Source organism: Pseudomonas siliginis, from assembly GCF_019145195.1.
Lineage (GTDB): Bacteria > Pseudomonadota > Gammaproteobacteria > Pseudomonadales > Pseudomonadaceae > Aquipseudomonas > Aquipseudomonas siliginis.
In genome coordinates, this window is record NZ_JAHSTW010000002.1 from 343,357 (window position 1) to 770,745 (window position 427,389).

Sequence of the window (427,389 nt, forward strand, 5' to 3'; positions counted from 1 at the left end):
CTCGGCGATCTGCGCGCTCGACAGCGAAGCGTCTTCCTGCAGCAAGGCGAGGATCTTGCGGTCGTAGGCGTCCAGCTCGCTGTGCATAAAAAATCCTCAAAGATCAACTTTCACGAATCAACTCTTTCGATAAATCCGTTCAGGCGCCGATCATAGCCAAGAAATACCCCGCACCGAATGTAAAAATTTCTCCACTGATCTGGAGATTCGCCATGCCGCACCTTGAAGCCTTGAAAAGCGCGCCTGCTCGCGCCGATGTCTGGAACGTCAACAACGCCCACTGCTTGGCGCAGTACCGGATCGTCGCCGAGGCCGAGCCGGATCTGCTGGTGCGAGTGCTGAATCTGTTCGCTTTGCAGTTTCTGACGCCGGAGCAGGTCAATGTCCAGCGCCAGGACGATCTGCTGTCGATCGACCTCCTCATGAGCGGCCTGAGCTGGCATCGCGCGCAGGTGATCGCGGAGAAACTGCGCAACCTGATCAGCGTCTGCACAGTGGACCTGCACAACGCCGACACGGCGTGGCAGGCGCCCGCACAGGCTGCCGGCTGACAAATCCGGCAACGGCTTCGTCGGGTAGTGGCCCAACGGTCAGCGGGGCCACGACTATCCTTTTGCGCATGACGCTTAAAAAGGAAAGCCGCATGTCCGTTCAATTTGTCACTCAGGACCGCTGGCTGGACCTCAATGATGTGTTACGGGAACTGGTCGCCCAAGGCTTCATCTGCCAGGACGCGGCGGAACAGGCGCTCAATGCCCGCCGTCGCCATGCTGCTCACGGGCAGATGCATCCGCTGGAGTTCGTCGCCAGCCAGCAACTCGACGACCTCAGCCGTCCGGGCAAACATCTGGATCTGGAAAGCCTGACCCTGTGGCTGGCGCAACAGGCCGGTCAGCCGTATTTGCGCATTGATCCGCTGAAAATCAATGTCGCGGCGATCACGCCGCTGATGTCCTATGCCTTCGCGCAACGGCACAAGATTCTCGCCGTCGCCGTGGACCGCGACTCGGTCACCGTGGCCAGCGCTCAGCCCTACGTCAGCGGTTGGGAAGCTGACCTGACCCACGTATTGAAGCTGCCGATCAAACGGGTCGTGGCCAACCCGGTCGACATCCAGCGCTTCAGCGTCGAGTTTTTCCGGCTGGCCAAATCGGTCAGCGGCGCCAGCAATGCCGACGCCCAGGGCGGCAACCTCGGCAATTTCGAACAACTGCTCAACCTCGGCGCCAGCGACCAGGAGCCGGACGCCAACGACGCGCACATCGTCAACATCGTCGACTGGCTGTTCCAGTACGCTTTCCAGCAGCGCGCCAGCGATATCCATATCGAACCGCGCCGCGAGCACGGCACCGTGCGCTTTCGCATCGACGGCGTGCTGCACAACGTCTATCAATTCCCGCCGCAGGTGACCATGGCGATTGTCAGCCGCCTGAAAAGCCTCGGCCGCATGAACGTCGCGGAAAAGCGCAAACCCCAGGATGGCCGGGTCAAGACCAAGACCCCGGACGGCGGCGAAGTGGAGTTGCGTCTGTCGACCTTGCCGACGGCGTTCGGTGAAAAAATGGTCATGCGGATTTTCGACCCGGAAGTGCTGCTGAAAAATTTCGACCAGTTGGGTTTCAGCGCCGACGACCTGCGGCGCTGGCAGGACATGACCCGCCAGCCCAACGGCATCATTCTGGTGACCGGGCCGACCGGTTCGGGCAAGACCACCACCCTGTATACCACGCTGAAAAAACTGGCGACGCCGGAGGTCAACCTCTGCACCATCGAGGACCCGATCGAAATGGTCGAGCCGGCCTTCAACCAAATGCAGGTGCAGCACAACATCGAACTGACCTTCGCCGCCGGGGTGCGCGCGCTGATGCGGCAGGACCCGGATATCATCATGATCGGCGAGATCCGCGATCTGGAAACTGCGGAAATGGCGATTCAGGCCGCGCTCACCGGGCACTTGGTCTTGTCCACCCTGCACACCAACGATGCGCCGAGCGCCATCAGCCGTTTGCTCGAACTCGGCGTGCCGCATTACCTGATCAAAGCGACCGTACTCGGCGTCATGGCCCAGCGTCTGGTGCGCACTTTGTGCCCGCACTGCAAGGCGCCGCTGACGCTCGAGGATGAAGACTGGCAAACCCTGACCCGGCCCTGGCAGGCGCCGCTGCCGAGCAATGCGCAACGGGCGATCGGTTGCCTGGAATGCCGCGACACCGGCTATCGCGGCCGCGCCGGCGTGTACGAAATCATGCAACTGAGCGACAGCCTCAAAGCGCTGATCACCCCGGACACCGACCTCACCGCGATCAGGCGTCAGGCATTCAAGGAAGGCATGCGCAGCCTGCGCCTGTCCGGCGCGCAAAAAGTTGCGGCGGGGCTGACCACGGTGGAAGAAGTGCTGCGGGTGACGCCGCAAAGTGAGTTGAAATAATTCAGCACGGAACTGGATCGAGGGATCGGCTATCCAACGCCGTAGTCAATCCCAGGAGTCACCTCATCATGCGTCTCAAACTCGCTGTCGCCACCTTGGCCCTGCTGTCGCTTCCCGTTGGTTCGGCCATGGCGGACAGCTTTTGGCGTAACGTCATCTCCTCCGGCGCCACCACCGGTTCGACCTACCTGACGTTCAAGGATCACAAGTTGATCGTCGCCGCCCAGGACGACGCCGGCAGCTTCGTCGCCAGCGACGGCGGCATCCGTGGCCCGTACCTGGAAGCAGCGATGCAGAAAGTCCGCGCCGACAACCCGGGCCTGCAGGCTTCGGACATGGAACTGGCGAACGCGATTCTGGCGAAGAATGCCGTGGCTTCCGAGTAAGCCTCGCACCCTCAAAAATGCCGCTCGATCGAGCGGCATTTTTTTGCCCGGATTACCGCCTCACCACCATGCCTTGTGGGAGCGAGCCTGCTCGCGAAAGCGGTGAGCCAGTCACCGCAAATGCCGGCTGGACGATTGCTTTCGCGAGCAGGCTCGCTCCCACAGGGACGGTGGTGGATTTAGAGATCAGCGGTAATCATCCACCGGCACACAGGCGCAATACAGATTGCGATCGCCGTAAACGTTATCCACCCGATTCACCGCCGGCCAATATTTGTGCAAGCGTGTGTGCGCATCCGGGGTGATGGCCTGTTCGATGCTGTAGGGCCGTTCCCAGATCCCAGTGACATCGGCCAAGGTATGCGGCGCGCGTTTGAGCGGGTTGTCTTCGCCCGGCCAGTTGCCCTTCTGCACTTCATTGATCTCTGCGCGAATGCTCAGCATCGCCGCGATGAAGCGGTCGAGTTCTGCCTTGGATTCGCTCTCGGTCGGCTCGACCATCAACGTACCCGGTACCGGGAAGGACATGGTCGGCGCGTGGAAGCCGTAATCCATCAGCCGCTTGGCAACGTCTTCCTCGCTGATGCCGGTCTGCGCCTTCAGTGGGCGCAGATCAAGAATGCATTCATGCGCCACCCGGCCGTTGCGCCCGGTGTAGAGCACCGGGAACGCGCCGGACAAATGCTGCGCCAGATAATTCGCCGCCAGAATCGCCACCTCGCTGGCGTCCGCCAGTTGCGGGCCCATCATGGCGATGTACATCCAACTGATCGGCAAAATGCTCGCACTGCCCCACGGTGCTGCGCTGACTGCGCCGTTCTGCGCCAGCGGCCCGTCAATCGGCACCACCGGATGGTTGGCGACGAACGGCGCCAGATGCGCACGAACGCCGATCGGCCCCATGCCCGGCCCGCCGCCGCCATGGGGAATGCAGAAGGTCTTGTGCAGGTTCATGTGCGACACGTCGGCGCCAATGTCCGCCGGTCTGGCCAAGCCGACCTGGGCATTGAGATTGGCGCCATCCATGTACACCTGGCCGCCGTGCTGGTGGATCACTGCGCAAATTTCGCTGATGCCCTCCTCGTAGACCCCATGGGTCGACGGGTAGGTCGCCATCAGGCACGACAACTTGTTCCCGGCCTCTGCGGCTTTCAGCTTCAAGTCTTCCAGATCGACGTTGCCCGCCTCATCGCATTCGACAATTACTACGCGCATTCCGGCCATCTGCGCCGAGGCCGGGTTGGTGCCGTGGGCCGACGATGGAATCAGACAGATGTCCCGAGCGCCCTCCCCTCGGCTCTCGTGATATTTACGGATCGCCAGGAGCCCGGCGTATTCGCCCTGGGCGCCGGAGTTGGGCTGCATGCAGATCGCATCGAAACCGGTAATCGCGCAGAGCCAACGCTCAAGCTCTTCGATCATCAGCGTGTAACCGACAGCCTGCTCCCTCGGCACAAACGGATGCGGATGGGCGAACTGCGGCCAGGTGATCGGGATCATCTCGCTGGTGGCGTTGAGCTTCATCGTGCACGAGCCCAGCGGGATCATCGATTGGTTGAGCGCCAGATCCTTGTTTTCCAGCTGTTTGAGATAACGCAGCATCTCGGTTTCGCTGTGATGGGCGTTGAACACCGGATGTTGCAGGTACGGCGTACTGCGCTGGAGTTCGTCGGGAATTCCCGAGGCGATGTCCTCCGCATCAAGCGCATCAACACTCAGGCCGTGATCAGCCCCGAGCAGCACGTCGAACAGTTTTGCCACGGTGTGTTCGTCACAGGTCTCATCCAGACTCAGACCGACGCGGCCGCGACCGAGAATGCGCAGGTTGATCTGCGCTGCCTGAGCACTTTCGATGATCGCCGTTTGCGCACCGCCGACCTCCAGGGTCAGCGTGTCGAAGAACTGCCTGTTGAGCCGTTTGATGCCGTTGCGCTCGAGTCCCGCCGCAAGGAGGCAGGTCAGGCGATGCACGCGCTGGGCGATACGCTTCAAGCCTTCCGGGCCGTGATACACCGCGTAGCAACTGGCGATATTGGCCAGCAGTACCTGCGCGGTGCAGATGTTCGAATTGGCTTTCTCGCGGCGGATGTGTTGCTCGCGGGTCTGCAGGGCCATGCGCAGCGCGACGTTGCCGCGAGCATCTTTCGATACACCGATGATCCGCCCCGGAATCGCTCGTTTGTATTCCTCGCGGCTGGCGAAGAACGCCGCGTGCGGGCCGCCATAACCCATCGGCACGCCAAAACGTTGGGACGAACCGAACACCACGTCGGCACCCAACTCACCCGGCGGCGTCAGCACCAGCAGGCTGAGCAAATCGGTGGCGACGCAGGCCAGGGCCTGTTGTGCGTGCAGGTGGTTGATCAAGGGTTTGAGATCGCGGATTTCGCCGTGGGTGTCGGGGTATTGCAGCAGCGCGCCGAACACCTCGTGCTGCGCCAGGTTATCCACCGCGTCGACGATCAGCTCGAAGCCGAAACCTTCGGCGCGGGTCTGTACCACGGAGAGGGTTTGCGGATGGCAATTTTCATCCACAAAAAACAGATTGCTCTTCGACTTCGCCACGCGCTTGGCCAAAGCCATGGCTTCGGCCGCTGCGGTAGCCTCATCGAGCAGCGAGGCGTTGGCCAGTTCCAGGCCGGTGAGGTCGATGGTCAGTTGCTGAAAATTGAGCAGCGCTTCGAGCCGACCCTGGGCGATCTCTGGTTGATATGGGGTGTACGCGGTGTACCAACCGGGATTTTCCAGCACGTTGCGCAAGATGACGGTCGGCGTGACGGTGCCGTGATAGCCCATGCCGATCAGGCTGGTGAACAGCTGATTCTGCTCGGCATAACCGCGCAGCTTCGCCAGTGCAGCCTGTTCGTCGAGAGCGGGCGGCAGATCCAGTGCGCGATTGAAGCGAATGCCCGGCGGCACGGTCTGCTCGATCAGCTCGGCGCGACTGCCCAGGCCGAGGCTATCGAGCATCGCCTGCTGCTCGGCGGCATCCGGGCCAAGGTGGCGGCGCAGAAAGGCTTCGGGATCGCGTAACTGGCTCAGGGACGGCGACTGGGACATGACGGGCTCTCCTGGCTGGCGCTTGGCGTCAATCGACACGGTCAAACCAGCATAGCAGGCGAATTTTCAAGATCACGCCGCCCCTGTGGGAGCGAGCCTGCTCGCGAAAGCAGTGTTTCAGACACATTGGCATCGACTGATATGGCGCTTTCGCGAGCAGGCTCGCTCCCACAAAGGGATATTCGTCGCCCATAAAAAAACCCCGACGAATCGGGGCTTCGGGCTTGGCCGGCTATTTACTCGCCGATTGCAGCCTTGTACGCGCCAGCATCCAGCAGCTTGTCCAGCTCGGCCTTGTCACTTGGCTTGAGCTTGAAGATCCACGCGCCGTACGGGTCGGAGTTCAGCAGTTCAGGCGAGCCACCCAGATCTTCGTTGATCGCGATGACCTCACCGCTCACCGGGGCGTAGATGTCGGAGGCGGCTTTCACCGACTCGACCACGCCGGATTGATCACCGGCGGCGAACACCTTGCCGACTTCGGTCAGCTCGACGAACACCACGTCGCCAAGCGCTTCCTGCGCGTGATCGCTGATGCCCACGGTGACGGTGCCGTCGGTTTCCAGACGCGCCCATTCATGACTTTCGGCAAAACGCAGTTCGGCAGGGATATCGCTCATCTTCGGTTCCTCGGAAATTGGTCAGCGGTCATGCCCGCCAGAAAAGGTTAGATCAAGGTTTTGCCATGGCGCACGAAGGTCGGTTTGACCACTCGCACCGGATACCACTTGCCACGGATTTCCACTTCGGCGCGGTCGGCGGTTGCCATCGGTACACGCGCCAGGGCAATCGATTTGCTCAGCGTAGGAGAGAAACTACCACTGGTGATCTCCCCTTCGCCAACATCGGCGATGCGAACCACTTGGTGAGCGCGCAAAACCCCGCGCTCTTCCAGCACCAGACCGACCAGTTTGTGCGCCACGCCGGTGGCTTTTTCCGCCTCCAGCGCCGCACGGCCGATGAACTGCCGCGAGGCCGGCTCCCAGGCGATGCTCCAGGCCATGTTCGAGGCCAGCGGCGAAACGTCCTGATGAATGTCCTGACCGTACAGGTTCATTCCGGCCTCGACACGCAAGGTGTCGCGAGCACCGAGACCGATCGGCGAAATACCCGCACCGACCAGATCGTTGAAGAAACCCGGCGCCTGATTGGCCGGCAGGCAGATTTCCAGGCCATCCTCGCCGGTGTAACCGGTACGCGCGATGAACCAGTCGCAGTCGATGGCGCCTTCGAAAGGTTTGAGTTGCTGGATCAGCGTGGCGCGGGACTGGGTGACCAGTTCGGCAATCTTGTGCCGGGCCTGCGGGCCCTGGATGGCGAGCATCGCCAGCTCGGCGCGCTCGTGCAGTTGCACGTCGTAGGCGCCGAGCTGGGCGTTCATCCAGGCCAGATCCTGATCGCGGGTCGAGGCGTTGAACACCAGCCGGTACGCGTCGTCGAGGCGATAGACGATCATGTCGTCGACGATGCCGCCGCGCTCATTGAGCATGGTGCTGTACAACGCCCGGCCGGGGCTGTGCAGACGTTCGACGTCGTTGGCCAGCAGATGCTGGAGCCAGGCTTTGGCCTGGGCGCCGGTGACATCGATCACGGTCATATGGGAAACATCGAACACCCCGCAATCGCGGCGCACTTCGTGGTGCTCCTCGACCTGCGAGCCGTAATGCAGTGGCATGTCCCAACCGCCAAAATCGACCATCTTCGCGCCAAGCGCGAGGTGCAGGTCATACAGAGGCGTACGCTGTCCCATGGGTTTCTCCTTCCGGGCGTGGCGAGGGTGCGGACCGCCGCTATACGGCTGAAAGCCTTGATGAATAAGGCTTGCAGCCGATTCCAGCGCACGGGTCTGTCAGACGAACCGCACCGAATGCCGCGCATTGTAGCCGCATGATGTAGGACTCACTACTACGGGGGCGTTCTCAATTGGTTTCCCCACCGCGTTGTCGCCTAAAAGCGAGCCAGGCAAGGCGCAGGCCGCTGGGAATGGTATTCCCTTTTCAAGGCCTGCAACGCAGGCTGGCTCGCTTTTAGGCACAACCCGGAGGGCCGGGCCTGCTGTTGTGCAGGGCTGCGTTGCTCGAAGCTTATTTGGAACAACCAAACCACGCTTCTCGCGTCTTGCCCTGCACAACAGCAGACCCGGCGCGGTGGGGAAACCAATCGAGAACGCCCCCTAGTTTCGGTGCGCCGAACGTCGAATCAATCCGATCACCGGCAACAGGCCAACCAGCACCAGGGTCAATGCCGGCAATGAGGCGCGCGCCCATTCGCCTTCACTGGTCATTTCAAAGATGCGCACCGCCAGCGTGTCCCAGCCAAACGGGCGCATCAGCAGGGTCGCGGGCATTTCCTTGAGCACATCGACGAACACCAGCAACGCGGCGCTCAACGTGCCGGGCAGCAAGAGCGGCAGATACACTTTGAAAAACAGTCGCGGCCCACTGACACCCAGGCTACGTGCCGCTTCAGGCAAAGATGGCCGTATACGCGCCAGACTGCTTTCCAGCGGCCCATAGGCGACGGCAATGAAGCGCACCAGATAAGCCATCAGCAACGCCGCGAGGCTGCCGAGCAGCAACGGTCTGCCCGCACCGCCGAGCCATGACGAAAGCGGAATCACCAGCTCACGATCCAGATAACTGAAGGCAAGCATGATCGACACGGCCAGCACCGAACCGGGCAACGCGTAGCCGAGATTGGCCAGGCCGACCCCGGAGCTGATGGCTGGGGTCGGTGCCAGGCGCCGGGCAAACGCCAGCAACAGCGCAACGCTGACGGTGATCAGCGCCGCCATCGCGCCCAGATAGAGCGTGTGCAGAATCAGCCCGGCGTAACGCTCATCCAGATCGAAACGCCCACGCTGCCAGAACCACACGATCAGTTGCAGCACCGGGATGACGAAGGCGCAGGCGAACACCAATCCACACCAGCCTGTCGCCGCGAACGCCTTGAGCCCGCGCAGGTGATACAGCGCCTTCACCCGTGGCCGCTCATTGCTGGCCCGATTCGACCCGCGCGCGCGGCGCTCGCCGTACAGCACCAGCATCACCACCAGCAGCAACAGACTGGCCAGTTGCGCGGCGCTGGGCAGGCTGAAGAAGCCGTACCAGGTTTTGTAGATGGCCGTGGTGAAGGTATCGAAGTTGAACACCGACACCGCGCCAAAATCGGCGAGGGTTTCCATCAGCGCCAGCGCCACGCCCGCGCCGATCGCCGGACGCGCCATCGGCAACGCGACCCGCCAGAACGCCCGCCACGGCGACTGGCCCAGCACCCGCGCCGCTTCCATCAAACCTTTGCCCTGAGCCAGAAACGCGGTACGCGCCAGCAGATAAACGTAGGGATAAAAAACCAGCACCAGCACCACGATCACCCCGCCGGTGGAACGCACCCGTGGCAGGCGCAGGCCGCTGCCGAACCATTCGCGCAACAGGGACTGCACGGGCCCGGCGAAATCCAGCAGGCCGACGAAAACGAACGCCAGTACATACGCTGGAATGGCGAAGGGCAGCATCAACGCCCAGTCGAGCCAGCGCCGACCGGGAAATTCGCAGAGGCTGGTCAGCCAGGCCAGGCTGACACCCAGCAGAGTCACGCCGACACCGACGCCGAGGATCAGCGTCAGGGTATTGCCGAGCAGACGCGGCATCTGGGTTTGCCACAGGTGCGACCAGATCTGCTGATCGATGGTCTGCCACGACAGCAGCAACACGCTCAGGGGCAACAACACCAGCGCGGCGATGGCGAAGACGATGGGGTACCAGCGGCGTTGGGCGGGGTGGGCCAAGGAAACAATCTCGTTCAAATGATTGTGCCCACGCTCTGCGTGGGCACACATCCTGTGACGCTCCGCGTCACGCTTTCAGCGGCACGACGCAGAGCGTCGAGGGCTGCATTCCCATGCGGAGCGTGGGAACGATCAACATCTTTACAGCGGCAAACTCAATTCCACCCCGCCCGATCCATCATCCGGATCGCCTCGGCCTGACGTTTGCCCGCCACTTCTACCGGCAAGGTATCGGCAACAAACTTGCCCCACGCCGCCACTTCTTCCGAGGGTGCCACCGCCGGGTTGGCCGGAAATTCTTGGTTCACATCAGCAAAAATCTTCTGCGCCTCAGGCGTGGTCATCCATTCGACCAGCGCCTTGGCCGCTTCCGGGTGCGGTGCATGCTTGGTCAGGCCGATGCCCGACAGGTTCACGTGCACACCGCGATCGGCCTGATTCGGCCAGAACAGCTTCACCGGCAGTTCAGGCTTCTGCTTGTGCAGGCGACCGTAGTAGTAGGTGTTGACGATGCCAACGTCACACTGCCCGGCGTTGATCGCTTCCAGCACTGCAACGTCATCGGAGAACACGTCAGTGGACAGGTTGTTGACCCAGCCCTTGAGGATCTTCTCGGTCTTCTCGGCGCCGTGGACTTCGATCATGGTCGCAGTCAACGACTGGTTGTAGACCTTCTTCGCCGTGCGCAGGCACAGGCGGCCTTCCCAGTTCTTGTCGGCCAGCGCTTCGTAGGTGGTCAGTTCGCCCGGTTTCACCCGCTCGGTGGAATAGGCGATGGTCCGTGCGCGCAGGCTCAGGCCGGTCCAGGCGTGGGTGGACGAGCGATATTGCTGAGGAATATTGGCGTCGATGGTTTTCGAGGTGAATGGCTGGAGGATGCCCATCTGCTCGGCCTGCCACAGGTTGCCGGCATCGACGGTAAGCAGCAGATCGGCGGTGGCGTTTTCGCCTTCGGCCTTGATGCGCTGCATCAGCGGCGCTTCCTTGTCGGTGATGAACTTGATCTTCACCCCGGTCTTGGCGGTATAGGCATCGAATACCGGTTTGATCAGCTCATCGATGCGCGACGAGTACACCACCACCTCATCGGCGGCCTGGGCAGTGGTGCTGCCGATCAGGGTCAAGGCCAGTGCGGTCAGAAGACGCTTGGGTGCCAACATGGGAGTGGTCTCACGGTCGGGAAAGGTGGGCCAAATGATAAGGACTCACATTTACCACCACAATCGAACACTGGGGGAAGGCGTTACCAGATGTTGCACGGCTCAAAACTGCGGTAAGTGGGCGGACGCTTTCGCGAGCAGGCTCGCTCCCACATTGGAATGCATCTCAACTGTGGGAGCGAGCCTGCTCGCGAAGGGGCCATCAGCCTCAATGAGGCGGTCAGGGCTTTGCCAGAGCTGGAAGATCCCCGGTCAACCCCAGCGCCTCGCGCACAAACAACGCCTTCGCCTCGGGCATCTGCTCGACCAGTTTCAATCCGGCATTGCGCAACCAGCGCAGCGGCAGCGCGTCGGCCTGGAACAACCGCTCGAAGCCTTCCATCGCCGCCATCAGCGCCAGATTGTGCGGCATGCGCCGACGCTCGTAGCGGCTCAGCACCTTCACGTCCGCCAGTCGCTCACCGCGCTGATGCGCTTGCAGGAGCACTTCCGCCAGCACGGCGGCATCGAGGAATCCAAGGTTCACACCCTGCCCCGCCAAGGGGTGAATGGTGTGCGCCGCATCACCGATCAAGGCCAGGCCCTCAGCGACGTAGCGCTTGGCATGGCGCTGACGCAGCGGCACGCACAGACGCGGATCGGCGCTGATCACTTCACCGAGGCGCCCTTCGAACGCTCGCTCCAGCTCAGCGCAAAACGCAGTCTCCTCGAGCGCCATCAAGCGCTCGGCTTCAGCCGGTGTGGTCGACCAGACGATCGAGCACCAGTCCTGCTGACCATCACGCTCCAGCGGCAAAAACGCCAATGGCCCGTGATCGGTAAAGCGCTGCCAGGCGGTTTTGCGGTGCGGCTGGCTGCAGCGCACGCTGGTGACGATGGCGTGATGCAGATAATCCCACTCGCGAGTCGCCACGCCGGTCAGACGGCGCACAGCAGAATTGGCGCCATCGGCCGCGATCACCAGCGGCGCGCGCAAGGTGCGGCCGTCGGCCAGCGTCAGCAGCCAGTCATCGCCGGAGCGACGCATCTGCTCCAGCCGCGCATTGGCCAACATGCCGAGGTCGCAATCATGCAAACGCTCGAGCAGCGCATCCTGGACCACGCGGTTTTCGACGATGTGGCCGAGCACATCGGCATGCACGCTGCTCGCCGAGAAATGAATCTGCCCGGTGCCGCTGCCGTCCCACACGTGCATGTCGGTGTACGGGCTGCTGCGCCGCTGGGCGATGCCGTCCCAGACGCCAAGGCGCTCGAGAATGCGCTGGCTCGCCGCCGACAATGCACTGACGCGCGGTTCGAACGCCGCTTCGGCAGCGAAGGGTTTGAGACTCAGCGGGCTACCGTCGAGCAACAGCACTTCCAGCCCACTGTCCTGTAACGCCAGCGCCAGGGCGCTGCCGACCATTCCGGCTCCGACAATGAGCACATCTGCGCGCATTTCCATGCTTTAGGCCTGTCTCGCTTGCGGCTTGAGCCGCACGTAAAGGGTTTTACCGACCCGCGCCACAAGGTTGCCAGCGCCGTCATGAATATCGACCTGCAACTGCGGCAGGTATTTCTCGCCGTTGGCGGTCTGCCGGCGGATCTCGTCGAGCAGGGTCTGGTCGATGTTGAACCGGGCGAACACCGGGCCTTTGCCCGGCGCAATGAAATCGATGTCGGCGGCCTTGTCCCAGACGATGTACTTCGGACCGAGGTTTTCCATGAGCATCAACATGAAGAACGGGTCGACCATCGAATACAGACTGCCGCCAAACTGGGTGCCGACATAGTTGCGGTTGTACCAGCCCAACCCCATGGACACCTGGACGTCGCGAAAGTCATCGCTGATGTGCCGCACCCGCACACCCGCGCCGAGATATGGCGGGTAGCAGGTCATTACCCAGCGCATCAATCGTGCCTTGCCGAATGTGTTGCTCAGCCACTCAAGCATCCGGACGGGTTCCCAGGCCCATCGCCTGCCGGGCGAACCAGCGTTTGGCTGGCGGCAGCAGGTCGAGGCCGAGCAGGCCGAGATTGCGCCCCAGCGACACCAGCGGCTGGCTGCTGCCGAACAGGCGCGTGACCTGATCGGAGAAGCCCACGGTCAGGTCCTGATCGAGGCGCTGCCGCTCGCGATAAGCCTGCAATGTGGCGAAGTCGCCCAGCGGCTTGTCGCTGGCCAGCAGCGCGGCAGCCAAGGCGTCGGCGTCACGCAGCGACAGGTTGAAGCCCTGGCCGGCGATCGGGTGCAGGCTGTGTGCGGCGTTGCCGAGCACGGCCAGATGCGAGCGCACCTGTTCTTCAGCTTCGATCAGTGACAGCGGATAAAGATGCCGTGCGCCGACCTGTTTCAAAGTGCCGAGGCGGTAACCGAACACGCCTTGCAGCTCGCTGAGAAAATCACGCTCGCTCAATTCAGTCAGACGCTGCGCATCCATGCCCAGCCGCGTCCACACCAGTGCGCAGCGATTGTCCGGCAACGGCAGCAGGGCCATCGGCCCCTCATCGGTAAAGCGCTCGAAGGCCATGCCGTTGTGCGCTTCGCTCGGGGTGATGTTGGCGATCAGCGCGCTCTGGTTGTAAGGGCGCGTGCGCACGTTGATGCCCAACTGTTCGCGCAACCCGGAGCGGCCGCCATCGGCGAGCACCGCGAGGTCGCATTCAAGGGTGGTTTCATCGTTGAGGGTCAGACGATAGCCATCGGCCAACGGCTCCATGCGCGTGACTTCCGCCGGGCAGCGCCACGTGATCACGTCTTTGTCGAGGTGTTGCCACAGGCACTGGCCGAGCCAGGCGTTCTCCACCACGTAACCGAGCGCTGGCACACCCTCTTCCATCGCCGACAAACGCGCGGTGGAGAAACGGCCACGGTCGGAGACGTGAATCTGTTTGATCGGCTCGGCGCGGCGGGAGATTTCCTGCCACACGCCCAGGCGCTGATAAATCTGCCGCGAGCCGAAGGACAGCGCCGAGGAGCGAGCGTCGTAGCTCGGTTGCCAGCTGTCGCCGGGGGCGAACGGTTCGATCAGGACGATTTTCCAGCCCTGCGCCTTGGCCCCGGCCTGCAACGCCAACGCCAGACTGGCGCCGACCAGACCGCCACCGATGATTGCCAGATTGACTCGACTCATGCTGCGTGTGTCCTTGCTTGTGCCATCAGCGCCTCGATCTCGGCGACGGTTTTCGGCACGCCGCTGGTGAGGATTTCACAACCGGATCGGGTCACGACCACGTCATCCTCGATACGCACGCCAATACCGCGCCATTTCTTCGCCACGTTCTGATTGTCCGCCGCGATGTAGATGCCGGGCTCCACGGTCAGCGCCATGCCGACCTCCAGCACACGCCATTCGCCGCCGACCTTGTACTCGCCAACGTCATGCACATCCATGCCCAGCCAGTGGCCGGCGCGGTGCATATAGAAAGCCTTGTAGGCTTCGCTGGCGATCAACTCGTCAACCTCGCCCTGCAACAAGCCAAGCTTGACCAGACCTGCGGTGATCACCCGCACCGTGGCTTCGTGCGCCTGGTTCCAGTGCTTGTTGGGGGCAATCTCGGCGAATGCCGCTTCCTGCGAAGCCAGCACCAACTCGTAGATCGCCTTCTGCTCTGGCGAGAACCTGCCATTGACCGGCCAGGTGCGGGTGATGTCGCTGGCGTAGCAATCAATCTCGCAACCGGCGTCGATCAACACCAGATCGCCGTCCTTGAGCAACGCGTCATTCTGCTGGTAATGCAGGATGCAGCTGTTGCGCCCGGCGGCGACGATCGAACCGTAGGCCGGCATCTTCGCCCCGCCCTTGCGGAATTCGTAATCCAGTTCGGCTTCGAGGCTGTATTCATGCAGCCCCGGACGACTGGCCTGCATCGCGCGGATATGCGCTTGCGCGGAGATCCGCGCGGCTTCGCGCATCACCTTCACTTCTGCCGCCGATTTATACAGGCGCATGTCGTGCAGCAGATGATCCAGGGCAACGAATTCATTCGGCGGTTGCGCGCCGAGGTGCGCCTTGGAGCGGATCACGTTGATCCAGTCCATCAGGTGCCGATCGAATTCGGGATTGCTGCCCATCGCCGAATACACCCGGTCGCGGCCTTCGATCAGGCCCGGGAGAATGTCGTCGATGTCAGTAATCGGAAAGGCGTCGTCGGCGCCGTACTCGCGGATCGCGCCTTCCTGCCCTGCGCGCAGGCCATCCCACAATTCGCGTTCGGCGTTGCGTTCACGGCAGAACAAGATGTACTCACCGTGCTCGCGGCCGGGCATCAGGACAATGACGGCTTGTGGCTCGGGAAAACCGCTGAGGTACTGAAAGTCGCTGTCCTGACGGTAGACGTGCTCGACGTCGCGGTTGCGGATGGCCACCGCGGCGGCGGGCAGGATCGCGATGCTGTTGGGTTCCATCTGCGCCATCAGGGCCTTGCGGCGACGGCTGTATTCCGCTTTGGGGATATGGGTCATGGGCAGATGGCTTTCCCTGGCACGCGATTAATGCAGCGAAGGTTTGGCCGCTGGCGGCACATCGGACTTCTTGGTTTCCGAGAACAGCAGCAACGGCGCGACGCGCAGGTATTCCATGACTTCCATGTAGTCGGATTCGCCGTCTTCGGATTCTTCCAGCGCGTCCTGCACCTGGGAAATGGCGGCCAGATCCTGCAGCACTTCGGTGGCTTCGGTGCTGAGCATGCTGCTGTCGCGGCAGTTCAGGCCGAAACCGCTGAGGAAGCCCTGGCACCACTCGCCCAGCGCAGCAGCGCGGTCGGCCAGCGGTGCATCGTCGGTCGGCAGCAGCAGCACGACAGTGACGTCGTCGCCGGTCAGCTCGCCTTTGACCATCTCCTGCAGGCCGATCAGGGCGTTGCGGACGTTGTCCTGGATGTCGCCTTCGAGCAGTTCGGCGGCGTCGATCAGCCAGCCTTCGTGATCGAAGCCGGCCCCGGCGCAACTGCGCCCGAGCAGCACGCCGTGCAGTTCGGCAGGCGAGACGTTGTGGCCGCTGGCAGTCAGCAGGGTGGCAAAGGCTTGGTACGGGGAATTCGCAATGGTCATGGGCAGCTAGGCGCCAGACGGCGCTATGTCTAGAATGAAGGCCTTGTATCCTACATCGACAGCCCCGCCAAGACCATTAAAGGCTGTCCGCCAGTCACCACCCATCAGACGAACACGTGGACCCAATGGAAGACACCGACCTGCAAGCGCTGATGGCCAGACTCGAACTGCTGATTGGCCGAGTCGAGCAACTTAAGAGTCAAAACGCACTCTTACTAGCTCAGGAAAAAACCTGGCGCGAGGAACGCGCTCACCTCATTGAAAAAAACGAAATCGCCCGGCGTAAGGTCGAATCGATGATTTCGCGCCTCAAGGCCCTGGAGCAAGACTCATGAGTTCAAGCAATAGCGTTACCGTGCAGATCCTCGACAAAGAGTATTCGATCATCTGCCCGCCGGAAGAACGCAGCAATCTGGTCAGTGCCGCCCGCTACCTGGACGGCAAGATGCGCGAGATCCGCAGCAGCGGCAAAGTCATCGGTGCCGACCGCATTGCCGTGATGGCCGCGCTGAACATCACCCACGACCTGTTGCACAAAGAAGAGCGCCCGGACATCCAGGCCAGCGGTTCGACCCGCGAACAGGTGCGCGACTTGCTCGATCGTGTCGATCTGGTCCTGGCCGACGATCAGAACACCGTCAAGGGCTGATTCGCCTGACAGCTTGAGGTATACTCGCGGCACTCCCTGGGGTGCTTGCCAGTTGACGATGTCCCGGAGCCGATTCGCACTACCCTGGAAGTTGCACGTTGGGCTGGTGTGCATGTCCGCTAGACGGAAAGCCTTAAAGTCTACTGCTTCTTCCACCTTGAACTTTCGGGTTCAAGGGCTGAGTTGACAGCGGTTCATCCGGGGAGCCTGATTCGAAATCCGATGTCGGTGTATGCCGACATCGGATTTTTTATGCGTACGTTTTTGCATCCACCTGCCGAAGCCGAACCATGACCGAACCCGCGCTGCTGCCCCGCCCGCAACTCCGCCGTCTGCTGCGCAAGGCACGCCGCGCACTGACGCCAGGCGAACAACGCCAGGCTGCCAAAGGCCTGTTCCGGCAATTGGCCCAGGACCCGCACTTTCGCCGGGCAAAACATATCTCTCTGTATTTGCCCACCGACGGTGAAATCGATCCGCGCCTGCTCCTGCGCGAAGCCCAGCGTCGCGGCAAGGCGACTTATCTGCCGGTACTCAGCGCGTGGCCACGAACGAAAATGGTCTTCCAGCGCATCCGCCCCGGCGAAAAGCTCACGCCCAATCGTTTCCGCATCCTCGAGCCCCGGGCCAATCTGGCTCGGCAACGCAAGGTCTGGGCGCTGGATCTGGTGCTGTTGCCGCTGGTGGGGTTTGACGATGTCGGCGGGCGCCTGGGCATGGGCGGCGGATTTTATGATCGCAGCCTCGCCTATCTGGCCCGCCGCAAGAACTGGCGCAAGCCGACGCTGCTGGGCCTGGCCCATGAGTGTCAGAAGGTCGAACGTCTGGCGCAGGCGAGCTGGGATGTGCCGTTACAAGGCACGGTTACCGACAAGGCGTGGTATTTCGCAGAGTAGACGCCGCATGGAACAGCGGCGTCGAAGAGACAGGTTCAGCGTTTGAAAGCGGTCGACTGTTGCACCTGTTGCGCCACTTCAATCGGCGCGTCGGTCTTGTTCGCCCACAGGCTCTGCGCGTAACCGGTGGTTACCACGCCCAGGCCAAACAAAATTACCAAAGTCCATAGCAAATCCGGTTTGCGTTTCATCGATTGCCCCCCTCAAGGCACATCATCACGATGACAGCAGCGGTTTCCGTTCGTAGGCCGTGCAGCAGCGTCAAGCTTTAAAGGCCGGCATTTTGCGGCAACGTGAACCTGTGCGCAAACGCTGACGTCAACCGACTGTCGGTTTGTCATAAAATTGCCCGACAACCTGCCCAATGACCGCTTCAGGAGCACACGACATGGCCTACTGGCTGATGAAATCAGAGCCCGACGAACTCTCGATCAAGGGCCTGCAAAAGCTCGGCAAGGCGCGCTGGGACGGGGTTCGCAACTATCAGGCGCGCAATTTCCTGCGGGCGATGGCGGTCGGTGACGAGTTCTTTTTCTACCATTCCAGCTGCCCCGAGCCGGGGATTGCCGGGATTGGCAAAATTATCGAAGCAGCGTATCCCGATCCGACGGCGCTGGAGCCGCAGAGCCATTACTTCGATCCGAAGGCCACAGCGCAGAAGAATGCCTGGAGCGCCATCGACGTGGCGCACGTCGAAACCTTTGCGCGAGTCTTGAAGCTCGACTACCTGAAACAGCAGACCGCGCTGGCAGAAATGCCACTGGTGCAGAAAGGCTCGCGGTTGTCGGTGATGCCGGTTACACCAGAACAGTGGGCGGCGGTTATCGGGCTCAAACCCTGATTCATTTTTGCCTGATAAATAGCTTTCGCGAGCAGGCTCGCTCCCACAGTGGATTGGTGGTGATGCACATTTTTGCATTCACCGAATAACCCTGTGGGAGCGAGCCTGCTCGCGAAGGGGCCTGCCCGGACAGCGAATGACTTACTGAATGATCAGGTTGTTGAACAACAGATCCTCAACAACAGGCTTGCCGGTCTCGTCATTCATGACCTGCTGGGTCTGCTTCAACGCTTCCTGACGCAGCTTTTCCTTGCCCTCGATGCTGCCCATCGCCTCGGTCGACTGCTGAGTGAACAGCGCCACCAGCTGATTGCGGATCAGCGGCTCGTTGGCCTTGACCAGTTTGGTCGCCTCCTCACCAGTCACACGCAATGCCACATCGGCTTTGTAGACCTTGAGTTTGGCGGTGCCGTCCAGGCCATAGTTGCCGACGAACGGCGGGCTCAGGGTGATGTAATTGACCTTCGGCGCCTCGCCTTCTTTGGCTTCTTCGGCCAGTGCTGCCACAGGCAGAGACAGGGCCAGCAACAACATGATCCACGCTTTCACAATTCGCTCCTTATCCGGTTTGCGGCCTAGCATAACGACCCGCCGCGCAAGCACAAGCTTATGGCTGACTATCAGGGCCGGGCATGCTCGTTGACCCGTTGATTCACACACCTACACTTATCGGCCATCACTCCCAAAGGAATAGCCCTGATGAAAGCCGTGCTGTGCAAAGCCTTCGGCCCTGCCGAATCGCTGGTGCTGGAAGACGTCGCCAGCCCTGTCGCGAAGAAGAATGAAATCCTGCTGGACGTGCACGCTGCCGGAGTCAATTTCCCGGACACGCTGATCATCGAGGGCAAATACCAGTTCAAACCGCCCTTCCCGTTTTCGCCAGGCGGTGAAGCGGCGGGCGTGGTGCGCGAAGTCGGGGAAAAGGTCAGCCATCTGAAAGTCGGCGACCGGGTCATGGCGCTGACTGGCTGGGGCAGTTTTGCCGAGCAGGTGGCGGTGCCGGGCTACAACGTCCTGCCGATTCCGCCGTCGATGGATTTCAACATCGCCGCTGCATTCAGCATGACCTACGGCACCTCGATGCACGCGCTCAAGCAACGCGCCAACCTGCAACCGGGCGAAACCCTGCTGGTGCTCGGCGCGTCGGGCGGCGTCGGCCTCGCCGCTGTGGAGATCGGCAAAGCCATGGGCGCCCGCGTGATCGCCGCCGCCAGCAGCGCCGAAAAACTCGCGGTGGCCAAGGCTGCCGGCGCCGATGAGCTGATCAATTACAGCGAAGCCAGCCTCAAGGAGGAGATCAAACGCCTCACCGACGGCCAGGGCGCCGACGTGATCTACGACCCGGTCGGCGGCGACCTGTTCGACCAGGCCATCCGCGCCATCGCCTGGAACGGCCGCCTGCTGGTGGTCGGCTTCGCCAGCGGACGCATCCCGGAACTGCCGGTCAACCTCGCCCTGCTCAAGGGCGCGGCGGTACTCGGCGTGTTCTGGGGTTCTTTTGCCCAACGCCAGCCACAGGACAATGCAGCCAACTTCCAGCAGCTGTTCGCCTGGTTTGCCGAGGGCAAGCTCAAACCGCTGGTGTCGCAGGTGTATCCGCTGAGCAATGCCGCGCAGGCGATCGATGATCTTGGCCAGCGCAAGGCTGTGGGCAAGGTTGTCGTTCAGGTTCGTTAACAACATGGAGCGATCCGGAGCAACCATCCGGATCGCTTTAGCGTTGAGGTCTGCCTCTTCCATGCGTCAAACCGCAGAAACCCACCCGAGCCACCATCCCCTCAGCGCCACCTTCTTATCTCAGAGCGACATGTTCATAAAGGAACGTTCATCTGCCCAAATTTCCGCTGTTTTGCCGACGTGAAGCGATGCTATTTTCGGTAACGAAACTGTAACATTCGCATCCGCAGTCAAAACAAGAAAACTGGAGCTCTTGAATGTTTGCTTTCTTTCGTCCTGCCGCACATCAGGCTCCATTGCCTGAAGAAAAAATAGACAGCACCTACCGCCGCCTGCGCTGGCAGATCTTCGCCGGTATCTTTATCGGCTACGCCGGTTACTACCTGCTGCGCAAGAACTTCTCCCTCGCCATGCCGTACCTGATCGATGAAGGCTACAGCCGTGGCGACCTCGGCCTGGCGATGTCGGCGATCGCCATTGCGTATGGTTTGTCGAAGTTCCTCATGGGCCTGGTGTCCGACCGTTCCAACCCGCGCTTCTTCCTGCCGTTCGGTCTGCTGGTCTCGGCCGGGGTGATGTTCATTTTCGGTTTCGCGCCGTGGGCAACGTCCAGCGTGACGATGATGTTCATCCTCCTGTTCATCAACGGCTGGGCGCAGGGCATGGGCTGGCCGCCGAGCGGGCGGACCATGGTGCACTGGTGGTCGCAGAAGGAACGCGGTGGCGTGGTGTCGGTGTGGAACGTGGCGCATAACGTCGGCGGCGGTCTGATCGGCCCGCTGTTCCTGATCGGCATGGGCCTGTTCAATGACTGGCACGCGGCGTTTTACGTCCCGGCAGCAGTCGCACTGGGCGTAGCGGTATTCGCCTTCATCACCATGCGTGACACCCCGCAATCGGTCGGCCTGCCGCCGATCGAGCAGTACAAGAACGACTACCCGGAAGGCTACGACGCCAGCCACGAAGACGAATTCAGCGCCAAGGAAATCTTCGTCAAATACGTGCTGCGCAACAAAATGCTCTGGTACATCGCTCTGGCCAACGTCTTCGTCTACTTGCTGCGCTACGGCGTGCTGGACTGGGCGCCGACGTACCTGAAGGAAGCCAAGGGCTTCACCGTGGATAAGACCTCGTGGGCCTATTTCTTCTACGAGTGGGCAGGCATCCCGGGCACGCTGCTGTGCGGCTGGATGTCAGACAAGATCTTCCGTGGCAACCGTGGTTTGACCGGCATGGTGTTCATGGCCCTGGTGACTGTAGCGACCCTGGTTTACTGGCTGAATCCGGCCGGCAATCCGATGGTCGACATGATCGCCCTGCTGTCGATCGGCTTCCTGATCTACGGCCCGGTGATGCTGATCGGCCTGCAAGCGCTGGAACTGGCGCCGAAGAAAGCCGCCGGTACTGCAGCGGGCTTCACCGGTCTGTTCGGTTATCTGGGGGGTTCGGTCGCGGCCAGTGCGGCGATGGGCTACACCGTTGACCACTTCGGCTGGGATGGCGGTTTCGTGCTGCTGGTCGGCGCTTGCCTGCTGGCGATGGCCTTCCTTGCGCCAACGCTGTGGCACAAGCAAGTCGCCAGTCAGAGCCGTGAAGCGGTCGCCTGATCGCTGTGTGATTTACAGCGCTTGAGCCGCGCCTCCAGATTTCGATCCGGCATGGCGTGGCTGCGCAGGGCGTGCGCGGTCTGCTCGACATAATCGCGAGTGGTGCCGTAACGCCCGCTGGCGCTGGCGAACACCTGGCTGAGCACATGATCCGGCAAGTTGCCGGCATAGCTCGGCAGGTGGCGCTCCAGAACGAATCCCAAAGCCTGCACCTGAGTGCCATCTTCGAGCCGGCAATTGAGCCAGTGCGGGCGATACGAGGGAAACGGCATCTCGCGTTTCCACAGCGCGTACAGCGCGGTATCGAGATTGTCTTCCGGCAAGCGGTAGGCAAAACCGCTGCATGAACCGCCGCGATCCAGACCGAACACCAGACCGGGCATTTCCGGGGTACCCCGATGCTCGTGGGACCACAGGTACAAGCCGCGATGATAGCCATGCACGCGACCGCGCATGCGCTCAACCGCCGTGCATTCCGGCCGCCAGATCAGCGAACCATAGGCGAACAGCCACACTGGCCCGCCCTTGTGGCGTGCCATGGTCGATTGCATGGAAGCGAGAAGTTGTTCGTGCGTCAGCTGCGGCCCAAGATCGAGCCGCGGAGGGTAAGCCAGGTTCAGAATTGCGTTTTCAATGGCGCTCATGGCGAATAGCGTTCAGCTCCCCGCGGGTGAAGAATTACTTAATAGAACGCACCGTTGTAACAATAAGGCACATATGTTTTAAGGCAAATTAAGTGCCACTGATTAATTGCCTGATTCATATATAACCTAGCGATATTTACTGTTTAAGGTAAATACCGATCGGCTATATACCAAGTTATAAGTCTCAGGAGCGCGGCGCGTAGGCGAACACATCAGCGCGCATCTGATGCGCATCCATCCCCGCCTCGACCAGCGCGTCCAGCGTGCCGTAAACCATCGCCGGCGAACCGCTGGCATAGACATGCAGCGGCTTCAGATCGGGGAAATCCTCGCAAACCGCTTCGTGCAACATCCCGCAGCGCCCTTCCCAGCCGCACTGGTCGCTGACCACTTTGTGCAGGAACAGATTGGGCAGCTTCAGCCATTCGTCCCAGTGCTCGATCTGATAAAAGTCTTCTGGACGGCGTACGCCCCAATACAGATGCACTGGATGCTTGAAGCCTTCGGCGCGGCAATGTTCGATCAGGCTGTGAATCTGGCCCATGCCGGTGCCGGCGGCGATCAACACCAGCGGACCGTCGGGTAGTTCCGCAAGATGTGTGTCACCGAACGGCAGCTCGACACGCACCAGCGGGTTGCGTTGCAGCTGCTCGATCAGGCTCAACGCACTGGTTTCGCGCGCCAGCACATGGATTTCCAGATCACGTCCGCCGTGGGGCGCCGAAGCCATGGAGAACGCCGATTTCTCGCCGTTCTCACGCTCGATCATCAAATATTGCCCGGCGTGATAGCGCGGCGGCTTGCCCGCCGGTGCACGCAGACGCACGCGCCAGGTGTCGCCGCCGACCTCGCGGCACTCGATGACCTGACACGATAGGCTGCGCACCGGCAATTCACCGAGTGCGAGCACGCCATCCCACAACAGCACGCAGTCTTCCAGCGGTGCGGCGATGCAGGTGTAGAACTCGCCATGGTCGTGGACTTTGCCGGCCTGCTCGACGCGGCCCTCCACCAGCAGCGCTGCACACACGTGGCAATTGCCGTTGCGGCAGCTTTGCGGGCAGTCATAGCCCAGGCGCCGCGCACCGTCGAGAATCCGCTCACCGGGCTGTATCTCGAGCACTGCTCCGGAAGGCTGCAGGGTTACACGCATCAATCTATTCCTAACTGATTCCAGATGGCATCGATCCGTTGGGTGACGGCGTCGTCCTTGACGATCACGCGGCCCCACTCGCGAGTGGTTTCGCCCGGCCACTTGTGGGTGGCATCCAGGCCCATTTTCGAGCCCAGGCCGGAGATCGGCGAGGCGAAGTCGAGGTAGTCGATCGGCGTGTTATCGATCATCACCGTATCGCGCTTGGGATCCATGCGCGTGGTGATAGCCCAGATCACGTCGTTCCAGTCGCGGGCGTTGATATCGTCGTCAGTGACGATAACGAACTTGGTGTACATGAACTGTCGCAAAAACGACCAGACACCGAGCATCACGCGCTTGGCATGCCCCGGATACGACTTCTTCATCGTCACCACGGCCATGCGGTACGAGCAGCCTTCCGGCGGCAGGTAGAAGTCGGTGATTTCCGGGAACTGCTTCTGCAGGATCGGCACGAACACTTCGTTCAGCGCCACGCCGAGAATCGCCGGCTCATCCGGCGGACGGCCGGTGTAGGTGCTGTGATAGATCGGCTTGATCCGGTGGGTGATGCGCTCGACGGTGAACACCGGGAAGCTGTCGACTTCGTTGTAGTAACCGGTGTGGTCGCCATAAGGGCCTTCGTCGGCCATTTCGCCCGGATGAATCACGCCTTCAAGGATGATTTCGGCGGTGGCCGGTACTTGCAGATCGTTGCCACGGCACTTGACCAGTTCGGTACGGTTGCCGCGCAAGAGCCCTGCGAAAGCATATTCGGAGAGGCTGTCCGGCACCGGCGTCACGGCACCGAGAATCGTCGCCGGATCGGCGCCAAGGGCCACGGACACCGGGAACGGCTGGCCCGGGTGCTTCTCGCACCACTCGCGGAAGTCGAGAGCGCCGCCACGATGGCTGAGCCAGCGCATGATCACCTTGTTGCGGCCGATCACTTGCTGGCGGTAGATACCGAGGTTCTGGCGTTCCTTGTTCGGGCCTTTGGTGACCGTCAGGCCCCAAGTGATCAGCGGGCCGACGTCGCCTGGCCAGCAGGTCTGCACCGGCAACATCGCCAGATCGACATCGTCGCCTTCGATGACCACATCCTGGCATACCGCGTCTTTGACGACTTTCGGCGCCATCGAAATGATCTTGCGGAAGATCGGCAGTTTCGACCACGCGTCCTTCAAGCCCTTCGGCGGCTCCGGCTCCTTGAGGAAGGCCAGCAGCTTGCCGATTTCGCGCAGCTCGCTGACCGACTCGGCGCCCATGCCCATGGCCACGCGCTCGGGGGTGCCGAACAGGTTGCCGAGCACCGGAATGTCGTAACCGGTAGGCTTCTCGAACAGCAGTGCCGGGCCTTTGGCCCGCAACGTGCGGTCGCACACCTCAGTCATCTCCAGCACCGGCGAGACGGGAATCTGGATGCGTTTCAACTCTCCGCGCTGCTCAAGCTGCTGCACGAAATCCCTGAGATCCTTGAATTTCATTGACGATGGCACCCTCAAAATAGGCGTACATCCTACCTGCTCTGAGGAGCAAACAGCAGCCCGTCATTGCTCGATTGTGGCCCCCGCGCTGCGGCGAAGGCGCAGGCCTCGAACTCGGGAGTGCGCTGCCGACGCCGCAATATCGGCCCATCAACAGATATCCGTGACGGGCGCGAGATTTTTCGGGGCAAAAAAAACGCCCCCTCTCGGGAGCGTCCTTTGTTGAAACGCCAGCGTATTACTTGCGTTTCATCGACAAGAAGAACTCGTCGTTGGTCTTGGTCGTTTTCAGCTTGTCGACCAGGAACTCGATGGCGGCGACTTCGTCCATCGGGTGCAGCAGCTTGCGCAGAATCCACATGCGCTGCAGTTCGTCGTCGGCGGTCAGCAACTCTTCGCGGCGGGTGCCGGAGCGGTTGATGTTGATGGCCGGGAACACACGCTTCTCGGCGATCTTGCGATCCAGAGGCAGCTCCATGTTGCCGGTACCCTTGAACTCTTCGTAGATCACTTCGTCCATCTTCGAGCCGGTTTCAACCAGCGCGGTGGCGATAATGGTCAGCGAGCCGCCTTCTTCGATGTTACGCGCGGCACCGAAGAAACGCTTCGGCTTCTCGAGGGCGTGGGCATCGACACCACCGGTCAATACCTTGCCGGAGCTCGGGATCACGGTGTTGTAGGCACGGGCCAGACGGGTGATGGAGTCGAGCAGGATCACCACGTCTTTCTTGTGTTCGACCAGACGCTTGGCCTTCTCGATCACCATTTCAGCAACCTGCACGTGACGGGTCGGCGGCTCGTCGAAGGTCGAGGCAACCACTTCGCCGCGCACGGTGCGCTGCATTTCGGTCACTTCTTCCGGACGCTCGTCGATCAACAGCACGATCAGGTGAACTTCAGGATTGTTACGGGCGATGTTCGCTGCGATGTTCTGCAGCATGATCGTTTTACCGGCTTTCGGCGGTGCGACGATCAGACCACGCTGGCCTTTGCCGATCGGTGCACACAGGTCGATCACGCGACCGGTGAGGTCTTCGGTGGAACCGTTGCCGGCTTCCATCTTCATGCGCACCGTCGGGAACAGCGGCGTCAGGTTCTCGAAGAGAATCTTGTTTTTCGCGTTCTCCGGACGATCGAAGTTGATCGTGTCGACCTTGAGCAGGGCGAAGTACCGCTCGCCTTCCTTCGGAGGGCGGATCTTGCCAACGATGGTGTCACCGGTGCGCAAGTTGAAGCGGCGGATCTGGCTCGGCGAGACGTAGATGTCGTCAGGGCCGGCGAGGTAGGAAGCGTCTGCGGAGCGCAGGAAGCCGAAGCCGTCCTGGAGAATCTCCAGCACGCCATCACCGGAGATTTCCTCGCCGCTTTTCGCGTGCTTTTTCAGCAGGGAGAAAATCACGTCCTGCTTGCGCGAACGGGCCATATTTTCTATGCCCATCTGTTCGGCCAATTCGAGCAGTTCGGTAATCGGCTTTTGCTTGAGTTCAGTCAGATTCATATAGGAATGACGTAATCATTTATGGAGGGGGGGAAATTAAGCTTTTGGCTTAATGAGGCCGCGCCGCGGAGAAGGCGACAGGATCGCGAACTAATTCGAAAAGGAGTGCGTCGGCGACGGCTAGCAGGGGGCATTGGAGAAACCAGTGCGGGGCCGAATGTACCACCTGAGTTTCGGAGCGTCTAGCCCTGAATACGCAAAAAGCCCCGCGATTTGCGGGGCTTTTTTTCAGCGTTTTACTGCGACGCTCAGATGTTGGCGTCGAGGAAAGCCGCCAGCTGCGACTTCGACAGTGCGCCGACCTTGGTCGCTTCAACGTTGCCGTTCTTGAACAGCATCAGCGTCGGGATACCACGCACGCCATGCTTGGCCGGGGTTTCCTGGTTTTCGTCGATGTTCAGTTTGGCGACGGTCAGCTTGCCTTTGTAAGTCTCGGCAATCTCGTCCAGAACCGGTGCGATCATTTTGCAAGGGCCGCACCATTCAGCCCAGTAGTCGACCAGGACAGCGCCTTCGGCCTTGAGTACGTCGGCTTCGAAGCTAGCGTCGCTAACGTGTTTGATCAGATCGCTGCTCATGGAATTCTCCAGGTTGTAAGCAAAAAAACGTGGCCCATCATAGCCGCCCTTCCCTTGTTCAGGAAGCCGCAGATGATTGAGTGTTGCTATGGCCCTTGATGAGTTTGGGTATAGCTCAACTCACGCCGTGGCGGGAGCGATGAAGGCGATTCCGGTGCGCAGGGCGGCGTTGCGCACGTGTTCCTGCATGGCTTTCTGCGCCGCCGCCGAGGCGCGGCGCGCCAGTGCGCGGAGGATCTTGCGGTGTTCCTGCCAGGTTTCCATGGCGCGCTCGGCGCGGATGAACGGCAGTTTCTGGCTCTCGAGAAAGATCTCGGCGCTGGCGGTGAGGATGCTCAGCATCGCCTGATTGCCGCTGGCGAGAAGGATGCGCCGGTGAAATTCGAAGTCGAGTTTCGCCGCTGCCTCAAAGTCGCCGAGCTTCAATTGCTCGCGCATGGCCGCAACGTTGTCTTCCAGCGCATCCAGATCGAACGTGCTCAACGTCACTGCCGCCAAACCTGCTGCAAACCCTTCGAGCGCATAGCGCAATTGAAAGATATCCAGCGGCGATGCCTGCGCCGCAAACGACCAGCCTGGCGCGTTGTCGCCGCGCGACAATTCGACCGGCGACTGCACGAACACGCCCTTGCCCGGCTGAATGCTGACCACGCCCAGTGCACTGAGCGACGACAGCGCTTCACGCAACGATGCCCGACTGACGCCCAGTTGCAGCGCCAGATCCCGTTGCGAAGGCAACGCGTCGCCGGCACCGAAGCCCTGTTCGGTGATCAGTTTGCGGATCGCTTGCAGCGCCACTTCGGGTACGGCGCGGGAGATCGAATTCATGATGTGCGGACGCGTCAGGGCCAAGGTGCGGCTAGTTGTAAAGCTATTCGTCGAGTCCGGCAAGTCGTGCCCCAGCGGGGTTCGGCACTTGCAGCCGATGCGCCATCGCAGTGCGAAAACCGAGTTGACTGTTCAGACCAGTAAGACCGAACGAAGCTGCTGCTACTGCGGCCTGCCGGGGCGAAATCCGCCTGTTGGCACGGCCCATGCTCTGTCCGATCGCAGCAACCACTTCCCGCCGATCCGGAGATTGTCCATGACCCAGCGTTACAGCGCCCTCCTCGCTTCCCTGTTTGCCGGCCTGCTGCTGTGCCAGGCCCCCGCTCACGCCGACGGTCTGGACGACGTGGTCAAACGCGGCACGCTGAAAGTCGCCGTGCCCCAGGACTTCCCGCCGTTCGGCTCGGTCGGCCCGGACATGAAGCCGCGCGGCCTGGATATCGACACGGCGAAGCTGCTCGCTGACCAACTCAAGGTCAAACTCGAACTGACCCCGGTCAACAGCACCAACCGCATCCCGTTCCTCACCACCGGCAAAGTCGATCTGGTGATCTCCAGCCTCGGCAAAAACGCCGAGCGTGAGAAAGTCATCGACTTCTCCCGCGCCTATGCGCCGTTCTACCTCGCCGTGTTCGGTCCGCCAGACGCCGCGATCACCAGCCTCGACGACCTCAAGGGCAAGACCATCAGCGTCACCCGGGGCGCCATCGAAGACATCGAGCTGAGCAAAGTCGCCCCCGAAGGCGTGATCATCAAACGTTTCGAAGACAACAACTCGACCATCGCCGCTTACCTGGCAGGCCAGGTCGATCTGATCGCCAGCGGCAACGTGGTGATGGTGGCCATCAGCGAGAAAAACCCCAAGCGCGTACCGGCACTGAAAGTGAAGCTCAAGGATTCCCCGGTCTATGTGGGCGTGAACAAGAACGAAGCGGCGTTGCTGGCCAAGGTCAACGACATCCTCAACACCGCCAAGGCTGACGGCGCACTGGAAAAGAATTCGCAGACCTGGCTGAAAGAGCCGCTGCCGGCCGATCTCTGATCGACTGCGCGGGAGACGTTCATGGCTTATCAGTTCGATTTTATGCCGGTGGTAGAAAACACCGACCTGCTGCTGCGCGGCGCGCTGTTCACGCTGGAGCTGACCGCCATCGGCGCGCTGCTCGGGGTCGGCGTGGGCATTGTCGGCGCGCTGGTGCGAGCGTGGCAGATCCGCCCGTTCTCAGCGATCTTCGGCGTCTACGTCGAGTTGATCCGCAACACGCCGTTTCTGGTGCAACTGTTCTTCATCTTCTTCGGCCTGCCGTCGCTCGGCGTGCAGATTTCCGAGTGGCAGGCGGCAGTGCTGGCGATGGTGATCAACCTTGGCGCCTATTCGACCGAGATCATCCGCGCCGGCATCCAGGCGATTCCGCGCGGGCAACTGGAAGCGGCTGCGGCACTGGCGATGACGCGCTTCGAAGCGTTCCGCCACGTCGTCCTGCTGCCCGCGCTGGGCAAGGTCTGGCCGGCGCTGAGCAGCCAGATCATCATCGTCATGCTCGGTTCGGCGGTGTGTTCGCAGATCGCCACGGAAGAATTGAGCTTCGCCGCCAACTTCATTCAGTCGCGCAACTTCCGCGCCTTTGAAACCTATGCGCTGACCACCCTGATCTATCTGTGCATGGCGCTGCTGATCCGCCAGTTGCTCAACTGGTTCGGGCGTCGGTTCATTGCGAGGAGCAGCCAATGAGCGATTTCACTTTCTGGGACATCCTGCGCAACCTGCTCACCGGCCTGCAATGGACCCTGGCGCTGTCACTGGTGGCGTTCATTGGCGGCGGCCTCGTCGGCCTGCTGATTCTGGTGATGCGCATCTCCAAGAACACGCTGCCAAGCAGCATCGCCCGCACCTGGATCGAGCTGTTTCAGGGCACGCCACTGTTGATGCAACTGTTTCTGGTGTTCTTCGGCGTGGCGCTGGCCGGCATCGAGATTTCGCCGTGGATGGCCGCGGCGATCGCTTTGACCTTGTTCACCAGCGCCTATCTGGCGGAGATCTGGCGCGGTTGCGTCGAGGCCATTCCCCACGGTCAGTGGGAAGCCTCGTCGAGCCTGGCGCTCAATCCGCTTGAGCAGTTGCGCTACGTGATCCTGCCGCAAGCGCTGCGCATCGCCGTGGCGCCGACCGTGGGCTTCTCGGTGCAAGTGGTCAAAGGCACAGCGGTGACCTCGATCATCGGCTTCACCGAACTGACCAAGACCGGCGGCATGCTCGCCAATGCCACGTTCGAACCGTTCATGGTCTACGGCCTCGTCGCCCTCGGCTACTTCCTGCTCTGCTACCCCTTGTCCCTCAGTGCGCGCTACCTGGAAAGGAGACTGCATGCCTCTGCTTAGAATTTCCGCCCTGCATAAATACTACGGCGATCACCACGTACTCAAAGGCATCGATCTCAGCGTCGAGGAAGGCCAGGTCGTGGCGATCATCGGCCGCAGCGGCTCGGGCAAATCGACCCTGTTGCGCACGCTCAACGGCCTGGAATCGATCAACGATGGCGTGATCGAAGTCGACGGCGAATACCTCGACGCCGCCCGCGCTGATCTGCGCAGCCTGCGACAGAAGGTCGGCATGGTCTTCCAGCAGTTCAACCTGTTCCCGCACCTGACCGTCGGCGAAAACGTCATGCTCGCGCCGCAAGTGGTGCAGAAAGTACCCAAGGCCAAGGCAGCCGAACTGGCGCGCGAAATGCTCGAGCGAGTCGGGCTCGGGGAGAAATTCGGTGCCTTCCCGGACCGTTTGTCCGGTGGTCAGCAGCAACGGGTGGCGATCGCCCGGGCTTTGGCGATGTCGCCGAAGGTGCTGCTGTGCGATGAAATCACCTCGGCGCTGGACCCTGAGCTGGTCAATGAAGTGCTCAGCGTGGTGCGGCAATTGGCCAAGGAAGGCATGACGCTGATCATGGTCACCCACGAGATGCGCTTTGCCCGGGAAGTCGGCGACAAACTGGTGTTCATGCACCATGGCAAGGTGCATGAGGTGGGCGATCCAAAGGTGTTGTTTGCCAATCCGCAGACGGCGGAGCTGGCGAACTTTATTGGCACGGTGGAAGCGACAGCCTGAAGCAGCCTCATCCTGATCGTTCCCACGCAGAGCGTAGGAACGATCAGGTTTGAACCATGCGCGTTGGCGCCAGCGTTTGATCGTGGCACGATGTCGGGGTTATCGACCGAGACCCCCTGACCATGCCGCAATCCCAAGCCAAGAATCTGTCCCTGATCGCCGCAATCGACCTGGGCTCCAACAGCTTTCACATGGTCGTGGCCAAGGCCCAGAACGGCGAAATCCGCATCCTCGAGCGCCTCGGCGAGAAGGTGCAACTGGCCGCCGGCATCGACGACGCGCGCCAGCTCAACGAAGAATCGATGCAGCGCGGCCTCGATTGCCTCAAGCGCTTTGCCCAACTGATCAACGGTATGCCGCTCGGCGCCGTGCGCATCGTCGGCACCAACGCCCTGCGTGAAGCGCGCAACCGTGGCGAATTCATCCGCCGCGCCGAGGAAATCCTCGGCCACACGGTTGAAGTCATCTCCGGCCGTGAAGAAGCGCGCCTGATCTATCTCGGCGTTTCGCACACACTCGCCGACACCCCAGGCAAACGTTTGGTCGCCGACATCGGCGGCGGCAGTACCGAATTCATCATCGGCCAGCGCTTCGAGCCGTTGCTGCGCGAAAGCCTGCAAATGGGCTGCGTGAGTTTCACCCAGCGCTACTTCAAGGACGGCAAGATCACCCCGGCCCGCTACGCCCAGGCCTACACGGCGGCGCGCCTGGAAATCATGAGCATCGAGCACGCCCTGCATCGCCTGACCTGGGATGAAGCCATCGGCTCCTCCGGTACGATTCGCGCCATCGGCCTGGCCCTGAAGGCCGGCGGCCACGGCAGCGGCGAGGTCAACGCAGAAGGTCTGGCATGGCTCAAGCGCAAGCTGTTCAAGCTGGGCGACGCCGACAAGATCGATTTCGAAGGCATCAAGCCTGACCGCCGCGCGATCTTCCCGGCGGGCCTGGCGATTCTCGAAGCGATCTTCGACGCCCTCGAACTGCAACGTATGGATCATTGTGAAGGCGCGCTGCGGGAAGGCGTGCTCTACGACCTGCTCGGCCGCCATCACCATGAAGACGTGCGCGAACGCACCCTGACCTCGCTGATGGAGCGCTATCACGTCGACCTGGAACAGGCAGCGCGGGTCGAACGCAAGGCCCTGCACGCCTTCGATCAGGTCGCCGTGGACTGGGAACTGGATGACGGCATCTGGCGCGAACTGCTCGGCTGGGCGGCGAAAGTGCACGAAGTCGGCCTCGACATCGCGCACTATCACTACCACAAGCATGGCGCCTACCTGATCGAACACTCCGATCTGGCCGGCTTCTCCCGCGAGGATCAGCAGATGCTCGCGCTATTGGTGCGCGGGCACCGGCGCAATATTCCCAAGGACAAGTTCGCCGAATTCGGCGATGACGGCATCAAGCTGATTCGCCTGTGCGTGCTGCTGCGCTTTGCCATTCTGTTCCACCACATTCGCGGGACACAGGTGATGCCGCAGGTGGCGCTGCATGCGAGTGGCGATCATCTCGATGTGGAATTCCCGGAGAACTGGCTGGATGAAAATCAGCTGACCCAAGCGGATTTCGGCCTCGAAGCGGATTGGCTGACGCGGGTTGGAATTGTCCTCACGGTGCACTGACACTGATTGTGGCGAGGGGATTTATCCCCGCTGGCCTGCGCAGCAGGCCCGATTCTGAGTCAAGGGGTCGCTTCGCGCCCAACGGGGATAAATCCCCTCGCCACAGGTCGGAATCAGTGTAGGTACAAAAAAGGCGATCCCGAGGGATCGCCTTTTTTATTGGGCTGACAGTCAACTGCTGACAGGCAATATCGGGCTGCCCAACCGCTCCAGCAACGTCGCCTGGGCACTGCGCGGGTTCTGGTTGCCGGTGGGTGTGTTGCGGATGTAGCGGCCGTCCGACTGCAGACTCCAGCTGTGGGTGTTGTCGGTCAGGTACAGCTCCAGCTCCTTCTTGACGCGGGTCAGCAGCTTCTTGCCTTCCACCGGGAAGCAGGTCTCGACGCGCTTGTCGAGGTTGCGCTCCATCCAGTCGGCGCTGGAAAGGAACATCTGCTCGTCGCCGCCGTTGAGGAAGTAGAAAACCCGCGTGTGCTCAAGGAAGCGGCCAATGATCGAGCGCACATGAATGTTGTGCGAAACCCCGGCGATGCCCGGACGCAGGCAGCACATGCCGCGCACCACCAGATCGATGCGCACGCCGGACTGGCTGGCCTTGTACAGCGCACGGATGATCTTCGGATCGGTCAGCGAGTTGAACTTGGCGATGATGTGCGCCGGTTTGCCTTCGAGGGCGAACTGGGTTTCGCGGGCAATCATGTCGAGCATGCCCTTCTTCAGGGTGAACGGCGCATGCAGCAACTTTTTCATGCGCAGCGTCTTGCCCATGCCGATCAACTGGCTGAACAGTTTGCCGACGTCCTCGCACAAGGCGTCGTCGGAGGTGAGCAGGCTGTAGTCGGTGTAAAGCTTGGCGTTACCGGCGTGGTAGTTGCCGGTACCGAGATGCGCATAACGGACGATCTCGCCAGCCTCACGGCGCAGGATCAGCATCATCTTGGCGTGGGTCTTGAAGCCGACCACGCCGTAGATCACCACCGCACCGGCCGCTTGCAGACGGCTGGCCAGTTGCAGGTTGGATTCTTCGTCGAAGCGCGCACGCAGCTCGATCACCGCCGTGACCTCCTTGCCGTTACGCGCGGCGTCGACCAGCGCATCGACGATCTCGGAGTTGGCGCCGGAGCGGTACAGCGTTTGCCGTACGGCCAACACATGCGGGTCTTTCGCGGCCTGACGCAGCAGGTCGACCACCGGCGTGAACGACTCGAACGGGTGCAGCAGGAGGATGTCCTGCTTGCTGACCACGCTGAAGATGTTTTCGCTGTTTTGCAGCAGTTTCGGGATCTGCGGGGTGAACGGCGTGTATTGCAGCTCCGGATGGCTGTCCAGACCGGTGATGCTGAACAGGCGCGTCAGGTTGACCGGGCCGTTGACCTGATACAGCTCGGTCTCGCTCAGGTTGAACTGCTTGAGCAGGTAGTCCGAGAGGTGTTTCGGGCAAGTGTCGGCGACTTCCAGACGCACCGCGTCACCGTAGCGCCGCGAGAACAACTCGCCACGCAGAGCGCGGGCCAAGTCTTCGACGTCTTCGGAATCGAGCGCCAGGTCGGCATTTCGGGTCAGACGGAACTGGTAGCAGCCTTTGACCTTCATGCCCTGGAACAGGTCATCGGCGTGGGCGTGGATCATCGACGACAGGAACACATAGTTGTCGCCGGCACCGCCGACTTCTTCCGGGACCTTGATGATCCGTGGCAGCAGGCGCGGCGCCGGGATGATCGCCAGACCGGAATCGCGACCGAAGGCGTCGATGCCTTCGAGCTCGACGATGAAGTTCAGGCTCTTGTTCACCAGCAGCGGGAACGGGTGCGTCGGGTCGAGGCCGATCGGGGTGATGATCGGCGCGATCTCGTCGCGGAAATAGCGGCGGACCCAGGTCTTGAGCTTGGTCGTCCAGTTGCGCCGACGGATGAAGCGCACCTGATGCTTTTCCAGCTCCGGCAGGAGGATGTCATTGAGGATCGCGTACTGGCGGTCAACGTGACCGTGAACCAGTTCGCTGATCCGCGCCAACGCCTGATGCGGCTGCAAGCCGTCAGCGCCTGCCTGCTCGCGGGCAAAAGTGATCTGCTTCTTCAGCCCGGCGACGCGGATTTCGAAGAATTCGTCGAGGTTGCTGGAGAAGATCAGCAGGAACTTCAGCCGCTCCAGCAACGGGTAGGACTCGTCCAGCGCCTGTTCCAGCACGCGGATGTTGAACTGCAATTGCGAAAGCTCGCGGTGGATGTACAGGCTGCTGTCATCCAGGCCGGGAATGGCGATCGCCGGCACCGCCACAGCGGTTTCGGCAACCGGCGCGGGTGGCGCAGGCTCCAGTTCCGGCGGGGTTTCGGTGATTTGCTCGACCACCGGCTGAGCTTCTTTTACGGCAACTTCAGTGAGTCCTTCGGTATTCATGGAATGTTCCTGGGAGGGCTATTTCTGCTCTCGTAACAATTGAGCGGCACGAACGGCAAAGTAAGTCAGGATGCCATCTGCACCGGCACGTTTAAAGGCGGTCAGTGACTCAAGGATCACCGCTTCGCTCAACCAGCCATTCTGGATAGCGGCCATGTGCATGGCGTATTCGCCACTGACCTGATAGACGAAGGTCGGCACCTTGAAGGCATCTTTGACGCGAAAAAGAATGTCCAGGTAGGGCATGCCCGGTTTGACCATGACCATGTCCGCACCTTCGGACAAGTCGGCACCGACTTCGTGCAGCGCTTCGTCACTGTTGGCCGGGTCCATCTGATAAGAGGCCTTGTTGGCCTTGCCGAGGTTCGACGCAGAACCCACGGCATCGCGGAAAGGGCCGTAGTAGGCGCTGGCGTATTTGGCCGAGTAGGCCATGATGCGCACGTTGACGTGGCCGGCAATTTCCAGCGCCTCACGAATCGCCTGGATGCGGCCGTCCATCATGTCCGATGGCGCCACCACCTGCGCGCCGGCTTCGGCGTGGGACAGCGCCTGACGCACCAGCGCATCGACGGTGATGTCGTTCTGCACGTAGCCGTCTTCGTCGAGAATGCCGTCCTGACCGTGGGTGGTGAACGGGTCCAGCGCCACGTCAGTGATCACGCCCAGCTCCGGGAACCGCTCACGCAGGGCGCGAGTGGCGCGCTGGGCGATGCCTTCGGGATTCCACGCTTCGGCAGCATCGAGGGATTTCAGTTCAGCCGGCGTGACCGGGAACAGCGCCAGCGCCGGAATGCCCAGCTCGACCCATTTCGCCGCTTCTTCAAGCAGCAGATCAATGGTCAGTCGCTCGACGCCCGGCATCGAGGCCACGGCTTCGCGGCGGTTTTCACCGTCGAGCACGAACACCGGCAGGATCAGATCATCGACCGTCAATACGTTTTCACGCACCAGCCGCCGCGAAAAATCATCACGACGATTGCGGCGCAGACGAGTGGCTGGGAACAGACGATTGGCGGGGGTAAAGCTCACGGCAGACTCCTAAGCCCGGGCAAACGGGCGAGCGTGACAGTTATAGACGGCCATTATGACTAACAGATGACAGTTATGTGTGCTCTGTGACAGGTAGCCGCAATACATTGTCGATGTAGGAAATGTTCACGTCGAGACACATTTGGACACTTTCATGAATGTGCCCGAAGGGTTAGGCTGCGCGTTCATTTCGCCAGCACCCAGACAATGCTCCAACAATTTCTGCACGACTTTGGCTACTTTGCCTTGTTCCTCGGCACGTTCTTCGAAGGCGAAACCATTCTGGTGCTCGCAGGCTTCCTTGCGTTCCGTGGATACATGGACATCAACCTGGTGGTGGTCGTGGCGTTTTTCGGCAGTTATGCCGGCGATCAGCTGTGGTACTTCCTGGGGCGCAAGCACGGGCGCAAATTGCTCGCGCGTAAACCGCGCTGGCAGATGATGGGCGACCGCGCGCTGGAGCACATCCGCAAACATCCGGACATCTGGGTCCTGAGCTTCCGCTTCGTTTATGGCCTGCGCACCGTGATGCCGGTGGCGATCGGCCTGTCCGGTTATCCACCGGGACGTTACTTGCTGCTCAACGGCATCGGCGCGGCGATCTGGGCCACCGCCCTGGCTGCGGCGGCTTACCACTTCGGCGCAGTGCTGGAAGGCATGCTCGGCAGCATCAAGAAGTACGAGCTGTGGGTGCTCGGCGCCTTGCTGATCCTCGGCCTGGGCCTGTGGCTGCGGCGCCGCTTCAAGAATGCGCAACTGGCGAAGAAAATCTGTCAGGACGAGCAGCTCGCCAAGGCCGCCGAGGCAGAGCAGTTGCGCCAGGCAGAAGCGACCTCTCCTGCCGGGCCGAAAACGCCAGCCGAATAAGCCATTCGCTGGCGACTGCCACGCGCAGCCCAGGCAAATAATGAACACCCCGCCGCCGTTGCGATCCATTGAGAGAGCGCTCTGCCCCCGCGCGCGTCAGCCATGCCCCTATGGCCACGCGCGACGATTTGAGGGACATTGAGCGCCATGAATCTGGAGAGAAGCCCATGAGCAAAAAAGTTGCAGTGATCCTGTCCGGCAGTGGCGTGTACGACGGCGCCGAAATCCAGGAAAGTGTCATCACCCTGCTGCGCCTCGACCAGCGCGGCGCACAGGTGCAGTGCTTCGCGCCAAACATCGCGCAATTGCATGTGATCAACCACCTGACCGGCGAAGAAATGCCGGAATCGCGCAACGTACTGGTGGAATCGGCGCGGATTGCCCGGGGCAACGTCAAGGATATCCGCGACGCCGATGTCGAGGATTTCGACGCACTGATCGTGCCCGGCGGTTTCGGCGCGGCAAAGAACCTGTCGAACTTCGCCATCGAAGGCGCCGGCTGCACCGTGCAACCTGAAGTGCTGGCCCTGGCCGAAGCATTTGCCGAAGCGGGCAAACCGGTCGGGCTGATCTGCATCTCCCCGGCGCTGGCGGCGAAAATCTATGGCCCGGGCGTGACCTGCACCATCGGCAATGACGCCGACACCGCTGCGGCCATGAACAAGATGGGCGCCACCCACGAAGAGTGCGCCGTCACCGAAATCGTCGAAGACAAGGCGCGCAAACTGGTCACCACCCCGGCGTACATGCTGGCGCAGACCATCAGTGAAGCGGCTTCGGGGATCAACAAACTGGTCGACCGCGTGCTCGAACTGACCCACGAAAACGACGCTTGATCCCTCGCCTTACATGAAACCAAATGTGGGAGCGAGCCTGCTCGCGAATGCGTTGTATCAGCCAACATCAGGTTGTATGACACACAGATTTTGCGAGCAGGCTCGCTCCCACAGGGATTGTGCAAGACTCAGGGCTTGCGGGTGAGCCGGGTGAGAATCCGATCCAGCGCATTGGCAAACGCCTGCTTTTCACGCTCGCCAAACGGCGCCGGGCCGCCGCTCATCTGGCCCTGCTCCCTCAGATCGGTAAACAGATTCCGCACCGCCAGCCGCTCGCCCATGTTCTGCGCATCGAACTCCTTGCCGCGCGGATCCAGTGCCGCCACGCCCTTCTTGACCAGCCGATCGGCCAGCGGAATATCGCTGCAGATCACCAGCTCGCCCGGCACGGCGTGCTCGACCAGATAATCATCCGCCGCATCCGGCCCGCTCGGCACCACGATCAGTTTGACGATGGCCAGCCCCGGCTTTGTCTGCGGCTGCCCGGCCACCAGCACCACTTCGAACTGGCGCTTGAGTGCGAACTTCACCACCAGATCCTTCGCCGCCCGTGGACAGGCGTCGGCATCGATCCATACACGCATGTTCTTGCCTCCAAAAAATTCGCGAGCAGGCTCGCTCCCACAGGATACATACCGAACCTGTGGGAGCGAGCCTGCTCGCGAATATGAGCGCAGCGAATGCCTTTATGCAGCCGAAACCCGACGCTTCTCCGCCACCCAACTGCGACCATACAGCACAACAATCGCCACAATCGCCACCACCTGCGCGGTCAGCGAATAGGCATCGGCATGGATTCCCAGCCAGTCGAATTCAAAGAACGCCACCGGCCGTGTGCCGAAGATCCCGGCTTCCTGCAAGGCCTTGACGCCATGCCCGGCAAACACCACCGACAACGCGCACAACAGCGCGGCGTTGATGCTGAAGAACAGCGTCAGCGGCAGTTTCGCCGAGCCGCGCAGGATCACCCAGGCCAGACCGACCAGCAGCACCAGCGCCGTCGCACCGCCGGCCAGCACGGCGTTGTGCCCGGCAGGCCCGGCCTGCAGCCACAGGGTTTCGTAGAACAGAATCACCTCAAACAATTCGCGATAGACCGAGAAGAACGCCAGGATCGCAAAACCGAAGCGACCCCCGCCGCCGACCAGACTGCTTTTGATGTAATCCTGCCAGGCCGCCGCATGACGGCGGTCATGCATCCACACGCCGAGCCACAACACCATGACGCTGGCAAACAGCGCAGTGGCGCCTTCCAGCAACTCACGCTGCGAACCGCTGACGTCGATCACATACGCCGCCAGCGCCCAGGTGCCCAAGCCCGCCAGCAACGCCAGGCCCCAGCCAACGTTGACACTGCGCACCGCTGACTGCTGACCGGTGTTGCGCAAGAAAGCGAGGATCGCCGCCAGCACCAGAATCGCTTCCAGGCCTTCGCGCAGCAGAATCAGCAGGCCGGAGATGAAGCTCAGCGACCAGCTCAGACCATCGCTGCCCAGCAGGCCGGCGGATTCCTTGAGTTTGGCTTTGGCCGCGTCAAGACGCTGCTCGGCCTGCTCGACCGGCAGACCATCCTGCAATGACTGCCGATACGCCATCAACGATTTTTCGGTGTCCTTGCGCACGTTGGCATCGACGTTGTCCAGCGAGCTTTCGACCAGTTCGAAGCCTTCCAGATACGCCGCCACCGACAGGTCATAGGCCTGATCATGTTCCCCGGCGCGGTAGGCCGCGAGGCTCTTGTCCAGCGTGGCGGCAGTGTAATCAAGCAACTGCGCCGGACCACGCTTGACCTGCGGCGGTTGTGCGCGCTGGGCACGGAACGTTGCCGCGACCTCTGCGCCCTCGGCAGCCTGCACCTCGGCCGGGGTCTGCCGGGCCAGGTCGGCGATGTTGTAGACCTTGTCGGACTTGGCGGCCGCCGCATCGGCACTGAAGCCGGCGATGTAGGTGGCCAGATCCCAGCGCTGGCGATCATCGAGCTGATCGGCGAACGCCGGCATGTCGGTGCCTTCGACACCTTGGCCAAGGGTGCTGTAGATCGCGTACAGGCTCAGGTGATCCATGCGCGCAGCATCGCGCAGGTTGGCTGGCGCAGGGGTCAGACCGACGCCGGCCGGGCCGTCGCCAGCGCCAGTCTCGCCGTGGCACACCGAGCAGTTCTGCGCATACAAAGGCGCGCCGCGTGTCGGGTCTGGAGTGATGATCGGTGCCTGACTGACTTCATAAGCCACCGCCAGTTTCGCCCCCAGCTGTCGGGCTTGGCGGGCGACATCAGCACCGTCCTGCTTCGCAGTGATGGCGGCGTGCAAAGATTCGACGCCCTGTTCCAGCGCGGCTTTTTCCGGTTTGGCCGGTAATGCAGTGATCAAGCCTTGCAGAACCTGGGTGAATTCCAGCTGCTCGCGATATTCGCCATCGTCGATGACTTTGCCTGCCGCGACCGTTGGCGGGTAATCGGCACTGATGTAATCGAGCAGGTGCAACGCTTGCGGCGCGCCTTCCACGGTATCGGCCAGCAGCGGCAGGCTGCTCAGGGACAATAACGGGAACAGCAGCCAGGCCAGCAATCGGGACGAGGCAGTCATGAACGAATCTCAAATGGAAATGCGAAGTTACATATTGTTCACTTCGAAGACATTTCTCTCAAGCTTTGTCGGCGTTTCGCTTTGATTGGCAGGAAATACCCGGCAGACGGCAGCAGCGTTTGTCGCCGAGCATTGCCGCACTATCTGCTGCCGATTGAGCCTCGACACGTTCGATCAAGATCACAGCCATTTGCCACCATCCACTCTATACTGCCCGCCCCAGAGCATTTGCGCGCAAGGAATCAACCTCAATGCGGAGTCTTCCGTTCGTTTTGCTGCTTTGCGTCGCTGTTCAGTTGAGCGGTTGTGCCGCCTATCGCAACTACGATCTTGAAATGCAGCAGACCACCGAGCAAATGACCCGGGGCAATCTGACCGGGGCTCTGGCACTGGTGGAAATGAACAACCCGTGGGAAGACAAGGATCTGCTGTATTACCTGGAAAAAGGCGCGATCCTCAGCGCTGGCAGTGCCCTGCCCGACAGCCAGGACGCTTGGCGCAATGCCGACCGGATGATCTTCCAGCGCGAGGAAGCCAACCCGTCCGGCGCGATGAAATTACTGGCGCGTTTCGGTGATGAAATGGGCACGATGCTGGTCAACGACAAGCTGCGGCGCTATGAAGGCTACGATTACGAAAAGGTCATGTTGACTACGCAAATGGCCTTGAACCAGCTATCCGTCAATGACTTTGCCGGCGCCCGCGCAGACATCAGGAAAACCCACGAACGCGAAGCATTGATCGCCCGCCAGCGTGAAAAGCAATACGAAGCGGCCGAGGAACAGGCAAAAGCTCAGGGCAAAATTCTCCATTACAAAGAACTGGAAGGCTACCCGGTCGCCTTGCTTGATGCGCCGCAGGTCGTTGAGCTGAAAAACGGCTACCAAAGTGCGTTCAGCCACTATCTGGCCGGATTCACCTATGAATCCCTCGGCGAGCGCGCCCTCGCGGCGGCCGGTTATCGTCAGGCGATCGAACTGCGGCCGGACATGCCCTTGCTGCAAAAGGCCCTGCGCAATCTCGACAAATCGCCAGCGAAAGCTGATGAAAGCGATGTGTTGCTGATTATCCAGAGTGGACTGGCTCCGGCTCGCAGCTCAGTGCAAGTGCCGATCCCGGTTCGTCTGAACGAAACGCTGGTCATCATCGCGCCCATTTCATTCCCGGTGATGGTGCCGGACGCGGTCACGCCCAACTTCAGCCATATCACCGTAGACGGTCGCAAACAGCCGTTGGTAGTGATCAACAGCGTGACTGACATGTCCATGCGCACACTGCGCGACGACATGCCGCAAATCATCTCGCGGGCGATGTTCCGCGCCAACATGGCCGCCATCGGTCAAGCGCAGGAAAACGAGCGCAACCCGGCGAAAGCCTCGTTGATCGTCACTCAGCATGATCCGTTCGAAGAAGCCGACACCCGCACATGGCGAGCGTTGCCGGACAAGACGCTGGTCGCCCGCCTGCGCTTGAAGAAAGGCCTGCATACCTTCCGTTTTGCGCCTGCGTCCATCGACCACCCTTTTCAATTGCGCGTTGACCAGGACCGCCAGATTCTGCACCTGCGGGTATTCCGGGATCAGGTCTATACCGTCGGATCAGCCTTTGTACCGAATCAAAAACCCGCGTCGGATAAACCCGCTTCTGCGGAGAAGTGATGGCACCGCATCTGAAAATGCACCCAAAAAGCTATTACATAGCCGTCACGCCACGTTTATAATGCCGCGCCCTCGCCCAGCGAGCCGGCATCAAAAGCTCCTCACGCATGAGGAATTGGCAGGAGGCCAGCGCCGCCGTCGATAGGTCACACCAGCCCGACCAGCACACGCGGCTGCAAGTTTTGTTACTCAGGGAAGAAGTACCCATGGCATTCCGCGCTCCCATGCTGCTCGCGCTCAGCGCTGTCACGCTGTTGTCCGGCTGCGCAGCGTTTCGCAACTACGATTCCGAACTGGCCCAGACCAATCAGCAACTGGCTTCCGGCAACGTCGACGCCGCGCTGACCCTGCTGGAAAAGAACAACACCGGTACCGACAAAGACCTGCTCTATTACTTCGAGAAAGGCGAACTGCTGCGCGCCAAGGGCGACCTGTCAGGCAGCCAGAACGCCTGGGGCAGCGCAGATCAGGTGGTCGGTCAGTGGGAAGACGCGGTCAAGCTCGACTCGGCCAAGTACCTGGCACAGTTCGGCAGCTTCATCGTCAACGACAAGGTGCGTCGCTACGAAGGCTATGACTACGAAAAAGTCATGCTGACCACGCAGATGGCCCTGAACCTGTTGGCTGTCAACGATTTCGATGGCGCCCGCACGGCGATCAAAAAGACCCACGAACGCGAAGCGGTGATCGCCGACCTGCGCGACAAGGAATACCTCAAGAGCGAAGAACAGGCCGAGAAAGAAGGCATCAAGACCCAGTACAAGGATTTGCAGGGTTATCCGGTGGCCAGCCTCGACGCACCGGAAGTGGTCGGCCTGAAAAACAGCTACCAGAGTGCGTTCAGCCATTACCTGGCCGGTTTCGTTTACGAAGCCCTGGGCGAGAAGGATCTGGCCGCGCCGGGTTATCGCAAGGCTGCCGAATTGCGCCCGAACACGCCGCTGCTCGAGCAGGCGCTGGTCAACCTCGACAAGCCTTCCAAATCCGATGACAGCGACATTCTCATCGTCGTGCAGAGCGGTCTGGCCCCGGCCCGCGACTCGATTCGCGTACCGCTGCCGCTGCCGATTTCCAACAACGTGGTGATCACCCCGCTGTCGTTCCCGATCATCAAGCCGGACACCTCCACCGCGCCTTTTGCGCAGATCGGCGTCGACGGCAAGCAGGTCGACCTGACCGCGCTGAACAGCACCACCGCCATGTCCCGCCGCGCCCTGCGCGATGACATGCCGGGGATCATCGTGCGCACCACCGTGCGCGCGATCACCAAAGGCGTGGCGCAGAAGCAGATCAACGAAACCAATCCGCTGGCCGGTCTCGCTGTGGGTATTTCTTCAGCAGTGCTCGAAGGTGCCGATACCCGTACATGGCGCACCCTGCCGGACAACACCCAAGTGGTGCGTCTGCGCCTGAAAAAAGGTGAGCATCAGGTTACCCTGCCGAGCGCCGTCGGCGGCTCGGTGGTCAAGGTCACTGTCGACCAGCGCTACCAAGTGATCAGCCTGCGTGCCGTGGGCAACCAGGTATTCGCTGGCGGCATCGCTGCTCACGTAATGCCGAGCGCTGCCGCGACCAACGTCGCCAGCCTCAAACAACCTTAAGAACGGAGTCTTTGCAATGCGCTTGAAGATCATCGCCGTCGCCGCCCTCGCCTTGCTGGCAGGCTGCGCCACCCCGCCACCGCCGGAGCCGGGCAGCGCCGCGAGCAAAGTCGTGGCCATGGGCCCGCAGAAACACATCGTCGTCGGCGCCATGCGCGTGGCTCGTGAAAACGGCTTCATGACCGTCAACGTGCAGTTGAGCAACACCCTTAACAGCAACAAGATTTTCTACTACCGCTTCGCCTGGCTCGGCGCCGAAGGTTTCCCGGTTGCCGAAGAAGAAGTGTGGAAAAGCCAGATGATGTACGGCGCCCAGACCAGCTTCATTCAGGCCATCGCCCCGACCCCGAAAGCCGTGGATTTCCGTCTGGAAATCAAGACGCCTTAAGCCCGCCACCCTATTTCTGATTGAGAGAGCTTTCTCATGTTTGCACGCTTTTCCTGCATCGCCGTCATCGCCCTGCTCGCCTCCGGTTGCGCCAACACCTCGCCGACCCTGGGCAGCAAGAACATCAGCTACGGCGACACCAAGGCTGTTGAAACCGTGACCAACGAATTCGGTTCGACCGACCTGCAAATGATCGCCGAGTCGATGACCCGCTCGCTGGCCCAGTCCGGCATTCTGCAGGGCCGTCCGGTGGTTCAGGTCTACGATGTGAAGAACAAGACCAGCGAGTACATCGACACCCGCGAAATCACCACCAGCATCAAGACCCAGCTGATGAAGACCGGTGTCGCGCGCTTCGCCAGCGACAACAATGCAATGCAGAGCCAGGTTGACCAGCTCAAGCTGCAAAACCAGAGCGGCCTGTACAAGAAAAGCACCGTGGCCAAGACTGGCAACATGGTTGCCGCCAAGTACCGCATCGAAGGCTCGATCAGCTCGATCGTCAAGCGCAGCAGCGACTACAAGGACGTCTTCTACAAATTCAGCCTGCAGTTGATCGACGTCGAAAGCGGTCTGGCCGAGTGGATGGACGAAAAAGAGATCCGCAAAACCACGGAGCGTTGATCGATGCGCACATGGATTGGCATGATGGCCTTGGCTTGCGCGTTCAGCGCGCAGGCGGCCCCGAAAGTGGCGGTGACGGATCTGGCGTATCAGGAGCGCGTGGAGCAATACATCCACATCGTTTCGGCGCAGAGCAATCACCGCGAGAGTTACTACAGCGCCAGCGGTTCTTCGAGCTACAACGAGATCGAAGCGACCACCAGCTATATCGAACAGGGCGAGTTGCGCAAATTCACCGGCGACATCAAGGGTGAAATCCTGCGTACCGGCATGTTCCAGCTGGTGCAGGGCACGCCTTATACCGCCTCATCCAAAGGCGATGTGTATGACGTGATCAAGCGCATCAAGGCCGGCAACTTCAAAGGCGCCGACTACGTGCTGTTCGGCACCGTGTCCGATATCGACTTCACCCAGGACATCAACGAGCTGGCGCACACCGACAGCTACTCGGCGGTACTGGGCCTGACGCTGGTGGCGGATTTCAGCCTGATCAACACCAAGACCTACGAGATCACCTCGGCCTTCACGGCGATGGGCGAAGCGCAGGACACTAAACTGGTGAACCATCGCGACATCAAGATCTCGCTGAACCGTCCGCGGGTGGTGCGTGAGGTGTCCAAGGCCTTGGGCGAAGACGTGGCCGGGCAACTGAGCATGCAGCTCGGTGGTGGTGACGGTTATGAGCAGCCGCGTGAAGCGCCGCAGCGCAATAATCTGCCGCGTGATACGGCGCCGGTGATTTTACGCTGAGCCGGATCTGAGGACTTTTGTGGCAAAGGGCTCTGTGGCGAGGGGATTTATCCCCGTTGGGTCGCGAAGCGGCCCTCGCTATTGATTCAAGACGATTGGGACTGCTGCGCAGTCCAACGGGGATAAATCCCCTCGCCACAAAAGCTCGCTTGCCCCGATGTCTCGGTAGAAATGAAAAAGGCGACCTCTTGAGGTCGCCTTTTTTCTGCCCGAGCGGTTTACGCCGCCGCTTTGCGCAACGTCGCCATGAACGCCGCTGCGCCGATGAACAGCCCGGCAAAGGTGCGGTTCATGCGTTTCTGCTGCTTGGGCGTGCGCAACAGGCGCAGCACTTTCGACGCCAGCCCGGTGTAGCCGGCCATGACAATCAGATCGACAAAAACCATGGTCACGCCGATCACCAGATACTGAATCAGCAGCGGCGCATGGGGATTGATGAACTGCGGCAACACCGCGAGCATGAACACCAACGCCTTGGGGTTGCTGATGTTCACCAGAAAGCCGCGAAACACCAAAGCCAGCGGCTTGCCGATCGGCCGTACCGCGGCGTCATCACTCATGTCCATGGGCAGCGCCCGCCATTGCTTGATCGCCAGATAAACCAGATAGGCAACGCCGAACCATTTGATCGCATGGAATGCCGTGGCCGAAGCAGTGAGCACAGCGCCAACACCCGCGCCGACAATCGCGATCTGCACCGCCAGACCGATCTGCAGGCCCAGTGCGTTCCAGTAGCCGCGCCAGAACCCGTATTGCAGACCGCTGGACATCGACGCGATGGCGCCCGCGCCCGGGGACAGGCTGATCACCCAGCAGGCGGCAAAAAATGCCAGCCATGTTTGAAGCTCCATCGCACACCTCGGCTGATGCTTGTGACAAATGCCTAAGCTAATGCGGCTTCGTGTAGATGACTACCGATTTCTTGCTGAATGTTGCAGGTGCGGCTGACGGCCCCTTCGCGAGCAGGCGGCGTTCCGACGAAGGCGTCGGAACAGACGACGTAGAAATTACTTCTCAAACCCGCTGGAAGGAAACACATCCGTCCCGCGCCAACGCCGCACCGACCGCTGGAAGAACAGGCTGTTCGGCACCTGCACCATGGCGCTGCCGGTGCCCAACTCTTCGGCCTCGACCAGCGTGGTGTAGAGCAGATTGATCGCGATCACCCGGCCTTTGACGCCAGGCTTGTCGGTGGTATCCACCAACTCGACCACGTCGCCGAGGCGGAACGGCCCGACGGTGAAGATCAGAATGGCGCAGAGCAGGTTCGACAGCACGCTCCACATGGCGAAGAAGGCCACCGCCGCCACTGCTACAAACCCCGACAGCGCCGTCCACAGCACCGTGGCCGAAACGCCGAGGCGCTCAAGCACGAAGAGCAGCGCGCTGCCCATGATCAGCCAGCGCAACACGCCGCGCAGCGGCATCAGCAACTGCGGCGGAAACGGATAGCGCTCACCGAGGCGAGTCAGGCCTTTGGCAACGAAACGCTGGGTCAGGTAACCGGCCAGCAGAATCAGCAGAATCTGCGCGGTGAACCACAACGGTTCGACCCACACCGCCGAGAAAGGCAGCTTGAAGGCTTCCATCAGGACAACGCCTCCAGCTCCGCCTGCATGCTTTCCAGGGTTTCCAGCGCTTCCATCCAGGCTTCTTCCAGCTCGGCTTCACGCACCTTCAACTTGGCCTGTTCGGCGAGCAGATCACGCAATTCATTCTTGCGCGCCGGCTCGTAGATATCGCTGTCACCGAGGCTGGCATCGACCTTGGCCAGTTTTTCGTGCAGCTTGCCCAGTTCGGCTTCGAGCTTGTCGGCCTCGCGCTTGTGCGGCGCCAGTTGCTGACGCAACGCTGCCGCCGCTTGGCGCTGCGCTTTCTTATCGGTCTTGTCCGGGTTGACCGGCGTATTGCTGACCGGCGCATTGCGCTGACGGTATTCCACCAGCCAACGTGCGTAGTCTTCGAGATCGCCGTCGAACTCTTCGACCTTGCCGTCGGCGACCAGATAGAAGTTGTCGGTGGTGCTCTTGAGCAAGTGCCGATCGTGAGAAACCACCAGCACCGCACCGCTGAATTCCTGCAGGGCCATGGTCAGCGCCAGACGCATTTCCAGATCGAGGTGGTTGGTCGGTTCGTCGAGCAGCAGCAGGTTCGGCCGCTCCCAGGCGATCAGCGCGAGGGCCAGACGCGCCTTCTCGCCACCGGAGAAATTCAGCACCGGCTCATCGATGCGTGCGCCCCGGAAGTCGAAGCCGCCGAGAAAATCGCGCAAGGTCTGCTCGCGCTCACCCGGCGCCAGACGCTGCAAATGCAGCAATGGGCTGGCCTTGGAATCCAGCGAGTCGAGCTGATGCTGGGCAAAGTAGCCGACCACGGTGTTTTCGCCACGGGTCAGGCGCCCGGCCAGCGGTTCGAGCTCGCCGGCGAGGTTCTTGATCAGCGTCGATTTACCCGCGCCGTTCGGCCCGAGCAGACCGATCCGCGCACCCGGGGTCAGTTGCAGCTTGACCTTCTCGAGGATGGTCTTGTCGCCATAACCCAAGCGTGCATCGGACAGGTCGATCAGTGGGCTGGAGATCTTGGTCGACTCGCGGAAGACGAAGTCGAACGGCGAATCGACGTGGGCCGCCGACAATTCTTCCATGCGCTCCAGCGCCTTGATCCGGCTCTGCGCCTGACGGGCCTTGGTCGCTTGCGCCTTGAAGCGGGCTATGTAGCTTTCCATGTGCGCACGCTGCGCCTGCTGCTTCTCGTAGGCCTGTTGCTGCTGGGCCAGACGCTCGGCGCGGGCGCGCTCAAACGCGGTGTAGCCGCCCCGGTAGAGGGTCAGTTTGCGCTGATCGACATGGGCGACGTGATCGACCACTTCGTCGAGGAAATCCCGGTCGTGGGAAATCAGCAGCAAGGTGCCCGGATAACTCTTCAGCCACTCTTCGAGCCAGATGATCGCGTCGAGATCCAAGTGGTTGGTCGGTTCATCGAGCAGCAGCAGATCCGACGGGCACATCAGTGCCTGCGCCAGATTCAGACGCATCCGCCAGCCACCGGAGAAATCTCCTACCTGACGATCCATCTGCTCATTGGTGAACCCAAGACCGGCGAGCAGCTTGCGCGCCCGCGCATCGGCGGTGTAGCCGTCGGCGCTGTCGAGTTCAGCGTGCAGGCGCGCCAGTGCGGTGCCGTCATGGGCCTGCTCGGCGGCGGCAAGCTCGCGTTGCACCTCACGCAGACGCAGGTCGCCATCGAGCACATAATCGACCGCCAGGCGCTCGAGGGTGTCGACCTCCTGACGCATATGCGCGATACGCCAGTCGGCCGGCAGCAGGCAGTCGCCCGAGTCCGGGTGCAACTCGCCGCGCAGCAAGGCGAACAGGCTGGATTTGCCGGCACCGTTGGCGCCGATGAGGCCGGCTTTGTGGCCGGCGTGCAGGGTCAGCTCGGCGTCTTCTAGCAGACGTTGCGGGCCACGCTGTAAAGTCAGGTTCTGAAGTCGGATCATAATGGCGGCGGAGTCTACCAGCTTCGCTCACAACTGGCGCGAGTAGCACGATGTCCTCTGACCTGTGGAGCTTTGCCCTTGATGTCTACGCCCGGCCGGGTGTGGAAGATGCCTGCCTGCAATTGCAAACCGCGGGCGCCAATGTCTGCCTTTTACTGTGCGGTGTGTGGCTGGAGCAGCGCGCGGTGGCCTGCGATGAACCGCGCGTACGTCTGCTCAAGGCCTTGACCGCGCCGTGGGATATCGAAGTGGTGCAGCCGCTGCGAACCCTGCGCCTGCAATGGAAAGCGCGGGCCGTCGACGATGCAGTGGTGGCCGGCATGCGCGAGCAGATCAAATCACTGGAGCTTGAAGCTGAGCGCACCTTGCTGTCACGGCTCGAAGGTGTGGCGCAGGAGTGGACGCGCAACGATGCAGGTTCGTTGACTTGGCTTGAGGGCTTGGCCGGCAATGCCGCCAGCCCGAACCGCGACGCGCTGCAAGTGCTGCGCGTCGCGGCAATCGGCACTTAGGAAGCGCTGGTCGGGGTGCTGCTGACGTTCGACGAAGCGGCTGGCGCTGGCGCAGTCGAAGGGGTCGAGTGGGCTGCGGACGACGGTGCCGATGCAGCTGGGGCAGCCGGGGTAGCGGCAGTGGCAGGCTTGGCTGCTGGAGCGGCAGCCGGTTTGGTCGCGGCTGGCTTGGCAGCTGCTGGCTTTTTCACCGCTGGTTTTGCGGCTGGCTTGGCGGCCGGTTTTGCAGCTGGCTTGGCGGCCGGTTTCGCAGCGGTTTTTGCCGCAGGTTTTGCTGCCGATGTTGCGGCTGGTTTGGCAGCCGGTTTTACCGCCACTTTCGCAGCAGGTTTGGCGGCGGCCGGCTTGGCCGCAGTCTTGGCAGCAGGCTTCGCTGCTGGTTTCGCTGCTGGTTTCGCTGCTGCTTTGGCAGCAGGTTTGGCGGCTGCGGTTTTTGCCGGTGCAGCTTTGCTCGCGGCCGGTTTTGCCGCGGCTTTGGCAGGGGTGGCTTTCACTGCTGGCTTGGCTGCAGCAGGTTTGGCTGCGGTGGTTTTAGCCGCCGGTGTTGCCGCGCTCGCCGCCGGCTTCTTCGCTGCAGTTTTCGCCGCTGGTTTGGCAGCCGCTTTCACTGGCGCCTTGGCCGCTGGTTTGGCGGCGGTCTTCGCAACAGCAGGTTTCGCCGCAGCGGTCTTCGCCGGGGCTTTGCTTGCAGCAGGTTTGGCGGCGACTTTCTTCGCTGGTGCTGCTGCGGGTTTGGCCGAGCGCGACGACAGAACTTTGCCCACTGCTTCTTGAACGCGGCCAACACCCTGGGCCAGTTTCAGGCTTTCCTGAGCATCGCGCTTGAGTTGCAGAATGTAGCTGCGGGTCTCGGACTGACGATCTTTCAAAGCGTCCAGCAGGTCTTCGAGTTCTTTCACGGCAGCCTTGGCTTTGTTCTGTGCCTTGGCTTTGCCGGCGGTGGCGGCGTCCTGCAATTTGGTGCGCGATTTGTGCAGTTTTTCCTGCGCCTTGCCGCGCTGTTTTTCCAGCTTGGCGAGCAGTTTTTCAGCATCAGCCAAGGCTTGCGAGCAAGCGTTTTCCAAATGCTCGAGCAGGCTGCCCGACAACTGTTGGAGTAGGTGCAACGGAGTATTTACAGGCTTCTTGGTGGCCGACATGGTTTACCTCCTGGCTGACGTGAGTGCGGCTCATACTAGACCTCTGCTGATACCGCCGCTAGGGCATGTTGACAGTATCTGCACCGTTGCGTTGCACCGAAGCCGAAATGTTCTGCGCGCGGGAAAAAGCAGTTCACCGATGCAGACGTTTGCACTGGCATAATCCCCCGCATCTCAGGTCGGAGAGTGCCCATGTCGCGCTACTTTATTTTGTCCCTCTGCGTGTTTTTTTCGACGGCGTATGCCGATGAAAAAAACACGGCGAACGATGCTCATGATCTGGCTTATAGCCTCGGTGCCAGCCTCGGCGAACGGCTGCGCCAAGAGGTGCCGCAGTTGCAGATCCAGGCGCTGATCGAAGGTCTGCAACAGGCGTATCAGGGCAAGCCGCTGGCGCTGAGTGAAGCGCGTATCGAACAGATTCTTGCCGACCATGAATCGCAAAATGCCGAGCAAGCTTCACGGCAATCGAGCGACGCGGCAATGGAAAACGAGCAACGCTTTCTCAGTGCGGAAAAAGCCAAACCGGGGGTGAAGGAACTGGCCGATGGCATCCTCCTGACTGAACTGGTTCCGGGCACTGGCGCCAAGGCCGGCCCGGACGGCAAAGTGCAGGTACTGTATGTCGGCAAGCTGCCGGACGGCACTGTGTTCGATCAGAACACCCAGCCGCAATGGTTCAACCTCGACAGCGTGATCGCCGGTTGGCGCACCGCCTTGCAGAACATGCCGGTGGGGGCGAAATGGCGACTGGTGATTCCATCGGATCAGGCCTATGGCGCCGACGGTGCCGGCGACCTGATCGCGCCGTTCACGCCTCTGGTTTTCGAAGTGGAATTGCGTGGCGCGACGAACTGATCAGGCATAAAAAAACGGTGCGCTTTCGGGCGCACCGTTTTTCATGAAGGACGTGGATCAGGCCTGAACCGGATCTTCTGCCTTGTGTGCCGTGTGCAGCACTTCGATCAGGCAGTCTTCAAGTTCGAAACGCTCATGCAGCAAGCCGCCCAATTCCTTGAATTTCTCCGCAACGCATTTGCCTTCATCGCACAGGTCGTTGAACGCGAGCAGCTTCTCGGTAATGACGTCGATGCGCGGGTAGATGGTCTCGGCGAGTTCCAGACCGCGCTTGTCGTTGAACGCCTTGGCTTCGCCAGTCAGCTGTTCATAGATTTCGAAGTGCCCCGCCGATACGTAATCGACCAGCACGCCGCAGAATTCCTGCAAAGGCTTGCGGCTCTCGGACAGCGACTCAGGCTGCGCACCGAGCTTGTCGTAGGCGCCGATCAGCTCTTCACGCTCCTGCAACCAGCGGTCGATCAGCAGATGAACCCCACCCCAACGTTCCTGAGCATTCTGACAACTTTCGAGCATGGCGATCTCTCTTCCCTTGTGGGTCATGCTGCTCTACACCCGCGCCCCTGTTCTGATTTGACTGGTGGACGATCGGGCAGAGCGTCATCGAGCAACATAAATCCAATGACACGTGCCGGCCAGATTATGCCCGCACGCCTATGGCTTCAAGGTACGCAGGAGATAAAGTTCATACAAGTGTTTAATCCCTGACCAGCAGGTGGTGCGACGCTTCGTCGCTGACCGGTCGTTGCAGAGCGCTCCAGATCAGACGCAACAACTGATAAACCGCAAGGATCGACACCCCGACAAAAAACAGCAGGCTCCATTCGGGGATGCTCAAATCGAACAGCGTCCAGGAGATGTCCGCACAATCAGCGCCGCCGTTGAACATCCGTTGCAGGGCGCAGATCCACGGCAGGTCGCTGAACAGTGACTCCACGGTTGGCGAGCATTTGACCAGTTGCAGCATCGAGTCACTCTGGATCAACACCTGCCGCCACGCAGCGGTGGTACCACCCAGACTGGCGCCGAGTGCAAACAGCCAGTACCACCATAAGCCAACGCGCCGGGGGCCATGCACCGCCGCCACGCCGCAGCCGATGCACAGCAATGTGAGGAACAACCGCTGCACCAGGCACAGACTGCAAGGCGTCAGTCCGACCGCGTATTCGAGGTAATAGGAAGCTCCCAGAGCAAAGGCCCCCGCAATGAAAGCCATGAAGAACAAGGAGCGTGAGCAGGCCAACGACATGGCTTTTCCGTAACAGTAGAGACAGACGGTTACGGTAGAGGAAAGCGTGTCAGCCTTTCAAGGCAAGGGCCTGCCGACAGTTCACCGCAGGTGTAGGGAAAACCCGACAGGCTCGATAGGAAACGGTGAAGCGCTCTGTAGGACTTTGTCTCTAGAGCGCAAAGGAGGGGAATTTTCGGTCATTGAAGTTCACGAGGGAGCAACCTCCCTCGCCATTCAGACCTTCGCCGCAACCGGCAAAGGCGCCGCGAGCAGGCGTTCATCGAGCAGCCCCAGACCTTCCTGGAACAACTGATTGCTGCGCTCGGTATCGCCAAGCTGTGCAAGCAGGCGGGCCAATTCCGCACACGTCTCCGGATTGCGCTGCACGCGCAGACTGCTTTCCAGATAGTCACGAGCCTTGCCCCACAGACTGGTTTGCAGACACAGACGCCCAAGGGTCAGCAGCAGGCTCGGATCGGCCGGGTGCTCCTTGAGCCAGCCTTCGGCCGTCTGCAACTGACGCGCAGGATCACTGCCACGAACCAGACCATAAAGCCGCGCCAGATGGCTGTCGTATTTGCGCTTGAGCGCTGTTCGCAGGACCTCTTCGGCCTCGACCTGAGCGCCCAGCTGACGCAATTGCTCGGCGTAGGCCAGTACCAAAGGTGCTTCCTGACGCTGCGCCGAAGTCAGCTGCTCCCACGCCCGCTTGAGCGATTGCAGACCCACCGTACCGTCTTCTTCGCGATGCGCTGCCAGCGAGAGGTTCTCACCCCAGGCGCGGCGCTCGAGTTCGGCCAGCTCGGCCGGCGGCAGGACCTTGTCCTTGCGCAACTCAGGCAGCAAACGAATCACCGCCGGCCATTCGCCACGCTGCTGATGCAGACGTTGCAATTGACGCAATGTCTGCGCGCTGCGCGGATGCCGTTCATGCATTGCCTGCAAGGTCACCAGCGCACCGTCGGTGTCGCCACGATCGGTCTGCAACTGTGCGTGACTCAGGGCGATCGCCAGTTCGGCTTGCGGCTGACGCTCCAGCGCACGTTCGAGCAAACGATCACTTTCTTCGTACTGACCTTGCTCGTTCGCCGCACGGGCGGCGCCGAGGTAATACAGCAGTGGCTGGCGCTCGGCTTCCGCTGCGCGGGTCAAATGCCGCTGCGCGCTGGCCCAGCGACCTTCAGCCAGATCCAGTTGGCCGTGTTCGATCGCCACTTGCACGCGGCGGCTGCGATTGCGTCGCGACCACGGATTGACCACGCCGGTGGAGGTCATCACCAGCTCGACCAGCACCTTGATGCCCCAGAACAGCAGCCACAGCACCGCGATCACCGCGAGTGTCGCCCACAGGCTCGATTCGTAGCGGAAGCTCTTGTACGCCACCAGCACGTAACCGGAATGCTCGGCAATCGCCAGGCCCAGCGCTGCCGTCGCGGCGATGACCAGAAACACGATTACATAGAGGCGCTTCATGGGGTCGCCTCCTGCGCAGCATTGGCGGCAGGCTTGGCGAACGGTTTCACCGATTCCACGGCATTGACGTTACGCCGCTCCAGATACCCCTGCACCGCACTCAAGGTGCCGGTCAGATCCGGCGTCTTGACGGTGACCGGTTCCTTGCTCAGCTCGGCGACCTGTTCCAGCATGACTTTGCTTTGCGGATTGTCCGGGTTGAAATTGCCCTTGAGCACATCGCGTGCCTCGGCCAGCGCCTGGGTGTACACCGCCGCCTGACCGTTGAGCGCCGCCCACTGCGCCTGCTCCAGCGCCAGGCTCAGGGCCAGGCGCACCTGGCTCAGGCTTTGCCCGGCCAGCAGCGGTTTGACGTTCTTGTCAGCGTTGAAATCGATGCGGATATAGCGCGAAACCTTGTCCCACCATTGCGCCCAGCGACTGGCGCCATCGCCATCGCTGGTCAGGCCCAGCAGCGACTCGCCGCGATCCTTGTACTCCGGCGCCAGCTCAGTGAGGTCGATGACCTGATCGCGCAGCGCGCCGAGACGCAGGAACAGCCCGGTGCGATCCGGCTGTTCGGTGCTGCGCAAGGCGACCAGGGTTTTCGCCACTTGCTCGCGCGCGGCGAAGGAACCCGGATCGTTCTGTTCACGCAGAATTTCATCGGCGCCCTGTACCAGTGCCTGGGCGCTGCTGATGTCCTGCAACGCTGAAAGGCGCAGGCTGGCCAGACGCAGCAAGTGTTCGGCCTCGGCCAGACGCCAGTCCTTGCGGCTGGCGCCGAGGACGGTTTCCAGACGTTGATTGAGGCGCTGCTGATCGCCCTGCAATTGCGTCACCAGACGTTGGCGCTCGGCGAGCTCGTCAGCACCGGGCAGCTGCGCCAGGCGTTCGGTCAGACGCTGTTCGTTGAGCTTCAGACTCTGCGCCTGATCGTTCAACGCCTGCACCTGACTCGACTGTTGCTGCGTGTTGTTCTGCAGGTGGCGCACCTGCCAGACACCCCAGCCGCCTATGGCGACACCGGCGGCGCCGAGCAGCAGGGCGACAATTGCCAGTCCATTGCCTCGGCGCGGCTCTTTGGCCGGTGGTGGAGTTTCAACCTGGGCATCGAGCGCAGGCTGGACGTCATCTTTTGGCAAGGCTGTTTCGCTCACGTATCCATCCTTTGCATTAGAAAACGGCACGGGACATTCCCGTAACGCCGTCAGCAAAGCCGCGGCACTCGCGCCGCGGCAATCCACAACTGTTTGAGCCCCGGCGGCACGTGCCAGCTCGGCGACCCTCGGGCTTGGAACAAACAACGGCAACTGCGCGATCTTCGGCCAGGCATCGCCGGCCATCTGCCGCAGGTGCTCGAAACCCTGTCCACTGCTGACCACCAGCCCGTTCAAGCGTTCCGCTTCGATCCGCCGTGGCAGCTCGTTTGGCGGGTAGGCTGGCAGGTCGCGGCGATACAACTCCAGATACTCGACACTAGCACCAAGCGCGCGCAGGCGCTCGGCGAGCAGTTCACGACCGCCCTCGCCGCGCAGGATCATCACCTTCGCGCCGGACTGGTCGAGCGCCTCGCGCAGACGCGGCAATTGCAGCAAGGCTTCACTGTCATCGCCGTCAGCCGGGAAGCTGACATCGAGACCATGCTCGCGAAGAATGCCTGCGGTCGCCGCGCCGACGCTGAACCACGGCATGCTCAATGGCGCCGTGCCTTGGGACTTGAGCAGATCCACCGCGATCCGCGCCGCCGGTTTGCTGACCACAATCACCGCGCTGCAAGCGGGCAATCGCGAAATCGCCTGGCGAATAGTCTCAGAGAGCGGCAGCGGAACAATGTCCAGAAGCGGCAGACAACTGCTGAAAATCCCGTGCCCGGCCAACTGTTCGGCCAGCGCCGCGCAGTCGTCTGCCGGGCGCGTCAGCAGCAGGCGCCAGGCCGTCACTCGTGCCCCGCCTCGCCGTACACCGCTTTGAGAATGTCGTCGGCGCCTTGCTTGAGCAGGTCTTCAGCGACCTGCACACCCAAGATTTCCGCGTCGGCACGCGGCGCCCGGGCTTCGGCACTGAGAAGCTTGCCACCGCTCGGCTCACCGACCAGACCGCGCAACCACAACTGCTCGCCTTCAAGCACGGCGTAGCAGGCGATCGGCACTTGGCAGCCGCCGTTCAAATGTTTGTTGAGGGCGCGTTCGGCGTTCACCCGCGAAGCGGTATCGGCGTGATGCAAAGGCGCGAGCAAGGCGTGGATTTCGTGGTCGGCGCTGCGGCATTCGATGCCGACCGCGCCCTGGCCACCGGCCGGCAGGCTGTCATCGACACTGATCGCCGATGTGATGCGCTCTTCGAAACCCAGGCGGATCAGACCGGCCGCGGCGAGGATGATCGCGTCGTACTCGCCGGCGTCGAGCTTGGCCAGACGGGTGTTGACGTTGCCGCGCAGGAAACGGATCTGCAGGTCGGGACGCCGCGCCAGCAATTGCGTTTGCCGACGCAGGCTCGAAGTGCCGACGATGGCACCGGCAGGCAGCGCTTCAAGACTGGCGTAGGTGTTGGAGACGAAAGCATCGCGCGGGTCTTCACGCTCGCAGATGCAGAACAGACCCAGGCCTTGCGGGAAGTCCATCGGCACATCTTTCATCGAATGCACGGCGATATCGGCTTGGTTTTCCAGCAGCGCGGTTTCCAGTTCCTTGACGAACAGACCCTTGCCGCCGATCTTCGACAGTGGCGAGTCGAGCAGCTTGTCGCCGCGACTGACCATAGGCACCAGCGTCACCAGCAGGCCCGGGTGGGCCGCCTCGAGACGGGCTTTGACGTATTCGGCCTGCCAGAGGGCTAGCGCACTTTTACGGGTGGCGATGCGGATTTCGCGAGGGGACATGGAACAATCCGTACTGAATAGATACGGCGGATAATAACAGCTCAGTCAATTTCGCTTTGACCTGAATCAGAACCGGCGTGCCCTCCCTGGCCAGCCATGCCGGATAAAAGAACTCGAAAAGCCCGGTGAGGACCGGGTCAAAGCCCCTGCATCATCTTGCGCACACCGGCAACATGCCGCCGGCTGACAATCAGTGCATCGCCATTGAGGCCTTTGAGGAACAACTGGAAATGTCCCAGTGGTGTGCGTTGCAATCGCTCGATACGGTCGCGAGCGACCAGCGCGTTGCGGTGGATACGCACAAAGCGTTCGCCGAATTCGTCTTCGAGGGCTTTGAGGGGTTCGTCGAGCAGCACCTCGCCGGCTTCATGACGCAGGGTCACGTACTTGTGGTCGGCGATGAAGTAGACCACCTGATCCAGCGGAATCAGCTCGATGCCTTTACGGGTCCGTGCGCTGATGTGGCTGCGTGGGCCGTTGCCACTTTCGGCAGCGGGACGGGTCAGGGCCGAGAGTTGCGCCCGGTTGGGACGTTCAGCCCGCTTCAGGGCTTCATTCAAGTGTTCGGTTCGCACAGGTTTCACCACATAGCCCACGGCGCTGGCCTGCAGGGCTTCCACGGCAAATTCATCGGGACTGGTGCAAAACACCACGGCCGGCGGCGTCTCTCGTTCGCACAGTCGGGCAGCAACCTGCAGGCCATCGAGGCCCGGCATGCGGATATCGAGCAGCACGATATCCGGCTTGTGGCTGTCGATCAGCGCTAACGCCTCCTCGCCATTCGTGGCACTGGGCTCCAGGACTGTGTAACCCTCGAGCTCGCTCACCATACGGCTTAGGCGCTCGCGAGCCAGGGGTTCGTCATCAACGATCAGGACATTCATATTGCGCTGGATTCCTGCGTGAGTCTCGCACAAGGATAGCGTAGACAGGTGTAGTGACCTCCGTCACCGCGATCCACGCTAAGACTAGCCCGAGCGCCAAAAAGTGCCGTACGTCGGCCAGCAATATTTGCCAGCGTCCGGGTCGTACCGCTCAGAGCCCACTGTTTCCTGCGTTTCTCACGGTGGGTGACCGTTGTACAACTCACCCGCCCCCTCTTCTTATAGCCAGTGGCCGGACCTTTGCATGATCCGCATTCGCACCGACCCTTATGTCCACTGTAGACGTTCGTCGGAACGATATTGCTCAATCAAAAAATATCCTTTTGTAAATTCCTTGCAGACCGCGCCGGACATGCCTGACACATCCGCGAAAAAACGTATCGACCGGTGTCAGCGACAGGATTGGCAACCCTGTTATTATCCGCGCCAGCGTTTCACGCCATTTCTTCAAGCCGATACGAGCGAATTCATGAGCACTGACAAGACCAATCAGTCCTGGGGCGGCCGCTTCAGTGAACCCGTCGACGCCTTCGTCGCCCGCTTCACCGCCTCCGTCACTTTCGACCAGCGCCTGTATCGCCACGACATCATGGGCTCAATTGCCCACGCCACCATGCTGGCCAAGGTCGGCGTGCTGACCGATGCCGAGCGCGACAGCATCATCGATGGCCTGAAGACCATTCAGGGCGAAATCGAGGCCGGCCAGTTCGACTGGCGCGTCGACCTCGAAGACGTGCACATGAACATCGAAGCACGCCTGACCGACCGCATCGGCGTCACCGGTAAAAAGCTCCACACCGGGCGCAGCCGCAACGACCAGGTCGCCACCGACATCCGCCTGTGGCTGCGCGATGAAATCGACCTGATCCTCGCCGAGATCACCCGCCTGCAAAAAGGCCTGCTGGAGCAAGCCGAGCGTGAGGCTGCGAGCATCATGCCGGGCTTTACCCACTTGCAGACCGCGCAGCCAGTGACTTTCGGGCATCACATGCTGGCCTGGTTCGAAATGCTCAGCCGCGACTACGAGCGTCTGGTCGACTGCCGCAAGCGCACCAACCGCATGCCGCTGGGCAGCGCTGCGCTGGCCGGCACCACCTACCCGATCGACCGCGAATACACCGCGCAACTGCTCGGCTTCGACGCCGTCGGCGGCAACTCGCTGGACAACGTTTCCGATCGCGACTTCGCCATCGAATTCTGCTCGGCCGCAAGCATCGCGATGATGCACCTGTCGCGTTTCTCCGAAGAGCTGGTGCTGTGGACCAGCGCGCAGTTCCAGTTCATCGATCTGCCGGATCGTTTCTGCACCGGCAGCTCGATCATGCCGCAAAAGAAAAACCCCGATGTGCCCGAGCTGGTGCGCGGCAAGACCGGCCGTGTGTTCGGCGCGCTGATGGGCCTGCTGACCCTGATGAAAGGCCAGCCGCTGGCCTACAACAAGGACAACCAGGAAGACAAGGAACCGCTGTTCGACGCCGCCGACACCCTGCGCGACTCGCTGCGCGCGTTCGCCGACATGATCCCGGCGATCAAGCCGAAACACGCGATCATGCGTGAAGCGGCATTGCGCGGTTTCTCCACTGCGACTGACCTGGCGGATTATCTGGTGCGCCGTGGTCTGCCGTTCCGTGATTGCCATGAAATCGTTGGCCACGCGGTGAAATACGGCGTGGACACGGGCAAGGATCTGGCGGAGATGAGCCTGGAAGAACTGCGTCAGTTCAGCGATCAGATCGAGCAGGACGTGTTTGCCGTGCTGACCCTGGAAGGCTCGGTGAATGCCCGCGATCATATCGGCGGGACTGCGCCGGCGCAGGTCAAGGCTGCGGTGGCGCGCGGTCAGGCCCTGCTGGCCAGCCGCTAAAAGCTAAAAGCTAAAAGCTTCGCGAGCAGGCTCGCTCCCACAGGGATTCTGGATGTTCACAAAATTGTGTTCACCACCGACTCAATGTGGGAGCGAGCCTGCTCGCGAAGGCGTCCTTAAGAGCGCTACAAAAATCATTTCTTGGCAGCAATCATCGCCAAAAACGCCGGCATCGCCGCGTCCTTGTCCGCCGCGATCTTCTGCACATGCGGATTTTGCTCAAGCCGCTCCAGCAACGCTTTCGCCTGCGGCATCTCGGCTAGCAGATCGATCCCGAACAGCTTCTGCCCGACCGCACAGGCCAGCGGCACGCTGTAGAGGAAATACAAATCGGCAATGCTCAGGCTGTCACCCGCCACGTACGGGGCGAACTTGCCATGACGGCCCAGCGCGGCGAAGCCCAGCAGCAGCTCCGTCCGGGTCTTCTCCTTGATCGCCTCCGGCAATGTCATACCGAAAAACGCCTCGCCATAGCAGGCACGCCCCGGCAACTCGATGTACAACTCGATCTCCTTGGCAATCGCCAATACCTGCGCGCGCTCGAACGGATCGCTGGGCAGGAGCGGCGTGCCCTTTTGTGATTGTTCGAGGTATTCGAGGATGATCGCGGTTTCGTTGATATAACCGGCGTCGACACCCAGCACCGGGACCTTGCCACGCGGACTGATTGCCAGTGACTCCGGGGTTTGCGCCGGGTAGAACGTCACCTCTTCGAAGGGCAGGCCTTTTTCCAGCAGCGCCAGTTTGACCATGTTGTAGTAGTTGCTGACAGCAAATCCGTAGAGCTTGAACATCACAGAGCCTCCAGGCCGTGCGGGGTGGGCAGTGCCTGTTTATAGATCGCCGCGACGTTTCCCGCCAGCAGCATCACGCCGCTGAATGCGGGTAAACTGGCGCCTTTCCCTGAGGAGCCTGCCATGAGCGAGCCGACAGATATCGTCAACGATGACGACGAAGAAGCATTCACCGAAGCGACGCTGATCGAAGCCATCGAGAACCAGATCGAAAGCGACAACCCGCCAGCGGCCAAGGCGACATTGAACAAGCTGACTCTGGTCGGTATGGAGCGCGAAGATATCCTCAACCTCATGGCTCACGTGCTTGCCTATGAGATTGACGCGATGCTCGATGAAGACCGCCCGTTCGACACCGAATGGTACGAAGCAGCACTGCGCGCTTTGCCAGAGCTGCCACCGGAAAAGCAGTAACCACATCACTCCTGTGGGAGCGAGCAAGCTCGCTCCCACAAGGTTTGTTACGCATCCATCCAGCCATCTGCTGCCGCCCGGCTACACTGGAATTCGCCTCAAGACAAAATCCCCTGATCCGAGCACTGGACATGCTGCACCAGCGGGTTCACCTTAGAGGCGCTGTCGTCCAATTCCTAGAAAGTCTGGAGTCCTTATGTCGCTTACCCCTGAGTTGGTTGCCGAACTGGAAGTCCTTGCACTCTTCAACCTGGACAGTTCCCAGGAAGGTCTGAAAATTCACCAGACCGCTGCCCCGAAACATATCGCTGCTGCCCAGCGCCTCTTTGAAAAAGAACTCACCGACCAGCCCGATGGCGGTTATCTGACCAGCCTCGGTCGCGATGCCGCGCAAAACGTGCAGACCGTACTGACGATTTTGAAAGAACAGGAAACCGCCTGATTTCTCTGACTTTGCCCACGGGAACTCCTGCCACGGGATTTCCGCGGGCCCGCCCGATCGCTGTCGATAAAAACTGACGTCAAAAAACAAATTCAGCTTAAACGTCCTGCCGCGCAGCGGCTAAACTGCGGCCATTCCGAGACCCTCTACGTCCGAGCCCGCAAGCCGGTTTGAGCTGACATGACCCGCACCCACGAAATCCGCCCCGACCTGGACGAAGGCATCGACCGCAAGGTACTCAGCCAACTGCGCGCACGTTTTCTCAAACTCAATGAAGGCCGCCTCGGCCGCGCTCTCGAAGGCTTGTCGACGCGCCAGCAAAGCGTGTTGACGCTGTTGCCGCTGTTCTTTCACGTCAATCATCCATTGCTGCCCGGCTATGTCTCGGGCAGTACGCCGGCCGGGCTCTCGAATTATGAGCCGGACGCCAATGCGCTGACCGAGGCGCAGCGCCTGACTCGCTCGTTCTCTTACAGGCCGCGCCATGGCAGTAACCCGCCGCGACCGATCCACGGCCTGTTCCTGATGGGCAGCCTCGGCACACTGGCCCAGGCCGATCAGAGCGACATGGACGTGTGGGTCTGCCATGGGCCGGACCTGAGCGAAAGCGAGCTCGCCGAGCTGAGCAAGAAGTGCCAATTGCTGGAAGCCTGGGCTGCGAGCCAGGGTGCCGAAGCGCATTTCTTCCTGATCGACCCGGCGCGCTTCGTCAAAGGCGAACGCGATTCCAAGCTCAGTTCGGACAACTGCGGCAGCACCCAGCACTATCTGCTGCTCGACGAGTTTTATCGCACGGCGATCTGGCTGGCCGGGCGCACGCCGATCTGGTGGTTGGTGCCGGTCTATGAAGAAACGGCCTACGACGCTTACACCCACACCCTGCTGTCCAAACGCTTTATTCGCGCCGACGAAACCCTCGATCTCGGGCCGATGGCGACCATTCCGCCCGGGGAATTCATCGGCGCCGGATTGTGGCAGTTGTTCAAAGGCATCGAATCGCCCTACAAGTCAGTGCTCAAACTGCTGCTGACCGAGGTGTACGCCAGTGAACACCCGCACGTTCAGTGCCTGAGCCTGCGCTTCAAGAAAGCCGTGTTCGCCAATCAGCTCGATCTCGATGAGCTTGACCCGTACATGGTCGTGTACCGGCGTATCGAGGAATACCTGATCGCCCGCAACGAACCGGAGCGTCTTGAACTGGTGCGTCGCGCGCTGTATCTGAAAGTCAACCGCAAGCTCACCGGCAACAGCCGCAGCCAAGGCTGGCAACGCGCACTGCTCGAACGCCTGGCTGGCGAGTGGCACTGGGATCAGCGGCAACTGGCGCTGCTCGACAGCCGCAGTCAGTGGAAAGTCCGCCAGGTCAGCGCCGAGCGCCGCGCACTGGTCAACGAACTCAACTACAGCTATCGCTTCCTGACCCAGTTCGCCCGCAGCGAACAGACCGTCAGCCTGATCAACAAGCGCGACCTCAATGTGCTCGGCCGTCGACTCTACGCGGCATTCGAGCGCAAGGCCGACAAGGTCGAGTTCATCAATCCGGGCATTGCCCCGGACGTGGCCGAAGACACCCTGACCCTGGTGCAGTCGCCGAACAATAAAGAGCCGGGGCAGACCCAGTGGGGCCTGTACAACGGCAGCCTGACGGCGCTGGAGTGGGAACATTTCGCGCCGATCAAGCGCAGTCGCGAGCTGCTCGAACTGCTGACCTGGTGCCACCGCAACGGCGTGATCGACAGCAGCACGCGCCTGGCCCTGCATCCGGGCACCAGCGACTTGAGCGAGTTCGAGCTGTTCAACCTGCTTGGCAGCCTGCAGCAGTGCATCGCCCTGCCCTTGCCCACCGTGGCCGAAGAGGCGTTGCTGCGCGCCGCTGTGCCCAGCGAAGTGCTGCTATTGATCAACGTCGGCGTCGACCCGCTCAAGCATCACCGTGATCTGAACATTTTGATGACCACCGAACGCACCGACTCGCTGAGCTATGCCGGCGTGCGCGAGAATCTGGTGCTGACCCTCGATCAGGTCACGCTCAACAGCTGGAACGAAGTGCTGGTCAATCGTTTCGACGGCCCGCATGCGCTGCTCGACTGCCTGCGCGATTACCTCAACAACCTGCCGCGCGGCCCTGTGCAGCCGTCGCTGAAAGTGCGCTGCTTCTGCCACAACCGCGCGCAATTCATTGCCCGCCGCGTCGAGGAAATCGTCGACACCGCGCAGACCCTGTTGCTCAGCGAGCTGAATCACCGCTACCTGATTCAGGTGCAGCAGCACTATCACGTGCTGGAGCTGGTGCCGGGTCAGGTCAACCATGTCGCCCTCGCCACCCTGCCGGCGCTGCTCGATTATCTTGGCGAAGAACAACCGCGCTACAGCCCGCTGCACCTCGACCCGATGGCGCTGGAAGATCACGACCTCGCGCTGATCCTGCCGATGGGTCAGCCGGAGTGCATTCAGGTGTTCTATCGCATCAGCGAACAGCAGGCCGAGCTGTACGTGCTGGATGAATTCAATGCGCTGTGGCAACAGCAGCTGCCGTACCACGACGAGCAGAGTCTGCTGGTGCCGCTGCAGCGTTTTCTGCAATCGATCCAGTACCGCCGTGAAGCGCAATTGCCGATGGACGGTGGCCCTGCGGGCAGCCCCGAGACTTTGTATTACCAGCTGTTGCCGTCAGGCCCGGGGCGCTCGCGCAGGGTCGAAACCCGCCCGGCACCGCAGACGCCGGTGAACAAACCGTTCTACGATGTGCAGGCAATCATCGGCAAAGCCGCACCCGGCGAAGTGCAGGTCACCCTGTATTGCAATCAGCGCGAATTCAGCGAGCTGGAGCATGGCGACCAGTTGTTCAGCGTGGTCGCCCGGGAGATCGTCGAGCAGCGCCGCGAGACCGAGCGTTATCGCTGCTACATCACCGACCTCGACCTGTCGGGTCTGCTCGGTGACGGGCACAGTTCAAGCAATCTGTATCTGCGCTACAAGGCGGACCTGGAGCGCTCGTTGAATGAAGCGCTCGAACAGGTTTGAAGCGGGGATTTATTCGGGAAAGGCGCCGCCGTTGACCGGTTGCGATTCCACTTCCAGCAAGGTCAGTTTCAGCGATTTGCCGCCCGGCGCCGGCCAATCGATATGCTGACCGACCTTCAGGCCCAGCAGCGCACTGCCGACCGGCGCGAGAATGGAAATCTTGCCTTCGTCGGCGTTGGCGTCCTTGGGATAGACCAGCGTCAGGTGGTAATCCTTGCCGCTGCCTTCTTCGCGGCAATGCACGCGGGAATTCATGGTCACGACATCGGCGGGCACTTCATCGTGGCCGACCACGGTATCGGCGCGGTCCAGCTCGGTTTGCAGCGCAATCACGCCCGGCGCAGCCTGGTCTTTGTCGCTCAGGCTGTCGATCAGGCGCTCCAGACGTTGCACGTCCAGACGGGTAAGGGTGATGGAAGGTGCGGTCATGATCCAGGCAGACTCCTTTCTTCTGCACAAAAAAAGCAAAACCCCGCCAAAAAAGACGGGGTTTTCACCGTGCCTCGGTGGTTTGAGGCGTTCGCGGACACTATCACAGCTCAAAAAATATACAAGTCACGCCCTTTTTTGCCTGGGTGAAACCCTTGTGGCGAGGGGATTTATCCCCGTTCGGCTGCGCAGCAGCCGTATAGATTTTGGGGCCGCTACGCGACCCAACGGGGATAAATCCCCTCGCCACGATATCAACAGGCTTGGGATTTTCGTGCGGTAGCCTGCTGGCAAATCACCCGGCGCCGCTGATCATCCGCCGAACGCCATTCGCGAATGTCCTCGACGTGGCGCGCGCAGCCGAGACAGACTTTCTGTTCGTCCAGTCGGCATACGCCGGTGCACGGCGAAGGCACCGCCGGGCTGACGTTGCTGTAGAGCGGTTTCGGCGGGCGAACAGGCGCTGCATCCGTCACGAATCACAGACCTTCGAAATCGAATTCGGCGCCAGCCTGCTGCTTGACGAGGCGCTGAAGCATTTCGCCCAATTGCTCTTCGCTCTTGTCGCACATCCAGCGCTCGCTCTCTTCGTCGTAGTCGAAGTGGAAACCACCGGACACGGCCGCCAGCCACAGCTGACGCAATGGCTCCTGGCGGCTGAAGATCAACTGGCTGCCGTTTTCGAATTTGACCGTCAGCACTCCGGCCGAGCTTTCCAGATCGATGTCCAGATCGCTTTCGTCAAATATGTCTTCCAGTTTTTCCTGGGTTTCATCGACCAGATCGTGGAAACGGGCTTCGGACAAACTCATTGCGGCAACCTCAAAAATGTCTGATCAGGCTCAAGCGCCGAAAGATACGGACGCTGCCGGCCGATTGCAAAGATTAACGACCAAGCACCTGTCGGCCCATCCAGCACCGCCCCCGTGGGAGCGAGCCTGCTCGCGAAAGCGGTGTGTCAGGCAACGAGCCTGTTGAATTTGCCGACGCCTTCGCGAGCAGGCTCGCTCCCACAGGGATGATGCGCATCACGGGAGCCCCGCCGGACGGCCCCCCCCTCGCATAGGCAAGCTGCCGGGTGGCCGGTATACTCCGGCGCAATTAACGCATTTTCAAGGATTTCGCCATGAAGCGCCTGATCTCTTCCCTTGCTGCGCTCGTCGCGGTTGCCTGCCTCGTTTCGGCCTGTGGTCAAAAAGGCCCGCTGTACCTGCCGGATGACGACCAGGACCCGGCCGAACAAGCCCAGTCTTCGCAGAAGCAGCCATCCAAGGCTCACAAGCACGACGTTTACTAAGGGATCGCCATGGACGCTTTTAACTACCGTGGCGGGGAGCTGTTCGCGGAAGGTGTGGCGCTGTCCGCCATCGCCGACCGCTTCGGCACGCCCACCTATGTCTACTCGCGCGCGCACATCGAAGCGCAGTATCTGGCCTACGCCGATGCGCTGGCCGGTATGCCGCATCTGGTCTGCTTCGCGGTCAAAGCCAACTCCAACCTCGGTGTACTGAATGTCCTGGCCCGTCTCGGCGCCGGTTTCGACATCGTTTCCCGTGGCGAGCTGGAACGTGTACTGGCCGCAGGTGGCAGCGCCGACAAGATCGTTTTCTCCGGCGTCGGCAAGACCCGTGACGACATGCGCCGCGCGCTCGAAGTCGGCGTGCACTGCTTCAACGTCGAGTCCACCGATGAGCTTGAGCGCCTGCAAGTGGTCGCCGCCGAGCTGGGTGTTCGCGCCCCCGTTTCGCTACGCGTGAACCCGGACGTCGATGCCGGCACCCATCCGTACATTTCCACCGGTCTGAAAGAGAACAAGTTCGGCATCGCCATTGCCGATGCCGAAGACGTGTACGTGCGCGCCGCGCATCTGCCGAACCTGGAAGTAGTCGGTGTCGACTGCCACATCGGTTCGCAACTGACCACCCTGCCGCCATTCATTGACGCCCTCGATCGCTTGCTCGATCTGGTCGACCGTCTGGGCGATTGCGGCATTCACCTGCGCCACATCGATCTCGGTGGTGGCCTGGGCGTGCGTTATCGCGATGAAGAGCCGCCGCTGGCTGCCGACTACATCAAAGCCGTGCGCGAGCGTCTCGACGGGCGTGATCTGGCGCTGGTGTTCGAACCGGGTCGCTTCATCGTTGCCAATGGCGGCGTGTTGCTGACGCAGGTCGAATACCTCAAGCACACCGAGCACAAGGATTTCGCCATCGTCGACGCGGCGATGAACGACCTCATCCGTCCAGCGCTGTATCAGGCGTGGATGGACGTCACGGCGGTGAAACCGCGCGACAGCGCTGCACGCAAGTACGACATCGTCGGCCCGATCTGCGAAACCGGCGACTTCCTCGCCAAGGACCGCGAGCTGGCGCTGGAAGAAGGCGATCTGCTGGCAGTGCATTCGGCCGGTGCCTACGGTTTCGTCATGAGCTCCAACTACAACACTCGCGGCCGTGCTGCCGAGGTGTTGGTGGATGGTGATCAGGTTTTTGAAGTGCGTCGCCGCGAAACCGTGGCCGAGCTGTTTGCCGGCGAAAGCCTGCTGCCGGAGTAACCCATGCTGCTGCGTTTTACCAAAATGCACGGCCTGGGCAACGACTTCATGGTCCTCGACCTGGTCAGCCAGCACGCGCACATTCAGCCCAAACACGCCAAGCAATGGGGCGACCGCCACACCGGGATCGGTTTCGACCAGTTGCTGATCGTCGAAGCGCCGAGCAACCCGGATGTGGATTTCCGCTACCGGATCTTCAACTCCGACGGCTCGGAAGTGGAGCAATGCGGCAACGGTGCGCGCTGCTTCGCCCGCTTCGTGCTCGACAAACGTCTGACTGCCAAGCGGCAGATCCGCGTCGAGACCAAGGGCGGCATCATTGAACTGGACGTGCGTAACGACGGCCAGATCGGCGTCAACATGGGCGCGCCGCGCCTGGTGCCGGCGGACATTCCATTCCAGGCGCCAGCCCAGGCCAGCAGCTATCAGCTGGAAGTCGATGGCACCACGGTCGAGCTGGCCGCCGTGTCGATGGGCAATCCCCATGCGGTGATCCGCGTGGACGACATCAACAGCGCACCGGTGCATGAACTGGGGCCGAAGATCGAACACCATCCGCGCTTCCCGGCGCGGGTCAATGTCGGCTTCCTTCAGGTCATCGACCGCCATCGCGCGCAACTGCGTGTTTGGGAACGCGGCGCCGGGGAAACCCAGGCCTGCGGCACCGGCGCCTGTGCGGCGGCGGTGGCGGCCATCAGTCAGGGGTGGATGGATTCGCCGCTGTTGATCGACCTGCCCGGCGGGCGTCTGTCCATCGAGTGGGCCGGCCCGGGCGAGCCGGTGTTGATGACCGGTCCGGCAGTGCGTGTATACGAAGGACAAGTGCGTCTTTGAGCGAGCAGAAATCATGACCGACAAGCCACAGGTACCCGCCCGACCAGTCGACGAATCAGCGTCCGAGAGCCTTGAGGCAGCCGCGGTTGCCGCCTACCTGGAGGCTCATCCGGACTTCTTCGTCGAGCACGAAGAACTGCTGCCGTCGTTGCGCATTCCGCACCGACGCGGCGACACCGTGTCGCTGGTCGAGCGGCAGATGACCATCCTGCGCGATCGCAATATCGAGATGCGCCATCGCCTTTCGCATCTGATGGACGTGGCCCGCGACAACGATCGCCTGTTCGAAAAGACCCGCCGCCTGATCCTCGCGCTGATGGATGCATCGACCCTGGAAGACGTGGTCATCAGCGTTGAAGACAGCCTGCGTCAGGATTTCCAGGTGCCCTTCGTCAGCCTGATCCTGCTCGGCGACAACCCGGCCCCGGTCGGCCGCTGGGTGACTCACGCCGACGCGCAAACCGCGATCGGTGGCCTGCTCACCGAAGGCAAAAGCGTCAGCGGCAGCCTGCGTGAACATGAGCTGGACTTCCTCTTCGGCGAAGAACAGCGCCAGCAGATCGGCTCGACCGCCGTGGTTGCCGTCAGCCATCAGGGCATTCACGGCATTCTGGCCATCGCCAGCCGTGACCCGCAGCACTACAAGAGCTCGGTCGGCACCCTGTTCCTGAGCTACATCGCCGAGGTCATGGGCCGCGTGCTGCCACGGGTCAACAGCTCGCTGCGCTCGGTACGCTGACCATGGAACGACAACTGGACGCTTACTGCGAACATCTGCGCAGTGAGCGACAGGTGTCGCCGCACACCCTGTCGGCTTATCGCCGCGACCTCGATAAAGTCCTCGGCTGGTGCATCAAGCAGAACATCGGCAGCTGGGCCGCGCTGGATATCCAGCGCCTGCGCAGCCTGATCGCCCGGTTGCATGCGCAAGGCCAGTCCTCGCGCAGCCTCGCCCGCCTGCTCTCAGCGGTGCGCGGGCTCTATCACTACTTGAATCGCGAAGGCCTGTGTGACCACGACCCGGCCACCGGTCTGGCCCCACCGAAAGGCGAACGACGCCTGCCGAAAACCCTTGATACCGATCGCGCATTGCAGCTGCTGGAAGGTGCGGTGGAGGACGATTTTCTCGCCCGGCGTGATCAGGCGATTCTGGAACTGTTCTATTCCTCTGGCCTGCGCCTGTCCGAGCTGACCGGGCTCAATCTCGATCAACTCGATCTTGCCGACGGCATGGTTCAGGTGCTCGGCAAGGGCAGCAAGACCCGGCTGTTGCCGGTTGGCGCCAAGGCCCGCGAAGCCCTCGAACAATGGCTGCCGCTACGCGCCATGACCAATCCTGCCGACGATGCGGTTTTTGTCAGCCAGCAAGGCCGACGCCTTGGCCCGCGCGCGATTCAGGTGCGGGTCAAACTCGCTGGCGAGCGCGAACTGGGGCAGAACCTGCATCCGCACATGCTGCGGCACTCGTTCGCCAGCCATTTGCTCGAGTCCTCGCAGGACTTGCGCGCGGTGCAGGAATTGCTCGGTCACTCCGATATCAAAACCACGCAGATCTATACCCACCTCGACTTCCAGCATCTGGCGGCGGTCTACGACAGCGCCCATCCCCGGGCCAAACGCATGAAAGGCGATGATTCATGAGCATTCAGTTGATCACCTTCGACCTCGACGACACCCTGTGGGACACCGCTCCGGTGATCGCCAGCGCCGAAACCGTGTTGCGCGAATGGCTGAGCGAGCATGCGTCGAACCTGGGCGCGGTGCCGGTGGAGCATTTGTGGTCGATTCGCGAGCGTGTGCTGGCGGGCGAACCGGGCCTCAAACACCGCATCAGCGCGCTGCGCCGACGTGTGCTGTTCCATGCGCTGGAAGAAGCCGGATATGCCCACGGCGAGGCCTCGGAGCTGGCTGACAAGGCTTTTGAAGTGTTCCTGCATGCGCGGCATCAGATCGAGGTGTTCCCGGAAGTCGAGCCGCTGCTGGAGCTGCTCGCCAATCACTATGCCCTCGGCGTGGTCACCAACGGCAATGCCGACGTGCGCCGGCTGGGGCTGGCGGATTACTTCAAGTTCGCCTTGTGCGCCGAAGACATCGGCATCGCCAAACCGGATGCGCGGCTGTTTCATGAAGCGTTGCAGCGCGGTGGCGCCACGGCTGAAACCGCCGTGCATATCGGCGATCATCCCGGCGATGACATCGCCGGGGCGCAGCAGGCGGGCTTGCGCGCAGTGTGGTTCAACCCGACAGGCAAGGTCTGGGAGGCGGAGCGCTTGCCGGATGCGGAAATTCGCAGCCTGACCGAATTGCCCGCCGTGCTCTCCCGCTGGAATGCTTCCTCGAATTGATCTACAGCCCTGTGGGAGCGAGCCTGCTCGCGAATGCGGTGTGTCATTCAACATGTATGTCGGCTGACATGCCCTCTTCGCGAGCAGGCTCGCTGCCACAGGGGACTGCATTTGTTTTCAACGCATTTATTCCAGGCATGAAAAAGCCCGCAGCGACGGCGGGCTTTTTCAGCAAGCGAGCGACGCGCCTCAGATAGGGCGGCTGCCGTACTTGTTGTCCGGCTTCTTGGGCGGATCGGCGACCACGTTGGCCTCCACTTCCTGCACCTTGCCGCCGCGCGCAAGGAATTCTTCCATGGCCTTGGCCAGGGCGTCACGCTCCTTGTTCTTGGCTTCGATGCTCGGCAACTCGTCGACCGAGACCGCAGCCTTGGCTTTGCCTTTGGCAGCCGGGGCCGGCGTGTCGTCACCGCCATCGTCTTCGGCAACGTCTTCCGCTGCCGCTTCCAGGCCTTCCTCGGCCTCGTCTTCGTCGCCTACTTCGAGGTCGTCGTTTTCCAGATCATCGTCGCTCATGTTCTACCTCATGACTTGCCAAAAGCAGATTAGTTATAGACCAGCTTTGGCGACTGTCGAAGCCGCCGTTGAAAAATCTTCTGCCGCTGCCCGGCAGCGGCTCATGCCTGTTCACCGTGCAAGGTGGCGAGGACTTTACGGGCACCGCCACGATCACGGTGCTCGCCCAGATAAATCCCTTGCCAGGTACCCAGTGCCAGCCGCCCTGCCGCAACCGGCAGACTGATCTGGCAACCGAGCACGCTGGCCTTGAAGTGCGCCGGGAGATCATCCGGGCCTTCGTCGTTGTGCTCGTAGCCGTCTGTTCCTTGTGGGATCAGGCGATTGAAAAATCGTTCGAAGTCGCGACGAACTGCCGGATCGGCGTTCTCGTTGATGGTCAACGATGCCGACGTGTGCTGCAGCCACAAATGCAACAGACCGACCCGACAGGTCTTGAGTTCAGGCAAGCCTGCGAGCAACTCGTCCGTCACCAGATGAAAGCCCCGGGGCCTTGCCCGCAGGGTTATCAGAGTCTGTTGCCACATACAGTTCTCCGCTCGTTCGGGGCGCATTCTAGCGTGCTCTGAAAAAAAACAAAGGCCCTAATATTCCTGCAGCGATGTAAGCGATTGCCCGCAGAAAAAGCCTCGTCGTAAAGACGACCAAAGCCGTAAGAAAAATCCTTTCAGCCGCACCTTGAATGACAAATCCCGGACAAAAAAATGCCCGGCGAACCGGGCAGTTTTTTTATCGCGCGTACTTACAGGTTGTAGCCGCGTTCGTTGTGTTGTGCCAGATCGAGGCCGACCGACTCTTCTTCCTCGGTTACGCGCAGACCCATGACGGCGTCCAGCACCTTGAGGATGATGAAAGTGACGATCGCGGTGTAGATCACCGTGAAGCCAACGCCTTTGATCTGAATCCAGACCTGCGCGCCGATGTCGGTCACGGTGCCGAAGCCGCCCAGTGCCGGTGCGGCAAACACACCGGTGAGGATCGCGCCGAGGATACCGCCGATGCCGTGCACGCCGAAGGCGTCCAGGGAATCGTCATAGCCGAGTTTGCGTTTCAGGGTGGTGGCGCAGAAGAAGCACACCACGCCTGCGGCCAGACCGATCACCAGTGCACCCATCGGCCCTACGGTGCCAGCGGCCGGAGTGATCGCGACCAGACCGGCGACCACGCCCGAAGCAATGCCCAGTGCGCTTGGCTTGCCGTGGGTGACCCACTCGGCAAACATCCAGCCCAGTGCCGCAGCGGCGGTGGCGATCTGAGTAACCAGCATGGCCATACCGGCAGTGCCGTTGGCGGCAGCAGCGGAACCAGCGTTGAAGCCGAACCAGCCGACCCACAGCATCGCCGCGCCCATCAGCGTGTAGCCGAGGTTATGCGGAGCCATTGGTGTGGTCGGGAAGCCTTTACGCTTGCCCAGTACCAGGCACGCGACCAGACCGGCGATACCGGCGTTGATGTGCACCACGGTGCCACCGGCGAAGTCGAGCACGCCCCAGTCCCACATCAGGCCGCCGTTACCGGACCAGACCATGTGCGCGATCGGTGCATAAACCAGCGTGAACCAGATGCCCATGAAGATCAGCATCGCGGAGAACTTCATGCGCTCGGCGAACGCACCGACGATCAGCGCCGGGGTGATGATCGCGAAGGTCATCTGGAAGGTGATGAACACCGCTTCAGGGAACAGCGCCGCCGGGCCGGTGATGCTCGAAGGCGTGACGCCGGCGAGGAACGCCTTGCCCATGCCGCCGAAGAACGAATTGAAGTTGACGACGCCCTGCTCCATGCCGGTGGTGTCGAAGGCAATGCTGTAGCCATAAATGACCCACAGGATGCTGATCAGACCGGTAATGGCGAAGCACTGCATCAGCACGGAAAGAATGTTTTTCGAGCGAACCATACCGCCGTAGAACAGCGCCAGGCCGGGGATGGTCATGAACAGCACGAGCGCTGTCGAGGTGAGCATCCAGGCGGTGTCGCCGGAATTGAGGACTGGCGCTGCCACTTCGTCTGCCGCCATGGCGATGCCGGGCATTACGATGGACAACAGGGCGCCTAGCCCTGCGAATTTACGCAGAGTCATATTGTTTTCTCCTGGGGCGTTGGGTTTGTGGCAGCGCTTAGATCGCGTCGGTATCGGTTTCGCCGGTACGGATGCGGATCGCCTGTTCCAGATTGACCACGAAGATCTTGCCGTCACCGATCTTGCCGGTGTTGGCCGCTTTGGTTATCGCCTCGATAACCCGATCCAGATCCTTGTCGTCGATGGCCACGTCGATTTTCACCTTGGGCAGAAAATCGACCACATATTCCGCGCCGCGATACAGCTCGGTGTGACCCTTCTGCCGGCCGAAGCCTTTGACTTCAGTAACGGTAATGCCCTGCACGCCGATTTCGGACAGCGACTCGCGCACGTCGTCCAACTTGAACGGCTTGATGATGGCAGTGACTAGCTTCATGAAACTCTCTCCCGAATTGGTGGACTTGCCCCAGGAAAACAAACCCGTCTCAAGTCTAAGCGCAGTGCCTGGCTTTGTAACGCATCGTTGACGCCAGCTAACCGCATCAGACGAAACTCCCCGCTTCGTCTGCCGCACTGCATTCGTCACAGCGACTGCATCAGTGCATGGGTCGAGGGTGACTAAGCAGAAACCTTGCCAGCTCGGCAAAAACCCTGCATTTCAATCGCTTGGCCCCTGTTGCACGCGCTCGGGCAGAAAAGCTTTTGCCGATACGCACAACAACGGTGCGCCACCGTCCGTCCCCCTGCGCGAAAAGCGTGCATCCGTGCAACGGGATTGACTATAGACACTGCGTGATACACTGCCGACCATTGTTTCCAGGACATTTCCCATGCTCGCGCCCAAAGACTTCCTCGACGCCCTGAGCGGCACCGCCTCCCGCCTGTTCAGCGGCGATACCCCGCTGCCGAAAGCCGAAATCGAAAGCCAGTTCAAAATGCTCCTGCAAAGTGCCTTCAGCAAACTCGATCTGGTCAGCCGGGAAGAGTTCGACAGTCAGATGGTAGTGCTGGCGCGTACTCGCGCCCGCCTCGAAAGCCTCGAAGCCAAAATCGCCGAGATGGAAGCGAAGCTGACACCGCCCGCTGAATAATTCGCGTCCCCTGTAGGAGCTGCCGAAGGCTGCGATCTTTTGATATTCAGCCCTTCAACCATCCCCGCAACGTCCTACAACCTTTATGACCGCCGTCCGATTGCGCCAAAAAGCCCAGGTTTCTAAGCTCATCTGATGCTGAATGTTCAGCAGCGGGTTTGGCGACCCGGGCAGGGCCATGGTGGAAAAGGGCTTCGCGGATGCTGCAATCGCTATAAGCCCGCATGCCGGAGCTGGGCCCTGCGCAAATCGTAAGTCGATTGGAGATTCATCCAGAACTCAGGCGTAGTGTTGAGATGAGTGGCAAGGCTGATTGCCAGATCGGTGCAGATCCTGAGCTGGCATTTCACAAGCTCTTCGATCTCGCTTTCGGGCCATTTCGTGGGCATGGCCAGATCCATGACGGTCATGCTCAACGGCTCCATGAATTCCTTATTCAGAACCTCGCCCGGATGAATCGGGCGCATACCATTGCGGTCCATTTTTCGCCTCCAGAGGCTGCGTTAAGTGGCCAAACTGGAGCATCCGACTCCCGGATACAAGACCTTCACATCCCTTTCGCCAGCGTCCTACAAATATTAGGGCATGGCCCTACAAACATCAGCGTCTGCGCCCAGTTACGCAGCCCTTACGCATGTCATTACATTGGCAAACGAAATACGCCCATCAAGATGGAAGTATCTGTGAATGATAAGAAGAGGAAGGAAAAGCTATTTCAGATTGTTGATTTGCACCTCGAAGCACTCCGTTTGGCTGGGAATATGGCAGCCAACCAACGGCGATTTTTTGAAGTTGCTGTTACATATGTGCCTGCGCTTGAGCCAAGCGGCGCGCTGGCCGGAAGAAGGCCCTGAGTGAAAGATAAAAAAGGCGTCCATAGGACGCCTTTTTGTGTTCGGAGGAGTAGTCGCAGCGATTCTTTAGCTCCCGACTTTAAGGCCTTGGGTTCAGAATCCGACGAGCTGGCCCGTCGTCACTACTTCAGAGAAACCAGCTTTCTCTGCTGCCAAAAATGCGGGTGAGCTTTTACTGGTGCCCAGTCCCGACGAATGCGCAGTTGCAGTCCTCGAGCATGAGGATCCTTCAGTACCGCTCAGGAGTCAAAGCTCATTACGATCGAGAGCAGCGCACAACCCTCATCCATGCCGGTATAAAGTATTGCCTCTCCGCCCTCTCACACCCTGAACTGGCCAACTCCAACGTCCTTCAATAACGCAAGCACAGTCCTACGAGGACCGTCCCCTACGTCTGATTACGTAAGCATCAATGCCTTCGATATCGTCTGCATATTGATCCCGACAGAACAAGACGATGCGAAGAAAAGGCAAAGGTACCGAGCTTCGAAATCAGACACTCAAATCTGAATCGCGCAAACTTGCACATCAAACAATGTCCATGGACCCAGAAGCCCTGGCAGCTGGAGTTGATGCTCTATCACTCAGGATCGACCCGATAACTCCAATAGCAATCAACGCGTTCCACCAGTGGACCGGCCCCGTTGGGTATCCCTGGGACGCTGTTTTGGACTGGAAGACCAAAGATGCAAAAGGGCTGGACTTGGCGTTCTGGTACGAAGAAGAACTGTGCGGACTGTGCTACGCAACGCCGCGAAGAAGCACGATCTGCATGAAAATCGTCCTTTTGCAGGGACACACCTGCAAGACAAATACCTTGCGGGGCTGGATCGCTCCGATGGCATTGCTGACAACAGAGTTCTACGCCCGGAAGCTGGGGTGCACGCAAATCGAAGTACAAGAGCCAGACTCAGGCGCCATCCCTTACTATCAAACGCTGGGATTTTATTTTGATACAACCGGTCGCCTTGTCTTTCCATTGGACGACCAATAAGATCGAATCAAGCATCCCGGCACGTGAGGTGTTTATGAAGCAGAAGAAGCAGAAAACCCAACCGGCACGGGTGTCCAAACCGGGTACCGGGGCACTCGGATTGCCGGACAGAGTTTCAGCCAGTCAGCGGCATTTTCTGAAAGTAGCCGCGACCTATGGCAAGGAAATGGAGCCCGATGGTTGGCTCGCCGGCGGTGGAACCTGAGTACCGCAAAAATGACCGCCTGACAGGCGGTTTTTTTATGCCTGAGGATTAGTGCCTTCAGCAACATCCAGTGAAAGTTCGCCCTTAAAACTGTCCGACCAACGCTCTTTCCTCAGACTACCCTTCAAAAACCCGCAGGAAGCGGCTCCCCGATTCAGCTCAAGGAACGACCATGTCCCTCTCCATTGTCCACAGTCGCGCCCAGATTGGCGTGGAAGCCCCCGCTGTTACCGTCGAAGTCCATCTGGCCAACGGTCTGCCGTCGCTGACCATGGTCGGCCTGCCTGAAGCGGCGGTGAAGGAGAGCAAGGATCGCGTACGCAGCGCGATCATCAACTCCGGACTGCAATTTCCGGCGCGGCGGATCACCTTGAATCTGGCGCCGGCGGATCTGCCCAAGGATGGCGGGCGCTTCGATCTGGCGATTGCCTTGGGGATTTTGTCGGCCAGTGTGCAGGTGCCCTGTCTGACCCTGGATGAGGTGGAATGTCTGGGTGAGTTGGCGCTGTCGGGTGCCGTGCGGCCGGTGCGGGGCGTGCTGCCGGCGGCACTGGCGGCGCGCAAGGCCGGGCGGGCGTTGGTGGTGCCTCGAGCGAATGCGGAAGAGGCGTGCCTGGCCTCGGGCCTCAAGGTGTTTGCGGTCGATCATTTGCTGGAAGCGGTGGCGCATTTCAATGGGCACACGCCGGTCGAGCCATACGTTTCCGATGGTTTGATGCACGCTGCCAAGCCCTATCCCGACCTCAACGAAGTGCAGGGGCAGACAGCCGCCAAACGCGCACTGCTGATTGCCGCAGCGGGAGCTCACAATTTGTTGTTCAGCGGGCCTCCGGGAACCGGAAAGACGCTGCTGGCCAGTCGTCTGCCAGGATTATTGCCGCCGCTATCCGAATGCGAGGCGCTGGAAGTGGCAGCGATTCAATCGGTCGCCAGCGGGGTTCCCTTGACTCACTGGCCGCAGCGGCCGTTCAGGCAACCGCACCATTCGGCTTCAGGGCCGGCATTGGTCGGTGGCAGCTCGAAACCGCAACCCGGCGAAATCACCCTCGCCCACCATGGCGTACTGTTTCTCGATGAGTTGCCGGAGTTTGATCGCAAGGTTCTGGAAGTGCTGCGCGAGCCGTTGGAGTCCGGGCATATCGTCATCGCTCGGGCCAAGGATCGCGTGCGTTTCCCCGCACGGTTTCAATTGGTGGCAGCGATGAATCCGTGTCCCTGTGGATATCTTGGCGAACCCAGCGGCAAGTGCTCGTGCACACCGGACATGGTCCAGCGCTATCGCAACAAACTGTCAGGGCCGCTACTCGACCGGATTGATCTGCACCTGACCGTCGCGCGGGAGGCAACCGCGTTGAATCCGGCAGCCAAGCCAGGCGAAAACAGCGCCAGCGCTGCGGCGTTGGTGGCGGAAGCGCGGGAGCGCCAGCAGAAACGTCAGGGCTGTGCCAATGCGTTTCTCGATCTGCCGGGGCTCAAGCGTCACTGCAAGTTATCCACAGCTGACGAGAAATGGCTGGAGGCGGCCTGCGAGCGACTGATCCTGTCGCTGCGCTCGGCGCATCGCCTGCTCAAGGTCGCGCGCACCCTGGCGGATCTTGAACAGGTCGATGCGATTACCCGCGAGCATCTGGCCGAGGCACTGCAATACCGGCCGGCGGCACCTTAATGCTCGGTCAGATCAACCAGCGGCGTCTGGCGCACTTCGGTGTCGCGCCCGGCCTGAATCTCGGTCACGCGCTTCAAAGCTTTATCCACAGCCACCTTGTCCGCGAGGAGGCTGTAGCTGATCTGGAACTGTTTATGTTCTTTTGGGGCTATGGTCGGCACCAGATTCAACGGCCGCTGATAGCGACGGTTGTAGGAAAAACTGGTTCCCGGCTCCAGCCCGGTGACGTAGCCCTGCCCTTGGGTGTCGGTGTTTTTCCACAGCGAAAAAACTGGCAACTGCTGAGTGTTGAAGCCAACGGATACGCCGAGGCTACCGGCCTTGTTGTGCAGCACGGTGAGGGTGTCACCCTTGGCGTCCGCATACGGCACGACGTTGTAGACAGTTTCGTCGTAGTCCTTGGTTGGCCCGCGATAGGTCTGCCAGTCGGGCAGATCTCCCTTGGCCTTGTCGTTGAACGGCGACACCTGCTTCACCGGCGCAGCGAATTTTGCCCCTTGCTCAAGAAACGGTGTGCTGAAATTGCTGTGATACAGCGCCTGATATTCCTTCGCATAGTCGCCGTTGTTGGTCAGAGTGTCGTTAAGGGCGAAGCTGGCGCTGCCCGGTTCGGTGACCAGTTCGGTCGCTACCGAGAAATCGACTTTCTTGAATGCCTGTTCTTTCAGCTCGCCACGCAGCGTAATGGCATACGGCGGCTTTTCATCGATGTGCAGGGTGACGGTGCTGGCCGGGATGTTGGCGGCGCGACCGTGCAGGTTCAGCAGTTCGCCGTTGTCCATGCCGGGATGGCCAACCCACTCGTAACCGCAACGGGTGACCAGCTCATTGAAGCCTTCCAGCCAGCCCAGACCACCGCGACCGTTGAGCTCGATGAACGCTGGGTTGACCACGTCCTTGACCGGCGAATCCCAGCCCATGCGCACGTCGCCCACCGAGGCCTGCAACACGTTCATGCCACGGGTCGGCACCACCGAGAGTTTCATCGTGCCGTTATCGATGTCGACGATGCTGACGCCCTCCTGACGACCGCCATGCAGAGTACGCAGGGTCACGGAGAACGGTTTAGCGGTTTTTACACCAAGTTGCTCGCTGGTGATCGTCCAGTTTTTTGCCGGAGTATTGGCGTCGAGCAGGACATAGTCCCAGGCCATGGCGTGAGAAGCGGCAGAGAATGCGCCGAGGGCGACGAGGAGTTTGAGCGGGGTCATGGCAGCAGCCTTTATTGGAGTTGTGCCATTTTTATAGCGCTGCGGAAACGTTTCAGCAAGTCCAAAAAAGAGGTGGGAGAAAAGCATTCGCGAGCAGGCTCGCTCCCACAGGGACATCGGGCCTTCACAATATTTGTGAATTTCGCCGACTACTGTGGGAGCGAGCCTGCTCGCGATAGCTGTTTCAAAGATGCATCAACGGAAGCGGTCAACCTCGGAACGCAGATCCGCCGCCAGCTTCTCCAGCTCTTTAGCGGTGACAGCCAGGTTCGACACCACCTCACGCTGCTCGCTGTTGGCCAAGGCGATGCTCTGCAAATTGCTGCTCAGCAACGTCGCAGTGCTGCTCTGCTCCTGAGTGGCGGTGGTGATCGCGGCGAACTGCTGGCCTGCCGAACGGCTCTGCTCGTCGATCCGCGCCAGCGCCGAGGCGACATTGGCGTTGCGCGACAGGCCTTCCTGCATCAGCACATTGCCCTGTTCCATGGTGCTGATCGCGTTGCCGGTTTCCTGCTGAATGCTGTGGATCATGCTGGAGATTTCGTCGGTCGCCTGACGGGTACGCGAGGCGAGGCTGCGCACTTCGTCCGCGACCACGGCAAAACCGCGACCCTGCTCACCGGCACGCGCGGCTTCGATGGCAGCGTTGAGTGCCAACAGGTTGGTCTGCTCGGCGATCGAGGTGATCACGCCAACAATGCCGCCGATTTCCTGAGAGCGCTGCCCCAGCGTGTTGATCACACTGGCGGTGCTGTTCAGCGCACCGGCGATCTGCTCCAGCGACGACGACGCTTCTTCCATCGAGCTGCGGCCAATCTGCGTCTGCTGAGCGTTTTCCTGCGCCAGGCGCTGGGTCGCGCCCATGTTGTCGGCGATGTTCAACGACGTCGCGCTGAACTCTTCCACGGCGCCGGCCATGCTGGTGATTTCGCCCGACTGCTGCTCCATGCCCTCATACGCACCGCCGGACAAACCGGACAGCGCCTGCGCACGGCTGTTGACCTCTTCCGAAGCGCGGCGGATGTGCTCGACCATGGTCGACAGCGCCTGGCTCATCTGGTTGAACGCGCGGGACAGCTGACCGATTTCATCGTGGCTCGATACGTTCAGCCGCACACTCAGATCACCCGCGCCCAAGGCTTCGGCCTGACGCACCAGATCGCCCAGCGGTGCGAGTTTGCTGCGCAGCAGCCAGACCACGGAACCGACCGCGAGCAACATCGCCAGCAGGCTGCCGATCGCCAGTTGCGTACCGACGCTCCAGGTCACCGCGCGGATCTCGGCTTTCGGCATGCTCGCCACCACCGACCACGGGCCACCTTCGAACGGCACGGCGATGCTGTAGAAGTCCTCGCCCTTGTCGCTCCAGAACTCACCCTTGCCCGGGGTTTTCACCAGGTTGTTGATGGTCGGGGCGGCTTGATCCAGGTTTTCGACGCCGGCAATCGGCACCAGCCATTTGTTCTGCTCGTCGAGCAGCGCCAGCGAGCCGGTCTTGCCAATGCGGAAGCGCTTGAGATTGGCGAACTGCGCGTTCTGCGCGTCGGTGTAGTCGAAGCCGACGTACAGCACGGCGATGATCTTGCCGCCCGCATCGCGCACCGGGGTGTACTGCGACATGTAGTAGCGCTCGAACAGCAACGAGCGGCCGACATAACTCTGCCCCGCCATCAACTTCGCGTAGGCCGGGTTGGCATGATCGAGCACGGTGCCGATGGCACGGGTGCCGTCCTGCTTGCTGACGTTGGTGCTGACGCGAATGAAGTCTTCGCCGCTGCGCACGAATACCGTGGCCACACCGGCGGTCATCTGCTTGAACTCGTCAACTTCCTTGAAGTTGTTGTTCAGCACTTCGTTACCCAGGTGCAGGCCCGGGGTCTGCACGCCGGCCACGGTCACTGGCTGATCGGGGTGCACACTCAAACCACTGCCGAAGCGCTTTTCGAACAGCCCGCTCAGGCGCAGGGTGCTTTCGCGCAGCGTACCGTGGAAGGTACTCAACTGATCGGCCAGCAGCCGGGCCTCACTGGCCAGATGCTCTTCACGGGTGGCGAGGTTGGCGGAATCCAGCGAACGCAAGGCGAACACCGTACTGCCGCTGATGACTATCGCCAGTATCACAGCAAGGGCAAGACCCAGCTGCGAGGCGATCCGAGCACGAGGTTGAGACATGAACAGCTCCTGGCCGAGCCACCGAATCCTCCTTGATCGCGGTAATTGCCCGGAAAATATTCTAATAGTGGGGTGTAACGCGGAACCGGCACGACGGTTCCACATGCTCGTAGTCGGCGGTAAAACCGAATACTTGAGCGGATTGCGTGGGTATGGCGCAGTAGTGGCATTGTGCCGGCTCGAACGTTTCAGCTCAAGCGCTCTACCGCCGGCAATTGCATGGCGCGGACTTCGCCTTGGAGAAAATCGCTGAGGCGGCGCAAACGTTCACCTCCCGGGCGCGGCTTTGGCCAGACCAGGTAATAATTCAGGCCACTGGCGACGGCCGTTGGCCACGGCAGGCTCAAGCGCCCTTGCGCAACATCTTCGGCAACCATCAACAGATCCCCCATCGAAACGCCATAGCCGCGCGCCGCCGCGATCATGCCCAGCTCCAGCGTATCGAACACTTGCCCGCCCTTGAGCGAAACCTGATCGGACAGGCCCATGCGCTCCAGCCAACTGCGCCAGTCGCGGCGATCCGGGGTCGGGTGCAGCAGTTCAGCAGCTGCCAGACGCGCTACGTCCCAAGGTTGATCATTGAGCAGGTTCGGCGCGCCGACCGGGATCAATTCCTCGGGAAACAGCAGGCTCGCTTCCCAGTCCGGCGGGAAATGCCCGTCACTGAGCAACACCGCGCAATCGAACGGTTCATTGTTGAAGTCCACCGAATCGATATCCATCCATGCGCTGGTCAGTTGCACCTCATTGCCCGGCTGCAAATGGCGGAAGCGACTCAACCGCGCCAGCAGCCAACGCATGGTCAGGGTCGATGGCGCTTTCATGCGCAGGATGTCGTCCTCGGCGCGCAAGGTATTGCAGGCGCGCTCGAGGGCGGCGAAGCCTTCGCGGATACCGGGTAGCAGCAGCCGCGCCGATTCGGTCAGTTGCAGATTGCGCCCGCTGCGGTGAAACAGCCGGCAGGCGAAGTGTTCTTCAAGAGTACGCATGTGCCGACTGACCGCGCTCTGGGTGATCGACAGTTCTTCCGCCGCGCGGGTGAACGAGCTGTGTCGCGCTGCCGCTTCGAATGCGCGCAGGGCATACAACGGCGGAAGGCGTCGGGACATACACAAAGCTCCAATAGCGGGGATACAGCCAATTCGGCAGGACGATTCAGGATGAGTATTAATCATGCCACCCATCCTTTTTATCCCTTTGTGCAAAGCCTGCCAAGCGCCGAGAATCGACGCTCTTATGCTTCCTCTGATATTTGGGTGGTGATGACCATGCAGCATCCTGTGCGTACCGAACTCTGGGCCATTCTGCGGCTGGCGGGGCCGCTGATTGCTTCGCAGTTGGCGCACATGCTGATGGTGCTGACCGACACCCTGATGATGGCGCGCCTCAGCCCCGAAGCGCTGGCCGGTGGCGGCCTCGGTGCCGCGAGCTACTCGTTCGTGTCGATTTTCTGCATCGGCGTGATTGCAGCGGTCGGCACACTGGTGGCAATCCGTCAGGGTGCCGGCGACATCATCGGTGCCGCGCGCCTGACCCAGGCCGGACTGTGGCTGGCCTGGCTGATGGCCCTCGGCGGCGGGCTGCTGTTGTGGAACCTCAAACCGGTGTTGCTGCTGTTCGGCCAGACCGAAACCAACGTCAACGCCGCCGGGCAATTTCTCATCGCCCTGCCCTTCGCCCTGCCCGGCTACCTGAGCTTCATGGCCCTGCGCGGTTTTACCAGTGCAATCGGCCGGGCGACGCCAGTGATGGTCATCAGCCTCGCCGGCACGGTGGCCAACTTCCTGCTCAACTACGCGTTGATCACCGGCATGTTCGGCCTGCCGCAACTGGGTCTGACCGGCATTGGTCTGGTCACGGCGATTGTCGCCAACTGCATGGCACTGGCGCTGGCCTGGCATATCCGCCGGCATCCGGCGTATGACGCTTATCCGTTGCGCGCCGGCCTGTCGCGGCCGAACCGGCAATACCTCAAGGAACTCTGGCGCCTGGGCCTGCCGATCGGTGGCACCTATGCGGTAGAGGTCGGGTTGTTCGCTTTCGCTGCGCTGTGCATGGGCACCATGGGCAGTACGCAGATGGGCGCGCATCAGATTGCTCTGCAGATCGTGTCGGTGGCGTTCATGGTCCCGGCCGGGATGTCCTATGCCATCACCATGCGCGTCGGCCAGCACTATGGCGCCGGGCAACTGGTCGATGCGCGCATGTCCGGGCGTGTCGGCATCGCCTTCGGCGCCGTGGTGATGCTCGGCTTCGCCCTGGTGTTCTGGCTGTGGCCGAACCAGTTGGTCGGCCTGTTCCTTGACCACAACGATCCGGCGTTTGCCGAGGTGATCCGTCTGGCGGTGAGCCTGCTGGCCGTAGCGGCGTGGTTCGAGCTGTTCGACGGCACGCAGACGATTGCCATGGGCTGTATTCGGGGGCTCAAGGATGCCAAAACCACATTTCTGGTCGGGCTCGCTTGCTATTGGCTGATTGGCGCACCGGCGGCGTGGTGGATGGCGTTCCATCTCAATTGGGGACCGACGGGTGTCTGGTGGGGTTTGGCGTTGGGCCTGGCGTGCGCGGCGGTGAGCCTGACGCTGGCGTTCGAATGGAAGATGCAGCGGATGATTAGACGCGAGCCGCAAGCTCAAGGTTTCAACATCCCCCAGGCCGAATGAGGGTTTCCTTTGTGGGAGCGAGCCTGCTCGCGAAGACCGAGTGTCAGGCCCAGATCATTCAGCTGACAGAACGCCTTCGCGAGCAGGCTCGCTCCCACGGGGATTTGTGCTGGCCGCAACAATCGTGATCAACCGACGATTTCCAAAGCCGGCTGCTGGTTCGATCCAGATGCCAGATATTCCACCAACTCATCCAACGGCAGCGGTCGGCTGATCAGGTAACCCTGCACCTGATCGCAGCCGAACCCGCGCAACAACTCCAGTTGCTCCGGCGTCTCGACGCCCTCGGCGACCACTTCCAGATGCAGGTTGTGCGCGAGGTTGATCATCGCGTGCACCAGTTTGCGGTTCTCTTCGCGCTGTTCCATGCCGCCGACAAAACTCTTGTCGATCTTCAGCAAGGTGATGGGCAGGCTGTTGAGGTGCACGAATGATGAAAACCCGGTGCCGAAATCGTCCAGCGAGAAGCGCACGCCGAGGCGGCCGAGCGCATCCATGGTCTGTTTGACCAGATCGCTGCGCCGCATCACCGCGGTTTCGGTCAGTTCGAATTCCAGCCACTGCGCCTCCACCCCACGTTCGGCAATCAGGCGGCTGAGCGTCGGCAGCAACTGGCTGTCCTGAAACTGGCGGAACGACAGGTTGATCGCCATGTGCAGCGCCGGCAGACCCTGCTCGCGCAAGGCCTGCATGTCGCGCAGGGCGCGGGAAATCACCCAGTAGCCCAACGGCACGATCAGACCGCTCTGTTCGGCCAGCGGGACGAACTCGCTCGGTGGCAACAGCCCGCGCTCGCCATGACGCCAGCGCACCAGCGCCTCGAGGCCGACAATCCGGCCGTCTTCAAGATTCAGGCGTGGCTGGTAATGCAGTTCCAGCTCATCGCGGCGCAAGGCCCGGCGCAGTTCGCTTTCGAGGTCGGCCATGCTCCGCGCGTTGCGATTGATGCGTTCGTTGAAGATATGAAAAGTGCAGCCCTGCGTGCTCTTGGCCTGCTGCATGGCGATATGGGCGTGCCACATCAGTGGATCGGCACCGCCATTGGCGCGGGCATGGGCGATGCCGAGGCTGGAACCGATCAGCAGGCTTTCGCCGTCAACCCAGTAAGGTTCGGCCAACGCTTCAGTGATGCGTTCGGCCATCCACTCGGCGCGTTGCGGTGCACGACGGGTATCGATCAGCAGAGCGAATTCATCGCTGCCCAGCCGTGCCAGTTGATCGCCGGCCTCCAGCTGACTTTTCAGCCGCGCGACCACTTGCAGGATCAAGCGATCGCCGGCCTGATGACCAAGGGCATCGTTGGCATGGCGGAAGTTGTCGAGATCGAGATGGCCGAGGGCGAGACCGCGACCGTCGCCTTCGGCAAGGCGCGCAGTGAGCAGGGTCTGGAATCCCTGACGGTTAGCGATACCGGTCAGCGGGTCCTGTTCGGCGAGGCGCTGCAAGGTGTTTTCCAGCACGCCGCGCTCGCGCACATGGCGCAGGCAACGCTGGAGCATGCCGGCGTCGAGGGCGTCGAACACCAGCCAGTCGCTGACACCGACCGGCGCGGTGGCCGGTTCGTGCTCCAGCAGCAGAACGGTCGGCAGGCTGCAACGACCGGGCGCCGGTTGCAACGCTGGCAGGGTCAGCAGTACCGCGTGGCGGTTGTCCTCGAACAGGCGGCTGACCGAATCCCAGTTCGGCGCACTGATCAGCACCGCCGCGCTCCCCATCGGAGCCAGACACTCACGCAACAACGCTGTCCACGCTGGCTCTTCGGCCAGTAGCAGCAAACGCAAGGGTTCGACAGGCGTAGACAAGCTGACTCCCTAGACTCTGCAATGATGTAGGCGGGGCATTATGCCGGTGTGCTGAACAATGACCAATGCGTTGTCTGATGACAACGACCTCTAAACGTTATTTTGTGTCACGAATGAGAACATTAGCCGCAAAATCCCCGCGTATCCTGCGCGAAAGTAACAAAACCGGCAAATCTGAATCGCGTGCTGCGTCACAAGTCGGACAGAGCAGCAGAAATCGCTGAGCCTGTTAAAATGCCGGCCCATTTCGTCAACGACTCCCGAATTTTCGTATGTCCCGACTCAATCCCCGGCAGCAAGAAGCCGTGAACTACGTCGGCGGCCCTCTATTGGTGCTCGCCGGTGCTGGCTCCGGCAAGACCAGCGTGATCACACGCAAGATCGCGCACCTGATCCAGAACTGCGGCATCCGCGCCCAGTACATCGTCGCCATGACCTTTACCAACAAGGCCGCGCGCGAAATGAAAGAGCGGGTCGGCACCCTGTTGCGTGCCGGCGAAGGCCGTGGCCTGACCGTCTGCACCTTCCACAACCTGGGCCTGAACATCATCCGCAAGGAGCATGCGCGGCTGGGCTACAAACCCGGTTTCTCGATCTTCGACGAAACCGACGTCAAGGCCCTGATGACCGACATCATGCAGAAGGAATACGCAGGCGACGACGGCGTCGACGAGATCAAGAACATGATCGGCGCCTGGAAAAACGATCTGATCCTGCCCGCCCAGGCCCTGGAAAACGCGCGCAACCCCAAGGAACAAACCGCCGCGATCGTCTACACCCACTACCAGCGCACGCTCAAGGCGTTCAACGCGGTGGACTTCGACGACCTGATCCTGCTGCCGGTAAAACTCTTCGAAGAACACGCCGACATTCTCGAAAAGTGGCAGAACAAGGTGCGTTACCTGCTCGTCGACGAATACCAAGACACCAACGCCAGTCAGTATCTGTTGGTGAAGATGCTCATCGGCAAGCGCAACCAGTTCACCGTGGTCGGCGACGACGACCAGTCAATCTACGCCTGGCGTGGCGCGCGCCCGGAAAACCTGATGCTGCTCAAGGACGACTATCCGTCCTTGAAAGTGGTCATGCTCGAGCAGAACTACCGCTCCACCAGCCGCATCCTGCGCTGCGCCAACGTGCTGATCTCGAACAACCCGCACGAATTCGAAAAACAGCTGTGGAGCGAGATGGGCCACGGCGACGAGATCCGCGTGATCCGCTGCCGCAACGAGGACGCCGAAGCCGAGCGCGTGGCCATGGAAATCCTCAGCCTGCACTTGCGCACCGACCGCCCGTACAGCGATTTCGCCATTCTTTATCGCGGTAACTATCAGGCCAAGCTGATCGAATTGAAGCTGCAACACCACCAGGTGCCGTATCGCCTGAGCGGCGGCAACAGCTTCTTCGGTCGCCAGGAAGTGAAGGACCTGATGGCCTACTTCCGCCTGATCGTCAATCCGGATGACGACAACGCCTTCCTGCGCGTGATCAACGTGCCGCGTCGCGAGATCGGCTCGACCACCCTGGAAAAGCTCGGCAACTACGCCACCGAGCGCAAGATCTCGATGTACGCCGCCACCGACGAAATTGGCCTCGGCGAACATCTCGACAGCCGCTTCACTGATCGCCTGGCGCGCTTCAAGCGCTTCATGGACAAGGTCCGCGAGCAGTGCGCCGGCGAAGATCCGATCTCGGCGCTGCGCAGCATGGTCATGGACATCGACTACGAGAACTGGCTGCGCACCAACAGCTCCAGCGACAAGGCGGCGGACTACCGCATGGGCAACGTCTGGTTCCTGATCGAGGCGTTGAAAAACACCCTCGAGAAAGACGAAGACGGCGAAATGACCGTCGAAGACGCCATCGGCAAACTGGTGCTGCGTGACATGCTCGAGCGCCAGCAGGAAGAAGAGGACGGTGCCGAAGGCGTGCAGATGATGACCCTGCATGCGTCCAAGGGTCTGGAATTCCCTTACGTGTTCATCATGGGCATGGAAGAGGAAATCCTCCCGCACCGCTCCAGCATCGAAGCCGACACGATCGAAGAAGAACGCCGCCTGGCCTACGTGGGCATCACCCGCGCGCGTCAGACCCTGGCCTTCACCTTCGCCGCCAAGCGCAAGCAGTACGGTGAAATCATCGACTGCGCGCCGAGCCGCTTCCTCGATGAGCTGCCACCGGACGATCTGGCCTGGGAAGGCAACGACGACACACCGACTGAAGTCAAAGCCGTGCGTGGCAATAGCGCATTGGCTGACATACGCGCGATGTTAAAGCGCTAGAATCGACTACTTTTTAATCTACCTTCGGCGCCCATCGCGCCAATAGAGGAAGCTGTTGTGGAAGCACTGCACAAAAAAATCCGCGAAGAAGGCATCGTGCTTTCCGATCAGGTCCTGAAAGTCGACGCTTTCCTGAACCACCAGATCGACCCGGCCCTGATGAAGCTGATCGGCGACGAATTCGCCGCGCTCTTCAAGGACTCGGGGATCACCAAGATCGTCACCATCGAAGCCTCGGGCATCGCCCCGGCGATCATGACCGGTCTGAACCTCGGCGTGCCGGTGATCTTCGCCCGCAAGCAACAGTCGCTGACCCTGACTGAAAACCTGCTCTCGGCGACCGTCTACTCGTTCACCAAGAAGACCGAAAGCACCGTGGCCATTTCCCCGCGCCACCTGACCAGCAGCGACCGCGTGCTGATCATCGACGACTTCCTGGCCAACGGTAAGGCCTCGCAAGCGCTTATCTCGATCATCAAACAGGCCGGCGCCACCGTTGCCGGTCTGGGCATCGTCATCGAGAAGTCGTTCCAGGGCGGCCGCGCCGAACTGGACTCGCAGGGCTACCGCGTCGAGTCGCTGGCTCGCGTGCAATCGCTGAAGGATGGCGTCGTTACCTTCATCGAGTAACCAGCGGCCCCTAGTTATTTCCTGTGGGAGCGAGCCTGCTCGCGAATGCGTTGTGTCAGTCACCCTGTTGAGTGAATGACACACCGCTTTCGCGAGCAGGCTCGCTCCCACAGTGGGTTCTGGGGGTGGTCAGTTATTGCGCGGTAGCTTTGAGGCCTGTGAGCAGCAGGCGTTGGAAAAGGTCCTCCTTCAGGCCCTCCGGATTCGTCAGTTGCATCCGTTCAAGATGTTCCGGGAACACTGAGGCCTCCGGCGCATCCAGCGCTGCCTTGCCCAATTCCAGAATCTCGGTCAGCTTGAACTTGCTCTTCAGCCAGTTCAGCGCCCGCAGCAGATCACGTTCGATCGCGGTGAAATCACAGCCCAGCGGATACTCCGGAAACAGGTTCGGGTGCCGCGCGGCAATCGCCTGCAAGCGTTGCGGTGTGTTGTCGGCAAAACGTGGGTCGATACGGAAATCCTTTGGCAGCTTGCCGACTTTCTGCGCCTGCTCGATCAGCCCCGGCTGGAAGCGAGAATCGCTGATGTTGAGCAGCGCTTCGATCACCGCTGCGTCGGATTTTCCGCGCAGGTCGGCGATGCCGTACTCGGTGACGACGATGTCGCGCAGGTGCCGCGGGATCGTGCAGTGGCCGTAGTCCCAGACGATATTGGAATTGACCTCGCCGCCCGATTCGCGCCAGCTGCGCAGGATCAACATCGATCGCGCGCCTTCCAGCGCATGGCCCTGAGCAACAAAGTTGTACTGGCCGCCGACACCGCTGAGCACGCGTCCATCTGCCAATTGATCAGCCACCCCGGCGCCAAGCAGAGTCATGGTGAACACGGTGTTGATGAAGCGCGCATCGATGCGCTGCAAGCGCTTGAGCTCTTCCTGGCCGTACAGCTCGTTGATGTAGCTGATACGGGTCATGTTGAATTCAAGCAGCCTGCTTTGCGGCAACTCGCGCAGCCGTTCATAAAAGCTGCGCGGGCCAAGGAAGAAGCCGCCGTGCACCGAGATACCGTCGGGCTGCGCGGCTTCGTCGAGGGTACCGGCGTTGGCCTGCTCCTGAGTCGGCACATCCGGATAGACCTTGCGCCGAATGATCCCGGCATCCGCCAATACCAACAGCCCGTTGACGAACATCTCGCTGCAACCGTAAAGGCCTTTGGCAAATGGCGCGGTGCCGCCCTCGCGCTGGATCAATTGCGCCCATTGGCTGAGGTTGATGTCATCGAGCACCGCCTGATAGCCGGCGTTATCGGCCTGACGGGCAAGCAACGCAGCAGTCAACGCATCCCCCATCGAGCCGATACCAATTTGCAATGTGCCGCCATCGCGCACCAGCGTACTGGCGTGCAAGCCAATGAAATGATCCTGAAAGCCCACCGGCATGTTCGGCGTGGAAAACAGCGTGCTGCTGTCCTTCTCGTCGATCAGCAGATCAAACGTGTCGATGTCGACTTCCGCATCGCCGGGCATGTACGGCAGATCCGTATGCACCTGGCCGACCAGCACAATGGTCTCCCCCGCCTCGCGGCGCTTGGCGATCATCGGCAACAGGTCGAGGGTGATGTCGGGGTTGCAGCTCAGGCTTAAGCGATCAGGGTGCTCGCTGCTGCTGGCGAGCAATTGCGCCACCAGATTGAGACCCGCTGCGTTGATGTCGCGAGCGGCATGGCTGTAATTGCTGCTGACGTAATCCTGCTGCGCCGGCGCGCTGTTGAGCAGACTGCCAGGCTGCATGAAGAACTGTTGGATTCGGATGTTGGCGGGCAGGCTGTCATGCTGGAGATCGGCGAGGAAATCGAACTCCGGATAATCACCAAACACGCGCTCGACGAAAGGCTCGATAAAGCGCTTCTGCAAGCCATCGCCCAGATTCGGCCGACCGAGGCACAGCGCGGTATAGATCGTCAGCTGCCGCTCGGGCAGGTCCTTGATGCGCCGGTACAGCGCGTTGACGAAGTGATTCGGCTTGCCCAACCCCAGCGGCAGGCCCATGTGGATGTGCGCAGGCAAACGCGCCAGCACGTCGTCAACCGCCTGTTCGATCGAACACAACTGCACCATCTGAAGCCTCCCGCCCGTTCCGTTGATAGGGGTAGACCGAGATTGCCGGGGAATTACTTCCGAGGGAAGGTGATTGGTGCGAAAAAATGGCCAAAGTTTCGACATAGGGCGAATCGCCTCTGTTAAGTCGGCAAGACGAACTGCCTCACAAGCGCTCAGCTTTTTTCCTACATCACCTGTAATTCAATCACGCGCAACTACCAGACGCGTCTCAATTGTACTTATTTCATACATAGCTAGCATTGGACGCAAGATTCAAACGCTTTGCAAAAAAGGACCTCTCGCTTCGGAAGCACTGACCTCTAATGAAAAGCAACCTGATACTCTGCTGCTTTGGTGTAGGCATTGCGATTTTAACGAGCGCATCCCCCTATTTAATTGGCGCCTCAATCAATCTGTATCTGGCAAGCGATAGCTTTTATTTGTACGCGCTCGCGGGCGCTTCGTTCCTCCTCATCGCCACGCCCCCATTAAAGCTGGCAGCCAACATCTATCTACAAAAAACCGCGTCCAAAACAAGATTTATTCTGAAGAAGGCAATCCTGAATCACCTACTAGACAGAAGCTTCGGGCATACGCAAAAACCAGGCGAGCGGATCGAACTCATCGATGGCGACGTTGATGGCTCGATATATTTATATCACTCAATTTATCTGGATTTATCGCTGAACTGCAGCATCATTATCGCTGCGCTCCTGGTGACTGCCCACTATCATCCACTTCTGGCACTCGCACCACTTACCGGCCTTGTTTATGCTATTGCGGCATACCTTATAACTCGAAAAAATAGCAATTCACTGTTTGATGAGTACGTTCAAGAAAACACCTTAACAATAGGCGCCCTCTGTGAACTTTTAGTTAATGCAAAGCCATACACCAACAGGACCAAGGTCGATATAAAAAATATCGAGCGCCTCGCTTTTCGCTCAAGCCTCAAAGCCACAACATTCGAATCAATGTCAGGTACATGTTATCCGATAGCGATAGTGGTCTTATTATTGCTATCGGCTCATCTGCTAAGCGTTGGCGAAGCGACTATAGGCTCAATTTTTGCCTCAGCCATCTATCTTGAACGCGTTCTGAGCCCCACGATGTCACTGATATCTATCTACTACTCGAGCAGAGAGGCATCTTATAGACGTAGTCGAATTCGTAGCTACGAACTGCAGCACGAGGGGCATTGAACTATGTTTATATGCTTGCGAAATAACCTGACCGTTTTTCTTCTTTCGGTTATTTGCCTTACCGTAGCAACTACATGTCAATTGTTAATACCATCAGTCATCGCAAAGAGCCTGTCGGCTCTTACTACTGGCTCCATTAACGCTGAATTTTATTTCACTCTTATCGCTGTTTTTCTAACCAAGCTATCAAGCCAAGCTCTGGGCAATTCCTTGGCAACGCTCATGGAAGCAAGATCCCGTTTTCTACTTATCAACTTCATTGTGCATGATAAACGCCCCTCTCCATTATGTTCTCGGGTGACATTGATAAAAGAAGACGCGGAAAAAATTGCTTCCGTCATTCATGACACAATCCATCTCATGGGCTCTTGCATTTTGACGGTTTCCGCAGCCTATATTCTGCTCAGGGAAAACATCTATTTCTTCCTGCCCATCGCTTTAATTATTGTGTTGACGTGCGTGCAGTTGAGATTTGCCAAGCCTGTAATTCAGCGGCTATATGCAGCGGAAATGTCGAAGGAGGATTTTTACAAGGAGTCGTTTATCAGCGCTTTCAACGCTTCCAGCGATGGCAAGCAAAGTAAAATGCAACTCATTAGAAGCTATGGATATTTGAAGGACACGGTAAGAGCACGCTACAAGTATCTGAAAGCAAGCGCCATACAGTCCTTCTGGCCGGAAATGGCTATCTCGGCAGGTACGGTTTCAGTCATTTTCTTCAGCGCCGCTGCCACGCCGGAATTATTTGGCGAGCGTCTTATTGCCTGTCTCGGTTATATCGGAATTTTTACCATGGCCAGCACGGGTTCGATAAGACTCGGAATCACGATGATTGGCGTGAAGGTATCCGTTGATAGGATCTTTAGAGGGCATCGATATGAATGATATGTTTATCCAGCAAATACGCCTGAAGCCAGACGTGACGGTGGGTGACCGGCTGCAAAACCTCTTCCCCCTTGAACTGCGCAACTCGATAACGGTTTTTATTGGCGAAAATGGTGCTGGGAAATCCACATTACTTGAAGCTATTGCCATCAAGTCAGGCTGCAATCCAGAAGGCGGTGGGAAGAATTTCAATTTCTCGACTGAGAATACTCATTCAAAACTGTACGAAAGCCTGACGCTCTCAAAAGGCTACCGAAGGGAGAAGGACGTTTTTTTCTACAGGGCAGAAACCTTCTACAACTTGAATACTGCAATTCGCAAGCTTGATGCAGAGGCGAGCTTTGATCCCGAAATAAAGAGCTACTACGGCGGCGTGGATATGCATTGCCTGTCGCACGGTGAAGCCATGGAGGCGTTGTTTCAACATCGATTCAAAGCCCAAGGTCTGTATGTGCTCGACGAGCCGGAAGCATCGTTATCCCCGTTGAGGCAATTGGTTTTTATCAACCGGATAATGGAGCTGTCGCGCGGCGGCGCGCAGTTCATCATCGCTACTCACTCTCCCCTCATCATGTCGATCCCGGGATGTGATCTGAGGCAGATATCGGGAGGGCGCTGCGAGCAAATAGCGCCCCAGGACACCGATGCTTACGCCGTGTACAAAGCGGTGCTCAATTCCGCCGGCGCCTATATCACGAAGAACATGCAGTGATATTGCAGGCACAAAAAAACCGTCCGAAGACGGTTTTTTTCAAAGCCGGCGCTGATTACAGACCGGACATCTCTTTGATCGCACCCTTGAGCTCTTCATCGGTGCAATCGGCGCAGGTGCCTTTTGGCGGCATGGCGTTGATGCCGGTGATGGCCTTGGCGAGGATGCCGTCCAGACCACCCTGATGATCGGCCCGCTCCTTCCAGGCTGCCTTGTCGCCGATCTTCGGCGCGCCGAGCAGGCCCGTGCCGTGACAAGCGTTGCAGTGCTTGGCGATCACGTCTTTAGGGGCCTTTGCTCCGCCGCCACCGCCAGCGGTAGCAGCCACTTCCATACCCTTGCATTCCTGCCCTTGAACACACACCTGGCCGACGGGCTCGAGGCGTTTGGCGATGTCGTCATTCGTCGCAGCTTGAGCGCTGACAGCCCAGAGGGCCAGTACGGTTGCTGGTGCAGCCAGCATTTTCATAATTAGGTTCACGCGTTCACCCTCAATGGTGGCTATTCACGCCTGCGGCCACGGTTCGCAGGCGGGCGCAAGTATAGCGGGTAGGCCGCTGTACTGAAACAACCCCATGGTTAAAGGGGTCTTGTTGCCCATCGGTAAAACGGTCCGGGTGCCTTTGCCATATTGGCCTGGCGCCTTCTGCTTAAAAATTCGCCGGTGTGGCTGCGCTGATTAGTCGCGCCGGCACGTCGAACGGGTTACGGAAACGATGCGGCTTGGTACTTTCAAAATAGTAGCTGTCGCCGGCTTCGAGGATAAAAGTTTCCAGCCCTACCACCAGTTCGAGGCGGCCTTCCACCAGAATTCCGGTTTCCTCGCCCTCGTGGGTGAGCATTTCTTCGCCGGTGTCGGCGCCCGGCGGGTAGATTTCGTTGAGGAAGGCGATGGCGCGGCTCGGGTGGGCGCGGCCGACCAGTTTCATGGTCACGGCGCCGTCGGAGATGTCGATCAGCTCATTGGCCTTGTAGACGATCTGGGTTGGTTGGTCCTGCAGGATCTCTTCGGAAAAGAACTCGACCATCGACATGGGAATGCCGCCGAGCACCTTTCTCAGCGAACTGATCGAAGGGCTGACGCTGTTCTTTTCGATCATCGAAATGGTGCTGTTGGTGACGCCCGCGCGTTTGGCGAGTTCACGCTGGGAAAGCCCTTTGAGCTTGCGGATCGATTGCAGTCGTTCACCGACGTCCAAGGCGGGAGCCTCCTGATGTTGTAAGAATATTGAGCGTTATCATGGCGACAGCGTTCAGTATTTACAACAGCTGGCCCCCGCAGCGGCGTTAACCCTCGGAATAGAGCCTTGGCACCCGTTTCAGGTTGCAGAAGATCTGATACGGGATGGTATCGGCCCACTTCGCCACATCGCTGGCGAGGATGTTTTTACCCCACAGCTCGACAGTTGAACCAAGCCCCGCTTCCGCTACGTCGGTCAGATCAATGCAGAGCATGTCCATCGACACGCGCCCCAGCAGGCGGCTGGGTTTGCCGGCGACCAGCACGGGTGTGCCGGTCGGCGCCTGGCGGGGGTAGCCGTCGGCGTAACCCATGGCGACCACGCCGATGCGCATCGGCTTGTCGGTGATGAACCTGGCGCCATAGCCGATCGGTTCACCGGCCGGCAATTCACGCACGCTGATGACTTTCGATTCGAGGGTCATCACCGGTTGCAGGCGTTCGGCCACGGCGTTGACTTCTTCGAACGGGGTCGCGCCGTAGAGCATGATGCCCGGGCGTACCCAGTCGCTTTGGATTTCTGGCCAACCGAGCACGGCTGGCGAGTTGCGCAGGCTGACTTCCGCCGCCAGACCCTGACGCGCCGCTTCGAACACCGCGACCTGCTCGGCACTGCTTTGCGCATGCAGTTCATCGGCGCGGGCGAAGTGGCTCATCAGCACGATTTTCGCCACCTTGCCGCTGGCCAGCAGACGCTGATAGGCCGCTGGATAATCCTTCGGATGCAGGCCGACGCGGTGCATGCCGGAATCGAGCTTGAGCCATACCGTGATCGGTTTGCTCAGGACTGCCTGCTCGATCGCTTCGAGCTGCCACAGCGAATGCACCACGCACCAGAAATCATGCTCGACGATCAACGCCAGCTCATCGGCTTCGAAGAAGCCTTCCAGCAGCAATACCGGTGCGCGAATCCCGGCGGAACGCAGCTCCAGAGCTTCTTCGATACAAGCCACGGCAAAACCATCCGCCTCGGCTTCCAGCGCCTGGGCGCAACGCACCGCGCCATGGCCGTAGGCGTCCGCCTTGATCACGGCGAGCGCCTTGGCGCCGGTGACTTCGCGGGCAATTCGGTAGTTGTGGCGCAGGGCTTGGAGGTCGATCAGGGCACGGGCAGGACGCATGGCGGCAGACTTCTGGGCGGTCATGGGAAGAAAAACCGGCGCTGACTGACGACGTGAACCGCCAACAGCACCGGGAGAGGGATCTGTAAAACGTTATGGCAGCGCGGCGACGATGGAGATCTCCACCAGAATGCTCGGCTTGGCCATCTTCGCTTCGACGGTGGCACGGGCCGGCGCGGCGCCTTTTGGCAGCCACTGATCCCACACCGCGTTCATTCCGGCGAAGTGCGCTTCGATGTCGTTCAGGTAGATCGTCGCCGACAACAGATGCTGCTTGTCCGTCCCGGCCAGATCGAGCAAGCGCTCGATGTTGGCTAGCACCTCGCGGGTCTGCTGTTCAATTCCGGCGTCGAAGTCGTCGCCGACCTGCCCGGCCAGATACACGGTGCCGTTGTGGCTGACGATCTGACTCATGCGCTCATTGGTGAGCTGGCGCTGGATTGACATGTTTTGCGGACTCCTGGGTCTGGTTGCCGTAACGGGAAATATCGAGGCCTTCAGCGCTGATCTGCGGCTTTTTCTTCGCCATCAGGTCGGCGAGCAAACGGCCGGAACCACAGGCCATGGTCCAGCCGAGCGTACCGTGACCGGTATTGAGGAACAGATTCTTGAACGGCGTGGCGCCAACGATCGGCGTACCGTCCGGCGTGGTCGGGCGCAGGCCGGTCCAGAAACTCGCTTCGGCCAGATTGCCGCCCTGAGGATAAAGGTCGTTGACGATCATCTCCAGGGTTTCGCGCCGACGCGGGTTCAGCGACAGGTCAAAACCGGCGATCTCGGCCATGCCGCCGACGCGGATGCGGTTGTCGAAACGGGTGATCGCGACTTTGTAGGTCTCGTCGAGAATGGTCGACGTTGGCGCCATGTCCGGGTTGGTGATCGGCACGGTCAGCGAGTAGCCCTTGAGCGGATACACCGGGGCCTTGATGCCCAACGGCTTGAGCAGTTGCGGCGAGTAGCTGCCCAGCGCCAGCACGTAGCGGTCAGCGGTTTCCAGCTTGCCGTCGATCCACACACCGTTGATGCGATCACCGGCGTAGTCGAGTTTCTGGATGTCCTGGCCAAAACGGAATTCCACGCCGAGCTTGCGCGCCATTTCGGCGAGACGGGTGGTGAAGATCTGGCAGTCGCCGGTCTGGTCGTTGGGCAGACGCAGGGCGCCAGCGAGAATGTCAGTCACGCCTGCCAGAGCCGGTTCGACGCGGGCAATGCCGGCGCGGTCGAGGACTTCAAACGGCACGCCGGACTCTTTCAGCACGGCGATGTCTTTGGCGGCGTTATCCAGCTGCGCCTGAGTGCGGAACAACTGCGTGGTGCCGAGGCTGCGGCCTTCGTAGGCGATGCCGGTTTCGGCGCGCAATTCATCGAGGCAGTCGCGGCTGTACTCGGACAGACGCACCATGCGCTCCTTGTTCACCGCGTAACGGCTGGCGGTGCAGTTGCGCAGCATTTGCGCCATCCACAGGTATTGGTCGATATCGGCGGTGGCCTTGATCGCCAATGGCGCATGGCGTTGCAGCAACCACTTGATGGCCTTGAGCGGCACGCCCGGCGCGGCCCACGGCGAGGCGTAACCCGGCGAGACCTGGCCGGCGTTGGCGAAACTGGTCTCCATGGCCGCAGCAGGCTGCCGGTCGACCACCACCACTTCAAACCCGGCACGGGCCAGATAGTAAGCACTGGCGGTACCGATGACGCCGCTACCCAAGACCATGACGCGCATTTTCAATCCCTCATCGCGGCTTTTCGCCGAACTGTTTGTTAGAGCAATGATGGGCGCAGTGTAAAAAAGAAATGCCAGTGCTTTTCACTATATAAGCGCCTATATTTGGCGACAATTCTCGGCAAAAACCCTTTTCACGGAGGCGCATCCCCTATGCGTACCAACACTCAGACCAAACGTGAGCTGGACAAGATCGACCGCAACATCCTGCGAATCCTCCAGGCGGACGGGCGGATTTCCTTTACCGAGCTCGGGGAAAAGGTCGGCCTCTCGACCACGCCGTGCACCGAGCGCGTGCGACGTCTGGAGCGCGAGGGGATCATCATGGGCTACAACGCCCGGCTCAATCCGCAGCATTTGAAGGGTAGCCTGCTGGTGTTCGTCGAGATCAGCCTCGACTACAAATCCGGCGACACATTCGAAGAGTTCCGACGCGCGGTGCTGAAGCTGCCGCATGTGCTGGAGTGCCATTTGGTGTCAGGGGATTTCGACTATCTGGTGAAAGCGCGGATTTCCGAGATGGCCTCGTATCGCAAACTGCTCGGCGACATTCTCTTGAAGCTGCCGCATGTGCGTGAATCGAAGAGCTACATCGTCATGGAAGAGGTGAAAGAGAGCCTTTGCCTGCCGATTCCGGATTGATCACCGCAATGATCGTTCCCACGCTCTGCGTGGGAATGCAGCCCGGGACGCTCTGCGTCCCAAAGGCCGAACGCGGAGCGTCCGAAGAGGCATTCCCACGCAGAGCGTGGGAACGATCGCTTACACCAACACCTGCCGATTCGCCGCCATGTACTCGAAAATCTGCTTCTCGACCCGTGGATGTATCAACTCCACCGGCCGCCGCTCGTTCGGGCACGGCAGGGTCTTGGTCGTACCAAACAATCGACAGATCAGCGGCCGCTCTTCATACACCGTGCAGCCATTCGGCCCCAGATGCACACAGTTGAGTTCTTCCAGCGCCGCATCCTGCTCGGCGCGGGATTTGCGCGGCAGCCGGGCCATTTCCTCGGGCGACGTGGTCACCGGGCCGCAGCAGTCGTGGCAGCCCGGCACGCAGTCGAACGTGGGGATCTGCTGACGCAGGTTGCGGATTTTCTGGCTGTTGCAGCTCATCGAAACGGTGACCAAAGTGGCGGGCTGATGATTGTGCCGCAAAAGCCCGGATCCAGACACCGCAGGCCGACCGATGTTGCCCACGTTCGGGCGTGCGGCTTATGCTCCGTCAAATTTTCTCGACACTCAGCCGTTGGATGATGCCCATGACCGCCCGCGCCCAGACCACCGCGAGCCAACCCCACGTTGCCTCTTATTACGCCGCCAGCAGCCTGCCGCAGCCTGATCATCCCGTGCTGCAAGGCGAGTTGGTGGCGGATGTCTGCGTGGTCGGCGGTGGCTTTTCCGGGCTGAATACCGCGCTGGAACTCGCCGAACGCGGTTTCAGCGTGGTGTTGCTGGAAGCGCACAGGATCGGCTGGGGCGCCAGCGGTCGCAACGGCGGGCAGTTGATTCGCGGTGTCGGTCACGGCCTTGATCAGTTCGCCAATGTCATCGGTGCCGAAGGCGTGCGCGAGATGAAACTCATGGGCCTGCAAGCGGTGGAGATTGTCCGCCGGCGCGTCGATCGTTTCGGCATTGCCTGCGACCTGACCTGGGGCTACTGCGACCTCGCCAACAAGCCTTCCGATCTCGACGGTTTTGCCGAAGATGCCGAAGAACTCCGCAGCCTGGGTTATCGCTACGAAACCCGTCTGTTGCAGGCCAGTGAAATGCACACTGTGGTCGGTTCCAAGCGCTATGTCGGCGGCTTGATCGACATGGGCTCCGGACATCTGCATCCGCTGAATCTGGCGCTGGGCGAAGCGGCAGCGGCGCAGCAACTGGGCGTGCAATTGTTCGAGCAATCGGCAGTGACGCGCATCGATTACGGCCCCGAAGTGAAGGTGCACACCGCGCAAGGCTCGGTGCGGGCGAAGACCTTGGTGCTGGGCTGCAATGCCTATCTCAATGACTTGAACCCGCAACTGAGCGGCAAGGTCCTGCCCGCCGGCAGCTACATCATCGCCACCGAACCGCTGAGCGCAGAGCAGGCGCACAACCTGCTGCCGCAGAACATGGCGGTCTGCGACCAGCGGGTGGCGCTGGATTACTACCGGCTCTCGGCGGATCGACGTTTGTTGTTTGGTGGCGCCTGCCATTATTCAGGGCGCGATCCGAAAGACATCGGCGCCTATATGCAACCGAAGATGCTTGAAGTGTTCCCGCAACTGGCCGGGGTGAAAATCGATTATCAGTGGGGCGGGATGATCGGCATCGGTGCCAACCGCTTGCCGCAGATTGGCCGGCTCGCCGACCAGCCGAACGTGTATTTCGCCCAGGCTTATTCCGGGCATGGGGTGAATGCCACCCACCTGGCCGGGAAGCTGTTGGCCGAGGCGATCAGCGGGCAGCATGGCGGCGGCTTTGATCTGTTCGCCAAGGTGCCGCACATCACCTTCCCGGGCGGCAAGCATTTGCGCTCGCCGTTGTTGGCGTTGGGGATGTTGTGGCATCGGCTGAAAGAGTTGGTCTGAGGGTATTTCGGCGGCCCTTGATCCGCTTTCGCGAGCAGGCTCGCTCCCACAGTAACCGCGTTTATTCAGGCAGAACGCAGTCACTGTGGGAGCGAGCCTGCTCGCGATGAAGCCCGCAAGAACAATACAGATCTCATATCCGCCAAAACGGCTTCAACCCCTCCTCCCTTGCCTGCTCTCGCGTCAGCCCGACATCCCTGAGTTGCTCCGGCGTCAGTCCCAACAACGCCTTGCGCGTGTGCAGACGATGCCAGAACAGCTCCCAGCGACTGAGGCCGGACGGCGCGTTACGCAGCAGATTGCGCGCGCTGTCCTTCTGCCCTGCCGCCAGTTCCTGACTGTGTAACGTCAGCCGCACATCGCTCAAGCCGTTCATTTTCGTTGCTCCTGTTTACTTGGGTAGCCAGAGATTCCATGATGCGCGGGCGAGCAAAACCATTACAGACTCAAATAACCTGTATTAACTCCATACAGATTTGCCGATTCGCCGACTGAATGATTGATTTTTGCCGCATCTGTACTGGTTTCCACCAAGACGCACCGAGGCCACCATGACTCTGTATGTAAATCTCGCCGAATTGCTCGGCACCCGCATCGAACAAGGCTTCTACCGCCCCGGCGATCGTTTGCCGTCGGTGCGTGCCTTGAGCATCGAACACGGAGTCAGTTTGAGCACGGTGCAGCAGGCCTATCGCGTGCTTGAAGACAGCGGCCTCGCCACGCCGAAACCCAAGTCTGGCTACTTTGTCCCAGTCGGCCGCGAGTTGCCGGAGCTGCCCGCAGTGGGCCGCCCGGCGCAGCGGCCAGTCGAGATTTCGCAATGGGATCAGGTGCTGGAATTGATCCGCGCGGTACCGCGCAAGGACGTCGTGCAATTGGGCCGTGGCATGCCCGATGTCGGCTCACCGACCATGAAGCCGCTGCTGCGCGGACTGGCGCGAATCAGCCGTCGGCAGGACATGCCTGGTCTGTATTACGACAACATCCACGGCAACCTCGAACTGCGCGAACAGATCGCACGGCTGATGCTTGATTCCGGCTGCCAGTTGAGCGCCAGCGATCTGGTGATCACCACTGGCTGCCACGAAGCGCTGTCCACCAGCATCCACGCGATCTGCGAGCCGGGCGACATCGTCGCGGTGGACTCGCCGAGTTTCCACGGCGCCATGCAGACCCTCAAAGGCCTGGGCATGAAAGCCCTGGAAATCCCCACCGACCCGCTCACCGGGATCAGCCTCGACGCCTTGGAACTGGCCTTGGAACAGTGGCCGATCAAGGCCATTCAGCTCACCCCCAACTGCAACAACCCGCTCGGCTACGTCATGCCCGAGTCGCGCAAACGCGCCTTGCTGACCCTGGCCCAGCGTTTCGACGTGGCGATCATTGAAGACGATGTGTATGGCGAGCTGGCCTACACCTATCCGCGCCCGCGCACGATCAAATCCTTCGACGAAGACGGCCGCGTGTTGCTCTGCAGCTCGTTCTCCAAAACCCTGGCGCCGGGGCTGCGCATCGGCTGGGTGGCGCCGGGCCGATATCTGGAGCGAGTGCTGCACATGAAATACATCAGCACCGGCTCCACCGCGCCACAACCGCAGATCGCCATCGCCGAATTCATCAAGGCCGGCCATTTCGAGCCGCACTTGCGGCGCATGCGCATGCAGTACCAACGCAATCGTGACGCGATGATCGATTGGGTGACCCGCTACTTTCCCGCCGGCACTCGCGCCAGTCGCCCGCAAGGCAGCTTCATGCTCTGGGTGGAACTGCCGGAAGGTTTCGACACGCTGAAACTGAATCGCGCGCTGCACGATCAGGGCGTACAGATTGCTGTCGGCAGCATCTTTTCCGCCTCGGGCAAGTACCGCAATTGTCTGCGGATGAACTACGCTGCCAAACCAACAGCGCAGATCGAAGAAGCGGTGCGCAAGGTCGGCGCTGCGGCAATCAAATTACTCGCCGAGACCGACTGACCTTTTTTGCGCGCCCGGCGTCCAAATTGCCGACCTCAGCCGCCAACCGGAATGACCCTACGTGAGCTTCAGACAGCCCTTACTCGCTTTACTGATACTCGCCTCGTTCCTCAGCGGCTGCGCCAGCCTTGATGTGCCGCGCGAACCAAGCCAGGCCCTGCCGGCGTCGGACTCCAGCTTCGGCCGTTCGATTCAGGCTCAGGCCGCGCCCTACAAAGGGCAGTCGGGGTTTCGCCTGCTCTCCGACAGTGGCGAGGCGTTTACCGCCCGGGCCGAGCTGATTCGCCATGCCCAGGTCAGCCTCGATTTGCAGTACTACATCGTCCACGACGGCATCAGCACGCGGATGCTGGTGGAGGAAGTGTTGAAGGCGGCCGACCGTGGCGTGCGCGTGCGCATCCTGCTCGACGACACCACCAGCGACGGCCTCGACCAGATCATCGCCACCCTGGCGGCACATCCGCAGATCCAGATTCGTTTGTTCAATCCGTTGCACCTGGGGCGCAGCACCGGCGTAACGCGCGCGGCCGGGCGACTGTTCAATCTGTCCGTGCAGCATCGGCGCATGCACAACAAGTTGTGGCTGGCGGACAACAGCGCGGCCATCGTCGGCGGGCGCAATCTGGGCGATGAATATTTCGACGCCGAACCCAACCTGAATTTCACCGACATCGACATGCTCAGCATCGGCCCGGTGGCCGAACAGCTCGGACACAGTTTCGACCAGTACTGGAACAGCGCGCTGAGCAAACCGATCGACGAATTCCTCTCCAGCCAACCGACTGCCGCCGACCTGCAAAACACGCGCACGCGCCTGGAAGAATCGCTGGAAGAAACCCGCAAGCAGAACCACGGGCTCTATCAACAGTTGATGAAATTCACCACCGACCCGCGCATGGACATCTGGCGCAGAGAACTGATCTGGGCCTGGAACCAGGCGCTGTGGGATGCGCCGAGCAAGGTCCTGTCCAAGGGCGAACCGGATCCGCATCTGCTGCTGACCACGCAACTGGCGCCGGAACTGACCGGCGTCAGCAAAGAGCTGATCATGATTTCCGCCTACTTTGTGCCCGGCCAGCCGGGGCTGGTCTACCTGACCGGGCGCGCCGATGCCGGAGTCTCCGTGAGCCTGCTGACCAATTCGCTGGAGGCCACCGACGTACCGGCGGTGCATGGCGGTTACGCACCCTATCGCAAAGCGTTGCTTGAACACGGGGTGAAACTCTATGAACTGCGCCGCCAGCCTGGGGATAACTATGCCAGCGGGCCACGAGTGTTCTACAGCAAGTCGTTTCGCGGTTCGGATTCGAGTTTGCACAGCAAGGCGATGATCTTCGACCGGCGCAAATCGTTTATCGGCTCGTTCAACTTCGACCCGCGCTCGGTGCTGTGGAACACCGAAGTCGGCGTGCTCGTCGACAGCCCGGAACTGGCCGAGCACGTGCGCGCACTGGCCCTGCAAGGCATGGCGCCGACCTTGAGTTATCAGGCGAAACTCGAGGACGGCAAGGTTGTCTGGGTCACCGAAGACAACGGCCAGATGCATACCCTGACCAAGGAACCGGGGAGCTGGTGGCGGCGCTTCAACTCATGGTTCAGCACCAACGTCGGCCTGGAGCGGATGTTGTAACCCTTTGTGGGAGCGAGCCTGCTCGCGAAAACGGTTTCACATCCAGCAAATGAGCTGACTGGTGCACCCCTTTCGCGAGCAGGCTCGCTCCCACACGGATGCGCTCAGACTGCTTCTGCCGATGCGCCAAAGGCTCCCTGGCGCAACAACAAAAGCACCAGGCCAAACGCCCCAGCCGCCATCAACAGCGGCAACGCATGCCCATTGATCCACTGACTGCCCGCCCCTGCCGCCAACGGCCCGACCAGACAACCGACACCCCACAACTGCGCGATATGCGCATTGGCGCGAACCAGCGCATCGTCTCGATAACGCTCGCCAATCAGGATCAGTGACAAGGTAAACAAGCCGCCGGCACTGGCGCCGAACAGCACCCACAACGGCCAGATCAGCAGCGTGTCGAGCAACATCGGAATGGCCAGACTCGACAGCATCAACACCACCGCGCATCCGGCGAACAGCGTGCGCCGCGACAGGTAATCGGCCAACGCGCCGATCGGTAATTGCAGCAGCGCATCGCCGACCACCACGGTGCTGACCATGGCCAGCGCGATTTCGGCGGTGAACCCTTGTTGCAGGCAGTACACCGGCAGCAGCGTCAGAATCATCGCCTCGAACGCGGCGAACAACGACACCGCCCAGGCAATCGCCGGCAACTCGCGGGCGAAGCCCCACAGATCGCCAAACGTGACGCTGTTGGCCTCACTGCTCGGCGCCCCGCTGCGCCCCAGCAGCAGAAAGGGCGAGAGCGTCAGCAGAACGACCCCGACCCAGAAACCGTAATCATGCTCGGTACCGAGCGCCCCCAGCAGCAACGGACCAGACAGTTGGCTCAGCGCATAGCTGCTGCCATACAGCGCCACCAGACGCCCGCGCCACTGCTCGACCACCAATTGATTGATCCAGCTCTCGCCGAGGATGAACACGATGGTCAGGATCACCCCGATCAGCAGGCGCAGCAGCAACCAGATCGGGTAACTCGGCAGCAGCGCCAGCAGGCCGATCGACAATGCCCCGGCCCACAGGCACAGACGCATCAGGTTCGCCGTGCCGAAATACGCGGCGAGATGGCTGGAAATCTTCGCCCCCAGCAACACGCCGATTGCCGGCATGGCTGCCATCACACCGATGGCGAACGAGCCGTAGCCCCAGCCCTCCAGACGCAACGACACCAGCGGCATGCTGACCCCCAGGGCCAGACCGACACTCAAGACAGACGCCAACACGGCGAAATACGTCGCCCACCGCATGCTCCACGCTCCTGTGGATATTTTTATATGCACCACAAAATCACTGTGGGAGCGAGCCCCTGTGGCGAGGGGATTTATCCCCGTTGGGTCGCGCAGCGGCCCCAAAACCTGCAACCACGATGTATCAGGTACATCGCGTGCAATGGTTTAGCGACTGCTTCGCAGCCGAACGGGGATAAATCCCCTCACCACAGAGGCTCGCTCCCACAGGGGATCTCTGTTTGGTCAGGAAGCCCCGAGTGAGCGGGCTCCCGTCAGCGGCTTACAGCTTGATCCACGTCGCCTTCAGCTCGGTGTACTTGTCGAAGGCGTGCAGCGATTTGTCGCGACCGTTGCCCGACTGCTTGAAGCCACCGAACGGCGCGGTCATGTCGCCGCCATCATACTGGTTGACCCACACGCTACCGGCGCGCAAGGCCTTGGCGGTCAGGTGCGCCTTGGAGATGTCCTGGGTCCACACCGCTGCGGCCAGACCGTATGGCGTGTCGTTGGCAATCTGGATGGCTTCTTCGGCGCTGTCGAAAGCGATCACCGACAACACTGGTCCGAAAATCTCTTCCTGGGCAATCTTCATCGCATTGCTCACACCATCGAAAATGGTTGGCTCGACGTAAGTGCCACCGGTCTCTTGGAGGATGCGCTTGCCGCCGGCGACCAGTTTGGCGCCATCGCTATGGCCGGATTCGATGTACGACAGCACGGTGTTCATCTGCTGGGTATCGACCAGCGCACCGACGTTGGTCGCCGGGTCCAGCGGATTGCCCGGCTTCCAGGTTTTCAGCGCTTCGATGACCATCGGCAGGAATTTGTCCTTGATGGAACGCTCGACCAGCAGGCGCGAACCGGCGGTGCACACTTCGCCCTGGTTGAAGGCGATGGCGCTGGCGGCGGATTCAGCGGCGGCCTGCAGATCCGGCGCATCGGCGAAGACGATGTTCGGGCTCTTGCCGCCGGCTTCCAGCCAGACGCGTTTCATGTTCGATTCGCCGGCATAGACCATCAGTTGCTTGGCGATCTTGGTCGAGCCGGTGAAGACCAGCGTGTCGACATCATTGTGCAGACCCAGCGCCTTGCCGACGGTGTGGCCGTAGCCCGGCAGCACGTTGAGCACGCCTTTCGGAATCCCGGCTTCAATGGCCAGCGCAGCGATACGGATGGCGGTCAGCGGCGATTTTTCCGACGGCTTGAGGATCACCGAGTTACCGGTCGACAGCGCCGGGCCGAGTTTCCAGCAGGCCATCATCAGCGGGAAGTTCCACGGCACGATAGCGCCGACCACGCCCACCGGCTCACGGGTCACCAGACCCAGTTGGTCATGCGGGGTGGCGGCAACTTCGTCGTAGATCTTATCGATCGCTTCACCGCTCCAGCTCAACGCCTGCGCCGCGCCCGGCACGTCGATGTACAGCGAATCGCTGATCGGCTTGCCCATGTCGAGGGTTTCCAGCAGCGCCAGTTCTTCGGCGTGCTGTTTCAGCAGGCTGGCGAAGCGGATCATGGTGGCTTTGCGCTTGGTCGGCGCCAGGCGCGACCAGACGCCGGAATTGAAAGTGGCGCGGGCGTTTTCTACAGCACGGTCGGCGTCGGCGGCGTCACAGCTGGCGACCTTGCCGAGCAGGCGGCCATCGACCGGGCTGATGCATTCGAAGGTTTCGCCGGAGACGGCGTCGGTGTATTCGCCATTCAGGAAGGCGCGGCCTTCGATTTTCAGATCGCGGGCGCGTTGTTCCCAGTCGGCACGAGTCAGGGTGGTCATTCGGGTGTCCTCCTCTTATTGAATACGAGCACCACAAGCGCTGCGGCGCTGTTCAAGAATTCTGCCCGGCCAGCCTGCACTTTCGGCCCGAGGCACCCGCCACCCTAAACCAGCGACCGGGTTTGTTTCAATATATTTGACATAAGCTGGCCATACGGCCTTGCGGTGTTCATTTTAATAAACATAGACTTTGGCCCATTCCAGCCCATGCGCCGTCACTAGCGGAGAAAACAACAATGAACATCCAGAACGTCGTCGACATCAGCCTCGCCAGCAGCGAAGCCGAGCGTTATCGCCCGGACCCGGCGAAGGTGCTCAAGGGCGATCCTGAGCAGGCGGTGTTTCATCAATACGACAGCCCTTGTGGGCAAATGGGCGTGGGTGTGTGGGAAGGCGCGGTGGGTCAGTGGACGGTGAATTACACCGAGCATGAGTACTGCGAGATTCTCCAGGGGGTTTCGGTATTGCGTGACAGCGATGGCAATGCCAAGACCTTGCGCGTTGGCGATCGCTTCGTGATCCCGGCGGGGTTTCGCGGAACCTGGGAAGTGCTGGAGGCTTGCCGCAAGGTTTATGTGATCTTTGAACAGAAGGCTTGAGATGTTTGCTGGCTGATCGGCCCTCATCGCTGGCAAGCCAGCTCCCACAGGTTTTGTGCATGACACAGGTTCTGTGAAGACCGGCAATCAATGTGGGAGCTGGCTTGCCAGCGATAAGGCCCAACCGGTCACCGCAGAATCCAAGGCAAAAAAAAGGCCCGCATCTCACGATACGGGCCTTTTTCGCAGTCAGGAAAAATCAATTACTTGATTTTGCCTTCCTTGTACATCACGTGCTTGCGAACAACCGGATCATATTTCTTGATCTCGATTTTGTCCGGGGTAGTACGCTTGTTCTTGTCGGTAGTGTAGAAGTGACCAGTACCGGCGCTCGAGATCAAACGAATCAATTCACGCATGATTAGCTCCCTTAAATCTTGCCATCGCGGCGAAGTTCGGCGAGCACGACAGTGATGCCACGCTTGTCGATGATACGCATGCCTTTGGCAGATACGCGCAGACGCACAAAACGTTTCTCTTCTTCAACCCAGAAGCGGTGATGCTGCAGGTTCGGCAGGAAACGACGACGGGTTTTGTTGTTTGCGTGGGAAATGTTATTCCCAGTCACCGGACCCTTACCGGTAACTTGACATACTCTCGACATGCCTCAGCCCTCTAAAACCACATGCCCAACCCGGCATGGGTTGGCCGCTTAATCTCTCAGTCATTTGGCGCCAGGCGCCGCGTTTCTTTAGAGGTCTTACCGGCTACACCTACAGTGAAGGAACCGGGCCCCTAGAAAAGAGCGCTGCTTTATACCAGAAAGACCGGGGTGCAACAACAATCGGTGTGCAATCAATCGGCAAAAGGGCGATTTTTTCCGCCGCAGACGCCTTGGACAAAGGCTGCGGCCAGTTTTGACCACTCGTCGCAGAAATACCGTCCTACAGGCGATTCAGACTTTTCATCCCCCTGCCCACGCTCGAAACCGCGCAAGAGTGCGCCTGAAAATGCAAAAAGGGGATAGTCATTTGCAATTCAGAGCTCTAGGGTAGGACTTTTCCAGACTGCACTTGCAGATGGGCCTTCGATCTGTAAAGGAAACCGACCATGCGCCTCGCTGCCCTACCCCTGTTGCTCGCCCCGCTCCTGCTGAGCCCCCTTGCCCAAGCCGCCGCGTTGAGCGTGTGCACCGAGGCCAGCCCTGAAGGGTTCGACGTGGTGCAGTACAACTCGCTGACCACCACCAATGCTTCAGCTGACGTACTGATGAACCGCTTGGTGGATTTCGACACCGCCAGTGGCAAGGTCATCCCGAGCCTCGCCGACAGCTGGGAAGTCAGCACCGACGGCCTCACCTATGTGTTCAAACTGCACCCGCAGGTGAGATTTCACACAACCGACTACTTCAAGCCGAGCCGCGAGCTGAGTGCCGAAGACGTCAAGTTCAGCTTCGACCGCATGCTTGACCCGGCCAACCCGTGGCACAAGGTCGCCCAGAGCGGCTTCCCCCATGCGCAGTCGATGCAACTGCCGAGCCTGATCAAGAAGATCGACGCCCTCGACCCGCTGACCGTGCGTTTTACCCTCGACCATCCGGATTCGACCTTCCTCGCGACCTTGAGCATGGGTTTCGCCTCGATCTATTCCGCCGAATATGCCGACAAACTGATGAAGGCCGGCGCCACCGACAAACTCAACAGCCAGCCGATCGGCACCGGCCCGTTCGTGTTCAATCGCTTCCAGAAAGACGCGGCGATTCGCTACAAGGCCAATCCGGACTATTTCCGTGGCAAGCCTGCGGTCGACCCGTTGATCTTCGCCATCACGCCGGACGCCAACGTGCGCCTGCAAAAGCTGCGACGCAATGAATGCCAGATCGCCCTGTCGCCAAAACCACTGGACGTACAGGCTGCGCTGAAGGAGCCGACGCTGAAAGTCGAAAAGACTGACGCGTTCATGACCGCTTTCGTGGGCATCAACAGCCAGCATCCGCCACTGGACAAACCGGAAGTGCGCCAGGCGATCAACCTCGCTTTCGACAAGGCCAACTACATCAAAGCCGTGTTCGAAGACACCGCCGAAGCGGCCAACGGCCCGTACCCGCCGAACACCTGGAGCTACGCGAAGAACCTGCCGGGCTATCCACACGACGTGGCCAAAGCCAAGGCGCTGCTGGCCAAGGCCGGCTTGAAGGATGGCTTCCAGACCACAATCTGGACGCGGCCATCGGGCAGCCTGCTCAACCCGAACCCAAGTCTCGGCGCGCAGATGCTGCAGTCGGATCTGGCCGAGATCGGCATCCAGGCAGAAATTCGTGTGATCGAATGGGGCGAGCTGATTCGTCGCGCCAAGGCCGGCGAGCACGACCTGCTGTTCATGGGCTGGGCCGGCGACAACGGCGACCCGGACAACTTCCTCACGCCGCAGTTTTCCTGCGCGGCGGTGAAGTCCGGGACCAACTTCGCGCGGTACTGCAATGCCGATCTGGACAAGCTGATCAGCGCCGGCAAGACCACCAGCGAGCAAGGCGTGCGCACCAAGCTGTATGAACAGGCACAGGCACAGATCCAGCAGCAGGCGTTGTGGCTGCCACTGGCGCACCCGACGGCCTACGCTTTGACGCGCAAGGATGTTCAGGGTTATTCCGTCAGCCCGTTTGGCCGCCAGGATTACTCCAAGATCAGCCTCAAATAACCTGCCTGACACAAACCGGTGGATGGAAACAATCTGTGGGAGCGAGCCTGCTCGCGAAAGCGGTCTGTCAGCAAACAATGATGCTGACTGGTAAAACGCCTTCGCGAGCAGGCTCGCTCCCACAGGGTCCAGAATTGGCGCCAAGAACTACATCCAGCCACACTCCGCCATCGACAGCGGCTCGCCGTCTCCGACGATGAAGTGATCGAGCACTCGCACGTCAATCAACTCCAGCGCTTTCTGCAGGCGCTTGGTCAGCAGCCGATCGGCCTGACTCGGATCGGTGTTGCCGGACGGGTGGTTGTGACAAAGGATCACCGCTGCGGCGTTATTGGCCAGCGCCCGCTTCACCACCTCCCGTGGGTGCACGCTGGTGTTGTCGATCGAGCCGCGAAACAGCGCCTCGAAATTCAGCACCTGATGTTTCGAATCGAGAAACAGGCAGCCGAACACCTCGTGCGGCTCATGTCGCAGCATCGCCTTGAGGTAATCGCGGACGACCTGAGGGTTTTCCAGTGCCGGTTTCTGTCGTGAGCGCTCGGCCAGATGGCGCTTGCTCATTTCCTGCGCGGCTTGCAGCTGGGCGAACTTGGCGGGGCCGAGGCCCAGTTGTTTGCTGAATGCGTCCTGATCGGCCTCGAGCAGCAAACGCAGGCCACCGAATTGCGTCAGCAGATGTCTGGCGAGGTCGACAGCGCTTTTTCCGGGCAATCCGGTGCGCAGAAAAATCGCCAACAACTCAGCGTCCGAAAGACTCCCTGCGCCGTGTTCCAACAGCCTTTCCCGTGGCCGTTCCGCCGCCGGCCAATCGCGAATACTCATAGCACCTCCTTGTCTGTGGGCGCCGCTGTTCCGTAGCGGTCGCTGTGATATCGTAGCCCATCTTTTTGGCGGTCGATTCAACCCTGGGGAGGGGTATCGCGCCGCCGTCATCAACGAAATGAAAGGCAGACCTATGCAGCGGCTGTATCGGAAACGCATCGTTCTGGGCGTCGGCGGCGGCATTGCGGCCTACAAGAGCGCCGATCTGGTTCGCCGCCTGATCGACCAGGGTGCCGAAGTGCGCGTGGTCATGACCCATGGCGGCGCCGAATTCATCACCCCGCTGACCATGCAGGCCCTGTCGGGCCACCCGGTTCACCTCGACTTGCTCGACCCTGCCGCCGAAGCCGCCATGGGCCATATCGAGCTGGCGAAATGGGCCGATCTGGTGCTGATCGCCCCGGCCACCGCCGACCTGATCGCCCGCCTGGCCCAAGGCATTGCCAACGATCTGCTGACCACGCTGGTGCTGGCCACCGACGCTGTGGTTGCTGTCGCGCCAGCAATGAATCAGGCGATGTGGCGCGACCCGGCGACCCAGGCCAACCTGCAACTGTTGGAGAGCCGTGGCCTGAAGACTTTCGGCCCGGCCTCGGGCAGCCAGGCCTGCGGCGACGTCGGCATGGGCCGCATGATGGAAGCCACCGATCTGGCACTGCTCGCCGCCGATTGCTTCCAGCGCCAGGCATTGACCGGCAAGCATGTGGTGATCACCGCCGGCCCGACTCAGGAAAACATCGACCCGGTGCGCTACATCACCAACCACAGCTCGGGAAAAATGGGCTTTGCCCTCGCCGAAGCAGCCGTGGAAGCCGGCGCCCGTGTCACTTTGATCAGCGGCCCGGTGCACCTGCCGACGCCTGATCGCGTGACGCGGATCGATGTGGTCAGCGCCCGCGATATGCTCGCCGCCTGCGAATCAGCCATGCCTTGCGACGTGTTCATCTCGTCGGCAGCGGTGGCGGACTACCGCCCTGAAGTCGTCGCCCCGCACAAACTCAAGAAAGATCCTACGAGCGGAGACGGCTTCGTCCTGCAAATGGTGCGCAACCCGGACATCCTTGCCACCATCGCGACCCGTCCCGACCGTCCGTTCAGTGTCGGCTTCGCTGCCGAAACCGAACACCTGCTCGACTACGCTGCACGCAAGCTGAAGGACAAGAATCTCGATCTGATCGTCGCCAACGACGTCGCCAACCCGAGCATCGGTTTCAACAGCGAAGAAAACGCCTGCAGCGTCATCGACCGTGAGCTGCACGCCACGGTTTTCGCCCAGACCAGCAAGAGCAAGATCGCTCGCCAACTGGTCACTTTTATCGCCGAACGTCTGAACCAGGTTTAATTTACATGCACGCTTTGCAAGCCAAGATCCTCGATCCACGCATCGGTAGCGAATTCCCGCTGCCGCAATACGCCACGCCAGGCTCCGCCGGCCTCGACCTGCGCGCCATGCTGGAACAGGACATCGTGATCAAACCGGGTGAAACCGTGCTGATTCCCACCGGCCTGTCGGTCTATATCGGCGACCCGAATCTCGCCGCACTGATCCTGCCGCGCTCGGGCATGGGCCACAAACACGGCATCGTGCTGGGCAATCTGGTCGGCCTGATCGACTCCGATTACCAGGGCCCGCTGATGGTCTCCTGCTGGAACCGCGGCCAGAGCGACTTCACCATGACCGTCGGCGAACGTCTGGCGCAATTGGTGCTGGTACCGGTGGTGCAGGCGCATTTCGAAATGGTTGAAGAGTTTGTCGAGACCGAGCGCGGTACCGGCGGTTTCGGCCATACCGGCACCAAATAACCGGATAGAAATTATTGTGGTGAGGGGATTTATCCCCGATAGGCTGCGAAGCGGCCCCAAGATTTTGGGTCTGCTGCGCAGCCCAACGGGGATAAATCCCCTCGCCACAAAAAATGCGCTACATCGGCAGCAGGTTTTAACACCGTAAATCAAGGTTTTGCCGGCCGAAAGCCACGCCAGCCGGGGCGTCATGGCCCTTTCATAGCACGAACTCTCTGTGGAAAACGCCGTCATACCCTTCAGTTTGAGCCTGCCGTCGAACATTTCGCCGGTCTGTCCCGCCCTTTTCGAGATGGAGCATGTCCACAGATGAGCACCCCCGCCAAGATCGCCCCGACGCTGCCTGACAGCATTTTCCGCGCCTACGACATTCGCGGCACTGTGCCGGAATACCTCAACGGTGAAACCGCTTACTGGATCGGCCGTGCCATCGGCTCGCAGAGCCTGGCCCAGGGTGAACCGAACGTGTCGGTCGGTCGTGACGGTCGCCTGTCAGGCCCGGAGCTGGTCGCGGAACTCATTCGCGGCATCGCCGAGAGCGGTTGCCACGTCAGCGATGTCGGCCTGGTGCCAACGCCAGCGCTGTACTACGCCGCCAACGTGCTGGCCGGCAAGTCCGGGGTGATGCTCACCGGTAGCCACAATCCGTCGAACTACAACGGCTTCAAAATCGTCATCGCCGGCGACACCCTCGCCAACGAGCAGATTCAGGTGCTCCACGAGCGCATCAAGAACAACGACCTGAGCAGCGGCCAGGGCAGCGTCACTCAGGTCGAAATCCTCGACCGCTACAACACCGAAATCGTCCAGGACATCAAACTGGCCCGCCGCCTGAAAGTCGTGGTCGACTGCGGCAACGGCGCGGCCGGCGTGATCGCCCCGCAATTGATCGAAGCGCTGAACTGCGAAGTCATCCCGCTTTTCTGCGAAGTCGACGGCAACTTCCCGAACCATCACCCGGATCCGGGCAAACCGGAAAATCTCGTAGACCTGATTGCCAAAGTCAAAGAGACCAACGCCGATATCGGCCTGGCCTTCGACGGCGACGGTGACCGCGTCGGCGTGGTGACCAACACCGGCAGTATCGTCTACCCGGATCGCCTGCTGATGCTGTTCGCTCGCGACGTAGTGGCGCGTAACCCGGACGCGGAAATCATCTTCGACGTCAAATGCACTCGCCGTTTGGTGCCGCTGATCAAGGAATACGGCGGTCGGCCGCTAATGTGGAAGACCGGTCACTCGTTGATCAAAAAGAAAATGAAACAATCCGGCGCGCTGTTGGCCGGCGAAATGAGCGGGCACATCTTCTTCAAGGAGCGCTGGTTCGGTTTCGACGACGGCATCTACAGCGCCGCACGTCTGCTGGAGATCCTCAGCAAGGAAAAATCCACTGCGGAAGAGCTGTTTGCGACCTTCCCGAACGATATTTCCACGCCGGAAATCAATATCCATGTGACCGAAGAGAGCAAATTCAGCATCATTGATGCACTGCACGATGCTCAGTGGGGCGAAGGCGCCGACCTGACCACCATCGACGGCGTGCGTGTTGATTACGCCAAAGGCTGGGGCCTGGTGCGCGCGTCCAACACCACACCGGTGCTGGTGCTGCGCTTCGAGGCCGATGACGAAGCTGAACTGCAGCGCATCAAGGATGTGTTCCACGCCCAACTGAAACGCGTTGCACCTGATCTCCAACTACCGTTCTGATCCACCCGGAGCCCTGAATGACCCTCGAACGCGAAGCCGCCGCCAACACTGCCAAGGTCCTGTCCGAAGCGCTGCCTTACATCCGACGCTACGTCGGCAAGACCCTGGTGATCAAATACGGCGGCAACGCGATGGAAAGCGAGGAGCTGAAAACCGGCTTCGCCCGCGACATCGTGCTGATGAAAGCCGTGGGCATCAACCCGGTGGTCGTGCACGGTGGCGGCCCGCAGATCGGTGATCTGCTCAAGCGCCTGTCGATCGAAAGCCACTTCGTCGACGGCATGCGCGTAACCGACGCGGCGACCATGGACGTGGTGGAAATGGTCCTTGGCGGTCAGGTCAACAAAAGCATCGTCAACCTGATCAACCGCCATGGCGGCAGCGCCATCGGCCTGACCGGTAAGGATGCCGGGCTGATCCGGGCGAAGAAGCTCACCGTCTCCCGCCAGACCCCGGAGATGACCCAACCGGAAATCATCGACATCGGCCATGTCGGCGAAGTCGTCGGCATCAATACCGAGCTGTTGAATCTGCTGGTCAAAGGCAACTTCATCCCGGTCATCGCACCGATTGGCGTCGGTGAAAACGGCGAGTCGTACAACATCAACGCCGACCTGGTGGCGGGCAAGGTTGCCGAAGCGCTGAAAGCCGAAAAGCTGATGCTGCTGACCAACATTGCCGGCCTAATGGACAAGTCGGGCACCGTGTTGACCGGCCTGAGCACGCAGCAGGTCGACGACCTGATCGCCGATGGCACGATCTACGGCGGCATGCTGCCGAAGATCCGCTGCGCACTGGAAGCGGTTCAGGGTGGCGTAGGCAGTTCGTTGATCATCGACGGTCGTGTGCCGAACGCGATTCTGCTGGAAATCTTCACCGATACTGGCGTGGGTACGCTGATCAGCAATCGCAAGCGTCCTTAAGCACTGCTGCAAACAAAGAGACCCCGCTCAGCCTGACTGAGCGGGGTCTTTTTTTGCCCTGCAATCCCTGTGGGAGCGAGGCTGCTCGCGAAAGCGGCGGTTGCATCACATAAATGTTGAGAGTAAAGGCCTCTTCGCGAGCAGGCTCGCTCCCACAGTGCTCTGCGGTTAAACGCCGAACTGCGCGCGGTAGGCCTCCACGGCTGGCAAATGCTGTTTGAGCTGCGGATCGTCGGCGAGGAACTCCAGCACCTGATTCAGCGAGACGATGCTGATCACCGGAATGCCGAAGTCACGCTCGACTTCCTGGATGGCCGACAATTCGCCGTTGCCACGCTCCTGGCGGTTCAGCGCGATCAGCACACCGGCGGCTTTGGCGCCGTCTTGGGAAGCGATGATCTGCATCACTTCACGAATGGCGGTGCCGGCGGTGATCACGTCGTCGATGATCAAGACGTCGCCAGTCAACGGTGCGCCGACCAGGCTGCCGCCTTCGCCGTGGGCCTTGGCTTCCTTACGGTTGAAGCACCATGGCAGGTCACGGTCGTGATGCTCGGCCAGCGCAACGGCGGTAGTGGCCGCCAGCGGAATACCTTTATAAGCCGGGCCAAACAGAACGTCGAAGGGGATGCCGCTCTCGGTGATGGCCGCAGCGTAGAAACGTCCCAGCTGCGCCAGGGCCGAACCCGAGTTGAACAGGCCGGCATTGAAGAAGTAGGGACTGGTGCGCCCGGACTTCAGGGTGAACTCACCGAAGCGCAAAACGCCGCGATCGATGGCAAAACGAATGAAATCGCGCTGATACGCTTGCATGAAAAAAACCCCAAATACCACGGATTTAGCTAATTAGCTTGACGCCGTGTATCATACACGCACGCGATTTTTGGGGCCATTTATGCGGATCATCAGTGTGAACGTCAATGGTATTCAGGCGGCAGTCGAGCGCGGTTTGCTCAGTTGGCTGCAAGCCCAGAATGCCGACGTCATCTGCCTGCAGGACACCCGTGCCTCCGCCTTTGAACTGGATGACCCAGCCTTCCAACTGGATGGCTACTTCCTTTATGCCTGCGATGCTGAAGTCCCTGCCCAAGGCGGCGTGGCTTTGTATTCGCGGTTGCAACCGAAGGCTGTCATCAGCGGTCTCGGTTTCGAGACGGCCGACCGCTACGGGCGCTACCTGCAAGCAGATTTCGACAAAGTCAGTATTGCCACCTTGCTGTTTCCTTCGGGGATGAACGGCGATGAGGACTTGAACCAGAAGTTCAAGCTCATGGACGATTTCGGCAAGTACCTGGACAAACAGCGACGCAAACGTCGCGAGTACATTTATTGTGGCTCGCTGTACGTTGCGCAGCAGAAACTCGACATCAAGAACTGGCGCGACAGCCAGCAATCTCCAGGCTTCCTGGCGCCGGAACGCGCCTGGATGGACGAGATTGTCGGCAACATGGGCTATGTCGATGCGCTGCGCGAAGTCAGTCGTGAAGGCGATCAGTACAGCTGGTGGCCGGACAACGAACAGGCCGAGATGCTCAATCTGGGCTGGCGTTTCGATTATCAGATCCTGACCCCGGGCCTGCGTCGCTCGGTGCGCAGCGCACGCCTGCCGCGTCAGCCACGGTTTTCGCAGCACGCGCCGTTGATCGTCGACTACGACTGGACGCTGACCATCTAAGCGTTGTATCGCAGCCAAAGAAAATGCCCGCATCGTGAGATGCGGGCATTTTTTATGCGCCGTGCTTCCTAAACCGCAGCGAAGAATGGCAAGGTCAGGTACAGCTTGATCACGATGACGTTAACGATATCGATGAAGAACGCTCCTACCATCGGCACCACCAGAAACGCGATTTGCGAAGGCCCATAGCGCTGCGTCACCGCTTGCATGTTGGCAATCGCCGTCGGCGTGGCACCCAGCCCAAACCCGCAATGTCCCGCAGCGAGCACGGCGGCATCATAGTTGCTGCCCATCACCCGGAACGTTACGAAAATCGCGAACAGCGCCATGACCAGCGCCTGCACGGCCAGAATGATGAAGATCGGCAATGCCAACGCCGCCAGATCCCAAAGCTTCAGCGACATCAGCGCGATCGCCAGAAACAGCGAGAGGCTGACATTGCCGAGCACGGAAACTTCACGCTCGAACACCTGATACAAGCCAAGCGCTGACAGTCCGTTACGCAACACCACGCCCACGAACAGAACGCAAACAAAGGTCGGCAACTCGAACGCGGTGCCATGGAGCAAACCATTCAACAAGTTGCCAGCGAGCAGGCTGACGGCAATCAGCGCCAGCGTCTCGACGAACGAAAACGGCGTGATCGAGCGTTCCTTGTTCGGCTGTTCAAAACCTCTTGGCAGTCGCGGCGCTTGCTGGGGACTGCAGCCCGGCACTTGCACGCGCTTGATCAGCAACCGGGCGACGGGCCCACCGATCAACCCGCCCAGCACCAGACCGAACGTCGCTGAGGCCAGCGCCAGCTCCGAAGCCGAAGCCAGGCCATATTTCTCGCTGAACACCGCGCCCCATGCAGCGCCAGTGCCGTGGCCGCCAGCGAGCGTGATCGAGCCTGTCAGCAAGCCCATCAAAGGGTCGAGCCCGAGCAGGGTTGCCAATCCGATGCCCATGGCGTTCTGCACCACCAGCAAGCCAATGACCGCCAGCAGGAAGATGCCGACGATGCGCCCGCCCTTTTTCAGACTGGCAAGGTCGGCACTCAAGCCAATGGTGGCAAAGAAAGCCAACATTAACGGTGTCTGCAATGATGTATCGAAGCGGACTTCTATATCGAAAGTGCGCAATATCAACAAGAGCAAGGCAACCACCAGGCCGCCCGCTACCGGTTCAGGAATATTGTAACTTCGCAGAAAGCCGACACGCGTAACAAGCCCGCGTCCGAGCAGTAGTACTAAAGAAGCGGCCACGAGCGTGCCGTAGAAATCGAGCTCAATCATGTGGATTATTCTTGGCTAAGTATTCACGAGGCGAGCGTTTACTTAGGCTCGACGGGTGAACCGGCTGATTTTATCAACACTGATTACTGGGGAATTCAAGTGCCATCGATGGCTTGAACATATCGAAATGTTTCAATCGAAACATTGCATCGGGCAACTTTAACAACCCGCTCGCGTCAATAACAAGAACGGGAATAAGCACTTGCTCGATCAGTTGTGACCAAAGATGTAATGGAGAAATATCAATAAATAAATGCCAAACCGCACATCGACAACAGACTAGTCCTACAACAAAAACCAATTATTGAGTTGCACAAATAAAAATGCCCCGATAAGCCGGGGCATTTCCATATTGCGATACAACAGACTGTTACTTGATGAGTCGCCAAGTGAACGGATATCTGTACGGGAAACCTTCGTTGGCTTTGACCCCTGCAATGATCGTCAGGACCAATGCCGCGATTGCCAGCAAACCAAAGAGGAAGAAACCAATGATCAGCAGCATGAGCAAGAAGCAGATCATTGAGGCTATCGCCACCGTGATCTGAAAATTCAGCGCCTCTTTGCCCTGCGCATCGATGAACGGGTCCTTCTCGCGTTTCATCTGCCAAAGGATCAGCGGCCCGATCAGATTGCCGAAGGGAATCCAGATCCCCAGCAAGGCGGACAAGTGACAGAACATCGCCCATTGGCGAACCTCCTGGCTCGGTTTGGGCAGCAACTCTTGCTCGTCACTCATCACGTCCTCCTTGTGGTCAAAAACCTCAGTCAGCCAGTGCAGCCTTCTGCAGCTCGAAGATTTCGTTCATGCCCTGCTTGGCCAGTTCCAGCATGGCATTGAGCTCGTCAGGCTGGAACGGCGCGCCTTCTGCGGTGCCCTGCACTTCGATGAAACCGCCGGTGCTGGTCATCACTACGTTCAGGTCGGTTTCAGCAGCGGAATCTTCAAGATAGTCTAGATCCAGCACCGGCTCGCCCTGGTACATGCCCACCGAGACTGCACCGATCATCTGCTTGAGCGGGTCACCGCCTTTCAGGCCGCCGCGTTTCTTGATCACTTTCAGGGCATCGACCAGCGCAACCATGGCGCCGGTGATGGAGGCGGTGCGAGTACCGCCATCGGCCTGGATCACGTCGCAATCGACATACAGGGTCACATCGCCAAGCTTGGACATATCCAGCGCCGCGCGCAGGGAACGGCCGATCAGACGCTGGATTTCGAGAGTACGACCGCCCTGCTTGCCACGGCTGGCCTCACGCTGGTTACGCTCGCCGGTCGCGCGCGGCAGCATGCCGTACTCGGCAGTCAACCAGCCCTGGCCCTGACCTTTGAGGAAGCGCGGTACGCCGTTCTCGACGCTGACGGTGCAGATGACTTTGGTGTCACCGAATTCGACCAGTACGGATCCCTCGGCGTGTTTGGTGTAGTTGCGGGTGATGCGGATCGAGCGGAGCTGATCGGCAGCGCGACCACTTGGACGTTTCATAGGGATACCTGTACTGAGGACGGAAAACTGCCGAGCATTATAGAGCGCTGCACCGCGAGTGGGCACTGGTTAAAACCGCTGGCCGACGACCGAAGCCCCTCAAGCGCGCATAACCGACGGGCTGCAGCGCTTTGTCACACCGTGTGTTTGGGCGCATTCGCCGCACTGCGCTACAATCCTGCGCCTTTGCTGCCAGTCGGCTTAAATTCATTGAAATCGCGCCTGCGAAACAGCGTTTCGCGCCGATCTGCATTGCGAGGTCACCGCCATGGTGCACAGCATGACCGCCTTCGCCCGCGTCGAGAAAGCCGGCGTTCAGGGCACCCTGAGCTGGGAACTGCGCTCGGTCAACAGCCGCTATCTGGAACCGCACCTGCGCTTGCCCGAATCGTTCCGCGACCTCGAAGGCGCCGTGCGTGAAGCACTGCGTCAGGGCCTGTCGCGAGGCAAACTGGAGTGCACGCTGCGCTTCACCGAAGAAAGCACCGGCAAACCGCTGCAAGTGGACCGCGAGCGCGCCGCGCAACTGGTGGCCGCTGCGGAAACCGTTGCCGGGCTGATCAAGAATCCGGCTGCGCTGAATCCGCTGGAAGTGCTGGCCTGGCCCGGCGTGCTGGTGGCCGATGCGACCGACCCGCAAGCGCTGAACGCCGAAGCGCTGGCGCTGTTCAATCAGGGCTTGAAGGATCTGAAGGCTGGCCGCGAGCGCGAAGGCGCGGAGCTGGCTCGCTTGATCAACGACCGCCTGACCTCCATCGAAGAGGACGTGGTGACCCTGCGTGAACTGGTGCCGCAGATGCTCGCCACCCAGCGCCAGAAGGTTCTCGACCGCTTCGCCGACATGAAGGCCGAGCTCGACCCGCAGCGCCTGGAACAGGAAATGGTCATCCTCGCGCAAAAAAGCGACGTGGCCGAAGAACTGGATCGCCTGAGCACTCACATCATCGAAGTTCGCCGGGTGCTCAAGTCCGGTGGTGCCGCCGGGCGGCGTCTGGACTTCCTGATGCAGGAGCTCAACCGCGAAGCCAACACACTGGGCTCCAAAGCCTTCGACCCGCGCAGCACCCAGGCCGCCGTCAACCTCAAGGTGTTGATCGAGCAGATGCGCGAACAAGTGCAGAATATTGAGTAAGGCTACCCTGACATGACCCAACACACCGGCACCCTGTACATCATTTCCGCGCCATCGGGCGCGGGCAAGAGCAGTCTGGTCAAGGCGTTGACCGACGCCGATCCGGAGATTCGCGTTTCCGTTTCGCACACCACCCGCGCCATGCGCCCGGGCGAAGTGGATGGCGTGAACTACCATTTCGTGACCCGCGAAGAGTTCGTGAAGATGGGCGAGCACGGCGACTTCCTTGAACGCGCCGAAGTCTTCGGCAACTTCTACGGCACCTCGCAAAGCCGTTTGCAACAGACCCTGGACGAAGGTCACGACCTGATTCTGGAAATCGACTGGCAAGGCGCCGAGCAAGTGCGCAAGCTGATGCCACAAGCGCGCTCGATCTTCATCCTGCCGCCATCGCTGCAAGCCCTGCACCAGCGCCTGACCAACCGCGGCCAGGACAGCGACGAGATCATCGACGGCCGCATGCGCGAAGCGGTCAGCGAGATGAGCCATTACGTCGATTACGATTACTTGATCATCAACGACGATTTCGCCCACGCGTTGGACGATCTGAAAGCGATTTTCCGCGCCAATCAGCTGCAACAGAAACGCCAGCAAGTGCGTTTCGGCAAATTGCTGGCTGAATTGCTCGGCTAAAACAGCACTTCCCAAAATGCCTGCAAGCGCTTTACATTGGTGCTTGCAGCGCGTTGAAGGGACTGGTCAAAAAATCAGCGCTTCCCTAATCGCTGGTGATTTTTTAAACTGCTCAGTCCGCTCGCCCAACCGGGCAGCGCGCATATTGCATTCGCTCCGAGGAATACCATGGCCCGCGTAACCGTTGAAGACTGCCTAGAACACGTGGAAAACCGCTTTGAGCTGGTCATGCTCTCTACCAAGCGTGCCCGTCAACTGGCCACCGGCGGCAAAGAGCCATTGGTGCAGTGGGAAAACGACAAGCCGACCGTTGTCGCACTGCGTGAAATTGCTGAAGGCCTGATGAGCTACGAGTTCATCGCCGAGCAGGAAATCGTCCAGGATGAACCGCTGTTCGCAGCGTTCGAGGACGAGTCGAACGAGGCCGTCTAAGCCTATGCCTGGTCGACGTAGCACGGCGCGGGGTCACAGCTTTCGGCAGGAATCATCATGCCGAGCATAGACGCCCTCGCCGATCGCTTATCGACCTACCTCGGCAACGACCAGGTTAACCTGGTCCGCCGAGCGTATTTCTACGCCGAACAAGCCCATGACGGTCAACGCCGTCGCAGTGGTGAGGCGTACGTCACGCATCCTCTTGCCGTGGCCAATATTCTTGCCGACATGCACATGGACCATCAGAGCCTGATGGCCGCGATGCTGCATGACGTGATCGAAGACACCGGTATCGCCAAGGAAGCGCTGCAAGCGCAGTTTGGTGAAACCGTGGCCGAACTGGTCGACGGGGTCAGCAAACTGACCCAGATGAACTTCGAGACCAAGGCCGAAGCCCAGGCGGAAAACTTCCAGAAAATGGCCATGGCCATGGCGCGCGACATCCGGGTGATCCTGGTAAAGCTCGCCGACCGTCTGCACAACATGCGCACGCTGGAAGTGCTGTCCGGCGAAAAGCGCCGGCGCATCGCCAAGGAAACCCTCGAAATCTACGCGCCCATTGCCAACCGGCTGGGCATGCACGCGATCCGCATCGAATTCGAAGACCTCGGCTTCAAGGCCATGCACCCGATGCGTTCCGCGCGGATCTACCAGGCGGTCAAGCGCGCCCGGGGCAACCGCAAGGAAATCGTCAACAAGATCGAAGAGTCCCTCGGCCACTGCCTCGCCATCGACGGCATCCAGGGCGAAGTCAGCGGTCGGCAGAAACACCTCTACGGCATCTACAAGAAAATGCGCGGCAAGCGTCGGGCCTTCAACGAAATCATGGACGTCTACGCGTTCCGGATCATCGTCGACAAGGTCGATACCTGCTACCGGGTACTGGGTGCTGTGCATAATTTGTACAAACCGTTGCCGGGGCGCTTCAAGGATTACATCGCGATCCCCAAGGCCAACGGCTACCAGTCGCTGCATACCACGCTGTTCGGCATGCACGGTGTACCGATCGAGATCCAGATCCGTACCCGCGAAATGGAAGAGATGGCCAATAACGGCATCGCCGCCCATTGGCTGTACAAATCCAGCGGTGACGAGCAACCGAAAGGCACTCACGCCCGCGCCCGCCAGTGGGTCAAAGGCGTGCTGGAAATGCAGCAACGCGCCGGCAACTCGCTGGAATTCATCGAAAGCGTGAAGATCGACCTGTTCCCGGACGAGGTCTACGTGTTCACGCCCAAAGGCCGAATCATGGAGCTGCCAAAAGGCTCCACGGCGGTCGATTTTGCCTACGCGGTACATACCGACGTCGGCAACAGCTGCATCGCCTGCCGCATCAACCGTCGTCTCGCGCCGCTGTCCGAACCGCTGCAAAGCGGCTCCACGGTCGAAATCGTCAGCGCCCCCGGCGCACGGCCGAACCCGGCGTGGCTCAACTTCGTCGTTACCGGCAAGGCACGCACACATATTCGTCATGCGCTGAAACTGCAGCGCCGCTCCGAGTCCATCAGCCTCGGCGAACGCCTGCTGAACAAGGTGCTCAACGGGTTCGACAGCTCCCTGGAAAAGATTCCGGCCGAGCGCGTCAAAGCCATGCTTACCGAATATCGTCTCGAACTGATCGAAGACCTGCTCGAAGACATTGGCCTGGGCAACCGCATGGCGTACGTGGTCGCCCGTCGCCTGCTTGGCGAAGGCGAGCAGCTGCCGAGTCCGGAAGGTCCGCTGGCGATTCGCGGTACCGAGGGCCTGGTGCTCAGCTACGCCAAGTGCTGCACGCCGATCCCGGGCGACCCGATTGTCGGGCACCTGTCGGCGGGCAAAGGCATGGTCGTGCACCTGGACAACTGCCGCAACATCAGCGAAATCAGGCACAACCCGGAAAAATGCATCCAGCTCTCGTGGGCCAAGGATGTCACCGGCGAATTCAACGTCGAGCTGCGGGTCGAGCTGGAACATCAGCGTGGCCTGATCGCCCTGCTGGCCAGCAGCGTCAACGCGGCCGACGGCAACATCGAGAAAATCAGCATGGACGAACGCGATGGTCGCATCAGCGTCGTGCAGTTGGTGGTCAGCGTTCACGACCGTGTGCACCTGGCCCGCGTGATCAAGAAACTGCGCGCCTTGACCGGGGTGATCCGCATCACCCGCATGCGTGCATAACCTGCCTATTACAAGGAGTCCTACATGACCAAAACCGTCATCACCAGCGACAAGGCCCCGGCCGCCATCGGCACTTACTCCCAGGCGATCAAGGCAGGCAACACCGTTTACATGTCGGGCCAGATTCCTCTGGACCCGAAAACCATGGAACTGGTCGAAGGCTTCGAAGCCCAGACCGTCCAGGTCTTCGAGAACCTCAAAGCCGTGGCCGAAGCCGCCGGCGGTTCGTTCAAGGACATCGTCAAACTGAACATCTTCCTCACCGACCTGAGCCACTTCGCCAAGGTCAACGAGATCATGGGCAAGTACTTCGACCAGCCATACCCTGCCCGCGCCGCCATTGGCGTGGCCGCCCTGCCGAAGGGTGCGCAGGTTGAAATGGATGCCATTCTGGTCATCGAGTGATGCGCACGGCGCGGCCCCCACGCCGCGCCGACTGCCGCAAGAAAAGGTTTTGAAAGGATTCCACCATGCGCAAAGCGCTAGCTCTCTCGCTGCTCGCCCTGTTTCTCGGCGGCTGCGCCAGCGACCCTGCCGACCGTGACATCAGCGGCACCTGGATCAACCAGGTGGCGATCGATGCCGCCGCCAAGGGCGGTCCCCTGCGTGAAGCGCTGCAGGCTTACGGCCCGAATCTGGAATGGGACGTCAACACCAAGGCCGGTCAGGCCCGCTACACCAACGGTTTTGAGAACGTCGAAGGACGGCTGCTGGGCGAAGAGTCCGGCGCTTGGAAAGTCGACTTCTATGGCAGCTCCGCCAGCGAACTGAAACGCGACGGCGGGCGCCTGCAACAAGCTGCCAGCGACAACGAACCCGAACAAGTCTTCGATCGCGCACAGATCCCGGTGCCGGAAGGCGCACCAATCGGTGCCAGCTTCGAACGCGCGCTCTACTCAGCATATCTGGGCGGCAACTGGACCATCGCCAGCGGCCAGGGTGAAGGCGGCACCGTGCAGTTCCAGGCCGACGGCCAGGTGACCGGCCTGCCGGGCGTTGATCGTTATGCCTTGTGTCTGGCCGGCGATTGCGCGTCCATGAGCAATGGCAACGACAGCATGTGGCTGCAACTCAATGGCCAGGGCAACAACTGGATCTTTGTGCGCAAGGGCAAGGAGCTGGAGATTCTGCAGGCAGTGAACGCTGCGCTAGCGGATGAGCAACCGCAGTTCGCCGCAGGTGAGCGCAAGTGGTTGCTGGAGAAGCAGTAACCAGCCTCCGAAATCTCAGAAGATCAAATGTGGGAGCGAGCCTGCTCGCGAACGCGGTGGGTCAGTCGAACTGATAATGACTGACATACCGCATTCGCGAGCAGGCTCGCTCCCACAGTGGTTTTTGTGTTGCTGGAAATTCAGCACTTACCTTCAAGAATCGCTGCATAGCCTTCGCGATAACTCGAATACTTCGGCACCCACCCCAACGCTTTCGCCCGCGCATTGCTGCAACGCTTGCTGCCAGTGCGCCGCACACTGGCGTCTTCCGCCCATTCAGTCACGCCCAGATACTCGCGCAACCAGCCCACCACTTCGGCCAACGGCGCTGGCGCGTCATCCACACCGATATAGAGCTCGTCCAGCTTGATGCCCTCGCGGTCTTTTTCCAGCAAGAACGCCAGCAGCCCCGCTGCATCATCGGCATGAATCCGATTGCCATACAGCGGCGGCTCGACTGCCACGCGATACCCGCGACGCACCTGAGTCAGCAGCCACTCGCGGCCCGGGCCGTAAATGCCGGTCAGGCGCAGCACACTTGCCGGAATGCCGCTATTGAGCGCGACCTGCTCGGCCTCGAGCATCAAGCGACCTGAATAACCGGCCGCGACAGTCTCGGAGGTCTCATCCACCCATGCTCCATCCTGCTGGCCGTACACGCTGCTGCTGGACACGAAGATTAGCCGCTCGGGCACTTGCCCATAATCACCCAGCCAGCTCAGCACATTCTGCAGACCCTGCACGTAAGCTTTGCGATAGCCCTCTTCGTCATGATCGGTGGCCGCAGCGCAATACACCAGATAATCCACGGCACCCACCGGCCAGGTCGCCGGGCATTCTTCGCTGAACAGGTCGCCGGCGACGCCGATGACACCCTCCGGCAGCTTGGAAACGTCGCGGCGCAGGCCATGGACTTGCCAGCCAGCCGCCAGCAATTGCGTGGCCAGACGACTGCCGACATCACCACAACCGGCAATCAAAACAGAAGGCGCGGACATCAGAAAACTCCCATCGGAAAGGCACAGACTAGCTCTGGCACAGGACGAACGGCTAGCAATGAAGGAAAAAAAGTTACTCTATTACTTTTGTTAACAAGAATTACTTGCAATAATGCACGCCACTTTTGTTCTCGGCCTCACGAGGCCTGGAAGAGCAACAACGTTTTTCTATCTCAGGTCCGGCCAGCATGACACGTAATCAAACTCCCGCTTCGCCAACCACTCGACCTCGCGCCTGGAGCGCCGTCGCGGCTCTGTTGCTCAGCCTGATGCTGGCACCGACCGCCGCCTTCGCCGACGCCCAAGCGCCCGCCACCCCAGCCGCCACCGAGCAGAGCGCACCCGCTGCCGCTCCGGCTGCACCGGCCGCCACCGATCCGGTGCAGGCTGTCGACGCGGCCGACGCACCTGAAGTCCTCGAAGCCGACAACACCTTGGGCATGGCCCACGACCTGTCGCCGTGGGGCATGTACCAGAACGCCGACATCATCGTGAAAATCGTGATGATCGGTCTGGCCATCGCATCGATCATCACCTGGACTATCTGGATCGCCAAAGGCTTCGAGCTGATGGGCGCCAAGCGTCGTCTGCGTGGCGAAATCGCCGCACTGAAAAAAGCCACCACCCTCAAAGAAGCCAGCGCCACCGCTGGTAAAGAAGGCACCCTCGCCAACCTGCTGGTGCATGACGCGCTCGAAGAGATGCGCCTGTCGGTCAACAGCCGCGAGAAAGAAGGCATCAAGGAACGCGTCAGCTTCCGCCTCGAGCGCCTCGTTGCTGCCTGCGGTCGCAACATGAGCAGCGGCACCGGCGTCCTCGCCACCATCGGTTCGACCGCACCGTTCGTAGGTCTGTTCGGTACCGTGTGGGGCATCATGAACTCCTTCATCGGCATCGCCAAAACCCAGACCACCAACCTCGCCGTTGTCGCACCGGGTATCGCTGAAGCGCTGCTGGCCACTGCACTGGGTCTGGTTGCGGCGATTCCTGCGGTGGTGATCTACAACGTCTTCGCCCGCTCCATCGCCGGTTACAAGGCGCAGGTCTCCGATGCCTCGGCAGAAGTCCTGCTGCTGGTCAGCCGCGATCTCGACCACCAGCCTGAGCGCAGCTCGCAGCCGCACATGGTTAAAGTGGGGTAATCGGCCATGGGCCTGCATTTGAAAGAAGGCGCAGACGACGATCTGGCCGAGAACCACGAAATCAACGTCACGCCGTTCATCGACGTGATGCTGGTGCTGTTGATCATCTTCATGGTGGCCGCGCCGTTGGCCACCGTGGACATCAAAGTCGACCTGCCCGCCTCGACCGCCAAACCGGCGCCGCGGCCGGAAAAACCGGTGTTCCTCAGTGTGAAAGCTGACCAGCGCCTGTTCCTCGGTGACGACGAAGTGAAAGCCGAAACCCTCGGCGCTACCCTCGACGCCAAGACCCAGGGCAAGAAAGACACCACCATCTTCTTCCAGGCCGACAAAGGCGTGGATTACGGTGACCTGATGAGCGTGATGGACAGCCTGCGCGCCGCCGGTTACCTGAAGGTTGGTCTGGTCGGACTTGAGACGGCAGCCAAGAAATGATCACGACGCGCCATAAGCTGACGCGTTACAGCGGTAGCCTGGCCGTGGTGCTGGGCGTGCATGCGCTGGCCATCGCGCTGGCGCTGAACTGGACTGCCCGCCCGCCCATCGAATTGCCGCCGCAGGCAATGATGGTCGAGCTGGCCCCGTTGCCTGCCCCGCCACCGCCGGCTCCGCCGAAAGTCGTCACACCGCCGCAGCCACCGGCTCCGGTGGAAGAATTGCCGATTCCGAAACTGGCTGAAGCACCGAAAGCGGAAATCGCGGTACCGAAACCCAAGCCGAAGCCCAAGCCAAAACCGCCGAAGCCGGTCGAGAAAAAACTGCCAGAGCCGCCGAAGGAAAAACCTTCCGAGGAGAAACCGGCCGATACGCAACCGACCCAGGCACCGACGGAGAAATCCGCCCAGCCGGCACCGGGCCCATCGCCAGCTGAAGTGGCGGCCAAGGCCAGTTGGCAAGGCGCCTTGCTCGCGCATCTGCAGAAGTACAAGAAGTACCCGCAGAGTGCGCAGTCGCGGGGCAAGGAAGGCTTGAATCGTCTGCGTTTCGTGGTCGATGGCGAAGGTAATGTGCTGTCGTTCGAACTGGTGGGCCGCTCTGGCAACGCTGATCTGGACCGGGCCACCCTGGACATGATCCGCCGCGCGCAACCGCTGCCCAAGCCTCCGGCCGACATGCTCAACAACGGCTCGATCGAAATTGTTGCGCCGTTTGTTTATTCGCTGGAACGTCGCCGCTAAGCAACACCGCAATACCTGTGGGAGCTGGCTTGCCAGCGATAGCGGTGTGTCAGAGAAGGATTTATTAGCTGACCCACTGCAATCGCTGGCAAGCCAGCTCCCACAAGGTTCTCCGCCAGCCGAGAGAACCAAGCCAAGAGGCACCGAAAGGTGCCTTTTGCGTATCTGCCAGCGGCAAACCGTCCTCGACCGGTGTCGCACTCAGCCCGCAGTCTGATAACGTGCGTCTATCGATTGCAGCCGGTATGCTTGGCGCGCATCTTCATGGACGCTTGCTATGACCCTCACAGAATTACGCTACATCGTTACCCTCGCCCAAGAGCAGCACTTCGGCCATGCCGCCGAGCGTTGCCACGTCAGTCAGCCGACGCTGTCGGTGGGCGTGAAGAAACTTGAAGACGAACTCGGTGTGCTGATTTTCGAGCGCAGCAAAAGCGCCGTGCGCCTGACCCCGGTCGGCGAAGGCATCGTCGCCCAGGCGCAGAAGGTCCTGGAACAGGCCCAAGGCATTCGCGAACTGGCCCAGGCCGGCAAGAATCAGCTGACCGCGCCGCTGAAAGTCGGCGCCATCTACACCGTCGGCCCGTACCTGTTCCCGCATCTGATTCCACAACTGCACCGGGTTGCCCCGCAGATGCCGTTGTACATCGAAGAAAACTTCACCCACGTGCTGCGCGACAAACTGCGCAACGGCGAGCTCGACGCGATCATCATCGCCCTGCCGTTCAACGAAGCCGACGTGCTGACCCTGCCGCTTTACGACGAGCCGTTCTACGTGCTCATGCCGGCGCAGCATCCGTGGACCAAGAAAGAATCCATCGACGCCGGCCTGCTCAACGACAAGAGCCTGCTGCTGCTCGGTGAAGGCCACTGCTTCCGCGATCAGGTGCTCGAGGCCTGCCCGACGCTGACCAAGGGCAATGACGGCGCCAAGCACACCACGGTGGAATCCAGCTCGCTGGAAACCATTCGCCACATGGTCGCCTCCGGCCTGGGCATCTCGATCCTGCCGCTGTCGGCAGTGGACAGCCATCACTACGCCCCCGGCGTGATCGAAGTGCGTCCACTGACCGCGCCGGTGCCGTTCCGCACCGTAGCGATCGCCTGGCGCGCGAGCTTCCCACGGCCGAAAGCCATCGAGATCCTCGCCGATTCCATTCGCCTGTGCTCGGTGGCCAAGCCAACGGCGCCGGTTACGGCCGGTTAAGCGAGCGTCATGACGGAGCTGTCGCAAGTGTCGGTGACGGCACTCAAGGGTGTCGGCGAAGCCATGGCCGAGAAACTGGCCAAGGTCGGCCTCGAGAATCTGCAGGACGTGCTCTTCCACTTGCCGCTGCGTTATCAGGATCGCACCCGCGTGGTGCCGATCGGTGCGCTGCGGCCGGGTCAGGACGCCGTGGTTGAAGGCACCGTCAGCGGCGCCGATGTAGTCATGGGTCGCCGCCGAAGCCTGGTCGTGCGCTTGCAGGACGGCACCGGCGGCCTGAGCCTGCGTTTCTACCATTTCAGCAACGCGCAGAAGGAAGGGCTCAAGCGTGGCACGCGGGTTCGCTGCTACGGTGAAGCCCGGCCCGGCGCCTCAGGCCTGGAAATCTATCATCCGGAATACCGCGCGATCACCGGCGATGAACCGCCGCCAGTCGATGAAACCCTGACCCCGGTCTACCCGCTCACCGAAGGCCTGACCCAACAGCGCCTGCGCCAGTTGTGCATGCAGACCCTGACGCTGCTCAAGCCGAGCACCCTGCCCGACTGGCTGCCGACCGAACTGGCCCGCGACTACCAACTGGCGCCGCTGGCCGACGCGATCCGTTACCTGCACAACCCGCCCGCCGATGCCGATGTCGATGAACTCGCCCTTGGCCATCACTGGGCGCAGCATCGCCTGGCTTTCGAAGAACTGCTCACCCATCAACTGTCGCAACAGCGTCTGCGCGAAAGCATGCGTTCACTGCGCGCGCCGGCGATGCCGAAAGCCACAAAGCTGCCACCGAAATACCTGAAAAACCTCGGCTTCAACCCGACCGGCGCGCAACAGCGCGTCGGCAACGAAATCGCCTACGACCTCAGCCGGCACGAACCGATGTTGCGCCTGATTCAGGGTGACGTTGGCGCGGGGAAAACCGTGGTCGCCGCCCTCGCCGCACTGCAAGCGCTGGAGGCCGGTTATCAAGTCGCGCTGATGGCACCGACCGAGATCCTCGCCGAACAACACTTCATCACCTTCAAGCGCTGGCTCGAACCGCTGGGCATTGAAGTCGCGTGGCTGGCCGGCAAGCTCAAAGGCAAAAACCGCGTCGCCGCGCTGGAGCAGATCGCCAGCGGCACGCCGATGGTGGTCGGCACCCACGCGCTGTTCCAGGACGAAGTGCAGTTCAAGAACCTCGCACTGGTGATCATCGACGAACAGCACCGCTTCGGCGTGCAACAGCGTCTGGCGCTGCGGCAGAAAGGCGTCGGCGGGCGCATGTGCCCGCATCAACTGATCATGACCGCCACACCGATTCCGCGCACTCTTGCAATGAGTGCCTACGCCGACCTCGACACCTCGATCCTCGATGAATTGCCGGCCGGGCGAACGCCGGTCAACACCGTGCTGGTCACCGACACCCGCCGCGTCGAAGTCATCGAACGGGTGCGCAGCGCTTGCGCCGAAGGTCGTCAGGCCTATTGGGTGTGCACGCTGATCGAAGAGTCCGAAGAGTTGACCTGTCAGGCCGCCGAAACCACCTTCGAGGATCTCACCGCCGCCCTCGGCGAATTGAAGGTCGGGCTGATTCACGGGCGCATGAAACCGGTAGAGAAAGCCGCCGTCATGGCCGAGTTCAAGGCCGGCAACCTGCAACTGCTGGTCGCCACCACCGTGATCGAAGTCGGCGTCGACGTGCCCAACGCCAGCCTGATGATCATCGAAAACCCCGAGCGTCTCGGCCTCGCGCAACTGCACCAGTTGCGCGGTCGGGTTGGTCGGGGCAGCGCGGCCAGCCATTGCGTGCTGCTCTACCATCCTCCGCTGTCGCAGATCGGCCGCCAGCGTCTGGGCATCATGCGCGAGACCAATGACGGTTTCGTCATCGCCGAAAAAGACCTCGAACTGCGCGGCCCCGGGGAAATGCTCGGCACCCGTCAGACCGGCCTGCTGCAATTCAAGGTCGCCGACCTGATGCGCGACGCCGACCTGCTGCCCGCCGTGCGCGACGCAGCCCAGGCTTTGCTGGAGCGCTGGCCGACCCACGTCAGCCCATTGCTTGACCGTTGGCTGCGCCATGGGCAGCAATACGGCCAAGTGTGAGCACCGTCGCAGTTTGTGCAGGATCGTTCCTACAGAGCTGGTTATACTCCTGCCATTGTTTCAAAAACGGATACAGACCATGACCGAAGCTGCTCTCGTCCCCGAATCTCCGCAAGCTCCGTCTGTTATTCGGCTGCTGCTCAACAAGCTGGGCGTTGCCTACGAAGAAGTGCTCGACCACCACGGCCTCAATGCCTCGCGCAAAGTGCAGGCCGTGTTGCTGGACGACGCCGTGGGCGCGTTGATGGTGCTGTTTCCACAGAGCCAGTTGCTGGATCTCAATCGCCTCGCCGAACTCACTGGTCGCCGCCTCACAGCCGTGTCCACCGAGCGCCTGGAGAAGATGCTCGGCAAACACAATCTCAGCCTGCTGCCGGGCCTGCCGGCGCTGACCAGTTCGCCGTGCCTCTACGAAGAAAGCCTGCTGCGCGAGCCGAAGTTGCTGATCAACTCCGGCGAGCCGGGCCTGCTGCTGGAAATCAGCAGCGAAGACTTCAAATCGATGCTGACCAAGGCCAGCGCCGCCAACTTCGGCGAAGCCCTGAGCAGCATCCGCCCGAACCTCGACCGCCCGGACGATGACCGCGAGGAAATCACCCAGGCCGTGCAGGCGTTCACCGCGCGGCGCATTCAGCAGCGTCTGGAAGCGACCATCGAGATTCCTCCGCTGGCCGAAACCGCGCAAAAAATCATCAAGCTGCGCGTTGACCCCAATGCCACCATCGACGACATCACCGGCGTGGTTGAAACCGACCCGGCGCTGGCCGCGCAAGTGGTGAGCTGGGCGGCGTCGCCGTACTACGCCTCGCCGGGCAAGATTCGTTCGGTGGAAGACGCGATCGTCCGCGTGCTGGGCTTCGATCTGGTGATCAACCTCGCGCTGGGCCTGGCCCTCGGCAAGACCCTGAGCCTGCCGAAAGACCATCCGCAACACACCACGCCGTACTGGCAGCAGTCGATCTACACCGCCGCCGTCATCGAAGGCCTGACCCGCGCCATGCCGCGCGCCCAGCGCCCGGAAGCCGGCCTGACGTATCTGGCCGGTCTGCTGCATAACTTCGGTTACCTGCTGCTGGCCCACGTGTTCCCGCCGCACTTCTCGCTGATCTGCCGCCACCTGGAGGTCAACCCGCACCTGTGCCACAGCTACATCGAGCAACACCTGCTCGGTATCAGCCGTGAACAGATCGGCTCGTGGCTGATGCGCTACTGGGACATGCCCGATGAACTGGCCACCGCCCTGCGCTTCCAGCACGACCCAAGCTACGACGGCGCCTACGCCGAATACCCGAACCTCGTCTGCCTGGCCGTGCGCCTGCTGCGCAGCCGCGGGATTGGCTCCGGGCCGGATGAAGATATTCCGGATGCCCTGCTTGAACGCGTCGGCCTGAGCCGTGACAAAGCCAACGATGTCGTCAGCAAAGTGCTTGAGGCTGAAGTGCTGCTGCGTGAACTGGCTTCGCAGTTCAGCCAGGCCTGAAAAGCTTCGCGGGCAAGCCCGCTCCCAAAGATCGATGCGATCTTTGGGAGCGGGTGCGTTGCGGCCAACTGTTGATTATTGGCGTAATCAACCGCGGTACCGAATCACCCAGCCCTGCGGGTTAGGGAAGCTTCCAATGAAATACCCTCCCACTACAATTCGGCCGTCCGCCAGTACCGTCATGTCATGAAGAGCCTCCAGGACCCCGGCCTCGTCGAAAACGCTGAACCCTGTGCCGTTGAATGACAGGTCCGGTGTTCCGTCCGCCAAAAACTTCGCCGTGATCGCACTCGGATCATCGTCGGTGACTCCGATTCCGGTGTCGCCGCTGACGACGATTGAACCGTCAGGTCGCGCTACACAGCGCAACCATCTAAAACCTTGCGGGACGAAATCGGAGAACAACGGCTTACCGTTATTGAATACGAGATTGTAGGAGCCTTTGGACGTGAGGACCGCAATCACTCCACGCATGCCACCGTCCCTTACGGCAGCCCCTGCAAGAACAATCTTGCTATCCACAATTGAAATGGCGGACAGGTGGATATCATCCTCACCAGAGATGATCACGACGCCGTTACCGCTCTCGCCGAATGACCTGTCGATCTTGCCGTTAGCGTCGAATCGAATGACGTAAGCGCCCGAAGATGGCCCGCTATAGCTGCCGCCAACCACCACAGCACCGTCAGGTTGATGCGCGACCAGCTGCGCAGAACTGTGTTGGTGTGCAATGCCAGCGAGCTCGACAAGCGCGAAACCCGTGCCATTGAACGTGGTGTCGTCGGAGCCATCCGCATTGAGCCGCATGACGATGCCGCTCACACGGCCAGTGTCGTCTTCGACGGAGCCGACCAGCAGGATTTTCTCGTCTTGCCGCAAGACATTGTCGCCATGACCCGCGCTCCCCATCTGCGCATAAGGAATGTATCGCACACCCTGGTCAGCAAAGTTGTGATCCAGCCGTCCATCTTTGTCTTGTTTCACGACAACCAGCCCGGCAGAAACATCAGGCCCATTGTTCTGGTACTCGGCACGAACGAGCCAACCGCCATCCGGGAACGGCGTCAACTCGAGCATCGAGTGCATATACAAACCGTCCTTGAGTGAAATCTCGACGAATCCTGTCTTGTCATCACCAAAACCGAGATCCAGTTGGCCGTCCTCCAGAAGCCGGGCGATCAGCGTTTCCAGGCCATCCTTGCGTCGACGAACAGCCACCAGCAACTTGTTGTCCGGCAGAGCCAATACCGCTCTTACGTCAAACTCAGACAATTCCCCAAGCGGAAATCTGACAACGCCGTTTTCGCCAAAAGACGGATCAAAATTCAGCGTGCCACTCGTCAGGTTTGCGCTTAGATAGCGAGTGATCCAGCCATCCACCCGGGAAGGGTCAGAAAGGCTGGTGTGGGTCATGGACACCACTATCCGACCGTCCTCCATGATTGCCAGATCATGAGGAAACACTGGCCCCGCTACGTTATCGAAGAGCGTATAGCCAATACCGTTGAAGGCCGTGTCCAGCTTGCCGTCTGCGAGAAAGCGCGCGGTAATTACCGCGGAATCACCGGCTCCAACGACAATGATCGAGCCGTCGAGCTGTGATGTATGCCGCCACGTCAATCCGTCTGGCAGTAACGGGGAAAACAGAGGCTGGCCATTATTGAATACAAGATTGGATGCTCCACTGGCGGTCAGCACAACCACCAACCCGCCATGGACGTTCTTTTGCCAGGCGTCACCCACCGCAACGATCCTGCCATCACTTTCGCGCACCGAAACGGCGTGCAAAGAGCTCTCGCCATCCTCGTCGAAAATCAGCTTCGCCTGGCCGTTGTTGAAATCCTTATCCAGCTTCCCCGCTACGTCCAAACGTGCCAGAAAAACTCCGGAGCCTGTCTCACCATTCTGAAAAACGCCGCAAACCAATACTTTGCCATCGCCTTGAACAGCGATAGCGCCGGCGGTGCTCGAGGTGGCACCAACATCCACCAAGACGTACCCCGCGCCGTCAAATGATGGATCGAGCGAGCCGTTCGCCAAAAGACGCATCACGACGGGCGATGGCCATGGCTCATCGATCAGCAGGAAATGGAGCAGGACGATTTTGCCATCGACCTGCTGAACTGCAGAGCCGGTAAAGGCATTTGTAGCGGGGGACTTTTGGCTTGACTTCGCCCCTGCCGACGACGCAGGCGTGGAGCTTGGGATCTTGTAGAAAGAAAATAAACTCACCCCGTTATCGCCGAACGAATCGTCCAGCTCACCGTTGCCTTTCAAGCGGATCATTGCTTGGCCAGCGTCGACGGCCTTCTGTGTGAAGTATTGAACGCGCACCAGCCAGCCGCCGTCCCGCAACGCATCGAGCCCAAACACGGTGCTCATGCTAGCGCCGTTCAAAGATATCTCGACGAAACCCGTCTCATGACTTCCGAAGGACTTGTCGAGCGTCCCGTCTTCGTTCAATCGGGCGATGGCCAGCAGCGCGTCACTTCCTTCCAGAGGAAGAGCGACCAGCAACTTCCCGTCGGGAAGGGCCAAAACGGCCGCAGCCTCATGGCTCGCAATGCCCGGTATCGGCAACTTCAATAAACCATTCAGGGCAAAAGAGGGATCGGGGGTACCTGGGGTGGTCAAGTCCTGAGCCTGAGTCATGTTCTTGCTCCATCAAGTGCGTTGCGTCCTTTACGGGACCGGAGCTTGAGTAGAGCATCGCGAAGATGAGCAAAGCACCTGACAGAAATGACAGTTCGACCGTCTTTACAGGCCTGAATAACGACTTTGCGAGCCAAAGAACGCACGATTCTTCGTCGTGCTTCGCTTGAAGCCAACCCGAAAAAGTCTCAAGCCTTGGCCTTTGCCTTCCTCGGCTTCAAATACTTCATCAACCCCTGAAACCACATCACCAGCGCCGGATTACCCTTCAACTGGATCGACTTGTCCTGAATCCCCTGCATAAACGCCAACTGCTTGTTCTTCGCCTGCATTGTGGCAAAGCCATAACCGGCATCTTTAAACGCAATCGCAAACGCCGGCTCGGCGACCACGCCAGACTTGCTGGTGATGCGCTGATCCTTGACCACGAAATGCCGCGCCACTTTCCCGTCCAGCGTCTGCAACTGAAACACCAGATCCTTGTCACCCAACTGCTGCTGGAACGCAGGATTGGTCCGGCTGGCCTTACCCATCAACAAACCCATCATCCACAGAAGAAAACGAAATTTCATGCGCACGGCCTCAAAAGGAAAATGAACGGCCGGGGCAGTGTAAGGGATTCGGACGATAACGCCAGTATCTAACGCTGTTGGAGGATGATGCAGACCATTTCTCGCACGATGACTGCCAAGTCACGATTGCGCAAGCAACGTCCTACACCTGTTGAAACACATCCCTGTAGGAGCTGGCGAAGCCTGCGATCTTTTGATCTTCCGGCCCGCGAATCCATGGGAAATTTCCTGCGAAGTGCGGTGCTGTCCATGAACTAGGCGAGCTCGAAGATCACCGATAGGCTTTCTGCGTCATCGGGTATTCGGTGACCGGATGTGCAAGTCCGAATTCGGGAGCAATTACTTCTTACTCCAAGGGATTTACACCGATGACCAATTCAACTACCAACACGGAGGACACCTCCCCCTACGAATCCTTCGATTCAAGAAAACTACATGAAGCCGCCGAACGCGCCCTCGATCACCACTTCTGCAAATCCGACCTCCCTCAGGCCCCACGCCGCGAAGGCCTGTTCAGCCTGAACCCGGACATCGACGCCGAAGCCCTCCTGGCCAACGCCTCGGAAGATCTGCTATCCATCAGCATCATCGCTGCGGACCTTGCGGACGACATAGATGGCTCACGCCGCTCGGTTGCATTGGCATTGAGTAGGATGGCGGACGGGGTCAGATTGATGGTGGAAGGGACGCTTGATCACATTGAAGTGCGGAACATGGCGGCCAAGTTTTAGCGAGATTCACGGATGAAAAAGAGGGGGCGTTGAGCCCCCTTTCTCGATGATCACTGTCTTACCACCGACAGCCTGTCTCTGCAGATGCATCCATGGTGATGTCTTGTTCAAATGAATACCTCTTTCCGGATTTGTAGTTCGTGTAAGTCATCCCGTAAATTCGAGCACCCTGGCTGACCATTTCATATTCGCCTGTCAGCGAGTCTTCGGACACTTCTACCCAAGTTGTCGTGAACTGAGAAGGCCGCCCCTCTGCCATGACTTCCTCTTCGACACCCCGATAGACCAGTGGAATGACCTTTCGGGACTTCGTGTACTTGACCCCTGCTCCGCTCCACCGTGCGACGGTGTCGTAAAAGGATCGAAACTCGAAATTGATGTTCTTGCCTTCCAACGAACGGAAGCAGGAAACCTCGGTAGTAACCTCACCTAGGGCAGTCAGCGGTATTAGAAGAAGCGCAGAAATAAACGCAAACGACGATTTCAAACCGATCATTCCTTAGCGACTTATGGGCAATTGAAAGTGCATTTCTGCGAACTTTACGGAAATAGGGCCCGAATCATTTCTTGGAAACTCCAGCACTGCGCTCACCCACCCTCGCCGGGATCTTCGAAACCTTCCCCGCTTCAGACATTCGCGATGCGTATTGCTTGTAAGCCGCCACCGCCCGCTCTTTATCGTTCACGGCCCAATAACTGTCAGCGAGATTCAGGTAAGCAACCGTCCTGTTTGGGTGGTTGGCAATCACTGCATTGAGCAACTCAATCGACTCAGCGTAGTAACCCGCCTCGCCGAGCAGAAAACCGAGATCGTTGGACCAGCCGGGACGCTGCGGGTAGTAGTACTTTGCGACGATATAGCTATCCGGGGGACAAGTGTCATGCGAGCCACCGCCCATCAACGCGTAGCTCATCGTATCCTTGAAGGAAGAGTCATCACCCTTTCGGTAGGCTGCCAGCGCCATATCCAGCAAATCAGCCGAATTGACGGTCATCAATTTCTTTCTAACGCCCTCAATACTGCCAGTACGAGCAACCTGCAGCTTCTGCAGCGCTTCACGCCCGTCGAAAGAAGCGAGAGTGATTGGGCCCAATGTCTGCACCGGCAACTCCACTACGCTGACAAGCGACCGATCACAGGAGTCGTTGTTCGCCACTTCCAGCAGAGCTTTCAGCTCAAACTGCTTTGAACCTCTGTTGAAGGCGAACAACAGGTTGAAGTTGTAAACCGCGTTATCTTCTTCACTGGTTACCAGCGCGATGTAATCCCCTTCCTCAACGAACGGCTGCTTGACGACAGCTTCCTCAGCCTGCGGATCAATGACAGTCATGACGCCGGGGCGACCTTTAAGTACATGGACGCTGAATACACCCTGAAGCGCAGACGAGTACTGACTCTTGATCAGAGGCAGCGCCTTCGACGTATCGAGCAAAATTTCCTCATTACGTGCCTGCACCGGCGCGATCAACAACCGGTTGGAGGCCTCGTCCGCATCCCCTGTCAGAACAAATACCTTTTGCCGTGATGCATCACCCAGCAAGCTAGCCGGAATTTCCTTCAGGACTTGGGGCGCAGCAAGCGCGGGAGAACCCGGTACAGCGAGACAACAAGTTAGAGCGCAGAGAACGCTCTGCAATACGCGTTTCACTTTCTTCAATCCTTGATTCAATCAAATGATGTCCAAATACGTCCCAATTGACCCGATTAGGCACCGGGTTCAGGCGCGCCGCATTTCAGCTCTTTGATTTGCTCGTTCTTGATCGGAATCACACAAGCGAGGCGCTTCTCTCCGAGCCCACGAAGCTCCGTCAACCTGAGCGTCACGTGCAATCCATCATCGGCAAACGCATGATCCTCAAACCCGGCATCGGCATAGTCCGTCCAAAATGCCTTGCCCTCGAAACTGCAAAACCGCTTGGAGGACAGCACTCTCCAACCGCCGTTGGGCGCCAGTATCTGGACCGTCAGGCCTGGGCTGCCAAAGGTGCTGACATAACGTGCCACGACATCGCCGAAGCGCTGAGAGCCGGACAGGTACACCTTGTTGAGATCGACCACATTACCCGGCTCATCAGCGACGATTGTGTCCAGGTAGGCCGCACGCTCCAGACTTATTCTGGCCATGCAGTTGCTGATCGTCGTGACATGCGCTGCCACCCCAGGCTCGATTTCCGTGGCTTCAAGCGGGCACGTGGTGTCGCGTAGCTTGATCCAGGCGCGCTGGGATTCTCTGGCCATGGCGACCAGCGCCTTACCCTGCTCAGGGTCGCGCCGTTGTTGAGCCTCAAACCGTCCCAGCAGCTTCTTGTAACTGGCATTGAGTTGTGTGTCGGCTTCTTTGCGAGCTGCCTCCACACACCGATCGACCTGGGCGCTAACGGTGATTTCTTTACAGTCGTCCTCGGCCATCGCGCAGGAGGCAAACAGGCATCCAAAGGACAACGCGATAAAACGCGCAAACATGTTCAATTTTTCATTCCCTGAATGACGGATCGCTCAACGACACGTTTAGGTATTTTCTGCGCCTTGCCGTCGGCTCTCATCGCGTCGCGGTACTGGCTGTAATAGCGCTGCGCTTCATCTTTGCGATCAAGGCGCCAGAGCGAGTCGGCAATGTTCAACATCAGTACCGTGCGCTTACCAACGGCCTCAACGCCGCGATAAAACTTCAGCGCCAGCTCATCTCTACCGCCCTCCGCCAGATAAAAACCGAGGTCGTTGTAGACCCGAACATTTTGCGCCGGGGGATGGCACGCCATGTAGGACTCTGGACTTAGAAAGTTCAGGCTCGATTCGATGGACTCTGCGCGGGACTGTGCCGGCTCGATACTTGAGCCATATTTCAGCAAGTCCTTTGGAGACGTCGTCTCTAGGGTGGGAGTGAGCACATCGCCGTCTTCGGAAACCCATTGATTGCCCTTCCACTGACCGACACAAAAAGTCGCCCAACGATCAGCCAGCACGCAACCGGTCTCCATGGAGATCACAACGCAATGCTGTTGCGATTCAAGTTTTTCTTCGCCATTTTCGAGCGACAACATGCCGAAGACCACTGGGTCGAGTAACAAGGTTTTCTTGTCAGGACTGAGCATATTGGAGTGCCCATCGGCGCCTATGTCGGCGCCGAATAGCGGGAAGGTTTTGCCGTTGGCGGTGAACCATGCGGTCAGTGATTCCACACCCGGCATTGTCCATTTAGTCGCTCGAAACGTCACGGTGTGTCCGTCGACGCCGACTATCGGCGGATCCACATCGCGCGGGGTAAAGGCGTCCGAAGGCGCGCCGAGAACTGGCAGAGAGAGCAGCAGCGAAAGGCTGCCCGCGAGAAGACGATTCATCCACTCACTCCTCATCCATCGGCGACGATTCAACGTCGGTCATGCTCAGCAGCCGGAATTCGTTGCTCACAAACTCGTAGTAACGATCCCGGTTGCCGCTCTCCAAAGCATTCCCCTGCGCATCTTCTTCACCGTCGAGCGTGATGCCGGACACGATGACCATGCGACTATCGGGCTGGTAAACCATGCCGAACGTGCTGCCGTCGTAAGCATTCGGCAAACCGCCAACCACTTCACCGGTCTGGGCATCCAGCACTTCGCCGCAAATGGCGCTGCCGCCACAACCGAGCCTGTGCAGGATGTAATGGCCGGCGAAGTTGACCTTGCCTTGCAGGGCTTGCACCCGTGCCTGATCCATCATTGGACTGCTGTTCTCTTGCGGCACCAGTTTATGGTTGGGCCCGTTGAAAACTGGCGTGACGGTGTAATCCTTGAAGGCTGGATCGGCAGCGAATGCCATGGACGCGGCAGCCAATATCAAGCTGCCGAGAAGAACCGAAAATCCTTTCACGCTGTAGCTCCATCTATGCAATGCATCGTCAACATCCTCACTCGAAGGCGATGCTCCGCACTGCTGTTTTGATTTCTTCAAATCCTTCAACGCTTATCGCCAACGGGGCGGATGAGCCCGACTCCGCGGACCCAATCAGTACCTGTTCGTTATGCATAAGGCAGAAGGTGATGCGACTGAACAGACGCCGACTCTCATCGTGATAACCGATGATGAATCCTGACGACTTTGCCCCCTTCAGCGACTCAAACGTGTAGGTTTGCGGATGCCCCGCCAACAACGTTGGCCCCCAGCCGTGATCAGTCAGAGTCGCCGGACACTTGCGGTCGTTGGCTTCACGCAACAGCTGCAACTCCATCGCGCCATCGGCCGGCAACTGCTGACTAGTGAGAGCGGAAAAACTTCCCGCACTTTCACACATAACACCAAACCATGGCTCGCTCAGACCCGCTGACTTTTCGAAATTCCACTCAGCGCTGTTTGAGCTTGGTGCCTGCCACAAGTGCGGCGCGTTCAATGTGTTGGGAAGTTGTTTTGTCGCAACGAATACCAGATCAGGCGAATTGAACTGCAGCCATTGATCTTGCGTAAGCGTCATCGAAAACCGGCAGGGTGTCATAACCACCAAGGCGGTAACTGGCCCTTGAGCGGCCTGCGATTGACCGAGAGCATCACCGATCAACACGGTCTTGTCGGCAATGGCATGACTAACCTGCGTGAGGGCAAAACCAAAGAGCAGTCCGCGTAGATATCGAGGCTGTATGAAACTCAACGGTGATACATCAGCCACGGCTCTGCTCGCTCGATTCGGTCGCGCGATAGCCTTTCCGACAGTCATGTCGATAGAGCCAAAACAGCGGCGGCAACAACACCAGCAACGCAAAACCGTCGAGCCACAGGTGCGACCAGACCTGTTGTTGCGCCGAGAGCCACATGTCCTGCGGCGCCCATAACAGGATGCCGGCGATCAACCAGCCCCAGACTGCCGGGACTTTCAAGCGATTGCCCAGGTGCACCAGCGCGAACATGTACAGCGAATAACTTTGCAACGTCGCGCCGAACAGCGCGAGCCACCAGACTTGTTGTTCGTGGCCGGCGGTGGGAACCGCATCGGCACCCCAGAACGACAGTTCGAGGACTTGCAGGTAGCCATCGAGCAAGCCGGAGTCACCGGCCCAGGTCAGGGTAAGACCGGCGAGGATATGCGTGATCGCAGCGGCATATAGCCAAAGCACCAACGCTGGGCGAAGCGAGGAAGAAGAGGCTGGCATTCCGTGTCCTGAGCGCGTTCCTTGGGGGTGGGAAGTTTAAAGGAAAATCGCGGTCCTCAGATGCTCAAGCGTTAAACGTTTTAGCGTGAGGGATTCAGACAAAACTTGTGCAAAACCGCCTCAAACAGCCCCTCGAAATTCAAATGCAGTGGCTGGCTTTGATCGGCGCCGTGGCTGACGATCCCAATCGCCCCACGTTGAAGAGGCCCAACTGATCACCCTTGTCAGCCGCCATTTGATAACAGGCTAACGCCCGCGATATATCCTTCGTTCCTAACTCCCCACCCTCAAAGGTAGAGGCCAGGTAATTCATCGCGTCCGTGGAGCCCATGGTAATCGCTCGAATAACCTGCTCTTCTGCCTGCTTGGGATGAAGGCAAGGGCCGTTATAGTCGGTGGAGTTTCCCGAACAAAGAAACGTCGCATAGCCCATCGCACCCTTTGGTATTTTCGAAGCCGCTTTGAACAAAGCCTCAACCTTAGGGGTTTCCAACTGAGATGCCATTTGCGAAAGACTCAGGCTCGCCGCCGACAGGCTCGCCTGTGCATCACCCGACTCTGCAGCACACACAAAATTTTCCAGCGACGCTTCAATCAACTCCGCAGTCAGCCGGTATTGCTCAAGAGACCCCAGCCCACCCAACGCTTCTGCACGCTGATAACAGAAGTTCTCGGCGCGGCTCATTCCCGGGTTGTCCGTTGCGACAAGATCCTTCTCACTGATCGACCAATCCTCAATCCCCTCAAGCACCCAGCACGCCTGACGAGAGAAGTTGAAGATTTTCACATTGCTGTTGCCTCCCCTTTTATCCACCACATTGACGTGACTGTCATCGACCTCTTCGATTTCGACTCCAGGTGTCTTGCCGGGCGTGATTGCAGCCATCAGCGGATAGTTGAAAGTAGCTCCACTGACTCCCGAGGTCGAAGGCTCAAAGGTACTTCGATCCTTTCCTGCTAACGGTTTCAACACCAGGGACTTGACCGTCATTGCAGTGAGACGGCGCTGTGATTCGCTGCTGGCGGAAAACGCCGCAATGAAAGGCGCGAATTCCTCCGAGGGGCAAGCGTCGCTGGTGGGAGCCGTCGACGAGTTCTTGTCGGATGCAAGAGCAGGGACAATCTTGTCCAGATACGCCGAGCGCTCACGACTCATTCTGGCGATACACGAGTTAACGGCAAACACATGCGCTGGCATCCCCGTCTCGATTTCGAATGCCTCCAAAGGGCAGTTCGCATCGCGCAACTTCAACCACGCACGTTGCGACTCTTTGACCTTCGCGGCGTACTCCGCGCCCAATGCCGGATCTGCTCGATAGTCAGACTCAAGTCGCGTCATCAGCTGCTTGTAGCTGACATTCAACTGCGTATCGGCAGCCTTCTTCGCCGCCTCCGAGCAGGGCACCATTTCGAGGCTTGAGGAGACATGGCTGCAGTCGTCCTGCGCGTAGGCGGCTGAAGCCGGCAGCAGTACGGCCAGAAGGGTTAAAACAAAACGGTTCACGGTGTTCATCCTTGAGTCATTCAGGTTTTGCGTTTGGTGAATCGGGTGATGCATTGCTTGGGTATGTTCATTTCCCAGTAAGTGCTGAGCAACGCTTTACGTTTTTTGTCGACGCGCAGGTTAACGAAGCCATCGCCGCAGTCCGGCTGTAACTCTTCGAAGGTGCCGGTTTTGGCTTGATAAACGAACACCCGGTAGTAGTGGTAAGTGCCCATGCCGTCATCGAGCTGCCAGATCGCGAAATCCTTGGCGCCGTCGAAACTGAAATCATCGAACTGCATGTGGAGTTCGTTTTCGGCTTCAAAATCGATTGTTCGCGACTCGCTGTGCGTTTCGCTTTTAACCGCGATGCTCAGCTTGGAGCCTTCGAGAACCAGCGTCGCGTCGACGTCTTTGGTTGGCCTGAACGTGGTGGTTTCGGCTAACGCCGGGATTGTCCACATCAGGCCGAGCAGTGATACCGCCAGAGTTTTGAATTGCATGTGCTCGCCCTACTCCTCCCCGTGAAACGCGGTTCGTCTCAATTGCAGTTTTCTCGAGACTTCGCTGCCTGTGGAATACGTTCACCCTTTCCGTTCATTGTCATTTTAGCGATGTATTCCTTATAAAGCGGACATGCGTCGGACTTCATTCCGATATCCCAATAAGCATCTGCCAAATTCAATGTTGCAACGACTCTCTCCGGAAGCTTTTTATGAATCTCCCTCAAAAGCAAAGCAGCTAAAACATTGTTTTTGCTACGATACAAATAATAAGCATAGTCATTTAGAGGCCCGACATTATCATTGGAAATTATCAATGTCAGCTCATACACCAGCTCTTGAGGAATACTCCTCCTCACCTTATTTCCGCCATCATCGAGCCCATAAAACAACCTTCCTTTTTCGCCTTGAGGAAGCTTACCAAGAATATATTTGAAGTCTTTCGTGATTTCTGCAAGCTGATCCTCATTATTCAAATAGCTAAAATTTGGCCCATTTTCGGAGAACTGAGAGAACAGAGTGCAACACGCCACACGCTGAACATTAAACTTCTGCGGAAATAGTGCTTCAACTGGTACCCTCTCACCACCCAAGGTATATTTTTCATCTCTACCAGGTTCCGCCCAAGTAGATATTTTATAGAGAACCCAGTCTTCCCGCGCAGAATTCCATTTAAAACTATACTGCGTAAGATCAGTATTACGAGTATAAAAATCCAGCAACAGCGAAAACTCACCTGGTAGATAACCTACAGACAACCCACCGTCTCCAAGTTCAAAAAATCCCGAAACTGACTTTTTACCCCCACCAATATCTATAGTAATTCGCGAAATTGTACTGTCATCCTCAAGTGGTCTAACACCATACGGATCGCAGATTCCATCCCCATTCAGGTCAGCCTCGCAGCTAGAGCTCGCATTGACCACTGACGCCAGGAGCGCGAAAACTAAAAAAGCTACCACCCTCATTCCAAGATCCCCTCAAGTTCAACTATTCGCGCTTCGGCGTATTGTTTAGCCGCTGAAAATAAAAATGGACAACAAAGAGGACAGATTTATTTGGGCTCAACGATAAAGCAAACGGATAAATAAATCCGCCCCCTTTACCAGCTCCCTTAACCACCTGACTTAAATTGCCAATGTGGTGACGTATGCGCTGGATCATCTGGAAGACTAGATGGCGGTGAAGCAGGAAGTAAAACCGCAAGAAGATACACGGGACGGATTCAGCTAAAAATGAACCGCCCCGTTTTCTCTATTGCCGCGCACACAACTTTTAATGTTTTTTATCCTGCAAGCTAAAGTAATTTTTAATGCTCGCCGCATCTTTATAAGCACAGACCACTTTATTTCCCGTAACCAGATCTGCCCCCTCCATACAATTATCTAGAGCTGGATCAGGCAAATCGCCAGTAAAATGAAGCAAGGATACACTTCCACCATCTCTCCTTATTGGGAACTCCATTACCGAATAAGCAAAACCGTCAAATGCCGAGTTCGACAACTTTCTTTTTGTCAACACAAACATAGACTTTCCGGCTCTCGCAGGGGACTTCCACTCGTAGAAAAATACAGAAGCGATCTGATCCCCCTCAACCTTCCAAACATAGTTTAGAGAGGGTTTACCGGAGCTCAATGATGAGTAATATATCTCAGCATCGGCAACATGCTCTTCTTTAGCTATCGCCTTCAGACTATTTTTCAAAAAAAATACAGCGATCTTTTCTTCGCCCAAAGAGGCTACCACCGTAGGATGGAATTCACCTATTGTGGGTGCGGCGTCCGCAAACACATTGGACGCTACGAAACCAAAAACTATAAACGGAATAAAATGCCGCTTAAATAGAGTCAAATATCTTTTCATTGTGATATATCCTTTTGAAATGAGCCCTACGCTTATCATAACTATCGGTGCCGAGATTAATAATAGCGGTTATTGCATTCACATTGGCCTCTGCATCGCCCTTATCAGCCTCGACAAACAAATTATTCTTTAGCCAGAAATAAACTCCCGACCGGACGGAGTATTTGAATTTGGTGTGTAAAATATCTGGATCGCCAACAAAGTCGACCTCTTCCCCCCAAAAATTCTTATGGTAATCTTTAAAAGCTTTGTAGTTGGCTTTCCCCGTCAAATGTTTAAGCCCTCTTCCCCTGTATTTCCAGCCCTCACCAGAGGCGATACTATCGTTTCCTAGTCTTTCGCCATATGCCCGGTTGGCAATTGCCACTTGATTAGAGTGTGAAACGTATTTTGTAGTGCCAGGATACCCATAAAGCGTTGCTTCACTTGGATTATCCCTAAAGTACCCGAAAGTACCCTTAAGTCCCTCGACGCCATATGTGAAGTCCTCCACCACCGCGCACTTCGAACCTATTTCCTGCCTTACCTGAGCAAAAAAATGACTTAGCCTTAATGGCGTATCAAGCTTATATCTCTCACAGTTTTCATTTAATTGAGATGCAACTTCCTCCAACAACACGTCCTGCTCTGTAGAGTTCTTAATCCCCTCAAATACTTTTTTCAGCATCTCAACCGTAATTTTTATTTTCCCACGAGCACCAATTTGATTACCAATAAACGCCACTGGATGAAAATGCCAGACAACTCCATCACCCAACCCGTTGGATTGCAAAGCGGAATCTTCCCAAAACACCAGACTATCTATGCGCTCTTTCTCGTGCTTTAGCGCGGCCGGCGAATCTTCAAGCAGTGTATCTAACCGAGACCACTTAGCAGAATCCGACTTGGCTTTCCATTCAGTAGGATGATACGCAATTAGTTTGGACCAATGATCTCTGAACTCTATATTTCTAAGCGCGATGGGAAAGTCTTCAGGAGTGACCTTGTTATCTCCATTGCCGAATTTATCCAAGTCTTTGTATAACAATTGAAAAAATTCCGGCATATCATTTGGATCTAAAAATCCATCGGCATTTGAATTCGACTCTTTTACTATTCGAAAACCTAATTTATCCCAATCGTGTTGACTGAGAATTTTAGCGCCTTCCTTTTTGAGCAGTCCTGTTTTGCTTTCTGCGTTATCGACAATGGTTACTTCGTACCACTCTTCAGCATCCTTAAACGGAATAGCCTTTCCGAGTTCCACGAAACTTTCATTGGAGATCGTGACCACTTCTGTTAGCGGAGGCTTACTTTTTAAAGCCGTATTTGCAGGCAGGTGCAGATATTGTTTCCCCTGCTTAACAGCAGCTTTATTTTTAAGAAAATCCTCAATCTTCGGATCAGCCGAAAAAATCTCAACATGAACTTGAAAATTTCTCGAAACCCCGCCCTCCGGGCCTGCCAGCGTCTCATTTAAACCAAGGAAACCGATTATATCACCGGCCTTAATAGCTGTATCCATCGACACAACTTTATCAAATTCCGTCGGAACCAATCCTTGCAATTGAACATACGGTTTTTCAACACAAGCCCAAAAAGTAGTGGGCACGGGAGTAGAATGATTTTTCAAACCAGTTACAGCGCCGGAAGGACTTGGTATAAAGCAACATTCCGCCATTTTGTATGACTTAGAGCCAATCTTCAGGCTAAAAACTTTCCCACTATCAAATTCTATTACGCTATTTGTACAAAGTACTAAATCTTCATTTTGCCCCAGACTATTTACCTGTCTCATTGCAGCCCCAGCTAAAGCGCCGTTACTCTGCGGTGAGGGGGCTACCCTTAAGGTAAGCCCAGAGCCGGAAACTATCGCTCTGACCTTGCCCTTCCAATAATCTGGCTTCTTTCGCTCCGGTGCAGTTATTGCTTTCCAGCTCGCACTGCCATCACCTCTTGGGTATGCAACACCGTTTTGCTTGTAGGCGAACCAGAAATCCTGTCCTGGCGTGCGTCCACCTACTGTACCTTTAATTAGTTTGCCTTTCGCGTGGATGTGATCAGAGTGCTCTTCAAGTATTTCAATTTCAGTTCCAGCAGAAATCGAACCATATTCGATGCAGCCAGTTGCGCCAGCAACATCGCTTCGAGCTTTAAACCCACTTGCGATCATCTTTATTTTTTGAGGGCCCGTCTGTTCTGGTTCATCCGCGTACCTCTGGTATGGTAGCAAATGCATATACAGGCTATAAAATACGAGTTCATTACTAGTATTGGGCACGACCTCTTTATTAGGTGGTGATTTATAGTCGTGCTTGACAAGGCAGAATGAATTTGAGTACTTCAATTCCTCTGTAGTACTCGAACCTTCAAACTCAGTCTTTAAATAATCCTCATTCAACCGATAGGCTACGACGACACCATCTCCAATACAACGAATAGGTTCATCTCTCACACACTGCGGGGCAGTCTTATGCGTGATATGAATACCGCCATGCCAAAATCCATGATTCCCAAGTAAAAAGTTACCTGAGCTTTCACTCTCAAGTGCTTTAAAGATTTCTTCAGCATCCTTAAATTGCGATCCGTCCGCTTTTCTAAACGGGTACTGAAAATTCATTAATGGTGTAGATTCTACCGGTGCAGGTGCAGGTGCGGGCGCAGGTGCGGATCCTTCCCCCGTCCGAGTCGATTCCTTAACCCTTAGAAATTTTGTAGGGACTGGCCAAAAATATGCTTTGCTATAGGCACCAAACTTTGCAGTAGCTGGACCAGAGCTTTGCGCCCCAAAAAACTCACCATATTGAGAGTCCAGCGTACTATCATAGTGCTCTACGATACCCGTATGATTTAGCGTTTTATTATCTCGATTAGAGATTACGTTAATCCAGAGTACGATATCTCCTCGCCTCACATTAGCAGGACTAATTACATCATAGTATTGAAGTGCGGCTGCACTATTTAGCCCCGCCGTATTCTGGTAAGGAACTTGATATCCAGCGCCTGTGAGCAACAGGTTTACCATATGAGAGCAATCGACGATTTTTTTGCCATTTTCTACGACGAAACCATCTCCTCCTTCCTTATATCTATAGTTAGCACTCGTATAGTTACTTGATAAATCTAGTGGCTCTGTCATTTCTGCTTCCTGCAATAATCAGTAGCAATAGCTCGCTTTAGTAATTTCAGCGGTCTGTTTATTTAGACGTTCCAAATGTGCGATAGACCCTTTGCTGCCTTTTTTGGCAGCCACTTGGTAGCACGCAACCGCCCGGGACATGTCCTTCGTTACCAGCTCTCCAGTTTCAAAGGCACGCCCGAGTGCATTTATCGCAAAAGCACTTCCCATACGGGCCGCTTGCGTCAGCGCTTCCTCGGCCTGTGCTGGATGCTGGCAAGGGCCATTGGAGGAAATGTTGTTTCCATCGCAATAAAACAACGAGAGGCTCATCGCCCCCTCAGGCAGAGTGGTCGCTGCTGCCTTGAATAGCTGCTCAACCTTCTCCGTTTGCAACTGCGGAGCCATTCCGGAAAGACTCAAGCTTGCTGCATTCAAACTAGCCTGGGGATCACCGGAAGCGGCTGCGCATAGATAGTTTTCCAAGGAAGCTTCAAACAACTCACCTGTGAGTCGGTACTGCTCCAGCCCCCCTAGGCCTCTAAAGGCCTCTGCACGTTGAAAGCAAAAATTCTCTGCCTCGCTCATGCGGGGCTTGCTCGTCTCTACGAGATCTTTCTCACTGATCGACCAATCTTCAACCCCCTCAAGCACCCAACACGCTTGGCGAGAAAAATTAAAAATCTTGATGTTGCTATTACCTGCTCGCTTATCCACTACGTTGAAATGATTATCGTCAATCTCCTCAACCTCTACGCCTTCAGTCTTGTCCGCGCCTACAGGCGCCATCAACGGAAACGCTAAATTGGTGCTAGTAAGCCCCATCGTTTTAGGCTCAAAAACCCCATGATCTCCCACCGGTTTCAAAACCAGCGACTTCACCGTCATCGCAGTCCACCGCTGCTGAGTTTCGGCATTCGCAGAAAACGCCGGCAGAAACTGGGAAAAGTCCTCGGACGGACATTCATCCGCATAAGCGCTGCCATGAAACAGGCTCAACAGCGACGCGGTGAAAACCGCTATCGCGATGCCATTGCTCTTCTTCAAAACACCATTCATGTCGATCACTCGGAAAACACAAAAAAAGCCTTCGGCTTAACCTTCTCAGGCGGCGAATTCCCCAACGCCTGATCCATCAAACTCCCCGCCTTATCCTTATCCGCCGCCCCCGGCAGCACCGGCGGCTTAATCCCGATCCCTGTGCCCGACCCAGCCGAGCCACCCGCATTGATCTTGATCACCGGCCCAACCACCGTGACCCCACCGCCATCCAGCTTGATAAAGCTCCCACCCCCAAGAATGGTCAGCTCCGTCCCCGCCTCAATAACGATCTTGTCCCCAGCCTTGAGGTGTATCTCTTTCCCCACACTGGTCAGCTGCGCCGTGCCGAGTTTGACGTGTTGGTTCTGCCCAATTGTCAGGTGATCATCCAGCTTCGCTTCAACCTTGCGGTCGGAGATCGTGGTGCGGTGTTCTTCAGCCTTCAGCTCGGTGTAGGTGTTCTTCACCACCGTGTCATGACGTTCATTCCCGACCCGAATCTTCTGGTCATGCTCAACGTTCTCATCCCAATCGCGCTGGGCGTGGATGTAGATCTGCTCGGCACCTTTCTTGTCTTCGATGCGCAGTTCGTTGTACCCACCACCACCCGGCGAGCTAAGCGTTTTGAACACGCTGCGAGTCTTGTTCGCCGGCAGTGCATACGGCACCGGGTTTTCCTTGTGGTACAGGCAGCCGGTCACCAGCGGTTGGTCGGGGTCGCCTTCGAGGAAGGTGACGAGGACTTCCATGCCGATGCGCGGGATGCTGATGGCGCCGTAGCGGTCGCCGGCCCAGGAGCTGGAGACGCGTAGCCAGCAGCTGGTTTTGTCGTCGGCCAAGCCTTCGCGGTCCCAGTGGAATTGCACTTTGATGCGGCCGTATTGGTCGCAGTGGATTTCTTCGCCTTTTGGGCCGGTGACCATGGCGGTCTGGCTGCCGAGCACGCGCGGTTTCGGGTGTTCGAGGGCCGGGCGGTAGAACACGTCCCACGGGGTGGCGAGGAATCGGTTGCGGTAGCCCTGGTGGAAGTCATCTTTTTCGTCGGTGGTGTCGCTGGTCACGCCTTCTTCGAGGACTTGCGGTTGTTTGCCTTCGTGGAAGATTTCGGTGAGCAGCCAGAGGTCGTTCCACTCGCTGCGCGGGTGGTCGGACATTTCCATGAAGTGGCCGCTGACCAGTTTGGTCTGGTCGCCGCGACCTTCGGCCTGGCGGTAGTCGGCGCGGTGGCGTTCGAGGGCGCGCTGGCTGAGGAACTTGCCTCGGGCGCGGTCGATGAAGCGGCCGGGGTAGTCGTAGTCTTCGAGATCCGGTTCAGTGCTGTCGCCGTCCGGTTTGTAGGCCGCTTCCATTCGCAGGCGCGGTTTTTCGAAGTCGTAGTCGCGGCGCGTGGTGCGGGTGGTGCGGGTTTCCAGGCGCAGTTTGAAGGCTTTGATCACCGGCTCGTCGGCGACCATACCGCTGCCCTGCACATAAGCAGTTGGCTGCCCAAGGTTCTGGAACACGGTCTGGTCGTCGCCGAACACCAGCAGGTGGGCCTTTTCGCTGTGCTGGAAGTGGTAGTGAATGCCTTCCTCTTCGCACAGGCGCTGAACGAAATGCAGGTCGGTTTCGTCGTACTGCACGCAGTAGTCGCGATCCGGGCACGGCTGGCTGAGCTGGAAGCTGTAGGCGTTGCTCTTGATGCCGTGTTCTTCGAGGATCAGCGCAATGATTTTCGGCGCCGACATCTGCTGGTAGATGCGCTGGTTGGTGCGGTGATGCAGGTATTGCAGTTGCGGCACGATCGACACTTTGTAGCGGGTCAGGCGCTTGCCGGCATCGCCTTGGGCGACGCGGTAGATCTGCCCGTGAATGCCGGATCCTTGTGGATCGAATGCGAGAAACGCCTGCTTGTGCAGCAGTTGTTCCAGATCCAGATCAGGGTTTTCGCTGACCAGTTCGAGGTCGAAGCGATACGCCTGGCTGATGCCTTCGGTGCCGGTGAACGACAGCACTTGCAGGTCGCCGACGTAGTCTTCGACCTTGAGGCTGAAGTGGGTTTCGTTAGCTGAGTTGAACATCGTGTGCTCCCTGTTCGAATGTCATCCGTTACGCCCGAAGTCGCAGACGTTGCAGCCAGGACGAAGTGGCGCCCAAGGCGTCACGCAATTGTTGGGCAGTGATGGTGCGTTCTGCCGGGTTGAAGCTCAGCGCGGTTCGCAGCGCTTGCCAGCCGTGCTGGGGTAGATTCGCTGGGGCGCGCAGTTCGCGCTCCAGGTGCTCGTCGCGGGCCTGGGTCGAGGGTAAGCGGCGGAACGGGTGTTTGCCGCCCGCCAGTTCATAGATCACGCAGGCCACGCCGTACACGTCCGCGCTGGCCGACAACGGTTGGCCCTCAAGCAGTTCGGGGGCGGCGTAGCCCGGGGTCCAGGCGTTGAAGCGCTCGCGGCTCAGGTGCGGCAGACCGGGCAAGGTGCCCTCCTCTGCCTGCCCCAGACCGAAGTCGAACAGGCGCAGGCCGTCTTCGCTGAGCATGACGTTGCTCGGTTTCAGATCACCGTGCAGCACGCCGCGACGGTGGGCGTAGGCCAACGTGTCGAGCAGCGGCAGGACGATGTCACGCAATTCTTGCCACGGCAGGCCGAGGGGCCGCTCGCAGAGCAATTTGTCCAGGGTCAGGCCACGCATGTATTCCATGGTGATGAAGGCCCGCTGGCAGTCGGTGTCGACTTCAAAGGTGTGCGCACGTACGACGTTGTCGTGGCGCAGACGCCGGGTCAGGGCGAACTCGCTGTAGAGCAAGGCACTGGCATCCGGCGATTCGGCAAATTCTTCGCTGAGGATTTTCAGCGCAATGTAAGGGTCGGGATCGCCGAACTGCTCATGCAGCAGATCTCGCGCCCGGTAAACGGCGCCCATGCCACCGGCCCCGAGCAGACGCTCGAGGTGGTAGCGACCGGCGAGTACATCCGGCAGCGCACCGATGCTGGCCTTGGTCGGCGCCAGCAACGGTTCGGCCTGGTTGCCCTTGGCGAAGGCGAAGTAGGTCAGGTTGTTGGCCTGCTCTTCGCTGATCAGCAGGTCATCGATGGGCGATTCGAGTTCACTCATTGGCGGATCACCACGGCAGTCAGGTTGTCCCGCGCGGCGCCTCGCAGGGCGCCGTCGAACAAACGTTCCAGCGCCACGTGCGGCGCGCTGAGGCTGAGGGCGTTGCCGAGGGCATCGCTGCTCAGGCCCTGATACAAACCATCGCTGCAGAGCAAAAACACATCGCCCGGATAGACCTCGAGTTCAAGCACATCCAGGGTCAGTGTGTCGGCGGCGCCGACGGCTCGGGTGAGTGCCTGAGCCGCCGGGTGCGCTGCCGCCTGTTCGACGCTCATTTGCTGCTCGTCGATCAGTTGCTGTTGCAGCGAATGGTCCTTGGACAGCTGATACAGCCGCTGCCCGCGCCACATATAGCAACGGCTGTCGCCGGCCCAGATGCAGGCCGCGCGATTGCCTTCCACCAGCAGCGCAACGACGGTGCTGCCCATGATGCTGTCGTGACGCCCGGCAGTGACCGTCAACTCCTGCCCCAAGCGCCGGTTCAGCCAGTGCAGGCACTGGCGGATGGCTTTGAGGCGTTCGTCGAAGTCCTCGTGTTGCGGCAACTCAGCCAGGCTGGCGACGATCAACTGGCTGGCGATGTCGCCACCCTGATGACCGCCCATGCCGTCCGCGACCACCCACAGCCCATGCTGCGGCGAGTCGAGGAAGGCATCTTCGTTGCGCGCCCGCACCTTGCCCGGGTCGGTACGCGCCGCGCTGCGCCAGGGACTGGCCACCAGCATCAGAGCTGCACCGGCATACGGAAGGTGCGCAGTACGCCCATGTCGAACGGGTTCGGCGTGCGCTGGCTGGTCAGCAGGTAGTTGGCGCGCAGGCCACCCACGTCGGCTTTCAGTACCAGCACGTCACGACCGTTCAGGTACTCGGTCTGCATCAGGTCGAACAAACGGAACAGCGACCATGGGCCGGAGTTCTTCTCGATCCCGATCGGACGCCCGGCCATCTTGTCCATGACCAGACTGGTGCGACCGTCTTCAGCATCGGTCGGCCACTTGAAGGTCATCGGCAGGATCGGGCCGTGACGGTATTCCATGGTCTTGTCGCCGAACTTGAATTCGGAGCGGCTGACCGCCGGATCGAGGGTGTACGGCTCAAGCTTGAACTGCACGGTCGGCTCGGCCGGGTTGATCGAGAAGAAGCTCTGGCGAATGGTCTGCGCCGCCGCCATCTGATCGAGGTAGACCTTCGATACCGGCAGGCTGTGACCGTCGACGCTGCGCATGCGGTAGTTGCCCGGATCGCCGCTGACGAATGGACGCATGTAGCTGTCGAAGAAGCGATCGACAGTACCTTGAGCACGGAAGAACTCGCGGAAGTCGCTGATCGCCACGTCGCTGGTGCTGCTGGCGCTGAACGGATAGCGCTTGCTGATGGTTTTGCCATACACGCTGTACAGCTCGTTCTGATAACGGCCGTTCAGGTATTGATAGGCATCGTTGAGCACCAGACGCCACGAGTCTTCGGCCAGCACGTTGAACCACACGCTCAGCGGACGCGGCAGACGACCGGAGGCATTGCGCAGGTTGGTCAGCGCATCACGCTGGCCGCTCATGCGCGTCTTGGCCATCTCGAATGCGGCTTGCTCCGGCGTGCTGGAACGGGCCAGACCGGCCAGTTGCAGTTGCAGGTCGTTGAGCGCGCTGAACGCTGGCGTCAGGTCAGCGCCCGGGCCGTTGTTGTCATCGAGCAGACGATGCAGCGGTTCGAAGCGGCGTTGCAGGGATTTCTTCGCGGTGTCCGGCAGGTTTTTCGCCACGTTCAGCGCCGAAGCCTTGTCGGCGGCAGCCGCGGCGAGTTTGCCGACCTTGCCCAGTTTGCCTTTCTGCCCGGCCAGCGCATCGGCAGCTTCACCGGCTTCATCGACCGGATCAGCAGCGGCTTCGAAGCGGGTGTTTTCACGTACTTCGGTGAGCAATGCGAGAACCGGCGAGTTGGCCGACGTCAGGCCCGCCAGTTGCTCGGCGCCTTCGCCGGCGTCGCTGATCGGTGGCAATGCGACCTGGCCAACGGCTTCGCTCCAGTAGTTGGCGTAGTCGCGGAAGTACAGCTGCTCAAGCTCGACCATCAGGCGACGCAAGTCCATGTCGCTGATGCCCGCGCCTTCGCCCAGCACCCAGTTGTCACGCAGGATATCGGTGACCAGCGCCGCGCCCTGCACCGAGAAATACTGCTGATAACCCTGCTGGGTGTAGAAACCCGGGATCACGTATTCAGTGCCGATGAACAACGAGCCTTGCGGGCCGAGGTGTTGGCTGAAGCGGTAGTCCGGCAGGTTGCGCGCCTGCTCGCGGAGCATGCGGTAAACCACGTTGGCCAACGATTCGCTGCGCAGGACCTGACGCGCCTGCGTCACCAGTTGATCGTTCAGCGGATAGATGAACGGCTGCTTGAGCAAGCGCTCGAGGTGCGTGTTCAGACCGTTCTGCACCGCGGTGTTGCCGGTGTAGCGCTGCGACCAGTCAGTGGCGACCCAGTCCTTGAGCCATGCCGCGTCGCGACGGTCCTTCATGTTCAGCATCAGGTACGCGCGCAGGCTGTTGAGCAGGCGATCGCGGTCCTTCATGTTGGCGCGGATCTGCCCTTCGAGCATGGTCGCCACCCGTGGCAGCAACTGCGCTTCCAGCTCACGCTCGTAGGCGGTTTTCACCACCGGGTTGATCTCTTCGCCCTGATACAGGCCGCCACGTTCGTGGTACGAGACGTCGCCCTTGCTCGGGAACACCTGGGTCGCGGCGTAGCTGGTGTCGAGCACTTTCAGCACGCCCATGGCGTCATCACGCGGCGTGACGGCCGAGCGTTGCTGGGTCCAGTTCTGCGCCAGCGTGCGCAGATTTTCCAGACGCTCATAGTTGGCCGAGAAACCACCGGCCCAGAGCATGCCGAACAGTGCCAGCGCCGCCAGAGCGCCGACGTACAGCGCACGCTGGCCCCAATGAATGCGGCTGCGCTCGCGCTTGTCCAGACCGGCCAGATCGGCCTCGGGGAAAATCACTTGGCTGAGCAAGTGGTGGATGAATCGCGAACGACCGCTGCGCAGAGTCGGCAGCACGCCGGCGTTCATGCCCAGGCTGGCGCCGATGCCGGCGGTGGTCGAATCCATTTCTTGGGTCAGGTGCGGCGCGCTGGTCAGGTAGAAGCCGCGCAGTTGCGTGGCGCGCTGATAGCGGTTGCCGGTGAACGCCATGTCGACGAACAGGCACAGACGCTCGCCGATCTGCCCCAACTGATGCGGGAAGTCGAGGATGCGGCCACGGCGCTGAGTGTCGCGCTCGGAGTGCATGCGCATGATCACTTGGCTGTTGAGGCGGCGCAGCAGCTCTTCGAACTCGTTGCGCAGAACCGTGACGTCGGTGCCGACCTGATCCTTGCGGAAACTGGTGCCGAGCACCTGATCGCTTTCTTCGCGAGTCAGTTGGTCGAAGAATTCATCGAAGCCGAGCAGCTTGTCAGCCTTGCTCAGGACCAGATACACCGGCACATCGACGTGGAGTTTCTGATGCACATCCTGCAGGCGGCTGCGCACCTGGCGTGCGAGGGTCTCGATGTCCTGCTCGCTGCCGCCGGTGAGGGTTTCCACCGGAATGGTCACCAGCACGCCGTTCAACGGACGGCCGCGACGACGCTTGCGCAGCAGCTCCAGCAGGGTGGTCCAGGCGTTGCCGTCGACTTCCGCGTCCGGTTGAGTGGTGTAGCGCCCGGCGGTGTCGATCAGTACACCGTGATCGGCGAAATACCAGTCGCAATGACGGGTGCCGAGGGTGTCGCGGGTCAGCTTGCGGTCGATCTTGTTGATCGGAAATTCCAGACCGGAAAAATCCAGCAGGCTGGTTTTGCCCGAGGCCTGCGGACCGATCAGCAGGTACCACGGCAAGTCACTGCGCCAGCGCTCGCTGCGACCGCGATACAGGCTCGACGTCTTCAGGGTTTTCAGCGCGTCCTTGAACCGCGCCTTCAACTCTTTCTGTTCTTCGTCGATCAGCTCTTCGCGGCGGATACGGTCCTGGCCGTCCTCGCTTTCTTCCTCGGCTTTCTTGCGGATACCCGCGCGCCAGCTGACGAAGACCATGGTCAGGCCCCAGATCAGGAACAGCACGCTGATGGTCAGCAGGCGCGAGGTCGCGCTTTCCCAGAACTTGTAATCATCGACCGCCAACAAGGGGCCGACGAACCACACCAGCAGCGCCACGAACAGCACCAGCAGCAGAGTCCAGACCCAGGTCTGGCGCAGGAAGGCGCCGACTTTCTTGAAAAACTTTTTCATCACACGTCCCTGTTTTACGGCTGCGCCTGCGGTTGCACCGCGGCTGGATCAAGCGGCTGATAAGGATGCAGAACGGTGTCGCGTTGTTCGCTCAGGACCCAGGCGAAGCCCGAATACATCACCACCAGGCAGACCAGAGTAAAGAGCACCACCATCCACGCCGGCACGATGCGCACCAGGTTGCGGCGCTGATCGTTGAGGCCTTCCCAGTGCGGCGACAATTCGCGCGGCACGTCGCCACGCAACTGACGGATCTGCCGGTACAAGGCGTCGCGGATGCCTTCAAGCTCAAGCATGCCGCGCGCCTGGACGCGGTACTTGCCCTCGAAACCGAGGGACAGGCACAGGTACATCAGTTCGAGCATCGGCAGGTGCTTGACCGGGTTTTTCGACAGCCGATCGAGCAGCTGGAAAAACTTCTCGCCGCCGAAGGTTTCGTTGTGGAAGCTGCTCAGCAGGCTCATCTGCGACCATTCGCTTTCGTTGCCCCACGGCGTGGTCACGACGGCTTCGTCGACCACGGTGCAGAGCACGTAACGCGCGGCCATTACCTGGCTGCTTTCGGCACCGTTGTGCAGGGCGCGCACTTCGAACAACTTCAGCCCGGCGGTCAGCCGCTCATTGAGCGCGTACAGGTCTTCGCGGGTCTCGCTGTGCTTGAGACGCACCACTTCCGAGAGCAAATCGGACGAGGCCGCGACCAGCGAGTTGAGGCTGATGTTGAACGCCTCGGCCGGACGCAGGCGCGCGGCGTAGATCATGCGTTCTTCCAGTTGCTCGAAACGCGGCGGCGCGGCGAAGTCGGTCAGCGGACTCGATGCCGGTCCGTGGCCCTGACGGTCGAGCAGGACGGTTTTGTCGTCCTGGTTGTAATCCGTTTCCTTGATCATGTCGGTCAGTTCCTGATGGCCCAGAATTTCAGTTCAAGCTCGGCGAATTCGCCGGACACGTGGAACGCGAAACCGCCGGAGCGCTCGAGTTGTGCCAGGTCTTCGGAACTGAGTTCGAGGATGAAATAGGTTTTGTTCGAGTGGAACGCGATCTGCCGTGGGGCCACCGGCAACGGTTTGACCTTGATCCCCGGCAAGTGCAGGTTGACCAGTTGGCGGATGCGCTCCACCGGGCCGACCTTGAGGTGCTGCGGCAAACGCTGACGCAGTTCTTCGGAGTCGCAGTTGGCACTGGCTGCCAGCACGAACGAGGCCGAGCCGAGCAGTTTGTGATCGTGCAACGGCGAGACGATGATGCCGTACTGACGCGCCTGCAGGATCAGTTCGATGGCGTGCTGTTCGAGCACCATCGACAGCACCTGACGGATCGCTTCCATCAGTTTGCGGAAGCTTGCGCCCTGATCGGCGTGGGAATAGCGGCTGTCCAGACGCGGGCGTTTACTCTCGCCGGAGAAGGTCGCCAGATCGCCGAGCATGGTCAGCAGCGTGCGATACAACTCTTCCGGGTGAACCTGCTCAAGACCGAGGTAATGGCGCAGCAGCAGTTCGGTACGGTTGATCAGTTGCAGCATCATGAAGTCGCCGACTTCAGCGCCGCCGACCTTGCCATTGGAGCGAATCCGCTCGGCAATCGTGTCGCCACGGTGGCTGAGCATGCTGATGACTTCTTTCAGGCACGACAGCAGGTAGCTGGAGGCGTGGGCCTGAATGTAGGTCGGGACGAAATCCGGGTCGAGGCTGATGACGCCGTCGGGCGTGGTGTCGAGCACGTCGCAGATTTTCAGCTTCACGTAGGCCTGATCGCTCTGCTGCTCGCCGAGCAACAGTTTGAAATCCGGGCGACCGCAGCTGACCTGGCTGGCAGAATCATCGCCGGCGTTGGAGTCGGCGACTTCGGCGTCATACGCGGTGTAGCGCGCGAGCACGTCGGATTGCTCCGGGCGCCGGGCCTCGATGTGGTTGCCGGTGACCAGCGGCAGCGCCAGATAGATCGGCGTGTTACCGGTGTTCGGCGGCACGTCCAGCGCCAGCGGCTCGGTGTTGCCACCGAGTTCGAACAGGCTGCCGTCCGGCAGAATCCCCGAGGCTTCACTGATCACCAGTTTGCCCATGTTGAGGAACTGCAAGTCGATTTCCAGATTGAGAAAACCCCAGGTGTAGCCACCGAGCAATTGCGTGCGGGTTTTCATCTGGTGATCGTAGTAGCGATCGTTGTGCTGGAAGTGCTGCGGTCGCAGCAGCATGCCTTCCTGCCAAATGACTTTATGGGTGTTCATGATCAGTCATCCGCCTTGGCGAGCACTTGTTGGGTATTGCGGATACCGGCCTGATCGAGGGTCAGATCAGCCTCGGTGAGTTCCAGCGGAGTGATCTGCACGGTGTGGCGCCATTGGGTATCGGCAAGGTCGCGATAAGCGGCGAGGACGCCCACGTAACGGCTGCCCTCCTCCACGCTGAGTTTCAGTTCCACGGTTTCACCCGGGCGCAGTTCGAGTTCTTCGCTGGCCACCAGATCCGGGTTGAGGGATTCCTTGGCGCGCTCGTAGAGGCTGAAGAAATCAGCGTTCTCGAAGGTCACCGGGTGCTTGAGTTCGAACAGGCGCACGACGATCGGCGACGGCCGCCCGTTGAGGTCCGGGTTGAGCTGATCGCTGCCGGTCAGTTTCAGATTGATCTTGGTCACTTTCGAGTACGGCGACAGCGACGAGCAACCGGCGAGCAACACCAGCACGGTGAGCGCAGTCAGCGTCTTGAAAAAAGCGGTCGAGCGGCGAGACATGCGCATCATCCTTGGTGGTCGGTGTGGAGGGTGGAGATCAGACGGATCTGTTCTTCGTAAGCCTGGGCGAAGTCGCGGGCCAGCAGACGCTCGCTCCAGTCATCGTCCTGACGCAGTGCCTGGTGGTAGCGGCCGAACGCTCTCCAGCGCCCGCCCGAAGTGGCGATCAATGGCTTGCTGTCGCGCTCGAAACGCAGGGTCAGTTGCTCTGGCGAGAAGTGCTCCAGCGTGCCACGCACAGCGGCGCGACTGGCGGTCAGCAAAGCCACTTGGTGCGCCTGCAAATCACGGAATGCACGGGAGATCGCCTGCTCGGCCGGCAGGTGTCCAGGCTTGCTTGGCTGCAACAGAATCTGCAGTGCTTCGCTCGGATCGACGGCGAATTTCAGCGGGTTCTTGTTGGTGCCTTGCACGGTGGTCTGCGCCAGACGCAGTTCGTTTTTCAGCTCGGAGCGGGTACGCAGGCTTTGCTGCAAACCGCCGATGCTCTGGCGCAGCAGGCGCGCAGCGTTCAGTGCCAGCGCTTCGCGTTCGTCGTGGCTGAGGCCTTTGACGTCGACGCCCAGCGCCGCGCCGAAGTGCTCCCAGAAACCTTCGCTCTGACGCTCGACGGCTTTCGGTGCAGGCGCCGGCTCAGGTTCGACCGGGGCGGCAATCAGCTCCGGGACCATCAGGCTTTCCATGTCGATGCGCGCGTAGTCGGCACGTTGACGGGAGTCTTCCGGCTTGGCGGTAGGCGACAGCAGTTCGTCGATTTCCGAGTACACGCGCTCTTGCTGTTCGAGGGCGTTGAGCGGGTCGAGGTCGAGGAACGCGTCGTCCGGAATGATGCTGCCAGCGGCGCGCGGGCGGCCGACTTCGCCGTCAAAGGTCGCCGGGTCACGAACCAGCCGCGCACGGATCTCGAAGTCGCCGAGAATGTACGTGCTGCCGTGCTCGATGCGCACCGGCTCGCCCTTGTGCAGGCGCGCGCCGCTGCTGCCGTCCTGGACACCGTTGCTGCTGGTGTCGGTAAGGAAGAACGAGCCCTCGCGGTAGCTGACAATCGCGTGGTGATTGGACAGGTGACGCTTGCGGTCAGGGATGATCCAGTCGCAGTCCTCGCCGCGCCCGATCACGCCACCGGCCTGCTTGAAGGTCCGCTGGCACAGCTCGGTGGGCACGAACTGCTTGGTGTTCAGCATTTCGAAAACCAATTCCATGTTTGATGCTCCTTGCGGTCACTTGCCGCGATTGACCGCTTGCGGATCACCCAACGGGCGATAGTCGTTGTCGTTGAATTTGTAATTGCCGCTACAGCCGCCAAGGCCGCATAGAACGACGAGGGTCAGCAGGACAGCGTGCCAGTGACGAACAGACATCAGAGGGTCTCCAGGTGTAGACAAAGCACAAAGCGCCGACCCTTGCGGGCGGCGCTGAAATAAGTTTTTGAGGTGGGCTCGAAGCCTCTAGATCGGGGCCTTGCGCCATAGCCTGGAGGTACCGCGACCTCCCGTGGCGAGGGGACTTGTCCCCCTTGGGGTGCGCAGCGCCCCCATAACCTGCCAGCGCGATTTCTCAGTGATACCGTATATGCCGGACTGCGACTGCTGCGCAGCCGGACGGGGATAAATCCCCTCGCCACAGGGTATGTGTTGGGTTCGAAGAAGTGCTGTAGCTCAACCATCAAAGTCACCCAAATTGATATTCAGGCGCCCGAGGCGGTACAGCAGCGTGCGCCGTGGCAGGCCCAGTTCGCGGGCGGCGAGGGTCTGGTTGCCGTCGTTCTTGCGCAGGCAATCGAGCAGCAATGTGCGCTCGACCTGCTCCAGGCGTTCGCGCAGATTCAGGCCGCTGTTGTCCTCGGGCATCGCTTCCAGGCGCAGGGAAAAATGCTCGGCGAGCAACTCGCCGCCCTCGCAGAGCAACACCGCGCGCTCGACCAGTGCCTTGAGTTCGCGAACGTTGCCGGGGAAGGTGTAGCCGCACAGATGCTCCAGCGCCGAGTCCGACCAGCGCACCGGATCACGCTGCAAAAACGTGCAGGTCTTCTCGGCGAAATGCCGGGCCAGATCGAGGATGTCGCCTTCGCGCTGACGCAGGGCCGGCAGTTCGATCGGGAACTGCGCGAGGCGGTAGTACAAGTCCTCGCGGAACTTGCCTTCGCTGACCAGTGCCGCCAGATCACGGTGCGTCGCGGCGATGATGCGCACGTCGATCTTGTGCGTGTCGTTGGAACCCAGCGGACGAATCTCGCCTTCCTGCAACACACGCAGAATCTTCGCTTGCAGCGACAACGGCATGTCACCGATTTCGTCGAGCAACAGCGTGCCGCCATTGGCCGCGTCGAACAGCCCGGCACGATCGCGATCGGCACCGGTGAAGGCGCCCTTGCGATAGCCGAACAGTTCGCTTTCCAGCAGGTTTTCCGGGAACGCCGCGCAGTTCTGCACGATGAACGCCTGGGAGCGACGCGGGCCGCAATCGTGAATCGCCCGTGCCACCACCTCCTTGCCGGTGCCGGTCTCGCCACGCAACAGCACGGTGTACGGGCTGTGAAGAATCTTGCTGATCAGCGAATAGGTCTGGCGCATCGCCGCGCTTTTGCCGATCAGGCCGTAGCCGCTGATGCTCGGCACGCTGCGTGTGGCGGTGGCCGATTCGGCCGGCGGCTGACGCAGGCGTTGCAGCAGATGCAGCTGGCCGAGCACGAACGAGCCGAGCTGGCCGAGGGAATCGGCAAAACCCTGCAAGTCAGTGCGACGACGACTGGCACACAGCAACAAGCCCTCAACCGACTTGTGCTGATTGACCAGCGGCACGCACAACAGCGACTGCCACGGCGTGCTCGCCGCCGGCAGAAAACTGGTTTCGTGCAGGCTGCCAGTCAGGTCGTCGAGGCACACCACGCGGTTCTGGCACAGGGCGAATTGCAGCAGTTGTTCACCGTTGTAATCCGCCGGCAGACTCGCCGCCTGACGCGGTTGCAGCGCGCCGTCGAGGCACTCGGCGTTCATCCCCAGGCAGGTGTGGGTGGCGTCGAGCAGATACAGCTGCGTCAGTTCGCAGCCACTCAGCTCGGCCAGGCCACGGACGAATTCACTCAGCAGCGCAGCACTGTCCGCCGCCCGCGACAGACTGGCGAACTGCGCCAGCAACGCTTCGGCGTAGACCAGTGGCTGCGGCACCTGAGTGAACATCACGCCCACCTCAGACGAACTCGCAGGTCACGCTGGAGTTGCCGTCGAGCGTGGCATGCACACGCTTGAGGCTCTCGCCGGTCGCCATCGCATCAAGCAGACGATCGGCCACCAGCGGCAGCACGTGTTGATCGAGCAGATGATCGATCAGGCGCGCACCGCTTTCGCTTTGCGTGCAACGCTCGGACAGGTGATCGACGAGGTTCTGGCACCAGCTGAAGTCCAGCTGACGGCGGTTCAGGCGCTCGCCGAGACGGCCGAGTTTGATCTCGATCAGCTCGCGCAGCACCGGGCCGCCCACCGGGTAGTACGGCACCACTTTCATCCGCGCCAGCAGCGCCGGTTTGAAGTGTTTGCTGAGTACCGGGCGAATGGTTTCTTCGAGCACTTCGGCGGTCGGCCGCGCGCCGTCTTCGCAGAGTTCGCTGATCTTGTCGCTACCGAGGTTGGAGGTCATCAGGATCAACGTGTTGCGGAAGTCGATCTCGCGACCTTCGCCATCGTTGGCCACGCCTTTGTCGAAGATTTGGTAGAACAGGTTGAGCACGTCCGGATCAGCCTTCTCGACTTCATCGAGCAACACCACCGAATACGGCTTCTGGCGCACGGCTTCGGTGAGCATGCCGCCCTCGCCGTAACCGACGTAGCCCGGTGGCGCACCGATCAGGCGCGAGACGGTGTGCTTCTCCTGAAACTCGGACATGTTGATGGTGGTGATGAAGCGGTCGCCGCCGTACAGCAGGTCCGCCAGTGCCAGCGCGGTTTCGGTCTTGCCGACGCCGCTCGGGCCGACCAGCAGGAACACACCGACCGGTGCATCAGGCTTGTTCAGGCCGGCAGCGGTGGCGCGCATCGAGCGATCCAGCGCGTGCACGGCTTGTTCCTGACCACGGATGCGCGTGCGCAGGTCGGTGGCGAAACTGGCAACCTTGGCGTTGTGCTCGCGGGCCAGTTGCGCCAGCGGCACACCGGTCCAGGCGCTGATCACTTCGGCGACCAGACGCGGGCACACTTCGAAGCTGACCAGGCGTTCTTTGACTTGCGCAGCGGTCAACGCGGCGTGGGTTTCATGCAATTGGGCTTCCAGCGCCTCGACGCTTTGGCCTTCTTCGACTTCGGCGACCACAGTTTCAATCACGGTGCCTTCGGCGTCTTCTTCCACGCTGACGGTCGGCTCGACGGCTGCGGCTTCGCGAGCCTTGGCCAGTTGCTGACGCAGTTCCAGCAGACGCTCGGCCAGCTCTTTCTGCTCAGTCCACAGGGTCTCGAGCGCAACCATCTCGCTTTCCGCCTCGTCCAGCCGCGCTTCCAGTGCTTCCAGCGCTTCGTGGTCGATCAGCAGACCGGCCTCGGCATCGCGGCGCAGGGCCTGACGCTGACGGCCGCCTTCAGCCAGTTCGCCACGCAGGCGCTCGAGGCTTTCCGGGGCCGCAGCGAGGCTGATGCGCACGCGGGCGCACGCGGTGTCGAGTACGTCTACAGCCTTGTCCGGCAGTTGCCGACCGGCCAGGTAACGCGCGGACAATTCAGCAGCAGACACCACCGCGTCATCGCGCAGGTAGATGCCGTGGCTCTTCTCGTAGACCTGAGCCAGACCACGCAGAATGGTCACCGCTTCGCTGACGGTCGGTTCGTGCAGTTGCACGGGCTGGAAGCGACGGGCCAGCGCCGGGTCTTTCTCGAAGTATTTCTTGTACTCGGCCCAGGTGGTCGCGGCGATGGTGCGCAGTTCGCCACGGGCCAGCGCGGGTTTCAGCAGGTTGGCCGCGTCGGAACCGCCGGCATTGCCGCCCGCGCCGATCAGGGTGTGAGCTTCGTCGATAAACAGAATGATCGGTTTTGGCGAGGCTTTGACCTCATCAATCACGCCTTTCAAACGACGCTCGAATTCACCTTTGACGCTGGCGCCGGCCTGCAACAGGCCCATGTCCAGCGAGAGCAATTCAACGCCTTTGAGTACCTGCGGCACTTCACCGGCAGCGATGCGCGAAGCCAGACCTTCGACGATCGCGGTCTTGCCGACACCGGCCTCACCGACGACGATCGGATTGTTCTTGCGGCGCCGGGCGAGGATGTCGACCATCTGCCGGATCGCGCCGTCACGGCACAGCACCGGGTCGAGTTTGCCGTCGCGGGCCTGTTGGGTCAGGTTGTGGGTGAAGCGCTGCAACAGCGATTCGCCCTGCGCCGCCGGTTTGCCGTTGGCCGCCGGTTGCTCGTGTTGCGACAGGGCAAATTCTTTCAGGCGATCGATGTTCAGTTTGGCGAGCAGCGGTTGATAGCGGCTGCCGGCATAACGCATCGGGTTGCGCAGCAACGCCAGGATCAGCGCGGCGTCTTCGACCTGGGTCTGGCCCAGCTCGAGGTTGGCCACCAGCAGCGCGTCTTGCAGCCATTGCACCAGTTCCGGAGCGAATACCGGGTTGCGCGAAGCGCTGTGCTCGACCCGCGACTGCAATGCAGCGGTCAGCTCACCGGCGTCGACGTCAGCATCTTGCAGCGCGCGCGACAGCAAGCCGTTCGGGCGCTCAAGCAAGCCCAGCAGCAAGTCTTCGACGAGGATCTTGCTGCCGCCACGGGCGACGCAACGCTCGGCCGAACGTTCCAGATCACGACGGGTTTCGGCGTCCAGCGCCTGGATGAGTTGTTGCAGGTCTACGTTGATCATGGCTCACGTCCTTAATGAATTTTGCTGCCCAGGGTCACCACGCCGTCCGCTTTTTCGCGGCCCAGCCAACTGGTCCAACCGAGGCGACAGGCGTTCTGCTCACCGATGCGCAGTTCGCGGATTTCTTCCTGGCGCAGGACCAGGCGGATGTCGTAATCGAGCGGGTCACGCAAGGTGAACCGCACCAGCGCGCAGAGCGGCTGGTAGCCGAAACCGATCGGCAGGAATTCATGGAATCGCTGCCAGTCGAGTTCGGTGATATGAATGCGGAATTTGCCGCTGCGGTCGCGCACGTGTTCGCCCAGCACCAGGTCTTCGCCGAGTACGCTGTTGGCGCGGCCCAAACGATTGCGCTGCTCGTCGAGAATTTCCACGCGGCGCTCGATGCACTGCTCGATGACCAGGTCTTCGTGCTTGAAGTAGTAACGCAGCACGGCTTCGATCAGCGCCGCCGAGTGCGCCCGCAAGCTGAGCAGACCGAGGTACGGCAGCAGGCGTTTCCAGTTGAGTTCCTTGGCCTTGCGGATCTCGTCGCCACCCAGGCCGATCAGCGCAAAAAGTTGCGCCGAGAACGGGTCGATCGCGCCGCTCTGGAAGCTCGCGCGGTAGCGGTACTTGCGCCAGATCGGCAGCATCAGTCGTTGCAGGCGATGGTGGAACAGGTCGAGGAAATTGCGCGTCGGGTTGCCGTCCTCGCTGTCGCCCAGGGCTTGTTCGCCATAGAACGCCGGCAGCGGCGAACCGGAGCCGACCAGGCCGATCAGGTTGAAGCGCATGCGCGCGCGCATCTTGCCGTGTTCTTCGAAAAACTCGACGCGATCGACGTCGCTGCGCGGAAAGCCCAGGCTCGGGTTGGCCTGGAACTCGACCTGGTCGTACAGATCGTCTTCGCTCAGATGCGGGTGTGCCTCGCGCAGCCGGTCGATCACCAGCAGCACGGCCTGAAACAGCGAGTACTCGCGTATTACCTTGGTCAGCCCGCTTAAAGCAGGGGCTGCAGGCCCATACGTGGTGTCCATTGGTACACCTCTCCCTGTGTGCTTTTTACCCGCAGCTCATGGAATGAATTGAGACTGGCGTAAAGCGCGAAAAACTCGTTGAGAACCGAAGCGAAGACGAACAGGTCGCCTTCGCCGATATAGCCTTCCGGGTCGATGGTCAGTTCGGTGCGCAAACCGCGCACCGGCAGGCCGCGATGCAGTCGGTCGACGTGGTGATGCTTGATGTGCTTGAGGCCGCCCAGCAGGCGCTTGCTGACCTTCTCCGCGTGCTGGTCGTAGTAGCGCGGCAGGTCGTAGGTTTCCAGAATCACCTTCAACGCATTGACGTCGGCCAGCGACAGATAGTTAAGCGACATGTTGCTGATCAGCTTCCACAGGAAGTCACGGTTCAGCGGCGGCGCGAAACTCGGAGTGGCCGGGGTGATGTTGCGGAAACTGAGGAATTCCGGGGTCTGCTCGCTGGCCATGCAGATGTCGCCGAGCTTGAGCTTTTTCGGCAGGTTCTGGTTGGTGCACATCAGCTCGATCGACAGGGTTTCGTGGGCTTCGGTGTGGCGGATGCCGAAGCTCAGGTAAGTGTCGAGGCCGTCATGCAACAAGGACGAACGCTGGCGAATGCTGTAGTGCGGACGGCTGTTGGGCACGTCGAAACTCGGGTCGTGCTCGAAGGATTCGAACGGCACGTACTCCTGATAACCGAGACCGCCGGGCTTCCAGCCAGTGACGGTCTCCACCGAGAACACGCCGCAGTTTTCCAGGTCGTATTCCGCCGGCAGCAACAGGTACTCATCCTGCTTGCCATCGAGACGGATCGGCAGCGCGTCGTGCTCGAACAGATTGACGATCGGCGTGCAGAACAGCTTCACGTTATCAAGCGTCGGGCGCATGCGCATGATGCCGCTCTTGCGAATGTCGAAACGCAATTCGAGGCCGCGCATCTGCTTGAGGGTGTCTTCCGGCAGCGCCTTGAGAATGTCCAGACCGTTGACGTCGACGAACAGGAACTTGTCCTGGAAGGCGAAATATTCCTGCAAGTAGCGATAGCCACGGAAGGTGTTCAGCGGATACGGGATCAACGCTTCTTCTTCGGCAAAGCCCACCGGTTTCACCCGGTCGCCGGGAATCTTGAACGCCATCGGCTTGCCGCTGACGCCATCAATCGGCTTGCCGGCGCCGTCGAGCGGGATCAGTTCGATGCCGTCGAGGTTGCGCAGCAGGCTCAGGTAGAGCATCTGGCTGATGTAGCGCTCACCGGCAAAGTGCAGGCGCAACTTGCTCAGCTCCAGTTCGCCGAGGTGCCCGTCAGCGCTCATTTCCAGGCGCAGGCTCAGCAGCGAGCCGTCGCCCTTGACCGAGTAATTCAGCGCGGCCAGATCCAGCGGCAGCACTTCGGTCGGGTAGCAGGTGCGGAAGCGGCAGCGCACGTCTTCTATCGGCTTGCTCTCGATCGGCGTATCGCGCTCGACCAGCAGCGCCGGCCCGGAACGCTTGAGCGGATCGAACTGCAAAATGCTGAACGCCGGCAGCGGGCGCATGTAGTTCGGCCACAGCAACTGCATCAGCGAATGGCTGAGCTCCGGCAGTTCGTCATCGAGCTTCTGGCGCAGGCGCCCGGTGAGGAATGCAAAGCCTTCGAGCAACCGCTCTACATCCGGATCCCGCCCGGCCTGCCCCAGATACGGCGCCAGCGCCGGACTACGCTCGGCGAAACGGCGACCGAGCTGGCGCAGTGCGGTGAGTTCGCTTTGGTAGTAGTGGTTAAAGGACACGGGGTACCTGCCTGGTAGTGGAACTCATTTAAAAAAACAGCAGAACAGTTCATGCGGGTAAGAAACTCCCCGCGGGCAATGTCGGCCATAACGCCCAACAGTCATGCTTTAACTTCTCGATTTGAAAAAAAAACGCGATCAATCAATTGGCCAGCAAATATCGCCGCAAAAGTCAGGACACCACCCATCGAGGTGTAAGCCATCGCACGGACGGGGTAGTGAGGCAAAAAATAGTACAAAATAAGTCCCAGCATTAATGAGACAGACAGGACCTTTAATTTCAGCTTGGGGACAAAAAACGCTATAGCGTTCATCACCACAAAATACTGAACCATTAGATCCGGCGTCATACCGATGCCGATACCTCTCGATGTCAACCCGCCATACATATCGATATATACGTCGACACCGTAGTTATGCAAAGGAATATACAGGGCACATACTATCAGGTGTGGAATACAGGCAACTAAGCGACGAGCTTTCATTTATTCCATGCCCCGTACTGATCCATATCGCCTTGCGAAATTGGATTTATTAACTTCGCATTCGATACAGGCACATAAGGTGCGTCAGTAAGTTCAATTGTGTGCGGGATACCTTTATCGTATACCGTGTCTTTTTTCACAACCAACTTGCAGTTTTCTTTTGCCCACAATATCCCTCGCAATATGATGAAGTTATCGTAAACGTCTTTCGGTCCTCGCTCTGCTCCGGTATAGGCTTTGCCGTCGCCCCAGGTCACACCCGTTTCACCAGCCAGCTTTATTGCGAGTTCTACCTGCTTTGTTTCTCGCAGATATTTTCTATAGGTGTTAACCGCAAACGGCACCTGGCCAATGCCATCAGTCCAATACGGTTTATCCTCCATGAACACCATCAAGAACTCAGCACCGCCCACGGCACGGAATTTCCAGTCACCCGGCATTCCAGAGTGAAAAGTGAATGAAAACCGGTCGACGATTGCGAAGTCGATCAGCTCCTGCCAAGTAACATGTTTATAAGCCGCATGCGATTCTGATCCGGCCTGCGTTGTTTCCGGGTTGATCCAGACAAGCTCTCTATAATATCTGGCCAACGGTTCGAACCACTGACCCTTTTCTGCGTATAGTTTCTCCGCAGTGATAATTCTGAATGGAGAGTCATCCTTACCCGGTTTCAAGGCGAAGAGCGGCACACCACTTTTTCGCGTAATAATCCAGGCCAACGGAAGGTCAACTTTCTTCGGCTTTGTATCCTTGCTCTCAGTTGTTTCGGTAAGAACTTTAAGTGTAGTCACCTCGTCCTGAGTCACAAACGTGTAAGCGACACCATCGATGTTGATTACGGTCTCCATACCTACTAGTCCGCCGAAATATATATAGTTACAGGCTCTGCCGTCTTTCCAGTTGAAAAACCACCTGACATGCCTGTTGACGTTGAGCCTGTTTTCTCAATCCCGCTATCAGAGCGCATGATGTAGTTTAAATTTTCAACCGTTCTTCCATCTGCGGTTTTGAATTCAAAGACACGATTGAATATTCCAGGAATGATGACCGGCTCCGGCGGCACAAACGGCGCCGGCGTATGCGAATTGCCAATAATCACCGTCCCGGATCCGGCCGTGACCTTATTGCCGTGAGATCCAACCGAACCTACGGTCGCAGCCGGTTTGCCGTTGATCAACACGGTTGTCGCAAGATCGCCGACCATCGCACCACCACACGCCGAGACATCGCCTTGGCGGGCGGCCGCGAGGCCGTCGAAGAACACGTCGCCGGAACCGGCGGCGATCGGGTTGGTGCCGTGGCCGGGGAGCGGGCAAGCGGTGGGGTCGGATACGCGTGCTGCGGGTTTGCCAGACATCGGGGATCTCCTTAGGTGACCTTGACTTGACCGCTGCCATCCAGGCGCGCGGAGAAACTGACCTGACGCTTGAAACCCTCGACTTCCAGCAGGCCTTCGATACTGAAGGCCAGGCGAAGTTGATCGTGGTCACGCGGCAGGGAAATGACACGCACGTTGCTCAGGCGTGGCTCGTAGGCTTCGATGAAGTTTTCGATGGCCAGGCGGGCCTGACTCAGCGAGTCGTGCAGGCTCAGGCGCATGTCATTGAGATCGGGCAACCCGTAGTCCGCCAGCGTTTGCACGCTGCCGGCCCGGGTGCTGAGCATTTTGGCCAGATGGGCAGCCACTGACGCCATGGCACAAGCCTCAAGGCTGTTGCCCTTGCGTAGTTGTGCGTCGCCGTTGAGGCGTTCGAACAGGCTGCCGTATCCGTCCATGAGTCGCTCTTACTCTTTGTCCAGCTTGCCAACCAGCGACAGGGTGAAATCGGCACCCATGTACTTGAAGTGCGGACGCACATTCAAGCTCACGCGGTACCAGCCCGGCTCGCCTTCAACGTCGCTGACGATCACTTGCGCAGCGCGCAGCGGACGACGGCCACGCACTTCGGCGCTCGGGTTTTCCTGGTCGGCAACGTACTGACGGATCCACTTGTTCAGTTCCAGCTCGAGGTCGGTACGCTCTTTCCACGAACCGAGTTGCTCGCGCTGCAGCACTTTCAAGTAGTGAGCCAGACGGTTGACGATCATCATGTACGGCAGTTGGGTGCCGAGCTTGTAGTTCAGCTCTGCCGCCTTGCCTTCTGCGCTGATGCCGAAGAACTTCGGCTTCTGCACCGAGCTTGCGGAGAAGAACGCCGCGTTGTCGGAGCCTTTGCGCATGGTCAGGGAGATGAAGCCTTCCTCGGCCAGTTCGTATTCACGACGGTCGGAAACCAGAACTTCAGTAGGGATCTTGGTTTCGATTTCGCCCATGCTTTCGAAGTGGTGCAACGGCAGGTCTTCAACCGCGCCACCGCTCTGCGGGCCGATGATGTTCGGGCACCAGCGGAATTTGGCGAAGCTGTCGGTCAGCTTGGTACCGAACGCGTAAGCGGTGTTGCCCCACAGATAGTGCTCGTGGCTGTTGGCAACGGTTTCCTTGTAGACGAACGATTTCACCGGGTTTTCTTCCGGATCGTACGGGTTGCGCAGCAGGAAACGCGGCACGGTCAGGCCAACGTAGCGCGAGTCTTCCGAAGTCCGGAAGCTCTGCCATTTGGCGAATTGCGGGCCTTCGAAGTGGTCTTTCAGATCTTTCAGATCCGGCAGGCCGGTGAAGCTTTCCAGGCCGAAGAATTTCGGGCCGGCAGCAGCGATGAACGGCGCGTGGGACATGCACGAAACGCTGGCCACGTACTGCATCAGCTTGACGTCTGGCGAGCTTGGCGACATGTAGTAGTTGGCGATGATCGCGCCCACAGGCTGACCACCGAACTGGCCGTATTCAGCGGTGTAGATGTGCTTGTACAGGCCCGACTGCATGACTTCCGGCGAATCTTCGAAATCGTCCAGCAGGTCTTCTTTGGAGACGTTGAGGATTTCGATCTTGATGTTTTCGCGGAAGTTGGTGCGGTCGACCAGCAACTGCAGACCACGCCACGACGATTCCAGCGCCTGGAAATCCGGGTGGTGCAGGATCTCGTCCATCTGACGGCTGAGCTTGGCATCGATCTCGGCGATCATGCGGTCAACCATGGCTTTCTTGACCGGCTCACCGTTGTTCTGCGGCTTGAGCAGCTCTTCGATGAACGCCGACACGCCACGCTTGGCGATGTCGTAGGCTTCGTCGTCCGGGGTCAGACGGGTTTCGGCGATGATGCTGTCGAGAATGCTGTATTCGCCGCTGGCGGCGCTCTTCTCTTGTGCTGCGCTAGTGCTCATTGTGTTGGCTTCCTTGGCTACTGGAGTCTCAGGCGTCCGGGGCTGCGGCGTTCAGGCCCAGCTCACCGAGTACGCGACCGCGGGATTCGTCGTCGGCGAGCACGCCTTCGATCGCTTTACGGAACGCAGGTGCGTTACCCAGCGGGCCTTTGAGGGCCACCAGCGCATCGCGCAGTTCCATCAGTTTTTTCAGCTCAGGCACTTGCTCGACCAGGCTGGCCGGGTTGAAGTCCTTCATCGAATTGACGCGCAATTGCACGGCCAGCTCTTCAGCCTCGCCATCTTCCTGCAGACGGTTCGGCACGCTCAGCGTCAGACCCAGCTCTTGCTTGGCCAACACTTCGTCGAAGGTCATCTTGTCGATGCTGATCGGCTTGCGATCTTCGATTTTGCGATCGTCCTTGCGGTGGGTGTAGTCACCGATTGCCAGCAGCTTCAGCGGCAGTTCAATCTCTTCCTGAGCTCCGCCGGTGGCGGGTTTGAAGGTGACGTTGATGCGTTCCTTGGGGGCTACCGAGCCTTCTTTGGCCATGGCTTTTCTCCTTGCGGTTGTGGCCCTGGGGCCTATTCGAGTACCACTTCGAGGTCGAGGTGGCACAGCCTGCGATAAATCTCTTCCTTGCTTTCACGTACGGCGTGGTTCTGCGGCAACAACTCGCAGCAACTGTGCAGCAGGTGCAGCACTTGCAATGCAAGATCGGGCTCCCAGGCGTGCAGGCCTGAGTCCTGTAATGTCTGATCGAGGGTTTCGAGCTGGTTCTTGGCCAGTTCGTATTTCTTGGCCAGGAAACACAGCCGCGCGAGGGTGAACTGCCAGAAGAAGCGTTCGCGGCCACCGTGGGCCGATTGCAGACCCTGCTTGAGAATCTGCACGGCCGGCTTCAAACCTTCCTTGCGCAGAATCGGCTGGACTTCCTCGAGGGCCTTTTCCCAGGCGGGCTGGGTTTCGACGTTCTCGCTTTCGACCTTGCGCGGCGCGCTGGCGCTTTGCAGGTGCGGCATGACGTTGGCAGCGATCCACGCCCGGGTGGACGGATCAGCAAACGGCGCGCCGTCATGGAAGCGCAACTCGATAATGCCCGGCAGGCGCTGAATCAAAAGCGCGAAGTGGATTTCCACTTCGCGCATGGCCAGCTCGGCGTTGAGGTTCTGGAGACATTCCCAGACCATCCTCTGGCCATCGAACCAGAACGGCGCCTTCGCCAGGCTCGCCTCCAGTTCCACCAGCAGGTCGGCGTATTTGCCCTGATCGAAACGGTCCTGATAGAGCTTGAGCTTTTCCAGCGGCAGACCGCGCAGCACGGTGATCTGCTCGGCGTTGCGCTCGGGCACCGCGTCGATGGTCATCCACAGCAGCGTGCGATTGAGGCGCAGGGCACGCAGGTCGGTAGCCTTCTGCTTGAGCCACCAGGCACACAAAGGCCGGGCGCTGTCCTGCTGGGCGCGCAGGGCTTTGTGCGCATCCCGCTCGTTGTCGATCGGCGCGCCAGGGGTGAGCAACTGGGTCGCGGCCTGCTTGACCTGCGCCACCGCCGCGCCCACCACGCCGGGCGCCGGCTGGTTGTCGGCGGCACGCTGGATCATGGTTTTCAGGCGGCGGGAGATCGGCAATAACAGCGGCGCGTCATCGCCCAGGTGTTCAGTGCACGCGGCCTCAAGGCCGGCCAGGTGCTCGGAGAGCTGCCGGAACATCGGCAACTGCTCTTTGATCGCAATGTTTTCGGTGATGACCTGCTCGAGACGCGGCACCAGCCAGCCGATCGCGGCGGCACGGGTGCGGGGTTTGAGCGGGTGGACGTCGGCCCAGTTGTTTTCCGACAGATGGTGCAGCAGACCGAGGCCGGCGAGCAGCCCGGGGAAGGATTCGCGCTGGTACAGCGACCAGGTCAGCCAGGCGCCGACACGCAGATCCTTGGATTGGGTACGCAGCAGATTTTCGCTGTTTTCGCGGATTTTCAGCCAGTCGATCTGCCCGCTTTCGTGCATCGACGAAGCCTTGGCCAGCTCACTTTCCAGCGCCTCGAACTCGCTCGAAAAACGAACGTCTTCGCCCGCGAAATTCTCTTTGGAAACAGAGACTTTTGCGAGTTCGAGGTAATGGGCGGAAAGTTTGCTTGAGTAGGACATCCATGGCCTTTATTAAGGATTACAGTCATGCGCGTGAATGGAGTTTCAGCAACGCGGGACAGTATCGAAGAGCAGTTCAGCGACTCATCCAATTGAGATGTGCTCTTTCAAGTGGGCGCATCGTAATCAGTATGATGGCCACTAGCAAGCATCTGATTAAACAACAAGACGAACTGTTCATTGAGGTCTGTAGGAGATCGCCCTATATGTCGCAGGGGTTTCCCTGATGCCGTTTATTGATCAGCGCATTTTCCCGGCTCCCGCCAAACCATTGTCCCAGAGCCTCGGCCGCAGCCGGGCGAGTTTACCTGACGCCCGCACCCTCGAGCGGCGTGCAGCATGCCAAATTAAAAAAAAAATAGAAGTAGGACACTTCCTAAAATGACCGGGTTCCATCGAGAAGTTTGCAGCGACAACGATCAATGCAAAAAGTGCCACTATAATGATGGCACTTCATTATTCTGAAACTTTACTTCCCCGGCAAATACTGGCACTTCGATAGTTATCCGAGCCGCGTCCTACAGACACATCTCCCATCCCGACCAAGACTTCCACACCCGGAATACTCTGACAAATATCAGGGATACTTCTTACATCAATTAGTTTGCCGCGCCGCTAGCTTGCCCTGGCAACTTTTCATGCGCGGCGATCAGGGAGGACGGCATCGCGCTTTGACTCACTTTGCTTAAGGACAAGCCCATGTTCGGCAAAGGCCACTGCGCGCCATTCTCACTGCATATCCCGGCCATTCGTCACGACTTCAAGGTGCTCGCGTTCACGGGCACCGAAGCGATCAGTCAGCTGTACGCATTTCGCATCGAGCTGGTGAGCCAGCACGCGGATTTCGATCTGGAAAGCTTGCTCAGCCAACCTGCGTTTCTGCAGTTCGGATCAGCGGGCGAAGGCATTCACGGGCGGATCGAAAACGTCATGCTCGGCGAATCAGGCAAGCGCCTGACCCGTTATGAACTGACACTGGTACCGGCGCTGCATTATCTGCAACTGAGCCACGACCAGCGGATTTTCCAGCAACTGACCGTGCCGCAGATCGTCGCGCAAGTCATCAAAGGCCATGGCATCCAGGCCGATGACTTCACGTTCAATGTCGCCGCCGGTGAGCCTCGTGAGTACTGCACGCAGTACGGCGAAAGCGACTTTTTGTTCATTCAGCGTCTGTGCGCCGAAGAGGGTATTGCCTGGCACCATCAACATTCGCTCGACGGGCACTTACTGGTATTCAGCGACAGCCCGGTGTTCGCACCCAAATTGGGTACGACAGCCTTTCGGGTTGATAGCGGCATGGTTGCCGAACACCCGGTGGTCAACCACCTGACCATGGGCTTCAACACCCGTACCAGCACCGTCACCCGCCGTGACTATGACCTCAAGCGCCCAAGCCTGCTGCTGGAAAGCCGCTTCACCGCAGAGTTCACGCCGGCTCTGGAGGAGTATCGCTATCCACTGTTGATGAAGTCCGAGAAGCACGGCAAACAGCTGGCGCGTCAGGCCTTGGAGCGCCATCGCAGCGACTATCAATGGATTGAAGGCAAAAGCGATCAGGCGATTTTGCGCAGCGGTCACCTGTTCGAGCTGAGCGAACATCCCAGGGCCGAGTGCAACGAGTTGTGGCTGTTGGTCAGTCTCAGTCACGAAGGCAAGCAACCGGCAGTGCTCGAAGAGGCTTTCAGCAGCGAGGCGAAACCTGCCGATGGTTTTTCCCAGGGCTATCGCAATACCTTCAGGGCCATTCCCGCAGAGGTGGTCTACCGTCCGCCTTTGCCCGCGCCAAGGCCCTTGCTGGTCTGCCAGACCGCGCGCGTTACCGGGCCTCCCGGAGAAGAGATCTTCTGCGATGAGTACGGCAGGGTTCGTGTCGAGTTTCATTGGGATCGCGCTGAACGCAACAGCGAAAAAAGCAGCTGCTGGTTACGCGTAGCTTCCAGTTGGGCAGGTGACGGATTCGGTGCGGTGACCATTCCCCGGGTCGACATGGAAGTGGTCGTGACCTTCCAGGAAGGCGACCCGGACCAACCGCTGATTACCGGCTGCATCGCCAACAAGGCCAATGCCGTCGCCCATCCCTTGCCGGCGAGTAAAACCCGCACGGTATTACGCAGCCAGAGCTCACCGCGCAATGGCGGCTACAACGAACTGTCGATCGAGGATCGCGCCGGGCAGGAGAAGATCTACCTGCGCGCGCAGCGCGACCTCGAGCAACTGATCCTCAATGACAGCCGCAGTCTGATCACTCGCGACCGCCATGAGCATGTCGGCAATGACAGCACCAGTCTCATCGAGGGCAAGGATTCGCGCACTCATCAAGGACTGCGCAGCACAGTAATCAACGCCGACGACTTGTTGCAGGTCAGCGGCACCAGCAGCCAGACCCTGGGCGCTCTGGTGATCCAGGCCGGCCAGCAGGCGCATGTCACGGCAAGCAACGTGGTGATCGATGCCGGCATGAGCCTGACGCTGTCAGCGGGCGGCCATCACATCGTGATCAATGCCGGCGGGATTTTCAGCAGCGTGCCCATCGTTCAGGGCGGAGCGCCACTGCCGGGGCTCGCACCGCTACAACCGCTGCAAGTTGAGGCCGGCCTGCCAGCTGCGATCAACGCCACGCCGCTGTCGATCGTCAACAGTGCCCGCCAGCAGGCAGCGGATTTTTGCCCGCTGTGCGAAGCCTGCGCAGCGGGTCTGTGCGAGCTGGGAGAAGTCGCATGAGCCCGGTCGAACAATGGTTGCACGCTCAGTCCCGCGCCGGCTGCGAACTGTATCTGATGCTCGACACCGACGGCCAAAGCGCAGAGCACGCTGCGTTGACCCGCGACCTCGGCACCGAGCGGTTTCGTCCGCTCTACAGCGGCACGCCGGCCGAGTCGCTGGTGCCGACCGGCCCGCTGCTGTTGCAAATCGATACGGCGCAGCATCCCGCCATCCAAACCTTGCTCGCCACGCCCGAGCGCAATTGGGGCTGGCTGGCCAGTGCCCGTCACGTCGAACTTGATCTGCTGGCGGCGCATTGGCGCGAGCGCCTGATAACCGGCGAACGTCCGAATCAGGCGGTGTACCGCGTGCATGACAACCGGGTTCTGGGCCGTGCGCTGGCGCACCTGCAACCCGAGCACCGCGCGGCGTTTCTCGGGCCATTCAACAGCGTCTGCTATTGGCACGCAGAGCGATGGAACGCCATCGACAACCCGGACCCCGGCCACCACCCGCTGCCGATGGATCCGCCGTGGCTGCACACGCCGACCCCGGAGCTGATCTACGCCAACGTGCTGTTCGACAACACCCGCCGTTACCTGGTCGGCGAACACACCGAAGCCATGGCCACGCTGGCCGAACAGCTCGACGTCGATGAGTGGCTGTGGGGCCTGATTCAACTGACGCACTTGTGGGGCTGGCAACAACCGGAGCAAGTGCATTTCTTGCTGACGCGCAGTTTGCAGTTACCGGGATATCGGCCAGGCAAATCATGGCTGCCCAAACCCGGTGAAGATCCGGCGATGCATTTTGAGCGGGTATATCAGGAAGCGTTGTATTGGCAGGGAGAGGTAGGTCGATGAGGCACTTGAAACGAGGGTTGCTGCTGAGTGGTTGCCTGGGATTGCTGGTGGGTTGTACGACGGTGAAGACCCCGAACACCTTTATGTTTGTTCCGGATTTTCCACCTGGATTCAAGTACGACCTGACGGCCACCTATGTTCCGGCCAAGGGCCAAACATGCACCGTGCCTGGCGGGAGAAACACTCAGCTGGGATACAACAAAACCAATATGAAGTACGAAGGGACTTCCGAGATCCCGCTGTACAGAACCGTAAGCGAATGTCCGCTGGCGCTGAATTACATCGAGATCAAGGTCATCGGTATTTATGGTTCAGGACGAAGCAACTTCAGTTATGACTACGCCTCGATTGCTGTACGTCCGGAGTTGTTGGAACGACAGATGGGTAGTTTCAGAGATGACGAGACAGCTGAGTTCTTTGGTGAGTGCATGTGGTCTTTTCGCACGGTGGGCCCGAAGCGTTATCTGATCAAACTGCTGACCTGCAAAAAAATGGATGCACAGGGCAATGTCGGGCGGAGCCGTCCTTTCACGGCGTACACGCTGACTCAGCTTTCTGGAAAAACGGTGACTCTGAAAATCCAATTATCTGAGCGGGAAAAGCCCGCTTTTGGTGACACGTGGGTAAAAGTGCCCGGCGGATGGAAGCGCTGCATGGGGAAAGCCTTTGAGGATCAGGATGCGTTCTGTTTCGGCAATTACAAAGACTTCAGCACATTCAGGATGGTAGACGAGCGCATCTGCACTATTTACCCCGATTGCACTGAAAACAAGGATCAGACCCCATGAGCATTGAGCCGACAGATTCCGGCATTGCGGCCTTTATGCAAGGCAACATCCACGCCTGCCCAAGACGCGGACAAGCCACAAGTTTTCAATTGGTGGACGAGTTCGGTGATGGCAAACCCTACGCCGGTTTGACCTACGAAGCCGTCGATTACGAAGATATTGTTTATACCGGCAAACTGGATTCCTCGGGCTCCGGAAAAGTTCTTGATCATTACTGCGGTCCCGTAACCCTGAAGCTCAGTCAGTTTTATCAGGGTAAAGAGGAAATATATGCGCGACTGAAGGAACGACCGCACTACCCTCTCCCCATCACCGAACTCCAAGTCCGCGCCGAAAAAACCCGCTTCTTCCACAAAACAGGCACTCGCACCCAGGCCAACCCCGCCAAGGACCTGTCCGAAACCGATGCGTACTGCCAGGTCGAAGTCAGTGAACTGGTAAAACACATCGCCCACTTGCCGCCGCTGGCTGCTCGTCGCGACGCTCCGAAGAGGGCGGCGCACAAGCTCATGCGCCCCGCTGCGAAGTCCAGAGACTTCACGGTCGTCGATAAAACTTCTGCGGATGGCGGACTGCACACAATCTTGAGTGCGGCGGAGATGGCCACCGTCGAACTGGGGTTTTCCCCGCCGCCGCCCAAGGGCGTCGCACTGCTGCCGAACAAACACCATGTGCTGGAAGTACGTCCGATGAGAGCGCTACGGCCAATGCTGTCGACAGGCGACGCGTTCTGCGCGCTCAACCTTTATCAGCTGTCGGTGATGGCGACGCTGAGCTACACCGATTTCGGACAGGAACCCAACACTCAACCGGTGCAGACCGACACGGTAAGCTTTCCGCTACAGCCCAGCAGCGGCAACTGGTTCGGCCACGCGCTGCCGCAGTTCGACGAGTTGTGGAAGGTCGATGACTCGCAAACGCAGAAATACTACCCACTGTACGAAGACGTACCGTATTCGAAACGCCTGGAAGTGGTGCCGTTCGACCCGAACCTTTACCCCGAAGTGAATGACCCCGCGTTAGGGAACCAACAAGAACACCCCGCCAGACTGCATTTCTTCGATGATCGCAAACAGGTCGAAAGCACGGACACTCAGGCCTTCATCTGCCACCACGACGAACTGATCCTGATCAGCGTACGCGGTACCAGTGAGATCTGGCCCGACGGCCGGCGTGACGGCGATGCCTATCAGGTTCCCTTTGCCGAAGGCGAAGGCAAAGTGCACCGCGGTTTCTACGGTGGCGCTTTGGCGGCTTATCCATTTATCGTGACTTATCTGGAAAAATTCTACAGCGGGCAAAAGCTGCTGATCACGGGTCACAGTCTGGGCGGTGCAGTTGCACTGATCCTGTCCGAGATGCTGAGACGCAACCTGGAGTTCTCCCCGCAAATCGTGCTCTACACCTACGGCGCCCCCCGCGCCGGCGACACCACCTTCATCGAAAGCGCCAGATCGCTGGTGCATCACCGCATCGTCAATCAGAACGACCCGGTTCCGAGCGTCCCCGCCACATGGATGAATACTTTCGCCAAGCCGAAGGAAATGTATGCGGCCAACGTGGGACTAGTGGCCCTGCATCCAGTTGGAGGTTTCGCATTTCTGATCCTGGGAATGATCAACTTACTGGGAGATGACTATGGGCATCACGGTGATTTGCGTCATTTCATGCCGGTGACATTTGGCGAAGGTCACAAGTCGTCGATTCTGTGGAAACCGGGTTGCAGCACGATCATCGATCACGGCTGCGCCAAGGCCCTGCGCGCTACCAACGGCTTGCCCGAGCGCGAATCGTTTTTGCGGCAGTTGTTCTCCGCAGGTCACCACTCAATGGTCGGCAGCTACATCCCCGGCTGCTGGGCCAGCTTGCGCCGTTGGCAGGAAGCACTGCAGCTCAAGCGTTCGCTGGTGACCAATCGCGAATTCGAGTGGATCAGCAGCGCCCTGGAGAATATTCAGCAACAGCTGCGGGCCGTTAAGCGCGATCTGCAAAACAACCACCGTTCTTACGTGCGAGAGCAGGAGCGCGCGCACAAGACGCTGATGCTCAATCAGGAAATAGACAAGATCAGCATGACCAAGGCCCGCCTGACAGCGCTGCGCAGTCAACGGGTCACTGAGACCGACGTTTACGGCAGCTATGCCGACCAGCCCGAATGGGTCGAGGAAAGTCTGCTGCGCTGGAACGCCCACCCTGAAAACCTGGTTCAGGAGCAACTGGCGATGATTCCGCCAGCCGCTGAAGACCACGACGCCGCTATCGCCGCGATGACCGGTGGGCATGCGGTTGGCGCGCCGTTTCAGCTGGATATTGATTCGATTGTTTAGCGCTCTGACGTAATCCTTTCTCGACTCAAAAAGACACGCAGTGCGCCTGGCGGCGCAATTTAGGACAAGGAGTTCAATTAGACATGGGCACTAGCTTTTTAAAAAAACGGATCACGGCTCCAGCCTTAATTTTGCTTTTTATCAGCACCTCTGTTCCGGCTGAAATGTGCATTGCAAAAATTTGCATGTTTAAAGGCCCATTATCATCAACGGGGGCTATGTTGCTCTTCACAACAACCGTGCCGTTTTATACGACGTCGGAAGAAATCAAAAGCCTTTCGAAGCACTACGTGCAAGCTGTAAGGGACGACGCCACTACCTATATCGCTACGGACGGAGAATTCGACGGGGCCATGCTTGAATCGGCATGGCGTGCATATCACCTTCAGAATACCGAGCAGAAATTAAGCAAGAGAGACTTTGCCCATATGGTTTTGGCTACCTACGGATAGCCATTAAATATCCGGACGGATAGCAGACGTACAAAAAATGGGCACCCGACCGCAATCGGTGTGCCCATTTTTCATTTGCGGTTCTCCCCGTCATTCAGGGGAGCACGCCGCCATCAAGGATTGACGCTGTCTTTCAACGATTTGCCTGGCTTGAACGCCACGGTGTTGCTGGCCTTGATCTTGACCGGTTCGCCGGTCTGCGGGTTTTTGCCGGTGCGGGCGCCACGGTGGCGTTGCAGGAAGGTGCCGAAGCCGACCAGCGTCACGCTGTCCTTGCGGTGCAGGGCGCCGGTGATTTCTTCGAGGACGGCGTTGAGGACGCGGTTGGCCTGTTCTTTGGTCAGGTCTGCCTTTTCGGCGATTGCAGCGGCGAGTTCTGGTTTACGCATTAGTGAAGCCCCTTTGACGGTTTTTTGTTGTTATGTCCGTGCTGTTCTCGTTGGAACAGCGCCCAAGGCGCCGCAGGCTCTACTCTGCGGCAGACGGGAGTGAGAATGGCACGCCGCCAACGGCGGCGCCAGTCTCCCCAAGACCTTTGTCGGGGCAAAAGAGCGGTGTTTGCGACAGAACGACCGGCATTTACGCCAGCAGCGGCGGCAGCTGTTTGTTCAGGGCCAGTTTTTCCATGACCGCCCCGCCGGTCAGGGCGTAACCGAGCAACTGACCGTCGGCACCGTGGCACAGCGCTTTGACGTCGGCGCCCTGCCCTTCGACGCTCCAAACGCCTTCGCTGCCCCGTGGTGGCGGCGAAACCACCAGCGGGCACACCGGGGTTTTCACGGTGATCGGCATCGGCCCGTAGCTGACCGCGGTCGGGTTTCCAGTGAGGGTTTGCGCCAAAGCGCGCGCGCAGCTCATCAGCGGCATCACGTAGAGCAGATTGAGCCCATCGACTTCAGCGCAGTCGCCCAAGGCGTAGATGTTGGCGTGAGAGGTCTTCAGGTAACGATCGACCATCACGCCGCGATTGATCTGCACGCCGGCAGCCGCTGCCAGATCGATGCGCGGGCGCAGACCGATCGCCGAGACCACCACATCGCACGGGATGATCTGACCGTCGGACAGGTGCGCTTCGAGGCCATCGACTACTTTCTCCAGGCGGGTCAGCACCGGGCCGAGGTGAAACTTCGCCCCAATACCTTCCAGCCCGGCCTGCACGGCCGCCGCAGCGGCAGGATGCAAGAGCATCGGCATGACCTGTTCGCACGGCGCGACCAGTTGCACTTCGTAGCCGCCGAGGATCAGGTCATTGGCGAATTCGCAGCCGATCAGCCCGGCGCCGAGCACCAAGACCCGACGCTTGCCCGTCGCTGCGGCACGGAAGCGCGCGTAGCCTTCCAGATCGTTAATCGGGAATACCAGTTCCGCGCCGTCGCCTTCGATCGGCACGCGCACGGTTTCCGCGCCCCAGGCCAGAATCAAGTCGCGATAGGGCACGGCTTCTTCACCGATCCACAAGCGTTTGTGGCCGGCATCGATGCCGCTGATGCGCGTGTGGGTGCGCACTTCGGCCTTCAGCTGCTCAGCCATGGCGCCGGGTTCGGCCATGCTCAGGCCGTCGGCGTCCTTGTTCTTGCCGAAGCCGGTGGAGAGCATCGGCTTGGAGTAAGAGCGGCCGTCATCGGCGGTGATCAGCAGCAGCGGGGTTTCGCTGTCGAGCTTGCGAAACTCGCGGGCCAGGTTGTAGCCCGCAAGCCCGGTGCCGATGATGACGACTGGTGCGCTCATGCCTTACTCCTCTATTTGCTTAGTTGATTTCAATCATTTCGAAGTCCATTTTCCCGACGCCGCAGTCGGGGCACAGCCAGTCTGCCGGTACGTCTTCCCAGCGGGTGCCCGCCGCGATGCCGTCATCCGGCCAGCCATCGGCTTCGTTATAGATCAGGCCACAGACGATACATTGCCACTTCTTCATTCAGGTACTTCCTCAGGGTTCAGGCGTAGTGCCGGCGCGGACGGTCGATGGGTGTTGCGCTGCCATCCTGCTCAGGGCGTTTTGTACTGAGGGTGCCGCGCAGATGCAAGCCTGTTCGGCGCAACGGCGGCCGGCGCCGCTCAATCCTGTCGCCTGCCATGGTAAGCTCGCCGCCTCATTTGCGGCCAATAATGACTCATTGTGCAACATTCAAATGCCTGCCCCGCCCCGCTCTGGCTGACCCAAGACCGCCTGACGCCCCGCCCCGATCCGTTGACCCTGGACTGGTTGTTCGACGAAGGTTCGCTGACCCGCCGTTTGACCCGTTTGTCCGAGGATGGCTTCAGCGTGTCGCCGTTGTTCGAAGGCTGGGACACCCTGCGCGCTGATGAATGCGCGGCGCTGGATCTGGCCGAGGGCAGCGAAGGCTGGGTGCGCGAGGTGTATTTGCGCGGCCACGGCGAGGCCTGGGTGTTTGCCCGCAGCGTTGCCTCGCGGGCGGCCCTGCAAGGTGATGGTTTGCACATGGATGAACTGGGCAGCCGCTCGCTGGGCGAATTGCTGTTTTGCGATCAGGCGTTCCAGCGCCGCGCCATTGAAGTCTGCCACTACCCTGAACAATGGTTGCCGCCAGCGGTGCAAGCCCCTGAGCTGTGGGGCCGGCGTTCGCGTTTCGACCGTGGCGCGCTGAGCGTCCTGGTCGCGGAAATCTTCCTGCCGAGCCTGTGGGACGCCGCCCGCGCCCATCCGGAGAATTGCTGATGTATCAGAGCCTGCTCAAGTCCCTCAACCGTCTGAACCCGCGCGCCTGGGATTTCGTTCAGTTGACGCGCATGGACAAGCCGATCGGCATTTACCTGCTGCTGTGGCCGACGCTGTGGGCATTGTGGATTGCCGGCAAGGGTTCGCCGTCGCTGGCCAACATTGTCATCTTCGTCCTCGGCGTGGTGCTGACCCGTGCCGGCGGCTGCGTGATCAACGACTGGGCCGACCGCAAGGTCGACGGCCACGTCAAACGCACCGCGCAACGACCTCTTGCTGCTGGCCGGATCAGCTCGAAGGAAGCGCTGGTGTTCTTTGCCGTGCTGATGGGCATCAGTTTTCTGCTGGTGCTGTGCACCAATGCGCCGACGATCTGGCTGTCGCTCGGCGGTCTGGCGCTGGCATTCACGTATCCGTTCATGAAGCGCTACACCTATTACCCGCAAGTGGTGCTGGGCGCGGCGTTCTCCTGGGGCATGCCGATGGCCTTTACCGCCGAGACCGGCGAGTTGCCAGCGGCGGCGTGGCTGCTGTGGATTGCCAACCTGCTGTGGACGGTGGGCTACGACACTTACTACGCGATGACCGACCGCGATGACGACCTGAAGATCGGTGTGAAATCCACGGCGATTCTGTTTGGCGAGGCGGATCGGGTGATCATCCTCAGCCTGCAGGCATTGTCGCTGGCCTGCCTGATTCTGGCCGGGTCGAAGTTCGAGCTGGGGATCTGGTTCCACCTCGGCCTGCTGGTGGCTGCGGGGTGTTATGCGTGGGAGTTCTGGTACACACGCAGCAAGGACCGCATGCGCTGCTTCCAGGCCTTCTTGCACAACCACTGGGCCGGGTTGGCGATATTTGTCGGGATCGTGCTGGATTACGCGCTGCGCTGATGCATGACACCTGTGGGAGCGAGCCTGCTCGCGAAGGCGTCATGGCAGTCACCTCTGCGATAACTGACACAACGCTTCGCGAGCAGGCTCGCTCCCACAGGGTTTTGGACCGTGATTATTTGGCCTTGGCGACTTTCCACGCGCCGTCCATTTTGCCGTCGCCGGTCATGTCGCCGGCCTTCTTGTCCATGACGAAGGTGTACAACGGCATGCCCTGATAGGCCCACTGCATCGTGCCGTCGTCACGCTTGATCACCGTCCAGTCGCCCATGGATTTGTCACCCGCCTGCGCCATCAACGGCGGCCAGTTTGCCGCGCACTTGTCGTTGCACGCGGACTTGCCAGCGGAGTCCTTGGCGAAGGTGTACAGGGTCATGCCCTTGTGGTCGGTGTACATGCCGTCCTTCTCCATCGCCGGATCGGCCGCCATGGCCAGCCCCGGTATTGTCAGGGCGGCGGCCATCAGCAGGGCTTTGAACGAAGCAGTCATCTGAGTCATGGAAACCTTCTTTTGTGGTTGTCAGGATTCGGACTTAGAGCTTAGTCGAGGATGGGTGCAAATGTTGCCGGCCTGAAATACTGTCACACGACTGCAATAATTCCGTTATCTAATGCGGCGCAAGACAGTTAAATGACAAGAGGATTAAGGCATGGTTGGCAGGAGCATTCTGATCGTCGACGACGAAGCGCCCATTCGCGAGATGATCGCCGTGGCGTTGGAAATGGCCGGCTATGACTGCCTCGAGGCAGAGAACTCGCAGCAGGCTCACGCCATTATTGTCGACCGCAAACCGGACCTGATCCTGCTCGACTGGATGCTGCCCGGCACCTCGGGCATCGAACTGGCCCGGCGCCTCAAGCGTGACGAGCTGACCGGCGACATCCCGATCATCATGCTCACCGCCAAGGGCGAAGAGGACAACAAGATTCAGGGCCTGGAAGTCGGCGCCGACGACTACATCACCAAACCGTTTTCGCCGCGTGAGCTGGTCGCCCGCCTCAAGGCAGTGCTGCGCCGCGCCGGACCGACCGATGGCGAAGCGCCGATCGAAGTCGGCGGCCTGCTGCTCGACCCGATCAGCCACCGCGTGACCATCGACGGCAAACCCGCCGAGATGGGCCCGACCGAATACCGCCTGCTGCAATTCTTCATGACCCATCAGGAACGCGCCTACACCCGTGGCCAGCTGCTCGACCAGGTCTGGGGCGGCAACGTCTATGTCGAAGAGCGCACCGTCGACGTGCACATCCGCCGCCTGCGCAAGGCCCTCGGCGACGCTTACGAAAATCTGGTACAAACCGTACGCGGCACCGGTTATCGGTTCTCCACAAAAGCGTAAAAGCAGCTGCAAGTTTCCAGCTACAAGCGGCAAGTGAAAGCCGATCCGTTTTAGCTTGGAGCTTGCGGCTTGAAACTTGAAGCTGCGGCTAAGGACGCCTCTGTGAATCAAAACTGGCATGGCACCCTGATTCGCCACATGCTGTTGCTGGTCACCGCCTGCCTGGTGATCGGCCTGATCACCGGCTATTACGGCTGGAGCCTCGCGGCGGGTCTGGGCCTATATCTAGCCTGGACGCTCAAGCAATTGCTGCGTCTGCACGAATGGCTGCGCCAGCATCAACCCGACGAAGCACCGCCCGATGGCTATGGTCTGTGGGGCGAGGTGTTCGACAGCATCTATCACCTGCAACGCCGCGACCAACGGGTGCGCGGACGTCTGCAAGCGGTGATCGACCGGGTGCAGGAATCCACCGCCGCGCTGAAAGACGCGGTCATCATGCTCGACAGCGACGGCAATCTCGAATGGTGGAACCGCGCCGCGGAAACCCTGCTCGGCCTGAAGACTCCGCAGGACAGCGGCCAACCGGTGACCAACCTGGTGCGCCACCCGCGCTTCAAGGAATACTTCGAGCAGGACAGCTTCGCCGAGCCACTGGAAATCCCTTCGCCGACCAACGATCGCGTGCGCATTCAGCTGTACCTGACCCGCTACGGCAACAATGAACACCTGATGCTGGTCCGCGACGTGACGCGCATTCATCAGCTGGAACAGATGCGCAAGGACTTCATCGCCAACGTCTCCCACGAGCTGCGCACACCTCTGACGGTGATCTGCGGCTATCTGGAAACCCTGCTCGACAATGTAGAAGAAGTGAACCCGCGCTGGAGCCGTGCTCTGCAACAGATGCAGCAACAGGGCGGGCGCATGCAGACGCTGCTCAACGACCTGTTGCTGCTGGCGAAACTGGAAGCCACCGACTATCCGTCGGACAACCAACCGGTACAGATCGACACGCTGCTGCAATCGATCACCAGCGATGCGCAGCAGTTGTCGGGATCGAAGAACCAGCGCATCAGCCTCGAGGCCAATGCCGCAGTGCTGCTCAAGGGCAGCGAGGCCGAACTACGCAGCGCGTTCTCCAATCTGGTGTTCAACGCGGTCAAGTACACCCCGGCCGAAGGCAACATCCGCATTCGCTGGTGGGGCGACGATCAGGGCGCGCACCTGAGCGTGCAGGATTCCGGCATCGGCATCGACAGCAAACACCTGCCGCGCCTGACTGAACGTTTCTACCGCGTCGACTCGAGCCGCAACTCCAACACCGGCGGCACCGGCCTCGGCCTGGCCATCGTCAAGCACGTGCTGCTGCGCCACCGCGCGCGGATGGAGATAAGCAGCGTGCCCGGCCACGGCAGCACGTTCACCTGCCATTTCGCCCCGGCCCAAGTGGCCAGCGCACGGGCGATCAGCGCCACCGAGTGATGCCGCCCGGCACACGCCACTAGGCAATCGCACGGTCAGCCGCTACATTGGCTGACTTGTGCCTGCTTTTCAGGCGCTGTTTCTCCCTACTTTCGAATCACACGGAACCCGCAAAACTCCATCATGGACCCTTCCCCTGGCTTGTCCCTCGCTACCATTTTTGCCGACTTCGGCATGATTCTTTTTGCTCTGATCCTGGTTTTGCTCAACGGTTTTTTCGTTGCAGCGGAATTCGCCATGGTCAAACTGCGCTCGACCCGGGTCGAGGCCATCGCTGAACAACACGGCTGGCGCGGACACATCCTGCGCACCGTGCACAGTCAGCTCGATGCCTACCTGTCGGCGTGTCAGCTCGGCATCACCCTCGCCTCTCTCGGTCTGGGCTGGGTCGGTGAACCGGCGTTCGCGCATATTCTCGAGCCGCTGCTGAGCGCGGTCGGCGTCGACTCGCCCGAGATCATCAAAGGCGTGTCGTTCTTCACCGCGTTCTTCATCATTTCGTACCTGCACATCGTGGTCGGCGAGCTGGCGCCCAAGTCGTGGGCGATCCGCAAACCCGAGCTTTTGTCGCTGTGGACCGCGGTGCCGCTGTACCTGTTCTACTGGGCGATGTACCCGGCGATCTACCTGCTCAACGCCAGCGCCAACGCGATTTTGCGTATCGCCGGGCAAGGTGAACCCGGCCCGCACCATGAACACCATTACAGCCGCGAAGAACTGAAATTGATCCTGCACTCCAGCCGTGGCCAGGATCCCAGCGATCAGGGCATGCGCGTATTGGCCTCGGCCGTAGAAATGGGCGAGCTGGAAGTGGTCGACTGGGCCAATTCCCGCGAAGACCTGATCACCCTCGAATTCAACGCGCCGCTGAAGGAAATCCTGGCGATGTTCCGTCGCCACAAGTTCAGCCGTTATCCGGTGTACGACAGCGAGCGCCAGGAGTTCGTCGGCCTGCTGCACATCAAGGATCTGCTGCTGGAACTGGCCGCGCTGGACCACATTCCCGAGTCGTTCAACCTGGCCGAGCTGACCCGCCCGCTGGAGCGCGTATCGCGGCACATGCCGCTGTCGCAACTGCTGGAGCAGTTCCGCAAGGGCGGCTCGCACTTCGCCGTGGTCGAGGAGGCTGACGGCAACATCATCGGCTACCTGACCATGGAAGACGTGCTGGAAGTGCTGGTCGGCGATATTCAGGACGAACACCGCAAGGCAGAGCGCGGCATCCTTGCCTATCAGCCGGGCAAGTTGCTGGTGCGTGGCGATACGCCGTTGTTCAAGGTCGAGCGTCTGCTGGGCATCGATCTTGATCACATCGAAGCGGAAACCCTTGCCGGGCTGGTTTACGAAACCCTGAAACGGGTGCCGGAAGAGGAAGAAGTGCTGGAAGTCGAAGGCCTGCGCATCATCATCAAGAAGATGAAAGGGCCGAAGATTGTCCTGGCCAAGGTGTTGATGCTCGATTGATGGGAGTTTGGGGGGCTGTTGTGGCGAGGGGATTTATCCCCGTTGGACGGCGCAGCCGTCCCAAAACCATTGAATGCAGTCAGTTAGTACAGAGTTGCAATATTTGGGGCCGCTTCGCGGCCCAACGGGGATAAATCCCCTCGCCACAAAAACCCTCAACACCCTATCGCGCCTACTGCTTGCCCAACGCAAAGTTGGGCAACGCCCCCAGCGGCTGGTTGAACTGATAGGGAATCGATACCAGCCCTTCGCCGGTATTGCGCTGCACCACGAAATGCAGGTGCGGGCCGCTGCTGTTGCCGGTGTTGCCGGACAGCGCCAGCGGGCTGCCGACCTTCACCCGTTGTCCTTCGCGCACACTCACCGAACCCTGTTTCAGATGCAGGTACACGCCCATGGTGCCGTCGTCGTGCAGCACCCGCACGAAATTGCCGGAGGCATCGGTACCGCGCCCGCTCTGTGAGTTCTCGGTCTTGACTACTACTCCCGCTCGCGCGGCGATGATCGGCGTGCCCACCGGCATGGCGATGTCCATGGCGTAGCGGTTCTTCGGCCCGTAGTGGCTGTACTGGCCGTTGGCGCCCTGACTCAGGCGAAACGGCCCGCCCCGCCAGGGCAGCGGATAGCGATAGCTCTGTGCGGTGCCTGCGGGGTCGCCCAGCGAATACTGGAACTGCGGCGAATACATCAGCGGCTGGTCACGGCTGATCGCCGTCAGCAGCGCCAGCCGAGTGTTGCTGCGCGGTGGCAGCACGCGACGGATCGCCTGCGCTGGCGCGCCACGCACATTGCTCGTGCCGATGAAGGCCAGGGCAACCTCGACCGGCGCGTACAGATCGTTGCGCGCAAACACCACGTCGACGCCCTTCTGCTTCTTGATGTCCAGGTACACTTGGCGGTCGAGGCGCTCGACCATGCGGTCCTGAAACACGAACACTTTCGCGCCTTTGCTCGGGCGGTCGCTGTACGAGACCACGCCGTTGGCGTCGGTGGATTTGTAGATGGTCATGGCCATCGCCAGCTGGGAGGCCAGGCAGAGACCGCAGAAAAACAGCAGGCGCGCGAGCATGGGCAAAAGTCTGTCGAAGGAAGGCCTGGGAATCAGCCTAGCAGCTGACACAGACCAGGCTAGTCGACAGATGTTTCAAATTGGCCAGCGGGGGCATGGGTGGTGTTTCGGCTGGCCCCTTCGCGAGCAGGCTCGCTCCCACATTTGGAATGCGTTCCAGGGTGGGAGCGAGCCTGCTCGCGAAGGCGGCCTATCAGGCGACGAAGCTTACGCGCCGGGTACGAAATGCTTCTGCGCCGTGCCACGGGCGATCAGGCGCGAGATGTAGTCGAGCTTCTGCGCATCTTGGTCGACAAAGCGGAAGGTCAGTTGCAGCCAGTCGCTGTCGGCTTTCTGCTCGTGGGCGACGATGGCGTGCAGGTAACCATTGAGGCGCGCGATCTCGGCGTTATCGCCCTGCTCCAGATCAAGCACGGCGCTGTCGAGGATCTGCGGCAGGGTTTCGGTGCGCTTCACTACCAGCAGGGCTTCCTTGATGCTCAGGGCCTTGATCACGCATTGCTGAGTACCGCTCGGCAGGCGCAACTGGCCCTGACCACGACCGCCAACCGGCGCCTTGGATGCACCGGGCGCCTGAACTGGCGGGCTGTTGAGCAAACCGCGCGACGGCGCAGCGGATGGAGCGGGTGCAGTAGCGGCAGCGGCAGGCCTGGCCGCAGCGCCGCCAACCACGGCAGGCTTGCCGCCGGTCAGTGCGCTCAGAGAATCGTTGCCGAACGCCGAATTCATCTTGGTCGGCGCGCTGTTCATCAAGGTGTCGAGCTTGCCGACCTTGTTCAGTGCCTGCTTGACCTTGGTCAGCAGTTGCTCGTTGGTGAACGGCTTGCTGACGTAACCGGATACGCCGGCCTGAATCGCCTGCACGACGTTTTCCTTGTCGCCACGGCTGGTGACCATGACGAACGGCATGGTCTTGAGGTTGTCCTGCTCGCGGCACCAGGTCAGCAGTTCGAGGCCGGACATTTCCGGCATTTCCCAGTCACACAGCACCAGGTCGAAAGCCTCTTTGGCCAGCATCGCCTGGGCCTTTTTGCCGTTGATGGCGTCCTCGGTGCGGATCCCCGGGAAGTAATTACGCAGGCACTTTTTCACCAGGTCACGAATGAACGAAGCATCGTCCACGACCAACACACTGATCTTGCTCATCCAACACCCCTATTAAAATCCCGGCAAGCATAACGCTGGCTGATGGCACATTGCCAAAACTCTTCAGTCACGCCGGGACTTTTCGTTCGCGGGTGCTGCTTTTTAATGCGCTTTCCGATCCGTATCTGCTTCCGAAAAGCAGAAACAAAAACGCCCGGCCAGAGGGCCGGGCGCTTTTCTCAGGCAATCTTACTTATCGTCAGCTTCGCCCGGAACATTAGCGGTTTCAGCGCTTGTGCCTTCAACTTCTTCTTTCATGCGCTTGAGGCCCATGTGACGCACGTCGGTGCCGCGCACGAGGTAGATCACCAGTTCGGAGATGTTGCGCGCATGATCGCCGATGCGCTCCAGCGAACGCAGGACCCAGATGATGCTCAGCACCCGCGAGATAGAGCGCGGGTCTTCCATCATGTAGGTGGCCAGCTCACGCAAAGCGGTTTTGTATTCGCGATCGATGATCTTGTCGTACTGCGCCACCGACAAGGCCAGATCGGCGTCAAAACGCGCGAAGGCGTCCAGCGCATCACGAACCATGTTTCGCACCTGGTCGCCAATGTGACGGACCTCGACGTAACCGCGCGGCGCTTCACCTTCTTCGCACAACTGGATGGCGCGGCGGGCGATCTTGGTGGCTTCGTCGCCGATACGCTCGAGGTCGATCACCGATTTGGAAATGCTGATGATCAAACGCAGGTCGGAGGCTGCCGGCTGACGACGGGCGAGAATGCGCAGGCATTCTTCGTCGATGTTGCGTTCCATCTGGTTGATCTGGTCGTCGATCTCACGGACCTGCTGAGCCAGACCGGAGTCGGCCTCGATCAGCGCCGTGACCGCGTCGTTGACCTGCTTCTCGACCAGCCCGCCCATGGCAAGGAGGTGGCTGCGCACTTCCTCCAGTTCAGCGTTGAACTGCGCGGAAATGTGATGGGTAAGGCCTTCTTTGGAAATCATTGTTCGCTCCGCGAAAGTTGCAAGCTTCAAGCTGCAAGCTTCAAGCAGTTATGTGTAAGTCCTGATATCGCACCGCATCTTTCTTGCCGCTTGTTGCTTGCGGCTTGCAGCTGCCCCAATCAGCCATAGCGACCGGTGATGTAGTCTTCGGTCTGCTTCTTCGCCGGATTGGTGAACAGGGTATCGGTGTCGCCGAATTCCACCAGTTTGCCCATGTACATGAACGCGGTGTAGTCGGACACCCGTGCCGCCTGTTGCATGTTGTGGGTCACGATGACGATGGTGAACTTGGACTTCAGCTCGTAGATCAGCTCTTCGACTTTCAGCGTCGAGATCGGGTCGAGAGCGGAGCACGGTTCGTCGAGCAGCAGCACTTCAGGCTCAACCGCGATGGTACGCGCGATCACCAGACGCTGCTGCTGACCACCGGACAGGCCAAGCGCCGAGTCGTGCAGGCGGTCTTTGACCTCGTCCCACAGTGCTGCGCCTTTCAACGCCCACTCGACGGCTTCGTCGAGGATGCGCTTCTTGTTGATGCCCTGGATGCGCAGACCGTAGACGACGTTCTCGTAGATGGTCTTCGGAAACGGGTTGGGCTTCTGGAACACCATGCCGACGCGACGACGCAGCTCGGCAACATCTTCGCCCTTGCGATAGATGTTGTTGCCGTACAGGTTGATCGCGCCCTCGACACGGCAGCCGTCGACCAGATCGTTCATCCGGTTGAAGGTACGCAGCAGCGTCGACTTACCGCAGCCCGACGGGCCGATGAACGCGGTCACACGCTGCTTCGGGATGTTCATGCTGACGTCGAACAGGGCCTGTTTCTCGCCGTAGTACAGGCTCAGGCCCGGCACTTCGATGGCAACGGTTTCCTGCGCCAGGTCCAGGCTCTGCTTGTCGCGGCCCAGGGCAGACATGTTGATGCCGTGGCTGTGTGTTTCGTGCTGCATGGGTCTCACTCCGTTCGTAGCTGCAAGCTTCTGGCTGCAAGCTGCAAGTTTGAGCAAAAGCGGCTTGTAGCTTGCCGCTTGTGGCTAATGGCTTTAGCTATCCAGTGCTTTGTATTTTTCGCGCAGGTGGTTGCGGATATACACCGCCGACAGGTTCAGCGTCGCGATCACCAGCACCAGCAGCAGCGCGGTGGCGTACACCAGCGGGCGGGCTGCTTCGACGTTGGGGCTCTGGAAGCCGACGTCATAAATGTGGAAGCCCAAGTGCATGATCTTCTGGTCCAGGTGCAGGTACGGGTAGTTGCCGTCCACCGGCAGCGACGGCGCCAGTTTCACCACACCCACCAGCATCAGCGGCGCCACTTCACCGGCGGCACGGGCCACGGCAAGGATCATCCCTGTCATCATGGCCGGGCTGGCCATCGGGATAACGATTTTCCACAGCGTCTCCGCTTTGGTCGCGCCGAGAGCCAGCGAACCTTCACGCACGGTACGGGGAATCCGCGCCAGACCTTCTTCGGTCGCCACGATCACCACCGGCACGGCCAGCAGCGCGAGGGTCAGCGAAGCCCAGAGAAGGCCCGGCGTACCGAACGTCGGCGCCGGCAGAGCTTCAGGGAAGAACAAGCGGTCGACCGAGCCACCCAGCACGTAAACGAAAAAGCCCAGACCGAACACGCCGTAAACGATCGCCGGTACGCCGGCGAGGTTGTTCACCGCGATACGAATGACGCGAGTCAGGGTGTTCTGCTTGGCATATTCGCGCAGGTACACCGCTGCCAGCACGCCGAACGGTGTAACGATCATCGCCATGATCAGGGTCATCATCACGGTGCCGAAGATCGCCGGGAAGATCCCGCCTTCGGTGTTCGCTTCACGCGGGTCGTCGGAGAGGAATTCCCAGATCTTGCTGAAGTAGAAGCCGACCTTGGTCAACGTGCTCATGCCGTTTGGCTGGTAAGCGTGAACCACTTTGCCCAGACCGATTTCGATTTCCTTGCCGTTGGCGTCACGGGCGGTCAAGGCGTCGCGGTTGAACTGAGCATGCAAATCAGACAGACGTGCTTCGATATCTTTGTAGCGCGCGTCCAGCTCGGCGCGCTCGGATTCCATGTCCGCTTGCGCGGTGGCGTCGAGTTTGCCTTCCAGCTCGAGTTTGCGCCCGTGCAGACGGATTCGCTCAAGGCCGGCATTGATTGCGCCGATGTCGGTTTTTTCCAGCGTCTTCAGCTGAGCAGCAAGATCGTTCACCCGATCAATGCGCGCTTGCAGTTCAGGCCATGCGGCCTCGCCTTCGGCGATGACCTTGCCATCCTGTTTGACGTTGACCAGGTAGCCGTAGAAGTTGCCCCACTCGCGACGCTCGATCGCCATCAATTCTGGCGGTGTGGTCTGCTTGGTCAGCCACTCGCCGACGATCCAGGTGAAATCGTTGCCGTTCAGGTCACGGTTGCCGACCTTGATCAGCTCGCGGGTCATGAATTCCGGACCTTCGTCCGGCACCGGCAGACCGGCGCTCTTCAGACGTGCGCGCGGCACTTCTTCTTTCTGCACCACTTCGCCGATCACCAGGTGATTGGCCTGGCCCGGTACGTCGTAATGGGCGTGGATCAGGTCCGCCGGCCAGAAGTGACCGAGACCGCGCACGGCAATCACCGCCAACAGGCCAATGGTCATGATGACCGCAATGGACACCGCGCCACCGCTGATCCAGACGCCCGGGGCGCCGCTCTTGAACCATCCTTTCAGGGAGTTCTGTTTCACAGACTTCTACCTTTGCTTAAAGCGACGAGTATTTCTTGCGCAGACGCTGACGAATCAGTTCTGCCAGGGTGTTCATGACGAAGGTGAACAACAGCAGCACCAGCGCCGAGAGGAACAGCACGCGGTAGTGGCTGCCGCCGACTTCCGACTCGGGCATTTCCACCGCGACGTTGGCGGCCAGGGTGCGCAGGCCTTCGAACAGGTTCATCTCCATGACCGGGGTGTTGCCGGTGGCCATCAGCACGATCATGGTTTCGCCGACCGCACGGCCCATGCCGATCATCAGCGCCGAGAAAATCCCCGGGCTGGCGGTCAGGATCACCACGCGGGTCATGGTCTGCCACGGCGTCGCACCGAGGGCCAGCGAACCCAGGGTCAGACCGCGCGGCACGCTGAACACGGCGTCTTCGGCGATCGAGTAGATGTTCGGGATCACCGCGAAACCCATGGCCAGACCGACCACCAGAGCGTTGCGCTGGTCATAGGTGATGCCCAGGTCGTGGGAGATCCACATGCGCATGTCGCCACCGAAGAACCAGTTCTCCATGAACGGACTCATGTACAGCGACAGCCAGCCCACAAACAGGATCACCGGAATCAGCAGCGCACTTTCCCAACCGTCCGGGACTTTCAGGCGGATCGATTCAGGCAGACGACTGAAGGTGAAACCGGCGACCAGAATGCCGATCGGCAGCAACATCAGCAGACTGAAGATGCCCGGCAGATGGCCTTCTACATATGGAGCCAAAAACAGACCGGCGAAGAAACCGAGGATCACCGTCGGCATCGCTTCCATCAGTTCGATCACCGGTTTGACCTTGCGGCGCATGCCCGGGGCCATGAAGTACGCGGTGTAGATCGCCGCAGCGACGGCCAGTGGCGCGGCCAGCAGCATGGCGTAGAACGCGGCTTTCAGAGTGCCGAAGGTCAGCGGCGAGAGGCTCAGTTTCGGTTCGAAATCGGTGTTGGCGGCGGTCGATTGCCAGACATATTTAGGCTCGTCGTAGTTCTCGTACCAGACCTTGCTCCACAGCGCGCTCCACGATACTTCCGGGTGCGGGTTGTCGAGCAGCAACGGCTGCAGCTTGCCGCCGGCTTCGACGATCACTCGGTTGGCGCGCGGCGACAGACCAAACAGGCCCTGGCCTTCAACCACCTGATCGACCAGCAACGTGCGGTGTGCGGTGCTGTGGAACACGCCGAGCTTGCCGCTGGCATCGAGGGCGAGGAAGCCTTTGCGGCGCTCTTCGGCAGCGATTTCAACGATCGGCGTGGTGCCCATCTGGAAGGTGCGGATCTGCTTCAGACGCTGCTCGCCATCGGTATCGCGAGCCATGAACCACTGGGCCAGACCGCCCTTGGAATCGCCGACGATCAGCGAGATACCGCCGACCAGCTGCGCGGTGGCGGTGACTTGGGCGTCGGCATTTTCCAGCAGTTTGTAGCGCCCGTTGAGGCTCTTGTCGCGCAGGCTGAACACGTCGGCCTGAGCACGACCGTTGACCACGTACAGCCACTGCTGGCGCGGGTCGACGAAGATGTTTTTCACAGGCTCGGTCATCTGCGGCAGATCGATGCGCGTCTGCTCGTTGGTGACCTCGCCGGTCATCATGTTTTCTTCGCTGGTCAGCGACAGCACATTGAGTTGCGAGCCGGTGGAGCCGACCAGCATCAGCGTCGAGTCGGTGGCATTGAGGCTGACATGCTCCAGCGCGCCGCCGCTTTCGTTCAGCGCGATCGGTGCTTCGCCATAGGGATATTCGATGGCCGGGCTGATGGTTTTCTTGCCATCGGGGTAGCTGACTTTATAGGTGTGACGGAACACCAGCGCCTGACCGTTGGACAGACCCACGGCCACCAGCGGATGACCCGGCTGGTCTTCGCCAATAGACGTCACGGTAGCGCCCGCAGGCAGCGGCAGGTCGACACGCCTCAATTCAGCGCCACTTTCGAGATCGAAGAACAGCGCCTGGCCCTTGTCGGACACACGCATGGCCACCTGATTTTGCTCTTCGAGCGAGATCATCAGCGGCTTGCCCGCGTCCTGCATCCAAGCCGGGGTGATCGAGTCTTTCGCGGTCAGGTCGGCACCTTGAAACAGTGGCGCAACGACGTAGGCGAGGAAGAAGAAGATCAGGGTGATGGCCGCCAGTACCGCCAGGCCGCCAACGAGGACGTACCAACGGGTGAAGCGATCCTTGAGCGCGCGGATGCGGCGCTTGCGTTGCAGCTCAGGCGTATTGAAATCAATGCGCTTGGGAGGGGAAGACGTAGTCATTGGGGAATTGGCCAGATCATTCATGCGCACACCCTAGCGATCCTGTATGACAGAAAGATGACAGTGCAGTGACGCAGCAAATCCGCCAGCCGGAAGTCCGGCAGCGGAGTCGAAAATTTGGTGGTTGCAGGAGCGCTTCTGCTCGCCAAGGCGTCGGGTCAGTCACATCGATGCTGCATGTGACCACCCCTTCGCGAGCAGGCTCGCTCCCACAGGAGTCCGGCTTCAGGCCGGCCTCAGGGTATTACTTCTTGGCGACAGCGCCGCCTTCCTGCAGACCGAGGTCAGCCAGTGCCTTGGCAGCAACCTTGGCTGGCAGCGGGATGTAGCCGTCTTTCACTACCACTTCCTGGCCCTGCTTGGACAGCACCAGCTTCACGAACTCGGCTTCCAGCGGGGCCAGAGGCTTGTTCGGGGCTTTGTTGACGTAAACGTAGAGGAAGCGCGACAGCGGATACTTGCCGTTCAGGGCGTTTTCTTCGGTGTCTTCGATGAACTCGCCGCCTTCTTTCTTGGCCAGGGCGACGGTTTTCACGCTGGCGGTCTTGTAGCCGATGCCCGAGTAGCCGACGCCGTTAAGCGAGCTGCTGATCGACTGCACCACCGACGCCGAACCTGGTTGTTCGTTGACGTTTGGCTTGTAGTCGCCTTTGCACAGGGCTTCTTCCTTGAAGTAGCCGTAAGTGCCGGACACCGAGTTACGGCCGAACAGCTGAACCGGCTTGTTGGCCAGGTCACCGGTCACGCCCAGGTCACCCCAGGTCTTGACGTCAGCTTTGGCACCGCACAGGCGCGTCGAGGAGAAGATCGCATCGACCTGAGCCATGGTCAGGTGCTTGATCGGGTTGTCCTTGTGCACGAACACGGCCAGGGCATCCACGGCAACCGGGATCGCCGTCGGCTTGTAGCCGTACTTCTGTTCGAAAGCCTGCAGTTCGTTGTCCTTCATCTTGCGGCTCATCGGGCCCAGGTTGGCGGTGCCTTCGGTGAGTGCAGGTGGCGCGGTGGAGGAGCCAGCGGCCTGAATCTGGATGTTGACGTTCGGGTATTCTTTTTTGTAGTTCTCAGCCCACAGGGTCATGAGGTTGGCCAGGGTATCGGAACCGACGCTGGACAGGTTGCCCGACACACCAGTGGTCTTGGTGTAGCTCGGGATAGCAGGGTCAACAGCGGCGAACGCGTTGGCGGTCGCAACGCCAGCAGCGACAAAAGTCATTGCCGCCATCAAACGCTTCAGTTTCATGCCTTACTCCTAGCAGATAGGGTGTGTTAAGTCGGGGCCAAGTATCAGCAGGCCATGTGAACACTCTATGGCTGAAATATGACAATTGGATGAAAGGCCAGCATCGGGTTTTGCTGGATGATTTGTGGCGTCCCCATTCGCGAGCAGGCTCGCTCCCACAATTGAAATGCATTCCAACTGTGGGAGCGAGCCTGCTCGCGAAGTGGCCGGTATTGGTGGAGTAGATCCTGGGCTTTAGCGCCCCTTCTTCCAGAGCCAGGCGCCTACCAGAATCCCCATCCCGCACAGCACTGCCACATAGTAGGCAGGCCCCATCGCGCTTTCCTTCAGCAGCAGACTGACCACCATTGGCGTCAGGCCACCGAAGATCGCGTACGCGACGTTGTAGGAAAACGACAGGCCACTGAAGCGAACCACCGGCGGGAACGCTTTGACCATCACGTACGGCACCGCGCCGATGGTACCGACCAGCAAACCGGTCAGTGCGTACAGCGGGAACAGCCAGTCCGGGTGGTCGGCGAGGCTGTGGTAGAAGGTCCAGGAGCTGATCAGCAGGCCCAGGCAACCGAACACGAATACGCGACCGGCGCCGAAGCGATCAGCCAACGCGCCGGCGCCAATGCAGCCGAGGCTGAGGAAGACGATGGCCAGGCTGTTGGCCTGCAGCGCCGTGGTTGGCGAGAAGTGGTAGACCGTTTGCAGCACGGTCGGGGTCATCAGGATCACTACGACAACGCCAGCCGAGAGCAGCCAGGTCAGCAGCATCGAAATGGCGATGGCGCCGCGATGATCACGCAGCACCGCGCGCAACGGCACTTCTTCGGCCAGCGCTTTACGCAATTGCAGTTCGGCGAACACCGGTGTCTCGTGCAGCCAGCGGCGCAGGTACACCGAGAACAGGCCGAACACGCCGCCGAGCAGGAACGGGATCCGCCAGGCGTAATCCGACACTTCGGCTGGCGTATAAATGCTGTTGATTGCCGTGGCGACCAGCGAGCCGAGGAGGATGCCGGCAGTCAGGCCACTGGTGAGCGTGCCGCAGGCATAACCGATGTGCTTTTGCGGTACGTGTTCGGAAACGAAGACCCACGCCCCCGGCACCTCACCGCCAATCGCCGCACCCTGGATCACCCGCATCAGCAGCAACAGGATCGGCGCCCAGATGCCGATCTGCGCGTAGGTCGGCAGCAGGCCCATGATCAGCGTCGGCACGGCCATCATGAAAATGCTCAGGGTGAACATCTTCTTGCGCCCCAGCAGGTCACCAAAGTGCGCCATGACGATGCCGCCCAAAGGACGCGCCAGATAGCCGGCGGCGAAGATGCCGAAGGTCTGCATCAACCGCAACCACTCGGGCATGTCGGCCGGGAAGAACAGCTTGCCGACGACGGTGGCGAAGAAGACGAAGATGATGAAATCGTAGAACTCCAGCGCCCCGCCGAGGGCGGACAGCGACAGAGTCTTGTAGTCATTGCGGGTCAACGGTCGTGCGGGTTGCTCGGGCTGCGCGAGGCTCGAAGGCGCTGTGGTCATGGCAAGGGCTTCTCTTATAGTCGAATCTGTCGCCACAACAACGCTGGCGGTGGCTTGGACAGGTTCGGCACCATAGCAAATTGTTCGAAAAAGCACATAGAGGCGCGTAATTGACGGTCGAAATCAGAACCGGGTGGTCGTCGCGGGGTCTATCGACCGATATACTCGCCACCTGCGCAGGATTTGTAAGAGGTTGCTGTGCGAAAACGTTGTTGGCCCGTCCTTTGCTCGGGATTTAGCCTTTTTCGCAGAGTTTCCCTTTAGGCGCCTGATGGAAAACGTGACGAACGCAGTGTGTTCGGTGTTGAATCGTTTTTCTTGAAGACGGCTACCACCCGCAATACCCACGAAGAGTCACGGGTCAGAGGCCCCTCGGCATGATAGAGCTCGAACAAGAAGATCCGATCCCACAGGGCGACCTGGCCCTGCAAATCACCGCACTTCCCCGCGAAACCAACGGCTTTGGCGATATTTTCGGCGGCTGGCTGGTCGCGCAGATGGATCTGGCCGGCACCGCCATGGCCAGCCGGGTGGCCGGTGGCCGCGTTGCCACTGTCGCCATCGACCGCATGGCGTTTCTCGTCCCGGTCGCGGTCGGCGCGCAGTTGTCCTTTTATACCCAGACCCTGGAAATCGGCCGCAGCTCGATCCAGATGATGGTCGAAGTGTGGAGCGATGACCCACTCTCCAGCGAATGGCGCAAGGTCACCGAAGCGGTTTTCGTCTTCGTCGCCATCGACGGCAGCGGTCGCACCCGTTCGGTGCCGCCACGCGCGCGTTAAACCTCGCGGCCGTTTTGCGGTCGATAGTCGTCCCCAGTGTCTGATCGAGAGTTGCCCATGAACACGCCCAACGTTGAAGCCGTGAAACAGGATGAACTGAACTGCTGGCGCATCCGCCACGGCAAGGCCGAAGTGCTGGTGGCCCAGCAAGGCGCGCACATCCTCAGTTATCAGATCGACGGCCAGCCGCCGATCATCTGGCTCAACGACAAGGCCGAATTCAAGACCGGCAAGAGCATCCGCGCCGGCGTGCCGGTGTGCTGGCCGTGGTTCGGCAAATTCGAACGCAACCCGAGCAGCGTGCAGGCCATGTACACCGGCGAGCTGCCGGCCCCCGCGCACGGTCTGGTGCGGGCGATGGACTGGGAGTTGGGCAACATCGAATCAGAGGCTGACGGCATCAAGGTCGAGTTCAAGCTGCCCTACCCGGAAGGTGGCCTGCCGGGCTGGCCCCATGAGGTCGATCTGACCCTGACCCTGCATCTGGCGGATCAACTGCATTACAGTTTGACCAGCCATAACCGGGGTACTGACAGCGTCACGCTGAGTCAGGCGCTGCACACCTATTTCGCCGTGAGTGACGTGCGTAATGTGCATGTCGACGGCGTGGCCGGGCTGAATTACATCGAGACCCTGGACGACTGGAACACGGCCAGCCAGAGCGGCGATCTGCATTTCGCCGGCGAGACCGACCGCATCTACCTCGACGTTCCGCCGCAATTGAGCATCGTTGATCCAACCTGGGAACGACGCATCGTGCTGACCTCCACCGGCTCGCGCACGGCGGTGATCTGGAACCCATGGATCGACCGCGCCGCCGCCCTGCCGGACATGGACAACGATGGCTGGCAGCGCATGCTGTGCATCGAAACGGCGAATGTGATGGATGATCTGGTGACCCTGGCGCCGGGGGCGAGCCATACCATGGGCGTCAGCGTAGCTGCTACGCCGCTCTAAGCTCTAGCGCCATACAAAAGGGCAAAGAGCCCTGTGGCGAGGGGATTTATCCCCGCTGGGTCGCGCAGCGGCCCCCGCTTTTTTTAAATCAAAAGCTGGGGCCTGCTGCGCAGTCCAGCGGGGATAAATCCCCTCGCCACAGATAAATCCCTTCACCACAGATAAATCCCCTTACCAACAAGGCTCACTCCTACATTTATTTGTGGCGCGGTTTAGAGGTCAGCCTCCTGCACCACCCGCACCTTCTCCGCCTCCAGCGCATACGCCGCATCAGCGAGGTCATTGCTGACCTTCTCGATTTTTAGCGTGCCGGTCACCCACAGCGGTGTGTAGATATCGTCCAGCTTCAAACCCTTCGGATATCGCACCAGCACCAGTTGATTCGGCGGCGGTGGCGGCACGTGGATGCAGGCGCCCGGATACGGCACGAGGAAGAACAACGTGCTGCGGCCCTTGGCATCGGACTCCAGCGGCACCGGGTAACCACCGATGCGGATGTGCTTGTCGTTCATCGACGCCACGGTTTTCGTCGAATACATCACCGCTGGCAGACCTTTGGCCTGCTTCATCCCGCCCTTCTCGGTGAAGGTGCCGGTGGCTTCGGGGGAGTTGTGGTCGATTTCCGGCATGGCCTCGAGGGCCTTTTGATCCGACTTGGGCATCAGTTCCAGCCAGTCGGTTTCCGGCAGTTCGCCGGCGTGGGCGAGATAGCTGCCCAGCAAGAGGAGAGTCAACAGAAGACGGCGCATGAAGGTGCTCGGCAGGCAAAGGAATGGACGGTGAGTCGCCGCGCATTCTAGCCCTCCCGGCCGCGCGGGCCGAGAGGGCTTTGTCGCTTTCGATCAGTTCTTTTTGATCAGACCGTAGATCACCAGCAACACGACAGCGCCGACCAGTGCGCCGAGGAAACCCGCGCCCTCGCCCGCCTGATAGATGCCCAGAGCTTGGCCGCCGTAGGTGGCTGCCAGCGAACCGCCGATACCGAGCAGGATGGTCATGATCCAGCCCATGCTGTCATCGCCCGGTTTCAGGAACCGAGCCAGCAGGCCGACGATCAAGCCGATAAAGATGGTTCCGATAATTCCCATGGCATTTCCCTCTGATTTGGAAGATATGCCAAAGCCTAGACAGACTTTGGCATCCTGCCATGAGAGAACGGCGGCCCCTGAATGGTTCCGCCGCGGCCACATGAAACTGGTTTACTCGGCGATCAGCGCTTGGACCTTGATGATCTGCGCTTGCAGCGTGGCCATGTCGGCGCAGCGCAGGTTGGCATGGCCGACCTTGCGTCCGGCCTTGAAAGCTTTGCCGTAGTGATGCAGATGGCAGTCTTCGATGGCGATGACTTTTTCCACCGGCGGCACTACGCCGATGAAGTTGAGCATCGCGCTCTCGCCGACCTTGGCGGTCGAACCCAGCGGCAGGCCGGCCACGGCGCGCAGGTGGTTTTCGAACTGGCTGCACTCGGCACCTTCGGTGGTCCAGTGCCCGGAGTTGTGCACGCGCGGGGCGATTTCGTTGGCTTTCAGGCCACCGTCGACTTCGAAAAACTCGAAAGCCATCACGCCGACGTAGTCGAGGTGCTTGAGCACGCGACTGGAATAATCTTCCGCCAGCGCCTGCAACGGGTGATCGGTGCTGGCAACCGACAGCTTGAGAATGCCGCTGTCGTGGGTGTTGTGCACCAGTGGGTAGAACTTCGTTTCGCCATCGCGGGCACGCACGGCGATCAGCGACACTTCGCCGGTGAACGGCACGAAGCCTTCCAGCAGGCAGGCAACGCTGCCCAGTTCGGCGAACGTACCCGCCACGTCTTCCGGTTTGCGCAGGACTTTCTGGCCCTTGCCGTCGTAACCCAGGGTGCGGGTTTTCAGCACGGCCGGCAGACCGATGGAAGCGACGGCGGCGTCCAGGTCGGCTTGCGACTGGATGTCGGCGAAGGCCGGGGTCGGAATGCCGAGGTCTTTGAACATGCTCTTTTCGAACCAGCGGTCACGAGCGATGCGCAGGGCGTCGGCGCTCGGATAAACCGGAACGAATTGCGAAAGAAACGCCACGGTTTCGGCCGGGACGCTTTCGAATTCGAAGGTCACCAGATCGACTTCATCGGCCAGTTGGCGCAGATGATCCTGATCGCCGTAATCGGCCCGCAGGTGTTCGCCCAGCGCGGCCGCACAAGCGTCCGGCGCAGGGTCGAGAAAAGCGAAGTTCATCCCCAGCGGAGTCCCCGCCAGGGCCAACATGCGACCCAACTGGCCGCCACCGATTACACCGATCTTCATCTCAACAACCTCAGGCAATACGTGGGTCTGGATTGTCCAGGACGCTGTCTGTCTGCTCGGCACGGAAGGTTTTCAGTACCGCGTGAAATTGCGGGTGCTTGGCGCCGAGGATGCTCGCCGAGAGCAGGGCGGCGTTGATCGCGCCAGCCTTGCCGATGGCCAGGGTGGCAACCGGAATGCCCGCCGGCATCTGCACGATCGACAGCAGCGAATCGACGCCCGAGAGCATGGCCGACTGCACCGGCACGCCCAGCACCGGCAGGTGGGTCTTGGCCGCACACATGCCTGGCAGGTGGGCTGCGCCACCGGCACCGGCGATGATCACCTCGATGCCGCGGCTTTCAGCCTCTTCGGCGTACTGGAACAGCAGATCCGGGGTGCGGTGGGCGGAAACCACCTTGACCTCGTACGGGATGCCGAGCTTTTCCAGCATATCGGCGGTGTGGCTAAGGGTGGACCAATCGGACTTGGAGCCCATGATCACGCCAACCAGTGCACTCATCGTCGCGCCTCTTCTCTCTGGAGCGCCCGCAGGCGCGTCATAAAACAACAAGCCACGCAGGTTGCGTGGCTTGATTGTACGAAAAATGGCCGGACGTGCCGGCCGAAGGCCGCGCAGTATACCGCAAAGAAAGCAATAAACAGCCCCCGAAACGACCATCTGTCAAATGAGCGAAACGCCCGGTTTTATTGACCTTGAGGTCAGCGAAAGAACAGCGCAAAAATCCCCCTGTGGGAGCGAGCCTGCTCGCGAAAGCGTTGTGTCAGACGATACCTCAGGGCCTGACACTGCGCATTCGCGAGCAGGCTCGCTCCCACATTCGATCTTCATCAGCTTCAAGCGCTTTGTGCAGCGCCGCCTTCAAGCTTGCGCCACAGCAAGCGCACGTTGGCCTTGCGCACCAGGGCGCAGCGGTACAGGCGGATCTCCAGCGGCACATGCCATTGCGGGCCGCCGCACACCACCAGTTCACCGCGGGCCAGCTCAGCGCGTACGCTCAGTTGCGGCACCCAGGCGATGCCGAGGCCTTCCAGCGCCATGCTTTTCAGGCTGTCGGCCATCGCAGTTTCGTAGATCGTGGTGAAGCGCAACTGCCGCTGGCGCAGCAAGCCGTTCACCGAACGGCCGAGAAACGCCCCGGCGCTGTACGCCAGCAACGGCACACTCGCCTCGCCTTCCAGATCGAACAGCGGTTTGCCATCCAGATCTGCCGCGCACACCGGAAGCATCTCGGTCTGGCCCAAATGCAGCGACGGGAAGATTTCCGGGTCCATCTGCATCGCCGAATCCGGATCGTAGAACGCCAGCATCAGATCACAGCCACCTTCGCGCAACGCGTGCACAGCGTCGCCAACGTTGGTCGCCACCAGCCGTGTGGCGATGTTCAGCCCTTCGTTGCGCAACTGGGCGATCCAGCGCGGGAAAAAGCCCAGCGCCAGCGAGTGCGCCGCTGCGACTTGCATGACCTCGCCCTGCCCGCCTTCCAGATGATGCAGGTGGCGCAGGACTTCACCGAGCTGTTCGACCACGGTGCGCGCGGTCACCAGGAACAACTGCCCCGCCGCCGTCAGTTCGACCGGCGTGCGCGAGCGATTGACCAGGGTCAGCCCCAGCGCCGCTTCGAGGCTGCGGATCCGCCGACTGAACGCCGGCTGGGTCACGAAGCGCCGTTCGGCCGCCTGCGAGAAGCTGCGGGTGGCGGCCAGGGCACTGAAGTCCTCGAGCCATTTGCTTTCCAGATTCATCACGTCCTCCCGGACACGCACCAAAACAGGTCACACGTCTGCCGCACAGGCGGCGTCACATGGGCATTATGCCGAATGTGCATAGGGCAGTGCTGAACAGCATTGGCCCAAAAATCCCCACAAGCCTAGCATTCGCAGCGTTCCGGCACAGACCGGGTCCTTATCGAGATGATTTCTATCATGTCCTCCGCTGCATCTTTCCGCACAGAAACCGACCTGCTTGGCGCCCTCGAAGTACCGGCCCATGCGTATTACGGCATCCAGACCCTGCGAGCGGTGAACAACTTCCGCCTCTCGGGCGTTCCGATTTCGCATTACCCGAAACTGGTTGTGGGCCTGGCGATGGTCAAACAGGCCGCCGCTGACGCCAACCGCGAGCTGGGTCACCTGAGCGAAGCCAAGCACGCTGCCATCAGCGAAGCCTGTGCCCGATTGATCCGCGGCGATTACCACGAAGAGTTCGTGGTCGACATGATTCAAGGTGGCGCCGGCACCTCTACCAACATGAACGCCAACGAAGTGATCGCCAACATTGCTCTGGAAGCGATGGGCCACGAGAAAGGCGAATACCAGTACCTGCACCCGAACGACGACGTGAACATGGCGCAGTCGACCAACGACGCCTACCCGACGGCGATCCGCCTGGGTCTGCTGCTCGGTCATGACGCGCTGCTGGCCAGCCTCGACAGCCTGATCCAGGCATTCGCGGCAAAGGGCAAAGAGTTCGACCACGTCCTGAAAATGGGCCGTACCCAGCTGCAAGACGCCGTGCCGATGACCCTCGGCCAGGAATTCCGCGCCTTCGCCACCACTATGGGCGAAGACCTCGCGCGCCTGAAGACGCTGGCCCCGGAACTGCTGACCGAAGTCAACCTCGGCGGCACCGCGATCGGCACCGGCATCAACGCCGACCCGCGTTATCAGGCGCTGGCTGTTCAACGTCTGGCTTTGATCAGCGGCCAACCGCTGGTACCGGCCGCCGACCTGATCGAAGCGACCTCCGACATGGGCGCCTTCGTGCTGTTTTCCGGCATGCTCAAGCGCACCGCGGTCAAGCTGTCGAAGATCTGCAACGACCTGCGCCTGCTGTCCAGCGGCCCACGCACCGGCATCAATGAAATCAACCTGCCCGCGCGTCAGCCAGGCAGCTCGATCATGCCCGGCAAGGTCAACCCGGTGATCCCGGAAGCCGTGAACCAGGTCGCGTTCCAGGTCATCGGTAACGATCTGGCGCTGACCATGGCAGCCGAGGGCGGCCAGCTGCAACTGAACGTGATGGAGCCGCTGATCGCTTTCAAGATCCTCGACTCGATCCGCCTGCTGCAACGTGCCATGGACATGCTGCGCGAGCACTGCATCGTCGGCATCACCGCCAACGAAGCGCGCTGCCGTGAACTGGTCGAGCACTCGATCGGTCTGGTCACCGCACTGAACCCGTACATCGGCTACAAAAACGCCACCCGCATCGCCCGTATCGCTCTCGAAAGCGGCCGCGGCGTGCTGGAACTGGTGCGCGAAGAAGGTCTGCTCGACGAAGCCATGCTCGCCGACATCCTGCGCCCGGAAAACATGATTGCCCCGCGTCTGGTTCCGCTCAAAGCCTGAGCCGACGCGAACTTGTAGCACCGCTCACCAGGTCGAGGGACTAGACACCTCTCACCTTTTGAGGGCTTGGGGATTTTGTCCCCGAGCCCTTTTTTTTAACTTCTTTGCGGGCAGGACGTTAGATGCTTTGTGTATTCGATACCGCCAAGATCGCAGCCTTCGGCAGCTCCTACAGGATTGACGTGCACCTGTAGGAGCTGCCGAAGGCTGCGATCTTTTGATTTGCAGCAACCTCGTTTCGTCGCTTGCACCACTACCGTGCAGACGGGCGCGCCACTGATCGGTATAGTGCCGCCCCTCTTCGCGTGAGCGGTCGTCGGTAACGAGGCCATAACCCATGCGAAACCCGAACTAATAACAAAACCCGCGATATGGATCCGGGACGAAACCTTCGCCTCACCCGTCGTGCCGCGTGCATGCCGGTGTAACACGATGTTTCTCCGATCCAGCATTTGCACCCACAAAAAACAGCGAGGATAAATCCATGCTCGAAGTCATCAACGACTTCCTCTCAGGGAAAGTACTGATCGTGCTCATTGTCGGGCTCGGTAGCTACTTCACGATTCGCTCGCGTTTCGTTCAACTGCGTCACTTCTTCCACATGTTCGCGGTGTTCCGCGACAGCCTCAAAGGCAGCGCCGGGCAACTCAGCTCGTTCCAGGCCTTGATGCTCAGCCTCGCCGGCCGCGTCGGTGCAGGCAACATTGCCGGTGTCGGCATCGCCGTGACCCTCGGTGGTCCGGGTGCGGTGTTCTGGATGTGGGTAACCGCACTGGTCGGTATGTCCAGCAGCTTCTTCGAGTGCACCCTGGCCCAGGTCTACAAGCGCGCCGATGGCGACGGCCTGTACCGTGGCGGTCCGGCCTACTACATCCAGCACGGGCTCAAGCTCAAAGGCATGGCGATAGTCTTCTCCGTTCTGCTGCTGGTCACCTACGGCTTCGCCTTCATCGGCCTGCAGTCCTACACCGTGACCCACTCGCTGCAGAACGCCTTTGACTTCAATCCACAACACACCGGGATCGTCCTGGCGGTGCTGCTGGCCATCACCTTTATCGGTGGGATCAAGCGCATCGCTTCGGTCTCCGACCTGCTGGTACCGATCAAGACCCTGGCCTACATCGGCGTGACCCTGTACGTGATCGGCACCCAGATCGAACACGTGCCGGCCATGCTGGAAACCATCTTCAAGAGCGCCTTCGGCCTCGACCCGGCCTTTGCCGGCCTGCTCGGCAGCGCCATTGTCATGGGCGTGAAGCGTGGCGTGTTCGCCAACGAAGCGGGCCTGGGCAGTGCGCCGAACGTCGCGGCCGTGGCCGCCGTCAAGCACCCGGGCGCGCAGGGCGTGGTCCAGGCTTTCAGCGTATTCCTCGACACCTTCGTGATCTGCACCTGCACCGCGCTGCTGATCCTGCTGTCGGGCTTCTACACCCCGGGCTTCGAAGGTGACGGCATCGTCCTGACCCAGAACTCGCTGGCGGCCGTGGTCGGTGACTGGGGTCGCATGTTCGTCAGCGTCGCGCTGTCACTGTTCGTCTTCACCTGCATCCTCTACAACTACTACCTGGGCGAGAACAGCTTGCAGTTCCTCAGCCGCAGCCGCGCTCTGCTGATGCTGTTCCGCGGTCTGGTGCTGGCGCTGGTGGTGTGGGGTTCGATGCAGGACCTGACGACGGTATTCGCCTTCGCCGACATCACCATGACCTGTCTGGCCTTCGTCAACCTCGTGGCCCTGGCCATGCTGTTCAAGGTCGGCCTGCGCGTGATGCGCGACTACGATGAGCAGCGTCGCGCCGGCGTCAAACAGCCAGTGTTTGATTCGAGCAAATTCGCCGATCTGGATCTGGATCGCAACGCCTGGCCGGTCAACCCGCCAGCAGCAGCGGGCCAGACTGAAACTTCGCCGCAAGGCGTACCTGCAGCGCAACGCTGACAGGTGAATGACGGGCGCATCCCCTGCGCCCGTCGGTTATTGTGATGCAATAACCTGCAGGAGCGAGCCTGCTCGCGATGGCGGACTTTCAGCCAACATCATTGTTGAAAGACACACCGCTTTCGCGAGCAGGCTCGCTCCCACAGGGCCCTCATCGTTTCGGAGAATCCTATGAGCTCGTCGACCTACCCCGCCGCTCAACACGTCATGGTGCTCTACACCGGTGGCACCATCGGCATGCAGGCCAGCGCCAACGGGCTGGCCCCGGCGTCCGGTTTCGAAGCGCGGATGCGCGACTACCTGCACAGCCAGCCTGAGCTGGTAGTACCGCAGTGGCAATTTCGGGAAATGGCGCCACTGATAGACAGCGCCAACATGACCCCGGCCTACTGGCAGCAACTGCGCGAAGCGGTGGTCAATGCCGTGGACGTGCAAGGCTGCGACAGCGTGCTGATCCTGCACGGCACCGACACCCTAGCCTACAGCGCGGCGGCAATGAGTTTTCAATTGCTCGGTCTGCATGCCCGCGTGTGTTTCACCGGTTCGATGCTGCCGGCGGGCGTGACCGACAGCGATGCCTGGGAAAACCTCGGCGGCGCGCTGGTCGCCCTCGGCCAAGGCCTGGCGCCGGGCGTGCATTTGTACTTCCACGGCGAACTGCTGGCGCCGACCCGCTGCGCGAAAGTGCGCAGCTTCGGCCGCCATCCGTTCAAACGCCTGGAGCGTCAGGGCGGTGGTGTGAAGGCGCCGTCGATCCCAGTCGCGCTGAACTACAACCAGCCGAAGCAACTGGCGAAAGTGGCGGTGTTGCCGCTGTTTCCCGGCATCAGTGCCGAAGTCCTCGACAGCCTGCTCGATAGCGGCATTCAAGGTCTGGTGCTGGAATGCTACGGCAGCGGGACCGGGCCGAGCGATAACCCCGAGTTCCTCGCCAGCCTTGGCCGTGCACGGGATAAAGGCGTGGTGGTGGTGGCGGTCACGCAGTGCCATGAAGGTGGGGTCGAGCTGGATGTCTACGAGGCTGGCAGCCGCTTGCGTGGGGTGGGCGTGTTGTCCGGTGGCGGCATGACCCGCGAGGCGACGTTCGGCAAGTTGCATGGCTTGCTGGGGGCCGGGCTGGAAACGGCTGAAGTGCGACGATTGATCGAACTGGATCTCTGCGGCGAACTGAGCTGATCTGTCACAACGCAAATCCCCCTGTGGGAGCGAGCCTGCTCGCGAAAGCCATGACACATTCGGCATTCGTGTGCCTGACACACCGCTTTCGCGAGCAGGCTCGCTCCCACAAGGGATTTTTGTACGGCATATAAATTGCTGCGTCCCAGCCACCCCCAGGCTGGAAGATCCCATGCTCCACTCCCACCTCACCACCCTCAATGCGGTCTCGCTGATCCTCAACACGTTCAAGGCCGAAGGCCTGTCGAGCGAGGCGCTGCTGGCCGGCAGCGGCATTGTTGCGGCGGATCTGCAGCGGGCCGATACGCGCATCACCACCCATCAAGAGATGCAGGTCTGCACCAACGCAGTGGCACTCAAGCGTGACATCGGCCTCGAATTGGGCCGGCGCATGCACGTGTCCTGTTACGGCATGCTCGGTTACGCCCTGCTGACCTGTGCCACCTTCGGTGACGCTTTGCGTCTGGCGATCCGTTATCCGGCGCTGCTGGGCACGTTGTTCGAACTGAGCCTGGAAGACGATGGCGAGCAGGTGTGGTTCGTCGCTGCTGATTATCGCGAAAGCGCGGCGATGGCGGTGTTCAATGCCGAATTCTGTCTGGTGTCACTGAAAGTCATCTGCGACGACTTGCTTGGCCATTCCCTGCCGCTGCGAGCCACGCGCTTCGAACATGCAGCGCCGGACTACCGCGACAGCTACGCCGAACCCTTCGACTCGCCACTGCACTTCTCGGCCAAAGACAACGCGTTCGCCTTCGACCGCCACTGGCTCGATCAGCCGTTGCCGCTGGCCGACGCCATCACTCATCAGGCCATGGCCGAACGTTGCCGCAAGCAGAATCTTGAGTTCACCGGACGTCAGGCCTGGCTGGGGCGGATTCGTCAGTTGCTCAGCGCGCAATTGAACGCTGCGCCGGGACTGGAGGGGTTGGCGCAGCAGATGAAGTGCTCACCGCGCACCCTGCGTCGGCATTTGAAAGACATGGGCAGCAGCTATCAGGAACTGCTCGATGAACTGCGCTTCGAACGGGCCAAGCAGATGTTGTGTGAAGACCAGTTGCCAATCTATCGGATCGCCGAGACGCTGGGTTTCAGCGAAACCGCGAGTTTCCGCCATGCGTTTGTACGCTGGAGCGGCGTGGCGCCGAGTCAGTTCCGACCGCATTGATGGCTGCTCCAGGCATGAGCCTGCATGAACAAGGGGCGAATTTCGGTCAGAGGTTTTGGCCATATCGATCCCCTTTTGGCCGCTCCCGACGTTCTCCGATTCAACTTGCGCCGCAACACTGAAGGCCACCGAATCAGCCTTGCGGAGAACAACAAATGCTGACGATCTACTCAGACGATCACCACTTGCACCATGGCCGCTGCGAACTTATCGATGGCCAGCTCAAGCCGTGCTTCGAGATGCCGTCGCGTGCCGACCATGTGCTGCAACGCGTGCACAAGCAAAACCTAGGGGCGGTCGAAGCGCCGAAGGATTTCGGCCTGGAGCCGATCGCGCGCATTCACAGCCATGACTATCTGGAATTTTTCAAAGGTGCGTGGGAGCGCTGGACCGAGTTCAACACTGACGGCGACTTGCTGCCCTACACCTGGCCGGCGCGCACCCTGCGTGCGATCAAACCGACCAGCCTGCATGGCCAGCTCGGTTATTACAGCTTCGACGGCGGCGCGCCGATTACCGCCGGCACCTGGCAAGCGGCCTACAGCGCGGCGCAAGTGGCGCTTACCGCGCAGGCTGAAATCCAGCGCGGCGCACGCGCGGCCTTCGCCCTGTGCCGTCCGCCGGGACATCACGCCGCCAGCGACTTGATGGGCGGTTATTGCTACCTCAACAACGCCGCCATCGCCGCTCAAGCCTTTCTCGATCAGGGCCACAAGAAAGTCGCGATCCTTGACGTCGACTACCACCATGGCAACGGCACTCAGTCGATTTTCTACGAACGCAGCGACGTCCTGTTCACTTCGATCCACGGCCACCCGGAAGCGGAGTTTCCATTCTTCCTCGGCTATGACGACGAGCGCGGCGAAGGTGCCGGCGAAGGTTTCAATTTCAACTATCCGCTGCCGGCCGGTTCCGGCTGGGATGTCTGGAGCGCGGCGCTGGATCAAGCCTGCGACGAGATCGATCGCTATGGCGCGGACGTCATCGTCGTCTCCCTCGGCGTCGACACGTTCAAGGACGATCCGATCTCGCAGTTCAAACTCGACAGCCCGGATTACCTGGCCATGGGCAAGCGCATCGCCGCCCTCGGCAAGCCGACCCTGTTCGTCATGGAAGGTGGCTACGCCGTTGAAGAAATCGGCATCAACGCGGTGAACGTGCTGGAAGGTTTTGAACAATGAAAAAGCGACTGATCGCCTCGGCGCTGTGCGCGGCTCTGCTCAGCGCTGGCGCCCACGCCGAAGAACGCACGCTGCGCGTCTATAACTGGTTCGACTACATCACGCCCAAGGCGCTGGACGACTTCAAGGCACAGAACAGCCAGACCAAACTGATCTACGACATCTTCGACACCAACGAAGCACTCGAGGCCAAGCTGCTCACCGGCAACTCAGGCTATGACGTGGTGGTGCCGTCCAACGTGTTTCTCGCCAAGCAGATCGAGGCCGGGGTGTTTCAGCCGCTGGATCGCAGCAAACTGCCAAACTGGAATCACCTCGATCCGAAACTGATGAAGCTGATCGAGGCCAATGATCCGGGAAACAAATTTGCCGTGCCGTACATGTACGGCACCATCCTCATTGGTTTCAACCCGGCCAAGATCAAGGCAGCACTGGGCGAAAATGCGCCCGTGGACAGTTGGGACCTGATCTTCAACGAAGAGAACATCAGCAAGCTCAAGCAGTGCGGCGTCGCCCTGCTCGACTCGCCGTCGGAGATTCTGCCGCTGGCCCTGCAACACCTGGGTCTGGACCCCAACAGCAAGAAGCCGGCGGATTACGCCAAGGCTGAAGCGCTGCTGCTGAAGATCCGCCCCTATGTGACGTACTTCCATTCCTCCAAATACATGGCCGACATCGCCAACGGTGACATCTGCGTGGCCGTCGGTTATTCCGGCAGTTTCTCGCAAGCGGCCAACCGCGCCAAGGAAGCGAAAAACGGCGTGGTGGTCGATATGCGTTTGCCGAAAGAAGGCGCGCCGATCTGGTTCGACATGCTCGCCATTCCCAACGGCGCGAAGAACACCGAGGACGCCTACACCTTCATCAACTATCTGCTGCAACCGGCGGTGATCGCACCGATCAGCGATTTTGTCGGCTATCCAAACCCGAACAAGGACGCCACCGGCCTGGTCGATCCGGCGATTCGCAACAACCCGAACCTGTACCCGACCGATGCGGCAATGAGCACGCTCTACACCTTGCAGCCGCTGCCTCGGGATGCCGAACGTGCACGCACGCGAGCGTGGACGAAAATCAAGTCCGGGACCTGAAACCGGCTCGTTTGCTCAAGACCCGCCTCGGCGGGTCTTTTTTTGCCTGGCAGCTTTATCTACCGCACGGGTCACCGTCGCGCCTTTTAACTTGCTCTGCTCCGCCGCCCTTGCGGCGTCCCGACAGAGCAGGAAACCACCATGACCGCCATTCCCAAAGCCAGTGCCGTCGATATCGTGACTCAGCTGGTTACTGGCCCCTCACTGCAAGAAGTCGCTTCAAAAACGCTGCGCGATGCCCTCAAGACGCTGTATCCGAATCTCGACATAGACCCGCGTCTGGCGATGGTCGTGCAACCCACCTGGGCCATTGTGGATGGTCGAGTCGTACCCGACGGGTATCAGGCTGGATCGCTGACCAACGCCCTGGTGCGGCTCGGCCTGTCCGGCACCACGGTGACGTACCTTGATGGCGAGCATTATCTGACCCTGCAACCCGGCGTGCCCGCCCCCGCGCATCTGCCGGTAAAGATCGATGCCATCGGCCTGTTGCTCAACGAACTGGCACCACTGCTGTTCATCGCCTACAAGGAGCAGCACGTCGAATACTGGGACGAGTTCACCTACCCCGGGCAACCGCGCTGGCAGCAATTGTCCGAGGCACTGCGCAACCTGTGGAACGTCGATGCCAGCGTCGGCTGGGACGCTGACGAGATCGCCATCGCCCAGGCGATTTTCACACAGCCCGACCCGCAACAACGGCTGGCCCCCGCCCCGTACTCGGCAAAGGCATATCTGATTGACCTCGATCGCGGTGGCGCCGACACGCCATCGCACTTGACCGTGGTCGACGCCGCAGTAGTGATCGGCACAATTGCAGAGCGCAAGTTGATTCTGACCCACGCGGTCACCCAGGGCTTTCAGCGTTTCGATTCACTGGAGGAGCTCGGCGAGGCTCTGCTGCGGATATATGGCGCAAGCGCCTCGGGCAAAGATCTCAAGTGGCGGCTGGTCGAACCCCAGGGCAATTTCTTCGACCAGCAGGCCTGCGCCCTGATTTCCATGGAAGCGGATGCCTTGGGCGAAATCAGTTTTTTTCAGGATTCGCCTGGTCAACGCGTCTATCCGCATACCGGCACGGTCGGCAAACCGGCACAACCGACACCGCGCCTCGAAGCGCACTTCGATCGTTTGCAGCCGATGCTTCCGGACTGGCTGAACGACGCACTGCCCATGGATCAGACGCGTTATAGCCGGCACCTGCTGGATCTGACAACGCTGCAGCACGAGAACAACGGCAAATCCTTTCAAAGCGAAATCACCAGCCTGCAGGCGTTCACTCGTGCAGCGCTGATCAGGCAGATTCTCAAGGAGCAGCCCGGCGCCACAGACGTGAACATCGACAACATCGAAATCACCATCACCAGTCTCGTGGTCTGGGGCACGTTTGTGTTGCCGGGAAATACGCAGACTCAGACATGGACGCTAACCGAGCTCGCCCTGCAAAACCTCGCAGGCCTGCCCTTGGGCAACAAGACTGTGCGGTACAAGGATGGTAGCCCGGTACCCGAGTGGATGAGCGCGACTTTTCTGGAAAACCTGGTCAGCACCGTCGACATTGGCAAGACCTACCCGGCGCATCTCAAGGCCATGCTGATAGACGACACTGTGCAAGCGTCGCTGTTGCAAGGGCTCTACACCAGTCAGCTGCGCATTGAGCTGCCATTGCTGGCGTTACAGCACAAGATCCGGGGTAAAGCGGGCCTCGATGAATCGGGTTATCGATACGTGGTCGCCGCATTCGCCACGACTGGCGCGGAACGCTACGTCGATGGCGAGGAAATCGTCATTCGCCCATTGGCCTTCGTCGCTCATCGCAGCCGCTCCACCGCAGACACTGTCGACAACATGTATGTCATAGGCCCGCGCGATGCCGACAAAGGGCCGTGCGTGCTGTATCGACCGCTGTTCGACAAGACTCTGCTGCAATATCCGGGGCCCGCGAATCTGCTTTTTGCGATCCAGCATTCGCGACATTTGCGTGACTCGGTACTGGCCTGGTTGCCGGACGATGTGCGCTTCAATTACAGCCAGTTCGTCTTTACCGCCAGGCTGCCGTCGGTGTGGACGATCCCGCAACTGATGATCAATCCGACCACGGCGCTGGACATGTCAGGCGCCGTCGCGCTGGGCACGCAGGTGATCGCCAGCGATATCCTCGCAACCCTGCACGAACGCAACGTCAAGGCGCTTGTTACCCAAGCCGACCGGCAATCGGTCTCCGATGCAGAAGCACGCTGGGCCTCGCTGAAACAGGGCGGCTGGGTGATGCTCAACGCCGCGCTGCCGTTTCTGGGCCGCAGCGTAGGCACAGCGGCGTGGATCTGGCAGATCATGGATGATCTGCAGGAAATCACCGACGGCGCCAACGAGCAATCGGGGAAGATCGCCTGGACGGCCATCGCCGATATTCTCCTGGCGCTGGGCATGGTGCTCGCCCACCGTGCGGCGGTGGGCGATGCGCCATCGACACCCGTGGCCACGGAGCTCGAAGAGGACCCAGCGACGACCAGACCTGCCGCCAGAATCGTCAAAGCGCTGCGCCAGCCCGATATCACCGGCCCGCAGTTAACCCAATTCCATGGCACATCGATCGACAGCATCACGGCGCTGAAGCGATCGCCGACGGCACTCGCCACGCTGTTGAACGGGTTCGAGGTCGGCAAGCCCAAAGCCCTTGGCGCAGCCACCCGGGAAGGCGCGTATCGAGACCTCTACGCCCACGCAGACAAATGGTACGCCCGGGTCGGTGAGCGCTGGTTCGAAGTCGCGCGCAACGCGCATGGCGATGTGCACATCGTCGATACGCGTCAGCCCACCCGACCAGCCGGGCCCAGGCTTGCCTATACCGCCAATGGCCAATGGGTGATAGATCTGCGTTTGCACCTGCGCGGAGGCGGGCTGGAGGACGGGCGCAAGGTGGCGCAAGGCAAAAAAAACCAAGAGGTGGCCGTATTGTCCGAGCAGATTACCGCGTTCGATTTGACGATGGAGAGCAAAGGCAGCCGTCTCGATACCGAACGCAACAGCCTGCGCGATGCCCCTGCGCAGGCACGCGAACAAGCGCTTGCGCAGTACCTCGCCACGCTCGATTCACAGCACAACGAATATGCCGCGAACATTCAGCTGATCAAGACACTCAACTGCAAGCAATCGATTCCCAACTACCGCACGGTCATGCCGGAGCGGTTGGACATGCAGTTGTTTCTGGGACAGGAGTGGCTGAGTAATAACGCTTCGGATTACCAGCAGCGGGTACTGGCGGTGCAGGCGATACTCGACGACGAACTGCGCAGCGAATCGCAGGCAGTCACCTCTGCGTTTGAACAGTTGAACGATGCCACTCAAACCATTATCGAGAAAATGGAGTCGGCTGAAGCCTGCCTGGATGAACTGACCAGGCTGGGACCTGATGGCCTGGAGATAAAGCAGAAATACAACATCAGCCTGGCGCCCTACCCGCTGGATGATCTGAAGACTCTGCAGATCAGTCTCGGCCAATACACCTGCATCAAGCCCGGCGATTCCACCGCTCATGTCGAGGCGCAACAAGCGCTGGCCAGTCTGTTCGAAGATGCTGCGCTGAACGTTCAGAGTTCGCGGGACCTGAGCGCCGATGAAAGCCTCAGTGATCTGCGTATACGCATCGACGCCCTGAGTCAGGTGAGCGAACAGTTCGCTTCCGTGGACAAGCGTTTCGATGACCTGGCGAGTGAATATTCCGAACACATAAACGCGCAACGACTCAGGCAATTGCAGGCGCGCGTGGCCGCATTCAAGGACAGCGCCGACAACCGACTCGCCGACCTGTTGCGCTACCGGCATTTACTCGTGCCGCAAGCTGGTCCGTCGCGTCCCTCAACGTCAGCTTCGAATCGGCAGATCATCAAGACACGCAACAAGGGCACCCTGGTCGGCGAACGGAAGAAAAGCCTCGACGGCAAGGACACCGATCTGGTCGAAGTCGGTACGGCACTGACGCGAGTCATCGCGACATTCAAGGAGGAGTCGCCAGGTATCTGGGTCGAGCAGAGCGCACGGCCTGCACCGTTGCCTAAAGCCCGGCCCAACCTCAACAAGAGCATCAGCGAAGGGCAGGCATTGATCGACGGGCTGGCGGCGTTTCATCGGCGCATCGAGGCGCGTCTCAAACGCGGCTCGCGCATTCCAGTGGAGGTCGAAGAGGAATACCACAACCACGCCACCCTATTGCGCAAAGCCTGTGCGGCGATCGATGAAGCGTTAACGGCGAGTAACCTCACCGCTGCTCTGCATGAACCGTCCGAAGAGCTCAACCACAAGCTCGACGCTGCGGCTACGACACTGGAGCAAAAAGGCACCAGCACGCGAATCCGCCTGGTCAAGCAACAACTGCCAACAGCTGCCGGGGTCGAGTGGCTCAAGGACAAGGGCGAAGTGAACATCTCGAAAACCCTGACCCGACGGCGTCTGAGGCGCCATCAGAACGATTTTCTCGACGAGTATCAGATTCGCGATGCGCATACCGATAAGGTCCTCTGCTATGCGCATTTCCATTACAGCAGCGTCGACGCGCCCGTTGGTGCATTTGTGCGTGGACATATGAAAACGCTCGCTCAGCACCGCATGGGGGGCGTCGCCGAAATAACGGGTGTGGATAATCAGAGGCTGATTGAAATCCATCGCAGCGAAATTTCCACTCGCAGCGCCGAAACGCTGTTCTTCAATCTCGCCAAGCCTGCCGCAGACGCGACAGCGCCGCTTTGATCGCAGGCTCTGGTACGGCGGCAAAACCCAGCACCAGGCCGGCGCGCTGATCCATGGGCGTAGTCGAGTCGGGTAACCAGTAGCTGCTCAGGCCGTTGATTTCGACATCGACATCAGCGGCCTGAGCGATCAATTGCTGCTCGCGCTCGATGCTGTCCACGGCGACGGTCAGGTGCAGCCCGGCTGAAACGGCCGGCAACTGACCGACACCGGCGACCGTCGGCCAGCCTTCGAGCAGACAGTTGCGCCGGCTCAGCGCAGCCCGGCGCATGCGGCGGATATGCCGCTGGAAATGCCCGGCGGCCATGAATTCGGCCATCACCGCTTGCGTGCTGACCTCCGAGTGCCGCACATCGACGGCGCGGCGTTGCGCAAACGCGTCGACCAGCGCTGGCGGCAGCACCAGATAACCAAGGCGCAACGCCGGAAAAGCGACCTTGCCGAAGGTGCCGACGTAGAGCACACGCCCCTGACGATCAAGTGCGGCCAACGGTGCCAGCGGTGCGCCGGTGTAGCGGTACTCGCCGTCGTAATCATCTTCGACGATCCAGCCGCCGACCCGCTCGGCCCAGGCGAGCAATTCCAGACGCCGGGCCAGACTCATCACCACTCCGGTCGGGTACTGATGAGACGGCGTGACATAAGCCACCCGGCAATCGCTGAGCCGGGCCATGGCGCTGCAATCGATGCCGTCGCTGTCTACCGCCACGCCATGCAATTTCGCCCCCGCTACAGCGAAGGCATGCCCGGCGGCGCGATAGCCCGGATTCTCGATCGCCACGCCGTCCCCCGGCTCGACCAGCAACTGTGCACAAAGGCTGATGCCCTGCTGTGCGCCACTGGTGATCACAATTTGCTCAGCCGTGCACTGCATGCCCCGCGAACTGCGCAAATACGCAGCGATCATGCTGCGCAGTCGCGCATCACCGGCCGGGTCGCCGTAACACAGCTGCTGCAGATCCGGTTTGCGCCAGAAAGCCGCGTTGAGCTTGGCCCAGACCTCGAACGGAAACAGATCGAATGCAGGCACACCCACCCGAAAAGCACGCGGCGGACCGCTCGGTGGTCGAGGTAAATGATGCTTTTCAATGCGAGAAAAGCCACCGCTGTGGATAACTTTGCTGGATGGATTCACAGGTAAATCCAGCCAATTTGTGGATAAGGCTGTGGGTAAGCCTGTTGACAAGCCTGTGGATGAATTTGTGGATAGTTTTTTCCCAGGCGGGGATGCCTGAGCCAATCGCGCCACGTAAGTACCGTCGCCAACGCGCCCTTCGATAAACCCCTCGGCATACAACTGATCGTAAGCGCGCACCACGCTGTTGCGGGAAATGCCCAGCGCCAAGGCCAAATCTCGGCTGGCCGGCAATCGCGTGCCACTGGCCAGACGTCCATCCAGCACCCGCAGGCGCAGAGCCTGATAGAGCTGGCGGCTCAGGCCCTGACGGCGATCAAGCTCGATACCGGCCGGGTTGAAGGGCATCGACAAGGGTGGCAGATCAGGCATGGCGAATGGACCTATGAAATGGCTCAGCAATGGCTCTTACAACGGACCAATAGCCTGCCTAGGATGCAGGCATTCGCCAAGGAAAATCTGTCCATGTACACGCCACGCGCCTTTGCCATCGAAGACTTGTCCCAACTGCACGAACTGATTCTTGCCACGCGCCTGGCCATTCTGGTCAGCCACGGCGAAAGCGGCCTGCAAGCCAGCCACGTGCCGGTGCTGCTGCACCGCGAACAGGGCGAATACGGCACGCTCTACGGCCATCTGGCCAAGGCCAATCCGCAGTGGAAGGACCTGCGGGACGGCGCCGAGGCCATGCTGATCTTTGCCGGACCAGACGCCTACGTCAGCCCCAGCTTCTACCCGAGCAAAGCCGAGCACGGCAAAGTCGTGCCGACCTGGAACTACATCGCCGTGCACGCCTACGGCCAGGCTGAGACCTTCAGCGATGGCGGCCGCTTGCTCGACATTGTCAGCACCCTCACCGACCGTCACGAAGCGGGCCGCGCGCAGCCGTGGTCGGTGGACGATGCACCAGCCGAATACATCGACACCATGCTCAAGGCCATCGTCGGTTTTGCCATTCCCATCGACCGCCTCGAGGGCAAACGCAAGCTCAGCCAGAACCGCAGCGCCGAAGATATTGCCGGGGTGCGCGAAGGTCTCGCCGCCAGCCCCGACGCCAACGACCAAACACTTGCCAGCCTGATGCGCTAAGGATCTATTCATGACCCAGATCGACATTCGCCCGGTCAGCGCCAATGACCACGCCGCTTGGCTGCCGCTGTGGCAGGCGTACCTGCGCTTTTACAACACTGATCTGGCGGACGCCGTCACCCAGAGCACCTGGCAGCGTTTTCTCGATCCGAACGAACCGACCCACGCCGCCCTCGCCTGGGCTGAAGGCAAAGCGCTGGGCATGGTGCATTACATCTATCATCGCTCGAACTGGAGCATCGAAAATTCCTGCTATTTGCAGGATCTGCTGGTGGTGCCGGAAGCCCGTGGCACTGGTGTCGGCCGGCTGTTGATCGAGCATGTCTACGCTACCGCCAAGGCCGATGGTTGCTGCAAAGTCCACTGGCTGACCCATGAAACCAACGCCACGGCGATCCAGCTCTACGAGCGCATTGCCGAACGCCCGGGATTCATCCAGTTTCGTAAAGCCCTTTAAGGAGACGCGCACATGACCGCTTCACTCGCTGACTGGAAAGGCGTCCCCGCCCCCTCCGCCACCCTGCTCGAGGGCCGTTTCATTCGTCTGGAAAAACTCGACCCGGCGCGGCATGCCGAGCAACTGTACGCCGCCCTCGAAGGGCCGGGTGCCGATCCGAAGCTCTGGGATTACTTGCCTTACGGTCCGTTTCGCGAGCGCAGCGCGTTCAACGACTGGCTGAACAATCATGCGGCCAACAGCGACCCGTATTTCTTCAGCGTCATCGACCGCGCGACTGGTCAGGTGCAAGGCATCCTCAGCCTGATGTCGATCGTCCCGGCGCAGGGCCGCATCGAAATCGGCCACGTCACTTTCGGTGCGCCAATGCAGCGCTCGCCGAAAAGCACCGAGGCGGTGTACCTGCTGGCCAAGTATTCGTTCGAGCTGGGTTACCGGCGCCTGGAATGGAAGTGCAACAACGGCAACGCTCGCTCCAAATACGCGGCCGAGCGTCTGGGCTTCAGCTTTGAAGGCGTCTTCCGCCAGCACATGGTGGTCAAGGGGCAGAACCGCGATACCGCGTGGTATTCGATTCTGGATGCGGAATGGCCGGCGATCGGTGCAGGGTTCGAGCGCTGGTTGGGCGATGAAAACCAGACGCCTGACGGCCAACTCAAAGGTCTGGCCGAATGCCGTAGCTGAACTTCACAGATACCCCTGTGGGAGCGAGCCTGCTCGCGAAGGCGGTGTGTCAGTCACTGAAAATATTGACTGACTGACCGCTTTCGCGAGCAGGCTCGCTCCCACAATTGGCGGGGTCTTTCTTAACGACGCAGTTCTTGCGCCAGCACCGCAATGTGCTCCGGGCCGATCCCGCAGCAACCACCCAGATGACTGGCGCCGCGCTGTTGCCAGTCCAGCGCCCAGTGCAGATACCCCGGCGGATCAAGATCGTCACGCAACGGGTCGAGCCCGTCGTTGGCCGTTGCTTCCTTCGGTTGCGGAGGAAACGCGTTGGCATACGCGCCGATATTGATCGTGACGCCGAGACGTTCAAAGGTGGCGCGCGCCGCGTCGATGGCTGCGCCAATCACTTCAGGCTGACTGCAGTTGAACAGCAGGGTTTCGACGCCGAGTTCAGCCGCCACCGCAGCCGCTTCGGCTACCGGCTCACCGGAGCGCAGGCGTGGCACTTCATCGGTGTCTTCATCCTTGAGCGTGAATGAAAGCCAGAACGGTTTGCCGTCCTTCGGCAGCCCGGCGTGGATAGCGCGGGCCTCGACGATCGAGCTTTGCGTTTCTGCCAGCCACAGGTCCACATGTGGCGCCAGACCGTTAACCAAAGGCGTCAACAGTTCGGTCACGCGATCCGCTTCGAACAGATCCGGACGATACGAACCAAACAGCGGCGGCAACGAACCGGCAACACGCACTGACTTGCCGGATGCCTGCACCGCCCGCCGCGCCAACTCCCCCGCCAGTGCCGCAAGCGCCTGGCCTTCAGCCGCAAAACGCGCCTCGCCAATGTGAAATGGCACCACCGCGTAACTGTTGCTGGTGATCACATTGGCACCACTGGCGATGTAAGCGGCATGCACCGCCTCGACCGCCTGCGGCGCTTCGCTCAGCGCCAGTGCCGACCACTCCGGCTGGCGAAATGGCGCCCCGGCGCGTTGCAATTCACGGCCCATGCCGCCATCGAGAATGACCGTACTTGCTGCGCCCATATGCTTTTCACTCATATGCTTATGAAAATAACTCACTATCAGAGTCGTTCTTATAACTATTTAATACGCACCACTCGGTTAATAACAACCTCTTTTTTCAACAGGAAGCGACTGTGAAACTCCAACCGCTATTGGCCCTGGGCCTGACCATTCTGGCCTCCACCCAAGCCTTCGGCGGCGCGACGCTGGACCGTGTCGAACAGAAAAAAGAGCTGGTCGGCGTGCTCATGGAAAGCTATCCGCCCTTCTCGTTTCTCAATGAGCAGAATCAACTCGACGGTTTCGATGTCGACGTTGCCAAAGCGGTGGCGGACAAGCTTGGAGTTAAACTGCGTCTGGAAACGCCGTCTTGGGACGTGATCGCCGCCGGCCGCTGGAGCGGGCGCTACGACATCTGCATCTGCTCGATGACCCCGAGCAAGGCCCGCGCCGAAGTGTTCGACTTCCCGGTCGAGTACTACGCCTCGCCAGCGGTAATCGTGGTCAATGCCAAGGACGATCGCATCCACAGCGCCAAGGATCTGAGCGGCAAAAAGGTCGGCCTGACCAGCGCCTCCAGCTACGAAAGTTATCTGAACAAAAACCTGGTGATCGAAGGCGCCGAGGATACGCAGTTGCAGTATCCGTTCGAGGATGTGCAGATCGCTCCTTATGACACCGACAACGTCGCCTTCCAGGATCTGGGCCTGGGCGCCGGCGTGCGCCTGGATGCAATTCTTACCAATCTGGTCACCGCACAGCCGCGCCTGAACCAGGACCAGCGCTTCAAACTGGCCGGTGAACCGCTGTACTCGGAACCCAACTCGGTGGCCATCGAAAAGGGTGACCCGCAGTGGGACGCCAAGGTGCGCGAGGTGTTCGCCCAGCTGAAACAGGACGGCACCCTGAGCAAGCTGTCGCAGAAATGGATCGGCGCCGATATCAGCCAATGACTTCCTTTCCGACCCCGCCCCAGCCACCGCAACCGGTGGCTGAAACACGCCTGCAAAAGCTCTTTGGTTTCCGTACGCGCCTGTACCTGACGTGGGCGGCGCTGTTCTGCCTGTTTGCCGGATTCTTCCTGAGCTTCGACCTGAAGTTCGCGATCATCCTCGACAAGCTGCCCAACCTCGTTGGCCTGAAGCTGGCGCCAAACGGCTTCCTGCAAGGCGCAGCGCTGACGCTGTTTCTGTGCGCCTGCTCGATCATCGCCTCGTCGCTGCTCGGTTTCATCACCGCGCTGGCGCGCCTGTCGAGCAGCGCCGTGGCGTTTGGCATCGCCAGTTTCTACACCTCGTTCTTTCGCGGCACGCCATTGCTGATCCAGATCCTGCTGATCTACCTCGGCCTGCCGCAACTGGGCATCGTCCCCGGCGCCATCGTCGCCGGCATCATTGCCCTGTCGCTGAACTATGGCGCCTACCTGAGCGAAATCTTCCGCGCCGGCATCCTCGGCGTCGATCACGGCCAACGCGAAGCATCCCTGGCGCTGGGCCTGCGCGAAAGCGTGATCTTCTGGCGCATCACCCTGCCCCAGGCCATGCGCACGATTATCCCGCCGACCACCAACCAGTTCATCTCGATGCTCAAGGACTCGTCGCTGATCTCGGTAATGGGCGTCTGGGAAGTGATGTTTCTCGCCCAGTCCTACGGGCGTTCAAGCTATCGCTATATCGAAATGCTCACCACGGCGGCGATCATCTACTGGCTGATGTCGATCGGGCTGGAGCTGATTCAGGCACGGATGGAGCGGCATTACGGCAAGGCGTATGTGCGCCGTAGTTGAGGTGCATTCAAATGGTGTCCCGGCGAATCCGCACTACGCCCATTTTCATGCCGAACGGGCGGAACACCGCGTTCAGCGACTTCAGCGTCTGATTGCCTTCGCCATGTTCGATATGCACCAGCGTGCGCACAGAAATCTTGCACATCTTCGCGAACTGGGACTGATGCAGACCGGTGACTTCGACCCGTAAACGGCGCACGGCGTCACCGATTTCCAGAGTGCCTTCGGCCAGTGATTGCTGAATGCTTTCGATGAGCGCCGTGCGCTCGAGGACGGTCAGACTCATTGCAGGTCCCACTCTTTCAAACGTTGCTCGAGGTTTTTCAGATGAACGCTCGGGTGATTCATGGTTCTGGCGGGCAAACCGCTGGCCGCAAGAATATCCGGCAGTGCGGCCAGACGGCGGCCATCCGCGCGCAGGCCTTCGAACAGCGCAGAGGCATCCAGCCCCGCCAACGAATCGTGCGGATCTGCGCTATCGGCCAATACGCGGCAGACACCTCGCCAATCGACATCTCCCGCCCGCTCCAACTCTTTTGGCCATTTGGTCGTACGAGTCACGCCTTCGTCATCCATGACCATCGGGGCGAGGTCATAGATCGGCGCGAGTTGGAAAGCGTTCTCTTGCCGGATGATCGCCGTGTTACGACCGTGGTTATCTGAGTTTCCGAGGATTTTATTGATCAGGTCGCGACGCAGATAATCGGCAACGAGGCCGGGAATCTGGCTGGCCTGACCCGCTTTGCGCCAGAGCCCGGCGAGCATGCGGATCACTTCCAGATGATTCATGGCGCTGCCTGGCGTCGTCACTTCTGCCAGCGAATAAATCGATTCGACGGCGAAACGCGACACCGCCCCATCTTTCACTTGTCGATCAAAACGCCGCATCCACAAACTCGGTTTGTTCGCCTCTTCCAAGGCCAGGCCTTGTGCCGCGACCGTTTCGATGCCCAATGTCTGCAGCGCTTTGTAGTAATGGAATTCGCTGCGCAGGATGTCCTGGTCGGTCTGCCCGCCCCTGTTTCTGGCGAATTTCACGAACCAGTGCTGTCGCACTTCTTCATCGTCCAATACCGCATCGGGATACAGAAGCCCGGCGCTGTTCTCTGCCAGTAAGAGCTTCGGAGCTTCCCCACCTGCCCCCGTCGCGCCACCGATGGCCGCGCCCAGCTCGTAGGCATATTCAAGAAAGCGGTTGTCGCGGCTAATGACCTCCTCGCGCTTGAATCCGATCGGCTTCCTCTCATCGACTGCTTCCGCCGATTCCTTTATTCGCATATTGCCAATGGGTGCCGGTGTACTGCGACCCAGCAGAAAAAGATCGGCGCTGATCTCGGCGGGTCTTTCCTGATCCAGGCGGGCGAGCAGAAACCGCTTGGCTGCGCCTGCCGGTGCGATGTCGTGGACAAAGGCTGGTGTCTTCGCGCGCCGACCTTCCCAATCCAGCGGATACAGGGCACTCACGGCTTGGGAAAAAGGCGACCCGATCAACTCGATGTTTTCCACCAGATAGTCCGCTTCATAGCCAAAACTGCAGCGGCTTTCGAAGCCTTTTTCCGGATCATCGAAGTCAAGAATCATCGCGTCGTGCCATTGCCCAGCGGTGAAGATCTGGAGTGTCAGGTTATACATGTTGATTCCATTTGCATTTTAATGCAGTTCAACGAGGATAAACTTTCAATACATGCAATATAGTGCATACGAGCACTTTTACGCGCTTAAATATCTGCAACAAAATGCAGATTAGCACTCCCATGTGGCCGTCTGAACGCAAATTAATGCAGTTAAGCGTCTGACGTGCCGCTGGTTAAGGTTCTTCAACGGGAGAAAGCCGTAGGAAAAAGAACAGCCACCACTGCGCAAAATCTCTGATTTGTGAACACCAGTGAGGATTTTCTACACAACGATCCGATGTCGCCTGCGTGGATGTGGGAAGCGGCCGACATCGGTTTTTTTCAGGCAGCAATAGAGTTGGATTTTCTCGATACGGAAATCGAACCTGATGCCCACTCAACACCTATTCGCACCAAAACACCTGGCTCTGGCTATTTCACTGGCGCTGGGTGGCGTAGCGCTGGCTAACGCCGAGCAATCCACTGAAGCAATCGAGCAGCCCCCAAGCATGGAAACGACGGAGCAGCCCGAAGCCAACCCCAAGCAACAGGCTTTGGAACGGCTCCAGGGTTTTCTCAACGATGCGAGCACAGTGCCGATTACCTTTACGACACCGGAAGCCGTGTTCAAAGGGACTGACGTCAACGATTTGATCACCCTTGCAGACGGGGCAAGCTTCACTGGCCGGCTGGATGGCGGCAAGGGCGATAACGTGTTGTTCCTGAATGTTGCGGATGGCGGCACGTTGAACGACACACGCAACTTCAATGGGTTATTCGTCGCCCAAGGCAACTGGACGCTGAGCTCCAAGGGTGATTTTCATGAAGGCGTTCTGGTCAACAGCGGTGGAACGTTAACCAACCTCGGCAGCATCAAGGGCGATGTGTATGTCCAGAATGGTGGCAGTTTCGCCGGTAAAGGCACGGTGGGAAATCTTGAGGTGGGTGGGCTGCTCACCGTCAATGCAGCGCTTGGCGCACCGCGAGTGAAGGGTAATTTGCACTTGGCGCCCGGTGCCGAACTGGCTTACGAGGTCACTCCCGCTGGTGGTCAGACGATCAAGGTCGATGGCACCGCCCAACTCGAAGGTGCCACCCTGAAGATTGTTTCGGCTCCCGGAGAATATCCGCAGAGCAGCCAATACAAAATCATTGAGGCCCGAGAGGTGAAAGGCGAATTCGGCAGGATCGAGAACGATCTGGCCTATATGACCGCCACAGCTCAATACAACAAGAAGTCGGTTGGGCTGACTTACGCTCGCAATGGTGAACCGCTTGAAAGCCTCGCTCCTACAGAAAATGCGGGCGCACTTGCAGGAAGTATTATCGAGCCAGAGCAGCCGACTTCTCCCGCTGTACCGATCGCAACAACGCCCGCTCCAGCTTCAATGACAGCCGGGATCGCAACTCCAGCCCCCGCCCTGACCTCAGTTGCGACCTTGATTGAAGACTCCGCATCGGTGGAATCATCGATACCCGACGAAATCGTAACTGCACAAACCACCGCACAGCCCGCGTCGGAGCCTGCAAAGCCCATTAACACCGCCGTCGCCGCACTGCTGACCAGCGATAAAACCACCGCGCCCATCGCCCTCGATCAACTTGCCGCAGGCAGCAATGCCAACCTCGCCAAAGCCACGCTGAGCAGTATCACGCCGGTCAGTACGAGCATGCTCTCGGCGATGCGCCAACTGGACAACCGTTCCGGCTCTACTGACGGCTCGCGCAGTTCAGCGCGTCAGGCCGCAGGCAACGAAGACTCCGGACGGGTGTGGGTTCAGGCGCTGGGCCACGGCGGCAAGGTTGACCGCGACGCTGACGGCATCCTCCAACATGCCACGCAAGGGCTGGCCGTGGGCGCTGACTGGCGACTCGATGAGCACTGGCATGTCGGCCTGCTTGGCGGCAAATCGCAGGCGAAACTCGATGCCCGCCAGTACAACGGCGACCTCGACAGCTGGCACCTCGGTGCCTATGCCGTGCGTCAGGACGGCCCGCTGTCTTTGCGCCTAGGTGCGACCTACGCCAGCCATGACGGCAGCAGCACACGGCGGGTAGCGTTCAAGGGTTTCAGCGATCGTCTCAAGGGCAATTACGACGCCAATACTCAGCAAGCATTTGCCGAGGCCGGGTTCAACCTGGGCCGCAACAACGTGACCCTCGAACCCTTCGCCAGCCTCGGCTATCAGCGCTATCAGCGCGACAGCTACAACGAAAAGGGCGGCGACGCGGCGTTGAAAGTCTACGGCCAGACCCGCGACAACTTCAGCAGCACCTTCGGTCTGCGTGTTGCGCGGGTCAATACGCTGGATAACGGCATGCATTTGACCCCGCGATTGAGCGCAGGCTGGAAACATACCTACGGTGACATCGACAGTGACACCCGCCAGCAACTGCGCAAGGGCGGCAAGCGCTTCGAAGTGACCGGCGCGGCACTGGATCGGAACAGTCTGTCGCTGGATGCGGGGCTCGATCTTGGTCTTTCGGCGGCGCACACACTGGGCGTGGGCTTAACGGGTGAGCTGGGTAATGACAGCCGAACGTATGGCGTGGCGGGTCAATGGCGCATGGCGTTCTGATGGATTAAGCACGCCTCCTGTGGGAGCGAGCCTGCTCGCGAAAGCGGTGGATCATGCAAAGATGCTATTGGCTGACCTGGCGCATTCGCGAGCAGGCTCGCTCCCACATGTGATCCCTGGCAATGACCTGACAAGGTCGGAAAATCACAGGCAAAAAAAGGGGAGCACATGCCCCCCCGAGGTTTAAAGCGTTGGATCGCGACTGTTATCTCAGCCTTCGATCTCGATGAGGATTTCGCCCGGGTTGACCCGGTCGCCCTTGGCCACATGAATAGCGGAGACCTTGCCGCCGATGGCAGCCTGGACTTCGGTTTCCATCTTCATCGCTTCGGTGATCAGTACCGCCTGGCCAGCCTTGACGGTGTCGCCCTCCTTGACCAGCACATCGACGATGTTGCCGGGCATGGTGGTGCTCACGTGGCCTGGTGCCGAGGCCTGTTTGCGTTTGCTGCTGCCACCACCGACGAATTCGTTGAGCGGTTCGAACACCACTTCTTCCGGCATGCCGTCGATGGACAGATAGAAGTGGCGCTTGCCTTCGGCCTTGACGCCGACACCGGTGATATCGACGCGATAGGTTTCGCCGTGGACGTCGATGACGAACTCGGTCGGCACGCCTTCGCCGCCCGCCGAGGCAACCGCGCCCGCTTCCGGGATTGGCAACAGCACTTCCGGCGTGAGGGTGCCGGCGGCGCGTTCTTCGAGGAATTTGCGGCCGATGTCCGGGAACATGGCGAAGGTCAGTACGTCTTCTTCGGACTTGGCCAGTGCACCGATATCGGCACGCAGCTTGGTCATTTCCGGCTTGAGCAGATCGGCCGGGCGCACGTCGATGACGTCTTCGCTGCCGATCGCCTGACGCCGCAGCTTTTCATTGACCACGCCCGGCGCCTTGCCGTAGCCGCCCTGCAGATACAGCTTCACTTCGTTGGTGATGGTCTTGTAGCGCTCGCCGGCCAGTACGTTGAAAAACGCCTGGGTGCCGACGATTTGCGAGGTCGGGGTCACCAGCGGCGGGAAGCCGAGGTCTTCACGTACGCGCGGGATTTCTGCGAGCACTTCGCCCATGCGATTCAGAGCGCCCTGCTCTTTCAACTGGTTGGCGAGGTTGGAGATCATCCCGCCCGGCACTTGGTTGACCTGCACACGGGTGTCGACGGCGGTGAATTCGCTTTCGAACTGGTGGTACTTCTTGCGCACGGCATAGAAGTACAGGCCGATTTCCTGGAGCAGCTCCAGATTCAGGCCGGTGTCGTACTCGGTGCCCTTGAGCGCGGCGACCATTGATTCGGTGCCCGGGTGGCTGGTGCCCGAGGCGAAGCTGGAGATTGCGGTGTCGATGTGATCGGCACCGTTTTCGATCGCCTTGAGCTGGCACATGGCGGCCAGGCCAGCGGTGTCGTGAGAGTGGATGAACACCGGCAACGACTGCTCGGCTTTCAGAGCGCGCACCAGTTCACCAGTGGCGTATGGAGTCAGCAGACCGGCCATGTCCTTGATCGCTACCGAGTCGCAGCCCATGGATTCCATTTGCTTGGCCTGGGTGACGAAAGCCTCGATGGTGTGCACCGGGCTGGTGGTGTAGGCGATGGTGCCTTGCGCATGTTTGCCGGCAGCCTTCACTGCTTCAATGGCAACACGCAGGTTACGCACATCGTTCATCGCATCGAAGATGCGGAACACGTCGATGCCGTTCACCGCTGCTTTGGCGACGAAGGCTTTGACCACGTCGTCGCTGTAGTGGCGATAGCCGAGCAGATTCTGCCCGCGCAGGAGCATTTGCAGGCGGGTGTTGGGCAGCGCCGCACGCAGTTGGCGCAGGCGCTCCCACGGGTCTTCCTTGAGAAAGCGCACGCAAGCGTCGAACGTCGCGCCGCCCCAGCATTCCAGCGACCAGTAGCCGACCTTGTCGAGCTTGTCGCAGATCGGCAGCATGTCTTCGGTGCGCATGCGGGTGGCGAGCAGCGATTGGTGAGCGTCGCGCAGGATGGTGTCGGTAACGAAGATCTTCTTAGTCATTGGTATCTCCTCATAGCGGCAAGCTTCAAGCTACGAGCAGCAAGAAAAAGCCAATCTGCTTTTACTTGCCGCTTGCAGCTGAAAGCTCGCAGCTGCTTCATTCATAGGCCTGCGTGGGCGGCGATGGCGGCGGCGATGGCCAGGGCCAGCTCTTCGGGTTTGCGCTTGATCGAGTAGTTGGTCAGTTCCGGGTGGCTTTCAACGAAGCTGGTGTTGAACTGGCCGCTACGGAATTCCGGGTTGCGCAGGATTTCCTGGTAGTAGGCGGCGGTGGTCTTCACGCCCTGCAGACGCATGTCGTCCAGCGCCCGCAGACCACGGTCCATCGCCTCTTCCCAGGTCAGCGCCCAGACCACCAGTTTCAGGCACATCGAGTCGTAGAACGGTGGAATGGTGTAACCGGTGTAGATCGCCGTGTCGGTGCGCACGCCCGGGCCGCCGGGGGCGTAGTAACGGGTGATCTTGCCGAAACTCGGCAGGAAGTTGTTCTTCGGATCCTCGGCGTTGATACGGAACTGCAACGCAAAGCCACGGTGCTGAATGTCTTCCTGCTTCACCGACAGCGGCAGGCCGGAAGCGATGCGAATCTGCTCGCGGACGATGTCGATGCCGGTGATTTCTTCGGTGATGGTGTGTTCCACCTGCACCCGCGTGTTCATTTCCATGAAGTACACCTCGCCCTCGGCGAGCAGGAACTCCACGGTACCGGCGTTCTCGTAACCCACAGCCTTGGCCGCACGCACCGACAGGTCGCCGATGTAGGCGCGTTGTTCCGGGGTCAGCTGCGGGCTGGGCGCGATCTCGATCAGCTTCTGATTGCGGCGCTGGATCGAGCAGTCACGCTCGAACAGATGCACGACGTTGCCGAAGCTGTCGCCAAGGATCTGCGCTTCGATGTGCTTGGGATTGACGATGCATTTTTCCAGGAACACTTCCGCCGAACCGAACGCCTTGGTGGCCTCGGATATGACCCGGGGGAAGTTCTGTTCGAGTTCTTCGCGGCTGTTGCAGCGACGGATACCGCGACCGCCACCACCGGAGGTGGCCTTGAGCATTACCGGGTAACCGATGCGGTCGCCTTCGACCAAGGCTTCTTCGATGCCGGAGACGTTGCCCTCGGTACCGGGCGTTACCGGTACGCCGGCCTTGATCATGCTGCGGCGCGCTTCGGTCTTGTCGCCCATGCGCCGGATGACTTCCGCCGACGGGCCGATGAATTTGATACCGCGCTCAGCGCAGATTTCCGCCAGCTCGGCGTTTTCCGAAAGGAAGCCGTAGCCGGGGTGCAGCGCATCGCAGCCGGTTTCCACCGCCAGGTTCACCAGCTTGCGCGGGTTCAGATAGCCGGCCAGTGGCTCGGCACCCACGCTGTGGGCCTCGTCCGCACGCTTCACATGCAAGGCATGGCGATCGGCGTCGGAGAAAATCGCAACCGAGCGAATGCCCATTTCGGCGCAGGCTCGTACGATGCGTACGGCAATCTCACCACGGTTGGCGATCAGGATCTTTTTTATCACTTGGAGGTTCCCTTGAGCCGGTGGCACCACGACCTGCTAGACCCAGGTCGACGCGTGACCAAATGTTTCAATTCAGTCGCAGGTCCACACTAGCGCTGCTGAGGGATTAACAAAAATGAATAAAAATTGGGTCAGGCATAAGCAAACACTTATAGTTGAAGCAACTGACCGCTGACCGAGCCTGAAAAGTATGCGTAAGTCATTGATGCGTATGACATTGCGTCAATTGCAGATCTTCAATGAGGTCTGTGATCTACGCTCGTACAGTCGCGCCGCCGAGGAAATGTCCCTCACACAACCGGCCGTGAGCCTACAGATTCGTCAGCTGGAAGAGCTGATTGGCCAGCCGCTGTTCGACTATGTCGGCAAAAAACTCTACATGACCGAGGCGGCGGAAGCGCTCCAACGTGCCAGTCGCGACATTTTCGGGCGGCTGGAAAACCTCGATATGCAACTGTCGGACATGCAGGGTTCGCTGCAGGGTCAGCTGAAACTGGCAGTGGAATCGAGCGCCAAATATTTCGTGCCGCATCTGTTTGCTGCGTTCAAGCGCCAGCATCCGGAAGTCAATTTGCAGCTGACCGTGGTCAACCGTGGCCAGGTCATCCGCCGCCTCTCGGACAATCGCGATGATCTGGTAATCATGTCGATGGTGCCGCAGGACATGGGCCTGGAATTCCTGCCGTTCCTCAACAATCCGATTGTCGCCGTGGCGTGCCCGGATCACCCGCTGGCGCACATGAGCCCGTTGCGCTTGCAGGATCTGGAGCCGTATACGCTGCTGATCCGCGAGCCGGGTTCTGGCACGCGCCTGGCCTGCGAAGAATATTTCAAGGAAAAGCGCGTGCACTTCACCCAGACCCAGGAAGTGGCCTCGGCCGAAGCCCAGCGCGAATGCGTGGTGGCGGGTCTGGGCCTGGCGCTGTTGACGCGCCACGCCCTGAACCTGGAGCTGGCGACCGGCGGTCTGGTCGAGCTGCCGGTCGAGGAGTTGCCGCTGATGCGCAGCTGGTGTCTGGTGCAAGCCAAAGCCAAGCGGCTGTCACCGGTGGCGCACGCCTTCCTGGCGTTCATCCGCAGCGAGCGGGCGCAGATTATTGCGTTGGTTGAGCGTTTCGACGGGAAGCTGCGGGCGTCGCCTGCCAGTGCGTGATCTCGGGAAAATCGCCGATCTCAGCCTGAAGCTGGCGAAGTTCGAAGCGATCTTCGATTGCGCGGCGAAACTCCATGCGGCGCTGGTCTTCCTGCTGACGACGGGTTTTCGCGGCGCTGTTGCGTTCTTCGTAGGGCTGAGCCATTTCGAGTCTCCCAGGGCGAGTACGGGAGTTTCACGATAGGCGTGGGGGATGACGGTTTGGCTGCGTCCGGGTTACAGACTGATGAAAATTTCAATGTGCGGCGTGTATGGGGACGCTTTCGCGAGCAGGCTCGCTCCCACATTTGATCCCGTTATGACCCGGAATTTATGTTCTCAGGAGCTCCCCTGTGGAAGCGAGCCTGCTCGCGAACAAGGTCGGAACGACCTTGCTCAATCATCCAGGGCTTTCACGGCTTTTGGAGACAAACGCAAACTGCGCAGACTGCGCTTCACGCTCTTGAGGTGATTGACCAGGCTCGGCCCGCGCGCCATGGCCACGCCCATTGCCAGCACGTCGATCACCACCAGGTGGGCGATTCGCGAGGTCAGCGGCGTGTAGATCTCGGTGTCTTCGTGCACATCGATCGCCAGATTGACGGTCGACAGTTCGGCCAACGGCGTCTGGCTCGGGCACAGGGTGATCAGCGATGCCCCGCTCTCGCGAACGAGGTTAGCGGTGATCAGCAAATCCTTGGAGCGCCCTGACTGGGAAATACAGATCGCCACATCGGTCGGTTTCAAGGTAACGGCTGACATGGCCTGCATGTGCGGGTCGGAGTACGCCGCCGCGGTCAGCAGCAACCGGAAGAACTTGTGCTGCGCATCCGCCGCCACCGCGCCCGAGGCACCGAAGCCGTAGAACTCGACACGTTGCGCCTGGGACATCAACGTCACCGCACGCTGCAACTCCACCGGGTCGAGCTTCTCGCGCACTTCCATCAGGGTGTGCAGCGTGGTGTCGAAAATCTTCAGGCTGTAGTCGGCGACGGAGTCATCTTCGTGGATCGCGAACTGGCCGAAGCTGGCGCCGGCGGCGAGGCTCTGAGCCAGTTTCAGTTTGAGATCCTGAAAGCCGGAACAACCGATGGCGCGGCAGAAGCGCACGATGGTCGGCTCGCTGATGCCGACGCTGTGAGCCAGGTCGGCCATGGAACTGTGCATCACTGCCGCAGGGTCAAGCAGCACGTGGTCGGCGACCTTGAGCTCCGACTTGCGTAACAGGTGACGTGACTGGGCAATGTGTTGCAGCAGATTCAAGGGGCTGGACTCTTCTTGTGGGCAAGGATGTAGCAAGCTTGTAGTTATACTACATGAATGGGCATTTTGCCTGCTCAATGCGTAACTCAATGTCCCGGCATCAGGGACGCTGCGGTGCATGTAGCCCTTACTGCGGATTTGCCTGATCACGCAGAAGCCCGGCCAGACGGGCAGCGTCCACCGGCCGGCTGATCAGATAACCCTGCACTTCGTCGCAGCGTTCGGCGCGCAGAAATGCCAGCTGATCCTCACGCTCGACACCCTCGGCGACGACTTTGAGGGCCAGCCCGTGGGCCATGGCGATGATCGCGCGAGTGATCGCTGCGTCCGCACTGCCCTCGCTCAAGCCGCGAATGAACGCCTGATCGATCTTCACGTAATCCACCGGAATGCGCTTGAGGTAACTCAACGACGAATACCCGGTACCGAAATCATCGATCGCCAGTTTCACTCCCAGATCGCGCAGTTGCTGGAACGTCGCAATGATGTGTTCGACGCTGTCGAGCAAATGACTTTCGGTCAGCTCCAGCTCGAGGTAGTGCGGCGCCAGCCCGGTTTCTTCCAGCACTTGCCGCACCAGACTGACCAGCTTGCCCTGGCGCAGCTGATGCACCGACAGGTTCACCGACACGCGGATCGGCGCTAGGCCCTGGCGCTGCCATTCGCACGCTTGCCAGCACGCCTGACGCAAAACGAATTCGCCGATCGGCCCGATCAGACCGGTCTCTTCGGCCAGGCCAATGAAATCCGCCGGCGGCACCTGGCCCATGCTCGGATGATCCCAGCGCACCAGCGCTTCAGCGGCATTCATGCGGCCGGTTGGCAGGCACAGTTTCGGTTGGTAGAACACCGTCAGTTGCTGTTCTTCAATGGCTCGGCGCAAGTGGTTTTCCAGCTGCAAGCGTTCGAGTGTGCTGGCTTGCAGGCTGTCGGTGAAGAACTGGAAATTGTTGCCGCCCAGATGCTTGGCATGCTGCATGGCCATGTTCGACTGGCTGACCAGCGCTGAAATTTCCCGCGCATTGTCCGGCAACAGGCTGATGCCCATCGAAGCGCTGACCACCAGTTCATGCCCGTCGACGCTCAGCGGCAAACGCAGCTTGGCCGACAACCGCGTCGCTACCCGTGCCAGGCTCGACAGATTGCCGTAGGCATCGAACAGCACGGCAAACTCGTCTCCGGACAAGCGCGCAATGGTGTCGGCCTCAGGCAAGGCATTGACCAGCCGCCGCGCCATTTTTTGCAGCAGCTGATCGGCGACTTCATGGCCGAGGCTGTCATTGAGCAATTTGAAACGATCCAGATTGATGTGCAGCAACGCCAGACTGCGGCGCCCGCCCTGCCGCACCCGCTGATGGGCTTCGTGCAGGCGTTCGCGGAACAGTGAACGGTTGGCCAGGCCGGTGAGCTCGTCGTAATGGGTCAGATAGCGCAGGCGTTCTTCCGAGGCACGCCGCGCCGAGAGATCGGCGAAGAAGCCGACGATATGGCTGACATTGCCACGGCTATCACGCACGGCATTGAGTTGCAGCCACTGCGGATACAACTCGCCGTTCTTGCGGGTTTCCACCAACTCACCCTGCCAACTGCCGTGCTGCTCCAGTGCATGACGGATCGCCACATAGTGGCGATGGGCATCGCGGCTGCAAGGCAACTCGACGACGTTGCGCCCGAGCATGTCGTCGATCTCGTAACCGGTGACCCGGCTGAAAGCCTGGTTGATCGCAATCAGCGCGTAGTTCGGGTCAAGAATCACGATGCCCTCGCTGGCCGCTTCGAACACCGTGGCCGCCAGCCGCTGCTGCTCTTCGAGGCTTTTGCTGGCGCTGATATCGCGGCGAGTACCGACCATGCGGATCACCCGGCCGCTGGCGCTGCGCTCCACGGCACGGCCACGGTCCTCGATCCACACCCAGTGGCCGTCGCCATGGCGCAGGCGATATTCGACCTGATAATCCTCGGTGCGCCCCTTCAAATGCTCGACCAGGGCGAACTTGAGTGACGGTACGTCTTCAGGATGCAGTCGTGGCTTGAGGTCGCGCAGCAGCGCGGTGACGTATTCCGGGGCGAGACCGAACAGTTCCTGAATCTGCGTGTGATGGACCTCGTCGGTCTGCAGATTCCAGTCCCACAATCCGAGCTCACTGGCCTTGAGCGCCAGCGCCAGGCGCGCTTCGCTTTTGCTCAGGGCCTGATTGGCGGCATCCAGTTCGCGGCTGCGCTGGGCCACGCGATCTTCGAGATCGACCTGCGCTTCACGCAATTGCGCCTCGGCACAGCGGCGCTGTTCGATCTCTTTGCCAAGCTCCTGATTGAGTTGTTCGCTGCGCGTCTGCGCTTGCTGCAAATGCTCGATCAAGTGCTGATTCTGGAAGCGCCGCAGCAATCCGCGGTCGATCAGCCGATTGACCTGCCATGCCACCACACTCAGCGAACCGAGCAGGATCAGACCCAGCCAGCCCCAGCCCCGCGCCTGATCGTCGCCGCCCCAGAACAGGTAGCCGATCGCTGGCAGCAGGCACGGCAAGGTAAACGAGAGGAACGCCGGCAGGCTCACCGCGTAGGCGACACTGGCCGACAGCGTTGCCGCGCCGATCAGACCGAATACCCAGGCTTGCTGCATGAAGTTGTCAGCGGGCACCAGAGCGATGCCGGCTCCGGCCAGTGTCAGGCCGGTCATGGTCGAACCGAGCAGGAACATGCGGAACCAGATCGGCTGGGCCTGACGATCGGGAATCGCCGAATCGAACGCGGCCACCTGAATCACCCGCAGCGCGACCAGCGACAGCAGCCACACCAGCCAGACGCTGACCACGAAGTAGCGCTGCGGGCTCCAGAGCAAAGCGGCGCAGACCAGACCATTGATCAACATGAACAGCGTGGGCAACAGCGAGCCCTGATACAGCAGACGCGTGCGCTCCACCGCCATTTCGACGGCATAGTGCTTGCGGATCACCCGGGGGTCCACGGAGGGCCCCGACAGTTCGGCGCTGAGGATCATGGGCAACGTTCTTGTTCTTATAGGAGGGCGTGCGCCCGAAACGTGGACGGAGCATACACAAGCCGATCCCGATGCCAAACTGCTGCCGATCACAATTGCGGGGAAATTTTCCGCCGCTTGCGCACCGCTGCAACCCCTCAGGCGAGACGGGCCGAAGCCTGCAGCCAGTGACCGACCGGTCGTCATCGGCAGCACTTTCATCGGCTAATGCAACGCACGGTTTGCCCGGGCCTGCGGCGCACCCTAGAATGCCCCGATGCGCGATGATCTCTCCCTTCTGCTGAACTCCCTCAACGATGCCCAACGCCAGGCCGTAGCAGCCCCCGTTGGCCGTCAGTTGGTCCTGGCCGGCGCCGGTTCCGGTAAAACCCGAGTGCTGGTGCACCGTATCGCCTGGTTGATCCAGGTCGAAAACGCCTCACCTCACTCCATCCTGTCGGTGACCTTCACCAACAAGGCCGCTGCGGAGATGCGCCATCGCATCGAGCAGTTGCTGGGCATCAACCCGGCCGGCATGTGGGTCGGCACCTTCCACGGCCTCGCGCACCGCTTGCTGCGGGCGCACTGGCAGGAAGCGGGCCTGAGCCAGACCTTCCAGATTCTCGACAGCGATGACCAGCAACGACTGGTCAAGCGGGTGATCCGCGAGCTCGGTCTGGACGAGCAACGCTGGCCGGCGCGTCAGGCGCAGTGGTTCATCAACGGCCAGAAAGACGAAGGTCTGCGACCGCAACACATTCAGGCCAGCGGCGACCTGTTCCTCGCCACCATGCGCGGCATCTACGAAGCCTACGAGGCAGCGTGCCTGCGGGCTGGCGTGATCGATTTCTCCGAACTGCTGCTGCGCGCCCTCGATCTGTGGCGCGATCACCCCGGCCTGCTGGCGCACTACCAAAAGCGCTTCCGGCATATTCTGGTCGACGAATTCCAGGACACCAACGCCGTGCAGTACGCCTGGTTGCGCCTGCTCGGCAAGGGTGGCGACAGCCTGATGGTGGTCGGCGACGACGACCAGTCGATTTACGGCTGGCGCGGGGCGAAGATCGAGAACATCCATCAGTACTCTTCGGACTTCCCGGACTCCGAGACGATTCGTCTGGAGCAGAACTACCGCTCCACCGCCGGCATTCTCAAAGCCGCCAACGCGCTGATCGCCAACAACACCGGGCGTCTCGGTAAAGAGCTGTGGACCGACGGCGGCGACGGCGAAGCGATCAACCTGTACGCCGCGTTCAACGAGCACGACGAAGCGCGCTACGTGGTGGAAACCATCGAAAGTGCGCTGAAAACCGGTCTGGCCCGTAGCGATATCGCGATTCTGTACCGCTCCAACGCCCAGTCGCGGGTGCTTGAAGAAGCCCTGCTGCGCGAGCGCATCCCGTACCGCATCTATGGCGGACAGCGCTTCTTCGAACGCGCGGAAATCAAGAACGCCATGGCCTACCTGCGTTTGCTTGAAGGTCGCGGCAACGACGCGGCGCTGGAGCGGGTGATCAACGTGCCCGCCCGCGGCATCGGCGAGAAGACCGTCGAAGCGATTCGCGAGCATGCGCGGCACAGCGACGTGTCGATGTGGGAAGCGATGCGCCTACTGGTGGCCAACAAAGGCCTGACCGGCCGTGCAGCGAGCGCGCTCGGTGCGTTTATCGAACTGATCGAAAATCTTGCCGCCAAGTGCGCCGAGATGCCGCTGCACCTGATGACGCAAACCGTCATCGAGCAATCCGGCCTGATCGCTTATCACGAAGCGGAAAAAGGCGAAAAAGGCCAGGCCCGGGTAGAAAACCTTGAGGAACTGGTCAGCGCCGCACGCAACTTCGAGAACACCGAAGAGGACGAAGAACTGACGCCACTGGCGGCGTTCCTCGGCCACGCATCGCTGGAGGCCGGCGACACTCAGGCTGACGAGCACGAAGACAGCGTGCAGCTGATGACCCTGCACAGCGCCAAAGGCCTGGAATTCCCTTATGTGTTCCTCGTGGGCATGGAAGAAGGCCTGTTCCCGCACAAGATGAGCCTGGAAGAACCGGGGCGTCTTGAAGAGGAAAGGCGTCTGGCTTACGTCGGTATCACCCGGGCGATGCAGAATCTGGTCATGACCTACGCCGAAACCCGGCGCCTGTACGGCAGCGAAACCTACAACAAGGTGTCGCGTTTCGTCCGCGAAGTGCCGAAAGGCCTGATTCAGGAAGTGCGCCTGTCCAACAGCGTCAGCCGACCGTTCGGCGGCAACCAGTCGATGAGCGGCAGCAGCCTGTTCAGCGGCAGCGAGATTCCGGAAACCGGTTTTGTGCTCGGTCAGGCCGTACGTCATTCGATCTTCGGCGAAGGGGTGATCCTCAACTTCGAAGGTTCCGGCGCCCAGGCCCGGGTGCAGGTGAACTTCAGCGAAGGCAGCAAGTGGCTGATGCTCGGCTATGCCAAGCTGGAAGCGATCTAATCACCGGCACTGAACCCATGTGGGAGCGAGCCTGCTCGCTCCTTGTATGTTCCCCACACACCAGCATGAATGAGATCTAAGCTCGCTGGTGCGACATACGAAGATGTGTTTCTGGGGGAGACCGATCGCTCCTTAAGGCAGGACTTGCTCCTGACCTTGTCTGTAGAGAGGTCCCCCCGCCTCATTGCCCACCACGAAGAGTATCGAGAAGCCGACGAGTCGGACTTCGCATTACAAGGTTGCAGTGGCATGAAGTTCGAGGTCAGGGGAACCAGGAAGCATTTTTAACTCAGTTCTCTTGGAGTTGAAAGCATGAACATGCACGTCGGCTTGGATGTGGGATCTCGCACTACAGCGATGGGCTGGCGCAATGGCGGCCGCTTTGCAGGTCAGTGCAATATCGACCAGACACCGGCGGGGCGCAAAGCTGCTGTCGGCAAATTGCTTGAGCTCAAGCCTATGTCTGTGGTGATGGAAGCCACAGGAATCTACTACCTGGACTTGGCCATGGAGCTCGCTGCGGCAGGTTTGCCAGTCTCGGTTATCAATCCGAAGAGTTTTCACAACTTTGCAAAACTGATGCTGAAAAACAGCAAAACGGACGCAATCGATGCCCAGTTATTAGCTGAGTACGGCGAACGCATGAGCCCAAGGTTGTGGACGCCGCCCACTTCAATACAACTTGAGCTGCGCGCTATTGGTCGCCACCTCAATCGTTTGACGGGTCATCGCACCCGCGCCAAAAACGAGCTGCATGCACTAAAAGCCACTCAAACAACTCTTCTGATGCTGATTGAGGACGAAGAAGAAGCCATCAACGCCTTTGACAAACGAATCGAGCGTTTCCGACTAGCGGGTCGGGCATTGATCGACAACTGCCCAACGTTGAGCGCCCAGTTCGCCCACATGATCACCGCCCCTGGCATGGGTGAGATCTCAGTATTTGCGGCGCTGGCTGAACTGACGACCTTACCGGTAACGCTCAAGTCAGCGCAGGTCAGCCGCCATGCCGGACTCGATGTCCGACTCACGCAATCAGGCACCAGCATTGATAAACCCGGCCGGATAAGTAAGGGCGGCAATGCCTATTTGCGCTCAGCGATGTACATGCCTGCGCTGACCGCCATACGTTGCGACCCAAACGTGAAAGCGTTTTACGAAGCCTTGGTGGCTCGAGGAAAGAGGAAGATGCAGGCTATTGTCGCAATCATGCGCAAATACCTGACCGGACTATGGGCCTGCATGCGGGCAGGCGAAGACTTCAGTACAGCCAAGCTTTTTAGCGGTAAACACACCCAAAAAGCTTGACCGTGAACAGAGTATCTACAGGTTATGCGGCGCAAGTGCATCAATCCCTCTGAACCTATCGCCTTTTCCTACAGACAAAAGTACATCGGCTGATTGCCTCGCCAAGCTGAACGCAACCTGTCAGGCAAAAGCCCGAAACACTCTCTCGCTAGCCAGTAACACTTCAGCTGTGCAACATGGCGCGCGTGTCTCCACAAAACGGGAATACCCTTTATGAAACGTTTTCTTAGCATCGCCATGGCGTTGTGCATCGGCCTGACGATGAGCCTCGACGCCAACGCCAAGCGCTTTGGTGGTGGCAAAAGCGCCGGCGCTGCGCCGACGCACCAGACCAGCCAGATGGCTCCTTCTTCTCCAGGCGTGGGCGGCGCAGCAGCGACCGCTGGCGCTGCCGGTGCTGCTGGCGCCGCGGCCAAGGCCGGCGGTGCGTCGCGCTGGCTCGGCCCATTGGCGGGCATCGCCGCCGGTGGCCTGCTCGCGTCGATGTTCATGGGCGACGGTTTCCAGGGCATGCAGATCTTCGACATCCTGATCATGGCCCTGATCGCGTTCGTGATCTTCCGCTTCATCGCCGCCCGTCGTCGCAAGCAGCAGGAGCAATTCGCTCCGGCCGGCGCGCCGATGCAGCGTGAAGTGTTCGAGCAGAAGCCTGCCGCCATGGGTTCGATCTTTGGTGGTTCGGCCGCTCCGGCTGCCGCCCGTCCAGTGATCAACGCACCGGCCTGGTTCAACGAAGAGCGCTTCCTTGAAGCCGCGCGCAGCCACTTCCAGTCGCTGCAGCAGCACTGGGACGCCAACGAAATGGACAAGATTGCCGAGTTCGTGACCCCGCAAATGCTGGAGTTCCTCAAGCGTGAGCGAGCGGATCTGGGCGATGGCTTCCAGTCGACCTATATCGACAACCTGCAGGTGCAGCTGGACGGCGTCGACGATCGTGCCGACAAGACCATCGCCACCCTGACCTTCACCGGCGTGTCGAAAACCTCGCGTTTCGACCAGGGCGAAGTGTTCAGCGAAAGCTGGAACATGGAACGTCCGCAGGGCGACAACCAGCCTTGGCTGGTCGCCGGTATCCGCCAGAACGGCTGATCCCTGCTGCGCTTCACTTGCGGTAACAGAACCCCGGCCTCGGCCGGGGTTTTTCATTTCACGGTTGCATCTATGGCGAGCTACTGTATAAACCGGCCCATATAAACCGCGCCATTCAGCAAGAGGATCCCGGACGTGGAAGAAATCATCGAACAACTGCGCGAAGCCAACGAACCCGTACCGGTTCCTTTGGAGTTGCCTGACGAAGACCTGCTGGTGGAAATCGAAGAACAACTGTTCATCGACATTCCATTCGTCTTCAAAGAATTTTTGCTGACCGTCAGCGATGTGGTCTATGGCAGCCTCGAGCCGGTGACCGTCACTGACCCGCAATCGCACACCTATCTGCCGGACGTGGCGGCCAATGCATGGGACGTGGGTGTTGATCGCAGCTTGATCCCGATCTGTCAGCACGGCGATAACTACTACTGTGTCGAAGAAGACGGCACCGTGGTGCTGTGGCAGGCCGAAGAAGAACTGATTGCTGAAGAAACCTGGGAATCGGTGTGGCACTGGGCGCGGGACGTCTGGCTGGAAAGCTGATCCGCCACACGCCCCGGGTGGTCAATGCCCCGACGACTCCTTGTGGTTGTCGAGGGTTTCCAGCAAGGCCACCTGCATCCGCGTATGCACGCGGATGAACCAGCGCCACAGCAGTGCCGCTACGGCGGCCGCCACGACGGCGATCAGCATCAGCAGCTTGTTGGTCGGCAGGATACTGGCCGACAAGGCTGCCAACAGCAGGAAAATCACCAGCAGCGAGAGGATCGGGATGACTTCGGCGATCACCCGGCGCACTCGCTGCGTGTGACGCCCGGCCATCTCCGGCTTGACGCCCATCTCCGCCAGCAGCATCGACAGCGCCTTGAGCTTGCGATAAGCCGCAATCAGGAACGGTAGCGAGACCAGCAACGCCCCGCCCCAGATCAGTGCCTTCTGCCAGCTCGGATCGCTGATCCAGTCCTGCAGCCACAACGACATGCGCTCGGCGAAGTATGCGCCGGCAAAGAAGATCGCAATCACCAGCGCCAGATTGACCCCGACTTGCAACAGGATCCGCCGGATCATCGACGCCAGCAGCGCACCCTCGCCCTGCGGCTGAATACTGCGCAACCATTCGCCATACATGCCGAGCACCCGCCCGAGCCGCTTGGGCACAGCGGCCGAGAGCTTGATCGACAACGGATCCGCCGCGCGAATCAGGTACGGCGTCAGCAGCGTGGTGATCACCGACACGGCTACAGCGACCGGGTAGAGGAAGTTGCTGGTCACCTGCAAGGTCATGCCCAGCGCGGCGATGATGAAGGAAAATTCGCCAATCTGTGACAGACCCATGCCGACTCGCAGCGAGGTCCGTCCGTCATTGCCGGCGATAAACGCGCCGAGGCCGCAGGACAACATCTTGCCCAGCACCACGGCCACGGTGATTACCGCAATCGGCCAGGCATATTCGATGAGAATCAGCGGATCGAGCATCAGCCCGATGGCGACGAAAAAGATTGCGCTGAACAGATCGCGAACCGGCTCGACCAGCCGTTCGATTTTCAGCAATTGCCGGGACTCGGCCATGATCGCGCCGATCAGGAAAGCGCCGAGCACCATGCTGTATTCCAGCTTGACCACCAGCAGGCAGAAGCCGAAACACAGGCCGAGCACGGTGATCAGCAGCATCTCGTTGCTTTCGAATTTCGCCACATAAGCCAGCAGACGCGGCACCAACAGAATGCCGATGACCAGTGCGACGATCATGAACAGCGACAGCTTGCCGACCGTGGAAAACACTTCACCCGAACTCACCGTGCCGCTGACGGCGATGCTCGACAGCAGCGCGATAATGCCGATGCCAAGGATGTCCTCGACAATCAGCACGCCGAAGATCAACTGCGCAAAGCGCTCGTTCTTCATCTTCAGGTCATTCAGCGCTTTGACGATGATGGTGGTTGAGGAGATCGCCAGAATCGCGCCGAGGAACAACGAATCCATGGTGTTCCAGTCGAACCAGCGACCGATTTCGTAACCGATCCAGATCATCAGGATGATTTCGAGAAATGCGGCAATGAACGCCGTTGCCCCAACCTTGAACAACTTGCGCAGGCTGAACTCCAGGCCGAGGCAGAACATCAGGAAGATCACCCCGAGTTCGGCCAGGGTCTTGATGGTTTCTTCGTCGTGAATCAGGCCGAACGGCGGCGTGTGCGGGCCGATGATGAAGCCGGCGACGATATAGCCGAGTACCACCGGTTGTTTGAAACGATGAAACAGTACGGTTACCACGCCCGCGACCAGCATGATCACTGCCAGATCCTGAATAAAACTGATGGCATGCATGGCGTGGGCTCCTTGATGACGAGGCGCGCGGACAGACGTCAGACGTTCTGCGCGAGCAGGGTAAAAATCCGCTTTTAATGTAGGAATTGCCCTTGGGCAGGGCTTTTGCAGGTTAACACCGCGACTTCGCTCTGGAAGCCGGTGCAATATATGGAAACAGATCGCTACCGGCGTGACGGCGGCCCGCCGCGCGGCGTCCCGATAACGGTGCTTTTTGAAAAGCCACCAGGTGCCCGCAGAGGCGCTTCCTGCAATCAGCCTTGATCCGTGAGAACGTTATGGAACCCGGAAACGCCCAGCTGTCGATGACGGTACTGATGACCCCCGACATGGCCAACTTCTCTGGCAATGTCCACGGCGGCACCCTGCTCAAATACCTCGACGAAGTGGCCTACGCCTGCGCCAGCCGTTATGCCGGGCGCTACGTGGTGACCCTGTCGGTCGATCAGGTGATTTTCCGCGAGCCGATTCATGTCGGCGAACTGGTGACGTTCCTGGCCTCGGTCAACTACACCGGCAACACCTCGATGGAAGTCGGCATCAAAGTGGTCACCGAAAACATCCGCGAACGCTCGGTGCGCCACACCAACAGCTGCTTCTTCACCATGGTCGCGGTGGATGATCAGCGCAAACCGGCCGCCGTGCCGCCGTTGCAACCGCAGAACAGCGAAGACAAGCGCCGCTTCATGCAGGCGCAGCAGCGCCGACAGATTCGTCAGGAACTGGAGAAGCGTTATCAGGAGATCAAGGGCGACGCCTGAAACGGGTAGCGCTCAATTGATCGCTTTCGCGAGCAGGCTCGCTCCCACATCTGGAATGCATTCTTCCTGTGGGAGCGAGCCTGCTCGCGAATAAAGACGACTCGGTCTCAGAGACTGATCGCTGTAGCCTCGAACTTCACCCGCGGATGCGCAATGCGATCCTGCGCCCGCACCAGTTGCAGCTCATAACTGGCGCACGCCTGGGTTTCCAGCAACACCTCATGCACTGCCGCTGCGGTGAATTCGAATGCCGCCAGCAGGCTGTCGCCCAGCAGCACTCGCGCCAGGAACAGACCGGACGTCAGGTCGCCCACGCCCACCGGCTGGCGCGGAAACGCCAGCAACGGACGGCGCAGATGCCAACTGCCATCAGCCGTCACCAACAACATTTCGAAGCCATCCGCCGGTTTGCCCGGATAATCCAGATGCTTGACCAGTACCGCTTTCGGACCGCGCGCCAGCAGCGCTCGCGCCATCGCCAGGCAATCGAACAGCGACTGCGGCTTGCGCCCGGAAAAACTGTCCAGCTCCAGTTGATTCGGGCACATGATGTCCGCCACGGCCGCGGCCTCATCCAGGAGGAAGTCGCTGACCTCGGTGGGCACGCTGCAGCCTTTCTCCGGATGGCCCATCACCGGATCACACAGATACAGCATCTTCGGATTGACCGCTTTGATCCGCGCCACACCGCTGAGAATCGCCCGGCCCTGTGCGGCGCTGCCGAGATAGCCGGACAGCACCGCGTCGCAATTGCCCAACTCGCCAATTGCGGCGATGCCTTCGATCAGCTCGGGGATCTGCTGCGGCGCCAGCACTTCACCGGCCCACTGACCATACTGGGTGTGGTTGGAAAACTGCACGGTGTTGAGCGGCCAGACGTTGACCCCGACCCGCTGCATCGGAAAAACCGCAGCGCTGTTGCCGGCGTGGCCAAACACCACGTGGGACTGGATGGCGAGCAGATGAGGCGTACGTTTCATTCGGGTCATTCCGTAAAACGATTGAAATTCAAGCCGCGCAGTATGCGACGAAACACAGCCTGTACGACAGACCGGCGAGACAGTTAAGCTGACGCCATCATTTGGAGTTCGATGTAGATGCTGACCCTGGAAAACATCTTCGTGCTGATGCTGTTCGCCGCCGCTGGTGCCTGGCTATGGCATAACCACGGCTTGCGCGAGCGCGCGCTGGAGCGGGTCAAACAGCATTGCACCAATGTTGGCGTTGAACTGCTGGACGGTAACGTCGCGCTGAAAAAAATCGCTCTGATCAGGGATGCCAACGGTCGCCGACGACTGGCGCGGGTCTACAACTTCGAGTTCACCGTGACCGGCGAAAGCCGCCACAACGGCACCGTCACCCAATTTGGCGCGCACAGTGCGCAGATTGAACTGGCGCCCTACCCGGCGCCGTTCGACGACACGCCGCCGGTGGTCGAAGTCCACAAGCCTCGCGCCGAAGTCATCGAGCTGAGCCAGTGGCGCCAGGAACATACCAAGTGGAAGCCCTGAGCTGACTCACTGAATCCGGCATTCAGCCAAACCGGCTTGCAGCTGTTCGATGTTCTGCGGTTCAGCGAAGATCAGCTCGATTCTTGAGTCTTTTCGCCATTCGCTGGCTTGCCAACTCAGCTCGGCATGCTCCAGCGCATTGCCCGAAACCCAGCCATCCGTGCTGTGGATAACCAGTTTCGCCCGCTTCCAGTCGAGCGCGCTCAGCCAATCGGCGATGCGTGCTTGATCAAATACCTGCCCCGGATGCCAGCGCCAACCGATGCTCCACCCACCCTCCTGCGCCTGACTCAGGCAAATCGGTTCGGCCGGATTGCTCCAGACCGCTGGCAGCTGTGCCAATCCAGTGGGCAGCGGCAGATGCCCTGCGCCTTCGTTCGCTTTTACTGCCAGCCCCGGAAGCTCGCTCAGAGGCAGTTGCGCTTGCTGCGTCCAGATCAGCCTGACGGGCGGCAACTGGCTGGCGATTCTGTCTCGAGCCGTTTCATCAAGATCTTCGGCCTTGTTCAACAGCAACAACCCCGCGCTGGCCAACGCTTGCTGCTGGGCGTCCGGCAAGTCCCTGCCCGCGTGCAATGCCTGAGCGTCCAGAACCAGAACACATGGTTGGACCGCCAGCACGCTCAGCCACGGCGCCTCGTTAAGTTGCTTGAGCAACTGCGCCGGATGGCCCAGCCCGGATGGCTCGATAAACAGTCGATCCGGCCTGGCCTTGCGCAGCAGGCGGCCGAGGCCGATCTGAAATGGCGCGCCATTGACGCAACACAGGCAGCCCCCGGCCACCTCACCCAGTGCGATACCACCGTCGTCGCGAGTCAGCAGCGCGGCGTCCAGACCAATCTGGCCGAACTCGTTGATCAGTACCGCCCAGCGTTCGTTCGCAGGCCGTTGCGCCAACAACTGGCGAATCAGGCTGGTCTTGCCGGCGCCCAACGGGCCGGCGATGACGTGGGTCGGAATGTTCTGCAACATGGCGGGTACTTTCTGCGGACAGTTATTGAGGAGATCGAAGATGCGCTGGTCGGGATGGTCGTTGCTGTTGGCGCTGCTGTCGAGTGAAGCGTGGGCTCAGGCCTGCGTGGTGCACACACAGGGCGAACGGCTGGACGTCAAAGTCTGTCAGCAGAACCGGACGATTCCGCAGAAATTGTTCAATGACGGCTTCTGCCAACCGACGCTGGCCGGGCAGAAGGTCGAGGTGCAATACGTCGACCAGTGCCCCAGCGGCGCTTTCGGCGTGTGCAGCAACGCGCAAGTCGCCAATATGCCCTATCGCCAGGATATCCACTATTACGGCGTGACCACTGACGCTGCGTATCTCAAGCCGTATTGCGAAGGCCAGAGCCAGGGCGCCTGGCGCAAGCCCTGAATTTCAGCCGAGCCAGTCGAGGGTCAGCAGCAGACGGCGCTCACCGGGCGCCGGTTGCGGCGAACGATGGATCAGGCCGAAGCCTTCATTGCCGTGCCATTTTTCGCCTTTGAGCAACGCGACGTCGCCGCTGTTGAGCTGGCGAATCGACGCTGGACTGTGCGGTTCGGCATTGGCCTGGCCAAGTTGCAGGCGATCCATCGCGCCCTCCTCAAGCCATTGGCTGCCGATGCCAGCGTAGGTCGTGATCAGGCGCACCGGCACGTGATCGACGTGGAAACGCGGACACATGGCCTTGTCCAGCACGCGCAAACGCACGCCGATACGCCGCGCGCCCAGCAGGCAGGCGAAGGCACTGATCAGCAATTTGAGGTCGCTGATGAAACCTTCGAAACCTTGCAGATCACGCAGCCCTGCAGCCAGACCGGCGAGATCCGGTTCGGCATCTTCGTCGGGCAATTCCAGACACAGCGACTCGGCCAAGGGCTCGTTGAGCGACAGCACCAATTGCGCAAAGTCGGCAATGTGCACGGGCAACTGGCGTTGCCAGACGGCGAGATTGGTCTGGTCGTCCAGGATTCGCGTCAACGTTTGCGGTGTCACACCCTGGTGCTGCTGACGGGTAAGAAGCGGCTGATCCTTGAGTGCGAGCATCAGGCGGCCTCTTCGTGCCAAAGGCCGAATGGATCAGGCAGCGAACGCCAGCCTTCTACACCCATGGCCATTTCTTCGTCGGTCAAAAGGCAGGCATCGAGTTCGGCGGTCAGTTGTAGGAAATCTATGTTCTGACCGATGAAAACCAGCTCCTGGCGGCAATCTCCTACGCTTGGAGTCCAGTTTTCCATGATCGCCTGCACGCTTTCCTGATCTTCGGGCCATTGATTCTTTGCTACGAAACGCCACCAGCGCCCGGCGAATCCATGCCGCATCAAACCACCGGCCTGCGACCAGCTACCGGCGTCGGTGGGTTTGCTGGCGAGCCAGAAGAAGCCTTTGGAGCGCAGCAGCTTGCCGTTCAGCCAAGGCCGATCGATGAAGCTGAAGAAGCGTTGCGGGTGAAATGGCCGGCGCGCGCGGTAGGCCTTCGAGGCGATGCCGTATTCCTGTGTTTCCGGGACGTGCTCACCGCGCAATTCCTTTAGCCATCCGGGCGCTTGTGCGGCCTGATCGAAATCGAAACGACCGGTGCTGAGGATTTTCTCCAGTGGGATTTCGCCCATCACCATTGGAATGATTTCAGCCTGGGCATTGAGGCGCTTGAGGATGGCGGTGAGTTCTTCACGCTCGTGCTGGCTGATCAGGTCGATTTTGCTGATCAGCAGGACGTCGGCGAACTCGATCTGCTCGATCAACAGATCGGTGATGGAGCGCTCGTCATCTTCACCGAGAATCTCGCCGCGAGAGGCGAGGCTTTCGGCCGCCTGGTAATCGATCAGGAAATTCACACCGTCGACCACGGTGACCATGGTATCGAGGCGAGCAATGTCGGCGAGGCTTTGCCCCTGTTCATCGCGGAAGGTGAAGGTTTCAGCGACCGGAAGCGGTTCGGAAATGCCGGTGGATTCGATCAGCAGGTAATCGAAACGATCCTCGCGGGCGAGTTTGCTGACTTCTTCCAGTAAATCTTCACGTAACGTACAGCAGATACAGCCATTGCTCATTTCGATGAGTTTTTCCTCAGCGCGGTTCAGGCTGACATCGCGCTGGACTTCACTGCCATCGATGTTGATCTCGCTCATATCGTTGACGATCACCGCAACGCGCAAGCCGTCTCGGTTACGTAGTACGTAATTCAAAAGTGTACTTTTTCCGGCGCCGAGAAATCCTGAAAGTACGGTGACGGGCAATTTGGCTGACATTGGATAATCCTCATAAATGGCAGCCGATTTGCGCTTTGAGGTGTGCGCTTGGCGCGTTGCGCTTCATTTACTCGGGTCAACGAAGGCAAATGATTGTATCGGCAGCTCAGGCTGGCTCCGATTTATGTTATAGTATAACAACTTGAGTTTGCCAGTCCGACAGAGGAGATTTCGCAAATTGCTGCACCACCGATCGTGGACACTCGCAATGAACAAGGGGTTGAAATGCCTGCTTTTGAGCTTTGCTATGTCGCTGGCCAGCCAAGCACAGGCGCACATGCCGGGGCCGGCGCACTGCACACGCAGCGCTAATCTGCTGGCGTGTGTAGACGCCGACGGCAATGCCTATAGCGTGAATACGGTAGGCACCACGCTTTACCTGCGCGGATTCGAGAAGAACGGCCATCGCTATTGGGCGCAGACCAACAGCCGCTTCGGCCAATTAACCTTTTTTACCGGCATCGCCTCCGATGGCGAGGCTTGGGTTGGCTATACCCGCCGTGTCGGCTGGACAACCATCAACCGCTTCTCCAGCTCGGGCGGTAGCAGCGCAAGGTTCACTTGCAGCCGGATGACGGGCTGCTAGTGAAAACCTTTTCATGAAAAAAGCATCGCTGAATGGATTGTTATAATGTAACGTAAATAGGGATCAATACGACGGTCTCAACCCATGAATGCTCTTACTCTCCCGGATATCGCCGCCCAATCTGCGCGCCAGGCACTGCCACTCGATTGGGTAGGCATGCGTGGGATTGCCCTACCCGTTGTGCTTGAAGGCCAACGCCTGAGCGCCAGAGTCGACGCTGGCGTGAGTCTCGATGATGGTGAAGCGCGCGGGATCCACATGTCGCGATTGTATTTGGCACTCGAAGCGCTCGAACAGCGGAGCCTTTCTCCCGCTCTATTGCATCAGGTACTCACGTGTTTTCTGACAAGCCATCAAGGTCTATCCGACTGCGCATATCTGAATATTCACACTGACTTGTTGCTGAAACGACCCGCGTTGGTCAGCCCCCTGGCCGGCTGGAAATCCTATGCGGCGTCCATTTCAGCGAGCCTGAAACAGCAAATGTTCCACGTGGAACTAAAAATTGCACTGCCCTATTCCTCGACATGCCCCTGCTCGGCAGCCTTGGCAAGGCAATTGATCCAACAGCAATTCGTCGACGATTTCGCCAACAAGGCTCTGCAACACGCAGATGTTTTGGCATGGCTTGGCTCAACCAAAGGGATCGTAGCGACACCGCATAGCCAGCGCAGCTATGCGCAACTGCACCTGCATCTCGACAATTTCATCGACGAGCTACCGCTGACCGCGATCATCGATGACGCTGAAGCGGCCCTCGGCACGGCCGTGCAGACCGCAGTAAAGCGCCCCGACGAGCAAGCCTTCGCACTCGCCAATGGGCAAAACCTGATGTTCTGCGAAGACGCCGCGCGGCGCCTCAATCTGGCACTGCAGCGCACGCCCGGCATCAACCGATTGCATATCCGCGTGATCCACGCCGAGAGCCTGCATGCCCATGATGCCGTTGCCGAAAGCAGCTGGCAGCGGGAGCAAATATGATCCGCTGCCAATCACTGGCCTGGGGCGCTCCCGGTCAACCGCTGACGACGCCTCTGAGTCTTGAGTTCGAGAGCGCCAGCCTGACCGCCATCATCGGCGCCAACGGCTGCGGCAAAAGCAGCCTGCTAAAGGTCATCGCCGGATTGCAGAAGCCCCTCGCTGGCAAAGTGGAAATGGCTGTTCCACGTCAAAGCGGAATTTCCTTCCTGCCGCAACAACAGCACCTTGATCGCCAGTTCCCAATCAGCCTGGAAGAACTCATCGCCGCAGGTTTCTGGGGCCGTCGGCTGTCGACGCAACTGCGCACGCAGCGACTGAAAAACGCACTGGAAGACTGGCACCTGAGTGGACTCGAACAGCGTCCGTTGATGGCCCTGTCCGGCGGTGAGCTACAACGTGCCCTGCTCTCGCGACTGAGCCTTGCTGATGCCCCGGTGCTGTTGCTGGACGAACCGCACGCCGCACTCGACGAACTCGGCCAGCAATTGCTCTGGCAGCACATTCACCACTGGCACGCCGAGGGCCGGACACTGCTTGTGGTCTGCCATGACCTGGCGGCTGTCCGCCAACACATTCCGGATACCCTGCTGATCAAAAACGGCCACTGCGTGTACGGAACCAGTCGGGAACTAATCCAGCCGACAGCGCGCATGCAGGTGGCCTGATGCTCGCCACCCTCAGCCATTTCTGGCAGCCGTTCAGCGAATTCGTGTTCATGCGCCGCGCCCTGCTCGGTGGCCTGGTGCTGGCATGCAGTACGGCGCCCTTGGGTGTTTTTCTGATACTCAGGCGTATGAGTTTGATCGGTGACGCTGTCGCCCACGGCATCCTTCCCGGCGCTGCATTGGGATTCTGGTTTGCCGGTTTGAGTCTTCCCGCACTCACCCTCGGTGGCTTGGGAGCCGGTCTGAGCATGGCCGGACTTGCGGCCTGGATCACCCGGCGAACGGGGTTGCGAGAAGATGCCAGCCTCGCCGCGATCTATCCGATCTCACTGGCCAGCGGCGTTTTGATCCTTGGCATCGCCGGCAAGCGCCTCGACCTTCTGCACTTGCTGTTCGGCTCAGCGTTGGCCGTAGACGGGCCGACACTGACCGGCATGCTTTGGGTCTCGGCCATCAGCCTCATGGCCATGACGGCAATCTACAAACCACTCTTGCTGGACACACTTGACCCATTGTTCTTGCGCACCGTCAGCCGTCTCGGGCCTCTGGCCCACGGTGTGTTTCTTACCCTCGTCGTACTGAATCTGGTGATCGGTTTTCAGGCCATCGGCGCGCTGATGGTAGTGGGACTGATGATGCTTCCGGCTGCCGCGTCGAGATTCTGGAGTCGTCGTCTGCCGATACTGATTGCTGTCGCCGCCGTCATGGGCTGCGTGTCTGTGTGGCTGGGCTTGCTGCTGTCGTTTTACTACTCGCTGCCCAGCGGCCCGGCCATCGTCCTGGTCGCGGGGGTCGGCTATCTGCTGTCGGTGGTGTTCGGACCGGTTCACGGTTTGCTGCGCCGCCCGCCTTTACTCACATCCCAATGAGGTGTTTCCCGATGCGCGCTCTACTCGTGCTGTTCAGCCTGATGCTGTCGATGTCCTTGTCGGCCGCCGAAAAACTGCCGGTGGTCACCAGCTTCAGCATCCTCGCCGACATGGTTCATCAGGTCGGCGGCGAGCACGTTGAGATCACCAACATGGTCGGCGCGGATGCCGATGCGCACACCTACGAGCCGACCCCGGATGACGCCAAGGCGCTGCTCAAAGCCAAAGTGATCATCAAGAACGGCCTCGGTTTCGAACCTTGGCTGGATCGCCTGGTGACCAGCACCGACAGCAAGGCAACGGTGATCAGTGCCAGTCGCGGGGTGATTCCACGTTCGCTCGATGAAGACGGCGAGACCGTTGCGGATCCTCACGCCTGGCACAATCTGGCGAACGCCGAGTTGTACGTCGCCAACATTACCAAGGCGCTGATCGCCGCCGACCCGGGCAACAAGGCTGACTACGAGCGCAACAGCCAGACCTACCTCAAGCAGATCTATGCCCTGCTCGCCGAAGCCAAAAACAAACTCGGCGCGCTGCCGCCGGGCAATCGCAAGATCGTCACCAGCCACGATGCTTTTGGCTATCTGGGTCAGGCTTATGGCATCGACTTTATCGCGCCACAGGGTTTGTCCACCGAACGCGAACCCTCCGCCGCCGAAGTCGCTGCGTTGATCAGGCAGATTCGCCAGGCCAAGGTCAAAGCGGTGTTCATGGAAAACATCAAGGACGCGCGCCTGCTAAAGCAGATCGCGGATGAAAGCGGCGCGCACATTGGCGGCACGCTGTACTCGGATGCGCTGGCGGCGAGTGGACCGGCGAGCACCTTTACCGGGCTGTTCGAATACAACCTCAATACGTTGTACAAGGCGTTGAGTCAGCCATGACTTGAGGTGTACTTCCGATCTATTCGCGAGCAGGCTCGCTCCCACAGTTGGAATGGGTTCCAGCTGTGGGAGTCGGAGGTTTTAAGCGCGGGGTTTTACCGTGCCGCAATCCTGACCCAGCCACACCGCACGGGTTTCCAGACTGCCCTTCTGGTTGATGCCGATGGCGTTGAAGGTGCCATTGGCAACGGTGGTGAATTCGCGGTCACTGAGGAATGTCGCCACGCCTGTGCCTTGGGCTTTCGGGCAGCTGAAGCGGAATTTCCACTGGTTGCCGGTGCGCTCGGTGATCTGCTGCTTGCAGCCCGATTGCGGGTCGGCCAGCGGGATGTCGTTGGTCGCCACCTGCTGCGGCGTCAGGCAGGCACGGATGCCTTGGCCGCCGATGTTGATGCCGTTCTTCTCCAGCGCCGCCCGCTGCTGCGGGGTGATCTGGCCTTGGATCTGGCCAAGGATCGATTGCACATCCATGGCCTGATCATCGACCTTCAGATTACTCGAGGACATTTCCCACAACCCCGGCTGCAGCATTTGCGCCTGCGCAACCACCGGCAATGCCAAACCCAGGCCCAGCGCCAAACCCAGCAGACGAACGTTCATCGAGAAACTCCTGATCAGTTGTGGCCGTTAGACGCCGGCCGGTTGCGTCGGTTCATGCACCGATTAAATAGAGACATTCGCCGCAGAACATGGTCTGTTAAGCATTGCATCTCACGGAGCAAGGCTGCCCCATGGATTTTTTCGGACCGCACATTTTCGGTTACCTGATCGCCCTGTTGCACACACTCGGTTCGATCGCTGCGATCCATGCGGTGCTCACCGTGCGCACTGCGCAAGGCTCGATCGCTTGGGCATTGTCGCTGATCTTCATTCCCTACCTCACGCTTATTCCGTATCTGGTATTTGGTCGCAGCACCTTCGATGGCTACATCAAGGCGCGGCGCCAGGCCAACGAGCAGATGCGCCTGGCCATTTCCGAATTGAACTGGCGCCCGTGGGTGGAAGAAGCCCTCGCCGCTCGCGCTTCGAGTGCCTATGCCTCATTGCGCGCGATGCCGAAACTGGGGCGCATGCCGTGCCTGGCGAACAACGAGGTGCAACTGCTGGTGAACGGCACCGCGACCTTCGATGCGATTTTCCAGGCGATCGCACAAGCGAAGGAAGCCGTGCTGATCCAGTTCTTCATCATCCACGACGATCGGCTCGGCCAGCGCCTGCGTGATTTGCTTTTGCAGAAAGCCGCCGAAGGCGTATCAATTCATTTGCTCTACGACCGCATCGGCAGCCATGCCCTGCCCCATCATTACGTGCAGGCGCTGCGTGACGCCGGCGTCGAGGTCAAAGCCTTTGCCACGCGCAGCGGCTGGCTCAACCGCTTTCAGGTCAACTTTCGCAACCACCGCAAAATCGTTGTAGTCGATGGCGTAGTCGGCTTTGTCGGCGGGCATAACGTCGGCGATGAATACATGGGTGAGAAGCCACCATTGGCGCCGTGGCGTGACACCCACGTCAAAGTCCGCGGGCCGGTGGTGGCTTGCATGCAGGAATCGTTCGCGGAAGACTGGTTCTGGGCTGCTCGCACTCTGCCGCCGTTGATCCTTCCGGATACGTACCCGGAGGATGGCGTGCTTTGCCAATTGCTCGCCAGCGGCCCGGCGGATGCCTACGAAACCTGCTCGCTGTTTTTCGTCGAAGCCATTCACGCAGCAACGCAACGCGTATGGATCACCAGCCCTTACTTTGTCCCGGACGAAGCGGTGTTCGCGGCATTGAGGCTGGCAGTTTTGCGTGGTGTCGATGTGCGCCTGCTGTTGCCGTCGCGGCCTGATCATCGCATCGTCTATGCGGCGTCCAGCCTGTATGCCTTTGAGGCGGTGCGTGCCGGCGTTCGGGTGTTCCGCTATCGACCGGGTTTTCTGCATCAGAAAGTGGTGTTGATCGACAGCGAAATCAGCGCCATCGGCAGCGCCAATCTGGACAATCGCTCATTCCGCCTGAATTTCGAAGTGATGTTGCTGACCGTCGACAGCGAGTTCGCCGCCGCTGTGGAACAAATGCTCAACGACGATTTCGCCCTGGCCGATGAAGTGGCCAAAGAAGAAAGCCGGGAGATCCACCGCCTGCAACAGGTCGGCATGCGGATCGCCCGGCTGATTTCGCCGATACTCTGAGCGCCCCGTCTCAGGGGTGGTAGATGTCGTCGCGGGTCCAAGGCAGTTCGTGGCTGCCATCCGGATGCGCTTTCACAGCGAGGATCTGATGCAGATTGATCCAGCCCCGGGCAAAGGCATACGCGCAACCGGCCAGATACAGACGCCAGATACGCAGTGCCTGCTCAGGCACCAGTTTCGCCGCCGTTTCGAGATTGTCTTCCAATCGTTCGCTCCAATGATCGAGCGTGCGCGCGTAATGCAGACGCAGGCTTTCGACATCGACGATCTCCAGCCCGGCGTCACTGATCTCGGTAGAGATCATCGCCAGATGCGGTAGCTCGCCGTTGGGGAACACGTATTTTTCGATGAAGTCTCCAGCACCGCGTCCAACCGGGCGGCCATCGGTGTGTTTGGCGGTGATGCCGTGGTTCATCACCAACCCGCCCTCCTTCACCGCGCCAAACAGCGTTGCGCAATACTCGGCGAGATTGGCATGACCAACATGTTCGAACATGCCGACGCTGACAACCTTGTCGAAGCGGCCGTCTTGCGGCAAATCGCGGTAGTCGAGCAATTGCAGTTCGACCTGATCGTCCAGCCCTTCGGCTTTGACTCGCTCCTGCGCCAGGGCCAATTGTTCCTTGCTCAAGGTAATACCAAACACTTTGACGCCAAACTCTCGCGCCGCATATCGCGCCAGACCACCCCAACCACAACCGACATCCAGCAGATATTCGCCCGGCTGCAAGCGTAGCTTGCGGCACAGATGGCGGAATTTTGCTTGCTGCGCCTGTTCGAGGGTTTCGCTACCGGTTTCGAAATAGGCACAGGAATACGCCATGTCGCTATCCAGCCAGAGCTGGTAGAACGCATTCGACAGGTCGTAGTGGTAGGAAATGGCCTTGGCGTCAGTGTCCTTGTCGTGATGCGCACGCACCGGCTGACTGTCTTCGTCCTGGTCGAGCAGCGCATTGCTCAACTCATCGCAAACCCGGATGACCTCGCTGATCGAGCCCTCAAGTTCCAGCTTGCCTTCGACGAACGCCGCACCCAGCGCATCCAGGCTTGGGTGGGTGAATTGAGTAACCATCTGCGGGTCCTTGACGACGATGGTTACGCTGGGCGTCGGGCCCAGATTGAACTCGTGGCCGTCCCAGAGTCGCAGGCGAAGCGGTAGCTGCAGATTCTGTAAGGCCGGTGGAAGTTGCGCGAGCATGGAAAATCCCCCCTTGTTTCAGACGTCTGATCTGAGGGTAGACCAACCTGGAAAAATAGCAGGCTATCGATTCGGTCGGCCTTGTCTATCGTGATCGGCACATCGGCTGAACGCCCCAGACGACGCGCCTTACGATAGATGACTGCCTGTGCACTCGGCGGTTCGATGAATTTTCTTTCATTTAGCCTGAGCGTCGAGCCTGAGCAATGGCTCCTGAAAGCGCAGCAAACGTCCGGCGTTGCCCAACACCAACAAGGTGCTCAGGTTATGCAGCAGCGCCGCGATCATCGCCCCGGCGGCACCCAGCCAACCGAACGCCGCGAAGACTACGATGGCCAGCGTCCAGCCGAGGCCGATAATCACGTTGACCTGCAAAGTACGCCGGCACTGACGACTCAAGCGCACGCAAGTACCGAGGCGACGCAGATCGCTGCCGATCAACACGATGTCGGCTGACGCCAGAGCAATGTCGGCCCCGCCAGCGCCCATCGCCACACCGACCACGCCGGCCTTGAGCGCGAGTGAATCGTTGATGCCGTCGCCTACCACCATCGGACGAAAGCCGTGATCGATTTCCTTGAGCACGCGATTGAGTTTGTCCTCCGGGAGCGCTTGCGCCTGCACTTCGTTCAGCCCGACTTCCTGCGCCAGGGTTCGCGCGACGCTCTGGCGATCCCCCGTCAGCAGGAGTTGGCGTCCCAGCCCCAGTTCACGCAATTCGCTCAAGGCAAAGCGCGCTTCGGGTTTGATGCTGTCTGCTAGCAGCAGCCAGCCGAGGAATTCACCGTTCAAAGCCAGGCCGGCAATCGGGCCATCGTGCTCAGGAACGAGGGTGGTTGTGATGCCCAGTTGCGCGACCAACTCTGGACGACCGAGCGCAGCTTCGCCCTGCTCTGTCGTCGCCACTACGCCCAGGCCTTGGCGCTCATGGATGTTGCTCAGAGGCCAATACGCTTCCTGATCAACCAGCCCAGCGAGTGCCCGGCTCACCGGATGACTGCTTGCCGCGCCAAGACTGGCGGCCAGCACCTGCACTTCTTTGGTGTCCACACTGAGGCTGTCGATCGACTGCAAACGCAACGTGCCGTACGTCAGCGTGCCGGTCTTGTCGACCACCAGCGAGGTCAGATCGGCGAGTTCTTCGAGGAACGCCGAGCTGCGAATCAGAATCCCGTGACGCGCGGCGACGGCGACACCGGCAATCGCCGTCGCCGGCGCCGACAGCACCAACGCACACGGACACGCCGCCACCAACACCGCGAGCATCGCCTGTGCATCATGGGTGACGAACCAGGTCACCGCCGCCAGCAACAAGACCAGCACCATGTAGCTGCCGGCATAGCGTTCGAGCAATCGCGTGATCGGCGGTTTCGAGCGCTCGGCGTTTTGCATCAGGGCTATGACTTTGCCCAGGGTGGATTCGTCGCCGGTACGGGTGACTTCGACGCGCAGCAATCCATCGAGGTTGATCGCGCCGCCGAACACCAGCATGCCGACGCCAGCTTCCACCGGTACCGACTCACCGGTAATCGACGCCGTATCGAGACTCGCTTGGCCGGACAATACCCGACCGTCCGCCGGCAAACGATCACCGGCCCGCACCTCGACAACATCGCCAGCGCTGAGCGTGCCGTTGTCCACTTCGATGATCGAACCGTCCGCTTGCAGCTTGCGCGCATGGATGCGGGTCAGCCGGCCAAGCGCATTGATCGCTTCCTGGGAGCCGATCACGCTGCGCTCCTCAAGCACATGGCCGAAGATCATGATGATCGGCAACAACGCCGCAGTGAGCAGATCACCGGTCGCCCAGGCACCGAGCATGGCCAGCGCGATCAACTGATCGGTGATGCCGTGCAGGCTCGGGTAACGCAGGCTGTACCACGCCGAACGCATCACCGGAACCGCTACCAGCAACGAGGCGAAACCGAGCAGCAACTGGCTGACACCGGTTTGCTCCGGGAGTATCCAGCGCCAGACCAGCCCCACACCCAACAGCCCGAGCGCAAGCATCGCCAGGGTCAATTGGCGCGCGGCGCGACGTTGTTCGGCCGAGGACAACAGGCCTAGAGCAGCGGTGGTCGCGGTCATTGACTGGCTCCTTGAATGATCAACCGGGAACTGTCTTTCGGGTTGACGGTGGTGACCGACCCGGCCTGACCGAGAATTTTCGGCAGGCGTTCGCGATACAGACGCAGGAGCATTTGCGGGTCGCTAGACGTGGCCAGACTCGAGACGGTTGCGGTATCGGTCGAGGCTTTTGCAAGACGCTCGCCTGCCTGCGCGTGAGCCACCTGAAGCGTGCGGTCTGCCTGTTCGTTGGCGGACTGGGTAAGTTTCTCGGCATCGGTGCGCGCGTTAGCCACTGCTTTGTCAGCCTGCTGACTGGCGGTCAGAACCGCATTGAAAGCACTGATCGCTGGCTCCGGCAGACTCGATTGCACATCGACCCGCGACACCTCGATACCGATGCCCTGCCCGCTCGCCTTCAGTTCAGCGAGACGCGCGTTGATGCATTGCACCAGATCACCGCGCAATCGCTCACGACGCTCGGCCGCCTGATTGTCGGCGCCGATCAGTTCCGGTCGAGCGACCAAGATGGTGTCGAGATCTCGCGCGGCGGCCAGGGCCACGGCGCTGCGCGTCACCAGCCGATCGAGTGCTGGCAGCACATGCTCGCCTTGCAACACGAATTCGTAGGGATCGGAGACTTGGTAAAACACTCGCACGTCCAGTTGCACTACACCGGCGTCACCGGTCAATAAATAACCAGACCCGGCGAGTGCATCGCTCAATGGCGTGGCGAAGGACGCTACCCGATCAGCCTTCAGAGCTTCGTCACTGCGCAACAGATTTTCCACTCGACGCTCGATCACCCGGTCAGCCGCCGGCAACAGAACAACCTGCTCAAAGGGTTGCGGCCACGCCCATAACAGCCCGGCATTTTGAACGCGATCAAGCGCGCCGAAGTGCAGCACCACGGCGCGGTTCTGCGGATCAATCTGCCGAACATTCGAGAACGCCCATGCCAGTGCCGCCAACACGGTGATCGCATACAGGGCGATGAAGGTCAGACGTCCGGCCTGAATCCACGGACTGTTCAACGCATGTGTTCCACGTGGAACTTCTTCGCTCATGGTTGCGATCCGGCTTTGTTGTCGAGCGTCGGTGGGCCGTCGACCAATACGCGGAAAGGTGCGGCATCGGTGCGCAGAATCAGTTTGGTTTCCGGTGTGACAATGGTGCCGAGGGTATCGAGGGAGCGCAGCAGGTTATATAGCTGCGGCGAGCTGGCGTAGGCGCGACCATAAATCTGCGCAGCCTCGACTCGCGATTGCGCTTCAATTTCAGCGGCTTTCACCGTCGCATCAGCCTGGACGATTCGCGCATCGCGCTCGGCGGCGGAACGGATTTGCGCCGCTTCGCGTTTGCCAACAGCCGTGCGTTCGGTAGCAATGGTTTGACGCTCGGCACGCATGCGGTCGACCGTGGCGCTGAGCGTGACCGAGGGCAAAGTCAGCCGCTCGATACCGACCTGCACCACACGCACGCCATAAGTGGCGAGCAACTGTTGGTCGATCTGCTGACGCAACTGCGCTTCAAAATCGCCGATGCGCACTTGTTTGGCATCAGTGTTGACCAGATTGGCCAGATCGAAACTGCTGGCCGTGGTCTCCAGTGCTGAGCCGACAAAGGTGCGAATCTGCCGCGCCGCTTCGTCCGGCTGATTCTGCACGGCACGCATGAAACGCTGCACGTGTTCAGGATCACCCTGCACCTGCCACGCCACGTAGGCCTGAACGATGATACGCAAACCGTCCTTGGTGCCGACGTCCTGCAAACCACTTGAGGTGGTGCGTAGACGCAAGTCCACTGGAATCGCCGCTTCGAACGGCGCAGGCCAGCGCCAGCTCAAACCGGGATCAAGCAATACCCGCGACGGATTTCCGAAACGCGTGATGACCGTGGCTTCGCCGGAGCGCACTTGCACCAGACTCGCGGCGGCAATGGCAAACGCCACCAGCAACGCAGCCCAGCCCATACGCCGCCATGGAAATGGCCCGGCCTCTTGCGGATCGCCGTGATGGTGATGATGACCATGATGATGGTGATGCCCGCCGTGGCCGTGATCGTGGCCGCTGTGGTCGTGAACGTCATGAACAGGCGACTGGCTCAATGGGTGGCTCCTGGTTGAGCGGTGGTACGGGCGGGCGACGGATCAGTCGGCAGCGTGAAAGTGCGGAGATCGATGGTTGGCGCATTTGCGCTGCCGCCAAGTCGATGGTCGAGCACTAGCAACCTGGCTTTACTCAAGCCCTGACTGAGCTGGCTGAGATATTGCTCCAGCACAAAAGCCTGGCCAGCACTGGCGAAGGCTTTCTGTTCGGCGCTGAATTTCAGGTCTGCCGTTTGCGCCTCGGCATTGATCTCCCGCGCATTGGCCGTTGCCTGATCTCGTGCCGTGCTCGCCTGCAACTGCGCCTCGTTAGTGGCCTGCGCAGCCGCCCCGCGTTCGCGAGCGATCAACGCCTGCGCGCCGATCTGCGCCGCTTGCACACTGTGATAGGCATTCGCCGCGCCGGCCGGTGGATGAATCGCTTCGACGACTGTGGCGAGGATTTCCACACCACTGTTCAATCTGTTCAGATCACTTTGCACTGCGCGACCGATTTCCTCGGCCAGCCCTGCCCTGTCGTCGCCGAGCAGACCGTCGAGGGTGCGCGAGGCAAAATCGTGAACCAGGATGCGGCTGGCGGTGCTGCGAATCAACGTCGGTACATCGGCGCTGTTATAGGTCGCGGCGAGCGCCGCCTCGTCGTTCAAACCGATGCGATAAACGAAGCGCACGTCCATGTTGACGATTTGCAGGCCCTGTTGCGCGCCGCGGCTGCTGGCGATGACCTGGGATTTTTCATTGACGTGGCTGGCGTCCCACAAACGGTTGGCGGTCAGCGGCGCCGGGCCTTCAGCGGAGTCGGACTGCACAGCGATTGGCTTGTCGCCGACACTGGTTGCCAGTTCATGGACCACGCCGTTTTCAACGGAGATCACACGCCCCAATGGCCAAGGCAACCCGCTATGCAAACCCGGGCCGAAAACCTGTACCGGTTTACCGAAGCGCTCATAGATGCCGCGACCTTGCAGGGGAATTTCATGTACCCCTGTCAGCAGCCAACCGCTAAGGGCGACCACTGCCAACACCGGCAACAACGCCCGGCGCATGTAACTGAAGGCCCAGATCTGGCGCAAATCGATGCCGAAACGGTTGTGCATTTCATGCTGTAACGCCAGCCACGGCTGCGGCGGCCAACGCAGCATATCGGCGATAAAACTGCGCGCCAGCAGGGTCGGTTCGAGTTGTTCGCGGCGCGGGCTGAAAACAGACAGCACCGCGCGCAATAACAGTTCGATGGCAACCAACATCGGCAGGATTGCGCTGAATACCGCAACACGCGCCGGCCAGACTGCGTCTTCGCTGGCAAACAACAGACACAGCGCACCGATCAACAGAGTGATGATCACCACCCGGGTCAGTTGCGCCAGCGCAGCCGCTTCCGGCCATTGCGCCGGCGGTTCCTGCGCCAGTTGCCGCTCCAGCACCAGCAGGGCAAACGCCAGCAACAACGCCAATGCCGCACCGATGCTCGCCGACAGCCCCAAGGCCGCCGCAGGCAACGTGAGATTCCACACCTGCTCAATACCAAGCAGAACCAGCAACGCCCAGCCGCCGAGCCACAACGTCGGCGCACCGATTTGTCCAAGCAGATGGCGGCCCCGCTGACTCAAGCGCTCCAGCAGCCTTTCGTACCAGCCCTCGGCTGCAGCGCCCTCCTCCACAACGGTCGGTTGCGAAGCTGGCGGATGCATCACCCGCGCGCGCCAGCGCGTCACCCACCACGCCGATTGCAGACCGGCGACCAGCACCAGCAACGCTGCGCCCTGATTGACCAACAACGGCAACCACAGGGACTGCGGCGCAAACAGGCCGACGAAAAACGCCAGCACCCAGCCCGACCCCGCCACTGCGCCGAGTCCATACGCCAACCGACGCAATTTGCGTGACTGCACGGCTGCCTGCTGAAAGCGCGGCAGCCCGGTGACTGGCGTGGCGTCCAACTCAAGATCGACTTGCATAACACCCCGAAAATGTAGGCCCCGCGTTCATAGCGTTACGATATAACGCAAACTGTGAAATATTCGTACACAATTGTGCTTATTCAAAAATGCCGCAGCTGTCGCTTGCCTGAAGCCTTGACCGAAATGTTCGGCGAAGCTCATATTACGCACATAATTTTTATCGCGACTAATCTTGGCTATCCCCTTCGAGCAATCTGGAGCAAGCGCATGAGCAACTATGACGTGGTGATTCTGGGCGGCGGCCCTGGCGGTTATAACGCAGCGATCCGCGCCGGCCAGCTCGGGCTCAAGGCCGCTTGCGTCGAAGGACGTGCAACCCTCGGCGGCACCTGTCTGAACGTCGGTTGCATGCCGTCCAAAGCCTTGCTGCACGCGTCGGAGCTGTACGCCGCTGCGGTGGGGACAGAGTTCGCCAATCTCGGCATCGAGGTTAAACCGACGCTGAACCTTGCGCAGATGATGAAGCAGAAGGACGAAAGCGTCGCCGGCCTGACCAAGGGCATCGAATTTCTGTTTCGCAAGAATAAGGTCGACTGGATCAAGGGCTGGGGCCATATCGACGGCCCGGGCAAAGTGACGGTGACCGACGCCCAAGGCAACAAGAGCGAGCTCAGCGCCAAGGACATCATCATTGCCACCGGCTCCGAACCCACTCCCCTGCCCGGCGTCGAGATCGACAACCAGCGCATCCTCGATTCCACCGGCGCGCTGTCGCTCAATGAAGTCCCCAAACATTTGGTGGTCATTGGTGCCGGGGTGATCGGCCTGGAGCTGGGTTCGGTGTGGCGGCGACTCGGCGCGCAGGTCACCGTGGTCGAATACCTTGATCGTATCTGCCCCGGCGTAGATGGCGAGGCCGGCAAGACCTTGCAGCGCGCGCTGAGCAAACAAGGCATTGCCTTCAAATTGAGTTCCAAGGTCACCAGCGCCACCAGCTCCGCCACAGGCGTGCAGCTGAGCGTCGAGCCTGCCGCTGGTGGTACGGCTGAGCTGATCGAAGCCGACTATGTGCTGGTGGCCATCGGGCGCCGGCCGTACACCCAGGGCCTGGGGCTGGAGAACGTCGGCCTGAGTACCGACAAACGCGGCATGCTCGCCAACAAGCAACATCGCACCGAAGCCGCCGGGGTCTGGGTGATCGGCGACGTCACGTCAGGGCCGATGCTCGCGCACAAGGCTGAAGACGAGGCCATGGCCTGCGTCGAGCAGATCCACGGCAAGGCCGGCGAGGTCAATTACGCGCTGATCCCCAACGTCATCTACACCCAACCGGAACTGGCCAGCGTCGGCCAGACCGAAGAACAACTCAAGGCCGAGGGCCGCGCCTACAAGGTCGGCAAGTTTCCCTTCACTGCCAACAGCCGGGCGAAGATCAATCACGAAACAGAAGGCTTTGCCAAAGTCCTCGCCGACGAGCGCACGGACGAAGTGCTCGGCGTGCATCTGGTCGGGCCGAGCGTGAGCGAGATGATCGGCGAGTTCTGTGTGGCGATGGAGTTCAGCGCCTCGGCCGAGGACATTGCCCTGACCTGCCATCCGCACCCGACGCGTTCGGAAGCATTGCGTCAGGCAGCGATGAATGTCGAGGGGATGGCGACGCAGATGTAGGTTCCAAACCTTTCCGCCGTCTTCGCGAGCAGGCTCGCTCCCACTTTGGAATGCGTTCCCCCTGTGGGAGCGAGCCTGCTCGCGAATGGCGCCACCCGGTCTACAGCGGCAAATGCCCCAGCGGCAGTGCGCCCGGCGCCTTCACCGTGTGAATGGCAAAGTTGCTGCGAATATCGCTCACACCCGGAAGCTTGAGCAGATGGCCGCTGACAAAGCGGTCATAAGCGCGCAAGTCAGGTACCACTACCTGCAACAAAAAGTCCGATTCGCCGGACACCAGAAACGCTGAGACCACCTCAGGCAGCGCAGTAACAGCCGCATAAAAAGCCTCGGCGCGTTCTTCGTTGTGCCGCTCGACCTTAACCCCGACAAACACAGTCAGTCCCAGCCCGACTTCATCGCGATCCAGGTTGGCCTGGTAGCCTCGGATCACCCCCGCCTCTTCCAGCATGCGCACCCGCCGCAGACACGGTGAGGCCGACAGTCCGATTTCTTCCGCGAGCTCGACATTGCTCAGGCGCCCGTTGCGCTGCAGCGCAGCGAGAATCTTGCGGTCATAAGCGTCGAGTTTCATCTTTGGCAGATCCCGATAGTCTGACGGTTGAAAACCAGCAGGTTATGCCAAAGCTGTGAACAATAGAAGCCGACTACGCAAGCACCTGCCCTGCTCTCTCGCTCTAGACTGGCGCGAGAAAATCGACATCGAAAACGGGGTTTGATGTGGCAAGTCTTTGGCTGTTTATTCTGACGCTGGCTGTGGTTCTGCTACTGCCGGGACCGGACATGATCCTGCTATTGCAAACCGGTGCGCGGCAAGGTCGAGCGGCGGCGCTGGCCACGGCGTTGGGCCTGGCCATCGCCCGCGCCTGCCATGTGGCACTGGCAGCATTGGGGCTGGCGGCGCTGTTCAAAACGGCGCCGTGGACGTTTGACGTGGTGCGTATCGCTGGCGCGGCCTATCTGTTGTGGATCGGTATCCAGTGTTTGCGCAGCTCGCTGGTACCGAGTCTGCAAAACCAAGAGCAGGCACCTGCTCCCGGCCAGTGGCGCGATGCGATCCGTCGCGGCTTGCTGACCAACCTGCTTAATCCCAAGGCTTTGCTGTTCTGCTCAGTGCTGCTGCCGCAATTCATCGTCAGTCACGGCGCGCCGGTGCTGAGCCAGTTTGCCGTGCTTGGCATGGTGCTGGTCGCCGTCGGTCTGCTGTTCGACAGCGTGGTTGCCCTGACTGGCGCGGCACTGGGCCGTTGGCTGCAACACAGTCCAAGCGCCCAGCGCGTTCAGCAATGGTTGTTCGGCAGCCTGTTGATTGGCTTCGCCGTACGCCTGAGCTTCCTTCAGCAGACTTAAGCCTTGCGTACCTTGCGCTGACGACGGGTGATCAGCAATAACGCGATGGCCGCGACTACGACGATCGCGCCGATCTGTACCGGCCACTTGTACGGTCGCAGCGTCCCACGCACGGCATCGGTCACTTGGGTAACGTAACGCTTGTCGGCATTTTCGAAGTCCGGGTACGGGCATTGATTGCCGAAGTCTTGCGCCCACGGCACATAAGGGCCTTCCTTGACGTAGCGCTGATACAGCGCGCTCTGGTCCGCAAGGCTGCTGTTCCAGCCGGCCGCGTTGCACAACACGGCGGCAAACGCCTGACTGGTGTGCGGCAGGTTATCGGCGGCGCGACTGGCCAGTGCCGTGGCGACAAAACGATAGTGATAACGCTGATCCGGTTGCGCGGCGCTGGCCTGCTGGCGCTGCACTTCCGCCGTGGAAATCAGCGGGCCGACATCCAGCTTCGTGCTCTCCAGCGTGTAATTGCCACCGAAGGTGGCGTAATCAGGGGCCATCTCATAACCGAGGATGTCCATGCCCCACTCCCGGGCTGTCCAAGCTGCGTTGTACAACGCACTGGCGCGTTTGCTCGGCCACCACGCCGACTCGGCCTTGAGCCGTTGCTCGCCATAGAGCCGGGCCTTGTGCTGCAGATCGTCACTGGCGAAATAACCGACCGCCTCCTCGTATCGCCCTTCTCGCAGCAAGCGCCGACCGAGCAGATTGCGCAGATTGGCGGCCACCGACAACGGCACATAGTTATCGCGCTCCTGCTGCGTCAATGGCGGCGGCGCCGGCACGTTCTCATCGACGTACCGCTTGAGCTCATCGACCGTCAGCACCCGCTCGGCAACGGTGGCGGCATCGAACCAGTAAAGGCTGTTGCTGCGATACAGCTGCACGAACGCTTGCAGGTATTCGCCGCGTTGCAGCGCCAGGATCGCGCTTTCGCCCTCCACCCGGCATTTTGGCTGTACCGTTTCAAACGCCCAGTCCGGCGTGCGGCGATAACCCCAGTCTTCATTCTGCGGAAAGGCCTGGGCGGCTTTGGCGTAAGCGGCGGCAGCGGCAGTCGTGTCGCCCTCACGCACTGCCAGTTTTGCCCGCAGCCACCAGGCCAGCCCGCCGTCCCCGGCATTTACCAGAAAGGCCTTGGCAGACGCGTAGTCGCCCTGTTGATAACTCATCGCCGCCAGTCGATCGGCATTGTCGAGGCTGCCACGGGTGCTGTTTTGCAGGAGTGTGACGAGTTTCTTTTCATTCGGCGGCTGCTCACCGAAAGACCAGCCCTGACGGCTGACCAGCGACGCCGTGACCAGTTGCTGCACTGCTGGCTGCTGGAGCAGTTTGGCCAGCTGAGATTCCGGCAACTCGGCCAGTTCGTTCATCAGTTGCTTGAGCGAGGTGTAACCGACAGCCGAACCATGCAGGTTCTGTGCTTCGTACAGTTCGATGGCGCCGCTCCAGTCGCCCGCGCTGCGCAGCACCCGCGCCTCTTCACCGAGGCTGGCAACGCCCAGTTCCAACGGATCGCTGAAGCCGTCGATGCTCAGTTGCCGGGCCTGGCGGAAGGCATCGCGCGCTTCTTCCAGCGCTTCGATGCGATCGTGCGCCTCGTTGCTCATGGCGAAGGCGATGCGCCCGAGGGAATACGCCGCCCACGTGCTGCGCAAAGGACGCTGGTCCGCCGGCAGCGCCAGCACCTTGTTGAAATACTCACTGGCCAATTGATGATCACCGGTGGCAAAGGCCACGGCGCCGGCGACATACAAACGGATTTCCGCCGGCAGACCGGCGCCCTGTTCCTCGGCCTGATGGGCATCGCTGAGCCCGCGCAGGCGCTTGACCACAGCGTATTGCTCGGCGCTCAGGCCAACCTGCTCAGCCTGTTCGCGCGCCAGCTCTGACGCGTTGTCTTCGGCATAATCGTTGGGGTTATGGGTCGCTGCGGTGACGTTTTTCAGCCCGCCAATGGTTTTACCCAGGCGACTGATTTCGAAGCTGAAACTGCCTTCGGGCAGATCGGCGAGGGTCTGCGCGCGGTTGTCGAGCAGGCGCATCGGGAAGTCCGGGCCGCAGGCCAGCGCCGAACCCAGCGGCAGGCTGAGGCTCAGGCAGAGCAGAAGGCGGGGCCAGTTACGGGTCAACATGCGAACCTCCTTGATCAATATATGCACAACGCGCCCAACCGACAGCGCGCTGTCCGCCCGCCGGCAAGCGGCCGTCACGCAGGCGGGTGAAGGTAAGCAGATTGGCACTTTGTTGCAACGAGTAACCGGCGAGCGCATCGGCGCCTGCACAATCCTGCGCCTTCAGCGTGATTTGCGCGGGCCACGGACTGTCGAGATTGCCGCGGTTATCGAGCTGGATGTCATAGAGTCCGCCCTGCTCTTTGAATGACAGATGCAGATGACTCTTCAGCACATCGCCCCGCGCCACGGCGCGCAAAGTAGTCAGGCTCCAGGCGCGACGATCGTTGGCCAGCGGCAGGCGAAACCAGATCAAACCGGTCAGATGCTCAGGCGGTTCCTCGCGCAAGGTCTTGGCCAATTGGCTGAGTTGCTGCGGATCGGCGAGCAACTCCCGGCGCTGCCCGCCGCGCTCCAGTTGCACTTCGCTTTCCACTACCGGCGCGCCACCGTCATCGCTCAACAGCGCAACGCCGTAGGCCGGCAGCGCCAGATAGAACGGTTTGTCGCTGACATGTGCCCAGGCCTCGGCCCACTTCAACGCCTGCCTGGCGTCGAAAAGACCCAGTCGCGGATCGCTCACGGCGTGGACTTGCAGCACGCTGCTGTCGACGCTTTGCAACAGCGCCGGCAAGTGCGCGCTGTCGAGCCAGGCCGGCAGCGCGGTGATACTCAAAGGCAACGATGACGGCAAGGCCGCGCGCAAATGTTTGAGGAATTCAGCGTATGCGGGCAGCCGTGCATTGCCGGCATCGTGGTCGATTTCGATACCGTTCAGCGTAAGGCCTTGCGCCTGCCAATCGGCGATGACTTTCAGGATCTGTGCGGTGACCTGCCGCTGGTCCAGCGACTGCAACTGGCCATCGAGGCGAATCACTGCGATCAGAGCGCGACCATCGGCTTTCAACAATGCCGGATCAACCCGCGCCCTGCTCCAGCGTTCGCCGGGAAAGCCCTGCAATGCCAGTACGCGCAGGGTCGAGAAATCATCTCGACTTTCACGCAAGGCCGGTTCATGCGCAGGCGTCCATTGGCGCTGCCAGACGTAGAGTTGCTGGTCGAGGGCCGGCGCGACGTGTTGCTCGCAACCCGCAAGCAAGACGCTGAAGATCAGACCCGCAATAAACCGCATACCTTGAAAAATCCCTGAAACCACAGGGCTGCAAGGTTACACAAAACATGGCGTGAGCGAGTCGATCAGACTGCGGCTTCAGAAGACGAAGTTGGTGTGCTGGACGTACCAAGACGTTGCACCAGCGCGGCACCGCGGTTGCGCATAGGCATTTCGATGAAGCGGTAATTCAATTCGCTGAGCAGGGCAATCAGACCGAACGCCCACAGCAAGGTGACCACTGGATGACCTGCCGGACTCGGCAGGCCCGCTTCCTGCAAACGGAAAGTAACTTCACGTACCAGGAAATACACGGGAATATGAATCAGGTAGATGCCGTACGACCGACTGCCCACCCATCCCATCAATTGCTGCAAGCGCCCGGCCGATAACAGGTAATCCTGATTGTAAGAGGCGATCCACACCAGCAAGGCACTCAATAAAGCGATGGCGCCAACGCGAAAGTGAGTCGCGGAAAATCCATCGGTGGCCAGGTAACTCATCAGCGTTGCGACGACAATCAGCGCTGAGATTCCGGCCCCGTTGCGACTGAGAAACAGCGGCTGCCAACGCTGGTAACTCGGTTGAGCACTCCACATTGCCAACAGTACGCCAAGGGCCAGCGCGTCGGTTCGAACGACCATCAGCAGCGGCGTTCGCACCGCCAGCAGTTGCACTGCGACCAGCGCCAGCAGCACCCAGACCAGATGTCTGCGGCACAGCAGAATCAGCAACGGAAACAACAGGTAGAACTGTTCTTCCAGGGCCAGACTCCAGTAGACGAAACTGCTGCCATATTCGTAGCGGAAGAAAGCATCGGCAAAGCGGAAATTGGCGTACTGCAACACTCCTGCGAGCGTCGCCTGCAGATTGGCCTGCAGCGTGCCGAACGCCCCGGAGCGATTGAAGAACATGCACATCAGCAGCACCAGGGCCAGCCACAGCCAGGCCGAAGGCAGCAGGCGAAAAGCGCGGCGCAGCCAGAAATTGCGCGTTTGCTCCCAGTATTGCTGACGGCTGCTGCAATCACGCAGCGCAGGAATCAGACTGCGCGCAATCACGAAGCCGGAAATGGCGAAAAACAGGTCAACGCCCCACCAGGGTTGTGCCCAGGCATGAATGGCTTCAAGCAAAGGCACCGGATCGCGGAACAGATTGCCTGCCAGGTGATGAAACAGCACCCCCAGCACGGCAATGGCGCGCAGCACCTCAATGTCCATGATGCGTTTACTGCTCATCCGGCGTCTCCCGCATCCAGCGGTTTACGGGCGATGATCACCTGGCTTTTGGGCATGAACTGGTCCAGCACCTGTTTGATCGCAAGTCCGTCGGGCCGGTCGAGCATCTCTTCCCAGGTCCTCGCCCATCCACCCATCAGATGAGGAAAAGGCGCGTGAATGCGATCACGCACCGCACCACCCGGATCCTTGCCGGCCGCTTTTTCGCTGGCCCAGAAAAAGATCATCCCCATCACCCAGAAAAACCCCGTCGCCTGCCGATGCTCAATGATCAGTCCGGCGTCTTCGACCAGTGCGGCGAAGCGCTTTGGAGTGAAGATCTGCACGTGGTTGGGCGACTGGTAATAACTCTGCGGAGCGATGCCTTTTTGCAGATGTTCGCCCACTGGAGCCGGCACACTGAGCAGGTACAACGCACCGGGGCGCCCCATACGCGCCAGTTCGGCCATGAACGCTTCGGGTTCGTCGACGTGCTCCAGCACCTCCATGCACACGACACGGCTGGAGCAGCCGTCGGCCAACGGCAATGGCAGGCTGTTGCTGACCAGACCAAGACTGGCATTTGCGCTTTGCGCCTCGACCTGACGCGCCAGCTCGCGCACTTTGTCGTATTCGCTGTCGGTGAAAATCACCGATGCGCCCTGGCGCACGGCAAACAATGTTGCGGCACCCTCGCCGCAACCGACGTCGAGCAAGGTGTCGTCAGGCGTAATGGCAAAGCCCTTGAGCAATTCGCCGCTGTCATTGAGAAACCAGCCGTCCAGCACGGCATCACGCAAACCGACATCGCGGGGCGACCAGACAAATAAAGGCTCGGGTTCAGCGTCTGGCGTCGGCTCAATCACCGGTTCCGCTATCGGTTCAGCCGCTGGCGGCGGTTGCGAAGATTGCGCTTGGGCAAACAATCGATGAAGCAATCTGCGAATCATGCGCCGATAACCTCCGTCGCCATTTCGGCGCGGGCTTGCAGCAGGCTCGCCAGAAACGCCCGTAATCGCTGCTCGGCCACCGCTTGACTGCAAAACGCCTCGAGACTCACGACAGCCTGTGCCGACATGGTGGCGTAACGCTGGGGATCATTTTGCGCGACGTCGTAACTGGCAGTGTAAGCGGCACAGATCGAAGCCCAGCTCGTTGCGTAGCGCAAGGTTCGGTAGGCCGAACGCGGGTCGTGAGGCCAGGCCGTGAATTGCTCGGTTGCCTCGATCAGAAAAGCGTTATCGGCATTCATATAGTCGATCATTGCCGTGGTGCACGGTGCCACAGCCGGCTTGCCGCACGACATGAATTCCATCAGCGGCAGGCACTGGCCTTCGCCGTAGGAAGTGTTGACGACGTAACGGGTCGCCTGCACCAGACGTTCGTAATCCGCGTCTGCCAGATAGCCGTAGATAAGCACGATGCGGCAGCGATAAGGCTGATTCTTGTAAAGGTGATGGAGGATGTCGGTGAGGGCTTCTTCAGCATCGTGATGGGTGAGTTTCAGCACCAGGGTTGCATCAGCGTTTTCCCGCATAGCGGCACAGAAGGCACTGATCATGTCCTCCCAGTTCTTGCGCCCGTCCCGGGGGTTGAACACCGAGGTGTACACCACACCTTCAAGCTCCAGCTCTTGCTCGGTGACCGGCGCGAGGAAATCGATTCCACGCCCACGGCGCAACGGCACAGGAGCGAACGCATCCAATGCGATCTCGCGACTGTCGACTACCAGGCCTTTGATTTTCAGCCGTACTGAATCGACGGCTGGCTGTCCCTGCAATTGAACGCCGCGCGCTGCGAACCGATCCCAGACCGGCGCGGGGACGGCGACTATCGGGTACTCGACAGACATCGCTTTGCGCACGGCATCGACCGTGTAACTGGAGTGCGTGATCGCAGCACCGCAGGCGGCAAGTACTGTGCGCCAGTCGTTCAGCGGATCGCCAGCGAATGGCTCATCGGGAATCGTGCTGAACTCCCAGGCAAAGACCGGCAAGGTCGGACACGCCAGATGCACCGGGGTGCGATGCGGTGGCGAGAACGACAGAAATACGCAAGCCTCGCCACGTGACTGGCACTCTGCATACAACGCATCGACTTCGCTGTTCGGGTCCATGACCTCGATCACCCGACCCAGACGTTCGAGCACTGGCCGATACTCCTTGAGCACGAAGTAATAGCTGTACTCCGAGCGCCCCAGGTTGCGGCTGATGGTGTGCTGGTTGGTTTCCGAATGGATGATGATCAGCATGGGGCGCTATCCCTGACCTGGGCAACGTGACCGGGCTGTGGTTCGAGCCCGAAAAAATCCTCGACGCGCTTTTGCAGAACCGCGATCGCACTGAAATGCTCCATGCGCTGCGCGGCAGCCAACGACATTCGCTGATAATCCTGAGGCTGTGTCGTGGCCATCCGGTAACTGTCTTCGTAGGCTTGTTTCAAAGAGCCCCAGTCTGGCCGGTGACGATGCGCACGAAACAGCATGCGCGGGTCATGGGGCCACGTGCACGCCTCAACGCTGGAGTCGACCACGAACGCCACAGACTCGTCGATATAGTCCTGCATCGCCGTATGGTCGGGGGCGATCACCGGTTTGCCGCAGGCCATGAACTCCATCAGCGGCAGACACAGACCCTCACAATGCGAGGCGTTGACGTAAAAACTCGCCGACTGGTAAAGCCGCGCGTATTGCGCATCGTCCATGTAACCGTGAATCATCACGACCCGACAGGAAAAAGGCGCCAGTTGCGCCAGTGGCGTCATCAAGTGTGCATAGACGGCCGCCAGGTCGCTCTGGGTAAATTTCATCACCAGTGTGGCGTCTGGAGTGTCACGAAAGGCCGCGCAGAAAGCGGTGAGGATCTGTAGCCAGTTCTTGCGCCCGTCCGCGGGGCGGAACACCGACGCGTAGACCACACCGTCGACCTCGGCTTGAACCTGTAACGAGGTGTCCGGCATATCTTGCGGTGGCGGTTGCACTGATACCGGCAAAGGTTGAGGGCCGGCGATACCGGGCAAATGTCTGGCGAGCCAGTCATGCCAAGAATGCCCAAGCAAGTCGTGAATCCCCTCCCAGTACCAATTCCGCAAAAACCTCACCCGTGGCACCACGGGCGTCTGATCATGGCCGGCATTGAGCAGCCAAAGGCGCAGGTAATGCTTTGCGATGACCAAGCGTCGTTTCCACGTCAGCGGTGGTGGTCGCGAAGCCTCCAACTGAGCTTCGATTTCCGCCAGTTCTTCGGCGGTGAGAGGCTTGGGCAGCAGATTATCCGGATGCAGGTTCATCTGGCGGGAATCGAAAATGCACCCTTTGAGCGTCAACGTCGTACCTGTGTTGACCGGTGTGCTGAGGTGCTGCTTGCCGATGGACGCAAGCTCCTCTCCGAGCGGGGCGGGCAATACCAGCACAGGGAAATCCTCTCCCATCGAGCGACGAATCGCTCGGGCGGTATGGCTGGACAGTGTGATCACGCGGCCATGCCTTGCCAACATGCGCGTCCAGTCCTGGCCAGGATCATCGCCCCATTGTTCATCGGGAATCGAGTCATACTCCCAGGTCACGACACAAACGGTCGGGCATTGAAGGTCGATCGCCGTTTTCTGTGGTCGGGTGAACGAGAGGAACACACTCTCCTCGCCGGCCGCGTGGAATTGCCGAAACAGCGGATCGACCTCTGCGACATTACCCACTACATGGACTCGCCCGACTGTTTCGAGCAACGAACGGTAGGCCTTCAGAACGAAGTAATAACTGGCGTCGGGATGGCCGAGACTCTCCCTGATGGAGTGTTCGTTGATGTCCGAATAAAGAATGAAATTCATGGCTTTCCACAATGAAACCGCGTTACCGGCAGCTTCATACTAGTGACGGCCAAGCGTCGAACCGGCTCGGTGCGGTTCTTCGTCTCAAGTCACGTCTTGTTCTTGTTTTAGTGGTCGGTTTCACCTTTGCGCACAATGAGCCAGAACTTCCATGGCGATCGTGACGAGGGCCATTCTAAACACATCCGTCGTGGCTCCGGGAACCGCCCGCAAGAATAAATCGGACTACGCTGATGAGAACTGACCAGTCACGATATGCCCTGTTGAAATTGCCGAGCAATTGGCACAGATTGGCAACCAAACAACTACAACAAAGGCTTCGCCTGCTGTTTCCCCGGATATTTCCTCCGGTCTGACAGCGCTTTCCTCAAAGCGTGTAAGGAAAGCGGCGCAAGTCATGACCAAGGGGTCGCTGTTTGAAAAACCGTCTGTTCGTCACGGGCCTCAGCGGCTTCGTGGGACAACACATTCAGTCTCGTCTGGCTTCGCCGGGATCGTCGTGGGCGCTGCTGCCTGCCGCATCGGCCTACGACCTTACGAACGCCGACAGCCTCATCGACCTTTGGCCGGAGTTGCCGGATGCAGTCATTCATCTGGCCGGCCAGACCTTTGTGCCGGAAGCCATTCGTGACCCGGCCCGCACCCTCGATATCAATCTCTTCGGCACCCTCAATCTGTTGCAGGCGCTCAAGGCTCGCGGCTTTGCCGGGACGTTTTTGTACGTCAGCTCCGGCGACGTTTACGGGCAAGTCGGCGAGCAGCACCTGCCGATCACCGAGCAACAACCACCGCTGCCACGCAATCCGTACGCGGTAAGCAAACTTTCAGCGGAGTTCCTCAGTTTGCAATGGGGCCTGAGTGAAGGCTGGCCAGTGCTGGTCGCACGCCCGTTCAACCACATCGGCACCGGGCAAAAAGACAGCTTCGTCATCGCCAGCGCAGCCCGGCAGATCTGCCGCATCAAACAGGGCCTGCAAGCACCGCGACTGCAAGTCGGCGATATCGACGTGACCCGCGATTTCCTCGATGTCGGCGATGTGATTCGCGCGTACTTCGCATTGCTGGAAAACGGCACACCGGGGCAGGTCTACAACATCTGCTCGGGCCGCGAGCAAAGCATTCGCAGCCTGATCGAGCAATTGGCCGATCTGGCCGAAGTCGACGTTGAACTGGTGCCGGATCCGGCGCGCATGCGTCGCGCCGACCAGCGCCGCGTCTGCGGCAGCCACGCAAAACTGGCCAACGCCACAGGATGGGCGCCAGCCACCACCACACAACAATCCCTGCGGGCGATCCTGTCCGACTGGGAGATGCGAGTACGACAAGAATGACAAAAAGTGCACTGATTACCGGGATCACGGGCCAGGATGGCGCCTATCTGGCCAAACTGCTGCTGGACAAGGGTTACAAGGTTCACGGCCTCGTTGCTCGACGCAGCAGTGATTCACGCTGGCGCCTGCGCGAGATGGGTGTCGAAGCCGACATCGTCTACCTCGACGGAGATATGGCCGATGCCTGCTCGGTGCAGCGTGCGGTAATCAAATCAGCACCAGACGAAATCTATAACCTCGCCGCACAGAGCTTTGTCGCCGCCTCGTGGGATCAACCGGTCACCACCGGCATTGTCGATGGGTTGGGCGTGACACACCTGCTCGAAGCGATCCGCCAGTTCAGTCCGCACACGCGTTTTTATCAGGCCTCGACCAGCGAAATGTTCGGCCTGATCCAGGCTGAGCAACAGGACGAGAACACGCCGTTCTACCCGCGCAGCCCTTACGGCGTGGCCAAGCTCTACGGCCACTGGATTACCGTCAACTACCGCGAAAGCTTCAACCTGCACGCCAGCAGCGGCATCCTCTTCAACCATGAATCACCGCTGCGCGGCATCGAATTCGTTACCCGCAAGGTCACTGACGCTGCCGCGCGCATCAAGCAGGGCAAACAGCAGGACTTGGCGCTGGGCAACATCGACGCGAAACGCGATTGGGGCTTTGCCGGCGATTACGTCGAGGCCATGTGGCTGATGCTGCAACAAGACAAACCCGACGACTTCGTGGTCGCCACGGGCGTCACCACCACTGTGCGCGAGATGTGCCGCATTGCCTTCGATCACGTCGGCCTGAACTACCGCGATTACGTGAAGATCGACCCGGCGTTCTTCCGCCCGGCCGAAGTCGAAGTGCTGCTCGGCAACCCGGCCAAGGCCCAGCGTGTGCTGGGCTGGAAACCGAAAACCGACCTGGATACCTTGATCCGCATGATGATGGATGCGGACATGAAACGCGTCGCCAAGGAGTAGGCCATGCTGATTCCGGTGATTCTGTCCGGCGGTGCCGGCACCCGTTTGTGGCCGGTGTCCCGCGAGGGCCACCCCAAGCCGTTCATGGCCCTGCCCGACGGCCAGTCGCTGCTGGGCAAAACCTACCAGCGTGCGGCGGCGTTGCTGGACGGCTGGGGCGACATCGTCACGGTGACCAACCGCGAGTATTACTTCCAGAGCAAGGATCACTATTGCGCGGCTCAAGTGTCGCGCCATCGCGGGCACTTTCTGCTGGAGCCGAGCGGGCGCAACACCGCACCGGCGATCGCAGCGGCAGCACTGTCATTGCAGGCGCTGCATGGTGACGACGCAATCATGGTGGTGATGCCGGCGGATCACTTGATCGTCAATCAGGACGCCCTGAAGAGTGCGGTCGAGCACGCAGTGAATCTGGCGAAGGACGGCTATCTGGTGACCTTCGGCGTGGTCCCGACCGCCCCGGAAACCGGCTTCGGCTACATCGAAACCGGTGCGCCGCTGGACGCCAAGGGTGCGGCCAAGGTGCAGCGCTTCGTCGAGAAACCCGACTTGCAGACCGCCACGCATTACCTGGAGAGCGGCAACTTCCTGTGGAATTCGGGGATGTTCTGCTTCACCACCGCAACGCTGCTCGCCGAGCTGCAACTGCACGCGCCCGAGTTGCTGGAACAGACCCGCGCCTGCATGGCCGCCAGTGCACCGGTCGAAACGGTCGGCTGCCTGCAACAGGAGTTGTCGCCAACGCTGTTTGCCGAAATCACCGACATCTCCATCGATTACGCGCTGATGGAGCGCTCGGAAAAAGTCGTGGTGGTGCCCGCCGGTTTCGACTGGAGCGACATCGGTTCGTGGAACGCAGTCGCGGCGCTGACTCCCGCCGATGCCGACAACAACCGCGCCAGCGGCGAGGCGATCTTCATCGACAGCCACAACAACTTCGTACAGAGCGAAGGCCGGCTGGTGGCGACCGTCGGTGTGGATAACCTGATCATCGTCGACACCGCCGATGCGGTGCTGGTGGCCCATGCCGACCGTGCGCAGGATGTGCGCCGCGTGGCGAAGCAGCTCAAGGACAAGTCCCACGAAGCCTATCGCCTGCATCGTACGGTCAGCCGTCCCTGGGGCACCTACACCGTTCTGGAGGAAGGTCCGCGTTTCAAGATCAAGCGCATCGTGGTCAAACCCGGTGGCAAGTTGTCACTGCAAATGCACCATCATCGCAATGAACACTGGGTGGTGGTCGAAGGCATGGCCAAGGTCACCAACAATGGCTCCGGCACGACTCTGGTCGCCAAGAACGAATCGACGTTCATTGCCGCCGGCCACAAGCATCGCCTGGAAAACCCCGGGGTGATCGATCTGGTCATCATTGAGGTGCAAAGCGGCGAATACCTGGGCGAGGACGATATCGTTCGCTTTGAAGATCAATACGGCAGGACGGTTTGAATGTTGCTTTCCCTGTACCGCTCGCTGCGCAGCTACCGTGGATTCATCCTCGGCAGCGTGCAGCGAGAATTTCAAGCGCGTTATCGCAATTCGCTGTTCGGCGCGCTATGGCCGATTTTCAATCCGCTGTCGATGATCATCGTTTACACGGTGATTTTTTCGCACATCATGCGCGCCCGTTTGCCCGGGGTAGCTGACGGCATGGCATACAGCATCTACCTGTGCGCCGGCCTGTTGGCCTGGGGGCTGTTTTCCGAAATCACCCTGCGCAGCCAGAACATGTTTCTCGACAACGCCAACCTGCTGAAGAAAATCAGCTTCCCGCGGATTTGCCTGCCGGTGATTGTGTTGATCAACGCCGGGATCAACTTCGCGATCATCATCAGCCTGTTTCTCGGGTTTCTGCTGATCACCGGGCGCTGGCCGGGAATAGCTTTGCTGGCACTGATTCCGCTGATTGCTCTGCAAATGATGTTCTGCGCCGGGCTGGGTATGGTCCTCGGCGTTTTGAACGTGTTCTTTCGCGATGTCGGTCAACTGTTCGGCATCTGTCTGCAGTTCTGGTTCTGGCTGACGCCGATCGTCTACCCGATCACCATCTTGCCGGAGTGGCTGCAGAGTCTGCTGCGATTCAACCCTCTGACAAACCTGATTGCAAGCTATCAGAATGTCTTCCTTTACGGCCAGTGGCCAGCCTGGAGTTCACTATTGCCGGCATTCATGATCGGCGCGGTCTTCTGCGCAATCGGACTGCGCCTGTTCCGCCAGCGGGTCGGTGAAATGGTGGATGAACTCTGATGGGACATATCCGTGTTACCGGGCTGGGCAAAGCCTACAAACAATACCCCAGTCGCTGGAGTCGTCTGGCCGAATGGCTGATTCCCTTTTCCCGATTGCGGCACAACCGGCACTGGGTATTGAAGGACCTGACCTTCGAAATTCCTGCGGGCCAGGCCGTGGGCATCGTCGGAGTCAATGGGGCAGGCAAGAGTACGCTGCTGAAGATGATTACCGGCACGTCCCGACAAACCTGCGGCACCATTGAGCTGACCGGCCGGGTCGCCGCATTGCTGGAACTGGGGATGGGCTTTCATCCTGACTTTACCGGCAGGCAAAACGCCGTGATGGCCGGGCAATTGCTCGGCATGCAACTTGAAGAAATCAACGCCTTGATGTCGCAAATCGAGAGCTTCGCGGAAATCGGCGCGGCGATCGATCATCCGGTGCGTACATATTCCAGTGGGATGCAGATGCGTCTGGCGTTCAGCGTCGCCACCGCACGCCGCCCCGATATTCTGATCGTCGACGAAGCGTTGTCTGTCGGGGATGCGTATTTCCAGCACAAGAGCTTTGAGCGCATCCGCAGCTTTCGCGAGGCTGGCACAACCTTGCTGATCGTGTCCCACGACCGCTCGGCGATTCAGTCGATCTGCGATACCGCGATCTTGCTTGATGGTGGCCGTCTGGCCATGCACGACAGGCCTGAAGCCGTAATGGATTATTACAACGCTCTGCTCGCCGAGCGCGAGGGCCAGATAGTGCGCCAGGAAATGCTCGGTGGCGGCCACGTGCAGACCGTGTCGGGTACCGGTGAAGCCGGCATTGTGCGGGTGCGCCTGCTCGATGAATCCGAGCGCTTGATCGAGGCCGCCGAAGTCGGCCAGCCAGTGGTCCTGGCAGTGGACGTCGAGGTACGTCAGGACATCGAGAGGCTGGTGCTCGGTTTCATGATCAAGGATCGTCTCGGCCAGCCCATGTATGGGATCAATACCCATCGCCAGAACCAGGCGCTGGAAAATCTGCGCGCCGGTGAGCGCATCAACTATCGCTTCGCGTTTGTGATGGGCCTTGGAAAAGGCAACTATTCCGTAGCGCTGAGCCTGTCGAGGCTGGACTCGCATCTGGATCGAAACTTCGAATGGCGTGATTTCGGTCTGGTGTTTCATGTCATCAACAATCGACGCGAAGATTTCGTCGGCTGCTCATGGCTGAATGCGCAGACCACAATCAGCCGTCATACCGAAGTCGGCCACGTCGAGCACACACCATGACCCGGCTGCTGGTCGAATGCACTCACGTATTCAGACATCCGAAGGTCAATTCGGGGATCCAGCGCGTGGTGCGCAATGTCATCAAGCAGTTGCCCACCCGCGCTGAAGGCGTCGAGTGTCTGCCGGTGGTGGTGATCAATGGCCAGCTCTACCGCGTGCTGCAACTGGCGCCACTCGATACACCGTTCTGGAACAGCCTCGAAACCTTCGGTGAACGCCTGGAGCGCCTCGCCCATCGTTTCTGGCAGGGGCATCAGCGCCGCGATGCGCTATGCACTTCGAAACTGGCGCGGCTGCTGCTGTATGTGGGCTATCGGTTGACCCAGTTTGCCGTGCTCGGCCTGCCGATTCGGCTGGTCCGGCGGATCAACCGCAAGCAGCTGCTCCAACGCTGTTCGCCACTGCAACATCAGCCAGGCGATCAACTGATACTACTGGATTCATCCTGGCATTCGGACTTCTTCGCCCCTGTCGAGCAGCTCAAACGCGATGGCGTCGGCATGATCGCGGTGATCTATGACCTGATCCCGCTGACGCATCCGCAGTTTTACGACACTCGGCTGGTCGAAGTTTTCAATGAGTGGTTCGACTGGATCACCCGCACGGCCGATGGCTACATGGCGATATCCGCCACAGTGCGTGATCAGCTGCGTGACGAATTTCAGCGCAGAATCGGTGCCGAACAGACTGACAAGCGCTGGTTCGATTACTTCCATCTCGGTTCCGAGCTCGACCTGCATCACGGCGCGGCAACGATCGAACCACGCCTCAAGGATCTGTTCGCTGCATCCGGCCCGGTATTTCTGATGGTCAGCACCATCGAGCCGCGCAAGAACCATGGGTACCTGCTCGACGCCTTCGAACGCGCCTGGGCTGCCGGCTCGACGGCACGCTTGTGCATCGCCGGGCGTATCGGCTGGAAATGCGACGCGCTGCTCGAGCGAATCCGCAATCATCCGGAACTGAATCGGCGCCTGTTCATGTTCAATGACCTCAGCGACACCAGTCTCGAATACGCCTATGCGCAGGCCAGTGCGCTGGTCTTTCCCTCATTCGTCGAGGGCTTTGGCCTGCCATTGGTGGAAGCCATGCAGCGCGGTTTGCCGGCGATGGGCAGCGACATCGCGGTATTCCGCGAAATCGGTGGCGAGTTCATGGCTTATTTCGATCTGCAGGATCCACAAAGCCTTGCCGATCTGATCGAAACCTATCAGCGCAGCGGACAGTTTCCCGCCGCCCGCGAGGTCGCTGACTGGCGCTGGATCGGCTGGCGCGAGGCCAGTGAACAATTGGCGACCCGCAGTCTTGAAAATATTTTGCAGGCCCCGCGCGTGCAAGCGAGGCCGCATGCGCATTGCTCTTAACGCCCGCATCCTGCAAGCGCCGCGCACCGGCATCGGCCACTACGTCGCCGAACTGGTCAACGCCTTGCGCAGCGAACCTGATGTGGACGTAAGCCTGTTTCATGGCTGGGGCTGGAGTTCGGCCCTGCCGGACGCGGCCATGCCCGGCTACTCGCGCATGACGCCATTGCTGCGAAAAATTCCCGGGGCCTATCAAGCACGCCGCTGGCTGGAGCAGAAACGTTTCGATCAGGTGCGTGCACAAAAGATTGATCTTTATCACGAGCCGAGCCTGTGGCCGTTGGCCTTCGACGGCCCGACCGTGATCACCCTGCATGATCTGACGCACCTGCATTTTCCAGAAACCCAGCCACCAGCACGTTTGAGGGAAATCGAACGTCGTCTGGCCGCCGGCGTGGAGCAGGCGCGGGTCATTCTGACCGATTCGCAGGCGATCGCTGACGAGGCGCAAACCTATTTCAACCTCCCTGCACAGCGATTCGTGGTGGCGCCGTTGGGTGTGGCAGAACGCTTCCATCCTCGGCCACTTGAGGAAATCGACAGTGTGCTCAAGGCTCACGCCGTCCAGGGGCGGGAATATTTCCTCTGTGTCGGCACCCTGGAGCCGCGCAAGAACCTGAGCCTGGCGTTGCAGGCCCACGCCCTGCTGCCAGACGCTGTGCGCCAGCGCTTTCCCTTGTTGATTGCGGGCATGGCCGGTTGGCAGCGCGAGCAGTTCAGCGAGCCACTGCACCAGGCATTGGCCAGCGGCCACGTGTGCCTGCTCGGCTATCTGCCCGATGAGCAATTGGCGCAACTGCTGGCCGGCGCCCGGGCGCTGATATTTCCGTCGTTGTATGAGGGCTTTGGCTTGCCGGTGCTGGAAGCCATGGCCAGCGGCACGCCGGTGGTGACCACCCGTTCTTCGGCGATGCCGGAAGTGGCCGGTGCGGCTGGCAACTATATTGATGCGGACGATGCCGAGGGTCTGCGTGATGCAATGGGCCGGCTGATCGACGACTCGCTGCATTGGCAGGCCTGCCGCGAAGCGGGATTGCAGCAGGCGGCACTTTTTTCCTGGCAACGTTGTGCACAGGCTACGGCTGGTGCCTACCGCCAGGCCATGGGAGGTTGAATGCGCGTTCTTCATTTCTTCAAGACTTACCTGCCCGATTCGGTCGGCGGCATCGAACAAGTCATCTTCCAGTTGTGCGAGAGCGGTGCCCAACACGGCATCGACGCGCAAGTGTTGACCTTGAGCACAGACCCGACGCCGCCCGTGGTGCAACTGGGCCAGCACGAAGTACATCGGGCGAAACTGGATATCCAGTTCGCCTCTACCGGGTTTTCCTGGAGCGTGTTCAAGCAGTTCCGTGAGTTGGCCGCCGAAGCCGACGTGATCAACTATCACTTCCCGTGGCCGTTCATGGACCTGGTGCATTTCGCCAGCGCCGTGAACAAGCCGAGCGTAGTTACTTATCACTCGGACATCATCCGCCAGAAGCATTTGCTCAAGCTTTATCGGCCACTGATGAATCGCTTCCTCGCCAGCGCCGACCGCATCGTTGCTGCATCGCCGAACTATCTGCACACCAGCGATGTGTTGCAGCAATTTCAGGACAAAACTCGCGTTATCCCCTACGGCTTGAACAAGGCAGGTTATCCACAGCCTGATACCGAACGGATGAACCGCTGGCGCCAACAGCTTGGGGATAAGTTTTTTCTGTTCGTCGGGGTAATGCGTTATTACAAGGGCCTGCACATCCTGCTCGATGCGCTCAAAGACATCGATTATCCCGTGGTGATCGTCGGTGCCGGTCCGCTGGAGCAGGAACTGCATGCACAGGCCGCCGCGCTGGGCCTGCGCAATATTCACTTTCTCGGCCGTCTGAGTGACGAGGACAAAGTGGCGTTGCTGCAATTGAGTTACGCGATCGTATTTCCTTCGCACCTGCGCTCCGAGGCTTTCGGGATTTCGCTGCTCGAAGGCGCGATGTACGGCAAACCGATGATCTCCAGCGAAATCGGCACCGGCACCAGTTTCATCAATATCCACAACGAAACCGGACTGGTGGTACCACCGAGCAATCCACAGGCCTTTCGTGAAGCCATGCGTACGCTTTGGGAAAACCCTGAGCGTGCCGCCGAGATGGGCGTCAAAGCCGAAGCGCGCTATCGGCAGTTGTTCACCGCCGATGAAATGGGCCGCAAGTGGACGGAGTTGTATCAAGAACTGTTGGCAGAAAAAGCGCTGTCCTACGCTTGAAGGCGGGAGATCACGCCGTCTTCTGCAACCCGGCCACCGTGCGCGGCATAGCGACAAAACCCGGCAATGCTTCGATCCGTGCCAGCCAGGCGCGAACGTTGGCATAGTCGTCCAGCGAGACATTGCCCTCCGGGGCATGCGCAATGTAGCTGTAGGCAGACACGTCAGCAATGGTCGGCTCTTCGCCCGCCAGATACGCAGTTTTGCCCAACTCCAGTTCCATGACCGTGAGCAGGTTGTGCGCACGGCCAATGACTTCCTCGGCATTCAGTTGCGCACCAAACACCGTGATCAGGCGTGCCGCCGCCGGGCCAAATGCAATCGGTCCCGCCGCTGCCGACAGCCAGCGCTGCACATGCGCTGCGCCCACGGGGTCGGCCGGCAGCCAGCGTCCGTTGCCATATTTCTGCGCCAGATAAACCAGAATCGCGTTGGAATCGGCCAACACCACGCCGTTGTCATCAATCGCCGGCACTTGGCCAAAGCTGTTGATCGCCAGGTACTGCGGCTGCTTGTGCTCACCTTTGGCCAGATCGACGAAGATCAGCTCGGTCGGCAGTTGCAGTAGCGACAGCATCAACTCGACGCGGTGGGCGTGACCGGAACGGGGAAAGTTGTAGAGTTTGATCGCTTGCATGGTCGACTCCGCTGGAAAGTGGCGTCGCTACGGGGATGAGCGCGCCGATGGAGTCATCATCTATGGGTTGCCGGAACAACAGAATAACCAGCCGCTGCAATCGATTATTTCATCTCGTGCAATAACGCCGCTGCGCTCAAGGCCGGATGCTCGCGCAGCGCCTTCACGGCGAAGTCGACAAAACTGCGGATCCGCGCCGGTGCCTTGCGCCCGCCTTGATACACCACATGGATCGGCAACGGTGGCAATTCAAACTCGGCGAGGACGATTTCCAACTCCCCCGCCGCAACTTTGTCCGCCACTTGATAGGACAGCACTCGCGTCAAGCCCAGGCCTTTGCGCGCAGCGGTGATCGCCGACTGATTGGCCGTGACGGTCAGGCGCGGTTCGGTGCGCACACTGAGTGCTTCACCGCCGTCGAGAAACGGCCAGTTGCGTTGCTGACCGATCGCCGACGTCGCCACCACCGGCAGCCCGGCCAAGGCCTGCGGATGCTCCGGGCGGCCATGTTCAGCCAGAAACCCCGGCGAAGCGCAGATTACCCGCCGCACTTCCCCGACGCGAATCGCATGCTGATTGCTGTCCGGCAGTTCACCGATGCGCACCGCGACATCAATGCCCTCCTCGACCATGTTGACGACCCGGTCCAGCAACAGCGCGTTGATCGACACATCCGGATAACGACAAAGGTAATCGGCCATCACTGGCGTCACGAACAGATCGCCAAACAGCACCGGCGCAGTAATCGTCAACTGCCCGCGCGGCAAGGCATGGCTGCCCGCCGCCGAATCCTCGGCCTCCTGCACCTCGGCAAGAATCCGCCGGCAGTCATCGAAATAACGCTGCCCGGCTTCGGTGAGATGCACAGTGCGCGTGGTGCGCACCAGCAGCTGCGTACCGATATGCTGCTCCAGCGCCGCCACCGCCCGGGTGACGCTCGCCGCCGACAGCCCTAGACGCCGCGACGCCGCCGAAAAGCCTTGCTCCTGGGCGACGACAACGAAGATCTGCATTTCCTGAAAGCGGTCCATGGGATTCCTCGGCGGCGGATACGACAATCGCAGCCGAGGCTGCGATTGTGGGAGAGCTTAGATCAACGGTGGATAACTTATTCCACGGTGACCGATTTCGCCAGGTTGCGCGGCTGATCGACGTCGGTGCCCTTGAGCACGGCGACGTAGTACGACAACAGTTGCAGCGGAATCGTATAAAGGATCGGCGAGAGAATGTCGTGGATGTGCGGCATTTGCACCACATGGGTACCTTCGCCGTTGGTCATCGCAGCCTTCTCATCCGCGAACACGATCAACTCGCCGCCGCGAGCGCGAACTTCCTGCAGGTTGGATTTGAGCTTCTCCAGCAACTCGTTGTTCGGCGCGACGGTCACCACCGGCATGTCGTTATCCACAAGTGCCAGCGGCCCGTGTTTGAGCTCGCCGGCCGGGTAGGCTTCGGCATGGATATAGGAGATTTCCTTGAGTTTCAAGGCACCTTCCATCGCTACCGGGAATTGCGCGCCACGGCCAAGGAACAGCGTGTGGTTTTTTTCGGCAAACAGCTCGGCGATTTTTTCCACGGTGCTGTCCATCGCCAGCGCTTCGCCGAGGCGAGTCGGCAGGCGACGCAGTTCTTCGACGAGTGTGGCTTCGACACCGTTGGCCAGAGTGCCGCGCACCTGACCCAGCGACAAAGTCAGCAGCAACAGGCCGACCAGTTGCGTGGTAAAGGCTTTGGTCGAGGCCACACCGATTTCGCGACCGGCCTGGGTCAACAGGGTCAGATCGGATTCACGCACCAGCGAGCTGATGCCGACGTTGCAGATCGCCAGGCTGGCGAGGAAGCCCAGCTCCTTGGCATTGCGCAGCGCCGCGAGGGTGTCCGCGGTTTCGCCGGACTGCGAGATGGTCACGAACAGCGTGTCAGGCTGCACCACCACTTTGCGATAACGGAATTCGCTGGCGACTTCGACCTGGCACGGAATACCGGCCAGTTCTTCGAGCCAGTAACGCGCGACCATGCCGGCGTGATAACTGGTGCCGCAGGCGACGATCTGCACATTGCGCACTTTGGCAAACAGCTCGGCAGCTTGTGGACCGAAGGCCTCAACCAGCACTTGATTGTTGCCCAGACGACCTTCGAGGGTGCGCTGGACCACGGCCGGTTGCTCGTGGATTTCCTTGAGCATGTAGTGGCGGAACTCGCCCTTGTCGGCGGCTTCGGCACCGTCGGTGTACTGCACGGTCTGGCGCTCGACAGCGTTGCCGTTTACGTCCCAGATCTGCACGCTGTCGCGACGGATTTCAGCGATATCGCCTTCTTCCAAATACATGAAGCGGTCAGTGACCTGACGCAGAGCCAACTGGTCGGAAGCGAGGAAGTTCTCGCCCAGGCCCAGGCCGATCACCAATGGACTGCCACTGCGCGCGGCGACCAGACGATCCGGTTGCTGTGCGTTGATCACTGCCAGACCGTAGGCGCCATGCAGCTCCTTGACGGTCGCTTTGAGCGCGGCAGTCAGGTCCGGTTGTTCCTTGAGCTTGTGGGTCAGCAGGTGGGCGATGACTTCGGTGTCGGTGTCCGAGCTGAACGCATAGCCCAGCGCTTTCAGCTGTTCGCGCAGGGCTTCGTGGTTCTCGATGATGCCGTTGTGCACCACCGCAATGTCACCGGAAAAATGCGGGTGAGCGTTCCGCTCGCACGGCGCGCCATGGGTCGCCCAACGGGTGTGGGCGATACCGAGACGACCGGACAGCGGCTGTTCGGTCAGGGCGGTTTCCAGTTCGCTGACCTTGCCCGGACGGCGCATGCGTTCCAGGGTCTGGTCATTGGTATAAACCGCCACACCGGCGCTGTCATAGCCGCGGTATTCGAGGCGCTTCAGGCCTTCGAGAAGGATGGCGGTGATATTACGTTCAGCTACAGCGCCGACAATGCCACACATGGTTATTTCTCCTGACTGACAGCCGCACAGATCAAAGTGATCCCGCGGGCCTGAAGCTGATCGCGTGCCTCGACGGGCAGGCGATCATCGGTAATGAGGGTATGGATGCTGCTCCAGGGCAGCTCCAGGTTGGGAATCTTGCGACCGATCTTGTCGGCCTCGACCATGACGATGACTTCTCGCGCAACGTCGGCCATGACCCGGCTGAGGCCGAGCAGTTCGTTGAAGGTCGTGGTACCGCGCACCAGATCGATGCCGTCAGCGCCGATGAACAGTTGATCGAAGTCGTAGGAGCGTAGTACCTGCTCGGCGACCTGGCCCTGAAAGGATTCCGAGTGTGGATCCCAAGTGCCGCCGGTCATCAGCAGCACCGGCTCGTGTTCCAGTTCGCTCAAGGCATTGGCGACATGCAGCGAGTTGGTCATCACCACCAGACCCGGTTGCTGGCCCAGTTCGGGAATCATCGCGGCGGTGGTGCTGCCACTGTCGATGATGATGCGCGCGTGCTCGCGGATGCGTTTGACCGCCGCGCGAGCGATCGCCTGCTTGTATTTGGAAATACTCTGCGCCGTTTCTGCGACCAGCTCTTGCGGCATGGTGATCGCACCGCCGTAACGACGCAGCAACAGACCATGGGTTTCCAACGCGGCGAGATCCTTGCGAATCGTAACTTCCGAAGTTTCGAAACGCTTGGCCAGCTCGTCGACACTGACTTCGCCCTGCTCATTGAGCAAGGCGAGGATGTTATGGCGACGTTGAGGAGTATTGCGCTTGGACATGGCGGCCTAAGTTTCGATTCGAAAGATAACGCAAGCAATGAAACTCTATCGAAAGGTGCCCGTCAAGACGCGGGGAGAAAAATTCAGAAAGATTGAAATGACTGTGGGAGCGAGCCCGCTCGCGAAAAGGAGTTTCAGCCACTGAAGACGTGACTGACAAACCGCATTCGCGAACAGGGTCGCTCCCACAAGAGGTTGTGGATAAATCAGGATTTCTTGATTTTTTCCGGCCGCTTCCAGCCGTCGATGTTCTTCTGGCGGGCTCGGCCTACCGCCAACTGAGCGTTATCCACATTTTGCGTGATAGTCGATCCGGCCGCAGTAGTTGCACCATTGGAGATATCCACAGGCGCGACCAGCGAGTTGTTGGAGCCGATGAAAACGTCAGCGCCCAACACAGTTTTCCACTTGTTGGCGCCATCATAGTTGCAGGTGATGGTGCCGGCGCCGATGTTGGTGCGTGCGCCGATTTCGGCATCGCCCAGATAGGTCAGGTGTCCAGCCTTGGCACCTTCGCCCATGTGTGCATTTTTCAGCTCAACGAAGTTACCCACGTGGGCGCGCGCTTCGAGCACAGTGCCCGGGCGTAACCGCGCGAACGGACCAGCGTCACTGCCTTCACCGAGAATGGCGCCTTCTATATGACTGTTGGCCTTGATCACCACGCCTTTGCGCAGGGTGCTGTCCTTGATCACGCAGTTCGGACCGATCTCTACGTCGTCTTCAATGATGACCTTGCCTTCGAGGATCACGTTGATATCGATCAGCACGTCGCGGCCGACGCTGACTTCGCCGCGTACGTCGAAGCGGGCCGGGTCACGCAGAGTCACGCCCTCAGCCATCAAGCGGCGGCCGGCGCGCAACTGGTAATGACGCTCTAGTTCAGAGAGCTGCTTGCGATCGTTGGCGCCCTGCACTTCCATCGGGTCGTGCGGTTGTTCGGTGGCGACGACCAAACCATCGCTGACCGCCATTTCGATCACGTCGGTGAGGTAGTACTCGCCCTGCGCGTTGTTGTTCGACAAGCGACTCATCCAGTCCGCCAGGCGATCGGCCGGCACAGCGAGGATGCCGGTGTTGCCCTCAGTGATCGAACGTTGTGCTTCGCTGGCGTCTTTGTGCTCGACGATCGCCGCGACCTTGCCGTCGGCATCACGCACGATGCGGCCGTAACCGGTCGGGTCATCCAGCTCGACAGTGAGCAACCCCATCTGGCCCGGCACGACATGCTTGAGCAGACGTTGCAGGGTTTCGACTTCGATCAGCGGCACATCGCCGTAAAGAATCAGCACGGTGTTGGCATCAATGAACGGCACCGCCTGGGCGGTGGCGTGGCCAGTGCCCAGTTGCTTGTCCTGCAACACGAAATTCAGATCATCAGCTGCCAGACGCTCACGCACCACATCAGCACCGTGACCGATCACCACGTGAATGCGTTGTGGATCAAGTTGCCGAGCGCTGTGGATAACATGGCCGAGCATGGAGTTGCCGGCAATCGGGTGCAGCACCTTGGGCAGTGCCGAGCGCATACGAGTGCCTTGACCGGCCGCGAGGATAACGATTTCGAGAGACATGACTGGCTACCAATCCTGGGTGGTCAGCAACTGCGACCGGTTTGTGGGAATTCGGAAAAGAAAAAAGGGTAGCCGAGGCTACCCTTTTTTATCAATCGCACAACAAGCGGCTGACGGATTAACCGCCAAACTTCTTGCGGATCTGCTGGACGGTGCGCAGCTGGGCTGCAGCCTCGGCCAGACGTGTGGCAGCGGCGCCGTAATCGAAGTCCGCGCCTTTTTCGTTCAGGGCATTCTCGGCAGCCTTGAGAGCTGCCTGAGCCTGAGCTTCATCCAGGTCGGCGGCACGTTGCACGGTATCGGCAAGTACCTTGACCATGTTCGGCTGAACCTCGAGGAAACCACCGGAGATGTAGAACACCTCGGCTTCCCCGCCTTGCTTGATCAGGCGGATCGGACCCGGCTTGAGATTAGTGATCAGCGGCGCGTGACCCAGAGCGATACCAAGATCACCCAGTGCACCGTGCGCAATCACCATCTCGACCAGGCCGGAAAAGATTTCCCCTTCCGCGCTGACGATATCGCAATGGACTGTCATAGCCATCTGATTGCCTCAACCTAAATTAGCGCCCGTTGCCGGGCGCCGGGATTACAGTTTCTTGGCTTTCTCGATCGCTTCTTCGATGCCGCCAACCATGTAGAACGCTTGTTCTGGCAGGTGGTCGTAGTCACCGTTGAGGATGCCTTTGAAGCCAGCAATGGTGTCTTTCAGGGAAACGTATTTACCCGAAGCACCGGTGAAGACTTCAGCCACGAAGAACGGCTGCGACAAGAAGCGCTGGATCTTACGAGCACGGTTAACCAACTGTTTGTCGGCTTCCGACAGCTCGTCCATACCCAGGATCGCGATGATGTCTTTCAGCTCTTTGTAACGCTGCAGAACGTACTGAACGCCGCGAGCGGTGTCGTAGTGGTCCTGACCGATCACGTTCGGGTCCAGCTGGCGCGAAGTCGAATCCAGTGGATCTACCGCCGGGTAGATACCCAGGGAAGCGATGTCACGGGACAGAACGACGGTGGCGTCCAAGTGGGCGAAGGTGGTCGCTGGCGACGGGTCGGTCAAGTCGTCCGCAGGTACGTATACCGCTTGGATCGAGGTGATCGAACCTTCCTTGGTCGAAGTGATACGTTCCTGCAGAACGCCCATCTCTTCAGCCAGGGTCGGCTGGTAACCTACTGCCGAAGGCATACGGCCCAGCAGTGCGGATACTTCAGTACCGGCCAGGGTGTAACGATAGATGTTGTCGACGAACAGCAGAACGTCGTTACCTTCGTCACGGAACTTCTCGGCCATGGTCAGGCCGGTCAGTGCTACGCGCAGACGGTTTCCCGGCGGCTCGTTCATCTGACCGTAAACCAGTGCCACTTTGTCCAGAACGTTGGAGTCCTTCATCTCGTGGTAGAAGTCGTTACCCTCACGAGTACGCTCACCCACACCGGCGAACACGGAATAACCGCTGTGCTCGATGGCGATGTTACGGATCAGTTCCATCATGTTTACGGTTTTGCCTACACCGGCACCACCGAACAGACCGACTTTACCGCCCTTGGCGAACGGGCAGACCAGGTCGATAACCTTGATGCCGGTTTCCAGCAGGTCGTTGCCGCCTGCTTGCTCGGCGAACGAAGGTGCTGCGCGGTGAATGCCCCAGCGCTCTTCGGTGTCGATCGGGCCAGCTTCGTCGATCGGGTTACCGAGGACGTCCATGATCCGGCCCAGGGTCGCTTTACCGACCGGTACGGAGATGGCTGCGCCAGAGTCGGTGACTTCCAGACCGCGCTTCAAGCCCTCGGTGGAACCCATCGCAATGGTACGCACCACGCCGTCGCCCAGCTGCTGCTGAACTTCCAGGGTGGTTGCGGCCGCGCTTTGTACAGTCAGCGCGTTGTAGATGCTCGGTACGCTGTCGCGTGGAAATTCCACGTCGATAACGGCGCCGATGATTTGAACGATACGTCCGCTACTCATAGCTGGATCCTCTGAATATTTGAACCGTTAAACCGCGGCAGCGCCGCCGACGATTTCCGAGATCTCTTGGGTGATCGCAGCCTGACGCGCCTTGTTGTAGATCAGCTGCAAATCGCTGATCAAATCACCGGCGTTGTCGGTAGCGTTCTTCATCGCGATCATCCGCGCAGCCTGTTCAGCCGCGTTGTTCTCGACCACCGCCTGGTAGACCTGCGACTCGACGTAACGGACCATCAAGCCGTCAAGCAGCTCTTTGGCGTCCGGTTCGTAGAGATAGTCCCAGTGGTGCTTGAGATCCTGATCCGGGGTTGCCACCAGTGGAATCAACTGCTCCACGGTAGGCTGTTGCGTCATGGTGTTGATGAACTTGTTGGACACCACGGACAGGCGGTCGATACGGCCGTCCAGGTAGGCATCCAGCATCACCTTGACGCTGCCGATCAGGTCATTGATCGACGGCTCTTCACCCAGGTGGCTGATAGCTGCAACGACGTTACCGCCGAAGTTGCGGAAAAAGGCCGCACCCTTGCTACCGACTACACACAGATCAATCTCGACGCCGTTTTCGCGGTTTACCGCCATGTCCTTGACCAGGGCCTTGAACAGGTTGGTGTTCAAGCCGCCGCACAGACCACGGTCACTGCTCACGACGACATAACCGACGCGCTTGATTTCGCGGTCGATCATGAACGGGTGGCGGTATTCCGGGTTGGCGTTGGCCAGATGCCCAATTACCTGGCGGATACGCTCCGCATAAGGACGGCTAGCAGCCATGCGCATTTGTGCCTTGCGCATTTTGCTGACCGCCACTTTTTCCATGGCGCTGGTAATCTTTTGCGTGCTTTTGATGCTCGCAATCTTACTGCGAATCTCTTTTGCGCCTGCCATGTAACACCTATCAGGTTAGCAAGCGGGAGCCTCGCGGCTCCCGCTGCGGCTTACCAGGTTTGGGTGGCCTTGAACTTCTCGATACCGGCTTTCATGCCAGCGTCGATTTCGTCATTGAAGTCACCTTTAACGTTGATCTTGGCCATCAAATCGGCGTGATCGCGGTTGAAGAAAGCGATCAGCGCTTGTTCGAAGCTGCCGACCTTGGCGATTTCAATGTCAGTCAGGAACCCACGCTCAGCGGCATACAGCGACAGCGCCATGTCAGCGATCGACATTGGTGCGTATTGCTTCTGCTTCATCAGCTCGGTAACGCGCTGACCATGCTCAAGTTGCTTGCGGGTCGCTTCGTCCAGGTCAGAAGCGAACTGGGCGAATGCCGCCAGTTCACGGTACTGAGCCAGAGCGGTACGGATACCACCGGAGAGCTTCTTGATGATTTTGGTCTGAGCGGCACCACCCACACGGGATACCGAAACACCGGCGTTCACTGCAGGGCGGATGCCCGAGTTGAACATGGCCGATTCCAGGAAGATCTGACCGTCGGTGATGGAAATCACGTTGGTCGGAACGAACGCGGAAACGTCGCCAGCCTGGGTTTCGATGATCGGCAGTGCGGTCAGGGAACCGGTTTTGCCGGTCACTGCGCCGTTGGTGAACTTCTCTACGTATTCTTCCGAAACGCGGGATGCGCGCTCCAGCAGACGGGAGTGGAGATAGAACACGTCGCCTGGGTAAGCTTCACGGCCTGGTGGACGGCGCAGCAGCAGGGAAATCTGGCGGTAAGCCACTGCCTGCTTGGACAGATCGTCATAAACGATCAGCGCGTCTTCACCGCGGTCGCGGAAGAATTCACCCATGGTGCAACCGGAGTACGGTGCCAGGAATTGCAGCGCAGGAGATTCCGAAGCACTGGCAGCCACGATGATCGTGTTGGCCAGGGCGCCGTTTTCTTCCAGCTTGCGAACCACGTTGGCGATGGTCGATTGCTTCTGACCGATGGCTACGTAGACGCAGAAAATGCCGCTGTCTTTCTGGTTGATGATCGCGTCGATCGCCAGAGCGGTTTTACCGATCTGACGGTCACCGATGATCAGCTCACGCTGGCCACGGCCGACAGGGATCATGGCATCGACAGCCTTGTAGCCAGTCTGTACAGGCTGGTCTACCGACTTACGCCAGATCACGCCTGGAGCAACTTTCTCGACCGCGTCGGTCTCGGTGTTGCCCAGTGGACCTTTGCCGTCAACAGGGTTACCCAGAGCATCGACTACGCGGCCCAGCAATTCCTTACCAACAGGAACTTCGAGGATGCGGCCGGTGCACTTGGCGCTCATGCCTTCAGCCAGCGACTGGTAGGAGCCCAATACCACGGCACCTACGGAGTCCTGCTCCAGGTTGAGAGCCATACCGTAGACGCCGCCCGGAAACTCGATCATCTCGCCGTACATGACGTCGGCCAGACCGTGAATCCGCACGATGCCGTCAGATACGCTGACGACAGTGCCTTCGTTACGGGCTTGGGAGGTCACATCGAGTTTGTCGATGCGGCCCTTGATAATTTCACTTATTTCGGAAGGATTGAGTTGCTGCATTGCTCTGCTGCCCCTTCAAACTCAAGATTTCAATGCTTCGGCAAGTTTCGCGATTTTTCCGCGAATCGAGCCATCGATAACCAGGTCGCCGGCGCGGATCACGACACCACCAATCAAGGCAGCGTCCTCCGCAACTTGCAGGCGCACTTCCCGGTTGAGTCGTGCACTGAGAACCTTGGCGAGTTTGTCTTGCTGTTCTTGGTTCAATGCAAATGCACTGGTTACTTCAACGTCTACCGATTTCTCTTGTTCGGCCTTGTACAGGTCGAACAGAGCGGCGATCTCCGGCAGAAGCAGGAGACGGTCGTTCTCGGCAACGACGTTGATGAAATTGCGTGCCTTTTCATCAAACTTGTCGCCGCACACGTCAATGAACGTGGCGGCCTTTTCTGCGCTCGTCAGTCGCGGGGCCTTGAGCACGCGCTGCAGGGTGTCGTCTTGCGACACCGCTGCTGCCAGGCCGAGCATGGCTGACCAATTGGCCAGTTGCTGGTGGGCCTGAGCGTGCTCGAAGGCCGCCTTAGCGTAAGGTCGGGCCAACGTGGTCAGTTCTGCCATGATCGCCCTCGCTTAGATTTCAGCAGCCAGTTGGTTAACCAGCTCTGCGTGCGCGTTTTGATCGATTGTGGCACCCAGGATCTTCTCGGCGCCGCCAACAGCCAGCAAGCCCACTTGGGCACGCAGCTTGTCTTTGACGCTGTTCAGTTCCTGTTCGATCTCGGCTTGAGCCTGAACCTTCACACGGTCAGCGTCGATACGGGCTTTTTCAACAGCCTCTTCGACGATCTGGTTACCGCGTTTCTTGGCTTGCTCGATGATTTCAGCTGCCTGAGCTTTCGCTTCGCGCAGTTGCTGACCCGCTTTCTCTTGGGCCAACTCCAGGTCACGAGCTGCACGGCTGGCAGCGTCCAGACCATCAGCGATCTTCTTTTGACGTTCGTGCAGAGCAGCGATGACCGGAGGCCATACATACTTCATGCAGAACAGTACAAAAATCAGGAACGCAACGGACTGGCCAATCAGGGTCGCATTAATGTTCACGCCAACACCTCGCAGTTACGTTGTCCATCACACCAAATTACCCGGAAGATCCGAGTAATCAGCCAGCGATCTGACCAACGAACGGGTTCGCAAAGGTGAAGAACAGAGCGATACCAACACCGATCATGGTTACGGCGTCGAGCAGACCGGCAACGATGAACATTTTTACTTGCAGCATTGGAACCATTTCTGGCTGACGCGCTGCGCCTTCCAGGAACTTGCCGCCCAGCAGGCCGAAACCAATTGCGGTACCCAGTGCGCCCAGGCCGATCAACAGTGCAACAGCGATAGCGGTTAGACCAACTACAGTTTCCATCTTTCCTCCCGACTTTTACGTCGTATGGTTTAGGTTTTTTAGATTAAAGCGGTAAAACAAATCGTTTCAGCTGCCCCGCAAGGAGCTCCCTCCCGTTTGACCGGGAGGAACATCAGACTAGTCGAGACTGGTCTTAATGGTTTTCTTCGTGCGCCATCGACAGGTAGACGATGGTCAGCATCATGAAGATGAACGCCTGCAGGGTGATGATCAGGATGTGGAATACAGCCCACGCCCACTGCAGAACTACGCCCAGGCCGCTGAGCCAGAGCAGGCCGCTGCCGAACATCACAGCGATCAGAATGAACACCAGCTCGCCGGCATACATGTTGCCGAACAGACGCAGAGCCAGAGAGATCGGCTTGGCGATCAGGGTGACGAATTCCAGCAGGAAGTTCACCGGGATCAGCAGGGCCTGAACGAAGATGTTCTTGCTGCCGAACGGGTGCAGGGTCAGTTCGCCGATGAAGCCGCCGATGCCCTTGACCTTGATGCTGTAGAAAATGATCAGTGCGAACACCGAGAACGCCATGCCCAGGGTCGCGTTCGGGTCGGTGGTCGACACGGCGCGGAACGGGATGTGTGCATCGCCGGAGATCAGGATGGCCAGCTGAGGAATCCAGTCGACCGGTACCAGGTCGACGGCGTTCATCAGGAACACCCAGACGAAGATGGTCAGCGCCAGCGGTGCAATCACCGGGCTACGGCCATGGAAGCTGTCTTTCACGCTGCCATCGACGAATTCGACCAATACTTCAACGAAGTTCTGCAAGGCACCCGGCTGACCCGAAGTCGCTTTCTTTGCCGCCATGCGGAAAAGAAGAACGAAGATCAGACCCAGCGCGACCGACCAGCCGAGGGTATCAACGTGGAAAGCCCAGAAGCCCATTTCCTTGGCCTCTGCTGCGGTGTGGGCAAAGCCCCAGCCGCCGTTGGGTAGCTGACCGAAAGTCAGGTTCTGCAAGTGGTGCTGGATATAGCCCGAAGCGGTTGTCTCTGCCATGGTTGCCTCAAACGCCCTAAGGTCTCGAAAGTCTTGTTCTCATCAGCAGGGGAGCGAACCAGCTGACCGACTGCGTCAGCACGAACACGCCGAATACTGCGATCGGCGCCAGTGGCTTCACACCTGCGAACACCAGTGCAAACAGCACTGCCGTCAAAATAAGTTTGCCTGCCTCGCCGGCATAAAAAGACCGGACGATGGACTGGGCTGCTCGGGCGCCGGAAAACCGAAATGCCCTGTGAGCGAAATAAACATTGGGCAGCAAGGCTATCAGGCCTCCGCAAAGTCCCGAGTATCCGGCAACGACTCCATGCCATTGCCAGAGCGCCAAAGCGGCAATGAGCAGAATGACAAATTGAGCCATCAACACCGGAAAAACCGCCAGGCGATGGAAAGGCAAGCGGTTTGGCGTGCGGGTTTCCATCACAGTTGCTCTCCAATGGTCGGCTGCCGAAATTCAATAACTTGGCATAATTTGTGCCGACAAAATGCGCGCAGAGTATAGGGGCGGTTCTGCCCCTATTCAACTGTCAGGTAGTGATTTCCGACTGCGCGCTACATGAGGAAATGTTTCAGCGGATGTGTGCGAGCACACCTTGAAGCTCGTCGAGCGAGTTATAACCAATCACCAATTGCCCTTTGCCCTTCTTGCCATGGCGAATCTGCACCGCAGAGCCTAGGCGCTCGGCCAGGCGCTGCTCGAGGCGAGCGATGTCCGGATCGGGTTTGGCAGCTTCCACAGGCTCCGGTTTGCCACTCAACCACTGGCGAACCAGTGCCTCGGTTTGGCGCACAGTCAGCCCTCGTGCGACAACATGTCGCGCCCCTTCGACCTGCTGATTGTCCGGCAGACCGAGCAAGGCACGCGCGTGACCCATTTCCAGGTCACCGTGCGACAGCATTGTCTTGATCACTTCAGGCAGTGCAATAAGTCGCAACAGGTTAGCCACAGTCACCCGCGACTTACCCACAGCCTCGGCAACCTGTTGCTGAGTCAGCTGGAATTCCTGCTGCAAGCGCTGCAAGGCGACGGCTTCTTCGATCGGGTTGAGATCTTCGCGCTGGATGTTCTCGATCAGCGCAATCGCAATGGCGGTTTCATCCGGCACATCGCGAACCATCGCCGGGATGGTTTCCTGCCCGGCCTGCTGACTAGCGCGCCAGCGGCGTTCACCGGCAATGATCTCGAAGCGACCGCCGCCAATCGGGCGCACCACGATCGGCTGCATCACGCCTTGGGCCTTGATCGACTGCGCCAGCTCTTCCAGGGCCTGCGGGTCCATGTCACGGCGCGGCTGATATTTGCCACGCTGCAGCAGGTCCAGCGGCAGGTGTTGCAGTTCGCGGGTGTCAGCCTGCGCGGCTTGTTCTTCCAGCGCGCTGACCGTCGGACCACTCAGCAGTGCATCCAGTCCACGTCCGAGACCTCGTTTCTTGACGGCCATGGGGATTCCTTAAGTTGGCTGAGCAGCAGCAATGCGTGAATTTTTGCGCTGACGGCGAACCATCTCGCCTGCCAGAGCCAGATAGGCCAGGGCACCACGCGATTGCTTGTCGTAAGCCAGCGCCGGCATGCCGTAGCTTGGCGCTTCGGCCAGACGAATGTTGCGCGGGATCACCGTGTCGTAAAGCTGATCGCCGAAGTGTTCCTTGAGCTGCGCCGAGACATCGTTCATCAGGCTCAGGCGCGGGTCGTACATGGTGCGCAGCAGGCCTTCGACTTTCAGGTTCGGGTTGAGCAGCTCGGCGATGCGCTTGATGTTATCCACAAGGTCGCTCAAACCTTCCAGCGCAAAGTATTCGCACTGCATGGGGATAATCACCCCGTCAGCGGCGACCAGTGCGTTGAGTGTGAGCATCGACAGCGACGGTGGGCAGTCGATCAAAATGTAATCGTAGTTGTCACGGATCGGCGCCAGCGCGCTGCGCAGACGGCTTTCCTTCATCTGCATTTCCAGCAGCACCACTTCGGCCGCGGTCAGATCGCGGTTGGCCGGCAGCAATTGATAACCGCCGTGCTCGGAGAAGTGCATGGCCTGACCCAGGTCGCATTCACCGATCAGCAGATCGTAGACCGAGTTTTCCAGACCATGTTTATCCACACCGCTACCCATGGTGGCGTTGCCCTGTGGATCGAGATCGATCAACAGCACCCGGCGCTTGGTCGCGACCAGGGATGCTGCGAGGTTGATGCAGGTGGTGGTTTTGCCCACACCACCCTTCTGGTTCGCTATCGCGAATACCTTAGCCATTCTTGCTTGTGTTCCCAATCATGCCGTGCGGCGCAGTATCAGCAGATGGCGTTGGCCTTGGCAACCGGGGACGGCCAGGGCGTGTTCGCTATCGAGTTTGAAATCTGCCGGCAATGCTACCAGCTCATCGGCCGGATGAACGCCCTTCATTGCCAGCCAGCGTGTATCGGCATCGCCGAGGTGACGCGTCCAGTTGGTGAAATTTTCCATGCTGCTGAACGCCCGGGAAATGATCCCATTGAAAGGCTGTGCAGGCTGGAATGCTTCGACGCGACTGTGGATAACTTGCAGGTTATCCAGCTTCAGTTCGAGTTTGACCTGAGTCAGGAAGCGGGTCTTCTTGCCGTTGCTGTCCAGACAGGTCACTTGCGAGTCCGGGTACAGTATCGCCAGCGGGATACCAGGCATGCCACCGCCACTGCCGACATCGAGCCAGCGACCGTTTTCGATAAACGACATCACGCTGAGACTATCGAGCAAGTGCCGCGAAACCATTTCGTCTGGATCGCGCACAGCGGTCAAGTTGTAGGCCTGGTTCCATTTGATCAACAAGGCCAGATATCCCAGCAGCAATTCGTGCTGAGTTTCTGTGAGATTGACACCGAGCTCGCGGGCTCCTGTGGATAACTCTTCGGCGTGTTGCGAAGTGACCTTGGCACTCAAGCGCTTTGCTCCAACTGACGGCCCGCGCCGCGTTTTTTCAAATGAATCATCAACAGCGAAATCGCTGCCGGGGTCACGCCCGGGATCCGCGAAGCCTGGCCCAGCGTTTCAGGACGTGTGGCGCCGAGCTTGCTCTGGATCTCCTTGGACAGACCGGAGATGTTGGTGTAATCGATATCCACAGGCAATTTCGTGTCTTCGCTGGCGCGCAGACGGGCGATTTCGTCCTGTTGACGGTCGATGTAACCGGCGTACTTGGTCTTGATCTCAACCTGCTCGGCGACCTGTGGATCTTCGGCGCCCTGCCCGGTCACTTCGACCAGACCGGCGTAGTCGATTTCCGGACGGCTCAACAGGTTGAGCAGGTTGTACTCGTGAGTCAGCGGCGTGCCGAACTTGTCAGCAATAGCATCGCCCTGCGGGGTATTCGGCCTTACCCAGGTGCTTTTCAGGCGCTGTTCTTCAAGCTCGATGCTTTCGCGTTTCTTGCAGAAGGCCGCCCAGCGCACGTCATCGACCAGACCGAGCTCGCGACCTTTTTCGGTAAGACGCAGGTCGGCGTTGTCTTCGCGCAGAATCAGGCGGTACTCGGCGCGGGACGTGAACATACGGTACGGCTCTTGGGTACCGAGGGTGATCAGGTCGTCGACCAGAACGCCGATGTACGCTTCATCGCGGCGCGGACACCAGGCCTCTTTCCCCTTGGCCCGCAGCGCGGCGTTGGCGCCAGCGAGCAGACCTTGAGCGCCAGCTTCTTCGTAACCGGTGGTGCCATTGATCTGCCCAGCGAAGAACAGACCGCCGATGACTTTGGTTTCCAGGCTGTACTTCAGATCGCGGGGATCGAAGTAGTCGTACTCGATCGCATAACCCGGACGCACGATGTGCGCGTTTTCCATACCGCGGATCGACTGCACGATCTGCAATTGGACGTCGAACGGCAGGCTTGTGGATATCCCGTTCGGATACAGCTCATGGGTGGTCAGACCTTCGGGTTCGATGAACACCTGATGGCTTTCCTTGTCGGCAAAGCGATGAATCTTGTCTTCGATCGACGGGCAATAACGCGGGCCGACGCCCTCGATCTCCCCGGCAGCGGAATACATCGGCGAACGATCAAGGTTCGCCGCGATGATTTCGTGGGTACGGGCATTGGTATGGGTAATCCAGCAACTGACCTGGCGCGGATGCTGCTCCTTGCTGCCCATGAACGACATCACCGGGATCGGAGTGTCACCCGGCTGCTCGGTCATCACCGAGAAATCCACAGATTTGCCATCAATACGCGGCGGTGTACCGGTTTTCAGGCGCCCGACACGCAATGGCAACTCACGCAGACGGTGGGCCAGAGCAATCGACGGTGGATCACCGGCGCGACCGCCAGAGAAATTCTGCAAACCAATGTGGATAAGTCCACCGAGGAATGTACCGGTGGTCAACACCACGGAATCGGCGAAGAAACGCAGACCCATCTGTGTGACGACACCACGGACTTGCTCCTGCTCGACGATCAGGTCGTCAGCAGCCTGTTGAAATATCCACAGGTTTGGCTGGTTTTCCAGGATTTCGCGGACAGCGGCCTTATAGAGAATTCGGTCGGCTTGCGCACGGGTCGCCCGTACGGCGGGACCTTTGCGGCTGTTCAACACGCGAAACTGGATGCCGCCCTTATCGGTAGCCATGGCCATCGCGCCGCCGAGGGCATCGATTTCCTTGACCAGATGGCTTTTGCCGATGCCACCGATGGCCGGGTTGCAACTCATGGCGCCGAGGGTTTCCACGTTATGCGTCAGCAACAGGGTTTTTGCCCCCATGCGTGCTGACGCCAGTGCTGCCTCGGTACCGGCATGACCGCCGCCGATGACGATCACTTCAAAACGGGAAGGGAAATCCACCACGCACCTCGTGCCTGCTTAAGTAGGTCATTCAGGAATTAGTTGAGCTCAGGTTTCTGGACCTGGTCGGCAAGTATAGGGACTTCGCCCTTTCTAAAGAACCCTTTGCACAAAATTTAACCAGCTGTGGAGAACTCGAGGTTAAAAGAATAAAAAAAAGAGAAATTTATAAAACCTTTGTTTTTATGTTTATTCTTACTGAACCACATTTCTGTGGATAGATCGCTACAGGCCTTGTTTTACAGAGTGTACAGAGGTTCAAAACTCTGTGTTCATGTGGCAATGAGGCCATTGGATAACCGGTGTAAGCCTGTGGATGAATGGGGTGGTTATCCACAGCGTGGCTTATCTCCAGTTTTGAGGCCCTGTTATCAACTGCCCTCAGTGGCAGTTATTCACAGGGCTTAATCCACAGAAATTTGATGGAGGAAGAGGTATCGGGCAGCCGAAAACCGCTCAGGGAGAAAAAATCTGCCCGGCACTCTTGGAGGATTTTAGAAAAGAGGGAAGCAGACAGGTCGCGAACGGACCTGTCTGTGAATAGCAGGAGGGTTATTTGCCGATGCAGAAGCTGGAGAAAATCCTTCCGAGCAAATCATCAGAGCTGAACGCCCCGGTAATTTCACCCAGGGAATGCTGAGCCTGGCGCAAATCCTCGGCGAGCAACTCGCCAGCGCCCGCCAGGGTCAGTTGCGCGCGGCCATGTTCCAATGCCGCGCTGGCGTGGCGCAGTGCCTCCAGATGCCTGCGACGTGCGCTGAAGCTGCTCTCCGAGGTCTGCTCGTAACCCATGCACGCCTTGAGGTGGTCCCGCAGCAGATCGAGGCCTTCGGCGGACTTGGCGCTGAGACTGATGGTCACGTGGCCGTCATCACTGGTTTCCAGAGAAACCGCTTCACCGGTCAGATCGGACTTGTTACGGATCAGGGTGACTTTCGCCGGATCCGGTCGAGACTCAAGGAATTCTGGCCACAAGGCAAAAGGATCCAGTGCCTCTGGTGCTGTCGAATCGACCACCAGCAAAACCCGATCCGCTTCACCGATGGCCTTCAAAGCCCGTTCCACGCCGATTTTTTCCACATGATCATCCGTGTTCCGCAGGCCTGCCGTATCGACAACATGTAAGGGCATGCCGTCGATGTGGATATGTTCGCGCAGGATATCCCGCGTGGTGCCGGCAATCTCGGTGACGATGGCGGCTTCGCGACCGGCCAATGCATTCAACAGGCTGGATTTACCAGCATTCGGCCGCCCAGCGATGACGACGGTCATGCCATCACGCAATAACGCGCCCTGCCCTGCTTCGCGCAGCACTGTGGATAACTCATCGCGTACTTTGTCGAGCATGCTCAATACATGGCCGTCGGCGAGAAAGTCGATTTCCTCTTCCGGGAAGTCGATGGCGGCTTCAACGTAGATACGCAAACCGATCAGTTGCTCGGTCAGGTTATGCACACGCTGGGAAAACGCACCCTGCAATGAACGCAGCGCATTGCGCGCAGCCTGTGCAGAACTGGCTTCGATCAAATCGGCGATTGCCTCGGCCTGGGCCAGATCGAGTTTGTCATTGAGGAAGGCGCGCTCGCTGAATTCACCTGGACGGGCCAGACGGCAGCCCAGTTCCAGACAACGCTTGAGCAACATGTCCAGAACGATCGGGCCGCCATGGCCCTGCAATTCCAAGACGTCTTCGCCGGTAAACGAGTTCGGACCCGGAAAATACAAAGCCAGGCCTTCGTCCAGCACCTGCTGGTCGTCACTGAAAAACGGTCCGTAATGGGCGTAACGCGGTTTCAGCTCTCGGCCGCTGATGGCTTTTGCCGCCACGCTGGCCAACGGCCCGGAAATACGGACGATGCCCACACCGCCGCGCCCTTGAGCAGTGGCGACAGCGGCGATGGTTTCACGGGGTGTGCTCATAAAGCGGCATCCAGACAAAAGTGGCAGATAGCAAAACGCCCCACTAGGGGGCGCTTTGAGTGGTGTTATCCACAGTGCAAGTTACGCCTCGGCTTTTTTCGTCGCCGCTTCGATCTTACGCGTGATGTACCACTGTTGTGCAATCGACAGGCAGTTGTTCACAACCCAGTACAGCACCAGACCCGCCGGGAACCACAGGAAGAAGAAGGTGAAGATGATTGGCATCATTTTCATGACCTTCGCCTGCATCGGATCCGGAGGCGTCGGGTTCAGCTGCTGCTGGATGAACATGGTTGCGCCCATGATGATCGGCAGAATGAAGAACGGATCCTTGATCGACAGGTCAGTGATCCACAGCATGAACGGCGCCTGACGCATTTCCACGCTTTCCAGCAGAACCCAGTACAGCGACAGGAAGACCGGCATCTGCACGAGGATCGGCAAGCAGCCGCCCAGTGGATTGATCTTCTCTTTCTTGTACAGCTCCATCATGGCTTGCGACATTTTCTGCCGGTCATCGCCATGTTGCTCTTTCAGCGCAGCCAGTTTCGGAGCCACGGCACGCATGCGCGCCATCGATTTGTAGCTGGCGGCCGACAGCGGGAAGAAAATCCCTTTGATCAGCATGGTCAGGAAGATGATCGACCAGCCCCAGTTACCGACAATGGCGTGGATGTGTTGCAGCAGCCAGAAGATCGGCTGGGCAATGAACCACAGAATGCCGTAGTCGACGGTCAGTTCCAGACCTGGGGACAACTCTTTCAGCACAGCCTGGCTTTTCGGACCGGCGTACAGCACAGCGCTGGTTTCAACTTTTGCACCTGGAGCAGCGGTCAGAGTAGGACCGGTGTAACCGATGATGTAGTTGCCTTTGCTGTCTTTACGGGTCTGGACGATATTGTTTTCGCCCTTGGCCGGAATCCACGCGGTCACGAAGTAGTGCTGCAGCCAGGCTACCCAACCACCGGTGACGGTTTCCTTGAGCTGCGCCTTGTCCATGTCCTTCATCGACACTTTCTTGTACGGCTCGGAACTTGTCCACAGGGCAGCGCCCAGGTAAGTCGCGGTGCCAGTAGCAGTGGTCGACGAAGGATCAGCGCTGGCATCGCGCTTCAACTGGGCAAACATTGCGCCGTTCCAGGGCTGAGCGCTCTGGTTATCCACAATGTAGGAGACAGCGACGTCGTACAGGCCACGTTTCATGGTGAAACGCTTGATGTAGTTGACGCCGTCCTTGCTGAATTTCAGGTCAACGACGAGTTGATCCTGACCGTCAGCCAGTTGGTAAACCTTCTTCTCCGAGGAATAAACCGGACGACCGGCCGGGTTTGCATCCGGGCCGTTGGTACCGATCAGACCGCTTTGCGCCAGATATACACGTTCGCCGCCGTTATCGAACAGCTGGAACGGAACGTCAGGACGATCCTGACGACGTGGATACAAAGGCAGAGTCAGTTGCGCAACGTCGCCACCCTGTGGATCGATCGCCAGATCGAGCACATCGGTCTTGACCTGAATCAGATCCTTGCTGGCGGCGACCGGCGTTTCGGCAGGTGCGCTGGTATCGCTGGCGGCGCGCGGAATATCGTCACTGGCAGCATTTGTGCCAGTGGCGGTGTCCGGCAAACCGGATGTAGTCGTACTGGAAGCAACATTCTGAGTCGGCAGGGCAGCCTGGCCATAATCCTGGTTCCATTTAAGAACCATGACGTAGGACACGATTGCCAGGGCGACGATCAGGATCGTGCGTTTGATATCCATGATTACTCGGCCATCGAAGAAGAACGGGAGGTAGGGACAGGTGGAACCGGGTCATAACCACCGGGATTCCACGGATGACAGCGACCTAAACGACGAAAGGTCAGCCAGCCACCGCGCAGAAGGCCATGATTTTCAATGGCTTCATACGCGTAGCAGGAACAACTGGGGTAGAAGCGACAGTGGCTGGCCATTAAAGGACTAATGGCATAGCGATAAAACTGGATCGGAACGAGGGCCAGTTTACGCATCGGTACTGTCTACCCCTACAGTTTCGGTTTTGACTGCCGGAACGGGCTTGTTGCGTGCCAGACGCTTCCAGAGTTTGCCGAAATGCTGAATCAATTCGGGGTTTTCTACATCACCCAAACCTTTGCGCGCGACGATAACGATGTCCCAGCCGACCAGTGAATCCTGGTGCAGACGGAACGATTCGCGCATCAGACGTTTGAGGCGATTGCGCTCAACGGAGAGCTTTACGCTCTTTTTCCCGATAACCAGCCCGAGACGGGGGTGATCAAGATCGTTGTTGCGTGCAAGGAGCAGGAGATTTTTCCCCGGAACCTTGCCGGTAGGGGAGTCAAAGACTGCCTTGAAATGCCGGGGGGTAAGCAGACGCTTTTCCCGACTGAAGTCCTGACTCACCTCCAGTACCGGATTATCAAACTGCCAGACGCGCACGACCTTTGGCGCGACGACGCGACAGGACTGCGCGGCCGTTCTTGGTAGCCATGCGAGCACGGAAACCGTGGGTACGAGCGCGTTTGATAGTGCTTGGTTGGAAAGTACGTTTCATGTCGTGTTACCTGGTTCGTCCACAACGGGCCGGAATGGCCCCCGTTTTAAGAGACCGGGGATTCTAGAGAAAGCAAGCCTTCAGGTCAATTTCCAACCAGCGTTTCCTTATAAATAGATCCGGGCAGGGTTTAAGCTCGAAAGCCTGTCAGCCAGATATAGAAATAAAGAAGGGAATTATTTAAAGCTTTTCTGTAAAGCTTGTAAAAGCTAGACACGCCATCTTCTGTGGATAACTTCTATCAGGCCTTATTTTGTGTGGTGTACAGAGAATGACAACTACAGTGGAAAACAGTGTTCAGCCTGTGCTGCGCTATCGGATAAGCTGTGCGTGAAATGGCCTGTTATCCACAGGCTGGTTATCCACCGGGTTTAGCCCCCAGTTGTCCAGTGCCCTCAGAGGCGTTTATCCACAGGGCTTATTCACATGCCGTTGGTCGCCTTTTAATGCGTTAACGCGTTGATAAATGATGGTGACGAACCTACCTGCATGTGGATAAGTGAATCGCTCGCCGCTACAATGGCCGCTTGTTTTTGCCTCACCGGCTTTCAACTTAGGGGATATCCGTGTCAGTGGAACTTTGGCAGCAGTGCGTGGAGCTTTTGCGCGAAGAGCTGCCTGCCCAACAATTCAACACCTGGATCCGTCCACTACAGGTCGAAGCCGAAGGCGACGAGTTGCGCGTCTACGCACCGAATCGTTTCGTGTTGGACTGGGTCAACGAAAAGTACCTGGGCCGCGTTCTTGAACTGCTGGATGAGCACGGCAATGGCTCGACGCCGGCGCTGTCCTTGTTAATAGGCAGCAAACGCAGCTCGGCACCTCGCGCTGCACCCAATGCGCCACTGGCGGCCGCGCAGGTTGCTCAGGCGCAGGCCAATAATGTGCCAGCGAGCAACCCGGCACCGGCGCCCGCGCCTGCTCCGGCCAAACGTTCCACACAGAAGGCCGCTGAAGTCAGCGAAGAACCTTCCCGCGACAGCTTCGATCCGATGGCCGGCGCTGCTTCGCAGCAGGCCCCGGTTCGCGCAGAGCAGCGCACCGTGCAGGTAGAAGGTGCGCTCAAGCACACCAGTTACCTGAATCGCACGTTCACCTTCGAAAACTTCGTTGAAGGTAAATCCAACCAGCTCGCCCGTGCGGCGGCCTGGCAGGTGGCGGACAATCCCAAGCACGGTTACAACCCGCTGTTCCTTTATGGTGGTGTCGGCCTGGGTAAAACCCACTTGATGCACGCGGTGGGCAACCATCTATTAAAGAAGAATCCGAATGCCAAGGTCGTGTACCTGCATTCCGAGCGCTTCGTGGCCGACATGGTCAAGGCGTTGCAACTGAACGCCATCAACGAATTCAAGCGTTTCTACCGTTCGGTGGATGCCTTGCTGATCGACGATATTCAGTTCTTCGCCCGCAAGGAGCGTTCCCAGGAAGAGTTTTTCCACACCTTCAACGCGCTGCTTGAAGGTGGTCAGCAGGTCATTCTCACCAGTGACCGCTACCCGAAAGAAATCGAAGGCCTTGAAGAACGCCTCAAATCCCGCTTCGGCTGGGGCCTGACCGTTGCGGTCGAGCCGCCTGAGCTGGAAACCCGCGTGGCGATCCTGATGAAGAAGGCCGATCAGGCCAAAGTCGAGTTGCCCCATGACGCCGCGTTCTTCATCGCCCAGCGCATCCGCTCCAACGTTCGTGAGCTGGAAGGCGCGCTGAAACGTGTGATCGCTCACTCGCACTTCATGGGCCGCGACATCACCATCGAGCTGATTCGCGAATCCCTGAAAGACTTGCTGGCGTTGCAGGACAAACTTGTTTCTGTGGATAACATTCAGCGCACCGTCGCCGAGTATTACAAGATCAAGATTTCCGACCTGCTGTCCAAGCGCCGTTCGCGCTCGGTGGCTCGTCCGCGTCAGGTGGCCATGGCGTTGTCCAAGGAACTGACCAACCACAGCCTGCCGGAAATCGGCGATGTGTTTGGCGGCCGCGACCACACCACCGTGCTGCACGCCTGCCGCAAGATCAACGAACTTAAGGAATCCGACGCGGACATCCGCGAGGACTACAAGAACCTGCTGCGTACACTGACCACTTGATGAACACCAGCGCAGCTTATTAAGGCAAGGGACTAGACCATGCATTTCACCATTCAACGCGAAGCCCTGTTGAAACCCCTGCAACTGGTCGCAGGCGTCGTCGAGCGCCGACAGACCTTGCCGGTACTGTCCAACGTGCTGTTGGTCGTCGAAGGCCAGCAACTGTCGCTGACCGGCACCGACCTGGAAGTCGAGCTGGTCGGTCGTGTGCAACTCGAAGAGCCGGCCGAAACGGGCTCCATCACCGTGCCCGCGCGCAAGCTGATGGATATCTGCAAGAGCCTGCCCAACGACGCGCTGATCGACATCAAGGTCGACGAGCAGAAACTGGTGGTAAAGGCCGGTCGTAGCCGCTTCACCCTGTCGACCCTGCCGGCCAACGACTTCCCGACTGTTGAAGAAGGCCCGGGCTCGCTGACGTGCAGCCTGGAGCAGAGCAAACTCCGTCGCTTGATCGAACGCACTAGCTTCGCCATGGCCCAGCAGGACGTGCGTTACTATCTCAACGGCATGCTGCTGGAAGTTTCCGCTGGTGTGATCCGCGCCGTGGCCACCGACGGTCACCGTCTGGCAATGTGCTCGATGCAGGCCGATATCGGTCAGCCGGATCGTCATCAGGTGATCGTGCCGCGCAAAGGTATTCTCGAACTGGCGCGTCTGCTCACCGAGCCGGATGGCAATGTCAGCATCGTCCTCGGCCAGCATCACATCCGCGCCACCACGGGCGAGTTCACTTTCACCTCGAAACTGGTCGACGGTAAATTCCCGGATTACGAGCGCGTGCTGCCGAAAGGTGGTGACAAGCTGGTACTCGGCGATCGTCAGGCGTTGCGTGAAGCGTTCAGCCGTACCGCGATTCTGTCCAACGAGAAGTACCGCGGTATCCGTCTGCAACTGGCCAGCGGTCAGTTGAAGATCCAGGCCAACAACCCGGAGCAGGAAGAAGCGGAAGAAGAAGTGGGCGTTGAATACAACGGCGGCTCGCTGGAGATCGGCTTCAACGTCAGCTACCTGCTCGACGTGCTGGGCGTGATGACCACCGAGCAGGTTCGCCTGATCCTGTCCGACTCCAACAGCAGTGCGCTGGTGCAAGAGTCCGACAATGACGATTCGGCTTACGTTGTCATGCCGATGCGTCTGTAATCAGCTGATCCTGAATGTCGTTAAGTCGTGTTTCGGTCACCGCGGTGCGCAATCTGCACCCGGTGACCTTCTCCCCTTCCCCCCGCATCAACATTCTTTACGGCGCCAACGGCAGCGGCAAAACCAGTGTTCTGGAAGCCATTCATCTGCTGGGGCTTGCCCGTTCGTTTCGCAGCACGCGGCTGTTGCCTGTGATTCAGTACGAACAGCTCGCCTGTACCGTTTTTGGTCAGGTAGAACTGGCTGAAGGCGGACACAGTGCGCTGGGGATTTCCCGCGACCGTCAGGGCGAGTTCCAGATTCGCATCGACGGCCAGAACGCCCGTAGCGCTGCGCAGTTGGCGGAGATCCTGCCTTTGCAGTTGATCAACCCGGACAGCTTCCGTCTGCTGGAAGGCGCGCCGAAGATTCGCCGGCAGTTTCTCGACTGGGGCGTGTTCCACGTCGAACCGCGTTTCATGGCCACCTGGCAGCGTTTGCAGAAGGCGCTGCGCCAGAGAAACTCCTGGCTGCGGCATGGTACACTTGACGCCGTTTCGCAAGCGGTTTGGGACAGGGAACTGTGCCAGGCCAGCGCTGAAATTGATGAATACCGCCGCGCTTACATCACAGCCTTGAAACCGGTCTTCGAACAGACCTTGAGCGAACTGGTTGAGCTCGAGGGTTTGACGCTCAGCTATTACCGAGGCTGGGACAAGGACCGCGAATTGAGCGCCGTACTCGCCGGTTCCGTGCAACGGGACCAGCAGATGGGGCACACCCAGGCCGGACCGCAACGAGCTGATTTGCGTCTCAGATTGGGCGCACACAATGCCGCGGACATCCTGTCCCGGGGTCAGCAGAAGCTTGTGGTCTGTGCACTACGGATTGCCCAAGGGCACCTGGTCAGCCAGGCCCGTCGCGGACAGTGTATTTATCTGGTGGATGACTTGCCGTCCGAGCTGGACGAGAGCCACCGTCGCGCGCTGTGCCGCTTGCTGGAAGACTTACGCTGCCAGGTGTTCATCACCTGTGTAGATCACGAATTACTGAGGGAAGGCTGGCAGACGGAAACGCCAGTCGCTTTGTTCCACGTGGAACAGGGCCGTATCACCCAGACCCACGACCATCGGGAGTGAAGGCATTGAGCGAAGAAAATACGTACGACTCAACGAGCATTAAAGTGCTGAAAGGCCTGGATGCCGTACGCAAACGTCCCGGTATGTACATTGGTGACACCGACGATGGCAGCGGTCTGCACCACATGGTGTTCGAGGTGGTCGACAACTCGATCGACGAAGCCCTCGCCGGCCATTGCGACGACATCAGCATCATCATCCACCCGGACGAATCCATCACCGTTAAAGACAACGGTCGTGGCATCCCGGTAGACGTGCATAAAGAGGAAGGCGTTTCTGCCGCTGAGGTCATCATGACCGTCCTCCACGCTGGCGGTAAGTTCGACGACAACTCCTACAAGGTTTCCGGCGGTCTGCACGGTGTGGGTGTGTCGGTAGTGAACGCACTGTCCGAAGAACTGGTCCTGACTGTTCGCCGCAGTGGCAAGATCTGGGAACAGACCTACGTCCACGGTGTGCCTCAGGCACCGATGGCCATCGTTGGCGACAGCGAAACCACCGGCACCCAGATCCACTTCAAGGCTTCCAGCGAAACCTTCAAGAACATTCACTTCAGCTGGGACATCCTCGCCAAGCGCATTCGTGAACTGTCCTTCCTCAACTCCGGTGTCGGCATCGTCCTCAAGGACGAGCGCAGCGGCAAGGAAGAGCTGTTCAAGTACGAAGGTGGCCTGCGTGCGTTCGTTGAATACCTGAACACCAACAAGACTGCGGTCAATCAGGTGTTCCACTTCAACATCCAGCGTGAAGACGGCATCGGCGTGGAAATCGCCCTGCAGTGGAACGACAGCTTCAACGAGAACCTGTTGTGCTTCACCAACAACATTCCGCAGCGCGACGGCGGCACCCACCTGGTGGGCTTCCGCTCGGCACTGACGCGTAACCTGAACAACTACATCGAGCAGGAAGGTCTGGCGAAGAAGCACAAAGTCGCCACCACCGGTGACGATGCCCGTGAAGGCCTGACCGCAATCATCTCGGTGAAAGTGCCGGATCCGAAGTTCAGCTCGCAGACCAAAGACAAGCTGGTGTCTTCCGAAGTGAAGACCGCGGTCGAGCAGGAGATGGGCAAGTACTTCTCCGACTTCCTCCTGGAAAACCCGAACGAAGCCAAGCTGGTGGTCGGCAAGATGATCGACGCCGCCCGTGCCCGTGAAGCCGCACGCAAGGCCCGTGAGATGACCCGCCGCAAAGGCGCGCTGGACATCGCCGGCCTGCCGGGCAAACTCGCTGACTGCCAGGAGAAAGACCCGGCGCTGTCCGAACTGTACTTGGTGGAGGGTGACTCCGCGGGCGGTTCTGCCAAGCAGGGACGTAACCGCAAGACCCAGGCGATCCTGCCGTTGAAGGGCAAGATCCTCAACGTCGAGAAAGCCCGTTTCGACAAGATGATCTCGTCCCAGGAAGTGGGCACGCTGATCACCGCGCTGGGCTGCGGCATCGGTCGCGAAGAGTACAACATCGACAAGTTGCGCTATCACAACATCATCATCATGACCGATGCTGACGTCGACGGTTCGCACATCCGCACCCTGCTGCTGACCTTCTTCTTCCGTCAGCTGCCGGAGCTGATCGAGCGTGGCTACATCTACATCGCCCAGCCACCGCTGTACAAGGTCAAGAAAGGCAAGCAAGAGCAATACATCAAAGACGACGACGCCATGGAAGAGTACATGACGCAGTCGGCCCTGGAAGATGCAAGCCTGCACCTGAACGAAGAAGCCCCGGGCATTTCCGGTGAAGCGCTGGAACGTCTGGTCAACGACTTCCGCATGGTCATGAAGACCCTCAAGCGTCTGTCGCGCCTGTACCCACAGGAGCTGACCGAGCACTTCATCTACCTGCCGGCCGTCAGCCTCGAAACCCTTGGCGACCACGCAGCAATGCAAGAGTGGCTGGCCCAGTACGAAGTTCGCCTGCGTACCAACGAGAAGTCTGGCCTGGTTTACAAGGCCAGCCTGCGCGAAGATCGTGAACGTGGCGTCTGGCTGCCAGAGGTCGAACTGATCTCCCACGGCCTGTCGAACTACGTCACCTTCAACCGCGACTTCTTCGGCAGCAACGACTACAAAACCGTGGTCACTCTGGGCGCGCAACTGAGCACCCTGCTCGACGAAGGCGCGTACATCCAGCGTGGCGAGCGCAAGAAAGCCGTTACCGAGTTCAAGGAAGCCCTCGACTGGCTCATGGCCGAAAGCACCAAGCGCCACACCATCCAGCGCTACAAAGGTCTGGGCGAAATGAACCCTGATCAGCTGTGGGAAACCACCATGGACCCAAGCGTGCGCCGCATGCTGAAAGTCACCATCGAAGACGCCATCGGTGCAGACCAGATCTTCAACACCCTGATGGGTGATGCGGTCGAACCTCGCCGAGACTTCATCGAGAGCAACGCATTGGCGGTTTCCAACCTGGATTTCTGATCCAGATTGCTACTCGCTCATGAACAACCCCGGCCAATGCCGGGGTTTTTTTGCCTCAGTCATTCCCAGTGCCGACGCTCTCCAACCGATACCCATACCCATAAATTGTCAGCAACTGCCAACCCCGATCCGCTGTCAGCCCGAGCTTGTTGCGTAATCGGTAGATATGCGTATCCAGTGGCCGCGAAGAGGTTGTCTCCTCGTTCGGCCAGAAGCGCTCGTACAGGTAATCACGCGACAATGGCCGCCCCAGGTTACTGAACAGGCAGCGCGCCAAGCGGTATTCGCGTTCGGTCATGAGGATCGGTTTGCCTTCACGGGTGACGGTCAGTTCGGCGTCGTCGAAAGTCAGATCGTGAAACGTCTGTATTTCGCCCGCCGCGCTGCGCGGTTGGCTATGCCGACGCAATACCGCAGCCACCCTCGCCTTCAACTCATTGGGGCGAAACGGCTTACTGACATAATCGTCAGCCCCGGCATTCAAGGCTTGAACGATATCGCTCTCGCCATCGCGGCTGGTGAGCATGATTGCAGCGGGTGGCGCGTCCATGTGTTCGCGGGTCCAGCGCAGCAGTGCCAGACCCGTGAGATCAGGAAGTTGCCAATCGAGAATCAACAGGTCGAAGGTTTCCCGGCGCAGCTGGCGCAACAAGTCTTCGCCGCGCTCGAAGCTGTGCAGTGACCACGGCTGTTCGCCAGCTTCGGCCATTTGCTCCAGGGTTTGCTCGACCCGGCGCAGTTCGGCGGGTTCATCGTCCAGAATGGCAACGCGCATCGGCGGTGTTCCTTGTCGCTGGGGCTGGGATGTCGACAATAGCGACTCCCCGGCCGCGATGAAAGAAGCAGCCCGTCGGTGGTCGACGTCCGCTATGATTCTTCGGGTCTACGCCTCCGACCCGAGACCTATGAAACCCTATCCACTGCCCTGCCCTTTGCCTCATGCGTAGCCCTCAACGCCGACGTGAAAGTCGTGAGCCGAGCCAGGTCCAGCGTCTGTTCCGGCGGCTGGTGCGCGAGTGGTTGTGGATAAGTCTAGTGCTGTTGCCGCTGACTGCCTTGTTGTCTTATCGCGCCCAGATCAATCTGCACAATCCGTCGCCAGCGCCCGGCGCGCTGTTGTCCGTGGCGATGGTCGCGGGTGTGCTGGGATTATTGCTGTGGCGGCCGCGTTGGGCGCTGTGGGTAACCTTGGTCGGTATGGCCTGTGCGCTGATCGCCAGCGCCCTCCTGGCCGAAGTCCGCTACTGGTGGTCGCCAACGCCAGCAGCCTTGGGGATGTTGTTCGGTTACCTGATCTGGAACTGGCGACGCCTGAGTGTTGTGCTGACCTACTTCGGCTGGGAGCTGGCACGTCTGGACAGCGAACCGAAAGTCTTCCCTGAACGTCGGCGGACCCGCTTCACCGGTGCCGACCGTTTGCAGGGCCAGATCATGGCGCTCGAACAAGCCATGAGCCGCACCCGCGACACCCGGCGGTTCATTGCCGATGGCCTGGAATACCTGCCGGTGGCGACGCTGATCAGTGATCCGCTGGGCAAGATTCTGCTGGGCAATCGCAAGGCGCGCGAGTTGTTCGAGGATCCGCTGGTGGGCGATGACGTACTCGAGCAACTGGCACGGCTCGGCTATCCGGAATTATCCACAACGCCGCGACCGCCGCTGGCCACGCTGCCGCTGCTGGAATTTCGCGATCACAAGGAACGCAGTCTGCGCCTGGAAAGAGCGGCGCTGCTGCCGGTCGACGGCGATACGCCGATCGGTTGGCTGCTCAGCCTGACGGACTTGAGTGCCGAGCGTGCGGCCGAGGAGCAGCGCGGCGTCCTGCTGCGTTTTCTTTCCCACGACCTGCGCGCCCCCCATTCGGCGATCCTCGCCCTGCTGGATGTGCATCGTCATCAGGCGGGTGCTGATGCGCCGCTGTTCGAGCAGATTGAGCGTCAGGTGCGCCGCGCGCTGGATCTGACCGATGGTTTTGTCTTGTTGGCGCGCGCTGAATCCGAAACCTACCAGTTCCGCCCGACATTGTTCGCCATGCTGGTACTGGATGTGCTCGATCAGGCGTTGCCGATCGCCCAGCAGAAACGCATCGAGCTGCTCAACGAGGTCGATGAGCAATGCCAGGAGCGGCTGATTCTGGCCGATCAGGGATTGCTGACGCGCGCCCTGTTCAACCTGCTGGAAAACGCGATCAAGTACAGCCCGGCAGACAGCACGGTGCAACTGACGGTCAGCTGTGATGGGCAGTGGCTGCGCTGCGAATTGACCGATCAGGGCAAGGGCATTGCCGCCGATGAATTGCCTGACCTGTTCAGCCAGTATCGGCGTTTCTCTTCGGCCCAGGGCATCGACGGCGTGGGCTTGGGTTTGTCGATGGTCAAAGCCGTGATTGATCATCATGGCGGTACGATTGAGTGTCGTAGCGTGGTCGATGCGGGAACCACTTTCCTTATCGAGTTGCCGCTGCTTGCTGAATGAAAAAGGGGCATAAAAAAACCGGCTATAACGGCCGGTTTTTTTACATCCGAATAAAACTTATGCACGGATTTTGTTCAATTCATAGATTTATAAATATCTATCAAAATCAATAAGTTAGATAATAATTGTGGGCTTTTTAAGCGAAAGCGTACACAGGTTATCCACAAAATTCAGACAGCCAGCTGGTCACTCGCGGCCGGTGCCTGTGGCGCCGGTGGCAGCGAACCCATTTCACGCTGGGTCTTCTCGTTCCACGCCTGCACACGGTCATTCAGATCAGCGATGGCGCGCGGCCCGCTGCCTTCGGCATACATCGGTTCGCCAATGACCACGGTGATCACTCCGGCCTGTTTGCCCCAGCCGATTTTTGGCCAGAATTTGCCGGCATTGTGTGCAATCGGCAGCACCGGAAGCGCCGCATTCACTGCCAATGCGCTGCCACTGCGGGAGAATTTTCCGACAGTGCCGTAGGGGACTCGTGTGCCTTCGGGGAAGATCAGCACCCAGACGTTGTCCTTGAGCAGCTCGTCGCCTTTGGCCGCGACTTGTTTGAGCGCGGCCTTCGGGTTGTCGCGGTCGATGGCGATCGGGCGCAGCATGGCCATGGCCCAGCCGAAGAACGGCACGTAGAGCAATTCGCGCTTGAGCACTTGGCTCAATGGCGAGAAATAAGCGGAGAGAAAGAAGGTCTCCCAAGTGCTCTGGTGGTTCGATTGAATCACGCAGGGCCGGTCAGGCACGTTTTCCGCACCTTTGATTTCGTAGCGGATGCCAAGGAAAACCTTGGTCAGCCACAGGGCGCAACGGCACCAGTACACATTGATGAAACGATAGCGCGCCTTGAAGGACAGAAACGGCGCGATGAAAAAGCTCAGACTGCACCACAGCAACGCTGTTGTGCCCAGCAGCAGATAAAAAACAAAGATTCTGAAGGCCCGCAGTATCGACATGGCGACGGTTACCGTTACGGGGCAATGCCCCGACTGTTCAAGCGCACTCCCGAGCAATCCCTGGCCAGGAAATTCAGAAGTACTCTAGTTGTGGATAAGTTCTGCGGCAATCGCCGCCAGATCGTCAAAAATCAGAGTGCCAACCGGCAGGGTTTTGCCCTGAGTCTTTTCGCCTTTCCCGGTCTTCACCAAAACTGGCTGTGAATCGACGGCTTTGGCGGCCTCCAGGTCACCAAGGCTGTCGCCGACGAACCAGACGTTGGTCAACGGCACCGTGTAATGCTCGGCAATGGCTTTCAGCATTCCCGGTTTCGGTTTGCGGCAATCGCAACCTTCGTCCGGGCCGTGCGGGCAATACACGATCAGACCGACTTCGCCGCCCTGCGCCGCGACCAGCTCGCGCAGGCGCGCGTGCATGGCCTCGAGGGTGGCGAGGTCGTAGTAGCCGCGAGCAATGCCCGACTGGTTGGTGGCCACCGCCACCGTCCAGCCGGCCTTGCTCAACTGCGCAATCGCTTCGATCGAGCCGGGCAGCGGAATCCACTCCTCCACCGACTTGATGTAGGCATCGGAGTCGTAATTGATCACGCCGTCACGATCGAGAATCAGCAGTTTCAACAGCAATCCCTCAACCCAGCAGCGAAATGTCGGCAACACCGAGGAACAGGCCACGCAGGCGCGCCAGCAGCGCGTAGCGGTTGGCCCGCACATTGGCGTCGTCGGCATTGACCATCACCGCGTCGAAGAACGCGTCGACCGGCTCGCGAAGTGCTGCCAGGCGTGCCAGCGATTCGTTGTACTGACGCGCTGCGGCCATTGGCTGCACGGCCTGATCCGCTTGCTGGATCGCCGAGTACAGCGAGAACTCGTTGGCGTTGTCGAAATACTTGGCTTCGACCACGGTCGGTACCGAGCCTTCGACTTTGCTCAACAGGTTCGACACGCGCTTGTTCACCGCCGCCAGCGCTGCCGCTTCCGGCAGTTTGCGGAAGGCCTGAACCGCTTGCACACGCTGGTCGAAGTCCAGCGCCGAACCCGGCTTCAATGCACGTACCGACAGGTAGGTGGCGACGTCGACGCCTTCGTCTTCATAACGCGCACGCAGGCGGTCGAAGATGAATTCCAGCACGGCATCGTTTAGGCCGGCAGCCTTGACCTTGCCGCCGAATGCATTCACCGCGAAAGCCACGGCGTCGTTCAGGTCCAGGTCCAGTTGTTTCTCGATCAGGATACGCAGCACGCCCAGTGCCGCACGGCGCAGGGCATACGGGTCTTTGCTGCCGGTTGGCAGCATGCCGATACCGAAGATGCCGACCAGAGTGTCGAGCTTGTCGGCGATGGCGACGGCTGCACCGGTCAGGGTCGCCGGCAATTCAGCCCCGGCACCGCGTGGCATGTATTGCTCGTTCAGCGCCAGCGCAACGTCCTGTGGCTCGCCGTCATTGAGGGCGTAGTAGTAACCGGCGACACCTTGCATCTCCGGGAACTCGCCAACCATTTCGGTGGCCAGGTCGCACTTCGACAGCAGGCCCGCGCGGGCAGCCCACGACGCGTTGCCGCCGATACGTGCGGCGATGTACGCGGCCAGTTTGGAAACGCGCTCGGCCTTGTCGTAGACGCTGCCGAGTTTTTCCTGGAACACCACGTTCTGCAGGCGCAGGTTGAAGTCTTCGAGCTTCTGCTTCTTGTCCTGCTTGAAGAAGAACTCGGCGTCGGTCAGGCGTGGGCGAACCACTTTCTCGTTACCGGCGATGATCTGCTGCGGGTCTTTGCTTTCGATGTTGGCCACGGTAATGAAACGTGGCAGCAACTTGCCGTCGGCATCCAGCAGGCAGAAGTACTTCTGGTTGTCCTGCATGGTGGTGATCAGCGCTTCCTGCGGCACGTCGAGGAAGCGTTCTTCAAACGAGCACACCAGTGGCACCGGCCATTCGACCAGTGCGGTCACTTCGTCGAGCAGCGCCGGTGGCACGATCGCCGTGCCTTCCTGACGGGTGGCCAGCTCTTCGGTACGCTTGCTGATGATCTCGCGACGCTCGTTGGCATCGGCCAATACATACGCGGCCCGCAGGTCGGCGAGGTAGCTCGACGGCGAACCGATGCGCACGCTCTCCGGATGATGGAAGCGGTGACCACGGGATTCACGGCCAGCCTTCTGTGCGAGGATCGTGCAATCGATGACCTGGTCACCGAGCAGCATCACCAGCCACTGCGTCGGACGCACGAATTCTTCCTTGCGCGCACCCCAACGCATGCGTTTCGGAATCGGCAGGTCGTTCAGCGAATCTTCGACGATGGTCGGCAGCAGGCTCGCGGTCGGCTTGCCGGCGATGTTCTGGCTGTAGCGCAGTTTCGGACCGCTCTGGTCGATTTCGCTCAGCTCGACGCCGCACTTCTTGGCGAAGCCCAGGGCGGCCTGAGTCGGATTGCCATCAGCGTCGAACGCGGCCTGACGTGGCGGGCCATCGAGGTTGATGCTGCGATCCGGCTGCTGAGTGGCCAGCGCAGTGATCAGCACGGCCAGACGACGTGGCGCGGCATAAACGGTTTTGCTTTCGTAGCTCAGGCCGGCGGCTTGCAGGCCCTTGTCGATACCGGCGAGGAACGCATCAGCCAAAGTGTTCAGGGCTTTGGGTGGCAGTTCTTCGGTGCCCAGTTCAACCAGAAAATCTTGCGCACTCATTGTGCAGCCTCCAGCTTGGCCAGTACTTCGTCACGCAGGTCCGGGGTCGCCATCGGGAAGCCCAGCTTGGCGCGGGCCAGCAGATAGGCTTGCGCAACGGAACGCGCCAGGGTGCGTACGCGCAGAATGTATTGCTGACGCGCGGTTACCGAGATCGCCCGGCGCGCATCCAGCAGGTTGAAGGTGTGCGACGCCTTCAGCACCATTTCGTAGCTCGGCAACGGCAGCGGCTGGTCGAGTTCGATCAGGCGCTTGGCTTCGCTTTCATAGAAGTCGAACAGCTCGAACAGTTTGTCGACGTTGGCGTGTTCGAAGTTGTAGGTGGACTGCTCCACTTCGTTCTGGTGGAACACATCGCCATAGGTGACTTTGCCGAACGGGCCGTCAGCCCAGACCAGGTCGTAGACCGAATCGACGCCTTGCAGGTACATCGCCAGACGCTCGAGACCGTAGGTGATCTCGCCGGTCACCGGGTAGCACTCGATGCCGCCCGCTTGCTGGAAGTAGGTGAACTGGGTGACTTCCATGCCGTTGAGCCAGACTTCCCAGCCCAGACCCCAGGCGCCGAGGGTCGGCGATTCCCAGTTGTCTTCGACGAAGCGGATGTCGTGCACCAGCGGGTCGAGGCCGACATGCTTGAGCGAGCCCAGGTACAGTTCCTGGAAGTTGTCCGGGTTCGGCTTCAGGACTACCTGGAACTGGTAGTAGTGCTGCAGACGGTTCGGGTTTTCGCCGTAACGGCCGTCAGTCGGACGGCGGCTTGGCTGCACGTACGCGGCGTTCCAGGTTTCCGGGCCGATGGCGCGCAGGAAGGTCGCGGTGTGGAAAGTGCCGGCGCCTACTTCCATATCGTAGGGCTGAAGTACCACGCAACCTTGCTCGGCCCAGTATTGCTGGAGCGCGAGGATCAAGTCTTGGAAGGTACGCACGGCTGGCGTAGGCTGGCTCACGAAATTCACCTGTTTCTTGGGCTGCGATTTAAAGAGCGGGAGTATACCCGATTCGTTGCTGCGCACGCCCCCTGGAGCCTTATGCCACGCTGCTTTTGGTGTACCGAAGATCCGCTGTACATGGCTTATCACGATCAGGAGTGGGGCACGCCGCTGCGCGATGCGCAGGGTTTGTTCGAGTTGCTTTTGCTCGAAGGGTTCCAGGCCGGGTTGTCGTGGATCACGGTGTTGCGCAAACGTGAGCGCTATCGCGAGGTGCTGTTCGGCTTCGATGTGCAGCGCGTGGCGCAGATGAGTGACGCCGAGATCGACGAACTGATGCTCGACCCGGGCATCATCCGCAATCGCCTGAAACTCAACGCTGCGCGGCGCAATGCCCAGGCGTGGCTGGCGCTGGAGGATCCGGTGGCGTTGCTCTGGTCATTCGTAGGCGACCAACCGATCATCAATCATTTCAAGGATCGCAGCGAAGTCCCGGCGATCACCCCGGAAGCGCTGGCGATGAGCAAGGCGCTGAAAAAGGCCGGCTTCACCTTCGTCGGTCCGACCATTTGCTACGCGCTGATGCAGGCCTCGGGCATGGTCATGGACCACACCCAGGATTGCGACCGCTACGCGCAGCTTGCCAACGCCGGTTAGAATGCCCGCCTCGCGCACAGCACAAAGATCAGGAGTGACCTGTGGAAAAGTTTAAAGGCGCCTTGCTGGTAGGCGCTCTGCGGCTGTTTGCCCTGCTGCCATGGCGAGCCGTGCAGGCCGTGGGTTCGGCGATCGGCTGGATCATGTGGAAAACCCCCAACCGTTCCCGCGACGTGGTGCGGATCAACCTGTCCAAGTGCTTTCCCCAGATGGATGCGGCCGAACGTGAGCGTCTGGTCGGGCAGAGTCTGAAGGACATCGGCAAGTCGCTGACCGAAAGCGCCTGCGCGTGGATCTGGCCGGCGCAGCGCTCGATCGATCTGGTCCGTGAAGTCGAAGGCCTTGATGTGTTGAAAGACGCGCTGGCCTCGGGCAAAGGCGTGGTCGGCATCACCAGCCACCTCGGCAACTGGGAAGTGCTCAACCACTTCTATTGCAGCCAGTGCAAACCGATCATTTTCTACCGTCCGCCGAAGCTCAAGGCAGTGGATGAGTTGCTGCGCAAACAGCGCGTGCAACTGGGCAACAAGGTCGCGGCGTCGACCAAGGAAGGCATTCTCAGCGTCATCAAGGAAGTGCGCAAGGGTGGTGCCGTGGGCATTCCCGCCGACCCGGAACCAGCCGAATCCGCCGGGATTTTCGTACCGTTTTTCGCCACCCAGGCACTGACCAGCAAATTTGTGCCGAACATGTTGGCCGGCGGCAAAGCGGTCGGTGTGTTCCTGCACGCCCTGCGCCTGCCTGACGGCTCGGGCTACAAAGTGATTCTCGAAGCCGCGCCAGAAGCGATGTACAGCACCGATACCGCAGAGTCCTGCGCAGCCATGAGCAAAGTGGTCGAGCGTTACGTCGCGGCGTATCCGAGCCAGTACATGTGGAGCATGAAACGCTTCAAGAAGCGTCCGCCGGGCGAGGCGCGCTGGTACTGAGCAACTTCGCTTGGGGGACGGTTAATGCAGACGGCCTCGCCTTGCGCTATCGGTAGCTCAAGGCGCCTGTCGCTCGAGCTTCTTCAGGAACACCGTCATCTCCTTTTCGGCCTGTTTGTCACCATGGGCGCGGGCCGCTTCGAGGCCTTGTTCCCAGGCCTGACGCGCAGCGGCGTGATCGCCCAGCGCCAGATGCGCCTTGCCCAGCAACTTCCACGCCGCCGAGTATTTCGGATCGAAAGCGACACAACGCTGAAAATGCTCGGCAGCCTTGGAGTTTTCACCCAAGTCCAGATAACCCTTGCCCAGACCGAAGCGCAGCAGAGCGTTATCCACACCCTTGGCGAGCATTTTTTCCAGGGATTCGAGCATTGGCGGATTCCTTTCTATTGTTCGTCAGAGAACCTGCAAGTCTGTCAGACCGCTTTCGCGAGCAGGCTCGCTCCCACCTTTGGAATGCATTCCACTGTGGGAGCGAGCCTGCTCGCGAAGGGGCCATCACGGGCAACGTTGTCTTCAGGTCAGAAGAAGCTCAACCCCACATGAAACAGCTTCTCCACATCGCGAATGTGCTTTTTGTCCACAAGGAACAGAATCACGTGGTCGCCCGCTTCGATCACCGTGTCGTCGTGGGCGATGATCACGTTCTCGTTGCGGATCACCGCGCCGATGGTGGTGCCTGGTGGCAGGCCGATCTTCTCGATCGGCTTGCCGATGACCTTGCTGGACTTCGCATCACCGTGGGCAATCGCCTCGATCGCTTCCGCCGCGCCGCGCCGTAGTGAGTGCACGCTGACGATATCGCCTCGGCGCACGTGGGCGAGCAGGGTGCCGATGGTCGCCAGTTGCGGGCTGATGGCGATATCGATGTCGCCGCCCTGGATCAGGTCGACGTAGGCCGGGTTGTTGATGATCGTCATGACCTTCTTCGCCCCCAGCCGTTTCGCCAGCAGCGACGACATGATGTTGGCTTCGTCATCGTTGGTCAGTGCGAGGAAGATATCGGCGTCGGCGATGTTCTCTTCCAGCAGCAGATCGCGGTCCGAGGCACTGCCCTGCAACACCACGGTGCTGTCGAGGGTATCGGAGAGGTAGCGGCAACGCGCCGGGCTCATCTCGATGATCTTCACCTGATAGCGGCTTTCGATGGCCTCGGCCAGGCGCTCGCCGATCTGTCCGCCACCGGCGATAACGATGCGTTTGTAGGTTTCGTCGAGGCGGCGCATTTCGCTCATCACCGCGCGAATGTCCTCGCGAGCGGCGATGAAAAAAACCTCGTCATCGGCCTCGATCACCGTGTCGCCCTGGGGCAGGATCGGCCGGTCACGGCGGAAGATCGCCGCGACGCGCGTTTCGACGTTCGGCATGTGCTCACGCAACTGGCGCAGTTGCTGGCCGACCAGCGGCCCGCCGTAATAGGCGCGCACCGCCACCAGTTGCGCCGCGCCTTCGGCGAAGTCGATCACCTGCAACGCGCCGGGGTGCTGGATCAGGCGCTTGATGTAATTGGTCACGACCTGCTCGGGGCTGATCAGCACGTCGACCGGAATCGCTTCGTTCTGGAACAACTGCTCCTCGCGATTGAGGTACGACGCTTCGCGCACGCGAGCGATCTTGGTCGGCGTGTGGAACAGCGTGTGGGCGACCTGGCAGGCAACCATGTTGGTTTCGTCGCTGTTAGTCACCGCTACCAGCATGTCGGCGTCGTCGGCACCGGCCTGACGCAGCACCGACGGCAGCGAGCCCCGGCCCTGCACGGTGCGGATGTCGAGGCGGTCGCCGAGGTCGCGCAGGCGCTCGCCATCGGTGTCGACCACAGTGATGTCGTTGGCCTCGCTGGCCAAATGTTCGGCCAGCGAACCGCCGACCTGTCCCGCACCGAGGATGATGATTTTCATCCAGTCACTCCATGAATCCGTTTAGCCGCGCGCGGCGGCGATCTTGATCAGCTTGGCGTAGTAGAACCCGTCATGCCCGCCCTGCTGGGCCAGCAACTGGCGACCATGGGGCTGCTTGATTCCGGCCGCTGTGGCCAGATCCAGTTCACGGGCACCGGGGGTGCGCTCGAGGAACGCGGCGATGACTTCGGTGTTCTCGGTCGGCAGCGTCGAGCACGTGGCGTAGAGCAGGATGCCGCCGACTTCGAGGGTTTTCCACATGGCGTCGAGCAGTTCGCCTTGCAGTTGCGCGAGCGCGACGATGTCGTCCGGCTGGCGGGTCAGCTTGATGTCCGGATGGCGACGAATTACCCCGGTGGCCGAGCATGGCGCATCGAGGAGGATGCGCTGGAACGGTTTGCCGTCCCACCATTTGTCGATATCGCGACCGTCGGCGGCGATCAGTTCAGCGTCGAGGCCGAGGCGCTCGAGGTTTTCCTTCACCCGCACCAGACGCTTGGCTTCCAGATCCACCGCCACCACCCCGGCCAGCGCCGGTTCGGCTTCAAGGATGTGGCAGGTCTTGCCGCCAGGGGCGCAGCAGGCGTCGAGCACCCGCTGCCCCGGGGCCAGATCAAGCAAGTCGGCGGCCAGTTGCGCGGCTTCGTCCTGCACGCTGATCCAGCCTTCGGCGAAACCCGGCAGGCTGCGCACGTCGGCAGCAGCTTCGAGGACGATGCCGTCGCGGCTGTAAACGCACGGTGTCGCGGCGATCCCGGCTTCGCCCAGCAACGCCAGATAAGCATCGCGGCTGTGATGACGGCGGTTGACCCGCAGGATCATCGGCGGATGCGCGTTGTTCGCTGCGCAGATGGCTTCCCAATGCTCGGGCCAGAAGGCCTTCAGGGATTTTTGCAGCCAGCGCGGGTGGGCCGTGCGCACCACCGGATCGCGTTCCAGCTCAGCGAAGATCGTCTCGCTTTCGCGCTGGGCATTGCGCAGCACGGCGTTGAGCAGACCTTTGGCCCAGGGCTTTTTCAGCTTGTCGGCACAACCGACGGTTTCGCCGATGGCGGCGTGCGCCGGCACGCGGGTGTAGAGCAATTGGTACAGACCAACCAGCAGCAACGCCTCGACATCAGCGTCGGCGGCTTTGAACGGTTTCTGCAGGAGTTTTTCCGCCAGTGCCGACAGGCGTGGCTGCCAGCGTGCGGTGCCGAAGGCCAGGTCCTGAGTGAAACCGCGATCGCGATCCTCGACCTTGTCCAGTTGCGTCGGCAGGGAGCTGTTCAGCGAGGCTTTGCCGCTGAGTACGGCAGCGAGGGCCTTGGCGGCGGCCAGACGCGGGTTCATTGCGCTTCCACCGCAGCGCCGAGCACGCTGCCGACGGCGAATTTCTCGCGGCGGCTGTTGAACAGGTCGCTGAAGTTCAGCGCCTTGCCGCCGGGCAATTGCAGGCGGGTCAGGCACAGTGCTTGGGCACCGCAGGCGACGATCAGGCCGTCCTTGCTGGCGCTGAGGATTTCACCCGGAGCGCCAGTGCCTTCGGCCACGGTCGCGGCCAGCACTTTCAACGCTTCGCCATTGAGCGTGCTGTGGGTGATCGGCCATGGATTGAAGGCGCGGACCAGACGTTCCAGCTCCACTGCCGGACGGCTCCAGTCGATGCGTGCTTCGTCTTTGTTCAGTTTGTGCGCGTAAGTGGCGAGCTCGTCGTTCTGCACCTCACCTTGCAGGGTGCCGGCAGCCAGACCGGCAATCGCCTGCACCACGGCGGGCGGCCCTATCTCGGCGAGGCGATCATGCAGGGTGCCGCCGGTATCTTCAGCGCTGATCGGCGTGACGACCTTGAGCAACATCGGCCCGGTATCCAGCCCGGCCTCCATGCGCATCACCGTTACACCGCTTTCGGCATCGCCGTGTTCGACCGCGCGCTGGATCGGCGCCGCACCGCGCCAGCGCGGCAGCAACGACGCATGGCTGTTGATGCAACCCAGACGCGGAATATCCAGCACCGCTTGCGGCAGGATCAAACCGTAGGCGACCACCACCATCAAGTCCGGCTTCAGCGCGGCCAGCTCCGCCTGGGCCTCGGCATTGCGCAACGTCGGCGGCTGCAACACCTGGATATTATTTTCCAGGGCGAGTTGTTTGACCGGGCTTGGCATCAGTTTTTGCCCACGGCCGGCCGGGCGATCCGGCTGGGTGTAGACCGCGACGATCCCGTATGGGCTGCTCAGCAGGGCCTTGAGGTGTTCGGCGGCGAATTCCGGGGTACCGGCAAAAACAATGCGCAGTGGCTCAGTCATGAAAGGCGTCTCATAAAAAGAAAAAGGCTTGCCGCAGCAAGCCTTTGAAGAGGGGCATCAAGCGTTCTGGCGGTGCAGCTTTTCCAGCTTCTTCTTGATCCGGTCGCGTTTGAGTGTGGACAGGTAATCGACGAACAATTTGCCGTTGAGGTGGTCGCATTCGTGCTGGATGCACACCGCGAGCAGGCCTTCGGCGATCAGCTCATAGGGCTTGCCGTCGCGGTCCAGCGCCTTGATTTTGACCTTCTGCGGGCGGTCGACGTTTTCGTAGAAGCCCGGTACCGAGAGGCAGCCTTCCTGGTACTGGTCCATCTCGTCGGTCAGCGATTCGAACTCGGGGTTGATGAACACCCGTGGCTCGGTGCGGTCTTCGGACAGGTCCATCACGACGATACGTTTGTGCACGTTGACCTGGGTCGCGGCGAGGCCGATGCCCGGCGCTTCATACATTGTTTCAAACATGTCGTCGACCAACTGACGCACTTCGTCGTCCACTACAGCCACTGGTTTGGCGATAGTGCGCAGACGCGGGTCCGGAAATTCGAGGATGTTTAAAATGGCCATAGGCTTCGATTGCTGCACACGTTGAGTAAAGTCGGGTCGATGGCCTGGCGGGTCCGAAGATGCAGGCTACCGTTGTGAAGCGTAGCTTCTGAAATACAGAAGCGAGCCACGGGGGCTCTGACGATTCACGCGAACGCACATGATAAAGGGATTCACTGCATGAGGAAAACACTACTCGCCCTGCTGCTTCTGGCTTCGGCCGGCGCCGCGCAAGGGCAAGTGCAACTCAAGGATGGTTTTCCACAGCAATACACGGTGGTTTCCGGGGACACGCTCTGGGACATTTCCGGCAAATACCTGCGCGAGCCCTGGCAGTGGCCACAACTGTGGCGGGCCAATCCGCAGATCGAAAACCCCAACCTGATCTATCCCGGCGACACGCTGACCCTCAGCTACGTCAACGGCCAACCGCAACTGACCGTCCATCGTGGCGAGTCGCGCGGCACCATCAAGCTCTCGCCACGGATTCGCACCAGCCCGGTGGCCGAGGCGATTCCAAGCATTCCGCTGAAATCGATCAACAGCTTTCTGCTGAGCAATCGCATCGTCGACAAGGCCGAAGACTTCGACAAGGCGCCGTACATCGTCGCCGGCGATGCCGAACGGGTGCTCAGCGGTACCGGTGACCGCATTTTCGCCCGTGGCCATTTCGATCCGGAGCAACCGGTGTACGGCATCTTCCGCCAAGGCAAGGTATACACCGACCCGCAGACCAAGGAGTTTCTCGGCATCAACGCCGACGATATCGGCGGCGGCGAGGTTGTTGCCACCGAAGGCGACGTCGCCACCCTCGCCCTGCAACGCACCACCCAGGAAGTACGCCTCGGTGACCGCTTGTTCGGCGGTGAAGAACGTTCGATCAATTCGACCTTCATGCCGAGCGCGCCGAAAAGCGACATCAACGGCGTGATCATCGATGTGCCACGCGGCGTCACGCAGATCGGCGTGATGGACGTGGTCACCCTGAACAAGGGCAAACGCGACGGTCTGGCCGAAGGCAATGTTCTGGCGGTGATGAAAACCGGCGAAACGGTGCGTGACCGGATCACTGGCCAGCCGCTGAAAATTCCCGATGAACGCGCCGGCCTGCTAATGGTGTTCCGCACCTACGACAAACTCAGTTACGGCCTGGTGCTCAACGCTTCACGCTCGCTGGCGGTGCTCGACAAGGTGCGAAATCCGTAAGCTTGCTTAACAAGTTACCAACAGAGTTATCCACAGCTTGTTCCGAATGGTTCGGAGCATCGAACGATCAAGGATGATCCATTCATGTTGTCTGTCAGTACGGCCATTTCCCCGGCGGAACTGGAGGCGCGTCTGCGTCTGCACCGCATGCCGGATATCGGCCCCAAGCGTTTTGCCAAACTGCTTGAGGCCTTCGGTTCCGCATCAAAAGCCATCAGTGCGCCGGCCAGTGCCTGGCGCTCGCTCGGGTTGCCGGCGGCCTGCGCCGAGGCACGGCGTTGTCCGACGGTGCGCGACGGCGCCAGCCACGCAATGCGCTGGCTAGAGCGTCCCGATCAACATTTGCTGATGTGGGACCAAGCGGATTACCCGGCGTTGCTGGCGCAAATTGCCGATCCGCCACCACTGTTATTTGTTGCCGGCGATCCGTCGATTCTGGAGAAGCCGCAGCTGGCGATGGTCGGCAGCCGCCGCGCTTCGCGTCCGGGGATGGACACGGCGGCGGCGTTTTCCCGCAGTCTGGCCGGGGCCGGTTTTGTCATCAACAGTGGTCTGGCGCTGGGTATCGATGCCGCTGCCCATCAGGCCGCACTGGACGTTGGTGGCTTGACCGTGGGTGTGCTCGGCACGGGGCTGGAAAATTTTTATCCACAACGCAATAAACGCCTGGCTGAGGCAATGATTGCCTCGGGCAGCGCGGTGCTTTCCGAGTTTCCGTTGGACGCCGGGCCGAGCCCGAGCAACTTCCCCCGGCGCAACCGCATCATCAGCGGGTTGTCCCTCGGCGTGCTGGTGGTCGAGGCCAGTGTTGCCAGCGGTTCGTTGATTACCGCGCGGCTGGCGGCAGAGCAAGGGCGCGAGGTTTATGCCATTCCAGGCTCTATCCATCACCCCGGCGCGCGCGGTTGTCACCAGTTGATTCGCGACGGGGCGGTGCTGGTGGAGACTATCGAACATATCCTCGAAGCCCTGCGCGGCTGGCAGCAGCCACTGTTATCCACGGCGGCGGCGCACGCCGATCACCCGTTGCTGGCGCTGCTGCACGCGGCGCCGCACACCAGCGAGGCCTTGGCCGCGAGCTGTGGCTGGGCGTTGCCGAAAGTGCTGGCAACGTTGACCGAGCTGGAAATCGAAGGCCGTGCGGTATGCGAAAACGGTCGCTGGCTGGCGCGGTCGAGCTAGGTTTTACGATGAAGATCGGTAAACTGCGCGAAACCTGTTTGTGGAGAGTTTTTTCATGGTCAACAGTTGGCGTGTGCAACAAGCCGCGCGTGAAGTTCGCGCCGGCGCGGTGATTGCCTATCCAACCGAAGCCGTCTGGGGGCTGGGTTGCGACCCGTGGAATGAAGACGCGGTGGACCGCTTGCTGGCGATCAAGAATCGCTCGGTGAGCAAAGGGCTGATCCTGGTCGCCGACAATATCCGCCAGTTCGATTTCCTCTTCGAGGACTTCCCGCAGGACTGGATCGACCGCATGGCCAGCACTTGGCCGGGGCCGAACACCTGGCTGGTGCCGCACCAGAACCTGTTGCCGGAATGGGTCACAGGCGTGCATGACACCGTGGCGCTGCGAGTCAGCGATCACCCGCAGGTGCGCGACTTGTGCTCGCTGGTCGGGCCATTGATTTCCACATCGGCCAACCCCCAGGGGCGACCGCCGGCGCGCACGCGTTTGCGCATCGAGCAGTATTTCCGTGGGCAGGTCGATCTGGTGCTCGGCGGGAGCCTTGGCGGGCGCAAGAATCCCAGCGTGATCCGCGACCTGGCCACCGGTAACGTCGTTCGTCCTGACTGACGCCATTCTTTTTATTTTTTGCGTACTCCTCGGCGCTATCGACGAGGAGTTTTGCGCATGGCTGCAGTTTATTCCCGCATTTGTTAAAACTTGGCCGTTGCCATTGTTCTTGCATGCGTCAGACGAATCTTTGAGTCTGAAATATCTGTAAGTTTTCCCACGTGATTATCAGAACGCGTGCAGTGGCGATATTTCCAAAAGCATCCATTCTTTCAATGTGCTTGAAGCAACTTCGAAATATTAATGGCTGCGGAGAAGTAATGGATATTACGGATTTACACCTCAAGGATTATCTGCAGGGCTTTCAGGAGACACTCAAGAATCAACAGGCCGACTATCGTGTAGCCATTCTTGAGGCAGGATCGGATGCCGGGGAATTTGAACGCTTCATCAATCGACAGTTTCGCCTGCGATTGCAGCATTACATGCTCACCTCCAGAGCCCGGGCGCTGGAAACCCGACTGGCGATCACCTCACGCAGCACGCACTTTCTGTTGTATCAGCGTGATCAGCTTATTGCGGTGCTGCGGGCAACTCCGGCGCCCTTCGAATGGGCTTCACTGGCGCAGCATCATGTGTCTCCCACTGTGGCATTGGCACGGCATGTCGAATTCAGTCGCTTGATTACCCATTCCCAGCAGCACCGGCCGGTGTCGATCAATGGCCTGCTCGCCACCGCTGCGGAATGGGCGATCGATCGCGGATATCAGGGGGTGACGGCCTTGTGCAGATCGCCACAGCGACAACTGTTTCAGCGTTTCGGCCTGACACCGATAGCTTCGCAGGCAATGCATATCGAGCAGCGCGCCCGAGGCGATTATTGGCTGTTGTCCGCCGAATGGCGGCAAATCCTGATGGCCCTGGATCAGCCTGTGAACATCAACGCACATCAGCCGGAGTATCGTGATGTCTATCACCGTCAGTATTGATCCTCCAGTGATTGAAGAGTGGGCTGAGAAATGGCTCGTATATGAATCGAAGAAGTTGCGCAGGAAGTTTGCCGGTCGTAGGCCTGCGGCGAAGAAACTTCACCGCAAGATGTACTTGATATAGCCGCAAGATACTCGGCGAACTCATGGAGGAGTTCGCCGAGTATCAACTTGAGGTGTTATGGCAGCAGAATTGTGGAACCGGTCGTGCGCCGTGCCGACAGTTCGGTTTGTGCTTTCGCCGCATCCGCCAGTGCATGGCGCTGGCTGATGTCGACCTTCAGCTTGCCGCTGATGATCATCTCGAACAGCTCGTCGGCCATGCGCTGAAGGTTCTCGGCGTTGTTGGCGTAGGTCGCGAGCGTAGGCCGGGTGACGTACAACGAGCCCTTCGCGGCAAGAATGCCTAGGTTGACGCCGTCGACTGCGCCCGAAGCATTGCCGAAACTCACTACAAGGCCACGTGGTGCCACGCTGTCCAGCGACGTGAGCCAAGTGTCCTTGCCGACGCCGTCATACACCACCGGGACTTTCTTGCCGTCAGTCAGCGCCAGCACGCGCTCGGCAACGTTTTCATGGCTGTAGTCGATGGTGGCCCAGGCGCCGTTGGCCTTGGCCAGTTCGGCTTTCTCCTTCGAGCTGACGGTGCCGATCAGCTTCACGCCCAGCGCTTTGGCCCATTGGCAGGCCAGCGAGCCGACTCCACCGGCTGCGGCGTGGAACAGAATGGTTTCGCCGCCCTGCAGTTGGTAGGTCTGGCGCAGCAGGTATTGCACGGTCAGACCCTTGAGCATGACCCCGGCGGCAGTTTCTAAACTGATTTCATCGGGCAGGTGCACCAGATTGTCCTGCGGCAGCACATGCAGCTGGCTGTAGGCGCCGAGTGGGCCGCTGCCGTATGCCACGCGATCGCCGACCTTGAACCGGGTGACTTCGCTACCCACCGCCTCGACGATGCCGGCGCCTTCTGAGCCCAGGCCGGACGGCAACGCGGGCGGTGCATAGAGGCCGCTGCGGTAATAGGTGTCGATGAAGTTCAGGCCGATCGCCTGATTGGCCACGCGCACCTGATTCGGCCCGGGTGCAGCGGGTTCGTAGTCAACATATTCGAGCACTTCGGGACCGCCGTGGGCGCGGAACTGGATACGCTTTGCCATCTGCCTGCTCTCCTTGGGTCGTTGCTAAGCCCTCTATCCAACTCCCCTGCTTGATCTTCGTCAACTGCGGCGCGCCGGTCTGCGATGGTATGCTACGCGCCCATTTGCGCCGCCCGCCTGCCGGGGCGCCGCCCGATTCAAGGTGAAGCCATGACGACCCGCACCGACGCCGTAAAGGCCTATCTGCTCGATCTGCAAGACCGCATCTGCGCTGCACTGGAAACCGAAGACGGCGGCAAATGCTTCGTCGAAGACGCCTGGACCCGGCCGGCGGGCGGTGGCGGGCGCACCCGCGTGCTGGAAAACGGCACGCTGATCGAAAAGGGCGGGGTCAACTTTTCCCAAGTGTTCGGCAGCGGCCTGCCGCCGTCGGCCAGTGCCCATCGGCCGGAACTGGCCGGGCGTGGTTTCGAGGCGCTCGGCGTGTCGCTGGTGATCCACCCGCACAACCCGCATGTGCCGACCTCCCACGCCAACGTGCGTTTTTTCATCGCTGAAAAAGAAGGCGAAGAACCGGTCTGGTGGTTCGGCGGCGGTTTCGACCTGACCCCGTATTACGGCGTTGAGGAAGATTGCATCCACTGGCACCGCGTCGCCGAGCAAGCCTGTGCGCCGTTCGGTGCGGACGTCTACCCGCGCTACAAGGCCTGGTGCGACACCTACTTCCACATCAAGCATCGCCATGAGCCACGTGGCATTGGCGGTCTGTTCTTCGACGATCTGAACGAGTGGGATTTCGACACCAGTTTCGCCTTCATGCGCGCCATCGGCGATGCCTACATCGAGGCCTACCTGCCGATCGTGCAGCGGCGCAAGAACGACGCCTTCACTGCTCAGCAGCGCGAATTCCAGGAATTCCGCCGAGGCCGCTACGTCGAATTCAACCTGGTTTACGACCGTGGCACGCTGTTCGGTCTGCAATCGGGTGGCCGTACCGAATCGATTCTGATGTCGCTGCCACCGCAAGTGCGCTGGGGCTATGACTGGAAGGCCGAGCCGGGCAGCGCAGAAGCGCGTCTGACCGAGTATTTCCTGCAGGATCGTGACTGGCTGGCCGAGGCCTGAGGACTTGTGATGGATCGTTACGTTGTTTTCGGTAACCCGATCGGCCACAGCAAATCGCCGATGATTCACCAGTTGTTCGCCGAACAGACCGGCCAGCGTCTTGATTACAGCACGCTGCTGGCGCCGCTGGATGATTTTGCCGGCTGCGCCAAGGCGTTCTTTCGCGAAGGGCGCGGCGCCAATGTGACGGTGCCGTTCAAGGAAGACGCTTACCGTCTGGCCAACAGCCTGACCGCCCGCGCGCAGCGGGCCGGTGCGGTGAACACCTTGAGCAAACTGGACGATGGTTCACTGCTCGGCGACAACACCGATGGCGCCGGCCTGGTGCGTGATTTGACGGTGAATGCCGGGTTCAGCCTGACCGGTAAGCGCATCCTTTTGCTCGGCGCCGGCGGCGCGGTGCGCGGTGCGCTGGAGCCGTTGCTGGCAGAGAAACCGGCCTCGGTGATCATCGCCAATCGCACGGTGGACAAGGCTGAGCTGCTGGCCGAATTGTTCGGCGATCTGGGGCCGGTGTCGGCCAGTGGTTTCGACTGGCTGCGCGAGCCGGTGGACGTGATTATCAACGCCACCTCCGCCAGCCTGACCGGTGACGTGCCGCCGATTGCGCCAAGCCTGATCGAGCCAGGCCAGACGCTGTGCTACGACATGATGTACGGCAAGGAACCGACCGCGTTCTGCCGCTGGGCCACTGAGCACGGCGCGGCGCTGGCGATGGATGGTCTGGGCATGCTCGCCGAACAGGCGGCCGAGGCGTTCTGGCTGTGGCGTGGCGTGCGCCCGGATACCGCGCCGGTACTCGCCGAGCTGCGCCGCCAACTGGCCCTTTAAGCTTTGCTCCCACATTGAAATACGATCAATGTGGGAGCGAGCCTGCTCGCGAATAGCATCTCCACCGCGATATCAGATCAATCCTCAAACCTGATCGGGCACTTCTCAGCTCCTTCCAGCTTCCTCAACTCCTCCACCACTGGCGGCCGCGCCCGGCGCAAGGTCAGGCTGCGACCCTGGCCCAGCAGCCGTCGCGCTTCCTGATGCAGCATCTCTACCCCTGAATAATCGATGAAGTTGATCTGCTGTGCCTCGATCACCACCCGCGCGCCATGCAGGCGTTGCAGGCGCACTTGCAGGTAATGGCTGGCGCCGAAAAAGATCGAACCACCCACGCGCAACACATCGTCGTCACCGTCGCGCCAATGCTGCACCCGTGGTTGCGAGGTGCGCTTGAGGTAGAAAAACAATGACGCCAGCACCCCGGCGTAGATCGCCGTCTGCAATTCCAGCAGCAAGGTCGCAAGACAGGTCAGGGCCATCACCACGAACTCGGCGCGGCTGACCCGCAGCAAGGCGCGAATGCCTCGGTGATCGACCAGACCCCAGGCAATCAACAGGATGCTGCCGGCCATGGCCGGGATCGGAATGTGCGCGATCAGCCCCGCGCCGAACACCGCGAACAGCGCCACCCAGATCGCCGAGAACACTCCGGCCAGTGGCGAGCAGGCACCCGCCTCGTAACTCAGACCTGAGCGGGTAAAGGATCCGGCGGACAGCGACCCGGAAAAGAACGCACCGACAATGTTCGACAGACCCTGTGCGCGGACTTCCTGATTGGCGTCGAGCAACTGTTGCGAGCGCGCCGATATCGAACGGGCGATCGACAGACTGGTGACCAGCCCGAGCATGCCCACCGCCACGGCGCTTGGCAGCAGGCGCAGGATCACCTCCAGATCCAGCGGCAAGGCGCTCAGCGGCGGCAGGCGTCCGACGAAAGCGCTGACCAGATGCACATGACCAAACATCGCCGGCCAGACCCACACCAGCAGGCTGGCCAGCACCAGTGTGAGCAACAGCGTCGGCCAGCGCGGCAAAAGTTTTTTCAGGGCCACGCCGACGATCACTGTAGCAACGCCGAGCATCAGCGAGGGCTTATCCACAGCCCCCAGATGTCGCAGCAGATCCATCAGGCTGGCGAGCGCGGTGGTGTTGGCCGGCAATTCCAGCCCGAGCAGATTGGGCAATTGCCCGATGGCGATCACCACGGCGGCGCCGAGGGTGAAGCCGAGCACCACCGAGTGCGAAACGAAATTCACCAGTGCGCCAAAACGCAGCAAGCCGAGCAACCACTGGAAAATCCCGGCAAGGAACGTCAGCAGCAGGATCAGAGTGATGTAGTCCTCGGACGCCGGCACCGCGAGCGGGCTGACGCTGGCGTACAGCACGATCGAAATCGCCGCCGTCGGGCCGCAGATCAGATGCCATGACGACCCCCACAGGCAGGCGATCAACACCGGGATAATCGCCGCATACAGGCCGTATTCCGGTGGCAGCCCGGCAATCAGCGCGTAGGCAATCGACTGGGGTAAGGCGAGAATCGCACCGCTGAGGCCGACGATCAGGTCCCGCCCGACGCTGGCGCGGGTTTGCCGTGGCAACCAGCTCAGGAAAGGAAACAGTGAATGGCGGCTGGGTAAGGCCATGGGTCCTCGCGGTTGGGTTTTTCAGGCAAGCCTATCAGGACACAGCAATCATTGTGGCGAGGGGATTTATCCCCGATGGGCCGCGAAGCGGCCCCAAACCCAGAGTTCTCGGTGAGTCAGGTATATCGAGTTCATGGATCTTGCGACTGCTTCGCGGCCGATCGGAGCTACATCCCCTCGCCACAGGTAAGTGGTCGACAGTCAGATAGCCTTACAGTTTGGCCTTCACCGCCACCAACGCATCCTTGCCATCCACGGTCTTCACGCCATCCAGCCACTTGTCCAGCACCGCCGGATTCGTTTTGATCCACGCCTTCGCCGCTTCGGCATTGCTGATCTTCTTGTTCACTACCTCAGCCATGATGCTGTTCTCCATGTCCTGGGTGAACGCCAGATTGGTCAGCAACTTGCCCACATTCGGGCAGGCCTCGGCGTAGCCCTTGCGGGTCAGGGTGAAGACGTTGCCAGTGTCGCCGAAGTATTTTTCGCCGCCCTTGAGGTAACGCATTTTCAGCTGCACGTTCATCGGGTGCGGGGTCCAGCCGAGGAAGGTGACGAATTTCTGTTTCTTCACCGCCCGCGACACTTCGGCGAGCATCGCCTGCTCGCTGGACTCGATCAGCTTCCACTGCCCCATGTTGAAGTCATTCTTCTTGATGATCTCCTGCAACGAAATGTTCGCCGGCGCGCCTGATCCGATGCCGTAGATCTTCTTGTCGAACTTGTCGGCGAATTTGTTCAGGTCGGCAAAATCATGCACACCCGCCTCCCAGACATAGTCGGGGACGGCGAGAGTGAATTCGGTGCCTTCGAGGTTTTTCGCCAATTGCGTCACATCACCGGTGGCGACGAACTTGTCATAGAAGCCCTGCTGCGCCGGCATCCAGTTGCCGAGGAACACGTCCACCTGGCCATCCTTCAAGCCGCCAAAGGTGATCGGCACCGCGAGGGTGTCGACTTTGGCCTTGTAGCCCATGCCGTCGAGCAGAAATCCGGTGATGGCATTGGTCGCGGCGATGTCGCTCCAGCCCGGATCAGCCATTTTCACGGTTTCGCAACTTTGCTCGGCGAAGGCCTGGGCGCTGCTCAATGCGATCAGGCCAACGGTGACAGCTGTGGATAACTTGCGCATGGACTTCCCCTTAACGTTATTGGTTTTGGCAGGGTTGTGGATAACGGGCCTTGCGCTCCAGATCATCAAGGTCGATGTGGTTGCGCATGTACTGCTGACTGGCATCGACCAGCGGCTGGTGATCCCAGCTCTTCAGCTTGCCGATGGTTAACGCATCGGCGACGAAACGGCGTCGGCGCTGGCTGGCCAGTACGTCCCGATGGATCGCCGGAATGTCCCACTTGGCCCGCGCTTCAGCGAGAAAGTCTTCGAACAGCTGACGATGTTGCGGCGATTGGCTCAGTTCCTCCTCTTCGCGCGGATCGTTATCCACATCGAAGAGTAGGCACGGGTCGCTTTCGCTGTAGATAAATTTGTAGGCGCCCCGGCGAATCATCATCAGCGGGCTGATAGTGCCTTCGGCCATGTATTCGCCGAACACCTCGTCATGCCCGCCCTGCCCTTGCAGGTGCGGCAGCAAGGAACGGCCGTCCAGTGGCAGGCCCGGCTCAAGCGTCCCACCGGCCAGATCCACGAACGTCGGCAGCAAGTCGGCGGTGGATACGGCGGCGCTGACCCGCCCGGCCTCGAATTGTCCCGGTGCGCTGATCAGCAGCGGCACCCGCGCGGCCATCTCGAACCAGTGCATTTTGTACCAGAGGCCCTTCTCGCCGAGCATGTCGCCATGGTCACCGGAGAAGACGATGACGGTGTCGTCGATCAGCCCGGTTTCTTCAAGGGTTTGCAGCAGTTTGCCGACATTGGCGTCGATATAGCTGCAAGCACCGAAGTAGGCGCGACGGGCATCGCGGATCTTATCCACAGGCAGCGGCTTGTCCCACAGGTCGTAGACCTTGAGCAGACGTTGGGAGTGCGGATCGAGTTCATCCTGGTTCAAGGTTGTAGGCAACGGAATATCAGCATCGTCATACAGATCCCAGAAAGCCTTGGGAATCGTGTACGGATCGTGCGGGTGGGTCATCGACACAGTCAGGCAGAATGGCTGGTCGCCGTCCTCGCGGATGTGATCGAACAGATACTGCTGCGCCTTGAACACCACCTCTTCGTCGAAATCCAGCTGATTGGTGCGCACGCACGGCCCGGCTTGCAGCACCGAAGACATGTTGTGATACCAGCTCGGCCGCACGTCCGGCTCGTCCCAGTTCACCGCCCAACCGTAATCGGCCGGGTAGATATCGCTGGTCAGGCGTTCTTCATAACCGTGCAACTGGTCCGGCCCGCAGAAATGCATCTTGCCCGACAGCGCGGTGCGGTAGCCGAGACGCCGCAGGTAATGCGCGTAAGTCGGAATGTCGGCAGGAAAGTCAGCCGCGTTGTCGTAGGCGCCGATCTTGCTCGGCAACTGGCCACTGACCAGGGTGAAGCGCGACGGCGCGCACAGCGGGCTGTTGCAGTAAGCAGCATCGAACACCACGCCTTGGGCGGCGAGGCGGGACAGATTCGGCAGTTTGATGGGCGATGGGCCGTAGAACGGCAACATTGGCGCGGCCATTTGATCGGCCATGATGAAAAGAATGTTCTTGCGCTTCATGTGATCGCGGCATTCCATGTTGGATATTTATGCGAGAGTGCTGCGATCGAGCATGGATTCCATGCTTGTTCCGGTAAAGCCCGCGCCGGACAATGACTAGGATAAGTACAGCTTATGTATGACGCCCTCGGTGACCTTTCCCTCGATCTGCTGCGCGCTTTTGAAGCGGCGGCCCGCCATCGCAGTTTTACCGCTGCTGCGGTGGAGCTTGGCACCACGCAGCCGGCGATCAGCCAGCAAATGAAACGTCTGGAAGAGCAGCTCGGTACGCGCCTGTTCGACCGGATTTACCGGGGTATCGAGTTGACAGAGGTTGGCGCCCTGCTGTTCGAGCAAGTTACCCTCGGTTTGCAGAATATCGACGCAGGATTGAGCGCAATCAGCACTCAGCAGCAACATGAAGTGCTGCAAGTGGCCACGGATTTCGCTTTCGCCGCCTATTGGCTGATGCCGCGCCTGCATCGCTTCCATGAGGCCAATCCGCACATCGATGTCAGCCTGGTCACCAGCGAGCGCAACCACAACATGCTGCGCACCGACATCGACGTGGCGATCCTGTTTGGCGATGGTCGATTCAAGCAGGGTGAGAGCCACTGGCTGTTTAGCGAAGAAGTGTTCCCGGTGTGCAGCCCGCTGCTGCTCAAGGAGCGTTCATTGCCGTTGCCCGCGCAGGCCCTGCTGGAATTTCCGCTGTTGCATCTGCGTGGGGAAAACAGCAGCAACTGGTTCGACTGGAGTGGCTTGTTTCGTCAATTGGGCCTGACTACGCCGCCAGCCCCGGGGCAATTGCGCTTCGACAATTACACCTTGCTGATTCAAGCGGCGATTGGCGGACAAGGCGTGGCGATTGGTTGGCGGCACCTTGTGGATAACTTGCTGGTGCAGGGTTTGCTGTGCCGGCCGCTGGCGCAAACCACGCTGTCGCGGCTGGGGTATTACGTGGTTTTGCCGCAACGCAAACGTCGGGGTGCGTTGATTCAGGAGTTTGTTGATTGGTTAATGGCGGAACAGGCCAGCAGTGCCGAATCGCTTAACGGTCTGGCCCTGCCCTCGATTGCGGTGTGAAGAGCAAAAGATCGGACGATCTTTTACGAATCAGAAGCCGCCACAAAATTCACATGCTGCCCCACATGCAGATTCAACCGCAGCTCATCGGCGATGCCCACCGCGACACGGTTCAGGCGCTCCAGCGGTTCGGCCAGTCCAGGTTCGAGATTGCCGCCGACCTGACTGAAGTGCTCGATGGTCAACCCGGCCACGCCATGCGGCGCATTGACCAGGGTCCAGCGCAGTGAGCTGCTTTGTACCGCCTCGAGGATTTCTTCGGCAGCGTGACGTTGCAGACGCTCGTCATTTTCCGGCTCGTCGAGCACACCGAAGTTGCCGACCAAAAACAGGCGCGGCACGCTGGCCAGTTGCAAACCTTCGACCAAGGCGTCGACTGCCAGCACTTGTTCCACCGGCCCCAGCGTCACCGAGCGCTCAACGTGGTCGCTGCTGAACGGCAACCCCGGCGCGTCCAGCAGGCAGATCACCGCCGAGCTGCCGGCGACGCTTTGATTGACCCGCTCGGCATCGAACAGATCGCCGGTCTTGGTGCGCAACCCCGGACGCGGCGCGAGTGCGGTGAGATCGTCGAGGATGGCAATGACTTCGTGTTGGCGACGCAGCAATTCAGCCATCAATGCACCGCCCAGGCTGGCCATGGCACCATAAAGCACCACTTTGACCACTGGGGTCTCGGCATTTTTCATGGCTGTTTTCCTTATAGTTGTCCTATATGACCTGTGACGGTGGAAACAGCCAAGGGTTCGAACCGATTGAGAGGCGACACGATGCAAGGGATCAAGGGCTATCACGCCCATGTCTATTTCGACGCGCAAACCATCGACCAGGCGCGGGCCTTGTGCGAACAGGCCGCGCAGTTGTTTGCGCTGAAAATGGGTCGCGTGCACGAACGCCCGGTGGGGCCGCACCCCGACTGGAGCTGCCAACTGGCTTTCGGTCCCGAGCTGATCGGCGAGGTGCTGCCGTGGCTGGCGCTTAACCGCAATGGGTTGGTGGTGTTCTTGCATCCGGACACGGGCGATGACTTGCTCGACCACACCGAACACGCGATCTGGATGGGCGCGGTGCGGCCCTTGGACCTGTCGATTTTTTAACCAGATGCTGACGCTGAACTGATAACGGATATGTCCAGACTGCCAGCCAGCGCTGACTGTCCGTTTATCCGCATCGCTACCAACCCCGTATTCATTGGCTGTCGCTGCATCCGACCGCCGGTTGACCATTCATTCATCGCTTTCGCTCGCGAAAGGTAGCTGAAAGCTTCCCCGATTAGGATCGCCCCACTCCCGGCAACAGACCGGTTGGCCCAAGCCCTGTGTTTTTTCCACAGGCCCGGCCCAATTAACAACAACAATGGTGATTCTGATGTCTTCTGCAACCCGCCGTTTCTCCCGCTTCCTGCTGGTCACTCCGCCCGTACGCCTCGCGCCTCCCGTTCTGCGCTGATCCCGCCCGATCCGCTCATTCAACTAGCCGCGCTACGCCTGGAGTATTCCCATGCTGACTTTCCTTGGCTTCGCCATGGTCATCACGTTCATGTTCCTGATCATGACCAAGCGCCTGTCCGCGCTGATCGCCCTGATCATCATCCCGATCCTGTTCGCCCTGTTCGGTGGTTTCGCGCCGAAAATCGGCCCGATGATGCTTGAAGGCATCACCAAACTGGCGCCGACCGGCGTGATGTTGATGTTCGCCATTCTGTATTTCGCCCTGATGATCGACTCCGGCCTGTTCGACCCGGCCGTGCGCAAGATCCTCAAACTGGTCAAGGGCGACCCGCTGAAAGTTTCGGTCGGTACCGCCGTTCTGGCGCTCGTCGTTTCCCTCGATGGTGACGGCGCGACCACTTACATGATCTGCGTGGCTGCGATGCTGCCGCTGTACAGCCGCATCGGCATGAGCCCGCGAATCATGGCCGGTCTGATCATCCTCGCCGGTGGCGTGATGAACATGACCCCGTGGGGCGGCCCGACCGCCCGCGCGGCGAGTGCCCTGCATGTGGATCCTTCGGACATTTTCGTACCGATGATCCCGGCCATGGCCGCCGGTGTCTTGGCGATCCTGGTGATTGCCTACTTCTATGGCAAGCGTGAACGCGCCCGCCTCGGTGAACTGCACTTGGTCGGCGACGAGATCGATCACAGCGAAATCAGCGTCTCGCAATTCCCCGACGCACGCCGTCCGAAGCTGATCTGGTTCAACGCCGCACTGACTTTCGGCCTGATGTGCACGCTGATCGGCGGTCTGTTGCCGCTGCCGGTGCTGTTCATGGTGGCGTTCAGTATTGCGATGATCGTCAACTACCCATGCCTGCAAATGCAGAAGGATCGCGTCGCCGCGCATTCCGGCAGCGTGCTGGCAGTGGTCGGGCTGATCTTTGCGGCTGGTATCTTCACCGGTATCCTGTCGGGCACCGGCATGGTCGATGCGATGTCGAAGAGCCTGTTGGCGGTGATTCCGGATTTCCTCGGCCCGTACCTGGCGGTGATCACGGCACTGGTGAGCATGCCGTTCACCTTCTTCATGTCCAACGATGCGTTCTATTACGGTGTATTGCCGGTGCTGACCGAAGCGGCCAGCCACTATGGGATCACTGCGGTGGAAATGGCCCGTGCCTCGATCGTCGGCCAGCCCGTCCACTTGCTGAGTCCGTTGGTGCCGTCGACCTATCTGTTGGTGGCGCTGGCCGGCATCGATTTCGGTGATCACCAGCGTTTCACCCTGAAATGGGCGATCCTGGTGTGCATCTGCATTCTGATTGCTGCACTGCTGTTGGGGACTTTCCCGATGTTCAGCACTCTATAAGCCCAAGACTCACCGTTACGGGTCCCGGCTTCGCGGTTTGAAGCCCGGACCTTTTTCGGTTCAACAATTGCTCAAAGGAATACACATGGATTGGCTGACCAACCCCGAAATCTGGGTTGCCTTTTTTACCCTGACCGCCCTGGAAATCGTCCTCGGTATCGATAACATCATCATGATTTCGATCCTGGTCAGCCGCATGCCGAAACACATGCAGCAGCGCACGCGGATCTTCGGTCTTGGCCTGGCCATGGTCACCCGGATCCTGTTGCTGCTGTCGATTACCTGGGTCATGCGCCTCACTGCCGACCTGTTCGAAGTGTTCGGCCAGGGCATTTCCGGCCGCGACCTGATCCTGTTCTTCGGTGGCCTGTTCCTGCTGTGGAAAAGCTCGCAGGAGATGTACCACGCGCTGGAAGGCGAAGACGAAAGCGACGACGCGCCGTCGGGCAAGGGCGGCAACTTCCTCTACACCATCATCCAGATCGCGATCATCGATATCGTCTTCTCGCTGGACTCGGTGATCACTGCGGTCGGCATGGTCTCCCACGTTCCGGTCATGGTCGCGGCGATCGTCGTGGCAGTGCTGGTGATGATGCTGGCGGCGGGCAAGATCAGCGAATTCATCGACAAGCACCCGTCGCTGAAAATGCTCGCCCTGTCCTTCCTGCTGGTGGTCGGTACCGTGCTGATTGCCGAATCGTTCGACGTGCACGTGCCAAAAGGCTACGTCTACTTCGCCATGGCGTTTTCGCTGGCGGTGGAAGCGATCAACATCAAATTGCGCGGCGCGATGGCCCGGAAAAAGAAACAGCAGGATCCGGTGAAACTGCGCAAGGATGTCCCGGGCCAGTAACCCGGTAGTCCCGGCAGCACGCTACACCCCTGTGGGAGCGAGCCTGCTCGCGAAGACGGAGTGCCAGTCGACAACAATGTTGGCTGGCCCACCGCTTTCGCGAGCAGGCTCGCTCCCACAGTTGTTTTGGGGAAACGTGTCGGATTCGGTGAATGGATGCATTTGTTTTGATGACACTTTTGTTTCAATCCACGCTTTAGCTGTGCAATGCTGGCGCCGAGACCGTTCGCCAACTACAGCTTAAGTATCAAGAACGTAGAAACCGCGCGGTGCCGTTCACTTGCCCCTCTGGGGCGCTGCTACTACAGGGGGTCTGCATGCTCACCCTGCTCAATCTGCTGTCCGCCGTCGCCCTGTTGATCTGGGGCACGCACATCGTCCGAACCGGCATCCTGCGGGTTTATGGCACCAATCTGCGACATGTCATCGGCCAGAACATGTCGAAGAAATGGCTGGCGTTCATCGCCGGCATTCTCGTCACCGCCATGGTGCAGAGCAGCAACGCTACGGCGATGCTGGTCACTTCGTTTGTCGGTCAGGGCCTGATGGCGCTGACCCCGGCGCTGGCGACCATGCTTGGCGCAGACGTCGGTACCGCGTTGATGGCGCGGGTGCTGACCCTCGATCTGTCGTGGCTGTCGCCGCTGCTGATTTTCCTCGGGGTGATTTTCTTTCTGTCGCGCAAACAGACGCGGCTCGGGCAGATGGGCCGGGTGTCGATCGGGCTGGGGCTGATCATTCTCGCCCTGCAATTGATCGTCGAGGCCGCTGCGCCGATCACCCATGCGCAGGGGGTGAAGGTGATTTTTGCCTCGCTGACCGGCGACATCCTTCTAGACGCCCTGGTCGGCGCACTGTTTGCGATGATTTCCTACTCCAGCCTCGCCGCCGTGCTGCTCACCGCCACGCTGGCCGGGGCTGCGGTGATCAGCTTGCCGGTGGCGATCGGTCTGGTGATCGGCGCCAACATCGGCAGCGGCATTCTTGCCTTCATGAGCACCAGCATGCAGAACGCCGCCGGCCGCCAGGTTGCGCTGGGCAGTCTGTTGTACAAACTGATCGGCCTGCTGCTGATCATCCCGGTGCTCGACCCGCTGGTGCACTGGATCGACAGCCTCGATTTCAGCCCGCAGGAAATGGTCATCGGCTTCCACCTGCTCTACAACACCGCGCGCTGCCTGATCCTGCTGCCGAGCGCCGGGCCGATGGCGCGGCTTTGTGCGTGGCTGCTGCCGGAGCGGCCGGAGGTCAACGGCACCGCCAAACCGCGTCATCTCGACCCGACCGCACTGGTCACGCCGAGCCTGGCGCTGGCCAATGCCGCGCGGGAAACCCTGCGCATGGGCGATTTGCTCGACAACATGCTCGACGCCTCCCTCGACGTGCTGCGCGGCAAGCAGACCGCCGTCACCCAAGAGATGCGCCGCCTGACCGACGACGTCGAGGCGCTGTACAGCGCGATCAAGTTGTATTTGGCGCAGATGCCCCGCGAGGATCTCGGCGAGCACGACAGTCGGCGCTGGGCCGAGATCATCGAGCTGGCGATCAACCTGAAACTCGCCGCTGACCTGATCGAGCGCATGCTGCGCAAGATCCAGCAGCAGAAGACTTCGCAACGCCGTTCGTTTTCCGAAGAGGGCCTGGAAGATCTTGCCGGGCTGCAACAGCAACTGATCGCCAACCTGCGCCTGGGCCTGTCGGTGTTTCTCAGCGGCGACCGCGAGAGCGCCCGGCAGTTGCTGCGCGAGAAACGCCGCTTTCGTGCGCAGGAACGGCGTCTGGCCCATGCGCATGTCAGCCGTTTGCAGCGCAAAATCGTGCAGAGCCTGGAGACCAGCTCGCTGCATCTGGAATTGATCGCTGACATGAAACGGCTCAATTCGCTGTTCTGCAGCAGCGCCTATGTGGTGCTGGAAACGGCGGACACCGGCGCGCTGGCGGTGGATGACATGGCCGACATTACGCATTCGCCTTGAACGTCTGGGGCTGGGGCCAGTCAGTTACAGTGGTTCAGCCTTGAGACCGTCATCGCTGGCAAGCCAGCTCCCACAGGGTTTGTGAGCGCCGCAGATCCTTGTGGGAGCTGGCTTGCCAGCGATGGGGCCCTGACTGACGACACGGATCTCCAAATCAGCCGTATGGAAGCCTGTTATGCGTTGCCTGTTGTTCGCCTGTCTGTTGCTCGGTTCCCTGCCCGCCTTTGCCCTGGATCGGTTTCAGGTCGAAGGCTATGCGCTGCCCAACGGTTTGCAACTGATGCTCAAGCCCGGCACCGAGCGTGGGCATGTGGCGATCCGGCTGGTGGTCGGCGTCGGCCTGGATGATTTCGATTGCGACGAAAAAGAGCTGCCGCATTTGCTCGAACACCTGCTGTTCAGCGGTATCGACGCCACCGGCGAAGGCGGTCTGGAAGAACGCATGCAGGCGCTGGGCGGGGACTGGAATGCGTTCACCAGCAATGCCGACACCACGTTCGTCATCGAAGCCCCGGCGAAAAACCAGCGCAAGGTGCTCGACCTGCTGCTCGCGCTGCTGACCCAGACACGCATTGACGACAACGCAATCAACGCGGCGAAACGAGTGGTCGAGCGTGAGGACGGCGGGCATTACACCAGGCTGCAACGTTTCCTCGACCGTCAGGACCTCGGTCATACCGCGAGCAATCAACTGGCTGTCGAGCTGGGACTGAAATGCCCGCAGCGCGCCGAAGTCGGCCATCTGACCCAAGAGCAACTGGAGAAGGTGCGCAAGGCCTGGTATGCGCCGAACAACATGACCCTGATCGTCGTCGGCGAACTCGACAAACTGCTGCCGGCCTATCTGGAGCGTACCTGGGGTGAGCTGGAGCCGGTCGAGCCGAGCGAGCACCGCGCGCTGCCGGACATCCGCACCAGCGCCGCCCATGAACGCACCCTCACCCGTGGCTTTATCGGCGACAGCGCCAAGCTGCACTGGCTGGTGCCGGAACCGGTGCTCGACGATCAGTACGATCAGACGTTCGACATTCTCAAGGATTACCTCGACTGGGCGCTGTACCGGCAGATTCGTCTCAACCATGGCTTGTCGTACGGGCCATGGGCCGAGCGTGAAGTGTTCGGCGGTGTCGGCTTCATGAGCCTCAACGCCGACCTGGATCGCGATGACGTCGACGAAGCCATTCAAGTGCTCGATGACCTCAAGGCCGACCTGCTGCAAAACGGCCTCGACCCGAGCACCTTCGCCCGCATCAAACAAGCCGCCATCGCTCACCAGGCCTGGGCCGTGCAGGGCAACAGCGCACTGGCTGACTATTACTGGAGCGCGTTGGCCGACTATCAGGATGGCCGCTTTGCCAATCCCGCGCGCGAGCTGCAAGGGGTGACGCTGGAAGCGGCGAACAAGGCCATGCGCGAGCTGCTGTTGCAGCCGGGGTATATCCGGATCGAGAAGCCGTTGATCAGTGATGATCAGGTGTTGTGGCTGGCTGCAGGTGGGGTCGGTCTGGTGCTGCTGATGTTGATCGGCTGGCGTGTGTATCGTCGCCACAAAATTGCTGGAAGCCATTGATCCTGTGGTGAGTGAGCACTTGTGGCGAGGGGATTTATCCCCGATGGGCTGCGCAGCAGCCCCAATAAGGGCAGCACGGTATATCCAGACAAAATTCGCTCGCAGGATCTACGACGGCTGCGCCGCCGATCGGGGATAAATCCCCTCGCCACAGGGGTCATGCGGCGTTAACCTTTCCGGGATTTTCCCCATATCGTCGTGAACCGCCAAAATGCCAAAACTGACCCTCCTTATCCAGCGCCTTCTCGAGCTGATGAAGCGCTACCCCGGGTTGATCGCGGCGGGTGGTTTCATTTCCGGGGTCGGCAGTTTCATCCTCGTCGATCGCCAACAGGGGCTGGCCAGCTGGATCACGGTGATCATGCTGCTCAGCTGGATCTGGCTGATGCTGGAAAACACCCTCACCGGCCTGTTCACGAGAATCTTTAAACGCGAGATTCCCCAGCCGCTGCTGCGCTACGCGACGCAGATGATCCATCAGGAAAGCCTGTTTTTCGTTCTGCCGTTCTTTTTCATCACCACCACGTGGAACAGCGGCCAGTTTGTCTTCACGGGGCTGCTCAGCGTTGCTGCACTGATCTCTATCGTCGATCCGCTGTACTACAAATGGCTGGCGCCACGGCGCTGGGCGTTTCTCGCGCTGCACACCCTGACCCTGTTCGCCGCCCTGCTCACTGCGTTGCCGGTGATCATGCACCTGACCACCGCGCAGAGTTTCAAATGGGCGCTGGGGATTGCCGTGCTGCTGTCGTTCCCGAGCCTGGCGTCGATCTTCCCGATCCGCACGGTGCGCAATGCCCTGGCGATTCTGTTCATTACCTTCGGCATCGGCGGCGTCGGTTGGGCGCTGCGTTCGTGGGTGCCACCGGCAACGCTGTGGATGACCGACGTGGCGATCAGCACGCAGCTGCAGGATCGCACCCCCGGCGCCAGCCTCGAAACCGTCAGCGCCGAGCAGATCCGCAGCGGCGGGCTCTACGCCTACACTGCGATTAACGCGCCGCGCGGTCTCGACGAGCGGATTTATCACGTCTGGTCCTTCAACGGCAAAGAGGTCGACCGCATCGCCCTCGACATCCATGGCGGGCGCAAGGAAGGCTACCGGGCGTGGACGCACAAACAGAACTTCCCCGGCAACCCGGCGGGCAAGTGGCAGGTGCGGGTGCTGACCGAGGATGGCCAGTTGATCGGCGTGCTGCGTTTCGCAATTACCGACAGCACACCGGCCAAAGAAAAGTAATCCGGTTCGTGCTATTACGTAGGATCTCGTAACGGCCGTACAAGCACGGAGCTTATGACCAGCAGCCCAACCCCCGGCAGTGCCCACCTGGACACCGCGCTCAGCCCTGCCCGTCTGCGGGTCAGCGGCGACTGGACGCTCGCCCACTACACCGCGCTCAAGCATCTGAGCGAAAAGCTCCGCGGCCAGTACGACGCCAACACTTCCATCGATCTGAACGGCCTCGGAGCCCTCGACACCGCCGGCGCCTCGTTGCTGGTCGAGCTGCTCGGTTCCGAACGCTTGGGCAAAACCGCCGAACACCCCGATTGCACCCTTTCAACTGCCGACCGCGCCTTGCTGCAAACCGTGTACTGCTCGCTGAGTGATTTCTGCGTGCCGATCAAGGAGCCGGAGGTCAGCGTCAGCGTGCAACTGCTGACGCGCATCGGCCGCGCAGTGGACAAGGTCTGGACTGACACGCTGCAACTGCTCGGTTTCGTCGGCCTGATCCTCGAAGTCATCGCCCGTGGTCTGTTGCGGCCCAAGCGCTGGCGCATCACGCCGATGATCGCGCACATCGAGCAGACCGGCCTCGACGCTGCGCCGATCGTGGCCTTGCTGACTTTTCTGGTCGGCGCAGTGGTGGCGTTTCTCGGCGCCACGGTGCTGGCCAGTTTCGGCGCGACGATTTTTACCGTGGACCTGGTTGGCTTCTCGTTCCTGCGTGAATTCGGGGTGCTGCTCACGGCGATCCTGATGGCCGGGCGCACCGCCAGTGCGTTCACCGCACAGATCGGCTCGATGAAAGCCAACGAAGAAATCGACGCGATCCGCACCCTCGGCCTCGATCCGATCGAGTTGCTGGTGGTGCCGCGCGTGCTGGCGCTGCTGGTGGCGCTGCCGATGCTGACGTTTCTGGCGATGCTTTCGGGGATCGTCGGCGGCGGCGTAGTCTGCGCAGTGTCGCTGGACATCTCGCCGGCGATGTTCCTCTCGCTGCTGCAATCGGACATCGGCATTCAGCATTTTCTGGTCGGGCTGGTGAAGGCGCCGATCTTCGCCTTCCTGATCGCGGCAATTGGTTGCCTGGAAGGTTTCAAGGTCAGTGGCAGCGCCGAATCGGTCGGCGCGCACACCACCTCCAGCGTGGTGCAGTCGATTTTCGTGGTGATCGTGCTTGATGCGGTGGCTGCGCTGTTTTTCATGGAGATGGGCTGGTGAGTCGTCTACCCCGCGCGCCCTCGGAGGCGGTGATCGAAGTCCGTGGCCTGTGCAATCGCTTCGGCCCGCAAAGCGTGCACGAGAACCTTGATCTGGACGTGTACAAGGGCGAGATCCTCGCCGTGGTTGGCGGCTCCGGTACCGGCAAATCGGTGCTGCTGCGCAGCATTGTCGGGCTGAATCGGCCCAGCGAAGGCATGGTCAAAGTCTTCGGCCAGAACCTGCCGAACCTGGCCGAGCATGAACGCTCGCTGATCGAACGCCGCTTCGGTGTGCTGTTCCAGAAAGGCGCGCTGTTCTCGTCGCTGACCGTGACCGAGAACGTCGCCCTGCCCCTGATCGAACACGCCGGCCTCAGCCGTCACGACGCCGAGCATCTGGCGGCGGTGAAACTGGCGCTGGCCGGGCTGCCGTTGTCGGCGGCGGACAAATACCCGGCGTCGCTGTCCGGCGGCATGATCAAGCGTGCGGCGCTGGCGCGGGCCTTGGCGCTGGATCCGGACATTCTGTTTCTCGACGAACCCACCGCCGGCCTAGATCCGATCGGCGCGGCGCAGTTCGATCAGTTGATCCTGACCCTGCGTGACGCGTTGGGTCTGAGTGTGTTTCTGGTCACCCACGACCTCGACACTCTCTACACCATCACCGATCGCGTGGCGGTGCTGGCGCAGAAGAAAGTGCTGGTCGCCGGACCGATCGACGACGTCTCGGAAACCGCCGACGCGTGGATTCACGAATACTTCCACGGCCCGCGCGGCCGCTCGGCGCTGGACGCCGCCAAACAGCTCAACGAGGTCTGATATGGAAACCCGAGCCCATCATGTGTTGATCGGCCTGTTCACGGTGATCGTCGTGGCCGGCGCCCTGCTCTTCGGCCTGTTTCTGGCCAAATCCAGCGTCGACACCGAGTTCAAGGATTACGAAGTGGTGTTCAACGAGGCGGTCAGCGGTCTGTCCAAGGGCAGCTCGGTGCAGTACAGCGGGATCAAGGTCGGTGACGTGGTCAGCCTGCGCCTTGACCCGCAGGACCCGCGCCGGGTGCTGGCGCGGATTCGTCTGGCGGGCGACACGCCGGTCAAGGAAGACACCCAGGCCAAACTGGCGCTGACCGGCATCACCGGCACCTCGATCATCCAGCTCAGCGGCGGCACACCCGAGAGCCCGAAATTGCGCGGGCATGACGGCAAGTTGCCAACTCTGGTCGCCTCGCCCTCGCCTATCTCGCGTCTGCTCAACGACAGCAGCGATTTGATGACCGGCATCAGCGCCCTGCTGCAAAACGCCAACCACATGTTCTCCGCGGAAAACGTCGAGCGTGTGAGCAAGACCCTTGCCCATCTGGAACAGACCACCGGCACCATCAACGACCAGCGCGGCGACATCAAGCAAGCCATGCAGCAACTGGCAACGGTCGGCAAACAGGCCGGCAGCATGCTCGAGCAGACCTCACTGCTGATGCGCAACGCCAACGGCCTGCTCAACGATCAGGGCAAGCAGGCCTTGGGCAGTGCCGAACAGGCGATGAAGTCGCTGGAGCAAAGCAGCGTTACCATCAACGGCTTGCTCAGCAAAAACCAGAATTCGCTGGATAACGGTATGCAGGGCCTCAACGGCCTGGCCCCGGCGATTCGCGAACTGCGCGAGACGCTGACCTCGCTGCGCGCCATTTCCCAACGCCTTGAGGCCAACCCCAGCGGCTACCTGCTGGGCAGCGACAAGAACAAGGAATTCACCCCATGAAGCTGACTCGAATCGCCCTGCTCGGCGCTGGCCTGACCCTGATCGGCGCGTGCTCGATCTTGCCCAAGTCGGAACCTTCGGATGTCTACCGCCTGCCCGCTGCACCGGCGCCCGCCTCGGTCAGCCCGGCGACGGTTCAGACGTGGTCGCTGCGCTTGAATAAATTGCAGGCCAGCGAAGCGCTGAACCGGCCGAGCATTGCCGTGAATCCGCAGGGCGATGTGATCAGCAGCTACAAGGGCTCGCGCTGGAGCGATCCGGCGCCGGTACTGCTGCGCAATCGTCTGCTCGATGGATTTCAGCGTGATGGTCGAGTGACGCTGCTGAGCACCGACGACAGCAACTTTCAGGCGGATCTGGAACTGGGCGGTAGCTTGCAGGCGTTTCAGACGGAATATCAGGGCACCCAGGCCGGCGTTGTGGTGCGGGTTGATGCGTTGCTGGTGCGTGGTTACGACCAGCGCATCCTCGCCAGCCGCCGTTTTGAAGAACGCCAGTCGTTGAATGATGTGCAGGTGCCAGCGGTGGTTGCCGGGTTTGGCCAGGCCAGTGATCGCCTTACGGCCAAGGTTGTGGCCTGGGCCGTAGAGCAAGGGCAGAAACTCGCCCCCCAAAGGCCTTAAGCCCAACACAATCCCTGTGGGAGCGGGCTTGCCCGCGATGGCGGTGTGTCAGCTACCAGATATTTCGGATGTGCTTCCCTCATCGCTGGCAAGCCAGCTCCCACAGGGTTCTTTATCAACCAAAGAACCAGTAGCAGACCCCGATAGCGCCCACCACACCAGCAAACTCCGCCAGCAACGCACACCCCACCGCATGCCTGGCGCGCTGAATGCCCACCGCGCCGAAGTACACCGCCAGCACATAGAACGTGGTTTCGGTACTGCCCTGCACCGTCGCCGCGACCAGCGCCGGGAAGCTGTCGACGCCGGAAGTCTGCATGGTCTCGATGAGCATCGCCCGCGCGGCGCTGCCGGAGAACGGTTTGACCATCGCCGTCGGCAGCGCATCGACGAAGCGCGTGTCCCAGCCGGCCCATTCGACCAGATGACGAATGCCGTCCAGGCCGAAATCCAGCGCACCAGAGGCGCGCAACACGCCAACCGCACAGAGCATCGCCACCAGATACGGCAAGAGATTCTTCGCCACATCGAAGCCCTCTTTCGCGCCTTCGACGAACGCCTCGTAAACCTTGACCTTGCGCAGCGCGCCGATCAGCAGAAACAGCATGATCAGGCCGAACAGCGTGAGATTGCCGAGGATCGACGACAATCCCGCCAGTGCTGTCGCGGAAAGCGTGCCGAGCAGGGCCATGAAGCCGCCAAGGATCAGCGCGCCGGGCAGCAGATAGGCGAGGACCACCGGGTCCCAGATGCGCAGGCGTTGCATGAAAGCTACGGAGAGAAAACCGACGATAGTCGAGCAACTGGTCGCCAGCAGAATCGGCAGGAACACCAGCGTCGGATCCGGCGCGCCTTGCTGGGCGCGGTACATGAAGATGGTCACGGGCAGCAGGGTCAACGACGAGGCGTTGAGCACCAGGAACAGGATCTGTGCGTTGCTGGCGATGGTGGCACTGGGGTTCAGTTCCTGCAGCGCTTTCATGGCTTTCAGGCCGATCGGCGTGGCAGCGTTGTCCAGGCCCAGACCGTTGGCGGCGAAGTTCAGCGTGATCAGGCCGAGGGCAGGGTGACCGGCCGGGACTTCCGGCATCAGCCGCAGAAACAGCGGGCCGAGGACCTTGGCCAGCCATTCGACGATCCCGGCCTTTTCGGCGATGCGCAGAAAGCCCAGCCACAGGGTAAGGGTGCCGAACAGCAGTACCATGACTTCGACCGACAGCTTGGCCATGGCGAAAATGCTTTCCACCATCGCCGCAAAGATCCCGGCGTTGCCGCCGATCAGCCACTGCGCCAGCGCCGACACGGCTGCCACGATGAAGAAGCCAAGCCACAGGCCATTAAGCATCAGTCAAATCCCCCGAAGAATGCGGCGAATGATAACGGGGTCGTCAGAAACGACAAACCCCGGATTGCTCCGGGGTTTGTTGGTGGGGCTTGCATCAATCACTGTGGGAGCGAGCCTGCTCGCGAAGAGGCCGGCACATTCAACATCTCTGTAGATTGATACACCGTCTTCGCGAGCAGGCTCGCTCCCACAAGGTTTTGCATCAGTTCTTGGAAATCTCGCCAGCCGGCAGTTTTTCCTTGCTGCGCCAGTGCGGCAGGGAGTTCCAGTAGCGCTCGCCCTTGGCGTCGTCGTACATGCCTTCCCAGCGCGCGATAACCAGCACTGCCAAGGCATTACCGATCACGTTCAGTGCAGTACGCGCCATGTCCATGATGCGATCGACACCAGCGATGAACGCCAGGCCTTCCAGCGGGATGCCAACGCTGCCCAAAGTGGCCAGCAGCACCACGAAAGACACGCCCGGTACGCCGGCGATACCTTTGGAGGTGACCATCAGCGTCAACACCAGCAGCAGTTGCTGGCTGATCGACAGGTCAATGCCGTACAGCTGGGCAATGAAGATCGCCGCAATCGACTGGTACAGGGTCGAGCCGTCGAGGTTGAACGAGTAACCGGTCGGTACCACGAAGCTGCAGATGGCTTTCGGCGCGCCGTAGGCTTCCATCTTCTCGATCACCCGTGGCAGCACGGTTTCCGAGGAGGCGGTGGAGTAGGCCAGCACCAGCTCATCCTTGAAGATGCGCATCAGCTTGAGCACCGAGAAGCCGAACAGCTTGGCGATCAGGCCCAGCACGACGAAGGCGAAGAAAGCGATGGCGACGTAAACCAGGATCACCAGTTTCGCCAGCGGCAGCAGCGAGGCGAAGCCGAAATTGGCCACGGTCACCGCGATCAGTGCAAATACGCCGATAGGGGCGTAGTTCATGATCATGTGGGTGACTTTGAACATGCTTTCCGAAACGCCCTGGAACATCTTTACCAGCGGCTCGCGCAGGTCCGACTGCAGGCTCGACAGGCCGAGACCGAACAGTACGGAGAAGAAGATGATCGGCAGCATTTCACCGCGAGCCATGGCCGCGAAGATGTTCGACGGGATCAGGTTGAGGATGGTCTCGATGAACGCATGTTCATGCTGCACTTCGGCGGCGGTCGCCTGGTACTTGGAGATATCCACCGTGCCCAGGGTGCTCATGTCGATACCGGTGCCCGGATGGAACACGTTGGCCAGCATCAGGCCGACAACGATGGCGATGGTGGTGACGATCTCGAAATAGATGATCGTCTTCAGGCCGATACGCCCGAGTTTCTTGGCGTCGCCGACGCCAGCGATGCCGACGATCAGCGAGGAAATGACGATCGGGATCACGATCATCTTGATCAGACGGATAAAGATATCGCCTGCCGGTTGCAGGACGTTGCTGATCCACCAGGCCTTTTCAGCGCTGAAGTGGTTGAGCAACGCACCAATTGCAATCCCCAGAATCAGACCGATGAGGATCTGCCAGGCGAGGCTGATTTTTGCCTTCTTCATTATCTTTACCCTTACTTGCGTTTGACTCAGGCACATGCAGGAACTGGAACGCTCATCAGCGGAAAAGTCTGTGCATCTGCCTCCGTATAAGGTGCCCCGAAGCGCGTGTTTACGGCTCTTCGGCAGGCGAAAAAAGGCGCAACTATTCCGATGCAAGGTGGCGCCGTCTAATGCCGTAAACGCCTACCCTATGCCTAATCGGCATGAGCTTTTTCATTTGAAACTGGCGTCCCAAGCGGTTCGATTGTGACATTTGTGCCAGCATAAGTGCCGTGAACCGGCCGTTACAGCGTAGGCTGGTTAAATTTTGCACAGGCAAAACCGGCGGAAATTTCCGGAAAAAGTCTGAATCGCAAGGCTAGATGTCACACGGAACGAGCGCGATCTTTGTCGATATACGGTCGCCAGGAAACACCGCGAAATGTATTCCTCGCAGTGTCGACGATTGAAAAAAGGAATTTGGCGTGCTGGATCAATGTTTTAGCGGATTCAAAGCCCAGCGCAGATTCGTCAGACCACCGGGTCGACGAACCTGCGGCGCAGCTTTTACCCTGACCCGGCCCTTGCGCAGGTACTCCCTGTACCCGTAGGTCACTCCGACCCTGTATCAGTCAGAACATCCCGGCCCCCTGGTCATGCACCGACCCTCATCGGGCGGTGCAATGGAAAGCAGCGGGGCGCTGCTTTCGTGTTCGAAACCTTTGCGCGTCCTGCGTCAGTACCACTTCGGATCTTTCTTCAGGGTTTCCATCAGCAGATCCTGCATGCCCTGATCAGGTTTGCCGAAGAAGCGATAAGTCGCGTGTCGCGTCGGCGACTTGTCCTGCGGCAGACCTTCCGGCACATCGACCAGCATGGCGTAGGCGTCATCCTTGTCGAAGCTGAAGGCCACGATCAAACGGTGATTCAGGCACTTGTCCTGACTCTCGCAGAGCGGGCCGACCAGATACTGATCGCCATCTTCCGTAACGGCATGCATCTGTTGTTCGGAGGTGCCGGAGAGGTTGATCACCCATTCCGGTACGCGCTCTTCCTTTTTGATGACGCCTTCCCAAGTTTCACGGTACTGCGCGTCGGAGGCGAGCAGTTCGTTGACCCGGGTCTGGCCGTCATTGGCCGCCATGGCCATGGCACTGCCGCCCAGAAGCAGGGCGGCGGCCAATGTCTTGAGACCGATCATCGTTAACCTCGGCCGCGACGGCCAAAGAAGAAGGAAGCGATGAACATCACCAGGAACACGACAAAGAGAATCTTGGCGATACCCGTGGCGGTGCCCGCGATACCACCGAAGCCCAGAACGGCGGCGATGATGGCAATGATCAAGAACGTAATTGCCCAGCTCAACATGGTGATTCTCCTTACTTCTCTATTTAGGGGTGTTTCCGGTTTCCGGTGCTACGCGCCCGAATGTATTCACTGACTTAGAAAACCCAGCGCTCTTCCCGTGGCAATTGATCCAGCGGTTGCGCCTGGTCGACATCGATCATGTGCATCGAAGCGTTCTCGGCCTGGCTGCTGCTCACGGCACTGAAGTGCGTTTGAGTGCTGTGCTGCATCGAAATCAGTGGCTCGGGTTTACGGCTGTTTTCCCAGCTCATGTACTGCTGGCAGACGATCAGGGTGATCAGCAACGCCAGTACACCGAACAGACCTTGCTGGATCTGCAGTGGCGAAATACGTACTTGGGTGGCGATTGGGCGAGTCATCCTGTGTTCCTCACGCTTGTTCTGTTAGGGCAGTGCTGTTCTGCCCGGGCTGAGTGAGGTATTGCAGCCTGCATGCCAGTTTTTTGATGCCGTAAATTATCAATTAAAACAACAAGTTACGTACTCTTCGGAAATTTCCTGCGACGCATCCTGCACGATGGCTCTTCAGCGGTCGTGCGCAATGCACGATTATTTCGTGGGAAATTTCGATGATATGGAATTGCTACCGGTACGCAGATGTCAGAAGAGGACGCAGGATCTGCCCTGCAAAATGCAGAATGTTTTAAAACTCAACGAAATCAATGAATTGGCCGTTATGGCAGTAGAGAGCTACCCTCCTATGGCTGGTATCGTTCAGAATCAACCATGCAACTTGCCCGATTTTTCCGGGACTAACCCAAGACTAATCACTATGGAGCGTAGGAAAAATGGAATCTGCCACTGAGCAACAAGGCCGCATTCTGCTGGTGGACGATGAATCCGCCATCCTGCGTACGTTTCGTTATTGCCTCGAAGACGAAGGCTATACGGTAGCCACCGCCAATAGCGCGGCCCAGGCCGATGCTTTGCTGCAACGTCAGGTCTTCGATCTGTGCTTCCTTGATTTGCGCCTGGGCGAGGACAACGGTCTCGACGTCCTCGCGCAGATGCGCATTCAGGCGCCGTGGATGCGCGTAGTGATCGTCACCGCCCATTCGGCGGTCGACACCGCGGTTGATGCCATCCAGGCCGGTGCCGCCGATTATCTGGTCAAGCCGTGCAGCCCTGACCAACTGCGCCTGGCCACCGCCAAGCAGCTGGAAGTGCGCCAGCTCTCCGCGCGGCTCGAAGCGCTGGAAGGCGAGATCCGCAAACCGAAAGACGGTCTCGATTCCCACAGCCCGGCGATGAAAGTCGTGCTGGAAACCGCACGGCAGGTCGCAAGCACCGACGCCAACATTCTTATCCTTGGCGAGTCCGGTACGGGTAAAGGTGAACTGGCCCGTGCGATCCACGGCTGGAGCAAGCGCGAGAAGAAGTCCTGCGTCACCATCAACTGCCCGTCGCTGACTGCCGAGTTGATGGAAAGCGAGCTGTTCGGTCACAGCCGTGGCGCGTTTACGGGTGCCAGCGAGAGCACGTTGGGTCGAGTCAACCAGGCCGACGGCGGCACGCTGTTTCTCGACGAGATCGGCGACTTTCCGCTGACGTTGCAACCCAAGTTGCTGCGCTTCATTCAGGACAAGGAATACGAGCGGGTCGGCGATCCGGTCACTCGCCGCGCCGATGTGCGCATCCTTGCCGCCACCAACCTCAATCTCGAAGACATGGTCCGCGACGGCCGTTTCCGCGAAGACCTGCTCTATCGCCTCAACGTCATCACCCTGCATCTACCGCCATTGCGCGAACGCGCCGAAGACATCCTGACCCTCGCCGATCGCTTCCTTGCACGTTTCGTCAAAGAGTACGCACGCCCAGCGCGCGGCTTCAGCGATGAGGCGCGCGAAGCGCTGCTCGGTTATCGCTGGCCGGGCAATATTCGCGAACTGCGTAACGTGGTCGAGCGGGCCAGCATCATCTGCCCGCAGGAGCGCGTGGAAATCAGCCACCTGGGCATGGCCGAACAACCGGCCAACAACGCGCCACGGGTCGGCGCGGCACTGAGCCTGGACGAGCTGGAGAAAGCGCACATCGGCGCGGTTCTGGCCACCGCCGGCACCCTGGACCAAGCGGCGAAAACCCTCGGCATCGACGCCTCGACCCTGTATCGCAAACGCAAGCAGTACAACCTGTGAGCACTGCGCGATGAAACTGGCGATCAAGCTGCGCACGCGCCTGTTCCTGAGCATTTCTGCGTTGATCACCGTGGCCTTGCTCGGGCTCTTGCTCGGGCTGGTCAGCGTGATGCAGATGGCCGGGTCGCAGGAAGCGCTGGTGCGCAGCAACTTTGTCACTCTGGATCTGGGCCTCAAGCTGCGCCAGACCCTCGGTGATCAATTGATCATCATGCTCGCCGAGAAGCCCGATCCCGTCGCGTTCGAAGCGTCCAAGCAGCACTACTTCGAGTTGCTCGACCAAGGCATCGCCCAGCAGCAGGAGGGCGATGGCCAGCCTTACGGTTTCCGCCAGGCCAAGGCCGACTACCTGAACTTCCTCGCCTCATTCGACGTGACTGCCGAAGCGGCGAAGAACGCCAGTACGAGCGCGGATTTCCGCGAGCGCTTCAACATTCTGCGTAATGGCCTGATTGCTGAGCACAAACATGCGCTGGAAACCATTAACGCGGTCCAGCACGCTGCCCGCGAACGCGCCCTTCTGATAGCCGGGCTGCTTGGCCTGGTCGGGCTGGCAGTGCTGATCATCGGTTTTGTCACGGCGCAGGGCATTGCTCGGCGCTTCGGCGCACCGATCGAAGCGCTGGCCAAGGCTGCCGACAACATCGGCCAGGGCAACTATGACGTGACTCTGCCGATTTCCACGGCCATGGAAGTCAACCTGCTGTCGCGACGCTTCGGCCTGATGGCCGAGGCGTTGCGCGAACACCAGGCGATGAATGTCGACGAACTGTTGGCCGGTCAGCAGCGCTTGCAAGCGGTGCTCGACAGTATCGACGACGGTCTGTTGATGATTGATCGCCAGGGCCAGCTCGAACACCTCAACCCGGTGGCTCAGCGCCAGTTGGGCTGGGAAGATGATCGACTGGGCCAAGGCTTGGGCACCGCACTCGGGCGCCCGGAGCTGGATGCGCAACTGCAATTGGTCCTGCGCGGCGGCACGCTGGAGCGGGCGCCGGAAGATCTGAGCATCGAAGTCGATGGCGAATCGCGCCTGCTGACTTACAGCCTGACGCCGGTCAGTCATACCCAGGGGCATATTCTCGGTGCGGTGATGGTGCTGCACGACGTCACCGAGCAACGCGCGTTCGAGCGCGTGCGCAGTGAGTTTGTCTTGCGCGCTTCCCATGAACTGCGCACGCCGGTCACAGGCATGCACATGGCCTTCGGGCTGTTTCGCGAGCGGGCGAAATTCCCGGCTGAATCGCGCGAAGCTGACCTGCTGGATACGGTCAACGAAGAAATGCAGCGGCTGATGCAATTGATCAACGACTTGCTGAATTTCTCGCGCTACCAGAACGGTCTACAGAAACTCACCCTGGCGCCATGTTCCATTGAGGACCTGCTGGAGCAGGCGCAACTGCGCTTTGCCGACGTGGCTGCTGCCAAAGGTGTGGCGCTGAACGTCGAGATTCAAGGCCCGCTGCCGAGGTTGCAGGCTGATCAGGCGCAACTCGATCGCGTCCTCGACAATCTGATCGACAACGCCTTGCGGCACACTGCCCGCGACGGGCAGATCCGTTTGCAGGCACGCCGCCATGGCGAGCGGGTCATCATCAGTGTCGAAGACAATGGCGAAGGCATTGCCTACGGCCAGCAGGGGCGGATTTTCGAGCCGTTCGTGCAGGTCGGGCGCAAGAAAGGCGGCGCCGGGCTTGGCCTGGCGCTGTGCAAGGAAATCGTCCAGCTGCACGGCGGGCGCATGGGCGTCTACTCGCGGCCTGGGCAGGGCACCCAGTTCTACATGGCGCTGGCCGTTTAGGCTTCGTCGTCCATACGCCGCCCGGCCAGGCGTCGACCTCGGGTGATGAGTTCGATGAATTGCACGGCGCTCAAGGCGTGGGCAAACAGCCAGCCCTGACCGAACTTGACCCCCTCACTGCTGAGCAGCGCTGCCTGGGATTCCAGCTCGATGCCTTCGGCAATCACTTTCAGATCCAGCGCCTGCGCCATGTGAATGATGTGCGGAGCGACGCCGCTGCTCGCCGCGTCATGGCCCAGCGCATCAATGAACGCCTTGTCGATCTTCAGGCAGTCCACCGGCAAGGTCTGCAGATAGGCGAGGCTGCAATAGCCGGTGCCGAAATCATCGATCAGCACCTGATGGCCAACGTCGCGCAAGGCTTGCAGGTTTTCCCGCGCCACCACCACATCAATCAGGCCGCGCTCAGTGACTTCGAAGGCTATCTGCCGCGCGGCGACACGGTGCAGCGCGAGCAGCCGCGCCATGACCTGGCCGATGCGCGGCACCATGACATCGCAGGCCGCGAGGTTCACCGAGATATACAGCTGCGGATTGGCGCGCAGTAACTGGCCCAGTTGTTCGAGCAGACGCTGCAAGACGAAGTCGGTCATCTGCCGGATCTGCCCGGTGTTCTCGGCCATGGGAATGAACAGGTCGGGGCTGGTCAGCGTGCCGTCCGGGCGCCGCCAGCGCAGCAGCGCTTCGGCGCCGACGCAGTGGCGGCTGTCGAGATCGAAGATCGGCTGATACAGCACCTGCAACTCACCCCGGCGGATCGCCCCGTGCAGCTCGGCATCCAGTGACTGGCGCTGTCGCACCAGCAGCAAGGTCAGAAAGCCGACAACGGCGCCGGCGATCAGGCACACCGGCACCAGCCACCACCACACAGCCGGGACGTGCATGCCCGTGCGCGGCGTGATCAGCACCAATTGATATTCCGGGTTGTCGGTGGGCATGCGATAGATCAGCCGCGTTTGCGTGACTTGCAGCGCATCACGGCTCTTCGGGGGCCAGGGTTCGGTCGGTGGCCAGGTCTGTGCGGTGCCGAGCACCGGAATCGCGCGAGTGCCGTGATCGAGTACCACCAGCAGGCTGCTGCCGGGCGACAAATCGACCATGTCGGTCAAATGTCCGCGCGAGGTAGCGACACGAAAGTTGCCGCGACCAAGCATCAGCGCCGCGCGGTTTTCATCGGGTTCGGTGGTGGTGTTCAGCCAATAGCTGTAGGTCGGGCCCTGAATGTCCGGCGCGCGCACCAACGACAGACCTTCCTGGCGCGGACGGTTGGAGCAGAACCGCGAGGCGTCCATATATGCGGCTTCATAGACGAAGCGGTAGTTGAAGGTGACTTGCTGCAGAGTCGCGATCATTTCTTCGTCGCAGCCGCGCAAGGGCTGGGCTTCAAGGTCGTCGAGACTTTCGCGCAACTGGCCGAACAATTGTTCGAGGCGAGCGAGGAAACGCTCGCCCTGGGCGTTCATTTCCTGGCTCTCGCGCATTTCCATCTGGCGTATCGCCGCGAACATACCGCCGGCGATCAGCAGGCTGGCGCTGAGGACAGCCGCGATCATCGCCAAAAAAACAGGGCGATAAAACCAGCTACGCAGCGTCTCTCGGGTCGCAGCCATCAGGGATTTTCCGAAGAATTACCATGAGTTATAGCTGCTGATTGCGATTTCGCCCTGACCGTCGGGCGGGCGTCATTATTTTGTCTGATTGAGGACCAAAAGAAGTGCCGCGGTTTGTGCATCCGGCGTGCCGTCGAAGCGGGCAGGGCGGTAATGCATCTGGAACGCGGCGAGGACATGGCGCGTGGCGATGTCCAGCTCGCCGGTCTGCGGTGTGTCGTAACCCAGACGCGCGAGTTGCGCCTGGAACCAGCCGATCTCCGGCAACGGGTTGCTGTTAAAAATAGCCTGCTGACGCGCCACCGCTTGCTCGTTCGGCCACAGGCCAAGGCCTTCGGCGGCGAGACGTTTCCAGGGGAACAGTGGCCCCGGATCAAGCTTGCGCAACGGCGCGATGTCGCTGTGACCGATGATGTGCCGCGGGCTGATGCCGTTGCGTTTGCTGATGTCCTTGAGCAGGGTGATCAACGACTGGATCTGCGTTTCGCTGTACGGATACCACAGGCGCCCGGTCGGTGTGTCCTTGTAGCCGGGATTGACGATTTCGATGCCGATGGAACTGGAGTTCAGCCAGGTACGGCCCTGCCACTGACTTTCGCCGGCGTGCCAGGCGCGCTGGTTTTCGTCCATCAGCTTGTACACGGTGGCGCTCTTGTCATCGCCGATCAGGTAATGGCTACTGACGTCGCCATGGGTCAGCAATTGCAGCGAACGCTCCAGAGACGCGGAGGTGTAATGCACCACAACGAACTGGATGCGGCTGTCGTAATTGGCCGAAGGGTGGCTGGTGTCGTAACGCGGGCCGCTGGCGCAACCAGCGAGGACGAACAGCGAGGCAACAAGGGCAAGGAATTTCATGGCAGAGGACGATACGCTGAAAACGATAATGCAACAGTGTAACGTACGGATTTGCTCAGAGTCCGCCAGCGGGCGGAATTAAACAAAATGGAACAATTGCCTTAGCCGAGTTCCACTCGGTTGCGTCCGGCGTTTTTTGCCCGATACAGCGCCTGATCGGCTCTTTTCAACACAAGATCGCTGTGTTCTCCGACCCTGAACGATGCCAGTCCCATGGAAATCGTAATGGTCACTCGCTCGCCCTTGAAATGAAACGGGCAGGCTTCGATCGCCGCGCGCAGGGTTTCCAGCAGTTTTGCGCCAACCGCTGGCGGCGTCGCGGGCAGCAACAGCACGAACTCTTCACCGCCGAAACGGGCGATGAAATCCGAGCCGCGCAGGCGTTTGCGCAATACCGTGGCGATGATCTTCAGCACTTTGTCGCCGGCCAGATGGCCATAGCTGTCGTTGATCCGCTTGAAGTGATCGAGGTCGAGCATGGCCAGGCTGAGGGTGTTGCCGTGCTGCTGCCATTGCTGGATTTCATGCTCAAGGCGTTCGCTCCACGCCGCACGGTTGGGCAGGCCGGTCAACGGATCAATCAGGGCTTTCTGCCGCTGCTCTTCAAGGTGTTCACGGAAGCCCATGGCTTCCTGCTCCATATGCGCCACCCGCTCCGACAGGCTCTTCAACCTGGCGGCGACTTCCTGCTCTCGGGCGTCGCGCTGTTTCTGGTGCTGGTCCATCGTTCCCAGCAGGCCTTCCAGATGATTCTCCAGCACATGCTTGAGGTCATCGAGGTCCGCCGCTTGCTGGACGCTGCTCTGCAAGCCGTCGACCTGCTCGCGAATCTGCGTGTCCATGGCCCGCGCCGCCGAGCTGTTGTCGGCATGCCCTTCGCTGGCCGCTTGCAGGTTGCTCTGAAACGCTTCGAGGCGTTCGTTGAGTTGTTGCAGATAGGCTTCGAATTCGTGCTGTCCGCTGTCGGTAATCGCCAGCATCAAAGTCGCGAGATCGTCGAGGATCGGCAACAGTTCGTACCAGTTCAACCCGTGTTTGAGCCGCTCGCGCATGGCTTCGGCTTGCGGCCGGTGGCGCTCGGGCAGGGTCAGGTCGTCGAGCAGGCCGATCAGCGTGTCTTCGATATGTCGGGCCACGGAGCTGTAGGACGGCTCCGGGGAATCCGGCAGAGCGAAGAGGATGTCGTGCTCCGACTGCTCCGGGTCGATAGCGGCCAAGGCCTGAGCGATCGGCTCGGGCAGGGGCAGGCTGTCGAGAATCAGCGGCGACGTATCGCCGGGATGGATCAATTCATCGGGGTTGAACGCCTCGGCTGCTGGCGCAGCGACGGTCATCTCGGCGTCCGCGGCGGGTTCAACTCGCGCTGGCTCGGATTCAACGACGACCACAGGCGCAGCGAACGCAATGACTTGCGGCTCATCAGGCGGCGTCTGGGCGGGCGTTTCGATGATGGTCTCGGGCGCTGCGATCGCTGGCTCCGCGTTGGCCACCGGTGCCGATTGCGCAGGCTCCGGTTCAGGCTGCTGAGCTTCGACCAGCTGCGTCACTGGTGTTGCTGGTATGTCGGCCGCCGGTGCAACGGTTTCTTCACTGTCGCGACTACCAAACAAACGCTGCAACAACCCCGGCCGCCCCGGCTCGGCAGGCGTTTCCAGCTGACTCAAGGCCTTGCCCTGCAAGCCACTGAGTTCGCTCAGCAGCAGTGGCATTTCCCGCGCCTGACCGACGCGGCTGTCCAGTTGTTTGGCAAATTTCTTCAGCGGTTGCGCGACTTCGCGCGGCAGCGGCAAAGCCTGCAACTGGGTGACCAGCGCGGTCAGCGCGGTGCTGACCTGATCGATGCGGGTCTCGCGGCGCTGCTCTGAGTCGAGCACGGCTTTTTCCAGACGCGGCAGTAATGCGGCGAGGCCGGCGTCCATGTCATCGGTGCGCACGACTTCGCGCATTTCTTTCATGCACTGATCGACGGCCTTGTCGGTGCCCTCGGCCGCCAGCGTGCTGCGCACCAGACCGCGCCGCAGCAGGTCGAGTCGCGCGGCCCAGCGGCGCTCGAGCTTGTCCTGCTGTTCGATGCTCTTGAGGTACTTCTCTTTCCAGCGCTGGGCGTCATCGCTCATTCACAGGTTCCGCGAGGGGCAGGGCTCAACGCGGGCAATGCGTCGGCCGTGAGCGAACCCGGCAGACGAATTTCCACCGCGACCGGCAGGTGATCGGAAATGGGCTGGGCCAGCACCTCGACCTTTTCCAGGGTCAGGGTCGGGCTGAGCAGAATATGATCAAGGCAACGCTGTGGGCGCCAGCTGGGGAAGGTCGCTTCCACCTGCGGGGCCAGCAGGCCGAGATCGCGTAACGGCGAGTGTTCGAGCAGGTCGCTGGCATGGGTATTCATGTCGCCCATCAGCACCTGATGCTTGTAACCGCTGATCAAATCACGAATGTAGGCCAGTTGCAGGCTACGCGTCCGCGCGCCGAGGGCCAGGTGCATCATTACTACCACCAACGCTTCCGGACCTTCGCCGAAACGCAGCAGGATCGCGCCGCGACCTTTCGGGCCGGGCAGCGGGTGATCCTCGATCGCCCACGGCTTCAAGCGACTGAGCACGCCATTGCTGTGCTGGGCCAGTCGACCGAGGTTGCGATTGAGTTGTTGATACCAGTAGGGAAAGGCGCCGAGATGGGCCAGATGTTCGACCTGATTGACGTAGCCCGAACGCAGGCTGCCGCCATCGGCTTCCTGCAGCGCGACCAGATCGAAGTCGCCGAGCAGGTCACCGATCTTTTGCAGATTGCCGGAACGCCCGGTGTGCGGCAGCAGATGCTGCCAGCTGCGGGTCAGGTAATGCCGATAGCGCTCGGTGCTGATGCCGACCTGAATGTTGAAGCTCAGCAAGCGCAGACGCTGGTCTGCGGGCAGGCCCGTAGACGCCAGATGATGCTCGTTGACCTGCGGATCATGCAGGCCAACGATGCGTTCGGACTTCCAGCGGCGCATGGCGAATGCCGCGCTTAGTTGGCAGCAGCCTTGTTCGCCGCTCGCTCTTTGGCGACCAGATCGTCAGCCAGCTTCAATGCTTGCTCGGCACCACCGGCAGAGCCGATGTCGAAGCGGTATTTACCATTGACGATCATGGTTGGCACGCCAGTGATTTCGTACTTCTTCGCCAGCTCACGGGCCTTGACGATCTGGCCTTTGATAGCGAACGAGTCAAACGTGGCGAGGAACTTGTCCTTGTCCACGCCTTGAGTGGCGAGGAAGTCAGCCATGTCGTTCTTGTCGGTGAGCTTCTTGTGTTCTTTCTGGATCGCATTGAACACGGCGTTGTGCACCTGGTGCTCGACACCCATGGCTTCCAGAGTCAGGAACATCTGGCCGTGAGCGTCCCATGGGCCGCCGAACATGGCGGGAATGCGCACGAAGTTGACATCGGACGGCAGTTTTTCAACCCATGGATTGATCACTGGCTCAAAAGCGTAGCAATGCGGGCAGCCATACCAGAACAGCTCGACCACTTCGATTTTGCCAGGCTTTGCCACCGGCACCGGGTTGGCCAGTTCGACGTAAGGGGCGGCAGGGGCTTCAGCGGCCTGGGCGGTGACGCCGAACAGGCTGGCAGCGACGAGGGCGGCGCTGATGATCAGATTACGCATGCTTTACTCCTGAACAATTTGGGTCGCCTCGCTCGACCTGTTGCGACACAGATCCTGGCGGGCATGAGTGCTGTAGTGTAACGGCAGCGGCCACAAAAAAGGGCGGCCAAAGCCACCCTTTTTATACTTGCTGCGAAGGATTAATCGAGCGTTAACGTGGCCGGCGCTGCGCGCCTCGTTCAGCCCTCGAATCAGGGCCTCAGTGCAGGCCCTGGATGTAGCTGGAAACCGCAGCGATGTCTTCGTCGCTCAGCTTGCGCGCGATGGTGCGCATGGTCATTGCGTCGCCGTCGTTGGCGCGACCGCCTTCTTCCTTGCGGAAATCGGTCAGTTGCTTGGCAATGTATTGCGCATGCTGGCCACCCAGATGCGGGAAGCCTGCTGCAGCATTGCCGGAGCCGTTCGGCGAGTGGCAGCCGGTGCAGGCTGGCAGACCTTTTTCCAGGTTGCCGCCACGGAACAGCGCTTCACCGCGAGCGACGATCTTCGGATCGGCGGCGCCGACGCTGCCTTTCTGACTGGCGAAGTACGCGGCCATGTCGGCCAGATCCTGGTCATTCAGGTTGGTCAGCAGCCCGGTCATTTCCAGCACCACGCGCTTGCCCGACTTGATGTCATGCAATTGCTTGTCGAGGTAGCGTTCACCTTGACCTGCCAGTTTCGGAAAGTTTGGCGCCATGCTGTTGCCGTCCGGGCCATGGCAGGCTCCGCACACGGCAGCTTTGGCCTGGCCTGCTGCGGCATCGCCGGCAGCATGGGCGACACCTGAAATTCCCACGGTCAACAGCAGACTCACGATCAATTTGTTCATCAGCTAATCCAACTACGGCTAAGGGTTAAGTTATGGACCGGGCTTACTCTCGCTCATCCACAGGATGATGGCCTGGTAATCCTCGGCACTGCAGTCCATGCACAAACCACGCGGCGGCATCGCCTTGAAACCCTGGGTCACGTGTTGCACCAGCGTCCCCATACCTTTCGCCAACCTCGGCGTCCAAGCTTCCTGATCGCCTCTTGCGGGCGCCATGGGTAGTTGGCCGGAATGACAGGCACCACAAACACGGTTGTACACAGCTTCCGGATCCTGTGTAGCCTGTGCGCTGTAAAGCGGCATCAAGACTCCGGCAGCCAGCAGCCATTTCGTCATAAAACGACCTTTTCAGGGTTGAGAGCGTTCTGCGTTCTAATGCGCAATCAAAGCCTGTCGCTCTCGTGAACTTCATCCTTCGCTGGGACAAAGCACACACAAAATCTGCGGCATTATATACTGGCGTCACTGAAACGGAAGCGACACCGCGTTCCGCGCCCAATCCCGGCGCCGCCCACATCGGAAATCCCATGCAACTCAAGAATCCCATCCTCGGCCTGTGCCAACAGTCCACGTTCATGCTCAGTGCCGCCAAAGTCGATCAATGCCCTGACGATGAAGGCTTCGAAGTGGCGTTTGCCGGTCGTTCCAATGCCGGCAAATCCAGCGCGCTGAACACCCTGACTCACGCCAGCCTGGCGCGCACCTCGAAAACTCCGGGTCGCACACAGCTGTTGAACTTCTTCAAGCTAGACGATGATCGCCGTCTGGTCGACCTGCCGGGCTACGGTTATGCAAAAGTACCGATCCCGCTCAAGCAACACTGGCAGCGCCACCTCGAGGCTTACCTCGGTGGTCGGGAGAGTTTGAAAGGTCTGATTCTGATGATGGACATCCGCCATCCGATGACCGACTTCGACCTGCTGATGCTCGACTGGGCCGTCGCCGCCGGCATGCCGATGCACATCCTGCTGACCAAGGCCGACAAGCTCACCTACGGCGCAGCCAAGAACACCCTGCTGAAAGTACAGTCGGAAATCCGCAAGGGCTGGGGCGACTCGATCACCATCCAACTGTTCTCCGCACCAAAACGCATGGGCCTGGAAGAGGCCTACACCGTACTGGCCGACTGGATGGAACTGGCAGACAAAAACACCGAGACCGCTGCCGAGTAAATTCAGAATGGGGAAAAATTGGTTGTAGTGTGGCCGGGCAAGGCAAAAATAGCGCTAAAAAGCGGAGTTTAGGGGACCTAAATGAGCATTTTTAGCGGTGCTTTTAACGCAGCATGGCCGCGCTACAGCCGATTTTTTGGCAAAAAAAGCCCCGGATTTCATTGGGGAGGGAGAAATTCCGGGGTTCAAGTTCCGAACCGCTAGGGCGGGGTTCAGATATCTGCCAACACTTAACACAACATAGGAGCATCGAAGGGCTTCACCAGCCATTCAGTACCTCTGAGTGTTCGATCGACAGATTAGTTCAGATTTTTTTCAAAAAGCTTTGGAATAGCCTCAAGCATTTATCGTTCTAAGCCGGTTTACCGGGCTTGCCGCGACGTCGCGTCGCGGCACCTCTATAAACTCAGTGCGCCTCATTCAGTGCGCCTCATCCCAGTTGTTGCCCACGCCAACTTCCACCAGCAGCGGCACATCCAGTTTCGCCGCTTCGCTCATGTGCGTACGTATCTCGGCGCTGACCTGCTCGACCAGATCCTCGCGAACCTCCAGCACCAGTTCGTCGTGCACTTGCAGGATGACCCGGGCATCCAGCCCCGACGTGGCCAGCCAGTTATCCACAGCCACCATGGCTTTCTTGATGATGTCCGCTGCCGTGCCCTGCATCGGCGCGTTGATCGCTGTGCGTTCTGCAGCGGCGCGTTCCTGCGGCTTGTTCGAGTTGATCTCCGGCAGGTACAGGCGACGACCGAAGAATGTTTCGACGTAACCCTGATCCGCCGCCTGCGCGCGAGTGCGCTCCATGTATTCGCGAACGCCTGGATAACGAGCGAAGTAAGTATCGATGTAGGCCTTGGCGGTCTTGGTGTCGACGCCGATGTCCTTGCCGAGCTTCTGCGCGCCCATGCCGTAGATCAGACCGAAGTTGATCGCCTTGGCGCTGCGGCGCTGGTCGGAGGTCACTTGATCGAGCTCGACCTTGAATACTTCGGCAGCGGTTGCAGTGTGCACGTCGAGATTGTTGCGAAAGGCGTTCATCAGGCCTTCATCGCGGGACAGGTGGGCCATGATCCGCAATTCGATCTGCGAGTAGTCCGCCGCCAGTAGTTTGTAGCCCTTCGGCGCGACGAATGCCTGACGAATGCGCCGGCCTTCGGCAGTGCGTACCGGGATGTTCTGCAGGTTCGGGTCACTGGAAGACAGGCGCCCGGTCGAAGCCACGGCCTGATGATACGAGGTGTGGATGCGCCCAGTGCGCGGGTTGATCTGTTCAGGCAGGCGATCGGTGTAAGTGCTTTTCAGCTTGCTCATCGAACGGTGCTCCATCAGCACCTTCGGCAAGCGGTGATCGTCTTCGGCGAGTTTCGCCAGCACTTCTTCAGCAGTGGACGGCTGGCCTTTGGCGGTTTTCTTCAGCACCGGCAGGCCGAGCTTTTCATAAAGAATCACGCCCAGCTGCTTCGGCGAGCCGAGGTTGAATTCTTCCCCGGCGATTTCGAAGGCTTCACGCTCCAGCGCGACCATTTTGTTGCCCAGCTCAATGCTCTGAATGCCCAGCAACTCGGCATCGACGAACGCACCCTGGCGTTCGATGCGCGCCAGCACTGGCACCAGCGGGATTTCGATGTCGGTCAAGACGCTGGCCAGGCTCGGAATCGCGCTGAGCTTGTCGAACAGGGCCTGATGCAGGCGCAGGGTGATGTCGGCGTCTTCGGCGGCGTACGGCCCGGCCTGTTCCAGGGCGATCTGGTCGAAGGTCAGTTGCTTGGCACCTTTGCCAGCGATGTCCTGGAAGCTAACCGTGGTGTGGTCAAGGTACTTCTGCGCGAGGCTGTCCATGTCGTGACGGGTCGCGGTGGAATTGAGTACGTAGGACTCGAGCATGGTGTCGAAGGCGATGCCGCGCACGCTGATGCCTTCACTCTGATCGCCGCCAATGGCGCAGTTGGCCAGAATGTTCATGTCGAACTTGGCGTGCTGGCCAACCTTGAGTTTGTTCGGGTCTTCCAGAATCGGCTTGAGTGCGCGCAGCACGGTGTCGCGATCCAGCTGCTCCGGCACGCCGATGTAGGAGTGGGTCAGCGGGATGTACGCAGCTTCGTTGGCCTGCACCGCAAACGACAGACCGACCAGTTGCGCTCGCTGCGCGTCGATGCCGGTGGTTTCGGTGTCGAAGGCGATCAGTTTGGCGTTGCGCAATTTTTCCAGCCAGACGTCGAAGCGGGCCTGATCGAGGATGGTTTCGTACGCGGCCTCGGCAGGGGCAGCAGGTGCCTCGGCTTGCGGGGCGCTGAACAGATCATGGGCGGGCGCAGGTTCGGCCGCCGCGCTCAGTTCCAGGCGTTTGGCATCGCGATCCAGATCATTGAGCCAGCTCTTGAATTCCAACAGGGTGTACAGCTCGTAGAGTTTGGCCGGATCCTCCTGGCCCATCTGCAGATCATCGAGGCCGATATCCAGCGGCACGTCGACCTTGATGGTCGCCAGTTGATAGGACAGGAAAGCCATTTCCCGGTGCTCTTCGAGCTTGGCCGGCAAGGTTTTTGCGCCACGGATCGGCAGGGTCGGCACGATGTCGAGGTTGGCGTACAGCTCGGTCAGACCGCCGTTGACGCCGACCAGCAGGCCGGACGCCGTCTTCGGGCCGATGCCCGGCACGCCCGGAATGTTGTCGGAGGAATCGCCCATCAGCGCCAGGTAATCGATGATCTGTTCCGGTGCGACGCCAAATTTCTCCTTAACGCCCTCCACATCCATCGAGCTACCGGACATGGTGTTGACCAAGGTAATGTGGCCGTCGACCAGTTGCGCCATGTCCTTGTCACCGGTGGAAATGATCACCGGGCGATCTGCTGCCGCACTGCTGCGGGCCAGGGTGCCGATCACATCGTCGGCCTCGACGCCGTCCACGCACAGGAGCGGGAAGCCGAGGGCGATCACGCTCTGGTGCAGCGGCTCGATCTGCACGCGCATGTCATCGGGCATGCTTGGCCGGTTGGCCTTGTATTCGGCGTACATCTCATCGCGAAATGTCCCGCCCTTGGCGTCGAACACCACGGCGAAGGGGCTGTCCGGGTACTGCTTGCGCAGACTCTTGAGCATGTTCAGCACGCCTTTGACCGCACCGGTCGGCAGGCCTTTGGACGTGGTCAGTGGCGGCAGTGCATGAAAGGCGCGGTACAGGTAAGACGAACCGTCCACCAGGACGAGGGGGGCTTGGCTCATGAGCAGGATCAACCTTTTCGGCGGGTCCGGCGCTAGAATAGCGGGACCGTTGACGACAAAGGGACAAGGTTATCATGCGTACGTTAAATCGCTTGCTGCTGGTCGGGTTGATCGCTGTCTCACCACTGGCCGCGATTGCGGCGGATGATGCGCCGGGCGGCGACCCCGAGGTCACCATCCGCACGGAGGGCGACAAGACTATTCAGGAGTACCGTCAGAACGGTTTCCTGTATGCGATCAAGGTCACGCCGAAGGGCGCGCCGCCGTACTTTCTGGTGCGCGCCGACGGAACGGATGCCAATTTCATCCGCTCGGACCAGCCGGATATGCTGATCCCGTCATGGAAGATATTCGAATGGAAGTAGGTTTTTAATTCACCCGGCGCCGCCGCTGCGGCGCCCGTACTGGCAGTCAAGACATGTCTGTGTTCACTCCCCTGGCTCGGTCCGAGCTGGAAACCTTTCTCGCCCCTTACGGGCTCGGCCGCCTGCTTGATTTCCAGGGGATCGCCGCCGGCAGCGAAAACACCAATTTCTTCATCAGCCTGGAGCAGGGCGAGTTTGTCCTGACCCTGGTCGAACGCGGCCCGGTGCAGGAGATGCCGTTCTTCATCGACCTGCTCGACGTGCTGCACGAAGCCGAACTGCCGGTGCCTTACGCCCTGCGCACCACCGACGGCGTGGCACTGCGTGAACTCAAAGGCAAACCGGCCCTGCTGCAACCGCGTCTGTCGGGCAAGCACATCAAGGTCGCCAACGCCCAGCATTGCGCCCAGGTCGGCGAATTGCAGGCGCATCTGCACCTGGCAACCCAGGGCGAGCGCATGATCAAGCGCAAAACTGATCGCGGTCTGGACTGGATGCTGGAGGAGGGCACTGAATTCCTCTCGCACCTGAGCGATGAGCCGCGTGCCTTGCTGCAAAAGGCGCTGGATGAGATCACCGAGCGCAAAGACAAGATCCTTGCACTGCCTCGGGCGAACATTCACGCCGACCTGTTCCGCGACAACGCCATGTTCGAAGGCACCCACCTGACCGGGCTTATCGACTTCTACAACGCCTGCTCGGGGCCGATGCTGTACGACGTGGCAATTGCCTTGAATGATTGGTGTTCTGACGAGGAGGGCGTGATCGATGGCCCGCGTGCGCGTGCGTTTCTCGGTGCCTATGCGGCGCTGCGCCCGTTCACGGCGGCGGAGGCTGAGCTCTGGCCAACGATGTTGCGTGTGGCCTGTGTGCGGTTCTGGCTGTCACGCTTGATCGCCGCCGAGCAGTTCGCCGGGCAGGATGTGTTGATTCACGATCCGCAAGAGTTCGAGCAGCGCCTGGCGCAGCGGCAGAAGGTCAATACACCGTTGCCCTTCGCCCTCTGAGTAGATTCGCCAAGCAAACATGAACCTGTGGGAGCGAGCCTGCTCGCGAAGGCGGCGGCCCGTTCAGCATTTTTGCTGACTGACCCACCGCTTTCGCGAGCAGGCTCGCTCCCACAGGGTTTGTGTTGTTACAGGGATTCCAGGCATCCCGCCAAATCATTGCCCAACTTTTCCAGCACCTGCTCATAGCCCTGAGCCGTCGCCGGCGTATAACCACCCAACGCATCCAGTTCCGCCAGCTTCACCGGCAAACCGGCCACCAGGGTTTCCGCAAGACGCGGACGCAATGGCGGCTCGCTGAATACACAGGTCTTGCCTACTTCCTGCAAACGCTTGCGCATCGCCGCGACATGCTGGGCGCCGGGCTGTACTTCAGCGGCCACCGCGAACACCCCGGCGTGCTTCAGGCCGTAAGCGTCTTCGAAATAATCAAAGGCCTCGTGAAAGACGAAGTACGGCTTGCCTTCGACATTGGCCAGACGCGTCTTCAAGCGCTGATCCAGCGCATCCAGACGTTCATCGAAGGCTTTGGCATTGCTCTGATAGCGCTGGGCATTGGCCGGGTCGGCGGCGCTGAGGTCGGCGGCCATTTTGTCGGCGATCACCCGCGCATTGAACGGTGACAGCCACAAATGTGCATCCAGCGAGCCGGGGCGATGATCGTGATCATGCTCGTCGGCTTCTTCGGCATGGGAATGGTTGTCCGCGCCGAAATGCCGCAGCTTGAGCCCCGGCAGATCCTGCACCGCAACGCTCGGCAGGCTGCGACCGCCGAGCACGCGCGGCAGGAAACCTTCCATGTCCGGGCCGATCCAGTAGAGCAGATCGACCGACTGCACCTTCCGTACGTCGGACGGGCGCAGGGCGTAATTGTGCGGCGAGGCACCCGGTGGCAGCAGCACCTCGGGAATCGCCACGCCGTCCTGCACGGCAGCGGCAATCAGCTGCAACGGTTTGATACTGGTGAGCACTTTGACCTCGGCCTGGGCCGCACCGATCAGCAGAAAACTGGCAACAAAAGCCACAAAAACAGAAAAAAGTCGGGACACGATGACCACTCAAGGAAGCGAGAACGGGTAACATAATAACGTCTCCAGCAAATCTCGTCGCCGCTCATGCCTATTACACCGATTGCCAGCCGTCCCCACGACCACTCCCATTGCGTGCACAGCGCTCTGTCCGAGGCCGATACCTTGTGCGCGCAGAAAGGTTTGCGTCTGACTGCCCTGCGCCGCCGCGTGCTGGAACTGGTCTGGCAGAGCCACAAGCCGCTGGGTGCCTACGACATCCTTGCGGTGCTCAGCGAGCAGGACGGCCGCCGCGCCGCGCCGCCTACGGTGTACCGCGCCCTGGATTTCCTGCTGGAAAACGGCCTGGTCCATCGCATCTCGTCGCTCAACGCCTTCGTTGGCTGCGTGCATCCTGAACACGCGCATCAGGGCCAGTTCCTGATCTGCCGCGAGTGCCACGCCGCCATCGAACTTGAGCAAAAAGTGATCAGCGACGCGATCATCAGCAGCGCCAAAGACGTGGGTTTCATCGTCGAAGCGCAGACGGTCGAAGTGGTTGGTCTGTGCGCCGGTTGCCAGGGGGCCTGATGAGCAACGCGCTGATCCGTCTGGAGCAGGTCGCCGTCACGTTTGCCGGGCAGACCGTGCTGGACAACATCGAGCTGAGCGTCGAACCGGGGCAGATCGTCACCCTGATCGGCCCCAATGGCGCCGGCAAGACCACGCTGGTACGTGCCGTGCTCGGGCTGTTGAAGCCAAACAGCGGCAGCGTCTGGCGCAAACCGAAACTGCGCGTCGGCTACATGCCGCAGAAGCTGCATGTCGACCCGACCCTGCCGCTGTCAGTGCTGCGCTTCTTGCGCCTGGTGCCTGGCGTCGATCGTTCGCGTGCCTTGGCCGCGTTGAAGGAAGTCGGCGCCGAACACGTGATCGACAGCCCGGTGCAGAGCGTTTCCGGCGGCGAAATGCAGCGCGTGCTGCTGGCTCGGGCACTGCTGCGTGAGCCAGAGCTGCTGGTGCTCGACGAGCCGGTGCAGGGCGTCGACGTGGCCGGGCAGGCCGAGCTGTACAGCTTGATCACCCGTCTGCGCGACCGCCACGGTTGCGGCGTGCTGATGGTGTCCCACGATTTGCATCTGGTGATGAGCACCACCGATCAGGTGGTCTGTCTCAACCGCCACGTCTGCTGCTCCGGGCACCCCGAGCAGGTCAGCGGCGATCCGGCATTCGTCGAGTTGTTCGGCAAGAACGCGCCGAGTCTGGCGATCTATCACCACCATCACGACCACGCCCACGACCTGCACGGTTCGGTGGTCAAAGGCCCGCTCGGCGGGCAGCCTCATGTTCATGGAGACGGCTGCAAGCATGGCTGATTTTCTTTTGTATGCCCTGCTTGCAGGTCTGGCCCTGGCGCTGGTGGCCGGGCCGCTCGGCTCGTTTGTGGTGTGGCGGCGCATGGCCTATTTCGGCGATACCCTGTCCCACGCTGCGTTGCTCGGCGTGGCACTGGGCTTTTTGCTGGACGTCAGCCCGACCGTGGCGGTGACGGTCGGTTGCCTGCTGCTGGCGGTGCTCTTGGTGACGCTGCAACAGCGTCAGCCACTGGCATCCGACACGCTGTTGGGAATTCTTGCGCCAAGCACGCTCTCTCTCGGCCTGGTGGTACTAAGCTTCATGCATGAAGTGCGGATCGACCTGATGGCCTATCTGTTCGGCGACTTGCTGGCAATCAGTCCGAGCGACCTGGCGTGGATTCTCGGTGGCACCGCGGCGGTGCTGGTGTTGCTGGTGACGCTGTGGCGGCCGCTGCTGGCGGTCACCGTGCACGAAGAACTGGCGCGGGTCGAAGGCTTGCCGGTGGCCGGTTTGCGCTTGGCGCTGATGCTGTTGATCGCGGTGGTGATCGCCGTGGCGATGAAAATCGTCGGCGTGCTGCTGATCACTTCGCTGCTGATCATCCCGGCGGCTGCGGCACAGCGTCACGCCCGTTCGCCGGAGCAGATGGCGCTGGGGGCGAGCCTGCTGGGCATGCTCGCGGTGTGCGGCGGGCTGGCGTTGTCGTGGTTCAAGGACACCCCGGCGGGGCCGTCTATCGTGGTGACGGCAGCCGCGCTGTTTCTGTTGAGTTTTGTTCTGCCCCGTCGTGGGGTGTAGACTTGGCCGCTTTTTGCGCAATTAGAGAGTCGCAGGAATGAAGCCGTTCGCCTCCCGTTATCTGCTCCTTGTCGCATTTTCAGTGCTACTGGGCGCCTGCCAAAGCACGCCGCCGGTGGCTGAAGTCCCGGACGCGCGGGCTACGGCCATCGCACAGCTGGAGCAAAGCCTGGCCAGCAGCGAACTGGCCACCGCCGAAGACCAGTTGGCCGCCTTGCAGGCCGCTACCCCCAACGATCAATCCCTTGAGCAGTACCAGCGGCAACTGGCCGAGGCGTATTTGCGCCGCAGCCAGATCGTCCTGCAGAAAGGCGATGTCAACGCTGCCGCCACCGCGCTCAGCCGCGCCCGTGCTCTGATGCCCAAGGCGCCAGCGCTGACCGGCGGCGTCAACGGCGCGATCACCGAAGCGCGCAAGGCCGAGCTGGAAAAGGCTGAGGCCGCACTGCTGGCAGCTGAAGCCAGGCCGAAAGCCAAGGTCATCGACCCGACCGCCGAGAGCACCACAGTTGCGTTGAACATCGGTGATATTCACAAGCTGCAACGACAACTCGATGCGATCGCCGCCGATGTGGTGAATTACGAATGCGCCGTCAGCATTCAGGCGCCGCGCACCGCGGATTATCCATGGCTGGCGACGTTGCTGAGCAAGCGAGTCAAGAAGCTAGATCCTGATTTTGATTTGCAAATCGAGAAGCAGATCTTGCGCACAGTGCCGGCGCAGATGGTTTTAAGCCCGCGCAAGCCATAAAAAGCTTCGTCGGAACGCCGCCCGGAGCAGGCTCGCTCCCACAGGTGCAACAGCGTACCTGTGGGAGCGAGCCTGCTCGCGAAAGCGTCCTCTCAGCCAATAAAGATCTTAAGCCGGAATCGCCTTAGCCTTAGGCTCCCGCGCCCAGACCCGATGCTCGCCAATCGCGGCGAAGAACGGTTTGGTCAACGCACCCACATCCGCGCCCTGCAACAGCCCCGCATCCGCGTCGAGCTTCAGCAAGTCCTGCAACTGCTTGGCCTCGCCGTGCAGCGCGATCGCCTTCAGGTGCTTGTAGGCCTCCAGCAGATAATGCAGCGCTACGCCGTCGCCGCTCAACGCGGTAATCGACGCCGCGCCACCCGGTACGAACACCGCATCGAACGCAATTGAAGGCATGCCTTCCATCGACGCATCCACCGGCAAAGCCTTGCCGTCAGCGGCTTTCACTGGAGCCGAGGTTGGGCCGAGCAGTTTCGCGTGGGCGCCTTCGGCTTCCAGCGCTTTCTTCATCGCATCGATGGCCGCAGCGTCAACGCCGTTGGCAGCAAGAATCGCCACCTTGCGCGTCTTGATGTTGCCCGGCAGCAGGTTGGCCTGGCTCAGCGCTGGCGATTGCTCCAGCGAAGTCTTGCGCACTTCTACCGTGCCTTTGGCTGGCGCCGGCAAACCAAGGTTTTCCGCCACGCGTTTGGCCAGGGTCAGGTCGATATTGGCAAGGATCTCGTTCACTTCACGGGCACGAATGAACTCACGTTCGACCTTGCCCAGCTCGAAGCTGTAGGCAGCGATGATGTGCTCTTTCTCGTGGTCGCTCATGCTGTTGAAGAACAAGCGGGCCTGAGAGAAGTGATCGCTGAACGATTCGCTGCGCTGACGGATCTTCGCGGCGTCGATGCGCTCCGGGTAGCTCTCGAAACCACCGTCCTGTGCCGCCGGCGGGGTTTCTTTCGGCCAGCCGCCGTCGATCGAGTTTGGCTCGTACGAGGCACGACCCTTATCGATGGTGGTGCGGTGCTGTGCGTCACGCTGGCCGTTGTGGAACGGCGCCACCGGACGGTTGATCGGCAGCTCATGGAAGTTCGGCCCGCCGAGTCGGCTGATCTGCGTGTCGGTGTAGGAAAACAGCCGACCTTGCAGCAGCGGGTCATTGGAGAAGTCGATGCCTGGCACGATGTGGCCAGGGCAGAAGGCGACCTGCTCGGTTTCGGCGAAGAAGTTGTCCGGGTTGCGGTTCAGGGTCATTTTGCCCAGCGGCGTAATCGGGACGATTTCTTCGGGGATGATCTTGGTCGGGTCGAGAATGTCGAAATCAAAGTCGTGTTCGTTCTCTTCTTCGACGATCTGCACGCCCAGTTCCCACTCCGGGTAATCGCCCATCTCGATCGCTTCCCACAGGTCGCGGCGGTGGTAGTCGGTGTCCTTACCGGCGAGCTTCTGCGCCTCGTCCCACACCAGCGAGCAAGTGCCGGCGGTAGGGCGCCAGTGGAATTTGACGAAGCGTGATTTGCCCTCGGCGTTGATCAGGCGGAAGGTGTGTACGCCAAAGCCCTGCATGCTGCGCAGGCTTTTCGGGATCGCCCGGTCGGACATCGCCCAGATGACCATGTGCGCCGATTCCGGCACCAGCGAGACGAAGTCCCAGAACGTGTCGTGAGCCGAGCCGCCGGTGGGAATTTCGTTGTGCGGCTCGGGTTTCACCGCGTGGACGAAGTCCGGGAACTTGATCGCGTCCTGAATGAAGAACACCGGCATGTTGTTGCCGACCAGGTCGAAGTTACCCTCGTCGGTAAAGAATTTCACCGCAAAGCCGCGCACGTCACGCACTGTATCGCCGGAACCTCGTGGCCCCTGCACCGTGGAAAAGCGCACGAACACTGGCGTCTTCTTGCCCGGATCCTGTAGGAAACCGGCCTTGGTCAGTGCTGCATGGTTCTCGTAGGTCTGAAAGAAACCGTGGGCGCCGGTACCGCGCGCATGGACGATGCGCTCTGGAATACGCTCATGGTCAAAATGCGTGATCTTTTCACGCATGATGAAGTCTTCCAGCAGCGACGGCCCGCGCGGCCCGGCTTTGAGGGTGTTCTGGTTGTCGGCGATCTTCACGCCCTGATTGGTGCGCAGTGCCTGACCGGTGGCGTCGGAACGGTATTCTTCCAGGCTGTCGAGCTTGGCGTTGGTGTTGGCGCGATCCGGGGTATCGGTCCCGGCCATTTCGCTTTTATCAGGTGCAGGCTTTTTGATGCTCATCAGACGTAAACTCCTCGTTTGGCCCCGGATGCCTTCCGCAGACCCTTGAGTGATTCCCGGGCACGGCACCCAGGGGTTTCAAGTCGCTTAACTAGTGACTGATGAGGCGCTCGGAGCGTTCCTTTTTTATGACCTTTGATCTTGTTATTGCCAAATCGAAGGTTAATTGCGAAATAAATGCTAAGAACCTCTATACGGACAGGCTAAAATGCGCGCCCGGCTAACCGCTGATCCTTTTCCAACGCGCCCCACAAGGTTCGCTACGTGATCGAGTTTCAAAACGTCCACAAGACTTACCGCGTCGCCGGTAAGGATATTCCCGCGCTGCACCCGACCAGTCTCGCCATCGAGAACGGTCAGGTGTTCGGCCTGATTGGCCATTCCGGTGCGGGCAAAAGTACCCTGCTGCGTCTGATCAATCGCCTGGAAGATTCCAGTGGCGGCAAGATCATCGTCGACGGCGAAGAAGTCACCGCACTGGATGCCAACGGCCTGCGCCGTTTCCGCCAGCAGGTCGGGATGATCTTCCAACACTTCAACCTGCTCGCCTCCAAGACTGTCGCCGATAACGTGGCCCTGCCGCTGACATTGGCCGGTGAGCTTTCGAGCAGTGAAATCAATCAACGCGTGGCGGAGCTGCTGGCGCGGGTCGGTCTGTCCGACCACGCGAAAAAGTACCCGGCGCAACTGTCCGGCGGTCAGAAGCAACGCGTCGGCATTGCCCGTGCGCTGGCGACCAAGCCGAAGATTCTGCTGTGCGACGAGGCCACCAGTGCCCTCGACCCGCAGACCACCGCATCGGTTCTGCAACTGCTGGCGGAAATCAATCGCGAACTGAAACTGACCATCGTCCTGATCACCCACGAAATGGACGTGATCCGGCGCGTCTGCGATCAGGTCGCGGTGATGGACGCCGGCGTGATCGTCGAGCAGGGTCCGGTGGCCGATGTGTTCCTGCATCCGCAGCACCCGACCACCAAGCGTTTCGTTCAGGAAAGTGAGCAGATCGACGAGAGCGAACAGCGTGACGATTTCGCCCACGTGCCGGGGCGTATCGTGCGTCTGACCTTCCAGGGCGAAGCGACCTACGCGCCGTTGCTCGGCACCGTCGCCCGGGAAACCGGCGTCGACTACAGCATCCTCGCCGGTCGCATCGACCGCATCAAAGACATTCCGTACGGGCAACTGACCCTCGCTGTCACCGGTGGCGACATGGAAGCGGCGTTTGCCCGCTTCACCGCCGCTGACGTTCACATGGAGGTGTTGCGCTAATGGAAATGTTTGACGCTGCAATCAAGCAATACGACGCCGCGATAGAAGCCATCAAACTGTTCTTTCAGAACATCGACTGGCTTGAAATCGGCCTCGCCACCAACGACACCATGCTGATGCTCGGCGGTTCGCTGCTGTTCACCGTGCTGCTCGGCCTGCCGCTGGGCGTGCTGCTGTTTCTCTGCAGCCCGCGTCAGTTGCTGGAGAACCGGGGTCTCTATGCAGTCCTGTCGGTTATGGTGAACATCTTGCGTTCGCTGCCGTTCATCATTCTGCTGATCGTGATGATCCCGTTCACCGTGCTGATCACCGGCACCTCGCTGGGTGTGGCCGGGGCGATCCCGCCGCTGGTGGTGGGCGCCACGCCGTTCTTCGCGCGTCTGGTGGAAACCGCGCTGCGCGAAGTCGATCGCGGCATCATCGAAGCGACCCAGTCGATGGGCGCGACCACGCGGCAGATCATCATGAACGCCCTGCTGCCGGAAGCCCGTCCGGGCATCTTCGCAGCGATTACGGTGACAGCGATTACACTGGTGTCCTACACGGCGATGGCCGGTGTGGTTGGCGCCGGTGGTCTGGGCGACCTGGCGATCCGTTTCGGCTACCAGCGTTTCCAGACCGACGTGATGATCGTCACCGTGGTGCTGCTGTTGATTCTGGTGCAAGTGCTGCAAATGGTTGGCGACCGCCTGGTCGTGCATTTCTCGCGCAAATAAGCGGTTTTTTAATCAAGAGGCGCGGGCCATTCGCTGGCGGGCGCCCTCACAAGGAGTTAGCTGAATGAAAAAACTGATCGCTGCTTTCGCCGCTGTTGCGGCGTTTTCGGCCCACGCCGAGACCCTGACCGTTGCCGCCACTCCGGTGCCGCACGCGGAAATCCTTGAGTTCGTCAAACCGGCCCTGGCCAAGGAAGGCGTGGATCTGAAGGTCAAGGTCTTCACCGACTACATTCAGCCGAACGTACAGGTCGCGGAAAAACGCCTGGACGCCAACTTCTTCCAGCACCAGCCGTACCTCGATGAGTTCAACAAGGCCAAGGGCACTGATCTGGTCGCCGTGACCGGCGTGCACCTGGAGCCACTGGGCGCTTATTCGAGCAAGCTCAAGGATCTGAAAGACCTGCCCGGCGGTGCCAACGTGGTAATCCCGAACGACGCCACCAATGGCGGCCGTGCGCTGTTGCTGCTGGCCAAGGCTGGCGTGATCACTTTGAAGGACCCGACCAACATTCTGTCGACCCTCAAAGACATCGAGCAAAACCCGAAAGACCTGAAGATCCGTGAACTGGAAGCCGCGACCATTCCGCGCGTGCTGACCCAGGTCGATCTGGCGCTGATCAACACCAACTATGCGCTGGAAGCCAAGCTCGATCCGTCCAAGGATGCGCTGGTAATCGAAGGCAACGACTCGCCATACGTGAACATCCTTGTGTCCCGCGCGGACAACAAGGACAGCGACGCGATGAAGAAACTGGCGGCTGCGCTGCACAGCCCGCAAGTGAAGCAGTTCATTACCGAGAAGTACAAAGGCGCGGTGTTGCCGGCGTTCTGATTAAGGTTGCTGCAATGAAAAGGGGCGCATCTGATGCGCCCCTTTTTTTTGCCTGGAATATGATCTGTGTGGGAGCGAGCCTGCTCGCGAATGCGGTGTGTCAGTCAAAACAGATGTTGAATGTGCTGGCCTCTTCGCGAGCAGGCTCGCTCCCACATTGGAATGGTGTTGATCCTATTTTCGCTCAAGCATCGCCGGCAACTGCGCAACCAGCTTGGCATTGTTCAACGGCGCGCGAATAAACCCGCGCTGTGTGCCGTCCGGGCCGATCACGGCCAGATTGCCGCTATGGTCCACCGTGTAATTCGGCTTGCTGGTATCAGCCGGAATAAACGGAATGCTCACCGCGTTCGCCACCTTCTGCAGCTCCTCAATAGATGAAGGCGTCAGGCCAATGAACTGCGGATCGAAGTAGCCCAGGTACTGCTTCAACTGCTTCGGCGTGTCGCGGTTGGGGTCAACGCTGACCAGTACGATCTGCAACTTGTCCACAGCCTCTTTCGGCAATTCACTCTTGATCTGCCGCAGTTGCGCGAGGGTGGTCGGGCAGATGTCCGGGCAGAAGGTGTAGCCGAAGAACAACAGACTCCACTTGCCTTTCAACTCGTCGATGGCAACTGGTTTGCCGTCCTGATCGGTCATGGTCACGTCCGGCAGGTTGCGGCTCTGCGGCAGCAGGATAATGCCGGCGTCGATCAGCGCAGTCGGATCGCCCTGGCCTTTGCCGTTCAGCACTTTGTTCACGGTAAGCCCGAGGATCAGCGCGATCACGGCAACGAGGATGAAGACGGTTTTCTGGGTTCGGGTCATAGGTTCAACAGTAAGTAGTGGTCTACGAGCAGGGCGATGAACAACAGGAACAAGTAATAAATAGAGTACTTGAAGGTATTGATCGCCGCGTGCGGCCGAGTGCCACGGTACAGCACCACGGCCCATTGCAGAAACCTCGCGCCCAACGTCAGCGCACAGACCAGATACAGCACGCCGCTCATGTGAATCACGTACGGCAGCAGACTCACCGCCAGCAATGCAAAGGTGTAGAGGAGAATGTGCACTTTGGTGTAGTGCTCGCCATGGGTCACCGGCAGCATCGGAATGTCGGCCTTGGCGTATTCCTCCTTGCGATGAATCGCCAGCGCCCAGAAATGCGGCGGGGTCCAGGCGAAGATGATCAGCACCAGCAACAGCGGTTCGGCACTGACATGGCCGGTGGCGGCGGTCCAGCCAAGCAGCGGTGGCGCGGCGCCAGCGAGGCCGCCGATGACGATGTTCTGCGGCGTCGCGCGTTTGAGGAAACCGGTGTAGACCACGGCGTAACCGAGCAGTGAAGCGAGAGTCAGCCACGCGGTCAGCTGATTGGTGAACGTCAGCAGCAGCGCCTGGCCGAGCAATGCCAGCACCAAGGCGAAGGTCAGCGCCGCCGCAGGTGAAACCCGGCCTTCGGCCAGCGGCCTTTTATGCGTGCGCGCCATTACCGCATCGATACGCCGATCGACCACATGATTGACCGCCGCCGCCCCGCCGGCGCACAAGGCAATGCCCAGATTGCCGAACACCAGCACTGTCCACGGTACGCCCGCGCGGGTGGCGAGGAACATGCCGACCAGCGAGGTGATCAGCATCAGCACCACGACTTTCGGTTTGGTCAGCTCCAGATAATCGCGCCACAGCGCTTGCGCCGCACGCTCGCCGATCAGACTCGCCATGGCGTTTCTCCTTTCAATGCGATGGGCGCGACGGCAGGTTTGTGCGCACTCAAGCGCCAGCGCGCCAGCACCGGTTGGCTCACCCGCAGCAGGCTGGTGCGCGCGTGGTAATTGACCAGTACCAGCGTCAGCAATAACGCCGCACCGCCAGCGTTATGGGCGACGGCCACCGGCAGCGGCAGATGAAACAGCACGTTGCTGATGCCAAGGGTGATCTGCGCGGCAAGGGCGATCAGCAGCAATCCGGCCAATCGGGTCATGCCTACCGCTTTCAGCTGCCAGGCCAGACCGAGCAGTACGACCGTCACCAGCAAAGCGCCGATGCGGTGTGTCAGATGAATGGCCGTGCGCGCGTCGCTATCCAGTTGTCCGCCGAGATAATTCGGGCCGATGTGCTGGGTCAGGTGGAAACCGTTGGCGAAGTCCGCCGGCGGCAGCCATTGGCCATGGCAGGTGGGGAAGTCGATGCAGGCCACCGCTGCGTAGTTGGAACTGACCCAGCCGCCCAAGGCGATCTGGCCGATCACCAGCAGCAGGCCCGCCGTCGCCCAGTATTGCAGGCGCTTCGGTACCGTCAGCGCCGGCAGCACGCCGGACAACCTCAGCGTCAGCAGGAACAGCAGACTCAACGTGGCAAAGCCGCCGAGCAAATGCCCGGTGACCACTTGCGGCCAGAGCTTGAGCGTCACCGTCCACATACCGAACGCCGCTTGGGCGATGACCACCGCCAGCAGAAACAGCGGCAGTTTCAGCGGCTGGCCCGGATGGCGCCGGTTGACCCAGGCGCGCCCGGCCAGCACTGAAATCAGCAAACCGAGGGTGCCGGCGAAGTAGCGGTGAATCATCTCGTTCCAGCCCTTGTGCGCCTCCACTGGCGCGTCAGGGAAGTGCAGTTCGGCATGGGCCAGTTGCGCCTCGCTTTTCGGCACGCTGATAAAGCCGTAGCAGCCTGGCCAGTCCGGGCAGCCGAGGCCGGCGTGGGTCAGGCGGGTGTAGGCGCCGAGCAACACCACAATCAATGCCAGCAGGGTGGCAAACAGCGCGAGGCGAAATCCAGGTTTGGCCATGACGATGCCCTCATCCGATGTTCGACAGTTTCAGCAGATGCCGCAGGTCGTTAAGCAGATCCTTGCCCTTCACATTCGGCTCGTAGCGCAGCACCAGATTGCCGTGCGGGTCGACGATCCACAGCTGCGGCACGGCTTTGTCGCCGGTGGTCTTGTTGAACACGCCGGCATCCAGCGGATAGCGCTGCAGCTGCGGATATTCACGGTCGAGCTTGGCGGCGTAATCGGTGCTCAGTGGTTGCGCGGCGGCGAGGGCGTGGCTGGCGCGCCCGGCTTCGCGGCCGAGGCTGATCTGGATCTGCCGCGCCAGATAAACCAGTTGCTGGCAATCGACGGCGCAATCCTTCGGCGCCGTGACCAGAATCTGCCAGCGCTGCTCATCGGCCTGCACGCCGAGGTCAGCGCGGGTCTGGCCGTTACCGATCAGCTCGCCGTGATAGCTGCGTCCTTCCGGCACCCAGAACTGCAATTTGTACATGCCGGTGGCGAGCAACATCGGCCCGACCACGCCAAGCACGATCAGCAGCAGCTGAATACGGCCGCGCCGGCGGCTGGGGGCAGGTTTGGCCTCAGACATGCTGGGTGGATTCATGGCGCTTCCCATGGCGTTTCTCCTTTGCGTTGTGCCAGCCCAAATAGAGGTAGAGCCCAAGCAGGGCCGTGGCCATGGCGAACCATTGCACGGCGTAGCCGAGGTGTTTTTCCGGGCCCATCGCGACTACCGGCCAATCGGTCTGGTAGCTGGCCGGGCCGGGTTCGGCGCGTAATTCGTAGGCGAAGCCGTCGCGCTCCAGGGTTTGCCACAATTTGCCCGGCTCGACGGCGGTAATGGTTTGCGGCCAGACATGGCTGACCGGATCGGCGTGCAACTGGAACGTTACGCCGGGGGCGATGTAGACCCAGGCGTCGAGCGTCAGCGCCTCGGCGGGTGTTGTAAATTGCGGCGGCACACGCCTGTCGGGCCAAGGCAGCCAGCCGCGATTGACCAGCAGCCAGAGACCGCTGCGTTGATCCTGAAACGGTTGCAGCAATTCAACGCCGACCTTGCCGCCACGCTGGCGGTTGTCGAGCAACAGCGTGTGGGCGGGGTCGAACTGGCCGTGCAGGCGCACGCGGCGGTAAGCCGGGTCGGCGTTGCCGAGCAGTTCACTGCTGGCCAGCGGTTCGGCCACGCGACGTTCGGCATAACTGGCCAGCAGCGCGGTTTTCTCCGCGCCCCGGCCCAGTTGCCAGAAGCCCAGCGCAACCATCAGCGGCAGCAACAGCGCCACCACGACAGTGGGAATCACGCCCGGGCGAAAACGCTTCATGGGCGCGCCATAAAGTCAGTCATCGCGATCGCTATACTCAATTGCATCGCCTGTCCCCCGGAGTCTTGCCATGTTCAAAGCAGCGATCGTCCTGATGCTGATTGCCACGGTCGTCAGCCTGTTCAGCGGCCTGTTTTTCCTGGTCAAGGACGACAGCAGCTCCAATCGCCTGGTCATCGCCCTGAGTGTTCGGGTGGCACTGGCCGTGGTCACCGTCGGCCTGATGGCCTGGGGTTTCTACAGCGGCCAGTTGGTGTCCCACGTGCCGTGGTAGACGCGAGCGGCAAGCTTCAAGCGGCAAGCTACAAGTTAGAGGCCATCCCGCTTTGACTTGAAGCTTGCAGCTCGCCACTTGCAGCTGTTTTCAGAGCACATAGACGAAGAAGAACAAACCGATCCACACCACATCGACGAAGTGCCAATACCAGCTCGCCGCTTCGAAACCGAACTGGTGCTCGTTGTCGAAGTGGCCCTTCATGATGCGCATCAGCATCACGAACAGGATGATCGTGCCGATGGTCACGTGGGCGCCGTGGAACCCGGTAAGCATGAAGAACGTTGCGCCGTAGATGCCCGAACCGAGGGTCAGCCCCAGCTCTTGGTAGGCGTGGATGTATTCCTCGGCCTGGAAACCGAGGAACGCGATGCCCAGCAGTACGGTAATCGCCAGCCACAGTTTCAGTGCGCCGCGATGGCCTTTCTTCAGCGCATGGTGGGCGATGGTGATGGTCACGCTGGAGCTGACCAGCAGGATCGTGTTGAGCAGCGGCAGGCCCCACGGACTGATGACGTCCTTGGGTGGGGGGAACAGTTTCGGGTCGGGGTTGTTCAGCAATGGCCAGACATATTCGAAGTTCGGCCAGAGCATTTCCGACAGGCCCTTGCTGCCTTCGCCGGCCAGCCCGGGTGCGGACACGACGCGTATATAGAACAGCGCGCCGAAGAAGGCGACGAAAAACATCACCTCGGAAAAGATGAACCAGCTCATGCCCCAGCGGAACGAACGGTCCAGTTGTGGGCTGTACAATCCCGCGCGACTTTCCTTGATCACCGCACCGAACCAGCCGAACAGCATGTACGCCAGCAGCAGGCCGCCGACGAAAAAGATCAGCGGGCCGTGGGAATCCGGGCGTGCGGCCTTGAGATCGTTGAACCAGGTGGCGAGGCCGTACACGGTGACGAACATCCCGAGCGTGGCGATGATCGGCCATTTGCTCTGGGCCGGGACGTAATAATGCTCATGAGTTGCCATTTATTGTTCTCCTTATCGGCCACGCTCAACCGCCAGTGTTAACAGCCACCGGCGGATGTCGGGCGGTGATATCGAACAGCGTGTAGGACAGCGTCAGGTGCTTCACTTCCTTGGGCATGTCGCGGTCAACGATGAAACGCACCGGCATTTCGATCTGTTCACCGGGTTGCAGCACCTGCTGGGTAAAGCAAAAGCATTCGGTCTTGTGGAAAAACGCTGCGGCGTTGCTCGGCGCGATGCTCGGCACCGCTTGCGCACTCATCGGTTTGTCGGTGGGATTGCGCGCGATGAACACCATCTCGTTCACCGCGCCGGGATTGGCGGTCATCTCGTCGTGTTTCGGGTAAAAGTCCCACGGCATGTCGGCGGTGTTGGTCGACAAGAACTGCACGCGCACCTGGCGCGAGGTGTCGACCACTTGCTCGCCCGCATACTGGCCGCCGGTCTTGCCGTTGATGCCGAAGGCTTTGCACATCACGTCGTAGATCGGCACCAGGGCGAAACCGAAGACGAACATCGCCACTACCACCAGCAGCAGGCGGGTGACGAGTTTCTTCAGCGAGATCGAGTCAGCCATGATTTTCAGCCTCCCTCGTGTTCCCCGGTGGCCGGTGATGCTTTGTGGTGAGGGGATTTATCCCCGACCGGCTGCGCAGCAGTCGTAAACCCGGCGCATGCGGTGTGCCTGATACACCCCGATTGCAGATTTTGGGGCTGCTGCGCAGCCCAACGGGGATAAATCCCCTCCCCACAAGGGATCTGTGTACATCCACAGAAGATCTGTGAGCATCCACTGGGGATCTGTGCCTCTGCACACATTGCAAAAAACACGAGGTGTTCATTTCACTTCCGGCGGCGTGGTGAAGGTGTGATACGGCGCCGGCGACGGCACGCTCCACTCCAGCCCTTCGGCACCGTCCCATGGTTTCGCCGGGGCCGGTTCGCCGCCTCGAATGGTCTTGATGACGATGAACAGGAAGAAGATCTGCGTGGCGCCGAACATGAACGCACCGATCGACGAGACCATGTTGAAGTCGGCGAACTGCAGGTTGTAGTCCGGAATCCGTCGCGGCATCCCCGCAAGACCCACGAAGTGCATCGGGAAGAAGGTGAGGTTCATGCCGACGAACGACAGCCAGAAATGCAGCTTGCCGAGGGTTTCGTCGTACATGTGCCCGGTCCACTTCGGCAGCCAGTAATAGGCCGAGGCGAAGATGCCGAAGATCGCCCCCGGCACCAGCACGTAGTGAAAGTGCGCGACCACGAAGTAGGTGTCCTGATACTGGAAGTCCGCCGGGGCGATCGCCAGCATCAGCCCGGAGAAACCGCCAATGGAGAACAGGATGACGAACGCCACGGCAAACAGCATCGGCGTCTCGAAGGTCATCGAGCCCTGCCACATGGTGCTCGCCCAGTTGAACACTTTCACACCCGTAGGTACGGCGATCAGCATGGTCGCGTACATGAAGAACAATTCGCCCACCAGCGGAATGCCGACCACGAACATGTGGTGCGCCCAGACAATGAACGACAGGAACGCGATACTCGCCGTGGCGTAGACCATCGAGGTGTAGCCGAACAGCGGCTTGCGCGCGAAGGTCGGAATGATCTGGCTGACCGCGCCGAACGCCGGCAGGATCATGATGTACACCTCGGGGTGGCCGAAGAACCAGAACACATGCTGGAACAGCACCGGGTCACCGCCGCCGGCAGCACTGAAGAAACTGGTGCCGAAGTGGATGTCCATGAGCATCATCGTCACGCAGCCGGCGAGCACCGGCATCACTGCGATCAGCAGAAACGCGGTGATCAGCCAGGTCCAGACGAACAGCGGCATTTTCATCAGGGTCATGCCGGGGGCGCGCAGGTTGAGGATGGTCGCGACTACGTTGATCGCGCCCATGATCGAACTGATGCCCATCAAGTGGATGGCGAAGATGAAGAACGTCACGCTTTCCGGTGCATAAGTCGTCGACAGCGGCGCGTAGAACGTCCAGCCGAAATTCGGCCCGCCACCGGGGGTGAACAGGGTCGAGACCAGCAGCAGAAACGCTGCCGGCAACAGCCAGAAACTGAAGTTGTTCATCCGTGGAAGGGCCATGTCGGGCGCCCCGACCATCAGCGGGATCATCCAGTTGGCGAGACCGACGAACGCCGGCATCACCGCACCGAACACCATGACCAGACCGTGCATGGTGGTCATCTGGTTGAAGAATTCCGGCTGCACGATCTGCAGGCCGGGCTGGAACAGCTCGGCGCGAATGACCATGGCGAACGAGCCGCCCAGCAGGAACATGCAGAAGGCAAACCACAGGTACAGCGTGCCGATGTCCTTGTGGTTGGTGGTCAGCACCCAGCGCATCAGGCCTTTGGCGGGGCCGTGGGCGTGGTCGGCGTGACCGTGGTCATCGATGACAGCGCTCATGGCCGGTCTCCTTCACGAAAGTGGACGGGGCAGGCCAGGGCGCGCTGCCCCGACCGGTTCACTGAATACGCAATTGACCGGCTCATTTGCTTTCCGCCTGTTTCAGCTCCAGCACTTCTTTTGGCGTGACCATGTCGCCCTTGTTGTTACCCCAGGCGTTACGTTCGTAAGTCACGACCGCTGCGATATCGACTTCCGACAGCTGTTTGCCGAACGCCGCCATGGCAGTGCCGGGTTTGCCGTGGTAGACGATGCCCAAGTGATCCTTGATCGGCCCGGTGGCGATTTTCGAGCCCTTGAGTGCCGGGAACATCGGCGGCAGGCCCTGGCCTTCGGCCTGGTGACAGGCCACGCAAGTGGTGTGGTAAACCTTGTCGCCGCGCTCCTTGAGCTCGTCGAGGGTCCATTCCTTGCTGGTCAGCTCTTTGAGCTGCGCGGCCTCGGCCTTGCGCTCGGCGAGCCATTTTTCGTAGTCGGCCTGCTCCTTGACCTCGACCACGATCGGCATGAAACCGTGATCCTTGCCGCACAATTCGGCACACTGGCCACGGTAGAGACCGGGCTTGTCGATGCGCGTCCAGGCCTCATTGACGAACCCGGGAATCGCATCGCGCTTGACCGCAAACGCCGGCACCCACCAGGAGTGAATGACGTCGGCCGAGGTCACCAGAAAGCGCACCTTGGCGCCGATCGGCAGCACCAGTGGCTTGTCGACTTCGAGCAGGTAGTGCTCGCCCTTGGCTTCTTTGTTGTGGATCTGCTCGGCGGGGGTGGCCAGGTTGCTGAAGAACTCGACGTCCTGGCCCAGGTATTTGTAGTGCCACTTCCACTGATAGCCGGTGATCTGGATATCGATGTCCGGCTCGCTGGTGTCGTACATCTTGATCAGCGTCGCGGTGGCGGGGACGGCCATAGCCACCAGGATCAGCAGCGGCACGATGGTCCACATGATCTCGACGCCGGTGCTTTCGTGGAATTTGGCCGCGACCTGGCCCGTAGAGCGGCGGTGCACCATCATCGACCAGAACATGGCGCCGAAGACGATGATCCCGATCACCACACAGATCCAGAAAATGGTCATGTGCAGGTCGAATACTGCGTGACTGATTTCAGTCGCTCCAGGCGCCATATTCACAGTCCATGCCGCGTTGGCCGGGCTGAAAATCGACCACAACAGGAGGCCCATCCAGACATGTGGATGTCGCATCATTGCGGGTTCCCCTTATCGTTCTTGTTATCCCGCCGGCGTATCGCCTGCGGCAAGGGAGCGGCTGCATCAGACTACGAACTTGAATCGCCGGGCCTTGCTGCGGGTGCAGTCGGGCGTCATCAGCTAACTCCATTCATTGGCGAGTATAGACAGCGCCCGGGAATTGCAACCCGGGCACGTAAATGAGCTGAAACACCCGCTGCTTGCGTTCAAGTGCCCGAATGGAGAAGGATGCAGACGAGTGGTGGCGAATGGATATAACGCAGCTGCATCAAGGATGAAATAATTATGACAAATGCGTCTTAGCGTTTTTCGTAAGCCAGCTAAGTTATGTCTTCCCTATTTCATTGCCTTGTTTCCTGGAGTTTTCATGAACACCGCCGCATTGCGCGAGCAGATCCAAAAAGCCCAACAGCACGAAAAAGACACCGGCCTGCTGACCCGTCAGCTGGAAAGCAAGCTGCCTCACCTGCACCCGGCGATCCAGTTGCCGGAAGCCGACGCCCAGGGCGTGCTGACGCGTTTTGTCGCCGCCTACATCGATGAAGTACCGGACCTGCTGGATGCAGCCAATGAAGTCGCCAGGGAAGCGGGAATCGAATCGCAGATCAAACCGGTGCTGAAAATCGCCGAGCAGTATTTCCTCCAGCCGCCGGCGATCATGGCCGGGCATGTCGGCTTGGACAGCCTGCTCGACGAGGCCTATCTGGCACACCGTTTTGTCGAAGAGGTCAACGACCTGTACATCAAGCATTTCGGCCAGCCACTGATCCCCTTGGACATGACGGTCGCCAACCTGATTGCTCACCAATTGATCGGTGAGGAATTCGCCAACCAACTGGACGAAGCGGTGCATCACGCGATTGACGAGATGCTCAACGAAGAAAGTTTTGCCCTGGAATCGGTAGAAGCCTACCGCGAAAAACTCAGCAGCCCGGACACTGGCGCGGCGTGGAAACGCTGGCCGTGCATGAGCCGCCGGTTGGGTGTGGGTCTGGAACTCGACCAGCCCGCTGCCTGATTTTCTTGTGTCATAAATCCAGTGTGGGAGCGAGCCTGCTCGCGAATGCGGTCGATCATTCAACATCTCTGTTGGCTGATACACCGCTTTCGCGAGCAGGCTCGCTCCCACAGGGTTTGCGTTATGAGGTCGACTTCTAACCCGCCGCACCAATCCCGGTATTGGTCCGCACCCGGCCTTCCAGCCGTCGCTTCAACCCACGCGATTCGATCAACAGCTTCGAACCCTTCGCCGCATTCGCCCGGCCCCATTCCTCAAGCAACTCCAGACACGAATGGTCGATGTAGCTCAGGTTGTTGAGCGGCACATGCACCGTCGTGCCGTGGGGAATGCTGCCCAGCACTTGAGTCAGCGCCGGCACTTTGAGGAACGTCGCCGCGCCGACCAGACGCAATTCCATCTCGCCGTCCTGCGGCAAGTCGATCAGGCTGATCTTCAGGCGCGAAGCCTTGAATGCCAGCTTCAACATGGTCAGACCGAAGCCGATCAGCACACCGGTGAGCAGGTCAGTGAAGATGATCGCCAACGCTGTAGCGGCATAGGTGAACATCGGCATCCGCCCGTACCGACCCAGACCACGGAAGGCTTTCAGGTCGACCAGTTTGAAACCGGTATACACCAGCACGCCCGCCAGGCTCGCCACCGGAATGCTTTGCAGCACGCTCGACAGTAACAGCACGAATGCCAGCAGCCACAGGCCATGGAAAATCGTCGAGTAGCGCGTGGTCGCACCGGCCTGGACGTTGGCCGAACTGCGCACGATCACTCCGGTCATCGGCAGCGCGCCGACCAGACCGCAGAGCATGTTGCCGACACCTTGCGCCGACAGTTCACGGTCGAAGTCCGAACGCACGCCGCTGTGCATGCGGTCCACCGCCGCGGCGGACAACAGGGTTTCGGCACTGGCGATAAACGCCACGGCGAACGCGGCAATCAGCAGTGTCGGGTCGGCCAGACTCATCAGGTCGGCTGGCTTGAGCCAATCGATCGCCTCGGCCAGGTTCGCCGGTACCTCGACGCGCTTGACCTGCAACGCCAGCATCAGGCTCGCCACCGTCGCCAGACCCACACCGAGCAATGCGCCGGGAATGAAGCGCAGCGAATGCGGGCGGAATTTTTCCCACAGCCACATCACCGCAATCGTCGACAGACCGAGCAGACCCGCCTGCCAGCCGAACGATGGCAAGGCCTGCGCCACGGCCGCTGGGAACGCCGTGAGGTTGTCCAGCCCGGAAGGCTGCGGCTTGGCATCGAGCATCACATGGATTTGCGAGAGCACAATCAACACGCCAATGCCCGCGAGCATGCCGTAGACCACCGCTGGCGCCGTGACCCGAAACCAGCAGCCAAGCTTCAGTCGCCCGGCGACCAGTTGCAGAAAACCGGCGAGCAGCAGGATCGGTCCGAGCATCTCGACGCCATGCTGGCGCACCAGCTCGAAAACCAGCACTGCCAGACCCGCCGCCGGACCGCTGACCTGCAACGGCGACCCCGCCAGCCAACCGACCACCAGACCGCCGATGATGCCGGTGATCAGACCCTTGGCCGGCGGCAGCCCTGAGGCAATCGCGATGCCCATGCACAGCGGCAGGGCGACCAGAAACACAACCACGGAGGCGAGCAGCTCCCGTGGCAACACAGCTTTCAATTGAGCCGCACGCATGGCGATTCTCCCGAAGTTTTCTTCAGGCGTGGCGAGGCCGGACCGCTGAATCAGCGGCCGGCGTCATACCACACAGATTGTTGGGAAGATTTAGAAGCGCGCTTTGGGCGTCGCCACAGGAATCGGATGGCTGCCGTCGAGAGGCAGGAAACGACCCTGGTCCGCGTCGTAAGCTTTGATTTCGCTGGTTTCGATGTTGTAGACCCAGCCATGGATGAACAGATGACCGTTCGCCATGCGCGAGGCTACCGAAGGATGGGTACGCAAGTGCTGCAGTTGGGCGATGACGTTTTCCTCGGTGAGGATCGGCATGCTGTCTTTTTCGTCGGTGCAGTTGCAGTTGTCGTGCACCATGGTTTTCGCGACTTCAGCGTGGCGCAGCCAGGCTTTGACCGTCGGCATTTTTTCCAGGCTGTCGGGGTTGAGTACCGCGCGCATGGCGCCGCAATCGGAGTGGCCGCAAATGATGATGTGTTGCACGCCCAGCGCCAGTACCGCGTATTCGATCGCGGTGGACACGCCGCCGTTCATCTGACCGTAGGGCGGCACTACGTTGCCGACGTTACGGGTGACGAACAGATCGCCCGGCGAGCTCTGGGTGATCAGCTCGGGAACGATGCGCGAGTCGGCGCAGGTGATGAACATCGCCTTGGGCGCCTGAGCGGTGGCGAGCTTCTTGAACAGTTCTTCCTGCTGCGGAAAAACGTCATGATGAAAGCGTAAAAAGCCATCAACGATCTGTCGCAGTGCTGCATCGGCGGATTGTGCTTCAGGGCTTTGCGCCGAGGCAGCCAACGACTGTTTATCCTTGTCACTCATGATTCATCCTCTTGTGCGGATTCAGGGAGTCTTCCCCGGTATTCCGGTATGAAGCCAGTGGCTGTTTAAACCATCCGGGTCATCCCGACCCGTCAGTCACTCGATGAACAAGGTAGCCGCCGAAACTTAACTGAAACTGAATCAAACGCTCTAGAACGTGTGTTCCAGGTCACAAAAAACGTGACCGGCGTGTTTCGGCGGAAGGATTCCAACCCGTCAACCCAAAGCCAATTGTCGCTAAATCAACGACATCTGGCGACCCGGCGGACAGAAGGCCGAGCAGTCGAGGTTATAGCCCTCGCGTTTGTTCAGGCCAAGCTTTTTGATGGCCTTGGCAAATCTTTGTGCGAGCAGGTCGGCAAACGGTCCTTCGCCGCGCATCCGCGCACCGAAACGGCTGTCGTAGAGTTCGCCGCCGCGACTCTGGCGGATCAGGCTCAGCACATGGGCGGCACGTTGCGGATAGTGCGCCTGCAACCACTCCTCGAACAGCGGCGCGACTTCCAGCGGCAGGCGCAGCATCATGTAGGCGGCGCTTTGCGCACCGGCGGTGTGGGCCTCGGTGAGCAGGCTTTCGATTTCGCTGTCATTGATCATCGGAATCATCGGCGAACACAGCACGCCGACCGGAATGCCTGCTTCACGCATCACCCGGATCGCGCGCAGGCGTGCCTTGGGCGCAGCGGCGCGGGGTTCGAGGATGCGTTTGAGTTCATCATCCAGCGTGGTCAAGCTGATCATCACCGTTACCAGCCGTTGCTGCGCCAACTCGGTCAGCAAATCGAGATCGCGCAGAATCAGCGAACCTTTGGTGACAATGGTCACCGGATGCCGGTAACGCAGCAGCACTTCCAGGGTCTGACGGGTGATTTTGTATTCGCGCTCGATGGGCTGATACGGGTCGGTATTGGAGCCGAGATTGATCGGCGCACATTGATAGCCGGGTTTGCTCAGTTGTTCCTCGAGGACCTGGGCGGCATTGGTCTTGGCAATCAGCCGGGTTTCGAAATCGAGGCCCGGCGACATGTCCCAGTAGGCGTGGCTGGGCCGTGCGTAGCAATAGATGCAGCCGTGTTCGCAGCCGCGATAGGGATTTATCGAACGGTCGAAGGGCAGATCCGGCGAGGTGTTGCGGCTGATGATCGATTTGGCCTTCTCGATGATCACTTCGGTGTTTTGCGTCTCTGGCACTTCCTGATACCAGCCATCGTCCTCGGCCACCGAACGACTGGGGGCAAAGCGGTTGTGCGGGTTGGTCGCGGTGCCGCGACCGCGAGGTGGCAATGGAGTAGACATGAAAACGCCCCGATACTGTATATGTGCACAGTATCGGGGCGATCCTCATCTGGCTAGTGCCGCCGGGCGAGTGGTCAGTTGTGTTGCGTCACTTGGCCCAGATCGTCACCGGAGGTCTGCTTCATATCCTCGGTACGCAACTCGGCAACATCGGCAGCTTTCACCGGTGCACCCTTGTTGCCCCAGCTGCCACGAATGAAACTCACCACATCCGCGACTTCCTGATCCGACAGGCGCCAGGCGAAACCGGGCATGGTGAAGGTCGATGGCGCGGTGTGTGTCGCCGGCAAAGTCCCGCCCTTGAGCACGATGTGAATCAGCGAGGTCGGATCGTCGGTTTGCAGCACCGGATTGCCCGCCAGCGCCGGGAACACCCGGGTGTAGCCATGACCATCGGTACGGTGGCAGGCCGCGCAGTTGTCGATGTACACCGACGCGCCGCGTTGGCTGTCGTCACCGTTCCACAGCGCTTTGGCTACTTTCTCGTCGTACTGATGCGGCTGATCCGCCGGGTCATTGGCCGGCAGTGATTTGAGATAGCGGGCAATCGCGGTGAGGTCGGCGTCGCTCATGTACTGCATGCTGTGGGTGACCACATCGCTCATGCCGCCGAACACTGCGCTGCGATCACTGCGCCCGGTCTTGAGGAACTGCACCAGTTGTTCTTCGCTCCAGCTGCCGAGGCCATCCTTGTGATCGCCGCGCAGGCTCTTGGCGATCCAGCCTTCCAGCGGCGCGCTGCCAGCGAGGAATTCGCTGCCGTCCGCCGCGCTCAGGGATTTTTCCTGCATGGTCAGCGCACGCGGGGTGTGACAGGCACCGCAGTGGCCGAGGCCTTCGACCAGATATGCCCCGCGATCGATTACCGGATCGGCCGACGTGGCCTGGTAATCCTCGACCTTCGGCGCGAACAGCCAGCGCCAGCCCATCAGCGGCCAGCGCATGCTCAACGGCCACGGAATGTCGCTGGCCTTGTTCTCCTGCGCCACCGGTTCGACGCCGTGCATGAAATACGCATACAGCGCCTGCATGTCGGCCTGGTTGACCCGCGCGTAGGACGGATACGGCATCGCCGGGTACAACGTGCTGCCGTTTTTGGCCACACCGTGGCGCACGGCCTGATCGAAGTCTTCGAAGCTGTAGTCGCCCAGACCGGTCTTGTCCGGGGTGATGTTGGTCGAGTAGATCGTGCCGATCGGCGTCTCCATCGGCAGACCGCCGGCGAACGGCTTGCCGCCCTTGGCCGTGTGGCAGGCCACGCAGTCGCCGGCGCGGGCGAGGTATTCGCCTTTTTTGATCAAGGCTTGATCAACTTCAGCCGCATGGATAGCGGCGCTGCCGAGCAGGGCGAGGGTGGCGATAACGAAAGTTTTCATGGTCATCGCTCCTTAAGCCTGCACCAGCGGGCCGGGGTTTTTCAGGTACTGCTCGCGGATCGCTTTTGCCGACCAGTAGGTCAGCGCCGCCACCAGCCCGGTCGGGTTGTAGCCCAGGCCCTGCGGGAACGCCGAGGCGCCCGGGACGAAAACGTTGTGCACGTCCCAGCTCTGCAAATAGCGGTTCAGCGCGCTGGTCTTCGGATCGGTGCCCATGATCGCGCCACCGTTGAGGTGGGTGGTCTGGTACGAGGCGGTGTTGAAGTGGTCGTCGACCTGCTTGCCGATCACCGCAATGGCTTTCGGGCCCATGGCTTGGGCGATCTTGCCCATTTTCTCGACCATGAAGCGGTTCATCTTGATGTCGTTTTCCTGCCAGTCGAAGGTCATGCGCAGCAGCGGCAGGCCGTAGGCATCGCGGTACACCGGGTCGAGATCGAGGTAGTTGCCACGGTAGGACTGATGCGCGCCGTGGGCGTCCATTGACACCTGGTGGGTGTAGTAATCGGCGGTGGCGCGTTTCCACGCGCTGCCCCAGGCCGGTGTGCCCGGCGGGTTGGAAGTACCGGCAATCGGGCGGCTGCCAGCCTGGTTGACCCACATCGGCGAACCGCCGACGAAGCCGTGCGGGCCGTGATCGAAGTTATCGGCGTTGAAGTCGTCCACCGCCACGCCGTTGCCGCCAGCGCCAATGAAGTTGTTGGTGTGGGTGTCCTTGTCGAAGAAGGCCTTGATAGTAGCCATGTTCTGGTAGGCGAAGTTACGCCCGACCACGCCTTCGCCGCTGATCGGATCGTAGGGTTTGCCGATCCCGGAGAGCAGCATCAGACGCACGTTGTGCAACTGGAAGGCGCCGAGGATCACCAGATCCGCCGGCTGCTCGATCTCGCGGCCCTGGCCGTCGATGTAGGTGACGCCGGTGGCTTTGGACTTGCTGCTGTCGAGGTTGACCCGCAGCACATGGGAGTTGGGCCGCAGCTCGAAATTCGGCAGGGGCTTGAGCGCCGGCAGAATGTTCACGTTCGGCGAGGCTTTGGAATACATGTAGCAGACGTAGCCGCTGCAGAAACCGCAGAAATTGCACGGCCCCATCTGTGCGCCGTAGGGATTGGTGTATGGCCCTGAAGTATTTGCCGAAGGCAGGTTGTAGGGTTTGTAACCGACTTCTGTGGCCGCTTTGCCGAACAGCTGTGCAGATACGGTGTTCTTCTGCGCTTCAAGCGGGAACGGGTTGGAGCGATCCGCCGCGTATGGGTTGCCGCCCTTGCCCTGGCCGACCAATTGGCCTTTCACGGTCCAGGCCTGGCCGGAGGTGCCGAAGACTTTTTCCGCGAAGTCGAAAAACGGTTCCAGCTCTTCATAGCTGACGCCGAAATCCTGAATGGTCATGTCTTTGGGGATGAAGCTTTTGCCGTAGCGTTCTTCGTAGTGGCTGCGTATACGCAACTCGATCGGGTCGACGCGAAAGTGCACGCCCGACCAGTGCAGACCGGCGCCGCCGACGCCATTACCCGGCAAAAACGCGCCCAACTGGCGGTTGGGCAGGGCGATGTCGTTGACGCTGTGGCGAATGGTCACCGTCTCTTTGGAGATGTCCTGAAAGAGCTTTTTCCGCACGCTGTAGGTGAGTTCGTCGATCACCTGTGGATAGTTGCCGTCGGGGTAAGTGTCCTGCATCGGCCCGCGCTCCAGCGCCAGCACGTTGAGACCCGCTTCGGTCAGCTCTTTGGCCATGATCGCGCCGGTCCAGCCGAAACCGACGATGACTGCATCAACCTTCTTCATTACCGTTGCCATGCTTACGCCCTCTCTCCGCGAATCGACACTGCCGGGAAGGGGTATTGCTCGTTGCGTTCCACCCAATCCATGAAATCGGCGCGGGCGCCGGGGAAACCGATCATCGTCCAGCCGACCATGCCTTTATTGCCACCGTGGATCGGGTCGCAGAAGAAACCTTCCTTGGTGTTTTGCAGCAGCAGATTGAAGAAAATCTTCGCCGGCACCGCATCGAACTGCGGCTTGCCAGCTTCAAGTTGCTTGAGCAAATCGTCTCGGGTAGCGCTGTCTTGCTCGGCAAATGTTTTACCGCTGAGACCTTTTACCCACTGCTCCGTGGCGGCGATGCCGAGGCGATAGATGTCTTTGGGCACCAGTTTGCTCTGCCAACCCATCTCCGGCGCAGCGTCGGCATTGAACGGGCCTTGCATGTACCACAGGGCACCGGCGGCGTACGGCGTGTTCATCTGGCGGTCGATGTATTCCGGCACGCCGGCTTCAAGCGCGCCCGGGCCTTGCGCGTCGTTGGGGATCAACTGGGCGACGGCGGCATTGATGAATGCCCATTCTTCAGCGGTGAAAAAGCTCGGCTGATAATCACCGGCGCCAGCAGCGGCCGGTTTTGCTGCGGCCGGCGCCGGTGTGCTTTCAGGTGCGGCTTGCAGCACGCTGCTGCCCAGGCCGGTACCGGCAAGCGTGACCACCGGAATCAGGGTCAGGGATTTGCGCAAGAACTCACGCCGCGGGTTGTCTCGATCTTGATCAGACATGGGGGGCACCTCATCAGGCATAGAAGTCAGCCGCTTCTGCGAGCAGCTCGAGGAATTTTGCGTCGCGATGACGAGGGTCTGTCCCGAAAAAGGGCGCCACGTCTGCAACATCATGTGACAAATGGTAGCAGGCTAAGCATCAAGAAAAACCGTTTTCCTGGAAAAAAGCCCGGTGAGGCGCCGATTCACGTTTCTTTGACGACCGGCTCACGGCGCGTTGACCGCTCAAAAGCGAAGCTGCAATTCCTCCCATGAAGATTGCCGAAACGGTCAGCCCAGCATGTCTCGAGTGCGCTTTTTCCCCGCGTTATGTTTTTCGCTTGTTGCACTGTTGCATGGCATTGCCGCCCGGGCGGCCGACGCCACGGCATCTCGCCCGGCCGAGTGGGCACAGCCGGTCGAGGTGCAGTTCAACCTGTTCCGCATGTCTCCGACGCTGTATCGCAGCGCCTTGCCCAGCCGCAGTGCGGTGCCGCTGTTGAACGATCTGCATGTCGTCACTGTAATCAACTTCCTGCCTGACGCTGATAGCGACTGGCTCTCCGCGCCGGGCATCAAGCAAGTGCAGCTGCCGTATCGCACCAACCACGTCGACGACAGCGATGTGCTCAAGGCTCTGCGCGCGATTCAGTCCGCCGAAGCCGACGGCCCGGTGCTCATGCACTGCAAGCACGGTTCTGACCGCACCGGCCTGATGGCAGCGATGTACCGCGTGGTGGTGCAGGGCTGGAGCAAAGAGCAGGCGCTCAAGGAAATGACCGAGGGCGGTTTTGGTGACAGTCAGCATTTCCACGACAGCGTGCGCTACGTGATGCAGGCCGATGTCGATCGGTTGCACGAAGCCTTGATCAATGGCGAATGCAGCACCAGTGCATTCGCCATGTGTTCGATGAAGAGCTGGTTCGACTCGGCGCACGTTCAGCGTTGATCAGCTCAAGCGGCTGGCGCAGGAAATAGCGCGTTGTCGATGGGTTTTCCGAGAAAGGCTTGCAGTGCGGCGGGCAGTGCCTGCCTGTCCCCCGAGAGCAGGTGTTCGCGCATGTCGCGGCCCGTCTGTTCGTTGAACAGACCTTCACGTTCGAAGCGTTTGAACGCCTCGCTCGCCAGCACACCCGACCATTTGTAGGCGTACAGCGAAGCCTCATAACCGGTAACCAGATAATCGCAGCTGTTGGCGAAGCGGCAGTAGGCCGGGATGGACAGGTGCGCGAACTCGCGTTGCACATCCTCCACCACTTGTTGAACAGTGCGACCGTCACCGTGACAGCGGTGCAGTTCGAAGTCGACCAGCGCGTTCAGCAACAGCATTGCCGTCTCCCGGCTGCGCTGGATGCCTGTGGCGGAAAACGCGGAATTGGTCTGCGCTTCGGAGAGGCGCTCACCGCTCTTGTGGTGCGTACCCAGCCAGCGCAGGAATTGCCCGGATAACGCCCATTTCTCGAACAGTTGCCCGACAAACTCGGCAGCGTCGCGGCCCAGATGCGAAATGCCGGACAGGTTGTAGTGCGGCGAACGTGTCAGCACGTGATGCAGGCAATGGCCGAATTCGTGTAGCAGAACACGCAGATCCTGCGGATCCAGCAGGTAGGGTTGCCCGTTTGCGGCCGCCGTGTAATTGCATTGAAGCGAGGCAATCGGCAGTAATGGTCGGCCTTCGGCGGTGATCCGTCGATTGCGCAGTACACCGGTCCAGGCATAGTCGTTGCCCGCGTCGCGGTGGAACGGGTCGATGTAGATGTAACCAACCGGTTGCTGACGCTCGCTGATTTCGAACAGGCGCACATTTTCTGCGAAACGCTCGTGGACGGTATTTTCGCTGATGCTGATATCGAACATATGCTCGCTGAAACGGCAGAGGCTGTGCAGTGTGGCTTCCAGCGCGAAGAACTCGCGCAGGTCCTGCTCCGTGCCGCCGGACTGCTTCAGGCGTAATTGCTCGGCGAGGAAATCGTGATCCCACGCTTGTAGCTGTTCAACCCCGTGCTCGCGGGCCAAGGCCTGCAAATCATCGGTCTCGCCCGCCAGTGACACGGCGTTGCGGGCGATCTGCTGGCGCAAAAAACGGCCAACCTGATCGGTGCCGGTAGCCATCCGGTTGTGCAGGCGCAGATGGGCAAAGTTGTCAAAACCCAAGAGCCGGGCTTTGGCATGACGTGCGGCCAGCAGCGTCTGCAAAACCGGCCCGTTATCGAAGCGACCGGCGTGTGGCCCCTGATCCGAAGCGCGGGTGCACCAGGCTTTGAAGTACTCCTCGCGCAGTGCGCGGTGTTGTGCCCGCCTCATGACCTGTTGGTAAGTGTTCTGATCCAGGGTCAGCCGCCACCCGGGCAGGCCGGCCTTATTGGCATTGGTGGCCATATGCGCCTGCGTTTCGGGTGGCAGTCCCGCCAATAGCGCGGCATCGTCGATGTCTTTGCTCCATGCAGCGTTGACCGATTTGAGGTTGCTCATGAAGCGCTTTTCCAGCAAATCGATTTCGCCGTTCAATCGCGCCAGATCCTTGCGCTGCGCACTCGACAATTGGCTTCCCGCCAAGTGAAACCGGCGCAGGATTTTCGCCAGCGAGGCTTTACGTGCATCACTGAAGCTGGCGGCTATGGAGCTCTGTGCCAATCGTTGATAAACCTGCAGCAACTGTCGATTGCCGGCCTTCGCAGTCTTGTAACGCTGCGCGGCGTGCGTACTCAGGGCTTCCTGCATCAACCACTGGGGCTCATCGGCATGACTGATCGAGAGGAATTCGATGATTGCCATGGTTTCATCCAGGCGCGCATCGGCTTCATCGATGGCAATTACCACGTCGTCCCAGTTGGGATGATCGACCTGAGTGGCGATGACGTTTTCAATAACCAGCAGGTTGTCGGCAACGATGCGCTCGACTGCTGGCAGCAGATGTTCGGCGCGTATCGCCGCCCAGGGCGGCAACTGCCAATGTTGCAGGAGTGGGTTGGTGTCAGGCATGGCGTCTTCCGTGAGAGAGGGCTGGATTGGCCAGCCTAATCAGGAAGCGCAGGGCAAGGTGGTGGATAGATACCGCCACTTGCCGACGATCATCGGCAGGTAGCGGTAGCTGTCATTGTTGCTCGTCGGACTTTTTCTTCAGCTTCGGGTTGGGGAAGAACTGCACGGCCTGGACCTTTTTGTCGGCGGCAGGCTTCAGCGCGCTGGTATTGACCCGGGTGCCCAGTTCTTTGGGCACCGACAGGCCCTGCTCGTTGAGGGTGTCGGAGTAACCGCAAGCCACGCATTCGCGGTGCGGCACGCCGTCTTCGTTCCACATCATCAGTTTGTCCGGCTCGCTGCACGCCGGGCAGACCGCCCCGGCGATAAAGCGCTTCTTGGTGATCAAAGGGCCGTCGCTCATGCTGCCGCGTCCTCACTCAGGCCGCTGTGGCGCAGCAGCGCATCGATCGACGGCTCACGGCCACGGAAGTCGACGAACAGCACCATCGGTGCCTGCGAGCCGCCGCGCGCCAGAATCGCTTCGCGGAACGCCCGACCGGTGTCGGCGTTGAGCACGCCGTCTTCCTCGAACTTCGAGAAGGCATCGGCGGACAGCACTTCGGCCCACTTGTAGCTGTAGTAACCGGCTGCGTAACCACCGGCAAAAATGTGCGCAAAGCTGTTGGGGAAGCGGTTGTAAGCCGGTGGACGCATCACCGACACCTCGTCACGCACGCCCTCGAGCACTTGAGCCACGCTGCGGCCATCGCCATGGGTGGCATGCAGTTCGAAGTCGAACAGCGAAAACTCCAGCTGACGCACCATCATCAGCCCGGACTGGAAGTTCTTCGCCGCGAGCATTTTTTCCAGCAGATCCTGCGGCAGTGGCTCGCCGGTCTCGTAGTGGCCGGAAATCAGCGCCAGGCCTTCCGGCTCCCAGCACCAGTTTTCCATGAACTGGCTCGGCAGCTCGACCGCGTCCCAGGCCACGCCATTGATGCCGGATACGCCAGCGTGTTCAACGCGGGTCAGCAGGTGGTGCAGGCCATGGCCAAACTCGTGGAACAGCGTGGTCACTTCATCGTGGGTCAGCAGCGCCGGTTTGCCGCTGTCGGCCGGAGTGAAGTTGCACACCAGATTGGCGACTGGGCTTTGCAGCACACCGTCGACGGTGCGACGACGGTCGCGGGCGCCGTCCATCCATGCGCCGCCACGCTTGTTGGCGCGGGCATACAAGTCGAAAAAGAAGCGGCCGACGTGCTGACCGTTTTCTTTGATCTCGAACAGGCGGACGTCCGGGTGCCAGGTGTCGAAGCCTTTCTGCTCGGCGATCTCGATGCCGTACAGACGCTGGACGATGGCGAACAGGCCGCTGAGGACTTTATCGATCGGGAAGTAGGCTCGCAGGGTTTCCTGAGCGACGCTGTAACGCTGCTCGCGGAGTTTTTCGCCGTAGAAACCACTGTCCCAGCTTTGCAGATCGGCGCAGCCCTGTTCGGCAGCGTAAGCGCGCAGCTGTTGCAGATCCTGCGCGGCGAACGGCTTGCTGCGCTGGGCCAGATCGCGCAGGAAGCTCAGCACCTGATCGCTGGATTCGGCCATTTTCGTCGCCAGACTCAGTTCGGCGAAACTGGCGAAGCCCAGCAATCTGGCCAGTTCCTGACGCAGGTCGAGGATCTCTTCCATCACCGGGCCGTTGTCGTTCTGCCCGGCATTCGGGCCTTGATCCGAGGCGCGGGTGCAGTACGCGGCGTAGACTTCTTCGCGCAGCGCACGGTCTTGCGCGTAGGTCATCACCGCGTAATAGCTGGGGAATTCCAGGGTGATCAGCCAGCCGTCCAGGCCTTTGGCCTGAGCAGCGGCAGCCATCTGCGCCTTGGCCGAATCGGTGAGGCCGGCGAGGGCGGCTTCATCGGTAATGTGTTTGGTCCACGCCTGAGTGGCGTCGAGCAATTGGTTGGAGAAGCGGCTGCCGAGCTCGGACAGCTTGCTCTGTACTTCGGCGTAACGTTTCTGCTCGGCTTCCGGCAGGTCGATACCCGACAGGCGGAAATCGCGCAGGGCGTGTTCCAGAATGGTTTTTTGCGCGACGTCGAAACTGGCAGCTTCCGGACTGTTGGCCAGCGCTTCATACGCTTGGAACAGTTCGCGGTTCTGGCCCATCTCGGTGGAGTAGGCGCTCAGGGCCGGCAGGCACGACTCGTAGGCTTCACGCAATTCGGCGCTGTTGCACACGGCATTAAGATGGCTGACCGGGCTCCATGCCGCACCGAGACGATCGTTGAGTTCGTCCATCGCCAGCACCAGACCGGCCCAGGTAGGGTTCTTGCCCTGGGTCTTGAGAATTTCGGCGATGGCGGCGCGGTTGTCCGCGAGGATGGATTCGATGGCGGGCAGGACGTGTTCGGCACGGATCGTGGAGAACGGCGGCAGGTCGTAGGACTGCAAAAGAGGGTTGTTCACGCTCACGGTTGGCACCTTGGCTGGAAGAAACATGCGCCCATCTTAATTACAATCGACACTCACCGCAGCTATCGGCGACAGAGAGAGAACTAATCGTGTCCCTTCGCAAATACCAGAATCACACCCCCCGCTTGAGCAACGGCGCATTCGTCGACGGTTCGGCGGTGGTGATCGGCGACGTCGAAATTGGCGCAGACAGCTCGGTCTGGCCGCTGACGGTGATCCGTGGCGACATGCACCGCATCCGCATCGGTGCGCGCACCAGCGTGCAGGACGGCTGCGTGCTGCACATCACCCACGCCGGCCCGTTCAACCCGGACGGCTTTCCATTGCTGATCGGCGACGACGTGACCATCGCCCACAAGGTCATGCTGCACGGCTGCACCGTGGGCAGCCGCGTATTGATCGGCATGGGCAGCATCGTCATGGACGGTGCTGTGGTCGAGGACGATGTGATCATCGGCGCCGGCAGCCTGGTGCCGCCGGGCAAGCGCCTGCAGAGTGGCTTTCTGTATGTCGGCAGCCCGGTCAAGCAAGTGCGCCCGCTGACCGATAAGGAAAACGCCTTCTTTACGTACAGCGCGGCGAACTACGTCAAGCTCAAGGACCTGCATCTGGCCGAAGGCTACGACCAGCTCTGAATCGCCTTACACCTGCTCGGGAATTTCCATGCATTACCAGACTGTACTGTTCGACCTCGATGGCACCCTGACCGACCCGCGTGAGGGCATCACCCGCTCAATTCAATTTGCCTTGGCCAATCTCGGCATCGACGAGCCGGACCTGAGCAAACTGGAACACTTCATCGGCCCGCCGCTGCTGCAAGCGTTCATGCAGTTTTACGACTTCGACGAGGCCAGGGCCTGGGAAGCGGTGAATTTCTACCGTGAGCGCTTCAAGGTCACCGGCCTCTACGAGAATCGGGTGTTCGACGGAGTGACGCCGTTGCTGGAAACCTTGAGCGCGCAGGGGCGGCAGTTGTACATCGCAACGTCCAAACCGTGGGTGTTCGCCCGCGAGATCGCCCGGCACTTCGACTTCGCCCGCCACTTCAAAGTGATCTACGGCAGCGAGCTGGACGGCACGCGGACCAACAAGGTTGAGCTGATTGCGCACCTGCTTGAGGAAGAACGCCTGGACCCGGCACAGACCCTGATGATCGGCGATCGCAAGCACGACCTGATCGGCGCGCGCAGCAATGGCCTGGATGCAGCGGCGGTGGGCTATGGGTTTGGCAGTTTTGAAGAGTTGAATGCCGAGGCGCCGGCTTATCACTTTGAAACCTTGGACGAGTTGCATCAGGCGTTTTTGCAGCGCTGAGCAGATGGCTATCGCTGGCTCGCCAGCGATGAGGCCCGTTCAGCCGCTGGAGGGCTCAGGAACTGCCAAGGCCCTCAAAGCCGCCTTGCGCTCATCAACCGGCAATCGCCCCAACCGCTCAACCTCGGCATAAAACCTCAGCCAATCCCCACCCACTTGGCTGAACAGCGCCGCAAACGCCGGCACCCACTGGTCATACAGCCCGAACGGCAACAGTCGCGCGTTGTTCAGCGGCGCATTGACCCAGGCGTCATAGCGCTTGTCTCCGGCCCACTGACTGTCGCGCATTACCCGATACTCCCGGCGCAAGCGCTCGAATTCAGCTGCTTTGTGCTCACGCTTTTGCTCAACCGACAGAGGCTGCGCATAGAGCTTCTCCAGTCTTGAGCGCGTGGCGAGTACCAGTTCGATGAACTGATCACGCTGCTTGAGCCTGGCATCCGACTCCGCCGGCAGCCCACGAAATACGCGCCACTGCCGCGTGCCTTCCTGCTCGACGAAGGTGGCGAATGACTCGTTGAACTCGGTGTCGTCCTTCACATAGAACTTCTGGTGCGCCAGTTCATGAAAGATCAGCGTGGCCAATCGCTCATCGCCCCAGCCCATCATAGAATTGAGGATTGGGTCATTGAACCAGCCGAGCGTTGAGTACGCCTCGACTCCGCCGATCGACACGTCCATGCCCTGCAATCGCTGAATCGCCGCTTCGCCACGGGCGGCGCTCTGGCTGTAGTAGCCGCGATAGGCCACGCAGCCGGCAATCGGGAAGCAGTGATTTTGCGGCGTGAGGGAAAACTCTGCGGTGGCGAACACGTTCCACACCACGAACGGCCGGCCGAGGTCGGCGTACAGACGATAGCTCTGGTTGTCCGGCAAATGCAGATGCTCGCTGGCAAAGGTACGGGCCTTTTGCGATTGGGTCAGATGCGCGCGCAATCTGGCGTCGCGGCTTGGGTCGGCAATGACCTTTTCCACTGGCTCCCGCGCGCGCAGCAATTGCAATTGTCCGCTGGCCAACTGGCTGTAGTAGCTGACGCTGGCGCAACCGTTGAGCAACAAAAACAACACACCCGGAAACAAAATCGGAAAAACGCGATCAAGTAACCCAAGGCTGGAAAACGGCCTGATCAAAATAAGAAATTCCCCGGAAAGTCTGCCCCAAGACTATCCCGCCTCAAGGAGCACCGCTATGCGCATGTTGATGCTGACAGGAGGCCTGCTGACGCTGGCCGGTTGTGCCGGATTCGGAATACCCGACCCCGACCCCTCGCAAGCCTGGATCGATCTTGACGCTCGCCAACACGACACGGCGCTGCAAGCCGTACAAGTCGATGCCACCCAGGCCATCGACAAACGCTATTTCGAAGTGCAGCCCGGCAGCCATGAGCTGAAGGTGCGCTATCAATTCCCGGTCGAGGCCACCAACATCGGCCCGAATGCCGAACCGCTGTGGCGCGATTGCCAGATGAGTGTGAAATTCAAGGATTTCAACGCCGGCCAGCGCTATCAGTTGCAGGCGGGCAGCATCGGCTTCCGGCCTTGGGCCAAGCTTTATGACGAACAGCGCAAGGTTGTCGGCCAGGGCACACCGGCGGGCTGTCAGAGCAGTTGATCGGCGCTATGCTGGCTATTCAGATCTGTGGATATCCATCATGCGTACGTTGCTGCTGTTGCTCGTTGTCGGCCTAGTCGCCGGTTGCCAGACGCCATTGCCCCCGGTTGACCCGCAAATGGCTTGGGTCGACTTCTCCACGCCAAGCCCCGGCGGCAAGTTGCTAATGGCCGAGCGTCTCGATAATCAGCGATTGAACGACGGGCGCTTCTTTCAGGTGACGCCCGGCAGCCACGAGCTGCGGGTGCGTTTCGACTTCGAAGTGTTTGGCGGCGGTGGCAGTCTGCTCACCGGCCCGGTGGAGCGTTTGTGTTATCTGACGATCCGCTATGACCACTTCGAAGCCGGCCAGCGTTATCTGCTGGAAGGGCGCTCGCTGGCATTCACGCCGAGCGCGCGTTTGTTCAATGCCAAACGCGAAATCGTTGCTGAAGACCGCGAGTTCAACTGCATCATCTAGCGCGTCAGTTGCCGTTTTTCTGGTAAATGATTCGCTTGGTACCGTTTTCGCAAATGCCGACGATCATGGCTGAGTCATGCTGCTTCGCCTCTTCCGCCGTGATGATTTCAAGGGTGTACGTTGGCACCGCTTTCGCCTGAATCTTGATCTCGATTTCCTTTCTGAGCTCTTCGCAGTCCTTGGGGGCTGCGAAAGCGGAAGTGGCCAGTGCACTGCAAAGGATCGCCAAGCCAATACGTTTCATCGATGAAGCTCCTTGAGGCAGCGCGCACGGGTGTGGGCTGAAGCTGCTGTCGATTATTCGACCACAATTCTGCGGAGCGGGTTCTGACTTTGCTCACACCTTGTATTAATTGCCGGCCGCTGAGCTGGTTTCGAGACTGCCTTCGCGAGCAGGCTCTTTCCCACACTGAATCTGCGTCGTGCACAAATCCCCTGTGGGAGCGAGCCTGCTCGCGAAGGCGTCAGCCCGGCAAACGCCGAATCAGCTGACGAGCGAAGCCTCGAGGGTGATCTTCGCGTTCAGCACCTTGGAAACCGGGCAACCTTCCTTGGCCTTGTTGCTCAGTTCTTCAAACTGCTGCTGAGTTGCGCCTGGAATCTTCGCCTTGAGAATCAGCTTTACCGCAGTGATTGCGAAGCCGCCGTCGACCTGATCGAGGGTGACTTCAGCGTTGGTGTCGATGCTGTCTGCCTTCAGGCCGGCATCACCGAGAATCATCGAAAACGCCATGGAGAAGCAGCCGGCGTGGGCCGCGCCGATCAGTTCTTCCGGGTTGGTGCCCTTGCCGCCCTCAAAGCGCGCCTTGAACCCGTACGGCGCTTCGCGCAGTACGCCGGTTTCGGTGGAGATCGAGCCGAGACCGGTTTTCAGATCGCCTTCCCAATGCGCCGATGCCTTTTTCACGATAGCCATGTCTGCCTCCTCAAATATGGCGCGGAACGCCGCGCCGTCGCGGTTTTTACTAGCAAGGCTTCTGAGGATAGACGGCGGAACAAAGTTCAGCCCGGCTGAATCGTTGACTTTTTTAGTAGGAAATTTCGTCGCTGCTATTGAATCTCGGGTATATGCCCTCATTCCATAAAACACGCTTATGGATTTGGCAGGTTTTCGCTCGAAAGAAAAACCTGCCTTCCCACCCGGAGATGCAGGTTCATGAAAAAACTGTCCGACGTTAAATTTTCCACCCTCGACCTGGTGCCAGTGCGCGAAAACGGCAGCGCAGCGCAATCGCTGCGCAACTCGCTGGATCTGGCACAACATGCCGAAAAATTCGGCTACACACGCTTCTGGGTCGCCGAACATCACAACATGGACGGCATCGCCAGTTCGGCAACTTCGGTGTTGCTCGGTTATCTGGCCGGAGGCACGTCGACCATCCGCGTCGGTTCCGGCGGGGTGATGCTGCCCAACCATGCGCCTTTGGTGATTGCCGAGCAGTTCGGCACCCTCGAGAGCCTGTACCCGGGACGGATCGACTTGGGCTTGGGCCGCGCGCCCGGCTCTGACCAGATGACCGCCCGCGCCTTGCGCCGCGAGCGCTCGGGCAGCGCTGACGACTTCCCTGAAGACGTCGCCGAACTGATGCGCTACCTCGGCCCGCGCACCCCGGAGCAACGGGTGATCGCCATGCCTGGCACCGGTACCAACGTGCCGATCTGGCTGCTCGGCTCAAGTCTGTTCAGTGCGCAATTGGCGGGTGAGCGCGGCTTGCCTTACGCCTTCGCCTCGCATTTCGCGCCGCGCTTCATGCACGAGGCGATCCGCATCTACCGCAATCACTTCAAACCCTCGGCGGTGCTCGACAAGCCGTACGTGATGCTCGGCGTGCCGCTGGTGGCAGCGGATACCGATGAGCAAGCCGATTACCTGGCGACGTCGGTGTACCAGCGCATTCTTGCGTTGATGCGTGGCCAGAGCTTGGTGCAGCGTCCGCCGGTGAAAACCATGGACGGCCTGTGGCTGCCCCATGAACGTGAAGCGGTGGGCGATTTCCTCGGCCTCGCCATGGTCGGCGGCCCGCAGAAGATCCGCGCCAAACTGGAAGTGTTGATCGAGCAGACTCAGGCGGATGAGCTGATTTTCACCAGCGATTTGTATGAGCATGCTGATCGCGTGCGCTCGTACGAGCTGCTGGCGCAGGTGATGAAGGGCTAAGATTCACCACACATACCTTGCTCGCGAAGACGGAGTGTCAGGCACTCGATATGTTGACTGACCCACCGGTTTCGCGAGCAAGCTCGCTCCCACATCGGGTACATGGAGCCCACAAAAAAGCCGACGCATCCACGTCGGCTTTTGTATTTCAGGCGCAATCAACCGCGCTTGTAGACGATGTCCTTGCTGCCGCCTTCGCAACTGCCGACGACGTCGCCATCAGCCGCCGCACCCTTGTCGACAACTTCCAGCGAATAACCGGATACGCCTTTGGCGTCGAGCTTCGCTGCGATTTCGCTTTTCAGCTCTTCACATGGCTTGCCGGCTGCAAACGCACCACCCGCAAGGCTCAACAAACCTACTGCCAATATGAACTTCTTCATCGGTCGCACTCCCTGGTCGGATTGAAAGAGGCGGGCACCGGGTCATCCACCCGATGCGCTCACCTTGTAGCGCTTTGCCATTCCCTATGGCACTCGGCCAGCGCGCAAGTTCAGAAGACTAGCTCAAACTCAGCTGGCGGCAATCTTGAAGCCGACTTTCAGCGTTACCTGAAAGTGCGCCACTTGGCCGTTTTCGATGTGGCCACGGGTTTCGGTCACTTCAAACCATTCCAGATTGCGCAGGGTTTTGTTGGCTTCGGCCAGTGCGTTGTTGATGGCGTCTTCGATGCTGGTAGTGGACGAGCCGACCAGCTCGACTTTCTTGTATGTGTGATGGTCACTCATGGCGATCTCCTTGGGTTGGAATGGCGTGTGAAATTGAGCCTAGCAGGCAATTGCACTGTTGATTTCGGCGCCTCTGCGCTGCCGAAGTTCAGAATTTCTGCACTTTCTCGAAGTGGTGAAGTCCCAACCAACACACGCCACTCATCACCAATGCAGGAGAGCCACCATGGCCAACACCTCTTTACGTAAAGCCTCGTTGCAAAGCATGGAAGCCGAGATCGAGAGTCTGCTCAAATCGTTGGAAAGCTTGAAAGACGATGCTTCGGACGAGTCGCGCAAGACCCTCAAGGCGCTGAAAAGCAATGCCGAAAGTGCACTGAAACATTCCCGTCATCTGCTCAGCGACGCGTACGAAGAAGTCAAAGTGAAAACCCGCGAGACCGGCATTGCCACTCGTGACTACGCGCAGGAACATCCGTGGACCACAGCCGGTGTGGCTGTCGGCGCAATCGGTCTGCTCGCTGCCTACTTTTTGTTCAAGCGCGGTGAGTGATCAGGCTCACGCAGCTCGTTTTTGAGCCACTGCGCCAGTTGCCGGGCGCGCCCATCTGCGGCGCGCTTGGGTAGCCACAACGCCAGTTGCGCCGGGGTTTTGCAGAAGCCCCATGGCGCAACCAGGCGACCCGCCTTCAGGTCTTCAGTTACTAACGGCTCCGGTGCGATTGCCACGCCGAGACCTGCAACAGCCGCCTCCAGCAAATAATACAAATGCTCAAAACCTTGCCCGAGCTTCAACGCTTTGGGATCGAGGTGGTTTTGCTGCGCCCAGCTGGGCCAGGCTTGTGGGCGAGAGGTGGTGTGCAGCAAGGGCTCATCAAAAAGATCTGCGGCCACAGCGGTGTGCAGCTTCTGATAACCGCTGTACAACGGGCTCATTACGGGGCCGATGCGTTCCGCCGCCAGTTCATAGACCTGCATATCGGCCGGCCACGGTGGCTCGGCGAACAGCAATAGCGCATCAAGGCCCGGGCGCCGAGGGTCGAGATCGCCTTCACCGGCCGACAGGTGCAGACGCAGATCCGGCAAATCGGCATTCAGCCGCCCCAGGCGCGGAATAAACCAGCGCGCCAGCAGGCTCCCCGAACAACCCAGCACGAACGGCGCATCCGCTGTGCTTTGCGTAAGTTCGGCGCAAACACTGCGCAAGCGATCGAACGCCTCCGCGCTGGCATCGCGCAGACGCGCTCCGGCATCTGTGAGTTTCAAGCCGCGTCCGTCCTTGACGAACAGGCTCACGCCGAGATGTTCTTCAAGCACCTTGAGCTGGCGGCTGACCGCGCCGTGGGTAACGTGCAGCTGTTCGGCAGCCTGACTGACACTGTTCAGACGAGCTGTGGCCTCGAAGGCGCGCAAGGCATTTAGCGGGGGAAGGTCATGGCTCATGGTATCTGTGAGTTTTCCTGACAGGTTGTGGCGATCTTATCGGTTTTCAGCCTGGAAAGTCAGGGGTAGAGTGGTCGTCATTGTCTTCTGACCGAATTCACCTGGAGCGACCCATGACCCAGACTTCGAACACCTCTGATCTGCGTAACGGCCCTGACGCCAACGGCCTGTTCGGTGCGTTCGGTGGCCGTTATGTAGCGGAAACCCTGATGCCGTTGATCCTCGACCTGGCTCGCGAATACGAAGCTGCCAAGGAAGATCCGGCATTCAAAGAAGAATTGGCCTACTTCCAGCGAGACTACGTCGGACGTCCAAGCCCGTTGTATTTCGCCGAACGCCTGACCGAGTTCTGCGGCGGCGCCAAGATCTACCTCAAGCGTGAAGAGCTGAATCACACCGGCGCGCACAAGATCAACAACTGCATCGGCCAGATCCTGCTGGCGCGGCGCATGGGCAAGAAGCGCATCATCGCCGAAACCGGCGCCGGCATGCACGGCGTGGCCACGGCCACCGTTGCTGCGCGTTTCGGGCTGGACTGCGTGATCTACATGGGCACCACCGACATCGAACGTCAGCAGGCCAACGTCTTCCGCATGAAGCTGCTCGGCGCTGAAGTCATTCCGGTCGTGGCTGGCACCGGCACCCTGAAAGACGCGATGAACGAAGCCCTGCGTGACTGGGTGACCAACGTCGACAACACCTTCTACCTGATCGGCACCGTAGCCGGCCCACACCCGTATCCAGCAATGGTCCGCGACTTCCAGGCCGTCATCGGTAAGGAAACCCGCGATCAGCTGCAGGCTCAGGAAGGTCGTCTGCCGGACAGTCTGGTGGCATGCATCGGTGGCGGTTCCAACGCCATGGGCCTGTTCCACCCGTTCCTTGACGACAAGAGCGTTGAGATCATCGGCGTCGAAGCCGCCGGTTATGGCATCGAAACCGGCAAGCACGCGGCCAGTCTGAACGGCGGTGTGCCGGGCGTGCTGCACGGCAACCGCACCTTCCTGCTGCAGGACGACGATGGGCAGATCATCGACGCTCACTCGATTTCCGCTGGCCTCGACTATCCGGGCATCGGCCCTGAACACGCCTGGTTGCACGACATCGGCCGCGTCCAGTACACCTCGGTGACCGACGACGAAGCCCTTGAAGCGTTCCACAAATGCTGCCGTCTGGAAGGGATCATTCCTGCGTTAGAAAGCGCCCACGCTCTGGCCGAAGTGTTCAAACGTGCACCGAAGCTGCCGAAGGATCACCTGATGGTGGTCAACCTCTCGGGCCGTGGCGACAAAGACATGCAAACCGTAATGCACCATATGCAACAGTCGCAGCAGGAGAAACACTGATGAGCCGCCTGCAAACCCGCTTTGCCGACCTCAAGCAACAGAACCGCGCCGCGCTGGTGACCTTTGTCACCGCTGGCGATCCTGACTACGACACTTCGCTGGCGATCCTCAAAGGCCTGCCTGCCGCAGGTGCTGACGTGATCGAACTGGGCATGCCGTTCACCGATCCGATGGCTGATGGCCCGGCGATCCAGTTGGCCAACATCCGTGCACTCGGCGCCAAACAGAATCTGGCGAAAACCCTGCAAATGGTTCGCGAGTTCCGTGAAGGCAACAGCGACACGCCGCTGGTGTTGATGGGCTACTTCAACCCGATTCACAAATTCGGCGTCGAGCGTTTCATCGCCGAAGCCAAAGAGGCTGGGGTTGACGGGCTGATCGTGGTTGATATGCCACCAGAGCACAACGAAGAGCTGTGCGACCCGGCGCAGGCTGCTGGCCTGGACTTCATCCGCCTGACCACGCCGACCACCGACGACGCGCGTCTGCCGCGTGTGCTCAACGGCAGCTCCGGTTTTGTCTATTACGTGTCGGTGGCCGGTGTCACCGGTGCCGGTGCCGCGACTCTGGAACATGTGGAAGAGGCGGTTGCACGTCTGCGTCGGCATACCGACCTGCCGATCAGCATCGGTTTCGGCATCCGTACACCGGAGCAGGCCGCAGCGATCGCACGCCTGGCGGATGGTGTGGTGGTGGGCTCGGCGTTGATCGATCACATCGCCAGTGCCGATACGCCTGAGCAGGCCATCGATGGCGTGTTGAGTCTGTGTTCGGCGCTGTCCCAAGGCGTGCGCAAGGCTCGCGTCTAAAGCCGCAGGGGAAAACAAAAAGGCTTCAGAACAGGCGTTCTGAAGCCTTTTTTGTGCTCAGGGTAATTGCAGTCCGCCCGAAGCCTTGTGCAGTTTGCGCAGATGCTCGCCAATCTGTTTCACGTTGGCCTCGCTGGCGGCAATCTCGGCCGCCCGCTTGGGTTCGAGCAGCTTGCGCACTTCGGTATCAAGGTCGCCGGACAGTGCCAGCAGCTTCTTCTGCCGCTGACTGCTTTCCGCTTCCAGTCGGCCAAACTCGCTCGGCTGGGGCAGTCCGTAGCCTTTGGAGTCGAGCAGTTCCGCCGGGCGGCTGAGGAAGCCACTGTTGGCGAGGATCTCCTGCAAGGTCGCGTTGGCTTTGTCCATGCCGCCATTTTCCAGCTCGCGGGCGCCGAGGTAGCGTTGCTTGACCTCGTCCTGGGCCAGCAACAACTGCCGGCGGAAACTGGCTTGCTCCAGCAGCAACAGGGCCGCGCTGGTGCGCAGGTCGGCGCGATCGAACCATTCGCGGCGTTGTTCAGCGCTGAGTGACAGCCAGTCTTCGACAGTGGTCTGCTTGATCGGCAGCTGCTTCTTCAATACATCGAACATCGCTTGATAGCGATCGCGGAACGAGTCGAAGCGGTAACCCAGACGCAGCGCTTCTTTCGGATCGTCGAGCACACTGGTGTCGGCCAGACCACGGCCCTTGAGCACTTCCAGCAAGCCGTTGGGCATGATGCTGTCGAGGCCGACCAGTTGGCTGTTATTGCTGCCGCTGCGCAACAGTTTCAAACCTTCTACCGCGCAGTTGTTGGACAGGAAGAAGTAGTTGCCGTCGTAACTCCAGTGCATCTCGGCGGCATGTTCGACGACGCCTTCGATTTCCTCGCGAGACAGCTTCAGCGGCACCGAAGCGAGGCTGCGCAGCTCGGTCTTGGTGTATTCGTCGATCACTTGCGCCAGCGGCAACACGAACAGCCGCGACGGGTATTTGCCGACCAGTCCGTCCCAGCTCGACAGCTGTACATCGCCAACGAAGGCGCGATAGGACAGCACCAGGTGCTGGTCGAGGTCGAGGCGGCAATCCGGGCCACGCGGGCGACCGGGGGCGCAGATCACCAGGCGCAGCATGCTGTGACCCCAGCGGCTGACCCAGTTCTGATTGGCCTCGGCCAGCAGGTAATCGACCGCGTAGACCCGTTCCGGATCGACTTGCCCCAGAGGCTGCTTGGCGAAGTCATTGCCCGCATTGAGAAAGGCGAAGCTCTTGCTGCAGGTGTCCTGCGCTGGCGGCGCCCAGCCGAAATGTTCCTTGTAGTAGCGATACAGCGCCGGGCGGCGGCAGGCGTAGCTCGGGTCGAGGAGGAAGTACTCCATGTTGACCGCAACGAACTCCTTGGGGCTGGAAATCTCGTAGAGATCCGGACTACGCGCGATCTGCCGGTTATGTTGTTCACGCTCGCCACGGCGGCCGACGTATTGCTGCCACCCGGCCAAGTCAAGCAGGCGCGGGTCGTCGCTGATGGTGAAGCGCCGACCGTTCTGCCCGCGACACTCATCGGGAATGCCGATCAGCCCGGCGCTGTTGAAGCGTCGGGTGCAGCGCTGGATCAACGTACGCTCGGCGCTTGGCCATAAACGCGCGCGGTCGTAGATATGCATGATTTCGTGCAGCACTGTGGCGAGCAGTTCCTGGCGCACAGTGCCGTGGGGGCGATTGGTTTTCTCTTTCGCCGCGCTGCCATCGGTGAGGCTAGCGAGCAGCTTGCGGTTCAGATCGAGCTCGGAAATCAGCGTTGCCTGCCCGTAAGCGTTGGCCGGCATGTCATCGGTCCAGCCGACATCGATACGCCGATCTAGCCGCTCGATGAAGCTCGGCGGCAGTTTCGCCATCGCCTCATCAATCAGGGCCTGACTGGCCTGTTGTTGAGCGGGGCTCAGACCGTCGGTCTTGAGCCGCAATTGCAGGCCGGCATGGGCGCTGTTGCCAAGCAGCAACAACGCCCCGGCCAGCAGCCAGGCGCCAACGGACCTCACAGTGCGAGGATGGCTTCGGCGAGTACCTGATCACTGGCGTCGCGCGCTTCCGGCACCCGTGTACGCAATGTGTTGAGAGCGGCTTCGAGGTGCGCGCCACGGATGTCGCCGTTGCTGGCGACGAAACTGGCGGCGTCGTCGTGGGCTTCGCGGATGATTTTCGAATCGCGAATCGACGTGGTGGTATCGGAAGTGAAATCGATGCTGCGCTGGGAGGCACGAACGATGATGTTACTGGTGGCTACCAGGGTGTGCGCCTGGGCCATATCGGCCAACACAAACAGGCCAAGGGCGGCAGCAATCAGCGGGCTACGCATGGAACGACTCCGGAAGGACAAGGATAACTATTGGACGAGAATTGCCTCTGCCAGTTCAAGGTCGCTGGCATGAAGTTTCGGCCGGGTTTTGCGCAGGTAATGCAGCGCGGATTCCAGCCGTGCGCCTCGCCATTCACCGTCACTGGCAACAAAGGCGGCCGCATCATCATGGGCGGCGAGCAGCAGTTTACGGTCGAACGGCGCAGAAGACACCATGCTGGTCGCGTAACCGCTGACCACCGTGCCTTGGGTCGACGCATTGAAAGCATCGAAGGCGTTGGCAGACATCGCCCAGCAGGCGCTGAACAAGGCAGAAGAGATGAGCAGATTTGGAAGAAAGCGCATGGGACTCGACAACTGTTAACGAGCCTGAAGGCTAGCGCAAATGCCCGGGCCAGAGCCAGCGTTGAAACATCGGGACACGGCTGGCGTGTCCCGGATTGCGACAATCGATCAGAGGGTCAGAATGGCCTGAGCCAATTGGGCATCGGTGGCATTGAGTTGTGGCGCCTGATGGCGGATGTGATCGAGCGCGCTTTCCAGCTTCACCCCACGGATATCGCCTTCGCTGGCCACGAAGCTGGCGGCATCGTCGCGGGCGGCGAGGACGATCTTGTCGTCACGGAACGAGGAGGTCACATCGGAAGTGGCGTCGGAAGTGGCTTTCAGCGCGCCGACGATCGAGTCGGTGGTCACGATGAAACTGGTAGCACTGGCGTTGGCAGCCACGGCCAGCAGGGCGGCGGCACTGAGCAGGCGAAGACGGGTCATGATGGAACTCCTTTGGATAAACCGTAGTGAGAGGTGGCTCGGTATCTGAGGAGTCAGACGCCTGTTGCGCAACGTTCGCCACGTTCTGAATGGATATTAGGCTGCCAAATCCGGTTCGCCCAGTGGTGGCCAGTGATACTGAAGAGCTTTGCAGAACTGTATTGGTCTTTATCGATGCTATTTGAAATTGTACCTGTATGCCTTCAATCATGGGTTTCAGACACTTCAGCCTCTGAAACGACAAAACCCGTCGTGGTTGCCCACGACGGGTTTTGCTTGTGCAATTCGGGTTGCTGGCGGTGGGTCTGACGACCAGAGCCAGCGACGCTGCTTAGCGCCAGAACGGCTTGCTCAGCTCTTCGTAGCGTTGTGCTTCGCTGATACCGGCGTCGGCCAGCAGACGCGAATCCAGACGGGCCAGTTGGTGGCGGCTGGAGATGCGGCGCTGCCACAACATCAGGTTGGCAATAACGCGCAGAGGCAGGGAAGCCTGGGTGTTTACAGCTTTGTCTTCGAAGAACAGTTCGGAACTGAGTGTACGTTCCATGGTTGACATCCTTCCGCTTGTGGCGGGATCAGGTAGTGGTTTGACTGGTGCCCATGATCCTCTCGTCTGCCTAGTCTCTGTAGATACAGTTCATTTGTATTGTGAGTGAGCAGTTAACTGTTTATGGATGGTGTACGGGTCGAAATTGGGCAAACTGTACCTGTCTGCACTTTAATGGTGCATTTGAGCTCGTATCAGGGGATTGAGTAGGGCTTTGCTGTAGGAAAGGACCGGTACAGCAGTACAGTTTTTTGCGATCCTGCTTCTCGCGGGCATCCACCGATGCAAAACTGTGTTTGCCTCGGTGGTTATCTGTGTGAATCACACTGCCAGCATGCGCCCGGTTTCTTCCAGGTTCATATGCCAGCTCAGGGCTTCGCGCAGAATGTGCGGGGTGTGACCGCCGATTGCACAGGCAGCGCTGAAGTAGTCATTCAGTGCCTGGCGGAAGTCCGGATGCACGCAGTTGTCGATGATTACTCGTGCACGCTCCCGTGGCGCCAGGCCACGCAGGTCGGCGAGGCCGACTTCGGTCACCAGAATGTCGACGTCATGCTCGGTATGGTCGACGTGGCTGACCATCGGCACCACGCTGGAAATGGCGCCACCCTTGGCGATCGATTTGGTCACGAATACCGCCAGATGCGCATTGCGCGCGAAGTCGCCGGAGCCGCCGATGCCGTTCATCATCCGCGTGCCGCAGACATGGGTGGAGTTGACGTTGCCGTAGATATCGAACTCCAGCGCGGTGTTGATGCCGATGATGCCCAGACGGCGCACCACTTCCGGGTGATTGGAGATCTCCTGCGGCCGCAGAATCAGTTTGTCCTTGTACTTCTCCAGGTTGCCGAACACGTCGCTGTTGCGCCGCTCGGACAGGGTGATCGAACTGCCCGAGGCGAAGCTCAGCTTGCCGGCATCGATCAGGTCGAAGGTCGAGTCCTGCAGCACTTCCGAGTACATGGTGAGGTCTTCGAACGGCGAGTCGATCAAGCCGCACATCACCGCGTTGGCGATGTTGCCAATGCCAGCCTGCAGCGGGCCGAGCTTGTTGGTCATGCGGCCGGCGGCAACTTCCTGCTTGAAGAAGGTGATCAGGTGTTCAGCGATGGCATTGGTATCAACGTCCGGTACCGACACTGTGGATGGCGAGTCCGACTGCTGAGTGATGACAATCGCAACGATCTTTTCCGGTGGAATCGGGATCGCCGTGCTGCCGATGCGATCGTCGACTTTCACCAGCGGGATTGGCGTCCGCGTCGGGCGGTACGTCGGGATATAGATGTCGTGCAGGCCTTCGAGATTGGCGTTGTGCGCCAGGTTGATCTCGACGATCACTTGTTTGGCGAAGATCGCGAAGCTGGCCGAGTTGCCCACCGAAGTGGTCGGCACGATATGGCCTTGTTCGGTGATGGCGACTGCCTCGATGACGGCGATGTCCGGCAGCTTCAATTGCTGGTTGCGCAACTGCTCGACCGTTTCCGAGAGATGCTGGTCAATGAACATCACTTCACCGGCGTTGATTGCCTTGCGCAACGTGCTGTCGACCTGAAACGGCATGCGCCGCGACAGCACGCCGGCCTCGGTCAGTTGCTTGTCGAGGTCGTTGCCCAGGCTGGCGCCAGTCATCAGGCTGATCTTCAGCGGCGTGACCTTGGCGCGCTCGGCCAGTGCGTGGGGAACGGCCTTGGCTTCGCCGGCGCGGGTGAAACCGCTCATGCCGACGGTCATGCCGTCCTCAATCAGAGCGGCAGCGTCGGCAGCGCTCATCACTTTGTCCAACAACGAAGGCAGGCGAATACGGTCACGGTACATGGATTATTATCTCGGGCAACGAGTAGCAGGATGCGCAGTCTAGTGAATTTGGCCGGCGCCTGTCCCGCTACCAAGGTCGCAAACGAGGCCTCTATTTCGCGGGTTTTCAGTAAAACACCGTTACCGGATCTGCAACAACGCGGCAAATTGTCCAGCGTCTTGCGCAAACAAAAACGCCCCGACAAGTCGGGGCGTTCGCTATTGCAGCGGTGAATTACTCGACCGCTTTGACCATGTCTTCGATGACTTTCTTCGCGTCGCCGAAAACCATCATGGTCTTGTCCAGATAGAACAGTTCGTTGTCCAGACCGGCATAGCCGCTGGCCATCGAGCGCTTGTTGACGATGATAGTCTTGGCCTTGAACGCTTCGAGAATCGGCATGCCGGCAATCGGCGACTTCGGATCGTTCTTCGCGGCCGGGTTGACCACGTCGTTCGCGCCGAGCACCAGCACCACGTCGGCCTGACCGAACTCGGAGTTGATGTCTTCCATCTCGAACACCTGGTCGTAAGGCACTTCGGCCTCGGCGAGCAGGACGTTCATATGCCCAGGCATCCGACCGGCCACCGGGTGGATCGCGTACTTCACGGTCACTCCGCGATGGGTCAGCTTCTCGGTCAGTTCCTTCAGTGCGTGTTGTGCACGGGCCACTGCCAGACCGTAGCCCGGGACGATGATCACGGTATCGGCGTTGGTCAGAAGGAAAGTCGCGTCATCCGCCGAGCCGGATTTCACCGGACGGGCTTCCTGCGCACCGGCAGGACCTGCATCTGCCGTATTGCCGAAACCGCCGAGCAGTACATTAAAGAAGGAGCGGTTCATCGCCTTGCACATGATGTACGAGAGGATCGCACCGCTCGAACCCACCAGCGAGCCGGCAATGATCAACATCGAGTTGTTCAGCGAGAAACCGATCCCCGCCGCCGCCCAGCCGGAATAGCTGTTGAGCATCGACACCACCACTGGCATGTCGGCACCGCCGATCGGGATGATGATCAGCACGCCCATCACGAACGCCAGCGCCAGCATCAGTGCGAACGCCGTAAGGTTGCCGGTGAACATGAAAGTCAGACCGAGAACCAGCGTTGCCAGACCCAGAATCGCATTGAGCTTGTGCTGGCCACTGAACTGTACCGGTGCGCCCTGGAACAGGCGGAACTTGTACTTGCCCGACAGCTTGCCAAATGCAATCACCGAACCGGAGAAAGTGATCGCACCGATTGCCGCACCGAGGAACAGCTCCAGACGGTTGCCCGCCGGAATCGCATCGCCCAGTTGTTTAACGATACCCAGCGATTGCGGCTCGACCACCGCCGCGATGGCAATGAACACCGCCGCGAGGCCGATCATGCTGTGCATGAACGCTACCAGTTCCGGCATCTTGGTCATTTCAACGCGCTTGGCCATGATCGAACCGGCGGTGCCGCCGACCAACAGGCCGACGATCACGTAACCGATACCGGCAGTGGCCAGCTCAGCGCCCAACTTATAGATAAGGCCGACCGTGGTGATGATAGCCAGCGCCATGCCAAGCATGCCGAACAGGTTGCCGCGCCGCGAAGTGGTCGGGTGCGACAGGCCTTTGAGGGCCTGGATAAAGCAGATCGACGCGATCAGGTAGAGCGTCGTGACGAGATTCATGCTCATTACTTCGGCGCCTCTTCTTTTGCTTTCGGGGCTTTCTTCTTGAACATCTCAAGCATGCGGCGGGTGACCAGGAAGCCACCGAACACGTTGACCGCAGCCAGTGCCACGGCCAGCGTGCCCATGGTTTTGCCCAGCGGCGTGACGGTCAGCGCAGCGGCGAGCATGGCGCCGACGATCACGATCGCGGAAATGGCGTTTGTGACTGCCATCAACGGCGTGTGCAGCGCAGGTGTAACGTTCCAGACCACGTGGTAACCGACATAAATCGCCAGCACGAAGATGATCAGGTTGTAGATACCGGGGGAGATAAGCTCTTCCATCGTCTGAATCCCTGCTTAGGCGTTTTTACGGATGACTTGGCCGTCGCGGCACATCAGGCACGCGGCGACGATGTCGTCTTCGAGGTTGACGTCGAACTGGCCTTCCTTGGTGAACACCAGCTTGAGGAAGTCCAGCAGGTTGCGTGCGTACAGCGCCGAAGCATCGGCAGCGACTTCACCGGCGAGGTTGGTCGGGCCAACGATGGTCACACCGTTTTCCACAACGACTTGATCGGCCACGGTCAGCGGACAGTTGCCACCCTGAGCGGCCGCGAGGTCGATGACCACCGAGCCCGGCTTCATCTGCGCCACGGTCTCGGCGCTGAGCAGCGTCGGCGCCTTGCGGCCCGGAATCAGCGCAGTGGTGATGACGATATCGGCCTGCTTGGCGCGCTCGTGCACGGCCTGGGCCTGACGCTGCATCCAGCTCGCCGGCATCGGCCGCGCGTAACCGCCGACACCGACGGCGCATTCGCGCTCTTCATCGGTCTCGTAAGGCACGTCGACGAACTTCGCGCCGAGGGATTCGATCTGTTCCTTCACCGCTGGGCGCACGTCGGACGCTTCGATCACCGCACCCAGGCGTTTCGCCGTGGCAATCGCCTGCAAACCGGCCACGCCTGCGCCAAGAATCAGCACCCGCGCCGCTTTCACGGTGCCCGCAGCAGTCATCAGCATCGGCATGAAGCGTGGGTAATAGTGAGCCGCGAGCAACACCGCTTTGTAGCCGGCGATATTCGCCTGCGACGACAACACATCAAGACTCTGCGCCCGCGAGGTGCGCGGTGCCGCCTCGAGGGCGAACGCGGTAATGCCGCACTCGGCCATCTTCGCGATGGTCTCGTTGTTGAATGGGTTGAGCATGCCCACGAGCACCGTGCCGCGCTTGATCAGCGGCAGTTCGGCATCGCTTGGCGCGACCACTTTGAGAATCAGCTCGGCGCCAAACGCGTCATTGGCGCTGCCAATGCTTGCGCCGGCCGCTTCATAGGCACTGTCGACGACACTGGCTTTGACGCCAGCGCCGCTTTGCACAGTGACCTTATGGCCTTGGCTGATCAGCTTCTTGATGGTTTCCGGGGTTGCAGCAACCCGAGTTTCACCGGTCTGGGTTTCGAGAGGAACACCAATGTGCACGTCAAATCTCCTGCGTGATCTTATTGAGTAAACCCATGCACTACGGATGGTGCGACTGGGGCGGCCGATCAGCACGATCCCGCCGAATCAGGGCGGGGCGCGGCATTTTGCAGGCGAACTTTATGCCCTTCAAGGGATTATGACGGGTGACGGAAAATTAACTACAAGTCATGCCGTGACCGAATGTCGCAGATGGCCAGTCGAACCCCTTGCAGGCCGTGCCCTGCAAGGATTCTGGCTGAATTTGAAAAAAATTCGCATCGGTGGCGTGAATAGGCAGCAATGAGTCGCCATTAGAGGCTGAAAGCCACGTGTTTGGCAGCTTGTGGGACGTCTGTACGACTTTCGGATACAGTCTGCTCAGAAGCGACAAATAGTTATATCTGTAGGGCTTTGTTTTTTCTGACTACGGGGTTAGGTGTTGCGCAAAGCCTTTATTCTTCTAGGCTGTAGCTCTGCGCTTGATTTACCAGCCAGTCACGAAATGCCTTCAGCGATGCCGATTCGACCTTTCGCTCCGGAATCATCAGGTAATAGGCCTTGATGCTGGAGAGCGCTTGAGGGTTGGCAACCACCAGACGTTTCTCTGCCAGCTCGCGCTGAATCAGAAACGGCGGAATCAGCGCGACGCCCATGTCGTGCATGGCTGCCTGGGCAAGCATGGAGAATAGCTCGTAGCGCGGACCTGTCATGTCGCGCGGAATATTCAGCTGTTGCGAGTTGAACCATTGGCGCCAGGCGTAAGGTCGGGTGGTCTGCTGAAGCAGCGGTAGCTCGGCGATGGCTTGTGCTGTCAGCTGCGTGTGATCGCCGAGTAGGGAGGGGCTGCACACCGGCATCGGATTTTCGCCCATCAACCTGTGGGACTCGGTACCCGACCAGTCGGCGTCGCCGAAGTAAATCGCGGCATCGAATTCGGTGTCGGCAAACAGGAATGGCCGAGTGCGGTTGGTCAGGTTGACGGTCACTTCCGGGTGCTTGAGCTGGAAATCCTTGAGCCGTGGCAGCAGCCATTGCGTGCCGAAGGTCGGGACGACTGCGAGCTCGATGACGTTGGCGCCTTGCTGGCCCATTACAGAGAGGGTGTCGCGCTCCACCGCATCGAGCTGAGTCGCCACCCGACGACTGTAGGAAAGACCCGCCTCGGTCAGTTTCACTCCACGTCGCGAGCGTCGGAACAGTTCCACGCTGAGGAAGTCTTCCAGGCTGGCGATCTGTCGGCAAATGGCACCCTGTGTGAGCGACAGTTCTTCAGCAGCACGGGTAAAGCTCTCATGGCGGGCGGCAGCTTCGAAACTGATCAGGGCGGCGGTGCTGGGGATCTTCCTGCGCATGTACGTCAACCTCACTAATGCGCCGCATAAAAGGCTATTCGCGACGGTACGGAGTGAGAAATTAGCACAACAGAATGCGAAATCCTCGTTTGCTCCGACGGCGAGCCGCGCCTAGGATCAATGCCACGTTAATTCACCCGATTGCGAGGGCACACTCATGGGCGGTAAAGCTAGCTTCAACTGGATCGATCCCCTGCTGCTGGATCAACAGCTCACCGAAGAAGAGCGGATGATCCGCGACACCGCCGCCCAGTTCGCTCAACAGAGTCTGGCGCCGCGTGTGCTCGAAGCTTTCCGTCATGAGAAGACCGACCCGGCAATCTTCCGCGAGATGGGCGAAGTCGGCCTGCTCGGCGCGACCATTCCCGAGCAATACGGTGGCAGTGGTCTGAATTACGTCAGTTATGGCCTGATTGCCCGTGAGGTCGAGCGCGTCGACTCTGGCTATCGCTCGATGATGAGCGTGCAATCCTCACTGGTGATGGTGCCGATCAACGAATTCGGTACCGAAGCACAGAAGCAGAAGTACCTGCCGAAACTGGCTTCCGGCGAATGGATCGGTTGCTTTGGTCTGACCGAGCCGAACCACGGTTCCGATCCGGGCGCGATGATTAGCCGGGCGCGCAAGGTCGATGGCGGCTACAGCCTGACCGGCGCGAAGATGTGGATCACCAACAGCCCGATCGCTGACGTCTTCGTGGTCTGGGCCAAGGACGATGCCGGCGACATCCGTGGTTTCGTTCTGGAGAAAGGCTGGAAAGGCCTGAGCGCTCCGGCGATTCACGGCAAGGTCGGCCTGCGCGCTTCGATCACCGGTGAGATCGTCATGGACAACGTTTTCGTGCCGGAAGAAAACATCTTCCCGGACGTGCGTGGTCTGAAAGGTCCGTTCACCTGCCTCAACTCCGCACGCTACGGCATTTCCTGGGGCGCACTGGGCGCCGCCGAGTTCTGCTGGCACACCGCGCGCCAATACACTCTGGACCGTCAGCAGTTCGGTCGACCGTTGGCCGCGACTCAACTGGTGCAGAAGAAACTCGCCGACATGCAGACCGAGATCACTCTGGCGCTGCAAGGCTGCTTGCGACTGGGCCGGATGAAGGACGAAGGTACCGCCGCCGTTGAAATCACTTCGATCATGAAGCGCAACTCCTGCGGCAAGTCGCTGGATATTGCGCGGATGGCGCGCGACATGCTCGGTGGCAATGGTATCTCCGATGAGTTCGGCGTGGCCCGTCATCTGGTCAACCTGGAAGTGGTGAATACCTATGAAGGTACCCACGACGTTCACGCGCTGATCCTCGGGCGTGCGCAAACCGGTCTGCAGGCGTTCTATTAATAGGAGGGCGGACCATGGGCGCGCTGTCGCATCTACGGGTACTGGATTTATCGCGAGTGCTGGCCGGGCCTTGGGCCGGACAGATCCTCGCCGACCTGGGCGCCGAGGTGATCAAGGTCGAGCGCCCGGGCAATGGTGATGACACCCGCGCCTGGGGTCCACCCTTCCTTAAAGACGCTTACGGCGAGAACACGTCGGAAGCGGCTTATTACTTATCGGCCAACCGCAACAAGCAATCGGTGACCATCGACTTCACCCGCCCTGAAGGGCAGAAGCTGGTGCGCGACCTGGCGGCGAAGTCGGACATTCTGATTGAGAATTTCAAGGTAGGTGGTCTGGCGGCCTATGGTCTGGACTATGAGTCGCTGAAGGCTCTCAACCCGAATCTGATCTACTGCTCAATCACCGGCTTCGGCCAGACCGGCCCGTACGCGAAGCGTGCGGGGTATGACTTCATGATCCAGGGCCTCGGCGGCTTGATGAGTCTGACTGGTCGACCTGAAGGAGATGAAGGCGCTGGGCCGGTGAAAGTGGGCGTGGCGCTGACGGATATTCTTACCGGGCTGTATTCGACAGTGGCGATCCTCGCGGCATTGGCTCATCGCGATCACGACGGTGGCGGCCAGCACATCGATATGGCGTTGCTGGATGTGCAGGTCGCGTGCCTGGCCAATCAGGCGATGAACTACCTGACCACCGGCAATGCGCCGAAGCGCCTGGGCAATGCGCATCCGAATATCGTGCCTTATCAGGACTTTCCTACGGCGGATGGCGACTTCATTCTCACCGTGGGTAATGACGGGCAGTTCCGCAAGTTCGCCGAAGTCGCGGAGCAACCGCAGTGGGCGGATGATCCGCGCTTCGCGACCAACAAGCTGCGGGTAGCGAACCGCGCGGTGCTGATCCCGTTGATCCGCCAAGCTACGGTCTTCAAGACCACGGGCGAGTGGGTTGCTCAACTGGAGCAGGCGGGTGTGCCTTGTGGGCCGATCAATGATCTGTCGCAGGTGTTTGAAGATCCCCAGGTGAAGGCGCGCGGTCTGGCGATAGAGCTGCCGCATGCATTGGCGGGGATGGTGCCTCAGGTGGCCAGCCCGATTCGGTTGTCGGAGACGCCCGTTGAATATCGTCATGCGCCTCCTTTATTAGGTGAGCACACATTAGAGGTTCTGCAGCGGGTGCTGGGTCTGGGGGCAGGCGCGGTGGCTATGTTGAAGGAGGAAGGCGTCCTTTAAGTCTTCTTCTATATAGAAGAAGCTCTTTTCTCATCTGGTTGGATGTTTTTTAACCAATACGCAAGTTATTGAAAGAAAAGCGAAATTAACGGTTGACGGCAGATTCCAGAGGTCTATAATTCGCCCCACTTCCGGCGCAGTCGAAACGGAAAACTCCTTGAGATTCAAAGAGTTACGCGGTTTTCGACAGTGGCTTGCTTCAGGTCATCGAAGCT

General features: G+C 60.1%; 395 protein-coding genes, 1 other RNA gene and 3 pseudogenes (1 of these 399 only partly in view). 167 read left to right on the top strand and 232 right to left on the bottom strand.

Features of this window, described 5'->3' with window-relative positions; all coding sequences use genetic code 11:
- Window positions 1-87, bottom strand: partial view of an Lrp/AsnC family transcriptional regulator gene (locus tag KVG87_RS05395; protein ID WP_024014730.1) — the start only. It extends 378 nt beyond the left edge of the window; the window shows 87 of its 465 coding nt (coding positions 1-87); it begins with the start codon at window positions 85-87; its stop codon lies beyond the left edge, outside the window.
- Between the two features lie 125 nt (window positions 88-212).
- Here KVG87_RS05395 and KVG87_RS05400 point away from each other — a divergent pair, with 125 nt between their 5' ends.
- The 3 genes from KVG87_RS05400 to KVG87_RS05410 all read left to right on the top strand — a co-directional run bounded on the left by KVG87_RS05400 (window position 213) and on the right by KVG87_RS05410 (window position 2,814).
- Window positions 213-551 (top strand): ACT-like domain-containing protein, encoded by a 339-nt coding sequence (locus tag KVG87_RS05400; RefSeq protein ID WP_217849655.1) that lies wholly within the window; start codon window positions 213-215, stop codon window positions 549-551.
- Window positions 552-643: 92 nt separating this feature from the next.
- Window positions 644-2,428: a type IV pilus assembly ATPase TfpB gene (gene tfpB, locus KVG87_RS05405; protein WP_217849657.1), complete on the top strand. Its 1,785-nt coding sequence runs from the start codon at window positions 644-646 to the stop codon at window positions 2,426-2,428.
- A gap of 65 nt (window positions 2,429-2,493) precedes the next feature.
- Window positions 2,494-2,814: a DUF2388 domain-containing protein gene (locus KVG87_RS05410; RefSeq protein ID WP_172667868.1), complete on the top strand. Its 321-nt coding sequence runs from the start codon at window positions 2,494-2,496 to the stop codon at window positions 2,812-2,814.
- Between the two features lie 186 nt (window positions 2,815-3,000).
- On the opposite strand, the gene gcvP is transcribed toward KVG87_RS05410, so the two are convergent.
- The 10 genes from gcvP to KVG87_RS05460 form a co-directional block, all read right to left on the bottom strand.
- A complete protein-coding gene (gene gcvP / locus KVG87_RS05415; RefSeq protein ID WP_217849660.1) occupies window positions 3,001-5,874 on the bottom strand; it encodes an aminomethyl-transferring glycine dehydrogenase in 2,874 nt (957 codons plus the stop codon).
- Window positions 5,875-6,110: 236 nt separating this feature from the next.
- The gene (gene gcvH / locus KVG87_RS05420; RefSeq protein ID WP_217849663.1) at window positions 6,111-6,494 is read right to left on the bottom strand and encodes a glycine cleavage system protein GcvH; all 384 of its coding nucleotides are present in this window, start codon (window positions 6,492-6,494) and stop codon (window positions 6,111-6,113) included.
- A gap of 47 nt (window positions 6,495-6,541) precedes the next feature.
- Window positions 6,542-7,624, bottom strand: coding sequence for a glycine cleavage system aminomethyltransferase GcvT (gene gcvT, locus KVG87_RS05425; protein WP_217849665.1), 1,083 nt, complete (start codon window positions 7,622-7,624; stop codon window positions 6,542-6,544).
- 423 nt (window positions 7,625-8,047) lie between these two features.
- Window positions 8,048-9,661 carry an ABC transporter permease gene (locus tag KVG87_RS05430; RefSeq protein WP_217849667.1) on the bottom strand — a complete coding sequence of 538 codons (1,614 nt, stop codon included), beginning with the start codon at window positions 9,659-9,661 and terminating at the stop codon, window positions 8,048-8,050.
- A 155-nt stretch (window positions 9,662-9,816) separates the two neighbouring features.
- Window positions 9,817-10,821, bottom strand: a complete 1,005-nt coding sequence (locus KVG87_RS05435; protein WP_110599906.1) for an extracellular solute-binding protein — start codon at window positions 10,819-10,821, stop codon at window positions 9,817-9,819.
- Between the two features lie 220 nt (window positions 10,822-11,041).
- Complete coding sequence (locus KVG87_RS05440) at window positions 11,042-12,259, bottom strand: 2-octaprenyl-3-methyl-6-methoxy-1,4-benzoquinol hydroxylase (RefSeq protein ID WP_217849943.1); 1,218 nt, start codon at window positions 12,257-12,259, stop codon at window positions 11,042-11,044.
- Window positions 12,260-12,268: 9 nt separating this feature from the next.
- Entirely contained in the window at window positions 12,269-12,754 is a 486-nt protein-coding gene (locus KVG87_RS05445; RefSeq protein WP_041476891.1) for a DUF4442 domain-containing protein, read from the bottom strand.
- A complete protein-coding gene (ubiH, locus tag KVG87_RS05450) occupies window positions 12,747-13,934 on the bottom strand; it encodes a 2-octaprenyl-6-methoxyphenyl hydroxylase (protein ID WP_212617402.1) in 1,188 nt (395 codons plus the stop codon). The genes KVG87_RS05445 and ubiH overlap by 8 nt, the downstream gene beginning before the upstream one ends.
- Window positions 13,931-15,265, bottom strand: coding sequence for a Xaa-Pro aminopeptidase (gene pepP / locus KVG87_RS05455; protein WP_217849669.1), 1,335 nt, complete (start codon window positions 15,263-15,265; stop codon window positions 13,931-13,933). Before pepP ends, ubiH begins: the two co-directional genes overlap by 4 nt.
- Window positions 15,266-15,292: 27 nt before the next feature.
- Window positions 15,293-15,853, bottom strand: coding sequence for a YecA/YgfB family protein (locus KVG87_RS05460; protein ID WP_041476897.1), 561 nt, complete (start codon window positions 15,851-15,853; stop codon window positions 15,293-15,295).
- Between the two features lie 125 nt (window positions 15,854-15,978).
- Here KVG87_RS05460 and KVG87_RS05465 point away from each other — a divergent pair, with 125 nt between their 5' ends.
- The 4 genes from KVG87_RS05465 (at window position 15,979) to KVG87_RS05480 (ending at window position 17,398) form a co-directional block, all read left to right on the top strand.
- Window positions 15,979-16,188: a TIGR02449 family protein gene (locus tag KVG87_RS05465; RefSeq protein ID WP_007911197.1), complete on the top strand. Its 210-nt coding sequence runs from the start codon at window positions 15,979-15,981 to the stop codon at window positions 16,186-16,188.
- Complete coding sequence (locus tag KVG87_RS05470; protein WP_056791703.1) at window positions 16,185-16,502, top strand: cell division protein ZapA; 318 nt, start codon at window positions 16,185-16,187, stop codon at window positions 16,500-16,502. The genes KVG87_RS05465 and KVG87_RS05470 overlap by 4 nt, the downstream gene beginning before the upstream one ends.
- A 30-nt stretch (window positions 16,503-16,532) precedes the next feature.
- A non-coding RNA gene (gene ssrS, locus KVG87_RS05475) (6S RNA) lies at window positions 16,533-16,711 on the top strand.
- Between the two features lie 81 nt (window positions 16,712-16,792).
- Window positions 16,793-17,398 carry a 5-formyltetrahydrofolate cyclo-ligase gene (locus KVG87_RS05480; protein WP_024014742.1) on the top strand — a complete coding sequence of 202 codons (606 nt, stop codon included), beginning with the start codon at window positions 16,793-16,795 and terminating at the stop codon, window positions 17,396-17,398.
- A 35-nt stretch (window positions 17,399-17,433) separates the two neighbouring features.
- Here the strand turns inward: KVG87_RS05480 and KVG87_RS05485 are convergent, their stop codons facing one another.
- Entirely contained in the window at window positions 17,434-17,589 is a 156-nt protein-coding gene (locus KVG87_RS05485) for a hypothetical protein (protein ID WP_024014743.1), read from the bottom strand.
- Window positions 17,590-17,786: 197 nt separating this feature from the next.
- Between KVG87_RS05485 and KVG87_RS05490 the strand changes: the two genes are divergently transcribed.
- Window positions 17,787-18,239: an EVE domain-containing protein gene (locus KVG87_RS05490; protein ID WP_217849672.1), complete on the top strand. Its 453-nt coding sequence runs from the start codon at window positions 17,787-17,789 to the stop codon at window positions 18,237-18,239.
- 141 nt (window positions 18,240-18,380) lie between these two features.
- Here KVG87_RS05490 and KVG87_RS05495 read toward each other — a convergent pair whose 3' ends face one another.
- Window positions 18,381-18,788 (bottom strand): flagellar basal body-associated protein FliL, encoded by a 408-nt coding sequence (locus KVG87_RS05495; RefSeq protein ID WP_056791694.1) that lies wholly within the window; start codon window positions 18,786-18,788, stop codon window positions 18,381-18,383.
- A gap of 150 nt (window positions 18,789-18,938) precedes the next feature.
- Here KVG87_RS05495 and KVG87_RS05500 point away from each other — a divergent pair, with 150 nt between their 5' ends.
- Window positions 18,939-19,916: an NADPH:quinone oxidoreductase family protein gene (locus KVG87_RS05500; protein WP_056791691.1), complete on the top strand. Its 978-nt coding sequence runs from the start codon at window positions 18,939-18,941 to the stop codon at window positions 19,914-19,916.
- Window positions 19,917-20,173: 257 nt separating this feature from the next.
- On the top strand, window positions 20,174-21,523 hold the full coding sequence (glpT, locus tag KVG87_RS05505) for a glycerol-3-phosphate transporter (protein WP_024014747.1): 1,350 nt from the start codon (window positions 20,174-20,176) through the stop codon (window positions 21,521-21,523).
- On the opposite strand, the gene KVG87_RS05510 is transcribed toward glpT, so the two are convergent.
- The 6 genes from KVG87_RS05510 to KVG87_RS05535 form a co-directional block, all read right to left on the bottom strand.
- Entirely contained in the window at window positions 21,499-22,167 is a 669-nt protein-coding gene (locus KVG87_RS05510; RefSeq protein ID WP_024014748.1) for a gamma-glutamylcyclotransferase, read from the bottom strand. The genes glpT and KVG87_RS05510 overlap by 25 nt on opposite strands.
- 184 nt (window positions 22,168-22,351) lie before the next feature.
- Window positions 22,352-23,320 carry a CDP-6-deoxy-delta-3,4-glucoseen reductase gene (locus KVG87_RS05515; RefSeq protein WP_056791686.1) on the bottom strand — a complete coding sequence of 323 codons (969 nt, stop codon included), beginning with the start codon at window positions 23,318-23,320 and terminating at the stop codon, window positions 22,352-22,354.
- Window positions 23,320-24,786 carry a 4-hydroxy-3-polyprenylbenzoate decarboxylase gene (gene ubiD, locus KVG87_RS05520; protein WP_217849674.1) on the bottom strand — a complete coding sequence of 489 codons (1,467 nt, stop codon included), beginning with the start codon at window positions 24,784-24,786 and terminating at the stop codon, window positions 23,320-23,322. Before ubiD ends, KVG87_RS05515 begins: the two co-directional genes overlap by 1 nt.
- Before the next feature lie 238 nt (window positions 24,787-25,024).
- Complete coding sequence (gene rho / locus KVG87_RS05525) at window positions 25,025-26,284, bottom strand: transcription termination factor Rho (protein ID WP_003229334.1); 1,260 nt, start codon at window positions 26,282-26,284, stop codon at window positions 25,025-25,027.
- Window positions 26,285-26,532: 248 nt separating this feature from the next.
- Window positions 26,533-26,862: a thioredoxin TrxA gene (trxA, locus tag KVG87_RS05530; protein WP_003206727.1), complete on the bottom strand. Its 330-nt coding sequence runs from the start codon at window positions 26,860-26,862 to the stop codon at window positions 26,533-26,535.
- A gap of 120 nt (window positions 26,863-26,982) precedes the next feature.
- Window positions 26,983-27,690 carry a FadR/GntR family transcriptional regulator gene (locus KVG87_RS05535; RefSeq protein WP_056791723.1) on the bottom strand — a complete coding sequence of 236 codons (708 nt, stop codon included), beginning with the start codon at window positions 27,688-27,690 and terminating at the stop codon, window positions 26,983-26,985.
- Window positions 27,691-27,946: 256 nt separating this feature from the next.
- On the opposite strand from KVG87_RS05535, the gene KVG87_RS05540 reads away from it, so the two are divergent.
- From KVG87_RS05540 to ppx, 5 genes are all read left to right on the top strand, one after another.
- Window positions 27,947-28,732: a transporter substrate-binding domain-containing protein gene (locus KVG87_RS05540; RefSeq protein WP_217849676.1), complete on the top strand. Its 786-nt coding sequence runs from the start codon at window positions 27,947-27,949 to the stop codon at window positions 28,730-28,732.
- Between the two features lie 21 nt (window positions 28,733-28,753).
- Entirely contained in the window at window positions 28,754-29,422 is a 669-nt protein-coding gene (locus KVG87_RS05545) for an amino acid ABC transporter permease (protein ID WP_024014752.1), read from the top strand.
- Window positions 29,419-30,069, top strand: a complete 651-nt coding sequence (locus KVG87_RS05550; RefSeq protein ID WP_016772621.1) for an amino acid ABC transporter permease — start codon at window positions 29,419-29,421, stop codon at window positions 30,067-30,069. Before KVG87_RS05545 ends, KVG87_RS05550 begins: the two co-directional genes overlap by 4 nt.
- The gene (locus tag KVG87_RS05555) at window positions 30,056-30,793 is read left to right on the top strand and encodes an amino acid ABC transporter ATP-binding protein (protein WP_217849677.1); all 738 of its coding nucleotides are present in this window, start codon (window positions 30,056-30,058) and stop codon (window positions 30,791-30,793) included. Before KVG87_RS05550 ends, KVG87_RS05555 begins: the two co-directional genes overlap by 14 nt.
- Window positions 30,794-30,915: 122 nt before the next feature.
- Window positions 30,916-32,418 (top strand): exopolyphosphatase, encoded by a 1,503-nt coding sequence (ppx, locus tag KVG87_RS05560; RefSeq protein WP_217849680.1) that lies wholly within the window; start codon window positions 30,916-30,918, stop codon window positions 32,416-32,418.
- Window positions 32,419-32,589: 171 nt separating this feature from the next.
- Here the strand turns inward: ppx and ppk1 are convergent, their stop codons facing one another.
- Both ppk1 and hemB read right to left on the bottom strand, forming a co-directional pair.
- Window positions 32,590-34,815: a polyphosphate kinase 1 gene (gene ppk1 / locus KVG87_RS05565; RefSeq protein WP_016772619.1), complete on the bottom strand. Its 2,226-nt coding sequence runs from the start codon at window positions 34,813-34,815 to the stop codon at window positions 32,590-32,592.
- Between the two features lie 18 nt (window positions 34,816-34,833).
- The gene (hemB, locus tag KVG87_RS05570; RefSeq protein ID WP_076564508.1) at window positions 34,834-35,847 is read right to left on the bottom strand and encodes a porphobilinogen synthase; all 1,014 of its coding nucleotides are present in this window, start codon (window positions 35,845-35,847) and stop codon (window positions 34,834-34,836) included.
- A 207-nt stretch (window positions 35,848-36,054) separates the two neighbouring features.
- Here hemB and KVG87_RS05575 point away from each other — a divergent pair, with 207 nt between their 5' ends.
- Together KVG87_RS05575 and elbB are read left to right on the top strand one after the other, a co-directional pair.
- Complete coding sequence (locus KVG87_RS05575) at window positions 36,055-36,714, top strand: DedA family protein (protein ID WP_217849682.1); 660 nt, start codon at window positions 36,055-36,057, stop codon at window positions 36,712-36,714.
- A gap of 167 nt (window positions 36,715-36,881) precedes the next feature.
- Window positions 36,882-37,550 (top strand): isoprenoid biosynthesis glyoxalase ElbB, encoded by a 669-nt coding sequence (gene elbB / locus KVG87_RS05580; protein WP_016772616.1) that lies wholly within the window; start codon window positions 36,882-36,884, stop codon window positions 37,548-37,550.
- A gap of 128 nt (window positions 37,551-37,678) precedes the next feature.
- On the opposite strand, the gene KVG87_RS05585 is transcribed toward elbB, so the two are convergent.
- Window positions 37,679-38,134, bottom strand: coding sequence for a YaiI/YqxD family protein (locus tag KVG87_RS05585; protein WP_041476910.1), 456 nt, complete (start codon window positions 38,132-38,134; stop codon window positions 37,679-37,681).
- Between the two features lie 102 nt (window positions 38,135-38,236).
- On the bottom strand, window positions 38,237-40,135 hold the full coding sequence (locus KVG87_RS05590) for an FTR1 family protein (RefSeq protein ID WP_217849684.1): 1,899 nt from the start codon (window positions 40,133-40,135) through the stop codon (window positions 38,237-38,239).
- A 251-nt stretch (window positions 40,136-40,386) separates the two neighbouring features.
- On the opposite strand from KVG87_RS05590, the gene KVG87_RS05595 reads away from it, so the two are divergent.
- From KVG87_RS05595 to KVG87_RS05615, 5 genes are all read left to right on the top strand, one after another.
- The gene (locus KVG87_RS05595) at window positions 40,387-41,793 is read left to right on the top strand and encodes a COG3014 family protein (protein ID WP_217849686.1); all 1,407 of its coding nucleotides are present in this window, start codon (window positions 40,387-40,389) and stop codon (window positions 41,791-41,793) included.
- A 206-nt stretch (window positions 41,794-41,999) separates the two neighbouring features.
- Entirely contained in the window at window positions 42,000-43,394 is a 1,395-nt protein-coding gene (locus tag KVG87_RS05600) for a COG3014 family protein (protein WP_056791673.1), read from the top strand.
- A gap of 16 nt (window positions 43,395-43,410) precedes the next feature.
- Complete coding sequence (locus tag KVG87_RS05605; protein ID WP_016772611.1) at window positions 43,411-43,782, top strand: YcfL family putative periplasmic lipoprotein; 372 nt, start codon at window positions 43,411-43,413, stop codon at window positions 43,780-43,782.
- A 36-nt stretch (window positions 43,783-43,818) separates the two neighbouring features.
- Window positions 43,819-44,406, top strand: a complete 588-nt coding sequence (lpoB, locus tag KVG87_RS05610) for a penicillin-binding protein activator LpoB (RefSeq protein ID WP_016772610.1) — start codon at window positions 43,819-43,821, stop codon at window positions 44,404-44,406.
- A gap of 3 nt (window positions 44,407-44,409) precedes the next feature.
- Window positions 44,410-45,156 carry a hypothetical protein gene (locus KVG87_RS05615; protein WP_016772609.1) on the top strand — a complete coding sequence of 249 codons (747 nt, stop codon included), beginning with the start codon at window positions 44,410-44,412 and terminating at the stop codon, window positions 45,154-45,156.
- A 218-nt stretch (window positions 45,157-45,374) separates the two neighbouring features.
- On the opposite strand, the gene rhtB is transcribed toward KVG87_RS05615, so the two are convergent.
- The 3 genes from rhtB to KVG87_RS05630 all read right to left on the bottom strand — a co-directional run bounded on the left by rhtB (window position 45,375) and on the right by KVG87_RS05630 (window position 48,655).
- On the bottom strand, window positions 45,375-46,007 hold the full coding sequence (rhtB, locus tag KVG87_RS05620; RefSeq protein WP_016772608.1) for a homoserine/homoserine lactone efflux protein: 633 nt from the start codon (window positions 46,005-46,007) through the stop codon (window positions 45,375-45,377).
- Window positions 46,008-46,163: 156 nt separating this feature from the next.
- On the bottom strand, window positions 46,164-46,745 hold the full coding sequence (locus KVG87_RS05625; RefSeq protein ID WP_056791670.1) for a mechanosensitive ion channel family protein: 582 nt from the start codon (window positions 46,743-46,745) through the stop codon (window positions 46,164-46,166).
- Window positions 46,745-48,655 carry an ATP-binding cassette domain-containing protein gene (locus KVG87_RS05630; protein ID WP_056791667.1) on the bottom strand — a complete coding sequence of 637 codons (1,911 nt, stop codon included), beginning with the start codon at window positions 48,653-48,655 and terminating at the stop codon, window positions 46,745-46,747. Before KVG87_RS05630 ends, KVG87_RS05625 begins: the two co-directional genes overlap by 1 nt.
- 50 nt (window positions 48,656-48,705) lie before the next feature.
- On the opposite strand from KVG87_RS05630, the gene KVG87_RS05635 reads away from it, so the two are divergent.
- A complete protein-coding gene (locus tag KVG87_RS05635) occupies window positions 48,706-49,167 on the top strand; it encodes a TIGR02444 family protein (RefSeq protein ID WP_217849688.1) in 462 nt (153 codons plus the stop codon).
- Here KVG87_RS05635 and KVG87_RS05640 read toward each other — a convergent pair.
- Window positions 49,164-50,306 carry an AlgP family protein gene (locus tag KVG87_RS05640; protein WP_217849690.1) on the bottom strand — a complete coding sequence of 381 codons (1,143 nt, stop codon included), beginning with the start codon at window positions 50,304-50,306 and terminating at the stop codon, window positions 49,164-49,166. The two genes, KVG87_RS05635 and KVG87_RS05640, sit on opposite strands and share 4 nt — an antisense overlap.
- Window positions 50,307-50,498: 192 nt before the next feature.
- Here KVG87_RS05640 and KVG87_RS05645 point away from each other — a divergent pair, with 192 nt between their 5' ends.
- Window positions 50,499-51,164, top strand: coding sequence for an FKBP-type peptidyl-prolyl cis-trans isomerase (locus KVG87_RS05645; protein WP_076564515.1), 666 nt, complete (start codon window positions 50,499-50,501; stop codon window positions 51,162-51,164).
- Window positions 51,165-51,221: 57 nt separating this feature from the next.
- On the opposite strand, the gene KVG87_RS05650 is transcribed toward KVG87_RS05645, so the two are convergent.
- The 8 genes and pseudogenes from KVG87_RS05650 to KVG87_RS25855 all read right to left on the bottom strand — a co-directional run.
- On the bottom strand, window positions 51,222-51,680 hold the full coding sequence (locus KVG87_RS05650) for an Rsd/AlgQ family anti-sigma factor (protein WP_016772602.1): 459 nt from the start codon (window positions 51,678-51,680) through the stop codon (window positions 51,222-51,224).
- Window positions 51,681-51,861: 181 nt separating this feature from the next.
- Window positions 51,862-52,413 (bottom strand): disulfide bond formation protein B, encoded by a 552-nt coding sequence (locus tag KVG87_RS05655; protein WP_016772601.1) that lies wholly within the window; start codon window positions 52,411-52,413, stop codon window positions 51,862-51,864.
- A 216-nt stretch (window positions 52,414-52,629) separates the two neighbouring features.
- Window positions 52,630-53,868: a heme biosynthesis protein HemY gene (locus KVG87_RS05660; RefSeq protein ID WP_217849692.1), complete on the bottom strand. Its 1,239-nt coding sequence runs from the start codon at window positions 53,866-53,868 to the stop codon at window positions 52,630-52,632.
- On the bottom strand, window positions 53,865-55,007 hold the full coding sequence (locus tag KVG87_RS25845) for a uroporphyrinogen-III C-methyltransferase (RefSeq protein ID WP_367616675.1): 1,143 nt from the start codon (window positions 55,005-55,007) through the stop codon (window positions 53,865-53,867). Before KVG87_RS25845 ends, KVG87_RS05660 begins: the two co-directional genes overlap by 4 nt.
- A gap of 36 nt (window positions 55,008-55,043) precedes the next feature.
- Window positions 55,044-55,790 (bottom strand): annotated as a pseudogene (locus tag KVG87_RS25850) (uroporphyrinogen-III synthase); the annotation flags it as partial.
- Window positions 55,787-56,728, bottom strand: a complete 942-nt coding sequence (gene hemC / locus KVG87_RS05670; RefSeq protein ID WP_110599874.1) for a hydroxymethylbilane synthase — start codon at window positions 56,726-56,728, stop codon at window positions 55,787-55,789. The pseudogene KVG87_RS25850 and the gene hemC, both read right to left, overlap by 4 nt.
- Window positions 56,729-56,865: 137 nt before the next feature.
- On the bottom strand, window positions 56,866-57,612 hold the full coding sequence (locus KVG87_RS05675) for a LytR/AlgR family response regulator transcription factor (protein WP_016772598.1): 747 nt from the start codon (window positions 57,610-57,612) through the stop codon (window positions 56,866-56,868).
- Window positions 57,609-57,770 (bottom strand): annotated as a pseudogene (locus KVG87_RS25855) (sensor histidine kinase); the annotation flags it as partial. The pseudogene KVG87_RS25855 and the gene KVG87_RS05675, both read right to left, overlap by 4 nt.
- A 311-nt stretch (window positions 57,771-58,081) precedes the next feature.
- On the opposite strand from KVG87_RS25855, the gene argH reads away from it, so the two are divergent.
- Window positions 58,082-59,476 (top strand): argininosuccinate lyase, encoded by a 1,395-nt coding sequence (gene argH / locus KVG87_RS05680; RefSeq protein WP_016772597.1) that lies wholly within the window; start codon window positions 58,082-58,084, stop codon window positions 59,474-59,476.
- A 134-nt stretch (window positions 59,477-59,610) separates the two neighbouring features.
- On the opposite strand, the gene KVG87_RS05685 is transcribed toward argH, so the two are convergent.
- Window positions 59,611-60,270 carry a glutathione S-transferase family protein gene (locus KVG87_RS05685; RefSeq protein ID WP_160768029.1) on the bottom strand — a complete coding sequence of 220 codons (660 nt, stop codon included), beginning with the start codon at window positions 60,268-60,270 and terminating at the stop codon, window positions 59,611-59,613.
- A gap of 123 nt (window positions 60,271-60,393) precedes the next feature.
- Here KVG87_RS05685 and KVG87_RS05690 point away from each other — a divergent pair, with 123 nt between their 5' ends.
- The 3 genes from KVG87_RS05690 to KVG87_RS05700 all read left to right on the top strand — a co-directional run bounded on the left by KVG87_RS05690 (window position 60,394) and on the right by KVG87_RS05700 (window position 64,150).
- Complete coding sequence (locus KVG87_RS05690) at window positions 60,394-60,684, top strand: hypothetical protein (protein WP_217849697.1); 291 nt, start codon at window positions 60,394-60,396, stop codon at window positions 60,682-60,684.
- Window positions 60,685-60,880: 196 nt separating this feature from the next.
- On the top strand, window positions 60,881-61,126 hold the full coding sequence (locus KVG87_RS05695) for a TIGR02647 family protein (protein WP_016772594.1): 246 nt from the start codon (window positions 60,881-60,883) through the stop codon (window positions 61,124-61,126).
- A gap of 180 nt (window positions 61,127-61,306) precedes the next feature.
- The gene (locus KVG87_RS05700) at window positions 61,307-64,150 is read left to right on the top strand and encodes a class I adenylate cyclase (RefSeq protein WP_217849699.1); all 2,844 of its coding nucleotides are present in this window, start codon (window positions 61,307-61,309) and stop codon (window positions 64,148-64,150) included.
- Between the two features lie 9 nt (window positions 64,151-64,159).
- On the opposite strand, the gene rnk is transcribed toward KVG87_RS05700, so the two are convergent.
- The 3 genes from rnk to cyaY form a co-directional block, all read right to left on the bottom strand.
- Window positions 64,160-64,579: a nucleoside diphosphate kinase regulator gene (gene rnk, locus KVG87_RS05705; RefSeq protein WP_024014769.1), complete on the bottom strand. Its 420-nt coding sequence runs from the start codon at window positions 64,577-64,579 to the stop codon at window positions 64,160-64,162.
- A gap of 254 nt (window positions 64,580-64,833) precedes the next feature.
- Entirely contained in the window at window positions 64,834-65,055 is a 222-nt protein-coding gene (locus KVG87_RS05710) for a DUF1289 domain-containing protein (protein WP_076564524.1), read from the bottom strand.
- Window positions 65,056-65,058: 3 nt separating this feature from the next.
- A complete protein-coding gene (gene cyaY / locus KVG87_RS05715; RefSeq protein WP_041476930.1) occupies window positions 65,059-65,391 on the bottom strand; it encodes an iron donor protein CyaY in 333 nt (110 codons plus the stop codon).
- A 314-nt stretch (window positions 65,392-65,705) separates the two neighbouring features.
- On the opposite strand from cyaY, the gene lptM reads away from it, so the two are divergent.
- Genes lptM through KVG87_RS05745 form a run of 6 tightly spaced genes read left to right on the top strand, consistent with a single transcriptional unit; the run spans window position 65,706 to window position 70,312 of the window.
- Window positions 65,706-65,876, top strand: coding sequence for an LPS translocon maturation chaperone LptM (gene lptM / locus KVG87_RS05720; protein ID WP_016772589.1), 171 nt, complete (start codon window positions 65,706-65,708; stop codon window positions 65,874-65,876).
- Window positions 65,877-65,885: 9 nt separating this feature from the next.
- Entirely contained in the window at window positions 65,886-67,133 is a 1,248-nt protein-coding gene (gene lysA, locus KVG87_RS05725; RefSeq protein ID WP_056791636.1) for a diaminopimelate decarboxylase, read from the top strand.
- Between the two features lie 3 nt (window positions 67,134-67,136).
- Window positions 67,137-67,967 (top strand): diaminopimelate epimerase, encoded by an 831-nt coding sequence (dapF, locus tag KVG87_RS05730; RefSeq protein WP_041476933.1) that lies wholly within the window; start codon window positions 67,137-67,139, stop codon window positions 67,965-67,967.
- Window positions 67,968-67,980: 13 nt separating this feature from the next.
- Window positions 67,981-68,706, top strand: a complete 726-nt coding sequence (locus KVG87_RS05735; RefSeq protein ID WP_024014772.1) for a DUF484 family protein — start codon at window positions 67,981-67,983, stop codon at window positions 68,704-68,706.
- 2 nt (window positions 68,707-68,708) lie between these two features.
- Window positions 68,709-69,608, top strand: coding sequence for a tyrosine recombinase XerC (gene xerC, locus KVG87_RS05740; protein WP_217849701.1), 900 nt, complete (start codon window positions 68,709-68,711; stop codon window positions 69,606-69,608).
- A complete protein-coding gene (locus tag KVG87_RS05745; protein WP_076564527.1) occupies window positions 69,605-70,312 on the top strand; it encodes an HAD family hydrolase in 708 nt (235 codons plus the stop codon). The genes xerC and KVG87_RS05745 overlap by 4 nt, the downstream gene beginning before the upstream one ends.
- A 189-nt stretch (window positions 70,313-70,501) precedes the next feature.
- Here KVG87_RS05745 and sutA read toward each other — a convergent pair whose 3' ends face one another.
- The 4 genes from sutA to glnK form a co-directional block, all read right to left on the bottom strand.
- The gene (gene sutA / locus KVG87_RS05750) at window positions 70,502-70,828 is read right to left on the bottom strand and encodes a dormancy-specific transcriptional regulator SutA (RefSeq protein WP_016772583.1); all 327 of its coding nucleotides are present in this window, start codon (window positions 70,826-70,828) and stop codon (window positions 70,502-70,504) included.
- Window positions 70,829-70,929: 101 nt separating this feature from the next.
- The gene (locus KVG87_RS05755; RefSeq protein ID WP_217849704.1) at window positions 70,930-71,355 is read right to left on the bottom strand and encodes a secondary thiamine-phosphate synthase enzyme YjbQ; all 426 of its coding nucleotides are present in this window, start codon (window positions 71,353-71,355) and stop codon (window positions 70,930-70,932) included.
- A gap of 215 nt (window positions 71,356-71,570) precedes the next feature.
- A complete protein-coding gene (locus KVG87_RS05760) occupies window positions 71,571-72,908 on the bottom strand; it encodes an ammonium transporter (RefSeq protein ID WP_041476939.1) in 1,338 nt (445 codons plus the stop codon).
- Between the two features lie 37 nt (window positions 72,909-72,945).
- Window positions 72,946-73,284 (bottom strand): P-II family nitrogen regulator, encoded by a 339-nt coding sequence (gene glnK / locus KVG87_RS05765; RefSeq protein WP_002555808.1) that lies wholly within the window; start codon window positions 73,282-73,284, stop codon window positions 72,946-72,948.
- A 394-nt stretch (window positions 73,285-73,678) separates the two neighbouring features.
- Between glnK and KVG87_RS05770 the strand changes: the two genes are divergently transcribed.
- Window positions 73,679-73,939 (top strand): accessory factor UbiK family protein, encoded by a 261-nt coding sequence (locus tag KVG87_RS05770; RefSeq protein ID WP_003229419.1) that lies wholly within the window; start codon window positions 73,679-73,681, stop codon window positions 73,937-73,939.
- A 212-nt stretch (window positions 73,940-74,151) separates the two neighbouring features.
- Here KVG87_RS05770 and KVG87_RS05775 read toward each other — a convergent pair whose 3' ends face one another.
- A complete protein-coding gene (locus KVG87_RS05775; RefSeq protein ID WP_123441812.1) occupies window positions 74,152-74,421 on the bottom strand; it encodes a HigA family addiction module antitoxin in 270 nt (89 codons plus the stop codon).
- 201 nt (window positions 74,422-74,622) lie between these two features.
- Between KVG87_RS05775 and KVG87_RS05780 the strand changes: the two genes are divergently transcribed.
- The 4 genes from KVG87_RS05780 to KVG87_RS05795 all read left to right on the top strand — a co-directional run bounded on the left by KVG87_RS05780 (window position 74,623) and on the right by KVG87_RS05795 (window position 77,658).
- Window positions 74,623-74,793, top strand: coding sequence for a hypothetical protein (locus tag KVG87_RS05780; protein WP_217849706.1), 171 nt, complete (start codon window positions 74,623-74,625; stop codon window positions 74,791-74,793).
- A 541-nt stretch (window positions 74,794-75,334) separates the two neighbouring features.
- Window positions 75,335-75,787 carry an N-acetyltransferase gene (locus KVG87_RS05785; RefSeq protein ID WP_367616671.1) on the top strand — a complete coding sequence of 151 codons (453 nt, stop codon included), beginning with the start codon at window positions 75,335-75,337 and terminating at the stop codon, window positions 75,785-75,787.
- 34 nt (window positions 75,788-75,821) lie between these two features.
- A complete protein-coding gene (locus tag KVG87_RS05790; RefSeq protein ID WP_185015296.1) occupies window positions 75,822-75,992 on the top strand; it encodes a hypothetical protein in 171 nt (56 codons plus the stop codon).
- 172 nt (window positions 75,993-76,164) lie between these two features.
- Entirely contained in the window at window positions 76,165-77,658 is a 1,494-nt protein-coding gene (locus KVG87_RS05795; protein ID WP_217849711.1) for a YifB family Mg chelatase-like AAA ATPase, read from the top strand.
- Here the strand turns inward: KVG87_RS05795 and KVG87_RS05800 are convergent.
- From KVG87_RS05800 to KVG87_RS05810, 3 genes are all read right to left on the bottom strand, one after another.
- The gene (locus KVG87_RS05800; protein ID WP_217849713.1) at window positions 77,655-78,869 is read right to left on the bottom strand and encodes an aldose 1-epimerase family protein; all 1,215 of its coding nucleotides are present in this window, start codon (window positions 78,867-78,869) and stop codon (window positions 77,655-77,657) included. The two genes, KVG87_RS05795 and KVG87_RS05800, sit on opposite strands and share 4 nt — an antisense overlap.
- Window positions 78,870-79,064: 195 nt before the next feature.
- Window positions 79,065-81,041: a methyl-accepting chemotaxis protein gene (locus KVG87_RS05805; RefSeq protein ID WP_016772578.1), complete on the bottom strand. Its 1,977-nt coding sequence runs from the start codon at window positions 81,039-81,041 to the stop codon at window positions 79,065-79,067.
- Between the two features lie 188 nt (window positions 81,042-81,229).
- Window positions 81,230-82,150: a LysR substrate-binding domain-containing protein gene (locus KVG87_RS05810; protein WP_016772577.1), complete on the bottom strand. Its 921-nt coding sequence runs from the start codon at window positions 82,148-82,150 to the stop codon at window positions 81,230-81,232.
- Window positions 82,151-82,309: 159 nt separating this feature from the next.
- On the opposite strand from KVG87_RS05810, the gene KVG87_RS05815 reads away from it, so the two are divergent.
- Window positions 82,310-83,704 carry a NorM family multidrug efflux MATE transporter gene (locus tag KVG87_RS05815; protein WP_076564531.1) on the top strand — a complete coding sequence of 465 codons (1,395 nt, stop codon included), beginning with the start codon at window positions 82,310-82,312 and terminating at the stop codon, window positions 83,702-83,704.
- A gap of 128 nt (window positions 83,705-83,832) precedes the next feature.
- Here the strand turns inward: KVG87_RS05815 and KVG87_RS05820 are convergent, their stop codons facing one another.
- Window positions 83,833-85,506: a putative bifunctional diguanylate cyclase/phosphodiesterase gene (locus KVG87_RS05820; protein ID WP_217849716.1), complete on the bottom strand. Its 1,674-nt coding sequence runs from the start codon at window positions 85,504-85,506 to the stop codon at window positions 83,833-83,835.
- A 272-nt stretch (window positions 85,507-85,778) separates the two neighbouring features.
- Between KVG87_RS05820 and rep the strand changes: the two genes are divergently transcribed.
- Both rep and KVG87_RS05830 read left to right on the top strand, forming a co-directional pair.
- The gene (gene rep / locus KVG87_RS05825) at window positions 85,779-87,788 is read left to right on the top strand and encodes a DNA helicase Rep (RefSeq protein ID WP_016772574.1); all 2,010 of its coding nucleotides are present in this window, start codon (window positions 85,779-85,781) and stop codon (window positions 87,786-87,788) included.
- A gap of 57 nt (window positions 87,789-87,845) precedes the next feature.
- Window positions 87,846-88,418: a xanthine phosphoribosyltransferase gene (locus tag KVG87_RS05830; RefSeq protein WP_016772573.1), complete on the top strand. Its 573-nt coding sequence runs from the start codon at window positions 87,846-87,848 to the stop codon at window positions 88,416-88,418.
- A 133-nt stretch (window positions 88,419-88,551) separates the two neighbouring features.
- Here KVG87_RS05830 and KVG87_RS05835 read toward each other — a convergent pair whose 3' ends face one another.
- A complete protein-coding gene (locus KVG87_RS05835) occupies window positions 88,552-90,474 on the bottom strand; it encodes an acetyl-CoA hydrolase/transferase C-terminal domain-containing protein (protein WP_217849718.1) in 1,923 nt (640 codons plus the stop codon).
- 305 nt (window positions 90,475-90,779) lie between these two features.
- On the opposite strand from KVG87_RS05835, the gene KVG87_RS05840 reads away from it, so the two are divergent.
- The 3 genes from KVG87_RS05840 (at window position 90,780) to KVG87_RS05850 (ending at window position 93,255) form a co-directional block, all read left to right on the top strand.
- Window positions 90,780-91,658 (top strand): ABC transporter transmembrane domain-containing protein, encoded by an 879-nt coding sequence (locus KVG87_RS05840; protein ID WP_217849720.1) that lies wholly within the window; start codon window positions 90,780-90,782, stop codon window positions 91,656-91,658.
- 222 nt (window positions 91,659-91,880) lie between these two features.
- Window positions 91,881-92,543: an ABC transporter ATP-binding protein gene (locus KVG87_RS05845; RefSeq protein ID WP_217849721.1), complete on the top strand. Its 663-nt coding sequence runs from the start codon at window positions 91,881-91,883 to the stop codon at window positions 92,541-92,543.
- The gene (locus KVG87_RS05850) at window positions 92,536-93,255 is read left to right on the top strand and encodes an AAA family ATPase (RefSeq protein ID WP_217849722.1); all 720 of its coding nucleotides are present in this window, start codon (window positions 92,536-92,538) and stop codon (window positions 93,253-93,255) included. The genes KVG87_RS05845 and KVG87_RS05850 overlap by 8 nt, the downstream gene beginning before the upstream one ends.
- 55 nt (window positions 93,256-93,310) lie before the next feature.
- Here KVG87_RS05850 and KVG87_RS05855 read toward each other — a convergent pair whose 3' ends face one another.
- The 5 genes from KVG87_RS05855 to dadA all read right to left on the bottom strand — a co-directional run bounded on the left by KVG87_RS05855 (window position 93,311) and on the right by dadA (window position 97,339).
- Window positions 93,311-93,724: a c-type cytochrome gene (locus tag KVG87_RS05855; RefSeq protein ID WP_016772567.1), complete on the bottom strand. Its 414-nt coding sequence runs from the start codon at window positions 93,722-93,724 to the stop codon at window positions 93,311-93,313.
- Window positions 93,725-93,905: 181 nt separating this feature from the next.
- Window positions 93,906-94,454 carry a cupin domain-containing protein gene (locus tag KVG87_RS05860; protein WP_016772566.1) on the bottom strand — a complete coding sequence of 183 codons (549 nt, stop codon included), beginning with the start codon at window positions 94,452-94,454 and terminating at the stop codon, window positions 93,906-93,908.
- Between the two features lie 88 nt (window positions 94,455-94,542).
- Window positions 94,543-95,616 carry an alanine racemase gene (gene alr / locus KVG87_RS05865; RefSeq protein ID WP_217849723.1) on the bottom strand — a complete coding sequence of 358 codons (1,074 nt, stop codon included), beginning with the start codon at window positions 95,614-95,616 and terminating at the stop codon, window positions 94,543-94,545.
- 93 nt (window positions 95,617-95,709) lie between these two features.
- Complete coding sequence (locus tag KVG87_RS05870; RefSeq protein ID WP_041476645.1) at window positions 95,710-96,063, bottom strand: RidA family protein; 354 nt, start codon at window positions 96,061-96,063, stop codon at window positions 95,710-95,712.
- Window positions 96,035-97,339, bottom strand: coding sequence for a D-amino acid dehydrogenase (gene dadA, locus KVG87_RS05875; RefSeq protein ID WP_071172120.1), 1,305 nt, complete (start codon window positions 97,337-97,339; stop codon window positions 96,035-96,037). The genes KVG87_RS05870 and dadA overlap by 29 nt, the downstream gene beginning before the upstream one ends.
- A gap of 153 nt (window positions 97,340-97,492) precedes the next feature.
- Here dadA and KVG87_RS05880 point away from each other — a divergent pair, with 153 nt between their 5' ends.
- Complete coding sequence (locus tag KVG87_RS05880; protein ID WP_010465173.1) at window positions 97,493-97,981, top strand: Lrp/AsnC ligand binding domain-containing protein; 489 nt, start codon at window positions 97,493-97,495, stop codon at window positions 97,979-97,981.
- Between the two features lie 120 nt (window positions 97,982-98,101).
- Here the strand turns inward: KVG87_RS05880 and KVG87_RS05885 are convergent, their stop codons facing one another.
- The gene (locus tag KVG87_RS05885) at window positions 98,102-98,455 is read right to left on the bottom strand and encodes a YkgJ family cysteine cluster protein (RefSeq protein ID WP_095181431.1); all 354 of its coding nucleotides are present in this window, start codon (window positions 98,453-98,455) and stop codon (window positions 98,102-98,104) included.
- Window positions 98,456-98,601: 146 nt separating this feature from the next.
- Here KVG87_RS05885 and KVG87_RS05890 point away from each other — a divergent pair, with 146 nt between their 5' ends.
- A complete protein-coding gene (locus tag KVG87_RS05890; RefSeq protein ID WP_217849724.1) occupies window positions 98,602-99,912 on the top strand; it encodes an NAD(P)/FAD-dependent oxidoreductase in 1,311 nt (436 codons plus the stop codon).
- Window positions 99,913-100,045: 133 nt separating this feature from the next.
- Here the strand turns inward: KVG87_RS05890 and KVG87_RS05895 are convergent, their stop codons facing one another.
- Window positions 100,046-100,288: a DUF1127 domain-containing protein gene (locus tag KVG87_RS05895; RefSeq protein WP_217849725.1), complete on the bottom strand. Its 243-nt coding sequence runs from the start codon at window positions 100,286-100,288 to the stop codon at window positions 100,046-100,048.
- A 175-nt stretch (window positions 100,289-100,463) separates the two neighbouring features.
- On the opposite strand from KVG87_RS05895, the gene KVG87_RS05900 reads away from it, so the two are divergent.
- Window positions 100,464-101,885, top strand: coding sequence for an aminotransferase-like domain-containing protein (locus KVG87_RS05900; RefSeq protein WP_076564538.1), 1,422 nt, complete (start codon window positions 100,464-100,466; stop codon window positions 101,883-101,885).
- A gap of 61 nt (window positions 101,886-101,946) precedes the next feature.
- Entirely contained in the window at window positions 101,947-103,515 is a 1,569-nt protein-coding gene (locus KVG87_RS05905) for a phospholipase D-like domain-containing protein (RefSeq protein ID WP_217849726.1), read from the top strand.
- Between the two features lie 104 nt (window positions 103,516-103,619).
- Here KVG87_RS05905 and KVG87_RS05910 read toward each other — a convergent pair whose 3' ends face one another.
- Both KVG87_RS05910 and KVG87_RS05915 read right to left on the bottom strand, forming a co-directional pair.
- The gene (locus KVG87_RS05910) at window positions 103,620-104,765 is read right to left on the bottom strand and encodes an MFS transporter (protein WP_217849728.1); all 1,146 of its coding nucleotides are present in this window, start codon (window positions 104,763-104,765) and stop codon (window positions 103,620-103,622) included.
- A 262-nt stretch (window positions 104,766-105,027) separates the two neighbouring features.
- Entirely contained in the window at window positions 105,028-106,521 is a 1,494-nt protein-coding gene (locus tag KVG87_RS05915) for an aldehyde dehydrogenase (RefSeq protein ID WP_217849730.1), read from the bottom strand.
- 236 nt (window positions 106,522-106,757) lie between these two features.
- Between KVG87_RS05915 and KVG87_RS05920 the strand changes: the two genes are divergently transcribed.
- Window positions 106,758-107,120 (top strand): cupin domain-containing protein, encoded by a 363-nt coding sequence (locus KVG87_RS05920; RefSeq protein WP_016772555.1) that lies wholly within the window; start codon window positions 106,758-106,760, stop codon window positions 107,118-107,120.
- A gap of 203 nt (window positions 107,121-107,323) precedes the next feature.
- Here the strand turns inward: KVG87_RS05920 and rpmG are convergent, their stop codons facing one another.
- Together rpmG and rpmB are read right to left on the bottom strand one after the other, a co-directional pair.
- Window positions 107,324-107,479 (bottom strand): 50S ribosomal protein L33, encoded by a 156-nt coding sequence (gene rpmG, locus KVG87_RS05925; RefSeq protein WP_016772554.1) that lies wholly within the window; start codon window positions 107,477-107,479, stop codon window positions 107,324-107,326.
- An 11-nt stretch (window positions 107,480-107,490) separates the two neighbouring features.
- Window positions 107,491-107,724: a 50S ribosomal protein L28 gene (gene rpmB / locus KVG87_RS05930; RefSeq protein WP_007920377.1), complete on the bottom strand. Its 234-nt coding sequence runs from the start codon at window positions 107,722-107,724 to the stop codon at window positions 107,491-107,493.
- A gap of 446 nt (window positions 107,725-108,170) precedes the next feature.
- Here rpmB and KVG87_RS05935 point away from each other — a divergent pair, with 446 nt between their 5' ends.
- Window positions 108,171-109,757, top strand: a complete 1,587-nt coding sequence (locus tag KVG87_RS05935) for an ABC transporter substrate-binding protein (RefSeq protein ID WP_217849732.1) — start codon at window positions 108,171-108,173, stop codon at window positions 109,755-109,757.
- Between the two features lie 147 nt (window positions 109,758-109,904).
- On the opposite strand, the gene radC is transcribed toward KVG87_RS05935, so the two are convergent.
- On the bottom strand, window positions 109,905-110,579 hold the full coding sequence (gene radC / locus KVG87_RS05940) for a RadC family protein (RefSeq protein WP_041476636.1): 675 nt from the start codon (window positions 110,577-110,579) through the stop codon (window positions 109,905-109,907).
- 133 nt (window positions 110,580-110,712) lie between these two features.
- Here radC and coaBC point away from each other — a divergent pair, with 133 nt between their 5' ends.
- The 4 genes and pseudogenes from coaBC to argB all read left to right on the top strand — a co-directional run bounded on the left by coaBC (window position 110,713) and on the right by argB (window position 115,012).
- Window positions 110,713-111,921: a bifunctional phosphopantothenoylcysteine decarboxylase/phosphopantothenate--cysteine ligase CoaBC gene (coaBC, locus tag KVG87_RS05945; protein ID WP_016772551.1), complete on the top strand. Its 1,209-nt coding sequence runs from the start codon at window positions 110,713-110,715 to the stop codon at window positions 111,919-111,921.
- A gap of 5 nt (window positions 111,922-111,926) precedes the next feature.
- Complete coding sequence (dut, locus tag KVG87_RS05950; protein ID WP_041476635.1) at window positions 111,927-112,382, top strand: dUTP diphosphatase; 456 nt, start codon at window positions 111,927-111,929, stop codon at window positions 112,380-112,382.
- Window positions 112,383-112,685: 303 nt separating this feature from the next.
- Window positions 112,686-114,089 (top strand): annotated as a pseudogene (locus tag KVG87_RS05955) (phosphomannomutase/phosphoglucomutase); the annotation flags it as partial.
- Window positions 114,090-114,106: 17 nt separating this feature from the next.
- Window positions 114,107-115,012: an acetylglutamate kinase gene (gene argB, locus KVG87_RS05960; protein WP_016772548.1), complete on the top strand. Its 906-nt coding sequence runs from the start codon at window positions 114,107-114,109 to the stop codon at window positions 115,010-115,012.
- Window positions 115,013-115,180: 168 nt separating this feature from the next.
- Here the strand turns inward: argB and pyrE are convergent, their stop codons facing one another.
- Entirely contained in the window at window positions 115,181-115,825 is a 645-nt protein-coding gene (pyrE, locus tag KVG87_RS05965; RefSeq protein ID WP_217849737.1) for an orotate phosphoribosyltransferase, read from the bottom strand.
- An 82-nt stretch (window positions 115,826-115,907) separates the two neighbouring features.
- Between pyrE and crc the strand changes: the two genes are divergently transcribed.
- Window positions 115,908-116,687 carry a catabolite repression control protein Crc gene (gene crc / locus KVG87_RS05970; protein ID WP_016772543.1) on the top strand — a complete coding sequence of 260 codons (780 nt, stop codon included), beginning with the start codon at window positions 115,908-115,910 and terminating at the stop codon, window positions 116,685-116,687.
- 68 nt (window positions 116,688-116,755) lie between these two features.
- Here crc and gltS read toward each other — a convergent pair whose 3' ends face one another.
- The 3 genes from gltS to rph form a co-directional block, all read right to left on the bottom strand.
- On the bottom strand, window positions 116,756-117,964 hold the full coding sequence (gltS, locus tag KVG87_RS05975) for a sodium/glutamate symporter (RefSeq protein WP_217849740.1): 1,209 nt from the start codon (window positions 117,962-117,964) through the stop codon (window positions 116,756-116,758).
- A 370-nt stretch (window positions 117,965-118,334) separates the two neighbouring features.
- A complete protein-coding gene (locus KVG87_RS05980; RefSeq protein ID WP_016772541.1) occupies window positions 118,335-118,703 on the bottom strand; it encodes a DUF4870 domain-containing protein in 369 nt (122 codons plus the stop codon).
- Window positions 118,704-118,728: 25 nt separating this feature from the next.
- Window positions 118,729-119,451 carry a ribonuclease PH gene (gene rph / locus KVG87_RS05985; RefSeq protein WP_024014799.1) on the bottom strand — a complete coding sequence of 241 codons (723 nt, stop codon included), beginning with the start codon at window positions 119,449-119,451 and terminating at the stop codon, window positions 118,729-118,731.
- 268 nt (window positions 119,452-119,719) lie between these two features.
- Here rph and KVG87_RS05990 point away from each other — a divergent pair, with 268 nt between their 5' ends.
- The 6 genes from KVG87_RS05990 to KVG87_RS06015 all read left to right on the top strand — a co-directional run bounded on the left by KVG87_RS05990 (window position 119,720) and on the right by KVG87_RS06015 (window position 125,022).
- Window positions 119,720-120,583 (top strand): YicC/YloC family endoribonuclease, encoded by an 864-nt coding sequence (locus KVG87_RS05990; protein WP_016770639.1) that lies wholly within the window; start codon window positions 119,720-119,722, stop codon window positions 120,581-120,583.
- Between the two features lie 12 nt (window positions 120,584-120,595).
- Window positions 120,596-121,216 carry a guanylate kinase gene (gene gmk / locus KVG87_RS05995; RefSeq protein ID WP_039757364.1) on the top strand — a complete coding sequence of 207 codons (621 nt, stop codon included), beginning with the start codon at window positions 120,596-120,598 and terminating at the stop codon, window positions 121,214-121,216.
- 168 nt (window positions 121,217-121,384) lie between these two features.
- On the top strand, window positions 121,385-121,648 hold the full coding sequence (rpoZ, locus tag KVG87_RS06000) for a DNA-directed RNA polymerase subunit omega (RefSeq protein ID WP_008030604.1): 264 nt from the start codon (window positions 121,385-121,387) through the stop codon (window positions 121,646-121,648).
- Between the two features lie 57 nt (window positions 121,649-121,705).
- Window positions 121,706-123,811 (top strand): bifunctional GTP diphosphokinase/guanosine-3',5'-bis pyrophosphate 3'-pyrophosphohydrolase, encoded by a 2,106-nt coding sequence (gene spoT, locus KVG87_RS06005; RefSeq protein ID WP_007920338.1) that lies wholly within the window; start codon window positions 121,706-121,708, stop codon window positions 123,809-123,811.
- Window positions 123,812-123,835: 24 nt separating this feature from the next.
- Window positions 123,836-124,216, top strand: a complete 381-nt coding sequence (locus tag KVG87_RS06010; RefSeq protein WP_014340863.1) for a RidA family protein — start codon at window positions 123,836-123,838, stop codon at window positions 124,214-124,216.
- Between the two features lie 65 nt (window positions 124,217-124,281).
- Window positions 124,282-125,022 carry a hypothetical protein gene (locus KVG87_RS06015; RefSeq protein WP_024014801.1) on the top strand — a complete coding sequence of 247 codons (741 nt, stop codon included), beginning with the start codon at window positions 124,282-124,284 and terminating at the stop codon, window positions 125,020-125,022.
- Between the two features lie 140 nt (window positions 125,023-125,162).
- Here KVG87_RS06015 and KVG87_RS06020 read toward each other — a convergent pair whose 3' ends face one another.
- The gene (locus tag KVG87_RS06020; protein ID WP_217849742.1) at window positions 125,163-126,020 is read right to left on the bottom strand and encodes an SDR family oxidoreductase; all 858 of its coding nucleotides are present in this window, start codon (window positions 126,018-126,020) and stop codon (window positions 125,163-125,165) included.
- 188 nt (window positions 126,021-126,208) lie between these two features.
- Here KVG87_RS06020 and exbB point away from each other — a divergent pair, with 188 nt between their 5' ends.
- The 6 genes from exbB to KVG87_RS06050 all read left to right on the top strand — a co-directional run bounded on the left by exbB (window position 126,209) and on the right by KVG87_RS06050 (window position 133,112).
- Entirely contained in the window at window positions 126,209-127,162 is a 954-nt protein-coding gene (gene exbB / locus KVG87_RS06025; protein WP_024014803.1) for a tonB-system energizer ExbB, read from the top strand.
- Between the two features lie 6 nt (window positions 127,163-127,168).
- Window positions 127,169-127,597 (top strand): TonB system transport protein ExbD, encoded by a 429-nt coding sequence (exbD, locus tag KVG87_RS06030; protein ID WP_016772535.1) that lies wholly within the window; start codon window positions 127,169-127,171, stop codon window positions 127,595-127,597.
- Window positions 127,594-128,340 carry a TonB family protein gene (locus tag KVG87_RS06035; protein ID WP_076564548.1) on the top strand — a complete coding sequence of 249 codons (747 nt, stop codon included), beginning with the start codon at window positions 127,594-127,596 and terminating at the stop codon, window positions 128,338-128,340. The genes exbD and KVG87_RS06035 overlap by 4 nt, the downstream gene beginning before the upstream one ends.
- A gap of 277 nt (window positions 128,341-128,617) precedes the next feature.
- A complete protein-coding gene (locus tag KVG87_RS06040) occupies window positions 128,618-129,547 on the top strand; it encodes a hydrogen peroxide-inducible genes activator (RefSeq protein WP_016772533.1) in 930 nt (309 codons plus the stop codon).
- A gap of 9 nt (window positions 129,548-129,556) precedes the next feature.
- A complete protein-coding gene (recG, locus tag KVG87_RS06045; RefSeq protein ID WP_217849744.1) occupies window positions 129,557-131,632 on the top strand; it encodes an ATP-dependent DNA helicase RecG in 2,076 nt (691 codons plus the stop codon).
- 79 nt (window positions 131,633-131,711) lie between these two features.
- Window positions 131,712-133,112 (top strand): aminoacyl-tRNA deacylase and HDOD domain-containing protein, encoded by a 1,401-nt coding sequence (locus tag KVG87_RS06050; RefSeq protein WP_041476626.1) that lies wholly within the window; start codon window positions 131,712-131,714, stop codon window positions 133,110-133,112.
- An 87-nt stretch (window positions 133,113-133,199) separates the two neighbouring features.
- Here the strand turns inward: KVG87_RS06050 and KVG87_RS06055 are convergent, their stop codons facing one another.
- Together KVG87_RS06055 and KVG87_RS06060 are read right to left on the bottom strand one after the other, a co-directional pair.
- Entirely contained in the window at window positions 133,200-135,764 is a 2,565-nt protein-coding gene (locus KVG87_RS06055) for a hypothetical protein (protein ID WP_217849747.1), read from the bottom strand.
- 188 nt (window positions 135,765-135,952) lie between these two features.
- A complete protein-coding gene (locus KVG87_RS06060) occupies window positions 135,953-136,336 on the bottom strand; it encodes a hypothetical protein (protein ID WP_007920327.1) in 384 nt (127 codons plus the stop codon).
- Window positions 136,337-136,704: 368 nt separating this feature from the next.
- Here KVG87_RS06060 and KVG87_RS06065 point away from each other — a divergent pair, with 368 nt between their 5' ends.
- Window positions 136,705-137,067 (top strand): DUF6124 family protein, encoded by a 363-nt coding sequence (locus tag KVG87_RS06065; RefSeq protein WP_217849749.1) that lies wholly within the window; start codon window positions 136,705-136,707, stop codon window positions 137,065-137,067.
- Window positions 137,068-137,125: 58 nt separating this feature from the next.
- Here the strand turns inward: KVG87_RS06065 and KVG87_RS06070 are convergent, their stop codons facing one another.
- The 33 genes from KVG87_RS06070 to tssA all read right to left on the bottom strand — a co-directional run bounded on the left by KVG87_RS06070 (window position 137,126) and on the right by tssA (window position 174,749).
- Entirely contained in the window at window positions 137,126-137,554 is a 429-nt protein-coding gene (locus KVG87_RS06070; RefSeq protein WP_076564553.1) for a hypothetical protein, read from the bottom strand.
- Between the two features lie 73 nt (window positions 137,555-137,627).
- On the bottom strand, window positions 137,628-138,716 hold the full coding sequence (locus KVG87_RS06075) for a tetratricopeptide repeat protein (protein ID WP_217849751.1): 1,089 nt from the start codon (window positions 138,714-138,716) through the stop codon (window positions 137,628-137,630).
- 56 nt (window positions 138,717-138,772) lie between these two features.
- Entirely contained in the window at window positions 138,773-139,531 is a 759-nt protein-coding gene (locus KVG87_RS06080) for a lysozyme inhibitor LprI family protein (RefSeq protein WP_217849753.1), read from the bottom strand.
- 2 nt (window positions 139,532-139,533) lie between these two features.
- Window positions 139,534-140,406: a tetratricopeptide repeat protein gene (locus KVG87_RS06085; RefSeq protein ID WP_217849755.1), complete on the bottom strand. Its 873-nt coding sequence runs from the start codon at window positions 140,404-140,406 to the stop codon at window positions 139,534-139,536.
- Between the two features lie 4 nt (window positions 140,407-140,410).
- On the bottom strand, window positions 140,411-140,866 hold the full coding sequence (locus tag KVG87_RS06090; protein WP_217849944.1) for a hypothetical protein: 456 nt from the start codon (window positions 140,864-140,866) through the stop codon (window positions 140,411-140,413).
- 88 nt (window positions 140,867-140,954) lie between these two features.
- Window positions 140,955-141,707, bottom strand: a complete 753-nt coding sequence (locus tag KVG87_RS06095) for a hypothetical protein (protein ID WP_367616672.1) — start codon at window positions 141,705-141,707, stop codon at window positions 140,955-140,957.
- Window positions 141,700-142,188 carry a cell division protein gene (locus KVG87_RS06100; protein ID WP_076564565.1) on the bottom strand — a complete coding sequence of 163 codons (489 nt, stop codon included), beginning with the start codon at window positions 142,186-142,188 and terminating at the stop codon, window positions 141,700-141,702. Before KVG87_RS06100 ends, KVG87_RS06095 begins: the two co-directional genes overlap by 8 nt.
- Window positions 142,189-142,327: 139 nt before the next feature.
- On the bottom strand, window positions 142,328-143,692 hold the full coding sequence (locus KVG87_RS06105; RefSeq protein WP_217849756.1) for a lysozyme inhibitor LprI family protein: 1,365 nt from the start codon (window positions 143,690-143,692) through the stop codon (window positions 142,328-142,330).
- 20 nt (window positions 143,693-143,712) lie between these two features.
- Window positions 143,713-144,174 (bottom strand): XAC2610-related protein, encoded by a 462-nt coding sequence (locus KVG87_RS06110; RefSeq protein WP_217849757.1) that lies wholly within the window; start codon window positions 144,172-144,174, stop codon window positions 143,713-143,715.
- Between the two features lie 38 nt (window positions 144,175-144,212).
- The gene (locus tag KVG87_RS06115) at window positions 144,213-145,142 is read right to left on the bottom strand and encodes a tetratricopeptide repeat protein (protein ID WP_217849758.1); all 930 of its coding nucleotides are present in this window, start codon (window positions 145,140-145,142) and stop codon (window positions 144,213-144,215) included.
- A gap of 307 nt (window positions 145,143-145,449) precedes the next feature.
- Window positions 145,450-146,037 carry a hypothetical protein gene (locus KVG87_RS06120; protein ID WP_217849760.1) on the bottom strand — a complete coding sequence of 196 codons (588 nt, stop codon included), beginning with the start codon at window positions 146,035-146,037 and terminating at the stop codon, window positions 145,450-145,452.
- The gene (locus KVG87_RS06125; protein WP_225930778.1) at window positions 146,012-149,155 is read right to left on the bottom strand and encodes a glycoside hydrolase family 19 protein; all 3,144 of its coding nucleotides are present in this window, start codon (window positions 149,153-149,155) and stop codon (window positions 146,012-146,014) included. The genes KVG87_RS06120 and KVG87_RS06125 overlap by 26 nt, the downstream gene beginning before the upstream one ends.
- A gap of 18 nt (window positions 149,156-149,173) precedes the next feature.
- On the bottom strand, window positions 149,174-150,193 hold the full coding sequence (locus KVG87_RS06130; RefSeq protein WP_039757346.1) for a tetratricopeptide repeat protein: 1,020 nt from the start codon (window positions 150,191-150,193) through the stop codon (window positions 149,174-149,176).
- A gap of 5 nt (window positions 150,194-150,198) precedes the next feature.
- Entirely contained in the window at window positions 150,199-152,235 is a 2,037-nt protein-coding gene (locus KVG87_RS06135) for a type VI secretion system Vgr family protein (RefSeq protein ID WP_217849761.1), read from the bottom strand.
- Window positions 152,236-152,263: 28 nt separating this feature from the next.
- Complete coding sequence (locus tag KVG87_RS06140) at window positions 152,264-153,265, bottom strand: serine/threonine-protein kinase (RefSeq protein WP_217849762.1); 1,002 nt, start codon at window positions 153,263-153,265, stop codon at window positions 152,264-152,266.
- Window positions 153,262-153,990, bottom strand: coding sequence for a PP2C family protein-serine/threonine phosphatase (locus tag KVG87_RS06145; RefSeq protein ID WP_041476618.1), 729 nt, complete (start codon window positions 153,988-153,990; stop codon window positions 153,262-153,264). Before KVG87_RS06145 ends, KVG87_RS06140 begins: the two co-directional genes overlap by 4 nt.
- On the bottom strand, window positions 153,990-157,529 hold the full coding sequence (tssM, locus tag KVG87_RS06150; RefSeq protein ID WP_016772512.1) for a type VI secretion system membrane subunit TssM: 3,540 nt from the start codon (window positions 157,527-157,529) through the stop codon (window positions 153,990-153,992). Before tssM ends, KVG87_RS06145 begins: the two co-directional genes overlap by 1 nt.
- Window positions 157,530-157,543: 14 nt before the next feature.
- Window positions 157,544-158,419 (bottom strand): type IVB secretion system protein IcmH/DotU, encoded by an 876-nt coding sequence (icmH, locus tag KVG87_RS06155; RefSeq protein ID WP_016772511.1) that lies wholly within the window; start codon window positions 158,417-158,419, stop codon window positions 157,544-157,546.
- Between the two features lie 5 nt (window positions 158,420-158,424).
- Entirely contained in the window at window positions 158,425-159,756 is a 1,332-nt protein-coding gene (gene tssK / locus KVG87_RS06160; RefSeq protein WP_016772510.1) for a type VI secretion system baseplate subunit TssK, read from the bottom strand.
- A gap of 2 nt (window positions 159,757-159,758) precedes the next feature.
- The gene (tssJ, locus tag KVG87_RS06165; RefSeq protein ID WP_129997958.1) at window positions 159,759-160,259 is read right to left on the bottom strand and encodes a type VI secretion system lipoprotein TssJ; all 501 of its coding nucleotides are present in this window, start codon (window positions 160,257-160,259) and stop codon (window positions 159,759-159,761) included.
- A gap of 5 nt (window positions 160,260-160,264) precedes the next feature.
- Window positions 160,265-161,461, bottom strand: coding sequence for a type VI secretion system-associated FHA domain protein TagH (gene tagH / locus KVG87_RS06170; RefSeq protein ID WP_016772508.1), 1,197 nt, complete (start codon window positions 161,459-161,461; stop codon window positions 160,265-160,267).
- An 18-nt stretch (window positions 161,462-161,479) separates the two neighbouring features.
- The gene (locus tag KVG87_RS06175; RefSeq protein ID WP_003229566.1) at window positions 161,480-161,620 is read right to left on the bottom strand and encodes a hypothetical protein; all 141 of its coding nucleotides are present in this window, start codon (window positions 161,618-161,620) and stop codon (window positions 161,480-161,482) included.
- A gap of 297 nt (window positions 161,621-161,917) precedes the next feature.
- Window positions 161,918-163,438 carry a sigma-54 interaction domain-containing protein gene (locus tag KVG87_RS06180; RefSeq protein WP_217849763.1) on the bottom strand — a complete coding sequence of 507 codons (1,521 nt, stop codon included), beginning with the start codon at window positions 163,436-163,438 and terminating at the stop codon, window positions 161,918-161,920.
- Window positions 163,439-163,448: 10 nt separating this feature from the next.
- Complete coding sequence (gene tssH, locus KVG87_RS06185; RefSeq protein ID WP_217849764.1) at window positions 163,449-166,106, bottom strand: type VI secretion system ATPase TssH; 2,658 nt, start codon at window positions 166,104-166,106, stop codon at window positions 163,449-163,451.
- An 11-nt stretch (window positions 166,107-166,117) separates the two neighbouring features.
- Window positions 166,118-167,125 (bottom strand): type VI secretion system baseplate subunit TssG, encoded by a 1,008-nt coding sequence (tssG, locus tag KVG87_RS06190; protein WP_056790879.1) that lies wholly within the window; start codon window positions 167,123-167,125, stop codon window positions 166,118-166,120.
- Entirely contained in the window at window positions 167,089-168,876 is a 1,788-nt protein-coding gene (gene tssF / locus KVG87_RS06195; protein ID WP_024014825.1) for a type VI secretion system baseplate subunit TssF, read from the bottom strand. The genes tssG and tssF overlap by 37 nt, the downstream gene beginning before the upstream one ends.
- Before the next feature lie 101 nt (window positions 168,877-168,977).
- Window positions 168,978-169,361: a hypothetical protein gene (locus tag KVG87_RS06200; protein WP_110599800.1), complete on the bottom strand. Its 384-nt coding sequence runs from the start codon at window positions 169,359-169,361 to the stop codon at window positions 168,978-168,980.
- Window positions 169,358-170,209, bottom strand: a complete 852-nt coding sequence (locus KVG87_RS06205) for a hypothetical protein (protein ID WP_016772501.1) — start codon at window positions 170,207-170,209, stop codon at window positions 169,358-169,360. Before KVG87_RS06205 ends, KVG87_RS06200 begins: the two co-directional genes overlap by 4 nt.
- A gap of 5 nt (window positions 170,210-170,214) precedes the next feature.
- Window positions 170,215-170,718, bottom strand: a complete 504-nt coding sequence (locus KVG87_RS06210) for a PAAR domain-containing protein (protein ID WP_076564582.1) — start codon at window positions 170,716-170,718, stop codon at window positions 170,215-170,217.
- A gap of 11 nt (window positions 170,719-170,729) precedes the next feature.
- Window positions 170,730-171,137 carry a type VI secretion system baseplate subunit TssE gene (tssE, locus tag KVG87_RS06215; protein WP_007920274.1) on the bottom strand — a complete coding sequence of 136 codons (408 nt, stop codon included), beginning with the start codon at window positions 171,135-171,137 and terminating at the stop codon, window positions 170,730-170,732.
- Window positions 171,138-171,146: 9 nt separating this feature from the next.
- Window positions 171,147-172,622 (bottom strand): type VI secretion system contractile sheath large subunit, encoded by a 1,476-nt coding sequence (gene tssC / locus KVG87_RS06220; RefSeq protein WP_016772499.1) that lies wholly within the window; start codon window positions 172,620-172,622, stop codon window positions 171,147-171,149.
- 28 nt (window positions 172,623-172,650) lie between these two features.
- Entirely contained in the window at window positions 172,651-173,154 is a 504-nt protein-coding gene (tssB, locus tag KVG87_RS06225) for a type VI secretion system contractile sheath small subunit (RefSeq protein ID WP_016772498.1), read from the bottom strand.
- 32 nt (window positions 173,155-173,186) lie between these two features.
- Entirely contained in the window at window positions 173,187-174,749 is a 1,563-nt protein-coding gene (gene tssA, locus KVG87_RS06230) for a type VI secretion system protein TssA (protein WP_056790892.1), read from the bottom strand.
- Between the two features lie 699 nt (window positions 174,750-175,448).
- On the opposite strand from tssA, the gene tssI reads away from it, so the two are divergent.
- The 5 genes from tssI to KVG87_RS06255 all read left to right on the top strand — a co-directional run bounded on the left by tssI (window position 175,449) and on the right by KVG87_RS06255 (window position 181,885).
- Window positions 175,449-177,473: a type VI secretion system tip protein TssI/VgrG gene (gene tssI / locus KVG87_RS06235; RefSeq protein ID WP_217849765.1), complete on the top strand. Its 2,025-nt coding sequence runs from the start codon at window positions 175,449-175,451 to the stop codon at window positions 177,471-177,473.
- Window positions 177,470-178,318 (top strand): DUF4123 domain-containing protein, encoded by an 849-nt coding sequence (locus tag KVG87_RS06240; RefSeq protein ID WP_110644529.1) that lies wholly within the window; start codon window positions 177,470-177,472, stop codon window positions 178,316-178,318. Before tssI ends, KVG87_RS06240 begins: the two co-directional genes overlap by 4 nt.
- Window positions 178,315-179,106, top strand: a complete 792-nt coding sequence (locus KVG87_RS06245) for a hypothetical protein (protein ID WP_217849768.1) — start codon at window positions 178,315-178,317, stop codon at window positions 179,104-179,106. Before KVG87_RS06240 ends, KVG87_RS06245 begins: the two co-directional genes overlap by 4 nt.
- Window positions 179,103-181,433 carry a lipase family protein gene (locus KVG87_RS06250; RefSeq protein WP_217849771.1) on the top strand — a complete coding sequence of 777 codons (2,331 nt, stop codon included), beginning with the start codon at window positions 179,103-179,105 and terminating at the stop codon, window positions 181,431-181,433. Before KVG87_RS06245 ends, KVG87_RS06250 begins: the two co-directional genes overlap by 4 nt.
- 83 nt (window positions 181,434-181,516) lie before the next feature.
- Window positions 181,517-181,885, top strand: a complete 369-nt coding sequence (locus KVG87_RS06255; RefSeq protein WP_217849774.1) for a DUF2388 domain-containing protein — start codon at window positions 181,517-181,519, stop codon at window positions 181,883-181,885.
- A 113-nt stretch (window positions 181,886-181,998) separates the two neighbouring features.
- On the opposite strand, the gene KVG87_RS06260 is transcribed toward KVG87_RS06255, so the two are convergent.
- The 3 genes from KVG87_RS06260 to KVG87_RS06270 all read right to left on the bottom strand — a co-directional run bounded on the left by KVG87_RS06260 (window position 181,999) and on the right by KVG87_RS06270 (window position 183,800).
- Window positions 181,999-182,274: an HU family DNA-binding protein gene (locus KVG87_RS06260; protein WP_003213368.1), complete on the bottom strand. Its 276-nt coding sequence runs from the start codon at window positions 182,272-182,274 to the stop codon at window positions 181,999-182,001.
- A gap of 190 nt (window positions 182,275-182,464) precedes the next feature.
- Window positions 182,465-183,613 carry an NAD(P)/FAD-dependent oxidoreductase gene (locus tag KVG87_RS06265; protein WP_217849776.1) on the bottom strand — a complete coding sequence of 383 codons (1,149 nt, stop codon included), beginning with the start codon at window positions 183,611-183,613 and terminating at the stop codon, window positions 182,465-182,467.
- 19 nt (window positions 183,614-183,632) lie between these two features.
- Window positions 183,633-183,800: a rubredoxin gene (locus tag KVG87_RS06270; protein ID WP_016772491.1), complete on the bottom strand. Its 168-nt coding sequence runs from the start codon at window positions 183,798-183,800 to the stop codon at window positions 183,633-183,635.
- Between the two features lie 201 nt (window positions 183,801-184,001).
- Between KVG87_RS06270 and KVG87_RS06275 the strand changes: the two genes are divergently transcribed.
- Together KVG87_RS06275 and ubiA are read left to right on the top strand one after the other, a co-directional pair.
- Entirely contained in the window at window positions 184,002-184,562 is a 561-nt protein-coding gene (locus KVG87_RS06275; protein ID WP_217849778.1) for a chorismate--pyruvate lyase family protein, read from the top strand.
- On the top strand, window positions 184,562-185,452 hold the full coding sequence (ubiA, locus tag KVG87_RS06280; protein ID WP_076564596.1) for a 4-hydroxybenzoate octaprenyltransferase: 891 nt from the start codon (window positions 184,562-184,564) through the stop codon (window positions 185,450-185,452). The genes KVG87_RS06275 and ubiA overlap by 1 nt, the downstream gene beginning before the upstream one ends.
- Window positions 185,453-185,567: 115 nt before the next feature.
- Here the strand turns inward: ubiA and KVG87_RS06285 are convergent, their stop codons facing one another.
- Window positions 185,568-185,951 (bottom strand): COG4315 family predicted lipoprotein, encoded by a 384-nt coding sequence (locus KVG87_RS06285; protein ID WP_056790922.1) that lies wholly within the window; start codon window positions 185,949-185,951, stop codon window positions 185,568-185,570.
- Between the two features lie 151 nt (window positions 185,952-186,102).
- Here KVG87_RS06285 and phoB point away from each other — a divergent pair, with 151 nt between their 5' ends.
- The 3 genes from phoB (at window position 186,103) to KVG87_RS06300 (ending at window position 189,681) form a co-directional block, all read left to right on the top strand.
- Complete coding sequence (gene phoB, locus KVG87_RS06290; protein WP_007896474.1) at window positions 186,103-186,792, top strand: phosphate regulon transcriptional regulator PhoB; 690 nt, start codon at window positions 186,103-186,105, stop codon at window positions 186,790-186,792.
- A gap of 138 nt (window positions 186,793-186,930) precedes the next feature.
- Entirely contained in the window at window positions 186,931-188,217 is a 1,287-nt protein-coding gene (gene phoR / locus KVG87_RS06295; RefSeq protein ID WP_264082210.1) for a phosphate regulon sensor histidine kinase PhoR, read from the top strand.
- Between the two features lie 123 nt (window positions 188,218-188,340).
- Window positions 188,341-189,681 (top strand): hemolysin family protein, encoded by a 1,341-nt coding sequence (locus tag KVG87_RS06300; protein WP_016772486.1) that lies wholly within the window; start codon window positions 188,341-188,343, stop codon window positions 189,679-189,681.
- Window positions 189,682-189,853: 172 nt separating this feature from the next.
- Here KVG87_RS06300 and KVG87_RS06305 read toward each other — a convergent pair whose 3' ends face one another.
- The 8 genes from KVG87_RS06305 to KVG87_RS06340 all read right to left on the bottom strand — a co-directional run bounded on the left by KVG87_RS06305 (window position 189,854) and on the right by KVG87_RS06340 (window position 200,618).
- Window positions 189,854-190,750, bottom strand: a complete 897-nt coding sequence (locus KVG87_RS06305) for a peptidoglycan DD-metalloendopeptidase family protein (RefSeq protein WP_217849780.1) — start codon at window positions 190,748-190,750, stop codon at window positions 189,854-189,856.
- A 207-nt stretch (window positions 190,751-190,957) separates the two neighbouring features.
- Window positions 190,958-191,896: a response regulator gene (locus tag KVG87_RS06310; protein ID WP_217849781.1), complete on the bottom strand. Its 939-nt coding sequence runs from the start codon at window positions 191,894-191,896 to the stop codon at window positions 190,958-190,960.
- A gap of 189 nt (window positions 191,897-192,085) precedes the next feature.
- Complete coding sequence (gene phoU / locus KVG87_RS06315) at window positions 192,086-192,847, bottom strand: phosphate signaling complex protein PhoU (RefSeq protein ID WP_016772483.1); 762 nt, start codon at window positions 192,845-192,847, stop codon at window positions 192,086-192,088.
- A 119-nt stretch (window positions 192,848-192,966) separates the two neighbouring features.
- Entirely contained in the window at window positions 192,967-193,800 is an 834-nt protein-coding gene (gene pstB / locus KVG87_RS06320; RefSeq protein WP_016772482.1) for a phosphate ABC transporter ATP-binding protein PstB, read from the bottom strand.
- 93 nt (window positions 193,801-193,893) lie between these two features.
- Window positions 193,894-195,564: a phosphate ABC transporter permease PstA gene (gene pstA, locus KVG87_RS06325; RefSeq protein WP_016772481.1), complete on the bottom strand. Its 1,671-nt coding sequence runs from the start codon at window positions 195,562-195,564 to the stop codon at window positions 193,894-193,896.
- A gap of 16 nt (window positions 195,565-195,580) precedes the next feature.
- Window positions 195,581-197,866: an ABC transporter permease subunit gene (locus KVG87_RS06330; RefSeq protein ID WP_217849782.1), complete on the bottom strand. Its 2,286-nt coding sequence runs from the start codon at window positions 197,864-197,866 to the stop codon at window positions 195,581-195,583.
- Between the two features lie 220 nt (window positions 197,867-198,086).
- Window positions 198,087-199,085, bottom strand: a complete 999-nt coding sequence (locus tag KVG87_RS06335; RefSeq protein ID WP_016772480.1) for a phosphate ABC transporter substrate-binding protein PstS — start codon at window positions 199,083-199,085, stop codon at window positions 198,087-198,089.
- Window positions 199,086-199,319: 234 nt separating this feature from the next.
- Window positions 199,320-200,618 carry an MFS transporter gene (locus tag KVG87_RS06340; RefSeq protein WP_016772479.1) on the bottom strand — a complete coding sequence of 433 codons (1,299 nt, stop codon included), beginning with the start codon at window positions 200,616-200,618 and terminating at the stop codon, window positions 199,320-199,322.
- Window positions 200,619-200,995: 377 nt separating this feature from the next.
- Here KVG87_RS06340 and KVG87_RS06345 point away from each other — a divergent pair, with 377 nt between their 5' ends.
- Entirely contained in the window at window positions 200,996-201,400 is a 405-nt protein-coding gene (locus tag KVG87_RS06345) for an acyl-CoA thioesterase (protein ID WP_003229628.1), read from the top strand.
- A gap of 57 nt (window positions 201,401-201,457) precedes the next feature.
- On the top strand, window positions 201,458-202,357 hold the full coding sequence (locus KVG87_RS06350) for a D-hexose-6-phosphate mutarotase (protein WP_217849783.1): 900 nt from the start codon (window positions 201,458-201,460) through the stop codon (window positions 202,355-202,357).
- A 212-nt stretch (window positions 202,358-202,569) separates the two neighbouring features.
- Here the strand turns inward: KVG87_RS06350 and KVG87_RS06355 are convergent, their stop codons facing one another.
- From KVG87_RS06355 to KVG87_RS06375, 5 genes are all read right to left on the bottom strand, one after another.
- A complete protein-coding gene (locus tag KVG87_RS06355; RefSeq protein WP_016772476.1) occupies window positions 202,570-203,106 on the bottom strand; it encodes a DUF3299 domain-containing protein in 537 nt (178 codons plus the stop codon).
- Between the two features lie 93 nt (window positions 203,107-203,199).
- Window positions 203,200-203,445 carry a GlsB/YeaQ/YmgE family stress response membrane protein gene (locus KVG87_RS06360; protein ID WP_016772475.1) on the bottom strand — a complete coding sequence of 82 codons (246 nt, stop codon included), beginning with the start codon at window positions 203,443-203,445 and terminating at the stop codon, window positions 203,200-203,202.
- A 111-nt stretch (window positions 203,446-203,556) separates the two neighbouring features.
- Window positions 203,557-204,639 carry a 5-(carboxyamino)imidazole ribonucleotide synthase gene (locus tag KVG87_RS06365; RefSeq protein ID WP_217849786.1) on the bottom strand — a complete coding sequence of 361 codons (1,083 nt, stop codon included), beginning with the start codon at window positions 204,637-204,639 and terminating at the stop codon, window positions 203,557-203,559.
- Between the two features lie 10 nt (window positions 204,640-204,649).
- Entirely contained in the window at window positions 204,650-205,141 is a 492-nt protein-coding gene (purE, locus tag KVG87_RS06370; protein WP_007920220.1) for a 5-(carboxyamino)imidazole ribonucleotide mutase, read from the bottom strand.
- A 335-nt stretch (window positions 205,142-205,476) separates the two neighbouring features.
- The gene (locus KVG87_RS06375) at window positions 205,477-206,385 is read right to left on the bottom strand and encodes a LysR substrate-binding domain-containing protein (RefSeq protein ID WP_024014837.1); all 909 of its coding nucleotides are present in this window, start codon (window positions 206,383-206,385) and stop codon (window positions 205,477-205,479) included.
- A 180-nt stretch (window positions 206,386-206,565) separates the two neighbouring features.
- Between KVG87_RS06375 and aspA the strand changes: the two genes are divergently transcribed.
- The 7 genes from aspA (at window position 206,566) to KVG87_RS06410 (ending at window position 219,285) form a co-directional block, all read left to right on the top strand.
- Window positions 206,566-207,990 carry an aspartate ammonia-lyase gene (gene aspA / locus KVG87_RS06380; protein ID WP_016772472.1) on the top strand — a complete coding sequence of 475 codons (1,425 nt, stop codon included), beginning with the start codon at window positions 206,566-206,568 and terminating at the stop codon, window positions 207,988-207,990.
- A gap of 484 nt (window positions 207,991-208,474) precedes the next feature.
- Complete coding sequence (locus tag KVG87_RS06385; protein ID WP_217849788.1) at window positions 208,475-209,923, top strand: alanine/glycine:cation symporter family protein; 1,449 nt, start codon at window positions 208,475-208,477, stop codon at window positions 209,921-209,923.
- A 171-nt stretch (window positions 209,924-210,094) separates the two neighbouring features.
- Window positions 210,095-211,099 carry an asparaginase gene (locus KVG87_RS06390; protein ID WP_217849790.1) on the top strand — a complete coding sequence of 335 codons (1,005 nt, stop codon included), beginning with the start codon at window positions 210,095-210,097 and terminating at the stop codon, window positions 211,097-211,099.
- A 172-nt stretch (window positions 211,100-211,271) separates the two neighbouring features.
- Complete coding sequence (locus KVG87_RS06395; protein ID WP_151550721.1) at window positions 211,272-212,267, top strand: AraC family transcriptional regulator; 996 nt, start codon at window positions 211,272-211,274, stop codon at window positions 212,265-212,267.
- 155 nt (window positions 212,268-212,422) lie between these two features.
- A complete protein-coding gene (locus KVG87_RS06400; RefSeq protein ID WP_217849792.1) occupies window positions 212,423-213,448 on the top strand; it encodes a histone deacetylase family protein in 1,026 nt (341 codons plus the stop codon).
- The gene (locus KVG87_RS06405; protein ID WP_217849794.1) at window positions 213,445-214,539 is read left to right on the top strand and encodes a polyamine ABC transporter substrate-binding protein; all 1,095 of its coding nucleotides are present in this window, start codon (window positions 213,445-213,447) and stop codon (window positions 214,537-214,539) included. The genes KVG87_RS06400 and KVG87_RS06405 overlap by 4 nt, the downstream gene beginning before the upstream one ends.
- A gap of 141 nt (window positions 214,540-214,680) precedes the next feature.
- On the top strand, window positions 214,681-219,285 hold the full coding sequence (locus KVG87_RS06410; RefSeq protein WP_217849796.1) for a dermonecrotic toxin domain-containing protein: 4,605 nt from the start codon (window positions 214,681-214,683) through the stop codon (window positions 219,283-219,285).
- Here KVG87_RS06410 and pdxR read toward each other — a convergent pair.
- A complete protein-coding gene (gene pdxR / locus KVG87_RS06415) occupies window positions 219,242-220,792 on the bottom strand; it encodes a MocR-like pyridoxine biosynthesis transcription factor PdxR (RefSeq protein ID WP_217849798.1) in 1,551 nt (516 codons plus the stop codon). The two genes, KVG87_RS06410 and pdxR, sit on opposite strands and share 44 nt — an antisense overlap.
- Before the next feature lie 93 nt (window positions 220,793-220,885).
- Here pdxR and KVG87_RS06420 point away from each other — a divergent pair, with 93 nt between their 5' ends.
- From KVG87_RS06420 to KVG87_RS06430, 3 genes are read left to right on the top strand one after another with little or no spacing between them, the layout of a single operon-like run.
- Window positions 220,886-221,509 (top strand): FMN-binding negative transcriptional regulator, encoded by a 624-nt coding sequence (locus KVG87_RS06420; protein ID WP_217849801.1) that lies wholly within the window; start codon window positions 220,886-220,888, stop codon window positions 221,507-221,509.
- Window positions 221,510-221,519: 10 nt separating this feature from the next.
- Window positions 221,520-221,966, top strand: coding sequence for a GNAT family N-acetyltransferase (locus KVG87_RS06425; RefSeq protein WP_217849803.1), 447 nt, complete (start codon window positions 221,520-221,522; stop codon window positions 221,964-221,966).
- A gap of 12 nt (window positions 221,967-221,978) precedes the next feature.
- Window positions 221,979-222,650 carry a GNAT family N-acetyltransferase gene (locus KVG87_RS06430; RefSeq protein WP_217849805.1) on the top strand — a complete coding sequence of 224 codons (672 nt, stop codon included), beginning with the start codon at window positions 221,979-221,981 and terminating at the stop codon, window positions 222,648-222,650.
- Between the two features lie 122 nt (window positions 222,651-222,772).
- On the opposite strand, the gene KVG87_RS06435 is transcribed toward KVG87_RS06430, so the two are convergent.
- Window positions 222,773-223,675 carry a homocysteine S-methyltransferase family protein gene (locus tag KVG87_RS06435; protein WP_217849806.1) on the bottom strand — a complete coding sequence of 301 codons (903 nt, stop codon included), beginning with the start codon at window positions 223,673-223,675 and terminating at the stop codon, window positions 222,773-222,775.
- 113 nt (window positions 223,676-223,788) lie between these two features.
- On the opposite strand from KVG87_RS06435, the gene KVG87_RS06440 reads away from it, so the two are divergent.
- Entirely contained in the window at window positions 223,789-224,607 is an 819-nt protein-coding gene (locus KVG87_RS06440) for an ABC transporter substrate-binding protein (protein WP_016772458.1), read from the top strand.
- A complete protein-coding gene (locus KVG87_RS06445) occupies window positions 224,604-225,440 on the top strand; it encodes an amino acid ABC transporter permease (protein WP_122698746.1) in 837 nt (278 codons plus the stop codon). Before KVG87_RS06440 ends, KVG87_RS06445 begins: the two co-directional genes overlap by 4 nt.
- 7 nt (window positions 225,441-225,447) lie before the next feature.
- Here KVG87_RS06445 and KVG87_RS06450 read toward each other — a convergent pair whose 3' ends face one another.
- Both KVG87_RS06450 and KVG87_RS06455 read right to left on the bottom strand, forming a co-directional pair.
- Window positions 225,448-225,726: a helix-turn-helix domain-containing protein gene (locus KVG87_RS06450; RefSeq protein ID WP_071171374.1), complete on the bottom strand. Its 279-nt coding sequence runs from the start codon at window positions 225,724-225,726 to the stop codon at window positions 225,448-225,450.
- Window positions 225,723-227,072, bottom strand: coding sequence for a HipA domain-containing protein (locus KVG87_RS06455; protein ID WP_217849807.1), 1,350 nt, complete (start codon window positions 227,070-227,072; stop codon window positions 225,723-225,725). Before KVG87_RS06455 ends, KVG87_RS06450 begins: the two co-directional genes overlap by 4 nt.
- Before the next feature lie 370 nt (window positions 227,073-227,442).
- Between KVG87_RS06455 and KVG87_RS06460 the strand changes: the two genes are divergently transcribed.
- Window positions 227,443-229,632 carry an autotransporter family protein gene (locus tag KVG87_RS06460; RefSeq protein WP_217849808.1) on the top strand — a complete coding sequence of 730 codons (2,190 nt, stop codon included), beginning with the start codon at window positions 227,443-227,445 and terminating at the stop codon, window positions 229,630-229,632.
- Between the two features lie 210 nt (window positions 229,633-229,842).
- On the opposite strand, the gene oadA is transcribed toward KVG87_RS06460, so the two are convergent.
- On the bottom strand, window positions 229,843-231,651 hold the full coding sequence (oadA, locus tag KVG87_RS06465) for a sodium-extruding oxaloacetate decarboxylase subunit alpha (protein ID WP_217849809.1): 1,809 nt from the start codon (window positions 231,649-231,651) through the stop codon (window positions 229,843-229,845).
- Window positions 231,652-231,752: 101 nt separating this feature from the next.
- Complete coding sequence (locus KVG87_RS06470; RefSeq protein ID WP_024014853.1) at window positions 231,753-233,168, bottom strand: acetyl-CoA carboxylase biotin carboxylase subunit; 1,416 nt, start codon at window positions 233,166-233,168, stop codon at window positions 231,753-231,755.
- Window positions 233,169-233,358: 190 nt separating this feature from the next.
- Here KVG87_RS06470 and KVG87_RS06475 point away from each other — a divergent pair, with 190 nt between their 5' ends.
- Window positions 233,359-234,321 (top strand): LysR family transcriptional regulator, encoded by a 963-nt coding sequence (locus KVG87_RS06475; RefSeq protein WP_217849810.1) that lies wholly within the window; start codon window positions 233,359-233,361, stop codon window positions 234,319-234,321.
- Here KVG87_RS06475 and KVG87_RS06480 read toward each other — a convergent pair.
- The 3 genes from KVG87_RS06480 to KVG87_RS06490 form a co-directional block, all read right to left on the bottom strand.
- A complete protein-coding gene (locus KVG87_RS06480) occupies window positions 234,263-234,466 on the bottom strand; it encodes a PA3496 family putative envelope integrity protein (protein WP_081932351.1) in 204 nt (67 codons plus the stop codon). The genes KVG87_RS06475 and KVG87_RS06480 overlap by 59 nt on opposite strands.
- Before the next feature lie 230 nt (window positions 234,467-234,696).
- Window positions 234,697-235,563 (bottom strand): transcriptional regulator HexR, encoded by an 867-nt coding sequence (gene hexR / locus KVG87_RS06485; protein ID WP_007962240.1) that lies wholly within the window; start codon window positions 235,561-235,563, stop codon window positions 234,697-234,699.
- A gap of 127 nt (window positions 235,564-235,690) precedes the next feature.
- Complete coding sequence (locus tag KVG87_RS06490; RefSeq protein ID WP_217849812.1) at window positions 235,691-238,564, bottom strand: GGDEF domain-containing phosphodiesterase; 2,874 nt, start codon at window positions 238,562-238,564, stop codon at window positions 235,691-235,693.
- A 256-nt stretch (window positions 238,565-238,820) separates the two neighbouring features.
- Here KVG87_RS06490 and uvrD point away from each other — a divergent pair, with 256 nt between their 5' ends.
- The 4 genes from uvrD to KVG87_RS06510 all read left to right on the top strand — a co-directional run bounded on the left by uvrD (window position 238,821) and on the right by KVG87_RS06510 (window position 243,944).
- A complete protein-coding gene (gene uvrD, locus KVG87_RS06495) occupies window positions 238,821-241,004 on the top strand; it encodes a DNA helicase II (RefSeq protein ID WP_016772450.1) in 2,184 nt (727 codons plus the stop codon).
- A gap of 312 nt (window positions 241,005-241,316) precedes the next feature.
- Entirely contained in the window at window positions 241,317-242,312 is a 996-nt protein-coding gene (locus tag KVG87_RS06500) for an IS110 family RNA-guided transposase (protein ID WP_217849813.1), read from the top strand.
- Between the two features lie 213 nt (window positions 242,313-242,525).
- On the top strand, window positions 242,526-243,401 hold the full coding sequence (locus KVG87_RS06505; RefSeq protein ID WP_016772449.1) for a Tim44 domain-containing protein: 876 nt from the start codon (window positions 242,526-242,528) through the stop codon (window positions 243,399-243,401).
- A 135-nt stretch (window positions 243,402-243,536) separates the two neighbouring features.
- Window positions 243,537-243,944, top strand: coding sequence for an SMI1/KNR4 family protein (locus tag KVG87_RS06510; RefSeq protein ID WP_076564654.1), 408 nt, complete (start codon window positions 243,537-243,539; stop codon window positions 243,942-243,944).
- Between the two features lie 21 nt (window positions 243,945-243,965).
- Here KVG87_RS06510 and KVG87_RS06515 read toward each other — a convergent pair whose 3' ends face one another.
- Window positions 243,966-245,729, bottom strand: a complete 1,764-nt coding sequence (locus KVG87_RS06515) for a cation:proton antiporter (protein WP_076564656.1) — start codon at window positions 245,727-245,729, stop codon at window positions 243,966-243,968.
- A gap of 278 nt (window positions 245,730-246,007) precedes the next feature.
- Between KVG87_RS06515 and KVG87_RS06520 the strand changes: the two genes are divergently transcribed.
- A complete protein-coding gene (locus tag KVG87_RS06520; protein WP_016772447.1) occupies window positions 246,008-246,490 on the top strand; it encodes an acyl-CoA thioesterase in 483 nt (160 codons plus the stop codon).
- Window positions 246,491-246,597: 107 nt separating this feature from the next.
- Here KVG87_RS06520 and pdxY read toward each other — a convergent pair whose 3' ends face one another.
- On the bottom strand, window positions 246,598-247,470 hold the full coding sequence (gene pdxY / locus KVG87_RS06525) for a pyridoxal kinase PdxY (RefSeq protein WP_217849814.1): 873 nt from the start codon (window positions 247,468-247,470) through the stop codon (window positions 246,598-246,600).
- A gap of 117 nt (window positions 247,471-247,587) precedes the next feature.
- On the opposite strand from pdxY, the gene KVG87_RS06530 reads away from it, so the two are divergent.
- Window positions 247,588-248,001: a DUF3301 domain-containing protein gene (locus KVG87_RS06530; RefSeq protein ID WP_217849815.1), complete on the top strand. Its 414-nt coding sequence runs from the start codon at window positions 247,588-247,590 to the stop codon at window positions 247,999-248,001.
- 6 nt (window positions 248,002-248,007) lie between these two features.
- Here KVG87_RS06530 and KVG87_RS06535 read toward each other — a convergent pair whose 3' ends face one another.
- Window positions 248,008-248,973 (bottom strand): CobW family GTP-binding protein, encoded by a 966-nt coding sequence (locus tag KVG87_RS06535; RefSeq protein ID WP_217849816.1) that lies wholly within the window; start codon window positions 248,971-248,973, stop codon window positions 248,008-248,010.
- Window positions 248,974-249,013: 40 nt separating this feature from the next.
- Between KVG87_RS06535 and KVG87_RS06540 the strand changes: the two genes are divergently transcribed.
- The gene (locus KVG87_RS06540) at window positions 249,014-249,370 is read left to right on the top strand and encodes an NADH:ubiquinone oxidoreductase (RefSeq protein ID WP_217849817.1); all 357 of its coding nucleotides are present in this window, start codon (window positions 249,014-249,016) and stop codon (window positions 249,368-249,370) included.
- 3 nt (window positions 249,371-249,373) lie between these two features.
- Here the strand turns inward: KVG87_RS06540 and KVG87_RS06545 are convergent, their stop codons facing one another.
- Both KVG87_RS06545 and zigA read right to left on the bottom strand, forming a co-directional pair.
- Window positions 249,374-250,024: a DUF1826 domain-containing protein gene (locus KVG87_RS06545; RefSeq protein WP_217849818.1), complete on the bottom strand. Its 651-nt coding sequence runs from the start codon at window positions 250,022-250,024 to the stop codon at window positions 249,374-249,376.
- On the bottom strand, window positions 250,024-251,229 hold the full coding sequence (gene zigA / locus KVG87_RS06550; RefSeq protein ID WP_217849819.1) for a zinc metallochaperone GTPase ZigA: 1,206 nt from the start codon (window positions 251,227-251,229) through the stop codon (window positions 250,024-250,026). Before zigA ends, KVG87_RS06545 begins: the two co-directional genes overlap by 1 nt.
- Window positions 251,230-251,437: 208 nt before the next feature.
- Between zigA and KVG87_RS06555 the strand changes: the two genes are divergently transcribed.
- From KVG87_RS06555 to KVG87_RS06575, 5 genes are all read left to right on the top strand, one after another.
- Window positions 251,438-251,815, top strand: a complete 378-nt coding sequence (locus tag KVG87_RS06555) for a glutamine synthetase (RefSeq protein ID WP_217849820.1) — start codon at window positions 251,438-251,440, stop codon at window positions 251,813-251,815.
- A gap of 84 nt (window positions 251,816-251,899) precedes the next feature.
- Window positions 251,900-252,796, top strand: coding sequence for a GTP cyclohydrolase FolE2 (gene folE2, locus KVG87_RS06560; protein ID WP_217849821.1), 897 nt, complete (start codon window positions 251,900-251,902; stop codon window positions 252,794-252,796).
- On the top strand, window positions 252,793-253,461 hold the full coding sequence (locus tag KVG87_RS06565) for a metal ABC transporter ATP-binding protein (protein ID WP_217849822.1): 669 nt from the start codon (window positions 252,793-252,795) through the stop codon (window positions 253,459-253,461). Before folE2 ends, KVG87_RS06565 begins: the two co-directional genes overlap by 4 nt.
- On the top strand, window positions 253,461-254,330 hold the full coding sequence (locus KVG87_RS06570; protein ID WP_217849823.1) for a metal ABC transporter permease: 870 nt from the start codon (window positions 253,461-253,463) through the stop codon (window positions 254,328-254,330). Before KVG87_RS06565 ends, KVG87_RS06570 begins: the two co-directional genes overlap by 1 nt.
- An 11-nt stretch (window positions 254,331-254,341) precedes the next feature.
- Complete coding sequence (locus tag KVG87_RS06575) at window positions 254,342-255,217, top strand: metal ABC transporter substrate-binding protein (protein ID WP_217849824.1); 876 nt, start codon at window positions 254,342-254,344, stop codon at window positions 255,215-255,217.
- An 81-nt stretch (window positions 255,218-255,298) separates the two neighbouring features.
- On the opposite strand, the gene KVG87_RS06580 is transcribed toward KVG87_RS06575, so the two are convergent.
- Window positions 255,299-255,817: a DUF3617 domain-containing protein gene (locus tag KVG87_RS06580; protein ID WP_217849825.1), complete on the bottom strand. Its 519-nt coding sequence runs from the start codon at window positions 255,815-255,817 to the stop codon at window positions 255,299-255,301.
- A 131-nt stretch (window positions 255,818-255,948) separates the two neighbouring features.
- On the opposite strand from KVG87_RS06580, the gene cls reads away from it, so the two are divergent.
- Window positions 255,949-257,388 (top strand): cardiolipin synthase, encoded by a 1,440-nt coding sequence (gene cls, locus KVG87_RS06585; RefSeq protein WP_122692290.1) that lies wholly within the window; start codon window positions 255,949-255,951, stop codon window positions 257,386-257,388.
- A 10-nt stretch (window positions 257,389-257,398) separates the two neighbouring features.
- Here cls and cfaB read toward each other — a convergent pair whose 3' ends face one another.
- From cfaB to hflK (KVG87_RS06610), 5 genes are all read right to left on the bottom strand, one after another.
- Window positions 257,399-258,586 (bottom strand): C17 cyclopropane fatty acid synthase CfaB, encoded by a 1,188-nt coding sequence (gene cfaB / locus KVG87_RS06590; protein ID WP_217849826.1) that lies wholly within the window; start codon window positions 258,584-258,586, stop codon window positions 257,399-257,401.
- Between the two features lie 177 nt (window positions 258,587-258,763).
- Window positions 258,764-260,674: a cation-translocating P-type ATPase gene (locus KVG87_RS06595; protein ID WP_217849827.1), complete on the bottom strand. Its 1,911-nt coding sequence runs from the start codon at window positions 260,672-260,674 to the stop codon at window positions 258,764-258,766.
- Window positions 260,671-261,720, bottom strand: a complete 1,050-nt coding sequence (hflK, locus tag KVG87_RS06600) for a protease modulator HflK (protein ID WP_217849829.1) — start codon at window positions 261,718-261,720, stop codon at window positions 260,671-260,673. The genes KVG87_RS06595 and hflK (KVG87_RS06600) overlap by 4 nt, the downstream gene beginning before the upstream one ends.
- The gene (gene hflC, locus KVG87_RS06605) at window positions 261,717-262,760 is read right to left on the bottom strand and encodes a protease modulator HflC (protein ID WP_217849830.1); all 1,044 of its coding nucleotides are present in this window, start codon (window positions 262,758-262,760) and stop codon (window positions 261,717-261,719) included. The genes hflK (KVG87_RS06600) and hflC overlap by 4 nt, the downstream gene beginning before the upstream one ends.
- Complete coding sequence (hflK, locus tag KVG87_RS06610) at window positions 262,757-264,718, bottom strand: protease modulator HflK (RefSeq protein WP_217849831.1); 1,962 nt, start codon at window positions 264,716-264,718, stop codon at window positions 262,757-262,759. The genes hflC and hflK (KVG87_RS06610) overlap by 4 nt, the downstream gene beginning before the upstream one ends.
- A gap of 210 nt (window positions 264,719-264,928) precedes the next feature.
- On the opposite strand from hflK (KVG87_RS06610), the gene lpdA reads away from it, so the two are divergent.
- The gene (gene lpdA / locus KVG87_RS06615; RefSeq protein WP_217849832.1) at window positions 264,929-266,329 is read left to right on the top strand and encodes a dihydrolipoyl dehydrogenase; all 1,401 of its coding nucleotides are present in this window, start codon (window positions 264,929-264,931) and stop codon (window positions 266,327-266,329) included.
- Between the two features lie 100 nt (window positions 266,330-266,429).
- Here the strand turns inward: lpdA and KVG87_RS06620 are convergent, their stop codons facing one another.
- Window positions 266,430-266,903 carry an Lrp/AsnC family transcriptional regulator gene (locus KVG87_RS06620; protein WP_041476556.1) on the bottom strand — a complete coding sequence of 158 codons (474 nt, stop codon included), beginning with the start codon at window positions 266,901-266,903 and terminating at the stop codon, window positions 266,430-266,432.
- A gap of 146 nt (window positions 266,904-267,049) precedes the next feature.
- On the opposite strand from KVG87_RS06620, the gene KVG87_RS06625 reads away from it, so the two are divergent.
- A complete protein-coding gene (locus KVG87_RS06625; RefSeq protein ID WP_217849833.1) occupies window positions 267,050-267,679 on the top strand; it encodes a LysE family translocator in 630 nt (209 codons plus the stop codon).
- Here KVG87_RS06625 and KVG87_RS06630 read toward each other — a convergent pair.
- The 6 genes from KVG87_RS06630 to KVG87_RS06655 form a co-directional block, all read right to left on the bottom strand.
- Window positions 267,676-269,811: a hypothetical protein gene (locus KVG87_RS06630; protein ID WP_217849834.1), complete on the bottom strand. Its 2,136-nt coding sequence runs from the start codon at window positions 269,809-269,811 to the stop codon at window positions 267,676-267,678. The two genes, KVG87_RS06625 and KVG87_RS06630, sit on opposite strands and share 4 nt — an antisense overlap.
- Window positions 269,798-270,982 carry a DUF3142 domain-containing protein gene (locus KVG87_RS06635; protein ID WP_217849836.1) on the bottom strand — a complete coding sequence of 395 codons (1,185 nt, stop codon included), beginning with the start codon at window positions 270,980-270,982 and terminating at the stop codon, window positions 269,798-269,800. Before KVG87_RS06635 ends, KVG87_RS06630 begins: the two co-directional genes overlap by 14 nt.
- Before the next feature lie 65 nt (window positions 270,983-271,047).
- Window positions 271,048-272,199, bottom strand: a complete 1,152-nt coding sequence (locus tag KVG87_RS06640; protein ID WP_217849838.1) for an acyltransferase family protein — start codon at window positions 272,197-272,199, stop codon at window positions 271,048-271,050.
- Window positions 272,196-273,128 (bottom strand): class I SAM-dependent methyltransferase, encoded by a 933-nt coding sequence (locus KVG87_RS06645; RefSeq protein WP_217849840.1) that lies wholly within the window; start codon window positions 273,126-273,128, stop codon window positions 272,196-272,198. The genes KVG87_RS06640 and KVG87_RS06645 overlap by 4 nt, the downstream gene beginning before the upstream one ends.
- Entirely contained in the window at window positions 273,125-274,429 is a 1,305-nt protein-coding gene (locus tag KVG87_RS06650) for a glycosyltransferase (RefSeq protein WP_217849841.1), read from the bottom strand. Before KVG87_RS06650 ends, KVG87_RS06645 begins: the two co-directional genes overlap by 4 nt.
- Window positions 274,423-276,003, bottom strand: coding sequence for a glycosyltransferase (locus KVG87_RS06655; protein WP_217849842.1), 1,581 nt, complete (start codon window positions 276,001-276,003; stop codon window positions 274,423-274,425). The genes KVG87_RS06650 and KVG87_RS06655 overlap by 7 nt, the downstream gene beginning before the upstream one ends.
- Before the next feature lie 416 nt (window positions 276,004-276,419).
- Here KVG87_RS06655 and KVG87_RS06660 point away from each other — a divergent pair, with 416 nt between their 5' ends.
- From KVG87_RS06660 to KVG87_RS06695, 8 genes are read left to right on the top strand one after another with little or no spacing between them, the layout of a single operon-like run.
- Window positions 276,420-277,334 (top strand): GDP-mannose 4,6-dehydratase, encoded by a 915-nt coding sequence (locus tag KVG87_RS06660; protein WP_217849843.1) that lies wholly within the window; start codon window positions 276,420-276,422, stop codon window positions 277,332-277,334.
- Window positions 277,331-278,302 (top strand): GDP-mannose 4,6-dehydratase, encoded by a 972-nt coding sequence (gmd, locus tag KVG87_RS06665; RefSeq protein ID WP_217849844.1) that lies wholly within the window; start codon window positions 277,331-277,333, stop codon window positions 278,300-278,302. The genes KVG87_RS06660 and gmd overlap by 4 nt, the downstream gene beginning before the upstream one ends.
- Before the next feature lie 3 nt (window positions 278,303-278,305).
- Window positions 278,306-279,748 (top strand): mannose-1-phosphate guanylyltransferase/mannose-6-phosphate isomerase, encoded by a 1,443-nt coding sequence (locus KVG87_RS06670; protein WP_217849846.1) that lies wholly within the window; start codon window positions 278,306-278,308, stop codon window positions 279,746-279,748.
- Window positions 279,749-280,546, top strand: coding sequence for an ABC transporter permease (locus KVG87_RS06675; protein WP_041476545.1), 798 nt, complete (start codon window positions 279,749-279,751; stop codon window positions 280,544-280,546).
- The gene (locus tag KVG87_RS06680; protein WP_217849848.1) at window positions 280,546-281,799 is read left to right on the top strand and encodes an ABC transporter ATP-binding protein; all 1,254 of its coding nucleotides are present in this window, start codon (window positions 280,546-280,548) and stop codon (window positions 281,797-281,799) included. Before KVG87_RS06675 ends, KVG87_RS06680 begins: the two co-directional genes overlap by 1 nt.
- Window positions 281,796-283,163: a glycosyltransferase family 4 protein gene (locus tag KVG87_RS06685; RefSeq protein WP_217849851.1), complete on the top strand. Its 1,368-nt coding sequence runs from the start codon at window positions 281,796-281,798 to the stop codon at window positions 283,161-283,163. The genes KVG87_RS06680 and KVG87_RS06685 overlap by 4 nt, the downstream gene beginning before the upstream one ends.
- Entirely contained in the window at window positions 283,147-284,277 is a 1,131-nt protein-coding gene (locus KVG87_RS06690; RefSeq protein ID WP_217849853.1) for a glycosyltransferase family 4 protein, read from the top strand. The genes KVG87_RS06685 and KVG87_RS06690 overlap by 17 nt, the downstream gene beginning before the upstream one ends.
- On the top strand, window positions 284,278-285,408 hold the full coding sequence (locus KVG87_RS06695; RefSeq protein WP_217849856.1) for a glycosyltransferase family 4 protein: 1,131 nt from the start codon (window positions 284,278-284,280) through the stop codon (window positions 285,406-285,408).
- Between the two features lie 10 nt (window positions 285,409-285,418).
- Here KVG87_RS06695 and KVG87_RS06700 read toward each other — a convergent pair whose 3' ends face one another.
- From KVG87_RS06700 to rpmH, 23 genes are all read right to left on the bottom strand, one after another.
- Entirely contained in the window at window positions 285,419-286,045 is a 627-nt protein-coding gene (locus KVG87_RS06700) for a glutathione S-transferase family protein (protein ID WP_217849858.1), read from the bottom strand.
- A 104-nt stretch (window positions 286,046-286,149) separates the two neighbouring features.
- Complete coding sequence (locus tag KVG87_RS06705) at window positions 286,150-287,076, bottom strand: LysR family transcriptional regulator (RefSeq protein WP_041476539.1); 927 nt, start codon at window positions 287,074-287,076, stop codon at window positions 286,150-286,152.
- Window positions 287,077-287,153: 77 nt separating this feature from the next.
- Window positions 287,154-288,986: a glutamine--fructose-6-phosphate transaminase (isomerizing) gene (gene glmS / locus KVG87_RS06710; RefSeq protein WP_217849860.1), complete on the bottom strand. Its 1,833-nt coding sequence runs from the start codon at window positions 288,984-288,986 to the stop codon at window positions 287,154-287,156.
- Between the two features lie 2 nt (window positions 288,987-288,988).
- On the bottom strand, window positions 288,989-289,765 hold the full coding sequence (locus KVG87_RS06715) for a DeoR/GlpR family DNA-binding transcription regulator (protein WP_041476528.1): 777 nt from the start codon (window positions 289,763-289,765) through the stop codon (window positions 288,989-288,991).
- Window positions 289,766-289,971: 206 nt separating this feature from the next.
- Window positions 289,972-291,339 carry a bifunctional UDP-N-acetylglucosamine diphosphorylase/glucosamine-1-phosphate N-acetyltransferase GlmU gene (gene glmU, locus KVG87_RS06720; protein ID WP_217849861.1) on the bottom strand — a complete coding sequence of 456 codons (1,368 nt, stop codon included), beginning with the start codon at window positions 291,337-291,339 and terminating at the stop codon, window positions 289,972-289,974.
- Between the two features lie 118 nt (window positions 291,340-291,457).
- Window positions 291,458-291,883, bottom strand: a complete 426-nt coding sequence (locus tag KVG87_RS06725; RefSeq protein WP_016772407.1) for a F0F1 ATP synthase subunit epsilon — start codon at window positions 291,881-291,883, stop codon at window positions 291,458-291,460.
- 45 nt (window positions 291,884-291,928) lie between these two features.
- Window positions 291,929-293,308, bottom strand: a complete 1,380-nt coding sequence (atpD, locus tag KVG87_RS06730; protein WP_016772406.1) for a F0F1 ATP synthase subunit beta — start codon at window positions 293,306-293,308, stop codon at window positions 291,929-291,931.
- A gap of 27 nt (window positions 293,309-293,335) precedes the next feature.
- Window positions 293,336-294,196, bottom strand: coding sequence for a F0F1 ATP synthase subunit gamma (atpG, locus tag KVG87_RS06735; RefSeq protein WP_007911960.1), 861 nt, complete (start codon window positions 294,194-294,196; stop codon window positions 293,336-293,338).
- A gap of 50 nt (window positions 294,197-294,246) precedes the next feature.
- Entirely contained in the window at window positions 294,247-295,791 is a 1,545-nt protein-coding gene (atpA, locus tag KVG87_RS06740) for a F0F1 ATP synthase subunit alpha (protein WP_016772405.1), read from the bottom strand.
- A gap of 21 nt (window positions 295,792-295,812) precedes the next feature.
- A complete protein-coding gene (locus tag KVG87_RS06745) occupies window positions 295,813-296,349 on the bottom strand; it encodes a F0F1 ATP synthase subunit delta (RefSeq protein ID WP_016772404.1) in 537 nt (178 codons plus the stop codon).
- A 12-nt stretch (window positions 296,350-296,361) separates the two neighbouring features.
- On the bottom strand, window positions 296,362-296,832 hold the full coding sequence (locus tag KVG87_RS06750; protein WP_016772403.1) for a F0F1 ATP synthase subunit B: 471 nt from the start codon (window positions 296,830-296,832) through the stop codon (window positions 296,362-296,364).
- 58 nt (window positions 296,833-296,890) lie between these two features.
- Window positions 296,891-297,148, bottom strand: coding sequence for a F0F1 ATP synthase subunit C (gene atpE / locus KVG87_RS06755; RefSeq protein WP_003097235.1), 258 nt, complete (start codon window positions 297,146-297,148; stop codon window positions 296,891-296,893).
- Window positions 297,149-297,281: 133 nt separating this feature from the next.
- On the bottom strand, window positions 297,282-298,151 hold the full coding sequence (gene atpB, locus KVG87_RS06760) for a F0F1 ATP synthase subunit A (RefSeq protein WP_016772402.1): 870 nt from the start codon (window positions 298,149-298,151) through the stop codon (window positions 297,282-297,284).
- Between the two features lie 16 nt (window positions 298,152-298,167).
- Window positions 298,168-298,575 (bottom strand): F0F1 ATP synthase subunit I, encoded by a 408-nt coding sequence (locus KVG87_RS06765; protein WP_016772401.1) that lies wholly within the window; start codon window positions 298,573-298,575, stop codon window positions 298,168-298,170.
- Between the two features lie 148 nt (window positions 298,576-298,723).
- A complete protein-coding gene (locus KVG87_RS06770) occupies window positions 298,724-299,596 on the bottom strand; it encodes a ParB/RepB/Spo0J family partition protein (protein ID WP_007960777.1) in 873 nt (290 codons plus the stop codon).
- A 9-nt stretch (window positions 299,597-299,605) separates the two neighbouring features.
- Window positions 299,606-300,403 (bottom strand): ParA family protein, encoded by a 798-nt coding sequence (locus KVG87_RS06775; protein WP_016772400.1) that lies wholly within the window; start codon window positions 300,401-300,403, stop codon window positions 299,606-299,608.
- An 18-nt stretch (window positions 300,404-300,421) separates the two neighbouring features.
- Window positions 300,422-301,066, bottom strand: coding sequence for a 16S rRNA (guanine(527)-N(7))-methyltransferase RsmG (gene rsmG / locus KVG87_RS06780; RefSeq protein WP_016772399.1), 645 nt, complete (start codon window positions 301,064-301,066; stop codon window positions 300,422-300,424).
- Window positions 301,063-302,961, bottom strand: coding sequence for a tRNA uridine-5-carboxymethylaminomethyl(34) synthesis enzyme MnmG (mnmG, locus tag KVG87_RS06785; protein ID WP_071173914.1), 1,899 nt, complete (start codon window positions 302,959-302,961; stop codon window positions 301,063-301,065). Before mnmG ends, rsmG begins: the two co-directional genes overlap by 4 nt.
- 552 nt (window positions 302,962-303,513) lie before the next feature.
- Window positions 303,514-304,881, bottom strand: a complete 1,368-nt coding sequence (gene mnmE, locus KVG87_RS06790) for a tRNA uridine-5-carboxymethylaminomethyl(34) synthesis GTPase MnmE (protein WP_076564729.1) — start codon at window positions 304,879-304,881, stop codon at window positions 303,514-303,516.
- A gap of 81 nt (window positions 304,882-304,962) precedes the next feature.
- A complete protein-coding gene (gene yidC, locus KVG87_RS06795; RefSeq protein ID WP_041476523.1) occupies window positions 304,963-306,642 on the bottom strand; it encodes a membrane protein insertase YidC in 1,680 nt (559 codons plus the stop codon).
- A gap of 2 nt (window positions 306,643-306,644) precedes the next feature.
- On the bottom strand, window positions 306,645-306,890 hold the full coding sequence (gene yidD / locus KVG87_RS06800; RefSeq protein ID WP_027901580.1) for a membrane protein insertion efficiency factor YidD: 246 nt from the start codon (window positions 306,888-306,890) through the stop codon (window positions 306,645-306,647).
- Entirely contained in the window at window positions 306,883-307,284 is a 402-nt protein-coding gene (gene rnpA, locus KVG87_RS06805) for a ribonuclease P protein component (RefSeq protein WP_024014946.1), read from the bottom strand. The genes yidD and rnpA overlap by 8 nt, the downstream gene beginning before the upstream one ends.
- Window positions 307,285-307,300: 16 nt before the next feature.
- Entirely contained in the window at window positions 307,301-307,435 is a 135-nt protein-coding gene (rpmH, locus tag KVG87_RS06810) for a 50S ribosomal protein L34 (protein ID WP_003213577.1), read from the bottom strand.
- Between the two features lie 566 nt (window positions 307,436-308,001).
- Here rpmH and dnaA point away from each other — a divergent pair.
- From dnaA to gyrB, 4 genes are read left to right on the top strand one after another with little or no spacing between them, the layout of a single operon-like run.
- Window positions 308,002-309,525 carry a chromosomal replication initiator protein DnaA gene (gene dnaA / locus KVG87_RS06815; protein ID WP_076564731.1) on the top strand — a complete coding sequence of 508 codons (1,524 nt, stop codon included), beginning with the start codon at window positions 308,002-308,004 and terminating at the stop codon, window positions 309,523-309,525.
- Window positions 309,526-309,564: 39 nt separating this feature from the next.
- Entirely contained in the window at window positions 309,565-310,668 is a 1,104-nt protein-coding gene (dnaN, locus tag KVG87_RS06820; protein ID WP_016772390.1) for a DNA polymerase III subunit beta, read from the top strand.
- Between the two features lie 14 nt (window positions 310,669-310,682).
- A complete protein-coding gene (gene recF, locus KVG87_RS06825; RefSeq protein WP_016772389.1) occupies window positions 310,683-311,786 on the top strand; it encodes a DNA replication/repair protein RecF in 1,104 nt (367 codons plus the stop codon).
- 5 nt (window positions 311,787-311,791) lie between these two features.
- Window positions 311,792-314,209, top strand: coding sequence for a DNA topoisomerase (ATP-hydrolyzing) subunit B (gyrB, locus tag KVG87_RS06830; protein ID WP_024014948.1), 2,418 nt, complete (start codon window positions 311,792-311,794; stop codon window positions 314,207-314,209).
- A gap of 55 nt (window positions 314,210-314,264) precedes the next feature.
- Here the strand turns inward: gyrB and KVG87_RS06835 are convergent, their stop codons facing one another.
- Window positions 314,265-314,984 (bottom strand): response regulator transcription factor, encoded by a 720-nt coding sequence (locus KVG87_RS06835; RefSeq protein ID WP_039757187.1) that lies wholly within the window; start codon window positions 314,982-314,984, stop codon window positions 314,265-314,267.
- A 164-nt stretch (window positions 314,985-315,148) separates the two neighbouring features.
- On the opposite strand from KVG87_RS06835, the gene KVG87_RS06840 reads away from it, so the two are divergent.
- Entirely contained in the window at window positions 315,149-316,684 is a 1,536-nt protein-coding gene (locus tag KVG87_RS06840) for a sensor histidine kinase (RefSeq protein WP_217849862.1), read from the top strand.
- A gap of 170 nt (window positions 316,685-316,854) precedes the next feature.
- On the opposite strand, the gene KVG87_RS06845 is transcribed toward KVG87_RS06840, so the two are convergent.
- The 4 genes from KVG87_RS06845 to glyQ form a co-directional block, all read right to left on the bottom strand.
- Window positions 316,855-317,634: a lysophospholipid acyltransferase family protein gene (locus KVG87_RS06845; protein WP_041476517.1), complete on the bottom strand. Its 780-nt coding sequence runs from the start codon at window positions 317,632-317,634 to the stop codon at window positions 316,855-316,857.
- Window positions 317,635-317,718: 84 nt separating this feature from the next.
- Window positions 317,719-318,258 carry a D-glycero-beta-D-manno-heptose 1,7-bisphosphate 7-phosphatase gene (gene gmhB / locus KVG87_RS06850; RefSeq protein ID WP_172834008.1) on the bottom strand — a complete coding sequence of 180 codons (540 nt, stop codon included), beginning with the start codon at window positions 318,256-318,258 and terminating at the stop codon, window positions 317,719-317,721.
- A 4-nt stretch (window positions 318,259-318,262) separates the two neighbouring features.
- On the bottom strand, window positions 318,263-320,317 hold the full coding sequence (glyS, locus tag KVG87_RS06855) for a glycine--tRNA ligase subunit beta (RefSeq protein WP_041476515.1): 2,055 nt from the start codon (window positions 320,315-320,317) through the stop codon (window positions 318,263-318,265).
- Window positions 320,314-321,267, bottom strand: coding sequence for a glycine--tRNA ligase subunit alpha (gene glyQ, locus KVG87_RS06860; protein ID WP_003187265.1), 954 nt, complete (start codon window positions 321,265-321,267; stop codon window positions 320,314-320,316). The genes glyS and glyQ overlap by 4 nt, the downstream gene beginning before the upstream one ends.
- Before the next feature lie 81 nt (window positions 321,268-321,348).
- On the opposite strand from glyQ, the gene KVG87_RS06865 reads away from it, so the two are divergent.
- Window positions 321,349-321,906 (top strand): DNA-3-methyladenine glycosylase I, encoded by a 558-nt coding sequence (locus KVG87_RS06865; protein WP_024014954.1) that lies wholly within the window; start codon window positions 321,349-321,351, stop codon window positions 321,904-321,906.
- 41 nt (window positions 321,907-321,947) lie between these two features.
- Window positions 321,948-322,835, top strand: coding sequence for a lysophospholipid acyltransferase (locus KVG87_RS06870; protein WP_039757181.1), 888 nt, complete (start codon window positions 321,948-321,950; stop codon window positions 322,833-322,835).
- 57 nt (window positions 322,836-322,892) lie between these two features.
- Here KVG87_RS06870 and KVG87_RS06875 read toward each other — a convergent pair whose 3' ends face one another.
- The 5 genes from KVG87_RS06875 to def all read right to left on the bottom strand — a co-directional run bounded on the left by KVG87_RS06875 (window position 322,893) and on the right by def (window position 327,585).
- Complete coding sequence (locus tag KVG87_RS06875) at window positions 322,893-323,207, bottom strand: tetratricopeptide repeat protein (RefSeq protein WP_217849863.1); 315 nt, start codon at window positions 323,205-323,207, stop codon at window positions 322,893-322,895.
- Window positions 323,208-323,356: 149 nt separating this feature from the next.
- Complete coding sequence (gene trkA / locus KVG87_RS06880) at window positions 323,357-324,733, bottom strand: Trk system potassium transporter TrkA (RefSeq protein WP_041476512.1); 1,377 nt, start codon at window positions 324,731-324,733, stop codon at window positions 323,357-323,359.
- Window positions 324,734-324,754: 21 nt separating this feature from the next.
- Window positions 324,755-326,065, bottom strand: a complete 1,311-nt coding sequence (gene rsmB / locus KVG87_RS06885) for a 16S rRNA (cytosine(967)-C(5))-methyltransferase RsmB (RefSeq protein ID WP_217849864.1) — start codon at window positions 326,063-326,065, stop codon at window positions 324,755-324,757.
- Window positions 326,062-327,021, bottom strand: coding sequence for a methionyl-tRNA formyltransferase (gene fmt, locus KVG87_RS06890; RefSeq protein WP_217849865.1), 960 nt, complete (start codon window positions 327,019-327,021; stop codon window positions 326,062-326,064). Before fmt ends, rsmB begins: the two co-directional genes overlap by 4 nt.
- A 57-nt stretch (window positions 327,022-327,078) precedes the next feature.
- Window positions 327,079-327,585 carry a peptide deformylase gene (gene def, locus KVG87_RS06895; protein WP_095182315.1) on the bottom strand — a complete coding sequence of 169 codons (507 nt, stop codon included), beginning with the start codon at window positions 327,583-327,585 and terminating at the stop codon, window positions 327,079-327,081.
- Between the two features lie 159 nt (window positions 327,586-327,744).
- On the opposite strand from def, the gene KVG87_RS06900 reads away from it, so the two are divergent.
- The 4 genes from KVG87_RS06900 (at window position 327,745) to KVG87_RS06915 (ending at window position 331,494) form a co-directional block, all read left to right on the top strand.
- A complete protein-coding gene (locus KVG87_RS06900) occupies window positions 327,745-328,770 on the top strand; it encodes a LysM peptidoglycan-binding domain-containing protein (protein WP_217849867.1) in 1,026 nt (341 codons plus the stop codon).
- An 84-nt stretch (window positions 328,771-328,854) separates the two neighbouring features.
- Complete coding sequence (gene dprA, locus KVG87_RS06905) at window positions 328,855-329,952, top strand: DNA-processing protein DprA (RefSeq protein WP_217849868.1); 1,098 nt, start codon at window positions 328,855-328,857, stop codon at window positions 329,950-329,952.
- A gap of 55 nt (window positions 329,953-330,007) precedes the next feature.
- The gene (tsaC, locus tag KVG87_RS06910; protein ID WP_039757175.1) at window positions 330,008-330,565 is read left to right on the top strand and encodes an L-threonylcarbamoyladenylate synthase type 1 TsaC; all 558 of its coding nucleotides are present in this window, start codon (window positions 330,008-330,010) and stop codon (window positions 330,563-330,565) included.
- Window positions 330,566-330,726: 161 nt separating this feature from the next.
- A complete protein-coding gene (locus tag KVG87_RS06915; RefSeq protein WP_367616673.1) occupies window positions 330,727-331,494 on the top strand; it encodes a hypothetical protein in 768 nt (255 codons plus the stop codon).
- Between the two features lie 179 nt (window positions 331,495-331,673).
- Here the strand turns inward: KVG87_RS06915 and KVG87_RS06920 are convergent, their stop codons facing one another.
- Window positions 331,674-332,651, bottom strand: a complete 978-nt coding sequence (locus KVG87_RS06920; protein ID WP_217849869.1) for a quinone oxidoreductase family protein — start codon at window positions 332,649-332,651, stop codon at window positions 331,674-331,676.
- A gap of 150 nt (window positions 332,652-332,801) precedes the next feature.
- Between KVG87_RS06920 and hemF the strand changes: the two genes are divergently transcribed.
- Both hemF and aroE read left to right on the top strand, forming a co-directional pair.
- Window positions 332,802-333,716, top strand: a complete 915-nt coding sequence (gene hemF, locus KVG87_RS06925; protein ID WP_217849870.1) for an oxygen-dependent coproporphyrinogen oxidase — start codon at window positions 332,802-332,804, stop codon at window positions 333,714-333,716.
- Between the two features lie 9 nt (window positions 333,717-333,725).
- Window positions 333,726-334,547 carry a shikimate dehydrogenase gene (gene aroE / locus KVG87_RS06930; protein WP_217849871.1) on the top strand — a complete coding sequence of 274 codons (822 nt, stop codon included), beginning with the start codon at window positions 333,726-333,728 and terminating at the stop codon, window positions 334,545-334,547.
- Window positions 334,548-334,624: 77 nt separating this feature from the next.
- On the opposite strand, the gene KVG87_RS06935 is transcribed toward aroE, so the two are convergent.
- The 3 genes from KVG87_RS06935 to betC all read right to left on the bottom strand — a co-directional run bounded on the left by KVG87_RS06935 (window position 334,625) and on the right by betC (window position 338,856).
- On the bottom strand, window positions 334,625-336,193 hold the full coding sequence (locus tag KVG87_RS06935; RefSeq protein WP_217849872.1) for a SulP family inorganic anion transporter: 1,569 nt from the start codon (window positions 336,191-336,193) through the stop codon (window positions 334,625-334,627).
- Window positions 336,194-336,404: 211 nt separating this feature from the next.
- Window positions 336,405-337,325 carry a choline ABC transporter substrate-binding protein gene (gene choX, locus KVG87_RS06940; protein WP_217849873.1) on the bottom strand — a complete coding sequence of 307 codons (921 nt, stop codon included), beginning with the start codon at window positions 337,323-337,325 and terminating at the stop codon, window positions 336,405-336,407.
- A 16-nt stretch (window positions 337,326-337,341) separates the two neighbouring features.
- On the bottom strand, window positions 337,342-338,856 hold the full coding sequence (gene betC / locus KVG87_RS06945; protein ID WP_217849875.1) for a choline-sulfatase: 1,515 nt from the start codon (window positions 338,854-338,856) through the stop codon (window positions 337,342-337,344).
- Between the two features lie 114 nt (window positions 338,857-338,970).
- Here betC and KVG87_RS06950 point away from each other — a divergent pair, with 114 nt between their 5' ends.
- Window positions 338,971-339,921: a choline sulfate utilization transcriptional regulator gene (locus tag KVG87_RS06950; protein WP_122603554.1), complete on the top strand. Its 951-nt coding sequence runs from the start codon at window positions 338,971-338,973 to the stop codon at window positions 339,919-339,921.
- Between the two features lie 23 nt (window positions 339,922-339,944).
- Here the strand turns inward: KVG87_RS06950 and KVG87_RS06955 are convergent, their stop codons facing one another.
- Window positions 339,945-340,610 carry an NAD(P)-dependent oxidoreductase gene (locus KVG87_RS06955; protein WP_016772367.1) on the bottom strand — a complete coding sequence of 222 codons (666 nt, stop codon included), beginning with the start codon at window positions 340,608-340,610 and terminating at the stop codon, window positions 339,945-339,947.
- A gap of 81 nt (window positions 340,611-340,691) precedes the next feature.
- On the opposite strand from KVG87_RS06955, the gene KVG87_RS06960 reads away from it, so the two are divergent.
- From KVG87_RS06960 to KVG87_RS07005, 10 genes are all read left to right on the top strand, one after another.
- On the top strand, window positions 340,692-341,018 hold the full coding sequence (locus tag KVG87_RS06960) for a DOPA 4,5-dioxygenase family protein (RefSeq protein ID WP_217849877.1): 327 nt from the start codon (window positions 340,692-340,694) through the stop codon (window positions 341,016-341,018).
- Between the two features lie 403 nt (window positions 341,019-341,421).
- Entirely contained in the window at window positions 341,422-342,729 is a 1,308-nt protein-coding gene (locus KVG87_RS06965) for a CitMHS family transporter (protein ID WP_016772365.1), read from the top strand.
- Between the two features lie 85 nt (window positions 342,730-342,814).
- Window positions 342,815-343,582 carry a TerC family protein gene (locus tag KVG87_RS06970; protein ID WP_217849879.1) on the top strand — a complete coding sequence of 256 codons (768 nt, stop codon included), beginning with the start codon at window positions 342,815-342,817 and terminating at the stop codon, window positions 343,580-343,582.
- 317 nt (window positions 343,583-343,899) lie between these two features.
- Window positions 343,900-345,558 (top strand): Na/Pi cotransporter family protein, encoded by a 1,659-nt coding sequence (locus KVG87_RS06975; RefSeq protein WP_217849880.1) that lies wholly within the window; start codon window positions 343,900-343,902, stop codon window positions 345,556-345,558.
- A gap of 175 nt (window positions 345,559-345,733) precedes the next feature.
- A complete protein-coding gene (locus KVG87_RS06980) occupies window positions 345,734-347,128 on the top strand; it encodes a M16 family metallopeptidase (protein ID WP_217849882.1) in 1,395 nt (464 codons plus the stop codon).
- 211 nt (window positions 347,129-347,339) lie between these two features.
- Complete coding sequence (locus tag KVG87_RS06985) at window positions 347,340-348,368, top strand: DUF5924 family protein (protein WP_076564802.1); 1,029 nt, start codon at window positions 347,340-347,342, stop codon at window positions 348,366-348,368.
- 54 nt (window positions 348,369-348,422) lie between these two features.
- Window positions 348,423-349,571 (top strand): ABC transporter permease, encoded by a 1,149-nt coding sequence (locus KVG87_RS06990; RefSeq protein ID WP_076564805.1) that lies wholly within the window; start codon window positions 348,423-348,425, stop codon window positions 349,569-349,571.
- Window positions 349,568-350,371, top strand: coding sequence for an ABC transporter ATP-binding protein (locus KVG87_RS06995; protein ID WP_122612880.1), 804 nt, complete (start codon window positions 349,568-349,570; stop codon window positions 350,369-350,371). The genes KVG87_RS06990 and KVG87_RS06995 overlap by 4 nt, the downstream gene beginning before the upstream one ends.
- Window position 350,372: 1 nt before the next feature.
- The gene (locus KVG87_RS07000; RefSeq protein WP_016772359.1) at window positions 350,373-351,311 is read left to right on the top strand and encodes an MlaD family protein; all 939 of its coding nucleotides are present in this window, start codon (window positions 350,373-350,375) and stop codon (window positions 351,309-351,311) included.
- Window positions 351,308-351,934 (top strand): ABC-type transport auxiliary lipoprotein family protein, encoded by a 627-nt coding sequence (locus KVG87_RS07005; RefSeq protein WP_217849885.1) that lies wholly within the window; start codon window positions 351,308-351,310, stop codon window positions 351,932-351,934. Before KVG87_RS07000 ends, KVG87_RS07005 begins: the two co-directional genes overlap by 4 nt.
- 115 nt (window positions 351,935-352,049) lie before the next feature.
- Here the strand turns inward: KVG87_RS07005 and KVG87_RS07010 are convergent, their stop codons facing one another.
- The 5 genes from KVG87_RS07010 to KVG87_RS07030 all read right to left on the bottom strand — a co-directional run bounded on the left by KVG87_RS07010 (window position 352,050) and on the right by KVG87_RS07030 (window position 356,519).
- Window positions 352,050-353,279 (bottom strand): nucleoside recognition domain-containing protein, encoded by a 1,230-nt coding sequence (locus KVG87_RS07010; protein ID WP_071173947.1) that lies wholly within the window; start codon window positions 353,277-353,279, stop codon window positions 352,050-352,052.
- A gap of 202 nt (window positions 353,280-353,481) precedes the next feature.
- The gene (gene gltP / locus KVG87_RS07015; RefSeq protein ID WP_076564814.1) at window positions 353,482-354,813 is read right to left on the bottom strand and encodes a glutamate/aspartate:proton symporter GltP; all 1,332 of its coding nucleotides are present in this window, start codon (window positions 354,811-354,813) and stop codon (window positions 353,482-353,484) included.
- A gap of 715 nt (window positions 354,814-355,528) precedes the next feature.
- Complete coding sequence (locus KVG87_RS07020) at window positions 355,529-355,993, bottom strand: inhibitor of vertebrate lysozyme family protein (protein ID WP_016772356.1); 465 nt, start codon at window positions 355,991-355,993, stop codon at window positions 355,529-355,531.
- A 2-nt stretch (window positions 355,994-355,995) separates the two neighbouring features.
- The gene (locus tag KVG87_RS07025) at window positions 355,996-356,160 is read right to left on the bottom strand and encodes a DUF1328 domain-containing protein (protein ID WP_003177151.1); all 165 of its coding nucleotides are present in this window, start codon (window positions 356,158-356,160) and stop codon (window positions 355,996-355,998) included.
- A 74-nt stretch (window positions 356,161-356,234) separates the two neighbouring features.
- A complete protein-coding gene (locus tag KVG87_RS07030) occupies window positions 356,235-356,519 on the bottom strand; it encodes a hypothetical protein (protein ID WP_122880233.1) in 285 nt (94 codons plus the stop codon).
- A gap of 428 nt (window positions 356,520-356,947) precedes the next feature.
- Here KVG87_RS07030 and algB point away from each other — a divergent pair, with 428 nt between their 5' ends.
- Window positions 356,948-358,294, top strand: a complete 1,347-nt coding sequence (algB, locus tag KVG87_RS07035; protein ID WP_024014980.1) for a sigma-54-dependent response regulator transcription factor AlgB — start codon at window positions 356,948-356,950, stop codon at window positions 358,292-358,294.
- Between the two features lie 10 nt (window positions 358,295-358,304).
- Complete coding sequence (locus KVG87_RS07040; RefSeq protein WP_122751329.1) at window positions 358,305-360,095, top strand: ATP-binding protein; 1,791 nt, start codon at window positions 358,305-358,307, stop codon at window positions 360,093-360,095.
- Here KVG87_RS07040 and KVG87_RS07045 read toward each other — a convergent pair.
- The 7 genes from KVG87_RS07045 to KVG87_RS07075 all read right to left on the bottom strand — a co-directional run bounded on the left by KVG87_RS07045 (window position 360,092) and on the right by KVG87_RS07075 (window position 367,358).
- Window positions 360,092-361,705, bottom strand: coding sequence for an EAL domain-containing protein (locus KVG87_RS07045; RefSeq protein WP_217849887.1), 1,614 nt, complete (start codon window positions 361,703-361,705; stop codon window positions 360,092-360,094). The two genes, KVG87_RS07040 and KVG87_RS07045, sit on opposite strands and share 4 nt — an antisense overlap.
- Before the next feature lie 75 nt (window positions 361,706-361,780).
- Window positions 361,781-362,563, bottom strand: coding sequence for an N-acetylmuramoyl-L-alanine amidase (locus KVG87_RS07050; RefSeq protein WP_217849888.1), 783 nt, complete (start codon window positions 362,561-362,563; stop codon window positions 361,781-361,783).
- Between the two features lie 101 nt (window positions 362,564-362,664).
- On the bottom strand, window positions 362,665-364,680 hold the full coding sequence (locus KVG87_RS07055) for a GGDEF domain-containing protein (RefSeq protein WP_217849889.1): 2,016 nt from the start codon (window positions 364,678-364,680) through the stop codon (window positions 362,665-362,667).
- Window positions 364,677-365,555 (bottom strand): endonuclease/exonuclease/phosphatase family protein, encoded by an 879-nt coding sequence (locus tag KVG87_RS07060; protein ID WP_024014985.1) that lies wholly within the window; start codon window positions 365,553-365,555, stop codon window positions 364,677-364,679. The genes KVG87_RS07055 and KVG87_RS07060 overlap by 4 nt, the downstream gene beginning before the upstream one ends.
- Window positions 365,556-365,569: 14 nt before the next feature.
- Window positions 365,570-366,211 carry a thiol:disulfide interchange protein DsbA/DsbL gene (locus tag KVG87_RS07065; RefSeq protein ID WP_016772349.1) on the bottom strand — a complete coding sequence of 214 codons (642 nt, stop codon included), beginning with the start codon at window positions 366,209-366,211 and terminating at the stop codon, window positions 365,570-365,572.
- 199 nt (window positions 366,212-366,410) lie between these two features.
- A complete protein-coding gene (locus KVG87_RS07070; RefSeq protein ID WP_217849890.1) occupies window positions 366,411-367,022 on the bottom strand; it encodes a c-type cytochrome in 612 nt (203 codons plus the stop codon).
- Between the two features lie 30 nt (window positions 367,023-367,052).
- Window positions 367,053-367,358 carry a c-type cytochrome gene (locus KVG87_RS07075; RefSeq protein ID WP_016772347.1) on the bottom strand — a complete coding sequence of 102 codons (306 nt, stop codon included), beginning with the start codon at window positions 367,356-367,358 and terminating at the stop codon, window positions 367,053-367,055.
- 191 nt (window positions 367,359-367,549) lie between these two features.
- Here KVG87_RS07075 and yihA point away from each other — a divergent pair, with 191 nt between their 5' ends.
- Window positions 367,550-368,194, top strand: coding sequence for a ribosome biogenesis GTP-binding protein YihA/YsxC (gene yihA, locus KVG87_RS07080; RefSeq protein ID WP_076564824.1), 645 nt, complete (start codon window positions 367,550-367,552; stop codon window positions 368,192-368,194).
- A 420-nt stretch (window positions 368,195-368,614) separates the two neighbouring features.
- On the opposite strand, the gene polA is transcribed toward yihA, so the two are convergent.
- Window positions 368,615-371,419, bottom strand: a complete 2,805-nt coding sequence (polA, locus tag KVG87_RS07085) for a DNA polymerase I (RefSeq protein WP_217849891.1) — start codon at window positions 371,417-371,419, stop codon at window positions 368,615-368,617.
- Between the two features lie 74 nt (window positions 371,420-371,493).
- Between polA and KVG87_RS07090 the strand changes: the two genes are divergently transcribed.
- Together KVG87_RS07090 and KVG87_RS07095 are read left to right on the top strand one after the other, a co-directional pair.
- Window positions 371,494-371,784: a DUF2782 domain-containing protein gene (locus KVG87_RS07090; RefSeq protein ID WP_041476480.1), complete on the top strand. Its 291-nt coding sequence runs from the start codon at window positions 371,494-371,496 to the stop codon at window positions 371,782-371,784.
- Between the two features lie 53 nt (window positions 371,785-371,837).
- Complete coding sequence (locus KVG87_RS07095) at window positions 371,838-372,791, top strand: homoserine kinase (protein ID WP_217849892.1); 954 nt, start codon at window positions 371,838-371,840, stop codon at window positions 372,789-372,791.
- 128 nt (window positions 372,792-372,919) lie between these two features.
- On the opposite strand, the gene KVG87_RS07100 is transcribed toward KVG87_RS07095, so the two are convergent.
- Entirely contained in the window at window positions 372,920-373,840 is a 921-nt protein-coding gene (locus KVG87_RS07100) for a zinc ABC transporter substrate-binding protein (protein WP_217849894.1), read from the bottom strand.
- Window positions 373,841-373,906: 66 nt separating this feature from the next.
- Between KVG87_RS07100 and KVG87_RS07105 the strand changes: the two genes are divergently transcribed.
- Genes KVG87_RS07105 through KVG87_RS07120 form a run of 4 tightly spaced genes read left to right on the top strand, consistent with a single transcriptional unit; the run spans window position 373,907 to window position 376,706 of the window.
- On the top strand, window positions 373,907-374,389 hold the full coding sequence (locus KVG87_RS07105) for a Fur family transcriptional regulator (RefSeq protein WP_024014990.1): 483 nt from the start codon (window positions 373,907-373,909) through the stop codon (window positions 374,387-374,389).
- Window positions 374,389-375,174: a zinc ABC transporter ATP-binding protein ZnuC gene (gene znuC, locus KVG87_RS07110; RefSeq protein ID WP_024014991.1), complete on the top strand. Its 786-nt coding sequence runs from the start codon at window positions 374,389-374,391 to the stop codon at window positions 375,172-375,174. Before KVG87_RS07105 ends, znuC begins: the two co-directional genes overlap by 1 nt.
- Complete coding sequence (gene znuB / locus KVG87_RS07115) at window positions 375,167-375,955, top strand: zinc ABC transporter permease subunit ZnuB (protein WP_016772340.1); 789 nt, start codon at window positions 375,167-375,169, stop codon at window positions 375,953-375,955. Before znuC ends, znuB begins: the two co-directional genes overlap by 8 nt.
- 37 nt (window positions 375,956-375,992) lie before the next feature.
- On the top strand, window positions 375,993-376,706 hold the full coding sequence (locus tag KVG87_RS07120; protein ID WP_016772339.1) for a PA5502 family lipoprotein: 714 nt from the start codon (window positions 375,993-375,995) through the stop codon (window positions 376,704-376,706).
- 108 nt (window positions 376,707-376,814) lie between these two features.
- On the opposite strand, the gene katE is transcribed toward KVG87_RS07120, so the two are convergent.
- On the bottom strand, window positions 376,815-378,956 hold the full coding sequence (gene katE / locus KVG87_RS07125) for a catalase HPII (RefSeq protein WP_217849896.1): 2,142 nt from the start codon (window positions 378,954-378,956) through the stop codon (window positions 376,815-376,817).
- A 264-nt stretch (window positions 378,957-379,220) separates the two neighbouring features.
- Here katE and KVG87_RS07130 point away from each other — a divergent pair, with 264 nt between their 5' ends.
- The 3 genes from KVG87_RS07130 (at window position 379,221) to KVG87_RS07140 (ending at window position 381,779) form a co-directional block, all read left to right on the top strand.
- Window positions 379,221-380,228 carry a methionine ABC transporter ATP-binding protein gene (locus tag KVG87_RS07130; RefSeq protein ID WP_016772338.1) on the top strand — a complete coding sequence of 336 codons (1,008 nt, stop codon included), beginning with the start codon at window positions 379,221-379,223 and terminating at the stop codon, window positions 380,226-380,228.
- A 5-nt stretch (window positions 380,229-380,233) separates the two neighbouring features.
- Window positions 380,234-380,944, top strand: a complete 711-nt coding sequence (locus tag KVG87_RS07135; RefSeq protein ID WP_172834041.1) for a methionine ABC transporter permease — start codon at window positions 380,234-380,236, stop codon at window positions 380,942-380,944.
- 64 nt (window positions 380,945-381,008) lie between these two features.
- Complete coding sequence (locus KVG87_RS07140; protein ID WP_217849898.1) at window positions 381,009-381,779, top strand: MetQ/NlpA family ABC transporter substrate-binding protein; 771 nt, start codon at window positions 381,009-381,011, stop codon at window positions 381,777-381,779.
- A gap of 174 nt (window positions 381,780-381,953) precedes the next feature.
- On the opposite strand, the gene KVG87_RS07145 is transcribed toward KVG87_RS07140, so the two are convergent.
- Genes KVG87_RS07145 through KVG87_RS07165 form a run of 5 tightly spaced genes read right to left on the bottom strand, consistent with a single transcriptional unit; the run spans window position 381,954 to window position 385,862 of the window.
- Complete coding sequence (locus KVG87_RS07145) at window positions 381,954-382,589, bottom strand: SCO family protein (protein WP_076564836.1); 636 nt, start codon at window positions 382,587-382,589, stop codon at window positions 381,954-381,956.
- A complete protein-coding gene (gene cyoE / locus KVG87_RS07150; RefSeq protein ID WP_217849900.1) occupies window positions 382,586-383,485 on the bottom strand; it encodes a heme o synthase in 900 nt (299 codons plus the stop codon). The genes KVG87_RS07145 and cyoE overlap by 4 nt, the downstream gene beginning before the upstream one ends.
- Window positions 383,473-384,552 carry a COX15/CtaA family protein gene (locus tag KVG87_RS07155; protein ID WP_041476472.1) on the bottom strand — a complete coding sequence of 360 codons (1,080 nt, stop codon included), beginning with the start codon at window positions 384,550-384,552 and terminating at the stop codon, window positions 383,473-383,475. The genes cyoE and KVG87_RS07155 overlap by 13 nt, the downstream gene beginning before the upstream one ends.
- Before the next feature lie 10 nt (window positions 384,553-384,562).
- Entirely contained in the window at window positions 384,563-385,156 is a 594-nt protein-coding gene (locus tag KVG87_RS07160) for a PA_0111/PP_0108 family redox-active disulfide protein (RefSeq protein ID WP_076564842.1), read from the bottom strand.
- Window positions 385,122-385,862: an SURF1 family protein gene (locus tag KVG87_RS07165; RefSeq protein WP_217849902.1), complete on the bottom strand. Its 741-nt coding sequence runs from the start codon at window positions 385,860-385,862 to the stop codon at window positions 385,122-385,124. Before KVG87_RS07165 ends, KVG87_RS07160 begins: the two co-directional genes overlap by 35 nt.
- 70 nt (window positions 385,863-385,932) lie before the next feature.
- Here KVG87_RS07165 and KVG87_RS07170 point away from each other — a divergent pair, with 70 nt between their 5' ends.
- Window positions 385,933-386,136, top strand: coding sequence for a twin transmembrane helix small protein (locus KVG87_RS07170; protein WP_024015001.1), 204 nt, complete (start codon window positions 385,933-385,935; stop codon window positions 386,134-386,136).
- A 90-nt stretch (window positions 386,137-386,226) separates the two neighbouring features.
- On the opposite strand, the gene KVG87_RS07175 is transcribed toward KVG87_RS07170, so the two are convergent.
- From KVG87_RS07175 to coxB, 4 genes are all read right to left on the bottom strand, one after another.
- Window positions 386,227-387,114 carry a cytochrome c oxidase subunit 3 gene (locus KVG87_RS07175; RefSeq protein WP_016772329.1) on the bottom strand — a complete coding sequence of 296 codons (888 nt, stop codon included), beginning with the start codon at window positions 387,112-387,114 and terminating at the stop codon, window positions 386,227-386,229.
- 25 nt (window positions 387,115-387,139) lie between these two features.
- Entirely contained in the window at window positions 387,140-387,691 is a 552-nt protein-coding gene (locus KVG87_RS07180; protein ID WP_076564848.1) for a cytochrome c oxidase assembly protein, read from the bottom strand.
- Window positions 387,692-387,952: 261 nt separating this feature from the next.
- On the bottom strand, window positions 387,953-389,539 hold the full coding sequence (gene ctaD, locus KVG87_RS07185; protein ID WP_042609004.1) for a cytochrome c oxidase subunit I: 1,587 nt from the start codon (window positions 389,537-389,539) through the stop codon (window positions 387,953-387,955).
- A gap of 82 nt (window positions 389,540-389,621) precedes the next feature.
- Window positions 389,622-390,749: a cytochrome c oxidase subunit II gene (coxB, locus tag KVG87_RS07190; protein ID WP_217849904.1), complete on the bottom strand. Its 1,128-nt coding sequence runs from the start codon at window positions 390,747-390,749 to the stop codon at window positions 389,622-389,624.
- 370 nt (window positions 390,750-391,119) lie between these two features.
- Here coxB and KVG87_RS07195 point away from each other — a divergent pair, with 370 nt between their 5' ends.
- Window positions 391,120-391,770, top strand: a complete 651-nt coding sequence (locus KVG87_RS07195; protein ID WP_024015006.1) for a hypothetical protein — start codon at window positions 391,120-391,122, stop codon at window positions 391,768-391,770.
- Window positions 391,771-391,906: 136 nt separating this feature from the next.
- Here the strand turns inward: KVG87_RS07195 and KVG87_RS07200 are convergent, their stop codons facing one another.
- The 6 genes from KVG87_RS07200 to KVG87_RS07225 form a co-directional block, all read right to left on the bottom strand.
- Window positions 391,907-393,433 carry a SulP family inorganic anion transporter gene (locus KVG87_RS07200; protein ID WP_071173969.1) on the bottom strand — a complete coding sequence of 509 codons (1,527 nt, stop codon included), beginning with the start codon at window positions 393,431-393,433 and terminating at the stop codon, window positions 391,907-391,909.
- 90 nt (window positions 393,434-393,523) lie between these two features.
- Window positions 393,524-394,252: a carbonic anhydrase gene (locus tag KVG87_RS07205; protein WP_016772323.1), complete on the bottom strand. Its 729-nt coding sequence runs from the start codon at window positions 394,250-394,252 to the stop codon at window positions 393,524-393,526.
- 237 nt (window positions 394,253-394,489) lie between these two features.
- The gene (locus tag KVG87_RS07210; protein WP_217849905.1) at window positions 394,490-395,548 is read right to left on the bottom strand and encodes a PA0069 family radical SAM protein; all 1,059 of its coding nucleotides are present in this window, start codon (window positions 395,546-395,548) and stop codon (window positions 394,490-394,492) included.
- A gap of 74 nt (window positions 395,549-395,622) precedes the next feature.
- A complete protein-coding gene (locus KVG87_RS07215; RefSeq protein ID WP_217849906.1) occupies window positions 395,623-396,924 on the bottom strand; it encodes a c-type cytochrome in 1,302 nt (433 codons plus the stop codon).
- A gap of 12 nt (window positions 396,925-396,936) precedes the next feature.
- Complete coding sequence (locus KVG87_RS07220) at window positions 396,937-398,721, bottom strand: GMC family oxidoreductase (protein ID WP_076564858.1); 1,785 nt, start codon at window positions 398,719-398,721, stop codon at window positions 396,937-396,939.
- A gap of 2 nt (window positions 398,722-398,723) precedes the next feature.
- Window positions 398,724-399,470 carry a gluconate 2-dehydrogenase subunit 3 family protein gene (locus KVG87_RS07225; protein WP_217849907.1) on the bottom strand — a complete coding sequence of 249 codons (747 nt, stop codon included), beginning with the start codon at window positions 399,468-399,470 and terminating at the stop codon, window positions 398,724-398,726.
- Between the two features lie 280 nt (window positions 399,471-399,750).
- Between KVG87_RS07225 and KVG87_RS07230 the strand changes: the two genes are divergently transcribed.
- Window positions 399,751-400,398 (top strand): phosphatase domain-containing protein, encoded by a 648-nt coding sequence (locus KVG87_RS07230; RefSeq protein WP_217849908.1) that lies wholly within the window; start codon window positions 399,751-399,753, stop codon window positions 400,396-400,398.
- Window positions 400,399-400,403: 5 nt separating this feature from the next.
- Here the strand turns inward: KVG87_RS07230 and KVG87_RS07235 are convergent, their stop codons facing one another.
- The 3 genes from KVG87_RS07235 to prlC form a co-directional block, all read right to left on the bottom strand.
- A complete protein-coding gene (locus tag KVG87_RS07235; RefSeq protein ID WP_217849911.1) occupies window positions 400,404-402,431 on the bottom strand; it encodes a M3 family metallopeptidase in 2,028 nt (675 codons plus the stop codon).
- Between the two features lie 112 nt (window positions 402,432-402,543).
- Window positions 402,544-402,834 carry a YheV family putative zinc ribbon protein gene (locus KVG87_RS07240; protein WP_217849913.1) on the bottom strand — a complete coding sequence of 97 codons (291 nt, stop codon included), beginning with the start codon at window positions 402,832-402,834 and terminating at the stop codon, window positions 402,544-402,546.
- Window positions 402,831-404,882, bottom strand: coding sequence for an oligopeptidase A (prlC, locus tag KVG87_RS07245; RefSeq protein ID WP_367616674.1), 2,052 nt, complete (start codon window positions 404,880-404,882; stop codon window positions 402,831-402,833). The genes KVG87_RS07240 and prlC overlap by 4 nt, the downstream gene beginning before the upstream one ends.
- An 89-nt stretch (window positions 404,883-404,971) precedes the next feature.
- Between prlC and KVG87_RS07250 the strand changes: the two genes are divergently transcribed.
- Both KVG87_RS07250 and KVG87_RS07255 read left to right on the top strand, forming a co-directional pair.
- Window positions 404,972-405,517, top strand: coding sequence for a gamma carbonic anhydrase family protein (locus KVG87_RS07250; protein ID WP_016772314.1), 546 nt, complete (start codon window positions 404,972-404,974; stop codon window positions 405,515-405,517).
- Window positions 405,518-405,545: 28 nt separating this feature from the next.
- The gene (locus KVG87_RS07255) at window positions 405,546-406,196 is read left to right on the top strand and encodes an HAD family hydrolase (RefSeq protein ID WP_217849917.1); all 651 of its coding nucleotides are present in this window, start codon (window positions 405,546-405,548) and stop codon (window positions 406,194-406,196) included.
- A gap of 39 nt (window positions 406,197-406,235) precedes the next feature.
- On the opposite strand, the gene KVG87_RS07260 is transcribed toward KVG87_RS07255, so the two are convergent.
- The gene (locus KVG87_RS07260; protein ID WP_217849918.1) at window positions 406,236-407,327 is read right to left on the bottom strand and encodes an aminopeptidase; all 1,092 of its coding nucleotides are present in this window, start codon (window positions 407,325-407,327) and stop codon (window positions 406,236-406,238) included.
- 58 nt (window positions 407,328-407,385) lie between these two features.
- On the opposite strand from KVG87_RS07260, the gene KVG87_RS07265 reads away from it, so the two are divergent.
- Window positions 407,386-407,808, top strand: a complete 423-nt coding sequence (locus tag KVG87_RS07265) for a PA0061/PA0062 family lipoprotein (protein ID WP_217849919.1) — start codon at window positions 407,386-407,388, stop codon at window positions 407,806-407,808.
- 40 nt (window positions 407,809-407,848) lie between these two features.
- A complete protein-coding gene (locus KVG87_RS07270) occupies window positions 407,849-408,268 on the top strand; it encodes a PA0061/PA0062 family lipoprotein (protein ID WP_217849920.1) in 420 nt (139 codons plus the stop codon).
- A 4-nt stretch (window positions 408,269-408,272) separates the two neighbouring features.
- Here the strand turns inward: KVG87_RS07270 and KVG87_RS07275 are convergent, their stop codons facing one another.
- Together KVG87_RS07275 and KVG87_RS07280 are read right to left on the bottom strand one after the other, a co-directional pair.
- Complete coding sequence (locus tag KVG87_RS07275; protein ID WP_076564874.1) at window positions 408,273-408,512, bottom strand: DUF1161 domain-containing protein; 240 nt, start codon at window positions 408,510-408,512, stop codon at window positions 408,273-408,275.
- Window positions 408,513-408,752: 240 nt separating this feature from the next.
- Entirely contained in the window at window positions 408,753-409,184 is a 432-nt protein-coding gene (locus KVG87_RS07280) for an OsmC family protein (protein WP_016772308.1), read from the bottom strand.
- Window positions 409,185-409,424: 240 nt separating this feature from the next.
- Between KVG87_RS07280 and KVG87_RS07285 the strand changes: the two genes are divergently transcribed.
- On the top strand, window positions 409,425-410,426 hold the full coding sequence (locus KVG87_RS07285; RefSeq protein WP_039757082.1) for an LLM class flavin-dependent oxidoreductase: 1,002 nt from the start codon (window positions 409,425-409,427) through the stop codon (window positions 410,424-410,426).
- A gap of 158 nt (window positions 410,427-410,584) precedes the next feature.
- Here KVG87_RS07285 and KVG87_RS07290 read toward each other — a convergent pair whose 3' ends face one another.
- Window positions 410,585-410,809, bottom strand: coding sequence for a DUF1161 domain-containing protein (locus KVG87_RS07290; RefSeq protein WP_217849921.1), 225 nt, complete (start codon window positions 410,807-410,809; stop codon window positions 410,585-410,587).
- Window positions 410,810-410,938: 129 nt separating this feature from the next.
- Entirely contained in the window at window positions 410,939-411,154 is a 216-nt protein-coding gene (locus tag KVG87_RS07295; protein ID WP_016772305.1) for a dodecin, read from the bottom strand.
- Between the two features lie 166 nt (window positions 411,155-411,320).
- On the opposite strand from KVG87_RS07295, the gene KVG87_RS07300 reads away from it, so the two are divergent.
- The gene (locus KVG87_RS07300; RefSeq protein WP_039757078.1) at window positions 411,321-411,647 is read left to right on the top strand and encodes an ElaB/YgaM/YqjD family protein; all 327 of its coding nucleotides are present in this window, start codon (window positions 411,321-411,323) and stop codon (window positions 411,645-411,647) included.
- Here KVG87_RS07300 and KVG87_RS07305 read toward each other — a convergent pair.
- Complete coding sequence (locus tag KVG87_RS07305) at window positions 411,620-412,537, bottom strand: LysR family transcriptional regulator (protein ID WP_217849923.1); 918 nt, start codon at window positions 412,535-412,537, stop codon at window positions 411,620-411,622. The two genes, KVG87_RS07300 and KVG87_RS07305, sit on opposite strands and share 28 nt — an antisense overlap.
- Before the next feature lie 113 nt (window positions 412,538-412,650).
- Between KVG87_RS07305 and trpB the strand changes: the two genes are divergently transcribed.
- The gene (gene trpB / locus KVG87_RS07310; RefSeq protein WP_016772302.1) at window positions 412,651-413,883 is read left to right on the top strand and encodes a tryptophan synthase subunit beta; all 1,233 of its coding nucleotides are present in this window, start codon (window positions 412,651-412,653) and stop codon (window positions 413,881-413,883) included.
- Complete coding sequence (gene trpA / locus KVG87_RS07315) at window positions 413,883-414,692, top strand: tryptophan synthase subunit alpha (RefSeq protein ID WP_024015029.1); 810 nt, start codon at window positions 413,883-413,885, stop codon at window positions 414,690-414,692. Before trpB ends, trpA begins: the two co-directional genes overlap by 1 nt.
- 57 nt (window positions 414,693-414,749) lie before the next feature.
- Here trpA and KVG87_RS07320 read toward each other — a convergent pair whose 3' ends face one another.
- From KVG87_RS07320 to KVG87_RS07365, 10 genes are all read right to left on the bottom strand, one after another.
- Entirely contained in the window at window positions 414,750-416,711 is a 1,962-nt protein-coding gene (locus tag KVG87_RS07320; protein ID WP_217849925.1) for a DUF7844 domain-containing protein, read from the bottom strand.
- Window positions 416,708-417,028 (bottom strand): DUF2388 domain-containing protein, encoded by a 321-nt coding sequence (locus KVG87_RS07325; RefSeq protein ID WP_076564885.1) that lies wholly within the window; start codon window positions 417,026-417,028, stop codon window positions 416,708-416,710. Before KVG87_RS07325 ends, KVG87_RS07320 begins: the two co-directional genes overlap by 4 nt.
- A gap of 27 nt (window positions 417,029-417,055) precedes the next feature.
- Entirely contained in the window at window positions 417,056-417,373 is a 318-nt protein-coding gene (locus KVG87_RS07330) for a DUF2388 domain-containing protein (protein WP_024015031.1), read from the bottom strand.
- A 108-nt stretch (window positions 417,374-417,481) separates the two neighbouring features.
- On the bottom strand, window positions 417,482-417,799 hold the full coding sequence (locus KVG87_RS07335; RefSeq protein ID WP_016772298.1) for a DUF2388 domain-containing protein: 318 nt from the start codon (window positions 417,797-417,799) through the stop codon (window positions 417,482-417,484).
- Window positions 417,800-418,130: 331 nt separating this feature from the next.
- Window positions 418,131-418,346, bottom strand: a complete 216-nt coding sequence (locus KVG87_RS07340; protein ID WP_007911656.1) for a DUF1127 domain-containing protein — start codon at window positions 418,344-418,346, stop codon at window positions 418,131-418,133.
- Between the two features lie 321 nt (window positions 418,347-418,667).
- On the bottom strand, window positions 418,668-420,161 hold the full coding sequence (scpC, locus tag KVG87_RS07345) for a succinyl-CoA:acetate CoA-transferase ScpC (RefSeq protein WP_071173986.1): 1,494 nt from the start codon (window positions 420,159-420,161) through the stop codon (window positions 418,668-418,670).
- A gap of 214 nt (window positions 420,162-420,375) precedes the next feature.
- Entirely contained in the window at window positions 420,376-421,809 is a 1,434-nt protein-coding gene (locus KVG87_RS07350) for an NAD(P)(+) transhydrogenase (Re/Si-specific) subunit beta (RefSeq protein ID WP_041476447.1), read from the bottom strand.
- Window positions 421,809-422,129, bottom strand: coding sequence for an NAD(P) transhydrogenase subunit alpha part 2 (locus tag KVG87_RS07355; protein WP_003220416.1), 321 nt, complete (start codon window positions 422,127-422,129; stop codon window positions 421,809-421,811). The genes KVG87_RS07350 and KVG87_RS07355 overlap by 1 nt, the downstream gene beginning before the upstream one ends.
- A gap of 15 nt (window positions 422,130-422,144) precedes the next feature.
- Complete coding sequence (locus KVG87_RS07360) at window positions 422,145-423,266, bottom strand: Re/Si-specific NAD(P)(+) transhydrogenase subunit alpha (RefSeq protein WP_041476446.1); 1,122 nt, start codon at window positions 423,264-423,266, stop codon at window positions 422,145-422,147.
- Between the two features lie 434 nt (window positions 423,267-423,700).
- Window positions 423,701-424,600 (bottom strand): LysR family transcriptional regulator, encoded by a 900-nt coding sequence (locus KVG87_RS07365; protein WP_217849927.1) that lies wholly within the window; start codon window positions 424,598-424,600, stop codon window positions 423,701-423,703.
- Window positions 424,601-424,757: 157 nt separating this feature from the next.
- Here KVG87_RS07365 and KVG87_RS07370 point away from each other — a divergent pair, with 157 nt between their 5' ends.
- Both KVG87_RS07370 and KVG87_RS07375 read left to right on the top strand, forming a co-directional pair.
- A complete protein-coding gene (locus KVG87_RS07370) occupies window positions 424,758-425,939 on the top strand; it encodes an acyl-CoA dehydrogenase (RefSeq protein ID WP_024015035.1) in 1,182 nt (393 codons plus the stop codon).
- Between the two features lie 14 nt (window positions 425,940-425,953).
- On the top strand, window positions 425,954-427,174 hold the full coding sequence (locus tag KVG87_RS07375) for a CaiB/BaiF CoA transferase family protein (RefSeq protein WP_217849930.1): 1,221 nt from the start codon (window positions 425,954-425,956) through the stop codon (window positions 427,172-427,174).
- Window positions 427,175-427,389 lie beyond the last annotated feature (215 nt).

Excerpts from the sequence above, each read along its gene's own strand:
- KVG87_RS05400 (WP_217849655.1), top strand. The coding sequence starts at position 213 with ATGCCGCACCTTGAAGCCTTGAAAAGCGCGCCTGCTCGCGCCGATGTC.
- tfpB (WP_217849657.1), top strand. The coding sequence starts at position 644 with ATGTCCGTTCAATTTGTCACTCAGGACCGCTGGCTGGACCTCAATGAT.
- gcvP (WP_217849660.1), bottom strand. The coding sequence starts at position 5,874 with ATGTCCCAGTCGCCGTCCCTGAGCCAGTTACGCGATCCCGAAGCCTTT.
- gcvH (WP_217849663.1), bottom strand. The coding sequence starts at position 6,494 with ATGAGCGATATCCCTGCCGAACTGCGTTTTGCCGAAAGTCATGAATGG.
- gcvT (WP_217849665.1), bottom strand. The coding sequence starts at position 7,624 with ATGGGACAGCGTACGCCTCTGTATGACCTGCACCTCGCGCTTGGCGCG.
- KVG87_RS05435 (WP_110599906.1), bottom strand. The coding sequence starts at position 10,821 with ATGTTGGCACCCAAGCGTCTTCTGACCGCACTGGCCTTGACCCTGATC.
- KVG87_RS05440 (WP_217849943.1), bottom strand. The coding sequence starts at position 12,259 with ATGCGCGCAGATGTGCTCATTGTCGGAGCCGGAATGGTCGGCAGCGCC.
- KVG87_RS05445 (WP_041476891.1), bottom strand. The coding sequence starts at position 12,754 with ATGCTTGAGTGGCTGAGCAACACATTCGGCAAGGCACGATTGATGCGC.
- ubiH (WP_212617402.1), bottom strand. The coding sequence starts at position 13,934 with ATGAGTCGAGTCAATCTGGCAATCATCGGTGGCGGTCTGGTCGGCGCC.
- pepP (WP_217849669.1), bottom strand. The coding sequence starts at position 15,265 with ATGACCCATATCCCCAAAGCGGAATACAGCCGTCGCCGCAAGGCCCTG.
- KVG87_RS05460 (WP_041476897.1), bottom strand. The coding sequence starts at position 15,853 with ATGACCATTGCGAATTCCCCGTACCAAGCCTTTGCCACCCTGCTGACT.
- KVG87_RS05465 (WP_007911197.1), top strand. The coding sequence starts at position 15,979 with ATGGAAGACACCGACCTGCAAGCGCTGATGGCCAGACTCGAACTGCTG.
- KVG87_RS05470 (WP_056791703.1), top strand. The coding sequence starts at position 16,185 with ATGAGTTCAAGCAATAGCGTTACCGTGCAGATCCTCGACAAAGAGTAT.
- KVG87_RS05480 (WP_024014742.1), top strand. The coding sequence starts at position 16,793 with ATGACCGAACCCGCGCTGCTGCCCCGCCCGCAACTCCGCCGTCTGCTG.
- KVG87_RS05485 (WP_024014743.1), bottom strand. The coding sequence starts at position 17,589 with ATGAAACGCAAACCGGATTTGCTATGGACTTTGGTAATTTTGTTTGGC.
- KVG87_RS05490 (WP_217849672.1), top strand. The coding sequence starts at position 17,787 with ATGGCCTACTGGCTGATGAAATCAGAGCCCGACGAACTCTCGATCAAG.
- KVG87_RS05500 (WP_056791691.1), top strand. The coding sequence starts at position 18,939 with ATGAAAGCCGTGCTGTGCAAAGCCTTCGGCCCTGCCGAATCGCTGGTG.
- glpT (WP_024014747.1), top strand. The coding sequence starts at position 20,174 with ATGTTTGCTTTCTTTCGTCCTGCCGCACATCAGGCTCCATTGCCTGAA.
- KVG87_RS05510 (WP_024014748.1), bottom strand. The coding sequence starts at position 22,167 with ATGAGCGCCATTGAAAACGCAATTCTGAACCTGGCTTACCCTCCGCGG.
- KVG87_RS05515 (WP_056791686.1), bottom strand. The coding sequence starts at position 23,320 with ATGCGTGTAACCCTGCAGCCTTCCGGAGCAGTGCTCGAGATACAGCCC.
- ubiD (WP_217849674.1), bottom strand. The coding sequence starts at position 24,786 with ATGAAATTCAAGGATCTCAGGGATTTCGTGCAGCAGCTTGAGCAGCGC.
- rho (WP_003229334.1), bottom strand. The coding sequence starts at position 26,284 with ATGAATCTGACTGAACTCAAGCAAAAGCCGATTACCGAACTGCTCGAA.
- trxA (WP_003206727.1), bottom strand. The coding sequence starts at position 26,862 with ATGAGCAGCGATCTGATCAAACACGTTAGCGACGCTAGCTTCGAAGCC.
- KVG87_RS05535 (WP_056791723.1), bottom strand. The coding sequence starts at position 27,690 with ATGAATTCGATCTCCCGCGCCGTACCCGAAGTGGCGCTGCAAGCGATC.
- KVG87_RS05540 (WP_217849676.1), top strand. The coding sequence starts at position 27,947 with ATGACCCAGCGTTACAGCGCCCTCCTCGCTTCCCTGTTTGCCGGCCTG.
- KVG87_RS05545 (WP_024014752.1), top strand. The coding sequence starts at position 28,754 with ATGGCTTATCAGTTCGATTTTATGCCGGTGGTAGAAAACACCGACCTG.
- KVG87_RS05550 (WP_016772621.1), top strand. The coding sequence starts at position 29,419 with ATGAGCGATTTCACTTTCTGGGACATCCTGCGCAACCTGCTCACCGGC.
- KVG87_RS05555 (WP_217849677.1), top strand. The coding sequence starts at position 30,056 with ATGCCTCTGCTTAGAATTTCCGCCCTGCATAAATACTACGGCGATCAC.
- ppx (WP_217849680.1), top strand. The coding sequence starts at position 30,916 with ATGCCGCAATCCCAAGCCAAGAATCTGTCCCTGATCGCCGCAATCGAC.
- ppk1 (WP_016772619.1), bottom strand. The coding sequence starts at position 34,815 with ATGAATACCGAAGGACTCACTGAAGTTGCCGTAAAAGAAGCTCAGCCG.
- KVG87_RS05575 (WP_217849682.1), top strand. The coding sequence starts at position 36,055 with ATGCTCCAACAATTTCTGCACGACTTTGGCTACTTTGCCTTGTTCCTC.
- elbB (WP_016772616.1), top strand. The coding sequence starts at position 36,882 with ATGAGCAAAAAAGTTGCAGTGATCCTGTCCGGCAGTGGCGTGTACGAC.
- KVG87_RS05585 (WP_041476910.1), bottom strand. The coding sequence starts at position 38,134 with ATGCGTGTATGGATCGATGCCGACGCCTGTCCACGGGCGGCGAAGGAT.
- KVG87_RS05590 (WP_217849684.1), bottom strand. The coding sequence starts at position 40,135 with ATGACTGCCTCGTCCCGATTGCTGGCCTGGCTGCTGTTCCCGTTATTG.
- KVG87_RS05595 (WP_217849686.1), top strand. The coding sequence starts at position 40,387 with ATGCGGAGTCTTCCGTTCGTTTTGCTGCTTTGCGTCGCTGTTCAGTTG.
- KVG87_RS05600 (WP_056791673.1), top strand. The coding sequence starts at position 42,000 with ATGGCATTCCGCGCTCCCATGCTGCTCGCGCTCAGCGCTGTCACGCTG.
- KVG87_RS05605 (WP_016772611.1), top strand. The coding sequence starts at position 43,411 with ATGCGCTTGAAGATCATCGCCGTCGCCGCCCTCGCCTTGCTGGCAGGC.
- lpoB (WP_016772610.1), top strand. The coding sequence starts at position 43,819 with ATGTTTGCACGCTTTTCCTGCATCGCCGTCATCGCCCTGCTCGCCTCC.
- KVG87_RS05615 (WP_016772609.1), top strand. The coding sequence starts at position 44,410 with ATGCGCACATGGATTGGCATGATGGCCTTGGCTTGCGCGTTCAGCGCG.
- rhtB (WP_016772608.1), bottom strand. The coding sequence starts at position 46,007 with ATGGAGCTTCAAACATGGCTGGCATTTTTTGCCGCCTGCTGGGTGATC.
- KVG87_RS05625 (WP_056791670.1), bottom strand. The coding sequence starts at position 46,745 with ATGGAAGCCTTCAAGCTGCCTTTCTCGGCGGTGTGGGTCGAACCGTTG.
- KVG87_RS05630 (WP_056791667.1), bottom strand. The coding sequence starts at position 48,655 with ATGATCCGACTTCAGAACCTGACTTTACAGCGTGGCCCGCAACGTCTG.
- KVG87_RS05635 (WP_217849688.1), top strand. The coding sequence starts at position 48,706 with ATGTCCTCTGACCTGTGGAGCTTTGCCCTTGATGTCTACGCCCGGCCG.
- KVG87_RS05640 (WP_217849690.1), bottom strand. The coding sequence starts at position 50,306 with ATGTCGGCCACCAAGAAGCCTGTAAATACTCCGTTGCACCTACTCCAA.
- KVG87_RS05645 (WP_076564515.1), top strand. The coding sequence starts at position 50,499 with ATGTCGCGCTACTTTATTTTGTCCCTCTGCGTGTTTTTTTCGACGGCG.
- KVG87_RS05650 (WP_016772602.1), bottom strand. The coding sequence starts at position 51,680 with ATGCTCGAAAGTTGTCAGAATGCTCAGGAACGTTGGGGTGGGGTTCAT.
- KVG87_RS05655 (WP_016772601.1), bottom strand. The coding sequence starts at position 52,413 with ATGTCGTTGGCCTGCTCACGCTCCTTGTTCTTCATGGCTTTCATTGCG.
- KVG87_RS05660 (WP_217849692.1), bottom strand. The coding sequence starts at position 53,868 with ATGAAGCGCCTCTATGTAATCGTGTTTCTGGTCATCGCCGCGACGGCA.
- hemC (WP_110599874.1), bottom strand. The coding sequence starts at position 56,728 with ATGTCCCCTCGCGAAATCCGCATCGCCACCCGTAAAAGTGCGCTAGCC.
- KVG87_RS05675 (WP_016772598.1), bottom strand. The coding sequence starts at position 57,612 with ATGAATGTCCTGATCGTTGATGACGAACCCCTGGCTCGCGAGCGCCTA.
- argH (WP_016772597.1), top strand. The coding sequence starts at position 58,082 with ATGAGCACTGACAAGACCAATCAGTCCTGGGGCGGCCGCTTCAGTGAA.
- KVG87_RS05685 (WP_160768029.1), bottom strand. The coding sequence starts at position 60,270 with ATGTTCAAGCTCTACGGATTTGCTGTCAGCAACTACTACAACATGGTC.
- KVG87_RS05690 (WP_217849697.1), top strand. The coding sequence starts at position 60,394 with ATGAGCGAGCCGACAGATATCGTCAACGATGACGACGAAGAAGCATTC.
- KVG87_RS05695 (WP_016772594.1), top strand. The coding sequence starts at position 60,881 with ATGTCGCTTACCCCTGAGTTGGTTGCCGAACTGGAAGTCCTTGCACTC.
- KVG87_RS05700 (WP_217849699.1), top strand. The coding sequence starts at position 61,307 with ATGACCCGCACCCACGAAATCCGCCCCGACCTGGACGAAGGCATCGAC.
- rnk (WP_024014769.1), bottom strand. The coding sequence starts at position 64,579 with ATGACCGCACCTTCCATCACCCTTACCCGTCTGGACGTGCAACGTCTG.
- cyaY (WP_041476930.1), bottom strand. The coding sequence starts at position 65,391 with ATGAGTTTGTCCGAAGCCCGTTTCCACGATCTGGTCGATGAAACCCAG.
- lptM (WP_016772589.1), top strand. The coding sequence starts at position 65,706 with ATGAAGCGCCTGATCTCTTCCCTTGCTGCGCTCGTCGCGGTTGCCTGC.
- lysA (WP_056791636.1), top strand. The coding sequence starts at position 65,886 with ATGGACGCTTTTAACTACCGTGGCGGGGAGCTGTTCGCGGAAGGTGTG.
- dapF (WP_041476933.1), top strand. The coding sequence starts at position 67,137 with ATGCTGCTGCGTTTTACCAAAATGCACGGCCTGGGCAACGACTTCATG.
- KVG87_RS05735 (WP_024014772.1), top strand. The coding sequence starts at position 67,981 with ATGACCGACAAGCCACAGGTACCCGCCCGACCAGTCGACGAATCAGCG.
- xerC (WP_217849701.1), top strand. The coding sequence starts at position 68,709 with ATGGAACGACAACTGGACGCTTACTGCGAACATCTGCGCAGTGAGCGA.
- KVG87_RS05745 (WP_076564527.1), top strand. The coding sequence starts at position 69,605 with ATGAGCATTCAGTTGATCACCTTCGACCTCGACGACACCCTGTGGGAC.
- sutA (WP_016772583.1), bottom strand. The coding sequence starts at position 70,828 with ATGAGCGACGATGATCTGGAAAACGACGACCTCGAAGTAGGCGACGAA.
- KVG87_RS05755 (WP_217849704.1), bottom strand. The coding sequence starts at position 71,355 with ATGTGGCAACAGACTCTGATAACCCTGCGGGCAAGGCCCCGGGGCTTT.
- KVG87_RS05760 (WP_041476939.1), bottom strand. The coding sequence starts at position 72,908 with ATGACTCTGCGTAAATTCGCAGGGCTAGGCGCCCTGTTGTCCATCGTA.
- glnK (WP_002555808.1), bottom strand. The coding sequence starts at position 73,284 with ATGAAGCTAGTCACTGCCATCATCAAGCCGTTCAAGTTGGACGACGTG.
- KVG87_RS05770 (WP_003229419.1), top strand. The coding sequence starts at position 73,679 with ATGCTCGCGCCCAAAGACTTCCTCGACGCCCTGAGCGGCACCGCCTCC.
- KVG87_RS05775 (WP_123441812.1), bottom strand. The coding sequence starts at position 74,421 with ATGGACCGCAATGGTATGCGCCCGATTCATCCGGGCGAGGTTCTGAAT.
- KVG87_RS05785 (WP_367616671.1), top strand. The coding sequence starts at position 75,335 with ATGGACCCAGAAGCCCTGGCAGCTGGAGTTGATGCTCTATCACTCAGG.
- KVG87_RS05790 (WP_185015296.1), top strand. The coding sequence starts at position 75,822 with ATGAAGCAGAAGAAGCAGAAAACCCAACCGGCACGGGTGTCCAAACCG.
- KVG87_RS05795 (WP_217849711.1), top strand. The coding sequence starts at position 76,165 with ATGTCCCTCTCCATTGTCCACAGTCGCGCCCAGATTGGCGTGGAAGCC.
- KVG87_RS05800 (WP_217849713.1), bottom strand. The coding sequence starts at position 78,869 with ATGACCCCGCTCAAACTCCTCGTCGCCCTCGGCGCATTCTCTGCCGCT.
- KVG87_RS05805 (WP_016772578.1), bottom strand. The coding sequence starts at position 81,041 with ATGTCTCAACCTCGTGCTCGGATCGCCTCGCAGCTGGGTCTTGCCCTT.
- KVG87_RS05810 (WP_016772577.1), bottom strand. The coding sequence starts at position 82,150 with ATGTCCCGACGCCTTCCGCCGTTGTATGCCCTGCGCGCATTCGAAGCG.
- KVG87_RS05815 (WP_076564531.1), top strand. The coding sequence starts at position 82,310 with ATGCAGCATCCTGTGCGTACCGAACTCTGGGCCATTCTGCGGCTGGCG.
- rep (WP_016772574.1), top strand. The coding sequence starts at position 85,779 with ATGTCCCGACTCAATCCCCGGCAGCAAGAAGCCGTGAACTACGTCGGC.
- KVG87_RS05835 (WP_217849718.1), bottom strand. The coding sequence starts at position 90,474 with ATGGTGCAGTTGTGTTCGATCGAACAGGCGGTTGACGACGTGCTGGCG.
- KVG87_RS05840 (WP_217849720.1), top strand. The coding sequence starts at position 90,780 with ATGAAAAGCAACCTGATACTCTGCTGCTTTGGTGTAGGCATTGCGATT.
- KVG87_RS05845 (WP_217849721.1), top strand. The coding sequence starts at position 91,881 with ATGGAAGCAAGATCCCGTTTTCTACTTATCAACTTCATTGTGCATGAT.
- KVG87_RS05850 (WP_217849722.1), top strand. The coding sequence starts at position 92,536 with ATGAATGATATGTTTATCCAGCAAATACGCCTGAAGCCAGACGTGACG.
- KVG87_RS05855 (WP_016772567.1), bottom strand. The coding sequence starts at position 93,724 with ATGAAAATGCTGGCTGCACCAGCAACCGTACTGGCCCTCTGGGCTGTC.
- alr (WP_217849723.1), bottom strand. The coding sequence starts at position 95,616 with ATGCGTCCTGCCCGTGCCCTGATCGACCTCCAAGCCCTGCGCCACAAC.
- KVG87_RS05870 (WP_041476645.1), bottom strand. The coding sequence starts at position 96,063 with ATGTCAATCCAGCGCCAGCTCACCAATGAGCGCATGAGTCAGATCGTC.
- dadA (WP_071172120.1), bottom strand. The coding sequence starts at position 97,339 with ATGCGCGTCATGGTCTTGGGTAGCGGCGTCATCGGTACCGCCAGTGCT.
- KVG87_RS05880 (WP_010465173.1), top strand. The coding sequence starts at position 97,493 with ATGCGTACCAACACTCAGACCAAACGTGAGCTGGACAAGATCGACCGC.
- KVG87_RS05885 (WP_095181431.1), bottom strand. The coding sequence starts at position 98,455 with ATGAGCTGCAACAGCCAGAAAATCCGCAACCTGCGTCAGCAGATCCCC.
- KVG87_RS05890 (WP_217849724.1), top strand. The coding sequence starts at position 98,602 with ATGACCGCCCGCGCCCAGACCACCGCGAGCCAACCCCACGTTGCCTCT.
- KVG87_RS05895 (WP_217849725.1), bottom strand. The coding sequence starts at position 100,288 with ATGAACGGCTTGAGCGATGTGCGGCTGACGTTACACAGTCAGGAACTG.
- KVG87_RS05900 (WP_076564538.1), top strand. The coding sequence starts at position 100,464 with ATGACTCTGTATGTAAATCTCGCCGAATTGCTCGGCACCCGCATCGAA.
- KVG87_RS05910 (WP_217849728.1), bottom strand. The coding sequence starts at position 104,765 with ATGCGGTGGGCGACGTATTTCGCCGTGTTGGCGTCTGTCTTGAGTGTC.
- KVG87_RS05915 (WP_217849730.1), bottom strand. The coding sequence starts at position 106,521 with ATGACCACCCTGACTCGTGCCGACTGGGAACAACGCGCCCGCGATCTG.
- KVG87_RS05920 (WP_016772555.1), top strand. The coding sequence starts at position 106,758 with ATGAACATCCAGAACGTCGTCGACATCAGCCTCGCCAGCAGCGAAGCC.
- rpmG (WP_016772554.1), bottom strand. The coding sequence starts at position 107,479 with ATGCGTGAATTGATTCGTTTGATCTCGAGCGCCGGTACTGGTCACTTC.
- rpmB (WP_007920377.1), bottom strand. The coding sequence starts at position 107,724 with ATGTCGAGAGTATGTCAAGTTACCGGTAAGGGTCCGGTGACTGGGAAT.
- KVG87_RS05935 (WP_217849732.1), top strand. The coding sequence starts at position 108,171 with ATGCGCCTCGCTGCCCTACCCCTGTTGCTCGCCCCGCTCCTGCTGAGC.
- radC (WP_041476636.1), bottom strand. The coding sequence starts at position 110,579 with ATGAGTATTCGCGATTGGCCGGCGGCGGAACGGCCACGGGAAAGGCTG.
- coaBC (WP_016772551.1), top strand. The coding sequence starts at position 110,713 with ATGCAGCGGCTGTATCGGAAACGCATCGTTCTGGGCGTCGGCGGCGGC.
- dut (WP_041476635.1), top strand. The coding sequence starts at position 111,927 with ATGCACGCTTTGCAAGCCAAGATCCTCGATCCACGCATCGGTAGCGAA.
- argB (WP_016772548.1), top strand. The coding sequence starts at position 114,107 with ATGACCCTCGAACGCGAAGCCGCCGCCAACACTGCCAAGGTCCTGTCC.
- pyrE (WP_217849737.1), bottom strand. The coding sequence starts at position 115,825 with ATGCAAGCGTATCAGCGCGATTTCATTCGTTTTGCCATCGATCGCGGC.
- crc (WP_016772543.1), top strand. The coding sequence starts at position 115,908 with ATGCGGATCATCAGTGTGAACGTCAATGGTATTCAGGCGGCAGTCGAG.
- gltS (WP_217849740.1), bottom strand. The coding sequence starts at position 117,964 with ATGATTGAGCTCGATTTCTACGGCACGCTCGTGGCCGCTTCTTTAGTA.
- KVG87_RS05980 (WP_016772541.1), bottom strand. The coding sequence starts at position 118,703 with ATGAGTGACGAGCAAGAGTTGCTGCCCAAACCGAGCCAGGAGGTTCGC.
- rph (WP_024014799.1), bottom strand. The coding sequence starts at position 119,451 with ATGAAACGTCCAAGTGGTCGCGCTGCCGATCAGCTCCGCTCGATCCGC.
- KVG87_RS05990 (WP_016770639.1), top strand. The coding sequence starts at position 119,720 with ATGGTGCACAGCATGACCGCCTTCGCCCGCGTCGAGAAAGCCGGCGTT.
- gmk (WP_039757364.1), top strand. The coding sequence starts at position 120,596 with ATGACCCAACACACCGGCACCCTGTACATCATTTCCGCGCCATCGGGC.
- rpoZ (WP_008030604.1), top strand. The coding sequence starts at position 121,385 with ATGGCCCGCGTAACCGTTGAAGACTGCCTAGAACACGTGGAAAACCGC.
- spoT (WP_007920338.1), top strand. The coding sequence starts at position 121,706 with ATGCCGAGCATAGACGCCCTCGCCGATCGCTTATCGACCTACCTCGGC.
- KVG87_RS06010 (WP_014340863.1), top strand. The coding sequence starts at position 123,836 with ATGACCAAAACCGTCATCACCAGCGACAAGGCCCCGGCCGCCATCGGC.
- KVG87_RS06015 (WP_024014801.1), top strand. The coding sequence starts at position 124,282 with ATGCGCAAAGCGCTAGCTCTCTCGCTGCTCGCCCTGTTTCTCGGCGGC.
- KVG87_RS06020 (WP_217849742.1), bottom strand. The coding sequence starts at position 126,020 with ATGTCCGCGCCTTCTGTTTTGATTGCCGGTTGTGGTGATGTCGGCAGT.
- exbB (WP_024014803.1), top strand. The coding sequence starts at position 126,209 with ATGACACGTAATCAAACTCCCGCTTCGCCAACCACTCGACCTCGCGCC.
- exbD (WP_016772535.1), top strand. The coding sequence starts at position 127,169 with ATGGGCCTGCATTTGAAAGAAGGCGCAGACGACGATCTGGCCGAGAAC.
- KVG87_RS06035 (WP_076564548.1), top strand. The coding sequence starts at position 127,594 with ATGATCACGACGCGCCATAAGCTGACGCGTTACAGCGGTAGCCTGGCC.
- KVG87_RS06040 (WP_016772533.1), top strand. The coding sequence starts at position 128,618 with ATGACCCTCACAGAATTACGCTACATCGTTACCCTCGCCCAAGAGCAG.
- recG (WP_217849744.1), top strand. The coding sequence starts at position 129,557 with ATGACGGAGCTGTCGCAAGTGTCGGTGACGGCACTCAAGGGTGTCGGC.
- KVG87_RS06050 (WP_041476626.1), top strand. The coding sequence starts at position 131,712 with ATGACCGAAGCTGCTCTCGTCCCCGAATCTCCGCAAGCTCCGTCTGTT.
- KVG87_RS06055 (WP_217849747.1), bottom strand. The coding sequence starts at position 135,764 with ATGACTCAGGCTCAGGACTTGACCACCCCAGGTACCCCCGATCCCTCT.
- KVG87_RS06060 (WP_007920327.1), bottom strand. The coding sequence starts at position 136,336 with ATGAAATTTCGTTTTCTTCTGTGGATGATGGGTTTGTTGATGGGTAAG.
- KVG87_RS06065 (WP_217849749.1), top strand. The coding sequence starts at position 136,705 with ATGACCAATTCAACTACCAACACGGAGGACACCTCCCCCTACGAATCC.
- KVG87_RS06080 (WP_217849753.1), bottom strand. The coding sequence starts at position 139,531 with ATGTTTGCGCGTTTTATCGCGTTGTCCTTTGGATGCCTGTTTGCCTCC.
- KVG87_RS06085 (WP_217849755.1), bottom strand. The coding sequence starts at position 140,406 with ATGAATCGTCTTCTCGCGGGCAGCCTTTCGCTGCTGCTCTCTCTGCCA.
- KVG87_RS06090 (WP_217849944.1), bottom strand. The coding sequence starts at position 140,866 with ATGGCATTCGCTGCCGATCCAGCCTTCAAGGATTACACCGTCACGCCA.
- KVG87_RS06100 (WP_076564565.1), bottom strand. The coding sequence starts at position 142,188 with ATGCCAGCCTCTTCTTCCTCGCTTCGCCCAGCGTTGGTGCTTTGGCTA.
- KVG87_RS06110 (WP_217849757.1), bottom strand. The coding sequence starts at position 144,174 with ATGCAATTCAAAACTCTGGCGGTATCACTGCTCGGCCTGATGTGGACA.
- KVG87_RS06115 (WP_217849758.1), bottom strand. The coding sequence starts at position 145,142 with ATGAGGGTGGTAGCTTTTTTAGTTTTCGCGCTCCTGGCGTCAGTGGTC.
- KVG87_RS06120 (WP_217849760.1), bottom strand. The coding sequence starts at position 146,037 with ATGAAAAGATATTTGACTCTATTTAAGCGGCATTTTATTCCGTTTATA.
- KVG87_RS06125 (WP_225930778.1), bottom strand. The coding sequence starts at position 149,155 with ATGACAGAGCCACTAGATTTATCAAGTAACTATACGAGTGCTAACTAT.
- KVG87_RS06130 (WP_039757346.1), bottom strand. The coding sequence starts at position 150,193 with ATGAATGGTGTTTTGAAGAAGAGCAATGGCATCGCGATAGCGGTTTTC.
- KVG87_RS06135 (WP_217849761.1), bottom strand. The coding sequence starts at position 152,235 with ATGTTCAACTCAGCTAACGAAACCCACTTCAGCCTCAAGGTCGAAGAC.
- KVG87_RS06140 (WP_217849762.1), bottom strand. The coding sequence starts at position 153,265 with ATGAGTGAACTCGAATCGCCCATCGATGACCTGCTGATCAGCGAAGAG.
- KVG87_RS06145 (WP_041476618.1), bottom strand. The coding sequence starts at position 153,990 with ATGCTGGTGGCCAGTCCCTGGCGCAGCGCGGCGCGTACCGACCCGGGC.
- tssM (WP_016772512.1), bottom strand. The coding sequence starts at position 157,529 with ATGAAAAAGTTTTTCAAGAAAGTCGGCGCCTTCCTGCGCCAGACCTGG.
- icmH (WP_016772511.1), bottom strand. The coding sequence starts at position 158,419 with ATGATCAAGGAAACGGATTACAACCAGGACGACAAAACCGTCCTGCTC.
- tssK (WP_016772510.1), bottom strand. The coding sequence starts at position 159,756 with ATGAACACCCATAAAGTCATTTGGCAGGAAGGCATGCTGCTGCGACCG.
- tssJ (WP_129997958.1), bottom strand. The coding sequence starts at position 160,259 with ATGTCTCGCCGCTCGACCGCTTTTTTCAAGACGCTGACTGCGCTCACC.
- tagH (WP_016772508.1), bottom strand. The coding sequence starts at position 161,461 with ATGGAATTGGTTTTCGAAATGCTGAACACCAAGCAGTTCGTGCCCACC.
- KVG87_RS06175 (WP_003229566.1), bottom strand. The coding sequence starts at position 161,620 with ATGTCTGTTCGTCACTGGCACGCTGTCCTGCTGACCCTCGTCGTTCTA.
- KVG87_RS06180 (WP_217849763.1), bottom strand. The coding sequence starts at position 163,438 with ATGTTCACTCAGGTGCCGCAGCCACTGGTCTACGCCGAAGCGTTGCTG.
- tssH (WP_217849764.1), bottom strand. The coding sequence starts at position 166,106 with ATGATCAACGTAGACCTGCAACAACTCATCCAGGCGCTGGACGCCGAA.
- tssG (WP_056790879.1), bottom strand. The coding sequence starts at position 167,125 with ATGGACACCACGTATGGGCCTGCAGCCCCTGCTTTAAGCGGGCTGACC.
- KVG87_RS06200 (WP_110599800.1), bottom strand. The coding sequence starts at position 169,361 with ATGAAAGCTCGTCGCTTAGTTGCCTGTATTCCACACCTGATAGTATGT.
- KVG87_RS06205 (WP_016772501.1), bottom strand. The coding sequence starts at position 170,209 with ATGGAGACCGTAATCAACATCGATGGTGTCGCTTACACGTTTGTGACT.
- KVG87_RS06210 (WP_076564582.1), bottom strand. The coding sequence starts at position 170,718 with ATGTCTGGCAAACCCGCAGCACGCGTATCCGACCCCACCGCTTGCCCG.
- tssE (WP_007920274.1), bottom strand. The coding sequence starts at position 171,137 with ATGGACGGATACGGCAGCCTGTTCGAACGCCTCAACGGCGACGCACAA.
- tssC (WP_016772499.1), bottom strand. The coding sequence starts at position 172,622 with ATGAGCACTAGCGCAGCACAAGAGAAGAGCGCCGCCAGCGGCGAATAC.
- tssB (WP_016772498.1), bottom strand. The coding sequence starts at position 173,154 with ATGGCCAAAGAAGGCTCGGTAGCCCCCAAGGAACGCATCAACGTCACC.
- tssA (WP_056790892.1), bottom strand. The coding sequence starts at position 174,749 with ATGTCCTACTCAAGCAAACTTTCCGCCCATTACCTCGAACTCGCAAAA.
- tssI (WP_217849765.1), top strand. The coding sequence starts at position 175,449 with ATGTTCGGCAAAGGCCACTGCGCGCCATTCTCACTGCATATCCCGGCC.
- KVG87_RS06240 (WP_110644529.1), top strand. The coding sequence starts at position 177,470 with ATGAGCCCGGTCGAACAATGGTTGCACGCTCAGTCCCGCGCCGGCTGC.
- KVG87_RS06245 (WP_217849768.1), top strand. The coding sequence starts at position 178,315 with ATGAGGCACTTGAAACGAGGGTTGCTGCTGAGTGGTTGCCTGGGATTG.
- KVG87_RS06250 (WP_217849771.1), top strand. The coding sequence starts at position 179,103 with ATGAGCATTGAGCCGACAGATTCCGGCATTGCGGCCTTTATGCAAGGC.
- KVG87_RS06255 (WP_217849774.1), top strand. The coding sequence starts at position 181,517 with ATGGGCACTAGCTTTTTAAAAAAACGGATCACGGCTCCAGCCTTAATT.
- KVG87_RS06260 (WP_003213368.1), bottom strand. The coding sequence starts at position 182,274 with ATGCGTAAACCAGAACTCGCCGCTGCAATCGCCGAAAAGGCAGACCTG.
- KVG87_RS06265 (WP_217849776.1), bottom strand. The coding sequence starts at position 183,613 with ATGAGCGCACCAGTCGTCATCATCGGCACCGGGCTTGCGGGCTACAAC.
- KVG87_RS06270 (WP_016772491.1), bottom strand. The coding sequence starts at position 183,800 with ATGAAGAAGTGGCAATGTATCGTCTGTGGCCTGATCTATAACGAAGCC.
- ubiA (WP_076564596.1), top strand. The coding sequence starts at position 184,562 with ATGTATCAGAGCCTGCTCAAGTCCCTCAACCGTCTGAACCCGCGCGCC.
- KVG87_RS06285 (WP_056790922.1), bottom strand. The coding sequence starts at position 185,951 with ATGACTCAGATGACTGCTTCGTTCAAAGCCCTGCTGATGGCCGCCGCC.
- phoB (WP_007896474.1), top strand. The coding sequence starts at position 186,103 with ATGGTTGGCAGGAGCATTCTGATCGTCGACGACGAAGCGCCCATTCGC.
- phoR (WP_264082210.1), top strand. The coding sequence starts at position 186,931 with ATGCTGTTGCTGGTCACCGCCTGCCTGGTGATCGGCCTGATCACCGGC.
- KVG87_RS06300 (WP_016772486.1), top strand. The coding sequence starts at position 188,341 with ATGGACCCTTCCCCTGGCTTGTCCCTCGCTACCATTTTTGCCGACTTC.
- KVG87_RS06305 (WP_217849780.1), bottom strand. The coding sequence starts at position 190,750 with ATGCTCGCGCGCCTGCTGTTTTTCTGCGGTCTCTGCCTGGCCTCCCAG.
- KVG87_RS06310 (WP_217849781.1), bottom strand. The coding sequence starts at position 191,896 with ATGAGCAAGATCAGTGTGTTGGTCGTGGACGATGCTTCGTTCATTCGT.
- phoU (WP_016772483.1), bottom strand. The coding sequence starts at position 192,847 with ATGATTTCCAAAGAAGGCCTTACCCATCACATTTCCGCGCAGTTCAAC.
- pstB (WP_016772482.1), bottom strand. The coding sequence starts at position 193,800 with ATGCAGCACGAAACACACAGCCACGGCATCAACATGTCTGCCCTGGGC.
- KVG87_RS06330 (WP_217849782.1), bottom strand. The coding sequence starts at position 197,866 with ATGAATGATCTGGCCAATTCCCCAATGACTACGTCTTCCCCTCCCAAG.
- KVG87_RS06335 (WP_016772480.1), bottom strand. The coding sequence starts at position 199,085 with ATGAAACTGAAGCGTTTGATGGCGGCAATGACTTTTGTCGCTGCTGGC.
- KVG87_RS06340 (WP_016772479.1), bottom strand. The coding sequence starts at position 200,618 with ATGACCACAGCGCCTTCGAGCCTCGCGCAGCCCGAGCAACCCGCACGA.
- KVG87_RS06345 (WP_003229628.1), top strand. The coding sequence starts at position 200,996 with ATGATAGAGCTCGAACAAGAAGATCCGATCCCACAGGGCGACCTGGCC.
- KVG87_RS06350 (WP_217849783.1), top strand. The coding sequence starts at position 201,458 with ATGAACACGCCCAACGTTGAAGCCGTGAAACAGGATGAACTGAACTGC.
- KVG87_RS06355 (WP_016772476.1), bottom strand. The coding sequence starts at position 203,106 with ATGCGCCGTCTTCTGTTGACTCTCCTCTTGCTGGGCAGCTATCTCGCC.
- KVG87_RS06360 (WP_016772475.1), bottom strand. The coding sequence starts at position 203,445 with ATGGGAATTATCGGAACCATCTTTATCGGCTTGATCGTCGGCCTGCTG.
- KVG87_RS06365 (WP_217849786.1), bottom strand. The coding sequence starts at position 204,639 with ATGAAGATCGGTGTAATCGGTGGCGGCCAGTTGGGTCGCATGTTGGCC.
- purE (WP_007920220.1), bottom strand. The coding sequence starts at position 205,141 with ATGAGTGCACTGGTTGGCGTGATCATGGGCTCCAAGTCCGATTGGTCC.
- KVG87_RS06375 (WP_024014837.1), bottom strand. The coding sequence starts at position 206,385 with ATGAATCTGGAAAGCAAATGGCTCGAGGACTTCAGTGCCCTGGCCGCC.
- aspA (WP_016772472.1), top strand. The coding sequence starts at position 206,566 with ATGTCCTCCGCTGCATCTTTCCGCACAGAAACCGACCTGCTTGGCGCC.
- KVG87_RS06385 (WP_217849788.1), top strand. The coding sequence starts at position 208,475 with ATGCTCGAAGTCATCAACGACTTCCTCTCAGGGAAAGTACTGATCGTG.
- KVG87_RS06390 (WP_217849790.1), top strand. The coding sequence starts at position 210,095 with ATGAGCTCGTCGACCTACCCCGCCGCTCAACACGTCATGGTGCTCTAC.
- KVG87_RS06395 (WP_151550721.1), top strand. The coding sequence starts at position 211,272 with ATGCTCCACTCCCACCTCACCACCCTCAATGCGGTCTCGCTGATCCTC.
- KVG87_RS06400 (WP_217849792.1), top strand. The coding sequence starts at position 212,423 with ATGCTGACGATCTACTCAGACGATCACCACTTGCACCATGGCCGCTGC.
- KVG87_RS06405 (WP_217849794.1), top strand. The coding sequence starts at position 213,445 with ATGAAAAAGCGACTGATCGCCTCGGCGCTGTGCGCGGCTCTGCTCAGC.
- KVG87_RS06410 (WP_217849796.1), top strand. The coding sequence starts at position 214,681 with ATGACCGCCATTCCCAAAGCCAGTGCCGTCGATATCGTGACTCAGCTG.
- pdxR (WP_217849798.1), bottom strand. The coding sequence starts at position 220,792 with ATGCCTGATCTGCCACCCTTGTCGATGCCCTTCAACCCGGCCGGTATC.
- KVG87_RS06420 (WP_217849801.1), top strand. The coding sequence starts at position 220,886 with ATGTACACGCCACGCGCCTTTGCCATCGAAGACTTGTCCCAACTGCAC.
- KVG87_RS06425 (WP_217849803.1), top strand. The coding sequence starts at position 221,520 with ATGACCCAGATCGACATTCGCCCGGTCAGCGCCAATGACCACGCCGCT.
- KVG87_RS06430 (WP_217849805.1), top strand. The coding sequence starts at position 221,979 with ATGACCGCTTCACTCGCTGACTGGAAAGGCGTCCCCGCCCCCTCCGCC.
- KVG87_RS06435 (WP_217849806.1), bottom strand. The coding sequence starts at position 223,675 with ATGGGCGCAGCAAGTACGGTCATTCTCGATGGCGGCATGGGCCGTGAA.
- KVG87_RS06445 (WP_122698746.1), top strand. The coding sequence starts at position 224,604 with ATGACTTCCTTTCCGACCCCGCCCCAGCCACCGCAACCGGTGGCTGAA.
- KVG87_RS06450 (WP_071171374.1), bottom strand. The coding sequence starts at position 225,726 with ATGAGTCTGACCGTCCTCGAGCGCACGGCGCTCATCGAAAGCATTCAG.
- KVG87_RS06455 (WP_217849807.1), bottom strand. The coding sequence starts at position 227,072 with ATGTATAACCTGACACTCCAGATCTTCACCGCTGGGCAATGGCACGAC.
- KVG87_RS06460 (WP_217849808.1), top strand. The coding sequence starts at position 227,443 with ATGCCCACTCAACACCTATTCGCACCAAAACACCTGGCTCTGGCTATT.
- oadA (WP_217849809.1), bottom strand. The coding sequence starts at position 231,651 with ATGACTAAGAAGATCTTCGTTACCGACACCATCCTGCGCGACGCTCAC.
- KVG87_RS06475 (WP_217849810.1), top strand. The coding sequence starts at position 233,359 with ATGCGTAAGTCATTGATGCGTATGACATTGCGTCAATTGCAGATCTTC.
- KVG87_RS06480 (WP_081932351.1), bottom strand. The coding sequence starts at position 234,466 with ATGGCTCAGCCCTACGAAGAACGCAACAGCGCCGCGAAAACCCGTCGT.
- KVG87_RS06490 (WP_217849812.1), bottom strand. The coding sequence starts at position 238,564 with ATGATCCTCAGCGCCGAACTGTCGGGGCCCTCCGTGGACCCCCGGGTG.
- uvrD (WP_016772450.1), top strand. The coding sequence starts at position 238,821 with ATGCGCGATGATCTCTCCCTTCTGCTGAACTCCCTCAACGATGCCCAA.
- KVG87_RS06500 (WP_217849813.1), top strand. The coding sequence starts at position 241,317 with ATGAACATGCACGTCGGCTTGGATGTGGGATCTCGCACTACAGCGATG.
- KVG87_RS06505 (WP_016772449.1), top strand. The coding sequence starts at position 242,526 with ATGAAACGTTTTCTTAGCATCGCCATGGCGTTGTGCATCGGCCTGACG.
- KVG87_RS06515 (WP_076564656.1), bottom strand. The coding sequence starts at position 245,729 with ATGCATGCCATCAGTTTTATTCAGGATCTGGCAGTGATCATGCTGGTC.
- KVG87_RS06520 (WP_016772447.1), top strand. The coding sequence starts at position 246,008 with ATGGAACCCGGAAACGCCCAGCTGTCGATGACGGTACTGATGACCCCC.
- pdxY (WP_217849814.1), bottom strand. The coding sequence starts at position 247,470 with ATGAAACGTACGCCTCATCTGCTCGCCATCCAGTCCCACGTGGTGTTT.
- KVG87_RS06530 (WP_217849815.1), top strand. The coding sequence starts at position 247,588 with ATGCTGACCCTGGAAAACATCTTCGTGCTGATGCTGTTCGCCGCCGCT.
- KVG87_RS06535 (WP_217849816.1), bottom strand. The coding sequence starts at position 248,973 with ATGTTGCAGAACATTCCGACCCACGTCATCGCCGGCCCGTTGGGCGCC.
- KVG87_RS06540 (WP_217849817.1), top strand. The coding sequence starts at position 249,014 with ATGCGCTGGTCGGGATGGTCGTTGCTGTTGGCGCTGCTGTCGAGTGAA.
- KVG87_RS06545 (WP_217849818.1), bottom strand. The coding sequence starts at position 250,024 with ATGCTCGCACTCAAGGATCAGCCGCTTCTTACCCGTCAGCAGCACCAG.
- zigA (WP_217849819.1), bottom strand. The coding sequence starts at position 251,229 with ATGTCAGCCAAATTGCCCGTCACCGTACTTTCAGGATTTCTCGGCGCC.
- KVG87_RS06555 (WP_217849820.1), top strand. The coding sequence starts at position 251,438 with ATGAACAAGGGGTTGAAATGCCTGCTTTTGAGCTTTGCTATGTCGCTG.
- folE2 (WP_217849821.1), top strand. The coding sequence starts at position 251,900 with ATGAATGCTCTTACTCTCCCGGATATCGCCGCCCAATCTGCGCGCCAG.
- KVG87_RS06565 (WP_217849822.1), top strand. The coding sequence starts at position 252,793 with ATGATCCGCTGCCAATCACTGGCCTGGGGCGCTCCCGGTCAACCGCTG.
- KVG87_RS06570 (WP_217849823.1), top strand. The coding sequence starts at position 253,461 with ATGCTCGCCACCCTCAGCCATTTCTGGCAGCCGTTCAGCGAATTCGTG.
- KVG87_RS06575 (WP_217849824.1), top strand. The coding sequence starts at position 254,342 with ATGCGCGCTCTACTCGTGCTGTTCAGCCTGATGCTGTCGATGTCCTTG.
- KVG87_RS06580 (WP_217849825.1), bottom strand. The coding sequence starts at position 255,817 with ATGAACGTTCGTCTGCTGGGTTTGGCGCTGGGCCTGGGTTTGGCATTG.
- cls (WP_122692290.1), top strand. The coding sequence starts at position 255,949 with ATGGATTTTTTCGGACCGCACATTTTCGGTTACCTGATCGCCCTGTTG.
- cfaB (WP_217849826.1), bottom strand. The coding sequence starts at position 258,586 with ATGCTCGCGCAACTTCCACCGGCCTTACAGAATCTGCAGCTACCGCTT.
- KVG87_RS06595 (WP_217849827.1), bottom strand. The coding sequence starts at position 260,674 with ATGACCGCGACCACCGCTGCTCTAGGCCTGTTGTCCTCGGCCGAACAA.
- hflK (WP_217849829.1), bottom strand. The coding sequence starts at position 261,720 with ATGAGCGAAGAAGTTCCACGTGGAACACATGCGTTGAACAGTCCGTGG.
- hflK (WP_217849831.1), bottom strand. The coding sequence starts at position 264,718 with ATGCAAGTCGATCTTGAGTTGGACGCCACGCCAGTCACCGGGCTGCCG.
- lpdA (WP_217849832.1), top strand. The coding sequence starts at position 264,929 with ATGAGCAACTATGACGTGGTGATTCTGGGCGGCGGCCCTGGCGGTTAT.
- KVG87_RS06620 (WP_041476556.1), bottom strand. The coding sequence starts at position 266,903 with ATGAAACTCGACGCTTATGACCGCAAGATTCTCGCTGCGCTGCAGCGC.
- KVG87_RS06630 (WP_217849834.1), bottom strand. The coding sequence starts at position 269,811 with ATGTTGACCCGTAACTGGCCCCGCCTTCTGCTCTGCCTGAGCCTCAGC.
- KVG87_RS06635 (WP_217849836.1), bottom strand. The coding sequence starts at position 270,982 with ATGCGGTTTATTGCGGGTCTGATCTTCAGCGTCTTGCTTGCGGGTTGC.
- KVG87_RS06640 (WP_217849838.1), bottom strand. The coding sequence starts at position 272,199 with ATGAGCAGTAAACGCATCATGGACATTGAGGTGCTGCGCGCCATTGCC.
- KVG87_RS06645 (WP_217849840.1), bottom strand. The coding sequence starts at position 273,128 with ATGATTCGCAGATTGCTTCATCGATTGTTTGCCCAAGCGCAATCTTCG.
- KVG87_RS06650 (WP_217849841.1), bottom strand. The coding sequence starts at position 274,429 with ATGCTGATCATCATCCATTCGGAAACCAACCAGCACACCATCAGCCGC.
- KVG87_RS06655 (WP_217849842.1), bottom strand. The coding sequence starts at position 276,003 with ATGAATTTCATTCTTTATTCGGACATCAACGAACACTCCATCAGGGAG.
- gmd (WP_217849844.1), top strand. The coding sequence starts at position 277,331 with ATGACAAAAAGTGCACTGATTACCGGGATCACGGGCCAGGATGGCGCC.
- KVG87_RS06670 (WP_217849846.1), top strand. The coding sequence starts at position 278,306 with ATGCTGATTCCGGTGATTCTGTCCGGCGGTGCCGGCACCCGTTTGTGG.
- KVG87_RS06675 (WP_041476545.1), top strand. The coding sequence starts at position 279,749 with ATGTTGCTTTCCCTGTACCGCTCGCTGCGCAGCTACCGTGGATTCATC.
- KVG87_RS06680 (WP_217849848.1), top strand. The coding sequence starts at position 280,546 with ATGGGACATATCCGTGTTACCGGGCTGGGCAAAGCCTACAAACAATAC.
- KVG87_RS06685 (WP_217849851.1), top strand. The coding sequence starts at position 281,796 with ATGACCCGGCTGCTGGTCGAATGCACTCACGTATTCAGACATCCGAAG.
- KVG87_RS06690 (WP_217849853.1), top strand. The coding sequence starts at position 283,147 with ATGCGCATTGCTCTTAACGCCCGCATCCTGCAAGCGCCGCGCACCGGC.
- KVG87_RS06695 (WP_217849856.1), top strand. The coding sequence starts at position 284,278 with ATGCGCGTTCTTCATTTCTTCAAGACTTACCTGCCCGATTCGGTCGGC.
- KVG87_RS06700 (WP_217849858.1), bottom strand. The coding sequence starts at position 286,045 with ATGCAAGCGATCAAACTCTACAACTTTCCCCGTTCCGGTCACGCCCAC.
- KVG87_RS06705 (WP_041476539.1), bottom strand. The coding sequence starts at position 287,076 with ATGGACCGCTTTCAGGAAATGCAGATCTTCGTTGTCGTCGCCCAGGAG.
- glmS (WP_217849860.1), bottom strand. The coding sequence starts at position 288,986 with ATGTGTGGCATTGTCGGCGCTGTAGCTGAACGTAATATCACCGCCATC.
- KVG87_RS06715 (WP_041476528.1), bottom strand. The coding sequence starts at position 289,765 with ATGTCCAAGCGCAATACTCCTCAACGTCGCCATAACATCCTCGCCTTG.
- glmU (WP_217849861.1), bottom strand. The coding sequence starts at position 291,339 with ATGTCTCTCGAAATCGTTATCCTCGCGGCCGGTCAAGGCACTCGTATG.
- KVG87_RS06725 (WP_016772407.1), bottom strand. The coding sequence starts at position 291,883 with ATGGCTATGACAGTCCATTGCGATATCGTCAGCGCGGAAGGGGAAATC.
- atpD (WP_016772406.1), bottom strand. The coding sequence starts at position 293,308 with ATGAGTAGCGGACGTATCGTTCAAATCATCGGCGCCGTTATCGACGTG.
- atpG (WP_007911960.1), bottom strand. The coding sequence starts at position 294,196 with ATGGCAGGCGCAAAAGAGATTCGCAGTAAGATTGCGAGCATCAAAAGC.
- atpA (WP_016772405.1), bottom strand. The coding sequence starts at position 295,791 with ATGCAGCAACTCAATCCTTCCGAAATAAGTGAAATTATCAAGGGCCGC.
- KVG87_RS06745 (WP_016772404.1), bottom strand. The coding sequence starts at position 296,349 with ATGGCAGAACTGACCACGTTGGCCCGACCTTACGCTAAGGCGGCCTTC.
- atpE (WP_003097235.1), bottom strand. The coding sequence starts at position 297,148 with ATGGAAACTGTAGTTGGTCTAACCGCTATCGCTGTTGCACTGTTGATC.
- atpB (WP_016772402.1), bottom strand. The coding sequence starts at position 298,151 with ATGGCAGAGACAACCGCTTCGGGCTATATCCAGCACCACTTGCAGAAC.
- KVG87_RS06765 (WP_016772401.1), bottom strand. The coding sequence starts at position 298,575 with ATGGAAACCCGCACGCCAAACCGCTTGCCTTTCCATCGCCTGGCGGTT.
- KVG87_RS06770 (WP_007960777.1), bottom strand. The coding sequence starts at position 299,596 with ATGGCCGTCAAGAAACGAGGTCTCGGACGTGGACTGGATGCACTGCTG.
- KVG87_RS06775 (WP_016772400.1), bottom strand. The coding sequence starts at position 300,403 with ATGGCTAAGGTATTCGCGATAGCGAACCAGAAGGGTGGTGTGGGCAAA.
- mnmE (WP_076564729.1), bottom strand. The coding sequence starts at position 304,881 with ATGAGCACACCCCGTGAAACCATCGCCGCTGTCGCCACTGCTCAAGGG.
- yidC (WP_041476523.1), bottom strand. The coding sequence starts at position 306,642 with ATGGATATCAAACGCACGATCCTGATCGTCGCCCTGGCAATCGTGTCC.
- yidD (WP_027901580.1), bottom strand. The coding sequence starts at position 306,890 with ATGCGTAAACTGGCCCTCGTTCCGATCCAGTTTTATCGCTATGCCATT.
- rpmH (WP_003213577.1), bottom strand. The coding sequence starts at position 307,435 with ATGAAACGTACTTTCCAACCAAGCACTATCAAACGCGCTCGTACCCAC.
- dnaN (WP_016772390.1), top strand. The coding sequence starts at position 309,565 with ATGCATTTCACCATTCAACGCGAAGCCCTGTTGAAACCCCTGCAACTG.
- recF (WP_016772389.1), top strand. The coding sequence starts at position 310,683 with ATGTCGTTAAGTCGTGTTTCGGTCACCGCGGTGCGCAATCTGCACCCG.
- KVG87_RS06835 (WP_039757187.1), bottom strand. The coding sequence starts at position 314,984 with ATGCGCGTTGCCATTCTGGACGATGAACCCGCCGAACTGCGCCGGGTC.
- KVG87_RS06840 (WP_217849862.1), top strand. The coding sequence starts at position 315,149 with ATGCGTAGCCCTCAACGCCGACGTGAAAGTCGTGAGCCGAGCCAGGTC.
- KVG87_RS06845 (WP_041476517.1), bottom strand. The coding sequence starts at position 317,634 with ATGTCGATACTGCGGGCCTTCAGAATCTTTGTTTTTTATCTGCTGCTG.
- glyS (WP_041476515.1), bottom strand. The coding sequence starts at position 320,317 with ATGAGTGCGCAAGATTTTCTGGTTGAACTGGGCACCGAAGAACTGCCA.
- KVG87_RS06865 (WP_024014954.1), top strand. The coding sequence starts at position 321,349 with ATGCCACGCTGCTTTTGGTGTACCGAAGATCCGCTGTACATGGCTTAT.
- KVG87_RS06875 (WP_217849863.1), bottom strand. The coding sequence starts at position 323,207 with ATGCTCGAATCCCTGGAAAAAATGCTCGCCAAGGGTGTGGATAACGCT.
- trkA (WP_041476512.1), bottom strand. The coding sequence starts at position 324,733 with ATGAAAATCATCATCCTCGGTGCGGGACAGGTCGGCGGTTCGCTGGCC.
- rsmB (WP_217849864.1), bottom strand. The coding sequence starts at position 326,065 with ATGAACCCGCGTCTGGCCGCCGCCAAGGCCCTCGCTGCCGTACTCAGC.
- fmt (WP_217849865.1), bottom strand. The coding sequence starts at position 327,021 with ATGACTGAGCCACTGCGCATTGTTTTTGCCGGTACCCCGGAATTCGCC.
- def (WP_095182315.1), bottom strand. The coding sequence starts at position 327,585 with ATGGCCATTTTAAACATCCTCGAATTTCCGGACCCGCGTCTGCGCACT.
- KVG87_RS06900 (WP_217849867.1), top strand. The coding sequence starts at position 327,745 with ATGAGGAAAACACTACTCGCCCTGCTGCTTCTGGCTTCGGCCGGCGCC.
- dprA (WP_217849868.1), top strand. The coding sequence starts at position 328,855 with ATGTTGTCTGTCAGTACGGCCATTTCCCCGGCGGAACTGGAGGCGCGT.
- tsaC (WP_039757175.1), top strand. The coding sequence starts at position 330,008 with ATGGTCAACAGTTGGCGTGTGCAACAAGCCGCGCGTGAAGTTCGCGCC.
- KVG87_RS06920 (WP_217849869.1), bottom strand. The coding sequence starts at position 332,651 with ATGGCAAAGCGTATCCAGTTCCGCGCCCACGGCGGTCCCGAAGTGCTC.
- hemF (WP_217849870.1), top strand. The coding sequence starts at position 332,802 with ATGACGACCCGCACCGACGCCGTAAAGGCCTATCTGCTCGATCTGCAA.
- aroE (WP_217849871.1), top strand. The coding sequence starts at position 333,726 with ATGGATCGTTACGTTGTTTTCGGTAACCCGATCGGCCACAGCAAATCG.
- KVG87_RS06935 (WP_217849872.1), bottom strand. The coding sequence starts at position 336,193 with ATGGCCTTACCCAGCCGCCATTCACTGTTTCCTTTCCTGAGCTGGTTG.
- choX (WP_217849873.1), bottom strand. The coding sequence starts at position 337,325 with ATGCGCAAGTTATCCACAGCTGTCACCGTTGGCCTGATCGCATTGAGC.
- betC (WP_217849875.1), bottom strand. The coding sequence starts at position 338,856 with ATGAAGCGCAAGAACATTCTTTTCATCATGGCCGATCAAATGGCCGCG.
- KVG87_RS06950 (WP_122603554.1), top strand. The coding sequence starts at position 338,971 with ATGTATGACGCCCTCGGTGACCTTTCCCTCGATCTGCTGCGCGCTTTT.
- KVG87_RS06955 (WP_016772367.1), bottom strand. The coding sequence starts at position 340,610 with ATGAAAAATGCCGAGACCCCAGTGGTCAAAGTGGTGCTTTATGGTGCC.
- KVG87_RS06960 (WP_217849877.1), top strand. The coding sequence starts at position 340,692 with ATGCAAGGGATCAAGGGCTATCACGCCCATGTCTATTTCGACGCGCAA.
- KVG87_RS06965 (WP_016772365.1), top strand. The coding sequence starts at position 341,422 with ATGCTGACTTTCCTTGGCTTCGCCATGGTCATCACGTTCATGTTCCTG.
- KVG87_RS06970 (WP_217849879.1), top strand. The coding sequence starts at position 342,815 with ATGGATTGGCTGACCAACCCCGAAATCTGGGTTGCCTTTTTTACCCTG.
- KVG87_RS06975 (WP_217849880.1), top strand. The coding sequence starts at position 343,900 with ATGCTCACCCTGCTCAATCTGCTGTCCGCCGTCGCCCTGTTGATCTGG.
- KVG87_RS06980 (WP_217849882.1), top strand. The coding sequence starts at position 345,734 with ATGCGTTGCCTGTTGTTCGCCTGTCTGTTGCTCGGTTCCCTGCCCGCC.
- KVG87_RS06985 (WP_076564802.1), top strand. The coding sequence starts at position 347,340 with ATGCCAAAACTGACCCTCCTTATCCAGCGCCTTCTCGAGCTGATGAAG.
- KVG87_RS06990 (WP_076564805.1), top strand. The coding sequence starts at position 348,423 with ATGACCAGCAGCCCAACCCCCGGCAGTGCCCACCTGGACACCGCGCTC.
- KVG87_RS07000 (WP_016772359.1), top strand. The coding sequence starts at position 350,373 with ATGGAAACCCGAGCCCATCATGTGTTGATCGGCCTGTTCACGGTGATC.
- KVG87_RS07005 (WP_217849885.1), top strand. The coding sequence starts at position 351,308 with ATGAAGCTGACTCGAATCGCCCTGCTCGGCGCTGGCCTGACCCTGATC.
- KVG87_RS07010 (WP_071173947.1), bottom strand. The coding sequence starts at position 353,279 with ATGCTTAATGGCCTGTGGCTTGGCTTCTTCATCGTGGCAGCCGTGTCG.
- gltP (WP_076564814.1), bottom strand. The coding sequence starts at position 354,813 with ATGAAGAAGGCAAAAATCAGCCTCGCCTGGCAGATCCTCATCGGTCTG.
- KVG87_RS07020 (WP_016772356.1), bottom strand. The coding sequence starts at position 355,993 with ATGATCGGTCTCAAGACATTGGCCGCCGCCCTGCTTCTGGGCGGCAGT.
- KVG87_RS07025 (WP_003177151.1), bottom strand. The coding sequence starts at position 356,160 with ATGTTGAGCTGGGCAATTACGTTCTTGATCATTGCCATCATCGCCGCC.
- KVG87_RS07030 (WP_122880233.1), bottom strand. The coding sequence starts at position 356,519 with ATGACTCGCCCAATCGCCACCCAAGTACGTATTTCGCCACTGCAGATC.
- algB (WP_024014980.1), top strand. The coding sequence starts at position 356,948 with ATGGAATCTGCCACTGAGCAACAAGGCCGCATTCTGCTGGTGGACGAT.
- KVG87_RS07040 (WP_122751329.1), top strand. The coding sequence starts at position 358,305 with ATGAAACTGGCGATCAAGCTGCGCACGCGCCTGTTCCTGAGCATTTCT.
- KVG87_RS07045 (WP_217849887.1), bottom strand. The coding sequence starts at position 361,705 with ATGGCTGCGACCCGAGAGACGCTGCGTAGCTGGTTTTATCGCCCTGTT.
- KVG87_RS07050 (WP_217849888.1), bottom strand. The coding sequence starts at position 362,563 with ATGAAATTCCTTGCCCTTGTTGCCTCGCTGTTCGTCCTCGCTGGTTGC.
- KVG87_RS07055 (WP_217849889.1), bottom strand. The coding sequence starts at position 364,680 with ATGAGCGATGACGCCCAGCGCTGGAAAGAGAAGTACCTCAAGAGCATC.
- KVG87_RS07060 (WP_024014985.1), bottom strand. The coding sequence starts at position 365,555 with ATGCGCCGCTGGAAGTCCGAACGCATCGTTGGCCTGCATGATCCGCAG.
- KVG87_RS07065 (WP_016772349.1), bottom strand. The coding sequence starts at position 366,211 with ATGCGTAATCTGATCATCAGCGCCGCCCTCGTCGCTGCCAGCCTGTTC.
- KVG87_RS07070 (WP_217849890.1), bottom strand. The coding sequence starts at position 367,022 with ATGAACAAATTGATCGTGAGTCTGCTGTTGACCGTGGGAATTTCAGGT.
- KVG87_RS07075 (WP_016772347.1), bottom strand. The coding sequence starts at position 367,358 with ATGACGAAATGGCTGCTGGCTGCCGGAGTCTTGATGCCGCTTTACAGC.
- yihA (WP_076564824.1), top strand. The coding sequence starts at position 367,550 with ATGCAACTCAAGAATCCCATCCTCGGCCTGTGCCAACAGTCCACGTTC.
- polA (WP_217849891.1), bottom strand. The coding sequence starts at position 371,419 with ATGAGCCAAGCCCCCCTCGTCCTGGTGGACGGTTCGTCTTACCTGTAC.
- KVG87_RS07090 (WP_041476480.1), top strand. The coding sequence starts at position 371,494 with ATGCGTACGTTAAATCGCTTGCTGCTGGTCGGGTTGATCGCTGTCTCA.
- KVG87_RS07095 (WP_217849892.1), top strand. The coding sequence starts at position 371,838 with ATGTCTGTGTTCACTCCCCTGGCTCGGTCCGAGCTGGAAACCTTTCTC.
- KVG87_RS07105 (WP_024014990.1), top strand. The coding sequence starts at position 373,907 with ATGCCTATTACACCGATTGCCAGCCGTCCCCACGACCACTCCCATTGC.
- znuC (WP_024014991.1), top strand. The coding sequence starts at position 374,389 with ATGAGCAACGCGCTGATCCGTCTGGAGCAGGTCGCCGTCACGTTTGCC.
- znuB (WP_016772340.1), top strand. The coding sequence starts at position 375,167 with ATGGCTGATTTTCTTTTGTATGCCCTGCTTGCAGGTCTGGCCCTGGCG.
- KVG87_RS07120 (WP_016772339.1), top strand. The coding sequence starts at position 375,993 with ATGAAGCCGTTCGCCTCCCGTTATCTGCTCCTTGTCGCATTTTCAGTG.
- katE (WP_217849896.1), bottom strand. The coding sequence starts at position 378,956 with ATGAGCATCAAAAAGCCTGCACCTGATAAAAGCGAAATGGCCGGGACC.
- KVG87_RS07135 (WP_172834041.1), top strand. The coding sequence starts at position 380,234 with ATGTTTGACGCTGCAATCAAGCAATACGACGCCGCGATAGAAGCCATC.
- KVG87_RS07140 (WP_217849898.1), top strand. The coding sequence starts at position 381,009 with ATGAAAAAACTGATCGCTGCTTTCGCCGCTGTTGCGGCGTTTTCGGCC.
- KVG87_RS07145 (WP_076564836.1), bottom strand. The coding sequence starts at position 382,589 with ATGACCCGAACCCAGAAAACCGTCTTCATCCTCGTTGCCGTGATCGCG.
- cyoE (WP_217849900.1), bottom strand. The coding sequence starts at position 383,485 with ATGGCGAGTCTGATCGGCGAGCGTGCGGCGCAAGCGCTGTGGCGCGAT.
- KVG87_RS07155 (WP_041476472.1), bottom strand. The coding sequence starts at position 384,552 with ATGGCCAAACCTGGATTTCGCCTCGCGCTGTTTGCCACCCTGCTGGCA.
- KVG87_RS07160 (WP_076564842.1), bottom strand. The coding sequence starts at position 385,156 with ATGGGAAGCGCCATGAATCCACCCAGCATGTCTGAGGCCAAACCTGCC.
- KVG87_RS07165 (WP_217849902.1), bottom strand. The coding sequence starts at position 385,862 with ATGAAGCGTTTTCGCCCGGGCGTGATTCCCACTGTCGTGGTGGCGCTG.
- KVG87_RS07170 (WP_024015001.1), top strand. The coding sequence starts at position 385,933 with ATGTTCAAAGCAGCGATCGTCCTGATGCTGATTGCCACGGTCGTCAGC.
- KVG87_RS07175 (WP_016772329.1), bottom strand. The coding sequence starts at position 387,114 with ATGGCAACTCATGAGCATTATTACGTCCCGGCCCAGAGCAAATGGCCG.
- KVG87_RS07180 (WP_076564848.1), bottom strand. The coding sequence starts at position 387,691 with ATGGCTGACTCGATCTCGCTGAAGAAACTCGTCACCCGCCTGCTGCTG.
- ctaD (WP_042609004.1), bottom strand. The coding sequence starts at position 389,539 with ATGAGCGCTGTCATCGATGACCACGGTCACGCCGACCACGCCCACGGC.
- coxB (WP_217849904.1), bottom strand. The coding sequence starts at position 390,749 with ATGATGCGACATCCACATGTCTGGATGGGCCTCCTGTTGTGGTCGATT.
- KVG87_RS07195 (WP_024015006.1), top strand. The coding sequence starts at position 391,120 with ATGAACACCGCCGCATTGCGCGAGCAGATCCAAAAAGCCCAACAGCAC.
- KVG87_RS07200 (WP_071173969.1), bottom strand. The coding sequence starts at position 393,433 with ATGCGTGCGGCTCAATTGAAAGCTGTGTTGCCACGGGAGCTGCTCGCC.
- KVG87_RS07205 (WP_016772323.1), bottom strand. The coding sequence starts at position 394,252 with ATGAGTGACAAGGATAAACAGTCGTTGGCTGCCTCGGCGCAAAGCCCT.
- KVG87_RS07210 (WP_217849905.1), bottom strand. The coding sequence starts at position 395,548 with ATGTCTACTCCATTGCCACCTCGCGGTCGCGGCACCGCGACCAACCCG.
- KVG87_RS07215 (WP_217849906.1), bottom strand. The coding sequence starts at position 396,924 with ATGAAAACTTTCGTTATCGCCACCCTCGCCCTGCTCGGCAGCGCCGCT.
- KVG87_RS07220 (WP_076564858.1), bottom strand. The coding sequence starts at position 398,721 with ATGGCAACGGTAATGAAGAAGGTTGATGCAGTCATCGTCGGTTTCGGC.
- KVG87_RS07225 (WP_217849907.1), bottom strand. The coding sequence starts at position 399,470 with ATGTCTGATCAAGATCGAGACAACCCGCGGCGTGAGTTCTTGCGCAAA.
- KVG87_RS07230 (WP_217849908.1), top strand. The coding sequence starts at position 399,751 with ATGTCTCGAGTGCGCTTTTTCCCCGCGTTATGTTTTTCGCTTGTTGCA.
- KVG87_RS07235 (WP_217849911.1), bottom strand. The coding sequence starts at position 402,431 with ATGCCTGACACCAACCCACTCCTGCAACATTGGCAGTTGCCGCCCTGG.
- KVG87_RS07240 (WP_217849913.1), bottom strand. The coding sequence starts at position 402,834 with ATGAGCGACGGCCCTTTGATCACCAAGAAGCGCTTTATCGCCGGGGCG.
- KVG87_RS07255 (WP_217849917.1), top strand. The coding sequence starts at position 405,546 with ATGCATTACCAGACTGTACTGTTCGACCTCGATGGCACCCTGACCGAC.
- KVG87_RS07265 (WP_217849919.1), top strand. The coding sequence starts at position 407,386 with ATGCGCATGTTGATGCTGACAGGAGGCCTGCTGACGCTGGCCGGTTGT.
- KVG87_RS07270 (WP_217849920.1), top strand. The coding sequence starts at position 407,849 with ATGCGTACGTTGCTGCTGTTGCTCGTTGTCGGCCTAGTCGCCGGTTGC.
- KVG87_RS07275 (WP_076564874.1), bottom strand. The coding sequence starts at position 408,512 with ATGAAACGTATTGGCTTGGCGATCCTTTGCAGTGCACTGGCCACTTCC.
- KVG87_RS07280 (WP_016772308.1), bottom strand. The coding sequence starts at position 409,184 with ATGGCTATCGTGAAAAAGGCATCGGCGCATTGGGAAGGCGATCTGAAA.
- KVG87_RS07285 (WP_039757082.1), top strand. The coding sequence starts at position 409,425 with ATGAAAAAACTGTCCGACGTTAAATTTTCCACCCTCGACCTGGTGCCA.
- KVG87_RS07290 (WP_217849921.1), bottom strand. The coding sequence starts at position 410,809 with ATGAAGAAGTTCATATTGGCAGTAGGTTTGTTGAGCCTTGCGGGTGGT.
- KVG87_RS07295 (WP_016772305.1), bottom strand. The coding sequence starts at position 411,154 with ATGAGTGACCATCACACATACAAGAAAGTCGAGCTGGTCGGCTCGTCC.
- KVG87_RS07300 (WP_039757078.1), top strand. The coding sequence starts at position 411,321 with ATGGCCAACACCTCTTTACGTAAAGCCTCGTTGCAAAGCATGGAAGCC.
- KVG87_RS07305 (WP_217849923.1), bottom strand. The coding sequence starts at position 412,537 with ATGAGCCATGACCTTCCCCCGCTAAATGCCTTGCGCGCCTTCGAGGCC.
- trpB (WP_016772302.1), top strand. The coding sequence starts at position 412,651 with ATGACCCAGACTTCGAACACCTCTGATCTGCGTAACGGCCCTGACGCC.
- trpA (WP_024015029.1), top strand. The coding sequence starts at position 413,883 with ATGAGCCGCCTGCAAACCCGCTTTGCCGACCTCAAGCAACAGAACCGC.
- KVG87_RS07325 (WP_076564885.1), bottom strand. The coding sequence starts at position 417,028 with ATGCGTAGCCCGCTGATTGCTGCCGCCCTTGGCCTGTTTGTGTTGGCC.
- KVG87_RS07330 (WP_024015031.1), bottom strand. The coding sequence starts at position 417,373 with ATGCGCTTTCTTCCAAATCTGCTCATCTCTTCTGCCTTGTTCAGCGCC.
- KVG87_RS07335 (WP_016772298.1), bottom strand. The coding sequence starts at position 417,799 with ATGACCCGTCTTCGCCTGCTCAGTGCCGCCGCCCTGCTGGCCGTGGCT.
- KVG87_RS07340 (WP_007911656.1), bottom strand. The coding sequence starts at position 418,346 with ATGGAACGTACACTCAGTTCCGAACTGTTCTTCGAAGACAAAGCTGTA.
- scpC (WP_071173986.1), bottom strand. The coding sequence starts at position 420,161 with ATGTACCGTGACCGTATTCGCCTGCCTTCGTTGTTGGACAAAGTGATG.
- KVG87_RS07350 (WP_041476447.1), bottom strand. The coding sequence starts at position 421,809 with ATGAGCATGAATCTCGTCACGACGCTCTACCTGATCGCGTCGATCTGC.
- KVG87_RS07355 (WP_003220416.1), bottom strand. The coding sequence starts at position 422,129 with ATGGAAGAGCTTATCTCCCCCGGTATCTACAACCTGATCATCTTCGTG.
- KVG87_RS07365 (WP_217849927.1), bottom strand. The coding sequence starts at position 424,600 with ATGCGCAGGAAGATCCCCAGCACCGCCGCCCTGATCAGTTTCGAAGCT.
- KVG87_RS07370 (WP_024015035.1), top strand. The coding sequence starts at position 424,758 with ATGGGCGGTAAAGCTAGCTTCAACTGGATCGATCCCCTGCTGCTGGAT.
- KVG87_RS07375 (WP_217849930.1), top strand. The coding sequence starts at position 425,954 with ATGGGCGCGCTGTCGCATCTACGGGTACTGGATTTATCGCGAGTGCTG.